421 protein-coding genes, 4 tRNA genes, 3 pseudogenes and 1 riboswitch (1 of these 429 cut by a window edge) are annotated in these 461373 nt (G+C 45.8%); of the genes and pseudogenes, 85 read left to right on the top strand and 343 right to left on the bottom strand.

The features are described 5' to 3' along the window. Positions 1-234 carry the start of an O-methyltransferase gene (locus Q9R46_RS05320; protein ID WP_311279212.1) on the bottom strand. The gene continues 399 nt to the left of window position 1, outside the view, so the window shows 234 of its 633 coding nt (coding positions 1-234); it begins with the start codon at positions 232-234; its stop codon lies beyond the left edge, outside the window. A 291-nt stretch (positions 235-525) separates the two neighbouring features. Here Q9R46_RS05320 and Q9R46_RS05315 point away from each other — a divergent pair, with 291 nt between their 5' ends. The 4 genes from Q9R46_RS05315 to Q9R46_RS05300 all read left to right on the top strand — a co-directional run bounded on the left by Q9R46_RS05315 (position 526) and on the right by Q9R46_RS05300 (position 5307). Beyond that, a complete protein-coding gene (locus tag Q9R46_RS05315) occupies positions 526-1677 on the top strand; it encodes a THUMP domain-containing class I SAM-dependent RNA methyltransferase (RefSeq protein ID WP_311279211.1) in 1152 nt (383 codons plus the stop codon). Positions 1678-1945: 268 nt separating this feature from the next. Next, positions 1946-3997, top strand: coding sequence for an LTA synthase family protein (locus tag Q9R46_RS05310; protein ID WP_311279210.1), 2052 nt, complete (start codon positions 1946-1948; stop codon positions 3995-3997). Positions 3998-4058: 61 nt separating this feature from the next. Then, complete coding sequence (locus tag Q9R46_RS05305; RefSeq protein ID WP_311279209.1) at positions 4059-4484, top strand: cytidine deaminase; 426 nt, start codon at positions 4059-4061, stop codon at positions 4482-4484. 88 nt (positions 4485-4572) lie between these two features. Further along, entirely contained in the window at positions 4573-5307 is a 735-nt protein-coding gene (locus Q9R46_RS05300; protein ID WP_145329309.1) for a DsbA family oxidoreductase, read from the top strand. Between the two features lie 516 nt (positions 5308-5823). On the opposite strand, the gene Q9R46_RS05295 is transcribed toward Q9R46_RS05300, so the two are convergent. Both Q9R46_RS05295 and Q9R46_RS05290 read right to left on the bottom strand, forming a co-directional pair. Next, positions 5824-6654, bottom strand: coding sequence for an aldo/keto reductase (locus Q9R46_RS05295; protein WP_145329306.1), 831 nt, complete (start codon positions 6652-6654; stop codon positions 5824-5826). A gap of 133 nt (positions 6655-6787) precedes the next feature. Then, complete coding sequence (locus tag Q9R46_RS05290) at positions 6788-7069, bottom strand: hypothetical protein (RefSeq protein WP_311279208.1); 282 nt, start codon at positions 7067-7069, stop codon at positions 6788-6790. 156 nt (positions 7070-7225) lie between these two features. Here Q9R46_RS05290 and Q9R46_RS05285 point away from each other — a divergent pair, with 156 nt between their 5' ends. Further along, entirely contained in the window at positions 7226-7678 is a 453-nt protein-coding gene (locus Q9R46_RS05285; protein ID WP_311279207.1) for a hypothetical protein, read from the top strand. Between the two features lie 103 nt (positions 7679-7781). On the opposite strand, the gene Q9R46_RS05280 is transcribed toward Q9R46_RS05285, so the two are convergent. From Q9R46_RS05280 to Q9R46_RS05240, 9 genes and pseudogenes are all read right to left on the bottom strand, one after another. Continuing rightward, positions 7782-8003 carry a YuzB family protein gene (locus tag Q9R46_RS05280; protein ID WP_145329298.1) on the bottom strand — a complete coding sequence of 74 codons (222 nt, stop codon included), beginning with the start codon at positions 8001-8003 and terminating at the stop codon, positions 7782-7784. A gap of 21 nt (positions 8004-8024) precedes the next feature. After that, positions 8025-8327: a heme biosynthesis protein HemY gene (locus Q9R46_RS05275; RefSeq protein WP_090920458.1), complete on the bottom strand. Its 303-nt coding sequence runs from the start codon at positions 8325-8327 to the stop codon at positions 8025-8027. A 226-nt stretch (positions 8328-8553) separates the two neighbouring features. Further along, positions 8554-9786 (bottom strand): M14 family metallopeptidase, encoded by a 1233-nt coding sequence (locus Q9R46_RS05270; RefSeq protein ID WP_397386327.1) that lies wholly within the window; start codon positions 9784-9786, stop codon positions 8554-8556. A 288-nt stretch (positions 9787-10074) separates the two neighbouring features. Beyond that, a complete protein-coding gene (gene racE, locus Q9R46_RS05265) occupies positions 10075-10884 on the bottom strand; it encodes a glutamate racemase (RefSeq protein WP_311280948.1) in 810 nt (269 codons plus the stop codon). A 223-nt stretch (positions 10885-11107) separates the two neighbouring features. Next, positions 11108-11560, bottom strand: a complete 453-nt coding sequence (locus tag Q9R46_RS28560) for a YtxH domain-containing protein (protein WP_397386326.1) — start codon at positions 11558-11560, stop codon at positions 11108-11110. A 184-nt stretch (positions 11561-11744) separates the two neighbouring features. Further along, positions 11745-12665 (bottom strand): DUF4261 domain-containing protein, encoded by a 921-nt coding sequence (locus Q9R46_RS05255; protein WP_311279206.1) that lies wholly within the window; start codon positions 12663-12665, stop codon positions 11745-11747. A 17-nt stretch (positions 12666-12682) separates the two neighbouring features. After that, positions 12683-13138: a DUF86 domain-containing protein gene (locus Q9R46_RS05250; protein WP_311279205.1), complete on the bottom strand. Its 456-nt coding sequence runs from the start codon at positions 13136-13138 to the stop codon at positions 12683-12685. 174 nt (positions 13139-13312) lie between these two features. After that, positions 13313-13600, bottom strand: a complete 288-nt coding sequence (locus tag Q9R46_RS05245; RefSeq protein WP_123064255.1) for a Dabb family protein — start codon at positions 13598-13600, stop codon at positions 13313-13315. A 315-nt stretch (positions 13601-13915) separates the two neighbouring features. Continuing rightward, a pseudogene (locus tag Q9R46_RS05240) lies at positions 13916-14299 on the bottom strand (phage holin family protein); the annotation flags it as partial. 456 nt (positions 14300-14755) lie between these two features. Here Q9R46_RS05240 and Q9R46_RS05235 point away from each other — a divergent pair. Both Q9R46_RS05235 and Q9R46_RS05230 read left to right on the top strand, forming a co-directional pair. Beyond that, positions 14756-15352, top strand: a complete 597-nt coding sequence (locus Q9R46_RS05235; RefSeq protein ID WP_145329283.1) for a helix-turn-helix domain-containing protein — start codon at positions 14756-14758, stop codon at positions 15350-15352. Positions 15353-15547: 195 nt separating this feature from the next. Then, on the top strand, positions 15548-15739 hold the full coding sequence (locus Q9R46_RS05230; protein WP_145329281.1) for a hypothetical protein: 192 nt from the start codon (positions 15548-15550) through the stop codon (positions 15737-15739). A 64-nt stretch (positions 15740-15803) separates the two neighbouring features. Here the strand turns inward: Q9R46_RS05230 and Q9R46_RS05225 are convergent. Continuing rightward, positions 15804-15888: transfer RNA gene (locus tag Q9R46_RS05225), tRNA-Leu, on the bottom strand. A 222-nt stretch (positions 15889-16110) separates the two neighbouring features. Here Q9R46_RS05225 and Q9R46_RS05220 point away from each other — a divergent pair. After that, positions 16111-17103: a Gfo/Idh/MocA family protein gene (locus tag Q9R46_RS05220; protein ID WP_311279204.1), complete on the top strand. Its 993-nt coding sequence runs from the start codon at positions 16111-16113 to the stop codon at positions 17101-17103. Positions 17104-17174: 71 nt separating this feature from the next. On the opposite strand, the gene Q9R46_RS05215 is transcribed toward Q9R46_RS05220, so the two are convergent. From Q9R46_RS05215 to Q9R46_RS05200, 4 genes are all read right to left on the bottom strand, one after another. Beyond that, on the bottom strand, positions 17175-18797 hold the full coding sequence (locus Q9R46_RS05215) for a sensor domain-containing diguanylate cyclase (protein WP_311279203.1): 1623 nt from the start codon (positions 18795-18797) through the stop codon (positions 17175-17177). A gap of 165 nt (positions 18798-18962) precedes the next feature. After that, a complete protein-coding gene (locus Q9R46_RS05210) occupies positions 18963-19697 on the bottom strand; it encodes a spermidine synthase (RefSeq protein WP_145329275.1) in 735 nt (244 codons plus the stop codon). 70 nt (positions 19698-19767) lie between these two features. Next, complete coding sequence (locus Q9R46_RS05205) at positions 19768-20670, bottom strand: LysR family transcriptional regulator (protein ID WP_145412589.1); 903 nt, start codon at positions 20668-20670, stop codon at positions 19768-19770. Positions 20671-20716: 46 nt separating this feature from the next. Next, on the bottom strand, positions 20717-21151 hold the full coding sequence (locus tag Q9R46_RS05200) for a MerR family transcriptional regulator (RefSeq protein ID WP_260984495.1): 435 nt from the start codon (positions 21149-21151) through the stop codon (positions 20717-20719). Between the two features lie 201 nt (positions 21152-21352). Between Q9R46_RS05200 and Q9R46_RS05195 the strand changes: the two genes are divergently transcribed. Both Q9R46_RS05195 and Q9R46_RS05190 read left to right on the top strand, forming a co-directional pair. Then, a complete protein-coding gene (locus Q9R46_RS05195) occupies positions 21353-22201 on the top strand; it encodes an SDR family NAD(P)-dependent oxidoreductase (RefSeq protein ID WP_311279202.1) in 849 nt (282 codons plus the stop codon). A 203-nt stretch (positions 22202-22404) separates the two neighbouring features. Continuing rightward, a complete protein-coding gene (locus Q9R46_RS05190; RefSeq protein WP_311279201.1) occupies positions 22405-23568 on the top strand; it encodes an oxalate decarboxylase family bicupin in 1164 nt (387 codons plus the stop codon). A 134-nt stretch (positions 23569-23702) separates the two neighbouring features. Here Q9R46_RS05190 and Q9R46_RS05185 read toward each other — a convergent pair whose 3' ends face one another. The 10 genes from Q9R46_RS05185 to Q9R46_RS05140 form a co-directional block, all read right to left on the bottom strand. Next, complete coding sequence (locus Q9R46_RS05185) at positions 23703-24491, bottom strand: class I SAM-dependent methyltransferase (protein WP_311279200.1); 789 nt, start codon at positions 24489-24491, stop codon at positions 23703-23705. A gap of 269 nt (positions 24492-24760) precedes the next feature. Then, positions 24761-26731 (bottom strand): PTS fructose transporter subunit IIABC, encoded by a 1971-nt coding sequence (locus Q9R46_RS05180; protein ID WP_311279199.1) that lies wholly within the window; start codon positions 26729-26731, stop codon positions 24761-24763. A 78-nt stretch (positions 26732-26809) separates the two neighbouring features. Next, positions 26810-27721, bottom strand: a complete 912-nt coding sequence (gene pfkB / locus Q9R46_RS05175; RefSeq protein ID WP_311279198.1) for a 1-phosphofructokinase — start codon at positions 27719-27721, stop codon at positions 26810-26812. 2 nt (positions 27722-27723) lie between these two features. Further along, positions 27724-28470, bottom strand: a complete 747-nt coding sequence (locus Q9R46_RS05170) for a DeoR/GlpR family DNA-binding transcription regulator (protein ID WP_090920406.1) — start codon at positions 28468-28470, stop codon at positions 27724-27726. Between the two features lie 570 nt (positions 28471-29040). Further along, positions 29041-29547 (bottom strand): hypothetical protein, encoded by a 507-nt coding sequence (locus tag Q9R46_RS05165; RefSeq protein WP_311279197.1) that lies wholly within the window; start codon positions 29545-29547, stop codon positions 29041-29043. Between the two features lie 132 nt (positions 29548-29679). After that, positions 29680-31107, bottom strand: coding sequence for an NAD(P)-binding domain-containing protein (locus Q9R46_RS05160; RefSeq protein WP_311279196.1), 1428 nt, complete (start codon positions 31105-31107; stop codon positions 29680-29682). Between the two features lie 372 nt (positions 31108-31479). Beyond that, on the bottom strand, positions 31480-34044 hold the full coding sequence (locus Q9R46_RS05155) for a beta strand repeat-containing protein (RefSeq protein ID WP_397386363.1): 2565 nt from the start codon (positions 34042-34044) through the stop codon (positions 31480-31482). A gap of 595 nt (positions 34045-34639) precedes the next feature. After that, positions 34640-35452, bottom strand: a complete 813-nt coding sequence (locus Q9R46_RS05150) for a (2Fe-2S)-binding protein (RefSeq protein WP_311279195.1) — start codon at positions 35450-35452, stop codon at positions 34640-34642. A 33-nt stretch (positions 35453-35485) separates the two neighbouring features. Beyond that, positions 35486-36469, bottom strand: a complete 984-nt coding sequence (locus tag Q9R46_RS05145) for an ABC transporter substrate-binding protein (protein ID WP_311279194.1) — start codon at positions 36467-36469, stop codon at positions 35486-35488. Positions 36470-36578: 109 nt separating this feature from the next. Then, entirely contained in the window at positions 36579-38180 is a 1602-nt protein-coding gene (locus Q9R46_RS05140; RefSeq protein ID WP_311279193.1) for an AraC family transcriptional regulator, read from the bottom strand. Between the two features lie 417 nt (positions 38181-38597). Between Q9R46_RS05140 and Q9R46_RS05135 the strand changes: the two genes are divergently transcribed. The 4 genes from Q9R46_RS05135 to Q9R46_RS05120 all read left to right on the top strand — a co-directional run bounded on the left by Q9R46_RS05135 (position 38598) and on the right by Q9R46_RS05120 (position 41674). After that, complete coding sequence (locus tag Q9R46_RS05135; protein WP_311279192.1) at positions 38598-39017, top strand: MarR family winged helix-turn-helix transcriptional regulator; 420 nt, start codon at positions 38598-38600, stop codon at positions 39015-39017. Positions 39018-39041: 24 nt separating this feature from the next. Beyond that, positions 39042-39692: a nitroreductase family protein gene (locus Q9R46_RS05130; protein WP_311279191.1), complete on the top strand. Its 651-nt coding sequence runs from the start codon at positions 39042-39044 to the stop codon at positions 39690-39692. 125 nt (positions 39693-39817) lie between these two features. After that, on the top strand, positions 39818-40114 hold the full coding sequence (locus Q9R46_RS05125; protein WP_145329247.1) for a putative quinol monooxygenase: 297 nt from the start codon (positions 39818-39820) through the stop codon (positions 40112-40114). 159 nt (positions 40115-40273) lie between these two features. Then, positions 40274-41674, top strand: a complete 1401-nt coding sequence (locus Q9R46_RS05120; protein ID WP_311279190.1) for a prolyl oligopeptidase family serine peptidase — start codon at positions 40274-40276, stop codon at positions 41672-41674. 217 nt (positions 41675-41891) lie between these two features. On the opposite strand, the gene Q9R46_RS05115 is transcribed toward Q9R46_RS05120, so the two are convergent. The 9 genes from Q9R46_RS05115 to fabD form a co-directional block, all read right to left on the bottom strand. Continuing rightward, positions 41892-43247, bottom strand: a complete 1356-nt coding sequence (locus Q9R46_RS05115; protein ID WP_311279189.1) for an FAD-binding oxidoreductase — start codon at positions 43245-43247, stop codon at positions 41892-41894. A gap of 170 nt (positions 43248-43417) precedes the next feature. Continuing rightward, positions 43418-43939, bottom strand: a complete 522-nt coding sequence (locus Q9R46_RS05110; RefSeq protein ID WP_311279188.1) for a MarR family winged helix-turn-helix transcriptional regulator — start codon at positions 43937-43939, stop codon at positions 43418-43420. Positions 43940-43987: 48 nt separating this feature from the next. Further along, on the bottom strand, positions 43988-44797 hold the full coding sequence (locus Q9R46_RS05105; RefSeq protein WP_145329240.1) for an alpha/beta hydrolase: 810 nt from the start codon (positions 44795-44797) through the stop codon (positions 43988-43990). A gap of 406 nt (positions 44798-45203) precedes the next feature. Beyond that, positions 45204-46448: a macrolide family glycosyltransferase gene (locus Q9R46_RS05100; protein WP_311279187.1), complete on the bottom strand. Its 1245-nt coding sequence runs from the start codon at positions 46446-46448 to the stop codon at positions 45204-45206. Positions 46449-46488: 40 nt separating this feature from the next. After that, positions 46489-47748, bottom strand: a complete 1260-nt coding sequence (locus Q9R46_RS05095) for a macrolide family glycosyltransferase (protein WP_311279186.1) — start codon at positions 47746-47748, stop codon at positions 46489-46491. Positions 47749-47835: 87 nt separating this feature from the next. After that, positions 47836-54816, bottom strand: a complete 6981-nt coding sequence (locus Q9R46_RS05090; protein ID WP_311279185.1) for a non-ribosomal peptide synthetase — start codon at positions 54814-54816, stop codon at positions 47836-47838. Positions 54817-54838: 22 nt separating this feature from the next. Beyond that, the gene (locus tag Q9R46_RS05085) at positions 54839-66370 is read right to left on the bottom strand and encodes a non-ribosomal peptide synthetase (RefSeq protein ID WP_311279184.1); all 11532 of its coding nucleotides are present in this window, start codon (positions 66368-66370) and stop codon (positions 54839-54841) included. Positions 66371-66388: 18 nt separating this feature from the next. Further along, the gene (locus tag Q9R46_RS05080; protein ID WP_311279183.1) at positions 66389-68974 is read right to left on the bottom strand and encodes a non-ribosomal peptide synthetase; all 2586 of its coding nucleotides are present in this window, start codon (positions 68972-68974) and stop codon (positions 66389-66391) included. Next, entirely contained in the window at positions 68967-70175 is a 1209-nt protein-coding gene (gene fabD, locus Q9R46_RS05075; protein WP_311279182.1) for an ACP S-malonyltransferase, read from the bottom strand. The genes Q9R46_RS05080 and fabD overlap by 8 nt, the downstream gene beginning before the upstream one ends. A 247-nt stretch (positions 70176-70422) precedes the next feature. On the opposite strand from fabD, the gene Q9R46_RS05070 reads away from it, so the two are divergent. Next, positions 70423-71073, top strand: coding sequence for a TetR/AcrR family transcriptional regulator (locus tag Q9R46_RS05070; RefSeq protein WP_311279181.1), 651 nt, complete (start codon positions 70423-70425; stop codon positions 71071-71073). Continuing rightward, a complete protein-coding gene (locus Q9R46_RS05065; RefSeq protein WP_311279180.1) occupies positions 71073-72338 on the top strand; it encodes an MFS transporter in 1266 nt (421 codons plus the stop codon). The genes Q9R46_RS05070 and Q9R46_RS05065 overlap by 1 nt, the downstream gene beginning before the upstream one ends. Before the next feature lie 116 nt (positions 72339-72454). On the opposite strand, the gene Q9R46_RS05060 is transcribed toward Q9R46_RS05065, so the two are convergent. The 5 genes from Q9R46_RS05060 to Q9R46_RS05040 form a co-directional block, all read right to left on the bottom strand. Further along, positions 72455-73579 carry a GerAB/ArcD/ProY family transporter gene (locus Q9R46_RS05060; RefSeq protein WP_311279179.1) on the bottom strand — a complete coding sequence of 375 codons (1125 nt, stop codon included), beginning with the start codon at positions 73577-73579 and terminating at the stop codon, positions 72455-72457. Positions 73580-73595: 16 nt separating this feature from the next. After that, a complete protein-coding gene (locus Q9R46_RS05055) occupies positions 73596-74774 on the bottom strand; it encodes a Ger(x)C family spore germination protein (RefSeq protein WP_311279178.1) in 1179 nt (392 codons plus the stop codon). Beyond that, entirely contained in the window at positions 74771-76288 is a 1518-nt protein-coding gene (locus tag Q9R46_RS05050; protein ID WP_311279177.1) for a spore germination protein, read from the bottom strand. Before Q9R46_RS05050 ends, Q9R46_RS05055 begins: the two co-directional genes overlap by 4 nt. Before the next feature lie 172 nt (positions 76289-76460). Continuing rightward, positions 76461-78911 carry a flavocytochrome c gene (locus Q9R46_RS05045; RefSeq protein ID WP_311279176.1) on the bottom strand — a complete coding sequence of 817 codons (2451 nt, stop codon included), beginning with the start codon at positions 78909-78911 and terminating at the stop codon, positions 76461-76463. A 13-nt stretch (positions 78912-78924) separates the two neighbouring features. Beyond that, positions 78925-79539 (bottom strand): NADPH-dependent FMN reductase, encoded by a 615-nt coding sequence (locus tag Q9R46_RS05040; RefSeq protein ID WP_311279175.1) that lies wholly within the window; start codon positions 79537-79539, stop codon positions 78925-78927. 181 nt (positions 79540-79720) lie between these two features. On the opposite strand from Q9R46_RS05040, the gene Q9R46_RS05035 reads away from it, so the two are divergent. Beyond that, a complete protein-coding gene (locus Q9R46_RS05035; RefSeq protein ID WP_311279174.1) occupies positions 79721-80650 on the top strand; it encodes a LysR substrate-binding domain-containing protein in 930 nt (309 codons plus the stop codon). A 12-nt stretch (positions 80651-80662) separates the two neighbouring features. Then, positions 80663-81601 (top strand): FAD:protein FMN transferase, encoded by a 939-nt coding sequence (locus Q9R46_RS05030; protein ID WP_311279173.1) that lies wholly within the window; start codon positions 80663-80665, stop codon positions 81599-81601. Positions 81602-81662: 61 nt separating this feature from the next. Here Q9R46_RS05030 and Q9R46_RS05025 read toward each other — a convergent pair whose 3' ends face one another. The 6 genes from Q9R46_RS05025 to Q9R46_RS05000 all read right to left on the bottom strand — a co-directional run bounded on the left by Q9R46_RS05025 (position 81663) and on the right by Q9R46_RS05000 (position 87348). Further along, positions 81663-81986, bottom strand: a complete 324-nt coding sequence (locus Q9R46_RS05025; RefSeq protein ID WP_311279172.1) for a YxeA family protein — start codon at positions 81984-81986, stop codon at positions 81663-81665. A gap of 16 nt (positions 81987-82002) precedes the next feature. Continuing rightward, a complete protein-coding gene (locus Q9R46_RS05020) occupies positions 82003-83928 on the bottom strand; it encodes an ABC transporter permease (protein ID WP_311279171.1) in 1926 nt (641 codons plus the stop codon). Further along, complete coding sequence (locus tag Q9R46_RS05015; RefSeq protein ID WP_311279170.1) at positions 83925-84704, bottom strand: ABC transporter ATP-binding protein; 780 nt, start codon at positions 84702-84704, stop codon at positions 83925-83927. Before Q9R46_RS05015 ends, Q9R46_RS05020 begins: the two co-directional genes overlap by 4 nt. Positions 84705-84896: 192 nt before the next feature. Beyond that, positions 84897-85934 (bottom strand): sensor histidine kinase, encoded by a 1038-nt coding sequence (locus Q9R46_RS05010; RefSeq protein WP_311279169.1) that lies wholly within the window; start codon positions 85932-85934, stop codon positions 84897-84899. Between the two features lie 10 nt (positions 85935-85944). Then, complete coding sequence (locus tag Q9R46_RS05005; RefSeq protein ID WP_311279168.1) at positions 85945-86628, bottom strand: response regulator transcription factor; 684 nt, start codon at positions 86626-86628, stop codon at positions 85945-85947. Between the two features lie 465 nt (positions 86629-87093). After that, positions 87094-87348, bottom strand: coding sequence for a hypothetical protein (locus Q9R46_RS05000; RefSeq protein ID WP_397386325.1), 255 nt, complete (start codon positions 87346-87348; stop codon positions 87094-87096). A 208-nt stretch (positions 87349-87556) separates the two neighbouring features. Between Q9R46_RS05000 and Q9R46_RS04995 the strand changes: the two genes are divergently transcribed. Then, entirely contained in the window at positions 87557-88087 is a 531-nt protein-coding gene (locus tag Q9R46_RS04995) for a hypothetical protein (RefSeq protein ID WP_311279167.1), read from the top strand. A 155-nt stretch (positions 88088-88242) separates the two neighbouring features. On the opposite strand, the gene Q9R46_RS04990 is transcribed toward Q9R46_RS04995, so the two are convergent. Beyond that, the gene (locus Q9R46_RS04990) at positions 88243-96591 is read right to left on the bottom strand and encodes an immunoglobulin-like domain-containing protein (protein ID WP_311279166.1); all 8349 of its coding nucleotides are present in this window, start codon (positions 96589-96591) and stop codon (positions 88243-88245) included. A gap of 401 nt (positions 96592-96992) precedes the next feature. Between Q9R46_RS04990 and Q9R46_RS04985 the strand changes: the two genes are divergently transcribed. Next, positions 96993-100616 carry an S-layer homology domain-containing protein gene (locus Q9R46_RS04985; protein WP_311279165.1) on the top strand — a complete coding sequence of 1208 codons (3624 nt, stop codon included), beginning with the start codon at positions 96993-96995 and terminating at the stop codon, positions 100614-100616. Between the two features lie 181 nt (positions 100617-100797). Here Q9R46_RS04985 and Q9R46_RS04980 read toward each other — a convergent pair whose 3' ends face one another. From Q9R46_RS04980 to Q9R46_RS04970, 3 genes are all read right to left on the bottom strand, one after another. Further along, complete coding sequence (locus Q9R46_RS04980; protein WP_145329209.1) at positions 100798-101424, bottom strand: type 1 glutamine amidotransferase family protein; 627 nt, start codon at positions 101422-101424, stop codon at positions 100798-100800. A gap of 106 nt (positions 101425-101530) precedes the next feature. Next, a complete protein-coding gene (locus Q9R46_RS04975; RefSeq protein WP_311279164.1) occupies positions 101531-102493 on the bottom strand; it encodes a helix-turn-helix transcriptional regulator in 963 nt (320 codons plus the stop codon). Positions 102494-102699: 206 nt separating this feature from the next. Further along, on the bottom strand, positions 102700-104229 hold the full coding sequence (locus Q9R46_RS04970; protein WP_311279163.1) for an MFS transporter: 1530 nt from the start codon (positions 104227-104229) through the stop codon (positions 102700-102702). Between the two features lie 290 nt (positions 104230-104519). Between Q9R46_RS04970 and Q9R46_RS04965 the strand changes: the two genes are divergently transcribed. Continuing rightward, positions 104520-104972 (top strand): Lrp/AsnC family transcriptional regulator, encoded by a 453-nt coding sequence (locus tag Q9R46_RS04965; protein WP_145412555.1) that lies wholly within the window; start codon positions 104520-104522, stop codon positions 104970-104972. A 405-nt stretch (positions 104973-105377) separates the two neighbouring features. Here Q9R46_RS04965 and Q9R46_RS04960 read toward each other — a convergent pair whose 3' ends face one another. Beyond that, the gene (locus tag Q9R46_RS04960; RefSeq protein ID WP_311279162.1) at positions 105378-106433 is read right to left on the bottom strand and encodes a hypothetical protein; all 1056 of its coding nucleotides are present in this window, start codon (positions 106431-106433) and stop codon (positions 105378-105380) included. Between the two features lie 522 nt (positions 106434-106955). Between Q9R46_RS04960 and Q9R46_RS04955 the strand changes: the two genes are divergently transcribed. Next, positions 106956-107027: transfer RNA gene (locus Q9R46_RS04955), tRNA-Ala, on the top strand. A gap of 223 nt (positions 107028-107250) precedes the next feature. Here the strand turns inward: Q9R46_RS04955 and nrdR are convergent. Then, positions 107251-107718, bottom strand: a complete 468-nt coding sequence (gene nrdR, locus Q9R46_RS04950; RefSeq protein ID WP_090920285.1) for a transcriptional regulator NrdR — start codon at positions 107716-107718, stop codon at positions 107251-107253. 115 nt (positions 107719-107833) lie between these two features. Here nrdR and Q9R46_RS04945 point away from each other — a divergent pair, with 115 nt between their 5' ends. Beyond that, positions 107834-108055, top strand: coding sequence for an alpha/beta-type small acid-soluble spore protein (locus Q9R46_RS04945; RefSeq protein WP_017689472.1), 222 nt, complete (start codon positions 107834-107836; stop codon positions 108053-108055). Between the two features lie 98 nt (positions 108056-108153). Here Q9R46_RS04945 and Q9R46_RS04940 read toward each other — a convergent pair whose 3' ends face one another. The 12 genes from Q9R46_RS04940 to Q9R46_RS04885 all read right to left on the bottom strand — a co-directional run bounded on the left by Q9R46_RS04940 (position 108154) and on the right by Q9R46_RS04885 (position 121696). Continuing rightward, a complete protein-coding gene (locus Q9R46_RS04940) occupies positions 108154-108717 on the bottom strand; it encodes a lytic transglycosylase domain-containing protein (RefSeq protein WP_090920282.1) in 564 nt (187 codons plus the stop codon). After that, positions 108714-109310: a dephospho-CoA kinase gene (gene coaE, locus Q9R46_RS04935; protein ID WP_311279161.1), complete on the bottom strand. Its 597-nt coding sequence runs from the start codon at positions 109308-109310 to the stop codon at positions 108714-108716. Before coaE ends, Q9R46_RS04940 begins: the two co-directional genes overlap by 4 nt. A gap of 29 nt (positions 109311-109339) precedes the next feature. Continuing rightward, complete coding sequence (locus tag Q9R46_RS04930; protein WP_311279160.1) at positions 109340-110104, bottom strand: manganese efflux pump; 765 nt, start codon at positions 110102-110104, stop codon at positions 109340-109342. A gap of 151 nt (positions 110105-110255) precedes the next feature. Continuing rightward, entirely contained in the window at positions 110256-111083 is an 828-nt protein-coding gene (gene mutM / locus Q9R46_RS04925) for a DNA-formamidopyrimidine glycosylase (RefSeq protein WP_145329200.1), read from the bottom strand. A 60-nt stretch (positions 111084-111143) separates the two neighbouring features. After that, positions 111144-113798 carry a DNA polymerase I gene (gene polA, locus Q9R46_RS04920; protein WP_311279159.1) on the bottom strand — a complete coding sequence of 885 codons (2655 nt, stop codon included), beginning with the start codon at positions 113796-113798 and terminating at the stop codon, positions 111144-111146. A 247-nt stretch (positions 113799-114045) separates the two neighbouring features. After that, positions 114046-114705, bottom strand: a complete 660-nt coding sequence (gene phoU / locus Q9R46_RS04915; protein WP_145329195.1) for a phosphate signaling complex protein PhoU — start codon at positions 114703-114705, stop codon at positions 114046-114048. Positions 114706-114768: 63 nt separating this feature from the next. Beyond that, positions 114769-115524, bottom strand: a complete 756-nt coding sequence (pstB, locus tag Q9R46_RS04910) for a phosphate ABC transporter ATP-binding protein PstB (RefSeq protein WP_145329193.1) — start codon at positions 115522-115524, stop codon at positions 114769-114771. Between the two features lie 259 nt (positions 115525-115783). Next, positions 115784-116980 (bottom strand): methyl-accepting chemotaxis protein, encoded by a 1197-nt coding sequence (locus Q9R46_RS04905; protein WP_311279158.1) that lies wholly within the window; start codon positions 116978-116980, stop codon positions 115784-115786. Between the two features lie 150 nt (positions 116981-117130). After that, a complete protein-coding gene (locus Q9R46_RS04900; RefSeq protein ID WP_090920260.1) occupies positions 117131-117859 on the bottom strand; it encodes a response regulator transcription factor in 729 nt (242 codons plus the stop codon). Between the two features lie 168 nt (positions 117860-118027). Beyond that, complete coding sequence (pnpS, locus tag Q9R46_RS04895) at positions 118028-119857, bottom strand: two-component system histidine kinase PnpS (protein WP_311279157.1); 1830 nt, start codon at positions 119855-119857, stop codon at positions 118028-118030. A 276-nt stretch (positions 119858-120133) separates the two neighbouring features. Beyond that, positions 120134-120475: a cupin domain-containing protein gene (locus Q9R46_RS04890; protein WP_311279156.1), complete on the bottom strand. Its 342-nt coding sequence runs from the start codon at positions 120473-120475 to the stop codon at positions 120134-120136. A gap of 348 nt (positions 120476-120823) precedes the next feature. Next, a complete protein-coding gene (locus Q9R46_RS04885) occupies positions 120824-121696 on the bottom strand; it encodes an SDR family oxidoreductase (RefSeq protein ID WP_311279155.1) in 873 nt (290 codons plus the stop codon). Between the two features lie 422 nt (positions 121697-122118). On the opposite strand from Q9R46_RS04885, the gene Q9R46_RS04880 reads away from it, so the two are divergent. Then, entirely contained in the window at positions 122119-123678 is a 1560-nt protein-coding gene (locus Q9R46_RS04880; protein ID WP_311279154.1) for a histidine kinase N-terminal 7TM domain-containing diguanylate cyclase, read from the top strand. A 300-nt stretch (positions 123679-123978) separates the two neighbouring features. Here Q9R46_RS04880 and Q9R46_RS04875 read toward each other — a convergent pair whose 3' ends face one another. The 4 genes from Q9R46_RS04875 to citZ all read right to left on the bottom strand — a co-directional run bounded on the left by Q9R46_RS04875 (position 123979) and on the right by citZ (position 128062). Continuing rightward, positions 123979-124404, bottom strand: a complete 426-nt coding sequence (locus tag Q9R46_RS04875) for a hypothetical protein (protein WP_123064202.1) — start codon at positions 124402-124404, stop codon at positions 123979-123981. 135 nt (positions 124405-124539) lie between these two features. Beyond that, entirely contained in the window at positions 124540-125481 is a 942-nt protein-coding gene (gene mdh / locus Q9R46_RS04870; protein WP_311279153.1) for a malate dehydrogenase, read from the bottom strand. Positions 125482-125509: 28 nt separating this feature from the next. After that, positions 125510-126802, bottom strand: a complete 1293-nt coding sequence (gene icd / locus Q9R46_RS04865) for an NADP-dependent isocitrate dehydrogenase (RefSeq protein ID WP_311279152.1) — start codon at positions 126800-126802, stop codon at positions 125510-125512. Positions 126803-126949: 147 nt separating this feature from the next. Then, the gene (gene citZ / locus Q9R46_RS04860; RefSeq protein ID WP_123064199.1) at positions 126950-128062 is read right to left on the bottom strand and encodes a citrate synthase; all 1113 of its coding nucleotides are present in this window, start codon (positions 128060-128062) and stop codon (positions 126950-126952) included. Positions 128063-128556: 494 nt separating this feature from the next. Here citZ and ytvI point away from each other — a divergent pair, with 494 nt between their 5' ends. Further along, positions 128557-129675: a sporulation integral membrane protein YtvI gene (gene ytvI, locus Q9R46_RS04855; RefSeq protein WP_090920232.1), complete on the top strand. Its 1119-nt coding sequence runs from the start codon at positions 128557-128559 to the stop codon at positions 129673-129675. A 122-nt stretch (positions 129676-129797) separates the two neighbouring features. Here the strand turns inward: ytvI and Q9R46_RS04850 are convergent, their stop codons facing one another. From Q9R46_RS04850 to Q9R46_RS04815, 8 genes are all read right to left on the bottom strand, one after another. Further along, the gene (locus Q9R46_RS04850; RefSeq protein WP_090920522.1) at positions 129798-130202 is read right to left on the bottom strand and encodes an FxsA family protein; all 405 of its coding nucleotides are present in this window, start codon (positions 130200-130202) and stop codon (positions 129798-129800) included. Between the two features lies 1 nt (position 130203). Continuing rightward, complete coding sequence (locus tag Q9R46_RS04845) at positions 130204-130740, bottom strand: acyl-CoA thioesterase (protein ID WP_311280947.1); 537 nt, start codon at positions 130738-130740, stop codon at positions 130204-130206. A gap of 102 nt (positions 130741-130842) precedes the next feature. Continuing rightward, positions 130843-132270 (bottom strand): pyruvate kinase, encoded by a 1428-nt coding sequence (pyk, locus tag Q9R46_RS04840; protein ID WP_090920229.1) that lies wholly within the window; start codon positions 132268-132270, stop codon positions 130843-130845. Positions 132271-132377: 107 nt separating this feature from the next. Further along, positions 132378-133481: an acetyl-CoA carboxylase carboxyltransferase subunit alpha gene (locus Q9R46_RS04835; RefSeq protein ID WP_311279151.1), complete on the bottom strand. Its 1104-nt coding sequence runs from the start codon at positions 133479-133481 to the stop codon at positions 132378-132380. Further along, positions 133482-134375 carry an acetyl-CoA carboxylase, carboxyltransferase subunit beta gene (gene accD, locus Q9R46_RS04830; RefSeq protein ID WP_145332717.1) on the bottom strand — a complete coding sequence of 298 codons (894 nt, stop codon included), beginning with the start codon at positions 134373-134375 and terminating at the stop codon, positions 133482-133484. It lies immediately after the preceding gene. Between the two features lie 340 nt (positions 134376-134715). Beyond that, positions 134716-134904, bottom strand: coding sequence for a glutamate decarboxylase (locus tag Q9R46_RS04825; protein ID WP_090920220.1), 189 nt, complete (start codon positions 134902-134904; stop codon positions 134716-134718). 282 nt (positions 134905-135186) lie between these two features. Continuing rightward, positions 135187-135678 carry a phosphatidylglycerophosphatase A family protein gene (locus Q9R46_RS04820; RefSeq protein ID WP_145329171.1) on the bottom strand — a complete coding sequence of 164 codons (492 nt, stop codon included), beginning with the start codon at positions 135676-135678 and terminating at the stop codon, positions 135187-135189. A 506-nt stretch (positions 135679-136184) separates the two neighbouring features. Continuing rightward, positions 136185-140351 (bottom strand): DNA polymerase III subunit alpha, encoded by a 4167-nt coding sequence (locus Q9R46_RS04815; RefSeq protein ID WP_311279150.1) that lies wholly within the window; start codon positions 140349-140351, stop codon positions 136185-136187. 295 nt (positions 140352-140646) lie between these two features. Between Q9R46_RS04815 and Q9R46_RS04810 the strand changes: the two genes are divergently transcribed. From Q9R46_RS04810 to Q9R46_RS04800, 3 genes are all read left to right on the top strand, one after another. Then, positions 140647-140976, top strand: coding sequence for a YtrH family sporulation protein (locus tag Q9R46_RS04810; protein ID WP_090920214.1), 330 nt, complete (start codon positions 140647-140649; stop codon positions 140974-140976). Between the two features lie 20 nt (positions 140977-140996). Next, a complete protein-coding gene (locus Q9R46_RS04805) occupies positions 140997-141485 on the top strand; it encodes a sporulation membrane protein YtrI (RefSeq protein WP_123067379.1) in 489 nt (162 codons plus the stop codon). 93 nt (positions 141486-141578) lie between these two features. Further along, positions 141579-141899, top strand: coding sequence for a YtpI family protein (locus Q9R46_RS04800; protein WP_186331516.1), 321 nt, complete (start codon positions 141579-141581; stop codon positions 141897-141899). Positions 141900-142190: 291 nt separating this feature from the next. Here Q9R46_RS04800 and Q9R46_RS04795 read toward each other — a convergent pair whose 3' ends face one another. The 3 genes from Q9R46_RS04795 to Q9R46_RS04785 form a co-directional block, all read right to left on the bottom strand. Beyond that, complete coding sequence (locus tag Q9R46_RS04795; protein WP_311279149.1) at positions 142191-143525, bottom strand: DRTGG domain-containing protein; 1335 nt, start codon at positions 143523-143525, stop codon at positions 142191-142193. A 208-nt stretch (positions 143526-143733) separates the two neighbouring features. Then, positions 143734-144018 carry a hypothetical protein gene (locus Q9R46_RS04790; RefSeq protein ID WP_090920203.1) on the bottom strand — a complete coding sequence of 95 codons (285 nt, stop codon included), beginning with the start codon at positions 144016-144018 and terminating at the stop codon, positions 143734-143736. Between the two features lie 109 nt (positions 144019-144127). Next, positions 144128-144475 (bottom strand): YlbF/YmcA family competence regulator, encoded by a 348-nt coding sequence (locus Q9R46_RS04785; RefSeq protein WP_090920200.1) that lies wholly within the window; start codon positions 144473-144475, stop codon positions 144128-144130. 233 nt (positions 144476-144708) lie between these two features. On the opposite strand from Q9R46_RS04785, the gene Q9R46_RS04780 reads away from it, so the two are divergent. Genes Q9R46_RS04780 through Q9R46_RS04760 form a run of 5 tightly spaced genes read left to right on the top strand, consistent with a single transcriptional unit; the run spans position 144709 to position 151055 of the window. Next, positions 144709-146076 carry a YheC/YheD family endospore coat-associated protein gene (locus tag Q9R46_RS04780; RefSeq protein ID WP_311279148.1) on the top strand — a complete coding sequence of 456 codons (1368 nt, stop codon included), beginning with the start codon at positions 144709-144711 and terminating at the stop codon, positions 146074-146076. A 30-nt stretch (positions 146077-146106) separates the two neighbouring features. Then, a complete protein-coding gene (locus tag Q9R46_RS04775) occupies positions 146107-147348 on the top strand; it encodes a YheC/YheD family endospore coat-associated protein (protein WP_311279147.1) in 1242 nt (413 codons plus the stop codon). Between the two features lie 11 nt (positions 147349-147359). Then, the gene (locus Q9R46_RS04770; RefSeq protein ID WP_145329163.1) at positions 147360-148733 is read left to right on the top strand and encodes a YheC/YheD family endospore coat-associated protein; all 1374 of its coding nucleotides are present in this window, start codon (positions 147360-147362) and stop codon (positions 148731-148733) included. Then, on the top strand, positions 148733-149839 hold the full coding sequence (locus Q9R46_RS04765; RefSeq protein ID WP_145332714.1) for a YheC/YheD family endospore coat-associated protein: 1107 nt from the start codon (positions 148733-148735) through the stop codon (positions 149837-149839). Before Q9R46_RS04770 ends, Q9R46_RS04765 begins: the two co-directional genes overlap by 1 nt. A 37-nt stretch (positions 149840-149876) precedes the next feature. After that, positions 149877-151055 carry a YheC/YheD family endospore coat-associated protein gene (locus Q9R46_RS04760; RefSeq protein ID WP_311279146.1) on the top strand — a complete coding sequence of 393 codons (1179 nt, stop codon included), beginning with the start codon at positions 149877-149879 and terminating at the stop codon, positions 151053-151055. A gap of 146 nt (positions 151056-151201) precedes the next feature. Here the strand turns inward: Q9R46_RS04760 and Q9R46_RS04755 are convergent, their stop codons facing one another. The 9 genes from Q9R46_RS04755 to Q9R46_RS04715 all read right to left on the bottom strand — a co-directional run bounded on the left by Q9R46_RS04755 (position 151202) and on the right by Q9R46_RS04715 (position 162353). Continuing rightward, entirely contained in the window at positions 151202-153136 is a 1935-nt protein-coding gene (locus Q9R46_RS04755; RefSeq protein ID WP_311279145.1) for an alginate lyase family protein, read from the bottom strand. After that, positions 153133-153468 carry a cupin domain-containing protein gene (locus Q9R46_RS04750; protein ID WP_311279144.1) on the bottom strand — a complete coding sequence of 112 codons (336 nt, stop codon included), beginning with the start codon at positions 153466-153468 and terminating at the stop codon, positions 153133-153135. Before Q9R46_RS04750 ends, Q9R46_RS04755 begins: the two co-directional genes overlap by 4 nt. Before the next feature lie 93 nt (positions 153469-153561). Next, the gene (locus tag Q9R46_RS04745) at positions 153562-154962 is read right to left on the bottom strand and encodes an ABC transporter substrate-binding protein (protein ID WP_311279143.1); all 1401 of its coding nucleotides are present in this window, start codon (positions 154960-154962) and stop codon (positions 153562-153564) included. A 129-nt stretch (positions 154963-155091) separates the two neighbouring features. Then, complete coding sequence (locus Q9R46_RS04740; protein ID WP_311279142.1) at positions 155092-156699, bottom strand: helix-turn-helix domain-containing protein; 1608 nt, start codon at positions 156697-156699, stop codon at positions 155092-155094. A 14-nt stretch (positions 156700-156713) separates the two neighbouring features. Next, positions 156714-158459, bottom strand: a complete 1746-nt coding sequence (locus Q9R46_RS04735; protein WP_311279141.1) for a cache domain-containing sensor histidine kinase — start codon at positions 158457-158459, stop codon at positions 156714-156716. A gap of 116 nt (positions 158460-158575) precedes the next feature. Beyond that, positions 158576-159457, bottom strand: coding sequence for a carbohydrate ABC transporter permease (locus tag Q9R46_RS04730; protein WP_311280946.1), 882 nt, complete (start codon positions 159455-159457; stop codon positions 158576-158578). Between the two features lie 22 nt (positions 159458-159479). Further along, entirely contained in the window at positions 159480-160370 is an 891-nt protein-coding gene (locus Q9R46_RS04725; protein WP_311279140.1) for a carbohydrate ABC transporter permease, read from the bottom strand. A 286-nt stretch (positions 160371-160656) separates the two neighbouring features. Beyond that, a complete protein-coding gene (locus Q9R46_RS04720; RefSeq protein WP_311279139.1) occupies positions 160657-161343 on the bottom strand; it encodes an HAD family hydrolase in 687 nt (228 codons plus the stop codon). Between the two features lie 29 nt (positions 161344-161372). Beyond that, positions 161373-162353, bottom strand: coding sequence for a Gfo/Idh/MocA family protein (locus Q9R46_RS04715; protein WP_311279138.1), 981 nt, complete (start codon positions 162351-162353; stop codon positions 161373-161375). Positions 162354-162635: 282 nt separating this feature from the next. Between Q9R46_RS04715 and Q9R46_RS04710 the strand changes: the two genes are divergently transcribed. The 4 genes from Q9R46_RS04710 to Q9R46_RS04695 all read left to right on the top strand — a co-directional run bounded on the left by Q9R46_RS04710 (position 162636) and on the right by Q9R46_RS04695 (position 166246). After that, on the top strand, positions 162636-164273 hold the full coding sequence (locus tag Q9R46_RS04710) for a thiamine pyrophosphate-binding protein (RefSeq protein WP_311279137.1): 1638 nt from the start codon (positions 162636-162638) through the stop codon (positions 164271-164273). A 15-nt stretch (positions 164274-164288) separates the two neighbouring features. After that, a complete protein-coding gene (locus tag Q9R46_RS04705) occupies positions 164289-164657 on the top strand; it encodes a carboxymuconolactone decarboxylase family protein (RefSeq protein ID WP_311279136.1) in 369 nt (122 codons plus the stop codon). 192 nt (positions 164658-164849) lie between these two features. Beyond that, on the top strand, positions 164850-165191 hold the full coding sequence (locus tag Q9R46_RS04700) for a hypothetical protein (RefSeq protein WP_145329129.1): 342 nt from the start codon (positions 164850-164852) through the stop codon (positions 165189-165191). Between the two features lie 62 nt (positions 165192-165253). Next, the gene (locus Q9R46_RS04695; RefSeq protein WP_311279135.1) at positions 165254-166246 is read left to right on the top strand and encodes a 3-oxoacyl-[acyl-carrier-protein] synthase III C-terminal domain-containing protein; all 993 of its coding nucleotides are present in this window, start codon (positions 165254-165256) and stop codon (positions 166244-166246) included. A 182-nt stretch (positions 166247-166428) separates the two neighbouring features. Here the strand turns inward: Q9R46_RS04695 and Q9R46_RS04690 are convergent, their stop codons facing one another. The 7 genes from Q9R46_RS04690 to Q9R46_RS04660 form a co-directional block, all read right to left on the bottom strand. Beyond that, the gene (locus Q9R46_RS04690; RefSeq protein WP_311279134.1) at positions 166429-166998 is read right to left on the bottom strand and encodes a manganese catalase family protein; all 570 of its coding nucleotides are present in this window, start codon (positions 166996-166998) and stop codon (positions 166429-166431) included. A 22-nt stretch (positions 166999-167020) separates the two neighbouring features. Further along, the gene (locus Q9R46_RS04685) at positions 167021-167296 is read right to left on the bottom strand and encodes a spore coat protein CotJB (RefSeq protein WP_090920142.1); all 276 of its coding nucleotides are present in this window, start codon (positions 167294-167296) and stop codon (positions 167021-167023) included. Then, positions 167268-167558: a spore coat associated protein CotJA gene (locus Q9R46_RS04680; RefSeq protein ID WP_145329123.1), complete on the bottom strand. Its 291-nt coding sequence runs from the start codon at positions 167556-167558 to the stop codon at positions 167268-167270. The genes Q9R46_RS04685 and Q9R46_RS04680 overlap by 29 nt, the downstream gene beginning before the upstream one ends. 272 nt (positions 167559-167830) lie before the next feature. Next, positions 167831-169177: a hemolysin family protein gene (locus Q9R46_RS04675; protein WP_311279133.1), complete on the bottom strand. Its 1347-nt coding sequence runs from the start codon at positions 169175-169177 to the stop codon at positions 167831-167833. Between the two features lie 46 nt (positions 169178-169223). Next, positions 169224-170360, bottom strand: coding sequence for a radical SAM/CxCxxxxC motif protein YfkAB (gene yfkAB / locus Q9R46_RS04670; protein ID WP_145329119.1), 1137 nt, complete (start codon positions 170358-170360; stop codon positions 169224-169226). A gap of 224 nt (positions 170361-170584) precedes the next feature. Continuing rightward, positions 170585-171706, bottom strand: coding sequence for an HD-GYP domain-containing protein (locus Q9R46_RS04665; RefSeq protein ID WP_311279132.1), 1122 nt, complete (start codon positions 171704-171706; stop codon positions 170585-170587). 69 nt (positions 171707-171775) lie between these two features. Then, positions 171776-173206 carry a bifunctional metallophosphatase/5'-nucleotidase gene (locus tag Q9R46_RS04660; RefSeq protein WP_311279131.1) on the bottom strand — a complete coding sequence of 477 codons (1431 nt, stop codon included), beginning with the start codon at positions 173204-173206 and terminating at the stop codon, positions 171776-171778. Between the two features lie 119 nt (positions 173207-173325). On the opposite strand from Q9R46_RS04660, the gene Q9R46_RS04655 reads away from it, so the two are divergent. Both Q9R46_RS04655 and Q9R46_RS04650 read left to right on the top strand, forming a co-directional pair. Continuing rightward, positions 173326-174066: a molybdenum cofactor biosynthesis protein gene (locus tag Q9R46_RS04655; protein WP_145329113.1), complete on the top strand. Its 741-nt coding sequence runs from the start codon at positions 173326-173328 to the stop codon at positions 174064-174066. A 126-nt stretch (positions 174067-174192) separates the two neighbouring features. After that, positions 174193-175239 carry an HD-GYP domain-containing protein gene (locus tag Q9R46_RS04650; protein ID WP_145329111.1) on the top strand — a complete coding sequence of 349 codons (1047 nt, stop codon included), beginning with the start codon at positions 174193-174195 and terminating at the stop codon, positions 175237-175239. A gap of 83 nt (positions 175240-175322) precedes the next feature. Here the strand turns inward: Q9R46_RS04650 and Q9R46_RS04645 are convergent, their stop codons facing one another. The 10 genes from Q9R46_RS04645 to Q9R46_RS04600 form a co-directional block, all read right to left on the bottom strand. Then, positions 175323-175463, bottom strand: a complete 141-nt coding sequence (locus Q9R46_RS04645) for a hypothetical protein (protein WP_167375722.1) — start codon at positions 175461-175463, stop codon at positions 175323-175325. A 144-nt stretch (positions 175464-175607) separates the two neighbouring features. After that, positions 175608-176321: a M23 family metallopeptidase gene (locus Q9R46_RS04640; RefSeq protein WP_311279130.1), complete on the bottom strand. Its 714-nt coding sequence runs from the start codon at positions 176319-176321 to the stop codon at positions 175608-175610. Positions 176322-176475: 154 nt separating this feature from the next. Next, positions 176476-177873, bottom strand: a complete 1398-nt coding sequence (sufB, locus tag Q9R46_RS04635) for a Fe-S cluster assembly protein SufB (protein WP_090920114.1) — start codon at positions 177871-177873, stop codon at positions 176476-176478. Positions 177874-177893: 20 nt separating this feature from the next. Continuing rightward, a complete protein-coding gene (sufU, locus tag Q9R46_RS04630) occupies positions 177894-178325 on the bottom strand; it encodes a Fe-S cluster assembly sulfur transfer protein SufU (RefSeq protein WP_090920111.1) in 432 nt (143 codons plus the stop codon). After that, the gene (locus Q9R46_RS04625) at positions 178315-179535 is read right to left on the bottom strand and encodes a cysteine desulfurase (protein WP_145329103.1); all 1221 of its coding nucleotides are present in this window, start codon (positions 179533-179535) and stop codon (positions 178315-178317) included. Before Q9R46_RS04625 ends, sufU begins: the two co-directional genes overlap by 11 nt. After that, positions 179532-180836, bottom strand: a complete 1305-nt coding sequence (sufD, locus tag Q9R46_RS04620) for a Fe-S cluster assembly protein SufD (RefSeq protein ID WP_311279129.1) — start codon at positions 180834-180836, stop codon at positions 179532-179534. Before sufD ends, Q9R46_RS04625 begins: the two co-directional genes overlap by 4 nt. 24 nt (positions 180837-180860) lie before the next feature. After that, positions 180861-181643, bottom strand: a complete 783-nt coding sequence (sufC, locus tag Q9R46_RS04615) for a Fe-S cluster assembly ATPase SufC (protein ID WP_145329098.1) — start codon at positions 181641-181643, stop codon at positions 180861-180863. Between the two features lie 443 nt (positions 181644-182086). After that, entirely contained in the window at positions 182087-183487 is a 1401-nt protein-coding gene (ltrA, locus tag Q9R46_RS04610) for a group II intron reverse transcriptase/maturase (RefSeq protein ID WP_311279128.1), read from the bottom strand. A 497-nt stretch (positions 183488-183984) separates the two neighbouring features. Beyond that, the gene (locus Q9R46_RS04605) at positions 183985-184563 is read right to left on the bottom strand and encodes a DUF1802 family protein (RefSeq protein WP_311279127.1); all 579 of its coding nucleotides are present in this window, start codon (positions 184561-184563) and stop codon (positions 183985-183987) included. A 153-nt stretch (positions 184564-184716) separates the two neighbouring features. Continuing rightward, positions 184717-185178, bottom strand: a complete 462-nt coding sequence (locus Q9R46_RS04600) for a Dps family protein (RefSeq protein WP_090920097.1) — start codon at positions 185176-185178, stop codon at positions 184717-184719. 296 nt (positions 185179-185474) lie between these two features. On the opposite strand from Q9R46_RS04600, the gene mtnK reads away from it, so the two are divergent. Both mtnK and mtnA read left to right on the top strand, forming a co-directional pair. Continuing rightward, positions 185475-186692: an S-methyl-5-thioribose kinase gene (gene mtnK, locus Q9R46_RS04595; RefSeq protein WP_311279126.1), complete on the top strand. Its 1218-nt coding sequence runs from the start codon at positions 185475-185477 to the stop codon at positions 186690-186692. 23 nt (positions 186693-186715) lie between these two features. Then, complete coding sequence (gene mtnA, locus Q9R46_RS04590) at positions 186716-187780, top strand: S-methyl-5-thioribose-1-phosphate isomerase (RefSeq protein ID WP_311279125.1); 1065 nt, start codon at positions 186716-186718, stop codon at positions 187778-187780. A gap of 136 nt (positions 187781-187916) precedes the next feature. Here mtnA and Q9R46_RS04585 read toward each other — a convergent pair whose 3' ends face one another. Next, positions 187917-188219 (bottom strand): YunC family protein, encoded by a 303-nt coding sequence (locus tag Q9R46_RS04585; RefSeq protein WP_311279124.1) that lies wholly within the window; start codon positions 188217-188219, stop codon positions 187917-187919. A 273-nt stretch (positions 188220-188492) separates the two neighbouring features. Here Q9R46_RS04585 and Q9R46_RS04580 point away from each other — a divergent pair, with 273 nt between their 5' ends. Continuing rightward, complete coding sequence (locus Q9R46_RS04580) at positions 188493-189092, top strand: hypothetical protein (RefSeq protein ID WP_311279123.1); 600 nt, start codon at positions 188493-188495, stop codon at positions 189090-189092. Positions 189093-189244: 152 nt separating this feature from the next. Here the strand turns inward: Q9R46_RS04580 and Q9R46_RS04575 are convergent, their stop codons facing one another. Next, positions 189245-189631, bottom strand: coding sequence for a DUF423 domain-containing protein (locus Q9R46_RS04575; RefSeq protein ID WP_311279122.1), 387 nt, complete (start codon positions 189629-189631; stop codon positions 189245-189247). A 184-nt stretch (positions 189632-189815) separates the two neighbouring features. On the opposite strand from Q9R46_RS04575, the gene Q9R46_RS04570 reads away from it, so the two are divergent. Both Q9R46_RS04570 and Q9R46_RS04565 read left to right on the top strand, forming a co-directional pair. Then, positions 189816-190292, top strand: a complete 477-nt coding sequence (locus Q9R46_RS04570) for a hypothetical protein (RefSeq protein ID WP_311279121.1) — start codon at positions 189816-189818, stop codon at positions 190290-190292. Between the two features lie 111 nt (positions 190293-190403). Further along, positions 190404-191252, top strand: coding sequence for a DegV family protein (locus Q9R46_RS04565; RefSeq protein ID WP_311279120.1), 849 nt, complete (start codon positions 190404-190406; stop codon positions 191250-191252). 159 nt (positions 191253-191411) lie between these two features. Here the strand turns inward: Q9R46_RS04565 and pdaA are convergent, their stop codons facing one another. Both pdaA and Q9R46_RS04555 read right to left on the bottom strand, forming a co-directional pair. Beyond that, on the bottom strand, positions 191412-192191 hold the full coding sequence (gene pdaA, locus Q9R46_RS04560; RefSeq protein ID WP_311279119.1) for a delta-lactam-biosynthetic de-N-acetylase: 780 nt from the start codon (positions 192189-192191) through the stop codon (positions 191412-191414). A 99-nt stretch (positions 192192-192290) separates the two neighbouring features. After that, positions 192291-192698 carry a hypothetical protein gene (locus tag Q9R46_RS04555; protein WP_311279118.1) on the bottom strand — a complete coding sequence of 136 codons (408 nt, stop codon included), beginning with the start codon at positions 192696-192698 and terminating at the stop codon, positions 192291-192293. 150 nt (positions 192699-192848) lie between these two features. Here Q9R46_RS04555 and cysC point away from each other — a divergent pair, with 150 nt between their 5' ends. Continuing rightward, complete coding sequence (gene cysC, locus Q9R46_RS04550; RefSeq protein ID WP_311279117.1) at positions 192849-193487, top strand: adenylyl-sulfate kinase; 639 nt, start codon at positions 192849-192851, stop codon at positions 193485-193487. 121 nt (positions 193488-193608) lie between these two features. Here cysC and Q9R46_RS04545 read toward each other — a convergent pair whose 3' ends face one another. From Q9R46_RS04545 to Q9R46_RS04505, 9 genes are all read right to left on the bottom strand, one after another. After that, positions 193609-195429, bottom strand: coding sequence for an ABC transporter ATP-binding protein (locus tag Q9R46_RS04545; protein ID WP_311279116.1), 1821 nt, complete (start codon positions 195427-195429; stop codon positions 193609-193611). After that, positions 195426-196622, bottom strand: a complete 1197-nt coding sequence (locus Q9R46_RS04540; protein WP_311279115.1) for a nucleotidyltransferase domain-containing protein — start codon at positions 196620-196622, stop codon at positions 195426-195428. Before Q9R46_RS04540 ends, Q9R46_RS04545 begins: the two co-directional genes overlap by 4 nt. Next, positions 196612-197094, bottom strand: a complete 483-nt coding sequence (locus Q9R46_RS04535) for a lasso peptide biosynthesis B2 protein (protein WP_090920000.1) — start codon at positions 197092-197094, stop codon at positions 196612-196614. Before Q9R46_RS04535 ends, Q9R46_RS04540 begins: the two co-directional genes overlap by 11 nt. 4 nt (positions 197095-197098) lie before the next feature. Further along, complete coding sequence (locus tag Q9R46_RS04530; RefSeq protein ID WP_311279114.1) at positions 197099-197398, bottom strand: lasso peptide biosynthesis PqqD family chaperone; 300 nt, start codon at positions 197396-197398, stop codon at positions 197099-197101. Further along, positions 197395-198339 (bottom strand): aldolase, encoded by a 945-nt coding sequence (locus Q9R46_RS04525; protein WP_311279113.1) that lies wholly within the window; start codon positions 198337-198339, stop codon positions 197395-197397. The genes Q9R46_RS04530 and Q9R46_RS04525 overlap by 4 nt, the downstream gene beginning before the upstream one ends. A gap of 138 nt (positions 198340-198477) precedes the next feature. Beyond that, positions 198478-198615, bottom strand: a complete 138-nt coding sequence (locus tag Q9R46_RS04520; RefSeq protein WP_311279112.1) for a paeninodin family lasso peptide — start codon at positions 198613-198615, stop codon at positions 198478-198480. 41 nt (positions 198616-198656) lie between these two features. Further along, positions 198657-200588, bottom strand: a complete 1932-nt coding sequence (locus tag Q9R46_RS04515) for an asparagine synthase-related protein (protein ID WP_311279111.1) — start codon at positions 200586-200588, stop codon at positions 198657-198659. Next, entirely contained in the window at positions 200585-201853 is a 1269-nt protein-coding gene (locus Q9R46_RS04510) for a sulfotransferase family protein (protein WP_145329064.1), read from the bottom strand. The genes Q9R46_RS04515 and Q9R46_RS04510 overlap by 4 nt, the downstream gene beginning before the upstream one ends. Positions 201854-202212: 359 nt before the next feature. Next, positions 202213-203553: an MFS transporter gene (locus Q9R46_RS04505; RefSeq protein ID WP_311279110.1), complete on the bottom strand. Its 1341-nt coding sequence runs from the start codon at positions 203551-203553 to the stop codon at positions 202213-202215. A 257-nt stretch (positions 203554-203810) separates the two neighbouring features. Between Q9R46_RS04505 and yhbH the strand changes: the two genes are divergently transcribed. Both yhbH and Q9R46_RS04495 read left to right on the top strand, forming a co-directional pair. Beyond that, complete coding sequence (gene yhbH, locus Q9R46_RS04500; RefSeq protein ID WP_123065012.1) at positions 203811-204977, top strand: sporulation protein YhbH; 1167 nt, start codon at positions 203811-203813, stop codon at positions 204975-204977. Further along, entirely contained in the window at positions 204974-206410 is a 1437-nt protein-coding gene (locus Q9R46_RS04495; RefSeq protein ID WP_311279109.1) for a SpoVR family protein, read from the top strand. The genes yhbH and Q9R46_RS04495 overlap by 4 nt, the downstream gene beginning before the upstream one ends. Before the next feature lie 108 nt (positions 206411-206518). Here Q9R46_RS04495 and Q9R46_RS04490 read toward each other — a convergent pair whose 3' ends face one another. The 7 genes from Q9R46_RS04490 to Q9R46_RS04460 all read right to left on the bottom strand — a co-directional run bounded on the left by Q9R46_RS04490 (position 206519) and on the right by Q9R46_RS04460 (position 217934). Next, positions 206519-206797, bottom strand: a complete 279-nt coding sequence (locus Q9R46_RS04490) for a hypothetical protein (RefSeq protein WP_311279108.1) — start codon at positions 206795-206797, stop codon at positions 206519-206521. Between the two features lie 3 nt (positions 206798-206800). After that, the gene (locus Q9R46_RS04485) at positions 206801-207034 is read right to left on the bottom strand and encodes a hypothetical protein (RefSeq protein WP_311279107.1); all 234 of its coding nucleotides are present in this window, start codon (positions 207032-207034) and stop codon (positions 206801-206803) included. A 191-nt stretch (positions 207035-207225) separates the two neighbouring features. Then, a complete protein-coding gene (locus tag Q9R46_RS04480) occupies positions 207226-209709 on the bottom strand; it encodes a bifunctional diguanylate cyclase/phosphodiesterase (protein WP_311279106.1) in 2484 nt (827 codons plus the stop codon). 291 nt (positions 209710-210000) lie between these two features. Further along, entirely contained in the window at positions 210001-213261 is a 3261-nt protein-coding gene (locus tag Q9R46_RS04475) for an endo-1,4-beta-xylanase (protein WP_311279105.1), read from the bottom strand. A 368-nt stretch (positions 213262-213629) separates the two neighbouring features. Then, complete coding sequence (locus tag Q9R46_RS04470) at positions 213630-214661, bottom strand: LacI family DNA-binding transcriptional regulator (protein ID WP_145329052.1); 1032 nt, start codon at positions 214659-214661, stop codon at positions 213630-213632. A gap of 141 nt (positions 214662-214802) precedes the next feature. After that, positions 214803-215798, bottom strand: coding sequence for a globin-coupled sensor protein (locus Q9R46_RS04465; RefSeq protein ID WP_311279104.1), 996 nt, complete (start codon positions 215796-215798; stop codon positions 214803-214805). A 240-nt stretch (positions 215799-216038) separates the two neighbouring features. Beyond that, on the bottom strand, positions 216039-217934 hold the full coding sequence (locus Q9R46_RS04460; protein WP_145329048.1) for a PrkA family serine protein kinase: 1896 nt from the start codon (positions 217932-217934) through the stop codon (positions 216039-216041). Positions 217935-218295: 361 nt separating this feature from the next. Here Q9R46_RS04460 and Q9R46_RS04455 point away from each other — a divergent pair, with 361 nt between their 5' ends. Further along, positions 218296-219168: a DUF2161 domain-containing phosphodiesterase gene (locus tag Q9R46_RS04455; RefSeq protein WP_311279103.1), complete on the top strand. Its 873-nt coding sequence runs from the start codon at positions 218296-218298 to the stop codon at positions 219166-219168. 86 nt (positions 219169-219254) lie between these two features. On the opposite strand, the gene Q9R46_RS04450 is transcribed toward Q9R46_RS04455, so the two are convergent. The 3 genes from Q9R46_RS04450 to Q9R46_RS04440 form a co-directional block, all read right to left on the bottom strand. Further along, positions 219255-219947 carry an FMN-dependent NADH-azoreductase gene (locus Q9R46_RS04450; protein WP_397351705.1) on the bottom strand — a complete coding sequence of 231 codons (693 nt, stop codon included), beginning with the start codon at positions 219945-219947 and terminating at the stop codon, positions 219255-219257. Positions 219948-220070: 123 nt separating this feature from the next. Further along, a complete protein-coding gene (locus Q9R46_RS04445; RefSeq protein WP_311279102.1) occupies positions 220071-221294 on the bottom strand; it encodes an aminotransferase-like domain-containing protein in 1224 nt (407 codons plus the stop codon). Positions 221295-221474: 180 nt separating this feature from the next. Further along, positions 221475-222131 (bottom strand): response regulator, encoded by a 657-nt coding sequence (locus Q9R46_RS04440; protein WP_311279101.1) that lies wholly within the window; start codon positions 222129-222131, stop codon positions 221475-221477. Between the two features lie 431 nt (positions 222132-222562). Between Q9R46_RS04440 and Q9R46_RS04435 the strand changes: the two genes are divergently transcribed. Then, positions 222563-222973, top strand: a complete 411-nt coding sequence (locus Q9R46_RS04435) for a hypothetical protein (protein WP_253495856.1) — start codon at positions 222563-222565, stop codon at positions 222971-222973. Continuing rightward, entirely contained in the window at positions 222970-224034 is a 1065-nt protein-coding gene (locus Q9R46_RS04430) for a phosphodiester glycosidase family protein (RefSeq protein WP_311279100.1), read from the top strand. The genes Q9R46_RS04435 and Q9R46_RS04430 overlap by 4 nt, the downstream gene beginning before the upstream one ends. A gap of 337 nt (positions 224035-224371) precedes the next feature. Here the strand turns inward: Q9R46_RS04430 and Q9R46_RS04425 are convergent, their stop codons facing one another. From Q9R46_RS04425 to Q9R46_RS04400, 6 genes are all read right to left on the bottom strand, one after another. Further along, positions 224372-225394, bottom strand: coding sequence for a LacI family DNA-binding transcriptional regulator (locus Q9R46_RS04425; protein ID WP_311279099.1), 1023 nt, complete (start codon positions 225392-225394; stop codon positions 224372-224374). A gap of 98 nt (positions 225395-225492) precedes the next feature. After that, the gene (locus tag Q9R46_RS04420; protein WP_311280945.1) at positions 225493-227640 is read right to left on the bottom strand and encodes a glycoside hydrolase family 3 N-terminal domain-containing protein; all 2148 of its coding nucleotides are present in this window, start codon (positions 227638-227640) and stop codon (positions 225493-225495) included. Positions 227641-227793: 153 nt separating this feature from the next. Beyond that, a complete protein-coding gene (locus tag Q9R46_RS04415) occupies positions 227794-229398 on the bottom strand; it encodes a type 2 periplasmic-binding domain-containing protein (protein WP_145329032.1) in 1605 nt (534 codons plus the stop codon). Positions 229399-229455: 57 nt separating this feature from the next. After that, positions 229456-230355, bottom strand: coding sequence for a carbohydrate ABC transporter permease (locus Q9R46_RS04410; RefSeq protein ID WP_145329030.1), 900 nt, complete (start codon positions 230353-230355; stop codon positions 229456-229458). An 18-nt stretch (positions 230356-230373) separates the two neighbouring features. Then, positions 230374-231333 carry an ABC transporter permease gene (locus tag Q9R46_RS04405; protein ID WP_090919910.1) on the bottom strand — a complete coding sequence of 320 codons (960 nt, stop codon included), beginning with the start codon at positions 231331-231333 and terminating at the stop codon, positions 230374-230376. Between the two features lie 11 nt (positions 231334-231344). Then, on the bottom strand, positions 231345-232109 hold the full coding sequence (locus Q9R46_RS04400) for an alpha/beta hydrolase (RefSeq protein WP_311279098.1): 765 nt from the start codon (positions 232107-232109) through the stop codon (positions 231345-231347). A 473-nt stretch (positions 232110-232582) separates the two neighbouring features. Here Q9R46_RS04400 and Q9R46_RS04395 point away from each other — a divergent pair, with 473 nt between their 5' ends. Beyond that, positions 232583-233503: a serine hydrolase domain-containing protein gene (locus tag Q9R46_RS04395; RefSeq protein ID WP_311279097.1), complete on the top strand. Its 921-nt coding sequence runs from the start codon at positions 232583-232585 to the stop codon at positions 233501-233503. Between the two features lie 136 nt (positions 233504-233639). Here the strand turns inward: Q9R46_RS04395 and Q9R46_RS04390 are convergent, their stop codons facing one another. From Q9R46_RS04390 to Q9R46_RS04315, 16 genes are all read right to left on the bottom strand, one after another. After that, positions 233640-233885, bottom strand: a complete 246-nt coding sequence (locus Q9R46_RS04390) for an AbrB/MazE/SpoVT family DNA-binding domain-containing protein (RefSeq protein ID WP_090919903.1) — start codon at positions 233883-233885, stop codon at positions 233640-233642. Positions 233886-234055: 170 nt separating this feature from the next. Then, positions 234056-234520, bottom strand: coding sequence for a tRNA (uridine(34)/cytosine(34)/5-carboxymethylaminomethyluridine(34)-2'-O)-methyltransferase TrmL (trmL, locus tag Q9R46_RS04385; protein ID WP_090919901.1), 465 nt, complete (start codon positions 234518-234520; stop codon positions 234056-234058). Between the two features lie 163 nt (positions 234521-234683). Continuing rightward, entirely contained in the window at positions 234684-235772 is a 1089-nt protein-coding gene (serC, locus tag Q9R46_RS04380) for a 3-phosphoserine/phosphohydroxythreonine transaminase (protein ID WP_145329022.1), read from the bottom strand. Positions 235773-236008: 236 nt separating this feature from the next. After that, positions 236009-237433 carry a type I glutamate--ammonia ligase gene (glnA, locus tag Q9R46_RS04375; protein ID WP_145329020.1) on the bottom strand — a complete coding sequence of 475 codons (1425 nt, stop codon included), beginning with the start codon at positions 237431-237433 and terminating at the stop codon, positions 236009-236011. A gap of 413 nt (positions 237434-237846) precedes the next feature. Then, positions 237847-238911, bottom strand: coding sequence for a 3-deoxy-7-phosphoheptulonate synthase (gene aroF / locus Q9R46_RS04370; protein WP_090919894.1), 1065 nt, complete (start codon positions 238909-238911; stop codon positions 237847-237849). A 291-nt stretch (positions 238912-239202) separates the two neighbouring features. After that, complete coding sequence (locus tag Q9R46_RS04365) at positions 239203-240156, bottom strand: 4-hydroxy-3-methylbut-2-enyl diphosphate reductase (RefSeq protein ID WP_145332713.1); 954 nt, start codon at positions 240154-240156, stop codon at positions 239203-239205. 69 nt (positions 240157-240225) lie between these two features. Next, entirely contained in the window at positions 240226-241686 is a 1461-nt protein-coding gene (locus tag Q9R46_RS04360) for a sensor histidine kinase (RefSeq protein ID WP_145412362.1), read from the bottom strand. A 1-nt stretch (position 241687) separates the two neighbouring features. Beyond that, positions 241688-242377, bottom strand: a complete 690-nt coding sequence (locus Q9R46_RS04355; RefSeq protein WP_145412360.1) for a response regulator transcription factor — start codon at positions 242375-242377, stop codon at positions 241688-241690. Positions 242378-242558: 181 nt separating this feature from the next. Further along, the gene (locus Q9R46_RS04350) at positions 242559-244205 is read right to left on the bottom strand and encodes a S1C family serine protease (protein ID WP_311279096.1); all 1647 of its coding nucleotides are present in this window, start codon (positions 244203-244205) and stop codon (positions 242559-242561) included. 149 nt (positions 244206-244354) lie between these two features. Then, on the bottom strand, positions 244355-245017 hold the full coding sequence (locus Q9R46_RS04345; RefSeq protein ID WP_145329014.1) for a response regulator: 663 nt from the start codon (positions 245015-245017) through the stop codon (positions 244355-244357). Continuing rightward, the gene (locus Q9R46_RS04340) at positions 245014-246051 is read right to left on the bottom strand and encodes a sensor histidine kinase (RefSeq protein WP_145412358.1); all 1038 of its coding nucleotides are present in this window, start codon (positions 246049-246051) and stop codon (positions 245014-245016) included. Before Q9R46_RS04340 ends, Q9R46_RS04345 begins: the two co-directional genes overlap by 4 nt. A gap of 3 nt (positions 246052-246054) precedes the next feature. Beyond that, positions 246055-247104 (bottom strand): cell wall-active antibiotics response protein LiaF, encoded by a 1050-nt coding sequence (gene liaF / locus Q9R46_RS04335; protein WP_145329009.1) that lies wholly within the window; start codon positions 247102-247104, stop codon positions 246055-246057. A gap of 257 nt (positions 247105-247361) precedes the next feature. Further along, positions 247362-247571: a hypothetical protein gene (locus tag Q9R46_RS04330; RefSeq protein WP_145329007.1), complete on the bottom strand. Its 210-nt coding sequence runs from the start codon at positions 247569-247571 to the stop codon at positions 247362-247364. A gap of 112 nt (positions 247572-247683) precedes the next feature. Next, positions 247684-248196: a 3D domain-containing protein gene (locus tag Q9R46_RS28555; RefSeq protein ID WP_397352985.1), complete on the bottom strand. Its 513-nt coding sequence runs from the start codon at positions 248194-248196 to the stop codon at positions 247684-247686. Between the two features lie 455 nt (positions 248197-248651). Then, complete coding sequence (gene thrS / locus Q9R46_RS04320) at positions 248652-250589, bottom strand: threonine--tRNA ligase (protein WP_145412356.1); 1938 nt, start codon at positions 250587-250589, stop codon at positions 248652-248654. A 408-nt stretch (positions 250590-250997) separates the two neighbouring features. Next, a complete protein-coding gene (locus Q9R46_RS04315) occupies positions 250998-251942 on the bottom strand; it encodes a putative sporulation protein YtxC (RefSeq protein WP_311279094.1) in 945 nt (314 codons plus the stop codon). A gap of 234 nt (positions 251943-252176) precedes the next feature. Between Q9R46_RS04315 and Q9R46_RS04310 the strand changes: the two genes are divergently transcribed. The 4 genes from Q9R46_RS04310 (at position 252177) to Q9R46_RS04295 (ending at position 255678) form a co-directional block, all read left to right on the top strand. Further along, complete coding sequence (locus tag Q9R46_RS04310; protein ID WP_311279093.1) at positions 252177-252578, top strand: hypothetical protein; 402 nt, start codon at positions 252177-252179, stop codon at positions 252576-252578. Between the two features lie 335 nt (positions 252579-252913). After that, complete coding sequence (locus Q9R46_RS04305) at positions 252914-253408, top strand: cation:proton antiporter regulatory subunit (protein ID WP_311279092.1); 495 nt, start codon at positions 252914-252916, stop codon at positions 253406-253408. Positions 253409-253412: 4 nt separating this feature from the next. Then, positions 253413-254651, top strand: a complete 1239-nt coding sequence (locus tag Q9R46_RS04300) for a cation:proton antiporter (protein ID WP_145329001.1) — start codon at positions 253413-253415, stop codon at positions 254649-254651. Positions 254652-254772: 121 nt separating this feature from the next. After that, positions 254773-255678 carry a YitT family protein gene (locus Q9R46_RS04295; protein ID WP_311279091.1) on the top strand — a complete coding sequence of 302 codons (906 nt, stop codon included), beginning with the start codon at positions 254773-254775 and terminating at the stop codon, positions 255676-255678. 123 nt (positions 255679-255801) lie between these two features. Here the strand turns inward: Q9R46_RS04295 and Q9R46_RS04290 are convergent, their stop codons facing one another. The 6 genes from Q9R46_RS04290 to metA form a co-directional block, all read right to left on the bottom strand. Next, entirely contained in the window at positions 255802-256815 is a 1014-nt protein-coding gene (locus tag Q9R46_RS04290; RefSeq protein WP_311279090.1) for a zinc-binding alcohol dehydrogenase family protein, read from the bottom strand. 38 nt (positions 256816-256853) lie between these two features. After that, positions 256854-257786, bottom strand: a complete 933-nt coding sequence (locus Q9R46_RS04285) for an aldo/keto reductase (RefSeq protein WP_311279089.1) — start codon at positions 257784-257786, stop codon at positions 256854-256856. Between the two features lie 307 nt (positions 257787-258093). After that, positions 258094-259230 (bottom strand): cyclic dehypoxanthinyl futalosine synthase, encoded by a 1137-nt coding sequence (gene mqnC, locus Q9R46_RS04280; RefSeq protein WP_145328993.1) that lies wholly within the window; start codon positions 259228-259230, stop codon positions 258094-258096. A gap of 244 nt (positions 259231-259474) precedes the next feature. After that, positions 259475-260656, bottom strand: a complete 1182-nt coding sequence (locus tag Q9R46_RS04275; protein ID WP_311279088.1) for a trans-sulfuration enzyme family protein — start codon at positions 260654-260656, stop codon at positions 259475-259477. Continuing rightward, positions 260653-261837 (bottom strand): aminotransferase class I/II-fold pyridoxal phosphate-dependent enzyme, encoded by a 1185-nt coding sequence (locus Q9R46_RS04270; protein WP_311279087.1) that lies wholly within the window; start codon positions 261835-261837, stop codon positions 260653-260655. The genes Q9R46_RS04275 and Q9R46_RS04270 overlap by 4 nt, the downstream gene beginning before the upstream one ends. Positions 261838-261861: 24 nt before the next feature. Next, a complete protein-coding gene (gene metA, locus Q9R46_RS04265) occupies positions 261862-262779 on the bottom strand; it encodes a homoserine O-acetyltransferase MetA (protein WP_145328987.1) in 918 nt (305 codons plus the stop codon). 126 nt (positions 262780-262905) lie between these two features. Further along, positions 262906-263030: riboswitch (SAM riboswitch) on the bottom strand. Between the two features lie 458 nt (positions 263031-263488). Between metA and corA the strand changes: the two genes are divergently transcribed. Beyond that, the gene (gene corA / locus Q9R46_RS04260; RefSeq protein WP_123065051.1) at positions 263489-264424 is read left to right on the top strand and encodes a magnesium/cobalt transporter CorA; all 936 of its coding nucleotides are present in this window, start codon (positions 263489-263491) and stop codon (positions 264422-264424) included. A 109-nt stretch (positions 264425-264533) separates the two neighbouring features. Here the strand turns inward: corA and Q9R46_RS04255 are convergent, their stop codons facing one another. From Q9R46_RS04255 to Q9R46_RS04185, 15 genes are all read right to left on the bottom strand, one after another. Next, positions 264534-265535 (bottom strand): HRDC domain-containing protein, encoded by a 1002-nt coding sequence (locus tag Q9R46_RS04255; protein ID WP_311279086.1) that lies wholly within the window; start codon positions 265533-265535, stop codon positions 264534-264536. A gap of 190 nt (positions 265536-265725) precedes the next feature. Further along, entirely contained in the window at positions 265726-266604 is an 879-nt protein-coding gene (locus Q9R46_RS04250; RefSeq protein WP_145412349.1) for an ROK family protein, read from the bottom strand. Positions 266605-266681: 77 nt separating this feature from the next. Further along, on the bottom strand, positions 266682-267368 hold the full coding sequence (locus tag Q9R46_RS04245) for an MOSC domain-containing protein (RefSeq protein WP_311279085.1): 687 nt from the start codon (positions 267366-267368) through the stop codon (positions 266682-266684). Between the two features lie 27 nt (positions 267369-267395). Further along, positions 267396-268502, bottom strand: coding sequence for a phosphodiester glycosidase family protein (locus Q9R46_RS04240; RefSeq protein ID WP_311280944.1), 1107 nt, complete (start codon positions 268500-268502; stop codon positions 267396-267398). Positions 268503-268507: 5 nt separating this feature from the next. After that, complete coding sequence (locus Q9R46_RS04235) at positions 268508-269401, bottom strand: 5'-3' exonuclease (RefSeq protein ID WP_311279084.1); 894 nt, start codon at positions 269399-269401, stop codon at positions 268508-268510. Between the two features lie 201 nt (positions 269402-269602). Further along, the gene (locus tag Q9R46_RS04230; protein ID WP_311279083.1) at positions 269603-269968 is read right to left on the bottom strand and encodes an arsenate reductase family protein; all 366 of its coding nucleotides are present in this window, start codon (positions 269966-269968) and stop codon (positions 269603-269605) included. Between the two features lie 594 nt (positions 269969-270562). Further along, complete coding sequence (locus Q9R46_RS04225) at positions 270563-271549, bottom strand: RluA family pseudouridine synthase (RefSeq protein ID WP_311279082.1); 987 nt, start codon at positions 271547-271549, stop codon at positions 270563-270565. Next, complete coding sequence (locus Q9R46_RS04220; RefSeq protein ID WP_145328973.1) at positions 271546-272121, bottom strand: cob(I)yrinic acid a,c-diamide adenosyltransferase; 576 nt, start codon at positions 272119-272121, stop codon at positions 271546-271548. Before Q9R46_RS04220 ends, Q9R46_RS04225 begins: the two co-directional genes overlap by 4 nt. Before the next feature lie 78 nt (positions 272122-272199). After that, positions 272200-272736: a bifunctional adenosylcobinamide kinase/adenosylcobinamide-phosphate guanylyltransferase gene (locus Q9R46_RS04215; protein WP_311279081.1), complete on the bottom strand. Its 537-nt coding sequence runs from the start codon at positions 272734-272736 to the stop codon at positions 272200-272202. A 36-nt stretch (positions 272737-272772) separates the two neighbouring features. Beyond that, the gene (locus Q9R46_RS04210) at positions 272773-273324 is read right to left on the bottom strand and encodes a type 2 periplasmic-binding domain-containing protein (RefSeq protein ID WP_145328969.1); all 552 of its coding nucleotides are present in this window, start codon (positions 273322-273324) and stop codon (positions 272773-272775) included. Between the two features lie 185 nt (positions 273325-273509). Beyond that, positions 273510-273776 (bottom strand): aspartyl-phosphate phosphatase Spo0E family protein, encoded by a 267-nt coding sequence (locus Q9R46_RS04205; protein ID WP_397386324.1) that lies wholly within the window; start codon positions 273774-273776, stop codon positions 273510-273512. Positions 273777-273918: 142 nt separating this feature from the next. Then, positions 273919-275127 carry an aminotransferase class I/II-fold pyridoxal phosphate-dependent enzyme gene (locus tag Q9R46_RS04200; protein WP_311279080.1) on the bottom strand — a complete coding sequence of 403 codons (1209 nt, stop codon included), beginning with the start codon at positions 275125-275127 and terminating at the stop codon, positions 273919-273921. A 13-nt stretch (positions 275128-275140) separates the two neighbouring features. Next, positions 275141-275641 carry an Lrp/AsnC family transcriptional regulator gene (locus Q9R46_RS04195; protein WP_311279079.1) on the bottom strand — a complete coding sequence of 167 codons (501 nt, stop codon included), beginning with the start codon at positions 275639-275641 and terminating at the stop codon, positions 275141-275143. Between the two features lie 156 nt (positions 275642-275797). Beyond that, complete coding sequence (locus Q9R46_RS04190) at positions 275798-276181, bottom strand: spore coat protein (protein ID WP_311279078.1); 384 nt, start codon at positions 276179-276181, stop codon at positions 275798-275800. 53 nt (positions 276182-276234) lie between these two features. After that, positions 276235-276468 (bottom strand): hypothetical protein, encoded by a 234-nt coding sequence (locus Q9R46_RS04185; RefSeq protein ID WP_090922254.1) that lies wholly within the window; start codon positions 276466-276468, stop codon positions 276235-276237. Between the two features lie 95 nt (positions 276469-276563). On the opposite strand from Q9R46_RS04185, the gene Q9R46_RS04180 reads away from it, so the two are divergent. Next, positions 276564-277787: an NAD(P)/FAD-dependent oxidoreductase gene (locus Q9R46_RS04180; RefSeq protein ID WP_311279077.1), complete on the top strand. Its 1224-nt coding sequence runs from the start codon at positions 276564-276566 to the stop codon at positions 277785-277787. 114 nt (positions 277788-277901) lie between these two features. Here Q9R46_RS04180 and Q9R46_RS04175 read toward each other — a convergent pair whose 3' ends face one another. The 4 genes from Q9R46_RS04175 to Q9R46_RS04160 form a co-directional block, all read right to left on the bottom strand. Then, positions 277902-279110: an MFS transporter gene (locus tag Q9R46_RS04175; RefSeq protein WP_311279076.1), complete on the bottom strand. Its 1209-nt coding sequence runs from the start codon at positions 279108-279110 to the stop codon at positions 277902-277904. A 132-nt stretch (positions 279111-279242) separates the two neighbouring features. Beyond that, complete coding sequence (locus Q9R46_RS04170; RefSeq protein WP_145328953.1) at positions 279243-279809, bottom strand: hypothetical protein; 567 nt, start codon at positions 279807-279809, stop codon at positions 279243-279245. A gap of 120 nt (positions 279810-279929) precedes the next feature. Continuing rightward, on the bottom strand, positions 279930-280355 hold the full coding sequence (locus Q9R46_RS04165; protein ID WP_311279075.1) for a DUF350 domain-containing protein: 426 nt from the start codon (positions 280353-280355) through the stop codon (positions 279930-279932). A 66-nt stretch (positions 280356-280421) separates the two neighbouring features. After that, a complete protein-coding gene (locus tag Q9R46_RS04160; RefSeq protein ID WP_311279074.1) occupies positions 280422-282788 on the bottom strand; it encodes an endonuclease MutS2 in 2367 nt (788 codons plus the stop codon). Positions 282789-282982: 194 nt separating this feature from the next. Between Q9R46_RS04160 and Q9R46_RS04155 the strand changes: the two genes are divergently transcribed. Both Q9R46_RS04155 and Q9R46_RS04150 read left to right on the top strand, forming a co-directional pair. Further along, positions 282983-283342, top strand: coding sequence for a phage holin family protein (locus Q9R46_RS04155; RefSeq protein ID WP_145328949.1), 360 nt, complete (start codon positions 282983-282985; stop codon positions 283340-283342). A 219-nt stretch (positions 283343-283561) separates the two neighbouring features. Then, on the top strand, positions 283562-283936 hold the full coding sequence (locus tag Q9R46_RS04150; RefSeq protein WP_311279073.1) for a cytochrome C oxidase subunit II: 375 nt from the start codon (positions 283562-283564) through the stop codon (positions 283934-283936). Positions 283937-284040: 104 nt separating this feature from the next. On the opposite strand, the gene Q9R46_RS04145 is transcribed toward Q9R46_RS04150, so the two are convergent. From Q9R46_RS04145 to leuB, 15 genes are all read right to left on the bottom strand, one after another. Further along, positions 284041-286887, bottom strand: coding sequence for a hypothetical protein (locus tag Q9R46_RS04145; protein ID WP_311279072.1), 2847 nt, complete (start codon positions 286885-286887; stop codon positions 284041-284043). Positions 286888-287025: 138 nt separating this feature from the next. After that, entirely contained in the window at positions 287026-289479 is a 2454-nt protein-coding gene (gene pheT / locus Q9R46_RS04140) for a phenylalanine--tRNA ligase subunit beta (protein ID WP_311279071.1), read from the bottom strand. A 57-nt stretch (positions 289480-289536) separates the two neighbouring features. Beyond that, a complete protein-coding gene (gene pheS / locus Q9R46_RS04135; RefSeq protein WP_311279070.1) occupies positions 289537-290571 on the bottom strand; it encodes a phenylalanine--tRNA ligase subunit alpha in 1035 nt (344 codons plus the stop codon). A gap of 419 nt (positions 290572-290990) precedes the next feature. Beyond that, complete coding sequence (gene abc-f, locus Q9R46_RS04130) at positions 290991-292892, bottom strand: ribosomal protection-like ABC-F family protein (RefSeq protein WP_311279069.1); 1902 nt, start codon at positions 292890-292892, stop codon at positions 290991-290993. 641 nt (positions 292893-293533) lie between these two features. Then, a tRNA-Gly gene (locus Q9R46_RS04125) sits at positions 293534-293604 on the bottom strand. Between the two features lie 11 nt (positions 293605-293615). Continuing rightward, positions 293616-293689, bottom strand: a tRNA-Pro gene (locus tag Q9R46_RS04120). 142 nt (positions 293690-293831) lie between these two features. Next, a complete protein-coding gene (locus tag Q9R46_RS04115; RefSeq protein ID WP_311279068.1) occupies positions 293832-295958 on the bottom strand; it encodes a bifunctional diguanylate cyclase/phosphodiesterase in 2127 nt (708 codons plus the stop codon). 309 nt (positions 295959-296267) lie between these two features. Next, on the bottom strand, positions 296268-297224 hold the full coding sequence (locus Q9R46_RS04110; protein WP_090922231.1) for an aldolase catalytic domain-containing protein: 957 nt from the start codon (positions 297222-297224) through the stop codon (positions 296268-296270). Between the two features lie 83 nt (positions 297225-297307). Continuing rightward, positions 297308-298627 carry a hypothetical protein gene (locus tag Q9R46_RS04105; protein ID WP_311279067.1) on the bottom strand — a complete coding sequence of 440 codons (1320 nt, stop codon included), beginning with the start codon at positions 298625-298627 and terminating at the stop codon, positions 297308-297310. After that, on the bottom strand, positions 298624-299739 hold the full coding sequence (locus tag Q9R46_RS04100) for a DUF58 domain-containing protein (RefSeq protein ID WP_311279066.1): 1116 nt from the start codon (positions 299737-299739) through the stop codon (positions 298624-298626). Before Q9R46_RS04100 ends, Q9R46_RS04105 begins: the two co-directional genes overlap by 4 nt. Before the next feature lie 4 nt (positions 299740-299743). Beyond that, positions 299744-300709: an AAA family ATPase gene (locus tag Q9R46_RS04095; protein ID WP_311279065.1), complete on the bottom strand. Its 966-nt coding sequence runs from the start codon at positions 300707-300709 to the stop codon at positions 299744-299746. Positions 300710-300829: 120 nt separating this feature from the next. Beyond that, a complete protein-coding gene (locus Q9R46_RS04090) occupies positions 300830-301936 on the bottom strand; it encodes an ATP-binding protein (protein WP_145328924.1) in 1107 nt (368 codons plus the stop codon). A gap of 463 nt (positions 301937-302399) precedes the next feature. Continuing rightward, entirely contained in the window at positions 302400-302816 is a 417-nt protein-coding gene (locus Q9R46_RS04085) for a hypothetical protein (RefSeq protein WP_090922221.1), read from the bottom strand. 357 nt (positions 302817-303173) lie between these two features. Next, complete coding sequence (locus Q9R46_RS04080; RefSeq protein ID WP_062320195.1) at positions 303174-303713, bottom strand: peroxiredoxin; 540 nt, start codon at positions 303711-303713, stop codon at positions 303174-303176. A gap of 368 nt (positions 303714-304081) precedes the next feature. Then, positions 304082-305167 (bottom strand): 3-isopropylmalate dehydrogenase, encoded by a 1086-nt coding sequence (leuB, locus tag Q9R46_RS04075; RefSeq protein WP_110897647.1) that lies wholly within the window; start codon positions 305165-305167, stop codon positions 304082-304084. A gap of 251 nt (positions 305168-305418) precedes the next feature. On the opposite strand from leuB, the gene Q9R46_RS04070 reads away from it, so the two are divergent. After that, positions 305419-306399 carry an aldo/keto reductase gene (locus tag Q9R46_RS04070; protein WP_311279064.1) on the top strand — a complete coding sequence of 327 codons (981 nt, stop codon included), beginning with the start codon at positions 305419-305421 and terminating at the stop codon, positions 306397-306399. Positions 306400-306612: 213 nt separating this feature from the next. Here Q9R46_RS04070 and Q9R46_RS04065 read toward each other — a convergent pair whose 3' ends face one another. The 4 genes from Q9R46_RS04065 to ilvB all read right to left on the bottom strand — a co-directional run bounded on the left by Q9R46_RS04065 (position 306613) and on the right by ilvB (position 311855). Next, a complete protein-coding gene (locus Q9R46_RS04065; protein WP_311279063.1) occupies positions 306613-308154 on the bottom strand; it encodes a 2-isopropylmalate synthase in 1542 nt (513 codons plus the stop codon). Between the two features lie 141 nt (positions 308155-308295). Beyond that, complete coding sequence (ilvC, locus tag Q9R46_RS04060) at positions 308296-309288, bottom strand: ketol-acid reductoisomerase (protein WP_090922211.1); 993 nt, start codon at positions 309286-309288, stop codon at positions 308296-308298. A 336-nt stretch (positions 309289-309624) separates the two neighbouring features. Continuing rightward, positions 309625-310107, bottom strand: a complete 483-nt coding sequence (ilvN, locus tag Q9R46_RS04055) for an acetolactate synthase small subunit (protein WP_090922209.1) — start codon at positions 310105-310107, stop codon at positions 309625-309627. Continuing rightward, on the bottom strand, positions 310104-311855 hold the full coding sequence (ilvB, locus tag Q9R46_RS04050) for a biosynthetic-type acetolactate synthase large subunit (RefSeq protein WP_145328920.1): 1752 nt from the start codon (positions 311853-311855) through the stop codon (positions 310104-310106). The genes ilvN and ilvB overlap by 4 nt, the downstream gene beginning before the upstream one ends. 600 nt (positions 311856-312455) lie before the next feature. On the opposite strand from ilvB, the gene Q9R46_RS04045 reads away from it, so the two are divergent. Then, on the top strand, positions 312456-312899 hold the full coding sequence (locus tag Q9R46_RS04045; RefSeq protein ID WP_397351755.1) for a GNAT family N-acetyltransferase: 444 nt from the start codon (positions 312456-312458) through the stop codon (positions 312897-312899). 6 nt (positions 312900-312905) lie between these two features. Here the strand turns inward: Q9R46_RS04045 and Q9R46_RS04040 are convergent, their stop codons facing one another. The 9 genes from Q9R46_RS04040 to Q9R46_RS04000 all read right to left on the bottom strand — a co-directional run bounded on the left by Q9R46_RS04040 (position 312906) and on the right by Q9R46_RS04000 (position 321606). Continuing rightward, positions 312906-313280 carry a hypothetical protein gene (locus Q9R46_RS04040; protein ID WP_186331508.1) on the bottom strand — a complete coding sequence of 125 codons (375 nt, stop codon included), beginning with the start codon at positions 313278-313280 and terminating at the stop codon, positions 312906-312908. 187 nt (positions 313281-313467) lie between these two features. Further along, the gene (locus Q9R46_RS04035) at positions 313468-314430 is read right to left on the bottom strand and encodes an ABC transporter permease (RefSeq protein ID WP_145328915.1); all 963 of its coding nucleotides are present in this window, start codon (positions 314428-314430) and stop codon (positions 313468-313470) included. Continuing rightward, a complete protein-coding gene (locus Q9R46_RS04030; RefSeq protein WP_145328913.1) occupies positions 314431-315510 on the bottom strand; it encodes an ABC transporter permease in 1080 nt (359 codons plus the stop codon). Next, complete coding sequence (locus tag Q9R46_RS04025; protein WP_145328911.1) at positions 315503-317041, bottom strand: ABC transporter ATP-binding protein; 1539 nt, start codon at positions 317039-317041, stop codon at positions 315503-315505. Before Q9R46_RS04025 ends, Q9R46_RS04030 begins: the two co-directional genes overlap by 8 nt. 199 nt (positions 317042-317240) lie before the next feature. Then, positions 317241-318281, bottom strand: a complete 1041-nt coding sequence (locus Q9R46_RS04020; protein ID WP_311279062.1) for a BMP family lipoprotein — start codon at positions 318279-318281, stop codon at positions 317241-317243. Between the two features lie 573 nt (positions 318282-318854). Further along, positions 318855-319214, bottom strand: a complete 360-nt coding sequence (rplT, locus tag Q9R46_RS04015; protein ID WP_017689664.1) for a 50S ribosomal protein L20 — start codon at positions 319212-319214, stop codon at positions 318855-318857. An 88-nt stretch (positions 319215-319302) separates the two neighbouring features. Continuing rightward, the gene (gene rpmI / locus Q9R46_RS04010; protein WP_017689665.1) at positions 319303-319506 is read right to left on the bottom strand and encodes a 50S ribosomal protein L35; all 204 of its coding nucleotides are present in this window, start codon (positions 319504-319506) and stop codon (positions 319303-319305) included. Positions 319507-319530: 24 nt separating this feature from the next. Beyond that, a complete protein-coding gene (infC, locus tag Q9R46_RS04005) occupies positions 319531-320025 on the bottom strand; it encodes a translation initiation factor IF-3 (protein ID WP_145332711.1) in 495 nt (164 codons plus the stop codon). 342 nt (positions 320026-320367) lie between these two features. Beyond that, entirely contained in the window at positions 320368-321606 is a 1239-nt protein-coding gene (locus Q9R46_RS04000; RefSeq protein ID WP_090922190.1) for a glycosyltransferase family 2 protein, read from the bottom strand. Between the two features lie 710 nt (positions 321607-322316). Here Q9R46_RS04000 and Q9R46_RS03995 point away from each other — a divergent pair. Continuing rightward, a complete protein-coding gene (locus Q9R46_RS03995; RefSeq protein WP_090922188.1) occupies positions 322317-322844 on the top strand; it encodes a phosphatase PAP2 family protein in 528 nt (175 codons plus the stop codon). A 50-nt stretch (positions 322845-322894) separates the two neighbouring features. Continuing rightward, positions 322895-324046, top strand: a complete 1152-nt coding sequence (locus tag Q9R46_RS03990) for an MGDG synthase family glycosyltransferase (protein ID WP_311279061.1) — start codon at positions 322895-322897, stop codon at positions 324044-324046. 110 nt (positions 324047-324156) lie between these two features. Here the strand turns inward: Q9R46_RS03990 and Q9R46_RS03985 are convergent, their stop codons facing one another. From Q9R46_RS03985 to Q9R46_RS03975, 3 genes are all read right to left on the bottom strand, one after another. Continuing rightward, on the bottom strand, positions 324157-325710 hold the full coding sequence (locus tag Q9R46_RS03985; protein WP_311279060.1) for an ABC transporter substrate-binding protein: 1554 nt from the start codon (positions 325708-325710) through the stop codon (positions 324157-324159). Positions 325711-325808: 98 nt separating this feature from the next. Then, positions 325809-326744: a carbohydrate ABC transporter permease gene (locus Q9R46_RS03980; protein WP_240036924.1), complete on the bottom strand. Its 936-nt coding sequence runs from the start codon at positions 326742-326744 to the stop codon at positions 325809-325811. Positions 326745-326780: 36 nt separating this feature from the next. Further along, positions 326781-327686, bottom strand: a complete 906-nt coding sequence (locus Q9R46_RS03975) for an ABC transporter permease (protein WP_090922181.1) — start codon at positions 327684-327686, stop codon at positions 326781-326783. A 385-nt stretch (positions 327687-328071) separates the two neighbouring features. Between Q9R46_RS03975 and Q9R46_RS03970 the strand changes: the two genes are divergently transcribed. Continuing rightward, a complete protein-coding gene (locus Q9R46_RS03970; protein WP_311279059.1) occupies positions 328072-330336 on the top strand; it encodes an AraC family transcriptional regulator in 2265 nt (754 codons plus the stop codon). Between the two features lie 64 nt (positions 330337-330400). On the opposite strand, the gene trmB is transcribed toward Q9R46_RS03970, so the two are convergent. Both trmB and Q9R46_RS03960 read right to left on the bottom strand, forming a co-directional pair. Then, on the bottom strand, positions 330401-331156 hold the full coding sequence (gene trmB / locus Q9R46_RS03965) for a tRNA (guanosine(46)-N7)-methyltransferase TrmB (RefSeq protein WP_311279058.1): 756 nt from the start codon (positions 331154-331156) through the stop codon (positions 330401-330403). Positions 331157-331307: 151 nt separating this feature from the next. Further along, positions 331308-331508: a hypothetical protein gene (locus Q9R46_RS03960; protein ID WP_090922175.1), complete on the bottom strand. Its 201-nt coding sequence runs from the start codon at positions 331506-331508 to the stop codon at positions 331308-331310. Positions 331509-331822: 314 nt separating this feature from the next. On the opposite strand from Q9R46_RS03960, the gene mnmL reads away from it, so the two are divergent. From mnmL to Q9R46_RS03940, 4 genes are all read left to right on the top strand, one after another. Continuing rightward, positions 331823-332776, top strand: a complete 954-nt coding sequence (gene mnmL / locus Q9R46_RS03955) for a tRNA modification radical SAM protein MnmL/YtqA (protein ID WP_145328897.1) — start codon at positions 331823-331825, stop codon at positions 332774-332776. Then, positions 332777-333361 (top strand): tRNA 5-(aminomethyl)-2-thiouridylate-methyltransferase MnmM, encoded by a 585-nt coding sequence (mnmM, locus tag Q9R46_RS03950; RefSeq protein ID WP_311279057.1) that lies wholly within the window; start codon positions 332777-332779, stop codon positions 333359-333361. 204 nt (positions 333362-333565) lie between these two features. Then, the gene (locus Q9R46_RS03945) at positions 333566-334546 is read left to right on the top strand and encodes a type I phosphomannose isomerase catalytic subunit (protein WP_311279056.1); all 981 of its coding nucleotides are present in this window, start codon (positions 333566-333568) and stop codon (positions 334544-334546) included. A 57-nt stretch (positions 334547-334603) separates the two neighbouring features. After that, on the top strand, positions 334604-335623 hold the full coding sequence (locus Q9R46_RS03940) for an alpha/beta fold hydrolase (protein WP_311279055.1): 1020 nt from the start codon (positions 334604-334606) through the stop codon (positions 335621-335623). A 156-nt stretch (positions 335624-335779) separates the two neighbouring features. Here the strand turns inward: Q9R46_RS03940 and odhB are convergent, their stop codons facing one another. The 7 genes from odhB to Q9R46_RS03905 form a co-directional block, all read right to left on the bottom strand. After that, complete coding sequence (gene odhB / locus Q9R46_RS03935) at positions 335780-337054, bottom strand: 2-oxoglutarate dehydrogenase complex dihydrolipoyllysine-residue succinyltransferase (RefSeq protein ID WP_311279054.1); 1275 nt, start codon at positions 337052-337054, stop codon at positions 335780-335782. Positions 337055-337059: 5 nt separating this feature from the next. After that, positions 337060-339933 (bottom strand): 2-oxoglutarate dehydrogenase E1 component, encoded by a 2874-nt coding sequence (locus tag Q9R46_RS03930; RefSeq protein ID WP_311279053.1) that lies wholly within the window; start codon positions 339931-339933, stop codon positions 337060-337062. A 632-nt stretch (positions 339934-340565) separates the two neighbouring features. Continuing rightward, positions 340566-341051 (bottom strand): GNAT family N-acetyltransferase, encoded by a 486-nt coding sequence (locus Q9R46_RS03925; protein ID WP_123065105.1) that lies wholly within the window; start codon positions 341049-341051, stop codon positions 340566-340568. 151 nt (positions 341052-341202) lie between these two features. Next, entirely contained in the window at positions 341203-341637 is a 435-nt protein-coding gene (locus Q9R46_RS03920; protein ID WP_311279052.1) for a GNAT family N-acetyltransferase, read from the bottom strand. An 86-nt stretch (positions 341638-341723) separates the two neighbouring features. Next, complete coding sequence (locus Q9R46_RS03915) at positions 341724-342092, bottom strand: YybH family protein (RefSeq protein WP_311280942.1); 369 nt, start codon at positions 342090-342092, stop codon at positions 341724-341726. Between the two features lie 61 nt (positions 342093-342153). Then, positions 342154-342636 carry an 8-oxo-dGTP diphosphatase gene (locus tag Q9R46_RS03910; protein WP_311279051.1) on the bottom strand — a complete coding sequence of 161 codons (483 nt, stop codon included), beginning with the start codon at positions 342634-342636 and terminating at the stop codon, positions 342154-342156. A 172-nt stretch (positions 342637-342808) separates the two neighbouring features. After that, positions 342809-343597 carry a DUF3891 family protein gene (locus Q9R46_RS03905; RefSeq protein ID WP_311279050.1) on the bottom strand — a complete coding sequence of 263 codons (789 nt, stop codon included), beginning with the start codon at positions 343595-343597 and terminating at the stop codon, positions 342809-342811. 228 nt (positions 343598-343825) lie between these two features. On the opposite strand from Q9R46_RS03905, the gene coaA reads away from it, so the two are divergent. Together coaA and Q9R46_RS03895 are read left to right on the top strand one after the other, a co-directional pair. After that, complete coding sequence (gene coaA, locus Q9R46_RS03900; protein WP_311279049.1) at positions 343826-344755, top strand: type I pantothenate kinase; 930 nt, start codon at positions 343826-343828, stop codon at positions 344753-344755. A 25-nt stretch (positions 344756-344780) separates the two neighbouring features. Next, positions 344781-345143: a DUF423 domain-containing protein gene (locus tag Q9R46_RS03895; protein WP_145328875.1), complete on the top strand. Its 363-nt coding sequence runs from the start codon at positions 344781-344783 to the stop codon at positions 345141-345143. A 74-nt stretch (positions 345144-345217) separates the two neighbouring features. Here the strand turns inward: Q9R46_RS03895 and Q9R46_RS03890 are convergent, their stop codons facing one another. From Q9R46_RS03890 to Q9R46_RS03810, 17 genes are all read right to left on the bottom strand, one after another. After that, on the bottom strand, positions 345218-345793 hold the full coding sequence (locus Q9R46_RS03890) for a histidine phosphatase family protein (RefSeq protein WP_311279048.1): 576 nt from the start codon (positions 345791-345793) through the stop codon (positions 345218-345220). Positions 345794-345817: 24 nt separating this feature from the next. Further along, positions 345818-346615 carry a glutamate racemase gene (murI, locus tag Q9R46_RS03885; RefSeq protein WP_311279047.1) on the bottom strand — a complete coding sequence of 266 codons (798 nt, stop codon included), beginning with the start codon at positions 346613-346615 and terminating at the stop codon, positions 345818-345820. Positions 346616-346699: 84 nt separating this feature from the next. Continuing rightward, positions 346700-347098 (bottom strand): hypothetical protein, encoded by a 399-nt coding sequence (locus Q9R46_RS03880; RefSeq protein ID WP_311279046.1) that lies wholly within the window; start codon positions 347096-347098, stop codon positions 346700-346702. Positions 347099-347110: 12 nt separating this feature from the next. Continuing rightward, positions 347111-347563: a hypothetical protein gene (locus Q9R46_RS03875; RefSeq protein WP_311279045.1), complete on the bottom strand. Its 453-nt coding sequence runs from the start codon at positions 347561-347563 to the stop codon at positions 347111-347113. After that, positions 347560-347715, bottom strand: a complete 156-nt coding sequence (locus tag Q9R46_RS03870) for a hypothetical protein (protein ID WP_311279044.1) — start codon at positions 347713-347715, stop codon at positions 347560-347562. Before Q9R46_RS03870 ends, Q9R46_RS03875 begins: the two co-directional genes overlap by 4 nt. A gap of 13 nt (positions 347716-347728) precedes the next feature. Then, a complete protein-coding gene (locus tag Q9R46_RS03865; RefSeq protein ID WP_311280941.1) occupies positions 347729-348097 on the bottom strand; it encodes a hypothetical protein in 369 nt (122 codons plus the stop codon). A gap of 69 nt (positions 348098-348166) precedes the next feature. Beyond that, the gene (locus Q9R46_RS03860) at positions 348167-348334 is read right to left on the bottom strand and encodes a hypothetical protein (RefSeq protein ID WP_311279043.1); all 168 of its coding nucleotides are present in this window, start codon (positions 348332-348334) and stop codon (positions 348167-348169) included. Positions 348335-348427: 93 nt separating this feature from the next. Then, complete coding sequence (locus Q9R46_RS03855) at positions 348428-348982, bottom strand: GNAT family N-acetyltransferase (RefSeq protein WP_311279042.1); 555 nt, start codon at positions 348980-348982, stop codon at positions 348428-348430. Between the two features lie 123 nt (positions 348983-349105). Then, complete coding sequence (locus Q9R46_RS03850; protein ID WP_260984473.1) at positions 349106-349237, bottom strand: hypothetical protein; 132 nt, start codon at positions 349235-349237, stop codon at positions 349106-349108. Between the two features lie 77 nt (positions 349238-349314). Continuing rightward, positions 349315-350304 carry an SDR family oxidoreductase gene (locus tag Q9R46_RS03845; protein WP_311279041.1) on the bottom strand — a complete coding sequence of 330 codons (990 nt, stop codon included), beginning with the start codon at positions 350302-350304 and terminating at the stop codon, positions 349315-349317. Positions 350305-350587: 283 nt separating this feature from the next. Next, complete coding sequence (locus Q9R46_RS03840; protein WP_311279040.1) at positions 350588-351907, bottom strand: F390 synthetase-related protein; 1320 nt, start codon at positions 351905-351907, stop codon at positions 350588-350590. Then, on the bottom strand, positions 351904-352788 hold the full coding sequence (locus Q9R46_RS03835) for an MBL fold metallo-hydrolase (protein WP_311279039.1): 885 nt from the start codon (positions 352786-352788) through the stop codon (positions 351904-351906). Before Q9R46_RS03835 ends, Q9R46_RS03840 begins: the two co-directional genes overlap by 4 nt. Beyond that, positions 352782-353777, bottom strand: coding sequence for an NAD-dependent epimerase/dehydratase family protein (locus Q9R46_RS03830; RefSeq protein ID WP_311279038.1), 996 nt, complete (start codon positions 353775-353777; stop codon positions 352782-352784). The genes Q9R46_RS03835 and Q9R46_RS03830 overlap by 7 nt, the downstream gene beginning before the upstream one ends. Further along, positions 353774-355015 (bottom strand): ATP-grasp domain-containing protein, encoded by a 1242-nt coding sequence (locus Q9R46_RS03825; RefSeq protein ID WP_311279037.1) that lies wholly within the window; start codon positions 355013-355015, stop codon positions 353774-353776. The genes Q9R46_RS03830 and Q9R46_RS03825 overlap by 4 nt, the downstream gene beginning before the upstream one ends. Continuing rightward, entirely contained in the window at positions 355005-356006 is a 1002-nt protein-coding gene (locus Q9R46_RS03820; protein WP_311279036.1) for a beta-ketoacyl-ACP synthase III, read from the bottom strand. The genes Q9R46_RS03825 and Q9R46_RS03820 overlap by 11 nt, the downstream gene beginning before the upstream one ends. Before the next feature lie 258 nt (positions 356007-356264). Further along, on the bottom strand, positions 356265-357158 hold the full coding sequence (locus Q9R46_RS03815) for a TIGR01777 family oxidoreductase (RefSeq protein ID WP_311279035.1): 894 nt from the start codon (positions 357156-357158) through the stop codon (positions 356265-356267). A gap of 163 nt (positions 357159-357321) precedes the next feature. Continuing rightward, positions 357322-357852, bottom strand: a complete 531-nt coding sequence (locus Q9R46_RS03810; RefSeq protein WP_311279034.1) for a hypothetical protein — start codon at positions 357850-357852, stop codon at positions 357322-357324. Between the two features lie 226 nt (positions 357853-358078). Here Q9R46_RS03810 and Q9R46_RS03805 point away from each other — a divergent pair, with 226 nt between their 5' ends. Both Q9R46_RS03805 and Q9R46_RS03800 read left to right on the top strand, forming a co-directional pair. Further along, positions 358079-358453: a BlaI/MecI/CopY family transcriptional regulator gene (locus Q9R46_RS03805; RefSeq protein ID WP_145328852.1), complete on the top strand. Its 375-nt coding sequence runs from the start codon at positions 358079-358081 to the stop codon at positions 358451-358453. A gap of 9 nt (positions 358454-358462) precedes the next feature. Then, positions 358463-359917, top strand: coding sequence for a M56 family metallopeptidase (locus tag Q9R46_RS03800; RefSeq protein ID WP_311279033.1), 1455 nt, complete (start codon positions 358463-358465; stop codon positions 359915-359917). A 92-nt stretch (positions 359918-360009) separates the two neighbouring features. On the opposite strand, the gene Q9R46_RS03795 is transcribed toward Q9R46_RS03800, so the two are convergent. From Q9R46_RS03795 to Q9R46_RS03775, 5 genes are all read right to left on the bottom strand, one after another. Further along, on the bottom strand, positions 360010-360765 hold the full coding sequence (locus Q9R46_RS03795; protein WP_311279032.1) for a YdcF family protein: 756 nt from the start codon (positions 360763-360765) through the stop codon (positions 360010-360012). 24 nt (positions 360766-360789) lie between these two features. Further along, complete coding sequence (locus Q9R46_RS03790; RefSeq protein WP_311279031.1) at positions 360790-361341, bottom strand: nucleotidyltransferase family protein; 552 nt, start codon at positions 361339-361341, stop codon at positions 360790-360792. Between the two features lie 295 nt (positions 361342-361636). Further along, positions 361637-362491 carry an AraC family transcriptional regulator gene (locus Q9R46_RS03785; RefSeq protein ID WP_311279030.1) on the bottom strand — a complete coding sequence of 285 codons (855 nt, stop codon included), beginning with the start codon at positions 362489-362491 and terminating at the stop codon, positions 361637-361639. Between the two features lie 92 nt (positions 362492-362583). Continuing rightward, on the bottom strand, positions 362584-363441 hold the full coding sequence (locus tag Q9R46_RS03780; protein WP_145412298.1) for an EamA family transporter: 858 nt from the start codon (positions 363439-363441) through the stop codon (positions 362584-362586). Between the two features lie 17 nt (positions 363442-363458). Beyond that, the gene (locus tag Q9R46_RS03775) at positions 363459-364418 is read right to left on the bottom strand and encodes a metallophosphoesterase family protein (RefSeq protein WP_311279029.1); all 960 of its coding nucleotides are present in this window, start codon (positions 364416-364418) and stop codon (positions 363459-363461) included. Between the two features lie 355 nt (positions 364419-364773). Between Q9R46_RS03775 and Q9R46_RS03770 the strand changes: the two genes are divergently transcribed. Next, entirely contained in the window at positions 364774-365544 is a 771-nt protein-coding gene (locus Q9R46_RS03770; protein WP_311279028.1) for a DeoR/GlpR family DNA-binding transcription regulator, read from the top strand. A gap of 146 nt (positions 365545-365690) precedes the next feature. Here Q9R46_RS03770 and Q9R46_RS03765 read toward each other — a convergent pair whose 3' ends face one another. After that, positions 365691-366227, bottom strand: coding sequence for a hypothetical protein (locus tag Q9R46_RS03765; protein ID WP_311279027.1), 537 nt, complete (start codon positions 366225-366227; stop codon positions 365691-365693). 157 nt (positions 366228-366384) lie between these two features. On the opposite strand from Q9R46_RS03765, the gene Q9R46_RS03760 reads away from it, so the two are divergent. Continuing rightward, the gene (locus Q9R46_RS03760; RefSeq protein WP_145328834.1) at positions 366385-366654 is read left to right on the top strand and encodes a SunI/YnzG family protein; all 270 of its coding nucleotides are present in this window, start codon (positions 366385-366387) and stop codon (positions 366652-366654) included. Between the two features lie 90 nt (positions 366655-366744). Here the strand turns inward: Q9R46_RS03760 and Q9R46_RS03755 are convergent, their stop codons facing one another. The 13 genes from Q9R46_RS03755 to Q9R46_RS03695 form a co-directional block, all read right to left on the bottom strand. After that, on the bottom strand, positions 366745-367923 hold the full coding sequence (locus tag Q9R46_RS03755; protein WP_145328833.1) for a DUF4272 domain-containing protein: 1179 nt from the start codon (positions 367921-367923) through the stop codon (positions 366745-366747). 301 nt (positions 367924-368224) lie between these two features. Continuing rightward, positions 368225-369445, bottom strand: coding sequence for an RtcB family protein (locus Q9R46_RS03750; RefSeq protein WP_145412293.1), 1221 nt, complete (start codon positions 369443-369445; stop codon positions 368225-368227). 198 nt (positions 369446-369643) lie between these two features. Next, positions 369644-370093: a GNAT family N-acetyltransferase gene (locus Q9R46_RS03745; RefSeq protein ID WP_145412291.1), complete on the bottom strand. Its 450-nt coding sequence runs from the start codon at positions 370091-370093 to the stop codon at positions 369644-369646. Then, a complete protein-coding gene (locus Q9R46_RS03740; RefSeq protein WP_145328827.1) occupies positions 370090-370542 on the bottom strand; it encodes a GNAT family N-acetyltransferase in 453 nt (150 codons plus the stop codon). Before Q9R46_RS03740 ends, Q9R46_RS03745 begins: the two co-directional genes overlap by 4 nt. Before the next feature lie 183 nt (positions 370543-370725). Then, the gene (locus Q9R46_RS03735) at positions 370726-372873 is read right to left on the bottom strand and encodes an S-layer homology domain-containing protein (RefSeq protein WP_311279026.1); all 2148 of its coding nucleotides are present in this window, start codon (positions 372871-372873) and stop codon (positions 370726-370728) included. A 133-nt stretch (positions 372874-373006) separates the two neighbouring features. Next, positions 373007-375679 (bottom strand): winged helix-turn-helix domain-containing protein, encoded by a 2673-nt coding sequence (locus Q9R46_RS03730; protein ID WP_311279025.1) that lies wholly within the window; start codon positions 375677-375679, stop codon positions 373007-373009. A gap of 172 nt (positions 375680-375851) precedes the next feature. Then, entirely contained in the window at positions 375852-376388 is a 537-nt protein-coding gene (gene pgsA, locus Q9R46_RS03725) for a CDP-diacylglycerol--glycerol-3-phosphate 3-phosphatidyltransferase (RefSeq protein WP_311279024.1), read from the bottom strand. After that, positions 376385-377098, bottom strand: coding sequence for an SDR family NAD(P)-dependent oxidoreductase (locus Q9R46_RS03720; RefSeq protein WP_311279023.1), 714 nt, complete (start codon positions 377096-377098; stop codon positions 376385-376387). The genes pgsA and Q9R46_RS03720 overlap by 4 nt, the downstream gene beginning before the upstream one ends. A 92-nt stretch (positions 377099-377190) precedes the next feature. Beyond that, a complete protein-coding gene (locus tag Q9R46_RS03715) occupies positions 377191-377904 on the bottom strand; it encodes a class I SAM-dependent methyltransferase (protein ID WP_311279022.1) in 714 nt (237 codons plus the stop codon). Positions 377905-378162: 258 nt separating this feature from the next. Further along, positions 378163-378546: a VOC family protein gene (locus Q9R46_RS03710; RefSeq protein WP_145328817.1), complete on the bottom strand. Its 384-nt coding sequence runs from the start codon at positions 378544-378546 to the stop codon at positions 378163-378165. Positions 378547-378717: 171 nt separating this feature from the next. Further along, positions 378718-379242 carry a YfiT family bacillithiol transferase gene (locus Q9R46_RS03705; protein ID WP_311279021.1) on the bottom strand — a complete coding sequence of 175 codons (525 nt, stop codon included), beginning with the start codon at positions 379240-379242 and terminating at the stop codon, positions 378718-378720. Positions 379243-379311: 69 nt separating this feature from the next. Beyond that, complete coding sequence (locus tag Q9R46_RS03700; RefSeq protein ID WP_311279020.1) at positions 379312-379854, bottom strand: GNAT family N-acetyltransferase; 543 nt, start codon at positions 379852-379854, stop codon at positions 379312-379314. A gap of 18 nt (positions 379855-379872) precedes the next feature. Continuing rightward, positions 379873-380550: a class I SAM-dependent methyltransferase gene (locus tag Q9R46_RS03695; RefSeq protein ID WP_311279019.1), complete on the bottom strand. Its 678-nt coding sequence runs from the start codon at positions 380548-380550 to the stop codon at positions 379873-379875. A 164-nt stretch (positions 380551-380714) separates the two neighbouring features. Between Q9R46_RS03695 and Q9R46_RS03690 the strand changes: the two genes are divergently transcribed. Continuing rightward, a complete protein-coding gene (locus Q9R46_RS03690; protein ID WP_145328810.1) occupies positions 380715-381488 on the top strand; it encodes a sporulation protein in 774 nt (257 codons plus the stop codon). 74 nt (positions 381489-381562) lie between these two features. Here Q9R46_RS03690 and Q9R46_RS03685 read toward each other — a convergent pair whose 3' ends face one another. From Q9R46_RS03685 to Q9R46_RS03480, 42 genes are all read right to left on the bottom strand, one after another. Beyond that, entirely contained in the window at positions 381563-381844 is a 282-nt protein-coding gene (locus tag Q9R46_RS03685; protein ID WP_311279018.1) for a hypothetical protein, read from the bottom strand. A gap of 19 nt (positions 381845-381863) precedes the next feature. Next, entirely contained in the window at positions 381864-382433 is a 570-nt protein-coding gene (locus tag Q9R46_RS03680; RefSeq protein WP_311279017.1) for a DMP19 family protein, read from the bottom strand. A gap of 376 nt (positions 382434-382809) precedes the next feature. Continuing rightward, positions 382810-383472, bottom strand: a complete 663-nt coding sequence (locus Q9R46_RS03675; RefSeq protein WP_311279016.1) for an HAD family hydrolase — start codon at positions 383470-383472, stop codon at positions 382810-382812. 43 nt (positions 383473-383515) lie between these two features. Next, the gene (locus Q9R46_RS03670; protein WP_123065151.1) at positions 383516-383686 is read right to left on the bottom strand and encodes a YHYH domain-containing protein; all 171 of its coding nucleotides are present in this window, start codon (positions 383684-383686) and stop codon (positions 383516-383518) included. 115 nt (positions 383687-383801) lie between these two features. Beyond that, entirely contained in the window at positions 383802-384587 is a 786-nt protein-coding gene (locus Q9R46_RS03665) for a Cof-type HAD-IIB family hydrolase (protein ID WP_311279015.1), read from the bottom strand. A gap of 27 nt (positions 384588-384614) precedes the next feature. Continuing rightward, the gene (locus Q9R46_RS03660) at positions 384615-384977 is read right to left on the bottom strand and encodes a DUF3139 domain-containing protein (protein ID WP_311279014.1); all 363 of its coding nucleotides are present in this window, start codon (positions 384975-384977) and stop codon (positions 384615-384617) included. Then, positions 384974-386587 carry a PH domain-containing protein gene (locus Q9R46_RS03655; protein WP_311279013.1) on the bottom strand — a complete coding sequence of 538 codons (1614 nt, stop codon included), beginning with the start codon at positions 386585-386587 and terminating at the stop codon, positions 384974-384976. The genes Q9R46_RS03660 and Q9R46_RS03655 overlap by 4 nt, the downstream gene beginning before the upstream one ends. Beyond that, entirely contained in the window at positions 386584-387123 is a 540-nt protein-coding gene (locus Q9R46_RS03650) for a PH domain-containing protein (protein WP_311279012.1), read from the bottom strand. Before Q9R46_RS03650 ends, Q9R46_RS03655 begins: the two co-directional genes overlap by 4 nt. 142 nt (positions 387124-387265) lie before the next feature. Continuing rightward, positions 387266-387826 carry a GNAT family N-acetyltransferase gene (locus Q9R46_RS03645; RefSeq protein WP_260984468.1) on the bottom strand — a complete coding sequence of 187 codons (561 nt, stop codon included), beginning with the start codon at positions 387824-387826 and terminating at the stop codon, positions 387266-387268. Between the two features lie 60 nt (positions 387827-387886). After that, positions 387887-388336: a YhfM domain-containing protein gene (locus Q9R46_RS03640; protein ID WP_311279011.1), complete on the bottom strand. Its 450-nt coding sequence runs from the start codon at positions 388334-388336 to the stop codon at positions 387887-387889. Next, positions 388333-389001 carry a zinc dependent phospholipase C family protein gene (locus Q9R46_RS03635; protein WP_311279010.1) on the bottom strand — a complete coding sequence of 223 codons (669 nt, stop codon included), beginning with the start codon at positions 388999-389001 and terminating at the stop codon, positions 388333-388335. The genes Q9R46_RS03640 and Q9R46_RS03635 overlap by 4 nt, the downstream gene beginning before the upstream one ends. Positions 389002-389052: 51 nt before the next feature. Then, positions 389053-389841, bottom strand: coding sequence for a hypothetical protein (locus Q9R46_RS03630; RefSeq protein WP_145328788.1), 789 nt, complete (start codon positions 389839-389841; stop codon positions 389053-389055). Between the two features lie 98 nt (positions 389842-389939). Beyond that, positions 389940-390392, bottom strand: coding sequence for an NUDIX hydrolase (locus Q9R46_RS03625; RefSeq protein WP_145328786.1), 453 nt, complete (start codon positions 390390-390392; stop codon positions 389940-389942). Between the two features lie 45 nt (positions 390393-390437). Further along, positions 390438-391034, bottom strand: coding sequence for an HD domain-containing protein (locus tag Q9R46_RS03620; protein WP_311279009.1), 597 nt, complete (start codon positions 391032-391034; stop codon positions 390438-390440). A 45-nt stretch (positions 391035-391079) separates the two neighbouring features. Further along, positions 391080-391352, bottom strand: a complete 273-nt coding sequence (locus tag Q9R46_RS03615) for a hypothetical protein (protein WP_145328782.1) — start codon at positions 391350-391352, stop codon at positions 391080-391082. 15 nt (positions 391353-391367) lie between these two features. Next, positions 391368-392132 carry an aminoglycoside adenylyltransferase domain-containing protein gene (locus tag Q9R46_RS03610; RefSeq protein WP_311279008.1) on the bottom strand — a complete coding sequence of 255 codons (765 nt, stop codon included), beginning with the start codon at positions 392130-392132 and terminating at the stop codon, positions 391368-391370. Positions 392133-392160: 28 nt separating this feature from the next. Beyond that, positions 392161-393054 carry a PhzF family phenazine biosynthesis isomerase gene (locus tag Q9R46_RS03605; protein ID WP_311279007.1) on the bottom strand — a complete coding sequence of 298 codons (894 nt, stop codon included), beginning with the start codon at positions 393052-393054 and terminating at the stop codon, positions 392161-392163. Between the two features lie 18 nt (positions 393055-393072). Further along, a complete protein-coding gene (locus Q9R46_RS03600; protein ID WP_311279006.1) occupies positions 393073-393717 on the bottom strand; it encodes a Type 1 glutamine amidotransferase-like domain-containing protein in 645 nt (214 codons plus the stop codon). Between the two features lie 48 nt (positions 393718-393765). Beyond that, positions 393766-394317: a GNAT family N-acetyltransferase gene (locus tag Q9R46_RS03595; RefSeq protein WP_311279005.1), complete on the bottom strand. Its 552-nt coding sequence runs from the start codon at positions 394315-394317 to the stop codon at positions 393766-393768. A gap of 110 nt (positions 394318-394427) precedes the next feature. Further along, on the bottom strand, positions 394428-394820 hold the full coding sequence (locus tag Q9R46_RS03590) for a hypothetical protein (RefSeq protein WP_311279004.1): 393 nt from the start codon (positions 394818-394820) through the stop codon (positions 394428-394430). Positions 394821-395055: 235 nt separating this feature from the next. Beyond that, positions 395056-395214 (bottom strand): GNAT family N-acetyltransferase, encoded by a 159-nt coding sequence (locus tag Q9R46_RS03585; RefSeq protein ID WP_311279003.1) that lies wholly within the window; start codon positions 395212-395214, stop codon positions 395056-395058. A gap of 21 nt (positions 395215-395235) precedes the next feature. Continuing rightward, on the bottom strand, positions 395236-395808 hold the full coding sequence (locus tag Q9R46_RS03580) for a histidine phosphatase family protein (protein ID WP_311279002.1): 573 nt from the start codon (positions 395806-395808) through the stop codon (positions 395236-395238). Between the two features lie 11 nt (positions 395809-395819). Next, a complete protein-coding gene (locus Q9R46_RS03575) occupies positions 395820-396311 on the bottom strand; it encodes an NUDIX hydrolase (protein WP_311279001.1) in 492 nt (163 codons plus the stop codon). 58 nt (positions 396312-396369) lie between these two features. Then, positions 396370-396624 carry a DUF7660 family protein gene (locus Q9R46_RS03570; RefSeq protein ID WP_311279000.1) on the bottom strand — a complete coding sequence of 85 codons (255 nt, stop codon included), beginning with the start codon at positions 396622-396624 and terminating at the stop codon, positions 396370-396372. A gap of 29 nt (positions 396625-396653) precedes the next feature. Next, a complete protein-coding gene (locus tag Q9R46_RS03565; protein WP_311278999.1) occupies positions 396654-397166 on the bottom strand; it encodes a hypothetical protein in 513 nt (170 codons plus the stop codon). 238 nt (positions 397167-397404) lie between these two features. After that, the gene (locus Q9R46_RS03560; RefSeq protein ID WP_397386323.1) at positions 397405-397755 is read right to left on the bottom strand and encodes an immunity protein Imm33 domain-containing protein; all 351 of its coding nucleotides are present in this window, start codon (positions 397753-397755) and stop codon (positions 397405-397407) included. Positions 397756-397775: 20 nt separating this feature from the next. After that, entirely contained in the window at positions 397776-398174 is a 399-nt protein-coding gene (locus Q9R46_RS03555) for a hypothetical protein (RefSeq protein WP_311278998.1), read from the bottom strand. Between the two features lie 15 nt (positions 398175-398189). Beyond that, positions 398190-398600 carry a hypothetical protein gene (locus tag Q9R46_RS03550; RefSeq protein WP_311278997.1) on the bottom strand — a complete coding sequence of 137 codons (411 nt, stop codon included), beginning with the start codon at positions 398598-398600 and terminating at the stop codon, positions 398190-398192. Next, a complete protein-coding gene (locus Q9R46_RS03545; protein WP_311280940.1) occupies positions 398597-399034 on the bottom strand; it encodes a LytTR family DNA-binding domain-containing protein in 438 nt (145 codons plus the stop codon). The genes Q9R46_RS03550 and Q9R46_RS03545 overlap by 4 nt, the downstream gene beginning before the upstream one ends. A gap of 157 nt (positions 399035-399191) precedes the next feature. After that, positions 399192-399701: a hypothetical protein gene (locus Q9R46_RS03540; RefSeq protein ID WP_311278996.1), complete on the bottom strand. Its 510-nt coding sequence runs from the start codon at positions 399699-399701 to the stop codon at positions 399192-399194. Positions 399702-399794: 93 nt separating this feature from the next. Beyond that, positions 399795-400277, bottom strand: coding sequence for a GNAT family N-acetyltransferase (locus Q9R46_RS03535; protein ID WP_311278995.1), 483 nt, complete (start codon positions 400275-400277; stop codon positions 399795-399797). A gap of 253 nt (positions 400278-400530) precedes the next feature. After that, positions 400531-401154 carry a hypothetical protein gene (locus tag Q9R46_RS03530; RefSeq protein WP_311278994.1) on the bottom strand — a complete coding sequence of 208 codons (624 nt, stop codon included), beginning with the start codon at positions 401152-401154 and terminating at the stop codon, positions 400531-400533. A gap of 35 nt (positions 401155-401189) precedes the next feature. After that, positions 401190-401393, bottom strand: a complete 204-nt coding sequence (locus Q9R46_RS03525; RefSeq protein WP_311278993.1) for a hypothetical protein — start codon at positions 401391-401393, stop codon at positions 401190-401192. A 132-nt stretch (positions 401394-401525) separates the two neighbouring features. Next, positions 401526-401756 (bottom strand): hypothetical protein, encoded by a 231-nt coding sequence (locus tag Q9R46_RS03520; protein ID WP_311278992.1) that lies wholly within the window; start codon positions 401754-401756, stop codon positions 401526-401528. 67 nt (positions 401757-401823) lie between these two features. Continuing rightward, on the bottom strand, positions 401824-402312 hold the full coding sequence (locus Q9R46_RS03515; RefSeq protein ID WP_145328747.1) for a cysteine hydrolase family protein: 489 nt from the start codon (positions 402310-402312) through the stop codon (positions 401824-401826). 59 nt (positions 402313-402371) lie between these two features. Then, positions 402372-403085, bottom strand: a complete 714-nt coding sequence (locus Q9R46_RS03510; protein WP_311278991.1) for an AAA family ATPase — start codon at positions 403083-403085, stop codon at positions 402372-402374. Positions 403086-403292: 207 nt separating this feature from the next. Further along, positions 403293-404306: a GtrA family protein gene (locus Q9R46_RS03505; protein WP_311278990.1), complete on the bottom strand. Its 1014-nt coding sequence runs from the start codon at positions 404304-404306 to the stop codon at positions 403293-403295. Between the two features lies 1 nt (position 404307). Continuing rightward, complete coding sequence (locus Q9R46_RS03500) at positions 404308-405330, bottom strand: phosphodiester glycosidase family protein (protein ID WP_311278989.1); 1023 nt, start codon at positions 405328-405330, stop codon at positions 404308-404310. A gap of 174 nt (positions 405331-405504) precedes the next feature. Continuing rightward, a complete protein-coding gene (locus Q9R46_RS03495) occupies positions 405505-406455 on the bottom strand; it encodes a radical SAM protein (protein WP_311278988.1) in 951 nt (316 codons plus the stop codon). Between the two features lie 143 nt (positions 406456-406598). After that, on the bottom strand, positions 406599-407258 hold the full coding sequence (locus tag Q9R46_RS03490) for a pyridoxine/pyridoxamine 5'-phosphate oxidase (RefSeq protein WP_311278987.1): 660 nt from the start codon (positions 407256-407258) through the stop codon (positions 406599-406601). Between the two features lie 45 nt (positions 407259-407303). Further along, positions 407304-407921: a histidine phosphatase family protein gene (locus tag Q9R46_RS03485; protein ID WP_311278986.1), complete on the bottom strand. Its 618-nt coding sequence runs from the start codon at positions 407919-407921 to the stop codon at positions 407304-407306. Between the two features lie 31 nt (positions 407922-407952). Then, a complete protein-coding gene (locus Q9R46_RS03480; protein WP_311278985.1) occupies positions 407953-408474 on the bottom strand; it encodes a DUF2569 domain-containing protein in 522 nt (173 codons plus the stop codon). Positions 408475-408782: 308 nt separating this feature from the next. On the opposite strand from Q9R46_RS03480, the gene Q9R46_RS03475 reads away from it, so the two are divergent. Next, positions 408783-409727, top strand: coding sequence for a hypothetical protein (locus tag Q9R46_RS03475; RefSeq protein ID WP_311278984.1), 945 nt, complete (start codon positions 408783-408785; stop codon positions 409725-409727). Between the two features lie 47 nt (positions 409728-409774). On the opposite strand, the gene Q9R46_RS03470 is transcribed toward Q9R46_RS03475, so the two are convergent. Then, a complete protein-coding gene (locus tag Q9R46_RS03470) occupies positions 409775-410068 on the bottom strand; it encodes an RNA polymerase alpha subunit C-terminal domain-containing protein (RefSeq protein WP_311278983.1) in 294 nt (97 codons plus the stop codon). A 315-nt stretch (positions 410069-410383) separates the two neighbouring features. Between Q9R46_RS03470 and Q9R46_RS03465 the strand changes: the two genes are divergently transcribed. Beyond that, the gene (locus tag Q9R46_RS03465; protein ID WP_311278982.1) at positions 410384-411211 is read left to right on the top strand and encodes a DUF2785 domain-containing protein; all 828 of its coding nucleotides are present in this window, start codon (positions 410384-410386) and stop codon (positions 411209-411211) included. An 8-nt stretch (positions 411212-411219) separates the two neighbouring features. On the opposite strand, the gene Q9R46_RS03460 is transcribed toward Q9R46_RS03465, so the two are convergent. From Q9R46_RS03460 to Q9R46_RS03430, 7 genes are all read right to left on the bottom strand, one after another. Continuing rightward, positions 411220-411813, bottom strand: a complete 594-nt coding sequence (locus Q9R46_RS03460; protein WP_311278981.1) for a DUF4304 domain-containing protein — start codon at positions 411811-411813, stop codon at positions 411220-411222. 16 nt (positions 411814-411829) lie between these two features. Further along, on the bottom strand, positions 411830-412339 hold the full coding sequence (locus tag Q9R46_RS03455) for a DUF4275 family protein (protein ID WP_311278980.1): 510 nt from the start codon (positions 412337-412339) through the stop codon (positions 411830-411832). Between the two features lie 154 nt (positions 412340-412493). Further along, positions 412494-413033, bottom strand: coding sequence for an NUDIX hydrolase (locus Q9R46_RS03450; protein WP_311278979.1), 540 nt, complete (start codon positions 413031-413033; stop codon positions 412494-412496). 208 nt (positions 413034-413241) lie between these two features. Then, positions 413242-413919 carry an ABC transporter ATP-binding protein gene (locus Q9R46_RS03445; protein WP_311278978.1) on the bottom strand — a complete coding sequence of 226 codons (678 nt, stop codon included), beginning with the start codon at positions 413917-413919 and terminating at the stop codon, positions 413242-413244. Next, the gene (locus Q9R46_RS03440; protein ID WP_311278977.1) at positions 413916-415202 is read right to left on the bottom strand and encodes an ABC transporter permease; all 1287 of its coding nucleotides are present in this window, start codon (positions 415200-415202) and stop codon (positions 413916-413918) included. Before Q9R46_RS03440 ends, Q9R46_RS03445 begins: the two co-directional genes overlap by 4 nt. 67 nt (positions 415203-415269) lie before the next feature. Further along, entirely contained in the window at positions 415270-416658 is a 1389-nt protein-coding gene (locus tag Q9R46_RS03435; protein ID WP_311278976.1) for a sensor histidine kinase, read from the bottom strand. Continuing rightward, positions 416655-417332 (bottom strand): response regulator transcription factor, encoded by a 678-nt coding sequence (locus tag Q9R46_RS03430; protein ID WP_311280939.1) that lies wholly within the window; start codon positions 417330-417332, stop codon positions 416655-416657. The genes Q9R46_RS03435 and Q9R46_RS03430 overlap by 4 nt, the downstream gene beginning before the upstream one ends. A gap of 394 nt (positions 417333-417726) precedes the next feature. Between Q9R46_RS03430 and Q9R46_RS03425 the strand changes: the two genes are divergently transcribed. Beyond that, a complete protein-coding gene (locus Q9R46_RS03425) occupies positions 417727-418710 on the top strand; it encodes a cation diffusion facilitator family transporter (protein WP_311278975.1) in 984 nt (327 codons plus the stop codon). Between the two features lie 240 nt (positions 418711-418950). On the opposite strand, the gene Q9R46_RS03420 is transcribed toward Q9R46_RS03425, so the two are convergent. From Q9R46_RS03420 to Q9R46_RS03345, 16 genes are all read right to left on the bottom strand, one after another. Further along, positions 418951-419331 (bottom strand): VOC family protein, encoded by a 381-nt coding sequence (locus Q9R46_RS03420; protein ID WP_145328717.1) that lies wholly within the window; start codon positions 419329-419331, stop codon positions 418951-418953. A 143-nt stretch (positions 419332-419474) separates the two neighbouring features. Then, positions 419475-419867, bottom strand: a complete 393-nt coding sequence (locus Q9R46_RS03415; RefSeq protein ID WP_311278974.1) for a hypothetical protein — start codon at positions 419865-419867, stop codon at positions 419475-419477. A 31-nt stretch (positions 419868-419898) separates the two neighbouring features. Next, the gene (locus tag Q9R46_RS03410) at positions 419899-420744 is read right to left on the bottom strand and encodes a hypothetical protein (protein ID WP_311278973.1); all 846 of its coding nucleotides are present in this window, start codon (positions 420742-420744) and stop codon (positions 419899-419901) included. A 346-nt stretch (positions 420745-421090) separates the two neighbouring features. Further along, positions 421091-421258 carry a hypothetical protein gene (locus Q9R46_RS03405; RefSeq protein WP_311278972.1) on the bottom strand — a complete coding sequence of 56 codons (168 nt, stop codon included), beginning with the start codon at positions 421256-421258 and terminating at the stop codon, positions 421091-421093. 60 nt (positions 421259-421318) lie between these two features. Beyond that, positions 421319-422185, bottom strand: coding sequence for a phosphotransferase (locus Q9R46_RS03400; protein WP_311278971.1), 867 nt, complete (start codon positions 422183-422185; stop codon positions 421319-421321). A gap of 18 nt (positions 422186-422203) precedes the next feature. Continuing rightward, complete coding sequence (locus Q9R46_RS03395; protein ID WP_311278970.1) at positions 422204-422491, bottom strand: SHOCT domain-containing protein; 288 nt, start codon at positions 422489-422491, stop codon at positions 422204-422206. 20 nt (positions 422492-422511) lie between these two features. Beyond that, complete coding sequence (locus tag Q9R46_RS03390) at positions 422512-422847, bottom strand: hypothetical protein (RefSeq protein WP_311278969.1); 336 nt, start codon at positions 422845-422847, stop codon at positions 422512-422514. A gap of 4 nt (positions 422848-422851) precedes the next feature. Next, entirely contained in the window at positions 422852-423388 is a 537-nt protein-coding gene (locus tag Q9R46_RS03385; RefSeq protein ID WP_311280938.1) for an HAD-IIIA family hydrolase, read from the bottom strand. A gap of 89 nt (positions 423389-423477) precedes the next feature. Further along, complete coding sequence (locus Q9R46_RS03380) at positions 423478-423690, bottom strand: hypothetical protein (RefSeq protein ID WP_311278968.1); 213 nt, start codon at positions 423688-423690, stop codon at positions 423478-423480. Positions 423691-423786: 96 nt separating this feature from the next. After that, complete coding sequence (locus tag Q9R46_RS03375; protein WP_311280937.1) at positions 423787-424215, bottom strand: oxidoreductase; 429 nt, start codon at positions 424213-424215, stop codon at positions 423787-423789. Positions 424216-424241: 26 nt separating this feature from the next. Beyond that, positions 424242-425105 carry a DUF4085 family protein gene (locus Q9R46_RS03370; protein WP_311278967.1) on the bottom strand — a complete coding sequence of 288 codons (864 nt, stop codon included), beginning with the start codon at positions 425103-425105 and terminating at the stop codon, positions 424242-424244. Next, a complete protein-coding gene (locus Q9R46_RS03365) occupies positions 425102-425620 on the bottom strand; it encodes a hypothetical protein (protein WP_311278966.1) in 519 nt (172 codons plus the stop codon). Before Q9R46_RS03365 ends, Q9R46_RS03370 begins: the two co-directional genes overlap by 4 nt. 58 nt (positions 425621-425678) lie before the next feature. Beyond that, positions 425679-426011: a hypothetical protein gene (locus Q9R46_RS03360; RefSeq protein WP_311278965.1), complete on the bottom strand. Its 333-nt coding sequence runs from the start codon at positions 426009-426011 to the stop codon at positions 425679-425681. Positions 426012-426163: 152 nt separating this feature from the next. After that, positions 426164-427288, bottom strand: coding sequence for a hypothetical protein (locus tag Q9R46_RS03355; RefSeq protein ID WP_311278964.1), 1125 nt, complete (start codon positions 427286-427288; stop codon positions 426164-426166). 15 nt (positions 427289-427303) lie between these two features. Beyond that, positions 427304-427930: an NUDIX hydrolase gene (locus Q9R46_RS03350; RefSeq protein WP_311278963.1), complete on the bottom strand. Its 627-nt coding sequence runs from the start codon at positions 427928-427930 to the stop codon at positions 427304-427306. Between the two features lie 36 nt (positions 427931-427966). Further along, positions 427967-428341, bottom strand: coding sequence for a winged helix-turn-helix transcriptional regulator (locus tag Q9R46_RS03345; RefSeq protein WP_145412201.1), 375 nt, complete (start codon positions 428339-428341; stop codon positions 427967-427969). A 261-nt stretch (positions 428342-428602) separates the two neighbouring features. Here Q9R46_RS03345 and Q9R46_RS03340 point away from each other — a divergent pair, with 261 nt between their 5' ends. Continuing rightward, positions 428603-429196 (top strand): NAD(P)H oxidoreductase, encoded by a 594-nt coding sequence (locus Q9R46_RS03340; protein WP_311278962.1) that lies wholly within the window; start codon positions 428603-428605, stop codon positions 429194-429196. 245 nt (positions 429197-429441) lie between these two features. Here the strand turns inward: Q9R46_RS03340 and Q9R46_RS03335 are convergent, their stop codons facing one another. The 4 genes from Q9R46_RS03335 to Q9R46_RS03320 all read right to left on the bottom strand — a co-directional run bounded on the left by Q9R46_RS03335 (position 429442) and on the right by Q9R46_RS03320 (position 433463). Next, positions 429442-430083 carry a FusB/FusC family EF-G-binding protein gene (locus tag Q9R46_RS03335; RefSeq protein WP_311278961.1) on the bottom strand — a complete coding sequence of 214 codons (642 nt, stop codon included), beginning with the start codon at positions 430081-430083 and terminating at the stop codon, positions 429442-429444. Positions 430084-430337: 254 nt separating this feature from the next. After that, complete coding sequence (locus tag Q9R46_RS03330) at positions 430338-430805, bottom strand: GNAT family N-acetyltransferase (RefSeq protein WP_311278960.1); 468 nt, start codon at positions 430803-430805, stop codon at positions 430338-430340. An 815-nt stretch (positions 430806-431620) separates the two neighbouring features. Beyond that, positions 431621-432493: a carbohydrate ABC transporter permease gene (locus tag Q9R46_RS03325; protein ID WP_145328683.1), complete on the bottom strand. Its 873-nt coding sequence runs from the start codon at positions 432491-432493 to the stop codon at positions 431621-431623. Between the two features lie 19 nt (positions 432494-432512). Further along, on the bottom strand, positions 432513-433463 hold the full coding sequence (locus Q9R46_RS03320; protein WP_397386362.1) for an ABC transporter permease: 951 nt from the start codon (positions 433461-433463) through the stop codon (positions 432513-432515). A 360-nt stretch (positions 433464-433823) separates the two neighbouring features. Between Q9R46_RS03320 and Q9R46_RS03315 the strand changes: the two genes are divergently transcribed. Then, positions 433824-435635 carry a sensor histidine kinase gene (locus tag Q9R46_RS03315; RefSeq protein ID WP_311278959.1) on the top strand — a complete coding sequence of 604 codons (1812 nt, stop codon included), beginning with the start codon at positions 433824-433826 and terminating at the stop codon, positions 435633-435635. Between the two features lie 239 nt (positions 435636-435874). On the opposite strand, the gene Q9R46_RS03310 is transcribed toward Q9R46_RS03315, so the two are convergent. Together Q9R46_RS03310 and Q9R46_RS03305 are read right to left on the bottom strand one after the other, a co-directional pair. Then, complete coding sequence (locus tag Q9R46_RS03310; protein WP_311278958.1) at positions 435875-436819, bottom strand: alpha/beta hydrolase; 945 nt, start codon at positions 436817-436819, stop codon at positions 435875-435877. Continuing rightward, positions 436791-436964, bottom strand: coding sequence for a hypothetical protein (locus tag Q9R46_RS03305; RefSeq protein WP_311278957.1), 174 nt, complete (start codon positions 436962-436964; stop codon positions 436791-436793). Before Q9R46_RS03305 ends, Q9R46_RS03310 begins: the two co-directional genes overlap by 29 nt. A gap of 218 nt (positions 436965-437182) precedes the next feature. Here Q9R46_RS03305 and Q9R46_RS03300 point away from each other — a divergent pair, with 218 nt between their 5' ends. Continuing rightward, on the top strand, positions 437183-438790 hold the full coding sequence (locus Q9R46_RS03300; protein WP_311278956.1) for a response regulator transcription factor: 1608 nt from the start codon (positions 437183-437185) through the stop codon (positions 438788-438790). A gap of 123 nt (positions 438791-438913) precedes the next feature. Next, a complete protein-coding gene (locus Q9R46_RS03295) occupies positions 438914-440593 on the top strand; it encodes a type 2 periplasmic-binding domain-containing protein (protein WP_311278955.1) in 1680 nt (559 codons plus the stop codon). A 126-nt stretch (positions 440594-440719) separates the two neighbouring features. On the opposite strand, the gene Q9R46_RS03290 is transcribed toward Q9R46_RS03295, so the two are convergent. From Q9R46_RS03290 to Q9R46_RS03270, 5 genes are all read right to left on the bottom strand, one after another. Next, entirely contained in the window at positions 440720-441304 is a 585-nt protein-coding gene (locus tag Q9R46_RS03290) for a hypothetical protein (protein ID WP_145328676.1), read from the bottom strand. 17 nt (positions 441305-441321) lie between these two features. Next, entirely contained in the window at positions 441322-441930 is a 609-nt protein-coding gene (locus Q9R46_RS03285; protein WP_311278954.1) for a zinc metalloprotease, read from the bottom strand. Between the two features lie 632 nt (positions 441931-442562). Continuing rightward, positions 442563-443558: a CPBP family intramembrane glutamic endopeptidase gene (locus Q9R46_RS03280; protein ID WP_311278953.1), complete on the bottom strand. Its 996-nt coding sequence runs from the start codon at positions 443556-443558 to the stop codon at positions 442563-442565. A gap of 652 nt (positions 443559-444210) precedes the next feature. Continuing rightward, entirely contained in the window at positions 444211-445422 is a 1212-nt protein-coding gene (locus Q9R46_RS03275) for a hypothetical protein (protein ID WP_311278952.1), read from the bottom strand. A 57-nt stretch (positions 445423-445479) separates the two neighbouring features. Beyond that, the gene (locus tag Q9R46_RS03270; RefSeq protein WP_311278951.1) at positions 445480-446079 is read right to left on the bottom strand and encodes a hypothetical protein; all 600 of its coding nucleotides are present in this window, start codon (positions 446077-446079) and stop codon (positions 445480-445482) included. A 269-nt stretch (positions 446080-446348) separates the two neighbouring features. On the opposite strand from Q9R46_RS03270, the gene Q9R46_RS03265 reads away from it, so the two are divergent. Continuing rightward, on the top strand, positions 446349-446903 hold the full coding sequence (locus Q9R46_RS03265) for an RNA polymerase sigma factor (RefSeq protein ID WP_311278950.1): 555 nt from the start codon (positions 446349-446351) through the stop codon (positions 446901-446903). Positions 446904-446931: 28 nt separating this feature from the next. Continuing rightward, positions 446932-447129, top strand: a pseudogene (locus Q9R46_RS03260) (ABC transporter substrate-binding protein); the annotation flags it as partial. A gap of 202 nt (positions 447130-447331) precedes the next feature. On the opposite strand, the gene Q9R46_RS03255 reads toward Q9R46_RS03260, so the two are convergent. From Q9R46_RS03255 to Q9R46_RS03215, 10 genes and pseudogenes are all read right to left on the bottom strand, one after another. After that, positions 447332-447643: a hypothetical protein gene (locus Q9R46_RS03255; protein ID WP_311278949.1), complete on the bottom strand. Its 312-nt coding sequence runs from the start codon at positions 447641-447643 to the stop codon at positions 447332-447334. A gap of 33 nt (positions 447644-447676) precedes the next feature. Beyond that, on the bottom strand, positions 447677-447865 hold the full coding sequence (locus Q9R46_RS03250) for an aspartyl-phosphate phosphatase Spo0E family protein (RefSeq protein ID WP_311278948.1): 189 nt from the start codon (positions 447863-447865) through the stop codon (positions 447677-447679). 280 nt (positions 447866-448145) lie between these two features. Beyond that, on the bottom strand, positions 448146-448301 hold the full coding sequence (locus tag Q9R46_RS28550; protein WP_397386322.1) for a PIN domain-containing protein: 156 nt from the start codon (positions 448299-448301) through the stop codon (positions 448146-448148). Beyond that, positions 448285-448584, bottom strand: a complete 300-nt coding sequence (locus Q9R46_RS03245; RefSeq protein WP_311278947.1) for a hypothetical protein — start codon at positions 448582-448584, stop codon at positions 448285-448287. Before Q9R46_RS03245 ends, Q9R46_RS28550 begins: the two co-directional genes overlap by 17 nt. 56 nt (positions 448585-448640) lie before the next feature. Beyond that, positions 448641-449300, bottom strand: coding sequence for a hypothetical protein (locus Q9R46_RS03240; protein WP_311278946.1), 660 nt, complete (start codon positions 449298-449300; stop codon positions 448641-448643). A 523-nt stretch (positions 449301-449823) separates the two neighbouring features. Continuing rightward, entirely contained in the window at positions 449824-450426 is a 603-nt protein-coding gene (locus Q9R46_RS03235) for a hypothetical protein (protein ID WP_311278945.1), read from the bottom strand. 93 nt (positions 450427-450519) lie between these two features. Continuing rightward, on the bottom strand, positions 450520-451503 hold the full coding sequence (locus Q9R46_RS03230) for a HEPN domain-containing protein (protein ID WP_311278944.1): 984 nt from the start codon (positions 451501-451503) through the stop codon (positions 450520-450522). 295 nt (positions 451504-451798) lie between these two features. Then, entirely contained in the window at positions 451799-452107 is a 309-nt protein-coding gene (locus tag Q9R46_RS03225; RefSeq protein WP_311278943.1) for a hypothetical protein, read from the bottom strand. Positions 452108-452380: 273 nt separating this feature from the next. Next, positions 452381-452833, bottom strand: coding sequence for a hypothetical protein (locus Q9R46_RS03220; RefSeq protein ID WP_311278942.1), 453 nt, complete (start codon positions 452831-452833; stop codon positions 452381-452383). Further along, a pseudogene (locus Q9R46_RS03215) lies at positions 452830-453071 on the bottom strand (hypothetical protein). Before Q9R46_RS03215 ends, Q9R46_RS03220 begins: the two are co-directional and overlap by 4 nt. A gap of 424 nt (positions 453072-453495) precedes the next feature. On the opposite strand from Q9R46_RS03215, the gene Q9R46_RS03210 reads away from it, so the two are divergent. Beyond that, positions 453496-453939, top strand: coding sequence for a hypothetical protein (locus tag Q9R46_RS03210; protein ID WP_311278941.1), 444 nt, complete (start codon positions 453496-453498; stop codon positions 453937-453939). A gap of 398 nt (positions 453940-454337) precedes the next feature. On the opposite strand, the gene Q9R46_RS03205 is transcribed toward Q9R46_RS03210, so the two are convergent. From Q9R46_RS03205 to Q9R46_RS03190, 4 genes are all read right to left on the bottom strand, one after another. Continuing rightward, positions 454338-457946, bottom strand: a complete 3609-nt coding sequence (locus Q9R46_RS03205; RefSeq protein WP_311278940.1) for an S-layer homology domain-containing protein — start codon at positions 457944-457946, stop codon at positions 454338-454340. Between the two features lie 297 nt (positions 457947-458243). Then, positions 458244-459191, bottom strand: coding sequence for a helix-turn-helix domain-containing protein (locus tag Q9R46_RS03200; protein ID WP_311278939.1), 948 nt, complete (start codon positions 459189-459191; stop codon positions 458244-458246). Between the two features lie 206 nt (positions 459192-459397). Further along, entirely contained in the window at positions 459398-460198 is an 801-nt protein-coding gene (locus Q9R46_RS03195; RefSeq protein WP_311278938.1) for a patatin-like phospholipase family protein, read from the bottom strand. Between the two features lie 66 nt (positions 460199-460264). Beyond that, entirely contained in the window at positions 460265-460948 is a 684-nt protein-coding gene (locus tag Q9R46_RS03190) for an Lrp/AsnC family transcriptional regulator (protein WP_311278937.1), read from the bottom strand. Between the last annotated feature and the right edge of the window lie 425 nt (positions 460949-461373).

Genomic DNA, 461373 nt, shown 5'->3' with positions numbered 1-461373 from the left:
TCCTCCTTCGCTCAGCCCACGAGCAAGGCAGATGCCGCTGTAACCGCCGAGCACACCGATTTCGAGCACAGCTTCAGCTTTTGAGGTTTTCGCCAGAAAGGTGAGCAAGCGTCCATACGCCGCAGCCACGGAAACCTCTGGCATGCCATTCGCTCGAATGGCCTCTTTTACTTTTAACAAGAGTTCATCCTCTTGAAATAATTGATTTACATATTCGTCAGGGGTCAGATTCACCACGAAGTTCCTCCTTGCACACTTGGACTACTTTCCATATCAATACCCCCAGGTAGCTTTCTCTATAAATAACCTGAATAGCTTTTCATATGGGTGCCAATGTTTTATAATGAATGTTTGGTATCAATACAGACTATTGAACGTTACTTTACCTGCGTTGAAGTTTTTGTGCTTAAGCCGCATTACTCATTGTAAGTTTTTTCACGGAAAGCGGCAAGGCCGCGCCGTTACTATATTGGCCGCGAGAGGCTTAAGCCAGCTGCGGCTCGAAATGGAGTTGAATGAATTCATATGGCTCGATTGCAATTGATTGCAACCTCCGCGATGGGACTCGAGGCTGTTGTAGCCCGGGAACTGAAACAGTTGGGGTATGAGGATGCCAAGGTCGATAATGGCCGCGTATTTTTCACAGGAGATTACATTGATATTTGTCGCTGTAACCTGTGGCTGAGAAGTTCGGACCGCGTACTGGTCAACATGGGGGAATTCCCCGCAACTACATTTGACGAATTGTTTGAGGGTACCAAGGCACTGCCTTGGGAAGACTGGATTCCGGCAGACGGTGAATTCCCGGTTGAAGGAAGATCACAGAAATCGCAACTGAGCAGTGTGCCTGCTTCCCAAGGTATTGTCAAAAAGGCGATTGTTGAAAAACTGAAGCTGACGCATCACACCGAATGGTTCCCTGAAAATGGAGCCCGTTATGTGGTTGAAGTGATTCTGTTGAATGACCGCGCTCTGATTACGCTGGATACAACAGGCCCAGGACTTCATAAACGCGGATACCGGAGACTTGTTACAGAAGCACCTCTCAAGGAAACACTGGCAGCTGCCCTGATTCAGCTTAGCCGCTGGAATGTTTCACGCCCGTTCTACGATCCATGCTGCGGCTCAGGTACGATGTTGATTGAAGCAGCCATGATTGGCTGGAATATCGCACCAGGACTTCGCCGTACATTTAACTCCGAGAATTGGGACGTAATTCCTGCTGAACTGTGGGAACAGGCACGTGAGGAAGCATTTGATGCCGTGCGTGACGATGTACCTCTGCAGATTTCAGGTAGCGACATCGACCCGGAAGCGTTTGAGGTTGCGCAAGCAGCGATCAAAAGTGCGGGCTTTGCCAAAGATATCGAAGTCAGCGTACTGCCAGCACACCGGGCCAGACCTCAAGGAGAGTATGGAGTTATTATTACCAACCCACCTTATGGCGAACGTCTGAGTGAAGAAAAAGAAGTGCAGAAGCTACTTCGTTCCCTCGGCCGCTCTTATCTGGATATGCCAACGTGGTCGTTTTTTGCCATAACCTCCACCAAAGCATTTGAAGAGTATTTCGGACACAAAGCGGACAAGCGTCGCAAGCTGTTCAACGGACGGATCGAAACCCAGTACTATCAATATTTGGGGCCATTGCCCCCACGCAACAAAACACCTCAAGCTTAAAGATACTTACGGGTAAGAAACGCTCTGACCTTCATGGTTAGAGCGTTTTTTTCGTTTGTTCAAGTTTAGCTATCTAACAAGCACCGCTCATCCCCGATCTCACAGCTCTGTATGATAGCCAAGTATGACGAGCATAGTTGAAATGCGAAGCGGTCACGCTATAATATATGAAGCCCTGTTTTACATTCCGTTAACAAAATAAATGACAATATTTCATCTACAGCCTCACGAATCATGAACAGCTATACAAAAAAAAGGGGGAAACAATATGGTTTTCACTCAGCCTATGCGAAGTTCCAGAACGCCCGGGCTTCTGCGTCACCCATTGACGCTATATGTTATTTTCACGATACTTATCCTGCTTAAGCTGATGTTGCTACATCACAATCTGCACGCGTATAACATTACCATGGGACTGCTCGACAAAGTGATTGCCGTTGGATCGTTGTTGCTTCTGTCCTTCTGGGTCTGGTGGTTGCCACGTAGGGGCATGATTGCTGCACTTGCTGTCCTTCACTTGTTCCTTACTGCACTCATCTATGCGGATATGGTCTATTATCGTTACTTTCAGGATTTCCTTACCATTCCCGTGCTGTTACAGGCACGACAGGTAGATGCACTTGGTGACAGCATTGCCACTTTAATCTATGCTCGCGATATATGGTTTTTTGCCGATTTATTCATTGTTATTCCATTTGCTGTCTTAATGCTGTTCAGCAGACGTTATCGCTCGGATCAACCATCAGCTGTGTACACAAGCAGTTCTAACGGTAGTTATAGCGGTTACTCCTCCACTTCCTCCATATCTCATAAAAAGCGTCTCCGTCGCCGTCTGTTAGCAGGTGTCACAGCGCTGATTCTGGGATTGGGTCTTGGAGCCGGCCCAATATATTATTACAGCAAAACCTGGGCCAAGGGGCTGTTTGATAACAATTGGTGGAATGTATCCATGTACAACGTAACCGGATTGCTCGCTTTTCACGGCTATGATACGTACTCTTATGTCAAAAATAATATGGGTTCCGGCCCCGAAGCCGATCCAGCCGATATCCAGCAGGTTAAAACTTTTTTTGATGATCGACAAAAGTCGAATGCAGGACAGACCAGCCAGCCCTTATACGGAAAATATAAAGATAGCAACGTCATTATCGTGCAAGGTGAAGCCTTTATGAATTTTATGATTGGACAAAGCATTGGCGGGCAGGAAATCACCCCCCACTTCAATGAACTGATGAAAGAAAGCCAGTATTACAGCCACTTTTATCACCAGACTGGTCAGGGCAGAACGTCAGATGCCGACTTCGGCGCCAACATCTCTCTGCACCCTCTTCCTGTAGGTTCAGCATTTGTGCGATACGCAGATCATATGTACGATTCGTTACCTTCCATTTTGAAGGAACATGGCTATAGCACCAACGTATTCCACGCCTACGAGAGCGGATTCTGGAACCGATATACGATGTATCAGAATATGAAATACGACAAGTTCTACAGCAAAAATGATTTCATAGTAGATGACCCGCTTGGCTGGTCTTTGTCCGATGTATCTTTTTTCCGACAGTCTGTTGAAAAAATGAGCAATGAAGCAAAGGAACCTTTTTATTCATTCCTCATCACGCTTAGCAGCCACCACCCTTACGCCTCTCTGCCTAAAGAAAAACAACAGCTGGATGTGGGGGAATTTCAGGGCACAATGTTCGGAAACTATCTGCAGTCTGTTCACTATGTGGATGCCGCACTCGGTGGTATGGTGGAGGATCTGAAGAATCGCGGACTATGGGACAGCACTATCTTCATGTTCTACGGTGACCATGACAGCTCGATTACCGACAAAGCTCAATATGAGAAGTTTCTAGGCCGTGGGCTGAACGACCTTGATATGGCGCAGATCATGAACGAAGTTCCACTGCTGGTACATTTACCGGATGGGGCTGCAGCGGGTACCTTCGATAAACCAGCAGGGCAGCTGGATATTACACCATCGGTGTTGCATTTGCTCGGGATATCGGATGAATCCTATTATCACATGGGAAACAATGTGTACAATGACACGGAACGCATGGTGGTACTGCGTAACGGTTCGTTCACAGACGGTAAAGTATTTTATATTCCCTCGGATGATTATCTTTATGCCAATGGAGCCTGTTACGACCAATCCACTCACGAAAAGACGGATAGTAACGCCTGCAAGGTTGGTTTTGAAACTGCCTCAAAACGCCTGCATGTGTCTGATACGCTCATTACCTACAATCTGATACGTCAATTCCGCGAGGAGAAGGAACGACCAGCAGACGCAACCGTGAACTCTTCGAAAAAATAATCAGGTACAGAAAAACGAAATCCATGTCAGACACACTCTTATATTGAAGGAGACTCACCTTATGTCAACTAACATTCATGTACACGATATCGAACAAAAGCTTTTTGATGCTGCTACCGAGTTTGTGAAAGAGCGATACCCCCAAGGTTCGGGCGGGGCAGGCGCTGTGTATACCGACGCAGGATCTCTGCTCATCAGCGTAGCTCCAGAGGTAATTAACGATGCGGTGCAACTATGCATGGAAACAGGCGCTTATCTGGAAGCTCATAAATTAAATGAGCGGGTAACCCACTCTCTCTGCGTAGCGCGCGATGACGAAAATGCTGCATTCAAAGTGCTTACACCTTGCGGAATCTGCCAGGAACGTCTCTTTTACTGGGGAGAGGACGTCAAAGCAGCTGTATACGATCCGTCCGGACAGCTTATTTTCAAAACATTAAGCGAGCTTCAGCCAGACCATTGGACAAGAGCTTACCGGACGGAATAAATTCGAATAACTTGCGAAAATTTGAAAGTCACTTTATAATTGTAACTATAGTAGTTTCAATTAGGAACATAATGGAGGTTTTAAACCAATGAATATTGAAGTATGGTCTGATTTCATGTGCCCTTTCTGTTATATCGGCAAACGCCGTCTGGAAAACGTACTCGAAAAATTCCCGCATCGGGATGAAGTAAAGTTGCAATTTAAAAGCTTTGAGCTTGATCCTAACGCAGAATTGAACAGCGGAAAAACGAATGTAGACTATCTAACTTCCAAGTACAACATTAGCGAAGAACAAGCTCGCGGAATGAATGCACAGATGAATGCCAATGCTCGTACAGCAGGGCTCGAATATAATATTGATGCCATGATCCCAACAAACTCCTTTGCTGCTCATCGTCTGACTCACTGGGCAGACACTCAAGGTAAGGCCCTTGATCTGAGTGAGCGTTTGTTCCACGCCATCTTTATTGAAGGCAAACACGTTGGTGATCATCAAGTGCTCGCCGATCTCGCCCAGGAGGTTGGTTTAGATCGCGAAGCTGCGGTTGCCGTTCTGTCCAGCGACCAATATACCGAGAACGTACGCGCTGACCAGGCAGAAGGCGCACAGCTCGGCATCCGAGGAGTTCCATTCTTCGTTCTCGATCGTAAATTTGCCGTTTCCGGAGCACAGCCCGACGATGTCTTCCTGGATGCCCTGCAAAAAGCATGGGATGAACGTTCCCCGTTCACCATTGTTGAATCGAACGATGCCGCATCAGATCGTAACGGTGTATGCACAGAAGAAGGTTGCGAGGTTCCTCAAAACAAACCTTCCAACTAACCTAAAAAAGCAGCAGGATCATGGCTACGTTCATGACCTTGCTGCTTTTTGCTTTACTACTACTCTCTCTTAGTCGTTTTTAATTCGTCATCCATCAACTTTAATTATCTTTACTCTCTTTCACCACTATTTAGTTTTTCTCCCATTCTATTCTCCATTCATCCCCAACCAGTTGCCTCCCTCTACACACTAACAAACAACCTAAACAGAACAAAACGGAGAAGCGAAGCCCTCCGTTTTGTTACTGCCCTTACCCTCCGAAGCTTCTTTTCCAAGTGACTCTCCTATCCAACGTTGCTGCGGAGGGGGCGAAATCGATTCTGTAGAAGCGGAGCGTTCGCCTTTGTTTTCGAATTTCAAACCTTTAAAAATTTCAATCAAAGAAATTCGAAAACAACAGCGATCAAAAGAACGATTCGTCCCTGGAGCTTCCACCAAACGTCTACATTATGAACGATTCGCCCCGGAGCTTCCACCAATGTTCATACTTATTTAACTGGAAAATGAGTTTCGCCCCTAATCCCAAAATAATTGATCCGGATGTGGCCCTGTGCGTTTGTCCGCATCGAGTGCATCAATCTGTCTCAACTCATCTGGTGTCAGTTCGAAATCAAAGATATCCGCGTTCTCTCGAATCCGCTCAGGTGTCACCGATTTTGGAATCGTCACAATCTGATTCTGAATATCCCAGCGTAGAATAATCTGAGCCGGCGTTTTGCCGTACTTCTGAGCCAGTCCCTTAAGAGTCGAATCCTGATTCAACTTCCCTTTCATGATGGGGCTCCACGCCTCCAGTTGAATCCCTTGTGCTCCGCAGAAATCCTGCAGTTCCTGCTGGATCAGACCTGGATGTAATTCCACCTGATTCACCGCAGGCACCGTACCACCTTCATCTATAAGATCGCGCAGATGATGTACCTGAAAATTGCTTACACCGATCGCACGCACGCTTCCTTCACTATACAGACGTTCAAAGGCTCTCCACGTCTCTTTATATTGATCACGGCCAGGCCAGTGAATGAGATATAGATCAATAACATTTAAACCAAGCTTCTTCCGGCTGGCTTCGAACGCTCTAAGCGTCGAATCGTAACCTTGATCATCATTCCAGAGCTTCGTTGTTACGAAAAGTTCATTACGGGCCACACCACTACTCGCAATGGCTTGTCCCACTTCCTCCTCATTGCCATAAACGGACGCGGTATCAATGCTGCGATACCCTACTTCCAGAGCGGTCTCTACCGCCTGTTGCACTTCTTTTCCCTTCGCCTTATAAGTCCCGATTCCAAGCCAGGGCATCGTCACTCCGTTGTTCAGAATTGTACAATCTGTAATATGTTTGGTCATCCTGTACCTCCCGTATTGATTTTTGCCTGCTCACGGTCTATTAACCTTCTGACAGAATTTTAAGCGCTTGTAAAAAGACAAAAAAGACCTGCAGACCATCATGGCCTGCAGGTTACGGTGTAACAGGAACGGTTTACTTCTTCCCTTGCCTGTGCTGATTCTGGAGCGAATGTAACCTCTTCTTCTCCTCAATGAACATTTCCTGTGCTAACTCGAAGCCTTGTCCACCCAGAGACAACTCCGCTTGCTTCATCGCCTGCTCGGTGTGAGCCAGCCGCTGCTCTGCCTGCACAATGGTCTGCACATTTGGATGGGACATGGCCTGGGAAACAGCATAATGAAGCTTGTTCACCGCATTTTGCGCCTGAGATACCGTTGTACCCGCTTGCAAACTGGAATCATAACGCTTGGGCATGAGTTATTCCTCCTCGGAATCATATTCCTGTCACCCTATTAGCATGGATTGCATAGAGCAGACTTATTCTTTTTTCAAAAATTTGTTCAAACTTTATACTTCCAAGATACGTTAAAAGATCAGAAGCATTTATGATCAAAAAAGGAGGAATACCGTTTGAACACAAAGGGGATCCGTTTAGGCCTCCTGACTGTTTCATTGCTATCCGTTCTGTTACTCCTATTTTTTATTGTTTGGACACAGCGCCTCACGAACTCGAACTCCACTTATGAGATCAAAGGATACGTCACTTCAGCGATGCATAGAGATATCCCCGTGCCTGCCAATGCCAAACTCATTGAATCCGCAGCATACTCCGATCACCCTACGCAATCTCAAAGCGAAACGTATGAACTGAAACACATCGGGGGTGAACAAGGACTATACCCACCTGAAGAATATTTTCAAAAGTTACATGAAGCGGGTTGGACGGAACTGAAGGAGGAACGGATGGGCCATATTCATGTTCTATATAAAGAAGAGGTTCGGATCGCCATTGAAATTCGGGAGGATACCTTCCAAATATTTTTGCTCCATTCGGATGAGAATCATCGTCAAAACTTAGGCTAACAAAAACGCAACACAAAAAGGAGAGGCTTTTGCCCCTCCTTTTCAGGTAAATCAGATCGTTTCTACCGGTTCATTGCCGTTGTCAAAAGATCTTGGTATACGGTTACTTGATGAACTTGGAAACCTTCGTCAGTACCTCTTCTTCTGTTGGAGCACTGATGTATCGGCCATTGACGAAAACAAAAGCACGCTTCGCACATGGGCCGCAATAAGATTTACAACCGATCTTGATTTCTGTGCCTGGAGCCATCTTCTCGAGCTTAGGCACAATGGATTTCAATCGGATATGATTACACTTTTCACATACGCGGATATCGTTAGCCATGAGTTCCCCTTCTTCGCTCCCTTAGTGGTCGCCGTGGTTGCCTTTGGATGGATTCGTGATCACAAATCCTTCTTGTGGCAAGTAGAGGTAATCAATTTTTACGCCATCGAGCATCGGTTGTCCATTTTCCAAAATAACGTCAATGCCTTTATCTGTAGATACTACAGTGTCATTATCTCCTGGCGTATCCAGGTCAAGACCGTAATGCGCATGGTCGCCGTGCGCATGTGTAATCACAACACGCAATAGTTTACCTTCGTTCTCCGGCTTGTCCAGTTCAAGCTTCAACACTTTCGCTGCGTTACGAGTGATTTTGCAGTTCATTCAATTCATCTCCTATATCATCATTGCTGGTTTCAACAATTTCAGCATTCATTTTAAACTCCAGCATCTATTGTAAAGAAAGTTACAGCTAATCGCAATAACATTGATGCGAAAACGACATGAAGTCATATTTTTGACACGACCTCGTTTAAAAAGATAAAAAACGAGCGCCGCTTCAGCGCCCGTTCCAGTTACACGTTTGAACAATAATTGCGTTTCATGCCAGCTAACCCGAGGCACCTGCCTCACGCTCTCCATGGGATAACAATTCTGCCAGTAGCATGCCCACTTCCACACAAATGTCATCAAATTGCTCCACAGGTAGCGGATTCACTCCCAGACCCACCTCTACGGTGAAGCCCGGCTTGCCAAACGCTTGAATAAACCAATCTTTATACCCGGCATCACTGCCACCAAGTTTTACCGCTTTATATCCGGACGCTTTGGCAAGCTTGCGCGACAGTGGTGCACTCTCTCTCGGCTCCAGATCTCGATAATTCCAATAGATTTCTTGACCTTGGCTGTGCAGGGATACAACTGCGGAAAATGCTTGTTCCTGCGTCCACTGTGCAAGTGCCTGAGCCTCAGGTTCCGTCAGTGGAGCTTTCCCAGCATAATCCCGCGGTCCGGGCGAAGAAATACTCCTGCGCGCAACCTCTTCGTCCCAGTGAGCCGGAAACTGATCATTAAGATCCACACCTCTAATGTTAGCTTTCCAATGTGTAAAGTGTGGTCGCCCGCCGTTCCACGCAAGTAATTCCGAAGCATACTTATGATGATTCACTACGCCCTCCTGAACCAATTCCACACCGTCCGGATTTACCATAGGAACTGCCCACAACGTCGTCTCTTGCATCCAGCGCTGCGGATCATACGTATGCCAAAGCGAATGCGTGGAATACGTCTCGGCGTATTCTTCGATAAACCTCATTAGAACCGGCGTAGTTAACCATTCATTGGCATGAACCGATGCATTAACATGGATATGGCGAGGACCTTGCCCGATTCGCACATAGGGCAGTTTTTTGCCCATCACACTTGTACCGATCTCCCCCGATTCTATGAAGGAATAACGCGCTTCCAATCTCTTTATATCTTTGATCAATTCACGATATCCATATTCACCCTCAATGTTCACGATGGTTTTGCCACCAGCCTGAGGAATATGTATACAGCAGCCCCCCCAATCCTTCACCTTGGAGATTTCGGGATTCCTCTCACGAAGCTGGTCTTCCGATAATCCAAAACGCTCTGCCGTTTCCTGCACCGTTTCTCCCGGTGGCACCGCATATCTGCGCCCAGTCCCCGGCACCACACGTAGCATCTGACCCGCAAGCAAGTAAGGCTGCGCTGCAACTTCGGGATTCAACGCACACAATAATGCATTAGTCATACGATATGCCGAAGCAATTCGCGGTAACGTGTCACCTGTTTTCACGATAATCCATTGCAGTTCCATGTTGTTCTCCCTTCCACAGGTTTGATTCTCCCAATTAATTTCGTTTAATCGTACCTGTATTATCGTATGCAAGCCCGGTTGTCCGTCATGTGACATCGTTCGCAGACTTCTATGTTACGTTAGATATTCTGGCCACCAGAGCAGACCCGAGTTGCAGCGTCCTAAGAATAATATAAAAGCCCGAACCTTTACAGGTCCGGGCACCGAAGCAAAATTACATAGATGAATGCAGGCTTAATCCTATTTTTATTCCAAATAATGATGATTACTAATACATTCCGACAGCGATTACGACAACTGCGTGACCTGCCAGACGACAGGTGTCTTGGAAATTTGTTCTCCCAGCCACTGCTTCGCAATATTCTGGAACATACGCGGATCACCTGTACAGAAAAACTGATGCACGGGCGTTTCGTCTCCGCTTGCCAGCTTGCGTTTATCATATAAGATGGTACTGATTTCTCTCGCTGTTTCATCGGCTGAGCTGATGAGCTTTACATCCTGGCCCATGACATCCTGAATGGTATCCATTAGAAACGGATAATGAGTGCAACCAAGAATTAGACAGTCAATAGGCTGTCTTTTAATTTCTCCGAGCGCTTGATCCACCGTATGCGTTGTATGTTCGGAACGAAATTCACCTTTCTCCACCAGCGGCACCAGTGCAGGGCAAGCCTGACTGACCACATCCACATAAGGAGACAGCTGCTTGAGTGCCGACGTATACGCCCCACTACCGATCGTACCTACAGTCCCGATCACACCGATCCGACCTGTACGTGTTGCCATGATGGCTGCCCTTGCACCAGGATGGATCACCCCAATGACAGGAACATCCACCTTGGTCCGTATATATTCCAGTGCGGCGGCTGTTGCCGTATTGCAGGCGATCACGATCACTTTCGGATTAAACTGGATCAAAAAATCAACGATTTGCTCCGTAAATTGTTTCACTTGTTCGGACGAACGGGGTCCGTACGGTGTCCGGGCAGTGTCCCCAAAATAAATGATCTTTTCCCGCGGGAGCTGACGCATCACTTCCTTCGCAACGGTCAATCCCCCTACACCGGAGTCTAATATAGCAATAGCTTGCTGCACGAACACACCGCTTCCTTCTTCATTAAATTCACTCTGATACTCCATATCAAAAAAGCTTTCTACCTACCCTATGATATTTCCGGCAAAAAGGTACCTACATCTTACCCGATTTCATCGCCGGGTTCAAATATAGGGTTGCGAATCCTGTTGTCACGCAGAGCATGAGCACACAACAAAGCAGGCTTTCCACCGGATTGGGGAAAGCCTGCTAAACCCGCATTGCTTAGTTTTCGTCTTTGGACTCATCGGTAGTAAGCTTCACAATATTTTCGTTCCCCTGTTCTGCTGGCACCAATTTCAAGCCTTGATTTTGTACTGCATCCTCTGCTTGAACCTGGATCTCAGGCTGAACATGCCCCTGTACTCCTCCAGCTTTATCCGTATCTGCAATCGCAGCAGAGATCCGGATTTCTTTGCCATCCGAAGAGCAGCGCCAGGACTGGATATCCTTAATAACAACATCCGCCGTTTCCTTCACTTTGGATACGATCTGCGAGCTTTGCTCTCCCACTTTTACAGCCAGCTCCTGACCTTTATCCGTAACTTGACGAGCTCCCTCGGAAATATCCTGACGCAATTCACGTCCAGATTTTGGCGCAAGCAACAATGCAGTAACCGAACCAACGACGGAGCCGATTAAAGCCCCCCACAACAAGCTTTTGTTCGAATCTTTCATGATCCATCTCTCCTTTTCATTGGATTAGACACCGGTTTATGAATCAACGATAGGATCTGTTCATCTGGGCCAATGCCTATTCTGTTCATGCATTATAAGCAGGATGGGCTTGACCTGACACTCCGGATTGAAAAAAAACGGAACAAATGCCGCTCTGGGTTAAGATACCCATCCTCATTCCTTTTTACCGAACTGTCTGAGGCGTGGGCACAGCATGCTCTTCCCCCGGGTTCAGATCTACGACGTATCGCCCTGGAGCAATTAAAGCAAACTGATGCTCACAGCGCCAGCGCTGCCCTCCAGATGAGCCCAAGGTCTGACCATCCTGCAATACATCTCCCTGATCAAATATGTAATACGCAGCACCGAGCAGTGTCTGAGCCACCGTATCGGGGTCAAGTCCAGTAAAGTGACATTGCACATCAGGTACTCCAAGCGCAGATAAACCCACGGTATCCATAACCAGTTCTCGCTGTTGCTCTGTGCCTCCCGCTTGATACATCCGCACATTCATTGCGGCGTAGAGATGCTCCTCGCGTTCCTGGGATTGAATATAAGCTTCAGGTTCAACCAGTTTGTCACTGCCATACCAGTAAATAGCATCACAATTCAGTGTGTCCAACACAGCCAGCACCGTTTTCTGGAACAAGCCCAGACGCTGTTTACGCGGCATGGCCGCAGTAAACATATCATGAATCCGAAGCGAATACCGGGCAGAAGCTACAGCTTGTCCCGCTTCAGGCCAATGCCAAGCTTGCTGCAAAGCCCCTGCAAAACGCGTACGCTCAACAATCTCATGTACGGGCAGGAAACAAGTTTGAGCAGGAATACTGCCTTCCTGGAATGCCACTTTATGTGCCATATGGTAAAACACCAGCATCTCCTGTGTTTCCTGTGTTTCCTGTGTTTCCTGTTCCTTTTCCCCCTGCTTTACATCGAGTCTCCCTTGCCCCGTCCGATTGGTGAGTGCCTCCTGTAAAACAGACCGATTCACATCCGGCTTTGCATTAAACAGGAACTCCACCATATACACGGGGTGAAAACCTGATGACATCTCATCGCTTTCGCGCTTCCCTTGATCTGTCCCTTTCGAATCTTTCTCCATACAACTTCCCTCATTCCTTACTCTGTCACTTGGCCTTCATTTCCCTGGAAAGGTCCAAGTTCTTTTTCCACATAAGCGCTTACCTGGCCGGAGAAATATTCAAGTACATCCGGCAAGGCTGCACTAAGTGGATTCAACACAGTTCGTTGCCAACTGTAATAATCTTGCACAAGCGGTTTACGTAACGTAACAAGCTGACGCAAAACCCCGTACGTTGATTCATCAAATACGTGCTCTTCATAATTAATCTGGATAATATCATCGTAACTGCTTGCGTCTCTCATAATGAAACCATCAATGAGATAACTGCCCACATCAGTCACGATCTCAACGGCAAGATGCAGACATCGTTCTTGCACCATCCCCAATACCAGACCACCATCCCAGGCCTGTACTACCTGCCGAAGCCCTTCAGCAACTTCCGGTATCGCGTCAAGTCGGCGAGCGATCTGCTCCCTATTCACATAATACATTCATTCACTTCCCGTTCAGTGATTTATCGGTTTCGTTTCCCTCTGCGCTTAAGCCAGAAGATCATGACAGGGCAAGCGATCAGAAACACAACAAAAATATATAAAAATTCCATAACGTCTCTTAAATCGCTCATGAAGATTCCCCTTCAAATCCAGAATAGAATGTGTAAAACCTTAGATCACATAGTCAACAGCAATGGATTGTTCTCTGACTTCGTTCATATACTTGATGACATCCTGATGGAGCGGGTGAACCTGATACGCCTGAAGATCTTCCAGCGAAGCAAATTCTGCCGTCAGTGAAATGTCGAACGATCTGTCCGAGCGCAAGACATCGATACCCACCTCAAGCGACATGAGAACATCAATTTTACCTTCCAGATTACGAAGAACCTGTGCAGCGGCCTCAATACTTTCTGCAGAACGATCTTTCATTTTGAACAGGACAATATGCTTAATCATCTGGTTAAACACCTCGTTTGAATTAATGAGTAGAACTATTAGCAATGTTTCGTGTATCCAAAATATATCATATCACCGTCTATTACGAAAGGATGCTTGTATGCGTTTCCTGAACAATGGTAATGAACCTGAGACTTAATCTTTGGTTGCTTCCGACTGCCGATCCGAAGATACTCCCTTATTAGCCCTCTTCTCCTCACCTAGTACAGTTTGGATATCTTCTTCTTTTTCTTGAACGTCTTCTTTCACTGGAGACGAGCTGGCGGAAGTTTGTCGAGGCAAGCTCCATTCCCGGTCAGGCAGACTGCTCTGTTCCTCCTGTTTCTTAAGTACCGCGATAGCCTGTCTGAGCTTGGCAGGTAAAGGTAATCCAATTTTGGCATAATTCTCTGTGATTGAGATCAATTCATTAACCAAGTAAAAATAAATAGCTCCTCCCTTAATAATATCGGTCCCCATAATCAGATCAATACGGTGAGCAAGCAGAACAACGGTCAGCATTAGCCCTTTTCGTGCAAGTCCCCAGAAGCCAATATTACTGTTCAATCCCGTTCCCGTTCTCACAGCCGCCGCCAGACCCGTAACATAATCAATAGCCATAGCGATCGCAAGCAGACTAAGCAACTGATCCCACCCGCCAAAAGCGAACGTCACAACCGCTCCCGAAATCGCAGTAACCGAACTCACCGCTGGGCTCACGTTCCTCACCTCTCCCTTGTTCTTTGTTGTTTGAGCACCCTACAATATATGTGAGAATGAGAGATTGTGACCGTTCATCTGTCTTGCTGAACATGCGGATTTATCGTTTCAGATTTGTGCACATTTTTCGTTTGAATACCAAAAGCAGATTCACAAATATAGTAGAAGTTCAGGGGGAAAACAGCATGAAATCAACAAAAACAACACAAAAGTTCTAAAGACCTATAAATAGGTAATTAGAACTAATTAATTTGTAATCTAGTACAATTCATTCCATCTTTTTTAGTGAATCATTGTAATCTAGGAATATACTAGGATGTGTTTCGCAAGAGGTCTAGTTCGTAGTTCCCTCTTTCATGTAGAATGACGCACAAGCGGTTTTCAAACCAGTAAATGCGGCACTTGAAAATACCCCATTATTTATTGTAGTATTTGGTTAAAAAAATCGGAGGAAATATGCCTAATCAACCAGAACAACATTCCATCCAGGCGTGGTCTCTGATCAACCGTAAATATTTGGGAAAAGGTGTCCGTGTTAAACGGTTCCGCAAACCGACACGCTGTCAAATCCGCAATCGTGTTCTTCTTGCCGTGCTGATGGCCAATGATATTAAGTTGTCTCAGCTCGCTGAAGACCTCTCAATCTCCTCACGCAGTGTAAGCGCGTGGGTGTATGAAGGGCGAATACCCGGCAGTACCAATCTGGACAAAACTTGTCAGTTGCTTGGCTACCCGCGACATATCCTTTTTAATGAAGAGGTCGTGCGCAATAGTCCTGTCATCTGTCAACCTGAGCCTTCCCGCTTTATGAAGCGAACGGTAACCCGCTCTCCAGTGAGTAACCGTATTTTGACAGGCCTGTGTATGGTCCATGATTTGTCGGTGACAGATGTCAGCCACTGGATCGGGGTTCATCCCGGCACTTTCCGCAAATGGCTGCATCAGGGGACGCTGCCTTCTGCCGCGTTTCAGGAACAAGCGGAACAATTTTTCCGCATCCCGAAAACTATTCTGTTCGCAGATGTCATTCTTAAAGATCGTCGTAATCACTAGAACAGCGAACAGCCAAAAGGCTCTGCGCCCTCTCCTGGGGGCCAGAGCCTATTTTAGTTGGATACGCCCCACACGATGAACGATGCATAATTTTCCTGAAAAGACCACAAAATGAAACTGTGCAACCGAGCGGATTGATCATTGCATTACAAAAATGAACCACTCCATACTCTACTTTAGAAGCAGGTGAATACAATGAAGTCATTCAAACATCTGGGGGTCGCCTTGGGTTTTCTCGCTGGAACCACCTTTGGTAGTGGAATTGCGTTTTTGTTTCGTTTCTCGCCCGTTCAATTAATGCTCAGTGTTGCTCTATTCGGTTTAGCCGGCATCCTCTCAGGTCTGCTGACCAGTAAAATTTGGTATAATCGGATTCAGGAGCATTAAGGAAAAAGCAAACGAAAAAAGGTTTGTACATTTCCCAATCGGGAAACATACAAACCTTTTGTTATGCGGTCGAGAGGACTCGAACCTCCACGGGGGGTTAGCCCACACGGACCTGAACCGTGCGCGTCTGCCAATTCCGCCACGACCGCATATTATGTATCTCTTCATCATCGATGAAAAGTATATCCGGCGAAGCAATTCCTTGTTTTACCGTAATTCAGAGTATACATGTTACATTTTTATATTGCAACAACTTTTTTAATCCCTTAGAAGGACATATGTCCTTTCCTCACGAATTCAAACCGCCTATGTTTATCAATAGTAATTTTATAATGACATAAAGCACCTATACCAATGAAGGGGACTTTCATTTGCTGAATTCAAAACTATGTTTTATCGGAGCCGGATTCCACGCCTCCACGAATATTTACCCTGCAGCGATCGAAGCGGGTGCATCCATTCAGGCTGTGGCTACAAGGAGTCTCGAACGTTCTAGGGCGACCCTGCTTCGCTTTGGCAGTTCAGGTCAAGCCTATGATCATGCCAGCCAGATGCTGGAGCAGGAAACCTGTGACGGAGTCGTCGTCGTTGCTCAGCCAGTCGATCAAACCAAACTTGTTCTGGAATGCATTGAGGCAGGTAAACATGTCTATGTGGACAAACCACTTGGCTGGACAGCAGAAGAAGCCGCTAAGGTGGCCCAAGCAGCAGATCAGGCTGATGTTGTGGTCATGGTCGGTTTTATGAAACGTTATGCCCCGATCTATCGGAAACTCAAGGCATTGATTGATGAGAGAACACTCGGTAAAGTGCGCTCGTTCCAGATGAAATTTGCCGTAGATAGCACGCCCTTTTGTGAAAATGAAGAACAGTTTATGAAACTTGCTGCCATACATATGGTGGATCTCATGCGTTATTTGTTTGGCGAAGCTACGCAAGTAACAGGAACGACTGTAAGAGATGGAAAACATATTAACCAGAGTATTTCCTTGATTTTTGATGAAGGTGTCATCGGCAATGCCTACTTTACAGGAATGAGTGCATGGTCACGCGAAAGCGAAAGTGTGCTGGTTACTTTTGAGCACGGATTCGCTCTAGCCGATGAGATCACCAAACTTACAATACATGAATCTCATAAAGGAGATCTTCTTCCATGGAAGTCTCTTGAAGAACACGATTCAGTATACACCCCTTCCGGCACGCCAATGTCTGGTGCCTATAGAGATCTTTATCTGCGTGGCTTTGTAGGTGAAATGAGACACTTTATGACCTGTTGCCAGACGGGGGCCGTTCCACTCTCAAGCGCCCGCGATAATGTTAGCACAATGGCTTTATGTGACCGAATCCTGTCATCTTTCATATAAAAACAAACAGAAACAGACCCTGTTCATAAGGGTCTGTTCGTATTCTTCCGTTTCTCTGTTCTCCTGTGCTACTATTTTGCTTTTTCCACCGTCTGAATGATGACGGTTCGATTACGGCCCTCTTCTTTGGCCAGATAGAGCGCATTATCTGCCAGATGAAACAATTCCGATTCCGTGCGGGAATGCAACGGAAACTCAGCAATGCCAGCAGATATCGTAACTGTACGATCGACCACCAGCACACTTTCTTCAACTGAAATCCGAATGCGTTCGGCCGTCTCATATGCCTTCTTCGAATCGCAATTCCGCAACAGTACAACAAATTCTTCACCGCCAAACCGGAAACAGACATCCTCAGGCCGTACAGACATCTGAATCAGCTTCGCAATCTGTTTTAAAACCTCATCCCCGGTCGAATGACCATAGGTATCATTAATTAACTTAAAGCGGTCTATATCGAGAACAATGATTGCAAATGGATTCTCATCATGAGTCCATGCCTGAATCACTTCCTCAAAGGTTCTGCGATTGTTCAAACCAGTTAATACGTCCGTTCTTGCATCATACACCAACTGATCTGTCTTGTTTCTGAAACTTGTCATAGCTCCAAGCACCGCTCGAGTAAGCAGATCGGCTTCCCTGTTCCAATGCGGCTTCACGACAGGCAACTCCACCTGCCCTTTGTCTACTTGTTGCACAAGATCAGCCAAGAATACAAACGGATGTACCAGCTTCCGGGCAACTCTTAACACAATTAGAGTCAATAATATAAAGGGCACAGCTATGTATAACAGCAACAGTCCGATCTGACGGTTTAACTGATCATATACGATTTGGGTTGGAGATACGACAACCACTCCCCAGTTGGTTGCTGGAACTTTGTAATATCCGGCAAGCGTATTAACCCCATCCAAATTCGTATATTGCTCTTGTCCCGTCTGATTTTTGATGAGTTTCTGCACCACTGTATTCGCCCTAATATCTCTGCCAATTCGGCTGACGTTGGGATGAAAAAGCAACGTTCCCTTGTGGTCAACTATAAAAAAGTATGTACCGTTGTCGGTTTTAAGTTGACTCCCAAACGACAAATCGAGTATATTATTTTCCTGCAAATAGATACTCCCACTAATCATGCCTTTGTATTTCCCCATTGGATCAACAATTGGTTCACTGAGAAAAACAATTCTACGATTCGTTCGCGGTGTCACGTAAGCATCTGATATGTATGAGGCTTTGGATTTGATCGCCGCTTTGGCCGCCTCGGAGCTCACATGTGTACCAATACTGGCCTGAGAATACGGCGACCTCGACAGCACAAGCCCCATCTGGTCTGCCAAGACTACAGCGTTAAAATAATCACTGCTATTATGAATGAGATCCAGCGTAGTGTTCAGTTTCTCCTTATCATTGAAATCGACATTTTTAAAATGTGCGGCCCCATACTTTAAGCTTTTTTTCATGGATTCAAATAAGGAATTTAACGTTTGACTCATCTGTACAGCACTCGCATAGTTAACCGAAAGAGTATTGTTAATAAGAGATTGTTTCTGGGTGGTATACGAGGTAATCACCATAATTGTTAGCGTCATTAATACGGAGATTGTAACGAATCCACCAAGTAATGCGGTAAGGCTGACTTTTTTGAACTTCTTTACTTTTCTGCGCAATCTGGATTTTTTTTTATTTGCAATCATTTTGCTTCCCCCGGATTTTCATAAAAAAGCATACCTACATCATCATATAATAAAGTTGTTAAGAAACAATGAAGAAATGACGTATATTAACTTTGAATTTATAGGATTGACGAATTTATGACAAAATAATGCATCCGGGAAAAATTGCGACTCCTTTTCCTCTTGTTATCCTTCAATGATATAACCCTCTTCCAGGTTTTGCTCAACAAAGCCCGCCATATACCGCACCTGAACATCAATTGGGCGAAGACTTCCCATCAATATGCGATTCTGAACGTCATTTGGCTCAGCCGGAAGTGCAAAGGCACGTACATAAGGGAATTCTATTCCAAGCGTTGTGTAGATTGCGTTGACAAGCTGATCGTTACCACTACGTCCAAACACATTAAGCAGCACAGCACCGCCTGCATACAGTTTGTCTTTTGCCATGTTAAAAAAAGAACGGTTCGTAAACTGCTCCGGCGTGCCTGCGGCCGTAAATGCATCAATAACAATATAATCATACGTCCCAGCCTGTTCCCGTTCCAACAGTTCCCGACCATCACCAATCAGCACCGGCGAACCTTTATAACCAAAAAATTGCTGGCTAATTTCCGCAACCTCCGCATCCAGCTCCGCTACCTTAACTTGTCGATCAGACAAATAAGAAGGGATTGTGCCAATACCCTGCCCCACGACGAATACGCGATTGTAATGCCGGTTATTTCGTTCCATCAGATGTAGCATAGCCCGCGGGTACTCTAGAACAATTCTGGAAGGTTGCTCTACATCGATCGCCCCCTGCACGGCATCATTGGAGAATTGCAATACGCGAAAGTGTCCCTTTTCCCCGTAAAGCCTTTTTGTCTCGTACACAGTCAACTCATGCTGCTCACTTTTATTCCGGTATAATACTCTCAACTTCCTGCTCCCTTCGGGTGAACCTTTGAACCTATGAAATCCATATTACAAAGAAACGATGAAATCAATATTACAAACCAATCGCTTCGTGTAATGCCTGCACATAAGCCACGCCGAGATTGGAAAGTGACGTGCTTTTATGACAAATCCACCCGACATTGATGGACTCTTCACATTCGAGCGGAACCGGAATGATCTCGTTGCCGTTCAGATCGGCGCTGAGCACTCCAGTCGATATCGTATACCCGTTCAGACCGATAAGCAGATTAAATAAAGTTGCCCGGTCGTTCACCTGGATGCTTTTCGGATGAGATAACGTACTCAGAATTTCTTCGGAAAAATGAAAAGAATTATACTCTCCCTGGTCAAAGGACAGGTAAGGGTAATCCTGAAGCTGTTCAATAGCCACGGACTCCTGCTTCGCAAGCGGATTGTTCACACTGATGAAAATATGCGGTTTCGCTGTAAACAGACTTGTAAACACAAGTCCGGCATCCTTTAATAATTTATTGATGACTTTGGCGTTGAATTCGTTCAGATAGAGAATGCCAATCTCACTCCGAAGACTTTTTACATCCTGAATGATCTCATACGTTTTGGTTTCGCGCAGTGCAAGCTCATACTCATCATGACCGTACTGCTGAACAAGCTTTACAAAGGCATTCACCGCAAAAGCATAGTGCTGTGTGGATACCGAAAAGTGTTGCGGAGACGGCTTCGCATTCAGATAGCGATTCTCCAACAGTTCGGCCTGTTCAACGACCTGACGAGCATAACTTAGAAACTCCACCCCTTCTTTGGAAAGAGTAATGCCTTTATTCGTACGTTCAAAAATGGTAATACGAAGCTCCTGTTCCAGATCGCGAATCGCGTTTGATAAACTCGGCTGGGAGATAAACAACCGTTTGGCTGCTTCGTTCATCGATCCGTGTGTGGCAACCTCGATTACATATTTAAGTTGTTGTAATGTCATGACTTGACTCCTTTTTTCGATATCCCTTTGTACATCGTATATTCCATCAAGAGAAAGTTTTCTTTTGGGCGATCCCTGTCACTAGATTCTCTGCTTCCAGCGAACAACGTTCAGGAAACATACTACGTTGCTCCAGCTTATCCTGAATGAAATCAACGACCTGTTGCAGCGAGGCGATCTGATCTTCTACTTTTTTCTGATAATTGACCAGCATCTCCCGTTCCTCCGGAAAATCGTTCAAATCCGACTCCAGCGACATCTGCAGAAATGGCTTCATATCCTCAAGCGACATGCCTGTTTTCTTCAGACAAGTAATTAGACTCATCGTCTGGATGTCCTGTTCCGAATAGACCCTGTGGCTACTTGCTTTACGCTCCGCACGGGGGAGTAGACCAATCTTCTCATAATAACGAATGGTATCTTTGGATAACCCCGACCGCTCTGATGTTTCATGAATGGAGAACGTACTTTGCTCACTCATCATTAGCCCTCCCATACCCATACTTCTCTCTATCATATAACTTGGAGCTGGCTCCAAGTCAAGCCTGAAATATCCCTCTTGACTTGGAGCCGACTCCAAATTGTAGAATGAGCTCTCCTGCAGATTCATCGGCGAAATTACTGTTCTATGTATTGCACGCCGATTGTTTCTGAAATTACACGAATACATGAGGAGGTCTTCATGATGACCCATGCTAACCCGCTTCGCACTGCCGTAATAACAGGCTCCACTTCAGGAATCGGCCTGGAGCTTACACGACAGCTTCTAACAAATCAATGGGAGATTATCGGTCTTAACCGCTCCCCGTTTCCAGCAGATGATAGCTTCATCCAATCCGCATTAATCTCAGGTCAACTGCGCTCTGTTCAAGCCAACCTCACGAATTATGCCAGCCTCCACTCTGCAATGGAGCAGATTCGGTCTCAGACGGATAGAATCGACGTTCTGTTCAACAATGCGGGCGGAAGCACATCTACCCTTCAATACTCCGATCAGGGGCGTGAGCTGCATTTTGAGCTTCAGACGGTGGTTCCTTATATCATCTACCAGGAGCTTTATGATCTGCTCCGCCAAGGGACGATGAAAACCGTTGTGAACACCTCCACAACTGCTTTTCGTACGATGAGGACGTTCGACCTGGGTACGCTGGAGCGGCCAGCCTCGTTCAAAAAGCTGTTTGGTCCTTACGCTGCGTCCAAGCTTGCCCTCTCATTATGGACAGCCGAGGCTGCATCTAGTGCTATGGTGGATAATATTCGACTTCTTAGTGTTGATCCGGGTGGAAACAATACGCTAAAAAACGACAAAACATCCGGTTTGCCCTTCTATATCAAACCTGTTATGAAGTTATTCTTTTCTCATCCAAGTCGCGGCGCATCACTGCTTCATGACGCTGTACTCGGGAACGTGAAGCATGATTCCGGTTCGTTTCTGGTTAACAATAAGGCAGCACGACTTCGTTTTCAGGAGCAGGGCTCTGCTGTACTTCAACGCGTGCATGAGATCTATGAGCAAAACTATCTGGACTAATTTCCAGCTAGAGATTTCTCTGAGATAACTGTACCTCTTCTTGAGCTTTAAAATGCTAATCTTCAGGTCCTGGACTTGACCACTACGGTCAGGTCTTTTTATCTTTGTCCTTCATATTTTCCAAGCCTGCTTTCATAGGTGTAAACATAGTGAGAAGACCGCATGAAACGGATCGCGGCAGATATTCGGAAGGAGACATCAGGATGAGTAAAGAAAAACAGCCCAGTGCTCAGCCGTTTATTATCCCCCAGCCTATTCGAAGCGACGGTGCAGGCGGCCCGGATTATGGACCAAGAGATGTATTAAGAGACAGGCAAAATCCCGATATGCTTGTTCCCCCTAAGACAGACAATGGCTTGTTACCTAACCTCAGGATGTCCTTCTCTGACACCCACATGCAGCTCAATCACGGCGGCTGGTCACGTGAAATTACGGTGCGTGATCTGCCTGTTGCCACGACGCTCGCCGGAGTGAATATGAGCCTGACTCCGGGCGGCGTCCGCGAACTGCACTGGCATCAGCAATCGGAATGGGCCTATATGATCTGGGGTACAGCCCGCATCACTTCTGTGGATCAGAACGGGCGGAACTTTATCGCTGATGTGGGTCCTGGTGATCTTTGGTTTTTCCCAAAAGGACTTCCTCATTCGATTCAAGGGTTGGAGAACGGGTGTGAATTTTTATTGGTATTTGATGATGGGAGCTTCTCTGATCTAAATACATTATCCATCTCAGACTGGTTTGCCCATACGCCACCAGAGGTATTATCCTTGAATTTTGGCGTTCCTGAATCAGCCTTTCAATCGATGCCCAAGGAACAGGTTTATATTTTTCAAGATGATGTACCCGGTTCACTTGAAAGCCAGCGCGTTCGCTCCCCCTACGGAACGGTTCCTCTTCCGTTTACCTATCGTTTGCTTGCACAGGAACCTTTAATCACACCTGGAGGAAGTGTGCGCATCGTCGATTCCACCAACTTCCCGATCTCCACTACAGTCGCTGCAGCACTAGTCGAGATTAAACCTGGAGCGATGCGTGAGTTACACTGGCACCCCAATGCCGATGAATGGCAGTACTATTTGACGGGTGAAGGCCGAATGACCGTCTTTGGTGGCAATGGGAACGCACGCACCTTTGATTACCGGGCTGGAGATGTAGGGTATGTTCCCGTTGCCATGGGCCACTATATACAAAATACCGGTAAAGACACATTATGGTTTTTGGAAATATTCCGAAGTGACCGTTTTGAGGATGTTTCTCTGAATCAATGGATGGCTCTGACACCGCGCGATCTGGTACGAGACAATCTGAATGCCCCTCCAGAACTGCTGGATGTATTGCGGAAAGTGAAATGGCCTGTCGTATAAAAATAGCATGAGCCTGTACCGTGCATTTCGAATTCGGGTAACAAAAAAGCAGACTTACCCTTGAAAAAGAGGTCTGCTTTTTTTGTCTCTTCGTCTTTCTTCGTTCTCTAGTATTCGCAACGTTCCCTACACTCTCACACTCCGCGCTTGATTGCCTGGATATACACACTTTCTCCTTCAAAGCTGAGAATTTCACCCTGCTCTTTCTCCACGATATTAAAATAACTTCTCACCTTTTCCGTCGCATGTAGCAATCTTGCTTCAAGCTCCAGCCGCCCTTCTCCAAAGAGGGATGCACGTGTGCACCAATCATCAAAATGAAATTTTTTTGCAAAAGAAACCATCGTTTCAACCCGATACCCCATACGTTCAAAAAGTCCGATCCATTCTGTTTTCCGCCATGCCCGAACATGACTTGGGTCACGCCACTTCTCTATGTCGTTATAAAAGTGATCGAGTTCATCCTGCTCCGGAGCCACATTGTCAATGAACAGTAATCGGCCATCAGGTTTGGTTACTCGATAAGCCTCAGAAGCAAACGAGGATACATCCGGAAAATGATGCGCTGCAATCCGGCAGGTCACCAACTCAAAGCTGTTGTCCGGAAAAGGTATATGCTCTGCATCTCCCGTTACAAAATCCACATTTTCATGACCATTGCTCTGGATAAAACGTGCAGCCACCTCTAACATCCCTTCAGTCAGATCGAGGGCTGTCACGCGACTTACCAGCGGAGCAAGCGCATTCGCCACATGTCCTCCACCCGTTGCAATATCCAGCACATTCATATGTTCTGCCACCTGAGATGATGCAACGAGCAACGCAAGGTCCTCACCTCGTGCATGAATTGCACTTGTGACATAATGCTCGGCATTCTGAGAAAATTGCTTCCGAATCTGATTTTTGATCTGATCCCTCTCCATTTTGATTCCTCCTCTTTCTCTTGGACATAGCTTACGGATATATGCTTGATTTTACTTTCCGTCACTTCTTCATTTCTAAAGTTCCATCTAGTGAAACTTAGTTTCATTAATTATATACATTCATCATACCATACCCCCTATCCTAACGAAACAAGAAACACAAAAAAGCACCCCTCCACCGAAATTATGCAGTGGAGAGATGCCTGGAGTTGATAATCGTTTCACCATGGGTACAGCAAGTTCACCTGAACTTGCATTAACCTATTTTATTATTTCACCAGTGTAGGTGATTTCTTCCACAATCCCAGAATGAGACCTGAGATGACAGAGCCAATCGCAACAGCAAGCAGGAAGAGCAATGCATGGTTAGCCAGTGCCGCTACGAAAATACCACCATGGGGAGCTGGAACGTTAATGCTCCACAGCTGTGTAAGTCCACCTGCTACCGCAGAACCAATAATACAGGAGGTCAGTACACGAAGCGGGTCAGCCGCTGCAAATGGAATTGCACCTTCTGTAATGAACGAAAGACCGAGCACATAGTTTGTCAAACCGGATTTGCGTTCTTGTTCCGTGAATTTGGATTTGAAGAACGTTGTTGCAAGTGCAATCGCCAGCGGAGGAGCCATACCGCCTGCCATAACCGCCGCCATCCATGCACCGTCTGTATTTCCGCTGGATGTGAATACACCAATCGCAAAGGTATAAGCCGCTTTGTTAAACGGACCACCCATATCAATCGCCATCATACCGCCGAGCAACAGGCCAAGCAATACTTTGTTACCTGTACCCAGATTACCAAGTGCATCAACAAGCCATGTGTTCAAAGCTCCGAAAACCGGATCAAAAATGTAATAAGCAATCGTACCAACGATCAGCAAACCAAGCACTGGATAGAGCAGGATCGGTTTCAAGCCGTCAATGGCTTTTGGCAGACCCTTCAATGCTTTACGCAGACCAATGACAACATAACCCGCGAGGAAACCGGCAGCCAGACCGCCAAGGAAACCGGCGTTAGAGCTCACTGCCATCAATCCACCGACCATACCAGGCATCAGTGCTGGACGATCACCGATACTCATCGCGATAAATCCGGCAAGTACAGGAATCAGGAAGTGGAACGCACCTGTTCCTCCACCAATCGTTTGCAGCAATTGTACAATCGGATTGTCAGGACTTGCAAGTTGTTCAAACAAGAAGGAGATGGCGAGCAGAATACCTCCGCCGACAACGAATGGCAGCATGTGTGAAATCCCGTTCATCAAATCTTTGTAAATTTTGCTTCCCACGCTTATCTTGCTATCGCCTGCACCTTCATCGCTCGCTTTTCCACCTTGGCTACGATAAATCGGTGCATCGCCGTTAACCGCCTTGCGGATCAGTTCTTCGGATTTACGAATACCGTCACTTACGGGTCTTTGCAACACAGGTTTACCGTCAAAACGAGCCATCTCTACATTTTTATCAGCAGCGATGATAACACCTTTGGCACGAGCGATCTCGTCGGCAGTCAATACGTTTTGTGCGCCTTCGGAACCGTTGGTCTCAACACGTATATTGATGCCCATTTCTTGGGCTTTTTTCTTCAAAGCATCCTCTGCCATAAATGTATGAGCGATACCTGTTGGACATGCTGTAACAGCAACAACGAAATCTTCTGTATTTGCGTTTCCAACAATGACACCGGAGTTGTTTTTCACGTTGTTAGCACTACTTTCAGTCGAAGATGCTTGTGCTTCTTTCTCTAGTTTCGCTTTCTCTTTCATTGCTTCTTTCTCTGCAGCTTCCGCTTGCTTCGCATCAAACAAAGCGCTAACTTCTTGAGGTGTATTGGTGTTCATCAGCTCAGCGATGAAATCGCTGTCAACGAGCAACCTTGAAAGAGCCGCTAATGTGCGGAGATGCGTATTGCCCGCGCCTTCTGGAGCTGCAATCATGAAGAAGATATGAGCAGGCTGGTCATCCAACGCTTCGAAGTCCAAACCCTGTTTACTTTTTGCAAAAACGACTGTTGGTTCATTGACCGCTTTGGTTTTTGCGTGTGGCATAGCAATACCGCCGCCGATGCCAGTGCTGGACTCGGCTTCTCTTTTGTAGATCATTTCTTTAAATAACGCTGGATCATTAATACGTCCACTCTGGTTAAGACTAGCAATCAGTTCGTCGATCACCTCGTCTTTGGTTGTTGCTTGCAGATCCATAATCATCGTTTCCTGGATCATTAAGTCAGTGATTTTCATCTTGGAACACTCCCTTAAGTTCGGTCGGCCTGCACATGGGGCAGGCCTTATATCAGTTATTCAAGGTAATTAAGGTAATTAAAGCGTTGTAATCGTCACTTGATTACGCAATTCGTCAATAAACTCACGTGTAGCGAGGTCATCCGAGAAGGCTGTCGCACTGCCGGAAGCTACCCCTGTACGGAATGCTTCAAGCAAGTCTCCTTGTAACACATAGGTACCAACAAATCCGCCAATCATCGAATCACCGGCACCAACGGAATTTTTCACAGTGCCTTTAGGTACGGTTGCGTGATAGACATTCGTCTCGGTGATGAACAATGCTCCTTCTCCAGCCATGGAGATCAACACATGTTTGGCACCTGCTTCGAGCAATTTACGTCCGTAAGAAACCAATTCTTCACGTGTTTCAATGGTTACGCCAAACAATTCAGCTAGTTCATGATGGTTCGGCTTCACCAGTAGCGGCTGATGAACGAGTGCTTGCATCAGAGCAGGCCCTGTTGTATCAATCACGAACTCGGCTTCTGTCTGTTTACATACATGAATGAGACGATCATAGAAATCTGTACCAAGTGATGGCGGAACGCTACCAGAGAGAACAACGATATCTCCTTTTTGCAAAGAAGATAGTTTATTTAATAATTGCTCGGCCTCTTCTGTACGAATCGCTGGTCCAAGACCGTTAATTTCTGTCTCATCCCCATGCTTCAGCTTGATGTTAATGCGAGTATCATCTGCAATGGTAACAAAATCCGTTTGAATCGCATCTTCCTGCAACTTGTCATTAATAAAACGTCCCGTGAATCCACCCAAAAATCCGATAGCTGTGTTCGCAGCACCGAGTTGATTCAGAATCCTGGAAACGTTAATGCCTTTCCCGCCAGGTAATTTCAAATCCCGATTCATGCGGTTAAGCCCGCCAAGCTTCAAATCGTTTACTTCGACGATGTAATCAATGGACGGGTTGAGTGTTATCGTATATATCATCGCTATCCCTCAATTATTTTAGTTTTCTGGGTGATTACTGCACGCCAATGTTCAGGCATTCGCTCCGTAATCAAATCTGCCTCCTCCAAATCAAACAATTTGGCAAAAGTAATATCCCCGATTTTGCTGGAATCAGCCAGCACATAGGATTTCCCTGACAATTGATGTGCACGCCTCTTAATCAAGGCTTCCTCTGGATCAGGAGTTGTATACCCCATTTCCGGATCTACTCCGTTACTTCCTAGAAAACACTTGTCAAAACGGAAATTATCCATGTTCTGTAGCGCGATACTGCCGATCACCGCTTTGGTATGAATTTTCATCATGCCACCCAGCAAGTAACTGCGAATTCGTTTGCTTACCAGCGCCTCCACATGGGATAGTCCATTGGTGACCACGGTTACATCCCTGGCTTCGATAAAAGGGATCATAGCGAGTGTTGTTGTGCCTGCATCCAGATAAATGCACTCTCCATTCTGGATTTCCTGCGCTGCCAGGCGGGCAATCACTGTCTTCTGTTGAATGTTTTTGAACGTTTTTTCCTCCATACCTGGTTCTAATGACTTTTCATTTACCAGTGAAGCACCACCATGAATACGTTTGAGCATCTGACGGCTTTCCAGATCAATCAAATCTCTTCTAATCGTGGATTCAGAAACACCCAACACATCAACCAGCTCTTGCAACTTCACAATTCCCTGTAAATGTAAGCGCTCTACAATTGCAGCATATCGTTCTTCAGTCAGCATATGCATTCCTCCAACTGCTTCTATAGTATCATAAATTCCGTAAAAAACAATCATTTTCATTCAAAATAATTTAAAAACCTTCAAAAACTTTCACTGTTCGACTTATTTTCTTGTCCAAGTGTCCCTATCCAATAATCCCTAGCACGCTTCTGATAACCTAGTCCCTGCAACGGAGAGGTGATGACTTCAATGTCAGACCGTACGATCAAACGACGGAAAACCTGTGTGTTACATCCAACCAAAGAATCTTCACGCCCGCGTTCGGGCTGGATTTCCTTCAATTGGAGCGGTTACCCAAAAAGAAAAACAACTCATCCCTATAGGCGGATTTCTGCTGATTGGACCGTACTGTCGTCTGAATGGCCGCCCTCCTGCCTTCTGTACCAGAGATAAAGGAATCCTGATTCAGGGCCAGCGTATTCTATCGATTCCGGATCTCCCAATTGTCGCAGAGATAGATTTGTAGTTCGTCGTGCTCATTAAGACTTGTCATTAAAAATCCTGCAACAACCGCCGCTTCTGGTGGCAGTGCTGCAGGATTTTGACGTTTTTGTATAATAGGGCGTATTTCTACAATAACTCCGTGCTTTCCACTTCCGGCTTGGGTTTGAGCCATTTACCTTCTTCGTTGATAAAAGCACCCTTGAATCTTCCCATCTCCAGTTGCTCGATGAGCTTTTCCTCATCCGTTGCCAGTATCTCAATTAACTGTTCTAAGGTGTAATATTCATCTGGATCATAATCAATCAAGATGGGTACAGCGGTGTCATATAATTCACGGATCAGATTCTCGAAAGAAAGTCGCCCAAGATTGGGCATCTGCCGATAGAGCTGTAATGGCTGAGAGACCATATTACGGAATGATTTGTTCTCAAGATTCATCCACAACGTGTTACAGGCTTGCACACTCATGTAATTTTGCTCTACATCATAGAACTGTACTTCCTCAATTTTCATAAACTTCTCTTGAAAAGCTACAATTTTGGTTAGAGGTACATTACGTACACGTGATGCTTTTTTCACATGAGCCCTGAATTGCTCATAATTCATTTGTTTTATTTGTTTCTTTTGTTCCATTTGTTATCCCTGCCTTTAACATGATCCAAACGACATTTTACAATAAATCGACACCGAGTGTAAGTCACAATGTAAAAAAACAAAAAAAACGTACAGCATCTCCTGCTGCACGAAATAATTTATAGGATTGCCTCAGCCAAGAACGGGGCGTTTCACCCATGTCTCCGTAAATTCCAGCTCATTGTAATCATAAAACCCACGAAGTGTCTCCTCCCGGTCATCGAGGAACAATTGATCGGCTATACCTGCAACCAGTTTGGGGATGGCACTTCTGGTGCCCGATATCGCTGAAGCAGACAGCCCACAACTGGCCAGAGCAGAATAATTGAATATAAACAAACCATGCAGTAGCGTTTTTCCCTGTTCACTTTTACTGGTCATTGCAAATCCAGCGCTTAAAAAAGGGTGTGCATCAAGTAGCGCATTCCGAACTTCCAGCGGGGCTTCGTAACAATCTTGCCAGCGAGCAATGTGCTGTTCCACGAGTTGCAGTTCAGGACGAAGAGCGGGATCGCTGAGCAGACCTGTACTTACAATAAGAAAATCAAACGTATAACTTCCATGTGCCGTTTCAACCTTTGCTCCTTGATTCGTAGCTTGCACGCTTAACCACGGTGAATCCAGATGTAGCTCGAATCCAGGCCAACATGCGGCCCGGTTGAACGTATCATTGGTAGGTGGCTGATTATATTTGAAAAAGTGAGATATCACCTGATACTTATCAGCCATAGGTAAAGCGTGAAACCGCTCGATCATGCCGGATTGTTCCATTTGACGAATCGGATTGACTCGTGGTAATTGTTCACGTCTGACAAAAACATGAGCTTCAGCCACACCTGAGGCTAGCGCGTGGTTTGCATTATCAAAAGCCGATGCACCACCGCCGAGCACTGCAACCTTTTTTCCTTTTAACCGTTCAAAGTCAATTTTTTCTGAGGTATGGGCATACAATTCTCGCGGCAGATGATCTGAGATTAGTGAGGGTACATGCCACTCACCGCCTCCTTGAATACCGGTTGCAAGCACAACTTTCCGAGCCAAAATCAGCTTTTCACGAGTTCCTTTTTCTTTTACATGCAGACGATGGATTCCATCCTGCCCAGGTTCAATCAGATTCAACTTAACTTCGTTCTGTACAGGAAGGTCCAGCACTTCCCGATACCAACGTAAATAATTCATCCAGTCCCCGCGCGGGATTTTATCGATCTGCTGCCATCCCTCAACACCCTCCTGAGCCTCCCACCATGCACGAAACGTCAGCGATGGAATCCCTAGATCAATAGAAGTTAGGTGCTTCGGCGTCCGCAACGTTACCATACGTGCATAAGTTTCCCATGGCCCTTCTTGCCCTGCCACATTTTCGTCGATGATCAGAATATTCGAGATCCGTTCGCGCAAAAGTCCAAATGCAGCCCCAAGGCCGCTCTGTCCACCGCCTACAACAACAACATCATAGACATGCCCCTCTGCATGCCCTGTTGTACGAACCCAGCTGGTACCTCCAAAACATAGATAAGCTAAATCTTGCTTCACACGTTCATTCAAAGCTTCGAGGCCCATACTTCATCAACCCTTTCATAATCTATCTAGAGCAGGCTTCGTTGCATTCATACACACTCATCTCCAGGTTACTTTGCAATATCCGAATAGAATTAGCGTTATTATATGAGTTGAAATCCGGTAGGGGAAGCTAACAGAAACGTAATTGTCATTCAACCTAAAAAAGTTGGGTATACTTGTTTCCCTATACTAAAGAAAATTAGTTTGTTTAAAATTTGCGCTGAGATACTTTTTATTCAATGAAGATAACGGGAGAGCATACAAAAAGACAGACTCAGATCTGCTCCAAGCCTGTTTTTCTATGACTACCCGTTATTGTACTTTTGCCAAATTATCTATTTGCCTCTTACATCACATTTTAAATAGGCGTGCCTAAGTCATCTGATGAACAGACCAGAAAATCCCGTTCGTCGCACCGCTACCTAAGTTGAGTGAAATGGTCAGGCCGTTCGCAGCGTAGAACAGCCCGATGACGTCACCTGCATTTAAAGCCACTTCCACCGCTAAGGTAACAGAACTGCTACCGAGCACAGCTCTAAGGGTGAGCAACGTAACAGCTACATTCAGAACGGGCAACAGTCCGCTCACTAATGTTGTGACGGTTGGCGATGTTCTCTGAACCAGAAAAGCCGGATTTACTCCTGCACCCAGAGAAAGAGCAATGGCTGCGGTTGTTGCATAGTTAATTGTGGCTTCAATTGAATACCTTCCTGTCGTTGGAATCGTATAATTCCCTGTTGTTGCATTAAAATTAGGACTAGTATAGAACGGACTGGCTGTCGACCAGTTTGTTAATTGTGTACTTGTAGACGTAGTCAGATTGGCGAGAAAAGCCGAAAATCCTTCGGTTGCAAAATTAGGACCAGTCGCTCCTGTGGGTCCCGTTGCTCCAGCTGTGCCCGTGGCTCCGGTGGCTCCTGCCGTGCCCGTCACTCCTGTGGCTCCGGTAACTCCTGCCGTGCCTGTCGCTCCTGTTACTCCGGTGACTCCTGCCGTGCCTGTGGCACCTGTGGCTCCGGTGACTCCTGCCGTACCTGTCGCGCCTGTGGCTCCGGTGACTCCTGCCGTACCTGTCGCGCCTGTGGCTCCGGTGACTCCTGCCGTACCTGTCGCACCTGTGGCTCCGGTTGCTCCTGCCGTACCTGTCGCACCTGTGGCTCCGGTTGCTCCTGCCGTGCCTGTCGCTCCCGTTACTCCGGTGACTCCTGCCGTGCCTGTCGCACCTGTAACTCCGGTGACTCCTGCCGTGCCCGTCGCACCCGTGGTTCCGGCCAACCCAGTAACTCCGGTTGTGCCTGTTGCCCCTGTGACTCCAGTTACCCCAGTAACCCCGGTTGGTCCTGTTGCTCCAGTCCCTCCCGTGACCCCACTCGTTCCCGTCGCACCCGTTACCCCAGCGACTCCAGTAACCCCGGTTGCACCTGTCGCACCAGTCTCTCCCGTGAATCCAGTCGATCCTGTCACACCTGTTGCTCCGGCATCTCCAGTAACTCCGGTTGGACCTGTTCCCCCAGTCTCTCCCGTAACTCCAGTCGCTCCGGTCGCACCCGTGAGTCCAACCTCTCCAGTTACACCGGTTGTGCCGGTTGGACCTGTTGCCCCTGTTTCTCCCGTAACTCCAGTCGGTCCGGTCTCACCCGTGGCCCCGACCTCTCCAGTTACACCGGTTGCACCTGTTACCCCTGTCTCTCCAGTGACTCCACTCGGTCCGGTCACACCCGTTACTCCGGCCTCTCCAGTAACCCCGGTTGCTCCTGTCGCACCAGTCTCTCCCGTGATCCCAGTTGTTCCTGTCGCACCCGTGGCTCCAGCCAACCCAGTGACTCCGGTTGTGCCTGTTGACCCTATGACTCCAGTTACACCTGTTGCTCCTGTCGCACCAGTCTCTCCCGTGACTCCACTCGGTCCGGTCACACCCGTTACTCCGGCCTCTCCAGTAACCCCAGTTGCTCCTGTTGCGCCAGTTGCTCCTGTGACTCCAGTCAGTCCGGTCGCACCCGTAGCTCCGACCTCTCCAGTAACTCCAGTTGGACCTGTCGCCCCTGTCTCTCCAGTGACCCCAGCCGGTCCAGTCGCACCCGTGGCTCCGACCTCTCCAGTAACTCCAGTTGGACCTGTCGCCCCTGTCTCTCCTGTAACTCCAGTAGTGCCTGTTACGCCAGTCTCTCCAGTGACCCCAGTCGATCCAGTCGCACCCGTGGCTCCAGACTCTCCAGTTACCCCAGTGGCTCCTGTAGCTCCTGTTTCTCCTGTAATTCCAGTCGTTCCGGTTGCTCCGGTCGCACCCGTGGTTCCGACCGACCCAGTAACTCCGGTTGTACCTGTTGACCCAGTCTCTCCCGTTAATCCAGTCGGTCCGGTCGCACCCGTTGCTCCGGCCTCTCCAGTACCCCCGGTTACGCCTGTCGCACCAGTCTCTCCCGTAACTCCCGTCGCTCCGGTAGCACCTGTTACTCCGGTCAACCCAATAACCCCGGTTGCTCCTGTTGCCCCGGTCCCTCCTGTGACTCCAGTTGTTCCGGTCGTACCCGTGGCTCCGATCGCTCCAGTAACCCCGGTTGCTCCTGTTGCTCCTGTAACTCCAGTCGGTCCCGTCGCACCCGTGGCTCCGGCCAACCCTGTAACTCCGGTTGCTCCTGTAGCTCCTGTTTCTCCAGTTGCGCCTGTTTCTCCAGTCTCTCCCGTGACTCCAGTTGTTCCGGTCGCACCCGTTACTCCTGCCTCTCCAGTTACCCCGGTTGCTCCTGTTGCACCAGTTTCTCCTGTAATTCCAGTTACTCCAGTCGCACCCGTTGCCCCGACCTCTCCAATTACCCCGGTTGCTCCTGTTGCCCCAGTTGTTCCGGTCACACCCGTTACTCCTGCCTCTCCAGTACCCCCGGTTGCTCCTGTCGCACCAGTCTCTCCTGTAACTCCAGTTGTTCCGGTAGCACCCATGGCCCCGGCTAACCCAGTAACCCCGGTAGTGCCTGTTACGCCAGTTTCTCCCGTGATCCCAGTTGTTCCTGTTACACCCGTTTCTCCTGTAACTCCGATAGCACCTGTTGCCCCTGTTTCTCCTGTAAGTCCAGTCGGTCCGGTTACACCCGTTACCCCGGTTACACCAGTGGCTCCATTATCTCCTCTTAGTCCCATCTTTCCTCGAAAGCCTCTCGGCCCCCTAAGATATAGAGGGACACATCTTTTCTTCTTTTTAACTTTATGTTTATTTTTTCTACGAGATTTTCTTTTTTTTACTAACATCAACCTTACTTTTGACTTCTTTTGACCGTTACGTCGTGCTCTGCTAGTTAAAGATAACTTACGCTCTTGTTTGGATGCACCACTCACAAAACAACCCTCCCTTACATAAAAGTACTTATCCGCTGTTGTATTCATATACTTTATGTCTAAGACTGGCTATGTGAGCCGCCTAATTCACAGGGATTCATTGATTTTGGAGCGCCCTTGCCCTAACGCAAAAAACAGCTACCTTCGGAGAGTAAATACACCGACTGTAACTGTATTTTTTATAAACCAAGTTCTTTAATCATCACGATTTCAAAAGCATGCGCCATCGCGATTCTGAATCTAGTTTTGGACAAGTGTTACAATAGCCATGGGCAGAACTGCCGCTACCCACTTGATACGCCAGACAGCAATACCTGCGGATCAGAAACGGAGGACCCTCCCATTCCGGATGTTCAAAGCGTTGCAACCGAGTCGAAAATGTATTATTCGTCGATTCCTCTAGCCATACTTGTACATCATCCTTAATGAGCTCAAGACGCTTATCCGTCTTCCATATGGCGTGATCTTCAATTATCTGTGTAAGCAACTGTTGTACATTATGTGCCACCAGTGCATGCATAACCCTTGTGCTTGCTCCTGTTGCCGCAGCAACGGATTGGAAAATACGTTCCAAGTGCAGCTGCAAACTATCCCGTAGCATACTAATTTCTGTCCTGCGCTGAGCCAAAACCTCACTAGTGGAATCTATATTAGTCCCACTCCCCAGTCCTGAACCATTATCTATACTTCTTTCCAACCGAGTCTCATAGCGCATCCCGCCCGTGCCATTCAATTCGAATCGTACAACATCATCCTCGATATTCAGAAGAGTATCGTATAGACTGCAAGCTGAGATTACAGCCATAACCCATACCGAATATCGCTTGGCAAAAAGGGTACCTACCGCCACACTTCCTGTGCCGCCTAGATCAAGTCCTTGTTGTAAGGCTTGTTGGTGTAATATCAAGCCTCTCTTCTCATCATGTAGCAAATCACTGACAGCAAAAGCATATGTGGAGTTCTCATCTGCTCCACGAATACTCGTCACCAAAGAAGTTTCCAATGCTGCCAACATCTCTGAACACCCATGCTCCGAATAACGTACCATCTATTGAATCATATCTTTAATTTCATTTAATATTTCGCTTCGTCCTATAGCTCCCCATCCTTTAAACAACCAGAAGGAGTCGGTTTGATAGACCTGGTCAGCCCCAACAGCCGGAACGCTTTTCCAAAGTGAGCTTTCTTTCATCTTACTTAAATAGTCCTGGGCATTGGGATCGGCTTCGAGCACAACATAATTGGCATCGATATCTGCTATCTTCTCCATAGACAGATCTTCACGTTGTTCATCAGGGGTCACAGCGGAAGGTTCAAACCCAAGATCATGATACAAAAGTGTATTCGTCGGGTGACCTGTTGCCGCATAAATCTGCAGGTTCTTCTCCCTTACTCTTAGATAAGCCAGTTTTTTCTGACCCAACTGTTGTATTTCAGCTTTAAGTTGATCGGCTTGTAGCTCTACTTCCGCGATTTTTTCTTTAGCCAGATCAACCTTATTGTACATTCCAGCAATAGTCAGTAAATCTTGAGTCCAATACTCTGTATCGCCGTTGTAATCCATCCACTCGTCACCTAATACAATCGTAGGAGCGATTTTCTCCAACTGATCATATGAATTTTCAGCTGTTCGACTCTCAATTACAATCACATCCGGATCAATCTGAACAATAGCTTCAAGATTGGGACTATCTGCCGAACCTACCGTTGGAACCCCTTGAAGCTGATCTGCCAGATAAGGCAAGTAATCTCCACCGTAGCGTATTTCTACATTAACACCAGCAGGTTTCTCACCAATGGTAAGCATGTGATCAATGTAAGCAGCAGATAACACAACCATACGCTCTATTTTTTTTGGTACAACCGAAGTTCCTTTCAGGTGTTGAATGGTTTGTGTGCCTTTATCTTCAGACGCTGTGTCCTGTTTCGGAGATGTTCCATGTGAAGCTTCAGTCGTTGTCTTGCCACATGCCGCCAGAACGAGCACGAGCAGGGACAACATAATCATATAGGCTGTTCTCTGTCTTAGCATTTCGTTTTAATTCCCCTTTTCCACTTAATAATAATAATCATTATCATTATGGTAGGGAAAAGCAAACAAGCTTTCCATGGATTATTCCACTCTCTTTACGTGTAAAATATCACCCTAAGGCAACGCCAAGCTGCTTGGCTACATACTTCATAGCCCTTACACGCCCGGTTGGACCCAGCGTTTGGAAGAAAATATCCCCTGCATCATAAACACGGCCTTCCTGCACAGCCTTCGATGTTATCCATCCATCAGATTTCAACAAACGTTGAAATTGAGTTCTCGCTTCTGCTGTCGGATCCACCATAACAAATAGATGATCCGCATCGTATAGCTGCACATCATGGATGTTCATCTCCACAGCCCACTGTTCGCTTGGGTAATTCTCTGGCATATGAAATCCCATATCATCATACAGCAAGGAACCGGTCTGATTATGCAATCCATACATCCGATAGAATTCTGAGGAAACGCGGATAAACATTGCCGACTGCTTTCCCCATTCGGAGTGAATACGATTTTGAAAAACATGGCTTAAATCCGCATGCTGTTCAATCCAACGAATAGCATATTCATTCCGTCCCAATATATCCGCCATATAAAGCAGACTTTCGCCTACTTGATTCGTGTGTTTAAGGATTGCTGTAGGAGCAATATGATGCAGTGATTCGTTTGGCTCCATACGGTCACTCGTAATGATTAAATCTGGCTGCAATCCCTTCAATTTATCATAGTTCTGACCGGAGCTGTCCAGAATAAGTTCTTGAGGAGAATCGGCTTGATGTGCAGGCATAAGGGTAGGATGAGTCACTCTTTGAACATAAGATAAAGCAGACACAGGTTTCAACCCGAGTGTTAGAACAACATCATCCAGCCCATAGTATAATGTTGCAATACGGCTAACTTTATTTTTCATATACAATGTTGGAGCAACACCTTCATTTTTCTTGAACACCCGGCTGAAATAGTGCTCGTCCCTGTATCCTACCTGCTCCGCGATGATCTTGATCTTGTCTGTAGAAAACAATAGCTGTTTGGCCTTCGTCATCCGTTGTTTCTGGATATAATCCATCGGTGTCATCCCAAATTGACGTTTGAATGTTCTTATAAAATGATTCACACTAAGCCCTGCCAGACGGGCCATGTCATGCATTCGAATGTCCTTCGTATAGTGGTGTGTCATATAATCTATGGCCAAGTTCATTCCAACCTGAGGTTGAACCAAGGGTTTAACAGAAGTCATCAACTGAATTAGCAGCTGGTGCACAAGATACTTCTTGCCTATGTTTTCCGATTCTGCCGCAGTGAAGCTTTTATACATTAATCGATCCATTCTTTCTTGAATATCCCGCCTATTGGATGAAAATTCAAGCTTGCCTGTAACGGGAAAATCAAACGGCTTCGTGTGCCAAACATTGTGTGTTCGGACAAGTTCCACACCGGAAAATAAAATGAGCTGAACTCGGACAGTGACTTCTATATCTGTTTGTAACTCCACGTGCATGCCTGGACTAAGCACAAACCAATCGTCACAGGACAACGTATACATTACGTTATCAATTGTCAAAATCCCTGTGCCATCCATTATTCTGCATACGGCGAATCTTCTCCATATCCTGTGTTGTGACTCCCCTGGTTTACACACGTAATGGCAGATGTGAATAGAAGAAAAATATAGTCGCTCCAGCCTTTTCATCCAGTCTGTTCTTTTCATGAGAACTCCCTCTCCATAGGGCAAGCCCTACTTCTCACCAAATTAATAATTTACTTTTTGCTTTCTACTAGCAAAACCCGACTCATTATTTTTTATTATAGTCTAGATGATAATAATTCTCAATAAAACTCATGCTGGGTTAAATTAGACTTTTAGGGACAACCTATACTAATCCTTCTTTATGAATATCCGCGTTAAGGTATTTAAAAAATCCTTTTTTTCTTTCTTCCAACCTGTTGCATTATGATAAATGACATGTTATATTAATTGAGCCATCAATGATTGACGTATCAACTATTGATCCATCAACGATTGAGAGAGCTACAGAATCATGAAGCAATGGCATTGTATACTGGCAACTTTAATTATTTGTTAACATACGCCGTTGTTGATTGGATTCACCCGGGAGGTCTAGTCATGACACGTATGGTTTCCAAAGAAGAGCAGATCATTAATCTGCTGAATGTGCTGGGGAACAAAATCAGTCCCAAGTTTGAACGCTGTACCGGGATCAGTTCCTCTCGCTTTGAAATTCTGCACGAGCTGGATCAGGTAGATGAGATCAACCAATCCATGCTCCAGAAGATCATTAACATCGACAGTGCAGCAATCACACGCCACCTGAAACAACTTGAAGCGGACCAGATGGTTACAAGACGTAAAAATCCTGAGGATAATCGGGTAACTTTTGTTCGTCTAACGGATCATGGGCGCAAACAGATTGAAGGATATAAAACAGAGAAAACCAACTTTATTCATCAGATTCTGGATGGTTTCAGTGAAGAGGAGATTCAGGCACTGGCCGATTTCTTGGAACGTATGCAAAACAATTTTTAAACCATATATAGAGGAGAGATTTCCATGTCTACAACACAAAGCAAATTCCAAAAAACAAATGATTTCAACGAAATTACGTACGGTCGTCGTTCCGTCAAATTGTATGATCCAGAAGTGAAAATCAGCCGTGAAGAAATGACTGAAATTTTGGCAGAAGCTTCCCGCGCTCCATCTTCCGTAAACATGCAACCTTGGCGTTTCCTTGTTGTTGATACACCTGAAGGCAAAGAAAAGCTCGCACCGCTTGCTAAATTCAATCAAAATCAAGTGCTGACTTCTGCCGCTGTAATCGGCGTGTTTATCGATATGAAGAATGGCGAGTACTTGGAAGAGATTTTCGGCAAAGCGGTAGAGCATGGATATATGCCTAAAGAAATCGCAGAACAACAAGTCAAAGTGGTTAAACCTTACTACGACAATATGCCTGCTTCCGATCTGCGTGACGTGAACCTGATCGATGCTGGCCTGGCTTCCATGCAATTGATGCTGGCTGCTCGTGCTCACGGTTACGATACAAACCCAATCGGCGGATACGAAAAAGCTCAAATCGCTGAAACGTTCGGCATGGATAAAGAGCGTTATCAACCGGTTATGCTGATCTCGATTGGTAAATCTGCTAAAGAAGGTCACCCATCTTACCGTCTGCCTGTAGATACAATCACTACATGGGCTTAAGCGAGTACGACAGCATTGATTATAAATTGCTCAAACTGCTATTTAAAGAGTGAAACACAGAGACGTTATGGTCTCATATTGATTAGCTCTATTTGAAAACAAACAACTATCTGGAGGTCACAACGATGATTATCATTCACGCCCATTTGCAAGTACAAGCCGCTCAAGAACAAGCTTTCCTGGCTGCTGCCAAAGAACTGATCGCTGCAACTCGTCAAGAAGAAGGAAACATCAGCTATGATCTGGTGAAAAGCACAGAACGTGAGCAAAGCTACACGATGATCGAGCTGTGGAAAGATGAGCCAGCAACCGCTGCTCACAACTCTAGTGCTCACTTCCAAGCGTTTGTTCAACAAGCTGCGGCATTCATGGCTGCACCAATGAACGTTGAAGTGTTTGCTGGCGAAGCTGTTAAACAATAATACACATACAAAGAACCGTTTGGATCTCACCTCATGGTGATTTTCAGACGGTTCTTTTACTTATGCATAAGCAGGATAAGACAATTGAATTTCCCATGTTCCTCCTGAAATGGTACAATGATTAAGGTGACATACATAATATTTCGGAGGTATATGCTGATGAAGATGAAAAAAGGACTGCTTTCAGGTTTCCTGGCTCTGGCTTTAACTTCCACTCTTCTTGTATCCACAAATGTAAGCGCAAACAATTCAACCGAAGCACGTTCTCCTTTCTCCTACTCCCTCGTGACCAAAGGTTATGATTGGGGTCCCGGTGTTTACAAGATTATTCTGGATACGGGCGTAGCCATTCAAGGAAATACACTGACCACAGACACCTTCAAGATCTTTGCGGAACGTAATTATCCAATGATTAATTTTCAAACGCAGCAAAAGTATGATGGCTCAGACAGCAGTAGCAGAACGATCGAGAGAGCCTACCTTTCGGACAAAGATGGCAACAAAACCTCCCTGTCCACAGGACAATATATTACGATGGAGATGAAAGTCCATCCCGATCTAATGACCACAAGTCCGTTTATGTTTGATCTGCAGTCATTTACCAACAAGTATGTCGACCTTCAATATACGATTGTTCAGCAAAAATCCCTTCAAGATACCATGGGCAATGCCGTTGAGCATTTGACCACAAGGCCAGACACCCCGCATACCATGATTGAACAAGGTGTTGACGTGTTTGATACATCCGGCAAATTCAGTTACAAGGACTCCAAGTTCGGTCAGATTCATTTAACGTATGCATCCTATATGCCGGAAACCAGCAAGAAAAAACCGTTGATCATCTGGCTTCATGGTGCCGGTGAAGGAGGCACTGATCCGAGAATCGCCCTGCTGGGTAATAAAGTGACGGCTTTAGCCGATGAATCGATCCAGAAGTATTTTGGTGATGCCGCTGTATTGGTGCCCCAGACTCCAACCTTCTGGATGAATGACGGAACCGGGCAATATACCAAAGACGGAAAGAGTATGTATACAAAATCGTTAACCGCGTTGATCAAACAATATGTGAAACAGCATGCGGCGGATATTGATACAGACCGAATCTACATTGGCGGTTGCTCCAATGGCGGATTTATGACTTTGAACATGTTGCTTGCGAACCCGGATTACTTTGCAGCTGCTTATCCTTCCGCAGAAGCTTACGAGGATCGTTTGTTGACCAAACAGGATATTGCCAAACTGAAGAATATTCCGATCTGGTTCACGGCGGCAGGGGCGGATCAGACGGTGGATACGTCCAAAACGTCAACAGCTACCTACAAACGCCTGATTGCCTCGGGAGCCAAAAACGCCCATTACTCCTATTTTGATAAGGTGCTGGATTTGAGTGGAGTATACACCAAAGGAAATGGCGATAACGCGCCATATGAGTATAATGGACACTGGTCCTGGATTCCTGTTTTAAACAATGATATTTCCAAAGACTTCAATGGTAAACCTGTGAAAATTAAAGGTAAAAACGTCACGCTTATGGAGTGGCTGGCTAACCAGAAAAAGTAACAGCCCAGAGCATGTCTACTTCGCAAGGAGCCGAAGAATGTTCCGTGAACACGTGAACAACTCGCTACGAATGTTCTTGAAGTCCACAAAGTGTTCTATACACCTGCAAGTAAGACTAATGAGATATTGCCCGGGAGCCGCACCAAGCGGCTCCTTTTCTGTTACATCCTTTTTTTCAATTTGACCAGTTCGATTTATCTGGCCCCCATTAGTCTTACTATAGGCCACGTGCCGGAGGAATGCTTTGCGGGTTATTGAACACATTTTTGGGATCGTATTTGGCTTTGACTCTGCGTAATCTTGCGTAGTTCGCCCCGTAATACACCGGACCTGAGCGTTTGATGCCTTGATCCGGTACATTAATGTAGGAACCGACGATGTAAGGCTGTAATTTTTGGCGTGTGTTACGCACAATGGCAATATTTTTGGCCGCCTGAGACGGTTTCGTCCAGGAGCTGTTCCATTCCACATAGAACTTGGCTTTACGCCAGTAGAATGCTGTGGAGGTAGGTGATTTACGACTGACAGCTCCGCCCCAGTTGAGGAAGAAGAATCCGGCGAACTCGCCTTCCACATTTTCCAGAAACGCTCGCATCGATTTGATCGCCCGATCTGGAAACGCCTTTCGTCCAAATCCGGAAGAAAATTGATTGCTGTATCTCTGAGTTAGTACAGGATCTGGTGGTAGAAGAAAAGTAACGGCTTCTGTGTAAGGCACTGAACGTATGATCGTCTGGGATGGTGTACCCGTGCTGGTCATCGGCTTTAATAAACGCAGTGCCTCGGATTTTGAACCCAGAAACAAACCTTCCATACTGACATTGCCACCCTTTTTCGGACCGATCGACAGCTCACTCCCGAGCCGGGTATCCACGGAAGGCGCCCACTTTTGCCAAACCTTGAGTACCTTCTCGAACTGAGCCCAAGGCCAGGTGATCCGATATACTGTCGCTCTGGCTGGTGCCCGGCGTACTTTAAATTTGTAACGGGTATACACTCCAAAGTTTCCTCCGCCACCACCCTGCGATGCCCAAAACAGATCTGCGTTACGATTTTTGTTCGCACGAATAATTTTCCCGTTTGCATCCACCATCTCGAATTCCAGCAGATTATCACTGATCAGACCAATCGTTCGTTGAAGAGGGCCGATCCCTCCCCCAAGCGTAATACCACCTATACCAACGGTTGGGCTATCCCCAAATGGAGCGATGAATCCCTGACGTGCGAGTGTATGAGCGATTCGCCCAACCCGATTGCCTGCTCCTACAACTACGGTTCCTGTTTTTTTGTTCAGCTTGATGGTATTCAGATCACTGACATCAATGACAATCCCGCCGTTCACCTGTGACAGATTAACCTCAAGCGCGTGTCTTCCACTTCGCGGCCGAATCGGTACATTGTTTTCACGAGCCCATCTGATGGCATTGGATACATCTTTCGTTTTTTGAGCAAAAACGAAGACTTTAGGAAACCTGTCGGTATGCGGGTCCCAGTTTTTACGTGCTGCCTCATACCCTGGATCTCCTTTAAAAATGACACGTCCGGTTAGTTTTGTTTTTGTGTTTGTTGTCAAACATCCCACTCCCAGCATTATTGATCGTTATAAAGCACTTCTGCACTAGGCATTTTATACTGTATGAACGACATTCGCGGATGGAATGGGCTGTGGGCTGTCCTATACGTAAAAAAATCCCCTTACAGCGGATAAACCGCTGTAAGGGGATTAATTTTCATTCGTAATTGTCATTCTCTATCCAGCTCGATTTTGATGAGTTTGCGCGGTTCTTGTTCTTTTTCACCGTACCAGACGAGCACATCGGCGAACAGATCCATAATACGAATAAAGTTTTTTTTGTCGGCTTCCGTAATCTGATCTGCGAGCTTAAATATATCATCAAAACATAGCTCACGAACAAATGCAGTGTACTTCGTGTAAACCTCCCGCCCTTTGGCAGACGGTTTGACGTAAATATCTTTGCGGTTTCCGCTCAGATGATATTTTTCCAGTAATCCTTTTTCGGTCAAATTCTTCACATTTTTAGAAAAGGTACTGCGGCTAACGCCTAAACGCGCGGCCATCTCGGACATCTTCTCTTCCTGATCCTCTGCTTCCAGAATATATTCGAGTGTCTGGATCTGGGAAGCAGAGAAGGTCATATCTGTTCCGTAGCTGCGTTGTAGCTTGTAGGTGTTCGAGTAAGCATTGCCGTACTTGATTATTTTCTCGACAAGCTCCCGATGATCACCCATCCAATCTAATTTCATGCGTAATCCCTTTCGTCTTCAAATTCTCTCTCTATTACTCTACTGAAATCAGATTCGTTTTTCAATCCATGAAATCGCTTCTTCAATCACTTCATCCCGTGCTGTTTCATTAAATATTTCATGCATGAGATGTGCATAGATTTTCAGTGTTTTATCTGCCGAAGCGATATCACCGTAAAAGTCTCGGGAATCCTTTTCGCTAACCAGTCCATCATTCGCTCCATGTAACACAAGCACCGGATCAACGAATTGCTCCGCATGTTCTTTCAGCCATTCTACTCCATACCCCAGACTGTTAAATAAATCTACAGAAATCTGCTTTTCTACGAGCGGGTCATTAGCGTAAGCGGATACAACCTCAGGAACACTGCATACTCCGCTACCAAGTTCATTCGGGAAATACGTGCCTGCTGGCAGAGCCATCGGCAGTTCTCCAGCCACTTTCGTATTAAATCGAGTCAGCGCTCCTGATAATACGATGCCTTTCACTTTTCCTGGATATTTCGTTCCAAATGATGAAGAAGCAAAACCGCCCATACTATGTCCAATAATATACAGTGGCGTATCGCCGCTCTCTTGTAGTGCCGCTTCAACTACAGCGTTGACATCATCAATCAGATGATGAAAATCACTATAAAACGTTCGTTGTCCTTCCGATCTTGCATGACCCCGATGGTCAAAACGATATACGTTAAATCCACGGCCGTTCAATTTCTCTGTCAAATAATCATAGCGGCTGGCATGCTCTGCCAATCCGTGTACAATGACTACAGCTGCCTTTGCACCCTCAACTAAATTTTTGCTGAAATAAAGCTGTGTTCCGTCAAAGGATTCTAATGTTGTTTCGATGTTGGTCATCGTGTATCCCATCCTTTTCTTTATTTTTATATTCGTTATAAATAATATTGTTTCTTACAGAAACAATATATCACTCTTATGAATCGTTTGTCCACGAATTTTTAAAGCGGTTACAATTAAATTTTCTCGGAAGCTCACTTTATTTCTGATGAGCGTGACAACAATAAAAAGAACAGGCACTGTTTAACAGTACCTGTCTTCTCTCTCTGCATTACTGCTCTGTATTTGTCTTGTTCCATCGCTACTCTATATCCAGTGTAAATCCAAAACTCGAATTGATGAGCATCCTCCACTTAATTACCATTAAATGTCGAAAACATGCGCACAAAACGAGTTTATGTGATGCAAGTCTCTTAATCAACTTAACTCTATCTTAACAACGTTTGTTGGATGATAAGCCTGCTTATTAAGTTTGTTCGACGTAATGCAGAAGTCTGCTCACACCCTCTGCCATACCTCCCGTCTCAAAAAAACTGCTCCCCAATCTCACCGCTTCAGCTTTCATCTTCTCGCTTCTCATCGTTTCAAACGTCATGTCCTTTAGATCTGAAGCAGGTATGTTCATATCACGACCATACACGCCGACCCCTAATTCTTCCAGCCTGGATGCAATAGCGAATTGATCAGCCCCTTGGGGGAAGAGAATCATTGGCACGCCAAATGCAAGTGCTTCGGACACACTGTTATAACCGGCATGAGAGATAAAAACATCCGCCTTGCTTAAAATCTCCAACTGAGGAACAAATGCAGATACCGTCATATTTTCCGGAATGTCTCCCAAGGATGAAATATCAATGCTTTTTCCTACGGACATCATAATTTGGGCTTCGCTATATCTGAAAGCTTCAATACATTTCAAGTAGAAATCCGGGCGATCTGTGTAGATGGAGCCAAACGAAATATAAATCAGGGGGAGCTCATGCTCCTGTTTTGTTCTTTCCCTCATGGATTGAAGCATTACAGAGCTAACATTAGGGAACTGTGGACCTATAAACACAAAACGGTCATCAAACACATCCGAATGTGGCTGGAATACTTTTGACGTATATACTAGATTCAATTCTTCATTCCCACTAAACGCATCTACCAGGCCAAAATCTTGAATATGATGTCTTTCAGCCAGTTCTCCCGCCAAACGGTTTAGTTCGCTGGCCGTCGTGTCAGCAAATGCGTAACCTTCCTGAATTCTGAATACCTTGTGTATGAGAAAATGATGGTCTTTCTCCAAAAGCGCCTGATTGATCGCAAACGTTAAGACATAACAGGCCACTGGCACCTCAAGCAGTTCTGCAATCAGTTTGCCCCAATGAGCGTCGCTGTCCCTGACAATGTAGTCCGGTTGCTCAGCCATAACTTCTGCCAAAATCGCATGAAGAACAGCCCTGCTTTTCTGGATCACTCCAGGGACTAGATGCTCCAGCATCGTCTGCGGGTTGCTCAAAAACAAGCCCGGATCATTTTCGTCCACAAACAACTCTCTCATATTCCCATAGCTTCGAAAATCCACATCATAATCGGCAAGTAATCCTCTATATTGTTCGTCCGAATAATAAATCACGGTCTCTCCACGTGCCAGCAACTCTGCAACAAGGGGTAGTGTTGGTTTAACATGGCTGAAAAATGGAAGGCTAAATATCATTACCGTTGCCATAGCGGACTCCCTTCGTCATATGTCATATGATACACCCGAATCAGTCATTGGTAGTTCCTATAAGCATTTCTTCGTGAAGATACGCAAAAATACCGTCAACGCCCAGTTTCACTCCGCCTTCGTTACGCATCGTTTCCCCGACCCTCTTGCAGGACTCAGCATAAGCCTTATCATGGAGAATACGTTCCGTCATATACAAAATGTCCGAAGGTGTACAATGATGGCTATCGCCAATGCTTCCTGCACCCAGTGCCTCGATCCGGCTGGAAACGGCGAACTGATCCGCTGCTTGCGGGAACACCAGCATAGGCACTCCGTGATAAAGTGCTTCATTGGTACTGTTATGACCTCCATGTGTAATGAACACATCCACGTGGTTGAGCAGTCTTCGCTGAGGCACATGGGATCGAACAGTAACATGCTCAGGCAACTCGCCCAGTTCCTCAGGAGAGATTCGTTGTCCGACAGACATGATTACGTTCCACCGATGTTCCTGGAATGCTTCAATGCATTTTCGATAAAAAGGAAGACAGTCATTATATACGGTTCCCATCGATATGTAGATTACGGGTAGATCGGGTTCGATATGGGGTAAGTCTCCGCCCTCTTTCTCCTCCTCACGAATCATCGGACCCAGAAACAGATAATCCGAACCAAACGACTCTATAAATGGCTGGAAAACCCGTGAAGTGAAAACAAGATTAAGGTCGTCCGCCCCGGAAAAGGCATCGATCGCCCTATATTCTACAGAATATGGAAGAGAGAGTTCCCTTGTATATTCATTCAGATATTCACTGAAACTGCCCGATTCGGGAAGCCAGGTCATACGTCCTGTCTTACTTCCGAATACATTGGTAACAAAATATTCACGATGAATATCCATCATCGTCTCATTTAAAGCAATGGTAGTAATGTAACAAATCACCGGAATGTCAAGCATGGTGCCAATCATTTTCCCCCAATATGATTCGCAATCCCGAATAATGTAGTCCGGATCATCCTCCATCACCTGCCCAAGGAGTAAACGGACCATCTTCTGATGTTTATTCAGTTTATGTGGAACAAGCTGCTCCAACACTTTCAATGGGTCGGTTGTAAGAATAGGGATTTCTTCGTCCAACATTGGAAGCACATCCCCATAACTTCGACAAACCACGCCTTCCATTTGTACATATTTCATATACGCATCCGTTGTATAGTAATAGACCTGCTCCCCTCGGTTGGCCAGTTCTTGAACTAACCCCACTGTAGGATTAACATGACCAAAATACGGAAAACTGAACACAACGGTTGTACCCATTGCTGCACCGCCCTTTCGTAAATAAAGCCTGAAATCTCCGAACAACGCAATATGCCCGGAGATTTCAAGAAAGTATTAGTAATTGAACTACTGCACCGCAAACATTCCTGCTGTCAGTTTCTTCTCCAGTTCTTCGGCACTCGTGTTGAATGGAAGTGCGATATGCACTTGCAAGTTGCAACCGACATGTCTGACATAGAAATATACCCCGTAATGCTCAGCCGCTTCTGCAAAAGAAGGACCTCCGGCAGGTATTGAGTTATCTTCCGCTTCCGCTTGGACAGCTCCAAAATAATTGAGCAGAATACCCTTGCCTAGTCCTTGATCTTCCATATCAGTGAACCTGATCTGGTGGGAGGAAGTCGTTTGATTCAAAGCTCGAATTTGCTGCAAGAGTTGCTCCACCGGGGAATCGGTATTCATCACCCAGGGAATATAGTCCGTAAAATTACCGACAAGATGATAATAGGTATGCTCTCCATATCGTCTTCCACTGCTGACCAATTGTACAGGCAATTGCTGTAGTTCAAGATATTCCCGTCCAAAGACCGCCAGCAAGCCGAGTACCTTCATCCAGCCTTCCTCAGGATTTTCTTCTGCAAGTTCCCATTCCAACGTGATCGCCGTACTCTTCTGGGCCGGAAACTCCGCGAGCTTACTGCTCATTCCCAGGAGAAGTTGACGATACGTTGCCAGTTCAAAGCGACGCTCCAGTTCCAGAAAGCTGATTCCGAGCGGCCCCTCCTCGATCCGTCGAAGGTAATCACGATATCGGGTAGAATGTTTGCTTCCGTGCAACGTGGATGTCGCCCCTGTTAATACCTCAGCAATTAAACTGCAGCTCAACCCGTCCGATAAAGCATGATGAGAAGAGTACACAAACACTTTGGTTCCGGTTCCGTTGTGCTCGATTAACATCATCCTGTACAACAAACGGTCTGACCCATGCTCTTCAAATCTGTCATAGTACAATTCCGAGACCAGTTGTTCCATCACTGCTTCGGAGCATACTGCCTCAAGTTTGACGTGTGGTACTTTAAATCCGGCAGGATGCTCCCGCAAGCTCCAGCTGTTGGTCTGTTTGCCATTGTATAGACATCTCAGCATCTCCTGCTCCTGCACCAATCCGTGAATGGCTTGAGTGATTTCCTCATTTGTCTTGTCCGCAGGGAAATGCAGAACAACACCCACGTTCTCTGCACGTCCGAGATGTGTGGACTGAGTAGCCGAAAGAGGCAATATCGCCAATTCCACCTCTGCGGCCAGTTGTTTTCTGTATGTCTCTTGTTGGTCAGCAATGGTTACACGGGCAGCCATCAGAAGCTCCAGTTCCTTTTCATCCAGAGCCTTCTGAACTTGCTTCTGTAGTGATCGGTATGTCTCCGTTTCACCTGACACTCGTTCCGGTGATTCTACCGATTGAAGTTGCCGATCCTCTTCACAAGTCATTTGAAGCAACCGTTTTCCCAAAGCAACAGGTGATTGATGAACTAACAAGTCTCTCACATCCAGAGCCACCCCCTGCTCTTTCAGCAAAAAGCTGGCTTTCATTGCCGAGATAGAATCGCCACCCAGCTCATGGAACAAGTCGTCCGTTCCGATTCCATGAACATTCAAGACTTGCTCGAACACACGAACGATCGTTGCCTCCAGTCCATTCTCCGGCATACGGGATAGCTTCCCTGCCTCTTGCAACAGTTCCAAACGTTGAAGTGCAGCATGATCTACCTTGCCATTTGACGTCACAGGGAGCTCACCCAGCTTCACCAAGAATGATGGAAGCATATAATGAGGCAGAACGGTCATAAGCTCGATCTTCAGTTCGCGCGATTCTGGTGCATCGTCACCCGTGTAAAAAGCAACTAGTGAATTTTCATTTTCCGACAGCCTAGGCAGTACAACGGCTTCACGAACCCCGGTTATTTGTAGCAATCGCGCCTCGATCTCACTTGGTTCAACACGGTATCCTCTGATCTTAAGCTGGTTGTCGATTCTGCCTTGATATATCATTCTGCCATCCGGGAGCATTTTGGCCAGATCACCCGTTCGATACATACGCTCAAACCCTGGTATGTCTGAGGAGATGAACTGTCTCCCCGTTATTTCCGGCAGATTCAGATAACTCCGGGCAAGTCCAGTACCTGCGATGCATAGTTCTCCAGACACCCCGACAGGCAGTGGGTTCAGTTCTGCATCTACAACGCACAGTCTGCTATGAGGGATGGCGTATCCGATAGGTACTGAGAGCATATCGGCCTCTGCTTGATATTCCCATATCGTCGAACATATCGATGCTTCGGTTGGTCCGTAAGCATTCACACAGCGCATATGCTGGCTCCATGTCGATAACATGGCCGATGACGGCTCTGAACCAGCTGTGATCATGAGACGAAGGCCAGACAAACGCTCGGGATTCAAACGGGCCATGTAAGGTGGAGGTAGCGTCATAACCGTAACATTCGCCTTTTCCACGAACCGTTCGAAGTAATACGGATCAGCAATGGTCTCTGCTGATACTAAACACAGTGTTCCTCCGGTAGTAAACGCCATGGCAAACTCCCATATTGAAGCATCAAAAGAGCAAGAAGCAAATTGAAGAATACGATCTTCAGACTGTACTCCCAATGTGGAGATAAAAAGAGAAGAAAGATTAGCTAGTCCTGCATGTTCTAGCGCCACACCTTTAGGTATGCCTGTCGTACCTGAAGTATAGATAATATAAGCCAGATTGTTGCTTTGCGGTTTATGCAATGCCTTGTTTGTATTCACATCGGTAAATTGGATTTCCCGAGGCAGATAAACAGGCATATGATATGCGGTATCCTGTGTATCTGCCTGATCCGTAATCATGAGCACTGCTTCGCTGTCCTGAAGCATGTATGATGTGCGCTCCGCCGGAAACTCCGGGTCGATTGGCAGATATACCGCTCCTGCCTTAAGTACCGCCAGAAACGCAATGACGAGTTCAAAGGAACGCTCAAGTCTTACTGCTATGACATCTTCCAGGCCCACGTCCTTTGAACGTAGCCAGTTAGCCCATAATTCTGACTGTGTATCCAACTGTTCGTACGTCATATGTGAATCCCCAAACGACAAAGCTTCCTTGTGGGGAGATCGTTTGGCATGTAAGGCAAACTGCTCCAGTAATGTCAGGTCAGGTGAATGGCATCGGTTCTTGCTGTTGAGTTCCTTCCATTGGTGGTGCAGGCTCCCTAAGGGAAGTAGCGTCATCTGCGATACCAGTATCTGCGGATGTTCTATAACGGTCTGCATAATATGCATAAAATAGTCCACATAACGCAGTACGCTGTCCCTCTGGAAAAGACGGGTGCAGTACTCCAAATCGAAATACAACACACCATCCCCGCCCTCAAATCCGGCTAAAGTAAGATCAAATTTGGACACCGTTTGCTCGAAGCCAACATGTGAGAAATGCAGTCCTCTAAAATCAAAACGATTCTCAGCCATATTTTGAAGGACAAACATCGTGTCGAACATCGGATTACGGCTGGGATCTGGCGTGTATCCCAAGTTCCGCGCTAAATCCTGATATTGAATCGCCTGATGCTCAAATGCACCCAGCGCCGTATGTTTTACCTGAGTCAGGAGCTCAGTGAAACGCAATTGTGGTAACACCTCGGCGCGGATGGGAACCACATTTACAAACATGCCCATGGTGTGTTCCAGATCGGCCTGTGTTCTGCCAGAGACTGGCGAACCAACGACCAGCTCTTTCTGTCCGGACAGTTTGGAGAGCATAGTCTGGTACATTGTCAGGAGCAACATGAATAGTGTAACGCCACTTTCGGCGGCCAACTTCTTTAGTGCCGACGTGCGTGCCGCATCTACGGTAAAATGAATTTTGCTGCCCTCCAAGCTCTTAAGTTTCGGTCTAGGGTAATCATATGGCAAACTCAGAACGGGAACTCCGTTTCTGAACTGATCTGTCCAGTACTGCCTCTGAACCTGAAATTGATGATCCTCATTCTGTTTATGTTGCCACACCGAGAAATCCTTGTAATGAAGTTTGATTTCCGGTAACGAATCTCCATTGTAGATGCTCGCCAGTTCTGAGATGAATATACCAATGGAGGCACCATCAGCTACGATATGATGAAGATCAATCAGAAGCAAATGTTTTCTCGGTCCCATCCTGGTTATTCCAGCTCGAAACAACGGCAGGCTTGCCAGATCAAATGGACGGATAAATTGTCGGATCGTTTCCTCAAGATCAGCCGAAGCCTGCTCAGAATATTCAAGTGAAACAACGCTCTCACCGTGCACTTCCTGAACAGGGTCTCCATTGATCGCATAAAAAGTCGTTCGAAGAATTTCATGTCTCTTCGTCAGTTCCTCAAGCGCATACCGAAGTTGCTGATAGTCAAAATCCCCGTCGACAATAAGAGCCTCTGGCATGTTATAAGCGGTTGATTGCGGATCATTACAGAACAACGTGTACATCTGCTCTTGCGTAAAAGATAAAGGATAATGCACCGCCGGAATTGCAGGTGAAATGGTCAGACAAGCATTGATTTCTTTTGAAGTAATCACTTCCGCTAACGCCTTGACGGTCTGCTTTTCGAAAATATGATCTACACTGATCTCCACACGGAATTCTTTCTGAATTCTGGACATCAGCATCGTTGCTTTAAGGGAATGTCCTCCCGCAGTAAAGAAATTCTCATCTGCGGATACCCTCTTCAATTGAAGAACATCAGCAAAGATCTCGCATAACTTCTGTTCAGTTTCATTTTCCGGCTCTCGAAATTCAACATCCAGGTTGATACATTCCATCGAAGAGATCGCCTTCTTGTCCAACTTTCCGTTCTCCGATAGAGGAAGCTGATGCAGTCGATAATAGCGAGCCGGAAGCATGTAGAACGGCAACTCTCTTGCCATGTAATCACGTAATTCAACAGCCTTAATATCGTCAGTTTGAAGATAAGCAATCAATCGGACGGGAATGCCTTCTTCTTCCTCACATACAACGGCTGCCGCTTGAACACCTGGGTAGCTCTGAAGACGCTGTTCAATCTCGGGAAGCTCAATCCGATATCCTCTTAACTTCACCTGAGCATCCTTACGCCCGAGACAACAGATCTCCCCCTCTTCCGTCCATTTCGCCAGATCTCCAGTCCGATATAACCGCTCACCCGCAATAAACGGATGGGGTACAAAAGCTTGATCTGTAAGCTCAGGCTGGTTGAGATAACCGCGAGCCAGACCCGGACCCGACAAACAAAGTTCCCCAACGATCCCCGGCGAAACAGGCTCGTTCCAGTTATCGAGAATATATGCAACCATGTTCGATATCGGACGACCAATCGTCACCTTCTCTCCCTGTTCCACATCTCTTTTACAGAGGGCGACGATACTGGATTCGGTAGGACCATACTCGTTGTATATCTTCACATCGGAAAGCCGTTCCTTGCTTTCCTGAACGAGTGCAGGAGAGACACTCTCCCCCGCAAGCGTAATACGGCGCACAAACAGTTGGTCTTCCGGTTTAATCTGTTGCAAAAGCAGGCGATACAACGAAGGCACACATATAAAATGAGTGATTTGATATACGATAAGCAATTGCTTCAGACGTAATGGATCTTTAACCTGAATTTCGGTAGCCATAAAGAGACTTGCTCCCGACACAAGCGGGGTCAGGAATCCTGTCATGAAGCCATCAAATGAATAGGAAAAGAGCTGGATCGTGTTGTCCTCTACTCCCAATGCGTATTCTTCTTTTCTCCATGCGATTGAATTGACCAGTCCACCATGAGTTACGACTACCCCTTTGGGATTCCCCGTAGTTCCTGAAGTATATATGATATAAGCTGGCAGTTCGGCCGTGATGGGGTTCAATGCCTCATCATCATCACTTGCTGTATCCAGGTCTTCACACGAAAGCAATTGTTCCACGTCTTGGAACAAAGGAAGATTAACATAACGGGCCTGTGTGAGTAGACGGTTTATCCCGGCATCTTTCAGCATGAATCGAACTCGCTCTGCGGGCATCTGCACATCCATTGGCAAAATACACGCCCCGGCCCTCCACACGGCTAAGATCGCGACGGCCGTCTCCAGGCTTCGGTCAAGGTAAAGTCCTATGATATCCCCTTGTTTCGTTCCGTCCTTGACTAGTGTAGCGGCCCAGCGGTTCACTTTTTCCTCCAGTTCTGCATAACGTATCGAAGTATCCGATGTCACGATGGCTGTAGCCTCTGGTGTCTGCCGGACTTGCTCCGCAAACAAACCCATTACACTGGAACCATAGGTCCGGCGCGGCCCTGTTGCATATTCATTCAGCAATCGGTCGCGTTCTAGTCCAGCAAGCACCCCACTGTCCTCCACCGGACGATCCGGGTTCTCTATTAATTGTTCAATGATAACCCCGTACTGTTTCGCAAAACGCTCCAAATCAGGGGTGTTAAAGAAGCGGGTATTTCCGGCTAACACACCACACAGCTTGTCCTGACTCCAATACATATGAAGCCGCATCCCCAGCGTCTCACTCTCTACATCTGTTATGTTGTACATCCCCTGAATGGAAAAACGAATATGTTGAAGAAAAGCGTAATCCCGGTCATGGACAACCTTCATATCGTCTACAAGACGGTCCATCGGATAATCACTGTGTTTGACTGTCTCGATATATGTCGATTTAAGTTCATTTAGCCATTCCCGGAAAGTACAGCCTTTCGGGGAATGGTCGATTAGTGGAATCCAGTTGGGCTCCGGCGAACGTTCGCTTGTGTCTTGTATTCTGTTCACCGGGTAAGCAACGGTAAGTGAATCACTGCTGGTATGCTTGTGAAGAAGAGTCTTTAAAGCTGTCAGTAAAATCAAAAACAAAGCTTCTTTGGATTCCCCGCTCATGGTGCGTAACCGTTCGCTTACATTCTGTGCCAACTCAAACTTATAGGATTGAACAGCAGACTTCTCATGCTGAGGTGTGAAGGATGACGTGAACAACGTTTCCTCCGTTTGGAGTGCCAGCATTTTTTTTACCCAGTGCTTCTTTTGCAATCTTAGTTCCTGTGCGGAAACAGCCTCTTTTGGCGACGTTCGATCCATGTCACTTCATCCCCCTGGTTGTCTAGAAATGGAATTTAATTAGACTTTCTCCTTCATCTGAATTTGTTACAATTTCATCCGGGAAAAGATCTTTCAACAACACATTCGGATTTCCACTGATTTGACTGAGAACAATGAACAGACAGTTCATCCAATCTTCCAGCTCTTCTGCTCTATGTGCGGCACTGTTGTATACAAATCGAATGAGGAAGTTCTCATGCGGCTCTATAATCAGATTGAAATCATAGCTTGTATACTCATGTAAATCGTAATCTACCATTTCCAGTCCCGAAGGAAGCTGGAGTTCCAGCGGATAATTTTCAAATACAAGGATATGATCCAGAACTGCCCCGCCGCCAGACTTTTGGATCGAAGATAGTGGAATATGGGAATAGGGTTCTTTCTCCATCTGTTCCCACTGAAGTTGTGATGCGAGTTCCAAAAAGGTACCCGATGCCGACTTGACCCGAACAGGAATCGTATTAATGAATAGCCCTATCATGTTCTCGATATCTTGCACCTCGACACTTCTGCCCGATACCACTGCGCCAAAGATCATATCTTCGGTTTCGTTGAGATTTTGCAATACCGTCGCCCAAGCAGCCTGAAACAAAATATTTAGCGTCAAACCGTATTCGGCGGATAATTGCTTAAGTGCCTCCTGGATCGTTTCTGGCAAGTTACGGGTTAGTTCCTCCCTTACATACTCACCACTTGATCCTTTTAACCGTGGCAGCACATTTTTACTGCGGTATTCAGCTAAATACTTCGCCCAGTACGATTCAGCCACAGACGGATCTCGTTCTTCAAGCCACCCGATGTATTCCCCATAGTGCGGCGCTGAAACAAGCGATTGTATATCAGACAGATCGGCGTATAGATCGAAGATACTACTAAGAAGAAGGCCTACACTCCACCCATCAAGCAAAATATGATGAAAGCTCCAAACCAGACTATACGCGTTACCGTCTGTTCGAATAAGTGTTACTCTCAGAGGGACCTCACCAAATAGATTAAAGCGCCGTTCACGATTTTGTTGAAGATACTGTTGAAGCCTCTCGGGCTCACATCCGCCATGTTCCGCCGTCCAATCCATAAACTCAAAGGGAAGGTTCCATGACTTCGCCACTGCCTGAAGCGGCCGTTCGAGCCCACGCAAGGCAAAAAAGGTACGAAGGATGTCATGTTGATTAACCACCTGCTGAAAGCAGTCTCTAAGCCGCTCTGAGTCAAGGTCACCTTGCAAATGAATGACACATTGCTCCTCATAAGCCGTGGAATCCGGAAAGCGAAGATAATGGAACAACATACTTTCCTGCATAGGTGACAGCGGATAAGCTTTGAGCATTGGAAAAGGTGCTACCTGCTCAAGGACATCCCTTTCTGCATAAGGTACCAGCTGAAATCCCTCATGTTCCTCTTCTGTAACCATCTCTCCCTCACCGGCATACATCATGTCTTGCAAACCATTAAGGAAACCTTGCATCATTCTCTGGATGGTTTCTGCTTGAAACTGATGTTTATTGTAATCAAATTCCACCAGCATCCGCCCGTCCGATATGAGCACATTACAAGTGATCGCAAATGGGCGATCCGCATCTGGACTCTCTGTTCCATGCATGGGAAGCTGCGAAAGCCGAAACAGATTTTGATAACGATGGTCATGCATTTCACCAAGATAGTTGAAGCAAATTTGTGGCTCAATCTCAGATCCATTGAACAATCTGTTCTCTGTTTCAGGCTGCATGTACTTTAATATGTTAAATCCAGCTCCCCTGTTAGGGATGCGTTGCAAATCATGATGAAGCTGTGCCGCATAAAGGTGCGGCGTTTTGGCTGCTGAGATATCCAGATAAATCGGGTAATGGGATGTAAACCAGCCGACCGTTCGTGAATAATCCACAATTTCACCGAAACTTTCCCGACCGTGTCCCTCCATGTTGACCCATAGACCATCTTGAACACCCATAGCCCCCATTGCAGTACCTAACGCGGCTAGCAACAAAGACGCTGTATCCGCCTCGTATCGCTCAGTCGTCAATTGCACGAGGGTCGTAGTAGCTTTTTGTGTAAAATGAAGGCTTCCCACTTCACTATCTCGAACCTGCCCCCTCGTGTTTACCCCGTCCCCGATGAGCGATGAAACCTGCCGAACCGATAGATTCTTCCAATATTGCGCCTCATGCTTCCATTCACCAATAGCAGCATACGTATGCATTCTCTGTGCGTAGTCCCGATAAGAATCGGACATAGAAGGCAAGATCGGCTTCATGTCCCGTTCGAGAGCAAGGTAGATATCATAAAAATCATCCAGTAAAATGCGCCAAGATATCGCGTCGACGACTAAATGGTGAATCGTAAAGATTAATTCGTCCCGATCTGATCTCTGGATGAGGCCCGCCTGTACTAATGGTCCGCGCTCCAGATCCATTGCCCGGTGCATTTCTTCCATCATTCGTTCCTTGACAGCCTTGAATGGCTCGCTATTCGTCTCCTCTATTGACTCCGCTACTCGGAAGGCAAAAGCCTGCCGGTCCGAATGTTGACAAGATTGCTGAATGTGGTTGCCATTTCGCTTAAATGTCATTCGCAGTGCATCATGATGAACCGTGAGCAATCGGAGTGCTTCTCTGACAAACCGTTCGTTGAACCTCGTAACACTAATCAGCGTCACGCTGTTATTCCAATAATTCATTTCGGCAAAATTTTGCTTGAAAAACCAGTGTTGAATAGGCGACAGAGGTACATCACCCTCTATAGGCTCTGAAGCGCTGCCGGGGGATGTATCTTCCATCGGAATAAGCATTGGGGCAATGCTGCTCACCGTTTTCAAACGTAAAATTTCAGCCGATTCAAGCCGATATCCACACTTTTTCATACGAGCCGCAATCTGGATCGCCTTGATCGAATCCCCGCCAAGTCGCATAAATTGATCATCTCTGCTGGCATCAGGCGCTTTGAGTATTTCACGCCATGCTTTTAACAACTCCGCCTCACCAAGGATTTCAACCAGAGGTGGATGCTCGAACGGAGTCTGCTCTGCCAACATAACAGGCAGTTTCTTGATATCCACCTTTCCATTGGCAGAAAGCGGGAGTCGATCCAAACGAATATACTCGGACGGCAACATATATTGAGGTAGATATGCCGAGAGATAACTTTCCAGCACCGACGTCTCCAACTTTTCTGTCGAGACATAGAAAGCGCACAGATGCTTCCCCCTACTCTCCGTCTCTTGAACAATCACTGCCGCTTCTCGAATAGATGAATATGCGAGAAGCAAATTGCGAATCTCTCCCATTTCAATGCGGTGACCCCGAATTTTAACTTGTTCATCGATTCTGCCTAGATACTCCATTCCACCTGCTGGCAACCAACGCACCAGATCTCCGGTACGGTAAACCTTGCCCGGTTCATGGAACCTGTCCGATACAAACTTCTCCTCGGTCAGCTCAGGCTGGTTCACATATCCTCTGGCTACGGCAATACCGGCAATGCACAGTTCTCCGGGAAGATGTTTCGCCTGCAAATTCCCTTGTTCATCGGAAACATATAACCGCATATTGTCAATCGGCCAGCCAATAGGCACCTCGCTATATGTTTCAGCAGGGTCGTATTGATGGATCATACAGCCAACTACCGTCTCGGTAGGGCCATACTCGTTGTAAATTTCAACATGCGGACCGAACATAGAGATAATATCCGCTGCCGCGGAGCTCTCGAATGCTTCACCACCTACGATAAAACGCTTCAAGCTTGATCCTTTTGTGTTATAAAGAGACAGGAGTTTTAGATGGGAAGGCGTTAATTTAATGAGATCCACTTCACCATCTTCACAAATTCGTTCAAGCGCAAACTCCACATCTTCCGCATAAATAATAATTTGGTTCCCCGACAATAGGGGTGTAAACATCGATGTTACCGTCAAGTCAAATGAAATGGATGAATACAACGAAAAACGAATCTTTTCCCCTCGTACATAGGTCTGATCTGCCCAACGAATGTAGTTGGTCAAACCTCGATGCTCTACCATAACGCCCTTGGGCTTGCCCGTAGAACCTGATGTATAGATGATGTAGGCCAGGTCGTCAGGTCCGGCAATTCGTTCAAGGTTCACTGGTGTTAAAGGTACGTTTCCGTGCACTTCCTCCGTCAGCATTACTGAACCCGAAAAATTGCACAATTCCTCATAGGCTGCATCAGCAATGACCCACTGTGCCTTACAGTCGTCTAATATATAACGGATACGGTCCCTCGGGTACGACGGATCGATCGGCACATAACAGGCACCTGCTTTCCATATACCGAGGATGGCTGCCAGCAGGTCGGGAGATCGCCTCATAACCAGGCCAACGGCCATCTCTCGCAGCACTCCCTGCTCCTTCAACACCTGAGCAAATCGATTGGCTCTCATGTTAAGCTCAAGGTAGGTGAGTTGCACGCCTGCACAAGATACTGCTATGGCACCAGGTGTACGTTGAACTTGTTCTTCAAATAAAACGAAGATGGGCTGATCAAGGAGCAGCGGGTTATCCGTTTCATTAAATTCATGTAGCAACTGCTTGGTTTCCGAAGCATGGAGCATGCTGATTTCCGAGATAGAAACGTCAGGTTGATGGGACACAGCTTCCAAGATAGCAACTACGTGTCCAGCCATTGCTTCTATAGCTTCAGGGTGAAATACTTCCGTACAATATTCAAGATCGAGATGCAGTTCATTTGGTCTCTCTACAACTTCCAGTGTCAGGTCAAACTTGGCCATTCTGTTTTTGTACTCGGAAACCGTGAACTTGACGCCACCACCTATTTGCGGCTCCGTAGAAAGATCCTCATGTTGGTAAACATAAACCGCATCAAACAAAGGATTCCGACCCGAATCCCGCTCCCCGTTCTCGAGAGCAATCCATTGTTCCAGCGGATATTCCTGATGCTCCAATGCATGCACCGCATTTACCTGCACTTCATGGACCAGCTTGGAGAACCACTGGTTGCTGGAGAGATCGCTTCGCAACGGAATAGTATTGACGAACATACCGGGAGTTCGTTCGATATCCGAATACAACCGTCCCGATGCCGTTGTACCAACCATGATGTGCTCCTGAACAGAATATTTAGACAGCATCACCTTATATGCAGCTAGAAAATAGCTGTATAACGTGACTTTCTCATCCGCGGCATATGCCTTGATACGTGCCAGAATTTCGTCAGGAAGCTTGACCCCGTATCTTGCTCCTTCATAACTGCGTACAGCAGGCCGCTGATGATAAATTCCCCAATCCAGCCGCGGAATTCCGTCCTTGAACTGCTGAGCCCAGTATTTCTTACTTTCCCTCATATCTCCTGCGCCGAAGCGTCCCAACTGCCATTGGGTAAAGTCCTTCATATGCAGTGGGACAGCTCGCAAGCTTTGTCCGTCATACAACTGAACTAACTCTTCCAGCAGCAGATTCGCTGAAAGTCCATCTGCGATCAGATGGTGCATATCCATCAGCAAATACTGCCGACCCGATTCCTCTGGCTCAGTCCAGTACTCCATCCGCATGAGCGGTGCTTGTTCGAGGTCAAACGGCCGGATCGTGCGCAGAATCGTTTCCTCCGTTGTATCACTGTCCAACAAATGCATGGGAATTTCCATGGTTGCCTCGTTGAACACACGCTGTACCGGCTCATCTTCATCCAGATCAAAAGAGGTTCGCAAACATTCATGTCTCTTCACCAGTGCATTGGCCGCCACATTCAAGCGTTGCAGGTCAAGCGAGCCATCCACGGTAATCAGTCCGGTGACGTTGTAAGCCGTACCTGCTCTACCCAGTTTCTCTACAGCAAAGATCGAACGCTGAGAAGCAGACTGTGGGTAGCACTGGGCTGGACGTGCCTTCGGAATCCGCATGGGTTCAGCGGTGGGAACCTCGTCCAGCACTTGTGCCAACTCGGCAATCGTTGAATGGCGGAACAACAGACTTAGCGGAACGTTGATTCCTAATTCTTTTTGAAGTCGGGCCGTAATGACTGTAGCTGCAAGTGAATTACCACCCACCGCCAGGAAATGATCATGAATGCCGGCGTTTTCCAACTTCATTATTTCAAGCCATATCCGATGAATCCTGATCTGCATTTCCGTAACCGGAGGGGCATACCCTGCAGCTCTATCATTTAAGTTTTTCCGAGCTTGCTCGGTAGTGAGATCATTTCCGCACGGATTAAGGGAAGTGGTAAGCTTCTCGGATGAAACAAACGATGGTGTCGATAATAAAGTATGTATTTTACTACACCGAGAATTGGGTTCTGCCTTTCCTTCCTTCCATACTTTGGACTCAACCGTATCCAGTAATAAGGTGTATGTTTCAAGCCAGCCTTCGGCCTCTTCCCGTCCACATACTCCATCCCCCACATCTAATTCCAGCACCAATTCTTGATCCATCTCAAGGACATTCATGCTGATCGGGTATTTGAAGGACGATGGCGGAAAAGACTCAAGCTGTACTCTCAGGTCTTCGAAGTGTAATTCAGGCGTTTTGTCAAAATTAAAAATGGTGTTGATGACCGGAGGATAAACAGACTCTCTTTCCGTGACTAGTGCCGTAACGATGTCTACGTAAGAGCAACGCTGGTGCTCCAGTAGCTCAAGCATTTCTCCTCTTACTAGTGTCGCGTATCCGGATAGTTCTTCCTTAGCTGGCAACTGGCTTGAAAAGGGCAGTAAGTTGACACATTGACCCACCAATTGGGGCAGCCCCATCTGTAGCTGACCAGCCACGGGAATACCAACCGTGATCTGCCGGAGACCTGAAATTCGAGATAACAGCATGTTATAAGCCGCAAGCATCAGCATAAACAAGGAGACACCCTTTTTTTTACCGAATGCCCTCAACTCTGCCGTGAATTCAGTGTTCAAGCTCCTGTACAGACGCATTCCCGGATAAAGTGAGACAGACTCCGAAGCAAGCCGAGCAGATACAACCAGCTCCGGCATCGGAGTGGAAAGCCGTCTGGTCCAAAACTCCCTTGCATGTTGCTTCTCCTCCAGCGGCAGATTAAGTTGCCACTGTGCAAATGCAGAAAACAATACAGAGTCAGGGGACTGCAACCGATTTTGCGTCGTATAGTACCCAGCAATCTCTTTCAGAATCTGAACAATGGACCAGCCATCTGCTACGAGATGATGCACTTGCATGATGAGTCTGTACTGCTGATGCCCGAGATGTAGCAGACAGAATCGGATCAAAGGACTATTCGACAGATCAAATCCATTGCTCCATTTCTGTTGAATGGCTTCGGGCAAGGCTTCTGATTCTTCTAAACCTTCGGCTTCTTCAAACATAATTTTCGAAGCTACGTTCTCAAACGGCTCCGTGTAATACAGCCCTTCATCGTTAGAGAAGTGGGTTCGCAACATCCCGTGTCTTTGGACCACATAACGAACGGCTTCCCGTAACCTTTTGGTATCCACGGCTCCTTCCAAACGAAGTACGACAGACTCCACGTAAGCATGGCTCATATTATCATTGGCTAGAGATGCGAACCAGAGTTGCGTCTGTTCCGATGTAAGCGGGTGGGTCTCGGCTTGTTTTCGCGCTTCTACCGCCACTGCTTTACTGGCTTGCTTTCTCCCGCCTCCCGGCGAGGTCGGTGAACTCGGAGGCAGGAATCCGGCACTTCGCAATTCCTCTATACTCGATTGAACGGCATCTACAATACGATCAATATCTGCTTCCGAATGAGCCGTGGATAAAAAACAGTTTCGGCCTTCCCAAATATAAATTCCTTTCTCGATTAACAAGTAGTACAGAAGCTCCAGATCAGACTTTTGCACAAAACGGAACAAGGAACCAAAATGCACAATCTCAAGCGGCACCAGTTCTTCTGCAAAGTAATGATTCAGTCTGTCTGCCAAAGCCGCCGTCTTCCTGTTCAATTGCTCCTGAAGGGCCGGACCTTCCTCCTGCAACCGCCGCAGGACTGCCAGAGCAGCATTCATAGCCAACGGATGCTGGCAGAACGTTCCGGCTACAAAAGTTCTCCGTTCTTCATGCGGAGGGAACGAGGAATCCCCAAAAGACCACATTCCTCCGTCTATGCCGTCCAAATATCGTTCTTTTCCAGCGACGATGCCAATCGGCAAACCTCCACCGACCACCTTGCCATAGACCACCATATCGGCTTCAATGCCGAACCATGCCTGCGCACCTCCAGGATGAATGCGGAATCCGGTGATGACTTCATCAAAAATCAAAGCGATGCCCTCTGAGGCGGTCAACGAACGCAGCTTTTGGAGAAAGGCGGTTGGCTGAATGTCTGGCCTACGGCTTTGTACCGGTTCTACCAGTACTGCTGCCAGCTCTCCAGCACGCTGTTCGATCATCCGCAGTGATTCGGGATGATCGTAATTCAGGACAATGAGGTCTTCCACCATACCTTGCAAAATCCCTGGAGCGATTGGTGTGCTACTGCCTCCGAGTCCTGCACTCATGGCCAAAACACCATCGAAAGTACCGTGATAAGAACCTGAAAAGACCACTATTTTTTTTCGGTTTGTAGCCGCTCGAGCCAAACGCATGGCAACCATGATCGCTTCTGTCCCGGAATTAAAAAACGCGGCACGTTCTATTCCAGTCAATTCACGCAAGGCAGATGCAACCTGACCAGCATTTGCATTGATCGGGCCAACACACATTCCCTTCTGAACAGCCTCTTGCATTGCTTCGTTAATAAAAGACACCTGATGGCCGAACAGGTTCACACCGAAGCCCATCGTCAAGTCAATATAACGATTCCCATCGATATCCGTAATGTTAGATCCTTCGGCCTGATCAACGACGATCTGATAGACGATATCCTTCCAGTAGGGGCGATAACCTGCCACATTGCGATTATTAGCCACCACTTTACGGAAAGCTTGTGTGTGAAGCTGTGATCGCACTGTTTTGGCAGTATATCTGGAAATAAATTCATCTATAAAATGCTCTTGCACAGGGTTCAATCCTGTTTTCGAATGCGTTTCAAGCTTCTGGAACGGGACATAGGGCCGATTGGTCTGTACACGTTCTTTTGTAAAATTAGAGGACACGCTCTGGTTATCCGTCGAATTGTCGGGATAGTCTTTTTTCACCGGTTTATTCACCTGCACTGCCGTCGCCGCCGACAAACGAATTGCAGAAGCTTCCGATCCTGCAGAACCTGCCTGTAACATGGAAAGTTGGAGAGTCATCAAGTCCAGTTGCTTCTGTACAATCCCCTCCAGACCTGAACCTGCTACGGATTGATTACTCGATTCGCTCTCTTCCTCTGATGAGGCTACATACGGATGTACATATACATTTTGCAAACGTGCGGCATCCTGAGGCACTCCCTTATCCTCTGTTTGCCCGTTTAGAATCGGAGACTCTGGCAATTGCTGAGATTGACTGGCAATATATTTCCCTACTTCAGCGACGGTAGACATCTCTTCAAAAAACAGATGCATCGGAATATCTACGCCGAATTGATTTTTAATTGCATGTTTGGCATTGACAAGCAAGATAGAATCCATACCAAGTTCCATGAAATTTCGATTTATCCCGATGTCTTCCGGAGAGTATCCTGAGATATTCGACATCATTTCCTGTACCGCGCTTGTGAAGGAAAGAATATTTGCGTCCTGGACAACCCGATTTTCCATCGTTGAATTCTCCTTTTTTCCCTCCGGTTTGTGGTTAACTTCCCCTCTGCTCTCTGCCACCAACATAGGAACAATCCAGTGCCGATGTCGATCGAATGCATATGTCGGAACTGAAACTACACGCTTGCCGCTTCCAGCATGGAGATCTTTCCAACAGATGGGTTGACCATTAACGTACTGGGTAGCGATCTTATACAAGACATTAACATTTACCAGACTTGGCATCGCAACGTTTGAGTCAGATTCGGAGAAAGTTAAGGTTCCATCCTGCTCAGGTCCACCGAACCAGATTCCCTCCGCCAATTCACCGTATTGCCCGGTGAAAGTCTCATGCTGCAACCATGCCAGCTTGTCCTGTAACTCTTGATGGTGATGTGCTATTACTGCAAGTTTGTACTCGTACACGCCTCTACCAATATTCGAGGTATAACAAATGTTTGCAAAAGATTGTGGATCAGATGTAAGAAGAAAAAGACGATATTTATCGATCAGAGACCGCAATGAGGTTAGCGTTCTGGCAGATAAAGTGAACAAGGAAGGTCCGTTTTGTGTATTCGGCGAAAGAAAAACCTTTCTTTCGCTTGCCTCTTCCAGTACAACGTGACAATTGGTGCCACTCATACCGAAAGAACTTACTCCGCATCGGCGTACATCCGTACCTCTCTTCCAATCCGATAAGTGAGCATTGACATATACAGGAGAATTCGCAAATTCGATTTGTGGGTTGGGCTTTTCAAAATAGAGCGAAGGCGGAAGCTGTTCATGATGAAGCGCCAACGCTGATTTAATAAAACTAACAATGCCAGCTGCATGATACAAATGTCCGATATTGGGCTTAAGTGAACCGATCGCACAGAACTGGACTTTATCGGTATACACACGGAACGCATTATGGATAGCACGAACCTCAATCGGATCACCGATGGGTGTTCCTGTACCATGCGTTTCGATATAGGATAATGAAGCCGGGTGAATACCTGCACGCTCCCAAGCACGAATAAGAAGCTGTTCCTGAGCCGCCCGGTTAGGTGACGTAATGCCTATGGATTTACCATCCTGATTGGAGACACTCGCTTTAATTACGGCATATACAAGATCATTGTCCGCAATGGCTCTGGACAAAGGTTTAAGTAGAATCGCGCCCATACCCTCTCCTCTTACCGTCCCGTCAGCTTCTTCATCAAACGCCCTGACTTTAGACGAAGGGGACTCAATGCCGATCTGGGGCTGTTCGGCTTGTGGATCTAGAATGATTTGAATGCCTCCAGCGATAGCCATGTCACACTCTCTGGAGAGCAGTGCCTGGCAAGCTAGATGAACAGCCATTAACGATGAAGAACAGGCTGTATCAATGACAAGACTTGGACCTCTAAGATCAAGCAAATAACTGATTCTGCTCGCTATAGCGGAGGACATGTTACCTACTGCCGCTGCCGACAACAGATCTGTATTGCATGAAGCGATTATTTGTTTATACTCGTTTTCATGTCCTGATCCGACATAAACACCAGTCCGACTTCCTTTTATGCGATCCCCGCCATAGCCTGCATCCTCAATCGCACTCCATGCAATTTCAAGAAACAACCTTTGATACGGGTCCATCAACGTTGCCTCTTTAGGCGGGATACGAAAGAAGAAATCATCAAACGTGTCAATCTCGTTCAAATAACCACGTCGTGGTGCTTTGATTCCCCCCTCTGACGTTCTGACCTTTGGAGCCTCAAGAATCCAATCTTCACCGCGACACAGATTGCTCCAGAATTGATCGAGTGAATCCGCACCAGGGACTTTAAGCGCCATGCCGATCACCGCGATATCTTTACCTGACTGCTCCTCAATAACTGTAGCCGGAGTACGATCTTCCTTCGTACGGCGAGGCAACAAACTTTTTTTCATCGGCTCTCCCCTTCCCATTCACTGTGATACCGATATATTGGGAACCATATCCACACTCAGTAGAGTCTCTATGGAGTCTGCAATGGTCTGGAACAACTCTTTCATAAGCACTCCATTCATTCTGGAAGGGTTGTAGCGGAAAAAAAGCGCCGATGTATCTTTTAAGTCCTCCCACTCCATGATCATGTCAAATACGTTATAAAGGGTATCTTCTGTATGCAACCACCCTCTTTGTGCGAACAGGCACCGGACATACCCAGGTTCAATGCGAGTCACATGTCTTTCAATATCTCTCGCGTGGTATACTTCTGCTTCGCCCACTTTTTTCTTCGCACCGGCCAGAAGGAGTAACTCTTCTATTCTTTCTACTTCTGCAAAATCCACGTAAAAAGGTACAATCCAGCCCTTGCCGTCCAGCATTGTATGCACAGTCACTTTAGATCCGGTCGATATTTCATAGATGGCGTTCGAAAAAAGGGCAAGCCATACCGCTTCTTCTGCAACTTGCAACTCGTGACAAAATGTTTGGAATCGATTTCGTTGCGACGAGGACATCACCATACGGTACTGATTCTCTGCTCCGCTCCACTCCGCTTCGAAGTACGGCGCTTCCAACTGAACTGCTTGTAGCTGTATCTCCTTTTTGGACAATCCCTCTGAACTGGAAATCAGCTGTGCAAGCTGTTCCACAGAAGGATAGGCAAAAATATCGGTTAGTGTGATGACATCCGGATATAGAAGGTCTACTTCCTCAAGCATCTGAATAACGAGAATCGAAGTTCCACCTATCTCAAAAAAGCTGTCATGGACTCCGAAATATTTCTTGCCAAGCAGCTTGCTCCATATTTCAAACAGCGCTTCCTGCATCGCATCCTTAGGCCTATGCACCAGCGCTTCCTGTTCCCGCATTTCCTGCCACTTGCTTAGTTCGTCTTCGACTTTCTGAAATGCTCCTTCTTTATATTTTTCGATATATTTGTAACGCTGTAACTTGCCGCTGGTCGTTTGATGTATCTTGGAAATCGGTAGAATAACACTTAGATGGATACCCATCACATGGTTTACATGTCTGCGAATCTGATCCGCGTGACGTCCGAACTCTTCCAGCTTGTCCCTGTACAAAACGAACAATACAACCTCTTCCGTGCCAGTAGCTTCATTGTATACTCCGCAAGCAATCATTCGTTTGATCTTCAGATCCGTATATTCCTCTGCAATACGTTCAATATCATAGGGATAATAGTTGGAGCCGTTAATGATGATGATGTCCTTGGTTCTCCCCGTAAACACCAGATGATTATGGATTAGAAAGCCCAGATCACCTGTATGAGCCCACTCGTCCGGCGTAAAAAGTTTGGTGGTCGCTTCTTCATTGTTGTAGTATCCGTCTGTAATATTCGCACCCTTGATCTGAATATATCCGATATAACCCTTGGGAAGCGTATGACCAGAATCATCACAAATTCTCACCTGGCTATTTCGTAACGGGGTTCCCGTTCCAGAGAGTGCCAGCCCTGCTTCATCCTCACTTGATAGGAAAACGGCCTGGTCCCCGACACTGAGAGTATCTCGACGGACATAATACGTTGTGAAGGCTTCGTGCTGCTCCTGGATACATACCGCCACACAAGCCTCAGCCATGCCGTATCCCATTTTCATCGTTTTCCCGTCAAGTCCAAAAACGGCCATCTCATCTAAAAATTGTCGACATGCGTCCACATCGATAGGTTCTGCACCGTTCACGATCGCTTTAATTGGAGTTAAATCCCAATCAAAAGAGCGCTGGTTCGCAGCTTTGTAATACGCGTTCAAGAAATACTTGATTCCGAAATTGGGCGAAGCGAGCATTGTTGCTTTGAAGTGGCTGGCGGATTGCAACCAGAGAACAGGTCGTCTTATGAAAAGCCAAGTGGGCATCTGATACTGATTCAACCCGGCGACCAGCGGGAGCAAGTGGAACATAATCATGCCGAGGTCGTGAGTCAGTGGCATCCAATTGAGAAAAGCATCTTCCGAGGTGGCTCCCAAACGTTCTTCCAAATCATAAATGTTCGCGAGAAGCTTGCGATGTGTCAGTTTCACACCTTTGGGTTCTCCCGTTGTCCCCGAGGAAAACTGAATAAAGGCAACATCGTCAGGATGAGCAGAAACAGGTTGCTCTTGATGTTCGAAGGCCTGGTTCATCAGATCCTGGATATCCAGTAGAACACAATTTCGATCTGGAATGCGGGACAGATGCTCACGGAGTTCTTCCACGTGTCGCGATTCCGCTACGATAAAGGGACGGTTCAGAACACCGGTTACACGTAACGTTTTGGTCAGCGATTCTTCATTTTTACTCACTGTCAAGGGAACAGGGATGAACCCCCCCAGCAAGCCGGCCCAGAAAATAACGAGGAATTCCCGGGTGTTATCCAACTGCAAAATCACTTCAGATCCCTCACTTACTCCGTTCTTCCTTAGGAGATGCAGGGCACACATCGAGGACCGATAAAGCTCTGCAAAGCTGCAAAACTCACTTTGGGATTCTCCTTCAATAAAGGTGATTCCTCGTTCTTCCAGAACAGTGTGATGATTCAGGGCCTCATTGAGTGTGCTAAACATGCCGAACCACTCCTTCTTCAGCTATATGACTGAGAATACCTCCCCGTTGAACAGCAGGAGTCATCTTACAATCCAAAATGTGATTTAACGCTTCAAGAGCTTTAGCATTACCGTCTGCAACATCGCCTGACCTAGCAAGTTGCTCCAGTTCCCGAAACGGCCCCGCAACCTCTTTCAAATAATTCGAAGTTTCCCCGTGCATGTTGTAGTTTTTGGCACAAAGTGCCGCTTTTAAATAATGGGCATATGAAACTGCTCTATTCCCCTTTGGAAGCCTCTCCTTGATCAGTTTCTGCAGATACTCCTTTGTGTCCATAGACTGGATCATACATGCATCAAGCTTCTCTCTTCGCAGCATATTACTTAACACGCTACCTGGTCCAACCTCAATCAGGTTGTAAACCTGCCTCTCCATTAGAAATTGCACACATCCTTGCCAGCGGACCCTTTCTACCATTTGTTCCGATAAAAAAGAGGGGATGCAATTCACATTAGGATAAGGAAGAGCAGTAACATTGGAAAGTACGGAATAACGCATGGAATGAAAAGGGATAAGGCGAAGTTCATCATACAATTGCATGGCCGCGTTCTTCATGAATGGGCTATGGAAAGCACCGTCCACCTTAAGCGGTGTAACATGACCTCCCAAGTCAGTAAATCGTTCTTTTATTTTTGTAAGCGCATTCACTTGACCCGAAACGACAGTTTGGCGGCTGGAATTCAGATTGGAAATGACCACTAGGCCTCGATATTCAGGCTCAAGGCATTCCTTCTCAATGACTTGAGGGGTAAGCCCATGGACAGCCATCATGGAGCCAGCTTTATGCTTCTGGGCATCACGCATCAACATGCCTCTTAAACGTACAAGGCGAACAGCATCTGCAAAATGCAATGCTCCTGAAGCAGTCAGCGCCGTAATTTCTCCAAGACTGTGCCCTGCCAAATAGACTGGCTCACGTTCCATTCTCTCCACTAACACACGAAAGGCAGCGATGCCAACCGTCAAGATACACGGCTGTGCATAATCGGTCCGGGTTAACTCTGCCAGACTTCCTTGAAAACAAAGGTTCGATACGCTGTATCCCAAGATCTCTGAGGCCTCTTCAAACGTTCTTCTGGCTACTATGGAACGGGTAAACAGATCCTGTCCCATGCCTATGTATTGCGATCCCTGACCGGGAAACAGCAGTGCCGTGTGCATAACATCCCCCTCAGAACCAGATATTCGACAATTTTTGATATTCATTTTTCGTTGTTACATGATTTAATCACCTAATCATAATTGAAATTTAAGGATTATAATACAATTTCTTTACATTTGAACACATTATATCAACACTGCCTTAAACAGATCAATTTATTTTTTTTACCCATTGCAAAATGAACTTCATGTCATTTATATTATAATAAATCGTGATTCATTTTTAAGAAAAGGAGGGACTGCTCCGATGTCTCCAAAGTTATCCGACGATCAGAAGGAACTAAGGACTTTGCAAATTCTTGAAGCAGCGAAACGTGCATTTGAACACAAGGGTTACGGGGCAACAACGCTAAAAGATATTGTCGAAGAAGCCGGTATGAGCAGAGGCTGGATCTATCTATATTATCAAAGCAAAGAAGAAATCTTCGAGGCACTGCTTCATTGGCAAGATATGCGTTACAAAGAACACATCGAAACCTTGATTCACTCTTCGTCATCCGTCTGGAAAATTATCCAGGATCTCTATAGGCAGCAATTGCAGGATCTGCTTCGTTTCCCGAATGCGGGACTACAATCTGCTTTCTATGAATACTCTCTGATTGGCTCACGCGATGAGGAACGCCGGAACTTACTGATTGAGCGCTACAATTCGGGTGTTGCACAGTTCGCAACCTTAATTCGGATTGGCGTGGAGCGAGGAGAATTCTCTCCTGACATGGACGTGATGGACATTTCCAGACTCGCTGCATCATATCAGGAAGGAATTATGACACATTCCATCACGGTAGGTACCGAAAAGGCTAAAACAAGCATGCAGTTTGAGGCGTTGCTCGCGTATCTGAAAACACTGTTACACCCCGTAATGATTCACGAACCTGACCATTCGGAGGAAAACTAATGCAGGAACTTTTCCGTAATCCAACTTTCTTGAAGCTCTTTCTGGCAACCTTCACTTCGCAGCTGGGAAATGTCGTTGGAAATATGGCGTTCGCTTATTATATGGTGGATCGTTTCAGCAACCAGCCCTCTTTAGCCAGTATGGCAGAGCTTATGTATTCCCTTCCAACCTTGGCCGTTTTCTGGATTGTTGGAGTCGTTGCAGACCGTTTTGATCGTAAACATATCGCTACATACAGTGACTGGATCAGAGCTTTGTTAACCTTGTTATTGCTGCTTTTTGTTCACTATGACGTGCTGTTTATGTGCTTTCTGATTCTGTTTCTGCGTAGTTCCATTTCCAAGTTTTTCGGCCCGGCCGAAATGGGACTTCTCCAAGGTAGCATCGGTCCAGATCAGTACGTTCACGCATCTGGACTTATTCAGATCATCTCAGGTGTATTTATGCTTTTTGGACTGAGTCTGGGAGCAACGGCATACCATTTCATTGGTATCGAGGGAGCTATTATCGTGGACTTGTGCAGTTTCCTGTTATCTGGTTTCCTTCTCGCCTGGGCCAAATTTCCCGAACAGGCACGCATGCCGAACGGAAAAAACCGTGTACGTGATCTACGATTTTCTCTTGTCATCAAAGACTTCTGGCAGGGGCTTCATTATATTATAAATAACCGGCTCCTGCTGATTTTAATTAGTGGATTCATGTTTTTTGGTATAGTTAACGGAGTTTTTTCCGTCCTTCCAATCTTTTCAATGAAGTACAAACTTAGCCCGGATCAGTATGTTGTCCATTCGTCCCTTGTCACTGTTTTTATGGGGATTGGTTTCTTGATCGGCAGTATTTTGGGACCCATTCTGATTCGGCGTTACACAAGAACACCCATTCTGATCGCTTGTCTATTTTTAGCAAGCCTGCTCTTGGCAGGATTGGGCCTCGTACCTCGTGTGGAGCTTTATTTCGTTATTATTCTGCTGGCAGGGATCGCCATTGCTCCTATCAACATTGCACTTGGTAGCTGGCTTCCAGAACTTGTTCCGCCTCAGAATATGGGACGTGTGAATTCACTCATTGAACCCGTTATGATGCTGGGCCATTCTCTGGCACTCGGAACGATCAGCTTGGCCTTCCCTGTGTGGATCAATGTGACATGGCTTCATCTCACACTGGCTATATGCACAGTCGCCGTTAGTTTCTTCTATTTGAGATCACTTCCGGGACTTGTTCGCAAAACCACGGCACCTGCAACTGCCGAACAGGCTACGCCATAATCATATTTTCCAAACCGAATACCCCCTGCGATTCATCGGATACGTGCGCGTGATCTCGATGTTTATTTCAGGGGGCACTTCATCTACTCCGCATTTTTCGTAACGTTTTTTCGGGCTCAGCTTGTTGCCTCGTGTCGTTGCTCCTCAGGATGCTTTTTCTTCCTGTTACGAATCAATGCCACAATCCATAACAACAGTGGAAGTAGAATAAAAACAACGGGCAGGTTAAACGGTACGGCTACAAGCTTCGGAAAAAGAATAGAGCTATCCACAAAGTTACGTGGCAACATAGATAGTATGATGGCGATTGGAGATGCGATAAAGATGAAGCTCCGCCAACGTTTAACCCCTAGCCACTGGGCAGTCCCGTAAGATGCTGCAAACAGATATAACGACACCTTGATAAAAATCCCCATGATCCAGATCGCCACGACGATCGCATCGAGATTTTGCAGGAAACCGAAGGAAATAAAACGTACCAGATTGAGAAACGGATAGGTCTGTCTGGATGCCGTAGAATAACCAAAGATAGCGATGCATTGCATCGCTGAAAGTAACGTGAAGAGACCAGCTACAACAGAACCTAAAAGAGCACCCCTCACCCCTTTTTGTGGATCAGCCACAAAAGGGAGAATCATCATGAGCAATATGTTATCCCCCAGAAATGAGGCGGTTGGCAATGCCCCTTTCAGCAGTACGGTGAAGGTATTGTCCATAATAATCGGCTGCAGGTTGTCAAGCTGGATTTGGGAAATATTGAGGAGCAAGGGCACCATAATACCAAGCAAGATGAGAGGGCCTAGTACCTCGCTGCATCTGGCCAAGACTTCGATACCCGCATACGTTACATAAGCCGCAACAATAAGCATGCCGACAATGGGGATGATGACTGGCGTCAATTGAAGGATGGTGCCAATCATAAAATCGCCGTACTGTCGCAAGATAATCCCTAGCACCGTAAACCAATACAATACATAGATCAAAATAATCACATGCCCCAGAAACTTGCCCATAATTTTAGGGGCATAACTGATAAGAGACTCATTGGGATACATAATGCTTATACGTGTCAGCACGTAGGCAAGTCCTACGGAAAACATGCTGGAGAGTAATATGGAAATCCAGGCATCCTGCTTGGCAACAGCAATAGACGGATTAATGGTTAGCAGAATGGTCATTCCAATCTGCATCGTGGAAATCAGCCAAAAAACCTGATTACCACTGATCTTCTCCTTGTACATGAAGGCCCTCCTCTCCCTATTGTTTCTGTTGAGTATTGAACATGCCTGGACGCAAAATATCCGCTTGTGCGTTTACTGTAACGTTGATTTCCGGAAAAATAGCATCCCAATCCTTCTCGTGTTTTTTCCACAACACGGGATATTTACGATGAAATGCACCAGCAAAATTAAAGATATCCGCTTTATATTTGGTTTTAGCTTCATGAATCGCCAAGTGAATACGTTCTTCAATATTTTCTTCCAACTGTTTTTCAATATTCTCCAAGCTATCAATACTCTGATCAATGTTAGTCTCTGTTGTGTTCTGAATTAACTGATTTTTGCAATTCACATCAATCCTGATGGACCACTCTCCATTTTTGTACATCGGTATAATCTTGGATCGATTTCTCAACAATTGCACCGATATGGTTCCCTTCAAATGCTCGGGGCGAATTGTAATAATTGCATTATTCATCTCATCCACCGCCCACAAAATGCCGCGAGTAATCCGGTTATCCGCTACCCCAACCAACTTATCGTTATGCAAAATGGCGGTTCCGTTAATGTAACCAATGCCTTTGGTTGGATCAACCTCGCCAGGAGTTTTTAATAACTCGACCCAAGGCAGCAGTGCCGCTTTACTTTCATCCTCTAGCATCTCCATCAAATGTGCCATCGACGAGTTGATGCTCGTTTTGTTGACGGCCATCTCACGCAAAACTTCAGACGTATTTCGTTCCAGAATCGAATGTTTTTCTAATACTTCTTTGGCCTTTCCCTTGGTGACAAAAGTAAAAGCCCGCTCGCGCGGCTCGGAATCCCGCATGAGGAAGTCTAAATCATCCTTTAAGCCCTGCTCTACCTTTTCAGCACCAAATAAATAGACTTCGGAATGCCCCCAGAAAATTTTGCGCGAAAACTTCATCTGCAATTGGGCCAGGGCATCTGCTATATTGACACCTTGAGCGGATTGCACAAACGTTGTGCCACTTCCACCCGTTGCTTCTCCCCCAGACTGACTGCTTTGAGTTGAACCTTGAGGGATAAAAATCTGAATACTCACTTCAATCGAGTTGTCACTTGCCTTATCAATGGCTACGCCCGTTACAAGCGCAAGATCATTGATCTCCTTACGATCCCAACATCCAGCCAGCAACGGACAGAACAACAGAACAACCAACATTAGATAAAAATAACGCATCCACGCCCTCATGGCGAGGCTCCTTCATCCTCTTGATCCGGACGGTTATTGGAGGGTTGCCGAATTGCATTTTTTCGCCCTGTCAAACTTGGTCTCTTGAGATTAGCCCATATTGGCGACACCATGAAGCTGTCGAGCATTTCACTCCACTTCATTGGTGCAAGGGGCTGCAGATAGGGAACACCGAGCGAGCGTAAGGAACATAGATGAATAATGATGGCGATGACCCCAAGCATCAGACCGAGCAGTCCAAACATTCCTGACAGAAACATAATCGGAAAACGTAATAGACGAATAGCGATACCCGCGCTATATTGTGGCAGCAAAAAAGATGCGATACCGGTAATGGCAACCACCATAACCATTGGAGAAGAGACAAGGCCAGCAGAGGTCGCTGCCTGTCCAATAACAAGCGCGCCAACGATACTGACGGCGGAACCGACCTGTTTGGGCAAACGCACGCCAGCTTCTCGCAGTGCCTCGAAGGAAACCTCCATGAGCAACGCTTCAATCAACGCAGGAAACGGAATCTCTTCCCGTGACTTCGCGATACTAAGCAACAATGAGGTGGGCACCATTTCCTGGTGAAATGTCAAAATGGCTACGTAAAGAGAAGGCAGTACCAGTGAAATAATCAGGAACAAAAATCGCAGCCAGCGAATGAAACTGCTTATGATATAACGTTGGTAATAGTCTTCCGGTGATTGTAACATCGCAAAGAAAGTCGTCGGGGCAATGAGACAGAATGGTGTACCATCCACCATAATGCCGATTTTTCCTTCAAGGAGAGAAGCGCTGACTACATCCGGTCTCTCTGTAACCTGAATCTGCGGGAACGGAGAATAGGGGTGATCCTCGATCAATCCCTCGATATAACCACTTTCCAGCACACCGTCAATATCAATTCTCCTGATGCGGCTGTGCACCTCTTCAACTAATGCATGGTTAGCGATGCCATCAATATGAGCAACAAGGACCGATGTTTTTGTATATCGCCCGACCTGGAACGGATCTAATTTTAGAGAAGGGTCTTTAATTTTGCGTCGTAGCATCGAAGTGTTCACACTGAGTGTTTCTGTAAAACCTTCCCTTGGCCCGCGGATGATCGATTCTGCTGCTGGCTCCTCAATGCCCCTTTGCTGCCAGCCAGCAATCCCGATGGCAATACCAAATGGCAGTTGATCTACAAGCAGTGCCACACAACCGTTAGCGATATGGTTTAACAGATCCTCAAAGCATGTCGCGACGGTGAGCTGGCTTGTGCTAACAATAGAACATATGTATGCATAGTCAATCTTGGTATTGTCCGCTCGTGCTTGCAGGAGCGGGGCCAATACATGCAAATCAAGTAACGATTCATTAACCATACCGTCAATAAACAGCATAAACGCTTCCTTGCTGCCCGCAAGCGGAAACGTTCTGGTTTTGATATCTGTGGAATGGTTGTATATTGTTTTAACAATGTCCACATTCACCGAAAGTTCGGTGCTGAAGGACATCGTTCGGTAATCCAAAACGTCGACCATTTGAACGCTCCTTCAATAGGAAAGATAGTAGTACTGTTCAATGTGCAACTTAGTAACAAAATTCAATGTAAGGATATATTTTCCCCAATCGTTTTTTTTATTCTTTTAGAGTGGGAAAAACAGCAAATAAACCACTTCAAAACTGAAGTGGTTTAAGGATTGATTCATACCTCTAGCGTCCTATTTTCACATTTGCCATATGATTCATTTCTTCAACAGCCGTTTTACCCGCGATTCGTCCAAACGTAAAGATGTCTGTCAAAGCATTCCCTCCTAAACGGTTGCCTGCATGAATCCCCCCTGCCACTTCCCCGGCGGCGTACAGATGGGCAATCGGCTGATCGTTTTCATCCAATACGCGGGTTTGGGTATCGATCTTGATGCCGCCCATCGTATGGTGGACCGCAGGTTTTCTAGGCGTAGCGTAAAATGGAGCCTTCTCCACTTTTAAACTAAACGTATCCTTGTGGAACTCGGGATCAAAGCCCGCATCTACGTAAGAGTTATACTTATCCACGGTCGATCTGAGAACCTGAGGGTCCATCCCCACTTTCACTGCCAGTTCTTCAATGGTATCCGCTCTAAACAGAGTACCCGCTTCAACCTGCCGATCTATTTTTTCCTGACTGGTATTGGCTGCGGTTTTCTTAATCTCATCGTCAGCGATTAGATAAAATAAACTTCCCTGTTCGATTGCCGCTTTGGTTAAGACATCCCGGCCAGAGAATTCGTTGACAAACCGTTCTCCCTTTTTGTTAACAATGACAAAGTTTTCAGGTGGTACTTGCAGTCCGCTGAAGAGCTCGCCTGTTTCCGGATCGGCTACCGGCATCATTTGCGTGAAGCCCATACCTGTCAGCGCGGCTCCTGCACTCTTGCCAAGCGATATTCCGTCACCCGTCATCGCGTAGGAATTCGTTGTTTTGATATCATCGTCAATATGGCTCCAGTACGTGTTATATTCCTTAAGCATCTGCGTATTTGCACCAAAACCACCACTGGCAAGCACAACCGCTTTTGCATGAATCGTAATTTTCTGACCATTTACACCCGTTGCAATGACACCTGCAATTTTTCCGTCTTCGATGATTAGCTGTTTAACCGGGCTATCTGTAATGATTTGTCCGCCATTGTCTTCTACATATTTACTAAGCGCAATGATAAAGGCAGAGCCATAACTTTTGACAGGTTTATGACCACGTCGCCACAGGGCACCGACCGGAGCAAATACGATACTTTTATCATATTCGACCCCGATATCTTCAAGCCACTGCACACTTTCCAAGGCACGGTCTGTAAGTACTTTGACCAAATCATACTGTCCATAGATCGTGGTGCCGTTCAAGTCGGTTCGTTTGCCCCCGAAATACGTTTGCATTCTGTGCAATAGCGGGGAATCGAATAAATAAGCCTTTTCCGTACCAAACTTCTCCTGATATGCTGCAAATTCTGCCTTCAGCGCATGGAAATCATCGATATATTCCGGGTGAATCAGGCTCTCATCGGTACTTAACAGGTTCTCAATCGTTTGTCTTTCCCCCGGATTTTCACTAAACTGCTGTTGCCATGCAGGGTCTGCCGCGTTAACAGGACCACCTGAACGGATCGTGTTACCGCCAACAGCAGGATATTTCTCAAGCACAATCGCACTTGCCCCCTGCTGTAGAGCTGTAGCAGCCGCACTGAGTCCAGCGCCGCCTCCCCCTACAACTACCACATCGCAAGTATATTCCTCATCATCCTTCATCTGGCTGCTGGCAGGTTTTGCACGTCTTTTCAGAATGTCTGGGTTCACTCCGGCCAGCTTGACTGCCTTCGCGACACCGTTGATGACCGCGTTACTTGTCTCGGAAGCACCGGATAGCGCATCTACATTCAGCGTCTGTCCTTCAATGATTTTATTCGGTATTCTTACAAAAACAACATCGGCGATGCCTTCGGTTTCTCCCTGGGAATCGATATCAATACGTTCGATCCGATTTTCACTAAAGGATACCTTCATCGGCAGATTGCCGCTGTGACCAATCGCATTGACTTCATACACACCCGGTTTATAGGTGAACTCTTCTTCCTCGTTGAGCTGATTGGATATTTTCGCAAACCGGAGGAACCGCAAGAAACATATCTCCAGGAAATCAATCGTACCTTCACTGTTCAGGTTGCCTGCTTCGTCAAACGCTTTATGCGCATTGCCCAGCAAAAACTCGTACCCCGGCATCACGTTCGCTTCAACACCCGGCGCATCCAGAATTTGACGAAGATGCAGCTGAGCACGAGACGAACCTTGCGTTCCCTGTGACGCACCAATAATCATAACCGGCTTTCCTGCCAGCGGATGGATTTCAAAGCTCAGCCATTCCAGCAAGCTTTTCAGGGATGAAGGAATGGAATGGTTGTATTCCGGAGTTGCAATAATGACACCATCACTTGCGGTAATTTTTTCGTTAAACGATTGTATAATGGCACTGTTCGTCTGGTTATCGGATTGATTAAACATCGGAACATCGGTAATATCGAGAATTTCAATGGTAGCTCTGGACTCAAAATGTTTTTGCATGAACTGAAGCAGCTTGCGATTATACGATTTCTTTGCGTTGGTGCCCACGATCGCTATGATTTTCATTGTAGTTAGCCCCCTACTCTTGCCAGGAAAATTTTTTCGTTTTTTTCTTCAACGTCCGTTTTGACAGCAACTCTGTGGTGATTTCCGTAAACAGAACAAACTCCCTGAAAATTTCCTCTAGCTCTGCCACTTTCTCTGCACTGATTAGGCTACCGCTGTGATCAAATGCACTCTGCGATTTTCCCAAAAGAAATTCGCTGCTCGGCATCATTCTCGCACCAAGCTCAGGTGAATCCAGAATTTGTCTAAGATGCGCTTGCGCTCTGGAAGAACCAAGTGAACCGTGTGAAGCACCCACAATCAGAACCGGCTTGTCTTTCAAAGTTTGAGTGGTATAACTGACCCATTCCAGCGCACTTTTCAACACAGCAGGGATCGCATGGTCGTACTCCGGAGTAGCAATAATAATGCCTTCTGCTCTAGAAATCTGATCCAGTAAATCTTGCACCTTCACAGGTATATCAACTTCAGCGTCTTCTATTTCATCTTTTTCAATAAAAGCAGGCAGATCCTTAATTTCAAACAAGTCGATCTTGACCTCGTCTGCAAAATGCTTTTGCATAAATTGAAGCAGCGTGCGGTTCGTTGATTCATCCGAATTGGTGCCCACAATAGCTAAATAATTCATCGTAATCCCCTCTCTGTCATTCGAAAATCATGTTCGTCAATGTCAGACTCGATCTTTCGGCATAACCTTAACATAGAGAAGCTGGAATGATCTAATAGTTATTCATTGCAGTTTGATAACCAATTTGTTATAATCACCTCAAATTCAAAGTTTGTTATTTTTTTCACAAAGGGTGAGCGACATGTCTAAATTAGAATCGCAGGATATTTTATGTTACATCGACAGCCTTTTAAAATACAGCAACTTTAGCAAAGCAGCCCAATCCCTTTATATTTCTCAGCCCTACCTGACCAAAGTAATCAAAAAAGTGGAAAGTCAGTTAGATTGTGAGCTGATTACTCGCAACAAGCTTCCGTATCGATTAACCGAACAGGGAAAAATCTATTATCAATATTTAACTTCGCTCGAACATAGCTACGCCAAGCTCATGAAAGAAATCTCATATGCATCAGATATCGGCAACAAAGTGTTGCGGATCGGGATTCTGCCTAGCCTGGGTTCTTATTTGACACCTCTTTTTTTACCGGCATTTTTACAGCTTCATCCTGCCTATAAGATTAATCTCGTAGAGGATCTGCCTGAAAAAAATGAAAAACGGATTCAAAATTACGAACTCGACTTCTGGATTGGGCAAAATTCGAGCAGCATTTCCCCAAATCTAAACTCCTTTAGTTGGGGCAAGCACAGCTACCGGGCAGTTATCCCGCGCGGCTGTGAACTATATCAGAAACATGTTGCCGTCATCCCGGAGGGAACGTTTGATATCCCCACCATGCTGAGCCAACCGCTCGTTTTAACGTCCAAAGGCTCTGCGGTCCGTAAACAGATCGATCAATTACTTAGTGTGCACAAAATCCAACCGAGCATCGTGATGGAAAGCAACGAAATCCACACGGTGTTGAAACTTGCCAAACAGAATATGGGCCTGACGATCATTCCAGAAAGTGTCCGGATTGACGAGTCTCCTTCCGAATACAACATTTACCCGATCCCGATTGATAAGATGAGTCTGGATTATTTTATAGCACATCATGGGGAAAGAAAGCTTACGAGTGTAGATCATGACCTTATCCATACTTTTCTGAATCATGGACAACAATGCGCAGTGTAGGAGGAGATTCACATGAAATCTTTTACGAAAACGATCCCTCTCATGGGAACTAAAATCACTCTATACATCGAAGGGGCCGGCGCAGAAGAACTTGCTCAGGAAGCAGAGAACATGCTGTTCCGTTACGAAAAAGTCTTTAGCGCCAACAGTGATCACTCACAGCTTGCGATGTTGAAACAAGAAGCCGCGTCCCATCCGCTCCAAGTCGACAGGGAACTGTATGATCTGATCAAGATAGGCAAAGAACACAGCCTGAATGAAGGTTCTTTTTTAAATATTGCGATTGGCCCGTTGATCAAATTGTGGAGAATCGGTTTCCGCGAGGCACAGGTGCCGGAGGATGGAGAGATTAAGAAGGTACTGGCGCTCTTACAGCCTGAACATATACAGCTCAATGATGAGCACCAGACCGTACATTTATTAAAAAAGGGGATGGAGATCGACCTGGGAGCCATCGCTAAAGGTTATTTTGCCGATCAGGTGATGGCCTTTTTCAAGAAAAACGGAGTAATCTCAGCTATGGTCGATATGGGCGGAAATGTGCTTGTTCATGGGGACTCCCCTTCGGGTTCGAGTCACTGGAATGTGGGAATACAGAATCCCTTTTTACCCAGAGGCAATGCAGCAGCACTCGTCAGCATCAGAGAGCAATCCATCGTTACCTCAGGCATATACGAGCGTGTTTTGGAAAAGGAAGGCCAGCAGTACCATCATATCTTTAGTAGCAAAACAGGTTATCCCATCGTAAGTAATGTCGCTTCTTTGACCATTATTGCGGATAGATCGCTGGACTGTGATATCTATACAACAGAGTTATTCGGCTTAGATGCGGCCTCCATTATTCATAGAGTCAACGGGATGAAACATATCGAAGCCGCCGTTATCACGACCGATGGAAACATGGCCTACACCGAAAATCTGCATGGGAAAATTCAGCCAATATCAAGTTAGTAACGTTTTGAATTTGTTATTCTTTTGATGTACAAAGCACCAAAATTGTCTTTTTCAACGTCTATTTAGACGGCATTTCATGCACTTTGATAAACGTGTAGTCTGCCGTGTAAGTACCTTTGGCGAGTACTTTTACAAGTGTGCCTTGCTCAAGTTTGGAACTGGTGCTGAATACCACTTGTTTCGTTTCACCGTTCTCGGTAACACCGTGCTCTCTATACTTGTATCTGCCATCGTCGTCTTCAGGTTCTCCCTGGACTTTAACAAATACATATTGCTCTTGAATCCATGGGTTAAAACGGTCTAGAGGCTCACGCATAAAGATATAGAGACCAGCGAGTATAACCATACCAATGAGAGAAGAAATAAGAAGCCTTTTGTTCATTCGTTCTCCTTCCTTTCTATAGGGCATTGGTGACGATACTTTTGTAATACCGGATGGTAACGACCATAAATAGCAAATAAATGAGAATATACACTGCCATACTGATGAGAATCGGAGTCAGCATGCTTGCCGCGATGAGAATTGTACTTACCTTCAAGGCAAAAGCAGCATGAGTTAGCCCCATTCCCAGCGGGATTAAAAATACGAAGATTTGTTTGCGGATGATGCCATTCATCATATCCCCTACCTGGAATCCGAGCTGACGCAGTGTTCGATAATGCGGTTTCTCTTGTTCGGCCTCGGTCATCTGTTTAAAGTACAGAATACTTCCTGTGGATAGGATAAAAACCAAACCTAAAAATCCGGCAATGAAAATAAGCATTCCAAAATTTTGACGTGATCCCTCATAGGCGGAATAAAAGTCGGTGAGATAACGATCTTTGTCCACATTGTCATTAAAGATGTTAGAAGCATCCGCTGATCTTTCCTTTTCCAATATGTTAAAAACCTCAAATGTCACCGATTTTTTGTTCGCATCCTCCTGAATGCTGTCCCTCATTCGCTTGAACGTTTCTTCAGAAACCAGTAATTGATCGCCACGGAAAACGTAATTTATGACATTCTGAAGCTTGTTCTTTGATACGGTTAATAGATTAACTTCATCGTTGGATGCATACTGCACCTCTTTTAGAGGCGGAACTTCCATTCCCTCGATTACTGCTCGCGAATTATGATAAATGGCTTCATTCTTTGGCGGAAATTCCAGCTTTAATCCAATCTGCGCCATCTGCTCTGCGGAGAAAAGTAAAAAGGTTCTGTTGCTATGACTTGGTTTGGACTGCTGTTCATAATCCACCCATGAGCCGTTAAATTGAATGGCATCGACCTGGTGTTGCTCGAATGCAATCTGTGCAGTTTCTAACTTACTGGATACCACAGCCGCATCTTCTGGCACATCCACTGCAAAATCAAACGGCATCGCCAATCTGACATCCTTTTCAATGGAATAATACAAAGAATAGGACAGCGAAATCATCGTAATGGTCATCGCGGATAATATCGTGATTAACGTTAGCGAGTTGGCGTGACCTTTCATTCTGTGCATTAATGGTGCAATCGAAAGGCTGTTAACCAAGCCGAGGTTTCCATTCTGTCTTTTGCGATAAATAAATAATATCCAGCTTACCGTCGTATGAAAGACCAAATAGGTTCCGAGGATGATGCTGACGAGAACGACTAACATCAGAAAAATCAGAGCATCTGCATCGTATCCAATAAAGGTAGACACGTAATAACCAAGCCCGATCAGACATACCCCTGACAGCCCTAAAATACCTGACACGATGCCGGGGCGTTTAACGAATAGATCATGCCCATGATTGGCCTGAAACAATTGCAACAACGTACTGCGGTAGACCGTCCATACAATTTGTAACGAAGTGATCACAAGCAAGCAAATAAACACGGCAATCGTTTGAAGTAATGCCTGGCTGGAAAAGGTTAAACCGATCTTGGCATTGAGACCTAAGATACTTATTAACAGTAAGAGGAACAACCGCGAGAGTAAAGTTCCGACCACCGTTCCGATCAGTAATGCGCCCAGACCAAGGATGCTATGTTCCAAGATCAATACCCGTGCGACCCAAGCCTTGGACAAACCAATCAACTGGTATAATCCAATCTCTTGACTACGCCTTTTGATAAAAATATTTGTCGCATACATCGTAAACACAATTGTTATAAGAATGAGCAGGATGCCCGCCATTTGGAAAGCAGTTGAGAAATTCATGCTGGTTTGAACCGTCTCCATTACGGTTTGATCATTTTGCAGAGTTGAAAAAATAAAATACAAGCTGATGCTGAAGATCATTGCGAAAAAATAAAGATAATACATTTTGATATTTTTCCGCATGCTGCGCATGACGAGTTTCCTGATGTTCATTGAGGACCGCCACCTCCAAGCACGGCTTGCATATCCAGAATGTCTTTGAAGAAGGATTCTCGCGTTTTTTCTCCCCGATATAATTCAGCAAAAACCTTCCCATCCTTCAAAAAAACGACCCGGCTGCAATAGCTGGACGCCAGCAGGTCATGAGTAACCATAACAATGGTAACGTGCCGTGACTGGTTGATCTTGTGTAAATTTTCTAATAAATTAGAAGCCGCTTTCGAATCCAGGGCGCCCGTAGGCTCATCTGCAAAAACAAGCGACGGCGAATGAATTAACGCTCGTGCCGCAGAGGTACGTTGCTTCTGACCGCCAGATATTTCAGTAGGATATTTATCCGCTAATTCCTCAATGCCTAGAATGGATGCAATCTCATTAAACTCATGTTCAGCTTGAGTTTTACTTATTTTTGTTAACGATACAGGAAGTAAAATATTTTCCTTGACCGTTAATGTATCGAGCAGATTATAATCCTGAAAGATAAAACCTAGATGTTGACGACGAATGTCGGACAGCTCTTTATCCTTCATTTTGGAAATCTCATGCTCTTGTATAAAAATCTTTCCATCCGTAGCCCGGTCAATCGTCGCTAACGTATTGAGGAGGGTGGTCTTGCCTGAACCGGAAGGTCCCATAATGCCGACATACTCTCCCTCCATCACGCGAAGGTCAATGCCTTGTAATACCTGTTGTACATTGCCTTTTGAACCATATGATTTACAAACCCCCTCCGCATTCAACACGGTTTTCGGTATCTTCTGTTGTCTCATTCCAATGCACTCCATTCCAGTTGTTCTATGTATAGTGTAGTTTTTTTCGGCCTCTCGGTCGTATGATCCAGATGATAAAACAGGCTCGAATGTGATGTTTTTGTCACCTTAAAGATTAAATTCGAATACATGTGCCCAATAAAAAACAGCCAGGCTGTGGAAAATATCCTGACTGCTCTATGATTGTCCGTTTTAAAGTAAGGTGCGTCTCAGCTGTTCAAACGGGTTGTCTCTCGTGAAAATCATTGAAATTGACGTTCCCTCTCCCACCGTTGAAGCCACTTGAAGTTGTACATGTAGCTTCTTGCTTATTTCGTTAGCAAGATAAAGGCCCATTCCGGTCGCCGAGTTCTGTATTCTCCCATTTTCACCCGTAAATCCTTTATCAAATATACGAGGGAGATCATGTGCCTGAATACCCGGTCCTTCATCTCGAATGGTGACGATCACAGATCCGTTTTCATGGGGAGCGGTATCAATAGATATATCCCCATCGGCTGGACTGTACTTGATCGCATTCGTTAAGAGCTGTCTGAGCACAAATCTGCACCACTTTTTATCGGTATACACGGTAGAGGGGACGTTACCCGTCAATTCAATGGATATATTTTTTTCCATACACCAGGTCGATAGTTCACGAATTTCTTCTCTTAGCATTTGCTTCACTTCTACCTGTTCCGGGCGTAAATCAGAATCCAGGTTGGCTAATCTTGAGATGTAAAGCTGTTGATCCACCAATAAGTGCATTCTGAGCCAAGACGCATGTAACCGCTCAGCCAGCTCATTCGAACGATGGGCATCCATCGTGATTTTCATCGTAGTAAGGGGTGTTTTCATTTCGTGCACCCATGAGGCAAGATCCGTATGTTCCATGCTTTGGGCGGATTGATCCTCACGTCGCTTATTCTGATCATGTTGATGAATTTGTTCCAATAAAGTATAAACCATAGCGTCAGGAAAAGAGCTATTAGGTTTGGGGATCTCTTCAAACCAGTCTTCCTCGATACGATTAGAAAGAGCGAGTAATTCTTTATAATAAGCCGTTTCCTTTTTATATCTCCAAACCAAGAAAGCCAAAAAGATAATGAGAAACAAGGAATTCAAATAGAGGAGAGACTGTGCTTCCACACGGATGCCAGCATCCAGTTGGATTAAGGCGTTGGTTAGCAGAAGCAGTAAGCCAATTAAGGCAATCCAGCTTTTTTTATACTTGAGATAAGCGATAAACAATAGAAACCTCCTAGAGAGTAACGGCCATGTACCCCAGACCTTTTTTCGTTACGATTCCATCAGCCAAGTTAAGGTAGGACAGCTTTTGACGTAACCTTGTAATGTTGGCTGTCAGCGTATTGTCATTGATGAACTGGTCATCATCCCAGAGCATCTGCATCAGTTCATGGCGAGAGATGATTTTGTTATTGGATTTCACTAAAGCCGACAGGATAAAAAATTCATTTTTGGTCAAGTCAATAGTCTCACCATCTTTATGAATTTCACCGCTTTTCAAATCAAGCATCGCTTGATTCCATTCCATCACATCGGAGGAAGCCTCCTCATATGTATAGGTTCGACGTAGAATTGCTTGTATCTTGGCGATTAAAACTTCCATGTGAAATGGTTTCGGAATATAATCGTCTGCCCCCAAGTTCATTGCCATCACCATATCCATCGGATGATCTCTGGAGGAAAGAACAATAATAGGCACTTTCGACACGGCACGGATCTCTCTGCACCAATGAAAACCGTCAAACTTCGGAAGCTGTATATCGATAATCACCAGATGGGGACGCTGTTCAACAAAGCCATCGATCACACGTCCGAAATCCTTTGGACTACTCACTTCATACGACCACTGACTCAATCCTTCTCGAAGTGCTTCAAGAAGAAGAGCATCATCCTCAATAATAAAGATGTTCATGTTCATGTTAACACCCCTTATCTATATACTTATCATTCTAAAGTAAAAACGACCAGAAAAACACCGCAGGGAACAGGGCGTCCTCATTCGCGCTTCTTGGGATTTATCTCGTATCTAAACTGAATGAAGGATTTTACACAAGCCACTCCGCGATGACAGAATAACCTTCCTATCGCTGTTATCCCCAGATTTTTTCGATTCCCTTTTCCGAAGGGGAAAATCCGGTGATAAAGGCGACCGCTTCGCTTTTTCGGGTTTTTTCTGTCCTCTCCGTTAACGTGTAAATGAAGAGTTCTAAATAAGAGAAGCTAAATCTGTAGAAATTAAAAAAACGCCATTGAAGGCGGTCTAAAAATGTCCATTCTCTGCAGCTGTTTACAAACCATTCCAATCAGAGTGTTTCAATCAATTTCTGAATCTTAGATTCGGAAATGAAATATACGGGGCCTAAGATATCAATTTTGCCGTCTTTTACACGAATGGCACTTTCCTGTTCTGCCGCATAAACATGCATCTCTTCAGATAGCGGAAACAAGTAGCCTTCAACAAACGTACCATAATCGCGTCTAGCATGGGATTCATAGGCAAAATGATACCTTCATAATCAGACGGCTCAGCGCTAATCATCACAAGCGATTTTCTATCTGTGATGTCCTCATGTAACCGTTCGACCAGTTTCTCTGGAAAAAAATCATTAAACCAACTGAAATAATAGTGAGTACTCAAACTGTACTACCTCCATATGTATAATTGACCTATTTCTATCCTTGAAGAATACTAAAAAATATAACTCCATACTACCATAACATCGAATTAAATGATGGAAAATAGTCCTATTTCCGAAAGTAAGTGTGTCCGTTGCCCTATTCAGGCCTGCCCATCCTATAAGATAAAATAGAGTATATATGAACTTTGAATAAGGGATGGGATGATCATGAGTACGCTGCAACCAATTATCCATGTCTTGCGACATTCGTCCGATGAAGACGTCGTTGAACAATTTTTTGAGCATGAGTCATTAATCTGGATTGATTGGAGAGAAGACGAAGGGGACATCATCCAATACTTTAACGATCGACTGCCGGAATCCGATCAGATCAAGTGCGAGATCATCGACATTGACAAGCCGAGAGGCGTTGATATTGTGTTAAGTTCGAACGATCGAAAGCTTAAAATACCGTTCGCTGATGATCGGACTGATCGAGACAGCGCCATTCGGGCTATGCAGGAAATGATTGCTCCCCGGTATCAGATTCGATGGTTTATGGAGTCTTTAGGCAACGACACGTTAGCATATCTCTTATTATCTACGGAACAGTGGACAGAGCTTGAGAAGCAATTCGGAAAAGAAAAGCTGGAATTCCACTTCCAGCCGATAACAAGCGAAAGCATCATGTTTTCCCTCGACATGGATGAGGTGTTTACATTAGTTGAATCAAGGCAAAAAGCGCAAACCTCTGAATAAGCTAGGAAAAACTCTTTGTACTAGTACGCTGAGTTTTCCAGTTTTCCAAGTCAAAAACGCCATCACATAATGTAATGGCGTTCTTTTTTTGTATGGAGCCTAGTAGGCTAACCGTTTCTTCTTGACTCCACGTAGATACCCTATACTCAACGTGTTTACATCAAATTCCATAAATTATAGATCATCACTGCTGCTTCGTCACGGTTAGCCGTCTTCTTCGGTGCAAACTCATCGTTACCTACACCGTTTATGATGCCTGCTCCTTGTATTGTCTCTACCGCCTGCTTCGCATAGTTTGAGATGTTTGCTTTATCCTTGAAAGCTCTAGCTTCACGAGCTGGTAATTTTAGTTGCTTCATTTGGATCGCTTTGTATACCATAACGGCCATATCTTCTCGCGTAATGTTCTCATGAACTCCGAAACTACCATCTGGTTTCCCGTTCACAATCCCCAGCTTCTGCGCGATTGCGATGTTTCCATGGTACCATTCTCCTTGTTTCACATCACTAAAGCTTGTCGTTACACTCTCATCCGATAACTCCAACACATTTATCAGCATGGTGATGAATGCTGCTCTTGTCACTTGGCCTTTCGGATTAAACTCCCCATAGCCTACACCCTTTACGACGCCTCTTGCTCCCAATGCCGAGATGGCATCTTTCGCCCAGCCTTGGGTCACATCCTGAAAGCTTGTTGCAACATACGCTAACGTATACTTACTTAAGTCCGTTGGTTTGAACTCTACTTGACCTGTCTCTTCATTGTATTTACCATTCATCACTACTCTTAACTCTCCGTTGTCCTTCACATCGTATACGATGATGTTGTTTGGATTCTCAGAAGCCTTCAGCGTATATGGCAATGCAATCACGAGATCATCTCTACCATCAAACGCCGTAAGCTTCGTACCATCTATCGTTAGCTTGATATCATATACGACCTCACCATTCATCCTAGCTTGTGTGCCAGCTGGCAGTTGATTAGCCGATATTTTCTTGATCGACAATCCTAACGTTTTCCCTGCGCTTGTTTCTGTTCCAAGCCGTTCGGTAGCCAACGTTACGACTGCTGAGCCTGTGTTAATCTCGATGTGACCCACCTTAGAAGTTGTGCTTGTTAAGCGGGGATCTACCGCTAGCTCAACGGTTAGCTCGTTCAAGCTTGGATCTCCTTCAAGTTGTACCTGTAGCTTACCATCGGTCGTTTGATCAAGTGCACGCTTAACGGTATCTGCACTTAACTTCACTAGAGAAGTACCGTTCTCATTAACAACTGGCTTAATGTTTATTTGACCGTTGTCCATCACCACTAGCTCACTTCCACCTGTAGAAGCTGGTGGTATTGTAGGTGCAGGGACATTACCGCCACTACCACTACCACTACCATTCCCATTACCACCGTCACCATCTCCATTACCACTACTTGGTGCTTGTGGTGTTCCCGACACCACAACGCCTGCGGATTCTTGCCCCGCTACGTTTACCGTAATAATACGGAATTCATAACGCGTACCATTCGCAAGTCCTGTGACTTCATAACTGCTAGCCGCATGATTCAGCGTTACCGTCTCAAACTCTGTATTTCCATGACCTGTAATCTTAATAGCGACCAGATCGCTTGCTGCAGGATTACTCCATTTCAAAGTCAGCTTCTGATTACCCGCTATTACGCTTGTTCCGGTCACTTCTCCTGGCGCAGTCGGTTCAACCAATGGTGTCACCGTTACTGTAGCGCTGGATGATATACCACCATCTACTGTAGTTACTGTAATGCTTGCTGTTCCTGGTGCCACCGCTGTTACTCGACCTGTCGCACTTACAGTCGCTACAGCTGGATTACTTGAGCTCCATTTTACTGCCTTTTTCGTTGCATTTGCCGGTGTGATCGTAGCTGTTAATTGCCCTGATTGACCTTCTACGATGGACAATGTCGTTTTGTCCAAGCTCACTCCGTTAACGGGTACCCTCTTCCCACTGAGTGCATCATACTCACTTTGTGTAATCGGAATGACCGTTCCGTGACGTGGACTAGCGGGTAAGTTGTAGTTCGAAGATAATGTCCACTCGCCTGATGCAAGATTGGTTGTCTCGAATGGAATATAACCTCTTCCACCAAACTCATCTACGAATAAATACCACTTTTCTTCTGTATTCGATTTGAAGATCGTTGGTCCCTCAACCCATTTCATGTTACCCACGCCTTGATTAATCATCTTGAAGGCCGGATCTAAGATTGAGTCACCCACCTCTTGGAAAATCATCTTGCCAAATGGAGCAGCAGCTCCGTTGTCCTGCTCATCCTTCGTAAAACGATACACTTTTCCGTCGTGCTCAATCATCGTTGTGTCAATGATGGAATATCCATAATCCAAATACACTTTCGGTTCAGTAAACGTATAGAAATCCCTTGTCTTGCTGTACATCATTTTTTGATATGCGTTACCTGTATGGGATGCATCACCAAACATTCTTGATGCCCAAAATACGATATATTCGCCTGTTGTCTTGTCGTACATGATTTCTGGTGCCCAGGTATTCCCCGCTTCTTCCGGTGCAACCTCTACCATGCGCTGATCTGTCCAGTTGACCAAATCATTCGATTCCCAGACCATAATGGAACGACTGCCCCATGTCTGTGCTCTGCCCCAGTTCCCATTGCCGTTAATTTTCAGATCGGTAGCGATCATGTAGAACTTGTCGCCTTCAGGCGAACGAATAATGAACGGATCACGTACTCCCTTTTCTCCTAAGGTCGAGGTCAATACAGGCTTACCCTCATTCAATTCTCGCCAGCTCAACGGATCATTACCTTTACTTAGTGCAAAATAAACCTGCTCACCGGTTGAAGTACCTTCCCCAGTGAAATAGGTGAAGAAGTATCCTGCATATTTTTCATCTGCAGGCAGCTCCTTGACCTTTGCAATAAACTCCTTTGTAGTGGATGCTGCGTTTAATGTAATCGCAGCTGTAAGCTTCACGTCTACATCTCCACGACCATGCGCCGGACGTTGCACTTCACCAGTCACTGAAACGACGTTTGGTTGAACGGAAGACCAAGTAATCGTTGTTCCATATAATCCAGATGTCGGTAAGGAGAGATGACCTCTTACATCCTGAATGTTATGAACAGCTAGTGCCGCTTTTGCCTTATCTACAGCATCGGCAGCGCTCGGCAATGCTTTAACCATCAACGTATAGGCTTTGCTTTTTGTCTCTGTACCATCTGTAAATACCGCAGTTAACGTTACAACTTGATCGCCAGTTGCGTTATCTGGTCTAGTTACGGCACCTGTAGTTGTGATTAGATTGCTCTTATCCGTTGTCCAGCTTATTGTTGTGCCATAAGCACCTGAAGTTGGCAAGGTTACATTGCTTATAATTGCATCTTTGGATGTATTCGAAGCAAGCAGATCATCGATCGTTAATTTCTCTGTCGCACCCGATACAAGCATGCCCTTCATTGAAGCAATCTTCTGATCCGCACGAGCCTTAAGGGTTGTAATATCTGCCGCAGTCATAGCACCATCATAGATTTGGAAGTCTGCAATCACCCCCCCGAAATATGGATCAGCCGGATAAAATGACTTCCCGATGTATCCGCTACTGCCTGTACTATTTTTTATTTGTTCCAGCGTCATTCCATTGGTTGAGCCTGTTGCAACAGCAACACCATCAATATAAATCGTTAGTGTACCGTCCGTTCCTGAAACAACCGTCGTAACTACTTTCCATTCATTATTTTTCAAGCCCAAGGTAGACGTGGAAGATTCATTATTCCAAGCATTCGTCGCGATACCTAAACGCGCTAGACCGTTAGCATTATATCGTGGTGTGAAATACGTATAGTGCGTATTATTATTTGGCCTTCCTAGTGCGTACAACCACTCCGCAGCGTTTTTACCGCTCCAGTTCACAATGGATGACACGGTGATATCCGTTAATCCATCGAGAACTCCTTGTGGCAACTCTACATAGGAGTCCGTTCTGCCCCCGTTAAAGCTCAGCACACCAGCATCTTCTGTACGAATCCATTCTGCTTTAGACGGATTCATCCATTTCCCGTTGAACTTTCCGGTTTGGTCCATAATCGTCGCAGTCGCACGATCGATATCATTCATATCGTAGTGCAGAATGAGCTCAGCCCCGGATGGCTGCTCTACTGGAGGAGTAACGTTTTCATCTGCTAATGTTGCAATCTCTGCACCGGATAATGCACGATTATAAATACGGAAGTCATCCAATTTACCATCAAACAGACGATCAGAACTATTTCTTGATTTACCAATATAATTCATCGTTGTTTCCAGTAACATTCTGGGCTCAACATTAAATGTCGAGCTACGTTTAACCTCATGCCCATTCACATACAGTACTGCCTCAAATTCATCCATAGTAATGGCAACATGTTGCCAAGTCTTCGTTGGTAATAATCCAGCATTTCGCAATGCATATTTATAATCTGCTCCGAGTCTCGTGCTGTCATTGCTAAATTTCTCTGTAAAAGGGGTTACGACAGCGAATTCCAGACTATCTGTATCGCCTTGTGTACTCAGGTACATGGTATTGCGGTTAACCTGTCTGCCTGTTTCGGAAGCAAAATCAAATATTCTCTGATTGGCTTGATTTTTGTCCATTTGAACCCATGTAGAGAACGTAGCCTTCTCCAGATTCAAAGATTGAATCAGGTTATCTGGCAGTTTCACATATCCTGTAGACCCATTAAGCTCTAGCGAAGCGCCCTTTTTACCGATGTGATCCTCTTCATTAATCGTTGCTCCACCTACCAGTGTTGCGTGATGGCCGTTCCCCGAAATGTCGTTCAACGTTGTACCATTCACTGTATTTGCATCAAATGAGTAATGTACAACCGGGTCTGTTGATGGCGCCGGGCCTTTTAATGCATACTCCTCTTGCAAAGCTTTATACTCCGCACGTGAGATTGGAATTACCGTTCCGTGCCTTGGCCCTGGCGGAAGTGCATATTGATCACTGCTTAATACATTGTTCATATATTGGGTGCTGCTATCCAGATCTGTTGTATATCGTACATGATAAGGCCATGAATCCAGGAACAGATACCACTTGTCCTGATGAATATCCTTAAATATGGTTTGTCCTTCGTTGTTTCCATTTTTTCCGATCAAGCCAAGTTTGTTATCACGTGTACCCGGAACAGCGTCGTATTGAAGGCCATTGGCAGCAATACCGTCCTTGTCATAGTAGAAATTTGGCGCTTTCTCCACATACACTTTGGTATTGACTTCTGATTTGGTAAATCGATACAACATATCATTATGCTCAATAAACGTCGTATCAATGGTTGGAAGTGACTCATCAATCATGACCTTTGGCTCTGAAAAGTTATAGAAATCTCGTGTTGTTGCATAATACATCACATTATACTGACCTGCCGGTCTGCCGTTATATTCACCGTATGTCTCTGTATTTTTCATCGATGATGCCCAAAATACGATATACTCACCAGTTACCGGATCATAGATTGCTTCTGGTGCCCACGTATTTCCTGCTGTCTTGGGAGCAACCTTGACCATTCGTTGCTCGCTCCAGTTGACGAGATCCTCCGACTCCCAAATCATCATATAATGACTACCGGTAATTTGAGCCTGGTCGAAATTCGTACTTTCGCCCATTTTCAAATCGGTTGCCAGCATATAAAATTTATCACCTTCTGCTGAACGAATAACGAATGGATCACGTAGTCCCTTTTCACCCATATTCGATTGAAGGATCGACTTCCCATTTTTCAACGATTTCCAGTACAATGGATCTTCAGCCGTAGCGAAGGAAATCTCTTCACCACCCTCATATTCACCTGTAAAGTACGCAAAGAAGTACGCATCAAGCTCTACTGGCGCAACTGCTTTTTTAATGGTAAGGTCGAACGTACGCTCTTTAGAAGCTGTACCATTTGTAATTGTAGCTGTTAACTTAACGGGTACCTCCGTAGCTTGACGGCTTACCCAGCCTAGCTGTGTAGCATTACCAGCCGCTTCAGTTGTTCCTTTAACAACAGTAGGTTTACTAGACGTCCATGTAATGGTGGAGCCTTGTTCACCCGCAGTCACAAGACGTAAGTTGCCTTTAACGTTGTCCGCATTGTAAATCTCTAATCGTTCAGCATCCAGATCAACCTTCTGTTGATCATCGAATTGCTTCAAGATCGTAATAGGGAATACAGCCGACGTAGATACGCCTTGATACGTTAATGTAGCCGTTAGCTCTGCTTGGACATCACTTGCTTGAGCATTTGGACGTTGTACAGTGCCACTGTTAGAAATAACTGTAGGCTGACTGGAACTCCAAGTGATACTCACGCCGTTTTTACCGCTTGTCGGTAAGGTAACATTTTTCGTTATTTTATCCGCACTGTGATCTGCCTCGTCCAAGTAACGATCGATGCTAAGTTGATTCGCCGCATCATCAACCGTAAGCTGACGTATTTGAGAGATATGGGTTACTGCTTCTTGTTGATATAAGTCCCCCACTTCCTGCTCCGTCAAAGCGCGCTTATATACTCGGAAATCAGCTACGCTTCCTTGAAGATACGGATCGCTCGCGAAGATGGACTTTCCGATAAAACCAGAGAACGTAGAATCCGGATTAATGATGTCTGACAGCTTTAGTCCCTTCGCGTTACCTGAAGCAACCCTAACCCCATCCACGAATAACGTGATCGTGTTGCTGGCTTCAGAAAAGGACACCGTTACATGCTTCCACTGTCCGGCGATCAGGTTTGAGTTTGCGCTACCTGTGACTAACGCTTCGTTCGGCCAGCCATTTTTGGATAAACCTGTAGCAATCATATGGCCTGATCCGCTACCGTGACGTGGGGTTACGAAAAAATATTTGTTCGTTTCCGGTGTCAACACCGTACCCAAACCGAAGATCCAGCGATTCGTACCATCATTCGTCCAGTTCACGATGGAAGATACGGTAATCTCATTCAGACCTTGTAATAGATCTCGTCCATTGGAGCCCTTAGGAATCTCAACATATCCACTGTTCGATGTAGAACTCCCTCCATTGAAGGATATAAATCCAACCTCACTGTTAGAAATGAATTGTCCGTTGTTTGCATTTTTAAATATCCCATCAAATGTAACTTGCTTGTTGGCGACATCCTTCAGTACGAGTTGACCATCTACTTCTGCAGTCGTTTTCATGTTGTAATGAAGAATCAGATCATCATTTCGCGATTTGGCTTGAACGTTAATAGCGGATACAGCTATATAATCTCCATCCTTCGTTTGTACCGTAATGGTGGCTGTACCTTCACTAACCGCTGTAACAATACCCGCCGAATCAACATTCGCTACACTGGAATCACTCGATGTCCAGGTCACTCTTTTATTCGTTGCATTAGCAGGTGAAATTGTCGCCGCGAGTGTCTCGCTGTCCCCCACTGATAAACGAAGTGTAGAATTATTAAGCGAAACACCTTTAACGGCAATCTGCTCAACAGAGTCGTCCTTAGGGAGCAAGGTAACAATAAAATCCTTCGTGACTTGGTTCCCACCTAAAGAGATGGTTGCCGTTAAGGTCACTTGTTGCTCTATTTCTCGTAAAAACACTTCCCCCGTTGCACTAATCGCACTCTCATCACTGGAAGTCCACGATATCGATGCGCCATACGTATTGGCAGAAGGAAGTTCAAGTGATTCGGTAACGGCAGATACATCACCTAACGTTAGCTCTTTTTTGCTTTGTTGTACTTGCTTTTCATCGAACGATTGTTGGTATACTTCAGCGATATCATCACTACTTAGTGCCTCTCCATAAATTCTTAAATCTTGAAAGCTACCGGCAAAAGTAGCATCTGCTAAATAATTGGAGCGACCGATGTAAGCTTGCAAATCTGTACCAAAGCTTGCGGTTGTTTTCTCTTTGGCGACAGTGCCTATACTTACTCCATTAATGTAACCTGTTATAGAGCCTTCTGTGATGACCGTTGTATAGTGAACCCACTGACCTTCGTACTGTGACGTAGAAGGGCCTGATACGCCTAACTCCGTCGTCCAAGGCTGGTCAACATTGTTGCGATCTGTAAATATGGACTTAAAATCACCACTTGGATTGGATGGATTAAACAGCCAGTAATTCGTTGGCAACTTATTTTCAGCTGCTGGCGTACCGTAGAATAAGGCTGCGTAGTTCCCGCGTCCTGTGTTACTCTTGATCCATACAGAGATCGTTGTGTTTTCTTGATGATCAAACAAGCCCGTAGGAAGTTGCACGTAGTTCGTAGTACTATCCGTCCCTCCCGGTAGAGTAAGGCCATCGTCATACGTAATGTTGCCTACAGCCGTCCCATGCTTGCCATTGCCTGATGAATCCAATACATCCTCAAGCAATGGATAATGCGCCAACATCCTTGGTGTAATCGGGTCAGCTGAAGCATGATTGTTAAACGGCATACCCCAACTAAAACAGCTGCTGAAGGTCAACAGTAAAACCAAAGTGATGTTTGTCATTCGCTTTCGCATAGCATTCTTCCCCTCATTGAATATTCAAAAAGCACACAAAACCATAGCTCGCTTTCAAACCAAGACCCCTTCACTCATGAAACTAGAGAACCACTTCAAAATGAATACGCTTACATTTTTTCATATTACGTGTTCCGATATTTCAATTCAATGTACTATCATGTTAATAACGTGAACTTTTTTATTTCAATTTGAAAATTTGATGTGGACTGAAACGTTGTCCCTATACCTAGAAGTAATCGTTATTATTCCAAAATATACTCTACATTCAAATTAAAGGGTTTAACCTCGGATAAACATAATATATATAGTTGGGCGCATGTCAACTTGATAACGCTTCCAAATACGGATGCGAGTAAACCATGAGCGCACCGGATTAAAAAATAAGGAGGACTGCATCTATGCCAAAACGATTTAGAAAAATGCTCGCATTCCTTTGTTGCTTGGTAATGGTGGCTTCGCTAATGCCTACGAGCTACGCTGCCGACAGTGACAACATTGAGAGCTCAACAGAAGCGAGTGAAACAAAGGCCGCCATTTTTGGTACTCCCGAACTTGGTTCAAACGACCCCCTCTGGAGCCAAACCATGGAGCATCACATCAACAAAAGCACTGTTCCCACCGACCCAAGACCCCATGCCACGGGCACAGCCAGAATCCTTTGGGATCACGAGTTCCTGTATACCCGCGTAGTTGTGAATGACAGTAATCTATATCAGGGAGCAGGTGGAGACCACCGGTACGACAGTCTGGAGTTTTATGTTGGTAATGGAAGCAGTGGCTCGAACCAATGGCGTGTCAGCGCGACGGGTGTGTTTTCAGGGCAGGCCGCTCCAGGCAGAGCTGCATGGACCCAGATTACGGAAACCGGATACATCGTGGAGATGAGAATACCCAAAAGAAACTTGACCTTACAGGAGGGAAAGCTTACCTTTGAGGTCTACATCAATAACTCAACGGAAAACGGCGGTGACCGCTATGAAGTCGTTTCCTCTTTTGGAGTTCCAGACGCAGCTTATACCAGCTCTGACTCGTTTACTGACAGCCTGCAGCTCATCTCAGCCAATGAATTAGACACCAGATTATCAATTACCGCCACTGCCGGACCGGGCGGCTCAATCATATCGAACCCACCCGGCGATGTGCTTAGAGTAGATCGGGGCTCTAACAAAGAAATAACGTTCGCCCCGGATTCCGGTAAAGTTGTGGATACCGTAACGGTAGACGGCGAGATCGTGACTATATCTGCTGGCACTTATACCTTTACGAATATTGAAACTAGCCATACCATTCATGTGACATTTAAAAATGATCCGGACGCGAGGATACTCCCCTTTATCGTATGGAATGACAACTTCGCCAGTGGCGAGTACACAACGGCTGTTATCATCGACTTAGGTGAGGGGAATACGGCGTTAGGCTCCGCGCTTAATCCGGACTTGTTCGCCTTATCGGCTAGGAACACTACCCTGAATGGTGAAGCGGTTACCTTAGAAGGACCACGCAAGATCACAAGGGTATATGCTAATGATGAACCGAAGGTACGCGGCTATGTGGGACCGGTTAGCAATTCACCAGATTATCAGGCAGGACTGGAGAGCGGGCGTTACATCGTCGTTGAGTCTGAGTTTTATTCACAAAGCGGCGGCAATACAACGCTGGATGGCAGCAGTAACTCAACAAAGCAGGTTTACACCCTCATCCCAAAGGGCGAGATCGTACTGACAGAGGGAAATGCACTTCACAATGTGGTTTTTGAGCAAGAAAAAGTTGTGAATACCATCCTTGATAAGTTCGCAACATTCACGGATAATTCGGTCAATCGCTCGCTCTACCTCCACAAGGATGAGGATGGTAACGTGATGAAAGGATTGCCGCTGTATGTGTATACCCACGGCATGTCGCGCGGCGGAACAAACGCTGCGGCAGACCAAAAAGCGGCCATGAAATCCGCCAATGGATCGGTCGCCCTAATGAAAAAAATGGCACAGAATCCCGAAAAGTATGCCAGCCACATCCTGAATATTTCCTATAATGGCGTTTCTGTTCCCTCCACACAGAATGTTAAGAAGGTGATTGACGCCCTAATCGCCAGTGGCGAAGTAGATCCTAACCGTGTTTACGCAGCAGGCTTCTCCTGGGGCGGCCAATATACGAACAACTTAGTTAACAGCTATCCCGGCTTCTTCGCTGCCGCCGCACCTATGGCTCCGGTAAGCGGTTCACCGAATGCTAACGCCAATGATGCTCACAACACCCTGGCCTATTGGATGTTTTTAAATGCTCATAATGTTGGAAGCTACCAGTCTAATCTCAATAACTACATCAATACTAATATGCCAAAAATGATTAACGCGAGAGCTTCCCGCTTTGAGAGTAATGAGGTACTTACGTGGCCGTACAATCAATTTGATCAGCCGAATCTAAGACCGAATCCTGCCAACACACCCGTTCTGGCTGATTATATAGCGCATGAAGTGGAAGCGACGGTTCTTTACAACCAGATAACGATGGGAACTTGGACAATAGCTCCTACAGCGCAGTCCTCTAATTTACCGGCTTGGAACAATGACTACACGGATGTCTTTGATTGGATGTTCGCGCAGCGAAAACCGGTCGTGCCCGGTGCGCCCAGCGGTTTCAAGGCAACAGCGGGTGACGGACGGGTCACCTTGAGCTGGTCTGCTCCTGCTGACAACGGTGGTAGCGCGATATTAGGCTACAAGGTATGGTATGGCAACGTACCGCCAGTCACATTGGATGCGAGCGAAACTAAGTATACCTTCAACAACCTGATTAACGGCCAAAACTACAGCTTCAAGATCATTGCTTTGAACGCGAAGGGTGACGGAGCTGAGATCAGTGTAACGTCCATACCGACGGCAACGACAACTCCTACCGTGCCTAATTCCGGTGGCACGACGGGGAGCACCGGTAATACAAGCAACACAGGTAACACAAGTAACTCCGACAGTACGGGCATCGGGACAGATAACGGAATATCAAATTCGAACTACACCCTGACTACACCGAAGGATAAACCCGCTGTCACGGACAAAAATGGAATTACCACCCTGCCCGGAGGCGGCAAGATTTCAACCAAAGGCGAGATCGAGATCACGGTACCAGAGAGTACAACGATAGACTCTAACGGTAAGGTGACTATTCCGGCGGACAAGATCGCCCAAGTGACGCTACCTAGCAGCAAAGGCACAGTGACCATTTCTGGTGGGTCGACAATCGAGAACGACGGTACGGTCACTGTGGGTGGCAAAGTAGCCAACTTGAACCTGCCAAATGACAATCAATTGCATATCCCTGAAGGATCAAAGATACGGGGCGACGGTACGATATTGATTGGATCGGACGGAGCAAAAGTCGACTTAAACAACGGCTTGTCACTAAACATTCGTGAGGCTACGGTGCTTGCATTCGATGATGCCACCTCATTGGGCTTCCTCGTGCGATCGGGCAATCCTTTTAGGGATACCACCATGGATGACTGGTTCTATAGTAACGTAAATTCCGCTTACACATACAACCTTTTCAACGGCACGACTTCTACATCATTCTCACCTAGCACCGGAATGACACGTGCAATGTTCGTGCAGGTACTAGCCAATCTGGAGAACGTTAAACACACCGACTCTGCGAGTTCCCGCTATAGCGACGTGACGGACGGACAATGGTACACGGCGGCAGTCGAATGGGCGGCAGAAAAAGGCATAGTCAACGGTTTAAGCGAAGATCTGTTTGACCCTAATTCACCACTGACACGCGAACAGATGTTAGTGATCCTTTATAACTACATGAAGTACAAGGGCTATGAGATACCTGAAAGCCAATCTAAGTCCTTCACGGACGAGAGTGAGATCAGCTCATGGGCATTGGAGGCCGTTAAGCTGATGCGAAGCAACGGTATTGTATTAGGCAATGCGGACAATCTCTTTGCTCCTAATACCACTGCTACCCGCGCCGAAGTAGCTACTCTCTTTATAAGATTCATCGAACACTCGCATAATTGAAAGCGCGTACAGGATGATACGATCCTTCTGGCTAAAAAACATACTTAAAGTCCTCCATTGTAGAGGAGCATTTTAGAAAACGTCTTGTCTTTCACTTCCGATAAGAAGACAGACTTTACGGAGCAATCCATCAAAAAACGCCATCACATTGAAGTGATGGCGTTTCTCTTGAATGAAGCGGTCATTGGATTGAATTCATTAACGCGTAGAAATATTGAGGTTCATGCGTTTTATTAAGACGATACCATGCGTCTAATGTTTCTGGAGAAAATACATCTAGCGCTCCTAAAACATGAACGGAAAATTCAAGTGGAGCTACTCCGGAAGCGGTGATCAGTTTTCCATCGGTAACAGCAGATTCCAATTTGTAATATTCTTCACCCGTGTAAGACGGACAAATCATTTTAAGATACGCCAGGTCATTGCTTGTATGCGAACGGGAATCTAACATGCCTGCTTGAGCAAGTCCTATGGAAGCTCCGCAAATCGCTCCAACTACGATCCCTTCCTGTAAACACATCTCGGCACATTTTAGTATGGGCCTGTGAATATCCTCTGTCCATGTGTTTCCCCCAGGTAAAATCAACGCATCTACGCTTGTAATGTTGCACTCATCCACTGTAATATCAGGTATTATTTTCAACCCACCCATTGTAATTACCGGAGTCTTTTCGAGCCCAACAGTAACGATTTGTACTGGAGCCAGTCCCTTTCTAAAGTATCTTCCTGAGTTCAGCTCAGCAGTTAAATAACCTATTTCCCAATCGGACATACTGTCAAAAACATAAAGATATACTGTATTTTTCATGTTGAATTTCTCCCTTTTCTTATCTATCACGGACTACAATCCATCGGTAGTCACTGACTAACTCATTATAAAATAGCTTCACTGACATCCACTGTCAGTGAAGCTATTATTGTTGATAATATTCCATTAAATCTGATGCAATAGCAACGAGTCTGTCTTTCACACTCTGGGGTTCGATGATTCGAATGGATTTACCATAGGACAGAAGAAAATAAGGGACAGAATTATGGATGGATTTTTCCTCAAATAAAAAGAAGGCTTGAGTGGGTGTTCGCTCTTGCAGATGATGGCCGAAAAACCAATGCATGCACAGTTCGTCTAACGCCTCTTGTCTGCCTTCAATCCTTAGTACAATTAACCCTTCCTTCCCCAGAAGATCAGGCAACAGGTTCTTCATAAAAAATTCACGGCTAGAAAAAGCTTCAGGGCACTTGAAGATTAGTTCAGTTCGCTTGATTCGTAAAATTCGATCTACCCGGAAACTTCGTATTTCATTCCTTCGGTGGCAAAATGCAACAGTGTACCATTTATTGTTCCAGTAAACGATTTCATATGGATCTATCATCCTGCTCTTTGGCTTCTCTTCCCGGCTTGTACGATAATCTATCTCTACACATAATTCTTTTTCTACAGCATGTTCCAATTCCGCTAATACGAGCTGACTCGAAGGGCTGACTATGCGGTTTATCACTTCAAATCCAGTTAATTGTTGGTTTAGTTTGCTCTCCTGTTCCTTATTCGAATACATTTTCAACTTGGATGTCGCATTCTCTAATGTCTCAGTTAATGGGTATCCGGCTTCTTTTGCAAAAACAGCAGCATGAAGAAGCGTCTTCTTTTCTTCCATATCAAATAGTAGAGGCGCTCTGATAAAATGATTCAACAGGCTATATCCACCATGATGACCTGTGTCGGATATGATAGGCACTCCACTTGAACATAATGCATCAATGTACCGATAGACAGTTCTTATATTTACTTCTAACTTTTCGGATATTTGCTTTGCAGTCCACTTCTCTCCCGAGTTCAACATCCATAGAATGGCTAACATATTATCTTTTTTCGGCATAAAACAACCCTCCCCCATTTCATCATATTAGGAATTCCACGTACGTCAATTGCCTAAATTCGTTATTAGCTACTGAGAAACAAATTTACCTGCTGTGACAGAAACAATTGATCCCAACTAAAAAAACGGCATCTCTGCCGTTTTTTAGTTGGAAATTAAAGGATCAAGCCCCTGACCTCATCGCCGCCAGTGATAGTCTTTACACTCTACTTTTGCAACAATGATTTCTTTGGTGCAAAAATTATAAAACTGATTGCGGCCAACACCCACACGCCTATACCCCCATAGAGCATCACCCAACCAAATCCGTTCACAAGAGCCGTGTGAACCACAGTTCCAGATGCATCAAGTGAGGTCAGCTCTGGAAAATTTTGATGGAGAGATGTATTTCCAGCGGCTATTTTCTCGGCCAAAGCGCGCAATTGCGTTACATCGTCTGTCCCAGGAAGAACCCGCTTCAAATAGGAAAGGATACTTTCCTGCAGAATGAATCCCATCACGGCAATATTGATGGCTAGACTGATCAATCTGGCACTCGTGTCTATGCCGGAAGCCATACCTGCACGAGTACTTGGAACCGAGCCGGTCGTCGTGTTGGTTACAGGAGTGTTTGTTAAGCCAAGCCCAATGCCAGCGAGTAGAGAACCGGGGAGCATGGTCAACCAGCTAGCGTGATCCATGCCACTGCCAAATTTCATCAAAATGAAGCCTGTACCAATCATGAATAGACCCGATGGAATGACTATGCCTGGCTGGTAACGGAGCGAAAGGCGCTCTGCCAGAGGTGGAAACACCAAAGTGGGCAGCGTATAAGCCAAGAGCGACAGTCCAGCTGCCACCGTGCTGTAACCCAGGCCGCTCTGGAAATAGATTGGCAAATAAATCATGAACGGCCAGAAACTGAAATTCATGCCGACGGAGCCAAAAAGAGCACCAGAAAAATTACGTATCCTGAATACGGAAAAGTGGAACATCGGATGGGGACTGAGCTTCTCTGCAAACAAAAATATAATGAAACATGATACCGTTGCAATAAGTATGCTAATCGCAGCTATGCTGGTAAAGCCAAGTTCAGGCCCTTGTGTGATAAAGTATGCCAGCCCAAAAACTGTACATGAAAGCGTGACGATACCGATAATGTCCAGCTTTTTGGCCTGTGGATCGCTAGACTCCTGTATGCTGCCTAAAACAAAGAGCAAAGTAAGAATGGTCAGTGGGACGTGGACTAGGAAAACCCAATGCCAATTGGAAACGGCCATAATCATGCCGCCGATAATGGGTCCAAAACCGAGGCCAATACCAAATACGATTCCCCATGCGCCAAAGGCTTTACTTCGTTCTTTTCCTTCCTTAAACTGATACGAAAGAATGGCTATCTGGCAAATTAGCATCGCTCCTGCGCCTACGCCCTGAAGAAATCGGCTAATAATGAGTATCGTCGAACTTTGTGCCAAGCCACAAATCAAGGATGTAATGCCGAACAGGGCGAGGCTGATAATAAAAATACGCCTTCTCCCAAACCGGTCAGCCAGCGTTCCAACAGCCATCAGAACCGTTGTACTAGCAATAGTGTAAGCATTCATAATCCATTGCATATCCTTGAGATTACCATGCAGTATCTTCTCCAGTGTTGGCAGTATCACTGGCACGCTGGAAATTTCGAGACCAAACATTAGGGCTGACAAACATATAGCTGCCAATGCAATTATATTTTTGTTGGAGGGATAGAGAAGCATTACTGGTTCCCTCCAGACTTAGAATTGCAAATTGAAGCATACCTCATACAAACATTGACCTTCTCAATTTGTGCCCAGAAATCATCCTTTTCTACCTCGCCTAAATCAGATTTGCTCAATGGTAAACATCCTCTCTAACTTTTTCTCAATTAATCACTATATTGGGGTGAGGTAATTATATAATTTAAATCATCCATTTTACATGACATAATAAATGCATTATGATTACTACACTTAATAATTTAACGTCTTTTTAGATTACACCTTAAAATTAAAGGAGGACATTTGAAGTGGATCAAATAGATAAGCAAATTCTCTTTTTTCTTCAAAATCAGGCAAGGATATCAATGACGGAGCTGGGTAAATGTGTGGGTTTGTCCCAACCAGCTGTAACGGAGCGAGTCAGAAGAATGGAGGAAAGTGGAGTTATTAAGGAATATCGCACCGTCATATCCCCTGAAAAAATCGGGAAGGATTCGGCCGCTTACATGCTGTTCCGGACTAGAGACTGCCTAGCATTTCTTGATTTTGTCCATGCATCTCCTCATGTTGCCGAGTGCCACCGCATAAGCGGGGAACACAGTTACTTATTAAAAGTAGTGACCGAATCCACGCGTGCTCTTGAAGAGTTTGGAAACCAGTGCGATAAATATGGAACATATACGATCCTGATTGTTATGTCTTCACCAATCGATCATAGAAATCTTATTCCTTCTCTTGAAGATGCGCGGATGGTTGACTAAGAAATGTCCAAGGACGGGATCAGTCGCTATGCTCCTTTGCCTTTACTCCGTCTATAATACTGAACCTCGGAGCTGTCTCAACGAAATCTATAGAAAAATTTTCATTTGAATGGAGCTGTTGTCATTGAATTGAATTCATCAACGCGTAGAAATATTGAGGTTCATGCGTTTTATTAAGATGATACCTTGCGTCTAATATTTCTGGAAAAACGGCCACAGCGAAAAGAAATAAACTGACACCGGTGAATACCGACGCCAGTTTGTAGTCTAGGGCCTTTTTATAATACCAAGTACCAAGTGGGGTCTTGATAAAAGTGAGTGGGTTATATTTACAAGCATACAGATATACGAACTATGAATATATTTCCGAGTGGGTTTCACTCTATGCTGTACACGTAATCCTCTTCATAATTTGTCATAATATTCTTTGCACAGACACCACATTCTTTCCATTGTTCTTCTTTCTAAATCTATAATTTCATTTAAGTTCAAATTCAACCATGCAAGATCGTCCTTACTTATATGAGTTTCACTAGACATCCGCTTTTCCAATATATAATTACTTTTATTTTTAAAAACAAACCATTTTTTGTAAATTTTCTCATAATACAGCTTCATATCTCCCATATTAATATCATAATATTTCGAAATAAGAGTAACTACGTCTTGATTTCGCTTATGATATTGACAGAAAGACAATACCCTTGTTCTGAATGTATTTTTATCTGTCAATTTATAAAAGAAAGTATTAATTTCATTGGAAAAAGTAGATAATGAATCTAGTCCACAATGATAGTACAAATCATATTCTTTATTATATATTTGTCCTCCTTGTAGCATTTTCTCCAGCGAGTTAATAACCTGTAATATCGAAATTTCACCATTGAATTCAGTTGAAGACTCATTCGTTTTGCAAAAATTTAAACTTATTGATTTACCTAAACTTGTAAGGTATTTACTCGATTTCTCAATAGAACTATAAGGAATGCTGTAATAATCCATCTTCCCCATCATGACGCAATCCTCTAACGCCATATAACTTTGATTTTCATTATCATAGCCATAAATAAACGTTGGATGTATCATGTGAGAAGTATTGGCATCCAGACCTGAAGGATAGAAAAAACGATCCACAACAATAAAAAGACAATAACCATCATCGATTTTACTTTTGATCATATCATGAATGCTTTGGTAATCCTGATTCATCTCTTCGATTTCATAATCAATATAATTATTAAGCAACTCTAGAGAATACTGTATTTTAGGGAAGTATGCACCATTCGACATCAATTCCTCTTGAATTCCCTCTGAACTATATGATTGATTAAAAACTTTTCTTAAATAAATCGTGTCCATATAGCAAGGAGATTTAAGGAATGCTTCATTTTGGCTAGCTAGCATAGCTATAAGATTATTCGTTACACAATCCATCCATAGCTCGTTATAAGGACTAATCAAAATAACATCAACCTTTCAGAAGGAGATTCTCATTAGCTTATTCAAATTCTATTATATTAGTTGTTGCTATACATCTATGTAGATAAAAAGATAGCTTTTAAGAATTTTATGTGAATGAGAGATTGTCATTTATGAAGATCCCTACACCACATTGACACGAGGAAAACCTACCATGAACTACACATATCTTAGCATAATTGAACACAGCAAGATAGAGATCCTCTTTCGGTAGGAAAAAGCTCACGAGCAATTGCAAAGGAAATCAGTAGACACCTTTCAGCTATTTACTTTAAATTAGAGCACATAGCTTCATCCGGAGCCTACCAAAACAGAACAAATCTTTGGGACTGGTGAGGTAGCTAAAACGGACATCGCCAGAGGCAAAGACGCGTTACGCTATTGTTGTTAGTCTGACATCTAAATTTGTACAACTTCATTCGCAAATATAACAGTGCTACGAAAGATAAAACAACCATTGACTGCTTAATATTTAAGTGATATATTATTTTTTGTATTCTTCTTGGGGCGTTAGTTCAGTGGGAGAACGCTTCGCTGGCAGCGAAGAGGTCAGGGGTTCGACCCCCCTACGCTCCATAGTTTTAAGACCCTATTTTATGTAGGGTCTTTTGTTTATTTAAATATGTACTGTTTTTTTATTCCCCAATATTGAGACCGTTTTTTCAGATACTTAGATTTGGTTGCTCGTTAAGCGGTTTTCATGCATCGAAATCTATGGAGAAGAACATTCATGTTACGGGCATATACCGCACATACCAGATGCATCCCCGGATTGCTCTTCTCCTTTTTCCCCACTACATTAGTCCTCCAGATCTTCTTTGGACAGCAGTGATTTCAGTTCTTTCATGAACATGTTAATGTCTTTGAACTGGCGGTACACAGAAGCAAATCGCACATACGCCACCTCATCCACCGGAAACAGCTGTTCCATTAAAAGCTCACCGATCTGGCGGCTTTCCACTTCAGCCTCGGCTGTGTTACGCAGTGACTTCTCCACTTCAGATACCATCATCTCCAGCGTTTCTACAGAGACAGGACGCTTCTCACACGCACGGATCAATCCACGAAGAATTTTGTCACGGCTGAATTCTTCTCGACTCCCATCCTTCTTGATGACAATCAAAGGGGTTTCTTCAATCATTTCAAAAGTTGTGAATCTTCTCGCGCACTGCTCGCATTCGCGGCGGCGGCGAATGGATTTCGATTCATTGGCTGGTCTGGAATCCAGCACTTTGGTACCTAGATAACCACAATAAGGACATTTCAACTTAGATCACTTCCCATTTTTACTTTTTACCACATATTCCCTGAGCATATTTTGTTATGAAAATCGCATTCACGACACATAATACTTTTACCAACCCGCGAGGAGGTGAACAGCAATGGCACAAAGCAACGGTAACTCCAACAACTTGGTTGTAACTAAAGCTTCCGCAGCCCTGGAGCAAATGAAATATGAAGTCGCTCAAGAACTCGGAATCAGCATCCCACAAGATGGGTACCAAGGTAACATGACTTCTTACGAGAACGGTTCGATCGGTGGATACATCACGAAGCGTCTGGTAACAATTGCAGAACAGCAATTGGCAGGTCAATACCAATAATTATCTGCATCGTAATACGTTACACAGAGGAGCATGGTGCGGCCGGTACACTACCGGTCTGCTCCGTGCTTCTCCTTATCTTTTTCCCAGCAATCACTCTAAAACGTATCGTAGATCTTCACATACTGATTATAATAGTAAATAACCCGTTGTACATAGTGGCGTGTCTCACCAAAAGGAATATCTTTTACCGTTTCAAGTGTGCCATCCCATACACCATTTTTCAACCAGCTACTGACCTTCCCCGGTCCAGCATTATAAGCGGCAATCATCACGATTTCGTTGCCACCGAACTGGTCTGACAGATTACGCAGATACCATGTCCCCAGTTGAATATTTCGCCCGGGTTCATGTTTCAATTCCTCCAGCGAAGTATCCGGAATTTTGGCTTGTTCCAATATCCAGTTCGCCGTATCCGGCATGAGCTGCATCAGTCCGATTGCACCACGTTTGGATTCTTTGCTCGTTTTGAAATTGGTCTCCACCCTGATAATGGAGGCGATCAGAAACGGATCAACCTCATAACTCTGGGATTGTGCCCGAATCTCTTCCTTGTATTCAATCGGATAAAACCAGGCCATCCAGTTCGTATTTAGAAATAACACAAGTACAAAGGAAACAAACATGATCAGCAGTACACGTTTTTTACGCAATATTTTCATAACAAACCCTTATGCGTTAAAAATAATTCAAGCTGCTTCTCCGTCTGAGCCCATGATCCGCTGTTATCAATCACGATATCTGCCCGCTCTTTTTTGCGTTCAATATCCATCTGTGCCGCTATGCGTGCTTCGGCGTCAGCCTGGGTCATCTGATCGCGGTTCATCAGTCGTTCCAGTTGTACTGCTCTAGGTACATATACGACCATAACTTCCGTAAAACCATCTTCCAGACCCGACTCGTACAACAAAGGAATATCCGATACTACCAGCTTGTCCGGATGGTTCAACTCATATGCAGCCGCTCTCTCACGCATCTCCTTCCGTATGGCGGGATGAGTGATGGCCTCAAGCGCTTTACGTTCCTCAGGGTGCTGAAAAACAATACTCCCTAACTTTTTCCGATCCAACGTTCCATCCTCATTCAGTATGGCTTGTCCAAACCGCTGAACAGCGGCAGACAAAACGGGATGCCCAGGCAACATGACTTCCCGGGCAATAACATCTGCATCGATGAGCAGCGCTCCCTTACTGGCCAGATAGGCGGAAACACTGCTTTTGCCTGTTGCGATTCCGCCTGTTAAGCCTATATTCATCGTCTCACCTCATAACACTTAATTACTCCTCAAAACAACTTGAATATTCCCATAATCATTAACAGCAGGGCTGGTAGAATGGAAAGCTTCTGCATCCAGCGCTGTGCTGCAAACCGTAATCCTACCTTCATGCCAAGTGACAGAAACGCCCCGCTAAACAACGCAATCACCAGTGCTGTCCACAGCGTAGGGAATCCAAGTAATGCTGCACCCAGACCTGCTCCAAAGGCGTCTAATGACAGCGCGATTCCGAGCCACATTGCTTCCTGTGCGGAGATACTGCCTGAGTTATCCATGTCCGCCTTGGAGGGGCTACGCAAAATTTGAATGACCACACCAAGCTTTCGTAGCTCCAGTGTAAATACCATGCGCTCCACCGAACCATCCGTTGGTGAAGGTTGCACTTCCAGAACCATTAATTGATTCTTGCCTCTGGATGAAAGACCCGAATCCGTTGCTCCATTTTCCAGAAGTAATCTCTCTTGCACCAATCCACTCTCTTCTTCCTCACGTTCTTTTCCCCTCCGCCTGATCAGTTGCAAGAGCGACCACGCACCGATCACAATCAGAATGACAGCACCCACAATCGAAGCTACACCTGGCGACACGACATGAGATAATAACACCCCAACCTGCATAGACACTGCAATAACCAATCCCGAACAAAGTGAAATAATAGCAATGGATAAGAGCGGAATCTTGGTCCTCCGAAGTCCGTATGTAATCCCAACTCCAAAACCATCTAAACTCACTGCAAAAGCAAGCGCCAGTAATGAAATAAAATGATGCAGCACCCCGGATTCCTCCCCTGTGCGGTACGTGTGCCAACTGATGATGTCAGTATGGGTATATGCCCGCTTATTTCTGCCATATCAGTATATGGAGGGAGGAATCCAAGGGTGCTATGATTTCATCATTTCATTGATTCGGTTCTGGTTCGGGAGATCAAAGTCGCTGACAATTCGGGCAAAAATGCGTGCCACGTCCGCCAACGACGCTTTTTTCAATCAACGTACCGCACGTAACACAAGGTTCAGCTTTGCGACCATAAATTTTCAGTTGATGCTGGAACATGCCCATCTCGCCTTGCCCATTAACATATGACTTGATCGAGGAGCCTCCTGCATTCACCGCATCCTGCAACGTAGCCACAATGGCTTCATGCAAAACCTTCAGCTGTGCTTCGGTCAGCGTCTTGGCAATCGTCTCGGGATGTATACCTGCACGGAAGAGAGCCTCGTCCACATAAATATTCCCGATGCCAACCACATATGCCTGATTCAGCAAAACAGCTTTGATTTTGGTGGTTCGTTTCCCCACTGCATCGCGGAATGCATTCACCGTAAAAGCCTCATCTAGCGGCTCCAGTCCAAGCTTCATAAGCGGTTTCGAAACCAGTTCTTCGCCTGCGCTGAACAGATGCATCGTTCCAAACTGACGAACATCCTTGTATCGCAATTCCGTGCCATCATTGAAATGGAAGATGACATGAGTATGCTTCTCTACCTCTTCGTGCTGATGATAAACACCGTAACGTCCCTCCATCCGCAGATGGGAGACCAGCACAAGCCCGTCCAACAAAATACGTAAAAACTTGCCCCGGCGCTCTACACCAATCACAGTATGTCCTGCCAGTTCCAATGCAAATGCTTCTATATCGTCAGGCCGCTGAATAATTCGCGGCAAATTAACGGTAACTTGTTCAATCGTTTTACCTACAATAAGTTGATTCAACGTTCTTCTGACTGTTTCGACTTCCGGTAGTTCCGGCATGATGTTCTCACCTCCCTTATATTATAACGGAAGATGGCGCTCAGCGTTACCCCTTCTTATCTATTTTGCTTCATACCAGTTCTCACCAAAGCTAACCTCTGCTTTCAGCGGCACCGACAGCGGAAGCGCCTTTTCCATCACCGAAGGCACAAGCTCCTTCATTAGCTCCAGTTCATCCGCCGGCACTTCAAACACGAGCTCATCGTGTACCTGAAGTAACATACGACTCTGCAGCTTACGTTCGCGCAGCGCCTCGTCCATCTGTACCATAGCCAGCTTAATGATATCAGCCGCAGTACCTTGAATCGGTGTGTTCATCGCGGTACGTTCCGCGAAGGAACGCAGATTGAAATTACTTGCGTTGATTTCGGGCAGATAACGGCGGCGTTCCAGCATCGTTTTCACAAAACCGTCCCGGCGTGCATCCTTCACAATATCATCCATATAACGGCGCACACCTTGGAATATTTCAAAATACTGATCGATAAACTGTGCCGCTTCTTTGCGCGTAATGTTCAAGTTTTGCGATAGACCATAATCACTGATGCCGTATACGATCCCGAAGTTAACCGCCTTCGCAGAACGACGCATATCGCTGTCCACATCCTCCGGCTTCACGCCAAATACATCGGAGGCAGTCTTCGTATGGATATCCATATCATGTACAAAAGCTTCCTTCAGACGCTCATCATCTGAAATATGTGCCAGTACGCGCAGCTCAATCTGGGAGTAGTCGGCTGCCAGAATAGACCAGCCCGGCTCAGACGGTACAAAAACTTTCCGAATTTTGCGTCCTTCTTCCATACGAATCGGAATGTTCTGCAAGTTCGGAAACTGGCTACTCAGTCGTCCTGTTGCTGCAATGGTTTGACGATAGAACGTATGCACCTTGCCGTCCCGTTCAGATATCTCTTTCAGCAAACCTTCCACATAAGTGGATTGCAGCTTGGCAAGCTGGCGATATTGCAAAATGTGCTGCACCACGTCGTTATACGGAGCCAGCTTTTCGAGCACTTCAGCGTCTGTGGAGTAGCCTGTTTTTGTTTTCTTCACGACAGGCAGGCCCAGCTTGTCAAACAAAATCTCACCGAGTTGTCTTGGTGAGTTCAGATTAAACTCCGTACCGGACAACTTGTAGATTTCCGCCATCAGTTTGCCGATCTGTCCTTCAAATTCACGACCAAGGGCTTGTAAGTCTTCAGTATTCGCCTTGATTCCCTGCTTCTCCATGTCGGCAAGAATACGGGATAACGGCATCTCTAACGCATGGAACAGTGAGTTCATCTCATCGCTCTCCAGCGCTTGTTCCTGAAGGGGGATAATCGCGGCCAGTGCAGCGGCTTTCCGGCACAGGAAATCGCCCAGAACTTCCGCCTCTGGTACTCTGTATTTAGCCCCTTTCCCCAGAACACTATCGTCTTCAACCAATGAAGGCAGCCCATACTTGGACGTCAACCCGCTGATTGTCTGATTCGACTCGGTCGGGTCAAGCAAATAAGCAGCAAGCTGCACATCAAAGGATGCACCTGCGAATTCAATGCCATGTGCATGCAAAGCCAAATCCACACGATGCAGATCATATCCGCGCTTCGGCTGGTCGGCACTTGCAAGCCATTCCCGTACAGGAGTTGCCGGGTCAGACTTTAGCAATTCCGGAGATATGAACGTATATTTTTCCCCGACACCTACAGCAAGACCAACAAGCTTCGCCTGATGTGGATTGTCCCCATGGGTTTCAACATGCAGCACATCGATCGAACCCAACATATTAATCAGTTCAGCTATGTTATCTTCTGTAGCAATCGTTGATTCAACCTCAGCCGCCGGAACAGCCTCTTGCTCGGAAGCCACGCTGCCGCTAAAGGACAATCGCTCCAGCAATGACTTAAACTCCAGCTTAGCGAGCGCCGGTCCCGCACTTGCTTCCTTCAATCCGTCGAACTGCATATCGTCCCACGTCTGCTCGAGCGGAACCTCGCGGTGAATAGTCGCCAGTTGTTTGCTCATACGTGCATCCTCGGCATGGGCTTCAATCTTTTCCTTCATCTTACCTTTCAATTCACCCGTACCGTTCAGCACCTCTTCCACCGATCCAAACTGGTGCAGCAGCTTCAGCGCCGTTTTCTCCCCGACACCCGGAATACCCGGAATATTATCCGAAGCATCGCCCATCAGACCTTTCAGATCAATAATCTGCAAGGGTGTCAGACCGTAACGTTCCTTAATCTGAGCCGGGTCATACAACTCAATCTCCGTAACCCCTTTACGCGTCAGACCGATATGTACATGCTCGGAAGCAAGCTGCAGCATATCCTTGTCACCCGATACCACGAGAACCTGTCTGCCTGCCTCATCCGCGCGTTTGGTCAGCGTTCCGATAATATCATCCGCCTCGTAACCTGCCAGTTCAAACTGGGCAATCCCGAGTCCTTGCAAGAGTTCTTTGAGCAAAGGGAACTGCTCGGACAACTCCGGCGGTGTCTTTTCCCGTCCACCCTTGTATTCCTGATATCCCTCATGACGGAACGTCACTTTACCCGCATCAAACGCCACCATCACATGTGTAGGCTTGTGTTCTTCCAGCAAGCGCAGCAGCATCGTCGTAAAGCCGTACACCGCATTGGTGTGCAGCCCTTTCGAATTCGTCAGGGGAGGCATTGCAAAAAATGCCCGATAAATAATGCTATTTCCATCTATAAGAATAAACTTGTCCATTCCAGCACCTCGCGTATCATATGGTCAGACTGTACTTACATACCTAATCTCATGATACCATACCTGCCACCTACATCAAAAAAACTTCATACCCCTTTTTACCACATTTCTTCCGCAAAAAAAGAACCTCCTTCCCAGTCAGCCTGTGCACAGGCCAGCCGGAAGAAAGTTCCCCCATTTCGATCATCAACTCTTATCTTTATGTGCATGTTTCATTGCTTGTGCAGCAGAGCTTGCCCGGAACAACTTACTGGTTCAGGTCCGGACGCTGACCTGTCACCAGATACACGGTGCTCTCACCAATGTTGGTCGCGTGATCACCAATACGTTCAATGTAACGTCCAACCATCAAGAGCAACATCGCCTGAGATGCATTCGTTGGATGATCCGTCATCAACGTATAGAGATCACGAATCATGTTGCTGTACAACTGATCGACCTGATCATCCGTTTGTGCCATTTTATAGGCCAGATCCGTGTTTTCTTTCAGATAGGACTCAATGGACTCATCAATCATGGATTTCACCACTTCCGCCATACGCGGAATATCCACCAGCGGCTTGATCAGCTCTTGACCTTCCATGCGGATCGTTACCTTTGCCACGTCGAGGGCCAGATCTCCCATACGCTCCAAGTCACTGGAGATTTTGAAGGCCACGATAATGCGTCTTAAATCCTTCGCAACGGGCTGCTGTGTAATAATCAGCTTGGAGCCCAGCTCCATGATTTTGTCCTCAAGGGCATTGAGATTCGCATCATTCTTAATGATGATCTGAGCTTTCTCCACATTCAATGTCTGCAAACTCTCAATAGCACCGTCCAAGGCATTTCCTACATGTTCCCCCATTTGTTTAAGCAGGGTGCGCAGTTCTTCCAGCTCTTGATCAAATTCTTTTCTGCGAATCATAGATTTCATGTCCTCCTTCTCCATCATCTCCGGGTAAGCCGGGATCATCCTGTTCAGCTCGCCTTATCCAAACCGGCCGGATATATAGTCCTCGGTCCGGGAATCTTGCGGTGTGGAGAATAACGTCTCCGTATCAGCTGCCTCCACCACTTCACCATTCAGGAAAAATACCGTTCGTCCAGATACTCGCGCGGCCTGATGCATGTTGTGCGTAACCATGACGATGGTATATTTATGATGCAACTCTTTGACCAATTCCTCGATTTTCAGCGTAGAGATCGGGTCCAGCGCCGAAGTTGCTTCGTCCATCAGCAACACATCCGGTTGTACTGCAAGTGCACGTGCGATGCACAGACGTTGTTGCTGTCCACCAGACAGACTTAACGCCGATTTTTTCAGCACATCCTTGACTTCATCCCACAGCGCCGCATGCACCAGACTCTGCTCGACGAGTTGATCCAGTTCTGCTTTTTGGGTTACGCCGTGCAGACGCGGTCCGTATGCTACGTTGTCATAAATGGATTTTGGAAAAGGATTCGGCTGTTGGAATACCATGCCTACCCGTTTGCGAAGCGTCTCCACTTCAATCTCATTGCTATAAATATCCGAACCGTTCAGCATAACTTGTCCTTCCACACGAACACCCGGAATCATGTCATTCATCCGGTTTAATGTGCGGAGCAATGTCGATTTACCGCAGCCAGACGGCCCGATAAATGCCGTTACGGTTTTTTCAGGCAGATCCATCGATATATTTTTAAGCGCGTGATGCGTATCATAGTATAAATTAAGCCCATCAATGTGAATGAGGTCTTTCATGGATGCTCACTTCTCCTTCGCTGCAGGGATCATCGGATTCCCTTTACGTTGACGTTGAGACCGGCGTTCATATTCTCTAGCAATCAGCACAGTCATCTTTAATATCCTAACGTAACATTGTAAAAACAGTACCACCTTCATGTTAACGGAATGTAAAAACACCTGAAGAAGACCTAGGCCGTTATATCAAATTCCCAGGTCTCTCATTTTTTGCTTTGCACGAATTCGGTTATACTTTATGCCTCGGTTATACATTAATTCATAGCTCGGAATGATCCGTAATCATAGCCTTTAGCTTCAACTGAATATTTGCTGCGATCCTGCCAGCTTCCTCGCCTTCGGTAGCAATGGTTCCGACGATGCAGGACAAAGCATTTACCGCATGATTCAACTTCCCAAACGCTGCCGCACCTTCCTGCACATACTTCGCACTCTCATCGATTTCAGTGCCACTCGCCTGAATGAGGGATACCGTCTGTTGGGTTAAACGTTCAATATCCTGAAGCAATACGGTCATGTTTCCAGCCACTTCCCGTGTCTGTTTGGCAAGTGCCCGGATCTCTCCGGCAACAATCTGGAACCCCCGTCCGTATTCTCCGGCATGCGCAGCCTCTATCGATGCATTCAGTGCCAAAAGCCCGCTCTGATCCGCCAACGTTCGAATGGAACGTGCCATTCCTGCACCCGTTTTGATGGATTCGAGCATCTGACTTGCGTGTTTGCCCTGATCTCCCATATGCTCATGAACCTGAAGGTAGGAAGACTCAACTTGACGCAAACGCCCTTCTCCCTCATTGGATAACCTGATAACCTGCCCTGCTTCTTGCACGGTCTCATTCGCCGCTTGAACCAGCTTGGTTACAGCCTCATGAATGCGTGAGATTTCCTGTCCACTCTCCGTCACGGTAGATATACGGTCTGTGGATGCCTCCTGCTGGAGCTTACGGGAGAGAGACATCACATCACGGATCGTCAGTACCCCAAGCAAGCAATCCTGTTCCGTTACGAGCAGGCAGTCATAAAAATGATCCTCATCCCGCCGAAGCGCGGCATCAATAATTGCTGCAGGTTCCATATGTATATCTACAATAACCGGTGATGCGTTAGCTACATTCATAATCGGTTTACGATAAAATAAGTCCGCTGCGAACCTACCGTTCAGTAAGCGATACAAGTTCTCACGCATCAATAATCCTGTCGGTTTCATCTGTTCATCACAGAGCACAATACACGGATGCTCCAGTCCGTCACTTAACATCGCCGCAGCCTCTCCGCAGGTAGTATCTCCTCTAGCTACAGGCACCTGACGGAAATATTCGTTTATAGAAACGGCATGTTCTTCCTGAACTTCACTTGTTGATTCGTCCGATTGCAACTCAGGTACGAACACCATTTCTTCCTCTTTTGGTAAACTAACTTCCAGATTCTCAGGTCTAACCTCTAACAACATGGGCATAATTACACATTCTCCTTTACGTGTTAGCTCCGCCCTAAGGTGGGTTATTAGGTACAAAGTATCACTTGGATAACTTCATCCTACTCCCCATAAATGAAGAAAAATCTTCCTTTGTGTAAAAAGGAGGTAAAAATAAAACTCCCCGATCATTTAACTAGAATGATGGGGAGTTTTTCTTTTGACAACCAATTTATAACCTACGCCGCGGATGGAATCGATATGAACGGATTCAGGATCAAGCTCCAGCTTTTTACGTAATGAACTGACGTGTACATCCACGGTCCGCTGGCCTCCGATATAATCAAAACCCCATACCGCATTCATCAGGTCATCCCGGGTGAGCACCACGCCAGGCTTTTTAGCGAGATATAACAGGACTTCGAACTCCTTCGGACGCAGGCTGATCGATTGTCCTCCCAAAGTCACCTCATACTTCAACGGATAAATTTCAAGTTCGCCAAGAATAATACGTGAGCCGTCTTTATCCTCAGGCTGCGGTAAATCGTCGCCATTCGAATAACGTCTGAGTACCGCATCTACACGTGCCAAAAGCTCGGATACACCAAACGGTTTCGTAATGTAATCATCTGCACCCGATTTCAGCCCTTGCACAACCTCGGCTTCACCGTTCTTGGCGGTAAGGATAATGACAGGAGTGCTTACTCCCTGAATACGCAGTTTGTTCAGAATATCCAGACCATTCATGCCTGGCAGCATCAGATCCAGTAGAATCAAATCGAAATCCTGAGACAAGGCCCGGTCATATCCTGCTGACCCATGATCCTCTGCCGTTACGTCATAACCTTCCTGTGTCAGGTTGTACGTAAGTAATCTCGATAATGTCGGTTCATCTTCAATAACCAGCAAACGCTGTGCCATGATACCCCTTCTCTCTTCATAGGTTGTCTGTTGCCACAACACTTTTTCTATCATAGCACTAATTTGTTAACGCTGTGTAAAGCAAATGACTCATTTTACATTTTGCTCCTATACGCCTACATTTCTTCTTATTGAAGTAAACTATAATTCTTTTTTGACCGAAGTAAACTAGATTTCTTCCTCCTGGATCAATGGCAGCATGACTCGGAATGTGCTTCCCATACCCAGCTCACTTTCAACTGACAATTTGCCATGATGCAGCTCGACCAGGTGTTTTACAATGGAAAGTCCCAGACCTGTGCCTCCGGAATTACGGGATCTGCCTTTGTCTACACGGTAGAAACGTTCAAAGATTCGCGGCAAATCCTTCTTCGGAATACCAATTCCTGTGTCGGAGACCGAGAAAACCACCTGCTCTTCCTCACTCGTCTGATCCATCTTCACCTGGAGCTTCACTCTTCCACCCTCAGGTGTATAATTTATGCCGTTAGATAAGAGATTAATGAAAATCTGCTTCATTTTATCCTCATCCGCTTCAATATACAGTTCCTCCGGTACATTCATTTCCAGACGAATCTGCTTTTTCTCCGCTACCTTGGACAAAGTTCCAAGCACCATTTCGAAGAAGGAATGCACATGCACTGGCGAACATTCCAGCGGTGCACGTTTCGATTCAATCTTGGACAACTCAAGAATATCTCCAATCAAGCGGTTTAGTCGATCACCTTCATCATAAATAATCTGCAGGAAAGAACGTTCCGTTTCCTTATCCTGTACACCGCCGCTTAGTAAGGTTTCTGCAAATCCCTTCACTGCTGCCACAGGTGTTTTGAGTTCATGAGAGACATTGGCCACAAACTCGCTACGCATGGATTCCAATCTGCGAATCGCAGTTACATCCTGGAGCAGGAATAACATTCCCCGATATCCGCCATTGTCTTCCGACATCGGCACGCCATCCAGCCTTATCAACCGTTCTTCCGGGTTAAATACACTTACTTCTTCGTGCATCCGTTCCTGATTAGCTACGCTCTCTTCAATCGTGCGTGTCAGCTCATAATGCCGCTTGAGTTCCGTATAAGGTCTCCCTGTAACCTTCACGGCCTGAATGCCGAGCATACGCTCTGCTTCCCGATTAACCAATGCAATCGACCGCGTTGCATCAATCATGACGATCCCGCCCGTCATATTCGCCAAGACACTTTGAAGCAATGCTTCATTGTCTCGTATCGTTTTGAGTTGGGACTGCAGACTATCCGCCATTCCGTTAATCGCCAGACCCAATTGGCCGATCTCGTCCCTGCGTGTTACTTTTACTCTTGCATCGTACTCCAGCTTCGTAATCCGGTGTGCCACTTTGGTGATATGCTCGATGGGCGATGTTAAACCTCTAGCTACCCGGTAACTGACAAATGCCACAATGAGAAAAAGCAGGCCGAGGGCAGCAAACATAATCATCCATCCGCGTTGCAGTCCTTGATCCACCGCTTGCAAACTCATAGACAGACGAATAAAACCGTCGAATTTGCCACTTGGCATTTCAATCATGTCACTTTGATCCGAATTAACAGGCAGCGCAACATACAGCATGTCCTGGCCTAACGTTGCACTATATCGGATGGACTGTCCAAAAGTCCCTTCCGTAGCCGTCTGGATCTCTTCCCGATTCAGGTGATTATCCATTGTCGCAGGGTCACTCTCGGAATCGCCGATGACGACACCGTCTTTATTAATAAAGGTTACCCGTGAGTCTGTCAGACGGTCCAGTTCCAACGCCCGATCCGAGTAATATTTCCGTGTTTCGGATGAGGTTGGATTCGAAGCATCGTGAAACGGGAAAGTCGCTTTTAACAAATTAATCTCACGCACCATTGTTTGTTCCAGTGCGGCGATGTGAGTAGTCTTGAAAACTCTGCCCATTGTATACCCTGCGACAATGACGGATACGCCAATGAGCACCATCATGATTAGAGCGAGGCGAACGCGAAACGGTCTCATTAATCTCTTCCTTCTGTTATATTTTAATCCGTTGAACAAAACATTTACATAGCCACTCCGATGACAGAATAACCTTCGAATCGCTGTTATCCCCAGATTTTTTGGATTCACTTTTCCAAAGGGGAAAATCCAGTGATAAAGGCGAAGCTTATGCTTCCGATGCAGCTTTCTTTCAGAAAGCTTTTAGCTCCGCTTTTTCAGGTTTTTTCTGCCCTCTCCGTTCATATGTAAATAAGTGAATAGTGAATTCAAATAATGAAAACAAACCTTTATTTATCAATTTAGTTCGGTGCGGTCACCGCGTGTTGTTGGATGTGAGATGACTAGAAATTCCACATCTTGTGCACTTCGATTTTGCATCTGATGGGGTGCTCCCGGCGGGATTTCGATGCCTTCATGTGTTTCCAGTACATAGGTCTCTCCATTCAGCTCCATACAAGCCTCACCGCTAAGAACAAAAAAGAATTGGCGGCTCTTTACATGTACATGCCTTGTTTCTGTCGTGCCTGCGGGCATTCGCTCATGAATCACACTAAGTGTCTCTCCCTGAACCAGATGCCAACCATCACACTGAGCTCCCCATATATAATGTGATGCCTCTTGTTTGCTAATTTTCAAATGAGTGCCTCCCGAATATGTTATCCGGTTTATCATATCACATCTAATGAGATATCTTTCCATGTAAAATGAGCAATACATCTGCCTTCTTCTCCTCTGACTTACTCCATTGCTTTAAAGTCAGACCTGTATAAGGTATCATAGATATATCAACGCAGATACAGACTTTTGTAAATCGCATCTTACAATAGATAGGACTTTAATTTTCCTCCCCTGTCCGGAACCCTCTGCTTATTTGAAAAAAGAAACAAAAAAAGACGGAACGCTAACGAGAATTCAGCGTTCCGTCTTTCTCCATACAGCACATATCCTTACCCGTCCCGCAATATCAGCAGCACAGGGCATCACCTATCCGTTAACGACTTCGCCGCCGTTCACGTGCATCGCCTGTCCGCTGACGTAAGAAGAGTCATCGGAAGCAAGATATACATAAGCTGGTGCCAGCTCATCCGGTTGTCCAGGACGTTTCATCGGTTGCGTTGCTCCGAATTCACTTACTTTTTGCTCATCAAATGTCGAAGGAATCAAAGGTGTCCAGATCGGGCCAGGGGCTACGGCATTCACACGAATCCCTTTTTCAACCAGATTCATCGACAATGAACGAGTGAAGGATGTAATCGCCCCTTTGGTCGACGAATAATCCAATAACGTCGGGCTTCCCCGATAAGCGGTTATCGATGTTGTGTTAATGACGGTGCTCCCTTGTTTCAGATGGGGCATAGCTGCCTGTGTAACATAAAACATACCAAAGATGTTGGTACGGAACGTTTTTTCCAGTTGCTCCGGTGTAATATCTTCCAGGTTTTGTTGCGGATGCTGCTCAGCCGCATTGTTAACCACGATGTCGAGTTTGCCAAGTTCATCAACTGTCTGTTGCACGCTTTTCTTCGCAAAATTCACATCACCGATGTCACCTGCGATAAGTACACACTTGCGCCCTTCCTGCTCCACCTGACGTTTTGTTTCCTTTGCATCCTCATGTTCACTTAAGTATACAATCGCCACATCCGCGCCTTCCTTGGCATACGTCACAGCAACAGCACGTCCAATCCCGCTGTCCCCTCCTGTAATCAAAGCAACTTTGTCCATTAGTTTACCAGCCGCCTTGTACTGCGGCTTCTCGAATTCAGGCTTGGGATTCATTTTGGATTCAATTCCTGGACGCTGATCCTGATGTTGTGCAGGCATCGTTTGTTGTTTTTGCTGGGTAGTGCTTGACATTGTATCTTCTCCTTTCAAAATGAACATGTTTGATTTTAAGAAGACTTGGACACAATCAACATGCTCCCTTGTCTTTCATTCGTCATATGTCTCATTCTGTAGGATGGCATGAACCGACCAGATTATTCTTCTACTGGACAGCAATGCGAACCCACTTATATTACTGTCATTCCTTATTTACCACATATATGGAAATCCAAACTTGCATTTCGTGACAATCTGCTTTTCTCAAACATTCGAAATTTTATCGAAATTAACCTGTTTCATGATCTAAATAGTGTTCCTAAGCCGATAGGGCTGATGTACAATGTACAATGTAGAGAGCTTTATGCCTCTTTTTTCTCAGTCATCTAGTGCGATTAAGAGCATTATAATATTTGTTCAAGCACTACAACAAACTAATTTGACATGGAGATCTGAACATGGAATCGCATATTACTACATACATTACACTGGTGACCACGTCAGCCGTGCTGAATTTGTTTCTGTGTATGTATACGTACTTCAGAAGAGCCCATTTTCCAAATGCCAACATCTTTATCCTGTACACTGCTTCACTGTCCGTATATACCTTCGGATATGCCATTGGTCTCGCCAGTAATACATTGGAACAGATGAAGTTCTGGAATATCATTCAGTATATTGGTATGCCAGTCTCTGCACCGCTTGGTCTGCTTCTCATGATTCATTACACTGGAAAAAAGCTGTCTACATGGCTGACATCAGCCCTGTTCATCATTCCCTCCATTACGGTTTTTCTGGTTGCTACGAATGATTGGCATCATCTCTATTACAAAAGAGTATGGTTACGTGAGGATAGCACCGTTCCTGTCATGGCGATGGATATCGGCCAATGGTATGTTGTCCATGGTGCCTTTACGTTCTCCTGCCTTTTATGTGCTGGCCTTATCTTGATTGGGCAATGGCGTCACACCAAAAAGATGTATCGTCGTCAACTGCTTACGTTAATTGTTTCGCAAATTATACCGATGGTTGCTGCTTTCGTGTACTTGCTTGGCTTGACACCGTTCGGTTTAGACCCGGTTCCGATCTTAATGTGTGTCACTTCCGCAATGTACATCTGGGCGATTCTGTCCTCCAGACTGCTGACGATTGTGCCTATTGCCAAAGAAAGCATTTTTGAGAGCATGCGTGAAGGGGTTCTTGTCCTGGACAGTTCCTATCGTCTTGTCGATTTCAACAGATCGCTGAGACTGATGTTACCTGAGATTGAAACAACGATGGTTGGACAACCCTTGAATGACATATGGCTTGGTCTCGCAGGAGAGACATTTCCCGTTGAATATGGAAGAGAAGGTTTACAAACGGACCTGTACTGGCAATTAAACGGAGAAACCGTCTGTTACCAGGTCAGGACGTCTTATGTATTTAACAAAAACCCTCAAGTTGTCGGTATTCTCATCATGCTAATCGATATTACCGAACAACGCTTTCTACAAGAACAGTTGAAGCAACTGGCTTATTTCGATGGTTTAACCAAGATATATAATCGGACTCAATTTTTGAACAAAGGAAAGGAATTGCTTCAAGAAGCCCGGCTTAATCTTCAACCCGTCTCCTTCATCTTGTTTGACATCGATCACTTTAAGCAGATCAACGATACCTATGGACACGATGTGGGAGATCAGGCCATCATTCATGTAGTATCTGTGTGCAATCGTTATTTAGATACGGAGATGTTATTCGCCCGGTACGGAGGAGAAGAATTTGTTATCGCTCTGCCAAACACGGCACTTCAGCAAGCTTATACTCTCGCAGAACAGTTGCGCATTGCAATGTTAAGTCAACCACTTGACTTAGAGAGCAAGTCCATTCCAATAACCGCCAGCTTTGGTGTGTCCCAAACGGACAGTGAGTCGGATACCCTGGAATCTTTGCTACGTGACGCCGATCACGCCCTCTATGAATCCAAACGGAATGGCCGAAATGCAGTACGAGTTCATGGTGCTGGTGTTAGCTAATGATGAGTAGCGGGGGTATTCAGGTTCCCGGCAGTCATTGAATAAAAGATCACAAAACAGACAGACAGCCTCTGCAGGCTGTCTGTCTGTTTGTTTGTTTGTTTGTTTGTTTGTTTATCTGTGCGGTTTGATTCAATAGAATCGGGCGTTACTCACGCCACATGGTTAAAAGCGTACATGTTTCATTAGCAATAGCTTTTAGCGCTACCACTTGTCCTGAACATGTGCAAACGCTTCACCTTATACTCATAGTTATCGTTTGAGAATCAACTTTAGACCCTGAAGCCTCTTATTCTCCTATTAGAAAATGGATCTGTCCACCATCAGGTACACCATGATGAGCAAGAACACGGCAAGCAACGTGCTGAACGTACGAATTTTGCTTTGGTATGGTGTTACATCCTTATTACTTTTCACGCCTTCTGCGGCAAGACGTAACGGTTTACCCATAATTCCACCAATGGCTGCAATTGCGAGAAGAAGTACCACTACTACAGCCATCCAGATGTGGGAGTAATCTCCCTTTGTCATCAGATAACCACCTGTAAGAAGCTGAATAACAAGCGCATATTGTGCAACTTTGTTTAAAGAACGAAGTGACGCGAATGCTCCCTCCTGTGCTGGCAAGCTCAATGTGCGAATTTTACCGACCACGAATGGCAAAATCAGATAAAATCCCATGGCCAGTGCTCCGACGATATGGAGCAAATACATAATCATTGTCAAAATTTTCATCCTCCTCAACATATTCGCTGTGCTGTATATCACATTTTATTATACTGGGGAACTTATCCAAAGAAAAGAAAACCTCCGTAAATACGGAGGTTTTCTCACTTTTCATGTTCAAAAAGTCTTCAAAACTTAAATATTAACGATTGAAATGACGTTACGCACCGAATCTGCAGACGTATCCAGCGCTGCTTTTTCTTCCGCCGTCAACTCCAGTTCGAAAATCTTCTCAATTCCGTTGCCTCCCAGAATGGTTGGCACACCGAGGAACAGATCCTGATATCCGTACTCACCTTCAAGATAAGCAATAACCGGAATAATGCGTTTTTTGTCCTTCAAAATGGCCTCCGTCATCTGGACCAATGAAGCTGCCGGAGCATAGTATGCACTGCCATTACCCAGCAGGTTAACGATCTCACCGCCGCCTACACGGGTACGTTGCACAATCGCATCAATGCGATCTGCTGGAATCAGGGTATCGATTGGAATACCGCCTACACTCGAATAACGAACGAGCGGTACCATATCGTCACCATGACCACCTAGCACAAAGCCACGTACATCCTCTACGGATACATTTAACTCCTGCGCAATGAACGTACAATATCGTGCAGTGTCGAGAACACCCGACTGTCCGATCACGCGGTTTTTCGGAAAACCGAGTGTCTGATACGCTGCATACGTCATTGCATCTACCGGGTTGCTCAGAATAATGACAATGGACTCAGGGCAATATGTTTTCACATTTTCACACACGGACTTCACGATACCTGCATTCGTATTCACCAGATCGTCACGGCTCATGCCCGGTTTGCGGGCAATTCCGGCTGTAATGATCACAATGTCCGAACCAGCTGTATCCTCGTAGTTGGAAGTTCCCACGATATGACTGTCGAACCCTTGCACAGGGCTAGCCTCCAGCAGATCGAGTGCTTTACCCTTGGTCGGATTCTCCAGTTGAGGAATATCAACCAGAACAACATCCCCGAGTTCCTTCTGGGCAAGCATCAGTGCAGTTGTAGCACCGGTAAAACCGGCGCCAACGACTGTGATTTTTTTGCGCTGAATAGTCACGATTCACATCTCCCCTTACAGGTTTTTGTTACAGGTTGCTAATGATTTGATCAGCGAATTCGGAACATTTCACTTCTGTTGCGCCGTCCATTAGACGTGCAAAGTCATAGGTTACCGTTTTATTGTTGATGGATGTTTCCATGCCTTTGTAGATCAGGTTAGCCGCTTCTTGCCAGCCCAGGTGTTCAAGCAACATTACGCCGGAGAGGATTACGGAACCAGGGTTCACGACATCTTTATCCGCGTATTTAGGTGCAGTACCGTGTGTTGCTTCGAAGATAGCATGTCCAGTTACATAGTTGATGTTCGCACCAGGTGCGATACCAATTCCGCCAACTTGCGCTGCAAGGGCATCGGACAGATAGTCACCGTTCAGGTTCAATGTAGCGATCACATCAAATTCACCCGGACGAGTCAATACTTGTTGCAGAGCGATATCAGCGATAGCATCTTTAACGATGATTTTGCCAGCATCTTCTGCTGCTTTTTGCGCTGCATTGGCTGCATCTGTACCGTCTTTTTCTTTGATTACATCGTATTGTGCCCAAGTGAATACTTTGTCGCCAAATTCTGCTTCAGCCACTTCGTAACCCCAGTTTTTGAAGGCACCTTCAGTAAATTTCATGATATTACCTTTGTGTACCAAAGTAACGGTTTTGCGGTTATGATCAATAGCGTATTGCACCGCTGCACGAACCAAACGTTTCGAACCTTCCTCAGATACAGGTTTGATACCGATACCGGAAGTTTCTGGGAAACGAATTTTGTTAACACCCATCTCCTGTTGCAGGAACTGGATTACTTTTTTCACTTCTGCAGAACCTTCAGCGTACTCGATACCTGCATAGATGTCCTCTGTGTTTTCACGGAAAATAACCATGTCAACCAACTCAGGACGTTTAACCGGGGAAGGTACACCATTGAAATAACGTACAGGACGCAGGCAAGTGTACAGGTCAAGTTCTTGACGCAGAGCCACGTTCAGGGAACGGATACCGCCGCCGATTGGCGTAGTTAGAGGTCCTTTGATGGCTACGATGTACTCACGAATCGCTTCGAGCGTATCGTTCGGCAACCACTCTCCGTATGTATTGAATGCTTTCTCACCAGCAAACACTTCATACCAAGCAATTTTTTTAGTTCCGTTATATGCTTTTTCTACCGCTGCATCCAGAACGCGTACAGAAGCTTTCCAGATGTCACGGCCTGTACCGTCACCTTCGATGAATGGAATGATTGGATTATTAGGAACTTGAAGCGTACCGTTGTCAATTTGAATTTTTTCGCCTTCAGTTGGGAGTGCAAATTTTTCCAATTTCATAATTACAATTCCTCCTAAGTTTTGGTTTCACAGTATGAAGCATACCACATTTTTGCAGGAAGGAAGGGCTGTCTCCACTCGTCAGTATAGCCTCGTATTCACAAGCCCCTCACCTCATCTATATGATTATACTGTTTTTGCTAAAGTTTAGCGAAGATCGATGGAAACGTACTTCTGATCAGTCGGACCCGTGTACTCGGCACGCGGACGGATAATGCGGTTATCTGCAAGTTGCTCCAGAATATGCGCTGTCCAACCGGACACACGGCTGATCGCAAAGATCGGTGTGAACAATTCCTGATCAATCTTCAGTTGAGTGTAAACGGAAGCGGAATAGAAATCGACATTCGGTTTCAAACCTTTTTGACCGGTCACGATTTCTTCAATCTTCACGGACATCTCATACAAACGGGTATCGTTGTTCATCTCACCCAGTTCTTTGGACATCTTCTGCAAATGCTTCGCACGTGGGTCGCCGTTTTTGTATACGCGGTGTCCAAAGCCCATGATTTTCTCACGGTTATTCAGTTTTTCCTGAATAGCCGCTTCCAGACGATCCGGTGTACCGATCTCGTCCAGCATTTTCATAACCGCTTCGTTTGCACCACCATGCAGAGGCCCTTTGAGTGCACCGATCGCAGAAGTTACGCCTGAGTAAATATCAGACAGGGTCGCTACCGTAACGCGGGCAGCAAATGTCGAAGCATTCAGCTCGTGATCTGCATGCAGAACAAGTGCTTGATCAAGTGCTTTTACCGCGGTTTCGGACGGCTCTTCTCCTGTCATCATGTATAAAAAGTTCTCAGCGATGGAAGCGCCTTCTTTTGGAGCCACAGGCTCTTGCCCCTTACGAATACGCGAGATCGCCGCTACAATGGTTGGCAATTGCGCTTGCAACTTCACCGCTTTGTTTTCGTTCGCAGCTTCTGTCATCTCGTCGGCTTGCTCATCATAGAGCGCAAGTGCGGAGACTGCAGAGCGTAGAGCTGCCATCGTGCTGATGTGTTTTGGATACAACTTGATTTGGGCGATCAATTCGCTTGGAATCGGTGCGTAATCGCTCAGACTTTTACGAAGTGACTTCAGTTCATCTGCTGTTGGCAACTTGCCAAACCAGAGCAGATAAGCAACTTCTTCAAAACTTGCATGTTCAGCCAAATCATCGATATCGTATCCACGGTATGTAAGCACACCGTCTACAATAGAGCTGATCGAAGAGGTTGTTGCAACGATGCCTTCCAGACCTTTGGTAGCTGTCATATTACATCTCTCCTTTAATAAGCGAAATCAGAAAACATTCTAAGTCATATCAGTGCCGAAGTGCACCTAACCTCTTTTGTAAACCGTTTCATTTTAAAAATGACCTAAGTTGTCAAAATTCGGTTTTCTTATCTGTCAATCGGTATTTACTTATATCATCATACTGGATTTTGTCGTTTATGTGAACATGATGAGAGTTCATTCGCACATCAAACATATTTATCGGAGTGATAAAGCATTTTTGAAAACCTTTACACAAGCAAGGTTGACATTTAATGTGTATTAAACAATTCATGTCATTAGCGAATTCAAACAAAAATATAGTCACAAAATCTATTGCTATAATTTGTAAACCTCAGGCATACTTTAGGCAGACGATGTGCATAGTAGCATTCCAGCACATAATTGCAGACTGTTCTTATTGCGTTTCAAAAGCTTACGATTGCTCTATATTAATAAGATAAGCTCTTGACTGAATAAAGGAGAGTTGAACCTTGGATCGAATCATTCTCAAACGTCTGCTTCGCGGTCTGTGGGTTATTGTGGCTACCTTTCTGATCGCTGTAGCCGTATATCTGTTGTTCCCGCTGTTATATCCTTTTGTTATTGCCTGGATTATCGCCTATGCCATGAATCCGCTCGTAAAGCTGCTTCAGAACAGACTTCGTTTTCCGCGCTGGTTAGCAGTAACCTTGTCACTCCTATTGTATTTTGGAGCAATCGCTGTAATTTTATCTGCGGCTGTTACTCGTATGGTTAAAGAAGTCATTTCACTAACCACCAGTTTCGACCTGCATGTGGATGAAATCAAAGAAACGTTTGTACGCTGGACACAAAACGATACAATCCAGAGTTTGATAGCGCAGATTAACGATTTTTACAAAGAAAACCCGAATTATCAAGAAACCATTAACAGCAACATTAGCAAAACAACAGAGACCGTCGGAACAGCAGTAAGTGACCTCGTTACTGGTTTTTTCAACCTGATTCTAAACCTGCTGACCTCGCTACCTAATATGGGTGCAGTTCTCATTGTGGTGCTGCTATCTACCTTTTTCATTAGCAAAGGCTGGACACGTCACAGCATTACCGTCTCTGGCTGGGTTCCGTCCGCAGTTCGGAAACCGATCTCTGATATCTGGAATGATCTCAAAAAAGCCCTCTTTGGTTATGTACGCGCACAGCTGATCATGATCTCGATTACCGCTCTGTTCGTCATGATTGGACTGCTCATCCTTCAAGTCAAGTCAGCTTTCACGATCGCTCTGCTGATTGGTCTGGTTGACCTTCTTCCATATCTCGGTGTAGGTCTGGTAATGGTACCTTGGGCGGCGTATTTGTTCATGAACGGAGATATCTATCTTGGCATCGGTATTAGTGTGATCTATCTTATCCTGCTTATTGCCCGGCAGATCATTGAACCGAAAGTTCTTGCCAGTAGTGTGGGGCTAGACCCACTTGCAACGTTAGTAGGCATGTTTGTTGGTTTAAAGCTGTTTGGCGTGTTAGGCCTCATTATCGGTCCAGTCAGTCTTGTGATCCTCGATGCCTTTAATCGTGCCAATGTACTTCGTGACCTCAGGACCTATATCATTAATGGCAGAGTCCGATGATTCTGATTGAAGAGCCTAACCACCATTGTGCTCCAGTTAAACTAATGCAAAAAAAGTCTCCGTTCCAAGCAGAAGTTGTCTGCAGAACGGAGACTTTTGTTTTTAACGAGATAGATGCTCTCTTATTTCGGACGGCGATAAAATGTAATGCTGCCGTTTCTCATCTTTTTCTCCAACCAGCCCAGGAAGAATAACCGATATACCGGACGTGTTAATGGAAATACTAACGTAAAACCGATGAGATCGGTCACAAAACCAGGGATCAACAGCAGGAATCCGCCGACAAAAACAAAAAGGCCATCGACCATTTTCCGCCCAGGCACCTTACCGCGCTCCATCTCCTGCTTGGCATCCATTAATACCTTTCGCCCTTCAAACTGCAACATGGCTATACCAATCAAGGACGTGAGAATCATAAGAAGCAATGTTTTTCCGGCTCCGATCCAATCACTCATCAGAATGAAACCAAACAGCTCAATCACCGGAATTAATAAAAGTAAAGCCCACATCCATTTTCGCATTGATATGTTACTCCTTTCCTGAAAACCACACCTTTTCAAGCGCGCTGTATAGCTCTGAAGCGACCTTATCCAGTCTAACAGGCTTCCAGTCTGTATTCACCCACACATGCTGGGTAGATCCCGTCACCAATCGTTCACCTGGGAGTAATTCATCATGTGCCCACACCCGTTCGCCGACAGCGAGTGAAACATCATGTTCCTCAGGCATACGTCTGATGTCGTACTCGTAATTCAGGCGCAGGCCGCTAAAAGCGGTGATTCGAGTGAAAATGATGATCTCATCATCGTACCGCGCCGGTTTGTGATACTTCACATCCAGACCGGTTACAGGAAGCAACAGTGCCTGTTCCTCCATTTTACGATATGTATACCCCATTTGGCGAATCATCTCGGTACGACCGATCTCGAACCAGTTCAGGTAGTTCGCATGATAGACAACACCCATCTGGTCACTTTCCTGATAACGTACACGAAGACGGGCTGTATACCAGTTACCATGACTTTCTTTTTGCACGTTCTCTGCCTCCTTGGCTCTACCATTCATACGCTTCAAATCACAGAATCGTGTCATGAAGATGGAAAAAAAGCAACGGGACATCAAGCCCCATTGCTTCTTTCATGTTACTTACCGAATCATACGCTAAAATTAAGCGTTGTTTGGAATTTGGCTTACTTTGATCAGGTTTGTAGAACCGGAGCGGCCCAGAGGTACACCTGCTGTAATCACAACCAGGTCTCCTTCTTTAACCAGTCCTGATTTTACGCCACCTTCAATTGCATTTTCGAACAAAGCATCCGTAGAATCAACCAATCTACCTTTAACAGGAGTTACACCCCATGCCAGTGCCAAACGACGGGAAGTTCTGTCTTCTGTCGTTACAGCGATGATTGGAGCTTCTGGACGATATTTAGAGATCATACGTGCGGTATGTCCGGATTCTGTCGAAGTGATGATCGCTTTTGCGTTCAAATCTTGAGCGGACAGAGCAACGGATTGACTGATCGCTTCAGTAACCGTTGTTTGTTGTGCAACACGTTGTTTCAGATACAGCTCTTGGTAAGGCAGAGCAGATTCTGCTTTTTCTGCGATACGGGACATGGTCAGCACGGACTCTACCGGATATTTACCGGCAGCCGTCTCACCGGACAACATGATTGCATCTGTACCGTCAAAAATTGCGTTTGCTACGTCACTTGCTTCCGCACGAGTCGGACGCGGGTTACGTTGCATCGAATCCAGCATTTGTGTAGCTGTAATAACCGGTTTACCCGCAACATTACATTTTTCGATCATGCGTTTTTGTACCAGTGGTACTTCTTCCGCAGGGATTTCTACACCCAGGTCTCCACGAGCAACCATCAGGCCGTCAGACACTTCAAGGATTTCGTCCAGGTTGTCAACACCTTGTTGGTTTTCGATTTTGGAGATAATTTGAATGTGACCTGCATTATGTTTCTCAAGCAATTCACGAATTTCAAGCACGTCGCTTGCTTTACGAACGAAAGAAGCTGCGATGAAATCGATACCTTGTTCGATACCAAACACGATATCGTTAGCATCTTTTTCAGTGATACCCGGCAGGGAAATCGCAACGCCTGGAACGTTAACACCTTTTTTGCTTTTGATCGTACCGCCGTTAACGATACGGCATTTGATCTCAGTGCCTTGTACTTCTACCACAGTCAGTCCGATCAGACCGTCGTCGATCAGAATTGTAGATCCCGCTTCAACATCTTTAGGAAGATCTGCATACGTAATGGAAAGACGATCTTTGGTTCCCAGAATTTCTTCTGTCGTCAAAGTGATGTACTCGTCCTGAACCAGTTCAATAGGCTCAACTTCCAGTTTACCCGTGCGAATTTCCGGTCCTTTGGTGTCAAGCAGGATCGCTACAGTTTTGTTCAGCTCTTCACATGCTTGGCGAATCGCTACGATCCGTCCGCCGTGCTCATCGAAATCACCGTGGGAGAAGTTCAGACGGGCTACGTTCATGCCAGCCATAATCAGTTTCTTGGTATTCTCCAGGGATTCACTGGATGGGCCAATCGTACATACAATTTTCGTTTTGCGCATTTTGGGTTTCCTCCGATTTTAAAGGTCTAACTTTATATCTCTATTTTTCTTTTTCCAACTATTAAATTTACTATACTTTTAGTCATTTGTATAGGAAATTCGTCACATCATTCTGCATTTCCCGACAAATTTCTCACAGGTTCTGCTTCTAGCGGCTGTTCCGATGCTTCCACTTGGACAGATTCTGCTCCGGTTTGTGGTTCTACTTTACCAGCAGTCTCGGTTTCTTCAACAATTTCTTCCTTTGTTGCTGGTGCTTCAAAGGTGACTGAGCCGATTTTCCGGAATTTCTCGTAGCGATCCTGCTTTAATTGCTCTGCACTCCACCCTTTCATCTCTTCCAGATGACGAACAAGAGCTTCGGAGATCGCCGCTGCAGCCGTATCGTAATCCTGGTGAGCCCCGCCGCGCGGCTCAGGGATAATCTCTTCGATAACATCCATCTCCAGCAGGTCTTTCGCTGTAATTTTCATCGCCTCAGCAGCCTGATCTGCCTTCGATGCATCCTTCCACAGAATAGAAGCAGCACCATTCGGAGAAATTGCCGAGTAGATGGCATGTTCAAGCATAAGCACACGGTTACCTACAGCCATAGCCAAGGCACCGCCACTTCCACCTTCACCAATAACAACAACAATGACTGGAACGGACAGCTTAGCCATCTCCAGCAAATTACGGGCAATAGCTTCCGATTGACCTCTCTCTTCTGCAGTATTACCCGGATACGCTCCTTTAGTATCAACAAACGTAATAATCGGGCGGCCAAATTTATCAGCCTGTTTCATTAAACGCAGTCCTTTACGGAACCCTTCCGGGTGAGCACTTCCAAAAAAGCGGGCAATGTTGTCCTTCGTATCCTTTCCGCGCTGTTGGCCAAGTACCGTTACGGTTTGTCCATTCAGCTTGGCGAGTCCACCAACAACCGCAAGGTCGTCACCAAACATACGGTCACCATGCAATTCCGTAAAATCAGTAAAAATGAGCTGAATCAGATCCAGTGCTGTTGGACGCTGCTGGTGACGAGCCAAATGCATCTTCTGAGCCGGTGTTATGTTGGTGTAAATCTCTTCTTCAAGTCTATGATAACGTTCTTCCAGACGGGCGATTTCTTCGGTGAAATCAATTCCCTTCTCCTGTCCAAACTGAACGAGTTCTTCAATTTTTTTGCGCATCTCAACCAGAGGCGCTTCATATGGCAAACCACCCGCCATTTAGACCCCTCCCTTTTCACTATGCATATCGAGAAGCTTGCCAAGGGTTGTCCGAAGTTCTTTCCGGTGAACAACCATATCCAGCTGACCGTGCTGGAGGTTGAATTCTGCGGTCTGGAAATCATCCGGCAACTTCTGACGGATCGTTTGTTCAATAACAATTCTGCCCGCAAAACCAAATACCGCACCAGGTTCAGCGATAATAATATCGCCAAGGCTCGCGAAACTAGCCGAAACCCCGCCTGTCGTCGGATCGGTAATCACGGAAATATAGAGCCCGCCTTGCTCGTCCAAACGCGCTAAAGCCGCACTCGTTTTCGCCATCTGCATCAGACTCAGGATACTCTCCTGCATCCGGGCACCGCCTGAAGTAGAGAATATAATCAAAGGAAGCTTCTTCTCAATAGCATGTTCAACCGCACGGGTGATCTTCTCTCCGACAACGGATCCCATACTGCCTGTGAAGAAATCAAAGCTCATCACGGCGACAACAACTGGCAGACCTTCAATCGTGCCTTCTCCCGTAATAACAGCTTCTTTCAAACCAGACTTCAGACGTTGCTGCTCTAACTTGTTGCTGTATCCCGGGAATCCGAGTGGATCAACCGAAACCATATCGGCATCATGCTCAACAAAACCTTCTTCATCGAGCACCATGGCAATTCGCTCCATCGCGTTAAGACGCATATGGTAGCCGCAGGCAGGACATACTTTCAGGTTTTTCTCCAGTTCCTTGCTATATTGAATGGTGCCGCACTTGCTGCACTTGTTCATGAGTCCTTCAGGTATTTCACGTTTTGGGCGCTCGACGGCTTCCTGCCGTTCACCTGGATTTGCACGCTCGGAAGGTATGGTAGCGTACTTCCGTTTCTTTTGGAATATATCTTTGAACACAACTACACCTCTCCAGCCAATAATTTGATGGCCGCAGGCTACAGTCCGCTGTAACAATCAGCTTGGTCTGCATGCTGCGGTGAACCGCTTACGCTTATAACTCATGCAAAGACTTATACCTTAACTAGCATTCAGAACAAAATTCCTCCGATATAAGGCAAAAATCAACGGCTACTCTCCGCAAAATTGATGTTACCTGCAATAACCGATTAACAAAAAAAGAAGGAAGGACAGTAGCATTACACACATGCAAGTCGATTCCTCTTTCCGCTTTCGCGGTAAGTCCCTTATGTACCAGTGGTACTTTTTGTTATCTGCCAAGGCACTTCAATATCGAGAATCAGGAATGCAGAATGGAATTCAACACTTCCTGAACCTCTTCCAATTCCCCAGAAGGGACGCGAATCTCATATTGTTGCTTGGATAAACTGATGGGACGGGTCTGTACCAGAAAACCTTCTTCCGAAAGCTTGGTCTTGATCTTGTCCGCAACCTTTGCTGTCGGCGCAATGTAAATCACCGTCCACATGCCATGTCCGCCCCCTAAGCTAATGTTCAGAGCCCGTATATTGGACTAATGATACCATACCTCCGTTTTTTTCTGCAAGGAAGGGTTGAAGACCTTTCAGGAGAAAACCGGATGATTCGGGACATTGACCCCTGCTTGGCAAGCCAAATGGTCATAGTCATGTGATATAAATCGCAGACTTTTCCTAACAGGCAAAAACCATACAGGGCAGCCTTAGCCGCCCTTAATCCTATGGGACAGATTGAGATGGCAACCACAGTATTCTGTTGGTATTAATGGATTTTACAGGTCGGAAGAGTATTTCTTGGCTTTAATATTTTTGTGTGCAATCCGCGCGGAGGCAGCTGCAGCAAGACCTGCAACCAGATCATCCAGGAACACATGAACGGCCGATTTTTGTTCATTCAAATCATGAATCACACCTATTTTTTCCTTGTCCAGATAGCCAAAACTGGTTAAACCAATCATGCCGTAGACATGCGTTATCCCTAAAGCCAGAGTCTCGTCCACTCCATAGAGTGACTCATCCGCCTCCATTATCGCTTGCAGCGGTTGGGGCAGAAGCTTTTTTTCAGCCAGTTCGTCAAGTGCAATGCCCGTGTACAATGTGTACTGTACCTCTCTTTTTTGCAAAACGGATTTTACGCTGGTTACGCAGTCGTCCATGGTCAATTCCGGGTGGTACCCTTTCTGCAAACGATATACAATTTCTGCGATAGCATCAATGTGTACACCTCGCCGGGCCAGCATAGCTTCCGCGATCTCATATGACATATCTCGACCTCCCGCATCAATCCCCCGAGAACTTCAAGGTTCTTCGGTGTTCTCAAGTGTATGCAGTGAACTTCCGAAATGTTCATAAAATGTGCGAATGTACACGCACGAGTGAACGTTACGCTATACCGATCTTCTGTTGGCAAGCATGTGCAAGTATAGCTGACGATCATTGGTTAAATTTTCAAACAGGTCATCTTCTCATCTTGCAGTTTCATTTAGAGATGCATATAAATCAGGAGAGAGATTCTAGTAACCAGGGCGAACACAATTCCTCATAAAATAGAATTTCCCGGCGCATTTTGCTGTTTTTCACCGGAATAACCATTTTCGTGATCATTACAACTGGCAATATGTACATTCGCGCAAATGCTTCTGGTGAACGATAGTACTCAGCCGAAAGGATACATGTTTGGCAGAACTTTTATAAAAAAAAGCATGCCCACCGTTCTCTATCATGTAAACGGTGGACATGCTCTTGCTGAAGGTGGTAAAACCCTTCAGCTTTATTTGATTTTGACTGTCCCTTCACCAAGCATTTTCTCCATTTGGGAGAACAGTGCCGGTGAAGGTTTGATCCGGTAGGCGTCGCTCAGGGCGAGTAGCTTCTGCTGTTGCTCGTAGAAGAGCACGGTCGCCATCGGGCCAGGGTGTTGCTGGAGTAGCTCTTTGAGACGCGCCAGCAGCTCGGGCTTCTCGGCCTGCGGGGTGAGCTTCACGAACACCCGCTGCTCGGCCCCACGCGGCGCGCGGCCCTGCTCCGCCGCGCTAGCCGCCGCAGGCGCTGCACTGCCCGCGCGTGCGCTGGCTGCGGCGCCTGTGCCTGCCTCGCTGCGCGCCGAGGCAGGGCTGCGGCTTCCGCTTGCACGCGCAGCGGAAGCGTCACCGCCTGCGCTGCTGCGCTGCGCTGCGGCTCCCGCGCCCGCGGGTCGCTGCGGCGAAGCCGCCTGCGCCGGGCGCGAAGCGCTGCCGCTGCCGGGCTTGCCGCGGCGGTCGCGGCTGCGCAGCTGCTGTTCCAGTGCCGCCGGTGTCAGCGGCGACACTTCCTCGGCCAGCAGCTTAAAGCCCTCGTCCTGCTGCTGCACCTTGGCACGCACGACGAGCAGTTCGCCTTTCCCGACATGCTGCTGGCTTCGCCGCCATACCTCGGGAAAGAGAACCACTTCGCAGCGTTCGACCTGGTCTTCCAGCTCCATGAACGCCATCGCCTTGCCCTGTTTCGTCGTAATCGACTTCACGGACACTACCATACCTGCGGCGACGGCCATCGTATCGTCAGCCGCCTCCGTCAATTCCATGATCCGGTCAGCCCCGCTCGATGCGAGCACATCTTCGTAGTCATCCAGTGGATGGCCGGACAGATACAGACCTAGCAGTTCACGCTCCAGTTCCAGTTGCTGACTTGCCGAGAACGGCGGAATTTCCGGATATTCAATCTCCCAGTTGGGTGTCTCCACAAAGTCAAACAGCTGAATCTGCAAGTCCTCACGCTCTTTACGCCATTTCAGAGCCGCTTCAACAGTCTCGTCTAGCATTGCGAGCAATTGAGCACGATGTCCTGGCAGGCTGTCAAATGCACCAGCCTGAATCAGTGATTCAATAACACGTTTGTTGCACACTCTCAGATCAACACGGCGACAAAAATCGAGTAAACTGTCGAACGGTTTTTCCTGTCTGACGGCCATAATGCTTTCCATCGCTTGCGTGCCTACATTTTTCACTGCAGCCAGCCCAAAACGAATGGCTCCTGAAGACCATAGCGTTACTGCGCTACTCTCCTCATCGATTAATTCAGCTGCCTTTTCCTGAATCTGTCCATACGCCTGATCGGGATTCTGGTTGTGCGTCTCAACCTCAGACTGAGCATGCTCGGCCCCATGCAACCTATCATGATCCCGCATTTTTTGCTGATCATGAACCTGTTCCGATCCAAGCACAGTGTCGGATACAGATATTTTCACCAGACCCGGGTCTAACTGAAGACCGGATGTTTTCGAATCTGACTTAGCAGATACAGACTGCCAACCTTCGTCGTATCCCCTTATCTCCATTTCCGTTAAGTGTTCGTTATCCTCCGGCATAGGCCCAGGATCATCCGGTAACGGCACCCCTCCGTAATCCCCGTGTTCCTCATAGTTATCATATGAAACATCTTTACGGGCTTCGGAAGCTTCACCCGTTACCCTTGATTCATCCTTCTCCTTCACAGCAGACGAAGCAAACACAGGTGTGAACAAAATGCCACTTTCATTTACGTCCGGCGGGAGCACGTCAATCTGCATGTGACGGCATTCCACTACATACTCTGCAACCTTACGATGGCTCCCCATAACGGCGGTTAACATAGAAGCCATGAAATGCACAGGATAGTGCGCCTTCAAGTAAGCCGTTTGGAATGCAAGAACACCATATGCAGCTGCGTGAGCACGTGGAAAACCGTAGTTGGCAAATTTGACAATCATATCGTACACGAGATCCGCTTCCGCTTCGCTGTATCCCTGTTTCAGACTGCCCTGAACGAAGTGCCCCCGTTCCAGATCGAGCACTTCTCTTTTTTTCTTGGAAACAGCTCGGCGCAACAAATCCGCTTCTCCCAAGGAAAACCCTGCCATACGGGATGCAATCTGCATGATCTGCTCCTGATATACAATGATGCCGTACGTATCTTTCAAAATCGGCTCCAGATCGCCATGTGGATAATCCACTTCAATCTGCCCGTGCTTCCCCTGAATATATTTCGAAATAAACTCCATCGGACCCGGACGATACAAGGCCAGAACGGAGATAATATCTTCAAATACACTTGGCTTTAATTCTTTCAGAACCCGGCGCATACCTGCGGATTCCAGCTGGAATACACCCATCGTATCCCCTCTGCCTAACATCTCGTAAGTCGGAGAATCATCATCGGAAATCCGTGTAAAATCAGGAACTTCCGCACGCTCCCCAATCCAGCGGAGACAGCGTTCTATAATGGAGAGGGTACGTAGGCCGAGAAAGTCCATCTTAAGCAGCCCTATCGATTCCAGATTTTCCATGGAATACTGCGTCAAAGCTGTTCCTTCGCTACCTTCCTGCAATGGAACGGCATCCGTCAGCGGATCTCGTGAAATGACGACACCCGCAGCATGCGTGGAAGCATGACGGGGCATGCCTTCTACCTTCATTGCCATATCGAGCAACTCACGTGTCTTGGGTTTCGTCTCATACAACGCCTTCAGCTCCGGCGTAGCTTCCATTGCTCGTTCAATGTTAATGCCTAACTGCGCAGGAATCAGTTTCGCAGCCTTGTCCACTTCGCCATATGGCACATTCAGCGCCCGCCCAACATCACGGACCGCAGCCCGGGCTGCCATGGTTCCAAACGTAATAATTTGGGCAACATGGGCTTTGCCGTATTTCTGTGCCACATAATCGATGACCTCGTCACGACGTTCATCACTGAAATCGATATCGATATCGGGCATGGATATCCGCTCAGGATTGAGAAAACGCTCGAAGAGCAGGTTATATTTCATCGGATCGACATCCGTAATACGAAGTGTATAGGCGACCAAGCTTCCTGCCGACGAACCCCGACCGGGTCCCGTGACAATCCCCTGCTTGTGCGCGTAGGCGATGAAATCCCACACGATCAGGAAATAATCCGAGAAGCCCATGCTGTCAATCACGCGCAACTCATAGTCCAACCGTTGCTCCAGCTCTGTACGAAGCGCCGTCTCGTTCCACCGATCGGACTCTGCATACCGGGCAATCATGCCCTCTTCACACAATTGACGCAGATATGCAGACGGACTCGAACCTTCAGGCAATGGACGGTATTCCGGTAAAATCGATTTGCCAAATTCCAGCTCCAATTCGCAAGAATCGGCGATGCGGGCTGTATTAGCGATGGCCTCCGGTACATGAGGGAACAGACGAGCCATTTGCTCGCCGCTCTTCAAATACAATTGGTTCGTTCCGATCCGCAAACGAGCCTCATCTTCTACCGTTTTACCTGTCCCGATACAGATCAGGACATCCTGTAATTCTGCATCCTCTTCGGATAGATAGTGAGCATCATTCGTTGCCACAAGTTCAATTTCCAATTCAGCAGCGAGTTTGATCAGCTGCGGATTGACTCTTTTTTGCTCAGCCAGTCCGTGATCCTGTAGTTCCAGATAAAAGTCGGAGCCAAAGATGTTTTTGTAACGTAGCGCGGCACGACGCGCCTCTTCTTCACGCCCATGTAACAGATGTTGCGGGACTTCGCCGCCGAGACAAGCGCTGAGACAGATAATCCCCTCATGATGTGCCGCCAAACTCTCCATGTCGATACGCGGTTTATAGTGGAAACCCTCCAGATGTCCAATGGAACACAGCTTCATCAGGTTCCGATAACCGGTCATATTTTTCGCCAGCAAAATCAAATGATATATCGGTTGATCCTTCCGGCTTCCCCGTTCTTTGCGAGAACCTGCCGTCATATATGCTTCGCAGCCTATAATCGGTTTGATTCCCCGCTGGGCGCAGGCTTTATAAAACGGGATAGCCCCATACATGACGCCATGATCGGTCAGCGCAAGTGTCGTCATCCCCAGATCTGCGGCTTTATCCACGAGATCCGGAATACGCGCAGCGCCGTCCAGCAAACTATATTCACTGTGAACATGCAAATGCACAAAAGAACTCATGTCTTTTTACTTCCTTTCCCCTTCTTACAGTGGCAGCTCTCATTACTTCCGTTGTGCTCTCCCTGGTGTGCTATATACCATGCACAAGTGTTGAATCTGTTAAAAAATCAATATATACCTGCGATTATATGAATAGTTCCTCTAAAATTTAAATAATCAAACAAATGAAAGAGTTTATTCTTCTATTTTATCATAACGTCAGGGGGCTCGCCCATACAATAGAAGTACAAGCTGCTCCCCTGTTGCACAAATCCAAAACAGGCGGTATGCTGCTGGTCTGAAAGGGGTGTTGTGGGTGAGCACTTTTTTATCCAAAGCCATTCTTGACTTCTTTATTGCATTCGGGATCGTGCTGGGCGGCGCGATGATTGGGGGTATAGGTGCAGTCATTTCCCTTCAGCCTCCGACCCAAACAATGCTCGATATTTCTGGCAAAATTAAAATCTGGGCACTCGCTGCAGCTGTGGGCGGTACGATCGATCCGATGCGAGTCATTGAGAGTAATTTTCTGGATGGCAACCTGTCACCAGCAGTAAAACAAATCCTGTACCTGATCTCAGCCTTTATGGGTGCACATATGGGAACCGAACTGGTGAAATGGGTGTGCGGCGGAGGCCGGGGTTAGATGACCCGTGATGACCCTGCATGAGACTTCCCCCCTTCTCCCGCTACCGCCCGTTGATGCGTATGACTGCCGTATTTGTGCTCGGAATGATCGCTGGATGTGTTGTGTATAACGGTGTGTTTCATCTCAGTTATAACAAACTGTGGCTAAATAATCAGGAGCTGCAACTTCAACTACACCAGAACGAGGAGGATATAAAAACACTGAAAAAATACAGTAAGCGCCAAACGGTGATCAAAGAGATCAAAGTTCGCGCCGAAGAATCCGATAAAGGCCCCGATGAGGCCTCATTAAAACTGATGTTACAGAAGCTCGGGGATGAGCTTGAAGTGTTGCGTGGAAGAGATGTATTTAACATCGACGAATATAGCAAAATGACACGCATCATGCTTAATCAAAAAATCTATAAGGTCCGGGAAAAAGAATATTCCGTTCAGGTCAAAACGATGCTTGTCATGGAGGGCGTTTTACAAGTCTGGGTACAGATCCGCATGCATGTTCCGGCATAATCTCCGAAAAATGCAAAAAACTGCCCTGGTCTGCATGGTCACATGCTACAATAAGGGCAGTCTATGTTTTTCAAAAAAGGAGTTGCTTCTTGCGTGTTGATCGAAGTATTCAAGTATATTCTGATCGCCCTCTTCGCCATCGCTATGATCTGTTCTGCAATGAACAGCATTCGTTCACGCCGGACGACTGACCGACATGTTGCCGGTTTGTACCGCTCCTGGACGAATATCTGGATGGGCTGCATGCTTGTCATTCTCGCACTGATCCTGATGTTTGTTTTTACCGGCTCTACGCTATCTGTCATTGTGGAAGCGCTCTTCCTGATCATGGGAGCTTACAACGTGTTTGCTGGTATCCGTAATCGCAGTTACTACGCCAGACTTAAACAGCATTCCGGCAATACACCGGCTTAGAGTTAATCGTTGCACATTTCGAAGCGTTTCGGTACAAGTCAGTCAGGTTTGGACAACATATCGGCAAAAAAAGAGAGCACACCCGAACAATCTTGAGGTGAATAGAGTAAGCCGCACGCACTTTGCTGCATTGCTGTGATCTGTACATGTTTATCGTACATGTCAACGTGCAAATGCCGTATAACAGATCAATGGCTCACTTTTTCCCCTGAAGGGCAATCGCTCTCTTTTTTATGTGCCGGGATATATTTTTATAGACAATCTCTTTTGAATACGTATTATGCATTTATTCTAAGCATGGTCTATGGACTGCAGCGTCATGACTGCCTTGCACACCACACTGCCCTCACGGGTAATGACAATATCCATTTTGCATGTTCTTCGGCTCGTTTCAAGAATCATGGGACGCACCATAATCTGATCTTCAATCTGCACCGGACGGACAAAATACGTCGTTACGTTATCAACCACATGGTCGTTGCCCGTGACGTCCCATGCTGCTCTTCGGGCAGCTTGTGTCATCACATTCAGTAACACGCCTTCCGAGATCGTGCCCAAATCCGTGGCCATCTGGGGAATAATGAAGCCGTGGAACAACAGTTCGTTCTGTTCCCCACGTTCTTCTGCGAATCCGTTCCAGATCAGATGATCAAAGGTCTCGCCAAGCTGGGGTTGCTTCTGCGCATCACGCATGGCCTGCAGTACTTCCTTACGTGTAACGGAAGCAATAAGCTTACGGTTACGATCCACAATGGGCAGGAAATCTATGCCTTCCCAGGTCATGATCTGCGCAGCAGAAGCAAGGGAGGTCTGTAACGATGCTGTTATCGGACGGCGAACGACACACTTTTCAATGCTTTGATCCGGTTGCAGTTCACTGACATCCTTCAGACTCACAATACCGATGACCCGGTTCCATTCATCTACAACCGGAAAGCGGTGCTCCCCTGTTTCCGACACCAGCGAATGAAAATCCGAAGCCGAACTCGTTACTTTGAGCACTTGCAGACGGGGTTTCTGGCCGATAATATCCTCCACCAGCATGATTTTTTTCTTGATCAGCCTGTCGAAGATCGCACGGTTAATCATAGAGGCCACGGTAAAGGTATCATGTCTGGAGGAGATAATCGGCAGTCCCAGCTCATCTGCCATAATTCTTACATCCCTGCTTGTACCAAAGCCCCCCGTAATCAATACGCCAGCTCCTTGTTCCAGTGCCAGGGAATGAGCGTCTTCCCTGTTACCGACAATAAGCAGGCTGCCAGCATCGATGTAACGCGCCATCGCCTGCTCCTTCATCGCCCCAATCACATACTTGTGCAAAGGTTTGGCTAGTCCTTCATTACCGCCAAGCACATGTCCCTCCACAATCGTGACCACGTCGGCAAAGGTGAGTTGCTCCGACATGCCCCGAGGTCTTTTTTCGATCCGCACCGTTCCGATTCTCTCTTTCGTCACGACCAATCCGAAGTTCTCCGCCTCTTTAACGGCACGATAAGCTGTTCCCTCACTTACCCCCAGTTCACGTGCAAGCCCGCGTACCGAGATTTTGCTGCCCACCTTCAATTGCTCAATATGCTGTAGAAGCTGTTCATGCTTCGTGACGTTTTCTTCTTGTCCGTCCAACTGTACCACCCCCGAGGTTGCATCTGTACTATACTGTATCTATTATAACACGACCTTAGGAAAATAACCCCATCTGACCTAGAGTCCTGACCCGCAAAAAAACTTCTCACTTTTATTCTGCATGATCTGCTCCTGTGTGCTTTGCTTAAACACACAAATAAGACCGAAACCCCGCACACTTCAGGATTCCGGTCTATCTATAACTTATTTATACGGATTCGCTACGCTCCTGCTTGTCCAGCAGTTTCATCTCCCACTGCCGTAACTTCGCCCGGCGTACAGCCTCCAGCGCACGTTTTTTCTCCTCATCTACGCCAAGAATGAAATGCAGGTGTGCGCCTACAATTAATAGCGAGAACAGCACCCACACAATACCGAAAATATTAACCCAGTCCATTCCGCCAGCAAAGGAAATGCGCGGAAGCGCAATAACCAGCATCGACAACGCAATCAGCAGATAGATGACATGTTTTGTTTTTTTCAACCTCTTCACTATTCACAGCTCCTTCGTTCCATATATAGCTAGTCTATGAACGGTTCAGAGGGAATATGAGAGGATCGCAGAAAAAAACAGACAAGTATATGCTTATTAAGCTTATAGCTTAAGCTTCCGCTCCGCCATACAGATGAGCCAGGCTATCTGCAATAATTTTATTTACATCCTCGATAATGACGCTAAGGCGACGCTCTGCATCAAACAGGCGGCGGATGTTCAGGTTCAGACTCAATACTTCAAAGAGTTTTTCCATCTTTTCCATCTCATCCGGTGCTGGCATATCTCCGCTCATCATGCGTTGCTGCAATTCCATCTGTTGGTTGCGAAAGTTGTCCAGCATCGCTTTGGCCTCTGGATCGGCTTCAATCAATTTCATCGCAGAGGTAATCTCCTCTACCTCGCTACTTTCTCTTAGTGCTTTTGCCAAATCATTGGCTTTGTCATAAATATTCATTATAATTCCTCCTCTAAATTGGTTGTTCATCCGTGTAAGAACACGCATTCTATGCTCTCAAATAAAGGTTCTGGATCAGGCCGCCCAAAAACGCCCCAAATCAAACACATTTAAATCCGGCTGGGTCAATCACCAAGGGGTATATGTCCTCATATGATGAAGCACATGCCATGTTCAGATGCCGTTCAAATTCAAGATCAGACATCAAGCTGCCGCCCGGAAGGAGATCCGTGATGTCCACTAAAAAAGTAACGATACAGGTTACCGGCTCGGGCATCCTGCAGGACGACGTCATCATGCTGGGCGAAGGGGTTCTCAAAGCACTCAAGATTCCTTCGGGAAGACCTCTTCAACTGCAATTCGGTTCGTACCGCCGTGAAGTTACAGTTATTCCGGTTCCCCGGTATGACGGATTAAGACTCAATCAGACGGTAGCCAGCAAAACCGGACTTGTGCCCCGTTCAGTCCTGAGGGTATCTTACCGTGCTTCCAGCCATACGCTTCGCCTGGGACCCTACATCAGCGTTATGGTCAGCCAGGATTACCCCGATCAACCCGATCGGCCCTTTGGCTCGATTACGATGTTCTGCCAGGAATTAGTGCATGCCTGCCGAAAGCAGGGCGCCTATGTATCCTTTTTCACACCGGAGGACATCGGAGCAGTAACTGGTTACATGCAAGGCTGGGTATATGATGACGGCTGGAAAAAAACCGTTCTGCCTGTGGCAGATGTGGTCAATAACCGGCTGACGTCCCGCAAACTCGAGAACAAACCTAGCGTACAGCATTTTATGAAAGAAGTAAAATCGCTATACGGTACACACACCTTTAACGAAAAGTTCCTGGACAAAAATGAGGTGTTTGACGCACTCAAGTCGATCACGACACTCAAACGGGTGCTGCCGGAGTCCCATTTGCTCAAAACATCAGCGACTCTCAAAGCGATGTGCCAGCGTTACCCGGTCGTCTTTCTGAAGCCGGTTCGTGGTTCACTAGGCAAAGGCATTATCCGGGTTTCCCGTCAGCCAGAAGGAGGGTATCTAACTCTGGCGACAAGTGTCGGAGGTACCCGCAAACAATCTTATGCTTCTCTGGATAAACTCTATGCCAGTATGTCCGGAAAAATGAAAACAACGCGTTATCAGATTCAGCAAGGGCTGACCCTGATTGACAACAGCGGCAGGCCCGTTGATTTCCGCGCGCTCGTGCAAAAGAATAAGACGGGAAAGTGGAGTGTAACTTCCATCGTTGCCCGTATTGCAGGGGGCAGTCATTACGTCTCCAATCTGGCGAGAGGCGGAAGCCTCAGCACCGTCAAAGAAGCCGTAGCCAAAACGCAGCTGTCCAGTTCTGCCAAAGCTTCGGCCTATGCAGGGTTGCATACAGCAGCACTGGATATTGCCAAAGGGATTGATAGTGCTATTCCTGCCCATTTTGGTGAGCTAGGTATCGATCTCGCACTAGACACAAGTGGACGCGTATGGCTGCTTGAGGTGAATTCAAAACCATCCAAGAACGATAATACACCGCTGAGCGAGAGTAAAATTCGCCCGTCGGTCAAAGCAATACTCGAATACTCCACATACCTGGCCGGATTCTGAAGTTTGATCTCATGAAGGAGGTGCAGCAAGATGTTTACATCGCCGCAAAACAACACCATGGCTATACTCGTCCGTGAAGCAGAAGGCTCACCTCCTTTTGCAGATGAACGCTTCTGCCGCACGCTTTGCGTGGAAAGTTCCAAGTACGGGTTACGAACTATCGTCATTCCGATTCTGGCCGAATATACCGGAGGCACTCTTCTGAGGGCATACACTTACCATCAAAAGGAATGGAAAGCTATTCGTATGCCTATGATCGATCTGGTGATGAACCGATGCCTGAATCCACTTTCTAGAAATACCAAGCAGCAGCTGGAACGCTATCTACCTCATACCTCCACTCTTCGCCAGCGCTCTTGGTCAAGTGCACTTCCTGGCAAATGGGAAGTGCATCGCGCTCTATCGAAGTCAACCACGCTTCGGGGACTACTTGCTCCAACCACTCGGGTAAGGTCGACTATTCCCTGGGAAATATGGCTTGCCCGCTGGCCCAAAGGTTTATTTTTCAAACCCGCTTCAGGAACTCATGGCAAAAACACCTTCCGCTTATCCGTAGGAGGATTACCATTCTCCTGGATTGTGGAGGGTCGTAATAGAAGCAACGAACACTATGTTAAGTCATTTCATCAAGCAACGGATGTATCTTCCTGGCTGGAATCACATCAGGCTGTACAAAACATGATTGTGCAGCCTTATCTGGAGCTTAGCCATCACGGAAGAGCATTTGATATAAGGGCACTGGTACAAAAAAACGGGCAAGGACGCTGGACGCTGACGGGATGTATGATTCGGGAAGGAGCAGAAGGCTCTCTGACCTCGAATCTTCACGGCGGGGGTAACGCTTATCCTGCTGATGCATACCTTACCAAACGATATGGCAAAGACAAAGCTTCATCGCTTCTGCAACAGATCAAACATGCTGCCGCTCTCATTCCTCCGACGCTGGAGAGCCGTTTCGGCCGACTTGCGGAACTTGGTCTTGATTTTGGAGCCGATGTGGCCGGCAGGCTGTGGTTGCTTGAAGTGAATTCAAAACCAGGCCGCACCTCATTTGCGGAATCAGATGATAAACGCATGCATGCCCTGACGTATACTCAACCGCTTGCTTACGCCCGTTATCTGCTGCAACAACATGTTCTCGCGGACGTCTTATGTCCAATGAAAATGCCGAATTCATCCAGCAAAGCTGGCCTGAAACGCATCCCGATTCCAGGCAGCAAGGGGCCTGTAATGCCTGCATGCCATGGAGCACAAGGATCTTTTTCAGGATAGGAGGATAAATCATGAGTTTGACCTTTTGTAATCTGCATTTCACCCAAAAACCCGAAAAAGTGGTGTACGTATCTAATGCTTTAATGAAGAGCCTTAATCTGTCTGGCAAAAAAACGATACATCTGCGTTTCGGACGTGATCGCGTGCCAGCCACCATCAAACCGATTCGCAAACCGGGGAAACATCTGTATCTGGCATCAGGCATCCGCAACTTAATGAACGTTCCTAAACGTGGCAGCATTTATCTTCGCAATCTCCAGAATGATGAAGTGCAGCTGGGACCGCTCATCGGGGTGCTGTCCGACGGTTCTTCTTCAAGCTCGAATCCGTTCGGCTCACGTACTGGCTTCATCAAGCAGTTGCTTCGGGAAGGAAGCCGTAAATCATATATCTATGCCTTCACTCCGCGAGATATCAACTGGCAGAACGAGACCGTTTCCGGGTACTTCCTCAATGAGAGCGGAAGCTTCTTCCGCAGGACGGTGCCCCTGCCCGATGTGGTTTACAATCGTTTGCCGAGCCGCCGCTCCGACTTCTCACCAGCAATCAATCAGCTCCGGGAACGTTTTATCCGTCGCAAAATTCCTTTTTTCAACTGGAGCTTCTTCAATAAATCGGATATTTACAAATTGCTGGAGAACGAACCAACCGCAGGACGTTATATCCCGGAATCCATCACCAACCCTACCATTGACCAGATGAGGGAAATGCTTGAGCGCCATCAGTTCGTTTATTACAAACCTACCGCTGGCAGCCTTGGAAACGGAATCTACCGCTTAACCTACTCACCTAAACGTGGATATTTTGCACGTTATCGCAAAAAAGGGGGTAACGCCCTGCTACGCTTTGGTTCATTTAATAGCCTCATGCGCATGCTTCAGGGTAGACACGGCAAGCAGTTACGCGGTTATGTTGTTCAACAGGGAATACGACTGATTGAGATCGACGAATGCCCTATTGATTTTCGTTTCCACATGCATAAGAACGGGAACAATCAGTGGGTTGTTGTTGGCATCGGTGCCAAAAAGGCGGGACGCGGAAGTGTCACAACTCATATCAAAAATGGCGGCTCTCTGATGACCCCTGAACAGGCGCTCAGCCGCAATTTCGGGGAACGTGCGGGCGAGGTTCTGCAGCAGGCGAAATCGGTCGCTATTACACTGGCCCAGGCGATTGAGTCCCAGCACCAGCATCTGATTGGTGAGATTGGCTTTGATCTGGGCATTGATCAGGAGGAACATGTATGGATGTTCGAAGCGAACGCCAAACCCGGGCGCTCCATCTTCCGTCACCCTTCACTCCGGGTGGAGGGCAAATCGTCGGTGGAACACATTTTGGAGCATTGCCTGTATTTGAGCAAATTCCGGAAGAAGGACAGCATTTGATGAGCCTTCATGATGATTTCAAACCTGTGATCGCCGTGCTCACCATGCATGATCAGCAGCGTATGTTCAGAGGGAATCATCAAAATTTTCAGGACATTTTGCAAACAGGTGAAAGCATGGGATATGTCGTTTATATCGTGACGGTTCGTGACCTTAATGTAACCGGACCTACCGTGAAAGGATATACGTACAACAAAGGGAGCGGCAAATGGACTTCAAAGCCGTTCCCCCTCCCTCATGTGCTCTATAACCGTATACCTAACCGGGAAGACGAACGCAAGCCTTCGGTTCAACGTAAAATTGAAGAATGTCTGCAGTCCGGTATTGAACTGTATAACCCGTTTTTTTTCAACAAATGGAATCTGTTCGAATGGCTCAAAAAATCCAAGTCCACGCAGCAACTGATTCCCCATACCCGGCGGATGCGTAGCGCATCTTCACTGGGTACGGTGCTTCGCACCTATCCTTATTTGTACCTGAAACCGGAGAGCGGCAAAGCTGGCAAAGGCATCATGATGCTCAAATTTCAAGAAAAAGAAAAGCTGCCTTACCGACTTAAAATACAGAATACTCGAAAAAGTATGACGTACAAGGCGGCAACGCTATCCAAGTTATGGGCCCGAATTCGCAAAGAAACCGGACATACGCCCTATATCATGCAACAAGGCATCGAGCTCGCTTCTTCCCACAAACGACCTTTCGACCTTCGAGTGCTTGTGCAGAAAAATGGCAAAGGACAATGGAGTGTGACTGGCATCGGTGCACGACTGGCAGGCTCACGCAGCATTACGACTCACGTGCCTCGCGGCGGAAGTGTAGAAGATCCGGAGAAGTTGCTCACCGAGTTGTTCGGGGAAGAAATGACTACAGCACTGATGAAACGAGTGAAGTCTACCTCCTTAATGATTGCCAGACAGGTTGAGCGTGGTTCCGGACATACACTTGGTGAAATGTCGATGGATCTTGGCGTGGATGACCTGGGTGAGATCTGGTTTTTTGAAGCCAACGCGAAGCCGATGAAATTTGATGAACCACAGATCAGGCGGCGTTCACTGGAACGTATTTTCCAGTACAGCGCCTATCTTGCCCGTCAGTCTGTACGATGAAGGGCAGGAATACTGCATACAAAGAAGGTGATTGTTTGTGTCCTCACCTGTTCTGGGCATTATGACATTGTATCTGAATGAACACCGCGCTCTGGAAGAACGAAGCATCTACCGCCGAATGATTCTGGAGGGGCGCAAACGGGGACTTGATATTTATGTATTCACACCTGCTGATGTCCATTCCGGCGGCAGACAGATCGAAGCGATGGTGTATGACGAAAAGAATGGCTGGTCCAGGGAATGGCGCGCATTCCCGGATCTGATTTTTGATCGGTGTCGCATTCAGCGAAACCATCGTTTCCAGCAGCTCCTTGCCTTTCGTGAAAAATACGGGCATCTGCTCTTTCTAAACCGGCCTTTACGCAATAAATGGACCATTCATCAAACCCTGTCCGAGCAATCCGCCTTCCGGAAGCATTTGCCGGAAACGATTTTATTTCAGGACATGTCCGATGTAAACCGAATGCTCAAGGTGTCCCCGCTGATCTATCTGAAACCGATCAACGGCACAGGCGGACGCGGCATTTTGCGCGTAGAACGTAGCAACAAGGAACCCAGTACAGTGCTCGTTCAAGGCCGGGATCAGAAACGCCGCATTATTACACCGCGTAAAGTTCATCTATCAAGGCTCGGCCCCCTGCTCCAGCATTGGAACATGAAAGATAAATATCTGGTGCAGAAAGGGATTCAGCTCCAGCTTCCTAACGGCAGGGTACACGACTACCGTATGCTGGTTCAGAAAAACGGAGAAGGCGAATGGGAACTCACAGGATGTGCAGGGCGCATGGGCGCCGAGAAAAGCGTAACCTCGAACCTTCATGGAGGCGGGCAGGCCATAGCCATGCAGCGATTGATGAAACAATGGATTCCCGAAGAAGAACTGCGAGAAGAAGTGACAGCAACGGCAGCAAAATTTGGCATTGATGTAGCTTCGTTCCTGGAGGATACGTATGGGGATCTATGCGAGCTTGCACTGGATTTGGCGATAGACAAAAGTGGTCAGATCTACCTGCTTGAGGTCAACCCCAAACCTGCCCGTGAAGTCTTTGCCCGAATTGGTGAACGAAGCATTTATTATAAAGCGATCACACAGCCGCTCGAATATGCCTTGTGGGTATACCGCAACCGTCCTGCTCAAACGGTTAGAAAACCTCCCTCTCCCAGGCCCGTTACTTCTAAAGCAGCGAGGCTGAAGCGAGGCCGGAGAGTGAAATAAACCAGCTAGCTGATCCTACAGCGTAGCCTCCAGGCTGGGTAACTGAAGAAGGATTGAAGGTTCGGCAGTACATCGAGCCTTCAATCCTTTTTCAGTTCTTCTCCACCTATCTAGTTAGTAGCATGGAGCTTATCATTTTATAAATTTCAGCATATGCAATCAGGTTCTAACGACTTCCAGTCCACCTGATGTTCGTCGATCACAATCCGAGCTTCCTGACCGCGGTACTCGTAATCTAGCGTGAACCTCATTTGTTCCGGCTCCAGTGCACAGCCTGTAACTTTCACAGCTTCTTCTGATTCGTCAGCCGGTAGGCCTATGGCCACAACGCCCACTTTGCCAGCAAATTCAGCTTTGCCTTGAATAACAGCCGTTTCCGATTTCGAGCCGTAGATTTCAGATACCCAGCCCACCTGTTCTGTCAACTCAAACGTTTCACTGCCATCCCCCGCCATCAAAAATTTAATGCACAGCTTCGTGGAGGAATCGTCAAACCGAATGCCTGCTCGCTGTTTCGCTTGATCTTCCTTGCGCAATACAAGCAGTGCATCCGGATGCAAATGGAATCGTTGCTCCAATGTATGTTTCTCATTAGCGTCCAGCCAGTCCACCACCAGAAGCAGAGGTACACTTTTGCCTGCAAGCACCCACCGGCGATGGCTAACCGGATCGGGTAGATGTGTATATCCATCTTGTGAAGCATCGATAAAGTGATAGCTTGCGCGACTCTCATAGCGGTGTGTTCTCGCTTCTGCTTCCGGCTCCCCCCATTGCTGAGTCGATACATACGGCGTCTGATCTGTCCCGTCTACGGTAATCGTATTATGTGCGCGCGTGCTTTTGAAATAATGACGCCACTGCCCTTCTTCATACGTATAACGTCCGGTATCCGTAAAAAACAGTCGGTTATTCCACATCCATTCAATGTTTAAGGCATCCGCATGACCGTGAGCACCCCCCATCGGAGCTGCATCAAAAAACAAATATTGCTTCTCATCCCTCATCACATAATATCCGGTCTGGGGAAATGTGCGGCTTGTCAATGAACGGGAAGCACCCGCCTGTAATCTGACACATTGCTCGTATTTTTCCACCCCCACCAGCCATAGGCATTCTGAACTGTCGGTTCCGCGAGCCATGAGATCCTCGTCTCCCAGAATCGCACCTAACAGGGTCAACCGCTGTCGTCCATCACTAAGCCAGTCCGAATCTCCAATGCCCGTCGATTGATGATCGGGTCTGATCATGGCTTCGGTGAACGCGGCCATATTCCGTAAACATTCTCCATACCACGACGAGAACGGATGTCCCGAAATACCTGCCAGCAGATACGGTGTACCAAACATCTCAATACTCGCGTTATGGTAGTGGGTGTTCAATTCGACCTGGATTCCCTCTTCATTCAACTGATGCAGGAGACACAGCTCCAGCCGTTCGGTAGCCACTTGACGCCAGAATGGACTGCGTGAATGCTCCTTGTAGAAAGCTGCAATCATAAACAAACCCTGCATATGCATAATGGCGTGGTTGATCTCCGTACTGCCGAGATAATGCGTCAGGAATTCCGCGTGCTCCTCCAATCCTTGCAAAAATTCGTCCCGAAAGGCATCGTCCAGTTGTGGACTGGATTCCATATATTTGTACGCGGCAATCCAGGATTGCACACGCAGACCTGTTTCAAGCAAACGCCAAGGACCTGGTTTCTGAAAAAAAACGGCCTCGTCATATGCCAGATGCACAGGCACTGGGTTCTGTTCTCTCCATGTACGATAGTGATCGATAAAGGTAGTCACATATAACGGGTTGCCTTTCATCAGATAAGCTTTGCCCAAATCAAGCATATGCCAGTGCCTGTTAATGCCCCACGTGAACTCCAGATCATTGGTCGGATTGTGAAGCCAGTCCACCGGCGTACCCAGTGGAATCCAGTTGGTTAGATCATTCGTATATGGCACAATAAATTCATTCAGAATAGCACGGTTGGCAATCGTCACCGAATTTCGGGCTTCCTCTGGAAAATGCTCCTGATAGTATAGCGCTGCCTGCTGCAGATCGTCTGCTGAAAGGTAAAAATCACTCATTGGTCTGCCTCAAGAAAATCCTGACGGAACGGCGTGAACACATCCAGTATAATCGCATCTTCCAGCGCCTTTACCCCGTGCGGCACATTCAAGCCGGCATAGAAGCTATCTCCCGCTCTGAGAACCTTGGTCTCCTCACCTACCTGAACCTCAAAGCTGCCCTTAACAATATAACTGACTTGCTCGTGCGCATCATGGGAATGAACTTCGCCGATCCCACCTTTGGCAAAGGTAACTTCCACCATCATGAGTGTTCCGCCCATTCCCAGAATTTTACGCGAACTTGTCTCGTTAATGATATGAGGTTTTACGGAATTCGTGTCAATAATCATTGGATATTCCCCTCTCCCAGGTAAAAATGATTTAATAGTCTCAGTAAAGTGAAGCGACCGAAGTATGAATACGACGGCCACCATGTTTAGGTTTTACTCTTCTTTGGACAGTTTGCCTTGAAGCTTGGATGAATCGAACGATGGATCAGCTTCAATTTTTGTCAGGCCAGCCGCTTTGCTTTTCTCAAGTGCTGCATTATACCGTGTGTTCAGATCCTTGATCACGCCATCCAGATCACCACCAGTAAATACATAGGCTGAGAAAGCTTCAGCCCATTTCATGCCTTCCAACGAGCTCTCTGTAATCACACTTGGATTGGCAGGGAAGATCGCATCATACTTTTTAGGCAAGAAACCTTCAATGCCTGGAATGCTAGGCTTTTTATCCGAGCTGAGTACTGCAGGGATTAAGGAAATACCATACCCTTTTTCATAGTACTCGCTTTGCAGATCCGTGCTGTATACGTACTCCATGAACTTCCAAGCTGCTTCTTTGTTTTTCGAGTCAGCATTGATGCCGATATAGGAACCACCAATGACTTGCGAAGCCCCTTTAATCGTACCGTTATCTGTTGGCACAGGAGCTGCACCCCAATTTTCTTTGGTCGGGAATTGATCTTTGTAGACACCTGGCTCACCGGAGTGATTGATGTACATCCCGATTTTGCCTTGTGCAAATTGTGCTCTCAGCGGGTCAATATCCAGGCTTTCCACACCCGGAAGCATGCTTCCATCCTGATTCATCTGACGAAGTGCCTCGGCAATCGACTTGTACATGTTGAAGTCAAACTGACCTGTCTTGTAGTTAAAGCCGTCGATACCTTCGTTCGTGCTTGCACCGGCAATGGTGTTCGCCGCTCTCCAGAAACCACTACCACTTTTGAATGGGCTGGCGAAGCCATAGATGCCCTCGCTTTTACCTGCTTCGGTAATTTTCTTTGCATCAGCTACCATCTCGGCAATGGTTTTAGGCGGAGAAGCAATGCCTGCTTTTTGGAAAATATCTTTATTGTATACCAGTCTCCAGATCTGGCCCGTATTCGGAAGGGTATATACTTTTCCATCAATCGTATTTTTATTTTCGATCAGGCTGTCCTTGAACGTTGCCTTCATGGCATCACTCATATATCCGTCGATTGGAGCAAGATACCCCTTTTGATAATACGTTTGGAAATCGTCGATTTGAAACACATCGGGAGCTTGTTTACTCGCAAAAGCGATATCAACGGCCTGCGGATAATTATCACCCATGACGGTCATTTCCACTTCGATGTTGTCTTTGTTGGTCTGGTTAAACTGATCAATCTTGGATTTCATAAAATCAGCATCGTGGCGGTCCGGAGTCCAATAGACCACTTTCGTTTTGCCACTACTCTGTTCTCCGCCGCCAGCTGCAGCCCCGCTGCCCGTTGTCGTTCCACTGTCTGTCGAGCAACCAGCTACCGTTAATGCAAGCACAGCACTTAGTGTAGTCATCATCCACTTTTTAACCATTGAAATGCCCCCTTATGCTTGTCTGGACAACCTGTCCGGTTCCCCGTTAACGTAATGATAAACGTTCCACTTATGTCGAAGTGAGGGACATTCTGACTATGCAAGGTGGGAAAAATGACGATCTCTGTCTTATCCGTTTTCATACATCTGCCGGAAATGTGTAGGGGTCATGCCACAATACTTCTTGAAAAGGCCACTGAAATACGGTCTGTCCTCATACCCCAGCATCTGGCATATTTCCTGTACTTGCACCCCCGCAACCAGCAGTTCTTTGGCCTTTTCCATTCTCAGCTTCGTAATATACTGGATCAGGGTCATGCCTGTCTCCTTTTTGAACGCATTGGCAAAGTAACTTGGACTTAAATGAACGGACTGGGCGCAAGTCTGCAATGTCAGATTTTCGGACAGATTCATGCTGATAAACTCTTGGGATTTGCTGATCGCCTGTTTGACATCCGTAAGCCTTTTCTTCTCCATGATCTCGCAGCCCATACTGCTGAAATGCTTGATGTATGCTCCCCAGCCGTCAAACGTCAACGAACGCATCGCTTCAAGCACAGTCAGGTCTGCTTCCAGACGAAGGCGTTCTTCTTCTGTGATCTCATCACAGAATGCCCGGTAGATCGCAAATGCGAGCCCGGATAACAGACGAATCATCGTCAGTGGTTCGGGAAAACCTTTGGCGTTCTGCCAAACTTCCAAAATGTCATCAATGATTCGGTGACAAGAACTTTCATTGCCACATTTCAATGCGTAAAATAGCTCCTTTTCCTTTTCCAACGGATAGACGGGAGCCACAACATCCAGCTTCTCCAGTTCTACATACTCGAAAATGCAGTTTCCTTCACTGTAAAAACGATAGGATATCGCCTTATCCGCATTGGCATAAGATATCCATATTTCTTGTGGTCTGCGGGCCATTGTGCCGACTCCAATGGATATGGTCTTTTTGCTATATTGCTCCACATTGCGACGGCATTGCTCCATGAGCTCGGATACCTCAATCTGGTCGGATGTATTAAATATAGCGGCCAGCCGGTAACGATTTTCACGCAGTACAACACTTCTCGTATACCGATTCAATGTCTCGCTGACGATATTCTGAACCGCAAACGGAACGATCTCTGCATCCAGGTGCATCGTTGATCCATAGCGTGTGTAGCCATCCACCTCAATGACCATGACATTAAGGTTGGAGGAATCCAGCTCCATGTCAAGCTCATCCCACCGGCTTTCATTCAGATATCCCCCGATTTCATGCCGAAGCAGACCCAGAAGATAACTGTGACGTTCGTACTCACTGCTACTAACCGCTTTCTGTTTCAGCTTTTGAAGTTGCTGCGACTTCGCTTGTTCACTCTCAATGACCTCTCTCACTTTTAGCACCGCACCCAAGATTTCTTCCGGGGTAAACGGTTTGAGCAGATAATCGAAGGCTCCAAGCTTGATCGCTTCCTGGGCGTATTGAAAATCGGAGTATCCGCTGATAAAAATAAACTTGGAGCGCAGTCCGGCATCCGTTGCCCGCTTCATGAGTTCGAGTCCGCTGAGCCGAGGCATTTTGATATCCGTAATGACAATGTCCGGCTGCTGTTCGACCAGAAGCGACCAGCCCTGCTCTCCATTGTTCGCTGTGCCCACAATCCGAACCTCATGCTCCTCCCACGGAATCGTGGAAACGATGCCCTTGACCACAGCCTGAATATCATCCATAACACACATCGTCCGTTGCTCCATACGCACGCTCCCTCCTAGCTAATCGGAATGGTGATGACCACGGTAGTGCCCACGTTTATTTCACTAAGGAACTCAAGCGAGGCTTGCTCACCGTACTGTAGGTTTAATCGATCAACCAGATTGGATATAGCATATCCTTTCCGGTTCCCCTCTATTGTTTCTTCCGCATTCATTTTCGCTACATCCATGCCGCATCCATTGTCCTTGACCTCCAAACGGAGTGTATCTTCAAGATGATGAATCCGGATCAGAATGCGTCCTAAATCTTCCTTATCATTAAAACCATGCAGGATCGAATTTTCTACCAGAGGCTGGAGCAAAATTTTTAGAATTTCGATTCCCTTGCAGGACTCCTCTGCTTCAATCCGGTATTCGAACAAGTCTTCGTAACATTGCTGCTGCAACTGCATGTACTGCTCGACGTGTTTGATCTCTTGCTCCACGGTGGTCATGTCTTTCCCATCATTCAACCCGAGTCTGAATAGCAGGGAGAGAGAGACAATCATGGCGCTGACATCCTTCTTCTCCCCGCTCTCGCTTTTCCAGAACATCGTATTTAACGTGTTGTACAGAAAATGAGGATCAACCTGTGCTTGAAGCGCCTTCACTTCTAACCTTCGCTTGTCCTGTTCGGTGGCCCGCACCTCTTCAAACAAAACCTGAATCTGATCCAGCATCCGATTGAAGCGATGCCCTACGGCACTGACCTCATCGTCATATTTGCTGCGAAAGCGTACTTCCAAGTCGTTGTACTCTACCTCAACCATGAGCCGCCGCAATTTGTTCAGCGGTTTCAGAAGCGCAGAGGATAACAGGTCGGACAATGCGAGCGCCAGCAGGATACAGAACAGCATAATCAGGATGACCAACCAGCGAATCTTCTTCAGCGGAGATAACAAATCGGCCTTGGACTGAACACTGACCATAACCCAGTCTTCATTCATCGATAGAGCTGAATAATTCACCAACATCTCTTGTCCCTGTACGTTGGTATACGTGAAATCCCCTGCTTCACGATTTAATCGTTGTGCAAAACCAGGTTCCGTCACCAGATTAAATGTCCCCGACCCTGGGCGGATGACCTCACTACCGTTTTTATGAAGTAAAAACAATTGCACCTGACCGTTCATCAGATCCTGATTTAAAATATCTCTCATCGCAGCTTCCTTCATGTTAACGACCATGTATACCTCCGAGAAGGTATGGTTGTCGATCACAATCGGTTTGAGCAGCAGTGACAACACATTCCCCCGGGATTGGAATAATTCGCTGGGATGTGAACCGAACCACATCGTATTCCAGCCGGTTTTCTTGACAACTTCTCCATATTCCTTGTCAAACGCAGTGCTTTGATTCGGGAAGTCTTTTGTCGAGAAAAAATTGCCGATCGGTGTCTTCAAATATGCGGTATCGATCAGCGGCTCTACCAGCTTCAGCTGGGCGAATGTGGTCTGAAGCAGCGAGAGATTCTGATAATAACGCCCCTCATTATGATTACGCACATCCTTCATCACCTGTGTAAACGTGTCACTCAGCATGAACGAATAGGATGAAACGACGATATGACGCAGATGCTCATCCATCACCTGTACGGACTTGTTCAGAATGCTCTTTTTTAATTCAAGCGCGTTTCGCTCTATGCTTTTGGCAGCGAAGAGATAAGAGCAAATTCCCGTCACACTGATGCACAAAACAACGAGAAAAATGTAGATAAGCTGTATCCGTTTTTTCAGAGACATTCTGTAGAAATACGACATCATAGACGGTCGCTCCTTGAACAAGGACTGGCCCTGTCCGCTGTAATTAAAAAGAGTATAGCACAGCGGAATCTGCACGGAATACCGTTCCCCGAAATCTCTTCCTCAGCTTTACCGCCCTAACCTTTGACAGCACCCAGCGTAACTTGCATGAATGATTTATTCGCAAAAATGTAGACAACGAGCAGCGGTAAAATGGACAGACAGGCCCCGGCCATCATTAATTGAACTTCGGCTGCGGCCCCGATGCCGTAGCGAAGGTTCGCCAAACCAACCGGCAAGGTCTGTAGCTTCGGATTGCTCATCGTGAATACAAACGGAAGAATATATTCATTCCATGAGTTTTGGAAAACACCCAGTCCAGCCACAGCCAGACCCGGACGCAGAAGTGGCAGGATAATCCGCCAGTAGGTAGTAAAGAAGTTACAGCCATCAATCATCGCAGCCTCATCCAGTTCACGGGGGATACTCTTGAAGAACCCAACGAGAATAAAATAGGTTGCCGCATGGGCACTGATTAATATGATGATGACACCCCACAGCGAATTGTTCAGACCCAGCTTGACCATGAGATCAAATTGTGGTCTAAGTACCACCGCACCAATCGAAATAAACAGTGTGGATGCCATGAGCAGGGTATACGCTTTTTTGCCTTTAAAATTCACCCGATCCACTGCATAAGCAGCCATGGACGATACGATCAGTGTTCCTACCGTTGTGGCAATGCTTACAAAGATGCTGTTCAACGTAAATCCGGAAAAATTCGCCGTCTTCCAAGCCTGGCTGTAGTTCGAGAACTGCCATATTTTCGGCCAGATTGTTGCTCCTCCGGTAAGTTCCTGATTGGTTTTGAACGATCCTAGTAACACGAGGATGATCGGGAACAGGGACAAGATCGCAATGATCAGCAAAAATATAAAGAGGATGGTTCGCTTCGTCCAGCGAGTCCAGCGGACTGAACCTGAATTCGAAGATACGGGTGCAAGCACGGTTTGAGTCATCATCGTTCCCTCCTAATCAAGATTAGTAGACATCATTAAGCTTTTTGGAAATCTGGAAGTAAATGAGCGTCACCGCCCCTACAATGAGAGCTGTTGTGAATCCGACTGCACTTCCGTAACCCAGCTGTTGCAAAGATTGCGTGTCAGCCGAAACAGGGAATAACAGTTTGAACAGGTATAAATACATGACCTCTGTTTTGCCATAAGGTCCGCCCTCGGTTAAGACCATAATGCTCTCGTACCCCTTAAGTGCTGTCGTGATCGCAAGCATAATGATCATCTGCATCACGGGTCCGAGCAGCGGAATCGTTACATTGCGTAATTTCTGGAATTCGCTTGCTCCATCCAGTGATGCGGCCTCATACAGCTCCTCCGGAATGCTTTGCAGACCTGCAATGAACAATAACATGTAGTTACCGACAGCACCCCATATAGCAATAATGATCGTTGTGAGCATGGCATGATTCGCATCCAGCCAGCCAATCGGCGAGGAGATGATGTGATACTTGAGTAACAATTGATTCAGAATGCCGTTATATGAATTAAAAATGATGAAGAAGACAATTGCCATAACGGATGCGCTAAAAATGGTTGGAAGATAAAAAACCGCTCTGAACAAGGAGCGCCCGCGCCACTTTCGATTCAGGATAATTGCCAGAATCAGAGACAGCGGAATGGTGATGACGAGTTTACCGAGTGCATATACCCCCGTATTTTTGACCGAATCCCAGAACTGTCCATCACGCATAATTCGCGCAAAGTTATCCAGTCCAATGAAGATTGGCTTACCGATGCCCTGATAATCATAGAACATGTAGCGCAGAGCCCATAACAACGGATAGATTCCGAATACCAGTGTGAGAAAGAGACTTGGGATGATGAAGATGTAGGCGTTCAGTTTGGATGGTTTCATCAGAATCAGACCCCCTATAGCTTTTGAATGAAAGTATAGAGGGATTTACATTACATGCGGGATAGGGAAATCAACTTTCTACAGGGGAGAATGTGACTGCGTGCTAAAAGCAAACAAACCTGCACAGGCGCAAAAAACGCCCATACAGGTATGTGGCAAAGAGCTTTGAATCGTTGATATAGCCGTTGTTTATGCACTGTTTTGCTGGTGCTCAGACATACATATGAAGGTCAGCTAGCTTTGTGTTTGTCAGGGGTGTTGCCATGATCATGCAGCGTTAAAGCACTTATTCTGCTTCTTCATATAGACGAAGCAAATCCGTGAAATCCGAGATCAGTGCATCGGATCCGGCAAGTTCTTCATCCCTGCCGAATCCGGCATAAGCACAGCCGATAACGGTCTGGTTGTTCATTTTGCCCGCTTCGACGTCTGAAGAACGATCGCCTACCATCCAGGCATCCTGAATCCGGTGTTTCTGCAGCAGAATGTGCACCAGATTAATTTTGGAAGGGGTCTTGTACTGACCCGCACTGTATACCCCTTCAAACAGCGGCATGATTTCGTGTGCGAACGCAACCCCCTTGACATAATCCTCAAGCCCGTTGCTGGCAACAAACAGACGAATACCTTGGGCTTTCAGTGCTGTCAATGTTTCTTTGACACCGGGATACAGTTTGGAGTCGCCTCCATCAAGTCCTTCGATCTCGAGTTGTAGCAATAATTCATCGGCACGACGATGGGCTGCTTCCGATGCTTCAGGCATAACGACTTTCCATATATCTTCAAGCAGCATGCCCAGACTTCCGAGCATCCGTTCTTCCGGCGGGGTTTCTCCTTCAAAGTAGCCCTCTGCACGCAACGTGTCAAATAACTGATGATACGCAGGTAAAAGCAAGGTCTCTGTCTGAAACAACGTGCCATCCATATCAAAAATCATCGCTTCCGGTTTACGTAAACCCGCTTTATTAGTCATATGCAAAATTCCTTTCGGAGTGAGATTGGTCAAATTGTAGATGAATTACTGTTCCGAAGTGCTTCCAGCACCTGTTGTGCCTCGTACCCATCGTGGAACGTATAGATCTTACCCGGTTTGTCCTGAATACGGGCAATGACATGTTTCAACACAGGCAGTTCGCTGGAAGAGTCCAGCACTTCCACGGGGGACAACGGCTGTCCGATCTTGCCACTCATGAGTTCCTCCCAATTTTCCAGCGCAATGGTGCCTTCGGTGCCATATACAACCATGGACACACGCTCTTCGCCAGCAAATTGAGAAATCCCTTGCAGATGAACTCGGGTTCCGTCCTGTACTTCAAGCACAGCCTGCACTTCCTGTTCACACGCATCTGGTTGATCGGCAGGATAAATCACTTGAGCATCCAGCACACGTAGCCGCCCGAATACGTTCTGGATCATATGAATCCAGTGAATGCCAACTTCGAGGATAAAACCTCCCTGATCCCGGCTTGTGATCCATTCATTTTGCTGCCATGAGCGCGGCCACTGCGGGAACTGCAGAATCAGGTCAATTTTGCGAATGTCACCCACTGCCTGTTGTTTAACCATCTCTTGCAGCTTCAACACAGCAGATTCATGCGGCATCGAAAAATGAACCGCGTGAACCACACCAGCTTGCTCTGTAGCTTCGACCATTTTGCGCGCTTCCTCTAGACTGTTGGCGAGCGGCTTCTCACAGAACACATGAATTCGACGATTCAACACTTCCATCACGACGGGATAATGATATTTAGGTGGTACAGCAATGTACACAAGGTCAATCTGCTGTTCATCCAGCAACTGTTTATAATCAAGATATGTTTTCACCGATGGACGAGTTGCCGCAAATTCCTGCAATCCTTGTTCATTCGCATCACACACCGCAGTAATCTCCACGGGGATTTCCATTGGTGTATTCTCCGCTTGATGAATCATATGTAAACCCATCTTACCCAGGCCGATCACAGCTATTTTCAATGATGTCATTCCATTCCCTCCAATTCATTCTCAGTATATCAGAAAACGTGGATTAGAACCGTTGATCATGCATTGCGTTAACCTATCACTGCTTCATCACGTCAATATGCATAGGTGAATAGCCTCAGGCAATTAGAATCAGGAAAGGGATTGACAAAAAACCACAAAAAAAGATACGATTTCTAATACCAAGGAATTCTTCCTCTTACAACCTTAGACAAATACCAACATGCACAATCGGATAAGCCGCCTGGTTCTAAAAACCTACTACTTGAAACGAGGTGTCCACGCGTGAGAACTGTTGCGGATTATTTAGCAGAAACGTTGCGCAATCTGGGTGTCACTCATGTATTTGGTATTATCGGAAAATCCATCTGTCCCGCTCTTCTGAAAATGGTAGATTACGGTTTGGAGTTTATCCCTGGTCGCCACGAAGCCAGTTCAGGCTTTGCCGCATCAGGCTACGCATTGCAGACAGGCCGCTTGGGAGTCGCTTTTGCCACCTCCGGTCCTGGAGGAACCAATCTGCTTACCGCGGCGGCCCATGCCAAGGCGAACAATCTTCCCGTTTTATTTCTTACCGGCCATCAATCTATTCAGGAACTGGGCATCCCCCAATGTCAGGACTCCTCTTCTTATTTGGCTGATCTGGCCGAAATGTTCAGACCTGCCACACGATTCAGCAAACTGGTCGAACGTGGAGATCACTTCGGAACCATTTTGAATCACGCCCTTTCAATTGCACTCGGCCCAAACAAAGGTCCTGTCCATCTTTGCCTTCCTTTTGACGTACAAACGGAACAGCTTCAATCGTGTCACATTGTTATTCCCGAACTTGAGCCATTGCTCAGCATCTCTGGTTTGAATCGATGCCTGCCTTTAATCCATCAAGCCGAACGTCCATTAATCATTGCAGGTAAAGGTGTAACTCGTTCCGGGGCACATGAGGAACTAAGGCAACTAGCCGAAACGTTTAATATTCCAGTCGTGACAACTCCTGGCGGTAAAGGAGCCATATCTTGGGATCACCCCTTATATCATGGCCCCTGTGGTGTTGGCGGATTCCCACACGGAGACGAGATGTTGAATCAAAGTGATCTCTATATTGTCCTCGGCTCCAGACTGAGCGATATGACGCTCTGTAATCTCAAGCCGCATAACCATCCGGCACAGCTGATTCAAATCGATACCGATCCAACTTTCGTAGGCAAAATTCTTCAATCTCAGACCTTACATATAACAGGGGATATCAAAGACAATCTGCAATACCTGCTTAGCAGCTTACCATCCTCTCTTGCATCTGCTTCTACAGGTGTCGCCAAGTCCTTTGAATATCAATCCCCATTACCAGATCTGCCACATCTGTCACTTGCTTCCGTTCTCGATCAGATGAGCGAACTGCTTCCCTATGACCACAAACTGTTTGTGGATGACGGAAGCCACGGCTTTCATGCCGTTCAGCGTTACAAAGTGAAGAAACCCGGCAGTTTCATATTTGATGCCTACTTTGCCTGCATGGGGAATGCCATCGGCATGGCCATTGGTGCCAAAGCTGCTTCACCTGAAGAAACCGTAATATGTATCACCGGAGACGGATGTTTTATGATGCTGGGCACGGAAATCAACACAGCCGTATGCAAGGATCTTCCCGTCATTTTTATCGTTGTAAACAACAAACAACTGGATATGGCTCTGAAAGGGATGGAAAAAACGACAGGACGTATCGATGGCACACTCTTCGAGGTTCCCATGGATGCAGTCAAATTTGCCGAGTCCCTTGGAGCTAAGGCTTTCCGTGCAGAAACGTTACCACAGTTCTCTGGCGCGCTGGAGGCAGCTTTAAAGTTAAATCAAGTCGCTGTCATCGAGCTGTTAACCGATCGGGACGAGATCCCTCCAACGGCTCATCGGGTTGTCAATTTGAATTAGCAGGAGGCACGAATCATGAGTGAACAAGTGAATCAAGGGTTAGATCGTTTTGCCAAGCTTTCCGGGGAGTTTGGTGCAAAGGCACTTGCCCCGATTAAGGAGCATTTTCCCGAACTGTCCGAATTTATTATGGGAACAGCATATGGTGATATTTTTCAGCGAACCACCATTACGGATCAGTGGAAAGAAGTCGCCATTATTTCGTCGTTAATTACACAGGGACAATTCGAACAGCTTGGTGTGCATTATGCCATGGCCTTAAGTGTGGGTATTACCGTTGAGGAGCTTAAGGGAGTTCTGCTTCACCTGGCACCGTGTGTTGGTGCTCCACGTATTATCAGTGCATTTAATGTATTGCTTGCCACGCTTGAGGAAATCCAGTAATTCAACGTTCTACATTTTTATACATCATTCGACCTTTTTATTGATCTTTTTACATTATTACCTTTATAATATGGGTAAATTATCCTTCCAGCCTTACCACCTGGTACCGCTCGCTTTAGGGTCTAATGGACTGCATCATTCATTCCATAGAGGATAGCTTTCACTCATATTACAAAGGAGAGAGAACACGTAATGGGAAATTTCAATCTAAAAACGGATGCTTCAAACAAAGTGTTGCACATTGAATTGGAAGGTTCTTTTTCTCAAGAGGACGGTCTTCGTTCAATCTCGGCGTATCAGGATACGATTGCTTCCATTAACACCAAGGAATATAACCTGGATATTGACTGCAAAAAGTTGAATGTTACTGCCCCTGAGATTGTACCTCTTCTGGAGGGATGCCTGGCCATGTTCAAAAAGGACGAATACAAAAAAGTGGTGTTAACCTTGGAGAACAATGCCATTCTGAAAATGCAGCTGGCCAGACTTGGTCGGACCGTAGGGCTGGACAATCTGGAAATTATTTCGGCGTAGCTCCCTGGTTTGTATGATGCTTTAATGACAGCTCTGCCTTTCCACTTATGAGGAGGATGACGATGGCTGGAATTCGTATTGTAGATATCGATATATATCACCCTGAAACCAAGGTGCACAATGATTTTTATATTGAACATTTTGATGCCAGAGGGGTCGATATTCGTGGTTTGTTAAAAGCACTCGGGCGGGAGTCACGTTACAAAATTGATCGGCATGACGAAAATTCACTGACCATGGCCTTCGAGGCAACCCGAAAGCTACTCGCTAAAACCGGGTTAACCGGACAAGATATTGACTTGATTGCGTATGCAAGCCAAACACCGGAATATATTTTCCCTACGAATTCCTTAATGATTCATCATCTGATCCGCGGGGCAGCCCACACCATCTGTATTGATAGCAATGCCAACTGTGCAGGGATGACCGCAGCTTTCGAACAGGTCAGTCGGCAGATGCTTGGTAATCCAAGGATCAAACGGGCATTAATTATCGGCTCAGACTACGTAGCTCCTCATGCCAGTCCGGATGACCCGGTTTATTTTGCAAATTTCGGAGATGCAGCCGCAGCCGTAATTGTAGAACGGGATGAACATGCCGTTGGCTTTATTGATTCGATCTATCAGACGGATACCTGTGTATATCAAAATTCACTCTTTCCAGCCGAAGGACTCGCAAAGCTCGGAAGCACGGGTGTTGATGCAGGAGTTTTCCATGTAAAATTCACACCGTTTGACGATTCGATCTGTGTCGATGCTGCTTCTGAGTCCATTCGAACATTGCTAACGCGGAACGAAATCACACCGAATGAGATTAAAGCCGCCTGTTTCTCTCAGCTGTCCATTGCTAACATTCGTGCAGTGTCCGAAAACATCGGGATTGCTGATGACATTGCTGTATATATTGGCGACGAATTTGGTTATACCTCGACAAGTAGCCCGTTTATAGCCATGCATCGAGCCATTAGCTCCGGAAAGCTGCAGCGCGGTGACAAAGTGTTGTTCTGGACCGTTGGCGCCGGGTGGCAAAATGTTGCCATGGTCGTGGAATACTAAGAGCAAAAGCACTTCTTCAAACTTATATGTTCAATCTGCAGGACGACCTTGAGGAGCAACCCTTCATTCATCGTCCTTTTTTTGATCTTATTTTTCAATCAAATTCTACCTAAACATAAAAAGCAGCCCACTTGGACTGCCCTTCATCCCTTACGCTACATATGTTGCTGATTGGCTCATCGTCAAAATATTTTCTTGGTCTCCCGGTCATCCTTCAGAATTTCAACGGCTTCCCGGAACCGCAGGGAGTGCACAATCTCGCGTTCCCGCAAAAATTTCAGACTGTCCTGTAAGTCCACGTCATCCGTTAAATCAATTAACCATTGATATGTAGCCCGAGCTTTCTCTTCGGCTGCGATATCCTCGTACAAATCCGCGATCGGATCACCTTTCGCTTGAATATACGTGGCCGTGAAAGGCACTCCTGCGGCATTGTTGTAAAAGAGGGCCTTATCATGTGCTGCATAATGAGCATCCAATCCGGCCTGCTCCAGCTGCTCCATCGTGGCATCCTTGGTGAGTTTGTAGATCATCGTCGCAATCATCTCCAGGTGGGAAAATTCCTCCGTCGCAATGTCGTTCAATAGACCGATAATTTTATCGGGAATCGTATAACGTTGATTCAGGTATCGCAAGGCTGCTGCGAGTTCTCCATCCGCACCGCCATATTGTTCCATCAGTAGCTTTGCCATATGAGGATCACATTTACTCACCCGAACCGGATATTGCAATTTTTTTTCATACACCCACATGCACAGGACGCCTCCTTCGATTTTATACTTGCCAAGGCCAAGGTGTCTGGGACCACTCCCACGGATATTTGGAAAAGGCATGACCAAAGTTCGTCAGCGGACCATATAACTGCTGAAACTCATGCGCAACGCGCATCCGTTCCTGGCTGAACTTGTTATACTGTTCGATACTTTGAAAATCTCCCGGATGCGTATCCAGATACAGATTCAGCTCAACCAAGACAAAATCCAGTGCCTGTAGTTCCTCCAGCAGTTCGTAATATTTGGCGTCACAGGCTTTCGGCTGTTCCTTCTCCATCGTTCACCACCGCCCTTTCCTTCGTTTTTTTCGAGGTATACGGACTGTATAGTGCTGGCCACAATGTGCCGATTCTTAAAGCTTCAGCCGGACTGTATTGTGGCCAGCCCATCGGTTGAAAAGGAATAAATAGTTGCGGCGGAACCAGATACGTACGAATACCTAGAGGTTTACACGGATCAAATGGACCCACAAAAGGAACATAAGCCCGAACCTGAGGATCTTTCAGAGGATCTTTCAATCGAAACGCCTCCTTTATCATGCAATTACATGTATTTCGGTATTGCTTCATAAGGCATACAATACATCCCCATCATTTCCTGTCCTTATAACAATATGTCGAGATGATCAAGATAATCCCTTTTTACGGAAACTAAAACAAGGATTTTGCCATTCTAGCCCAAGCTTGCGCTTATTCCTGCCATGCAAAAAAGACCTTTGAAAGGTGTCATAACACCACTTCAAAGGTCCTGCTTAAAGGTCTTGCTTATTCGCTATTTTTCACGTCGATCATCATCCTGAGACAACAGAAGATCACTGATCCTCTTCGAGAGATTCATCTTGTTCTTTCACTTGCTTGTACACTTTGACCCGGTTAATTCGTAAACGTGTAGACTCTTCGACTTCGAAGACATAACCGTTTCGCTCACGTGTTTTTCCCTTGGCCGGACTGCCTTCCAGTTCTTTGAATAGCCAGCCGCCAATCGTATCCACCTCTTCATCCTCGATGATCGCTCCGGTCCATTCATGAACTTCCTCAATCAACGAACGTCCATCGATCGAAAATGCCTCACCGATTCGTTCCATATGCGGCCGCTCATCCTCGAATTCATCATACAGATCCCCAACGATCTCTTCCAAAATCTCTTCAGCCGTCAGCAATCCTGCTGTCCCCCCGTATTCGTCGACTACAAGCGTCATCTGGGAGTGCTTTTTCTGCATTAAACGTAATACATGGCTGATCTCCATAGACTCGGGCACGTTCAGAATCGGACGTACCATTGAAGCCAGATCCTGTTGTTGCTCCGGTTCTGCCAGAAGCAAGTCCGTAATATGAATAAATCCGATAATCTCGTCCTTATCTTCTACTGCAACCGGGTAACGGGAATGCTTCGTTGCGTTGATGATCTTTAGATTTTCCTCCAGTGACAGATGGGTATACAAACAGTCCATATCTGTACGAGGCAACATAACTTCACGAGCCAGCATGTCAGAGAAATCAAAGATATTATCCATCAGCTTGATCTCATCCTTGTCGATGACCCCGCTTTTGGCACTCTGTTTCATCAGGATGCGAAGCTCATCTTCCGAATGGGCCTCGCTTTCACTCGCGGGTTCAATACCAGCCAGACGTAATAAAGCATTCGCTGATGCGTTAAGAATCCAGATAAACGGGAAGAAAATTTTATAAAATAGTAATAACGGTGCCGATAAAAGCAACGCCACTCCATCTGTTTTTTGAATTGCCAGCGATTTAGGAGCCAGCTCACCAAGTACAATGTGCAGAAACGTGATGATACAGAAACCGATAATGACGGATACCGTTGTAATCAAGCTTGTATCGGAAACGCCAAGCTTAAACATCAACGGTTCCACAAGCAGTTTGGAGATTGCAGGTTCCCCCAACCAACCCAGTCCGAGAGATGTCAGTGTAATCCCGAACTGCGTTGCCGACAGATAGGCATCCAGTTTACCGTTCACCTTCAGGGCATAACCAGCCAGACGGTTTCCCTCACTCTGCAATTGTGTCAGGCGTGTCTGTCTTACTTTGACGAGAGAGAACTCTGCTGCGACAAATACACCATTCAAAAATACGAGCAAAAAGACACAGACCAGATTAAATACCAGCTGTCCAAGATGAAATTCGGTATGAATGCCCAAGATGTAACTCCCCTTCTCTGTCTATTTCAGGAATGCACCTGGAATATTAGCGTAAAATAGCTTTTCTTGATTTGAAGTCCACGCCTTTATAATACATATCGGCCACAAGCAGATTTGGCCCGCAACAGGACGCAGCATCACAATGGCAGTTTACCGTCTGATTAAGCGGATGCTCCGCAGACCATTCGTGGAATACGTCATCCAGTTTTCGGTCATGGATGTTGCCGAATGCAGGAATATCCGCGAAATCAGTCACGTACACGTTGCCTGTAAACATGTTGACGTTAACACGGTTGCGCCCGTCCGGATCATTACGAACCGTTACATTCGGTTCGCTGTACAAGCGATTAATCAGTTCACGATCCTGCTCAGCTGCACTGCATGCAAAGAACGGCAGTGTTCCGAAAAGCATCCACATGTCTTTGTCACGCACATCAAGCAAGCGATGAATGGCATTCCTCATGTGATCCAGCGATAACACTGGAAGAGAGGATGCAAAATTAGAGTTGTACATCGGATGCACTTCGTGCCGTACACAGCCCATTTCCCGAATCAACTGGTGAATGCCGTCCAGCTTATCATGCGTACGATAATTAATCATCGACTCAGCGGAAATAAACATTCCGGCCTCACTTAGCTTGCGAGAGTTCTCCATCATCTTTTCATACATTTTCACGGCTACTTCACGTTTTACCGGTCTACCGCTGTTGGCGAATCCCACCTGATGGAAATCATCTGCATTCAAATAATTGAAGGAGATGTGCATCACATCCAGATACGGGAGAAGTTTTTCATAACGGCTGATATCCAGTGTCAGATTGGAATTGATCTGGGAGCGAATTCCGCGTTCCTTCGCATATTTAAGCAGAGGAATGATCATCTCATCCACTGTCTTTTGGCTAAAGCTGGGTTCACCGCCTGTCAGACTGATCGTCTGCAGGTGCTCCACCTCATCAAGTCGTTTCAACATGAGTGAGAGTGGCAGTGCAGGTGCCTCTTGCATCGTAAGCATATCCCCTACGGCACAATGCTCACATCGCATATTGCATAGATGTGTCACTGTCATTTCTACACTGGTCAGCACATGCCGGCCATATGCACGCAGAGAGCCAATCGGATCCCACGGATCATTCGTTGGCGATAATGGCATCGGTTGTACCGATCCTGAGTTTAGCATGGTCATTGTTCTTCACCTTATTCCTTTTATTAACCTAAAAAGTTTTATTTACATCATATCCGAGATTACTTTTTTGGGAGTTATCTTTTATCATAGCACAATTATGAATCTTCCTGCACAGCCAAACCCTGACCATTACATGACAAAAAACGCCCATGAATCATCGGAAATTAACCTGGCTTCACTTTCCCGATATGACCACCTGAGCGCCTGCTCTATACTTCGTTAGCTTAACTATTCAGCTGTTCATGCTTCATAAGTGTAACAGAATCTTCCGCTCCCTCCACCCCTGTAATCATGACTGATAGCTTCGTAGCAAGATTTATTTCGTAGGGGGCTGTAAGGACCTGTCCTTCTGCATCCTTGATCACACGAATCAATGGGCGTTGTGGCACGCGGGGTTGAATTGCAGCGACAACGCCAACTTCTCCCGTGCTCAGTTTTACGGATATACCTACGGGATAGATCGCTACACAATCCCTAAACTTTTCAAGCATCCACTGTTCATAAAGCGTTCCAGAACCTGTATACAATACCTCCACGGCTTGATGCGGCAATAAAGCTTGACGATAGACCCGGTTGGTCGTCATGGCATCATACGAATCGGCAAGAGCAATCCACTTCGCATATTCATGGATTTCATTGCCTTTCAATCCAAAAGGGTAGCCACTGCCATCAATTCGCTCATGATGTTGCAGTGCACAGTGTGCTGCGAGCAGAGGGATGCCTGGTTCATCCTTGAGAATTCGATGTCCGTACGTGGTATGCTGTTGAATAATTTTGTATTCCTCATCACTCAGACGTGAAGGCTTATGTAAAATATCGGAGGGAATCTGCGTTTTTCCAATATCATGGAGCAGGGCGCCTAGACCAATCTCCATGAGTTGCTGACGGGTATAACCTGATGCCACACCGAGAACAAGAGTATACACACAAACATTCAGTGAGTGAGTATACAGGTCAAAATCGCTGGAGTTCATGTCCATTAACATGATCATCGCTTCCTTTTGACCACCAATGTCCTCAAGAATGCTGTTCATTACACCACTAAGCGCTTTACCAAAATGTGTGATCTGGTTTTTACTTTTGAAGCCGGACATATGTTGAAACTGTTGTTTGATCTCCACAAGAGCTCTTCGCTTGGTCTCTTCCTGTAACATTTCGGGCACGATAATGTCTTCTGTGGCAGCATCCTGAATATATACATATCCAATCCCAAGATCTTTCAACCGTCCGATTAACCGACTCGTCAGTTCTACATCCTCACTGAGTAAAACCAGACCTTCCTCACTAAAAATTCGTTTCCCCAGCTTCATGCCAGGCTGCAATAAGTTTATATGTACTAAACGCACAGCCTATCCTCTCCCGCTCCATAGATGTAATGAACACTAGCCGCCGCATCAGCAGAAGGCAGTCTTGTTCTAGCTTGGTAACCAGCGATTACGCAGGCTCTCCTCCAGCGCTCCTGGTCGTTTTAATTCTTCTTCCAGCAAATCCCTTATAAATTCCGGAAGGTAATATTGTATATTGCTTCCTTGAGCCAAAGAAGGGTATCCCACGTTAAACGTAAACATATCAAGCGTTCCAACCACATATTCACGCTTCCCATCCATAGGTATACCGTTCACATAAATGGATTGGATCTTATCATACGCTGGCGCACTGGGGTCGTAAAGAACCTCTATTCCATCCACACATAACGTCCCGAGAATACGTCCCCGAAAGCCAAATCCCACGATGGGTTTAGAGAAGAATTCCTTCAACAGTGACTGTTCAAGCGCTTCACGAATCTGATCACCATTCAAACATATTGTACAAGCATTTATTGGAGATGGACATAGGGAATGTAACATTCCTTTCGTAATGTCGCCTTGTGGCAGGTTTCCGAGTAACTGGCCCGCATTCACAAGCGATATTTCCGCTTTTGTAAAGTGCCGTACAGCTTGCGCAAGCAAGATAGCAAAAGGAGATTCCCGCTCATAATAAACGGGCAAGGTTCGATCCGTGATCACGGCCGTCTGATCCAGCAATCGTTCAGCTTCCGTACGGTTCGTAGCAATTGCCAGAGACACCTGCTCTTCCAGCATGCTGCTGTGTACTGGCACACAACCGCTGCTCACAAGCTGCACAGGCTCTGCTTGGCCTGCTCTTTCCAGCACAACTCTCCCGAGCCATTGTCCGAATTTACCTGCCGCACCCAGCACGGTATTGCCAATCAGCAAGGGTTCCTCCAGAACATGATGGGTGTGTCCGCCCAGGACAACATCAATGCCCTCAACCTGTTCCGCCAGTCTTTTGTCCGTTGAAAGACCCAGATGAGATAAAACAACGATCACGTCCACCTGCTCACGCAGTACCTTAACCTGATCTCTTAAGGTTTCTACAGGGTCCGTCACTTGCCAGCCCAGCAGTTCATAGAAGGTGTTAAACGGGGCTGTTGCTCCTAGCAGGCCAATGCGAAACGGTCCTTTTTCGACAATAACCCAAGATTTCATCCAGGCTGGAGGACGTCCTGTATCCTGTTCAAACACATTGCCGCACACAATAGGGCAAAGGAGCCCCGTATAGGACTGAGCGAGTTGGTCAGGCGTAAAGGTTAGCCCCTCATTATTTCCAATCGTAATGGCATCATAGCCTGTCAGATTGAGCACATCTACGTTCGCCTTTCCGAGTGTGCCTTCCGTTTCAACAGCCATTCGATCCATATGGTCTCCAATATCGAGGACAAGCAGATGTCCACCTTGGGCACGTTCCTCATTGATCATAGCAGCGATCGCACTCATAGAGCCGAAATGACTATGTATATCATTGGTGTGCAGAATAGTTAATGTTTGCTTCTCGCTGCCGCGCATTACACTGCCTCCCCTGCCGTTCATTAAACGTACATTCTTCTAATGGATAAGCATAACATTTTCTACGTCGTTATGATATATTTATAAGGTTTAGAGATCAAAAAGGAGCGATTCATTCCATGAAATTGACAATTCAACTATTTGCAGGTATTGCAGAACGTTTAAATACATCCCAACTTGCATTTGAGTATGATGGTGATACGCTTACAGCTGCTGTGCTTAAAGAACAATTGAGCCAGGCTTATCCTGAGGTTGCCACGCAGATTCGTTCATCATTTTTAGCAGTAAACCAGAGGTACGCTCCTGCCGATACATTACTTAAGGCAGATGATGAACTGGCTTTGATCCCGCCTGTATCCGGAGGCGACGGTTCGACGGACGAGAGTAAAGATCATCCTCGTACACAAGAGCATCGCACAGAAGATGGTATGTTTCTAATTACCAATGCACCCTTGTCCGTTGAGGCAACGACCGACTTGGTCATCACAGCCAATCATGGCGCTGCATTAACTTTCGTAGGAACGACACGGGAAATGACTGGCGAACAGCGCACGGTTTATCTGGAATACGAAGCGTACGTACCCATGGCGCTGTCCCATATGGCTGCGATCGGCACGGAGATAGCAGAACGCTGGCCAGGTGTCCGCTGTGCGATCAGTCATCGAATCGGCAAAGTTGACGTGGCCGAAATCAGTGTCGTTATCGCGGTATCGTCGCCTCATCGCAGTGACTGTTACGATGCAAGCCGTTACGCCATTGAAAGACTGAAACAAACCGTACCGATTTGGAAAAAGGAAATCTGGGAAGACGGTTCGGAGTGGAAGGGGCATCAACTAGGACCCTGGAACCCCATGGACTAGAAAAAAATGAGTCTATCCGCTGTGTACAGAGGCAAATGAACAGTAAATAAGTCGTTGTCAACCCATTTTTTTCTTGTTATTATAATGATATGTGTCGATATTAGTCGAGGAAAAGGTGGTTTATACGTGAGAGTGCATGTTACAGATCTTAAACCCGGCGACCTGCTAAAAAATGATATCTACAATACTTCAGGTCTCCACATGCTGATGAAAGGTTCCGTTCTCAGCGAAGATGATATATCTAAGCTGCTGCAGCATGGAATTGATTTCGCAGATGTAGAACAATCATCCGACCTTCACTCTAATGAACAAAACTTGCCTTCCGATCAGACCCGTCTGTTAACCAATCTGTTTAACGACACGATCAAAGGCACAGAATCTCTGTTCGAACAAGCCATAGAAAAAGGCTTTATTGATGAATCACAGGTTGACGAAATATTAGGCACCCTAACGGGACAGCTTGAAAAACAAAAAGATGTTGTCTCCCTGTTACTTATGCTGGATGGAGACATTGACTACACCTATAACCACTCCTTGCAGGTTGGTATGCTCGCTTTTTATATTGCTAACTGGATGGGTTACAGCCCGGATGAATGTCTTACGGTAGCCAAGGCAGGATATCTTCATGATATTGGCAAGTCTAAAATTCCTTCTGAAATCTTACATAAACCAGGCAAACTAACGACAGAAGAATTCGCAGAAATGAAAAAACATACCTTTTATGGTTACGATATTATTAAAGCTTCAACAGAGGACGAAATCATCGCCTTGGTTGCTCTTCAACATCATGAGCGTGAGGATGGCAGTGGTTATCCGCATGGTTTGCGAGGAGATGAGATTCACCCCTATGCTCGTATAACTGCTGTAGCCGACGTTTACAGCGCAATGACAACGAATCGGGTGTATCAGACCAAACAGGAGCTAATTTCTGTTCTATGCGAACTGTACAGCCTCAGTTTTGGTCAGTTGAATGGCGAAGCAACCCAAGAGCTAATCAAACATATGCTTCCGAATTTTATTGGTAAAAAAGTACTTCTCACGACAGGACAAACCGGTGTCATTGTAATGAACAATCCAGCTGACTACTTCCGCCCACTTGTTCAGACCTCTACGGCCTTTATCGATTTAGCGAAAGAAAGAGACATTGCCATTGTAGAGATTTACGTCCAATAAATACGAGTGAAGAGAAAAGAGGGACCAAAGGAAGCTCGATCAAGCTTCCTTTGGTCCCTCTTGCTTATATTCGGTCGATGGAGTTACACACAGAATGCTTTTGTGATGATAACCAACAGGATGAACAGTACCAAGATCGCGCCAACCGAAGTACATGGATTGTATCCACCTACACCGCCTACACCACCAACGTTGCCTTTACAGCCATAACCTACTTCGCTCATGTGATTGCCTCCTCTTTATCAGGTATACCCTAACATATGACGCTTCCCCGCCGGAGGAACTGGGCGAAACGGCATTCTTCGCAATTTGGTTCTTAGCCCATAGGATGTAAGTGGTTTGCTCTTTTACTGGCCTTGGCTCAAGCTTCAATCCTCTTTTGGCACCTGTTTTCCCGTTTCCTTTCGATGCATGATCACAAGTATTCTCCAAAAATCATAACTCCCTCTGTCATCCTGAATATAGGGACGATAATAAGCCAATGCCTCCTGCGCCCAGTCAGGGCAACTCATGTTGGATAATCGCTTTTGTTCTTGAATCCAGTTTCCTTGAAGCTCCAATTGCTTCTGCATAAGCGTGAACAACTGCTTTTCCTGACTTGTCATGGGTAGGCCCTCCTCTTCTTGAGAGATCGTTCCGTATTCGTTTAACAAATACGCCGTTGGTTCCACAACGCCATCTTCACTTGCAGTATACCCGTACGAAGGCGAGCTTGTTTTACGAATCTCATAATGTACGTGGGGCCCTGTGCTCTGTCCTGTACTGCCTTGATCACCGATCAGTTGCCCTTTCCTCACTCGCTGACCAACATTAACGGCAATACGGGAAAGGTGGCCATAACAATGCAAGTATCCACGATGATCCTCCAGTGCCACAGTAAGCCCGTAACCGCCAAAACCGGAGCCTGTACGTCCTTCCGTTGCAAAACGTACCGTTCCTTCAAGAAAAGCAGATATAGGCCCGTTCCAAGGTTCCTTGACCAGGTCTACTCCTCGATGAAAGGTCTGGCCTCCATGTATAGGATGAATTCGATAACCGAATGAACTAGTAATCCGATACCCTTCGAAAGGGTTTGCATTCATAGACTCACATCCTTTTTCTACCATTAAATGCTTAACTCTATGAATTGGCCTGTGCTATTAGTCTTATTTTTACATGTTAATCAAAGATTACTCTCTTTATGGCATAAGAAAAAAGACGAACCATGACGGTTCGTCTTTTTTCAGTACATATGTCTTAACCGATGGAGCCTTCCATCTCAAACTTGATGAGACGATTCATCTCAACCGCGTACTCCATTGGCAATTCTTTCGTGAACGGCTCAATGAAGCCCATGATAATCATCTGTGTTGCTTCCGCTTCGGTCAGACCACGGCTCATCAGGTAGAAGAGTTGATCCTCCGACACTTTGGATACTGTTGCTTCATGCTCCAGCATGATGTTATCATTCATGATTTCGTTGTAAGGAATTGTATCCGATGTGGACTCATTATCGAGAATGAGGGTATCACATTTGATGTTGGATTTCGCGCCTTCAGCTTGGCGTCCAAAGGAAGCCAGACCACGGTACGTTACTTTCCCGCCGTGTTTACTGATCGACTTGGATACGATTGTCGAAGTTGTATCTGGAGCGAGGTGAATCATTTTCGCGCCTGCATCCTGGTGCTGGTTTTTACCTGCAACAGCGATGGACAGAACGGAACCTTTAGCTCCACGGCCTTTCAGTACAACTGCAGGATATTTCATCGTCAGTTTGGAACCGATGTTACCATCGACCCATTCCATCGTTGCGTTCTCTTCAGCAACCGCACGTTTGGTAACAAGGTTGTAGATGTTTGGTGCCCAGTTTTGGATCGTTGTGTAACGAACGCGGGCATTTTTCTTACAGATGATCTCAACTACCGCACTGTGCAGGGAGTTTGTGCTGTAAATTGGAGCAGTACAACCCTCTACGTAGTGAACGAAGCTGTCTTCGTCTGCAATAATCAATGTGCGCTCGAATTGGCCCATATTTTCGGAGTTAATCCGGAAATATGCTTGAAGAGGCACTTCACATTTTACGCCTTTTGGTACGTAAATGAAGCTTCCTCCGGACCATACCGCACTGTTCAGCGCAGCAAATTTGTTATCTGCTGGCGGAATAACGGTAGCAAAATATTCACGCAGGATTTCCGGGTGCTCTCTCAGAGCCGTATCCGTATCCATGAAGATTACGCCTTGGTCTTCAAGTTCCTTCTGCATGTTGTGATATACAACCTCGGACTCATACTGAGCCGATACCCCAGCAAGGAACTTTTGCTCCGCTTCTGGAATACCCAGTTTATCAAATGTTTCTTTAATTTCGGAAGGAACTTCTTCCCATGTTTTTCCTTGTTTTTCCGAAGGACGAACATAGTATTGAATATCATTGAAATCCAGTCCATCCAGATCGCCGCCCCATTTAGGCATAGCCATCTTCTCGAACTGTTTCAAGGATTTCAAACGGAATTCCAGCATCCACTCCGGTTCGTTCTTGATTTTAGAAATTTCCGTTACAACTTCCGCTGTCAGACCTTTCCCGGTTTGAAAGATGGATTTATGCTCATCGCGAAAACCATATTTATACTCTTCCATTTCTGGTGCTTTTTTAGCCATCTTGCTCGACCTCCCTATCGTTATTGTACATTGTCCTCTTCGTCAATTCCTTTGCGTAATGCATTCCAGGCCAGAGTGGCACATTTGATGCGTGCAGGGAACTTGTTCACACCGGATAGGGCTTCGAGATCTTCATAATCGTCGAAATCGACTTCTTCCCCTTGCATCAATGAGGAGAAACGGTTAGCCAGATCGAGCGCCTGTTCAATCGTCTTGCCTTTGACAGCCTCGGTCATCATCGATGCCGAAGACATGCTGATCGAACAACCTTCTCCCGTATACTTGGCCTCCTGAACGATTCCGTCATTCAGCATCAGCTGCAGTGAAATCCGGTCGCCGCACGTTGGATTGTTCAAATTCACCGTGACGACGTCATTGTCAAACGTTCCGCGGTTACGCGGGTTTTTGTAATGGTCCATTATAACACGTCGGTACAGATCATCAAGTTGCATCGCCAAAATACTCCTTTGTCTGGATTAAGGCGCTGACAAGCCGATCTACATCTTGTTCGTTATTGTATAGATAAAAGCTCGCACGAGCCGTTGAGCTTACTTCAAGCCAGCGCATCAGCGGCTGACAGCAATGGTGGCCTGCACGAATCGCTATACCGCTCGCATCCAGCACAGTTGCCACATCATGGGGATGGACATCTCCCAAGTTAAAGGTCACTACACCAACATGGCGTTTAGCCGGACCATAGATCGTTAGACCATCAATCTCAGCGAGACGTTCTGTGGCATAAGCAGCGAGTACACCTTCATGGTGAGCAATCTCGTCCATACCAATCTGTTCAAGAAAATCAATGGCAGCCCCCAAACCTACTGCTCCCGCAATAATCGGGGTTCCACCTTCAAATTTCCACGGCAGTTCTTTCCAGTTGGAGTCGTACAGTCCTACGTCATTAATCATCTCACCGCCAAATTCAATCGGTTCCATGGACTCCAGCAGCGCCTTTTTGCCGTAGAGTGCACCGATACCAGTTGGCCCGCACATTTTGTGACCGGACAGTGCGTAGAAATCACAGTCCAGATCTTGCACGTCTACCTTCATATGAGGCGTGCTCTGTGCACCATCCACAACGATAACGGCACCGTTGCGATGGGCTATCTCAGCGATTTGTTTCACGGGATGCACAATCCCCATTACATTGGATACATAGGCAATCGCGACAACTTTAGTTTTGTTGGTGATTGTTTGCTCCACATCAGACAACTCAATATGGCCGTCTTGCTGAAGCGGAATGTACTTCAATGTAGCACCTGTCTCCTTGGCCACTTGCTGCCAAGGGATCAGATTACTATGATGCTCCATCTGTGTAAGGACAATTTCATCGCCTTCTTTACAATTGGCGCGTGCATAAGACGAAGCCACCAGGTTCAGGGCTGTCGTTGTGCCGCGTGTAAAGATGATCTCCTGCGTGCGACGAGCATTGATAAACTTGGCAACCTTCTCACGAGCTCCTTCATAAGCGTCCGTTGCCCGGCTTCCGAGTGTATGCACACCTCGATGCACGTTGGAGTTTTCATATTCATAATAATGTTTAACCGCGTCAATCACAGCACGAGGCTTTTGCGAAGTCGCAGCACTGTCTAGATATACGAGCGGGTGTCCATTGATTTCCTGGTGGAGGATCGGGAACTGCTCGCGAATGGATGGGTTCATTGTCCCAGCTTCTTCTCAATCAGGGACTGCAATTGGGTACGCAGTGCTTCCAAAGGAATATCCGCCACCACCGGTGCAAGGAAGCCATAAATGATCAGGCGCTCCGCATCCGTACGGTTAATCCCGCGAGACATCAAGTAATGAATTTGCTCTGCATTCACTTGACCTACAGAAGCCGCGTGACCTGCTGTTACATCATCCTCGTCAATCAGAAGGATCGGGTTGGCGTCTCCACGTGCTTTAGGACTAAGCATCAGTACTTTCTCGGTTTGCTGTCCATCCGCTCTTGTAGCGCCTTTCTCAATTTTCGTAATACCGTTAATGATTGCCGAAGCCTCTTCACGCATAACCGCACGTGTGATCATTTGGCTTGGCGTATTTTTACCGAAGTGACGTGCTTCAGTTGTGTAATTAATCTTCTGTGAACCGGAACCAACCGCAATCACTTTGGAATCCGAAGTGGACCCATTGCCTTTCAAAACACTCATCGTGTTGCTAGCCGTATCACCATTGTTCATTTCACCAACGATCCATTCAATGGAGCTGTCATTTTCCAGAACAGCACGGCGGAAGGATACATCCGTTACATTAACATTCAGTTGGTGAACCGTTGCGAAGCGTACTTTTGCACCCGCTTTTACGAATACTTCGACAACTCCGTTATGGAATACCGGTGAAGAGAGCTCACCAGACACATAGTTGTCTACGTAAGTAACCGAGCTGTTTGCTTCGGCAACAACGAGTACGTGAGGTGCAAATGTCGCGGAAGCATCATCTGTAAGCAATACAGCTTGCAGTGGAACTTCGATGTTCACGTTTTTCGGAACGTACAGGAACACCCCGCCATTCCACAATGCTGCATGCAATGCGGCAATGGAATGTTCATCGGCTTTGACCGCTGTGTTCAGGTAAGGCTTGACCAGATCAGCATGCTCACGAACAGCAGTAGCCAGATCCGTGAAGATGACACCTTGTGCTGCCAGATCAGCAGACAATTTGGAATATACTGCACCAGAGTTGCGCTGGATTACCAGGCTACCCTCTGCTTGATCCTGAACCAGCTCTTTGATGGAAGCAGGCACTTCTTCCAAGGAAGAAATTGTGGCTTCTGCTTTATATGTGCCGTACTCGCTGATACTCCAGCGTTCGATTTTTTGTTTTTCCAGTTTGGGAAGCGCCAGCTCACTCGCAAGCTTCAAAGCCTCGAGCCGCTGCTCAGTCAACCAGCCGGGTTCATTGTTACTTTCCGACAAGGCGCGAAGCGCTTCAGATTCAACCGGAAGAATTGTTTGTGTAGTCATTTATTATCCTCCTCCGTTTTGTCTTTACGCTTCTTGACCTACAGTTTCGTCTGTAATTCCCAGTTCCGCTTTAACCCAGTCATAACCTTCAGCCTCGAGACGTTGAGCCAGCTCAGGTCCGCCAGATTTTACGATGCGACCTTGCATCATTACGTGTACATAGTCCGGAGTGATGTAGTTAAGCAGGCGTTGATAGTGCGTGATGATCAAGAAGCCGCGATCTTCGCTCTTCATTGCGTTTACACCTTCTGCAACAATTTTCAAAGCATCGATATCCAGACCGGAGTCGATCTCGTCAAGTACGACGATTTTAGGGTCCAGCAACATCATTTGCAGAATTTCATTCCGTTTTTTCTCACCACCGGAGAAACCTTCATTCAGGTAACGATGTGCAAACTCAGGGTTCATATCGAGTTCTTTCATTTTACCTTCCATTTGACGGATGAACTTGATCAGGGAAATTTCGTTACCTTCACCGCGACGAGCGTTGATTGCACTTCTCAAGAAGTCGGAGTTTGTTACACCCGCGATTTCGCTCGGGTATTGCATAGCCAGGAAGAGGCCGGCACGTGCGCGCTCATCTACAGCCATATCCAGTAAATCTTCGCCATCGAGAGTTACTGTACCGTCTGTTACTTCATATTTAGGATGTCCCATCAGAGCAGAAGCCAACGTGGATTTACCTGTTCCGTTCGGTCCCATGATCGCGTGGATTTCTCCACCTTTCATTTCCAGGTTGATGCCTTTCAGGATTTCTTTACCTTCAATGGTCGCTTTCAGACCTTCAATGACGAAATTCGTAGTCATGTGTATTGTTTCCCTCCATTGATTAAATTGATGTTTACTGTCGAAAACGAAAAAGCACCTATTATATCTGAACAGGGCTTCCCCTGACTTTCTCTGTTTCATCATACATCTGTAAAGCAATTTCTCCTTGTTACTCTAATGCTCATTCATCATAAGCTATAGAGTAACAATCACTTTAGAATAATTCTAAACTGATTCTCAATGATTATCAAGTCATTTCCTATCAATTCTTGTCCTTCTCAGGAAACTTCATTCCTTATGATTCTATAATAAATGACTGTTTGAATCAAATTAGAAAACAACTTTTCATTTTTCACACAGTGATATAAATCACAAATTTCACAGTTTGTTCGGCTTGCACACCCGAATCGAGTAGGAGACTGCCCATTAGTTGGACAGCCGACCTCTCACACCACCGTACGTACCGTTCGGTATACGGCGGTTCAACCGTTTAAGTGTAATTGACGTAAGCGCTCGTACTGGGCAGGGAAGTTATAATACCCTGCCTGTGCGAGCCTTTCGTTTGTTACAGAGCGATTCAGGACTGCACTTCCGGCTATTCGCCAGTAGCCCAGCCTTGTATTCCCCCATTGGTAGGCCTGCCACTCCGGTATCCCCAGCTTTCGCAGGTTCTGCACCTTTGTTCGAGGCTTCTTCCACTGTTTCCAAATGTACATCCGCATTCGTCTTCGTAGCCATTCATTCCAGCTTTGCAGAATTCGCTTCATGTCCGCTACGTAGAAGTACCCGATCCATCCGCGAATGTAGACTTTCACGTTCTCCATGACCTGCCGGGCGTTCCTGCCTTGGCTTCGATTCGTTAGTTCTTTCAACTTCTTCTTGGCCTTCGCCAGGGACTCACGATGGACGCGTATATATACGCCGTTTCCATTCTTCCCTAACGCGAATCCGAGGAATTTGAAATGTTTCTGCGCCACGATGCTGACCACCTTGCTTTTCTGCGTGTTTATTTGGAGCTTGAGCTTTTGTTCCAGATATGTCCGGCTGGATGCCAACAGTCGCAGGGCGGCTCTTCTGCTTTTCGCGAGGACAACGATGTCATCGGCATAGCGAATGACCCTTACGCCTCGACCTTCCATCTCCTGATCAAATTCGTTCAGGTAGATATTCGCCAAGAGCGGGGATAGCGGTCCGCCCTGTGGGGATCCCTCTTCCACCCTCCGGCGTATGCCATTCTCCATAACGCCGCTTTTCAGATACTTCTTGATCAGATCGATGACACATTTGTCCTGAATTCGTTTTCGCAGTAAGTTCAAAAGAAGCTCGTGGTTCAACGTATCGAAGTATCTCGACAGGTCGATTTCGACTGCATGTCCGTATCCCTTCTCCGCATAGGCTTTGACTTTTCCAATGGCTTGTTGCGCGCTTCGCCCAGGGCGGTAGCCGTAGCTTCCGTCCGAGAAGAGCGGCTCGAACAACGGTTGCAGTTGCTGTGCGATCGCTTGTTGAATCACCCGATCGATGACCGTCGGGATGCCCAGCTTTCGCACGCCACTTCCATCTGGTTTGGGGATTTCCTTGCGCCGCACCGGACTTGGCTTGTAGCTGCCTTCCCGAATGCTTTGCAGGAGTTCCTCTCTGTTTTCGCGCAACCACGGCAACGCCATCTCCACGGTCATTCCGTCGATTCCCGGCGCACCATGGTTGCGTTTGACCTGTTTATACGCCCGGTTCAGATTGTCTCTGTTCAGGATGCGTTCCATCAGGCCTTTTGCACCGTCTCTTTCTCTACTTTCCCGAGTTTCGATACTCCGCGCTCCGGCATACCCTTCGCGTTCCACGCCATCTCTTTGCCGGTAGCCCTTTCGGTATTCTGCTTTCATCGCATCGACTCTCCTTTCAGTCTGTACTTAAGACTTACGATTGTTCAGTCCTTCCCGAAAAAAAATTCCGGTACTATGACTTCTGCTGACTTCTCACCACAAGCTTTACTCCGTCTTTCGGATTTTTTTTTTTCCTACTTCACGTCAGTGAGACCTCCCCGGGTAAGGGCGATAACTTTCCCCTCATCCATCTGCCACATCTACATGATGAGATTTCGGGCAGTATTGGACTTCGCTTTGTAATGCAAGCTCATCCATCTCATCATGCCTTGTATGTGATTTCTGTTCGTCAGACCGAGGGTTTGCCTCCGGCTTCCTTCAGATTCGGCCTCACGACCGACACCCTTGCCCTTGGCTAACAGTTCCTACTGCCAAGCCTGTAGCGGACTTTCACCGCCTAGTTATCGCCCATGCCGGGCGCACAATGAAAAAGGACTTATCCATTTCTGGACAAGTCCTTTAGACTTTTTTCACACAAGTTTTCGCAAATGATAAGATTACATTCTGAGTGTCTCGTTAATCTTCTGTACCTGTTCTGCAAAATCCGCAACGTTCAGCACCGGCGTCATTTCGCGCGGCACCAAACCATTGGGAATGGAAATCCATGAACGGCAACCGTTATATTCAGGTAAAACGGGTATTTCCATCGGTTCCTGCAAACGGTACACACGTAAAATCAACACGTGGAGCGGATCTTTCTTTTTCCACTTCAAACGGGATTCGGCAAAATCCGCTGTCCACATATGATATTCCAGAAGTCGATCCAGCATCTCCTGATCTCGAATCTCCAAATCCTGCGTTACTTCAGCATACGATGTAATGCGGACGGTTGAAGCTTCAGGCACCCATTCGGCCAGCGACTCTTCAACATAGGATTGATCCGAGGACTTGATCAGTTCTTTACGCTGATGCTCATAAGTCGGATACAGGTAAAATGCTGGACTTTTCAACTCAAAATGTTTCGTTTCCTCCACAATCCCGCCTTTGCGCATCACCATAATCTGGCGACCGTGTTCCAGCGCTTGGATTGCAGAAGCCCATTCTTTTAAAGCCGGTATTACTGCTGTGTCTAACATTGTGTTCGCCCTCCCCTGTCACTCTTGACAGCAGTATAGACGCTTCACACTTATCTGACAACTTTTAGCAAGCAACACTGGACTTTTTACGGATGAACTCATCAGCCGCGAATGGGTTACAGACAGACGGATCTGAGTCCGCCCTGAAATGCTTTATCCCAGGTATGCACGAAGCATCCACATATGTTTCTCCAGATCCGCTTTAAAGCCTGTCAGCATATCAGCAGTCGGTTGATCCTCAGCCGCATCGGCCAAATCAATACCTTCCTGGTACTCATTGGAAAGAGTTGCGAAGTCTTCAATCAGGTTTTGTACCATAGCGTTCGCATCTTCTTTGCCGGAAGCTTCCTGGATCGAAGCCATCTCGAGATACTCTTTCATCGTTGCTGCCGGGCTGCCTTTCAGTGTAAGCAAACGCTCAGCAATTTCGTCCATTTGAACGGTGATTTCGTTATAGAACTCTTCAAATTTCACATGCAGTGTGAAAAAGTTCGGGCCTTTTACATACCAGTGATAGTTATGGATTTTGACATACAGCACGTTCAGGTTAGCTACCTGACGATTAAGTACTTGTTCAACGGATTTTGCTTGGTCTGTTTTGTTTTTTGTAGCCATATTCAATCCCATCCTTTAATTTAAAATGTAGTCTGCCCAAGTCATCTCAGGTCACCCTGGATGCAAGACAGAGAGTAAATGTCAGAACCCGCCAAGTTCGCGGAAGTGTTATGCGGCGCGGTTTTATTCAACCGTCCGGCCTATTCACTTTTACCCGTGAGCCTGATCTTCGAATCACCGTAACCCAGACTTGTCTCAAAAAAAAGTTCAAAAAACGCGCTTTATCCGATATACTGTCATAAACCAAGCAAAGAAGTGGGTTTTCCTGTTTCTTCATATATATGGAGGTGGCACCTTTGACTCAATATCATCCCTTAACCCCACAAGAAGCGATCGAATTAGCCAAAACTTTACCGGGTCCATTTACGGCAGATGCGAATCTGGATTGTCGTGAGATCGGTGACGGCAACCTGAATCTCGTTTTCCATATCACGGATCAGAACTCCGATAAAAGTATCATTATCAAACAAGCGCTTCCTTATGCGAAAGTAGTTGGCGAATCCTGGCCGCTTTCCCTCGTACGTGCTCGCATTGAACGTGAAATTTTGCAGGAAGAATATCGTCTGTGCCCTGGAATGGTGCCCGAAGTGTATCATTATGACGATGATCTTGCATTAACGGTCATGGAGGACTTAAGTGACCATGTTATTATGCGCAAGGGTCTGATTGACGGAGCTTCCTACCCTCTTTTCGCCCGTCATATCGGGGAGTTTATGGCGAGAACCCTCTTCTTCACTTCAGACCTCGGCATGAACCAACAACAGAAGAAAGAACAGCAGGGACGATTCGTCAACCCTGACCAATGTAAAATAACAGAAGACCTGATCTTTGATGAACCGTATCGGATTGCACAAAATAACAACTATGAAGCAGCGATCGAAGATGAGGCCGAGGCGCTTCGTACTGACGAAGGACTTCATTTGGAGATCGCCCTGCTCAGGGAAAAATTCCTGACCCATGGCCAAGCACTTCTACACGGTGACTTGCATACAGGCAGTATTTTTGTAACATCGGAGTCGACCAAGGTCATTGATCCGGAGTTTGCTTTCTATGGGCCGATGGGTTTTGACGTAGGTGCCGTGCTGGCCAACCTGCTGCTTCATTATGTTTCACTGTCCGGCCGTTTTCAGGATAAATCAACGCGAAATAAACGTGAAACAGAGTTGCTGGACATGGTACGTGATGTCTGGACTGAATTCGATACTCGTTTCCGCGCACAGTGGAGTACTGATCTCATTGATCCGATGGCTAAAACGCCGGGTTATCAAGACCTGTATGTACAGCAGCTATTTCGAGATACGATTGGTTTTGCCGGGGCTAAAATGGTACGTCGCATCGTAGGACTTGCCCACGTCGCTGACATCGACACCATTACGGATGCTACTGAACGTGAACATGCACAGCGCAAGGCACTGGCCATTGGTAAAACCTTGATTAAGAACAATCGTCAAGTAAATACAATCGGTGAGGTGCTGGATCTGGTATCTTCTGCTCTCACAACGGTTAAAGTCTAACATTATTGAACGGAGGAACATCCATGACAACCCCTGAACATCAGCCTCTGTCTTCGCTAAACTGGAAAAAGGACAAGCTTGAAATGCTCGATCAGCGTCTGCTGCCCGAAACGATTCTGATGCTGAAACTGTACACTCCTGAGGAAGTATGGGAGTCCATCCATTCCATGAAAGTACGTGGTGCGCCTGCCATTGGTATTGCGGCGGCCTTCGGCGTAGTGCTCGGAGCCAAAGCTTATGATGGCATCGCTATTCAAGGCTGGCTGGATCATGTGAAATCCGTCTGTGCACATTTGGCAACATCACGTCCGACAGCGGTTAATCTTTTTTGGGCATTAGATCGCATGATGCAAAAGGCTAACCAAGTTGTAGAAGCTGGTCTAAGTCTGGATGAAAGCACAGATGCGCTTGAAGCAGAAGCATTGTTGATTCAGAAGGAAGATGAAGAAGTATGCCGCATGATCGGTGAACATGCCCTGCCTTTATTTGAGGATGGTATGGGTGTACTTACACACTGTAACGCAGGAGGTCTGGCGACAGCGAAATACGGTACGGCAACTGCTCCGATGTATCTTGCTCAAGAGCGTGGCATTCATCTGAAGGTATTTGCTGACGAGACACGTCCCGTCCTCCAGGGCGCTCGTTTAACTGCTTTTGAGTTGCAGCAGGCCGGAATTGACGTAACGTTACTCTGTGACAACATGGCGGGTATGGTCATGTCTAAAGGATGGGTACAAGCTGTCATTGTGGGTACGGATCGGGTCGCAGCAAACGGGGATGTCGCCAACAAAATTGGTACATACAGCCTGGCTGTACTGGCCAAAGCGCATAATATTCCTTTTTATGTAGCAAGTCCACTATCAACCATTGACCTGTCCACAACGTCCGGCGATCTGATTCCAATCGAAGAGCGTGCTGCTGAGGAAGTTACCGAAGGGTTTGGCAAGCGTACTGCACCGCAGGGTATTAAGGTGTTTAATCCAGCCTTTGACGTTACCCCGAACGAATATGTTACCGCAATTATTACGGAAAAAGGTATTGTTCGTGCCCCTTTCCAAGAGAACCTCACGGCTTTATTTGCGGAATAAAAAGATATATAAGACAACCCATATAGCAACCATTGTTGTGGGTCTGTAAAGAAAAGGGACAAGACGGATGCCTCCGACTTCGTCCCTTTTTTTCTGTTCTATTTCTATGGTGCCGTATGAAAAACCGGCACGTGCTTCAGATCATTTTTAACAACGCTTCTACACCTGTCATACCTACTGTAATCCCCATAGCCTCTGCCTCAGTCGTCACCGATTCCATTGGTGCATGAAGCAGCTGCTCCAGTGTTCGCACGCCAACAGCCCGTGCGGCTACAATCTTGCGATCGCCCAGCTTCTCATTCAATAACCCCACATCCAGGGCGCCGCACATGATATACCCTTTGGATGTATTAATCGTTAACAGTGTCGTTTTGGGAAGTTTCACTTCTACCCCAACCAGCACCTGTTCTCCCACCACAATCGGCTCCATCGTCACCATAATCTCACGATCCACCTCCTCTTCAACAGATCACGATAATTGTATGCCCTTTGGCCAATCGCCGTGTGGACACCTGCCGTGATGAGCAAAAAGTGGGTAGTTTTAACGTGTGTTAACCTCTTAGTGAGAACATAATAAAGAAAAAATGGGATCATTCTAAGTTAGACAATTAACCGATTTCTAAGTCTTTGGTACTATGATTTCCATCATATTAGTGCTATAGTATATTAGAGTACATACGTGCTTACACATTATTTAACGGGGCTGGGATGAATGAAACAAACCTTATCCAATCAAGATGACGTCGGTTATTTATTTAATGTCGACATACTTATTAAGAGCCGTTCAAATGCATTGGCACTGCAGTCCCTGATCGAGTTCATAAACAAAGAAGAACAAATTGCGGACTTTCGGATTCACTCCGGAATTGAGCTTGGTCAAATCATTGAAGCTATGACTCGGGCTAAAACAAATTCTACTGACTCTAATCCAAATTTCCTGGAGTCACCACAACCATCTAATGAAAAGTTAGCCTCCAGCAAGTTAGACCAGATCGTTGGTTCCGTATCGTCCAAATCACAACCACAACAATCCGTTGCCAAGGAATCAAATTCAAAAGTTGACAAGAAAAAGTCTACTGCAGACACTTCCCATGTCGCTGATTCGAATTCGTTCGATGCCTGGATTGAATCCTTAATTAAAGAAAATCGCCTCACCCGAATTGTCGTAAACAACAAACATGGCAAACATCAGAGCATTCCTTGTCGGATACTTAACTTTGATCGGGATAACAATGTGGTTAGCATTTACCATGTGGATGAAAAACAAGTCTACACATTCAGAACAAACGAAATCGATGAGTTCTTGCTGTAGCCCTACAGATTTAATCAAATACTTAACACGAGCTTAATTCAAATTAAATTCTCACCAACGTTTTAAACAAAAAAAGCAACCTGATCTGGAATGCGGTAAACATTCGGGCACAGGTTGCTTTTATTATACAATTTTCCTTGTAACAAGGACTTTTACAGACTGGTCTTTCCTCGTTGCCAGACATCCATTGCAAACAGTAGCCAACCGGCAATAAAAGCTACGCCACCGATCGGTGTAATCGCTCCTAAAATTTTGATACCCGATATGCTAAGTACGTACAGGCTTCCTGAAAAAATGATAATCCCCGTGAACAGCAAACGTGCTGCCCATTGCAGCTTCGTTGATGCTCCGAGCTGCCCTGCAGTTAATCCTACGATCAGCAAAGCAAGCGCATGAATCATGTGGTATTGTACCCCTGTTTCGTATGTAGCAATTGCACTTGCACCAATTTTGTCCTTAAGCATATGTGCACCGAATGCACCAATAGCCACCGACAGCATCGTTAATATGGCTCCAAGCGTCATCCATCTCCGTTGCATATCCATTCTCTCCCTTGATTCGTTTCGAACGCCATTACTCTATATATTGTAGCGAATTCAGGCTCTAAAGTAAAAGAACGGCCTCATGAATACCTGATCCAGAATCGCTGGACACTATACAGGGTAATTAACATTCAGTATCCTATATAAATCATGATATCTTTTAAGGAGGTAACGTGCACTAATGAATAATTACAATTCAACAAATGCAGGTAACCATAACAGCTCAACGTATCCTGACGATTCGAATCCCTATAACACAAGTGACAATGATTATACACTCTCACCAGAATCAGCAGAAATCGATGGAATATCTCTCAAACATTCAGGGCCGGGGATCGCGAGTTTTGTTGTTGGACTGGTTGGTTTTCTAGGGCATCTCATCACATTTGTGTTGATGTCTCTTGCGCTGAATAACTCCATTGAACTCCTCGGATCGTCAATCAGCCGGGAAGAACTCGCTATTCATCCGGCAGTCGTTCTAGGTTCTCTAGCTTTCCTTGTCTGCCTGATTCTTAATCTCATCGGTCTCATTCTTGGGATTATTGGATTGGCGCTCAAAAATCGCAGGAAAGTCTTTGCCGTTATCGGCACGATTCTGAGTGGACTACTTATTTTGTTTTTCATAGTGCTTGTACTTGGCGATATATACTTGACGTAATGCTTTCCTTGAGAGCCCCGGTTCTTTATAATTAAGCTAGGTGGCTTAACCTTTGCCCCGTTATACTTAACATATGCATGACCAAATTTTTGAATTCTAAAGGAGATTGACATGCCACGAATTAAAATTTTTGCGGACAGCACCAGTGATCTGGCCCCTGAGTGGATCCAGCAGTACGAAATCGGCATCATTCCTTTGTATGTGGTGTTTGGTGAAGAATCCCTGAAGGACGGACAAGAGATCAAACCAGAGCAATTGTACGAACGTGTAAGTCGCCATGGTTCTCTGCCCAAAACAGCAGCACCTTCACCCGCTGATTTCATGACCGCATTTCAACCTTACATAGAACAAGGCGACGATATTTTTTACATCTCCTTATCTTCTGAGCTTTCTTCAACCTATCAGAACGCTCTGCTCGCCAGTTCTGAATTTCCAGAGGGACGGATCTCCGTAGTGGATTCCAAAAATCTCTCCTCAGGTATTGGCTTGATGGTGATGAAGGCTGTGTATGCAGCGGAACAAGGAAAAACGCTGGCCCAGATTACGCAGCAGATTGAAGCCATGAAACCAACGGTGCGTACAGAGTTTGTTATTGATACTCTGGAATACTTGTATAAAGGTGGACGCTGCTCCGGAATGCAAAATCTGATTGGCAGCTTACTTAAAATCCGTCCCGTTATTCGGGTAACCGATGGTAAGATGTCCCCTGCCTACAAAGTACGCGGTAAACGAGAAAAGGCGCTGGAACAGATGCTTCAAAACACACTCAGCAATAAAGAACAGATTGATCGGGATTTAATGATTGTTGTTCATACCATGGCTGAGGAAGATGCGTTAAACCTGAAAAAAACGCTCCAGGAGCAAACCGGAGCGCGCGTAGAATTAACTACGGCGGGTTGTGTCATTTGCAGTCATTGCGGACCCAAAACGACCGGAATAATCTATAACACGATTCATTAGACGAATGGTAACAACAAATAAAGGGCATGCTCAGCAGGTTGCTAGGCATGTCCTTTATTGGGTTGCAGATGACAACTAAACAAGCTTATTTTCTTTGATACCCAGGCCTTAACTAAAACTAACTTAATACATGCTCGTCTTACCTGCTTTATTTGATCGTTAATAGGTCCTGGTTTTCAGATCGTCCAGACTTTTGAATGCATAGCCTTGCTTGCGTGCCTCATCAATGATTGCTCCAAGTGCCTCCGTATTGTCTTTCGAAACGGAGTGTAGCAAGATGACAGCCCCTGGATGAAGCTGTTTCAACACCTGTTGATGAGCATATTGTGCACCACGTTGTACATTCGTGTCCCAATCCTTATAGGCTACAGACCAGAACACATTGACATACCCCTGAGCATAACTCTCGGCAAGTGTACGACTGTTGAAAATACCGCGAGGTGGACGCAAAAATGTAGCCTGTTGCCCCGTAAGACGGTGCACCTCAGATTTCACTTTTTCGAGTTCCTCTTTAATTTGTGTATTGGAAATTCGAGTCATGTCCGGATGGCTCCAGGAATGGTTCCCGACAATGTGCCCTTCGGCAGCCATACGTTTGACAAGATCCGGCTGATCCTTCAAATAATGTCCTGTAACAAAGAAAGCTGCCGGTACCTTCTTCGCTCGTAACACATCCAGTATTGCAGGTGTGAACCCATTCTCATAGCCATTATCGAAAGTCAGATACAGTTCCTTTTGTTTGGTATCCCCCAAGAAAATGGCATGATTATGCTCCAAAATAGACTTGAAACCTTCCTGATCTATGGAAGGCAGTTCGCCATTCTGACTTTTCTTAAAGCCAAAGTGGTATGCTCCGTTGATGGGAGATGCTTCTGCCTGTGATGCCAGCATGCTAATGGTAAACAAGCCGAGCAGCAGATATAGCATCGTTCGCTTCATGTTATCCGCTCCTGTCCCTGAAATTTCAGTTTGTTGATGGTCCACAAACACCTTCAGGTAATATGCCACAAGAGTGTCTATATTATGTAATCATTAGAGCTACATCCGTTTATTATTACGTGAGGACTGCGTTGGTTGATGGAAAAGCTCAAGCAAAGTCTGAGGTTTACCGCTGGTAGCCAGCCAATCTTTTACCGTCTGGATTGCACGAGTCTGACCGTCTCCCTGATCCCGCCAGGTCAGAAGCTCTATCACTTTGATGATGAGGGCTGACATGTTATGGTTGTCCTTTTCAGAGCGTTCTGCACGCAATTTATGATACAGAGCTTCCTGCTCCCAATCCAGCAAAATTTCATCTCCGATCGTCGGTTTCATGAGTGTATAAGCCCGGTTGCAACCTTCGCAGCGAACCGTGTTCACTTGTTGTTGCATGAAATAAGTGTTCACTTCCTGCCCGCAATCAGGGCAGTTGAACCCTACTTGAATATTTTGAATGTTGTCACTCATGATCTTGTCCTCCTGCTCTCTCTGTGTATAACATCTATACCCCATATACAGATGGTTCACGCTTCTTTAGCAGAGAATTTTCATGGTCTATAATCTAGCAAATATGTTAAAATATTATACATAGGATCAGTTGAAAAGAGGTGGGATAACATGTCGAAGGAAGACCGTCATATTACTTGGCAAGCATCGAGTTTAAATCGGCAGGATCGGGAGAATAACAACGGGCACCGTAGTCGCACGATATGGTTTACAGGTTTATCCGGGGCGGGTAAGTCCTCCATTGCCTTTGCACTAGAGAGAACCTTGCATGAACAAGGTGTTCGCTGTTATGTGCTGGATGGTGATAACGTACGGCATGGATTGAATCGGGATCTCGGTTTCACCGCGACAGATCGGCAGGAAAACCTGCGTCGCATCGGAGAAGTAAGCAAGTTAATGGTAGATGCGGGACTGCTTGTGCTTTCGGCATTTATTTCACCCCATGCACAGGATCGGGAGATGGTTCGGCAGTTGTTTGAACCGGACGATTTCATCGAGGTCTATGTTCGTTGTTCTATTGAGGAATGTGAGCGGCGAGACCCTAAGGGGCTTTACAAAAAAGCTCGCAAAGGTGAAATCCCTCATTTTACTGGCATATCTGCTCCCTATGATATCCCAACCTCTCCTTCATTCGTCATTGATACCGAACAATGTAGCATTGAGGAAGCTGTTCAAGAGATCGTGCAACATCTGCAACGTATAGGTGCCTTACATCTTCCTGTACAGATCAACTCATCCCTGACTTATTAATTCAATTCAAGATAATAAAGATATGAAAGGCGTCCCTTGGCGGCACGCCTTCTTTTCATTCTATTTTTATTTAGCAACGCTCACTTCTCTGTAATTCGTTAATAAGAATACAATTTATGGTTTACTGTCCAGCAGCACCAGCTTGCATATGAAGCAGTTTGCTGAAAGTGCCTGACGAATCCATAGATAATTGCTGATATCCGCCTTCTTGAATGACCCGCCCTTCTTCCAAAACAATGACACGGTCAGCGGTTCGGATCGTGGAGAGTCGATGTGCAATGACGATAATGGTGACGTGTCCCTTTAATCGTTCGAGCGCTTCATGGATCTGCTGTTCGTTTTCACTGTCCAGTGCACTCGTTGCTTCATCCAATACCAGTACCGAGGGATTACGAAGCATGGTCCGTGCCAGCACAAGACGCTGACGTTCTCCACCCGACAGGCGGATGCCGCGATCCCCTATAATCGTGTCCAAGCCTTGGGGAAGCTTGCGAACGAACGAAGCCGAGGAAGAAAATCGTAGTGCCCGCCACATCTGTTCTTCACTTGCATCCGGATCAACCAGACGTAAGTTCTCACGAATGCTGGTATGAAACAAAAAAGGATCTTGGGACACATACCCGATTGAACTTCTCCAGTTCAATAACTGTTCCTCAGTCAAAGGTTTTCCGTCTATCAGAATACGCCCCCCCTCAGATTTCACCAGACCCATGATCAGATCAATCAATGTGCTTTTCCCTGCACCCGATTTCCCAACAATAGCAGTCATGCCTTGAGCCGGAATAAATGCTTGCACGTTCTTTAATGCATACGTGTCACTTCCCTCATAACGGTAGTTCACATCCTCACACATGATACCGTCCACCAGTTCAATTGGAACAATAGGCCGGGAAGCAGATGTACCTGTCTCTATCTTTGATTCACGGATCTCACGGTTTTTCTCCGTTTGATCCTTCAACTCTCTCACGATCCGAAATGCCGGCAACATTGAACTGATGTACTCCAGATTAGACTGAATCGCAGTAAACCTTGGCCATAATCGCGAAAAAATCAAAATAATCAATAACAGATTGGCTGGAGGCACCGACATCACCTGTAAAGAAAGGTAAATAAACGCCGCAATGATTATCGCTGCTGACACCCGATGAATGAGCTGTGTGCCTGTGTTTAGCTGACTAAACTGCACCACATTACGCTCAATTTGTCTGCATATGCGATCAAACCAGCGGATATGCGAACTTTCCAGCATATTGCTCTTAATGTCCTTAATCCCGTTGAAATGCTCCGTTATCCCGTAATAGTAGCTCTGCGAGAATTCGGAAGTCTGATCTCCAATCTGTTTGGCACGCCTAACAAACTTTCTTAGTAATACAAATAACAACAAACCACTGACAAGTACAAGCGATGTGAGCTTTGCTGATAACCAGAAGGCCAGCCCGATCTGAATCGCTGTAAAAATCAGCGAGGCTGCCATCTGCAGAATCAGACTTGTTCCCTGACTTACTCTGGCAAGTTCTGTAGTTAATATATGGTTGAAATCGGATTTTCGTTTTTGGAGAAAAAAAGACCACTGGGCCCGAAGTAGTGCACTGTAGGTTTCCAGGCGCAGCGTTCGTATGAATTGCTGCTGAATACGGGTATTGCGAATCGTCTGAAGACGCTGCATCCAAGCCTGTCCCGAGAGGATAAATACAAAAGCCAGTAGAACAAGTAGCAATTGACCATTTTCCGAGAATCGGTGGAGTAGCTCCGTTAACCAGGGGATATGTATACCAGAAGAGCCCATTTCAAAAACACCAATTAAACTTAACATAGGAACAAGCATGTATATGCCAATTCCTTCCATCAAACCGATCAAGATCATAGCTAACAGATTCCAATATAAAATAGGCCCGGAAATATGATGCAGTTTTCGCATGAAATAATTTAACTCGGAGATCATACCTTTCCCCTCTCTGCCATCGTGCTTTTTTTGAAGCGCCGCCAGAACCAGAGAAATGGACGTAACGGAAAATACAGAAAAAACAAAGAACGTGGTAGCGGAAATTCATGCACGTCCCAAGTACTTGGATATAACCGCTCAATAAAGAAAAACCATTTTTGCCTTGTACTGCGAAGAGAGAATAAATAAGATGAATAGTTGTGTAGCTCTTCTGGACTGTCTAACATTTCGTTCATAAACAGCGCGCCTTCTCTCGCCAGTCGTTTTCCCGTGTGCTCACGCGTAGCCATAATCGATAAATACGGATCGCCCAGCGGGGTATGCAATAGATCCGAAACGAGGTGTAATGTTTGGGAACCGATGGATAGACGTCCTTCTGCTTTCAAACGACGTTCTACCTTTTTCATATCGAGCGGCATCGTACGAATCATCTGATCGATATCCAGTAACCACCGCAGCCTGAACCAGCCGTGTCTCGCACCATGCGTCACTAAATAAACCCATAAATCCTCTCTTTCCAGCATACGTACAGGTGTTTGGGTGTACGAACTGAATCGGCTTCGTTTCCACAACAGTTCAAACTCCGTTTCCCGGCCAGAATCAGGGTTAAGCCGCCAATGGATCTCCACTTGAGTGCGCTTGACCGGATGAATATAACAGATATGATGCTCCCGCCACTTCCAGCTACGAACAGTAAGCGCCCTTTCTCCTTCTTTGCACTGGTATCCAAGGTCGACAAGAATACGCCCAGCTTCCTCCACATTCTGAACTGGAATTAAAATATCCAGATCTTTCGAAGTCCGCATGGACACATCTCCGTACAGATCATGAGCCAGAGCAGGCCCTTTCAGTGTAATCGTGCGAATGCCCCGCTCCCGGAAGGCTCCACACACTTGCTCCATCTCGGCTGTTAAATGTAACATACGGAAGGTATTAATCGTATACTGCTGTTTCAAACTCCCTAAAACGGCCTCGGGAATAAACCGCAAATCCAGCATTTTTAACTTAACATAAATAACAGAATACAGACGATGATGGACTACAAGCTGTAAAAAAAGTGGCCAATCCATCTCGTGCAGTCGGCCCTTGATCTCCTCGGAAGTCAGATCTGCCAGATCATCTCTAAGCAGGCTCAAGATTAGCTTGAGCTCCTTCGGAAACCCTGTGGAATACAGTTCAGTTTCATGCGTCATAGACAATCTCTCCAGATCCCTTCTCAGGACATCGTTTGCCAAACACGCCGACGACCGTATATTGATCCATCGTGTCTGCTCCAGTTACGATCAGTTTTCCACTTCGCAGCCAGGCGTGTGCCATCAGTTGTCCTTGCTTATTCCTTGCAGTCCCCATATATAATGTACTTGCGATATTACGCCGTTCCAGCATTTTCATTGCAGCTATCGCCATAACAAGACATTGGCTTTCCCAAAACGTATATTTGCTAGCAATCATAACGGCTTTCGATATGTTTCTTATTTCCGCCACTTGAGTCCGATTCAATCCAGTGACAGGTGTTTCGACCATAGGCGTACCCAGCCTCGGAGCAATTTTGGCAAACGGCCTTGCCTTTTGCACTCTCGCCCATCCTAGCAGGATATAAGCTTCCCATACCAAACGCCTTATCGTACCTGGAAGCGAGAAATAGGACTTCACTTTACGAAACATATTTTTACACTCCGCGCGAAATGTTGATTAAACCTTCACGTGAGAGGTGTTCCAAAAAAGCCACAACCTGATCACGGCATTGTTCTGCCTGAATGTCATACTCTGTAGCAAGCGTCTCAATCAATTCGTTCAGCGTTTTCTCCTCTACAATCAGTTCCCAGATTCGCCCGCCTGTACTTCCCAGATTGTAATATTTCCCGGAACTGATGCTCATCATCACCTTTTCGCCACCCATATCACTGACCAGGTTGCCTTCCTTCCGGATTACGACGTCATTCGAATCGATAGGTGTAATTGCTGTCATAGGCTTGTATGCACTCCTTTACGTATATGATTAAGGATCCGATCCACCATTTCAAATGCTGTAAAATGGTGCCCCGTTCTGCTAATCCTGTTAATCTCCACACTGGCTGAAAGTCTTGAAGCTGTTTCAAACAACCATTGGGCGAGTCCTTGGCGATTCACAAGTCCACCACGAAAGGTATGAGAGCAGAGCAAGTGCAGACGTTCCAGACCACTTACCTCCTGCAAATGTACAGAACCGGATTCCTGGTCCGGCTCAGGTACAAGTTCGTAAATTCCCCCAAGCGGAACAGCCATCTCGTGAAAGTAGTGCTGAACCGGTATGGCGTATTTCGTAATTTCAGCATGCACCGTTGCATAATCCTGCTGCTTCATCCCGAAGCCTTCCAGGCTAGGCTGCCATAATTTCTGCTGGGGATATCCGGGGGATACGATCGCTCTGCCTCCAGCATCCCAGGTCAAGGCAACCACATCATCGGTGAGAAGAGGATATCCGCGTGAGGCCAGTGCCGCGGACAACGTAGACTTTCCTGCGCCAGAATGCCCAACGAACGCGTAGGCCCAACCATCAATCACAACTGCGCTTCCGTGCAGAGGAAGAATACCACGCTGCATCATAATCACGGACATGCATGTCCCGAGGATAAACAGCCTGACTTTTTGGGGATCGGCACCAGATACTTGAGAGACAACGATTCTTTTGCCATGATCCATTAAAAACAGACCCGTATCTTCGATTCTGAAAAAAAGACAACCGTCTCGCGCCACAAAGTTGTCGCTACCAACATCCCATTTCTCCCATAACCCTGTCAGATCAAATGACTCGATCTGTACATCAGCTACATCCTGCTGCGTTTCAGCAGTCAGAGTTGCCCGCTGCAACTCGGGCATCGGAATCTGACTCAACCAGCGTAAACCATAAGCTTCATAGTACAAAGGCATCAATAAGGGCGCCTCCTTCATTTATAGATATGAAAAAAGCCCTGATATTCACAAGCTCAATATTAGGGCGGAGGCGAAAAAGCTGGATGGGTTGCATTTCCGCCCTTTAAGTATGAACTAGCTGGGGAAACTACAAAATTAGGACGTTGGATCGTACATGTCGGCGTCGTGAACAGTAATCCAGTCGATTTGTCTGTATCCTATACCTGCCATCGTTTCATTCACATCCAGCACTTCAAGAACAGGTGCTTGCCATTCCTTTTTTTCGTTTTGCATCGTTTTCACCTCCTTTCAAGAGCGTATAACTTGGCCTCGGGTCAAAACTTCTGAATAAATCGGTATACAATTAAACTGTGCATCATCAAACGCAAATCTGGATGGGATGCGAGTTCGGGCCTGGGACTTGGAAAATTAGCCAGAGCTGATTTAATCCGATCCGTGTTTAATATGCCGGCAACCTGACTGTCAGAACACAAGGTTTGCAGTTCCGAGGTAAACGTCTGCCAGTCAGGCAAAATACGGTGCAACCAATCCGCAGGCTGCACGCCCCGTACACGCTGATTAAGCCTTACTTTGTCCGGCAATTCCGGCGATGTAGCCCGGCGAACGAGCGAACGATCCGTTCCCTGCCTTACATACTGTTCGATCGGTACAGAGAGACAAAATCGGATCACTCTTGGATCACTTGTGGGATCACGTTCCCATGCCCGGTAACGGAGAGAACACTTGGTGGCGACGGCCCCATTTTTATTCGCGATTGCCAGATTATTAAACTTGTCGGCTCGCACCTGAAGTGCATCGGCCCGTGCACCGCCCTGGAGTACAAGGATGGATTTAAGTCGATCCAGCACGCCCGTTCTTCGGGCCAAATCCGGATGAATCAGTTGTGCGCCTGCTGGCTGAGCTGTCCCTTTGTTATTTCCTTTGAACCAGTCCGGGAACGCTTTACGGCCTGTGATTCGGGCGATGCGTGAGAATGCCATCCCTGTTCGCTCGCTGTACTGTTGCATCTCGCGGAACCAGCGGAAATATCGGCCACTTTTCAGTAGACTGGCATAATAATCAAGTGCAGGTCCCCATGAGATCGTAAAATTACCACGTGCGCCTGTCAGCAAAATACCGGCATCCTGCTCGCTCGCTTTTTCATAAAAGCCACGGATCCAGAATGAATTTTCAAAGTATTTGTAAGGCATCTCCATCATGTTCAGCCACGTATCTACTTCACTGAGCGGACTGCGTCCTTCAAAATCGAGATAGTTTTCCGAGATATTGCCTACGTGATTAATGGTGGAACGAATAAATGGCCGCTCGTCTGCTAGTAACGTTTTCGACGTGTAATCCGTAAAATCCGGAACTGGCACGTAGCTGTAAGCATGAAGCTGCTTTCCCTGACTTCGGAGTGTCCCGGAAGCAAATCCTGCAACCGCTCCTGAATCCAGTCCACCACTTAACGCCGCCGCAACCTGTCTATGCGTCCGTAAGCGTGAACCTACGGCTTGGCTAAACACCTCGCGAAAAGCTTCTACATAGTCTTCATCCGATTTGAGTCGAAGCGGTTCGACATCATCCCAGCGATGATATTGCCTGAGTTCGATCCTCCCGTTTCGAAACGTCAGCGTGTGCGCAGAGGGCAACTGGTTCATTCCGCGATACACCGTGGAATGAATATCAGCTGAATCATGCATGTCGGGAATGGCCAGAAATTCGGATAGCCAGTTTTCGTCGAGTGCCTTCTGCACTCCTCCAAGCTCAAGCAATGGCTTCATTAACGTACAGAAGGCAAATCGTGAACCGTCATGTCGGTAATAAAATGCCCTCATGCCCGTAATATCCCTCGCAGCAAACAACATGCGGCGGCGTTCATCCCAGATCGCAAATACAAAGTCCCCCAGAAGGTGACTAGCTACATCTTCTCCCCAGCGCTGGTATGCACGGAGAATCAGTTCGCTGTCCGCCATTCCAGCCAGCTCTGCTCGTGAAATCTGCAACTGATCGGCCAGTTGCTCACGGTTATCCAAAATGGCATCTGAAGTGATGGTCATTTGACTTTCTTCATCATACAAAGGCAATTTCTCGTTTACGGACTCCAGCGTAATCCACTGAGCATGGCAACTAAGAAAGGCTTCATCCCCTTTCCATACCCCTGTTGTATCTGCCGGGATATGCCCAAGACTTGCGTAGAGCCGCCAGCTGTCCTCCCATAGCGCTTGCTGACCTTCCGTATGTACGATTCCGGCTATCGCGCTCATGACTTTCCTCCCCGAACAATCTTGCGCTGGGATGCCCATGCGCTAATTCGATGACCAAATGGTATCCATGATTTGATTCGTTGCAATTTGCTATGGGCAGCATGCAGCTGTTTCTTCAATCGTTCCCGCTCCGTATAGCCACGTTCCAGCCGCTGATCCGCTGCGCGAAGTGCTGCCTGCAACTGTCTGATCGTGGCCATAGCGGCTAGTGACGGGTCAATCTTGGCTTTTTCCTTCTCCTCACTGCCGCTGTGGATCGGAGACCGGTCCTTGGCTCCATTCATCGGTGCATCCATGCGGTAATTTGGTTGCCAACGGCACTCCGTTGCCAGTACTAGCTGTTGCTTGAGCCGCTCCAATACCTCCGCATCCGGCTCTGCCTGAAACTGGACTCCCGTCCAATCTTCAGCTTCTTGCAGCTGTTCACTGTACCCCATCCGGTGGAACAGATTCGCACCGAGTACACGGCAATACAGTTCAACTTCTTGCCGCTCAAGTATGTTTTTCCAGTTGTTAACAGAATCTTGATGTGCTTCTTGATATGAAGATAGGAAGGGATCCCCAACGCCCATACTATAGAACATGTCAGATTTCGTACTATCCACAAACTGACCATACCGCTCCATGCCTTGTTCATAAGTTATGCCTAGAAAAGCACATAACTTCTCCAGTTCTTCCTGAGGTTTCATAACAAGCTGCTCATATTTCAATTCGTAGGCCAAAGGATGAGCCTCTGCAAAATAATCATTTAATCGAGTTAGACCAAGTGTCAGGTCTACGGCTTTCATATTGAGTTTTGAATGATTCAGACTCTGGATCAGATCAAAACCTTCGCCGGTGTGGCGATTTACTTTTTTAAAGGATGCCGCTACAGAAAGGGGATTACGCTGAAGATGAATGCGTCTGGACTGCGGAAACAACCGATCCAGCCATTCAAGCATATAATAATAACGCGGAGATTTATCAACGATGAAGTCTGCTCCGCTCCCTTCCAAAAATCCATTATATATTTCAAGAGCAAAGCTTCTGCACGCCTTTTCGAAAATATCCTCGGACACCATCGCTTGATAAAATTGACGGATGATGGAACTGCCACCGTAAGCGCGAGAATCGGCTTTGGACAAATCAACGAGATTCATCAGAAACCACATCTCCTGCGTGGCAAATATGCGACTATGATTTTGCAGCATAACGGTAGATAACGAACTGCCACTGCGGGGAATGCATAATAAAAAGACAAGTCCGTTTCCTTGCGTATCTATCAATGGCAGCCTCTCCTCTGTAAATTTATAAAATTATGCCGTGGGATCGGATCGACCGGATGATCATTACCTTGGAAATGACAGGGGATTTCGACACTCTAAGATACAATATGTATTTATACCTTTACTCTATGATACAAAATGTATCATGTCAATCTTTTATTTTCACCTTTTCATAATTTATTCACTTGCCAATGATCTAAGTACGTAACAATGCAAAAAAAGCCTCCAGATCCTGTTATGAGATAAACAGAATCCGGAGACCGGGATAATCAATAAGAGTCACGGCACGGTTACAATATCAAGCCTAATCTAAACCAAACTGACCTAATCTAACCTAACCAAATGAAACCAAACTAAACTTATCCGGTAAAGGTAACCTCCTTCCCTTTTCCAGCCATACCTAGGCCTTGCATACGTTCAAACTCTTCCTGGTCGGCTGACTGAGCATCCTGCATTCCTTTCTGTACCTTCACGGTTAATAAAACCGCAATGCCTGCTACAAAGAAGAAGATCAGCGACAGAATCCCCCAGCGGGTAGAACCTGTAATCTGTCCCACGTAACCAAATACAAATGGGCCAAAGATCGAAGCGAACTTCCCTGTAATGTTAACAAATCCAAAGTACTCACCCGTTCGTGCAGCCGGCATCAGATTACTAAACAGGGAACGCGCCGTCGATTGACTAATTCCTTGCACCACGCCAACCAACCCTGCGAGCACATAAAAGTGCAGAGCTTGGGTCATAAAATATCCCAGGATAACGATACAAATATAGACACTCAAACTTATCAATAATACTTGCTTTGCCCCCCACCGCTGCGCCCAAGCACCTAGAAGCAGTGTACAAGGAAAACCGATAAATTGTGTAATTAGCAACGCCAACATCAAATCCGATGTGCCAATGCCAATGCTTGTCCCATAGATTGTAGCCATCAGAATAATGGTATTAATCCCGTCATTGAAAAACCAGAATGCCACCAACATCCGAAGCAACTGTGGAAAACGCCGGATCTGCCCGAAGGTTTCCCGTAATCTGCGTACACCAATCTTTGCATAACCTGTCACGGATGCAGGCAACTCAGGCGAGGCTGGTCTTCTAGGTGCATAGCGGAAGATGGGAAGCGAGAACAGCAACCACCACAGCGATACCGAAATGAATGCAAGTCTTGTACCTGCAAGTGTATCCGGTAAGCCGAACCAGCCCGGCTGCTGAATCATTAACAGATTGATTGCAAGCAGTAACCCCCCGCCGATATAACCATAGGCATAACCTTTGGAGGACACCATATCTCTTCGCTCTACAGGAACTAAATCCGGTAACATGGCATCATAGAAGGTATTTCCACCGGCAAAACCAATCGTGGTTAATACAAGCAGGGTAGACGCAAGCAACCAGTCTCCTTCTCCGATCACGCTGAATCCCAGCGTTGCCACAATTCCCGTTATCGCGAATACTCGCAGGAAGTCCCCTTTTCGCCCCGATAGATCAGCCAGTGTTCCTAACAGCGGAGTTAACAGCGCCACACACAACATTCCAATAGAGTGTGTATAAGCAAGGTAAGAAGCTGCCGTATCCTTATCCAATGTTGCCGCAGCAACAGAAGCATAGAATACAGGTAGCACCGCCGCAAGCACGGTTGTAGCATAAGCCGAATTGGCCCAGTCATACGTAATCCAGGCTTTTACTGCACGTTTATCCACACTTAATCCTTCCTTTACATGCATCAGGGCTCGATGCTCAGAATCAGACCTTTTTCTCTATTGTAAAGGAAAGATATCACATATGATCATGATTTTTGTAAAATTTAAACATGTACCTCGCTCCAGCCTATCCTAAGGCAATTGCAGCGTATTTCATTCATTTTAGTTGAGATCGCATCACATATCGTCCCCGCCCGTGAATATACTTAATTACCGACAGGCCAAACTGTGCCGCGTAATCAATGGGGGGTGCCTACATGTCAAATTCACACCAGCCTTACTCGTTCGTCGTATCCCGGGAAGATTGGTCGCTTCACCGCAAAGGGTACCAGGACCAGCAGCGCCATCAGCAAAAGGTTAAAGATGTCATTAAGCAAAATCTGCCTGATCTGATCACCGAAGAAAATATTATCATGTCCGATGGACAACAAATCATCAAGGTACCCATTCGCAGTCTGGATGAGTACCGTTTCGTGTATAACTACCAGAAACAAAAACATGTCGGTCAGGGGGACGGTGACAGTCAGGTTGGCGATGTCATTGGCCGTGATCCTGCGTCCCAGAAGCCGGGCAAGGGTGAAAAAGCTGGCGATCAACCAGGTCATGACATAGTGGAAGCTGAGGTCAGCATTGAGGAATTGGAAGATATTCTTTTTGCCGAACTGGAATTGCCGGATCTGAAACAAAAGGATAAAGATTTGATCGAGACACATACCGTGGTCTTCAACGATATTCGCAAAAAAGGCATGCAGTCCAACATCGATAAGAAACGAACCATTCTGGAGAACCTGCGCCGCAATGCAACAACGGGTAATCCGGGCATCCATCACATCAGTCCGGATGATCTTCGTTACAAGACGTGGGAAGACAAAATCATCCCTCAGTCCAATGCCGTCATCATCGCCATGATGGATACATCCGGGTCGATGGGATCATTTGAAAAATATTGCGCCCGCAGTTTTTTCTTCTGGATGACGCGTTTTCTCCGTCGTCAGTATGAGAAAGTCGAAATTGTGTTTCTGGCTCACCACACGGAAGCCAAAGAAGTGACGGAAGAGGAATTTTTCACTCGTGGCGAGAGCGGCGGTACGATCTGCTCCTCTGTATATATGAAGGCACTGGATATCATCGATAAACGTTATCCTCCTTCGAGTTATAACATCTACCCGTTCCATTTCTCGGATGGCGATAACCTGACCTCGGATAATGAGCGCTGCGTGAAGCTGATCGGCGAGTTAATGAAGCGCAGCAACATGTTTGGTTACGGTGAAGTGAACCAATACAACCGTAGCAGTACACTGATGTCTGCCTACCGTCATATTAAGATGGATCAGTTTATGTATTACGTCATCAAGGAAAAAGGCGAAGTGTACAAAGCGCTCCGCAGCTTTTTTCAAAAAAGAGAAGGAGGCAGCCTGGGATGACCGATGAGATCCGCGAACTGGAACACGCGATTGCTGAAATTATGGAGATTGCCGATGGATTCGGCCTCGACTATTACCCGATGCGCTACGAGATCTGCCCGTCAGATATCATCTACACCTTCGGTGCTTACGGCATGCCAACAAGGTTCAGCCACTGGAGCTTTGGCAAAACCTTTCACAAGATGAAAATGCAATATGATTTTGGCCTGAGCAAAATTTATGAACTCGTTATTAACTCCAACCCTTGCTACGCCTTCCTGCTGGATGGCAACTCTCTGATTCAGAACAAATTAATCGTTGCCCACGTACTCGCACACTGCGACTTTTTCAAAAACAATGCACGCTTCTCCAAATCCAACCGCAATATGGTTGAAAGCATGGCCGCCACGGCGGATCGAATCAGCAACTATGAGATGGAATATGGCACCGAAGCGGTAGAATCCTTCATCGATGCCGTGCTCGCCATTCAGGAGCATGTGGACCCGCAACTCATCAAACCGCGGCACCTCGACAAACAGCGTTACATGGAGATGAAAATTCGGGAACAGCGTGGTGATAAAGCCCCTAAACCGGAAGGCCAATATGACGACCTGTGGTCTCTCGACAATCTGCAGACCGAAGAAAAACCTGCGGACAGTTTGCAGGTACACCATTTTCCACCAGAGCCGGAGAAAGACATTATGTGGTTCATCCAAGAGTTCTCCGAGGTGCTCACCGATTGGCAGCGGGATATTATGAGTATGATGCGTGAGGAAATGCTCTATTTCTGGCCTCAGATGGAAACAAAAATCATGAACGAAGGCTGGGCTTCGTACTGGCATCAACGTATTATACGCGAACTCGACCTGAGTAGTGAGGATACGATTGAGTTTGCCAAGCTGAATTCTTCCGTTGTGCAGCCGTCTAAACAAAGTCTGAATCCATATTACCTGGGACTGAAAATTTTTGAAGATATCGAACGCCGCTGGGATCACCCGACGCGCGAGGAGCAGGAACGATGGGGGCGCCAGCCTGGGCAAGGCCGGGCCAAAATGTTCGAGGTGCGCGAGTTCGACTCGGATACCTCCTTCATCCGTAATTACATGACCAAAAAGCTAACCGAAGACCTCGACCTCTACGTGTTCGAGAAAAAAGGCCCGGACTGGAAAATTACCGACAAGTCCTGGGAAAACATCCGCGACCAGCTTGTATTTTCCCGCATTAACGGCGGCTCTCCCTATCTGGTCGTACAGGATGCAGACTATCTGCGTACCGGCGAACTCGTGTTGAAACATCAGTATGAGGGCATCGAGCTGGATCTGAAATACATGGAGCGCACGCTCCCGTATCTGTACCGCCTCTGGGGACGTACGGTACACGTGGAGACCCGTGTGGAGGATAAACCGATCTGGTTCACCTATGACGGCAAAAAGCACCATCGCAAGTTTTTATAAACGGGAGTGACAAGGTTTGGGTATATTATGAAAAACCAAAAAAGCGGCAAGTTCCAGATACAACTCAGGAACTTGCCTCTTGGCCGTCTATACATGATTTTCCGAAGACTAAAATCTATATTTGCGATTCATCGCACTATGCTTAAAAGACGTAATTACATAGCGTTCACCGCTTTCCATTACTTTGTAAGACACAACGTAACGATCCACGATACAATAATATGTATTGTGGTACTCACGGGATGGCATTAATGTACCCATGGTAACCACCTTTTGTTCCACTCTACGAATCAAATTTACCTTATACTCCAACGTTTCTTGATCTGTAAAATGTTCACTCTTGATCTGATGAAGTCGATTCATCGCTGTTGCGGTCCATTGAACCATCAATTATAGTTCACCACGCTTCACCAATTCGATCAAGTCATTTGTTGAATACAGCTTTCCTTGCTCGATGTCTTTCTCGGATGCTTCAATCATTTTCCTTATTTCCGGATCAGAATCCAGCTCATCCACTGGATTATAAATTTCATATTCCAAGCCAGCAATCCGAATAAATTCCTTGTGGTCTTTTTCGTAAGATTCAATAACTGTGCCATCAGGAGCTTTCAGACTAAAGTTCATTCCTTGCAACCTCCTTTGATGAAATTACAACATCTTCTCGTGAAATATTTTAATCTGATTATAGCATAAGACCAAACTAAAAACTCAGTCATACACTCTGATTATCCTACATTTAATCATATTTCATTTGTATCTTAGAACTAAAAAGAGGCAAGTTCCAGATACTACTCAGGAACTTGCCTCTTGGCCGTTTATACCGAATGAAACACCGTATTACGTTCCCCCAGCAAACGCAGAGGTACAAAGAAATTGTTTTCCACTTCACTTGCTGGTAACGGCCTGCTGAAATAATAACCCTGGATCTCCCGACAGTCATTTTCCATCAAAATATCGAGCTGGCCTTTGGTCTCGATCCCTTCAGCGATTACTTCCATCTTAAGATTCTGGGCCATCGAAATAATTGTGGCTACGATCGCCTGATCGCTGTGGCTTTCGGTGATATCCGTGACAAACGAGCGGTCGATCTTGAGTTTGTGGATCGGGAAATGCTTCAGATAACTTAGTGAACTGTATCCTGTGCCGAAGTCGTCCAGACTAATCTTCACACCCAGAGCGGATAGCTCGTTTAGAATCGCCGTGGACACCGTTGCATCCATCATCATGCTCTCTGTAATTTCCAGTTCCAAATATTTGGCATCAAGACCTGTCTCAGTTAAAGCATTCTGTACCTGCTCCACCAGGTTCGATTGATGAAATTGCTGGCTGGACAAGTTCACTGACACCGGAATCAGCGGCCCGCCGCTAGCGTGCCACAGCTTCATCTGTCTGCAGGCTTCACGAATCGTCCAGTTACCAATATCATAGATCATGCCTGTCTCCTCGGCCAGCGGGATAAATACATCGGGTGCAAGCAGCCCCTTAAGCGGATGTTGCCAGCGAATCAGAGCCTCTACCCCGATCATTCGGCTGTCCAGCGTACGAATCTGCGGCTGATAATACAGTACCATCTCATTGCGCTCCAGTGCCTTCCTTAGATAACCTTCGAGCTCAATCCGTTCGTAAAGCTCAGAGTCGAGCTGAGCCGTATAGAACTGGTAACCGTTCTTTCCGTTTTTCTTGACTTCATACATGGCGGAGTCAGCATGTTTGATCAAAGCATCCGTTCCTGCCCCATGTTCAGGGTACATAGCAATACCGATACTGGCTGTAACGTAAAAATCATTTTCCTTCAAACGATACGGTTGCTTAATCGCTTCCACAATTTTTTCGGCAAGACGAACCACTTGCCTCTCATCCGCTTGTTCCCCCGTGACCACCATCGTGAACTCATCCCCGCCCATTCGGGCTAGCGTAACATTGGTCGTTGCCTGCGGATGAGAAGCACCGATAGTCGTAACAATACGGTGGCTAACTTCCTTCAGAAACACGTCGCCAATAGAATGACCCAGGGAGTCATTAATCATTTTGAAACGGTCGATATCCATAACCATCACAGCAAACTTATGCTGTTTTTGTTCACACGCATGGATGGTATTAGCCAGTACCTCATCCAGCTTACGTCGATTAGGCAGACCCGTAAGCGGATCATGCAGAGCCTGATGCCGAATGTTTTGCTGTGCCTGGGTCTCTTCCGTAATATCTTTAATCAAAATATGGCTTCCGACATGGGTGTCATCAATAATGACCGGAATGACCGCAATACTTAAGTCAAGGAGTTCATTTTGTGTATTTTTCATCTTCGCCATATAATGCCTTTGTTCCAGATCCGGCTGATCCCAAGCGTGAATGGTATCTTTACTTGAACACTCCACATCAATCTGCTCGATAATCTGATTAATCGGGCGGTCGATGACTCTTTTCTCAGAATATCCAGTAATTGTCGTGACTACAGCGTTAATGCCTTTAATGATACCTTCGCGATCCACAGAAACGATGGCATCCGAATGATTATGGTACAGGGCATGATACCACTGTTCATTTTCACGAATACGTTGATCTTTCTGAACCATCCGTTGATTGATGAAATTACCGAATAACGTGAGACCAATGGCCACAAACGTTCCCGCCGCAATAAGGTAAGCAAGAACCTCTGACTCCAGCTGTCTGCTTAGACTCTCAGGGATTGCTTGAACTTGATAAAAATGGGCTGCCGCCATTCCGGTGTAGTGCATGCCTGTAATAGCCAATCCCATAATGAGTCCGCTACCTATTTTATAGACCCAATGATGTCTGGATTCCGGACGATTGAAAAAAAACATCAGCCACAGCGCTGCATAGGAAGCCAGTGCCGCGATCAGAACGGATAACACCACAAGGCCCGGCTTGTAAGTAATCGGAATGGACATCGCTGCCATGCCCACATAATGCATAGAGGTAATACCTGCGGTCAGCAACAATCCGGCAAACACAAGTTTACTAATCCGGTTGGACGGGCGACCTGCAAATTCCAATGCTACCCCCGACGCAATAATAGCTAACAAAACGGACAAAATCACCTTGTCCATGGAATAGGAAACGTGCATCGGCAACACAAAAGCGATCATGCCGACAAAGTGCATCGACCAGATACCCAGTCCCATAGAGATTGCCCCGCAAGCAACCCACCAGTGACGCGCCCTTCCGCTCGTCAAAGATACACGGCCTGCAAGATCAAGTGCTGCATAAGAGGCTAACGACGCAATGAAATAGGATAAAATAACAAGTTGTAGATTGTACGTGCCATGTATGTGCTCCACTCACTCTGTCCTTTCAGCCGGGTAATGCTCATATGTATGTTAAATGTAAAAAAGAAGCGAGTGCGCTGCCTAGATGACAGGCACTCCCTCCGTAGCATTTGACTTTGCGACTAGCGACTTAGTCATAAACCGATTGGCATACAATGAAACCCGCTAATGATGAATGTTTATAGTCTAAACGTCCCAGCCCTGAAAATCAACACTTATTTCCAGAAGCACAGCGCATTTCACCCTAGTCACATATTTGTTACACTTCATTAAACAGTTTAATCGAAAGCCTGGTCAGTAACTCTACTTCTTCACCAATAGCAGACTACCGAATCCGGACGTATCGCGGTACGAATTGCCTGAAGGATCACTCCACATGAAAACACTGCTACGTTTTCCATCTCCAGCACCGTCATCATTCACCTGCAGATCGAACCCGATCCATTTACTTTGCTTAGGGTTAACATTCTCCAGCGGAATAGCTGCCTCTACCACATACCCTTCCTTCGTCAGACGTGTGCTTGATTTAAACAACTCTTTACGGGCATTCCCCCCGAACGAAGTTTCATTATCGAAATTAACCCGATACTGTGCATCATCGTCTTCATAACTACTCGTTTGATTTTTATTCAGATCAATGAATAGCTCGATGGAATCCTGTTCATGTGCATTAGCACTTTTTTTACTGAGCAAAGGATCTTTGACATCAGCAAGTACGTAGAGATACTTTTCATCCCACAGCAACTTCGCCTTGGCCTTAGCACCGGCATTTCCGGCTACCTTAACATCCGTTGTGATGGTCACTGCTTTTTTCCACAGCTTATCCTCCTTGCCGTCTACAACAGGAGTGCCATATGAAACTTTGACTTGTTTTAATGCAGGACCTAACTTAAGCTTGCCCCGACTTTCCTTTTTCTGCGGTTGCTGATTATTCGTATCGTTCCAGACAATAATGGAAGTTTTATTGTTAGGCTGTTTATCTGTAATGCGGAAATCCAGAGATAGTACTTTACCTTCGGCTAGATCAGCTGCGGAGAACGGTAGTGATGCATAAATAATATATCCCGATTTATTCTCCTGCACTTGGTACAGCTTCTGATCTTTGCCTTTGCCGCCATCCCGATTGAAAATGTATTGCCCATCCTTCGGTGTCGTGTTTTTCTTGCTCGTTGCCAAATCTTCCGGGCTGACAAACACCTCTACTTGATCGCCTTTTAGACGTGTGGCGTCTTTGACATCAATGTGCAGGTTCAGTTTTTTTCCATCCCATAATGTCTTCACTTGACCTGTAGTACCTGCTGTGCCTTCGATGATATGTGAAACCGGCTTGGCCTGAACAGCTCCCCAGAGAATATCCTCCTGCCCTTTACGGTCCGGCAAGGATACTTTGGATTGCGCGGCTGTCCACTCATTTCGATATACAGGCAAGGATGCCGGGTCAACTAACGCCCAATAAGCTGGTTTAGCTTTCAGCTTACGGTCAAACAGCAGCGGTGCATCCTTTCTGCCTTTCACCGGGAAATCATCCAGCCATGTGCCGTCATCGGCAAGCCCCCATAACGTCACACTGTCCATGACACCACGATCATCAAACTCTTTGAACAGGTCAAACAACGCACGGTAACGGTAAGCTTGCTCCAGCATCATCTCATCCGTTACCGGTTTTTCCTGCTCCGAGTTCCCTGAATAGATCGACATGTCCAGCTCTGTCACTTGAATATGAACCCCTAGAGCAACAGCGCGGTTGAACGCTTCACGAATCTGCTTTAGATCCGGTCCATACATCGACACATGCATTTGAAAACCGATAGCATCGATCGGTGTTCCTTTAGCCAGCAATTTCCCCACAAGTTTAACCATGTCGTTCATTTTGCTGACGCTACCTTCAATACCATAATCATTGATTACCAGTACCGCTTCAGGATCAGCCTCGCGCGCATAACGGAAAGCCAGTTCAATGTAATCACTGTCATCTCCGTCGCCGTCTACGTCGCCGATGATATCCCGCCATTTCGAATTGCTCGCCTGATCACGCAGACCGCCGCCGTCGGAGATGACTTCATTGACAACATCCCACGTATGCACTTTGCCCTTGTAACGGCTCACAATCGTTTGAATATGTGTTTTCATACGTTTCAGAAGTTGCTCACGTGTAGCTGGCTTGGATGGATCATTAGGATCTGTGAAGAACCAGTCCGGCACTTGACTGTGCCAAAGCAGCGTATGGCCTCTAATCTCCATATTGTTCGCTGCAGCAAAGTTGACCAGCCGATCTGCTTCAGACCAGACAAAATTGCCCTCCGTCGGCTGCATGGCATCCATTTTCATGAAGTTGCCTGCAGTAATACTTTTAAAATGTTTCTTAAGCAGATCCGAGTGCGGATCTTGTGGGTTTAGAGCCGTTTGGTCAATCGCTGCACCAAGCGCATAAGATGTACCCAGTGTTTTTCCCAAATCAGGGATATCCTTCTCAATTGCAATCGCTTCCGTCGCTGTAATCTGAACATCATCAATGTAGAACGGAATTGTGTCTGTCTCCGTCACTTCAGAAGACTGCTTCCACGGTGTCTCGGCGTACATCCGCAATCCGCTTACACCTGTGCTTTCTGCCGGCACGATGATATCCGCTTCAATCTTCTTCCACTGGCCTTTATTCAGCGTGGTGGAAGCAAAGGTCGCATATTCCAGCTTAGCTGCGTCACCATTAAATTCCTTCTCCAATGAGCCGTTGATTACCTGTGTTGCAGGCCCTTCATCATACATCGCCCAGAAGGACACATGAACCGTGCTTCCTTTTTGCAAGTAAGGCAACACCTCTACTAACGGTCCATGATAAGTTTCCGTTCGGGAGGAGGTTTTCAAACTGCGGTTACTATTGTGTCCGATGCCGCTGACTACCTCCAGCTTTTCAGTGCCACGAGCTTTCCAGTTTCCGATATTACCGTCTTCAAAGTCCGCTTTGAACAAGGCTTTGCCCGGTTCTCCTGGTTCACCCGGATTCTCTGGAGCAGATTTAACAAGCCGGATCTGGAACTCGTCTAACAAATAAGCCGCTGTTGCATCCGTGCTCTCCAGATACAATTGCAGGCCACTGCCTTGTTCATAACTATACTGCCCTTGCAGCTTCACCCATTTCTGATCGGTTACTTGCTCGGCTGCGTTAACCTGATCATATTGCGCATCCCCGTTGCCATCGCGGCGTTCCACGGTGAATTTCAGATTAGCCGGTGCTGAACCTGCAACCAGTTTCACGTAACCAGATATTTCAACGACAGCATTCTTGTCCACCACATCCGACAATGACAACGAAGGTCCATTCCATGCCTCTGTACGACCTGTTGTTTTCAGAGAACGTGTACCTTGGTAAGCCTGATCTCCAGTCACGCCAACCGTCACTCCACCCCGGGCTGTCCAGCCTTGGGTCGTGCCATCCTCGAACGAATGAGACAACAAAATGTCGCCTGCATTTGCTGCGCTTGCCTTCTGTTCTCCTGCTCCGATGCCTGGCAATAAACTAAAGATCAGCGCTGCTGCCAAGCATAACCTCAACCATTTTCCCCGCACGTCAATTCCTCCTTGTGAATTTCGTCATCCATCCTGTAACGCGGTCAAACATCGGGCATTTCACAACACACTTCTGCATGCATGGATTTCCTCTGCTGTTCTGTTAACTGGCAACATATTACGTCGCACGGATGGAATCAGGAACTTCAATGCACGGTTCTTAACCTCCTCAAGTGAGCCTGATTGCGCCCTTGGGAACCTGCTTTACTTTTAAGTAAGCGGTTACATTATCAAATTTATGTCATCATGCCTTTTACTGTAAATATGGAAATTTAGTGTCCACCCCCCTCTTTTTATACTTATGATCGCCGTCTGTGTCTTTCACGCTGTAGTAATAACGTATTATTCGGTAACAAAAAAAGCACAGCCTATGGCTGTGCGGGTAGTTCCGGATACACTTCATTTACTGGCGCTGTCGTCTGACGAACAATTAAATTCGATGGTTCCGTCACGACAGGAGGTGTATAGGTTGGATTTTCAATCATCGCAATCAGATATTCAATCGCTCGAATACCTATGGTGTAGATATTCTGATTCACCGTTGTTAAACCCGGCTTAAACACCTCAGCATAATACGTATTGTCGAATCCGACCACAGAAATATCCTCCGGCACACTGAAACCATGTTTCTCAATCTCATGAATCGCACCAAAAGCAGACATATCCGAGGCACAGATAATACCTGTAGGTTGTTCCCTAAGGGCCAGCAAACGCCGAGCTGCCTTGGCACCGCCATCAAATGAATAGTCACAGACTTCCAGATAGATCGTCGCATAAGGAACACCACATAAACGAAGCCCTTCCTTGTACCCGTCTAAACGAAGGTTAGCAACAGCAGGTCCCAGCGTACCTGAAATGTAGGCAATCTTGCGATGCCCTAGTTCATACAGATGCTTCACTGCCATAGCAACACCATTTACATTGTCTGTCGTAATGTAACCTGCACGTTTGCCAAACAGATCGGTATCAATGAACATCGTTGGAATCTCTGCTGAAACCAGTTCCTGAATACTTTTGTTTTCCCGGCCTTCCCCGAAAACAACAACACCATCCACATTTCGGCTGCGGCAATGCTTGATGAAAGAATATGTAGGGTCATCAAATCGTGTTGATAATCGAACAAGATCATAACCGCTATTTTCCAAGGCTGTTTTGATCCCTTCAAGTAATTCCGATACAAACGGATTCGTAAACGGAACGGTAAGCAGTACCCCCACTGTCCATGAACGGCGTTTAACCAGTCCACGAGCAACCACATTCGGTTGATATTTTAATAGCTCGATGGCTATATTTACTTTTTTACGTGTTTTTTCGCTAACGTCCGGATAGTCGTTCAATACTTTGGAAACGGTTGCAACAGATACTCCCGCTTCTTTGGCTACATCATGGATAGAAGCCATCTAATCACCTCGACCTCTTTTTAAATCGCCTGTCTCTGGCTATATGATCTATAACACCCGCAGGTTTGTCTACCCATTATAGCTTATTAGAGCGAGAAACGGTATCGAAGGTTCTAAGCATATCCGGGGTTCACATTACGTTTACAGTTTTCTCAAATCCGCGGCAAGCCTCTCCATCGCTGTCGCAAAAACGGCAAGTTCGGATGAACGCGAAGCCTGACTCTGCGCCCCGCTTGATGTACGATCAGACTCTTTTTGCACTCTTTCTAGAATCTCCATAATCTGATCCAGATTGGATTGGATTTTGCTTTGCGCATCTCTAGAGCTTGCCGCCAGCTTGCGCACTTCACTTGCGACCACTTCGAATCCGCGTCCGAACTCTCCGGCATGTGCCGCTTCGATTGCAGCGTTCAAGCCGACAAGGTGACTTTGATCGGAAATTTCCCGAATCAGTTCACCCATTTTTTCGATCTGCTGCATCTCTCCGGTTAATTCCTTCAAGAGCACATTGGCCTGATCTTGAGACACGACGGTTTCCTTCGCTACAGCGGAGATGGACAATGCATTTTCATTTAATTCCGTAATCATACCGGTAAGCTCCTGCGTAATTTGAGTAATCGCTTGAAGTGTATCATCCTGATCTGCAGCGAGCTGGTGGAGTTGCTCTTTTTCTTTTTTTTCATAAGCTTCCAGAACGAGCTGTGAATCGAGATTGAACATTTTGCTCAGTGCATGGATGACATAGTGCCAGGAATCCGGAATGAGTTGCTGAAATATGGTTGTGGCAATATCCAGGTAAGCCATGTAGGCACCCAGATAGTAGTTGCTCGTGAGTCCAATCCGTGAATGCACCAATCCAATGGTGATCCGCTGTTCAATATATGCATCATCCACGATGCCGTCTGTCATGGATAACCAATACATCCGCTGCGTTTCCTTCAATCGTTCAATATTGGAAAATCGGGCAATCAGCTCCGTTAATTCTGGGTACTTCCCCACATGTTTGTAGAAATGATCCACCACATCTTCAACAACTTTTTCGAAGACAGGCCGATGATCGGCAAGTAGTTTCAAATCCTGGGGTGTTACCCCTACATAATCCAGTTGTTTTTGCCTTTCTGCCGAAATGCTGCTCATATCCGATCGGATCAACTCCTTATCCACTTTTCAACCAATAATTAAAACAATTTTAATTGATTATAGACTAAACTACCTAAACACACATATACCCTAAGAACTATTTAATGTGGAATTAATTATATTTATTTGTCAAATATTGTTTTTAACTGGTTAATTTTAATATAAAAAGGCCCTGAATCTGTTGCGAAGGAGCCTCACAACAAATCTTCAGGACCTAATTCGGAATGGTGCTGCAGGTTAACGGTTAAGCAAACTTCCCACGTATCTTAACAATTCATTGGCACTTGCAGCTGTATATCCATGCTCTTCGATAAGACGTTTGATGACTTCATTCATGCGTTTCAATTGAGTGGCATCCGGTGTTTTCGTAGACGTCGTAATCTTGACGATGTCCTTGAGATCAGCAAACAGCTTTTTCTCAATGGCTTCCCTTAGACGATCGTGGCTACTGTATTCAAACTTTCGTTCCTTACGGGAGTATGCCGAGATCCGAATCAGAATCTCTTCCCTGAACGCTTTCTTCGCATTCTCGGAGATACCAATCTGCTCCTCAATGGAACGCATCAGCCGCTCATCCGGGTCCATCTCCTCATCTGTTAGCGGATCACGGATTTTAGACCAGTTGCAGAACGCTTCAATGTTATCCAGATAATTCTCAAACAGCGTTTTGGCTGACTCTTCGAACGAATATACAAATGCTTTCTGCACTTCCTTCTTCGCAAGTTCATCATACTCTTTACGTGCCAGCGCGATAAAGTTCAAATACCGCTCGCGTTCTTCCTTAGTGATCGAAGCATGCTGATCCAGCCCATCCTTAATCGCACGCAGGATATCCAGCGCGTTAATGCACTGAAGGTTTTGCTTAATCAAAGCGCTGGATATCCGGTTAATGACGTACCGCGGATCGATACCGGACATGCCCTCGTCCAAATATTCATTTTGCATTTCTCGAAGATCGGCTTCTTTATACCCTTCAACCTCTTCGCCGTCGTACATCCGCATTTTTTTCACCAGATCCATGCCTTGTTTTTTCGTTTCCTTCAATCGTGTAAGTATGGAAAAGATCGCCGCTGTACGCAGCGCATGCGGTGCAATATGCACATGTTTCATATCACTTTGCTGAATCAGCTTGGCGTAAATTTTCTCTTCTTCCGACACCTTCAGGTTATACGGAATCGGCATTACAATCATCCGTGACTGTAATGCCTCATTTTTCTTGTTAGAAATGAAAGACTTATACTCCGATTCGTTCGTGTGTGCGACAATCATTTCATCTGCACTGATGAGCGCAAACCGTCCTGCTTTGAAGTTGCCCTCTTGTGTCAGGGATAACAGATTCCACAGAAATTTTTCGTCACATTTCAGCATCTCCTGGAATTCCATCAAACCGCGGTTGGCCTTATTCAGCTCTCCGTCAAACCGATAAGCCCGTGGATCAGACTCCGATCCAAATTCAGTAATCGTCGAGAAATCGATGCTGCCTGTAAGGTCAGCAATATCCTGGGATTTCGGATCTGACGGACTGAATGTACCAATCCCCACCCGATTATCTTCTGAGATAATGACACGTTCTACCCGAACTTTACTGATGTCCCCTCCATACTCGGTACGAAGTCTCATCTGGCAGGAAGGGCACAGGTTGCCTTCAATGCGCACTCCGATCTCTTTCTCCACATCAGGCCGAAGCTCCAGCGGAATAAGATGCAGCGGCTCCTCATGCATCGGGCATCCCTCAATCGCATACACTGCCCCTTTTTCTGTACGCGAAAATTGCTCCAATCCCCGTTTCAGAAGTGTCACCAGGGTAGATTTACCTCCGCTGACCGGTCCCATTAGAAGCAAGATCCGTTTGCGTACATCCAAACGACGTGCTGCCGAATGGAAATACTCCTCCACCAGTTTTTCAATGGAACGATCCAGTCCGAAAATCTCCTGCTCGAAAAATTTGTACCGTTTGTGTCCCCCCACCTCTTCTACCCCAAACGATTCAATCATCTGATACACTCGTGCGTGAGCCGTCATTGCCGGAGTCGGGTCCTCTCTCAGCAGCGCAATATAATCTTCAAATGTTCCGTTCCATGACAAACGGTCACTCTCTGCCCGATATTCCGCAACGCGTTCAAAAATATTCATGCTTGGTACCTCCCATGGCTCCTTTAGTGTGATTGTCAACCATTCCGAATGGTATGAAGAAATCAATAGAGTTGCAGCTCCTGCTTGAATACCCTTCTGCGGTCCGGCTTAGTCCCGCTACCCTTGTTACAATGGTCTTGTATGGATGTGAAAAGTGTATTACATACCTATGCGGCAACTTGGATAAGTTGACCTCTTTTTTTCAAACCTTGACCCTGAATTTTACGCATATGCTGTTCTATCAGACATCTTGTGGCCTCAGAAAAAAAAGCATGAATATGCTATAATGAAGGTTCTAATGAAGGAAACCGGACAACGCAAGCGAAGGCAGGCAAAGAACTTCGGGAGAGGAGCGGAGAGCATGGCTGTACAATATGAAACAGAGCTGTATTCCCCTGTCAAAACTTTTTTTGAACAGCGCGGCTTCGATATCAAGGCAGAGGTTAAGCACTGCGACCTCGTCGGCATCAAGGCTAATGAGACGGATCCCCTTATTGTGGAGATGAAAAAAACGTTTAACCTGTCTTTGCTACTGCAAGGCATGCAACGCCTAAAACTCAGCCCGCTCGTATATCTGGCTGTGGAGCGAAACCGAAGTAAACGCGGAGCGGTGAATCAGCGCTGGAGCGAGCTATCAGCACTGTGCAGTCAGCTAGGTCTGGGGCTATTGACGGTCACCTTTTACAAAACCAAAGCGCCTCTGATTGACGTATTATGCGAACCCTCTGTCATATCCGGTGCTGGCAGATCAATCCCGGTAGCCCGTAAGAGCGGGATACGACGCCAGCGCTTGCTGAAGGAATTTGATGAACGGAGCGGAGACTATAATACAGGGGGGAGTACAGGCCGAAAGCTCATGACGGCTTATCGGGAAAAGGCCATCCGTGTCGCCGCTGCGCTGAGGTCCAGTGGTGAATCTTCACCTGCGGTACTTGCCCGTCAGACAGGTGTAGGCACAGCATCAGCCATCTTGCAGAAAAACTATTACGGCTGGTTTGAACGTGTGTCCCGAGGAAAATATATGCTCACCATCAAGGGGATGGAGGCATTAACCGAACATGCACTTATGATGCAAGATCAGGAACTGACGGCCGGGGAGGCAGACACATGGACTGATTATGATCTAATCAAGACAATCCATGTGAACTCCACTGAATCCAAGGATGTGGCGCAGGAAGATCTTGTCCAGGTTGCCGAAGTCGCTGAACGTTATCTCCTTGATCCAGCCAAATAGCTAGGAAGCTCTCGCTCGCCAAAAAACATAAAAAAACGCCCGTTATCTCCTTCCGGAGAGACGGGCGTTTTCCATATTGAAACGGATTAGAAGCTTGCTGCAACTTCTTTAGCCAATTTCAAGCCAGCTTCCACGATCTCTTGGGAACGATCAGGAGAAGCATTGTGACCTTCTACAACGACAACCTCAGGGTTTTGGATGCCCCAGAAGCCAAGTACGTTCGTTACATAACGAACGGACATTTCAGCAGATGCCATAGGCTCTACGGAATATACGCTACCACGTGCGTTAAGCAATGCTACTTTTTTGTCGCCTACAAGACCTACTGGGCCTTCAGCAGTGTATTTAAACATTTTGCCTGCTTGGCTCAGGTAAGAGATGTAGTTAACCAACGGTGCTGGAACAGTGAAGTTCCACAGTGGGAATGCAAATACCACTTTATCAGCTGCCAGGAATTGATCTTGCAATTGTGCAGCCAGTGTTGCTGCTTTTTGCTCTTCTGGAGTTGCTTCGATACCGTTAGCTGCTTTGTAACCACCAGTGATTACAGTGTTGCCGTAGTAAGGAAGATCTGTATTGTAGAGGTCCAGCTCAGTGATGGTATCACCTGGGTGGGACTCTTTGTATGCGCTCAGGAATGCATCGTACAATTGAACACTAACTGCTTGATCCGCAGGGCGGTCATTAGCTTTAATAAAAAGAACGTTAGACATGTTAAAATTTCCCCCAATGATTAAAATGTATGAGTGTGTACCCCGGACTCGCAACCGTTGTTGCATCGTAATTAAGAAGTCGACCACTCATTAATTCATATTATATATAAAAATGTTAGTGGATGCAATAAGGTAATCTAGATGATTTGTAAACTAATCTGAAATTCTCTGGATGAAATCGCTCTACCTTTAGCTACGGGCGGTAAATTCTGAGATGGCTTCATTAATTAAATTCATGCCAAGCAACAATTCATCCCGGCCGGGACGGCTGAAGTTTAACCGAATATATTGTTGATCAAGTGTTCCTGTGGAGCATAACGTTCCGGGCAGAAAAGATACGCCCTTCGATAAAGCTGCCTTAAGCAGCGCCTCGCTGTTCAGTCCTTCCGGCAACTGTACCCATAAATACATTCCACCCTGAGGAATATTATAGCTACATCCTTTCCAGCCAGGTCTCTTCAACAACTCAAGCATTAATTTAAGTCTTGTTTTATATTCCCTGTTCAGCATGGATAGGTGATCGCTCCATCGAAAAGGTGACTGAGCCAGCAACTGGTACAGTAGCCGCTGATTCATTGGACTGGATTGTCCATCCGCTATTCGTTTGACGGAGGCCATGGCCTGAATCAGCGATGGATGTCCCGCAGCCCACCCTGTGCGAAGTGCAGGTGCAACTGTTTTGCTGAAGGACCCGATGTAGAGGACATGTCCACCTTGATCTGCAGTGTCCAATGCGAAGAGTGAAGGATATTTCCGATAGAAGGTAGCCGGCTCCAAACCGTCAAAATGCAACTCACCATAGGAATCATCCTCAACAAGCAACACGCCGTAACGCGCGCACAGATCAAGAACAGCTTCTCGTCGTTCCAAGCTCCACAAGATTCCCGTGGGATTGGAAAAGCTGGGTGCAGCAAAAAGCAGCTTCGGTCTCACCTGCTGCATGTGCTGTTCCAATAAATCTGGTAAAATGCCATCCTGATCTCCCATAACAGGTACAATTGTGGCTCCTTGCATTTCGAGTACTTCAAGACAACCAGGAGAAGTCGGATGTTCAACAAGTACCGAGTCTCCCGGCTCCAGTAACAGACGCATCACGAGATCGATTGCCTGTTGGGTGCCTGTAGTCAGCAAAATCTGACTGGAGACCGTCCGGATACCCTTGCGCTTATTCCAATCATTATTCAACCATTCTCTTAATGGAGCATAACCACCTGGCTCACCATACTGCAATGCAGAAGGTCCTGAACTAAATACGGACAACGCCGCTTCCTCCAAAAGTTTAAAAGGAAACAGTTCCTCCGCGGGCAATTCTTCAGCGAGAGAAATGAAATACTCCTTGCCAGACATCTCACGTATATCCCTCAGTGGTGAAGACAAAAGCCTGTTGGTACGGGAAGCAAAGAAATATTTCATGGATAGATCCCCCTTCATCCCTAATCCGAAACTGTTCTCGCAGCCGCCCTACAACCTATTCCGACTGGGTACCAAATATAACTGAACGAATACCTGAATTATCGCATGAAGTGAGGCAATCTGACTTTGACCTCTAGGACCAATTTTATTTTGACCTGCTAGGACCAGCGGAGACAATAATTAAGACACTGTCTTGGATTGCCTTGCATACAAGGCATAACGTTCGATGGCCTGTGCTCTACTGCTCACTTCCAGCTTCACATAGATTTTACGCAAGTAATTGTCTATCGAGCGCCTACTCACATTGATCTCACTCGCTATTTTATCATAGGTTACCCCTTGAACAATTCTTTCCATAATAAAAGTCTCTGTCTCGGTTAGTTCAATTATACCTTCTTCAGACTGTGAATCGGCGGGTTGCCCCCAATCCTCACTGTTTAACCAAGACATTGGTATTGAAACGTAGCCTTCCCTTAGTCCGGAGATCAGATGAATCAATTGGCTTGGCGAAGCCTGTTTGGATAACATGCCGCTTGCACCAAGGCTCATCAGGTAACGAAACAACTTTACGTTATCTTCATCTGTCAGAATAATAATATGTGTCTCATTCGATAGCTCTTTGATTTGAGCGATGTACTGATCCGCCTGCCCTTCTGGCAGACGATAATCCATGAGAATCAAATCAGGCTTGTGCATGCTCACCAGTTCAAGACCCTCCGTTCCGGTCGAAGTCATACCACGTACCGTCAGATCCTGCTGCTCTTCCAAGATTAACTTTGTTCCCAGCATGCTGGTGGGGTGGATATCTATGATGACCACCTGCCATACTTTTTTCATTGTGGTTCCCCCTGTTATGTATTGGGCAATTGACTTCTGTTTTCCATCTATATCCTTTATGCGACAGTCCGAGTATAGATGAAGCTAAAGTCGGATTATGTCGAATAAAAGGAAAATACAGGACTCAGCGCTCAAAAACTCTGTTTTCTGACTGTATTCTACTGTAGAAAAGGCAAGATGGGCCCCATTCCATACATGAAATGATCAAAACCTAGTATAAAATTCCTGCATTTCTATCTAAAAAAGTCGAAAAACCTGCCCAAAGTTCCTACTTATTGCATCTATAAGAAATTGTATCCTAGGACTTCCTTCCGATGCAATCTCTTTTTGATCTATTATTTAAAGAATTTCATTTTTGCGTAATCAATAGCAGCATGGTAGAATGAGGATTGGAATTTTTTAATCTAATATATCGAACCAGGAGTGATGTTATGAAACTATCCGACCCGTCTTCTGACATCCATCACACCCGGAGCGCCAAAGGCAAGATCAGATCATCCGTTAAATGGTTTCTGGTCATGTGGATTGTTCTCATTGCACTAGGAGTCACTGGAACCTACTATTATAGTAACCACCTCCAGCAACAGATGATCAACCAGCTTCAGGTCCATACCGAGCATCAGATTGACGCTTTGAAAAACGATTATGAAAAGCAACTAACAACGATTTCTTCAGAAGTTGCAGCATTGCAAGGACAGGTTCAGTCCTTCAATGAACTGTTAACGTTCACCAAGGACAATGCAAGCAACAAAACAGACAATAGCAACAAGTTGTATACGCAATTGAGCGAAGTGAAGAAACAACTGGAAGCTCTCCAGAAAAAGATGGACTTGCTCAAATGATTACACCCGTGAAACAGGTTAATCGTTTTTTTATGCTTGCACTCGCTCCTTTTATAGGATTGATCATATGTTTGTTGCTATTTCGTCCAGAATTAGAAGTAGGACCTATCATTCCTACAAGCTTGCCAGAAGATCAGGTAACCTCTCAGACCCAAACAATCAGTAAGGAACTTGCAGGAGCAAAAGAGGCTGCTGTGCAAACTTCTTCTTCTATTAAAAGAACGACCCTGCTTTACAATAAAACGACCAGTACGATGTCTACCATTGTACAAAAGGCTAAAGTTCAAGCCGCCCGTCCGGAAACCATCTACAATAAGCGTATTACGTCCAAACTTGGCGTTCCTTTCGATCGTGTAGACAGTGATCGGATCACCATTGAACTGTATCGGGTAAATCCAGGCACATACAAGGGATATGCCATGAAGATCAAGCTGAAAGATCCGAATGCGATGAAGATGGCCTTAAATAGTGAGTTAGGGCGATCAGAAACGACAATGCAGGCCGTGAAACGGAGCGGAGCGATTGCCGGGATTAATGCTGGCGGATTTGCTGATAGCGGCGGCAAGCGCTACCCACTCAGCACTACCGTCATGGATGGGAAGTATATCAACGGTTTTCAGGCTAGCTTCAAAGACCTGTTCTTTGTCGGGCTAAACGATGCTGGTAAACTGGTGGGAGGGAAGTTTTTCGATAAAAGCTCCCTGGATCGCCTACACCCGCAATTTGGAGCGACATTTGTACCCATCCTTATGAAAAATGGACAGAAAACGATTATTCCAGACAAATGGAAGGTGTCGCCGAAGCGTGCTCCACGAACCGTCATTGGTAACTACAAAGATGATCAATTACTGATTATGGTTGTCGATGGTTATAACGAGAGCGGGAGCTCAGGTGCCACCCTCGAAGAGATGCAAGGCCGATTGCTTAAGCTTGGCGTAGTAGACGCTTATAATCTCGACGGCGGTGGTTCCTCATCGCTAATTCTGAATAACCGGGTTATCAATAACCCTTCGGATGGCAATCTGAGACCTGTGCCTACCCACTTTTTATTTTACAAATGATGGGACAGGGCATTCCTTTTCTAAGGAATATGGTTATAATAGAAGTAAATGAGCTTGTGCAGGAGGTGCGAAGTGTATGTCGTTTTCACTGACATTCTGGATTATTGCAGTTGTATTAACCCTATTCATCACAGGCATCCTCACTTCATCCTACAACCAAGACAAAACAAAAGGCCTGTAATTGTAAGGCAAGCCTCTCTTCGGAGAGGCTTTTTTCATATTTCTGTATACACCAAAAGACAAGTTTTAAAAGGACGTTCTCTCCCTCCAAAGCTTGTCTTTTGCTATAACAATTGATTTTCCCTGACAACTCTCCGCGGTGACACGAAAAGCTTGTTTAATAGCTGACTGCACGTTCGTTAGCATTTGGCATGGGCAACCTGACTTGGGCCGAATTAGGTCCGGTTACGGACTCCCCTTCCACCAACGTGACATATATACGCTCGTGATCAACAGGTTCTCCAGCTATAATTTTAATTAACTGTTCAGCTGCAAGCGCCCCCCACTTTCGTTTTGAATAATCGATACTTGCCAGTTTGGGTTGCACGTAGTTGGTAAGTTCAATATGATCGAAGCCAATGACATCAATCTGTTTGCCAATCTCAAGTTCACTATCTGCAAGACGATCACATAAACCGATAGCCATCTCATCATTAAGACAAAACACAGCTGCCGGTCCGGCATACGTCTGAATAATGTGATCTGCAGCTCGTTCCCCACCGCTTTTCTCGAAATCTCCCACGATTTCAATCCATTCCACATCCGCCTGACGCTCCGCAACCTGTCTTACAGCCTTCAACCTTTGTACAGAGTCAAACGAACCTTCTGGACCTGTAACCACGTAGATCTTTTTGTGCCCGTGTTCAATCAAATATTCCATCGCCAGTGTGGCCCCAGCCTTGTTATCAAGCAGTACCTGATTTATATTAGGATGTTTCAACTCACGGTCCAGCACTACAATTTTATGTCCTCGGTCAGCGTACTGCATAAGTTCCTCACTTGAAAACGTATGATCGAGAATAATCGCCCCGTCAATCATTCGCTCAGGCAACATCCGATGAGACTGTTTACCGCTGCAGACAATAAGATCATATCCTTGGGCATTACATATTGCTTTCATCCCCGTTAACAAATCTCCGTATACATCACCGCTGAAGTCCGCGAGAAATACACCTAGAATTCGTGACTCTCTCTTTTTCAATGTTCTGGCAGCCGCGTTGGGAACATAGTTCAGCTCTTTGGCGATGACCAAAATTTTAGAACGGGTCTCATCGGTCACTTTATTGCTTCCATTCAGCGCGTACGATACGGTCGAGATGGAAACTCCCGCCTTTTTGGCGATATCCTTGATACTGACCATATTCTTCGCCCCTCTGTTATGTTGATCAGGCCTTTCCTAATGAAAGGCCTGAACTTAAAATAAGAAGTAATGGACTTCTCGTTACAGCATAAAACGATTCAGACAAGTCTGAATGTTTGGCTCTGAGTATCTCTGCTGTTTGGTCCAACCATCACACGAAACTCTCCACGATCACTGCGATAGCTGAGATCAGCATGATGATAACGCAATTGTTCTTCATTTAATGTAAATGTAGCCGTACCCGTTTCCCCCGGTGCAAGGGATAGTTTCACATAATCTTTCAACTCACGCATCGGACGAACCACTTCGCCGCTTACATCCCGAACGTATAGTTGCACAGTCTCTACACCAGCACGATCCCCTGTATTGGTTACACTCACCTGAACCGTCAGAGAATCGTTTGCTGTCATCTCCTGTCCCGACACTTCAACCTCTCCATAAGCAAATGACGTATAGGAAAGACCGTATCCAAACGGGAACAGCGGTTCATTCGGACTGTCAATATATTGGGAAACATAACGATTCTCGGTATTATCCGGGTTGATTGGGCGACCTGTATTGAAATGGTTGTAATATACCGGAACTTGGCCAACCGATTGCGGGAAGGACATGGTAAGTCGAGCGGACGGATTCACTGCTCCTGTGAGAATATCCGCGATCGCTGCTCCCCCTTCGCTTCCGGGGAACCAGGCTTCAAGTACAGCATCTGATTCGCTAATAACCCCATTCAGATCAAGTGGACGTCCATTGAAAATAACACTGGCGATCGGTTTGCCTGCCGCCTTGAGCGCCTTTACCAACTGTAATTGCGCTTCCGGCAAACGAATATCTGTCCGCGAGCCGCCTTCTCCACTCATCTCGGAAGCTTCGCCCAGTGCAAGCACGATGATATCAGACTGGCTTGCTGCTTCCAGCGCTACGGCAATCTGCTCATCCGTGATGGTATGCACATCACAGCCCTGAGCCAAGAGAACCTGACCCTGCGGTAGACGCTCCTGCAACGCTGTTCCCAGCTTCACCGCATCCGATTTGACACCTTCACAAGACCACCAGCCGAGGATGTCTTCGCTTTGAGCGAAAGGTCCAATCAATGCAACTCTAGCATCAGGTTGTAGCGGAAGGACTTGTCCGTCATTTTTGAGCAGCACCGCAGACTTTGCAGCAAGTTCTCGTGATACCTCGCGATGTTCCTTGGAGAAAACAATCTCGCGCTCACGCTCCGGATCAGCAGCTCGGAACGGGTTATCGAACAGACCCAGCTTGTCTTTGAGCTGCAAAATGCGCAAAACCGCTTCATCCACAAGGTGCTCTTGCACTTCACCCTTTTGAACCAGTTCAGGCAAATGGTTGACGTAACATGGCGTCATCATCTCCATATCTACACCCGCACGAATCGCACGATATGCCGCCTCCCGGTCATCCTCGGCCGTACCATGGGCAATCATCTCACGAATGGAAGCCCAGTCCGAGATCAGCACGCCATCAAAGCCCCATTCGTCACGCAAAATATTACGCATTAACTTCTCATTCCCGCTGGCCGGAATACCATCAACGGTATTGAATGAAGTCATTACCATCTCCACACCAGCATCCAGTGCCGCCTTATATGCCGGCAGATAATATTCACGGAGCTGACGCTCTGACATATCTACCGTATTGTAATCACGCCCACCCTCCGCTGCACCATACGCGGCAAAGTGTTTTACACAGGCTGCAAGACGATCCAGCTCATCCGTCAGGCTGTCTCCCTGGTAACCACGCACAAAAGCAGCAGCAAATAAACTGTTTAGATACGGGTCTTCACCCGTTGTTTCCATCACACGCCCCCAGCGCGGATCACGAACCAGATCGACCATCGGTGCAAAAGTGACATGTAAACCGGATACTGCGGATTCACGCGCAGCAATCTCGGCACTTTTCTCCGCGAGTTCCAGATCCCATGAACAGCCAATGGCCAGCGGGATCGGGAAGATCGTTTTAAAACCATGCACCACGTCTGCCATAAATAATAGCGGGATGCCGAGACGGCTTTTTTTCAAATAAGCCTGCTGCACATCCATAATCGCTTGGGCACCGGATAAGCCAAGAATGGAGCCGCTCGCTCTCACGGATTGCTCTGTAATGCCCATCTCTTCCATCGGTCCTGTAATCTGACCCTGCGTATCTGTTCCTTCATAGAAGTTGGCAGTCAGCTGTAACAGCTGTGCCACTTTCTCCTCCAGCGTCATCTGATTCACTAAATCCATCAACTGCTGATTATTCACGTAACCATCCTCCACTACCTTTTAATTGAAAGAAAGAACCCGGCTGCGTTCGGGGAGAGACCGCGCACCGGGTTCAATCGCACGGAGAGACAGAACGCTCCTGCCATCCCCATGTTGTTCTTCATTTCATTACATTTACTTGAACTTTTCGTTCAATTCGTCAAGATAAGGCTGAACCAGAGACATTTTGCTGTTAACCCACTCTTTCCAGTTCGCTTCCAAGTCTCCGCCTTTGAGGATCAAGTTGGCATATTCGTTTTGATAATCAAAAGATGCTTGACTCTTCGCTTTGGAATCATACAGGTTAACATCCCAGTCGTATGGTGCAAGTGATTTACTTTCAGTGCCTAGTTTTGCTTTCTCTTGGAACAGTTCCACTGCTCTGTCACGATAATCTTTTTTGATTGCAGGGTTTACGACACTGAAGTCATCTCCCAGAAGGTACAGTCCTTCGAAACGCGCAGGATACTTATCTTCCAGCGTTGTTCCTTCAGGCAACAAGTTTACCAACTCTTTGTTGTCATCGTATTTCCAGTCCTTGCCTTCGAAGCCCATGTTGATCAGCAATTGTCCTTCTTTGGTTGCGGAATAGTCAATCAAGTCCATGATACGTTCGAATTTCTCATCACTAATGTTCGGGTTGAAAATCAGAGCAGACCAGAAGTTCGCTTGCTCCATATTGCGGTATTTACCGTCATCGCCAAGAACGATCGCTGTATGAACAAGATCATCACTGTTAACGCCAAGGTTCTTTCTCATATCAGAATCCAGGCCTTGTCTGTAAGAAGCCAGTCCACCAAGACTGGTTACAGCCGCGGTACCTGTTACTTTGAAGTTGTTTTGTCCTTCATTGTTTTTCCAAGTGTAGAACTCTGGGTTGAGCAACCCATCCTTGTACGCTTTTTGCATCAATTTCAAACCTGTCAGTGTTTCCTGTTCTGCCGGGCCCCAATGGAACTTACCATCTTCACCTTTGTAGAAAGGAACGTCTGTCATCGCATGCACACTATTCGGCATGATCATGTTTGTCATTGCATCGGCAGCATTGTAAGACAATGGCACCAGTTTATTACCCACCTTACCCGGGTCTTTTTCTTTTACCAGTTCAGCAAACTGATTCAATTCGGAAGTTGTGTATGCATCTTTCAGTTCAAACCCAACCGCTTTTGCCCAGTCTTTACGAAGAGCGATAACACCGATTTGGTTGGTCAGCGGATCAGCTGGTTTGTTTTCGAAATAAATAGGTCTAGGAAGCACATACGTACCGCCTGTCAATTCTTCCAGCTTGTCGCCAAGACCTGTCAGCTTGTAAGCCGCAGCAACGTTAGGCCATCTTTCTTTCCAATCATCCGGGAACTTGTAGAACAAGCCTTGATCAATGTTGTTGATGGCATCGCCGTGTACATAGTTCCATACGGCTACATCCGGCAGGTCACCAGAGTTAATCCACAGGCGAAGCTTCTCACCCCATGAATCCCAGTCGATGTAGTTGTAATCCCATTTGATGTTGAACTTGTCTTCCCAGAATTTGTGGAACTCATTGTCCATGTTTCCGTTTTTCACTTCGGTCAGATTCGCTACGGAAATGGTCAGGTTATCTTTGTAATTTCCTTCCGCATCCTTTTCGTTCCCACCATCTGAGCCTTTGCTGCTGTTGGAACAAGCGGATACTACCAACATCAAGAGACAGAGTGTGATCGCAAATAACGATTTGACTGACAACTTTTTGCCCGTTTTCATGCTTTTACCCCCATGTTTTTAGTCGAATTTCTTGTGCATTGAAATCCTATGTGTATATCAGGTCTTGATAGCCCCTGTTAATACCCCTTTGGCAAAGTGCTTTTGCAGCATTGGGAAGAAACACATAATCGGTACCATAGTTACAAATACTGCGGCCATTTTCATACCCATAGAGAAGCTGCTCAGTTTTACTGCATCCACACTGGATGCATTGGATGCATTCGTTGTGGACGTTACAATGATGTTCCTTAGCACGTTTTGCAGTGGTAACTGATCTGCTTTTCGCAGGAAGATCATCGCATCATACCAGCTGTTCCAGTAGGCTACCCCGTAGAAGAGTGTAATGGTTGCCATAATCGGCGTTGCCAGCGGAAGAACGACGGAGAATAAAATTCTCCACTCCCCTGCACCATCAAGTCTCGCGGATTCCATCAGCGATTCAGGCAAGGTATAGAAGTAGTTCATCATCAGAATCATGTTAAAGGCACTGAAACTTCCTGCCAGAATGACGGACCATAACGTGCCTGTCAGATGCAGTGATTTCATAATCAGATACAGAGGAACGATACCTCCGTTAAAGATCATGGTGAACAGTACCAGGAAAAAGAGAAACTTTTTAAATGGGAAATTGCCGCGGCTCAGGCCGTAAGCCATGCTTGTTGTCAGGAACAAGCTGAGCGGTAGACCAATAACCAGCAAGATCAATGTATTTTTGTAACCCGACAGGATGCTTCCATCAGCGAACAGTGCTTTATATGAATCCAGCGTGAACTCTTTCGGGAACATCAGGAACGGATTCTCAGCATACTCTTTTTGGGTTGCAAACGAGATCATAATGACATTCCAGAACGGAATCAGAATCATCAGTGCAAGTACCAATAAAACGGCGAATATCATGTAATCCAGAAAGGTCATTCGTTCGGTGCCAATCTTAGGTTTTCTTCCAGCTTTGCTCATCTCACTTCTCCTCCTCTCTTATCGGAATAAACCGTCTCCACCAAGCCACTTGGCAAATCTGTCGGCCAGAAGCAACAGCGCCATATTCACCAGGGAACGGAACAAGCTGACCGCTGTCGAGAATGAAAAGTCGGTTGATGACTGGAACGTAATCCGATAGATATATACATCGAGTACTTCAGATACATTTTTCGTTGCGGCGTTCGCCAAGTTGAAGATCTGGTCGAAACCGGAGGACATCAATCCACCCACCGACAAAATAAACATAACCGTGATCGTTGGCATAATGTTTGGCAGCGTAATGCGGAACATCTGCTGCATCCGGGATGCCCCATCGATCTGGGCAGATTCATATTGATCCTGATCGATACCGGAGATTGCTGCCAGGAAGATAATTGCGCCCCAGCCGCTCGATTTCCAGATGTCAGTCAGCAGTAACATCGGAACAAAGTTGGATTCCGAACCCAGGAAATTAATCGTCGGCAAACCAAGTAATCCAAGTGCACTGTTCACTAGTCCGTCATAGGCAAGCACGTTGATGACTACGCCGGATACGATGATCCAGGATAGGAAGTGCGGGAATGTCAGGACGGTCTGGAACCACTTCTTCCCTCTGCGCATCCGCAACTCATTCAACAACAGTGCGAGAATGATCGGGAACGGGAACTGAATAATCAGCTTCAAAATGTTAATGTAAAGCGTCCGCCATACGGCATCAATAAAGGTCGGATCACGGAAGACGTATTTGAAGTTTTCAAATCCGCTCCACGGACTTCCCCAGATTCCAAGGTTAGCCTTGTAGTCTTTGAACGCCAGTGACAGGCCGCCCATCGGCATATAGGCAAACAGGATCAACCAGACCATCCCCGGAATAAGCAGGGTGTACGTCATTCTGTGTTTCCAGATTTCAGTCCAAAGCGACTTGCCTCTCATGTTTGCCTTCAGCTTTTTGTTAGGTCCTTCGGCTGCAGGTTTCAATTTGCATCTCCTCACTCTACTATGGTGTTGTCGTTGTAAAGAAAATCAAACATCGTTTTCAGATGCTGTTCCCAAAATCGCCATTCATGCGTGCCAGGTGTTTCTACATACCGAAAATCAAATGCAGTTCCCTGCATATACTCGGCGTAGTCCCGATTCATGTCCACGAAAGGATCATGGTCCCCGCAACAACTCAATATCTTCGGCAAGGCTCCTCCCTGCTCCAGCAGTCTGGCTGACAATGCGTAAATATCCTGATCAGCCTTTACCTGTAACCGTTCCCCAAAAACCGCTTTCATTTCCTTGATCATGCCTTCCGGCATATGAGGATCACGAAGCCGCGCCTGAATATTCGTTACACCGGATAAAGACGCCACTTTGCTGTACTGCTCAGGATAGGTCAGACCGCATTTCAACGCTCCATATCCGCCCATGGACAAACCGGCAACATATGTTTTGGCTGGGTCAGAATTCAGCTTCAGTAGCCTTTCACATAGTTCAGGCAGTTCCTTCGTGATGTAGTGGAAGTAATTCAGGCCGTATTCCATATCCGTGTAGTAACTGCGATTCGCTTCAGGCATGATGACGGTGCAACCATACTGGGCTGCATACATCTCAATGGTGGTCAGACGTTGCCAGGTACTCGCGTTGTCTCCTGCCCCGTGAAGCAGATATAGTATACCGCCTGAAGTCTCTCCGGAGTCACTGGATACCACGTGTATGCTTGTATTCATGCATAATGTGGGCGATCCGGTTTCGATCGTAATATGCGCCATTGATCGTAACCCCTTTCATCTTTGTTGCTTTTAACTGCGGTTTGCTTTTTCTCTTTCTTTGCGTGCTGCTACTTCCCCCAACATGCTCACCCTTTGGTTATCGAAACGATTCTCTCGAATCGTTTCAAAAACAATCAATACTGATTTACTTGGAGTTTAAATATCAACATTTTACTTGGAAGCGATTTCTTCGAATCGTTTCGAATAAATCATAATCCCGTTGACTAAACCCTGTCAATAACCTTTTTACAATTTTCGCGTTTTTTTATCAAAAAAGTGACCTGATTGTTCCAATTTTGATCCAAAAGGCACTTTTATATCGAGTATTTTCAGATTTAATCAATCATTATTACACCAGAATTGACATCAAACCAAGAATATACTAACATGAGTTCTAATTTTGCAATCAGATTACGGAAACGTTTCACCAGACTGAATTTATTCAGGTAAACGCTTGAAACTGGAGGGTTATCATGGCCGAACAACTTAAAGGATTTATTGACACAATCACAGAAGAGAAGCTTCTTGTGCACTCGGTACGTCTACTACAAAACGGGCGACTTCTGGATGAATGGCATTCGGACGGAGATCGCAGGCGCGTGCAACATTCTATAAGTAAATCCTTTACCTGTATGGCGGTTGGACTTGCCGTTGAAGAAGGACTTATTCAGTTAGATAATACATTGGGCGATTACTTCCCTTATGACCAAACACAGCAAAATCCATCACAACTGCCCTCTCCACGAGAGCTCACATTGCGGGATCTGCTTCGCATGTCATCAGGCCACGATTCCCCGCCTCTCTGGGCTGACGAACGCGCTTCTTTAGAGGAAAAGGACTGGGCCAAACACTATATGTCTTTATCATTGGATCGATTGCCAGGAGAACATTTCACATACAGTAGCGGCGATACATTTATGATTTCGGCCATGTTGCAAGAGGCTATTGGTCTGACAGTAAAAGATTACCTCATTCCACGTCTTTTTGAACCACTAGGCATGGTTGACATCCAATGGGAGACTTCTCCACTCGGAATTACCCTCGGATGTGCGGGTCTTTGGCTGAGTAATGAAGAACTAAGCCGATTTGGACAGTTTCTACTTCAGGAAGGTCGCTGGAACGGCAAACAGCTCGTTCCAGCAGATTGGATTAGAGTCGTTACGCGTAAGCAGATCGAAACGAATGGCGATGGAGATTGGGGAAAAGGCTATGGTTATCAGTTCTGGATGTGTTCGCATGATGCTTACCGAGCAGATGGAGCTTATGGTCAATTCTGCATTGTCTTGCCTTCCCAAGAGGCTGTCATCAGTATCAACAGTGAAGAGGAGAATATGCAAGGCATCCTGAACGCTGTATGGGATCAGATTTTGCCAGCGCTAAATGAGTTGAACTAATGATGATTTGTTAGCTTACATAGACACTGGGTGGAAGAACGAGCTTCCAAGTCACTGTGTCATCTTATCAACGTTAACCATAAAAAAAACAAAACACCATGGAGTTTGTATGCTCCATAGTGTTTTTTGCTTGTTTTTATGAAAGCTGAGTCATTTCTTCTAAGCATTGTGCGCATATGTAACGCTCTTTAAAGTCATTGACATCTTCCATTGATCCGCAGAAAATACATTTCGGACGGTATCTTTCCAAGATAATGTGATCCCCTTGAACTAAAATTTCTACAGGATCTCCTTCATTCATTTGATACCTTTTGCGCAAAGATTTAGGCAATACGATCCTACCCAATTGGTCAACTTTGCGAACTACTCCAGCTGGCTTCATAGCTACGGCACACCTCTCCTATCTTACTCTGAATTTCTAGGTACATTAGTACTATATCTAAAGATTCGCCAAAATTTTGTCGAATCCTGCTGGAAATAAACATTTTTTGTCCTTTTTTTTGAAAAATGTTTTTTTAGCGAATTCTAACCGCCTTTTCAGACGCATTTTCACTAATCCAGCCCTGGAAAATTTAGCTGACGCAGCGCTTCATATACAATAATTGCTGCAGAATTGGAAAGGTTTAATGAACGAACATCACCGCTCATCGGCATCTTCATACATGTTTCTGGATTAGCAGCAATTAATTCAGGCGGGAGCCCTTTCGTTTCTTTACCGAATACAAGAAAATCTCCATCCTGAAATTCGAAATCGGAATATCGGTTTTTCGCTTTCGTTGTTGCGTAGAAAAAACGTCCGTTCGGATACTTCTGCTGAACCTCGTCAAAAGAATCATGGTATTCAATATGAACGGCATGCCAGTAGTCCAACCCAGCACGTTTTAAGGTTGCATCATCTGTCCGAAATCCTAAAGGACGCACGAGATGTAAATGGGTACCGGTCGCCGCACAAGTCCGCGATATATTGCCCGTATTAGCCGGAATCTCTGGTTCAACCAGGACGATGTGTAAAGCCATATGTGTTTGATCTCCTTTTTATTTCATGTTCATGTATACAACAATCCTCTAATTTTAAAGAAAAGCCCTCCACACGTCAATGCGGAAGGCTTTGCCACAACAGTAAGACAGCTTATCGAAGCTTCACTTCTGCCATATTTGGTCATGCGTTCTTTTCTTAGGATTATCCGTTTGCCTGTTGGAAGTGGTTCATAAAGTCGGTAAGTGCCTTAACACTCTCATATGGTGCAGCATTGTAGATGGAGGCACGAAGTCCCCCTACGCTACGATGTCCCTTCAGACCTACAAAACCTTCCTGCTCGGAAGCTTTAATGAATTTCTTCTCCAGTTCCTCAGAAGCGAGTCTGAACGTCACATTCATCAACGAGCGGTCTTCTGATGCAACGCAACCACGATAGAAATCATTCGAGGAATCAATCGTGTTGTAGAGTAGCTCCGCTTTTTTGATATTTTTTTGTTCCACACCAGCCAGACCGCCTTGTTCCTCAATCCATTTCAACACTTCGTTCACCATATATACCGAGAAGGATGGCGGTGTATTGTACAGGGAATTGTTATCTACATGAGTGCTGTAACGGAACATCGTCGGAATTGTCTTCGGTGATTCACTCACCAGTTCCTCTCGCGCGATGACAACTGTAATTCCGGAAGGTCCGAGGTTTTTCTGTGCACCTGCATAGATCATGCCAAACTGATTCAGATCAAACGGTTTACAGAAAATATCACTGGACATATCTGCAATGAGTGGTACCGATCCGGTATCAGGGAAAGCTTTGAATTGTGTACCTTCAATTGTTTCGTTTGAGGTGATATGAACATAAGCCGTACGTTCAGGCAAACTCAGATTCGAAACATCCGGTAATTTCATGAATTTATCGGATTCTGAAGAAGCTACAATTTGTGTCTCTCCAATCAGCTTCGCTTCAGACAGAGCCTTTTTGGCCCAGCTGCCTGTCATAATGTAACCAGCAGTTTGACCCGCCCCAAGCAGATTCATCGGCAGCATTGCAAACTGTGTGCTTGCACCGCCTTGCAGGAAAAGGACTTTATAGCCTTTTGGATTGCCCAGCAATGACAATAAGCGCTCCTGAGCTTCATTATGTACGGACTCGTACACGGCCCCACGGTGAGACATCTCCATAATCGACATGCCTGTATTACGAAAATCTACAAATTCCGCCTGAGCACGCTCCAATACTTCTAGTGGCAGCGCCGCTGGTCCTGCATTAAAGTTATACGCTCTCTTTGTCAAAAAATCCCCCGCCCTTTCCATCCTTAACTGACATATGAAGTAAATATTATCGCTATGATATCAGTATTCCCTGACTGCTTCAAGGGGAATATGCACTGAAAACTACATTCTAAGCAATCAAATTCCTTTATCACCCTAAAAAGTTAAAGCACTGCACTGTTTGTTTCAAGGAAAAGCCTCCGAGAGCGCATCCCGGAGGCTTTGAATTGGAACAATTTCGTTCTGACTCCAACCGATTAGCAGTCGAAGTAGAGGCTGTACTCATGAGGATGAATGCGGATCGCAACAGCTTTAGCTTCATCGCGTTTGAGGTTGATGTAGTTATCGATGAATTCTTTAGTGAACACGCCGCCTTCAGTCAAGAACTCATTGTCAGCTGCAAGTGCATCAAGTGCTTCTTCGAGGGAAGCCGGCACACTGCGGATATTTTCTTTGTCTGCATCAGACAGGTCATAGATGTTTTTGTCCAGCGGACCATATCCAAGCTCAGTTGGGTTGATTTTGCGTTTGATTCCGTCCAGACCAGCCATCAACATTGCAGAGAATGCCAAGTATGGGTTAGCTGTGGAGTCCGGTGTACGGAATTCGATACGACAGCCTTTAGGCGTTACAGCCGCTACCGGGATACGTACAGCTGCGGAACGGTTACCTTTGGAGTATACCAAGTTAACCGGTGCTTCATAACCAGGAACCAGACGTTTGAACGAGTTCGTGCTCGGGTTCGTCAAAGCAATCAGTGCTGGAGCGTGGTACAGGATACCTCCGATGTAGTGCAGAGCCATTTCGCTCAGGTTAGCATAACCGCCTTTGTCATAGAACAATGGGGAATCTCCGTCGAAGATCGATTGGTGAACGTGCATTCCGCTTCCGTTATCACCAAACAATGGTTTTGGCATGAATGTTGCTACTTTGCCATATTGACGTGCCGTATTGTGCACGATGTATTTGTATACAAGCAGGTTATCTGCTGTTTTCTTCAACGTATCAAAACGGAAGTTGATCTCAGCTTGACCCGCAGTCGCTACTTCATGGTGATGACGCTCGATGGACAAACCAGCTTCTTCCAACAAACGACACATTTCGCTGCGGATATCTTGTTGCGTATCCACTGGAGCTACTGGAACATATCCACCTTTAGTGCGAACTTTAAAGCCCAGGTTGCCGCCTTCTTCTTTGCGGTTTGTGTTCCATGCTGCTTCTTCGGAATCAACGAAGTAAGAAGAGCTGTTCGTGCCGCTCTCATAACGAACATCGTCAAAGATGAAGAACTCGGACTCTGGTGCGAAGAACGCTGCAGTACCTACGCCGCTTTCTTTCAGGAAAGCTTCAGCTTTAACCGCGATACTGCGTGGGTCACGCTCATAACGCTCGCCATCCGGAGTGAAAATGTCACACATAACATTCAATGTAGGGTGTGCAGTGAACGGATCGACATAAGTCGCTTCAGGGTCAGGCATCATAACCATATCGGACTCTTCAATACCGCGGAAACCTTGGATAGAAGAACCATCAAACGCTACTCCATTTACGAACGTGTCTGCATCAACAGCCGAAGCTGGCAAAGAGATATGATGCGCACGACCAGCCAAATCTACAAAACGAAAATCTACCCACTCGATGTTGTTCTCTTGAATTGATTTCAATACGTTTTCAACCGACATGTATTCGTCCTCCCAAATATTCCGAACATTAAACAACCCCACGAAGAAAATGTCTATATATTCGAATTTTTTTCTGTCGTCATTATAAATTCTGAAACATAACATCGTCAATACTTATGTAAGGTATTTTTTGCGAGCATGTCAGGTATACTTACACTTTGTAAGATTAAAAAATTCATATAACAACGTAAATCATTTGCATTTGAACGATTTAATGCGGTAAAGCAACCCTGAAAATACCCTAAATCATGGAAAAACATGACATCATAAATGTTTCTTATCACCTTTGATTAATAAATATGTTCATCTACGCAAAATAGACGAAAAACCGGACATCTACCCAAATTGTTCACAAGGAACAAATCTGAACAGAAGTCCGGTTTTGACTCTTTAAATCTATATAGCCGTGTTAATTATACGCCTACACGTGCCGGGAAAAATGCAGCAGGCTGTTTAGCTGTGTTAAATGTTTTTCCCACAATCGGAGCTAGTTTCTCCAGATCTTGTAACAAGTTTGCAAACTGGTCAGGGAACAGAGACTGCACTCCATCTCCAGTCATAGAGTTATCAGGATCTGTGTGCATCTCAATGATCAAGCCGTTAGCTCCTGCGGCTACCGAGGCTTTGGTCATTGGTTCCACCAGTTCACGGCGTCCTGTGCCATGGCTTGGGTCAGAGATAACTGGCAGATGGCTCAGAGACTGCAAGACAGGGATTGCTGAAAGATCCAGTGTATTACGAGTGTATTGTTCAAACGTACGGATACCACGTTCACATAACATCACATTCGGATTGCCACCAGCGAGGATGTACTCCGCCGCATTAAGCAATTCATCGTATGTCGCACTGAATCCGCGCTTCAACAATACCGGTTTGCCGCACTCACCTAACTTGCGCAACAAGTCGAAGTTCTGCATGTTACGTGTACCCACCTGCAGAATATCCGCATACTCTGCACAAATATCTACGTATTCAGGCGTCATGACTTCGGTAATCGTCAATAGATTATGCTTCTGGCCCGCTTCCGCCATCATGATCAGACCTTCTACACCTGTTCCCTGGAAGCTATACGGTCCTGTACGTGGTTTAAAGGCACCACCACGAAGAACTTGACCACCCGCAGCTTTCACAAGTCCGGCAATTTCATCAATCTGTGCTGCAGATTCAACCGCACAAGGTCCGCCCATAACGACAAGCTCTTTCCCGCCGATATCTACACCTTTGATCGAAATTACGGTATCTTCTGGATGGAAGTCACGACTTGCTAATTTATAAGATTTCGAAATCTTCACCACGTTCTCGACGCCCTTCATTTGGCGCAAGTGTTCTTGCATTTTAGGTTCAACTTTACCAATTAATCCAATGATGGTGCGATCCTCTCCACGGGACACATGTGCTTGCAACCCTTCCTTTTCAATCACACTAACGATATCTTGAATTTGGTCCTCCGAGGTAGCTTTGCCTGCGATTACGATCATAAAATTGTCCCATCCTTCCTTGTATAAGAGCACTCGATTATATCGTGCGTCTGATTTTCTTCTAGTCCGTATCAAAAAAATTCTGTCACGCTTAAACGCTTGTTCGCTTTTAAGCTTTTAATCACTAAAGTAAATATAACACAGTTTCTTCCTATCGTCAAGAAGTGATCACTATATCCGGTACTATCTACAAATAAATATAAAATGTATGGACAAAAAAACATCCTGCTAAATCACATCCAAATGAAACGAGGATCTGCACAGCAGGATGTTTCCTATTCACTTTTGTAACTATGTGGTACGTGTCTTCTCCCGAACCGGAGGCAATAGCTTGCTCATATTAACGGTACGTTTGATTTCCCACGTTTCCGGCTGATCATGCTCGTACTGCTCCAGATATTGAATAACTTCCTTGGTAATTGGTGTTGGTGTTGAGGCGCCTGACGTCACAGCCACTTTCTGCACACCTTTCAACCAATCTTGTTGAATTTCAGATACGTCCGATACACGATATGCCGTCACGCCCGCAATCTCCTCGGACACTTGTGCCAAACGATTGGAGTTATTGCTGCGTGGATCGCCTACAACAATAACAAGATCGGCCTGCCCGGCTTGCTCTGCTACCGCTTCTTGACGTACTTGCGTAGCGAGACATATTTCGTTATGAATTTCAGCACCCGGGAATTTCTCCAGCAACCGGCTCATGATGTGTTTGATGTCCCATTGACTCATTGTCGTCTGATTGGTAATCAAAATTTTCCCCGCAGGCACACGCAAGCCTTCAATTTCTTCTTCTTTCTCAATCAGATGAACACGGTCTGGTGCAACACCAATCGCACCTTCCGGTTCCGGGTGATTTTTCTTACCGATGTAGATAATATCATAACCTTCAGCCGTCTTCTCCCGAATCAGATCATGAGTCTTCGTCACATCTGGACATGTTGCATCCACCGTAGTCAGACCTTTCTCCCGAGCCAGCTTACGTACCTCCGGCGAGACACCGTGAGCCGTAAAAATGATCGTGCCACTCTCCACCTGATTCAAAATCTCCATCCGATTAGGACCGTCCAGTGTAATAATGCCCTCATCTTCAAAAGAATCTGTCACATGTTTGTTATGCACAATCATACCTAATATATAAATAGGCCGTGGTAAATCCAGGTTGCGTGCCGCCTGACGTGCAAGCACCATGGCATCTACAACTCCGTAACAATATCCCCGCGGCGAAATTCGCAGTACTTCCACTTGGTTGCCACCCGCTTTCTTTTCGGCTGTATGGGCCGATGTAATTGCAGTCTTCATCCTATTATACCTTTATTCGATAGGCGGGGCAAAGACTACAGGCAACCAGATGATAAAAGTGGTTCCTTCTCCGCGTCTCGTTACCACTTCAACCGACCCGTTATGCTCCTCAATGATCCATTTGGCAATGGATAATCCTAGTCCGATGCCTGGCGTCGCTCCGCGGGATTCGTCTGCACGGTAGAAACGGTCAAAAATAAACGGTACCTGATCCCGTTCCATACCGATCCCTGTATCGCTGATCCGTAATCCGACCTGTCCTTTGTATAACAGAGCATCCAGCGTAACCGAACCCTCCGGGGTGTATTTAAAGGCATTTTCGATAAAAATAAACAAGACTTGTTGAAGATAATCTTTGCTTCCATTCACGTAGATGCCGTTCAAAATCGACAGATCCTCTGGAATCCAGTCGGCCTGTCGGTCCAGGAATTGGGCCCGGCGTGCCACTTCCTGCACCAGAATCTGCAGTGGAATGGGATTAAGCTCAATTTTCTGACCTGTATCCGCTCTGGCAAGCGATAACATGTCGCTGATCAGACGGCTCATACGTTTGCCTTCATCAGCCATATCCTCAATCGCTTCGAGAGACATCTGCTTGATCGTTTCTTCATCCAGATTCGGACGCTCATTCCCTTCTTGATTCCACAGCTTCTTCAGGAAATCGACATTCCCCCGAATCGTAGTCAGCGGTGTCCGCAACTCATGGGAAGCATCGGATACGAAACGCCGCTGTGCCGCGTTGGTCTCCTCTAGGCCGCGGAAGGACAACTCGGTACGCTCCAGCATGTTATTCACCGTTTCGATCAGACGGCCAATCTCATCCTTCGGCCCCGAATACTGGATACGGACACTGAGATCGTCACCGGACTGTATCTGATTAGCCGCGTCAATAACAGTAACCAATGGACGCATAGACTTGCGGGCAAGAATCAAACCCGATGTAATCGCAAGCGCCATAGCTACAAGCCATCCAAATACCAGGATATTACGCAATGCCTCGAGCAAACGCTCCTGTGAACTGACATTAGCCCCTACTTGTAACAGTCCTCTGATCTCGTTCGTTCCCTGGAGAGATAACGCTTGCTGATTAACGAGAAAAGGAATGCCCTCCACGACCATTTTAGTAATCCCTATTTCCTCACGTATATTGTGAATCTTAGCAATCGGAAAAGAAATTCTGGATTTAACTAAATTGTCCGAGCGCATGTACGATCCACTCTGATAATCTACCAACTGAATATAGATTTGAGCTTCTTGAAGCTGACTCTCTGCAAAAAGCTCCAGGTCAAGCGTCTGTGATAACGGATTAACTCCGATCTGCTGGGTAATCTTCAAACTCTTTTCCCTTAACTGCTGTTCTACTTCGTTGTAGGTATTAAAATACACAAAAGCATAAATGACCACACCCCAAAAGATCAGCACGGCTGCCAGAATTCCCGAATACCATGCGGTTAGTCTTAACCGAATGGACATGCTACGAGTCACCTCTCAAAATATAGCCGGCTCCCCGGATCGTCTGAATGAGACGTTTGCCACCATGCTCTTCTGTTTTCTGTCTAAGCATCGCGATATAGACCTCTAGCACATTGGACTCGCCGCTATAGTCGTATCCCCATATTTTATCCATAATAAGGTCACGAGACAGTACCCGTCTCGGATTTTGCATAAACAGATTAAGTAATTCAAACTCTTTTGCTGTCAGTTCGAGACGTTTGCCATCCCGGAGCACTTCGCGTGAATCATTATCCAGAATGATATCTTCATATACCAGGCGATTGTCTACAACGTTAGATATATCTGATTTGCGACGCAGCAAAGCACGGACACGTGCGAGCAATTCTTCCAGTGCAAACGGCTTCACCAAATAATCATCAGCACCGGTATCCAGTCCGGTCACTCTGCTCTGAACCTCGTCCTTGGCAGTAAGCATCAGTACAGGAACCTTACTACCTGCTTCTCTCAGTCTGCGGCATACCTCAAAGCCATCAATCTGCGGCATCATCACATCGAGCACTACGATATCCGGTTCCTTATCCATCAGCTTGCTTAGGCCTTCTGCTCCGTTAGAAGCTGTCTGTACCTCATATCCTTCAAATGCCAAACCTCGGCGCAGCATAGACACAATTTTCTCGTCGTCATCTACAATTAAAATCGTTGATCGCATGGTCTTTCTCCTTTACCCTATCGTTGTATCCCCATTGTAACAGGCCAAAGCCCGATTCGCATCTTCTCCATAATCCATAATAGAGAAACTATGCAAAAACAGAACAGAAACATCGTGCAAAAAAACGGAAGGGCCTCAAACCCTTCCGTTCTTACCTTCATCTACTTCATCATGTTTGCAATTATTGTTGCTGTGTTTGTGTTGTATCGTAATCATACTTGTTTCCAATTTTCACTTTCACATCCATCTTCTTGCCGTCACGTACAACATTCAACGTAATCTCTCCGCCGACTTTCTGAGTCTTGATAAAGTCGATCAGATCCTGGCTTGTTGCTTTTGAAGTACCATTTACGCCGGTAATGATATCATACGGTCTCAGATCAGACTGGTAAGCTGGAGATTGGTACACCGTGCTTGCAACAACTGAACCTTCCGTAATATTTGTTCCCATTTGTTTAGCCACTTCCGGGGTGAGATTCATCAGAGAAGCACCGATAAACGGCACTGGTTCTTTCGGAACATCTTTGTTCTCTTTCAAATACTTCACCGCTTCAGAGATTACACTGGACGGGATTGCAAAACCGATACCTTGAGCATCCGCACTTACAGCAACGTTCATACCGATAACTTCTCCGTTCAGATTCAGCAACGGACCACCCGAGTTACCCGGGTTAATCGAAGCATCTGTTTGCAGCAAGTGGCTGTATTCACGTGTTTTACCTGTTTCTTGATCCGGAATGCTGATCGTACGTTCTTTGGCGCTAAGAACACCGGCAGTTACGGTATGTTCAAAACCTTCCGGATTACCGATGGCTACAAGCCATTCACCAACTTGTGTGCTATTTGAGTTACCGAGCGGTGCTACAGGAAAATCTTTATCTCCGCTATTTTTCTCAATTTTCAACACGGCAAGGTCAAGATCAAAGCTGCTTCCAAGCAATTTAGCTTCATATGGCTTGCTATTGTTCTCAAGTGTTACCTGAATGACATCTGCACCTTGAACAACGTGCTGGTTCGTCAAAATATAACCTTCTTTATCAAAAATAAATCCGGAACCAATCCCCATAGGTACGAGTTGATTGTTAGCTTGAGGCTGTTGTTGACCTTGTTCTTGTTGTTGATTTCCGCTAGGTCCACCAAGTCCGCCACCAAAGAAATATTGATACAACGGATCGTTTGTATTCGCTCCACCTTGTCCGGAACCACGTGTGGACTGTTTCGCCAGCGTTTCAATTTTCACGACAGCCGGGCTCGCCTGTTTCACCACAGAGGATACATCCTCTTTCCCTGTTGGAAGTAAGGACGCCGTCACATTGTTGCCTCCACCTGTGTTACTCGGTGTTTCCTGAGCAGATTCGGTTCCATTATTCGTAAGCGCGGCTTGTGGTGTAAACATGTTCGTTCTATCCGCTGTATACATCAGCACAGTAATGACTAGCATGCCGGCGATAAAGGAGAACAGAAGTGATCTTACAGAAGAACGAGGTCTGCGGCTGTTATAGTTCCAGTTACCATTATTGTTATTTCCATTCCCTTGGCCTCCGCCGTGACCTGAACCGCCACCACCAGAGATCCTACCCGTTTGACCGGAGGCGTCATTACTATGGTAAGAAGGCACAGGTTTTATTGGATCTGGTCTTGTGATCTCCACGTTTCCTTCTTGCCTTGGCCCGTTGCCACTAGCTGTATCTTCCTGACTCACGGACTGGAAAGGTCCGTAAGAATAATAATACGAGGAGTCATCATTCCCGGCAGGATTGCGATTTTCAGTTTGATTCGTTTCTTTTTCCTCATCTTGTCGATTTGATCTATAATTACGTTCGTCCATGCCTCTCTACCTCCCAATCTCTTATTTGCAAGAGATATTCTTTAACTGTCCTTATTTTGTACTTTGAACCTTAATCGTACCTTAAAAACAATTAAAAAGGAGATAAAAGCATGCAACATTTGCTGTTTTTTCCCGTCATAGCAACATTTTCAGCCTTGTTTCTTCACCCATCCTTGCCGATGTGCGTATATCGCCAGTTGCGTCCGATCATCCATTTCACATTTCATCAGCAAGTTACTTACATGTGTTTTAACAGTTTTAATGCTGATATGTAATTCTTCTCCGATATCTTTGTTGGTTTTCCCTTCAGCAATAAGTAAAAGTACTTCCTTCTCCCGATCCGTAAGGCCGGACTCACTTTCCCTCGCCGTCCGCTGACGGATTCCTCGCGTCAGCGCCTGTGACACATCTCCTGTCATCACAGGCATCCCTCGGTTAGCGCCTTGAAGAGCATAGATCAGTTCTTCGGCAGATACCGTTTTGAGCACATAACTTACTGCTCCCGCCTCAATCGCTTGAACAACGAGATCATCTTCCAGGAAACTGGTCAGCATGACGATCTTCATATTCGGAAATTCAGACATGATGGCTTGCGTAGCCTCAGCTCCGTTCATCACCGGCATCATCAGATCCATAAGAATCAGGTCCGGCATTTCCGAATCCTTCATCTGGCGCAGCTGATCGAGTGCATGCTGCCCGTTACCTGCTTCCGCCATCACATGGAACGTAGGCTCCAGCATGAGGTAAGTCTTCAAGCCCATTCGTACCATATCGTGGTCATCCACAATCATTACGTTTACTTTGCCATTCATTCTGTTTCCTCCTCAGACACGTTATCAAATTTCGGAATGAGTACTCGTACCGTCGTACCCGCCCCAGGCTTGGATATAATCTGCACTTGACCGCCCAGCTTCTCCGCACGTTCTCGCATCGTGGACAACCCATATGAGCCCGGTCGCTCCGTCTGTTGCAGGAAACCTTGCCCGTCATCACTGATGCTCATGCTAATCTGATGCTCCGATTCTCGGATAGCCAGACTAACGAGCCCCGCTTCAGCATGTTTAACAACATTGGCTACGGCCTCCTGAATAATGAGAAACAGCTGGTGCTCAATGGCATCCGAGACTCCGCCATCCAACTCCAGCTCTTTCACGCCTTTTAAACCATTTTGCCGACAATAATCAGGGAACCAGCTGTCCAGTGCTGCTGCTAGGTCCCGCCCCTCCAATTCAATCGGCCTGAGTTGCGCGATCAATCCACGCATCTGGCGCTGTGCAATATGGGACATTTGAATTAACTGGTCGAGTACATTCCGACCATGCTCCGGGTTCATCTCAAGCAGACGTGGAAGGGATGAAGCAGACATGTGCATGGCGAATAGTTGCTGACTCACCGTGTCATGCAGATCCCTTGCCATACGTTTACGTTCTTCGATAACGGCACGTTCAGAGGCCTGTTCCTTTTCAATAACCTCTTGCTCACCAAGCCGCTGGAGTAACCTCATTTTCTTTTCAATGGACTCCATCATCACATTAAATTCCTGATAGACCCGTCCAAAGGAAGCATCTTCCGCTTCAGGCATGCGAACGGCAAGATTTCCTTTAGATACTTTCAACATATTGAGATCGAGCAAATCAATTTTGCGCTGAAGCCGCAATGCGGCGATATATCCGGTGACCACAGTTCCTACAACGACAACTCCGATGTACGTCCATGCCCGGTTGCGATTATCCCCTGTAAGCACATCCCCATATAACAGGTAGAATCCACCGAGTGTAATCAATCCGGTTAACACAAAATACGTCATCAGTTCCCACTTGTTTGCCTTAAGAATCGTTCGAATCATAGGTTAATCCACCTTGTTTACTTTGACATCGCCAATAAAAACACTGACAATAATGCGGAGCTTCTTACCGGCTTCATGGTAGTGCGGAGTTTCCTCCTGTGCATTTCCCAAAAAACCTCCACGTTTTGTACCCAGAAGCTTCATATCTCCCAGAAAAGAGCTGCTGGTCAGTGAAATGCCCAGATCCATGTCTTCCGGAACAAAAATCTTAACATCGCCAATAAAATGCGAAATGACAATCTTAGTTTCTCCATATGAAATCTGGGCCTTGGTCAAATCAATAACGGTGTCGCCAATAAATGAAGAGATGTTCATCGGTTTCAGCGTAAACACTTCTTTGCCCATATGAAAGTCACCGATGAAAGTGGATTTATTGAATGTCTTGCCGTAACCTTCTTCATATCCATACTTATAGTTATGGGAATTAGCGTGGCCAAAGCCTCCAAATTTTTGATCATCCGAATGTGAATGGTAACTCTGATGAGACTGTCCGAACTTCCCACTGTCTTTTTTCAGATTCGGCCCCTCCTCGGAATGGAAGGATTGATGCTTACTCGAGGGTTGCTCTTGCTTGGGTTTGCCAAACGTCTTCTCGAACTCTTCATCAAACGAAGAGGGCATCTCCAAATCTTGAGGGGACAACGGCTTATATGGTTGCTCAGGCGGCGGAGGCGGTGTTTTGCTTCCATTTCCGTGAGGTTTCCGATCCCTATGACCTGGTCCAATTAATACATATAACCCGCCGCCAATCAGCAAAATCGGAACTAGATAACGAATGAATTCTCCCAGGGAATAACCAATCACGCCCAAGTTACGCGCAAGGAAGAATCCACCAATGGAAAGCACAACAACGGGCCCAATCGCAGCATATCCCCCATTACGGCGAATTTCCGTCAAGCCTTTCACTCCCCACCAGATCAAAAACACCGGCCAGTATGTTCTAAATATATATCCTATATCAATGTCATATCCCAATTGTCTGAGCAAGATCAGTGCACCTATAGCGATAAGAGGTATGCCAACCCACCAACGGTCTAGCGTAGATCGTTTCATCACTCATGTCTCCTTTGTCTTTATTCTATATCCAGTGTACCTTAGACATGCTAAGGTTAACAGCGCCGACAGGTGGAAATTGTCTCGGTCTTGAGACTGAGGCCTGAGGAGAATTATGTAAATTCTAATCATTTTCGAAAAGGAACATAAAATCGGGAACATGAAATGAAAACACCCCGGAGCAATCGCTCCAGGGTGTACGGATCATCATCGATTTTTATTCATCTTGCATAGCTTAATGCTCGGACCATGGCAACTTACTTTTTCATTTTTCCTGCACGGCCGGTTTGACCTGTGTTTTCTACACCAAACTCGGCATTATATTTTTCATCAGGTGTTTGGAAATTGTCTTGTACTTTGTTTTGAGCGGCTTGCTTCACTTTAGAAGCTGCGCTTCCATTCTCCTGTCCAAATTCAGCATCGTACTTCTCGTTTGGCGTTTGGTAACCTTGGGATTTCTTTGCCACAACGAATCACCTCTCTCTTCATATTTACACTGCTTGTGGCAGTGCGGGGTTCGTCCCCAGTCAATATTATGTGAAGAGAGCCTTTTTGTTATTCAGGCATAACATTCCATCCTCAGATGGCTTTGTCCAGCCAGGAATCCGGTACAGTTTTGTAGACATCAATCGCTTTGGACAACTCCGCCAGCATCTGCTCCGTACATTTCCCTGCACCCTGCTTGATAACCTGCACTTCAACATCCTTTTTGCCCCATTCTTTGTACACCTGCTTGGTCGTCGGAAAATACAGATCGATCTTGTTGCCTTTAATGGCTGAACCCGTATCGGCAACGATACCGTAACCATAACCGGGTATATACAATATGGAGCCCATCGGAAATAACTTGGGATCGGCTGCAATGGTAGATACGGTTTCCTTGTCCCGACGAACTTTTACGCCTGAATACGTAATACCGTATTGCGGATGTTTTGGCGTTTTACCTGTGGATTCGACTCCTGCTGTATATCCTGTTGCCGTCACCTTTTGGGTTTCCAAAATTTGTTCTAAACGCGGAGCAAGCACTGGCATAGCACGATCCGCAGGATCAACCACCCGTTTGGCTGGTAATTCAGGTTTTGGCAACACCATTGGCTGTGGAGACCACATGAAAGCCATATACACGAGTGTAGTCAATTGAGCCTTGTCCGTATATACGGATTCGAGTTGGTTTTGCTCGCTTCTCTGCCCGGATTTTAAATCACGAACCATACCGCGCTCGTCATTGTTATTTAATTGCTTGACATGTATTGCCGTGCTTTCCTCTTCAAATATATAGGCCTTGGCCTCATTGAAACTCATCAAAATCCCGGCAAATATGAAGCAGCACATGATGATGAACTTGTGGTTTTCATTGAATTTTAAAATATGCTTTTTCATGGTATAACCTCCCCCTCACTTGCAAAGGGTTACCAAAAAGCATCCATCCTATACCTTTTGTCAGACTATAAGTACAAAAAGAAACACAAAAACCGTCTGAGAACGATGGATTCAGCCATGTTCTCAGACGGTTTCGTTAGATTTATTTTACAACACAGGATGCTGAACTAGACTTGTCTTGATGCAATTTCTTCTTTCAACTGAGCAACAATCTCATCCACCAGCTTCATGCCCAGATCGCCCTCTCCGCGTTTACGTACGGATACCGATGCAGCATTTTTCTCATTCTCGCCCACAACGAACATGTAAGGCATTTTTTCCAGCTGTGCTTCACGGATTTTGTACCCCAGCTTCTCATTGCGAAGATCTGCTTCTGCCGCGATTCCTGCACGTTTCAGCTTCGCTTCTACTTCACGCGCATACTCGTCGTAATTTCCGGATACCGGAATGACTTTGGCTTGTACTGGAGACAACCAAAGCGGGAATGCACCTGCAAAGTTCTCCAGCAAAAATGCAGTGAAACGCTCCATTGTACTGATTACGCCCCGGTGGATAACGACCGGACGATGCTTCTGTCCGTCATCACCAACGTATTCAAGCTCAAAACGCTCAGGGAGCAAGAAGTCCAGTTGAACGGTAGAAAGTGTTTCTTCTTTGCCCAGCGCAGTCTTGATCTGTACATCCAGCTTCGGACCGTAGAACGCCGCTTCGCCTTCAGCTTCATAGAACGGAAGATCAAGTTCTTCCACAACTTCACGCAGCATGCGTTGAGACATTTCCCACATCTCATCGTTCTGGAAGTATTTCTCGGTGTCTTGCGGATCACGGTAAGACAGACGGAAACGATATTCGTGAATGCCAAAGTCTTTATATACCGTTTGGATCAATTCGATAACACGGGCAAACTCTTCTTTGATCTGATCCGGGCGTGCAAAGATGTGAGAATCATTCAGCGTCATCGCACGTACACGGTGCAGACCTGTCAACGCGCCTGACATTTCATAGCGATGCATCATGCCCAGTTCGGCAATACGGATCGGAAGATCGCGGTAGCTGTGCATATTGGATTTGTACACCATCATGTGGTGAGGACAGTTCATCGGACGAAGAACCAATTCTTCATTGTCCATGATCATTTTCGGGAACATGTCTTCCTGGTAGTGCTCCCAGTGACCGGATGTTTTGTACAGCTCTACGTTCCCCAATACAGGAGTGTAAACGTGCTGGTAACCTAAGCTTTCTTCCAGATCAACGATGTAACGCTCCAGTGTGCGACGTAGCTTCGCACCGTTAGGCAACCAGATCGGCAAGCCTTGACCCACGAGCTGCGAGAATGTGAACATTTCCAGTTCTTTACCGAGTTTACGGTGGTCACGCTTGCGCGCTTCCTCCAGGAAGTGCAAGTGCTCGTCCAGCTGAGCTTTTTTCACAAAAGCAGTACCGTATACCCGTTGCAACATTTTATTTTTGCTGTCCCCGCGCCAGTATGCACCCGCTACGTTCATCAGTTTGAACACTTTAATTTTGCTTGTAGATGGCACGTGTGGTCCACGACACAAGTCGAAAAATTCCCCTTGTTCATAGATCGTAATTACGCTATCTTCCGGTAAAGCATTGATTAATTCAAGTTTGTATGGGTCGCCGACTTCATTGAAAATGCTGATGGCTTCCGCACGGCTAACTTCTTTGCGCACGATAGGCAGATTTTCATTGACGATGCGTTCCATTTCTTTCTCAATCTTTTGTAAATCTTCCGGGTTGAGCGGATGTTCCAAATCCATGTCATAGTAGAATCCGTCCTCAATGACTGGCCCTACGCCCAGATGAACTTCTTTGTTACCGTACAGACGTTTTACCGCCTGAGCAAGCAAGTGAGCTGTACTGTGACGCATCACTTCAAGACCTTCCGGTGAATCCAGTGTTACGATCTCGACCAGAGCCCCTTCATGAATTGGAGTGGATAGATCCACCACGATGCCATCCAGTTTACCTGCTGCGGCATTTTTGCGAAGTCCACTGCTAATCGAAGCGGCTACATCTTCAATACTGCTCCCATCTGCGTACTCACGTACGGAACCATCCGGTAATTTAATGTTTACTGCCATTTGTCTCATTCCTCCTGTAAAATAAACATCATCATTTTCATTGTCCTGCAATGGACTGATCATCTATTGCGTATTTCCAGTTCGCCGTTAGATCAACGAAAAAGAACGCAAAAAACACCCGTCCCAGTCAAGGGACGAGTGTTATATCTCGTGGTTCCACCCTAATTCAGCTGATTGTTCCTGATACAGGAAAACAGCCCTCATTGGCATGTCGGTAACGGGCATGACCCGGCAAATCCTTACTCACAAAACCGCCATCCTTAGCAAGGATTGGTTAACCGGTTTTATTTTCAAAATTGCAGCTCCAAAGGGGTAAACCATACGCGATATCCGGAGGAAATTTCAGCCCAGGTTCCTCTCTCTGCACCGATCAAACGTGTGATTCATGTCTTTGTCAACGCTTTTGTATCAACAGTTATTATAATTGCCCAGATCGCCTGCGTCAAGACTTGTCAGCAATCCTGAACGGAGCACTTCGCATTCGGGACATTGATGACATATCTGCACCTTATCTTCGAAGATCTGGCATATCGTCGAGATGATGGGCAATTCGGGAGTGCTCGTGTGTAACATGACTTTTTCGGGCGATATGGAAATAAGCGTACTCACGATCATATCCTCGATATCCATCTCCAGTTCCAGCCCCGGCATCTCCACAACCACTTGTTCATCTTTTTGCACAGGCAGCAAATTCAGTCCAGCATCAAGCACCTGAAATTCATGTTTGCCCTTGTGGATCAGATGGATTAAAGGAACTTTAGCCTCCTGAAAAAATACAAAATACTTCAACAGTCCCATGAACTCTTCATATTGACGATCCATCCAGAACTCATCGAGAGCATATTCCACAAGCTCCTGCAATTCCTGCTTGTAGGCACGTATACGGAAATTCAGGATGCCTTCGAGATGGAAAAAATGGATGTCCTCCAAATCTTGCCTTAAACCTCTCGCTAATGTTGAGCGCCGGCGCTCCCGCAGACCCGGTTGATGCAAGTCACTATTCACGAGCAGCGGCATGCAGATGCGGTGAACCTTCTCAACTTCGTGTTCATCCATTACCGAGCATGATTTGGCAATAATATTCTCTACCATGCTTCGTTCCTGGGTTTCCATTATATAATCCGCAATACCAAGGGAAAGCAAATCACTGATTCGTGGCAACCACTGCTGGAAATCTTCGTGATTCTCATTGCCTCTGCACGTCCAAACTGCTCTGCCATCCTTATGTTTGAAGGTGAGCCGGAAGCCTCTTTTACTTATATGTAAACCTTTGATTTTTTCCTTAATGCATTGTTGAAAAAGGGCTGCCTCCTCTTGCCCCGACACATCGGTCCATACTGTAAACAGTTCCATAAGAATCACTCCTTTCCTTTCTCTTCAAAGTATATGGCAAGGCCCAAAGGGATATACGAAGCGGTTTGATGGAAAGGGTGTCATGATTTCTCAGCATAAAACGCGAGCAAAAGTTTTTTTGGCAAAAAAGAATAATAGAAGGTTTCGTGAACTATGAATGAATGGTTTGGAGATCACGCAAAAATGTGTTATTATTTTTATAACAGTATCTTCACGGAAGGGGGGAAGCCGAAAATGAGACAACATCCTAGACTGCTCCATCACATGATTATCATCATTTTATGCGTCTTTCAGGCGCTGTGCTTCCCGATTCCAATGCAGACAGAGTCTGCCGTTGGTGTATCCGTCGATGCCACTTCGAATAAAGAAGGGCTTGAAGTATTCTCTCAAATACCCGAGTCTCAGCAGAAACCTGTCATTCGCAAAAATCCGCAAGTGATGTCTAAGCTGGCTGCAATTAAGCAAACCAAGCCTGTATTTCTTGTCCTCGCATTATTAATCGTGCTGCGAATTCCTACAGCAGGTCTCTCTTTTAAACCGTGGTATTGTCTGTTCAAGCGCAGATTATTTCTGTTGCCAATTAAATACACCAGTATGTATTTATCCCTCTCCCCAATGGCACCGAGATACGCCTGAGCTCGTTAAGAGCCTGTTTGCCGTATTCGTCAGGTTGCCAGAGCATGGAGTCACCTCTTCGCTATAGACGGTGTTCTCATGCATAACTTATAACCCATTATGTAAACGTTACTTTTGAAACATCTGGTTTGAACTTTATTTGTGATCGTTTATTTGTTGACCTTTATTTTACAAACTGATCATGATTTCACATCATATATTCGGCTGTGTCAGGAATTACTGGCTCTGTTTCCCCGCACCATTTGATGTTCCGCCTGAGCAGCAGATGAACTGATTACGGGAAGAAAAGCCTTCCTTCTATGGCCAGCCTTAATCACTAAGGAGGCATACTATCCATGGATGTACGCGAAACAGACTTGCCGGGAATCGGCAAAAAATTCCAAATTGAAACGAGCAGCGGTGATAAAATCGTCATTATTATTCACGATGATGGACGCCGTGAAATGTATCATTTTGAATATGATGACCCGGATCAAAGCATCTCTATGATCACCCTTGACGACAATGAGGCAAGACAGGTTGCTGCTATCGTTGGCGGATTAACGTACAAACCGAAGCAACTTGAAAATATTGAAGTCACCTTTGACGATCTGATTATCGAATGGTACAAAATCGAAGCTTCATTCGGATGCATTGGCAAATCCATTGGTGAACTGAATGTACGTCAAAACTCTGGCGCAACGGTCATTGCCGTTGTGGAGAAAAATCATAAAAAACACATCAGCCCAGGTCCGGAGGTTGTGATTAGCGCAGAATCTACGGTAGTCGCCGTTGGCGAACGCAACCAGCAGAAGCTTTTCAAGTCCCTCCTCCTGACGGGAAGGGGGTAACTCGATGGATCATTTGATTTTTGAAGTAGGTCTGGCACTGGTGCTCATTGCAGCAGCCGGCCTTTTATCCGCAAAACTGAGATTTTCGGTTGTTCCGTTCTACATTTTGATCGGAATGGCTGTGGGGCCACATGCCATGCAAATCTGGCATTTGGACTTCCGATTTATTGAAAGTCAGCCTTTCATCGACTTTATGGGTCGGATCGGTATTTTGTTCCTGTTGTTCTATCTGGGACTGGAGTTTTCTGTAGGTCGTTTAGTCAAATCGGGTCGCTCCATCGTTGTTGGCGGCTCGATCTATATCGGGATTAACTTCACACTCGGATTAGTATTCGGTTTTGCCTCCGGTTTCCCGGCAGCTGAGGCACTCATCATTGCAGGTATAACAACGATCTCGTCTAGTGCTATTGTAGCCAAGGTGCTCGTTGATCTGAAACGAACAGCCAATCCGGAGACCGAGATGATTCTGGGTATCATTATGTTTGAGGACGTATTCCTCGCCGTTTATATTTCCATCCTGTCCGGACTTGTGCTCAGTGATTCATCCTCCATCGGAGGCGTAATCATGTCCGCTCTGATTGCTCTGGGCTTCATGCTGATCGTTATCATCATCGGACGCAAAGCTACACCGCTACTGAATAAATTGCTGAAAATTCGTTCCAACGAATTATTCTCACTTGTTGTTTTCGGGGCATTGTTCCTTGTCGCTGGTTTCTCCGAAACGATCCATGTTGCTGAAGCCATTGGTGCGTTGCTCGTTGGTCTTGTGCTTGCGGAAACGGAGCATGCTAAACGTATCGAACATCTGATTCTGCCGTTCCGAGATTTCTTTGGAGCTATCTTTTTCTTCAGCTTCGGACTATCTATTGATCCGTTGTCCCTTGGCGGTGAAGCCGTTTGGCTCGCTTTGATTGCTGTAGTGATTACACTGTTTGGTAACTTCCTCGCAGGTATGCTGGCTGGACGAAGTGCAGGACTTTCACCAAAAGCATCTGCTAATATCGGATTAACCATTGTATCTCGTGGTGAGTTCTCCATTATTATGGCCAATATGGGTAAAGCCGGCGGACTGTTACCATTGCTTCAACCATTTGCAGCGCTGTATGTATTAATCCTTGCTATTCTGGGGCCGCTGTTAACCAAAGAGTCCAAACACGTATTCCGTATTTTGGATAAAATATTCAAGTTCAAAGATCCTCGCAAGAAAAAAGAGGAGCCTAAAGTTCTGCAGAAAGAAGGCTAAGTAACATGTCTGTGCAGAGCAGACCTATGTTTGTATTAAGCAACTGAGCGGCTACATGCTGACCTTTCTGTGAAGAACCCAGGGAGAATGGCTCGAAGCCGCACTGAAGGAGGATGGACATGTGAAAACACCTCTGATATCGGCTAATCCGGTGCCACGTACTACGAAGAGTAGCATATCGCCATCCCGCCGCTGGCTGAATCTGTTTCTGGTCATCATTGGCGGAATACTGGCCTCCGTGGGACTTGAGTTGTTTCTGCACCCCAATAAAATTATTATTGGTGGCATAACAGGGATCTCTTCTCTGTTCGCACACTGGACGGAGCTACGAATCGGCTTGTTCCTGTTTTTATTCAATGTTCCGTTTATATTTCTATCCTACAGGATCGTGAAGAAAAAGTTTGTACTTGTAACCGTTCTGGGTTTGGTTGTCTTTTCGATCGGTGCCATTGTACTACATCCCATGCCTCCGCTCGTCGAGCATCCCTTGGCTGCTGCCATGTTTGGTGGGTTATGCCTGGGGCTCGGAATCGGGCTTGTTGTTCGGTATGGTGGGACACTGGATACGCTGGAAATCGGTGATCCGTCCTCTCGGCCACCTGAACGTGTGTTTAGCGGGAAACGGATGCTTATCGAAAAAATAATCATGCTGCTTAACTTGATCATATTGACAGCTGCTGGTGTTGTTTTTGGCTGGGATCAGGCCATGTATTCTATCATTGCTTATCTGATTGCCTATGAAATGGTGTACCTTGCATTCCGGGGATTCTCCCCCAAACGCAAAATATGCATTCTGACCACGCAACGTGCTCAAGTTGAAAAAGCTGTACGAAACCGCCTGCGCAGGGAACCTGGCAAGCTGGATGCAACACTGGAGTCTTCCCCGATCGCTGGCGCGGAGGTCTGGATCAAACAGATTCCAGGAACACTTTATTACGAAGTCCATTTCCTGGAATTGATCTGGTTAAAATCCATTGTTCGGCACATTGACCCTCATGCAGGTATTATCTCGAATCCAGAAAAATGAATATCGCTAGCGAAAATAACGATATAACAAAACGCTCTCTTCCCATGAACCGATGGATCGTTCTCCATTGCTCATTTACCGGGAAGAGAGCGTTTCTTCGTACAAACCTTTAAATTGTGAAAATTATAATTCTACGATTGCTTTTACCACTTGTGATTCGGGTAACAGCCAAGTATCCATTGCGGTTGGCAACTCATCAAAAGGCGCTCGATGTGTGATATAACCATCCATCGTTAATTTTTTGTCACGCAACGTCGATAACACCTGCTCAAAATCCTCGCGTGTTGCATTCCGGCTACCCAGCATACTCATCTCACGCTTATGAAATTCCGGGTCATGGAACGTAATATCGGCTTTCACCAGTCCAACAAAAATCAGCTGTCCACCGTGAGCCACATAAGGTAGCGCCCCATTCATGGAATGTACGTTACCTGTCGCATCAAATACAGCAGTGGCATAATCACCGCCAGTAATCTCGGATACTCGCTGCAGAGCCTGTTCATCCGCCTGCACGATCTCATCCACCCCGGCCCAGGTTCGGCTCAATTCCAGCCTGTCCAGATTACGATCCACCGCAATGACATATGCACCTGCTTGTTTGGCAAAGGCCATGACTCCCAGCCCGATAGGTCCGGCTCCAATAACAACGACACGCTCTCCTGGTTGAAGTGCAGCTCTGCGCACAGCATGAGCCCCAATGCTAAGCGGTTCAACCATAGCTGTCTCATCTAATGTCAACCCATCTGCTTTAAGCAGATGGGAGACAGGCACCGTAATCCGTTCTCTCATGCCACCGTCCACATGTACACCCATTACTTGCATCGATGCACAACAGTTTGTTTTGCCTGAGCGGCAAGCAATGCAATGTCCACAATGAAGATAAGGAATAATGCTTACCTGGTCCCCTCGCTGCAAACCAGCCTCATTCGGGCCAATCTCTTCAATGATGCCTGCAAGTTCATGACCAAGTATACGAGGATACGTAAAAAACGGCTGATTACCTTTATACGCATGCAAATCTGTACCACAGATACCAATTCGCTGAATAGCGACCAGTGCTTCTCCCTCACCTCTTTCGGGCTGAGGCAATTCCTTCAGCACCAAACGATCAATTTCTTCACATACGATAGCTCTCATCACTGTTCCCCCTCAGATCCATTCGACGATATATTTAACTACCCGTTATATTCAGCACGACCACTCGGCCAAGTTTCATTGTTTAATGGAGCCAGAATACGTAATACCTCTTCCAGTAGCTGCTTATCCATAGGCTCTTCAACCCAGGCCGCGTTGTTGACAATGTTTTGCTGGCTTGCACTACTTACGAGAGTTGTTGGGATCTGTTCATTTGCTGTAGAAAATTGTACCGCCAACTTGGCGATATTACTGCCTTGTTCCTCGCAGAACCGGGCTGCTTTCAAACAAAGCTCTTTTACCCGTTCACCCGCTGGATGCCAAGCCGGTGTTCCGCGGGTGCTAAGCAATCCCATCGAAAGCGGGGAAGCGTTTACAAGTCCAACCCCTTTTTCCTCGAGTAACGGCAGTAGCGATAACAATGACGTATCATTCAGAGCATAATGACAATAGGAGATAATGGCGTCCGCATCAAGTTGCGGCAACATTTTTTCGAATAAAGGCAACGGCAAACCACAGATTCCGGCGTTACGAATCACGCCCTGCTCTTTCAGATTTAACAATGTTGGAAAAGCTTCTTCAATGATAATCTCGGGAGCCACAAACTCGATATCATGCAAAAATAAAATATCAAGATAGTCCGTATGCAGCCTTGCCAGACTTTCTTGTACACTATCCAGAATACGCTTACGAGAAAAATCAAACTCGTTCTCACCATAACGTCCAGCTTTGGTCGACAACGTATAAGAGTTGCGCGGCAAACTGCGGATTGCTTCACCGAGTACCGTCTCCGCCTTGGTTAAACCGTAGTACGGCGACACGTCTATATAATTCATCCCTGCATCCACCGCTGCATGAACGGTGCGAATACCTTCATCCCGGTCAATATCACGAAATACAGAGCCCAGTGATGATGCGCCAAAGCTCAGAACAGGTACGTCTATTGCTGTCTTTCCTAATTTTCTTGTTTTCATTGATTCGTTCCTCCCAGCAGGTTTGGACTACACAACTGTCCCTTCATTGTAACAGTTAAAAATCTATATAACATATCGTCAAATGCGTAATATGTACTGTTTAATGATCTCGATTCCTTGTAAAAGGTTACCAGATGCCTGAACTACGGTAGACATCGAAGAAGGAGAACTGCATCCGAATCAGGTACGCATAACGAAAAGTGCCAAAGCAAGTTTAACTGCTTTGGCACTATGACACGGAACGGGTTCATATTTACTTCACATGATGTGTCACAAATTAAAAACTATAGTGCTATAAATGTAGATATTAGTTCTGCATTACGAAATCTTTAGGCACAATGCTTTCTTCATCAAACATACGCAGAATTTCATAACGGGTGTTGCGCTGTGCCGGAATATAACCAGACTCCCGAATCAAACGAAGAATGGATTCAATGTTCACTTTGTAGGTCGCGCCGGCAGAGGATACAACATTCTCTTCTATCATCGTGCTACCGAAGTCATTACAGCCGAATTCGAGCGATTTCTTACCGATTTCAGGTCCCATTGTGACCCAAGAAGATTGGATGTTTTTAATATTATCCAACACCAGACGGCTGATCGCTACTGTTTTCAGGTACTCCTGTGGAGTTTGACGCTCCAGCTTAAGGTTCGTATTGTCCGGCTGGAATGTCCACGGAATAAAAGCGAGGAAGCCTTCCGAATCATACTTATTCGCAATGCACTCATCCTGCGCTTCACGTACACGCATCAGATGAAGCGCACGCTCTTCCATGGATTCACCCAGACCAATAACCATTGTAGCTGTAGTATTCATACCGATTCGGTGAGCAGTCTGCATCACATCCATCCAGTCGCGCCATGAACCTTTCAGACGGCTGATTTTACGGCGTGTACGGTCATCAAGAATCTCGGCTCCGCCTCCTGGCAAGGAGTCCAGACCAGCCTCGTGAATGGCACGTACCACCTCTTCGAGCGTAAGACCATCGGATACTTCAACCATTTTCATAATCTCGGCTGGTGAGAAGGAGTGCATCGTAATATTCGGGAAACGTTCCTTGATCGCTTTCAACAAGTCCGTATAATAGCTGAAAGGCAGATTCGGATTCGTTCCACCTTGCATCAGAATCTCGGTTCCGTCGACATCTTCGGTTTCCTTGATTTTCTGGAAAATCACTTCATCTGGCAACACATAACCTTCTTCTGAACCAGGTCTGCGGTAAAAAGCACAAAAACGGCAGTATACGTCGCACACATTCGTGTAATTGACGTTACGCCCAATGACAAATGTTCTGTATGGTTCAGGGTGCATACGTTTCATGATTACATTGGCAGCTGCCCCGATTTTGTCCACTTCGTCAGACTCAAATAACTGAATCGTGTCTTCCAAGTCTAAACGTTCGCCCCGAAGGGCTTTATCTAAGATACGGTCTACCGTACTCATCGTAAAAAAGCCTCCCTCGTAAAGAGAAAATAATACGACGATCCCTCCCGGCTTGTTGGCAAAAAGCAAGTCGTGGCTGTAACATCGCATTTCTGGTACTCCTCATATCGTAACACAGGTTACATGTGAAAAAAAGCACCTTATGAAAAGGTGCTTATAAAATAAGTTAAAATTTTGACATATGAAAACCGTTTGAATGGTAGCTATATCCGATCTTACCCTGCACCTATCTAATAGTTCAAACTTATAGCGTGGCCTGCAGCGCCTGCTCAAGATCAGCAATCAGATCATCAATATCCTCAAGCCCTACGGAGAAGCGGAGTAGTCCATCCGTTATCCCGCGCTCATGCCGTACCTCTGCTGGCATAGCCGCATGAGACATCATCGTTGGGTACGAAAGAATGCTCTCCACTGCTCCCAGACTTACAGCGACAATAGGTAGTCTCACCTGATTCAGGACAGCTTTTGCACGATCGCCTGAACCTACGTCAAAGGATACTACGGCTCCGTAACCTGTCGACTGACGCTCGTGCGCTTCACGGCCCGGATGATCCTCAAGTCCTGGGTAGTACACAGCTGTGATATCTTGACGACCTTTGAGCCATGAGGCCAGTTTGGCAGTACTCTGTTCACTGTGAGCCATCCGCGCACCCAGGGTCTTCATACCGCGCATCAGAAGCCAGGATTCCTGAGCTCCCAGAACGGTACCGAGGCCATTTTGCAGCTGCTTCAGTTGTCTGCCCAGCTCGTCTGTACGCGCAACAGCCAGACCGGCGAGCACATCACTGTGACCACCGAGAAATTTCGTAGCACTATGTACAACGATATCTACGCCAAGCTCAATGGGACGCTGATAGTACGGTGTCATAAACGTATTATCCAGAATGGTAATCAGATCATGCTCCTTGGACCAAGACGTCACTGCGGCAATATCCGTAATTTTCAAGGTCGGATTGGAAGGTGTCTCCATGTATACGGCCTTCGTGTTAGGCTTGATTGCTGCTCTGACTTGTTCAATGTCGGTCATGTCAACAAAAGTAGTCTCAATCTGCATCCGGCTAAGTATAGTCGTTAACAGACGATATGTTCCCCCGTAAACATCCTCCGTTACAATCATATGATCCCCTGCGGAGAACATCATGAACACACTGGAGATTGCAGACATCCCTGAAGAGTATGCAAATCCGCGTACCCCACCCTCAAGCAACGCGATGTAATCTTCCAGAGCCTGGCGAGTCGGATTACCTGAACGGCTATAATCATGTTGCGGCGGATTAAAGATATCAAAGTGATGGAACGTGGAAGCTTGATAAATCGGTACACTGGAGGCACCTGTTGTTTTATCAATTTCATCTCCAAAGTGAAGCAGCTTGGTATCGAACTTCAGATCAGACTTACTGGGCTTATGGTTGCTCGATTCACTCATGAGATTACGCCTCCTTCAACTTCCTGCTGTGCTGCCAGCAATGCATCATTCAGATCGGCGATCAAATCTTCTGCATGTTCGATGCCTACCGAGAACCGAAGCAGACGATCATCCACACCTACGGCGTCACGAATTTCGAGCGGAATATCCGCATGGGTTTGCACCGCAGGATACGTCATGAGTGATTCTACACCACCGAGACTTTCTGCAAATGCAATTAATTGGATATGACGCAACAATGGCTCAACATAGCGTGCATCCTTCACTTTAAACGAGAAAATGCCTGTATTGCCGGAAGACTGCTTCCGCTGAACTTCATATCCAGGGTGATCGGACAAACCAGGGTGGAACACTTCAGCTACAGCCGGATGTTCCAAGAGGAACTTCGCAATCGTTAGGGCGTTATATTCATGACGTTCCATGCGAAGAGCCAGCGTTTTCATGCCTTTCATCAATTGATATGAATCACTCGGTGATAACACAGCTCCAATGGAATTATGAAGGAACGCCATCTCGGCAGACAAGGCCTCACCTTTGGTGATGATCAATCCAGCGAGCACATCATTATGTCCACCCAGATATTTAGTCGCACTATGAATAATAATATCGGCGCCAAGTTCAATCGGGCGCTGGAAGAATGGAGTCAGTAGCGTATTATCGACAATGGTCAACAGGTTATGTTTTTTCGCCCAGGAAGCAACCGCTTGAATGTCCGTAATCATCATGAGCGGGTTAGTTGGTGTCTCGATGAATACAGCCTTCGTATTCGGCTGACGGATCTCCTCCAATGCTTCCAGATCGTTCGTGTCTACATAACTTGCAGTTACACCAAACCGTGACAAAATCCGTTCCAACAGGCGATATGTACCGCCATACAGGTCAAGAGAAACAATCAGGTGATCGCCTTGGCTAAACATTGCAAAAATCGTTTGCAGTGCTGCCATACCCGAGCTACAGGCAAAACCCGCATCACCGGACTCCAGAGCCGCTGCTGCTTCCTCTAACACTTTGCGCGTTGGGTTTGTTGTACGGATGTAATCAAACCCCGTGCTTTGTCCCAGCTTCGGGTGACGAAACGCAGTGGATTGATAGATCGGAAAGTTAACAGCACCTGTTACGGGTTCATTGATGGACCCAATTTGAGCTAAACGGCTTTCAATTTTCAACTTGTTATCTTCCATTACTGCATCCTCCTGTAATCTTGATTAGATTTGTGGGCCAATATCGTAAGGCGTTTCCTGATACACATAGTAATTGAGCCAGTTAGAGAATAATAAGTTAGCGTGTGCACGCCATGTAGCCGGAGGTATCCGAGAAGGATCATCCTTTGGATAGTAATACTTCGGCAGCGCGATATCCAATCCCTTGGCAACATCACGGTCATATTCCCATTTCAATGAGAACGGATCATACTCGGCATGTCCTGTGGCGAAAATTTGTTTCCCGTCCTTGGTGGCAACCAGGAATACTCCTGCTTCTTCGGACTCAGCCAAAATTTCGAGTTTATCGTTTTTCTCAATATCCTCACGTCTTACCTCGGTGTGACGGGAGTGTGGAACGTTGAAAACTTCATCAAATCCACGGAGCAGCGGAACATGAGGTTTGTTGATCGTATGCGGGAATACGCCAAAACACTTTTCATCCAGCGGAACTTTGGGTACATCAAAATGGTGGTATAGACCTGCCTGAGAAGCCCAACATATGTGCATCGTCGAAGTTACATTCGTTTTGGTCCATTCAAAGATTTCCTGAATCTCTTCCCAATAGTTCACGTCCTCAAAATCCATTTGCTCTACCGGTGCACCGGTAATGATCATCCCGTCAAAACGGCGATGCTGGATCTCATCAAATGTTTTATAAAACAGATCCAGGTATTCTTGAGATGTGTTCTTCGAAGTGTGGGATTTGGGGTGTACCAGCACAACATCCACTTGAATCGGTGTGTTGCCTACCAGACGAAGCAATTGCGTTTCCGTCGTTTCCTTCGTAGGCATCAGATTCAGTATGGCGATACGGAGCGGACGAATATCCTGCTTGTACGCGGAAGATTCATCCATGACGAAAATATTCTCGCTCTCAAGCACTTCTTTGGCTGGTAATGTGTCGGGAATTTTAATTGGCATTGTAAGTTGACTCCTTCTTTTTCATGGGTCGCATCTGGTGCGAAAATCACGCTTTGAGAAGCTTTGCATATGACAAAGACCTTTCTCGGATTCCGAGAAAGGTCATATGTAAACAGATATGCGCCTCTCTCATCTCTCAGTTACAACAGCATCACAGGGATGCTTGGTCGCTGCAAGAATTAGCACCGTGCGTTATATCGCCGGTTGCCGGGTTTCATCGGGCTGGTCCCTCCACCTACTCTTGATAAGATTTCGCTGTATTCAATTTTAATTCAGATATATTAACTTTTACTTTAAAACATTACCGCCCTCACGTCAAGAACCAGTTGATTGGTTTCGAACCTAAATTCGGAACCGTTCATCATCCGTTGTCATACACTGCCTCAGAGCGTGAAATAGACACATTTTTGCGCTTGAAAGCACCCTAGACCAGCGGTATACTAGACAAGTGTTTATAAGCCCTTATGTGAGAGGTGACATATTAAATGGATGGCGACCCGAGGCCCAACTGGCAGTCGAATTCCGAACAACTGCATAGAGAATTGACATCAGCATGTCGGCAGCGGGACGTTTCTTCCGTTTGATTATAGATTGATGACGCAGTACAGTCCTGATAACAGGCTCCGCTGCCGACCGGCTGATCTGTTCTTTTGCGCCCATATTAATGATGAAATCCGCCAAGACGGCGGGTGCAGAAGGAGTAGATGTTATGAAAATCCGGTTGGTTAACAATGGAGTATTTATCCCGGTGGATGATATTCAGCAAGCGCTGACTCCACCAGCAGAAGGATTCTACTGGATTGATGCGGATGTGGACGATTTGGCTGTACTTCAGCCGCTGTTCTCCATGCATGATCTGGCTGTTGAGGATTGCTTGAGTGATGAAGAACAGCGTCCGAAGATTGAAATTTATGAGAACCATTATTTTATCGTGATCAACAGTATTCGTTTTGATGATGAAGAGATTTTCCTGCGTGCAGTCAACCTTTTTCTCGGTAGACACTTTATCATCAGTGTAACGAAACAGAAGGTCAGCGAATTGCGCACCTTGAAGCCGATCCTCTGGGAACAGGAAATCAGCAGCCCCGATCGTCTTCTCTACCTGCTCGTTGACTTGATCGTTGACAATTACTTCACCGTTGGTGATCGAATTGAAGCGCGAATCGAAAAACTTGAGGAAGATATTCTAATGCATACCAAAAAGTCACATCTGAATGAGATTATCGGTCTGCGAAGCGAAATTCTGTGGCTGAAGAAAGTACTGGGACCTCAAAAAGAGGTCATCAACACACTTAACAAAAAAGATCTGCGTCTCATTGATGATCAGCTGCAAAAATACTTCAGCGACATTTACGAGAACGCCGTAAAAATATCGGAAACATTTGAAACATACCGCGATCTGATGGGCAACTTGCGAGAAGCCTACCAGTCCAGTATCGCTAACCGCGCGAATGAGATCATGCGTGTGTTTACCGCGATCACCACAGTGTTCATGCCTTTGACCGTTATCACGGGAATTTATGGAATGAACTTTGATAACATGCCTGAATTACACTGGAAATACGGGTATTATGCCGTTATCGGCCTGATGATTACACTCGGCCTGACGATGTTCTTTATTTTCCGTAAAAAAGACTGGATCTGAAACGGCCAGAGTACCCACTATTTCATAACCTCCAAAGAATAAGACGAAGCGCTCCTTCACAGGGACGACTTCGTCTTTTTTAATATCACTGCTTCTCGGCGTATCTCAGTTAACCAACATTACGCTCGGTTTCAGTATGTCTCCGAAAACGGATGCGAATCATCCGTAACCGTTCATACACCTGCTCCAGGCTCCCTCCTTCAGGGCGCTCTCCTCCGTAAACTTTATGTAACACAGGCTTCAGAAATGTATCTCCTAACTCCTCATATGCATTCCATACCGCCTCTTGTTCAGTCTCAGGCATAACAGCCAGTTCTACATCCAGCAAAGAGTCCGTGTCATAGCCTTCCATATCCAGTGTTTCCAGCAGTTCGATTAATTCGCGCCGGGATAATCCAGATCGATTCACGATCGCTTCTAAGGTTTGACCTTCTTTCATGCCTTCCAGCACGTGCTTGCGCGTAATGAATTTATCCAGTTCCTGCTTGTACTTCTGCTCTTTCTGCTTATATAACCAGCTTTCGTACTCTTCTTCTTGCAATACGACATATACCCAGTCTAACGGGAAAGGTCTCGATTGCTCGATCCCACTCATCATGTCAAGCCATTCCATCCCGTATTCTGCCGCTTTGCTCTCACCAACACCCGGCAGTTGCATTAGCTCATCCATCGTATGTGGAACAAAAGCACTGATCAGCCGCAACAAACGATTCGTTGCTATAAAATAAGGAGCCTTCCGATCCGAAGCCGCTTTTTGCCTGCGCCATGTGCATAAATCCTCATACAATTGCTCATTTCCGTATAATTCACTAAAACAATGCAGACGCTGGCCTGCATAACTGCGTAGCTTCAGATCCTCATTTTCGTTGTATAACCCATGCATCAATGGACGATACCCCTCGCTCATCTGCATGGCAAGTTGATGACGATAAATATGCATCAGCTCTTCCCACGAATGGCCTTCATACCAGATCGTATCTTCCCGATCCCCTGCTTCGTAACGACTCCATCCCAAGTGCCAGGTATTCTCCTCCTCTCCAATCCATAACTGGGCAATGTCCTCATGCTGCTCAGACACTCTTGATAATTTGTTCATGAAAAAGACTTCCATTGCTTGTTCCCTCCTTTGGACGATACAGCCTGTTCGATTAACGAAAGCACTCTCTGTCTCTCTATACAGACAGCACAAAAAAAGCACCTCTCTGCAAAATCGTTGCAAGAGAGGTGCTTCCTCATTAACCGTACTATACTGTTGCTCACATCATACCACATTGGTAAATTTCGTCAATCCCTAAATGCGTTTATTTTGACAAAGCTAATTTCGCCAGTGCCAGTGAACCACACAAACCAGCGTTATCTCCCAAACCTGGTGGAACAACATATGCATCGATTCCAGCATGAAGTGACGGATGCTGCACATAGCCTGCCAGCAATTCCTGCAGTTTGCTACGAACCATCGGAAATAGATGTTCCTGTTTCATTACGCCTCCGCCCATCACTATTTTCTGAGGCGAAAGAATCAGCACATAATTCATCAGAGCATGTGCAAGATAATGCGCTTCAATCTCCCAGGCTTTGTGATCTGCCGGCAAGTCATAAGCAGGTTGTTCCCAGCGCTTGTTCAGGGCTGGCCCCGCCGCAAGCCCTTCCAGACAGTCTCCATGATATGGGCAAAATCCTGCATACGAATCTTCGGGATGTCTCCGCACGATAATATGGCCCATCTCGGGATGAGACAGTCCGTGTACCATTTTACCGCCAACGACAGCTCCTGCACCGATACCTGTACCTACCGTAATATACAGACAGCTATCCAACCCCCGTGCAGCTCCCCAAGTGGCTTCACCCAAAGCAGCTCCGTTCACATCAGTGTCAAACGTCATAGGCACTTCAAAGTGTTCTTTGAGCTTGCCAATCATGTTGTACTGTCCCCAATGTGGCTTCGGTGTTGTCGTGATGTAACCATAAGTCGGACTACCTTCAATGGGATCAATTGGACCGAAAGAACCTACCCCCATCGCTTCGATACCTTTGCCCTCAAAAAAAGAGATAACCTGAGCCATCGTTTCTTCCGGCGTGGTTGTAGGGAAACTTACTCGTTCCAGAACGTCTCCATGTTCTGTCCCAAGGCCACATACAAATTTGGTTCCGCCTGCTTCAATCGCACCTAAAACTGTCATGTTGATCTCACTCCTACGTTGGTTTGTAATAGGAACACTGCCGTATCCATATAGCGGTTCGGACTATTCAGCAGGGCTCAGTTGCGCTCAAGCTTGTTCAACCGTTTAAGCAATGTCTGTTTCCAGCTATCTGAGAGCATAGGAATAGAGAGTAAAGCCTGCATACCCTCCACGTCCTGTTTCCCCTGATGCATGATCCGGTTAGCTTCAAGAATCGTCATGTATGAAGTATCTGTGCGAACTCTTCTAAAACGTGATGCAGGGCCAACCTCTCCCTCTTGCAACACTCGAAAATAAAAACCGGTATGCCCGCTTTCCTGAAAGTATACAGGTAACTGCTTGTAATCATATCTTATCCCCAGCTTGAAGCATGGTTGTCTCGGCTGACTAACTTGAACCTGCGCATTACCGAATTCAAATACATCACCAATGCGAACCTCTTCTTCTGTGCAACCTGTAACAGTCAGGTTCTCTCCAAATGCCCCCCACTCCAACGTACGATCCATCAGGTGCTCAATCGCCGCATAGCGACTATGATCGTATACACAAACAGCCTTATCCGGACCACCGTGATGCACCAGATCCGCTTGGGCATCCCCTGTCATTCCAGTGAATGACAGGAACACCGGGGCGGAGACAGGATGTTTTATAATGCCGCTCAACACTTCATTTTTCTGCCCAGGCAATGGCTTAGGTTGCCCTATATTAATCGCCAGAACTGCAGTGCTTTCCTCTTCTGTAATCGAATCGGGTATAGGTGTCATGCCACATCATGCCTCCATGATTACTTTTTATCGAACAGAACCACCAAACACTAATGTATTACTTAACAGCCGTCCTGGAGAAGTCAGCATCTTGCCACCTGCATACATCCCGGAGGATGCACCGCCATCCAAGTTCATCGCCTGTTTGGCTCCCAGCTTTTGCATCACAGCTGCCCATTCTTTTATTGTAGCACCAGAAACGGTAGCAAGCATCACTGAACCGTCGGGCATGATGGCAATTCCGCTTCTCGCTCCAGACGCATTCAAAATCTTCGGATCTTTGAACCCCTCACCCGCTGGATTGACCGATATCTTGCCGTCCTTCACCAGACGCGGGCCAGCCCCCACAGCTGTGACCACATCCTGCCACGGAATTTCCTGACCGGATGCGTTCGTATATCTGTAATTCATCTCTACGGTGGAGCCTACCGTAAACCGGTCAGCTGTGGACTTCTCTCGACCTGTGAAGACAAGAACAGAACCGTTTTTGGGAATCGCCACGTTTGTATTCGGTACTTTTTTGGTCACAACACCCTTTTCCATAATCACTGCCGTCCCGCCCTTGAAACCAACATTGGCCCCACGTTCTGGGGTGTAGAGCATCGAGATGCTTGCATCCGCTGAAGGTGTCCGGTTAACAAATGTTGCATACCATCCGCTTGATTTGCCTTTCGTATCTGTGACTGTGCCCGTTAAGCTCACTTGAAGTGAATCCATTATCGCTGACCCATCTGCCTTAAAACCAATGGATGTTCCATATCTTCCTATATGTATCACTTTCCCATTTGCTATTAACATTCCGTAAGGATCTGGTGCTCCGTGATATGCTTCAAAAAAAGCTCCGTTAATTGCTGCTTGTGCGCCATACGCTTTTACTATAGATGGTAGAGTTGCGGTTTGACCAACCTGTTTCTTCGCAAGTCCTACGGTTACTGGTGTCCCTTTTGGAATGGAAACGGTCTGTACGCTAAAACTACGTCCTGCTGCTTTCACTTTCTGTACTTTCGTGCTAATCGCTGCTTTGGCTTCCGCTGTCTGCGGTGCACTTACCGCCCCTGACAGCAGTACCGGAAGTGCGAGGACGAGGGCCATTGCCCCAGTCCACCACTTTCTACTCGTTTTTTTCATCATCATGTTGCTCACCCTATCGCCACTCCCATCCAAGAGCCCAGGCTCTTCATCTCAAGTTGTTCAAACTTGTCCATCACCGTATCCGGGTCCAGACGCAATTCACAGCCTTCCAGCGTACAAGCCACCGGAACTGCACAGTGAATCTCTGCCAGCCTGCGAGACAGATGCAACATATCGAGATCACTCTCAATTTTTTTACGTACCGAAGGGGTCAGTTGATCCAGATTGCTTAAAATCCCTTCAATCGATCCATACTCTTGCACAAGCTTCAAAGCCGTTTTCTCGCCAATTCCACGTACCCCGGGATAATTGTCGCTGGCATCTCCCATCAAGCCCTTCATGTCGATAACCTGACGTGGTGTCAATTGTTTCTCAGCCATCAACGTTTCGGGATTGTATACCATGTAGTTGCCGTGACCTTTTTTCATAATAATGATACTTGTGCGGTCATTAATCAGCTGTAACATATCATGGTCTCCGGTCAGTACCATCACATTCATATCGGTTTCTTCGGTGTAATACTTGGCAAGTGTTCCGATACAATCGTCAGCCTCATACCCTTCTGCACCAATATTCGGAATATTTAGACTATCCATCACTTCACGAATCAGAGCAAACTGGGGAATAAGGTCGTCTGGTGCTTCAGCACGATTACCTTTGTACTCTGCGTACTCCTGACCGCGAAACGTCTTGCCTCCCATATCCCAACAGCAGATGACGTGGCTTGGTCCAAACGTCTGAACCGCATCCCAAAAATAACGGATAAACCCATAGACTGCATTGGTCGGAAGCCCTGCCTTTGTACGTCTGATATATCCGCTTGCAGATGTTGCGTAGAATGCCCGGAACAACACTGCCATACCGTCTACCAGTAACAAAGTAGGTTCATTACGTTGATTCACTTGATTTTGTTCTCTCCTTGATCTATGAAAGCTGGAACAACAATCGATTCCAACTTCGATAGCATATTAAATATCGAAACTCATTCTATCATTATACCATAGTTACGCCAACCCTCATGGAGCATAATTATCCCACTACCTCTTTGAACTAAAAAAAGCCCTGAATTGCGAACAATTCAAGGCTTAGCTCCGGTGAATGTATTAGGCGTTGTTCCATTCCTGCTCATACGTATCTTCCTTGAAACCCACGGTGACTTTTTCTCCATCGGTTACGATCGGACGTTTGATCAGACGACCATTGGAAGCCAGTAACGCAATCTGCTCTTCCTCGGACATACCTGGCAGTTTGTCTTTGAGCTTTTGCTCTTTATAAACTTCTCCACTGGTGTTGAAAAACTTTTTCACTTCAAGTCCGCTTTGTTGAATAAGCTCTGTCAATTCGTCTTTGGATGGTGGTGTATCAAAAATAGGGATTAGCTCCAGTTCATGCCCTTTCGCTTCCAGCCATTTCACAGCCTTACGGCACGTACCGCATTTCGCATATTGATATACTTTTAGTTTTGTCATGGATGTTCCTCCCACTCGGGTTTTGGTCTATCGCTTCCCTTGGTTTGCTCCGCAAATCCAAAAGTCGCTCCATCCCAATACCCTCGCTCAGCAATTTTTTTAGTCGAATGCGGGCTTATCGCCCCTCATTACGACGTGATTTTTCAACATTTGTTCCAACATTTCTAGAGCTATAGATTTTACGAACTCAAGCTTAACTACCTTAAAGCATGAAGAATCTTAAAAGCTCTAAAACCTCTAAAACCTCTCTAGCCTTCGGCGTAATGTTTGGCTGCTTTGCTTACCAAACTCTATGGCTTCAAAACTTTAAAGCTTTAAAACCCTTTTAGCCTTCGGCGTGTGGTTTGGCGCTTCGCTTACCAAACTCTATAGCTTCAAAACTTTAAAGCTTTAAAACCCTTTTAGCCTTCGGCGTGTGGTTTGGCGCTTCGCTCACCAAACTTTAAAGCTTCAAATCTTAAGCTCCAAAACCTCTTTAGCCTTCGGCGTGTGGTTTGGCTACTTTGCCGCCAAACCGTGGGGCATTTTTGCTTGCGAACACTCAACTGTCGCCTTGATCAATGATTACTCATGCACTTGGGTGTGTAGCTTGGCTTATTGCACCGTTTCTCTTGGGGCCGCCTCGGTATCCAAACGTTTCTCCAATGCGGCCATATCTGGCGGCAAAGGTGCCTGAAACGTCATACGTTCCCGGAGGATCGGATGTTCAAATGTCAGTTCACACGCATGCAGTGCTTGGCGTTCAATCCACGTATCCCGTTCCTCACGAACAGCCATTCTCTGCTCATCCACGTTATGCACTGGCAACGTCTTATACATCTGATCACCGATCAACGGGCAACCGATAGACGTCATATGTACCCGGATCTGATGGGTTCGTCCACTTTCCAGCTTCAAACTTACAGCACTGGCACTTCCATCATCCCAGCGTGACAACGTTGTGTAGAGCGTTCTGGCTGCATATCCATCTGGTGTAACGATACGGCGATGCGGCTCCTCGGGATCACGGTCAATTGGGCCGTCCACGGCTCCATGTTCGGGAACAGGGCTACCATGCACCAGTGCGATATATTTTTTATCCACAGTACCGGCTATCATCTGCTCTGACACATGCTGGTGCACATACGGGTTTTTGGCAATCGCCAGCACGCCGGATGTTTCCTGATCTAATCGGTGGATCGGACGGAAGCGGAATTTCTCGCCTTTTTGTTGCCAATAATGTACCACACCATTAGCCAAAGTACCTGTGTAGTGCCCATGGGTTGGATGCACGATAATTCCGGCATCTTTATTCACGATCAGCAGATGTTCGTCTTCATACAACACGTTGAATGGAATATCCTCTGACAGAATATCATCGGATTCCTCCTGTTCCATCCGAACCTCCACCAGATCACCTGCACTCACTTTGACACTGATGTATACCCGTTCACCATTCAACATGACACCTTGCTCGGTGAGTTTGATTTTGGATAAAAGCTTGCGCGAAACCTGAAGCCGTTTTTGGAGCACGGTTTTTAGCAGCCAGCCGTCCTCTGCTTCGGTCACCGTGTAGGCAATCGGCGCATAATATTGGCTCATTCTTTGCGGCGGAATACTTTTTTGCTCCGCACATATTCAATATCCGCAACTTGTTGTCTTGCATTGGCTGTCCGTGCAACAACAAAGAAATAATCCGATAGACGATTCAGATACCGGCGCACCGACGGATTAATATCCGTATGCTGTCCCAGCGTAACGGTACGGCGCTCTGCCCGGCGGCATACTGTCCGGCATACATGCAAAGCAGATGAGAGCTGACTTCCACCAGGGATAATAAAACGTTCCACTTTAGGATTTTCAGCATCATATTGATCGATCCACTGTTCCAGACGTGTGACCATCTCATCCCTTACTTTGTACTTTGTCTCACTTATTCGCACAAAAGCCAAATCTGATCCGCAGTCAAAGAGTTCCTGTTGCACTTCCAGCAGGTGCTCGCGCAGATCCTCAAATTCTCCATTAGCAGACTCAATAAGGCTGATTGCTTGACCCACAAAGCAATTTAATTCATCAATTGTGCCATACGCCTCTACGCGGTCATCATCCTTGATAACTCGGCCTCCAATGACTGAAGTCTGGCCTTCATCACCGGTTCGTGTATATATCCCCATCATATTCCCTCCAATTGTGCATTAATCATTTATCAAACGCTGAAATATCTTACCCGATTACCCAAAGCTCGTCTATTCTTAATCTTCATAATGCCAATGCAGAGCTTTCAGATCAATCGCAAGACCAGACACCAGCATAAACATCTGTTTTGCATTAGACTGCAAAATCCGGTTCACCGAAGCCATTCTCGCTACAAAAATACGTTCCTCTTCTGACGGATGTAAGCTGCCATTCATCTCATTTGTAATGATAAGTATTTTCCCCTGATAGGATAGCAGTGCATCTAGTAACCGTTGTGTTTCCACACGTTGCTGATCCAGATCAGTTGCTTCCCTGAAACTCGCTACCATCCAGGACGTCAGGCTGTCCACAATCAACATGCGTTGATCCGCCAGAAAAAGATTGGATTCCCGATTAATCTGGTTCACCACTTCAGCAAGCTTCGGGCCGTTCCCCGCCTGAATGGCACGATAATGAGCGGATGGCAATTCGGGAATTACGGAATCATGATCACCAGTGGACAAATATACACCTTCCCGGCTCATTTGAGCCGCATATTTCAGCGCAAAGCGCGTTTTTCCGCTGCCCATACCGCCTGTGACCGTAATCAGCAATCCGTTCCCTCCTCCCATACCTGTTCTAAATAGATGTTATTCTGTCAGCGCTTTGAGCACTTTTTTCGACTCTTCAATGTTAGCCGCTGACAGTGGAATGGTAGCGAACAAATTGCTCGGGGCGTAGTTTACATCCTTGAACATCTGCATATTCTCCAGCGGAATACCGTACAGATGGGTTTCCTTTTTCATATCAGATCCGTCGTCGCCCTTCCCTTTTTCAACCAATACAGATCCCTCAAATACACCGCGTTCATATTTCTTGGGATCAAATGTATCGTCTAGCGGGACATTCGAGCCATTCTGACCGTACTGTTTCATATCATTTTCAGGCAAAATAAAGATATCATGGCTACCAGCGGCATACTCAACCAATATTTTTTGAACATCGTACATTGCACTTGTAATGATTTCCACTTTTGGTTCTTCACCAAGCTTTTGTTGCAACTTTGTTTGCAATTGCTCCGAAATACCTGATGGATTACCTTGGTTATCAATAATAAACACCGTAAAACCATCTTTACCGCCACATCCGGCTAATATAAAGATTAATGAAATTATTGCGGTAAGTCCCCAAAATCTTTTCATTCCAGCTCCCCCTTCAGTCTCCTAACTCCAATATATCACAATTGTTCCACGCAAAAAAATAACCCCTCCATTCAACATTTATTGAAGTACAGAGCAAAAAGGAGACCCTTTCGGATCTCCTTCTCTACGGTGTTACAAATTATATGATTCTACATGCTCCCAGCATATATCCATTGGCCCGATATTTACTTGGATTTGACTGAATTAGCCTTCATGTATTCGTTAATTTTCAAGTCCAGCAAACTGCTGATCTCAATCACAATATCGGATGTAAATGATTTCTCTTCCAGGAAAATCTGTTCCATCTTGCTTCGAAGCATACGGATCTCATCTTCCAAGGAAATGTTATGCAAAGATGCGTCATCAGGGTTCACCGACCATCGGTCGCCATGATCGCTTTCTGCCAGAACGTGTCCACGATTTGTCGGTAAATCATATTCAACACAAAACAAAGCTAACCCCTCCTCAGAAAATAATTTTCCAAATATATGAAATCCTATTTCAAATTGAAATTATATCATAATATTTTGTAAAAGAAAGTATTTTTTTGGAAAAGTACCAAATGCCTTATTTATACTGCATCTATTCTTTGTATTAACCCTCTTTTTGAACTTTGTAAACAAAATTTCCGATACGCTCCAAAGCTTCGTTTAACTGGGATACGGAGGTGGCATAAGAGCAACGTAAAAAACCTTCTCCTTGCGGCCCAAACACGTTCCCCGGCACAGCAGCCACCTTATTCTCCGTCAGTAATCGTTCAGCAAACAGGTCGGAACTCAGTCCCGTCTTTTGAATACTCGGAAAAGCATAGAACGCACCCTGAGGCTCATGACAATCCAGCCCGATATCACGGAACCCCTGTACAATCAAACGTCTGCGCTGGTTATAGGATTCGACCATTCGGTCTTTCTCACCCAGTCCATTCGTCAATGCTTCGAGAGCTGCCACCTGCCCCATTGCTGGTGCACACATCACCGTGTACTGGTGAATTTTGAGCATCGCTGCAATGAGTTCAGGATGTCCACACATATATCCAATCCGCCATCCCGTCATCGCAAACGCCTTGGAGAAACCGCTCACCAAAATGGTGCGATCCTTCATATCAGGAATCGAAGCGAAGCTGACATGTTTTTGATTATACGTCAACTCAGCATAAATTTCGTCAGCAATGACGATCAGATCATGTTTTTTGACGACTTCTGCGATCGGTAGCCAGTCTTCGTAAGTCATGATCGCCCCTGTTGGGTTGCTTGGATAACATAAAATAACGACCTTCGATTTCGGTGTAATGCTGGCTTCCAGCGCTTCAGCCGTTACCTTGAACTGATCCTTTGCATACGTCTCTACCCCGACAGGAATACCTCCACCGATGGAAGCTATAGGGGAGTAAGCGACATAAGATGGCTCAGGAATAAGAATTTCATCTCCAGGTACGATCAATGCACGTAAAGCAAGGTCAATCGCTTCACTTCCACCTACGGTGACTATTATCTCGTCTTTTGGATCGTACTTGGTATCAAACTGTGTATCCAAATAATTGCTAAGTGCTTCACGCAACTTCGGCATACCTGCATTCGAGGTATAACTGGTCATGCCTCTCTCGAGAGAGTATACGCAAGCTTCACGCATGTGCCACGGTGTTACGAAATCCGGCTCGCCTACACCAAGCGTGATGATATCTTTGTTATCGCCCACCAGATCAAAAAACTTGCGGATGCCGGATGGCGGGATCTGTTTCACGAGCGGAGCCAAATATGAGGACATCGTTTTGTTATTTCCGGTTGTCTGTTCATTCACTATCATGACACATCTTCCTTTACGGCGAGATCATGAGACGGTTGTCTTCCTGATGGTCTTCAAAAATAATCCCGTCCTGCTTATATTTTTTAAGAATAAAATTCGTCTTGGTTGACAGTACTGAATCAATCGGAGACAACTTCTCCGATACAAAGTTAGCCACTTCACGCAGATTGCCGCCCTCTACTTCAACAAGCAAATCATATGCTCCTGACATGAGGTAAACGGATTTTACTTGCGGATAAAGATAGATTCGTTCGGCAATTCCTTCGAAGCCACGTCCACGCTCAGGTGTAATCTGGACTTCGATCAGAGCTGTCACTTTCTCATCATCAATTTTGCTCCAGTTCACTACCGTTGCATATTTTACGATGACGTGTTCTTGTTCAAGCTGTGCTACAGCAGTTTTGATTTTATCTTCCGACTCCCCCAGCAGCGTTGACAGCAGTGCGGGAGTCCTTCTCGCGTCTTCCTTCAACAGATCCAGAACTTTAAGTTGCAGATCGTTCAACTCTTTCATTGTTTTCCCTCCAGCGTCATCCAGGTTCCTAAAATGAATTAATACTTATATTACATGAATTCAACGTTGGTGCATAGACAAAAGACCGCCTGCCCTCAATTCAGGCAAGCGGTGGTATGGTCGGTAGGGACATGCTTCAAAACCCTTATCTACAGGTTACATGTAATAAGGGTTGCCGTAATTCGGTTGACGCGGAGTTACATTTGGCACTTGGCCATAAGGGCTGTTTTGCACATTTTTCTCCTGCACGAATTGCTGACATTTCTGCTGTGCCTGGTGTGCAGACTGAATTTGCTTGTCCAAGTCCTGACGCGATGCTTTGGTGGAAACTGAGTACATGTTGTTCTGCTGCATCAGATTGAACAGTTCGCCTTGCAGGCGAAGTGTATCATTTGTCAAATCATTGAACATACTGCGAACCATGGGACATGAAGATTCTGTTGTAGCCGTCGTGTATTCGCGCGAAGTTCGTCTCAGATCTGCGAGAATGGTTTTTAACAAATCCTGTTCTTGCATAAAAGTGCCGGTTGAATTATACATGTGTTTTCCTCCTATGTGCTGATTTATTACTGTGGTCTGCTTGTAGATGTGAATTATTGGGATTGGGAAGGTGCAAGAGACTGATGCTGATGCAACGTCTGAATCAATGTGTTCATATGTTGCTCGTGAGAGCGAACATATTGATTCAATGCCTGTTGAATAGCTGGATGTGTGGAAATGGAAGCTGTAGCTGCACATTGCTTGATCAGCATCTCCTCGTTGGAAATGGAATCGGCAATGTAGTTCAGTTCCTTCGGACTCAGAGCTTGCATTTGTGAATGTTGCATGGACGTCGTACCTCCTAGATCTAAAGTTTATGCGAGTTTATTGTTACCTTGAATGACAAAACTATACCAATGTGAAGACAAAGGAGATGGCATGAATGGATCTCGTTTACGGTACACCTTACTGGCCTTCAACTTATAAATCGGATGTGGATTATCCCTCACTCAATAGCGATATCTCTTGTGACTGCTTGATTATTGGTGGCGGTATGGGAGGTGCACTGACTTCAAGATTGCTTGCAGAGCGTGGATTCAATACGGTTGTCATTGATAAGCGGCAAATTGCACACGGAAGCAGCTCAGCCAATACCGGCCTGCTGCAATATACCAATGACAAAACGTTGACATCGTGCATCAACACATTTGGAGAATCAAAAGGGGTACGCTTTTATGAGCTATGCCGTGAAGCCATGAAGCAGCTTTCCGAAATTGCCGGGAATCTGAAGACCGATCCGTGGTTTATTCCGCGAAACAGCTTTTGCTTTGCCAGCTCTGAAGAAGATGTTTCTTTGCTTGAGGAAGAGTATCGAACCTTGCAAAAGTATGGATTTGATGCAGAGCTATGGTATACAGACCAGATCAAAAGCCATTTTCCTTTTGTAAAACCAGCCGCTTTGTACACAAAAGGAGATGCGGAGGTAAACCCGTATCGCTTTGTTCAAGGCCTGTTTGAGTCGGCCGTTCAACATGGGGCACGAATTTACGAACAAACTGAAATGATTCACTGTGAGTATGATGATGAAGGGGTAACGTGTTTTACTCCCCAGGGCAAAATTCGAGCCAAGCAGGTGGTATATGCGGCCGGGTATGAAACGCAAGAGATTAAGAAAGACCGGGGAGCGTATTTGAAAGCAACGTATGCTATAACAACCAAACCTCTGTCTGATCTGAGCTCTTGGCATGAGCAAGCTATGATCTGGGAAACAGCTCGCCCTTATCTATATATGCGCACCACGCCAGACAACCGCATTATCGTGGGTGGGCTTGATGAAGAAACACCTGCCCAGGATCAGCGGGAGCTCCGTTCCGAAAATCAAGGCGAAGTTCTGTTAGAAGAGCTCCGAACGTATTTTCCACTTGATAAGCTAGAGGTGGATTATGCTTGGGGTGCTGTGTTTGGTAATACACATGATGGCCTTCCCCTCATTGGTACGCATCCGGATTACCCACATTCATACTTCGTCGAAGGGTACGGAGGGAACGGAACGGTGTACAGCATGATCGCGGCCTCCCTGATCGCAGATGCCATTAGCGGCGGCGCCCAGAATGAAGATATGAAGTTGTTCTCTCTGACAAGAACGAGCAAACCATCTCCAATCTAAACAGCAACATCGAATAGAATGACATACGGTTTCGTCGTATTAAACATGACAAAAGGGTACGGCTAAGGGGAAGCTTTCATCCCCTCGCTGCACCCTTTTTTCAGTTATAAACTTTTATAAATCACGAGCTGTCGTGTTGAACAAAAGTTTCCTCATAAACATCCAGCCAATGAGCGGAAAAGCCCCCAGAATAATAATGAGCCAGATTAACACTTTAGTTGATGGCGAGTTTAGCACAGTTATCATAAATACGGTCAAGCCAAAAAGCCGCCCGCACATCAGACTGAGTTCCCTTAATACGACAAGTTCAACCCTTTTCTCCACATTTTCGCCGCTCGTGCCCATCATGTCGAATCCTGCGGAGATCATCGGCAAAATATATAGCGGCATCGCTATAGCGCTTCCGATTCCCATAAAAAGCAGTGTTCCATAAGTCACTTTCCAGAGAAGAGGGAACAACACCGCAAGCAACAACACGGAACCTGCGAGCATCCCTTTAGATCGGTAATGAGGTTTAAACCATTTTCCTGCAGCCCAGTAACTGGCTAGTGCAACGGCTGAAGTAATAAGAGAGAATTGTCCAAGCTTATACTCCTGAGTTGTCGCCAGATAAACAAGCAGTGCAATCAAGAAGGCAAATACACCTTCCCGAACGCCTTGAGCAAACAGTCCCATGGAGAGCGGCCGCCACGGACTCTTTGGGGTGGACAACTGCCGAATGGGTTCTGACCAGCAGTATGTCCCGCTAACTTTTCGTTTTTTTAGAAAAAAACTGAAGATCACTGCGATGATATAAATGACAAGAGATACGGTGAATATAAGCCGGTATCCTGTATTATCTGCCATACGTGAAATAATGAGGCCCGAGAACCATGGCCCAACAATGCCTGTCATTGAGCCTAACAAACCAACCCAGCCATTAAACAAGTCCCTGTTTTCCCGATCCGTCACTTCGAAATAGACGACATTAAAGGCAATCCAGAACAGCCCCAATGCACATCCCAGAAGCAAACCTAGCGGCCAGATCCAATCCACAGCGGTCTTTCCGGTCCACAGAACAAGCATATAGAAAATACCAGATAAAGCTGTTCCAAGCCTCAATGCGCTCATTTTATTATGTTCCTTGACCCACTTCCCCGCGAGCCAAAACGTGATGCCAATAGCCAGTTGCTGACTGATGGTAAACCAGCCGAGCATGGCGTAATCCGGACGGCTTTTCCATAGAAACACGTTCAAAAACGTACCGGACAAGGCTCCGGCTAACGCAAACAATCCATTCACGCCTAAAAGCAGAATGGATTGTCTTCCCAAAGTAATCTTCATCTGCCCCTCCTCCATCACCTGAATCCAACTTAACGTGAACAGGCGGCTCTTAAGGGTTAACGTACCCCAAGCCGGAGGAAAACATGATGAATCTTTGGCGTTGTATAAAATTAGCTTTCAAACCAATGTGATCTATTCGTGTGCACTCAGGTTCTGAATCAAGCGCAAACGGTCATCCTCTGATAAACTGTATTGAACCTGGAAACAACCAGAGCACACGTAAGTCAATACCGTAAATGGAGATGACAAGACAACACCTGTCCCGGAAGCAGCATTGGCTACTGGTGTGAATGTATCCTGACTCGCTGTCTGCGTACCAGCTAGAATCATGAATTCCCGACAATTCGGACACTCTGGTACTTCCTCTTGCTGATCCAGTTGCTTTTCTACACCTTGTTCATATTGAATGAGATCGTTGCCCTCGTCTGCATATTTGTTCAAAGTACGAAGTTCAGGCAACTTCAGTTCCACTTCATCACCCCAAAGCGAAGTCAGATCCGAGATTTGCTCTTTATCGTTTGAAATGTCCTCCATGTCGAACTCTTCTTCGCTATCATCATTCTCTTCATCGCCAATGTTAATGTTCAGTGTACGGTAACCCTTTAATTCATTGTGACAATACGGACACTCTTCTTCCGGACCCAGCTCCTCATCCCAAACAATCTCTGTTTGACACCAAGGACATACCGTTGTTTCCATCATGTATCAACCTTTCTCTTTCATATAATTACGTATTTAACACATAGATCACACCGATGGCAAAAAACACAATCGATGCCGCAAACAAAATCCGTATCAATATTTTCATCATCGATCCCCCTAGATAATGCTTGCGCCAATAACAAAGGACAGTGAGACAGAAATGATCATGGATATCAACCCAACTGCACGGTTATCTGCTTCAATCTCCCGGTCAATTGAAAACACTGGCGTCAGGAACTCGAACAAAAAATAAGCGATGAGCAACAAAACAAACCCGACAAATGACCATGTCATCGCTTCATATACTGAAGATTTTGCTTGAATACAAAAACGGAGTACGTTGCAAATCCCAAAGATTTTCCCGCCTGTAGCCATAGCCACAGCCAGATTGCCTTTTTTGATCTCCGTCCAGCATTTATATTTGGTTACCAGTTCGAAGCATGCCAGAAAAACGAGCAACTCCATGATGGCAACCGAGAAGAAACCGAGGACCATCCCGAGCGGATGAGACAGCAGTCCGTCAATCGCTTCTTTCACTCCCATTCTCCTTCCGCATCTGCTGTCCGACTTAACGACGGAACAGCAGGTTATTGTTTATTCATCCTGAGGCTATTCCAGTTCAGCGACGGTTACACCGTTGCCTCCCTCTCCGTAATTGCCTAGACGATAACTTTTAATATGTTTATGCTTCCGCAGGTAATCCTGAATACCCGTACGCAAAATTCCTGTACCTTTACCATGGATAATATACACTTGACCCAAGTTGGCAAGGAAGGCTTCATCGATGAAACGATCTGCTTCCATCAGGGCCTCTTCCAGGTTAGCCCCCCGCAGATCCAGCTCACTCTTCACGTTATCATCTCGAGTACGCTTCATGCCTGTGACTGGTTTTTGCTTTGGCTGTTTTGCCGCTGGTGCTGTCTGTTGCAACTCCAAATCATCCAGCGACACTTTCATTTTCATAATGCCGAGCTGTACCACAGCATCCTTGCTGCCTGCCATCTCCACGACATGCCCCTTCTGATTGAGACTGTAAACTAAAACTTCATCACCTGGGCCAATCGCACGTGCTTTCGGAGCGGCTGTCTTTTTCACCGTTTTTCTACGTTTTTCCGGCTCTGCTTCATCCAGCTGTTTACGAGCAGCGATCAACTTATGCTCCTTGACAGAAGCACCCTCCTCCAGAGCCAGCTGACGAAGGTCAGCAATAATTTTTTCTGCTTCTGCACGAGCCTTATCTACGATGCTGCGCGCATCTTCCTCCGCTTTTTCAATCCGGCGGTCACGCTGTTGTTCCAGCTTTTCCAGCTCGGCTTGATGGCGGCTACGCAATTTTTCCATATCCTGGCGAAGTGTTTCTGCTTTCTGACGCTCTTGTTCAGCTGTTAGACGGTTCTCTTCGAGCGAAGCGATCATGTGTTCAATCCGCTGATCTTCTTCTTTCACTTCACCGCGTGCATAATCCAGAATGTAACCCGGAAGTCCCAAGCGCTCTGCAATCGCAAAAGCGTTACTGCGTCCCGGTACGCCGACAAGCAGACGGTAAGTCGGACTCAGTGTATTGATATCAAATTCCATGCTGGCGTTAATAACGCCTTTACGCTCGTAAGCATAAGCTTTCAACTCACTATAGTGAGTCGTTGCCACCATGCGGCAACCTGTCTGGTGCATATGCTCCAGCATGGAGATGGCGAGCGCAGAACCTTCTGCTGGATCTGTCCCTGCTCCAAGTTCATCCAACAGGATGAGACTTTTCGGCGTCATATTTTTCAAAATACGAATGATGTTGGTCATATGGCTGGAGAACGTACTCAGATTCTGCTCGATACTCTGCTCATCACCAATGTCGGCATAGATCGCATCGAATACACATAACTGACTGCCGTCTTCTGCTGGAACAAACAATCCCGACATCGCCATCAAGCTTAACAGACCGATGGTTTTCAACGTTACCGTTTTACCACCTGTGTTTGGTCCAGTCACGATAATAGAGGTGTAGTCGTTGCCAAGCTCTACATCAATTGGAACGACATGTTCAATCGGAATCAGCGGATGACGTCCTTTTTTCAGCTTCAGGAAACCCCGATCATTCATCCGAGGCAGCGTTGCTTTGAGCTCACGGGCTAAACGTGCTTTGGCAAAAATAAAATCAAGCGATGCCAGCAAATCGACATCATATAACAGCCACTCCCCCTGCTCACTGACAAGGGCCGTCAATTTTTGCAAAATGATCTCAATTTCGCGTTCCTCCCGAATCCGGGTTTCGCGTAATTTATTGTTCATGGCCACAATGGATTCCGGCTCAATGAAAAGAGTCGCTCCTGAGCCTGACTGATCATGGACAATGCCGCCGAAATAAGAGCGATACTCTGCTTTGACAGGAATAACAAATCGATCCCCACGAATCGTAATGAGCTGATCTTGCAACATTTTGGAAACGGTGGACGAACGAATCATTGAATCCAGCTTCTCCCGAATCCGTGCTTCTCCCCCGCGCAGTTCGCGGCGAATCTGTGCCAGCGTTACACTCGCACTATCTGCAACCTCCGCATTATCATCAATACAGATACGGATCGCATCTTCAAGTTCCTTCTGCTCAGACAACTGGTCACTGATATAGAAGAGCGAGGCTATCGGCTCGTCCTCATGTAGCGTTGCAATCTGACGTTTCAACCGTCTGGCCGCATGTGTCGTTGTGGAAATACCCAGCAGTTCATGCGGGTTGAGTGTGCCTCCAATCTCAGCACGTTTTACAGAAGCCGTGATGTCTACAATCCCGCCAAAGGACGGGGAACCTTTGAGACGCTCAAAGGTGAAAGCTTCATCCGTTTGTTGAAGTAATCGTTTTACTTCCTCCAGATCACTATTAGGCTCAAGTTGCTCTGCTTTTTTCTTGCCCATTGATGTTTGAGCGAAGCTAATCAATGTATTTAGAATTTTACGATATTCCAAAGTGTGTAATATTTTCGTATCCAAGTGTACAACTCCTTCCAAACTATACCTGTATTATAACGAAAGAAACATTGTTGCGCTATTTAACGAATCCTTCCACACATAACTTGGGGTATGACGCCACAAACTACATGTGTCAGGATTGTGCTATTCAATTTTACTCACTTAGATTTCCCATGTTTATGCACAATCCAATCTGAATAAAGGAGGTAACCCCCATGAATTTTCTGGGCCATGTCGTGCGATTTATTATCGCCGCTATCGTGTTAATGGTTGTAAGCTGGATCGTTCCCGGTTTCGCCGTTGGTGGTTTCTGGAGCGCGCTGATGCTTGCGTTGGTCATCGCTTTGCTGGGCTGGATCGTTGAAGGCATCTTTGGCAGAAGAGTGAACCCTTTTGGCCGGGGAATCGTCGGCTTTATCGTGAGTGCACTGGTCATTTGGCTGGGTCAATATGTGGTTGATCACGTTGAGGTCAGCCTGCTCGGTGCCATTCTCGCCGCATTGGTCATCGGGATTATCGATCTCTTCATTCCGGTATCCACACCGTTTGATGCCGGACGCAGCTCCAAAAGCTAAAGACTGACTGTCATACTGCTAGCGCTCTAACAAGATATCTAAACCTCGGAAGGCCGTTGGCCTGAAGAGGTTTTTCTTTTTGCACATCAAGTGATCAGCAACTATCGATAAATTTCAATAAAACGACATACCCCACATGTACAGGCATCGCCAGATTGCGGTATGATGACTTGAGAAATCATTCAAATTTTATCCATCCCACACGCCTGAAGGAGGTACATGATGAAGAAAGGTGTAATATGGCTTGCCGCCTTAATGTTTATCCTTGTTCTTGCTGCATGCGGTAGTCCCAAAGATTCAGGAGCATCCGAGCCAGAGGTTACAGCCACCGAACAACTGGTGATCAAGGCAAGCAACTACGAATTCGATCAACCCGAATATCGACTCAAAAAAGGTGTGCCTGTGAAGATTGTTTATGAAAACGTCAACGGAAATCACGGTTTGCTCGTGCCTGAGTTCAATCTTCGGTTAGACACCCAAACAAGCTCCAAAGTCATCGTCCCGGACAAAGTCGGAGAGTTCGAAATGTCATGTTCCGTTTTTTGCGGTAAGGGCCATAGCAGCATGATCTCCAAAATTATAGTAGAAGAATAACACTTCAAGACAAGAGCCCCCGTAGCGACGGGAGCTCTTTTTTTGTATTATAACAAATAATGCAAGAGTTCGCTGGTCAGCACATCGACAAAAAGAGTCAATCTTTACGTCTGATCCTGCTCAATCAATTCAATCCATTCGTTATATTCCGTCTGTAACTTTGTATATTCATCGTGCAGCTGACGATATTCCGTATTGAGCTGCTCCGCCTTTTCTTGTTCCATCTCCCGCTCAACCTGCAACAACCGAAGCTGGTTTGCCGTTAGTTCATAACGTTCACTTATTTCTCGCAGTTCATTCTCCATGATCTGCTTCTCCTCGTCTGCCTCCACTTGATGCTGTTCCCGCTGTGAACGCTCCTTGAGCAACAGATCACGTTCTTGTACCAGTTCCTCCAGCTTCTCTGAACTTGCTGCACTCTCTCTTTGCCACGCTGTCAATTCACTCTCCAGTGCTGTCCAGCGATCCTGCCATGCCTGCTCCTGCTCCGCCCATTCGTCAGCACGTAGCTTCCATACCTGTTCGTTCTGTTCTGCCGACTCAGTTACCAGTTCCAACTGTGAACGAAGCTCTTCTTCACGTGTCATCAGTTGTTGGATACGAGAAGACAGTTCCGACTGATTGGCAGACAGGTCCTCATGTTTAATTTGCCATTCGAGAGCTTCCTCTTCCGTCTGCGCGAGTTGACTCGCTTGCTCCGTATAACGCTTGGCAAGTTGCTCAGCGGACTGTCTTGCTTCGTTCAGCGATTGCTCCAGCGCATTCTTCTCCGCTTCGAGTTCACTCATTAAAGCACCGGTATTCTCTTCTCGTTGAAGAGCATCACTGTAATCGATACGGATCTGCTTGTATTGTTCCTGCAGACGGCTTAATTCCTCTTGGGCACTATGCAATTCATCGCGAGTATTATTTAGCTCCTCATGTTTGTCAGCTAACTCCTTATTCTTCTCAGCTAGCTCCTCATGATTATCATTTAGTTCACGGCGTGTGCCTTGTAAATCCTCATTCAATTGTTTGAGTTTCTCTTCTAGGATCTCGTTTTCTTTCTCATAACGAACAGCCTCCTCATTGTAGAGGCGCGCTTCTTCCTTCACGACGGAAAGTTCATCATGCAAGGACTGTACACCAGACTCCAGCGTTTCATTCTGCTCAGCTGCTTCGAGAATCTGATTCTCCAGATCTCCAATATCGGCGAGTCGCTGTTCAGCAAGATCTTTCCAGGATTGTTCCCTCTCCGTCAGCATTGTTATCTCATTTTGCAATGTACGTACAGCCGCATGTGCCTGCTCCAGCACCTTCTGCAGTCTGCGCTGTTCTTCTTCTGACTTCGCTTCTGCTTCAAGCAAATGCTGCGCATCCTGTTCAAGCTGGGAATGCTGTTCCTGCAGTTTGCGCAGTTGAGCGGTTAGCGCTGTTTCACGATCCACTGCTTCATTATACTGATCTTGCAACTGTTGCTGTGACTCCTGTGTCTGTTTCAACGACTGCTCCGTTTCACGAAGTTTGTTTTGCAGATCATTGCTGCCTTCTCTCAACTGCTCCAATTGTTGCTGGAGCTCCGCGATCCGACGTGTCTGAGTCTCCTGTTCCTGAATACGGATCTCGTGCTCCTGTCGCAACGACTCCACTTGGGTACGTTCCGCCTGGAGCAACTGTTCTTGCTCAGAAACCACTTCCTGCGCATGTTGAAGCTGACTCCGAACCTCGCCCAGTTGTTCATTGATCTCCGTTATGCGAGCATTTGCCTGAGCACGTTCTTCCTCCAACTGACGAGCCAGTTTACTCCTCTCCTGCTGTAGCGCTTCTTCAGCCGCTGCCGTTGCCTCAGCTGCACGGGTAGCCGCTACTTCTTGCTCTTCTTTCAATTGCTCTTCATAGAAAGCCTCTTTCTCCATCCATTCCAGCTCGGATTGCTCGGAAAGAGATCTAAACTCAGACTTCTGTTGCTCCAGAGCAGCCTGGTGCTTCTGTTCAGCTTCAGCAATCCATGCTTCACGCTCTTGTTTCGCTTGTGCTTCGAACGCTTCTGCCTGCTTCTGTGCTTTCTGTTCGGCTTGCTCCAGACGCTGCTTCATTTGATTTTCAAGTTCGCTATATTGAAGGGTCGCCTCTTCCTCCACCTGTCTCAATTTGGCTTCAGCCTGTTCCAGTTCAGAGAGGATCGCAGCTTCTGCCTCTTCTTTGGCCGCTTGTACCTGCTCTGCCGCCTGAACCTGCAGTTTTTGGCGCTCTGCTACTGCCTTGCTTTCGGCTTCCTTCAATTGTGCCGCAGTTCTTTCCTGCAGCTCTTTGTACTCGGTTGCGGCTTTGGCCCGCACCTGCTGTAGCTCGGCTGCCGCACGGTTCTGTGCTTCTTTAAGTTGCGACGCAGATTGAGCCTGTAATTGTTTGAGTTGGTTTGCTGCTTTTTCCTCTGCTTCCTTTACACGTGTATTAGCTTTCACTTCTGCCTCTTTGAGTTGTGCCGCGGCTTGCGCCTGCATCTTCTGGATCTGATCCTTCATTTGGCTGCGCTCTTGCTCCAACATCGCATTCAGCTTGGTGATTTCAGCCTGCTTGTCTGCGGTGAGCTTTTGCAAAGCCTGCTCTGCCTCACTCTTCTGCTGGCGAACCTCAGCGAGAGACTGATCTCGCTGTTGCAATTCTTTTTGGTGTTCGCTCTGAATGGCGTTTAATCGGTTTAATTCATTTCGAAGTTCTGTACGTTCTCCCGTGAGCATCTTGAGCTCATTTCGGATCTCCTGCGTCTGAAGAGACTGCTCAGCCATATGTACGGCCGCAAGTACAGCAATACGCGGCGTGTCCAAACGGGAATGACTTTTGGAGATGGCGCTCATACGCTCATCAACCAGATTAGCTACTTGTTTCATATAATCGGCACTGCTGCCGACCAGTTTATAGGAAGTCCCGTAGATCTCTACGGTGACGCGTGTACGATCAGGTGTAGTCACAGTTGTGCCCTCCTTCAAGTCTGTATGTTGATTCTAAGCTGTAATGACAAAAAAGTCACATCGATCCTCTATTGCTAAGGATTCGATGTGACTTCGAGCAATTCCTGCTAATCTTTGTTCAAAAAATTGACTTCTGTCCTATTTGCGCAGTTCTGCGTTGAATTGCTCTTCCAAACGTGTTACGACCCGCGCATGAGCTTCGGTAACTTCCTCGTCTGTCAAGGTGCGTTCACGGTTTCGGTATACCAGTGCCATGGCCACACTTTTCTTGTCTTCACCCAGCTTGCTGCCTGTGAATACGTCAAATACCTGTACGTTCTGCAACAGTTCACCCGCACATTCACGGATCGTACGGAGCATGTCGCCAGCTTCGATATTTTTGTTTACCACCACGGCAATATCCCGCTCTACTGCCGGGAAGCGCGGAAGCTCACGATAACGAATATCCGCATCCGCTTCCTCATATATCCCTTCAAGAGCAATTTCAGCAACATAAACATCATTCAGATCATATTGTTGCTGTAGTTCTGGATGCAACTGACCGAGAGTACCGATCAATGTGCCTTCACTTCCATCTTTGCCATCCAGATAGATGGAGGCAGAACGCCCTGGATGGAATCCTTCCGGACTGTTCGCTACAAAGCGAATCCGCTGCTCCAGCCCCAAATAAGCAAACAAGTTCTCAAGTGCACCTTTGATGTCAAAGAAATCCACTTTCTCTGCCCCTACATTCCATTGTTGCGCTACACGGTTACCCGTAAGCAACATGGAGAGTACCGGAATTTCATGCGGTTGCTTCGTCAGCTTCTCTTCCTCCGTGAAGAAAACACTACCTACTTCAAACACAGCAAGCGAATCCTGCTTCCGATTCATGTTGTATACAGCAGCATCCAGCATCTGCGGCAAAATGCTCGTACGCAACACACTACGATCTTCACTCATCGGCATAGCCAGCTTAACCGCTTTGCTTCCTTGTGTCAGCGCAGGGAACAGGACTGCTTTGTCTGGATGAACAAAGGAATAACTGATCATTTCCTGCCAGCCGCTACCAGACATCAACCCACGGATCGTACGACGAATGGCTTGAGGACGGGTATATGCGCCTGGTGTAGTCGGGCCTTCGATCCACGTTGTTGGAATGTTGTCGTACCCGTATAGACGGGCAACCTCTTCGAACAGATCCACATCTATCGTGATATCCCCTCTGCGAGTAGGCACTTCCACATCGAGAACACCCTGCTCCGCATCACCACATGCAAAGTGCAACCGGGCAAAGATTGTTTTCACCTCAAGCAGAGAAAGATCCGTTCCCAAATAACGGTTAAGCCTGTTCAGAGACATTTGAATGACACGCTTCTCGGAAGCTTCAGCGCCAGCTTGCACAATCCCTTGATGTACTTGCCCTGATGCATAACGCTGAATGAGTTCAGCCGCACGATCCAGAGCCGTGATTACCGCACCCGGGTCTACTTCTTTTTCAAAACGCAAGCTTGCTTCGGAACGCAGCCCCAGTTGGCGCGACGTCTTCCGAACCGTTCCGCCATCAAACTTGGCGGACTCGAGGAGCAGATTCACGGTGCCTTCCGATACCTCGGAATTTTCACCGCCCATAACCCCGGCGATGGCAACCGGCTTCACGCCGTCGGTAATCAGCAGCATATGCGGTTCCAGCTTACGCTCCTGTCCGTCCAACGTCACAATCGTTTCGCCTTCGTGTGCCATGCGCACTTCAATGCGGCCGTTCTCCAGCTTATCTGCATCAAACGCATGCAACGGTTGCCCGTATTCAAGCATGACATAATTCGTAATATCCACGATATTGTTAATCGGACGTACGCCCGCTGCCATGAGACGGTTCTGCATCCAGAGCGGGGAAGCCCCCAGCTTGATTCCAGTCACATAACGAGCTGCATAATGGCTGCACTTCTCCTGGGCTTTAATCTCCACAGAAATATGATTAGCCGCTTCATCACCGGCTTCGACCAGCTGATCTTTCGGATTCGGCAACGTCACTTCGCGTCCCAGGATCGCCCCCACTTCGTATGCTGCACCGCGCATACTCAAAGCGTCGGAACGGTTCGGCGTCAAGTCAAGCTCCAGCACATGATCATCCAGGCCCAGCACCTGGCTGATTGGCGTGCCGATCTCTGTGTTTTCCGGCAGAACAAGAATACCTTCCTGTTGCTCTTTAGGCAGCAATTTGTCGTTCATGCCAAGCTCTTTGGCAGAACAGATCATACCAAGCGATACAACGCCGCGCAGCTTCGCTTTTTTAATATCCAGCCCGCCTGGAAGCTTCGCGCCAACAAGGGCTACCGCTACTTTTTGACCCGCATCCACATTTTTCGCGCCACATACGATCTGTAGCTCTTCCTCTTGTCCTGCATCAATGACACAGACATTCAATTTGTCCGCGTCCGGGTGTTTTTCCTTGCTCTTCACATAACCAACAACAACCTTGTTTACCCCTTGGTTGCGGTTCTCCACGACATCAATTTCGATCCCTGCACGGGTGATTTTTTCTGCCAGCTCCTGTGGGGTTACACCTTCAAGGGCAATATAATCAGACAGCCAATCTGTCGATACTCTCATGCACGTTCACTTCCTTAATCTTTGTATTAGTTTGACGTTCATTGACATTCAATATAATTACAGACGTCCGAATTGCTTCAGGAAGGTCTGGTCACTGTTATAGAAATGACGGATGTCATCTATGCCGTACTTCAGCATCGCGATCCGCTCTACACCCATACCAAAGGCAAAGCCACTGTATTTCTCCGGGTCATATCCGCCCATCTCAAGGACTTTCGGGTGAACCATACCGCCGCCCAAAATTTCGAGCCAGCCTGTTTGCTTACATACACGGCATCCGCTACCACCGCATTGTACACAAGTTACATCCACTTCCGCACTTGGCTCGGTGAACGGGAAGAAGCTTGGACGCAGACGAATTTCCGTGTAAGCGCCGAACATTTCACGCACAAATTGCAGCAACGTTCCTTTCAAATCACTCATACGAATGTTTTCACTGATTACAAGGCCTTCGACTTGATGGAACTGGAAGGAGTGTGTCGCATCGTCATCATCACGGCGATATACTTTACCTGGGCAGATGACTTTGACAGGCACTTCACCTTTCATGCTCTGCATCGTACGAACCTGTACCGGAGAAGTATGTGTACGCATCAGCAGGTCCTCGGTAACATAGAAGGAATCCTGCATATCGCGCGCCGGGTGGTTCTTTGGCAGGTTCAGGGCTTCAAAGTTGTAATAGTCCATCTCCACCTCAGGACCTTCTGCTACGCGGTATCCCATACCGATAAAAATATCTTCAATCTCCTGCACCACTTTGGTCAGCGGATGCAGTCCGCCTTGACGTCCGCGGCGACCCGGCAAGGTTACGTCAATCTTCTCGGATTGAAGGCGCTTCGCAGTCTCTTCCTTTTGGAACTGCTCCTGCTTGCGATCAATAACCTCTTCAATCGCTCCACGAACCTCGTTACCCACTTGCCCAATGACTGGGCGCTCCTCTGCACTAAGCGCACCCATGCCACGCAAAATTTCAGTTAACGCACCCTTTTTCCCCAAATACTTTACACGCAGATCACTAAGTGTCTGCGGATCGTTAACGCCGGATAGCTGTTCCAGCGCTTCAATCTTTAATGCTTCCAAACGTTCTTTCATGTGTAATTGCCTCCTTTAAATGCTGTTATTGCAACAAAAAAAGGCCTTTTCTCCCCAAAAGGGACGAAAAGACCGTGGTACCACCCTTGTTAGACTTCCGTTGTCACATTGCAACAAGCTCTGCAACACGTTCTGTCTCACTTTGTACGGAATAACGACCGTTAACCGTTTACCCCTACTGTCGTCTCTGTGTATGCACACATCATCAGGTTCAGGGAACCGCTCCGGAGTGAATTTCGGCAGCCTGGTTCTACAGAAACGCTCTCAATCTACGGCGCTTCCTCCCTGTCCAGAGGCACTGCTTACTTGTCTCCATCAATACGTTTGTTCAAATTAACATAACCTGTATCGATACCAATGATCGATGATCGTTCATTATTATATGCAAAATACGGCGAAATAGCAAGCATGCCCCGTTGCTAATTTGCAGATGTACCTTGATTCCTCAGCTCCTTTAACCGTTGCTGAATGTCACGAATCTCGGCTGCTTCCGCCTCCTTCTCTTCCGCAGTTTCAATAGGCTCAAAGCGTTCTCGTTCCATTCCCGCTGCGCTCACCGGAGAGAGTAATTCAGACAGCCTCATCTCCAGCCGCAGACGTTCATCGTCTGAATCACGTGTGTCCAGTGCAGACTCCCGTAGTTGTACCGTTTGTTCCCAATCCGCCACGCCTCCTTCAAAAAGTGATGCTGTGCCGTCCGACTTCAAGTCACATAGACGATTCGCCAGCGTTCGGACTAACATCCGGTCATGGGATACAATCACCAGTGCGCCGGAGGCTTCTTTTAACACATTCTCCATCACTTCCTGGGTGTCGATGTCGAGATAATTCGTTGGCTCATCCAGTACAAGCAAATTAGCACCGCCGAAATACAACCGTAGAAATGCTACACGGCATCTCTCCCCCATACTTAAATCCCCAATGCGTTTAAACACATCTTCGCGTGAAAATAAAAAACATCCCAGAATGGTTCGGGCGGCACTTTGCGTCATAGAAGGGAGAACCAGTAAGCTGTCCAGTAGCGTTACATTCTCAGGCAATCCCTCCAGCTCTTGTGAAAAGTAACCGATGCTAAGCTGGGGATGACGGCTAACCTTTCCCTGCGAAGGCTGAAGCTCTCCAATTATTAATTTCAGCAACGTGCTCTTGCCCGTTCCGTTCGCTCCACGCACGGCAAGCCGATCCCCACGTTCGACTGCCAGCCGCAAATCATGAAGAAACGACTGCTTTGGATCGTACGAAAAGCTTACTTCTTCCAGCGTAAGAAGTTGACGTGCACCGAGTGAAGTCATCTGTAGCTCCATATTCAGTTTCGTGGCTTCCCGTGGTTTATCCACCCGCTCATTTTCGAGTCGCTCCAGCTGCTTCTGTTTGGCATGGTAACGCGAAATATTTTTATTGGCTCTGGCCTTGTAGAAACTCTGGGTAATCTTTACTTCCTGGCCTCCTGCCGAGTTATGAGCTTTATGGAACCACTGCTGATAATTACGAATGGTTTCCTCCAGTGCTTTACGTTCCAGTTGCTGTTTGCGATAAATTGTCTCCTGTTCCTTCAGTTCCCGCTCTTTATGGCCTTTATAATCGGTGTAACCGCCCTTATATTTCGTTAGTTTTTCTGCACTGAATTCAATTACACTGGTCGCTACCCGGTCAATAAATGTCCTATCATGTGATACAAACAGCACCGTTCCTTCGTATGAGGATAGCCATGTCTCCAGCCAACGCATGCTCTCTTCATCCAGATGGTTGGTTGGTTCATCCAAAATCAGAAACTTGGGATTACTGACCAGTAGTCCTGCAAGCCGTGCCTTCGTTTTCTGACCACCGCTAAGTGATTGATAAGGCCTGCTCCAGTGTTCTGTAGTAAGCCCGAGGCGGGTTAATACCTTCTCTACCTCCGTTTCCCACATGTAGCCGTTCAATTGCTCATATTCCTCCAAAAATCGGGCATATTCGTCCAGCAAAGTGTTATCTCCGTTAGCATCAGCTTCGCTCAATCGGCGCTCGAGTTCTTCCAGCTTCCGCTTGATTTCATCAATACGTCCACTCTCCCGCCTTACTGCATCCAATACATTTATCCTACTCGGTACCTCTGAACGCTGACGCATGAACCCCCATTCTGACAATGGAAGTTGACGATCAATACGTCCACCTCCATCCTCCTCGCCGAGTATAATCCGTAAAAGTGTGGTTTTGCCGCATCCGTTACGGCCTAAAATGGCGAGTCGTTCGCCTTCGTTAATTTCAAGGTTTAATCCCGCAAACAATTCATTACCGTTCCATTCTTTTGATACTTCATGCAAGCGCACCAATGTCGTCATGAGTCCTCATCCTTCCTGAACAAAAAAAATCAAAAAAACCGCTGGCATCAGCCGGCGGTTTAGCAATTTTTAATGGATAAACGGGTTCAAAATACAGATATGAGGACTACCATAGCATGAACAAAGAAACCCTAACGAGGGCATGCGCAAGCCGAAAAACTTGCTTCTTCCATACTATTCCCTATAGCTGAATTTGGACACACGAATCCCCTCATTGCTCAGCCGCTCGGCTGACTGCGTCATAATACAATCTGCAGTTAACTGGGGTTCACTTCATGTGTCTTACTTCATTGGACGTATGGTTACCTCTCATTCATGGGTAGTATCAATTCTCCGTTATTGTACCAGATCATTGAAAAAAAGCAAAGCTCAAGATGTCATTGTCTGTATCTAGATAAGTTGAACTAAAGAATTTACACGGCCCACTCCGATGACAGAATAACCTTCCAATCGCTGTTATCCCCAGATTTTTTGGATTCCCTTTTCCAAAGGGGAAAATCCGGTGATAAAGGCGAACGCTCCGCTTTTTCAGGTTTTTTCTGTCCTCTCCGTTAATGTGTAAAAGAATAGTTCAACTTATATAAATTCAAAAAAAAGAAAAACCCTTGAACATTCATGGGGTTTTTCAGGTACTGCTGTTAAGCGGGTGATGGGAATCGAACCCACGCTATTAGCTTGGAAGGCTAAAGTTCTACCATTGAACTACACCCGCAAAATGAACAATCGGGACGACACGATTTGAACATGCGACCCCCTGGTCCCAAACCAGGTGCTCTACCAAGCTGAGCTACGTCCCGTTAAATTCCAAATGGAAGTTAACAGTGATTTTACAAAACCTAATATACCACGATCTGCTCTATCGTGCAAGGTACATTGGCAGTTTTTTTCCTAAAACTGGATTCCAGAAAGGCAGGAACGCTCTCGCGGCCCTGCTACTCCTTATCCCGCAGGCTTGTCAATATCTCTAAGGAACCTTTGCTCAAAGTCCGCCGCTTCAATCGGTTTACCGAAAAAATAACCTTGTGCCTCATGACAATGCTGATTGCGGAGAAACATCATCTGTTCCTCGTTCTCAACACCTTCTGCTGTAACCTTGAGTTGTAAATGGTGTGCCATCGAAGTAATCGTGGATACAATAGCAGCGTTATTGCTGTCTTCCATTATTTCATTCACAAATGATCGGTCGATCTTGAGCCGGTCAATCGGCAGATCCTTGAGATAATGTAGTGAGCTGTATCCCGTGCCAAAGTCATCAATACTGATATGTACACCTATCTCCTTAATTTTATGAAGCTGTTCAAAGGCCCGGTCTTTGTCAAACGTCATGCTCTCCGTGATCTCCAGTTCAAGCCATGCCGGTTCAAGTCCCGTTTCTCTGAGAATACTGTTGATGCTGTCGAGCAGGTGGGAATGTCTGAACTGTCTCATCGACAGGTTAACGGATACACATAATTTGCGATATCCCGCTTCCTGCCATAGCTTGTTCTGTGCACATGCCTCTCGCAGCACCCATTCTCCGAGAGGAACAATCAGTCCGCTCTCCTCGGCCAGTGGAATAAACTCTGCCGGTGACACTGAACCGCGTTGCGGATGATGCCATCGCACAAGAGCTTCCATGCCTACGATCAGTCCGCTTTGCAGATTCACCTGGGGCTGGTATACCAGATAAAACTGCCCTCGAGCCAGTGCTTTGCGCAAATCATTTTCAAGTTGCAATCGTTCCTGAGCTTTCATCTGCATGGCATGTGCGTAGCGGTTGAGTTCAATTCCCTGCTCCTTCGCACTATGCAGAGCCGTATCGGCATTCTGAATAATCTCTTGGGGAGATTCTCCATCATAAGGAAAGATCGCCATGCCTATGCCCAGCGTAAGATGATATTCGCTCCCATCCACCATAACCGGTTTCTCAAAAAGTTGCAGAATGGACCGCGTCCGGCGTAATGCCGTATCTGTACTATAAAAGTCCGTCATGGTCAGCGCAAATTCATCTCTACCTAGACCAAACACCTCTTCTCCCGGAAGAGATGAATGATTCAATCGCTGTCCAACCTGACGCAGAACCCGATTAGCTGCTTGTTGTCCCAGGGAGTCATTTATGGTTTTGAAACGGTTAATATTAAGTACAAGTACACCGACGAGCTTTTCCTCCACAACAGCATCATCCAGCATGAGTTGCAGACGTTGACTTAGGCGCCGGCGATTTGGAAGGCCGGTGACGTCATCATGGTGTGCGATATAATTCATTTTGGCCTCAGCGGCCTGTTGTTGCAGGAAGGGCGTGTCAACTACAGATGCATAGAGCCCCTTTTGAATGAAAAAGTAGCCCAAACAATTGCTGAGCATACCAAGCAACAGATTGAGATCGTCCACTACACTTGCAGTCACGAAATACCCCTGACCTAGCAGAAAACAGAGTATACCGTTCAGGATAGGTGGTAGATCGGCGTTTTTTGTCTTTTTCCACTGCACATACAGAACGACAGCCCCAGTAACATACAGCAGAGCTGCAACCCAATGCAGGCGAGAGAATACTTTACCAAGCAGATGACCATCAAGCATCTCAGGCAGAAAACTCCACTCTTGGATAGAACAGATGTACAAAATCAGAAAGGCACCAAGGGTAGCGCTGAACAGAAGAAATTTGCGCGGTAATGCAACTTGCTTCTCGTGTACGCTATATATAAATAACAGTCCCCCAGAACAAACCAGTGATCCCATTGTTGACATCATTAATGAAAAATCGGATTCCATCATCGCTCTGTTAGGAACTTCTTCTGCAAACGAAACGATATGCACCAGTTCAAATAGACCTAACATTAAAAAGAGTGTTGTCATTAGCACTCTACGTAGCGTCAATTTTTGAGTTTGAAATAGCCAGCTTTGATTATAAATACCGATACAGGCGGCCGTTGCAGCAAATCCACCTAAAAGTGTTATCACCGGGTAACCCGAATAATTCAGATCATAGCCTGAAGAAGAACGAAACCATTGACTTACGAGGAAAAACAATAAGCCGCTGATGGCGACCCAACCTATTTGACTCTGACCTTGCGTTTTAAACTTCATGCCATGTTTTCCTTCCCGGGATCACTATCCTGTAATACGTGTACAACTGAATTCTATTGATCTGATTCACCAAGTATATTACACATTTCGACAAAAACATATATTGACCACTGTTTAATTTAAAAATCCATATATTCTATCTGGTACATAATAACATTTAAATCCCTATTCGTGAACTAAAAAATAGTTATAAGTAGGAATATCTATTCAGGAAAATGAGTAAAAACAAGGCACAAAGAACTAAAAAAACATGGACCTCGAGTAAAAGGCCATGTTTTTTTAAATTTACAACTGTATTTTAGACTATTTTTATTTATCGAAGTTTACTTCAGGCGTTGTCAACTTATCATAGAAGTCAACGACTTTGTCTTTGTTCTCCGATGAACGAAGTGCCATAGCCGACCGTGGATGCTCGTCCAGCGTACCTGTAATCATGTAAGGCAGGATATAACCCCACTCTTCTTTTTCTCTCAGTGGAACCATAAGCTGTTCCAACACTTCGAGTACTGGACGAAGATTATACTTGGTTCCTTTCAAATGCGCTACCAGCAGTTCTGTTGGGCAGTTTCCTGCCGCACGTCCCATACCGTATACAGAAGCATCCAGCAGTTCAACTCCAAGTTCAGCGGCTACAAGCGTGTTAGAGAACGCAAGTTGCATGTTGTTATGCGTGTGAACGCCAAGACGTTTGTTCGGAAGATGAGTTTTGAACTTCTCCACCAGATATTTCACATCGTTATGATCCAGACTACCGTAAGAATCTACGATGTAGACGACATCAACGGAGCTCTCCTTGATCATTTCAAAAGCTTCCAGCAATTCATTCTCCATCACATTCGAGAGTGCCATAATATTCAGTGTTGTTTCATAACCGCGATCATGGAACGTTTGCACCAGTTCAAGCGCCTTGTCCACATCTTTACTGTAACAAGCGACACGAATCAGATCCAGCATACTCTCACTGCGCGGTAAAATATCGTTCTCATCTACACGTCCTACGTCCACAAGTGCAGACAGTTTGGTGTTGCCTTTTTGCGGAATGACTTTACGAAGAAAATCATCATTCAGGAAGCGCCAAGGTCCGGCATCTTCGGAGCCTTTGAGCAACTTCGGCGAATTTTTGTAGCCAATTTCCATATAATCAACGCCAGCTTCATTCAGCCCTGCATACAGCTTTTGAACAAAGTCGACGCTAAAGTCCCAATTATTCACCAATCCACCATCACGAATGGTACAATCTACAATTTTACTATGATTTGTCTTCATTAATGTCTGCTCCTTTTCTGACCAACTTGTGTATTCCTCTCATGATACTTGAACGTGACAAGAAAAGTAAAGGGATTCCGGGCTTATTTACGGTAAGATTTCCAGATTCGGTCCATCTCCATCATATCCGGGTTACGTTCATCTTTCTTACCGTAGCGCACAGCATTATAGATTTCAGGAAGCCTCGTTGCCAGCTCTTCCTCTGCACCCTCTTTACTCTTAGGATTACTCTCCTTAATGCTTTCCGCTGTCTCCAGCGGCGTATAAGACTTCTCAACCTTTACTCCCCGAACCATCGCATTGCTTACCCATGCCCGATAATAGTATCGAATACGCTCTCCAGCCTGAGTGGGGACAGCTTCCTTTTTGCGGAACCATCGTTTACGAACCTTCGTGGGCACCTCCAGCGTTTCGCTGATATCGACATACTCCGTTTTCGGTTCTTGTCTTTTTTGCACAGGCTGTAACCATCCTTTGAAACGCTCCGCCAGTTTATCCATGATGGTTCTGCCCAGTTTGACCAAAAGCCATAAAATCACAACCGCCGCTGCCCCAAAAACGATCCAGCCGAGGATTTCCCAGAATAAAGAAGGATCTGAAGCTGGCTCTCTGAACTCATCCGGCAGGTTCATCGGCTCATTCGGCATCTCAGGAGTAAGTGGCGGTTCCTGAGGTGAAGAAGCTCCGAACAGACCTCTGATCCATGCAAGCAGACGATCCCGCAACGGTGCGAGCCATGCAGCAAGACTCGGAAAAGCACCGATACCTGCAATAATAATTAACATCCATAGGATCCGAAGGTGGTTTGCCCGTGTGAATTCCCGCAGTACCAATCTGCGCTTGCCATCATTAAGTACCGCACGATCCAGTTGTGCCCTGTATTGTCCCACAATCCAACATCCAAAACTGATGACTCCAGCAGCATAGATGTAGCCCGTGTACATCTGCATCGGTAGCATGAGTTCAATCTGCATTGCCGCGATCGTGGATACAATGGCACTAATTACACCCACGAGTTGCAGGCGCCACAGTCTGCTCGAATGAAAAGCAGGATCAAAATGCAAACCTGAGTATGATGCAATAAATAAACCCGCCCCAAGCGTAATAACCCCTGGAAGTGAAAGCGTCAGTAACATACCAGTAACCCATACGAACAAAATACAGATAACAAATGCCGTCAGACCTCGAACGAATGCGTTTTTCTCTGCAATGCTCGTAAAGCGATGTTGAATCCATAGACCGAACAGGCCTGCCATAACATACAAGCAAAACAACAGATATGGAAAATAAGCACGGGTATACAATGATGTGATCGTAAAGATTGGAAACAAATATATCCCTATTGAAAGAACAGCCCACATGGATATGATATGTGTTCGCTTTATTGCATCATTTTCACTCATGCGCCCACCGCCCCTGTATTACGCTTCAACTGTTCTACAGGCAAAACCGTTACCCGATGCCCCTGCTCATGCAAACGTCCGATTTCATGTTCCATGGCAGCCGAGACATATGATGTAATCATCAAATAACTGCGAATCTTTTGTCCTTCTTCATTCAATCGTACTTCATCTTGCAAAAACTGCTCCATCGGTACCAAACACTTCAACTCAGTTTCAGCCATAGCTTCCAGTAACATCTCCAGATGGGGTGTGCCGTAATCCGGTTCAATACGAAGTACATCGCGTCCCCCGCCTACACGGTAGCCGTTATGTGCAAATCCAGCAGGCAATCCTCTTCCAATGGCCTCTACCGCTGCAGTGGCTGCGTACCGGAGTGCCTGCTCAATCAGTTCAGGCCGAGTAACCACACTCCACATCTCAGCAGAGTCCTGTATATTTACAATAATCCATGACTGGGGATCTGCCGTCCAGCCTTGCTTATATACCTGAAGTTCTCCGGTGCGCGCACTTGCTTTCCAGTGAATACGATTCATTGGATCACCAGCCCCGTAAGGCCGCACCCCCAGGATTAGAAACGGGTCTTCCACAATCCAGCGAGAAACTTCCACCTCTCCTTGCCACACCTGATAGATGGCTGGCATATCTTCAGTGTTTACCAATGAAGGATATACAATCATTGTCATCTGCACAGGAATCGGCTTGGAGGAACGCCATACTCCAAATAAGTCTCCACCGGTCATCGTAGTTGTATCCATCGTGTACACACCTCGCTTGGAGCAGACAAACGGATGAGTGCGGGTAATGCGATTATACGGTTTTAATGTGAAAACACTCTTATGGTTCTGATAAATATTACCTTGACTGATATCCATACCTGAACCTGAACGAAACACAAATGAAGCAGGCATCATTGCTTCAAGTCTAAGCCAAGGTACAGAAATTCGTTTTTCATTGGATATCGTTTCGATCATCTCCAGTTCATCACCAGCGTAACACCGTGTTTTGCTGAACTGTCTACTGTACTTGAGATTTCGCAACACAGGCCGTCCAAACCATATGCCGTGCAACACAATCACTAAACTTCCAACAACGACAAGCCATAGAAGTGCCATAAGCTTAACGTCCGCCTGTAGTAAGTGTCTCGGTTGGCACCTCGGTTTCGGTCAGAATCTGTTGAATAATAAGTTCTGCAAGTCCTTCTTGCTGTCTGATTCGATTACGAAACACGAGGCGGTGAGCCAACACAGGCTCTGCCAGTAATTTAATATCATCAGGTACAACATAATCTCTGCCATGAAGCGCGGCCCATGCCTGACTTGCTTTTAGTAGCGCCTGAGCCCCCCGTGGACTAACCCCAAGTGATAGTTCAGGATGTTTTCTCGTTGCTTCAGTGAGCTGTACAATATAAAGCAGGAGGTCCTCGTTTACGTTAACCGTTTTATACGTTTCCTGTGCTCTCAGAAGTTGCTCGCGCGAGATAATAGAAGACAGATCATTTACTGAGCGGCTGGCCACCGTCCTTCTTAGGATCTCTACGCTCTCTTCATCAGTTGGATACCCCATACGAATCTTCATCATAAACCGATCCATCTGGGCCTCGGGTAACGGAAATGTTCCTTGATTATCAATTGGGTTCTGAGTGGCGATCACGATAAACGGCCGCTCAAGCTGCCTTGTTGAGCCATCAATACTGATCTGGCGCTCTTCCATACATTCGAGCAAGCTGGACTGTGTGCGTGGTGTTGCCCGATTAATCTCATCTGCCAGTACAAGATTCGCAAACAGCGGTCCGGGCCTGAATTCGAAATCCCCTGATTTTTGATTATAGAAATGGATACCCGTCAGATCGGATGGCAGCAAGTCAGGTGTAAACTGTATCCGCTGAAATGTGCAGTCCAGTGAAGACGCCATCGATTTGGCTAGCATGGTTTTCCCTGTACCAGGGACATCTTCCAGAAGTACATGACCTGATGCAATGATCGCTGTCAACATCAATTCCATCGTATGCTCTTTACCCACGATCACTTTGCCTACATGTTCAACGAATTGTCCGGTCATTTGCTCCATATCTTGAATATTCAAAGAAATCCCTTCCTTCCGCGATGCTTATGTATTCGCATTCATTTCTAACTATAACCCTTATCCTGCCAACAAAAAACAAAGGAATCGGCAAAATACCGATCCCTTCAGAAAACGTTTGTGTCAATTCACCAGTGGAAGCTTGATCATAAAGCTGGTGCCCTCGCCCTTTTTACTATCCACCGAGATGGTACCCCCATGATTTTTAATAATACGGTAACTCACGGAAAGTCCCAGACCCGTGCCGCTTTCTTTTGTAGTAAAGAAAGGATCGAATAAGCGTACCAGCGTGTTATGATCCATACCTCGTCCATTATCCGCAATCGTAATTTGCACAAAATTATTTTCCGTAGCTGTTGTGATTCGGATCAAGCCTGTATATTCTTCACCGACTTCTTCAATCGCGTCCATTGCATTTTTGACCATATTCAGAATGACCTGTTTGATCTGTTTCACATCAATGGATACATTAAGCGGGGTGTCATCCACCTCCAGCAGAATCTCGCATCCTTTCATCAACCCTTCACTCTCGGTCAATAGAACAACCTCTTTAAGCAAAGATTCTACGGTCATGACCGTTTTCTGCGGAGCTGAAGGCTTCGAGGAGTTCAGAAATTCATAGATAATGTCATTTGCCCTGTCGATCTCGGTGAGTATGATTCTAGCATACTCGTCTTTACCCAGCTGTAGCAGATGAGGCCGAAGTAACTGGATGAATCCGCGAATGGCTGTTAACGGGTTACGAATCTCATGAGCAATTGATGCGGAGATACGGCCAAGCATAGCCAGTTTATCGTTTTGATAGGCCGTCTGCTCGATCTGCTTGTAATCCGAAACATCCTTGACACTAAAAAGAAAATCGCCGTCCATCTGATCACCATAGGTCACGGTCACAAGCCAGTGCCTTCCATACTCATCCGTCAGTTCATGATAACGCTTACGATGAAAGATCGTTTCCCGATAAATTCGTAAAATTTTCTTTTTCTTAAATCGAGTCATCTGGGGCAAACGCAACATCTGCATTAACGTGCAACCGCTTAACAGATCTCTCGGCAACTCCAGCAATTTAGCCATCTGAACGTTAATAAACGTCAAGACCCCATGATTATCAAATAACATAATACCGCTATCCATGTGTTCTAGCACATTTTCATACTTATTATTATCCAGATGTACTTGAGGAATCACATCCGTTGGTTGAGGCACTATATCCTGAAATTCACGAATCACTTCAGGTTCCTCCTTTTCACGTAAATGATAAACTTTGCCGTTCGGACATCATATCATCACAGAAACAGGAAGGGCCGATTTTTTGTTGATTACCGGTTCCCTTTCATCAGGGGGCTGAGCCGAAAATAGGATGGCATGTCCGGAACTTCAGCTGGTCTAATCCGGCTCATTCAAGCATGACCGGAAAAAGCATTTACGTTTTGTTCCTTTCTAACCTTTTCCAATTCCCAAACGAAAACCCTTTATTTTGCTCCGCCTCTTTTGCAAGTCTGCTTTTATCATAGACAAGTTTAGGGAACAGAGTCAATCGGAGAAAGTGTCGAATGGAAATTATTTTGCAAAAATACAAAGGTTTATCTAAAAAATACAAAAAACGAAGCCGTATCGCCCTGTTGGGAAATCAGCTTCGTTCAATATTGTGTAAATCGGATATTTCTCTAAGCATGTCACATCTCAATGCAATCTATAGCCCAGTCTTGTTATGCTGAATTTTAAGTTTTCGTTGACTCATGACGGCAAGGCGGCGTTTCAATTCGCTCTCCCATTTCTCATCCTTCATTTCCTTGGCGAGCCGTAGCAGATCAAGTGACATATCAATCTGACGCTGAACAATCACCATTGCATCTTCACTTTCACGGTTTACGCAATTTTCGAAGATAGCATCCTCGTCTTCTGTCACATAGTCTTGAAAATCAATCTCGGAAGCCCCGTCGCCATGCGCATATTCAGCAAGAATTTCATATTCATTCTCAACCTTGTAATGCACCTCCACCCGGTGACACACCGGACAAAACAGCAGGGGAACATTATGAACCTGGGTGCGGTAATGCTTCAGCGTGCCCTTCGTTCCCACCATACTTGCCCCACAACAGTAACTCATTTTTGTTCACCCTCCTTATTAGGTGCCGGGAATTCAGTCAATATACACCCGTGCACTTGAAAGACCTCCGAAAGGGAATCGTTCAAACAGTGTATCACATTCATATGCAAATTATAAATGCGGATTACCGGAATGACTTAAATTACCGGGTTTCCATACCCTATTCGCCTTACAAGCCTTCAATTCCTCTTTCTTTTATAAAAAAGAAGATCTTCTTCTATTACATTATTAACACGTCTGACAGCTTGTTCAAACACCTTTATTAAGTTAACGGTATATCTTTGAAAAAGGTTGCAAAAAGCCCTCAATCCCGCGTGGGATGAGGGCTTGAACATCAATCGTTCAAGTAAACCCGGCTTACAGGTTGCTATCGCCTGGTTTCCAGTTCATTGCACACAATCCACCGGATTGAAGTGCTTGCAGTACGCGAAGTGTCTCTTCAACACTACGGCCTACATCGTTGTGGTTAACGACTTGATACTTCAGTTCGCCTTCTGGATCGATGATGAACAGACCACGCAATGCTACGCCTTCTTCTTCGATCAGAACGCCGTAATCTTTAGCTACTTGCTTCGTGATATCGGAAGCAAGCGGGAAGTTCAACTGACCAAGACCATTGCTGTCTTTAGGTGTGTTGATCCATGCTTTGTGGCTGTGTACGGAGTCTACGCTCACGCCAAGAATTTCTGTATCCAAAGCTTTGAATTGCTCGGAAGCATCGCTCAAAGCTGTGATTTCAGTTGGGCACACAAATGTGAAGTCCAAAGGATAAAAGAAGAATACGAGCCATTTACCACGGTAATCGGACAGTTTAACGGAACCAAAATCTTGTCCGTCTCCTGATACTGTTTCCATTGCGAAATCTGGTGCTGGTCTACCAACCAAACGTTCTGCCATAACTAAAAATTCCTCCTTTGGGATTATGTAAGCATCCATATGGATTGCTCATCATCAGGATGAGCGCAGGGCGCTTGTCCTGTCATTAAATTTGTTGATACTTGTTCTCAAGTACAAATAAAATGTTATCATCCGTACTTCTCAAAGTCAAGATTATAAACGTTATTTTTTTATAATAATTATAAATAAGAAATTTTCGTGCCGAATTCAAGTTGCAAATGAGAAAGGAACAGCCCTTTGCATTCTCCACTATTAGAAACCAGAAGATGGTCTACTAGGGCATCAAAGGGCTGTTTCTTATACGAACTACAGGACTGTATCCTGAGATCTGTTAATGTCTCGATAAGTGAACAAGGCTGAAACGAAACTTAAGCCTTTTTCTGAATAGCTGCAACAATCAGATCGCCCATTTCGGTCGTGCTGATCGCTTTGCTCTTATCAACAGCGATGTCACTTGTGCGGTGGCCCGCATTCAGCACGTTCGCTACCGCTTCTTCGATCGCATCTGCACCTTCTGCATATCCAAACGTTGTACGGAACATCAACGCGAGCGACAAGATGGTAGCAATCGGGTTAGCCAGGCCTTGACCGGCAATGTCCGGCGCAGAGCCGTGTACCGGTTCATATAGACCGAAGCTTCCTTCACCCAGTGATGCCGAAGCGAGCATACCGATAGAACCTGTCAGCATAGCCGCTTCATCACTCAGAATGTCACCGAACATATTCTCTGTTACGATGACGTCAAAGCTTGCCGGACGACGCAGCAACTGCATCGCGCAGTTATCTACAAGCACATGCTCCAGTTCAACATCCGGGTAATCCGGAGCTACACGGTTAACCACTTCACGCCAGAGGCGGGATGTTTCCAGCACGTTAGCTTTGTCGACAGATGCCAGTTTTTTACGGCGACCTTGGGCGATCTCAAATGCTTGACGAACGATGCGCTCTACTTCCGCAACATTGTAAGCACAAGTGTCCACTGCCTCTTCACCTTGGGCACTTTCGCGTCTGAACTTCTCACCGAAATAAATTCCGCCCGTCAGTTCGCGAACAACCATCAGGTCCGTACCTTCAAGTACTTCCGGTTTCAGCGTGGATGCGTCTTTCAAACAGTCAAACACAACGGCCGGACGCAGGTTGGAGAACAGTCCGAGCGCTTTACGAATACCCAGCAGTCCTGTTTCAGGACGCAACTCCTTACTGTTATTATCCCATTTCGGTCCACCTACAGCTCCGAGCAACACTGCGTCTGCATTTTTACATACAGTCAATGTTTCTTCCGGAAGCGGTGTGCCCTTCTCGTCAATGGCAATACCACCAAACAGTGCGTGCTCTGTTTCAAAACGATAACCGAATACTTCCTCCGTACGTTTCAGAACTTTTTCCGCCTCGGCCACAACTTCAGGACCAATTCCGTCACCTGCGATTACTGCGATTTTTTTCACGTCTGCCATAGGTTGTCCACTCCCTCATCTTCATTCATCACTGATCCGCTCATGTTGGCGTTTCTGTGTAAACATCGTCTCATAAATAACTCTCTTCTTTGTATCATATTCTACGGTCATTTGACCAAGATATACAATCTATGACTTTAATAGTTTTTGCCTATAAGAAGGATAATGACAAGCTTCGAAGTTGTTCGCCAGTTCAGGGTAAGGTAAAATATAGCTGAAATCAAATCAGGTATGCTGGAGGGATGTTTAACATGCAATACTCTTATTTGGGTAAATCAGGCCTTAAGGTCAGCCGTATCTGTCTTGGTACGATGAATTTTGGACCAGCCACGGACGAGAAAGAAGCTTTCCGCATTATGGACGCAGCACTGGATGCCGGGGTGAACTTTTTTGATACCGCTAACATTTATGGCTGGGGTGAAAATTCCGGTCTGACAGAAGAGATCATCGGGCGCTGGTTCAAACAAGGCGGAGGCAGACGTGAGAAGGTTGTGCTTGCCACGAAAGTCTACGGTTCCATGCATGATGAAACAGATGGCCCTAACAACGAAGCCGGTCTCTCCGCATATAAAATCAGACGTCACCTTGAAGGCTCTCTTCAGCGTCTGCAAACCGATCATATTGAATTATACCAGATGCACCATGTTGACCCTGTTATCACATGGGACGAGTTGTGGGGTGCATTCGAGCATGCAGTATACCAAGGCAAAATCGGATATGTCGGCTCAAGTAATTTTGCCGCTTGGCAAATTGCCCTTGCTCAGAGCGAAGCGAAAAACCGTCACTTCCTCGGCCTTGTATCGGAGCAGCATAAATACAGCCTGAATTGCCGTCTGCCTGAGCTGGAGGTATTACCAGCCGCTAAAGCGCTCGGGCTTGGCGTTATTCCATGGAGCCCGCTGGATGGCGGTTTGCTCGGACGTAATGCCTTACAGAAACTTGAAGGGACACGCAGTGGAGGTATCGCAGAACGAATTGAGGAGCATCAGACGCAACTTGAAGATTTCGCCGCACTTTGCCGTGATCTTGGTGAGCCACAGGATACAGTTGCACTTGCCTGGGTTGCTGCTAATCCGGCTGTTACTGCGCCAATCATTGGTCCGCGCACACTGGAGCAATTCGAAACTGCCTTGAAATGTCTTGACATGACACTGGATGAGTCTACACTCAACCGTTTGGATGAAATCTTTCCTGGTCCTGGTGGACACGCGCCTAACGCATACGCGTGGTAAATTGATACTCTAAAAAAAGTCTGACCCTCGCAGGACTGTACTCTCATAGATAGACTTCATAACGTCTAGACTACAAGGTACAGTCCACTCCAGAAGGGTCAGACTTTTTAATATGTTCGGCTTTTGCTTTGCTATATCGGCTTTGGCCTTACTATTCCCACCTAATTGGCAGGTTTGTGTGTCTGTACTTCAAGCACACCGTGCAGTACTCTTCTACAAATTGACGTTAACACGGTTGGTGTATGTTTTACGTTTTTCAATGAGCTGGTTCAACCCATCTACATACGCACGCGCACTAGCACCGAGAATATCTGTGCTCACGCCGCGTCCTTGAACAGAAACTTGATTCTGAGTAAGGACAACATGCACCTCACCTAGTGCGTCTTTACCGTGTGTTACGGATTTGATGGAATAGTCGGATAGCGTTACTTCTTCTCCGCTCACCTGATCAATAGCATTATAGATCGCATCCACCGAACCATTACCTTCTGCCTGTTTTTCCACCGTCTCCCCATCCAGCGTAGCAATACGAACTTTCGCCGTAGGCACGGATTCATCACCGTACGTAACAAAGATCGATTCCAGTTTGTACACCTCAGGTGCATCCTGTAATTTTTCTTCGATTACGGCAAGCAGATCTTCATCGGTAACTTCTTTTTTCTTGTCTGCCAGATCTTTAAATTGTGCAAATGCACGGTTCAATGCCTCGTCATCCAGTTCATATCCGAGGTCAATCAAGCGTTCACGGAACGCGTGACGTCCAGAGTGTTTACCAAGCACTAGCTTGCTCTCTTTGAGACCGATCGTTTCTGGCGTCATGATCTCGTAGGTTGTTTTTTCCTTCAACATGCCATCCTGGTGAATACCGGACTCATGAGCAAAGGCATTAGCGCCAACGATTGCTTTGTTGCCAGGAACAACCATACCGGTCAAACGGCTAACCAAGCGGCTGGTACGTGCGATCTCGGACAACTGCAATGTCGTTTTCGCCTGGAAAAACTCCTGACGTGTTTCGAGTGCCATCGCAATTTCTTCAATCGCCGTGTTGCCTGCACGCTCTCCGATGCCGTTAATCGTACCTTCAATCTGATCGGCTCCGTTCAAAATGGCGGCAAGCGTATTCGCCGTGGCCATCCCCAGGTCGTTGTGACAGTGTGCACTCAGCTGAACTTTATCGATGTTATGAACATTTTCTTTCAGATGTTTGAAAATATTCCCGTATTCATATGGGCTCAGGTAACCGACCGTATCTGGAATGTTAACGACAGAAGCACCTTCTTCAACGGCCATATTTACCATTTCCACGAGGAAATCATACTCGGTACGTCCTGCATCCTCCAGAGAAAACTCAATCTTGGAAAATGTCTTCTTCGCATAACGAATCGCAGAGCGAGCCGTGTCCAAAACCTGCCCTTTGTCCATGCGCAACTTATGCTGGCGATGAATTGGCGAAGTGGCCAAAAATACGTGAATGCACGGGTCTTCTGCACCTTTAAGTGCTTCCTTCACCGCGTCAATATCCTGCTCTCTGGAGCGGGACAAACCGATCACTGTAATATTTTTAACTGCTTTCGCTACGGCGTTAACTGCGGCCAAGTCACCCGGAGATGCTGCCGGGAAACCTGCTTCCATCCGGTCAATGCCTAGACGCTCCAGTTGATGGGCAATCTCTACCTTCTCGCGAGTGTTCAGATTGACTCCTGGAGACTGTTCTCCGTCACGCAGCGTTGTGTCAAATACATAGATTTTACGCACCTTCGCACCCCCTGCATAGTATTCATTTCTGTAAACCAGAATAGCGGCTCACGCATAAGCACGGCCGCTATTACCAGTTCACGCTGTAAGTTGCTCGAATCCCTTAAGATGCTTGTTCAAAAAAGTGAACGGAATCGTTGCTTACTTTTTGATCCAGTGCATCATTTCACGCAATTGTCCGCCAACCACTTCGATTGGGTGTTCAGCTTCGTTACGACGTGTTGCTGTCAAGAACGCACGACCGGATTGGTTTTCCAGGATGAAGTCACGTGCGAATTTACCTTGTTGGATATCGGAAAGCACTTCTTTCATTGCTTTCTTCGTATCTTCAGTAACGACGCGAGGTCCAGTTACATAGTCACCATATTCCGCAGTGTTACTGATGGAATCACGCATGCTTGCAAGTCCGCCTTCATACATCATGTCAACGATCAATTTCAATTCGTGCAGACACTCGAAGTACGCCATTTCTGGAGCATATCCAGCTTCTGTCAACGTTTCGAATCCAGCTTTAACGAGGGCACTTACACCGCCACACAGAACCGCTTGCTCACCGAACAAGTCAGTTTCTGTTTCTTCACGGAAGGAAGTTTCGATAACGCCTGCACGTGTACAGCCGATACCTTTAGCATAAGCGAGACCGATGTCTTTCGCTTTACCTGTTGCATCTTTTTCGATCGCGATCAGACCAGGAACACCGAATCCTTCTACATAGGTACGACGTACCATGTGACCAGGGGACTTAGGAGCTACCAGCAATACATCGCTGTCTTTTGGAGCAACGATTTGGCCGAAGTGAACATTGAAACCGTGAGAGAAGAGCAATGCTGCACCTTTTTTCAGGTTTGGTTCGATTTCGTTTTTGTATACAGAAGCTTGTGTTTCATCCGGCAGCAAGATTTGAACCACATCTGCACGGCTAGTTGCTTCAGCCGGAGACAACACTTCAAATCCATCATTTTTAGCAGCGTCAAAAGATTTACCTTCACGAAGTCCGATGACTACGTTCAATCCGCTGTCACGCAGGTTTTGTGCCTGAGCATGACCTTGGCTACCATATCCGATCACCGCGATCGTTTTTCCTTTCAATACGCTAAGCTCTGCATCCTGTTCATAATAAGTAGTTACTGGCATGTTATAAGTCCTCCTTTGTATTGTAAAGAACCCTTCATTAATGAGCGGGTGTCTCAATGGACCGGTAGCCTTCACATCTTGGTAAAAAAACTGCCTGATCGATGCTGATTACCGTTGCATATGATCCGATCTGATCCGATCCGTTCAGACACCCGCTCGTTAATGCGGGGGTGTGGCTCTCTTTTCAAGCGTTACATCACTAAAATGTTACTTTACAGCAGTTACTGGACTGACACATTTGGATCAGATAGCATTTATTTTACGCTAACTGTGCAATTTCACAAGTAAATCATTGTGCTCATGTATGGATCAGCCCATTTTGGTTTCATTATACCTTTATACGTTGCCTCGTACCAATGCTGTTACGCCTGTACGGGACAATTCACGAATGCCATATGGCTTGAGCAGTTCGATCATCGCATCAATTTTATCCGTATCACCAACGGCCTGTACCATCAGACTTGCTGGGCCTACATCGACAACCGATGCACGGAAGGTTTCTACCACACCCAGAATTTCCGGACGTTCCGAAGGCTCTGCCTTCACCTTGATCAGCGCGAGCTCACGAGCAACCATCGGTTTCAGGCTAAAGTCAACCACTTTGATAACATCAATAATTTTATACAGCTGCTTCTCAATCTGTTCAAGTGTTTTGTCATCACCAATCGTCACAATGACCATCCGGGAAAGTCCTGGCTCTTCAGATTGACCTACTGTAATGCTTTCGATGTTATACCCGCGTCGACCAAACAATCCGGATACACGCTGAAGGACACCTGGCTGGTCGTTAACCAATATCGAAATCGTATGTCTTATCATTCTTCAGCATCTCCCATCAGCATTTGATCGATTGTTGCTCCTTGCGGAACCATTGGATATACATTTTCATCCTTGCGTACAACAAATTCTACAACGACTGGCCCTGGCGTATCCAAAGCTTCCTGCCAAGCGCGCTCAGCTTCTTCCTTGTTTGTTGCACGTAAACCCTTCACGCCGTAGGCTTCAGCCAACTTCACGAAATCAGGGCTTCCTGCCAGGTCGATATGGCTGTATCGGTTTTCATAGATCAGTTCCTGCCACTGGCGCACCATACCAAGAACCTCATTGTTGATGATTACAATTTTAACCGGAATGTTGTTGATCGCACAGATTGCCAGTTCCTGAGAACACATCTGCATCCCGCCATCTCCGTTAATGGAGATAACCAGTCGATCCGGATTCGCCATTTGTGCACCAATCGCAGAAGGGAATCCAAAGCCCATCGTTCCAAGTCCACCTGAAGTAACCCATGAACGCGGTTGATTAAATTTGTAATATTGAGCTGCCCACATCTGATGTTGTCCAACATCCGTTGTTACGATTGCTTCACCTTTTGTGGTATCGTTCAACAATTCAACCACCCATTGCGGTTTTAACACTTCATCCGAATCCGTGTAGGAATACGGCTTTTCCTGTTTCCACTGTTTGATCTGATCTCTCCAGGCATCGGCACGTTCAGCACGTCCAACTTCCTTATTAGCAATCTCCAGTACCGTTTTCACATCGCCTACGATCGGAATATCTGTCGCAATGTTTTTGCCGATCTCTGCAGGATCAATGTCGATATGAACAATTTTCGCATGTGGTGCGAATCCGTCCAGCTTACCCGTTACCCGGTCATCAAATCTTGCACCGATGTTAATGAGCAAGTCCGATTGCTGAATTGCCATGTTCGATGTGTAGGTTCCGTGCATTCCCGGCATTCCAGTCCAAAGCTCATGCCCGCTTGGGAAAGCGCCAAGTCCCAGAAGTGTTGTCGTGATCGGAATACCCGTCTTCTCAACGAACTCGAAAAGCGCTTCGTGTCCACCGGAGTAAACGACTCCGCCGCCAGCAAGAATCATTGGACGTTCAGCTTCCTGGATCGCTTGTGCCAAACGCTCAACCTGCAGCTTGTTCGGTACCGTCCGTGGATTGTACCCTCTCAATATAACAGGTTCCGTGTGTGGTTCAAACAATGTTTTGTTTGCAGACACGTCTTTTGGAATGTCGATCAGTACCGGTCCTTTGCGACCCGTGTTTGCGATATGGAACGCTTCATGAATGATACCCGGCAGATCTTTTACATCTTTGACCAGATAGCTGTGTTTGGTGATCGGCATTGTAATTCCCGTAATGTCCGCTTCCTGGAAAGCATCTGAGCCAATCAGGCTGGAAACAACATTACCTGTTATAACCACCAACGGAACGGAATCCATATAAGCTGTTGCAATACCGGTTACAAGGTTTGTGGCACCTGGACCGGAAGTCGCGATACAGACACCAACCTTGCCGCTCGCACGTGCATAACCATCAGCTGCGTGAATGGCACCTTGTTCGTGACGTGTAAGAACGTGTTTGAAATCTTCAAAGCCATACATTGCATCATAGATATACAACACGGCGCCGCCTGGATAACCAAACACACACTCAACACCTTCAAGCAGCAAACTTCTCAGCAGAATCTCGGAGCCGCTAATGACCTCCGGCTTCATCCATTTTTCACGTAATTCATCTGTCGATCGTACTTCTGGAATATGAGCTCCCATCAGTCATCCTCCTCTCGGAATTTACACCATTCTGACATTTAAAGTTACAAAAAAAACCTTCCATCCCTGCAAACAAGTTCATGCTTGCGAGGGACGAAAGGTTATCGCTTCCGTGGTACCACCCAACTTTGTCCGAAATTTCGCAATAACGGACCTTACCAGGTATAACAAAACGATGTTCAAACGAACAAAGTCGTCTCCCATACCTGTTGTCTGTAACGCAGACTTACGATTCTCCCTAATACGCATGGATTTGACGTTCCAATGCTTTTCAGGAAAACAGCTCCGAGGTGAGCTCGTATATAAGGGGTAATGGTGGTGGTTTCAGCAAATCCATCCACTCTCTGAGCAAAAGAGCCCTTAAAACTTCGTCCTCTTCATAGCCGATGAAATATTCTCGTTAAATGTTAGGAACATTATATGATTCCTCTAACCGATAAGTCAATACCTGTTTTTGATAAAAATATGTTAACCACATTTACACACGCTCTCCACTCTATGATTGCCCCAATGTCCGCCCTTCATGCAGTCACCTTTTATCTCGCACCAGGCATAAGATATACAGGCCGCACGACCGGCCTTGAAAGGAGGCCCCGCATGATCATTCGTCAGCGTTTATCCAAACTGGATGACGGCGCAATTATGAAGCTGATTGACACACAGCTTGTTCCTTTATCACATATGAGCGAGAAGGAAATCCATAAAATACGCAAAGAAATACCCCTGCGAATGAACAGGGGCATGACCTTTGTAATCTCGCCGGAGCCAAATAAACCTGCTGTGGCATTCATTCATTTTCTCATGCACGGAGAACTGCTTTACGTTGATATGATGGCCGTTAGTTCGAAAGAGCAACGTAAACGTTACGGACAGACGTTACTGCATGAAGCAGAGAACTTTGCGGTATCCCGTGGTTGCAAAAAATCCAAAGTCATGGTGGATGAAGGCAATACCAAGGGTAATCAATTCTATCAAAAAAACGGCTATCAAAACCTGAGATATATCCTGATCAGTCGCTGTTACGAAATGGAAAAAAGACTCTAGTCGCTTTTAGAAAAATCCAGGCGGTCTCGGTCCGGGACCATAAGGACCATATCCTGGGCCTGGGCCGTAACCCGGTCCAGGTCCATAACCAGGGCCGTACCCTTGGCAACAATCAGGTTTCGGACCTGGACCATACCCTGGTCCGAATCCCGGGCCCTGTCCATAAGCGTAAGGTAAGGTCGCAATGGCCAGCAGATCAAATAATACCAAAGGCAAGATGGCTTTGGTACGTACTTTTTTTCCACCTAAATGCTTGAGAACGAGTTTGTTACCTGATACTTTTAACAGTTTCCCCGTAACCCGAGTACCGTCTTTCTTGACCGCAACTATGTTTTTGCCTATAAGTTTCATCGCTGCAGTACGCGTAACCTGTTTTCTCATACTATCCCTCCTCCTCGGATCATTCAAAACAGTGTATTCGTCCATGACCGAATTCGCCTGTTTCTTTGTCCCTACCGAAAAAGTTGGGTACTACAATGGAGCGCACAAAAAAAAAGACCCGCTCAAAATCGCAGGTCTTTTCTCGAAATTATGTTTTGGACACCAAATGATATCCGGTTTGCTAAAGTTACCTTTTACCAGGATCATAAGGTTCGCCCAGCGCAGATGGAGCCGAAGAACGTCCAACCGCAGCCACCAGAACGATGATCGTAAGCAAATAAGGCAACATGAAAATAATTTCCTGGGGAATACTCTGTGACCATTCAAACAATTGCACATAGTTACGGATCGCTTGAGAGAATCCAAAAAATACAGCCGCGCCAAAAGCACCGATTGGATTCCATTTACCAAAGATCATCGCTGCAATCGCAATGTAACCTTGACCGGAAACGGTATTATGCGAAAACGTACCTGTTGTTGTCAATGTAATGGCTGCTCCACCAATCGCCGCAAGCGCACCACTGATCATAACAGCAACGTAACGGTAACGACGAACTTTAACCCCGACAGTATCCGCCGCGCTTGGATGTTCACCTACAGAACGCAGACGAAGTCCAAACGGTGTTTTAAACAAGATGTAGTATGTCAGGAACACAAACAAAATCGCCAGATACGTCGTTGGATATACATTCTTGAAAAATGCTTCTCCAAGCAAAGGAATATTTTCGAGAAACGGCACATTGAATTTGCTGAAGCCTTGTACCAAAGGTGAGTCACCTGAACCTTCAAACAGCAGTTTTACCAGATACAATGTACTTCCTGCCGCCAAAAAGTTAATGACGATACCACTGATAATCTGATCAGCTTTGAACGTAATCGATGCTACAGCGTGAATAAGTGAAACGAGCACGCCAAGCACGATGGCGACCAGTACCCCCATCCAAGCCGAAGTTGTCCCGCCCATACCTGCTTCCTGAGCATAGTGAGCACCAATGCCGGCAGCAAACGCACCAAACACCATGAAACCTTCAAGTCCGAGGTTCGTTACCCCGGATTTTTCCGAGAAAATCCCGCCAAGGGAAGCAAAAATCAATGCCGTAGCAAAGACAAGCGTCGTATTGATAATTTGCCCGATTGTCAACAAGTCCATCTACAACACCTTCTCTTTCTTGCGCTTGGAATAGAACGGTTTAAGTACCCAGCGCACGATGCCTTGTGCGGCAATGAAGAAGATAATCGAACCGATGACAATCCGAATAATCTCAGGTGGTACATCCGCAGCAAAGCTCATTCCTGCAGAACCGTAAGTAAGCGTACCAAAGAGCAACGCACCAAGTAACACTCCAAACGGATGATTCAGACCAATCAAAGCGACTGCGATCCCGTCAAACCCCGTGCCTGGCGAACCTGACATTACGGTCTGATACTGGAATACCCCGAGAACCTGGAACGCTCCGCCAAGCCCAGCAAGCATACCACTGATAAACATCGCTTTGACGATATTCCGGTTAACATGCATACCTGCATATTCCGCCGCATTCGGGTTGTAACCGACGGCACGGATTTCATAACCCTGCTTTGTTTTCCACATGTAAATATAAAAGAGTACCGCCATCACAAGAGCAATCAACGTTCCCATATGAACACGTGAATTACCCATCAATTCAGAAAGCCAAGTCAAACTGATTGAGGCAGAATCGCTAATATTAACGGAACGGTTTTCCCCTTGCAATAACAGAAATTGACGTACGATCAGATTAGCCAAGTACAGACCAATCCAGTTCAGCATGATACTGCTGATTACTTCGTTAACCCCACGTGCAGCTTTCAAATAGCCAGCAATTGCGGCCCACAGTCCGCCAAATACAGCACCTGCAATCAGTGCAAGTGGTGCGTGAATATAAATAGGCAGACCTGTAAACTTCACACCTACAAATGTAGCTGCTGTCATGCCTACGAGAAACTGTCCTTCTCCACCGATATTAAACAATCCGGCACGAGCCGCAAAAGCAAACGCAAGCCCCGTCATGATGAGCGGTGTCATTTCCCGCACAGCTTCCCCGAAGTTGTACATATCCCCAAATACCTTTTTGAACAAAGCACCGTATGCTTCTATCGGGTTATATCCACCAATTAGCATAACAATCCCGCCGAGAATAAGTCCCATCAGAATCGCTACAACTGGCAAAATAAATGAATCTCGGGTAAACCATTTTAACACTTTATTCATGCACAGTACCTCTCTTTTGGGTGCTGCCCGCCATCATCAAGCCAAGCTCCCTGTCATTGGTTTCTTCCGGCAGCACCTCGCCAACGATCTGTCCTTCATAGATAACCGCAATGCGATCGGAAACGTTCATGATCTCGTCGAGTTCAAACGAAATCAACAAAACAGCCTTCCCCTGATCGCGCTGAGCAATCAATTGCTTTTGCACGAATTCGATAGCCCCCACGTCCAGTCCACGGGTTGGCTGGGCGGCGATCAGGAGTTCAGGGTTTTTATCCACCTCACGGGCGATAATCGCTTTCTGCTGGTTTCCTCCCGACAAGGAACGTGCCTTCGTTTCGATGCTTGGTGTGCGCACGTCGAATGCTTCTACCAGCCGCTTTGCCTGTTTTTTGATCGCGTCAAAGTTCAGGAAACCTTTGCGCGTATATGGCTCTTTGTAATATGATTCCAGAACGATATTTTCGCTCACCGAAAAATCCAGAACAAGCCCATGCTTATGTCGATCTTCTGGAATATGAGCAACGCCCGCTTCTGAGATGTGACGAGGAGAGTGATTGGAAAGCTCTTTTCCTTCCAAACGGATCGATCCGCTATCCACTTTACGCAAACCTGTCAAGGCTTCAATCAATTCACTTTGACCATTACCGTCTACCCCGGCAATACCAACAATTTCTCCAGCACGCACATTCAGGTTCAGATCGTTCAGAACCGAGATACCCTCTTTATTTTTAGCGGTTAACTTACTAACTTCAAGCACATTAGCTCCAGGTGTAGCAGGTTTCTTATCCACTTTAAACGTAACGTTGCGGCCAACCATTTTCTCTGCCAATTCATTCGGATTGGTTTCCGAAGTTTTGACCGAATCAATGACTTTACCACGACGAATAATCGTAACGGTATCCGAAATTTCCATAATTTCTTTCAGCTTGTGTGTAATCAGGATGATTGACTTGCCTTCTGCGACAAGCTTTTTCATAATAACCATGAGCTCTTTGATTTCTTGCGGCGTGAGTACCGCTGTAGGTTCATCAAAGATCAGAATGTCCGCACCGCGATATAACGTTTTAACAATCTCAACACGCTGCTGCATTCCGACAGAGATATCGTGAATTTTGGCGTGAGGATTTACTTTGAGTCCATATTGCTCGGACAAGCGCTGTACTTCTGCAGCGGCCTTTTTATAGTTAATATTGAGACCCTTTGTAGGCTCGGATCCCAAGATAATGTTCTCTGTTACCGTGAACGGCTGCACAAGCTTAAAGTGCTGATGCACCATACCGATGCCAAGATCGATCGCCCGGTTCGGACTGTCAATGATGACAGGTTTGCCATTCACTTCAATGGAACCTTCATCTGGCTGATAGAGACCAAAAACAATGTTCATCAATGTTGACTTACCAGCGCCGTTTTCGCCCAGTAGAGCATGAATCTCGCCTTTCTGAAGCTGAAGGCTGATGGCGTCGTTGGCAACAATGCCTGGGAAACGCTTCGTTATCTGTTTCAACTCAACGACGGGGGTTGCTGCACCCATGTAATCACCCTTATAACTGATATAGTTTGGTTCCACAAACGAAAGAAAAGCTCCTACTCGGAGCACTATTGCAATGGTTGGATTGTACAAATGTTATAATGCCTTGATCAAATGTTCCTGCCTTTACAATCACAAGGCCGGTCAAGACCGGCCCGGATGATTATAATACAGCAGATATCAAAATGACTACGAATTCGTATTACTCAGTAGGTACTTTGATTTCGCCGCTGATGATTTTTTCTTTGTATTCGTCAACTTTAGCCAGAACTTCTGGTTTTACATTTTTACTGGAAGTGTCCGCAATACCTACGCCGTTTTCTTTCAGCGTCAGATTCTCGGCTCCACCAGCAAATGTACCGTCAACAACTTCTTTATTCACGCGTTTAACCGCTTCGTCTACTTTTTTGATCATGGAAGTCAGTGTTACTTCATCGCCGAATTCAAGGGATTGGTCTTTGTCTACACCGATAACCCATACATCTTGACCTTGTTTTTTACGAGCAATCGCTTCATTGAACACACCGTTACCTGTTGCACCGGAAGCGTGGAAAATGATGTCAACGCCTTTGTTGTACAATGTAGCTGCCGCTGCTTTACCCAAGTCAGGCTTGTCAAAAGCACCTGTATAGTTAGAGATGAATTCAGCTTTAGGGTTTACTGCTTTAACCCCTTCTCTGAAACCAACTTCGAACTTTTTGATCAGCGGGCTATCCATACCACCTACGAAACCAACTTTATTTGTTTTTGTTGAAAGACCAGCAACAACACCAACCAGGAAAGATCCTTCTTCTTCAGCGAAGGTTACGGATTTCACGTTAGGTGCATCCACTACGCTGTCGATGATCGCCAGTTTAGCATCAGGGTTTTGCTCAGCTACCGTTTTGATGGCATCAGCCAGTTGGAAACCAATACCCCAAGTCAGAGTGTATCCACCTTTAACAAATTCGTTCAAGTTAGGAATATATTCTTCATCGGATTTACTTTGCAGGTATTTTACTTTTGCACCTGTTTCAGTTTCGGTTGCTTGCAGTGCTTCCCAAGCCGATTGGTTAAAGGATTTGTCGTTTACGCCGCCTACGTCAGTAACCATACCGATTTGAACATCGGATTTGGCTTCAGTGGAAGTTCCACCGTTATCTCCTCCGGCATTTGTTTCTTCTTTCGGTTTGCTTCCGCATCCTGCCAGCATAACCGATACTGCCAGCAACATTACCAGAGACAGGCTAAGCATTTTTTTCATTTCTCTTTTTCCCCCTTAATAATATGTCCCTTTCAAATCTCGTCTGCACTGCTCGGCTCAACAGATATAAAGAACAGGTTAAAAGCGAAATGTTTCGCCAATGGCTCACTAAAAGCGTATTCCTATAGACGATACATCTGTTCATCTGTCGAAAAACCGAACATTATGACCCGAAAAGAAAAATTTAGGACTGGCCTACTAGAGGTGATTATACAATCAACCAGTGTTAAAATCCAGATGTATAATCACCAAAAACCACTTATTTTTGTACTTTTTTTATTGAAAGCGCTTAATAATTTAGCGTTTTAACACACTAACGTTACAGCGATGTGATGTTATATAACGAAAATATCACATTCACTTCAAACTTTCTGTAAAACCACTCTAATCCATTTGTACTTTTGTACCGTTCGTGTTTTATGTAATGCCACGCTGTGTTATTCACCAACGGCGTTCCATCGTTGCTATCACTTCCAGCTTTTCGATATGTTTAGGTTGTTCTTCCTAAGGCATTTTTATTCTCAAGCCCGTAAAAAAAGCCGCCATAGGTACGGCGGCTTACTTCATACAGATTTAAGCGTTGATTTTGCCTTTAGCTACAGTAGCCAAAGAGTTGAACGCATTGATGTCATTAACGGCCAGATCAGCCAACATTTTGCGGTTCATGTCTACACCAGCAAGTTTCAATCCGTGGATCAATTTGTTGTAAGACAAACCGTTCATACGTGCTGCAGCATTGATACGAACGATCCACAGTCTGCGGAAGTTACGTTTTGTGTTGCGACGGTCACGGTATGCGTATACCAAGGATTTCATTACTTGCTCATTAGCTGTTTTAAAGATACGGTGTTTGGAACCGAAATAACCTCTTGCCAGTTTCAAAACCTTTTTATGACGACGACGTACTACAAAACCGCCTTTTACTCTTGCCATATTAAAGAACCTCCCAAATAAATATAAATGTATCCGTGGTATGTGTATGGCCGAAGCCAATCCCCCGTACGGAATCTACTATTTTGAATTAACCTTTCAGGTTAGCCAAACCTTGTTTCAAACGTCTCACGTCGCCAGCAGCCATTACAGGGTTGCCGTTCAAAACGCGCTTAGCACGTTTGGATTTGTGAGAAAGCAAGTGGTTTTTGTGAGCTTTGTAACGAAGGACTTTACCGGAACCGGTAATTTTGAAGCGTCCTTTCAAACTGCTGTGTGTTTTCATTTTAGGCATGTTGTGTTTCCTCCTCCAATGTTATCAGGCTTTAGGAGCCAAGATCATAATCATACTGCGGCCTTCCAGTTTCGGTTGACGTTCAACGGTACAAAGTTCTGCAACTTCCACCTTAACGCGTTCCAAAATCTTTTGGCCAATAGACGCGTGTGCAATCTCACGTCCGCGATAACGAACGGAGCATTTCACTTTGTCGCCTTCTTTCAAAAACTTAACTACATTACGAAGCTTCGTTTGATAATCGTGCTCCTCAATATTGGAACGGAACCATACTTCTTTAATATCAACAATTTTCTGGTTCTTACGGGCTTCTTTTTCTTTCTTTTGTTGCTCATAGCGGAATTTGCCATAGTCCATGATGCGGCACACCGGCGGTTTAGCCTGCGGGGCCACATTAACCAGGTCCAAGTTCAGGTCAATTGCCATTTGAAGTGCTTCACGAATGGGAGTGATCCCGATTTGTTCTCCTTCAGCTCCGACAAGGCGTACTTCCTTCGCCCGAATCTCGTCATTAATCATGTGATCTTTACTAATAACCGTCCACCTCCAGGTCATTTTGAATATCCTGTTACACAAAAATAAAAGGGATGCCGGTCAAGCTACCGACATCCCTGTAATCAACACAATTCTTCATGAGTATACACTTCATAAATTATTGGGATCGTTGACCAGCCAACGTATGTCGGTCAGGTGAGAAGTCGGACTTCTGCTTGTGATTCCATTTTGCTATTTGTTTAACGCACTTGAATACTATAACATCTGCCAACACACATTGTCAACATACAAAACACTTTTTTTTGTAAAAAGAATGTGACAACATTCATAGCTATGCAAAGGTTCACCAATTAATCTATCCAAAAGTTAGCCTTGTTTGCTCTGTACTTCATCCAGACGCACAACACGTGTATGTTGCGTGTGGCTCCATTGTTTGTTGTTTTGCGTAAAGAACGCATAAAACGTAATTGGATACCATGACAACAAATAAATCGGGAACAGAATCAGATACAGATACACTTTAGCAAACTTAACTTTTTCGAGTGCCATAGACAACAGGAACGTTAACACGTTCATGCCGATCGCTATGAATCCAACCCACAATGGGAAATATCCATAAATGTTAGCGATATGCGGGCCGTCCAATACATAAATATCGATTGACATTACAGCCGTCAACAGGAAAGTAAGCAACACCACATACACATTGGCACCATATACAGCAAGGTCAAACTTCACGAGACTTCTTTCTTTAATGGACTGCCATAACAATGGGAAGAAGTATCTTCTCGCTACCGTAAAGTGCCCTTGCATCCAGCGCAAACGTTGTCTAGCTGAAGCTTTAAATGTCAATGGTTTCTCATCGAAAACCTTGGCATCATAGTTAAACACCGGATACACATTACGCTGTACACTTCGCATCGTAAACTCCAGGTCTTCCACAAGGCTTGTAGCGCCCCAGCCAATTTCTTTTAGCAGATTGGTCTCGAAGCACATCCCTGTACCGCCGAGGAAATTCGCCATGTTCAGGTTGTGACGAGACAACTGCCACAGCCGGTTGATATACCAGTACGATACACCATAAGCCGCAGTGATCCATGAATCTTCAGGATTTTTCGTATCGATGTATCCCTGAATAACACGTGCTCCATTGCACAAGTCATTATTCATTTCAAGCAAGAAGTTTTGCTCAACCAGATTATCAGCATCAAGCATAACAACCGCATCATACTGGCGAGGCAAATCCCACAGGTATTTGAGCATCCACTCGATAGCGTGCCCTTTACCTCTCAAGTCTGGATTCGTACGTACACATGCATTCCAGCCATGCTGACGAACGATTTCTGCCGTGCTATCTGTACAGTTGTCACAGATGACAAACACATCGTACAGATCTCTCGGATAGTCCAGTTCCTTCAGGTTTTCCATCAACGCACCGATAACTTGTTCCTCATTGTGAGCAGCAACCAGCACAGCAAATGATTTTGTTGCAGGATAATTTTTCTTTTTCTTTTTCTTATACAGACCGAACAGCGAAAACGTGAATTGGTACACGGCAAGCAGCGCCAGAATGACCTGCAGCGTGACGAATATAGCGTCCAACATCGTTCTCTGTTACCCCCTTTTAGATAAAACCCAGATTACTTTAGTATTTCTCTTCCTCATTCTGCATTTTATTTTTTTTGTAATTGCAGAATATGACCCTGTGCTTTTGTGTACTACGTCAATCATTCAGACAATGTTTCAAATCATGGTTGCGACCAGTTGGCTGCTTTATCGATTCTGTATTCTTTTCAGCCATTTGTCAAAACCCCAATTCCACTTTCTGAAGCAGAAATGTGAACTTTAAACGCTGAATAGCCACTCCGTGATGCCACAACCTCGCATTCATGCCTGATATATCTTATTTTCAGCCGTTTTCTTGATTTTTATTTCTAAAGTCCCTTCTTTTTGATGTGGCTTCCTGCAACTGAACCGTCTCTCTACATCAAATAACGTAAATGGCCACCAAAAAGTTTAATCTAAAACTCACATTTTTTTACCTCATTTCAGCCATGTTGAATCATTGTATCTTTTTTCGCAGAATGAAGTCAAAAAAGACCATTGGTTTTTCATCCACTCTTTTACATGAATTTTACGTTCTTTACATGTCTTCTTCTTGAAAAGGACAACATTTAAAAATATGATAAACATATGCCTGAAATAACCTCAAGACCTTCAAAATCGGTTATATACTACACAGGTGGCAAACCGACACGGGTAACATCCCGGAAATACTGCCGTCCTCGGGACGGCCTGACTGGCAGGAGGCCAATATGAGCCGTTTTTTCTTAAAGTTTCAAAAGTACGATCGTAATGTGTTTATGTGGATTAACGGCCGGCTTCATAATCGTTTTATGAATTTCTGGCTGTACTATTTCACCCATCTCGGTGGAGCAACTTCTTCCATTGCAGTATCTTTGTTAATCTGGCTACTGGCCCCGGCTCCATGGAGTACGACCGGGCTTCAAGCCTGCATCGCATTAGCCGTAAGTCATATTCCTGTAGCCATTGCCAAAAAATTGTATCCTCGCATTCGACCTTATCTGGCCTTGCCTGATACAATAACGTTTCGCAACCCACTGACAGATCATTCGTTTCCGTCGGGGCATACTACCGCTATTTTTTCGGTTACAGTACCCTTTATGACTACTGAGCCGTTTCTATTGCTGACTTTGCTTCCTGTGGCCCTTATTGTCGGATTCTCTCGAATCTATCTGGGGCTGCACTATCCGTCCGATGTGTTGGCAGGAGCCACAATCGGTACTTTAGTCGCACTTGCTACAGTTGCATTCTGGACTTAAAGCCGATATGTTAGACTCAGGAAAACCTAGCAGGAACAGGTGAAGCAAGCGTGGAGAAAAAAAGAATCTTATTATTATCTGAAGGCTTTGGCGCAGGGCATACCCAGGCTGCTTATGCATTGTCCAGCCACTTACGAAAACTGTCGCCGAATATCCAGACCAAAGTGCTTGAACTCGGAAGCTTTCTTAACCCGAAAGTTGCACCACTTATCATTAATGCATACAAAAGAACGGTGACCAATCAACCCAAACTTGTTGGATACATGTACAGACAGCAATATAAAAAGCCATTGAATCGGTTAACAACTCTTGCACTGCACAAAGTGTTTTACACCCATACCCGCAGTGTGGTGCGTCAGTTGCATCCGGATGCTATTGTCTGCACGCACCCCATTCCAAGTGCGGTTATATCCAGGTTAAAGCGGTTAGGTACGCAGGTGCCTTTATGTAACGTTTTAACGGATTATGACGCACATGGTACATGGATCAGTCCTGAAGTGGATCTGTATCTCGTCTCCTCAGACGAAGTTAAATCCAAGTTGATGCAACGAGGCGTATCCTTAGAGAAAATCAAGGTAACCGGTATTCCGGTGCACCCAAACTTCTGGGAGCATCCCGTGCATGACGAGATCCGATCCAGATTTAACTTAAAAAAAATGCCTACCGTGCTTGTGATGGGCGGTGGTTGGGGAATGCTCAGTGACAAAGTGGTTCACCAATTGTTAGCACGCTGGCATGAAGATGTCCAGATTATTTTCTGTCTCGGACGTAATGATAAAATTCGGATTAGCATGGAACAGGACCCACTGTTCCAGCAAGAAAATATCCACATTATCGGGTATACAACGGAAATTGATAAATTAATGGAAGTCTCTGATCTACTCATTACAAAACCAGGCGGAATGACTTGCAGTGAGGGTTTGGCAAAAGGTATTCCGATGCTGTTTCATAATCCGATCCCGGGTCAGGAGGAAGAGAATGTACATTATTTTACGGCCAGAGGATTGGGTGAACGAATTACCTCCCTTGATGTGGTTGTAAAGTGGATGAACAAACTGCTGCATCACTATCCAGAGGTGCTTCAGAAGCGAAAACGCCATCTGGCCGAGATTGCCAAAGTACATCCGATGGAAAGCGCGCAGTCTATTATGAATTTGTTACAGGATATGCAGCCGTTATCAACAGAGTCGACCCGTTTATAACCTTTTACAAGCTGAAAACCCCGTCCTTCTTGTCTCTTATAACGAAGAGAAAAGGTGCCTTCGAAACGGAAGGCACCTTTTTTTCTTAAGTCTGCAAATTAACCACACGCTTATTGTATACCAGCAGATTTCAGGTACTCCTGCCATTGTTTTGTATACTCGGACTGAATTTTGTCCAGACCGGCTTGTTTTGCTTTTTCCATAAACGTATTCAAACCGCCCTCTACATCCGCAACAAGGCCTACGTTAAGTGGATACAGATATTGCTTCTCAACTTGTTCCAAAGCCGCTTTCTCCGCTTGATAAGGTGTCCAATCCTCGGCAAAACCAGTGAAGATATCCGGTTTTTTGATCTTATCAAGGTCTTTGAACATAGCGAGTACATCATCAAAACTCTTGTCGTACAGCATAAACTCCGGATTACGCCATGCCCAGCCATTCATACCTTCACGCGGGAAACCATTGCTTTGTGCATCGCCAATCATATGATAGTATCCGTCTTTCACTTCGAAGTTTTTGCCTTCCACACCATACTCGGTCAGCCAGTTATAACGTTTGTCGGTTACAAGCTTCTCGTAAAATTCCAGTGCTCTTTCCGGATTTTTACTGCTCCGCGGAATAGCAAAACCGTTGTGAATCGGATGTACCGGCTGTGCAAAGCCTTTCGCATTCGGATAAGGGAAATATCCAAGCTTCCAGTCCGGGTGAGTGGACTGAACCTTGATCACATCAGAATTGAATTTGTTCGGATTCTCACCAGCGAGAATGACAGCTGCTTTACCATTTTGCAACAGGGAATTGGATGTATCCTTCACATTCAGTACGTTTTTCGGAAAAAAGCCTTTATCCATCCAACGTTTGTATGTTTTCAGGTCTTCCAGATGCTGTGGCGAGCCCCAGTAGGACGTCACTGTAGATGGTGTATCATACATAATATCCAGGCCATATGGAAGCTGACCCGCCGTATTTACCAGCTTGGAAGTCAATTGACGAACACCATGCGTATGGTTTGCATTACTGTCTGCAATCGGAATCATATTGGGCTCATTTGCCTTGATGCCGTCCAGGTATGCTTCGAGCGTTTCCATCGATTCCGGCTTCGGCAGATTATACTTCTCACGCAGGTCTTCACGGTATGCAATACCTTCCGTCACGTATTCAATCCACGTGGATGGAACCGTGTAGATTTTGTCGTTAATCTTCACCGCATTCCACATATCATCCGGGACATGAGATTTGAGCTTTGGTGTTTTTGCCAACAGTTCATCCAGCGGCAGGAAAGCACCTTTCTTCGCGTAAGACTGGTAGTTCGTCCAGTCTGCTGTAAAGATTAAGTCAATCGGCTGTCCGGAAGACAGCAGCAATTTATATTTTTGATCCCAGTCCGTCCAGGACGTAAAGTTGAATTTTACATTTACATTCAGATCGGCTTCAGCCAGCTTGTTAATCTCCGACTCAATCACAGGCAGGTCTTTCGGAGCATCTCCAAGCATATAAAATTGCAGGGTTACTTTCTCACCTTTGTTGTCCGACGTGCCTCCCTGAGCGTTACCTTGAGCATTCCCTCCAGAACCGCCGCCGTTACACGCCGCCAGCACGCTAGCAAATAACATCATAACAAGTACCACAGACAGGTGCCGAATCATTTTTTTACGCATATGCATCCTCCCTTTTTGTGTTAAACCTATATGTTAGCGCAGACCCGCTATGCATCAGACCATCCATCTCCTCGGTAGCCTGAAGTCCCCAGCGTGTGTACGTTCTAACCTTTTACGGCTCCAATGGTGAGTCCTTTGACAAAATAACGTTGAACAAACGGATACAGGAACAAAATCGGGCCTGTTACGATAATCGCCATCGCCATCTTGGTCGACTCTGTTGGAACGTCTTGACTGAGGGTTACCCCCGTACCAATCGCCATCTGATCAATGAAGGTAATCGTATTCATCGTGTTGTACAAATAAAATTGAAGCTGGTACATATCCGGATTATTGATAAACAAGGATGATGTAAACCAGTCATTCCAATACCCCAGGGCAAGAAACAGTCCAACGGTTGCAATGCCAGGCATCGCCAGTTTTAACACAATGCTGAAATAGATCCGGAAATCGTTGGCACCGTCAATCTTCGCCGATTCGATCAGTTCATCCGGAACCGCGGAGCGAATAAAGTTTTTCATCAGAATGATCAAAAATGGTGTCATTAACCCCGGGAAAATGAGTACCGTATACGTATCCGTCAGGTTGAAGTAGTTCGCCAGCATAATGTACCAAGGCACAAGGCCTCCGCCAAACAACGTTGTGAAGTAAATGAAAAAGGAGAACGTGTTCCGGTATTTAAAATCTTTACGCTGGAGCACAAATCCCGCCATGGTGATAAAAAACAGGCCCAGTGTCGTTCCCACAACCGTGGTGAACACCGTTACTCCATACGCTTTGAGTACCTGTGTCGGGAATTTAAATACCATTTTGTAACCTTCCAGAGAGAAGTGTGTTGGAAAAAGATGATACCCATCCCGCACGATCGATTCGTTGCTACTGAATGAACCTGACAAAATGAGCAGGAATGGAAGCAGACACATCAATGACAAAACAATGATGATACCATAGGCAATGAGCTGAAAAGCCAAGTTGAATTCCGAATCTTTGGCACGAGTCTGGGTCCGTATCCGTCTTTGGGTATGCGTTTGTGTGCTCATCGTTGTTCTCCCTTCTGCCCTATGGGCGTGCTTATTCTAGAACAAGGCGTAATCCTCGTTAATTTTGCGAATAATGTAGTTGACCGTCATGATGAGAATGAACCCGAATAACGATTGGTACAAGCCGGCTGCCGTTGCCATACCGATATCAAAGGTTACTTTCAATGAACGATAGACATACGTATCAATGATATCCGTAGCGTTGTAGAGCACGCCGTTATTCCCGATCAATTGATAGAACAGGTCAAACTGTCCTTTCATGATGCTGCCAAGCGAGAATAACAGGAGAATGACAAACGTTGGTTTGAGCATCGGCACTGTGATGTACCAGATCCGCTGAAAGATATTCGCCCCGTCAATGCGCGCCGCTTCATAATACTCGTCACTTATTCCCGTTATAGCGGCCAGATAGATGACCATGCTGTACCCGAGGTTTTTCCACAAATAAAAGATAATGATGAGAAACACCCATATCCATGGTGTGTTGTAGATATCCACCGGCCCTGCCTCAAAACGTTTGAGCACGGTATTCACAAACCCGGATTCATAGTTAAACATGTTGTAAGCGATTACACTTAATAGAACAAAAGAGATAAAGTACGGCAGGAACATGACGGACTGGGTTATTTTTTTGAACAACTTGCCCCGGATTTCACTGAGCATGATCGCACAAAAGATCGCGAGACCATTACCTAATATAATGAAAGCCAGGTTATACCCTACGGTATTAGTCGTAAGTTTCAACAGCATTCCCGATTGCCAGAGAAATTTAAAGTTGTCTAACCCGACAAAGGGGCTTCCGAATAATCCTCCTGCAAAATCATAACTGGTAAATGCGTAGTAAATACCGACCATCGGAAAATACGAGTTAATGAGAAAAAAGATCAGCGTGGGTAGCAGCATCAGAAACATGATTTTGTTTTTGTTCAATTCTTTGAGCATGGCTCGATCCCTCCCAAAATGTAACGGTGAAGCTCTGAATTCATTGTAGACTGACTTCTTCGTTAATGAATACTGAAGCTTCCTCCCATTGGTGAACGATACTGCGAATTGAGAAGTGAACAATATGTACTAATTATGAAATGAACGCATGTACGTTCACAAAAGTTGATATCGTGCATAGTTCCAGCCGGATGAACAATTCCGCGAAAGTTGAACTTTATCTAGGGAGAAGGAACCAAAACGCTTGTACAGCATTGATGTAAACGCATACATAATATATAATTCAAGTTACCTTGATCTTCTGTTTTGCTACATATGAAATTCAGTATTTCTTATGAAAAATACCGCAGTTCACTTATATCAGGAGGTACGAGGGGGAAAAAGAATGCGCAAACGTTCAGAGGATAGTCAGAAAGTATTCACGCGGATTCTGATCGGTATTATTATCAGCACTGCCGCAACGCTGCTTGTGGCATCAGCCATTCTATATGTTAACTACAATCGAATTGCTCTACGCCAGGTCTATCGTACTGATGTGAACAGCCTTACCCAGACCAGCCGTGAAGTGGCCAAAATGACGGAAAGCGCCAAGTCACTCTCCTACCAAATATATCAGGACTACACGATTTCTTCCCTGATGCTCTATTCCAAACCCAGTATCTATCAGATCACTTCGGCCATGGAGCAACTCGATAATTACCGTATGTCTCTTCCTTTTATTGAATCCATCTATGTATATAACTCGAAAAGCAGTGAATTTTTTATCAGTTCCGACGGGGTTCGCAATGGGCAGCAGTCTATATCCGAGATCGATGACCAGGGAATCAAACATATTCTGGATCGTTTCCATGACTATAAACCCTTTGTGCCTATTCCGCGCACGTATAAGGTCGGCTCAACCGAAGCCAGTGAGGTGAACAGTTACACTTACCTGTGCTACGACACCATTAACGACAACGCCAAGCTCAATTACGCCGTTATCGTCAACATTAAGGATGACTGGCTTAGTCCCAATATGAATGCGGCAGACCAGCCTGGCAAAACCTTCATTGTGAATGAACAAGGCGACTTGTTGTCCGATTTTGGTGATCGCCCGTTGCTTAACCATCTCGCAAACGAAACCTTCATGCGTCCAATCATGCAAGATACGGAGCATTCTGCTTATTTTACCGAGCAAGTGGATGGGGAAAAGTCGCTCATCACCTACACCGCTCCAGACAGTCTAGGATGGCGTTACGTACGAATCACCCCCTATGACGTGATTACAGCCGATATTCGCGGGATGCGCACGCACACCCTGTTATTTTGCCTAGGGCTACTGGTTGCGGGTTTGATTCTCTCTTATCTGGTATCGCGCAAGCTATATCACCCGATCAACAACGTACTTGTCCGTATGCGCGTGATGGAAGCCGAACGCCGGGGTAGTCTGCACTTGCTCAGGCAGGATTTTTTACGAGGTGCACTACAAGGAAGGGAAACCGTGACCTGCAATATGCTGGAAGAGCGGATGAGGTTCTACGGTTCCTCTATTGATGTACATTCCCCCTCAAGAATGGTGCTTTTGCGCATCGACCATTTTACGGAATTTTGCGAGACTTATCGGGATGATACCAAGCTTGTCAAATACGCGATGATGAACATTTGCACCGAAACCGCAGATATTCACTATTATGTGGAAGCAGTGGATATGGGCGGTGACCTGATTACGCTTCTGTTTAATAAAAAATCAGAAAATGATTCTTTGTCAGAAAATGAAGCTTCGGCTTCTCATCAAATTGAGGAATTGCTACGTATGATGCAGGCGGCAGTCATGACTCATCTCAAATGTTCCATCTCCTGTACGCTGGGTCCAGAAGAAAATTCACTGCAGGAATGTATTGAAGGTTACGCTCGTTCCGCTGAAGCATCGCTGCATCGCCTGTTCATGGGGCCAGGTTGCTTGATTCATACCACAGGCATTATGGCGTATCAGAGCAAAGAGTATACTTTTCCCGCAGGCAAAGAAAGACAGCTTGTGGAATGCTTAATGACGGGCAAGACTGAAGAAGCCAAGCTAATATACGCAGATATCGTGAGTGAAACGGCCGCCTATCCGTTTACCGTCTTTCAACTCGCTCTGTCCCATCTGACGATGACCCTTAATCATGTTCGCAATACCCTCAAGAAAAACAATCAACTTACACTGGATTCCGTTTCAGGCAGTTTGATGCTTCCTGTGAAAAATGCTGAGGATCTCAGCGAGGTGCATGAACATTTTTATCGGATGTTTGACGAACTCGGCTCCAAAGTAGAGGAAAAACGCACACTTAAGCATGAGGAACTCATCCGGAGAATCAACGATATTGTTGAACGGGATTATGCTGACCCGAATCTGTGCTTAACCTCAATCGCAGAGGAACTAAGCATGTCGCCAATCTACGTCAGCAGGTTATATAAACAGCTCACATTGAAAGGACTTACAGATGTCATTAATGAGACACGCATTGCTAAAGCACAACATATGCTCGTGCAGACCGAAAATTCCGTTGCGGATATCGCCGAGCGAACCGGTTTTACCAACAGCTCTTATTTTTATCGGATGTTTAAAAAATTGAACGGCGTGACCCCTAACGATTATCGCCGTAAAGAGCTTCATTCTGAGCATCTGTAACCTCTATTTATAAAAAAAGAGCGGTATCTTGGAGCAATGCATTTGCCCTCAGATACCGCCTTTTTTATGCTTCGTCCTGATCCTCGCCAGATTCGTCTGTCGCTTCACGCACTTTGTACTTATCCAGACGCATTTCATTGTACTCTCGGAAAGCCTCTTCCCCTACAATCACTTCGACCCGGTGAATGTTCATGCCTTTACCCATGAATTTTTGTTCATACTCGGTCATGACATGTTCTTCATTCAAGCCATCACGGTGCAGGTTCAGGGACAAATTCGTCATCTGCAAGCCGAAATCAGCGATTGAGTTCAGAGAGAACTCAAACAACGTTTCTGAATCCGTTTTAAAATGAATCTGCCCTTTGGGATTCAGCAACTCAATGTATTTTTTCAAGAAGCGTGGGTGTGTTAACCGGCGGCGTGCATGTTTTGCTTTTGGCCACGGATCACTAAAATTCAAATAAATGCGTTCCAGTTCCTTCGGATCAAACACCTCTTCGATCTGTTCGATGTTCGCGAGCGCCAGCTTCAGGTTCGGGGGTGTCTCTACCTCAGCTTGACTCCAGGCGTTACGCGCCTTCTCACTGGCACGACGAACGAGCTCATCATACATATCGATACCGATAAAATTATATTGGGGATGTTTATAACTCATTTGGCTGATAAATTGACCTTTACCCATGCCAAACTCGACAAAGATCGGATGATCATTGCCAAACAGCTCGGCCCACTTGCCTTTATGTTGCTTTGGCTCCAGTACAACCAGATCCTCTTGTTGCTCCAGATTTTCTCTAATGCCTTTTCTACCACGTAAACGCATGTTATTCCTCCGTTTGTCCATACTTGTCCTAGACTCATTTTGCCGAAGAACCGGCCAATTGTAAAGAGCAATGAAAAAGGAATCTCCGGACCTGCCACGTTGGGCAAATCTCAAAGATTCCCTTTTCGATTTATTTGGAATTGGGGTCCAACTACTTTAGTAGTTCATAGTCTACCTTATCTTGGTGTGAAAAATCAAATGTCTTTTCGAAAGCATCGCGAACTTTTTGTCTTGCAGCCGCTTTCACTTTCGGATTTCCATTAAAACGAACGCCTGTCAGGGCCAGCGCCTCTTCTGCCGTCAGTTCAACAGATACATGCTGGAATTCATTATTTTTAACTTGGGAATTCATTCATATCACCTCACGGTATAGTATGATCCATGACGTCAACATTCATTCAAATGCCACGATGAAAACTACTCACTGGATGGTGTCTGACGCTGATTTAAATATAACATAAGGTGTAAACTACATCAAGTAAAAACCCTTGATTTGACGGCCTTTTTTTTCGTTTGCATTCCCCTTTTTTTCGGATTTTTGGTACAATAAATGACGAAAACCGCACAGCAGCTGCATACCCTGCTCAGGTATGATATTACAGAATAAGAAATGAACCAAAAAAGTACTATATTTTAAGCCATAGACCTCAAAGGAGTACCTTGAAAATGAATGCACCGGCTACACAGTCCCCACTCATGTGGGGGGATAAACGGTTCCATACCTGGAATTATGAAATGCGCGATCAATTTAATAACAAAGTATTCAAAGTGATGCTGGATGCCGGGTTCACCTGCCCGAATCGGGATGGCTCCATTGCCAAAGGGGGCTGTACCTTTTGCAGTGCACGGGGTTCAGGTGATTTTGCAGGAAGCAGACGCGAAGACCTCGTCAGCCAGTTCAATACGATTCGCGACAGGCAACATTTGAAATGGCCTTCGGCTCACTATATCGGTTATTTTCAGGCGTACACCAACACCTATGCACCAGTCGAAGAACTGCGTGAATACTTTGAAGAAATTTTACAACAGCCCGGCGTTGTCGGTTTATCCATAGCTACTCGCCCGGACTGTTTACCGGATGATGTTGTGGAGTATTTGGCAGAGCTTAATCAGCGCACTTATTTATGGGTAGAGATGGGACTGCAAACGATTCATGATTCCACTTCGAATTTGATCAATCGTGCACATGATACGGCGTGTTATGAAGAAGCTGTAGGAAAATTGCGCAAACACAACATCCGGGTCTGTACACACATCATATATGGCTTGCCGCAAGAAACACACGAAATGATGCTGGATACGGGTCGTGCCGTAGCTAATATGGATGTGCAAGGCATTAAGATACATCTGCTTCATCTGATGCGCAAAACGCCGATGGTTAAACAATATGAAGCGGGTCTGCTTCGATTTCTTGAACAGGATGAGTATATCAAGCTGATTGTAGATACCCTCGAGATGCTCCCACCGGAAATGATTGTTCATCGTCTTACAGGAGATGCCCCGCGCGACCTGCTTATTGGTCCCATGTGGTCTTTGAACAAATGGGAAGTTCTGAATTCCATCGACCGCGAACTGCGTGAACGCGATACATGGCAGGGTAAGTATTGGAGGGAGGCATAAATGGGCTTTCTATCGGTTCTTAGCTGCGCACATCAATGGATTGGTTCTCGGCTCCAGCCAGGAGATTTCGCCATTGATGCCACGGTGGGTACAGGTGCGGATACTTTGTTTCTCGCAAAGCAAGTAGGCCAGCGTGGTCAGGTCATCGGATTTGATATCCAGAACGAAGCACTACTGCTTGCACAAGCCAGAATTCGAAAGCATGCTGATCGTAGCAAACTTGGTTCCATTTCCATGATGGAATTAAGCCATGCACGAATGGCCGAAGCCGTTCCTGACGCCTGGATTGGTAATGTAGGGGCTATTATGTTTAATCTAGGCTACCTACCTGCTGAAGGAGCGGATGCTTCAATCATCACCGAAACAACGAGTACAATTGTAGCACTTGAAGCTGCTATGATGTTATTGCGTCCACGCGGTATGATCACTGTCGTGTTATATCCGGGTCACGAAGGTGGCGCCCAGGAAGCTGATGCTGTATCCACATGGGCCGCCGCCTTACCTGTCGAACAAGCTCAGGTTGTGATGTACCGCCAGATGCAACGTAAAACTTCACCTTATTTAATCGGGATTGAAAAAAAATAAAATAATTCGCTTTGTGTACCAAATGAAATACACTGAACATATTGACCGGATAAGCCTTTCTGCTTCACCCAACATCGCAGTGCCACCTACATGGTGCAACTATATTCTGCACTCGTTCACAACATAAATCTGCATATGTCGATCGTTAAAGGGCCCGAACTGGTTAAAGCGAATCACCATTTCATATACTAAGGAGAGATATCCATGTCTACGCCATACCCGCTACAATTCCAACCCGAATTCAAAGAACGTGTATGGGGAGGTCGAGCGCTGGAGCAATTCGGCCTTACTCCCCCTGAAGGACATATTGGTGAAGGCTGGATGATCGCAGATCACGCAAACGGTACGACCAAGGTAATAAATGGACCACTCGCTGGCAAAGGACTTGATGAGGTTCGTGAACATCTCGGAACAGCCTGGCTGGGAACCAAAGGCGTCTCTGAAAAAGGCGGACGCTTCCCTCTGCTAATCAAACTGCTTGATTGTAACGATGACCTCTCCGTTCAGGTTCATCCTACAGATGACTACAAGGCTCTTCCTCCAGGTGAACTGGGTAAAACCGAAATGTGGTACGTGCTTGACGCCAAACCCGGTGCCCATATTATTTACGGCCTTAATGAAGGTGTAGATCGTGAGGGGTTGAGACAGGCGCTGGAGAATGGCACCGTTATGGATACTCTTCGTCAAGTACCTGTAGAAGCCGGAGATACATTCTTCATCCCTGCTGGAACGGTGCACGCTCTCTGTGCCGGGGTTGTTGTAGCAGAAATACAACAAAATTCAGATACAACGTACCGGATCTATGATTACAACCGCCCTGGACTGGACGGGAAGCCACGTGAACTGCATGTGGAAGATTCCTTGAATGTCACCGCCTATGAAGGTGCAGGAGCGACAACGATGAAAACGAGCAATGTTGTACCTGGTGAGTGGCTCCAGCTTGCTTCTTGTCCTTATTTTGTAGTAGAAAAAGGCGTGGTGACTGAACGCTGGGAGTTATCTACGACATCGGACAGCTTCACCATTCTTGTTGTGTGTGAAGGTGAGGGTGCGCTTGAATGGAGTGGTTCTGAGGAAGGCGAGCAGCTAGCATTGAAAGCAGGCCAATGTTATCTTCTTCCGGCTAATCTGGGTAACTATACACTAAGTGGCAATACAACCGTTCTTCGATCCTATCTGCCTTAAGTTGTAGCTTTCTTTAGCTTTAGTCAACGATAACCTGTGAAGGAGGAATTACACGAAATGCAGGAATCTACCTTTACGCTGATAGGCAATGAAGGTACCCGTGTTCATGTATACTGCTGGCTTCCCGATCCGGACGAACACATTCAAGGCGTTGTACAGATCGCGCATGGAATGGGCGAAACCGCAGCGCGTTATGCCGAATTTGCGGGTTATCTTACGAAGCACGGCTTTGCTGTGTATGCTAATGACCATCGGGGGCATGGCAAAACGGTGGAGAGCACCGAGGCACTGGGTGATGCAGGTGTGGACGCATTTCGCTGGATGGCTAAAGATATGGTCAATCTGGGCGAGCTAGTTGCCAAACAACATCCAGGTACCCCTCTGTTCCTTATGGGGCACAGTATGGGTTCCTTTTTGGTACAACACCTGATGTATGCAGGACATGAGAGATACCACGCATTTGTGCTGTCCGGCACAAACGGCAAACGAGGCTTGCTTCGGTTTGGAGAAAAGCTGGCGCTACTCCAGTGCGGCATTCAAGGTGACAATCATCGAAGCTTGTTACTGAATGCCATTGTATTTGGCGGATTTAACCGCGCTTTCCGACCAGCCACAACCCCCTTTGACTGGTTATCTCGTGACAAGCAGGAAGTACAGCGATTCATCGACGACCCCATGTGTGGAGCGATATGTACCGCTGGTTTTTTTCGAGATTTCTTTAAGCTGCTACTAGAAATCCATCTTCCGCAGCATATGGAACGTATTCCGAAACACAAGCCGGTTCTTCTGTTCTCAGGTGAACTAGATCCTGTCGGTCTTCGGGGCAAAGGTGTACTTAACCTATACGCTCAGTATCAGAAGCTTGGACTTCAAGATGTAGAATATCGTCTTTATCCGGGCGGACGCCATGAGATGCTCCATGAGACCAATCGTAACGAAGTGGCTCAAGATATCCTGAATTGGTTAAAACGCCATATGCCAACGATCGAGCAACAACCTACACAAAATAATAGTCAACAAGATATCGATAGAGATCCGTCATTTGAAATTCAATCGAATCAGACGGCTTTGATGTAAAAAATCTTTTTCTGATTCAATTCCGGTTCAAATGCGAGCAAAAACCCCCTAAACGAGCACAGTCTGTATTGTGCTTGTTTAGGGGGTTTTATTCTATTGAAGTATCTCAGGTTTCATAGGATGAGAAATAAAGTCCAGACCAAATCTCAGAAATGATTAACCTTCAATCAACAATGATTCTGGATCTTCAAGCAATTCTTTTACAGTCACCAGGAATCGTACAGCTTCGCTTCCATCAATAATCCGGTGATCGTAGGACAAGGCGATGTACATCATTGGACGGTTTTCCATCCGTTCAGCATCAATCGCCACTGGGCGAAGCTGAATTTTGTGCATCCCGAGAATACCGACCTGCGGAGTATTCAGGATTGGCGTAGACAACAGGGAACCGAATGTTCCGCCATTGGTAATCGTAAATGTACCACCTTGCAGATCAGACAATGCGAGCGTGTTGGAACGTGCTTTGGACGCCAGATCTGCAATGCTTCTTTCGATTTCGGCAAAGCCCAGACGGTCAGCATCACGTACAACCGGAACAACCAGACCTTCTTTGGCAGACACCGCAATACCGATATCGTAAAATTTTTTCAGTACAACGTCTTCGCCATCAATCTCTGCATTAATTGTTGGGAATTTTTTAAGTGCACCGACAACCGCTTTGGTAAAGAAAGACATGAAGCCCAGGTTAATATCATGCTTCTCTTTGAACTTGTCCTTGCGACGTTTACGAACGTCCATGATCGCTGTCATGTCAACCTCATTGAATGTGGTCAACATCGCTGCAGTCTGCTGTGCTTCAACCAGACGTTTTGCAATGGTTGCCCGGCGCCGAGACATACGTTGGCGTTCTACAGGCTTGGCAAAAGTTGCGCCACTGGCTACTGGAGCACTAGGCGCGGAAGCAGGAGCTTTAGCTGCCGGCGGTGCCACTGGAGCGGACGGCTGACTTCCATGGCTTTTCACATCATCCTGATATACGCGACCAATCGGATCTTTGCTCTGTACTTGATCCAGTTCAATCCCACGCTCACGAGCAAGCTTGCGTGCAGAAGGAGACGCTGTCTTGTTGCTGTCGGATGACTCTGGCGGTGCCACAACAGCAGCTGGTGCTACTGGAGCTTCCGGAGCTGGTGCAGAAGCCGGTTTGGATTCGGACGTTGCTGGTTCGGAAGCAGCTGGAGCGTTTCCGCCCCCTGCCCCAGCCGAAAGTGTACCGATCGTTTCACCGATAACTACTGTCTCGCCTTCTTGACGAATGATTTTTTCCAGTACACCACTCTCTTCAGCACTGATCTCGATGTTGACTTTATCTGTCTCCAGTTCAAGCAAAACATCGCCTTGGTTGACGGTGTCTCCTTCTTTGACCATCCATCTGGATACCGTTCCCTCAGTTATTGACTCACCCATTGCAGGTACTTTAATTTCGCTCACAGCTGTTACCTCCCCAGTGGAATATTATTCTTCGCCGTTTGTTTCAACGATGCTGTAATAATCAATTGTTGCTCCATGCTATGCACAAGCTGGTAACCGCTGGAAGGACTTGCATGTTCCGGACGGCCTTCATATCTTACGGTAGTGCCTTCAGGCGCGATCTCACGAAGACGAGGCTCCATATATGTCCATGCACCCATGTTTTTGTTCTCTTCCTGCACCCATACCAGCTCTTTTAATTGACTGAAACGTGCGAGTACACGTTTGATCTCTTCTGCTGGGAACGGATAGAGTTGCTCGACACGAATGATGTGAAGCCAGGAATAATCGCCCTTCTCTTTTTCAATCGCATCTTCCAGATCAATAGCAACTTTACCACTGCACAAAATAATACGTTCTACACGATCCGGTTTTGTACCTAGACCTGGTTGCTCCAGCACAAGTTCGAATTTACCTTCACTAAATTCCACAGCTGGTGACGCAACACGCGGATTACGAATCAAGCTTTTTGGTGACATCATCACAAGTGGTCGTGCATCTTCTGTCTCGGTTAATGAGGCTTGACGACGCAACAAGTGGAAGTACTGTGAAGCACTCGACAGATTAACCACTGTCATATTGTCTTCCGCACACAATTGCAGGAAACGTTCCAGACGTGCGCTTGTATGTTCTGGCCCTTGGCCTTCGTTAGCGTGTGGCAGCAACATGACCAGACTCGATTTTTGAGACCATTTTGCACGACCTGCTGATACGAACTGGTCGAAAATGACCTGTGCACAGTTCGCAAAGTCACCGAATTGTGCTTCCCAAATTACGAGTGTATCTGGTGAGTACACATTGTATCCATATTCAAATCCAACGACAGACTCTTCTGACAGTGGGCTGTTATAGATCGCAAACGATGCTTTTGCTTGTGGCAGATGATGCAACGGACAGAATTTTTCACCATTCGTAGCATCATGCAATACAAGGTTACGATGAGCGAAGGTTGCACGCTCCGCATCCTGACCACTGATACGGATCGGCTTGCCGTCTGCCAATATCGTTGCAAATGCCAGTGTTTCGGCTAGGCTCCAGTCTACTTTTTCCCCTTCATTCAGAGCTGTACTCCGGCGTTGCAAAATCCGTTGCAATTTAGGATATACATTAAAAGTCTCTGGCCACTTCAGAAGATCAGCATTAATGCTACGCAGTTGCTCCAAAGGCACCGCTGTTGGCGTAATTGTGACTGCCTCAGACTCACTGATGTTGCGCTGGTAGTATTCATGCACTTCATTTTTCTTCATCTGATCATAGGCTTCTTTTAGACGATCCGCTACGCCATCACGTACACTCGCGATGAAGGCATCATCAATGACGGAGTCCTTTTTAAGCATATCCTGATACAGATGACTGACTGTCGGGTGATTCTTCACCTTGTCATACACGAGCGGCTGTGTCGTTTCAGGATCATCCGTTTCATTATGACCGTAACGACGATACCCGATAAGGTCAATCAGGAAATCCTTCTTGAACCGGTTGCGATACTCCGCTGCCATGCGGATTGCCGCAATACAAGCCTCAGGGTTATCTGCGTTAACATGCACAATCGGAATTTCATAGCCTTTGGCAAGGTCACTTGCATAATAAGTTGAACGCGAGTCACTGCTGTCCGTAGTGAAACCAAGACGGTTGTTCACGATGATGTGAATCGTTCCGCCATTTTGGTACCCTGGCAATGCTTTGAAGTTCAGCGTTTCGGCTACAATACCTTCTCCCGGGAATGCCGCATCCCCGTGCATCAGAATGGTCGCCGCCTTCGTTACATCCTGCTTCGGATAACCCGGTTCACGGCGATCATCCTGGGCCGCACGTGCAAAGCCTTGCACAACCGGATTGACGTATTCCAGATGGCTAGGGTTGTTGGCGAGTGTCAGGCGAGCCTGTACTGTCTCCCCGTCTTTTACAAAACGGTTCGCGCCCATATGGTATTTGACATCCCCCGTCCAACCATAATTGATTCCGGTTGAACCTTCGGATGGAACCAAGTCTTTGTTCGGGGCATGATGAAATTCAGAGAAAATTTTGCTGTACGGTTTGCCCAGGACATGAGCGAGAACGTTCAGGCGTCCGCGGTGAGCCATCCCCATCAGAATATGACTGGAGCCTGCTTCTGCCATAAGACGGACCGCTTCATCCAGCATAGGAACAAGCACATCGTTCCCCTCAATGGAGAAACGTTTCTGTCCAACAAATGTTTTGTGCAAGAAATCTTCGAATTGTTCAGCTTCAACCAAGCGTTCCAGCAACGCTGTACGTTCATTTTGCGTAAGCGGAGCGGGTGATGTGCGGGATTCCGCACGGCGATTCAACCACTCACGTTCTTGTACTTCATGCACATGACTGAATTCGTAAGCGATCGGACCTGTATAGATTTGACGAAGACGTTGGATTGCATCCCAGCCAGTCGTTGTCTGGCCGTCTGCCCCTTCCCAGATCAGGGAGGCAGGCAATGCTTTCAAATCTTCCTCATTTAATTGAAAATGTTTTGGTTCCAGCAACGACGTATCTGTTGCTTCACTGATCCCGAGTGGATCAATATCGGCAGCCAGATGCCCATACGTGCGAATGTTCCATACAAGCTTGCCTGCTGTAACCGCTTTCTGCAATAGTTGGATATCAACACTTCCAGAAGCAACTTGACCATTCCCGCTATTCGAAAGAGTCTCTGCACCCTTGCCAGACATCGGCGGTGCACCCCATTGCTCGAACAATTCACGATAGGCCGGTGTCACTGCACCCGGATCTTGGGTGAATAATTCATACTGTTCTTGTACGTATCCCATATTGGGACCATAGTAACTCTCCCAGGGTTTCATGTTGCCTTTCTCGATCGTCATCGACGTTCCCTCCGTCTTGATTTTGTCATAGGGTTTGACGGAAATCATTGAATAAGCTGTAATTCGCGTTCGTTCAACATTTTAAGCGAAATTTTTCATGAAGTCCAATTATCGTGCTGTTCGTAGTAATAACGTTGTTCCGACGCTCCCGTCAAAGGTTTGTCTGCGTTTTCAAAATCAAAGTAATACAATGATTAGTTCTACCGTCGCACAGATGTCGAATAATGTCCTGATCCGTTCGAAGGTTATACGTTCTTCCCCGTTTCCAAAGAAGTTCGTGTTCTAATCTCTATTCTATAAACTTTTACGCTCAGGAGCATTTCCTATTTTTAGCTCAATTGATGCATAAATTAGATGAATCGAATAATCGGCGCAATTCTGGGCAAGCCAGTAACGCTGGATTCGGTCAAATCCAGATCTGATTTCCGTATATACCTCCTTAATAAGAATTGTGGTCCATTCTGTCCAAAAACAAACCGTCCATCTAAACATTAACCAATTCAAATGTCATTCAACAAGAAATTGGATATTTCAGAATGAATCCTGACAATATACAACATAGAATAAAGCCGCTCGAATGCAAATCCCGGCGGCTTCCTGACTATCCTGTTTTTCCTCAATTTACGGATTTATTACTTCTTCTCCTCATCCGCTATGTCGTTTAGGTCAACGGCCAGACGAATCATATCCACACAACGAATGCCGTCCTCAATGATCTCTTCCTCATAATGTCTTACAAAAAAGTCCCTGTCCACCCCGGTAATCCGAAATCCACAACGCTGGTACAACTTCAATTGATGGAAGCTGGAATTGCCCGTTCCGATCTCCAATATACGACAACCTAGCCTTCTTGCCGCCTCCATAGCTTCCTTAATCATGTGTTTGCCAACACCCTGTCCTTGCAATTCCTCCTGAACCGCGATGTTCACAATCTCTGCTGTCTCCGGACGAGTCTTAAGTAATACAAACTCTCCTACCATCTCTCCTTCATACTCCGCTATAAAACAAACACCTCTGCTGAGATATTCGTCCACAATCGTTTTAGAAGGATCTGCCATCAGCAAAAGTTCATACGGTTTTTCTTCATCCCAGTCCAATATTCGGAACGACAAGTTCATGCCAATCCCCACCTCTTCGCATCCAAATTATTTTTCCATGCCTTTGCAGAAGCCCTATGTATGGCAAATCTACAAATTACTCATTATGAAGTTCTAAGGTCCCTCTGAATCACCTGATGTTGCTACTGTTTCTGCTGTCCTGAAATCTATGTTAGTCGTTCTGTTTGTTGTCTATGTGTCCTGCTTGATTGGAATAATGACGAATAGCCATGCCTGTTGACCTCTGCATTCCTTGTTTTTCATAGTATGTTTGGATTTCTGGATCACACAAAAGATCAATCATGTATAATCCCTCCAGACGCTGAAACATGCGCTTGACAAGTGTAGTGCCAATTCCTTGCCCCTGATACTTCGGCAACACTTCCAACAAAGGAATGTACGCACTAAGTACGCCATCCGAAATGGCTTGGATGAAACCTACCACATTGCCTGTCTGCTCATCGACAGCTAGTTCAATCGCATACGACTGCTCTAACAATTTGAGAAACGTTGAAGTTGATGGCGGGTTCGGCCAACCGTCAAAGAACCCTCCACTTAATTGGTCACAGTTAATTCCCGCCAGCGTATCCCGAAATACAACTCCCATCACCTGCACCTCCAAAACAAAGTAAACTTCATTATATCATAATATCTGGAACTAAATATATAGATATGGATACGATGTGATTGTTCCTATTCACTCAGGCTCAAATGCTCATGAATCAATTTCCATGCTCCCTCATTATCTTTTACAAATACATTTGTAGCTCTCCCTTGTCCTGAAACATGATTCCCACGAACGTATCCTTCCCAGTGATAGGAATAAGTGCATACCGCCTGTCGCTCATCTACTGCAATCCAATCCACATTCTCTGCACGATATACCTCTTCTTTCACCGTTTCCCAAGCATTTTCGAAGTAGGCCCGGATCTCATCCAAGGTTGTACAAGAAGTACCTGTAAACCAATAGATTGCATTCGGCGCAAGCAGCTTACTCACTTCGTCAAACTGATGTGTATTCGTTGCTTCTATGTACGCTCTCAGCGTTTCCTCATATCCCATAGCCCTCATCCTCATTCCTTCTGTATTCTATATCCGTGTTCTCTTCTCGCATGGTCACATTCTAGTCCCTATATGTCCTGAACGTCTCTTGCAAGGTTCGTCCACTCGACTTCTCCCAGACCACGCTTCGTTCAAATGTACCTGAGTTAAAAAAACGCGGGAACCGCTCTGCAAACCAATCTTGCATCGGCAATTCCAATGCCTGCTTCAAGGATACCCATACTAACTCCCCCTCCGGCGGGTCGGTAAGAAGTTCGCCTTCATATGAAGTTACCAGATAATTAAACACCATGTATCTTAACCCTTGCTCAGGATCACAGAACTCATCCAGCCCTTTGTACGTAATTTGCTTTGCCAAAAGCCCTGTCTCCTCACGAACTTCACGGATAGCTCCGTCCACAATACTTTCGGGGAACTCCACTTTTCCGCCAGGAGCAATATACCCCGGGAACCCTTTATGATTCGGCCGGTTCATCAGCAAAACCTGATCGCTAACCGGGTTCCACACCATACTCATCGTATAAATCTCAACCTGATAATTCATGTTCAGCCTCCCAAGATGCGCTTTTCTCACGTTTCACTACATTTCTGGAAATCTTGCGTTAATTCCTGCTAGACTTTTTTCCATACCAAAGACGGACGCCCGTAATATCAGATGCCCGCCTTTTAATCACGTAAATATGTGGGTTTTTCCTTAAATCAGGAGTACGCTTAGCTTAGGATAGAGCTGTGATCCATATTCGGCGTTTCTTCCAATCTGCCCGACGATATGCCTGTAACATTCCAAATTTGCGAATGCTGGCCTTGGGTATCACTTTATAAGACATGTTCACTTCAAACTCACTATCGAAGGGAAAAAAGGATAACGCTACCTTCTCACCTGATACCCACTCGACTTGAATGTTGGAACTTGGACAGGCGTCAAAGCCACAGCCGAGCCCTTCTGCAAAAAAATCATAACGTCCCGTAGGTGTACCTGGCTCTTCCATACATAAAAAAAGACTAAGCTGGTCACAGAACAACATGATCTCTACATCGTTTTTCAGCTGCTGTTCTAGTTCAGAGGCATTAACGTCCAGTTCTTTCTTCCAACTCTCCTGCTGTAGCTGCTCTTCTTGTAAATACTGCCTGATGTCATCATCATCCTCAGAATTTGCCCCGAGTGTTTTTTGAAACAACTCTGTATACATCAGACTACATAGTAAACCCGCATAAGGATTTTGCTGCCTTACTTCTTCGATCCCCTTGCGATAAAACACAAATCGCGGTCTCAGCGGGAAATCACGAAAGGAGTACGGAATTTGACTATAATCGTTCCATAAAGGAGCAGCATCCAGGTCAATCCAGCCCCGGTCATGCTCCTTCGCCGCGAGAATCAGGTCATCGCGATGCGAGCCTTGGGGAAGCCATTCCGTCTTCCAATGTGCAGCCATATCTCCAGCGACAATTCCATGCTCATGCTGTGCGGTCAAAACAAAATCATGTTCTCTCTCATATACGATCATTTGCTGTCACCCTTCCGCATGGTTTACGTTTACATTTACGTTGACTTTAACATAATTTGGGTTACACTTTCTTATAAGCCGCCTTCCAGCCTGCAATTACGCTACCTTATGCCTGTGTTTACGACATTACGTATTGAACAGAGCATGTAAAGGTGTTGTCAGTTCGCTGAAATTTGGTACACTAATGATTGTGTCTTCGATTACATTACATACAGAAAGCGGGATCTCATGAATTCATACTCACCTTACATCGAGTTTAACCGCAAAGAATGGGCTGGACTCAAAGAACATCAGACCACCCTTCCACTGACGGAAGCTGAACTGGAACAGCTAAAGGGCTTGAACGAAGAAGTATCCATTCAGGAAGTTGAGGATGTTTATTTACCCCTAACTCACTTCATCGACCTATATGCAAGAGCATCGAGAGAGCTTGATCGCCTAACGGCCTCTTTTATGAAAAAAGAAACACTTCACACCCCCTATATTATCGGGATCGGGGGCAGTGTTGCCGTGGGAAAAAGCACAGCAGCCCGCTTGCTTCAGGCGTTACTTGCCAGAGGCAAAAACAAACCCAAGGTTGATCTGGTCACCACGGACGGCTTTTTATATCCCAATGCGGTGTTGCAAGAAAAAGGAATTATGAACCGCAAAGGTTTTCCTGAAAGTTATGATATTAAATCACTCATTAAGTTTATGGGCGATGTAAAATCAGGCAAGCCTGAGGTACAAGCACCGGTTTATTCACATCTGGCCTACGACGTAATCCAAGGGGAAGAGAAAACGATCTGCCAGCCGGATATTCTGATTATTGAAGGCATCAACGTATTACAAGTGAAGCGTGAGACTCCATTACTTGTAAGTGATTTCTTTGACTTTTCCATCTACATTGATGCAGAGGAAGAACACATTCGTCACTGGTACGTCGAACGTTTCAAGTTGCTCCGTCAAACCGCTTTTCAGAACAAGGATTCCTTCTTCCATCAGCGGTTCGCCAATATTAACGAAGAGGAAACCATTGAGACAGCCAATCAGATCTGGCAGGACATTAACGCGAAAAATCTGCATGAAAACATTTTACCAACCAAAGGACGTGCGCGGTTAATCTTGAAAAAAGAAGCCGATCACTCCATTCAGCAGATTCAATTGCGCAAGTTGTAACCTGATTAAAAGGAGAGAAAATAACATGCAAACCCTCGTGGTTCTCGGCAGCATTATGATGTTTCTGGCCGTTGCACTCGGTGCCTTCGGGGCACATGCGCTCAAACGCAAGTTATCCGCTGACATGATCAAAATCTATGAGACCGGTGTCCAGTATCATATTGCTCACGGACTCGGCATCATCCTGCTTGGACTGTTCGCAGACAGGCTAAGCTCCCCGTCTCTTGTCATGACCTCCGGATGGCTCTTGTTTGCCGGGATTATCCTGTTCTCTGGAAGCCTCTATACACTGAGTGTCACAGGTGTTCGCAAGTGGGGAGCCGTCACACCCATCGGTGGTGTAGCCTTCCTTGCCGGCTGGATTACATTGCTGTTCGCAGCTCTTTAACAAAAAAACGCGTAACAAAAATATGGAGTGTCCTGGCTGAATGAACATGTGATGCTGGGATGCTCCTGTTGTATTCAATCCAGACACAGTCTGGAAATGACAGGTTGCTTCCCCTCCTCATTTTCTTCATCATCTGTAGACTCCTGCTCCCGTTTTAGAACATATACATCAGGATTGGAAAGCTTGGCCCACTCCGCATAACCAAAAGACGGTTCGTAATAACGAATGATTAAGGACAACAGATTGCCATGCGTAACAACCGCTCCATGACGCTCCGGTCTGCGCCAACATTCCTTCAGCAGCGCCAAGGCTCTGGCAGTTGCAACTCTGGAAGACTCTCCGCCCTCTGCAGCCCAATCTTCCTCTTCATATGTACGTTTCAGCACGTCCATCCAGTCTGGCAGATCCCTTGTACTCAGCACTCTTTCCTGCAAGCGCTCATCGGTATGAATATGGCGCTCTATCGCTACACCCAAAGGCATTGCAGTCTGTACGGCTCTTTTCCATGGACTGGATACGATATAAGAGATTCCTTGAGCAGACAATACATCTGCCAATTTTTCAGCCTGCCTGTATCCCTCATCCGTCAGACTTGCGTATGGCTCCTGCCCTTCGGCTTTGGCGTGGCGTATCAGGTAAATCGACTCCATTACGGACACCTCCCATAGTCTAGTCTACAGTACGTTGTCACTTAGATATTGAAGCGCTACACGCATCTTATTATGATCTTCCGTTCGACCCGATGAACTGAAAAATGACACTGTCCCTGCCTGCACCTGCTCCATATTCCCAGCTTGCTGCTGTGCACCAAGTTCAAGTCTTTGACTCAAATGACTTACCGTACCTGCGCTACCATCAACAATCCGGATATGATCTGGTAGCACCTTGCGCAGCATAGCTGTATAGAACGGGTAATGCGTACACCCCATCACTACCGTACCATATTGTTCCAGATCCAGGCCTGCCAGCTTGGAGCGGAAGTATGCTGTTATTTTGACCGGATCAAACTCCAGTTGCTCACACCATTCCACCAGTTCAGGCAACGCAAGAGAATCGACCCGATGCTCATCATCCACGCGAGAGACCAATTCGTTATACTTCGTTTGACTCAGTGTCAAAGCCGTAGCAAACACCAGCACGCGCTTGCCGTTTTCCCTATTCATCTCGACGGCTGGTTTGACCGCCGGCTCCATGCCGATAATAGGAATGTCATACATGGAACGCAGATCATTCACCGCCAAGCTGGTTGCCGTGTTACACGCAATCACGATTGCGTCTACTTGTTCCCGTATAATCGCCTCCACGCAAGCAAAAATATAACGACGAACCTCGTCCGCCGGCTTGGTTCCATAAGGGACATGTAATGTATCTGCATAATATATATAGGATTCTTCCGGAAACTGTTGCAAAGCGGTATGCAGTACCGTTAATCCACCGATGCCTGAATCAAAAAAAGCAATCTTTTTCGTCAAAGATGTCACCTCTATAACGTATTCTTTCGGTTCTAGGAACCGTAATTTTACTGCTCATGCTGACTGGAGGTGAAGGTTATTATCTTAATCGGAATGATCTGTTGCGATCATGTTATATTGCCTCAGCCAGTCCTTACCACTGTCCCAGTCTTGCACCGGGTTGTCTTCTCCCAACAGTTCAGCACTGGCCAGAGCCATGATCCACTCTTTCAAACCATTTTCGTCGCTGGATTCCAGCTGATTTAACAAGAAATTCAGACCTTCTGATCCCGTTTGTAGAATAGCTTCATACACGTCCCGATGGCCTGCAATATAATCATTCGGGTTACTGCTGGAAGCCAGAACAGGCTCGTTGACCATCGTATTCAAACTTTGTTTAATCGTTTCTGCTGCGGAAGGCTTATCCGCTGTAACTGTACATGCAGATAAGGCTAACGCTGTGCATAAGAAGAGTAAGCTCGTCATAAGCCACTTACGTTTCATTACAGCCCCCCACTATAGAAGGTTATCTTCGAATAAAGACTTTCCTGGTACAATCCAGTATCGTTCCTTCTCTGGCACCCTCTCCAAGAACTCCTTGTAACTCCCGATCCAGCCATACGGCATGTAATGCTCAAAGGAGGCAGGCTCCGGGAACATCGAGAAAAATAGCCGCTTATCGAAATCGACAAGAAAGGACGGCACATATTTAAGCCATTCATCGCCTGCAGGATGGGATTCCAAAAAATGATGAAGCGCACTCCTCAGTTCAGCCGCACTTACCTGCTCCTCCCGGATTGCTTGTAAGAACACGGCCGCCGTCTCTTCATTCAATACATCGATACCAAACCGTTCTTCCATCTCTATATTTAAAAACCAATACTCCCGTTCGGTGACGTACCAGCGCCACACGCCCTGAAACCAAACGCCAACAATAGTATTCTCAGCATAGACAGGCTCTGTTTTCATCGCTCTATCTCCTGACTCAAATTCTGTCCTTGCTTCACCGCCTCATTAATACATGCCGCAAAGCTGTCATCATAATTATACTCGTCCCGATCAATACGGATATGCGCTTCTATGACATATTGCAAGTCTTTTTGTATGAAAGTACGAATCATGCGCTCTGCTCTCCTATTGGATCCAACGATGAAGTAACTTTTCTCCTTCACTTCTCCGGCCAGCAGCCTGCTGCTCCAGAAACCCGGGAACTTCTCGCAGCTCAGCTGGACGATATCCGGCTCCGCATCCACAATTATGATAGGTAATGCCATGCTGATATAGGGTTATGACTTTTTTCCACTGTTTGATATCCGTTTGCTTGGGTGCTTGGAAATCATGCCCCATATTCACCATAATCTCCGCACATTGCGGACATTTATGTTCAAGTCGTGTTGCGGTTTCCTTGCTTAAATCATACGGCGATACTTGTTTGTAAGACTTACGGCAGTTAAAGCATGCATATACTTCCTTATAAGGTCCAGACATCGCATATCGACACACCTTCATCAAGCCTCCTTGTCATTTTCCATTATACGGGTTTTTATACACGGTTACGAATCTACGATTACATTATTGCGCATTAGCCTCTTTCCACGCCAAGCCTAATTCCGCCACGGAAGGGTACCGCTGAGAACGATCCGGATTTACCGCGCGCAGGGCAATCTCATGTAATGTCTCACAGATGTGAATCTCGTCCGCCGCAAAATCATAAATCAAACTGCCATCGGAGTTAACCAATCGAAGGCATGTTTTTCTTTTAACATAAATGTTACACCATCTATTTCATGAACAACCTGATCGATCACAGGCCCCCTCCTCTTGCTTTTGAATTTAGTTGTTTTCATCTACTCTTTTATTGTAAAAATACGTCATATGTGCCTCATCATATCCTTGGCCGTTCACCTCCAGCGCATTGCGTTCGATGCCGTAGGTTTCAAACCCATACCGCTCATACAACCGCTTCGCTGAAACATTTGTAGTCACTACACTTAGATTAATCTGCTTCATATTCTCCAGATGTTTCCCCCGTTCCAGAACCTCGGATAACAACTGGGAAGCCAGTCCGTTCCCCCGATGAGCAGGTGATACATAGACACCCCAGATGAATCCTTTGTGCCTGAGCTTTAGACCATATTCTCTTTTGAAACCCATCATGCCCGCCAGCATCCCCTCAGGGGTGAACGCACCAAGAATGTAATCATCAGGCTCATTATGTATTCGCTCTTTCACCTCACTAACGGGCAACTGACTGGACAACTCGTATGAAGCGCCAAAGGCTTCGGGATGCGTCCTCAGCGCTTCAAGCCTTAGTGCCCAATACAGATCCGATTCGTCCCGTTGAATATTACGCAGCTCATACCTCTCTTTAAAAACATCTGAACTCATCCCTCATCCACTCCCTGCATGTCAAGAAATATCAGGTCTTCACAATATAAATCATTTTCCTCCTCTGAAGGATCTTATTTCAGTATATCTGTTCGGTTTCGCCTACCAATCTCGGCTCTGGTTCTAACTGTCGCGCCGATCACGGTCACGCTGCATCGCTTCCTGAACCCGGTCACGGGCCGGGAGTTTGCTGTTGATATGCAGGAGTAGTCCTGTAATGATCATGAGCAACGCAACGACAATCACTTCAAACATTAGTTCAGACCTCCATTTCCACTTGGAAAAGATGATGATTCTGCCACACGTATGATCATATAGTTACCTACTCTTAACTATTGAAGACCACGGGCAATCAGCCACTCCAGCCATTTCCACGGCAACAACGCCTTTGCAATAATAAGAATCCGAGAACCTTTGCCTAATGCATAGCGCAACCTTGGTGAACGCATGCGTGCGATACGTCCGATCAGATCAGCGACCTCTTGCGGGTCAGGAGCAGTCTCGCTGGCATGTTTCGAATAACGCAGAACTGCATCCAGCTTATGTTTATAAGCCGAATCCTCATTCCGGTGAATTTCGCCAAGACCTTTGTTCCAAATAGGCGTGCGATAGGCTCCGGGCTCCACCAATACGACCCGTATTCCAAATGAAGACATCTCATGGCGCAGACTTTCTGTGAATCCTTCCACGGCAAATTTTGAGGCAGCGTATGGGGCATATCCCGGAAAACCGGATAGGCCGCTTACACTCGAAAGATTAACAATCAGCCCGCGTTTTTGTTCACGCATAACAGGCAGAACCGCTCGGGTCACCGCGATAAGTCCGAACAGGTTCGTTTCCATCTGGCGCCGCCAGTCCTCCATCGACACTTCCTCAATAAATCCTCCTACAGCAAAACCAGCATTATTCACCAGCACATGGATTTGTCCATATTGCTGAAGCACCGCATCCACAGCGGTTTGCACAGATTTCGAATCTGTCACATCAAGCTGTACATAATGAATTCGCTCGGTTACTCCTGCTTCCTCGGCACGATTCGCAAGTTCTCCCTTGCGACTTAGATCACGCATTGTAGCCATAACACGATAGCCTTGCTTGGCAAGAGTGATGGCAGTCAGCATCCCAAATCCGCTAGAGGTACCTGTAATGAGAGCTACAGGAGGTTGATCCCCCGGCTGGCCTGATTTGGTTACATTTGCATGAGCTGATTGAAATAATTCCGTTGACTTTTCCGCTCCTGATGTAACCTTGCCATCCACAGGGTTTGGCGAATCCTCTCCTATTTTATAAGCCCACACGGTCACATTATCACCTACTTTCATGATCGTTCGATTCATTTTCAACTATATAAGTTGAACTAAAGATTTTACACAGTCCACTCCGATGACAGAAGAACCTTCCAATCGCTGTTATCCCCAGATTTTTTTTAATTCCCTTCTCCAAAAGGGGAAATCTGGTGATAAGCGTTTGCTTCCGATGCAGCTTTCTTTCAGAAAGCTTTTAGGCGAACGCTTCGCTTTTCCAGGTTTTTTCTGTCCTCTTCGTTAACGTGTAAAAGAATAGTTCAACTTATATAGTACATGTGCAGTCTGTGTTGAACTTTAATTAATCCAACCGTCTCTCTACCCGCCGCAGCTTCGTTATCCCTGCTTCAAACGTATACGGCACAAATTGAACGTCAGGCAGCACACATTGCAGTCGCCCTGCCAATTTCCCCAACTCTTGCAAGACAGCGGCTTGTACCCGCTCCTGATCGGCTTCTTCGCTGACCCGCAGCGACACCTCCAGTATTCCACTGCCACGTTGCACCACGCGATAATGCTGAATGGCTGGCGAAGCCGCAATGACCGCGCGACTGATAAAATCCGGAAAAACCGAAACAGCCTTCTCCTCATCGATATGCGAAAAATAAAGTGTATCATCACAGCGGCCTTCAATCCGCTCAATGGCAGTAAACAACGAACCACAGGCGCACGGCGCTGCCGCCTCGGTTAAAATATCATTCAGCCGATACCGGATAATCGGCTGCGACGTTCGGGAAAAGTCCGTGATCACAGGTACGAACCGCCGGGTGACAAGATCAATGTATTCTTTTTCAATATGCACAATGTCTTCATTCAGATGTATCGTTCCGTGCTCGCACGTCGCTCCCAAGAATCCCTCTGTACACTGGTACACCTGATGAACCGTCTGGCCGAAGATATGCTCCAGCACCTTACGATCCAGAGGATCGAGTACCTCGGCTACGGAAATGATTTTCTGAGGCACATGTGTTAGACGTCCTTGCTGATAAGCATCAGCCAGTATACGAAGCATGGAAGGAGGAGCCACCCACACCGTAGGTTGGTATTCTTTCATACGTTCAATCAGGACATCCACACGCTCCAGCAGGTCAAAATATTGGAATTGCAGCTTGCCACGCTTGACCGATTCGTACAGATTGCTATTCGCCCGCAGGAAGAACGCGATTTTCGCGGGTTTCCACAGCCCGCCCGGAAGAAGTTTGGCCAGCACTGTGCCCGTCCACGCATCCTGCTCCCGATCACTTACCAGAAAAATGCCCCGGTTTCCCGATGTGCCGGATGATAGCCCTACCGTGACGCCTTGAATGGAAGACTGCTTGAAATTACGGGTATCCTCACTTTCGCCAGCAAGGATTAGCGCCTCTTCCTTCGTAACACCTACCGTGTTCAGCGTGTCGAAATACTGCATCATCACCGTTTTATCGATCTGCGGGAACTGTCTCCATCCGGTTGCGTTCAGTCCTTCCCACCACTTTTGATAAAATGGAGACTGCGCCCGAATCCGTTCCACATGCCGAATGATTCGGCGTTCCTGCCACTGTTCCAGCTGTGCCCTGGTACGCCATCTGCGTAAGCCACGTGCAAGTGCATAATGAGTAACAATACGAACAGGGTTGCTCATCGTTCCGTCCCTCCTGTGCCCCATGCGCTCAGCGCCTCTTGGCAATGACTCGGCACGATACGAAGCGCAGGGAACTGTTGATGCAGTTGAACCAGCTTGTCAAAGTTCTGACGATACTCCTGCCGATCTGACATGATGATGCCTGCCAGTGCATGAGGTCTGCGCTGTTCTCGGAAAGCCCGGCTCGACCATACTGCATCGGCACATAAAAAATAATCATGTTGCTCTGTCCGTAGCAATAAACCCATCATCCCTTCCGCATGACCCGATACTTCCACGCCAAGCAGGCTACCATCTCCAAAAAGATCGTATACCTCTTCCCAAGGAAACCCTGATGGGACTTCAATCCCTGCAGTCTCCCTCATGTCCGCCCATCGCTTGGCAGGGTCGTTCACAGGCAGTGACCGCTGGATAAAGTCGTCAGGTAGCAGCCCAGCCAGAAAACCAGCCTTCACCGCCGCAAGCGAACCAAGAGAGCGAACCGCATCATAGGCTCTGGGCAAATAAATAAACCGAGCTTCCGGGAAGTCCTTGGCACCTGCAATGTGATCCCCGTGAAAATGCGAAAGAATAACATAACGGACATCTGACGGTACCAGCCCGATCTGCTTCAGAAAATGAACGGCACTGTCTTCTTCCCGGAATACAACGGGCGTGATATGACGATACAATGCATTCGGAAGTCGAGCGGTTTCTTCAAAAAAACGGGAACTGTACCCGGTGTCCAGTAGTATAGGGCCATGATCGGGATGAAGAATGCAAGCGAACCCTGCCGGGAAACGAACAGGCCGGAAGCTTCCTCCCCGTAGCGTAAGGAACTCTGGATGCGTACAGTAACCCGCTGCGCCTAAATATAATTTTACCGGCTTCGTTGTTAACATCCTTCACTCCTCCACCAATCTGCAAATTGTTGCAAACCTTCTTCAATGGAAACCCGCGGGAAATATCCTAGCTTCACCTTAGAATCGCTAATGTCCAACGTTTGCGGCACACCCAAAGATCCAACAGTGTATCTGGTCAGTAACGGCTCTCCCAGAGCAGGGATGAATCGATGCACACCTTCCAGCACACTGGCCACCCCATAGGCCATTTTATATGGAATATTCAAACGCCGCAGCGGCATATCTAACCTGTCAAAAAGAGTCCCGACCAGATCTGCAAACGGTCTCGGGTCTGCGTTCGAAATATTGTAGGCCCTCCCAAGTGCATCACCAGAAGCAGCACTGCACAATAACAGCGCATCCACCACATTATCTACGCACGTCAGATCAATCAGAGCCTGTCCACCTTCAATCATCGGGACTCCCCGTTTGGCATTCGCTGCAACAATCCGCGGGAAAAGCGTTTGGTCATACGGGCCAAAAATGGCACGCGGACGAATCATAATTGATGGCAATCCGTTACGATGTGCCTCCATCACAAGGTTTTCGGCAATACGTTTGGTAGCCGCATAATGATTAGCCGGTTTAGCAGGCAACGGGTCATGTTCATGAACTTCATAACGTGGTATGTAGTTAAAATAAACGCTCGGCGTGGAAACATGCACGAACCGTTGCACCTGATGGCGTACAGAACGATCAATCAGATTCTGCGTTCCCTGCACATTACTGCTGTAGAAATCCTGATATCTCCCCCATGGTGAGGATAAGGCCGCACAGTGGAACACGACATCCTGATTTGCACATGTTGCATCTACAACCTGAACATCCCGAATATCTCCCCTGATAAAGCGAATTCCAGCCGCTTCAAGCAGGCTACCTATCTTTTGCTGTCGTCCCGTGCCTGTCACTTCCCAGCCTTCTGCCGCAAGCCTTATCGCCAGATGTCTACCCAGACACCCTGTAGCCCCGGTCACTAATGCTCTCTTCATCGCTGTTCACCGTTCCATTCTATGTCATGAGTCAATGCTTCCGTCAGCGTAATCTGCTGTGAACGTGCAAGACGCCAGGCTGCAAGTACGACCGCAAATTGTTCGAAAAAAGGCCGCCGATCCTGCCGCATATACACGACATCCCTGGCACCCCGCCAAGCCGCTCTCCACGCTCGCAGGCTACCTCTGCTACCTTGAATCTGCCGGATACCACTCCCCAGCATGGGCAGTGCTAACATCGCCTTATCATCACCTGACTGCGGTGTCACTTCATTTCCTTCGTCTAGCACCACTTCAGGTTCAAGCAATGCACGCACTAATCCATTACCAGGGTGAAACAGATGAATGCCACTGGTTGCCCTCGGGTTACACTCAATAGCATACACCTCACCTGTCACGTCTTCGATAAAATCAAATCCAATCTGTCCGCTGAAACCCGTCGCGCGTACAAAGTGTTCTACCCACGCGTGTGTGCCTTCATGTTGCACCTGTTCAAAAAAAACACTCGCGCCTACGCTTCCCGTACGATATCGGCTGTCGTAGGCGGCATGCGCGATCAAATGGCCTTCATGCACCACACTGTAGGTGCACAGTCCCCGTCCATGAATGTACCGCTGCGCAACCCAAGGTGAGTCAGGAGATAACGTGTCTTCGGCTGGTGGATCGTGGTACCTGAGTTTGGGCATACGTACTCTGGCAGCAAAACGGGAATAGACCGGTTTCCAGACCCACTCTCCCTTTAAAACCTGCTGCCTCTCCAGCCACTCCTGCGGAGTTTGAATCAGATGTGTATCCGGAACCGGAAGCCCCATAGACTTGGCAAGCATATTAAAATCATACTTATGATGCAGAACGTGTAGTTGCTCCAGACCGGAAACAAGAACACGACAACGCTGCCTTAAGCGTTCAGCCCCACTAGCCACATAAAACACTTCTTCGCACATCGGAATCAGCACATCGATCTGCCATATCCTAACCCAATGTTCCAGTGCTGACAGGTACTTCTCCGTATGGTGACGCGGCGATGGAACAAGTACGCATTGCTCCACCGCGCTGGATGTTCTGCACAGATGATGTTCCATACTCTCCGCAATAAATACAAGGTGACCTGACCGCTGCAACATACGCGCCAAATCAAGCGTAACCGGGGCCCTTCCTCCGGTAAGAAGTACCCTGTATGCATGACCCGCTTGTCCTTGGAGTACACGTTGGTCACGTTGTGCAAATCTAGTAATCAAAGATCAGTCCTCCTAAAGACAGCCCAGCCGCCGTTCCGATCATCAATACCCGATCACCACGCTCTATTCGTTGCTGGCGAATTGCCTCATGCAGTCCCATCGGAATGGAGGCCGCAATCGTATTACCATGACCTCGTGTAATGTCCATGAACCGTTCTGCCGGAATCCCAAGCTTCTTGCGAATCAGGCGCATCGCCATTGCACTGCCCTGATGAGGAATGACGAGAGAGAAATCCTCCATGTGATTACCGGAGGCTTGAAGCATCTCATCCATAAACCCGGGTAACAGCTTGGACGCCATGCGAAAAATCGCCTGTCCATCCATATGAAAGAGGAAAGGATCTGGATACGCCACATCATACTCAGCCGCATGATGCCGTGTGCCTCCGCCTGCAATCTCCGAAAACCGTGCCCCGCGGCTATAGGTTCGCAGCGATGCATGAACGATCTGTGACCCGGATTTCTCAGATGCCCGCTCAATGATAACTGCCGCCGCGCCATCACCAAACAAGGCAGCACTTTCAGGATCTTTCCAGTTTAATCCCGCTGAAGCAATCTCGGTGGCTACGAGCAATACACGCCGGTAACGTCCAGCGTCTACCATATAAGAGATGACATCGAGTCCATTCAGGAAACTTAAACAGGTCGCATCCATATCAAAAGCAGGTACACCTGACTCTTCCTGTCCCATAGCCTGCTGGATAAAGACGGCTGTGCTTGGCAACGGCTGTTCTTTCGTACCGCTCGTGCATACCAAACAATCGATCTCGCCAAAAGACAGCCCCGCATCGGCCAGAGCTGCTTCTGCCGCTCTAGCACCCATATAGGAAGAAGTCTCCTCGTCCGAAGCATAATAACGGTAGCCGACGCCTGTCGCTTTGCTAACCCAGCCTGCGGGAACATTTAATCGTTCATCCAACTCTTCATCCGTTACCTTCATCTGAGGCAGGTATTTCCCTGTACCCGCGATTCTTACTCTTCTAAGCTGCATATGCCCACCCTCTTCTCTTTCATGCGTGTTATGTAAATTTCGTGATATTACCCATTAAACGAATATACCTGCAACTGAATAATAGTGAAAATGAAAAAGAATATTTGAAGTAGCCTGACGATCGATCCCGAGCCTAAATATCATCGAAATAGACGGAAGGGCAGATTGCTCTGCCCTCCCATTCACATATTAACGATTCCTGCACATGTTTTTCACAGTCTGAAAATGGGGGCACCTATGTCTGCTGTCTACTACCTGCTACCCATTTTTAGGCTTGAAGAGATCAGCAAGTGCCGTATCCAGCGAAGCATAAGTGAACGTAAAACCTGCCTTCTCCATTCTGTCGGGAACAACCCAGCGACTCTTGAGTACCAGCTCCGTTTCCGTACGGATAAATATGGCTCCAAGTTCAAGCATCCAGCGCGGAGATGGCAGGCCAATGCGAACATTCATCTGCTTCCTGAGACTTGCCATCAGTTCGCTATTGGTCACTGGATGAGGAGATGAAGCATTGTAGACCCCCTCCAGCTCCGGATGCTCGTGTACAAACATCACCATGCGGAACAGATCCTCAATATGAATCCAGCTAAATTTTTGAGTGCCTGCTCCCTGGGCTCCACCCAGGCCAAATCGAACCAGATTCGTCAGTGGTTCCATCACCCCACCTTCCCCAAGCACAATAGCAATGCGTAGTGCAATTTGACGTGTAGATGGCAACTTGAATCCGAAAAACGCCTGCTCCCAAGCCTTGGCAACCTCCACGGAGAAACCCGAACCGATCTCTCCATCTTGTTCCGTCATTGGACGATCTTCCGCATGTCTATAGATGGTAGCCGTACTGGAGTTAATCCACAAATTAGGCGGATGCACACATGATAATACTGCTTCACCTAGAATGTGTGTGGTTTCTGTTCTGGAATCCATAATGATTTTACGATTCTCATCTGTGTAACGGCAATTCACCGATTTGCCAGCCAGATTAATCAGCATCTCCGCGCCTTCAAGTGCTTCAATGATGGCTGTTCGATCTTCCCAGGCGATGTGTCCAGACTGGCGTGAGACCACCCGCACATCGTATCCCAGCTTTTTAAACCGGGGTGCGAAATCCTGTCCGACAAATCCCGTCCCACCAGCAAGTACAACCTTTTTCACGGTATCCCCTCATTTCAGCAGATGGATCGTGCCATCTGTGTAGTGCATTCATATCAGACTAAACAACATGGCGGACCGTTTCGTTTGATAGACATTACTTCGATTTTCGTCTGAGGAGACAGCCATCGACACCCGGATAGTTTCACACAGTCGCGCTGTCCGCTTAGACTACTTCTTTCACACCAATCGCTGTATATAATCGACTTCGCTCTTCGTTCGCCCAAACATTAGAAGTATCCTGCTCTAGTCGAACCTGTAGTTCATCATGAAAATCATGAATCATATACCCTTCGGGGAGTTCACCCAAAATGGACGCAAAATCATACTCAGGCAAAGTTCTCCGCCCTTCGCCAATTTCTTTTAGCCAATTCATCCAGTCTTGCAGTGTAAGAACACCCTCCTGCCACAACTCAGCTTGCAGACCAAGCACATCCTGCAACTGCTCATAGGCAAGTACATCCTTGAATTGGCGACAAGCCTTGACACCCAGTTCGTACAATTCAATCGCTGCACGACGATTATCATGCGTTAGCCCTACCTCAAGCCCTTCTAGGTAATCCTGAACCTGAATATGCTGACCTTCGTCATACAGTAAGGGCGCATGGGCGAGCATGCGAATAATGTCTTGTAAATCGTTCGTTGAAATCATGTTCTGCTCCTTCAGAGCGGGTAATTGATATGCTGTAATGATCATTCACTCCTGTTTCGGTCATCTATTGTTGACCTATAGTATAACATGCTTTTCTTCGTAGAATTTGGGATATAGAAGCAGAATCTTCTTGAAAACAGAAGAAGAAACGAGGTTCTCACACACTGCGCTTGACTATGTACTACATGTTGTAGTAGTTTATATATACTACGTAGTGTAGTAATAAAATTATCGTTATGGACGCATAACGTTGTAAAGGAGTGCTTCTTTGGTGCACCAAACTCAAAAATGGTCCGAAACCGAGCTGGAACTGATGGAGGTAATCTGGTCTTGTACTCCTCCGGTCACTTCTTCCGAACTGTTAGACATGTTTAAGGAAAAGGGAAAAGCGTGGAAGGCACAGACCATTTCCACTTTCCTATCCAGACTGGTGGATAAAGGGGCGCTCACTGTCACGAGACAGGGGCGAACCAACTACTATGAGCCTCTTTTACTGCCAGAAGACTACAAACTTCAGAAAACCAAAACCGTACTCGACGGCCTCTATCAAGGCTCTGTTAAAAATCTGGTCTCAGCCATGTATGACGGGGATAAGCTTTCAGAGAAAGACATTGCCGAACTAAAACAATGGCTGTCGGAAAAGTAGGTGGCACGCATGAATCTTTTTATTGATCTGCTGATCACGTTGACGGTGGCTGGAAGCATTGCAGCCGCTTGCATTCTTGCCTTGCGTCTTCTACCGGTACATCTTTTCCCCGCTTCTTGGCGTTACGGGCTGAATAAAATGGCTTTCGTTTTTTATGTACTGCCCCTATCGTTCGGAATGACAGGGTTCTCCAGTCTTTTTCATCATGCTTCAAGCCCAAATCATGAAGAATCTGACTTCTTGCAGGGCATGCTTGGAGGGGGGCTTACCCCGGAATGGGCGATATCTTCTACAGCGGCCTACGTTTTGCTCAGTGCTTGGGGGGTAGGCGTTCTTGGTTATTCGATCTGGCAGATTTATTGTTATTACAGATTCATCCATGCGTTGAAACGGACACAGTCAGATGTAAAAGAAAATAGCGAGGCCGCCTTACTGCTCCCTATCATGAAAGAAAAGCTAGGTATTACCCAGCATGTCAACCTGGCATATAGTCCGATGTTACGAAGTCCCGTGCTGGTCGGCTTAACGAAACCTACGATTTATTTACCTCTAGCGGGTACAGCTTACTTGAATATGAGTCTGGTTTATCACCATGAATTAACTCACCTTAAACATAAAGATCTGTGGGTCAAGGCACTCACTCTGGCGATCAGCGCCTTGCACTGGTTCAATCCTCTCGTTCACCTCCTTCGCCGAGAGATTAACACCTGGAGTGAGTTTTCTTGTGATGAACAGGTTGTCCAGGAGATGTCCATTGAAGATCGCAAGCGTTATGGCGAAACCATTTTAAACGTCACGGCAGGAGCGCGAAACTTGCCTGCGCAATTTTGCTCATCCCTTTCAGGGGAGGGAAAACAACTCAAAAGGAGACTTACGATGATGTTTGAAGTCAAAAAAATGAAAAAGAAACATTGGATCATAACAATCTCATCCGTTTGTTTAATTGCTGTAGCAAGTACGTCTACCGCCGTATGGGCATCGAGCCATACGCCCAAAGTGGAGCCAGGGTCAACTGAAGCTATAGTTGTACCTGACAACGCCAGAGAGACTTCCAGTAGAGCCACTCAACCTAGTGGTTCTACACCTCGAAATGAAGTCTCTGAAGCCGTAACTGTTCCTGACAACGCCAGAGAGACTTCCACTCGATCGACTGAACCTCGAGCTGTCAAACCTCGGACTGAGGACCCTGAAGCCGCAATTGTACCGGACAGCGCAAGAGAGGTAGTCGTGCCAGCGACTGAATCCAGAGCAACTTCCCCTAGGGATGAGACCGCTGAAGCCGCAATTGTACCGGACAACGCAAGAGAGGCTGTCGTGCCAGCGACTGAATCCAGAGCAACTTCCCCTAGGGAGGAGGCCGCTGAAGCTGCAATTGTACCGGACAACGCAAGAGCAGCTACCGCTCCAGCAGCCGAGTCCAGAGCAACTAAGCTTAGAGCTTCTAGCGATTCTGCAGATAAGTAAGTCTTGTCCATTCAAGTTTAATGTAGTGTTCACCATAAAAAATAGAAAACAGGACGAAGCGTTTACTCCGCTTCGTCCTGTTTCTCGTTCTGCTATAAGAATGCCTTCACAGTGCCAAAATATTCACGAATCATATTAATCGGCTTTAAATACCCTGGTGAAGGAGCGGATATGCCGTATTCTGCAGCATAGCCGTTTTTGGCCGCAATATATTTCGACCTGAACATATGGTAATCACTTGTGACAATCATTATTTCGGGGTGTTCCAGCCCGGAAGCCAGAATGATTTTTTTAGAAAAAGCCAAATTTTCCTGCGTACTTGTTGAGCGGTCCTCCATGATGATCTGAGCGGGGGCAATGCCCTGATCCACCAGGTAATTTTTCATCGCAAGGGCTTCAGGAATGGACTCCCCTGGTCCCTGGCCCCCGGATACAATGACTGGCGTCTGCGGGTGACTGCGAATATAATCCAGACTGGCATCGAGCCTTTGTTTCAAGGTCAGTGACAATTCGGTTCCCTTGATACCTGACCCGAGAATGATGACATAGTCTGCTCGCTCCTCTTCCTTTGAACCAAGCTGGGTAAATACCAGAGCTTCAATAATGATAAAGGAAACAGCACCGATCCCGAAAACGACCAATAGGACACGTTTCAGCCAGATGTGTTTCTCGTAATCAATCCGTCTTAATATGATAAAGGTTGCCGCGAGGAGAGTAAAAAATTTCACGGCAAAGTTCCAGCCCCAAAAGATCAGAAAGAAAACCACACACGCCAGCAGGATCAGATCCAAAATATATCCTTTCTCCCGTAAAAATTTCTGTATCAGTACAGCAACACTCCTTCCCATACATAGACATCCACACTTGTTATATTATGCCCTTACAATCGTGAGCTTGGGCCATTGCTGTTGCCAATTCTTTTGGCACACACGTTCGTTATAGTAGGCCGCGTCCATAAACGCCGGACTTTTGCGAACAACCAACGCATACAGATCCTCCAGTCCATAAGGGGCACATATCCTGATTTGATCGTCAGCATGTAATTGTACACCGATGGCTGTTACTTGCTCAGGCCAAAAGCGCAGTGCATCTTCAGTCGAGTGATACGGCATATCCCCATTGCGCAGGTGCATCCTGGCCTGATTTTTAACCGACCACTTCGTGTTACCTGTTACAGTACATAGCCCCTGCTCAAGTTCGTAATCCCGCTCCTCTCGAAGATCGGCAGCATTGAAATAAACAACGTCAATATCGCTATGCAGCTCCCGTCTGGTAAAGCCATGAAGCGTATCCCATATGTAATTGCGAATATAACCCGCACCGATGTAACAATCGGGCAACTCTAGCGAACGTACAATCCGCAGATCCTGCATGATCTGCTCATGTTGTCGCAACGTTTGGACAAGCCGTTCTTCGTATTGCACAGCAAATCCTCCTTGACCTACTCGAATCTGATATCTTCATTCCCGCTTGGCTGTCCGTCGTTCTTAGGGATAGATGAGACTACTGTTTTTTTAATATAACATGTTTCGAACCCTGGAATAAAATAAACAACTCCCCTCAAGCTGTCATTTTCATGTACATCCAAAACGAATGCACGCCTGAAAATCACGATTCCTGAGCGGAGTTGTGAAGATTTGAAACCTTGTGATACATATGTGTGACTTATTTTGTGATCATTTCTAATAACTCTAATCATTCTATTATGTGTAACGGTTTCTACACACTCGATTTAATCGGTATCCAGATTTGAGGAGCATGCTCTTTTCCTCGATAGACTTCCAGTTCAGGCAACCAGGCATGTTCGTATGCATTTGAAGGGAACCATTCGCCTACAATACGTTTCCACAGCTTTTGTATTCCTTGAGGCATCGGTTCCTCCACCTCGAAAACCACCCATTTGCTGGCAGGGAACGTTAACGTGGATAACCCTTCCGGTTGCTCTCCTTCATACGTTGTTGCAATCCAGTATTCCATCTGCTTGTCCTCGATCTCGCCCTGATCCACACACACCCCTAGCAAACCCGGGATAACCCCGTTATTCAATGCAGCTATCCGATCCTCTGCACCGCTGTGATACGCTTCCTCCCACATATTAGGAATCCCCTGCAAATGCTGCCCATCCACATACGAAAACCGTTGTTTGATGCCTGCAATGGAAAATGCCTCTTGTTCGACAATATGATGTTTCATTGGCTCTGCTCCTTGTAAACGGACTTGTATAACGAGTCGATTATACGACTGGACTGAGGCACCGGACTTTCGGGTTTCGCTTGGCGATATCCCATGTTGTCTGCGATAAGCTTTGGCGAACGATTCAGGCGTGTCATAACCGTACTTTAAGGCCAAGTCCATAATTTTGGGATCTCCCTGCAACAGTTCATTGGCCGCCAGTGTTAATCTTCTGCGCCGGATGTACTCCGCCACGGTAACGTCGGTCATTAGTCCAAAGATACGCTGAAAATGAAATGCCGACATATGCGCGTGCGTTGCAATCTGATCCGTCGTCATAGGCTCCAGTAAATGCTCTTCTATATATTGAATTGACTTCTGTATCGCCTCAATCCATTTCATGTACTGCATCACTCCTTGCTTATCATGATACACGAAGAAGGGTATAGAAGCCTGTCATTTTGTGCTTTCTTTTGACCGATGTCTTTCCTACCCTATCCCCACACACCAATCAGGAGAATGCCGCCAAAAATAACGATGGAACAAAGAATACGTTTCATGCCCTGCTGTTCTTTTAATAACCATATCCCTAGAAAAGCCGCGAATACCGTACCCACTTCCCGAAGCGGGCCCAATCTGGCCATCGGAGCCTGTTCCAGGGCAAATAGAAAGAGCAGATATGATCCCGGATTCAGCAAAGCCCCAAGCAAAATCGTCGAACGATTGACCTTCCACTCCTGACGCACCCCCCCTGAAGCGAGCAGCGCTGGCGTTAATCCAGCCACAAAACCGATATTCGTAACCTCAAGCAACGCCAAGGGCGAAATATGTTGCAGATTCAATTTGTCCACAAATACATAACTCGTCGTACATAACCCCACACACAAGGCCATCAGAACCGGCTTCGCCCCCTTCATTCCAGAGCCTGCTTGTGCTTTCCTGCTTCCCACACCGCTAAGAACGATGAAACCAACAATCATGCAGGCAATGCCTAACCACCCGAATCCCGACAACCTTTCTCCCAGAAAAGCAACCCCGATCAACGGCACCAGCAACGTACTCGTGCCCCGCATAATCGGATAAATCTGAGACAGATCGCCAAGCTCATACGTCTGAGACAACAGCCAGGAATATAATGCCTGCAGTGCCATCGAAACAATCAACAGTGCATAAGCTGACACGGGTAACGACTCACGGGACAATTCTACCACCAGCACAGGCAACAACAATACGGTGGGAATCATCATAATCGACCATAGAAAAACACTTTTGTTCAAACTTCGTTTCGTAAACATACTCCAGACGGCATGTGCCATTCCCGAAGCAAGCACCAGAACTAACGGTAAAATCATGCTGTATACGTTCCTCTCTACTTTCCTTGCTCCGGTTGATGCTCCGGCTGTTCCTTCACCACCGATCCATCCTCCAAACGAAGCCAGGTATTAAACTCCCGCTCGCCTTCACGCATCTGAATGACACGTCCTCCGCGCAACATGCCTTGCCTTCCATAGGTACTGTGGCCACTCGAACGCCCGTAACAAAGATGTATCCCTTGATACTGACCGTGAAAATCATTCACATGATCGTGTCCGCAGAACGTACCCATTACATCCCCCATCTCCAGCATTGTAGCGAACAAACCCGAATTGACTTGCGCACAGCAGACAGGTTCATATTTGTTGCCATAGCAAATTCGACTGTCCCACATCAGTTGATATTCCGGAATCGGGATATGGAAAAACGCCAAGGCTGGCAGCTTATCCCCCGGGCTGCGGCCGGGATTGACGCGTGTGGATTCACCCATCAGCCACCGGAGCTGACTCTGCTGAATCCAGCCATAACCGGGGATCGATTCCACGGTCGAATAACTCCCGGAATCGAGCAGATACAACACCGCTGCCGGAAGTCCATCCGCTCCGGCAATTTCCAGCGTGTAATTGCCCAATCCTGCAATATCACGCGGGCCCGCTTCCGTCACGCTATGCGCATGCTCCTGGACAACATGCATGAGCTCCGCCGGAGTGATTCGCTGCTCGGCATCGTGATTACCAAACACAAAAGCCCACGGAATCCCACACGTCTCCACAGCCGAGACAGCATCGCGAAAAGCCTGCTCCGGATGCTCACATGCTTGATTCCCCGGATCGACAGGCCCGGTGTAGATCACATCGCCTGTGAAAATAACCAGATCCGGCTGTTCCAGCCCGATGATCGATTGCATCATCCGCTGGCTTCGCAGATCTTCAGGTCGCCCGTCTTTCCAATGCAAATCGGTAAATTGTACGATGGTAAAGGTTCCATTTTCACGAAAAGCAAGTTGTCGTTTCACTGTGTTGTCCTCCCGAATACCACATGAATACGCAAGGAAAGCGAGTTATACGCATCATTTCATTCATGCAGTTTGATCTATTGGTTATATGTTAAGCTGATTCGTGGTTGAAATTACTCTCGGAACAACTCATTTTCGATTCCACTTAAAAATGTGGTTTTTTGTGGTTTTAAGTTGTTTTTATATGATGATATCGCCACATCTATTTTCTGTCAACACTTCCTTGATGTCTTAATATCTACATCTGCCGAATGAAATTGACAAGTGGTTTTCACCAACTTAAACTATTAAAAACAACAACAATCCACATAAAGAACAAACTTCTATCTATAGAACGTACGGAGGCGGAATTCGAATGTCATTAACATATGAGGAGCGAAAACATACGATCCTTGCCCAGCTTGCCACACAAGGCAAAGTTCAGGTACAAACGTTGGCTCAGCTATTCCAGGTATCCACGGAAACCATTCGGCGGGATCTGGATCGGCTGGAGAAAGAAGGTGAGTTGCGTAAAGTGTACGGGGGCGCTGTACGTGTCCGCTCGGGTATGATTGAAGCACCCTTCCAAAAGCGCTCACAGCTACAAGTTCAAGAAAAGCAGGCTATTGCAATCGCGGCAGCTTCCTTGATTGAAGACGGAGAAACCGTCATGCTGGGCAATGGCACAACGACACTCGCAATTATGCGTCAATTGCAGCATCGATCCCACGTAACAGTGATTACGAATTCGGTCCCGATCCTGACTGTTGCCCTGGAGTCTTTTAAAGGTAAAATCATTTTTGCCGGAGGCGAAATCAACACCGCTGTTCAAGCCGCCACTGGGCCTGGGGCACATGAGATACTTGACCAGTTCAAAGTGAATAAAGCGTTCATTTCGGCTGGAGGTATTTCCTTCACCGATGGAATCACCGATTATGTCCTGGAGGAAGCCCAGATCTCGCGTAAAATGATCGAACGAGCCGAAGAAGCCATTCTGGTGGCCGATCATACCAAGTTTGGACGCTCCACGTTTGCCAGAATTGTACCTGCCGATCACATATCCATGGTGATTACGGACTCAAGCTGCCCTGCCGAATGGATCGAAAACTTTGGGCGGCTGGAGATTGAAACTGTCATTTCAGATTGACATTCAATTCTTAGGAACATTTATGGCGGGATATATCATCGAGGTGTTTTCCAGTGCGGCAGCTTTTATGGCGTTTGCTATACTCGGTTTGCTGAGGCCTTTCCCTTCGTGAACCAACCGCAAATAAGGCTTCGTCATGAGTAAATCTAACGATATGCCCCTATGGCCTCGTTGTCCCAGACTTGAACCTCGATATATCGTTCGGGACCCTGTTCGCCGCTCTGATTCCAATCCTGTGGCAAACCATAGGTCTTAATCAGTTCAACGATTTCGTCTTTGGTATAGACCTGCTTGCGATATGATTTATCGTCTTCGTAACGCATCGTTGGGAAGAGGTCACCGTATGTAAAGCTTACAACTTCCGCGGGTAACTCTTCCCATGGAATGATGATATGATCCGGCTCTTGATACCATGATTCTAGCCAGGGACATATACCGAGCGTTAGATAATGGGGATAGTCTTGTGTCGGCTTTCCTCCCTTTGCTATGAACTTCTCATATGCCAGATGCTCAAGCCGTCTCCTGATTGTTATGTAGTCGGATGACCGCTGAGCGGCAAAAACCCGGCCTTCCTGTCGAATCTGTCGTGAGACTGCTTCAGCCTCTCTCTGAGACAGGCTCGAAAGATTAAGGAACGGGCCTAAACTTTTCTCAAAATAATGATATCCATTGAGGTGCTTCATGCAACTCATCTCCTTACAGAACATTGGACCTGAATTTACTCAAACATGGTATCTTATGTTGTGATTTTTATTTGACTTCATCTTTATTAATTAGGAATTTTTAGCCAAAAATGATAAACTGGAACTATTGTATACGTACAAAAAAGGAGGTCATCCAATGTTTGCTGTAAGCGCAAAACAAGTAGAAGATCAACTCATCATTCGCTGGCAGTTATCCAAATATGAAATTCCCCTCGCTCAGATCACATCTGTCACGCTGGATGATACCTATGGAGGCAGTGAACCTTCAGCCATTCGGATTGGTCCTGTCGGTGGTACAACCGAACGAATTCTGATTCGTACCACGAATCAATCATACATCTTATTTACGAATAGCGTGAATCTAATTTCTCAAATCCAGGCTATGATATCTCACACAACAAGTTAGCATGTCAATGGTTCAATTCCATAAAACAATTAAGAGCCACCGATTAGATAAAACATTCTAGTCGATGGCTCTTTTTCATTTTAATCTCATTTACGTATCCGTACGTACGTCGTCCCACGCCTGATCGAGATAACAGATGAGCCAGTTAAGTGCGCGATGCCGTTCATAAGCTACACCGGGATTCAACCCTGCAGGCGGCGCTTCGCTCTTAATCCGACTGTTCACACAGATCCAGTTGTACCGATAGATCAAGTCGGCCTCGTCCAAAATTTCATCTTTACTACGCAGAGTGGCATCCGACAGGAACTCTGCATAGCTGTCCTTTTGCTGTAAATAACCAACATCCTTACTTACGTTGCACAGCTCAGTAGGTGGAGTCAATTCTTCCACGTACCCTAGCGCCCACAGCATAACATGATATGCCTCATATCCCCAAGAGAAGCGAATGACCTCTTGCTGCTGTGCTCCATGTTGATTCAGAAAAGACTTTTCATCCGGAGAAAAGAAGGCGGAAGCATCATACTTGTCGATAACTTCCTGCACAAGCGCAGCGGTATCATCGTCACTCTCACCTGCTCCCAGGCACTCACCTTTTAGGGCGGCTATACAGAGAGCTACAGCACGCTGCGCAACCTCTTCCTTCGTTCGAATCGTTGTATCCTGCTCACCTGCTCTTGCTGGCAGATTGGCATTATACGGAACACCTTGCGCCGCTAATCGCTGCTCTGAACGTGCCTTGCGCTCCACAGCGTCCACTGAGGGTGGACGAGTATCATCCAGATAACTCGTGTGTGCAGTTACCGTGTAATCCTCTACCTCGGATTCGCCGTTTACATCCAGAAGCAGCTGACCCTGAGCATTCAGCAGGGAGCCACCTCCCCAGAAAATGACGGCATCCAGCGCTTCAGCCAGTTGTAATAACTCGTTAAAGAACTCTTCCGAGATATCTTCTTCTGTCTCGATGCCGATCACCATGTTCAGGGTGGAGCATTTAATCAGTACCTTTTCCTGAAGCGCAACATTACGCCCTTCAATCTGACTCATAAACCCAAGCATACCTTGAATCATCGTGCCGAACTCCTCGGGATGCGTCTGGCTGGTCATGATATTGAAGCCCTTTGTTTTTTTGCTAAACCATTTCTTCTGGATCACCTGTATGTGTGTCTGATCTTCTCTACGCTGAATGGCGGCCCCGGGATAGATGGATTGAATGATTTCATATAACTGATCCAGGTCAAACTGGGAGCTGTATATCGCACAGTTTCTCATTGCGTGTTCGCCCTCCTTCTTGTGTCTGAATTCTAGTTAAGTTAGACTAGAGATTTTACACAAGCCACTTCAAAGACAGAACAACCTGGAGAGTAGCTGTTATCCCCAGATTTTTGTGATTCCCTTTACAAAGGGGAAAACCCGGTGATAAGCGTATGCTTCCGATGCAGCTTTCTTTCAGAAAGCTTTTAGGCGACCGCTACGCTTCTTCAGGTTTTCTTTCTTCTCCGTTAATGTGTAAAAAATAGTTCAACTTATATAGTTTTTCAAAAAATAATGCGTGCCCCGGATTGATCCTTGATTAATCCTTGTAGGGGTCAAATTCATTGCCGCCAGCCATCGCTACGCCTACCGGGCGCAGGATATGATTGATTTTGAGCGTATTCGCGTGCGCATTGAGCACGTCTTGCAATTTTTTGTAGACAAACGGGCTTTCATCTGTGCCAGCTCCGCGGAGCTCCACGCCATATGCTCGAATGGCGGCTTGCATCTGTTCTTCACTAATTTCGCCGCCCATACGCGTGCGAAGTTTGTAATTCATTTTGCCTGCTGCCTGCGTACGACTCATGATTCGTCCTGCCCCGTGAACCGTACTGCGGAAGGACACGGTATTTTCCTCACTATGGATGCCCTCTACAATAACCGAAATATCCCCCATACTCCCGCCGACAAAGCCAAGCTGGCCAGGTGCCAGCGGTGTCGCTCCTTTACGAACGACGACGACCTCCTCGCCCATATGCTGCTCTTTCCACGCAAAGTTATGATGATTATGTACGGCATATTCAGCACTCGCTCCGAGGATATCCAGCACCTGCTCAATCACGTAATCCCTTCCGGCATAGGCATAACGACCTGCCAGCGTCATACCTGCCCAATACATATCACCCATTTCACTGTTCAGGTCAAACAGGGTCGGCGGCTGATCCATTGATTCACCCGGTGCTTTGCCACCGAACTCTCGTCCAGCCGCCAGATTAAGGAATCCACTCGCCACCTTATGCCCAAAGCCACGGCTGCCAAAATGATTGGCAATCCATACCTTGCCCGTCTGCTCTTCCACAAAAATATCGACAAAATGATTGCCGCTACCGACGGTTCCGAGTTGATTCCGCGCCAGTGTCTTCAACTTCTGTTGCAATCCGCCTGCGATGGTATCGAAGAGCTTCCAGTTCGGATCGTCGAACAGCTCATGCTCCACCGGTTTTGGATTGTTCCGGCCTACGCCGAATGAGATCGTTGTATTAATATCATCCATAATGACCGAAATCCGGTCACGAATATCGTCCCACATCAGGTTCGTGCGCACTGCTTTGTTACCACAGGCAATATCGTATCCCACTCCTGACGGACTGACCATGTTGCGATAAGCAACCACTCCGCCAATCGGTTGCGAATATCCCTTGTGATGATCGGCCATTAAGGCCACGCCCAGCACATCTCCATATTTTGAACAAGTCACCGCCTGACTGACGGCGTTCTCCAGCGGTTCCCCCCAGACTTTGATGTTATCCACGATACGCATATTCGGTAACCTCCTACGTATTCTTTTTCCTAAAGTTTAACAAAAATCTATCCTTCCCGATATGCTACTAAAGTATAGGTGTAGGATACGCTATACGGCTGTACAGAGTTCCCACCCTTCCGTTGGAACACAGAAAAAGAGAGCGTCCGCCAAGGGCTCACTCCCTTTTTTACCGTGTTATAGAAAACATATTGCCTTTTATAAATGTTTTCGGTATCCCTGAACCTTCTCGTCGCCGAAGCCCAGTTTCTCATAAAATCGATGGGCTTCCTTGCGCTGATCTCCAGACACCAGAATGATGTACGCACATCCCAGATCTTTGGCAATATGTTCGAGCTTAAGCATGAGCTTCTGTCCGACGCCCTGCCTGCGAACCCGTTCGGAGACAATGACATTTTCCACGACCATAAACGGCTCGCAAGAACCCATCAGATCCATGCATTCAACCCCCATAACCGATCCCACAAGTTTGTCCTGATCATAGGCTCCAAGCACATAGTATTGACCCTGTTTCTTCATTTGCTGAAACGTCTTTTGCATTTGCTGCGCATTCATCTGCTGTTCATTGGGAGGTGTACCCATCAATTCATGATACAGCTGGTTTAACGCAGGCAAATCCTGCGGTTCAATCTGTTTAATTGTAATCATCGTGATGCCTCTGCTCCTTCTGATCTGACGAGATCCTTCTTGAAATAGTAGTGTTGGTATCCTGTAGGTGCATTCTCGATCATCGTCATCAGCTCGTATCCGTGTTTTTGGTAAAATTCGGGGGCCTGGTAGGAGAACGTATTCAGCATAATGAAATCACACTGCTTCTCCCGGGCCAAACGCTCTACCTCCTGTAGCAGTTTCGTTCCATACCCTTTGTGCCTCTCTTTGGCATCAACCCACAAAATATCTAGCTCGACCCAGTTCCAGCATAAGGTGCTAAGTACCCCTGCTACAATCTGCCCTGCCTCGTTTCGAATATGAAAATGAAGCTCCTCGTATCTGTTCCTTAAAGCCTCGCTCACATGTGCCGCATTGTAGGCGACCAATTGCTGGCGGACATAGGCTGAATCTTCTTCGGTACTTGGTGTAATGTTGGTAAGTGGCATACCTGTACTCCCTTCTCTGTTCTACAATAATCAAAATTAGAATCTACTGTCTATGTATCGCATATTATCACTTAACGTTATCTCACTCATCTTATACTATATTACACAAAATGGAAACAACGCACCTTCCTATTAGGAAAGTGCGTCTGTTATCGTTCCATTCAAATTAGACTACGATATGCTCTACTGGGCTTCTCTCAGATAAACCTCTACATAACCCCCGCCCGTCATACCCAACGGATCTGTAGCCATTACCCATATTCGTACAGGCGTATTACTTGTCCCTAATGCTGTGACGTATAATTTCTGTCCAACCATTCGAACGGTTGCTAATTGTTCGTCAGGAGACTCCGCTTCTAACACAAGTGTCGAGCTGTCGTCATCCTCATCTCTAAACATGTAGGACAAGTCTATCTCGATTTCATCCCCACCTACATAAGCCGTACTTCCTGCTGGTGCCTCGATTAATTCAGGTGGAGCACCATCAAAAACATATATCAGTTCTTCTTTTAGTCGTAGTGCTTGGTGCGTTATGGAATCTGGTTCTTTTCTGAGGTCAATCTGATTCGAATTTAACCTTACATCTTCCAATTTCGTTAAGTCAACCACACCGCCCGGAATATGAACAAGCTGATTGTTTTGCATGTACAATGCTTGCAAGGAATTCAACCCTGTCACGTCCAGCGCAGTAAGCTCATTATTTCTCAAATTTAGATAATGCAAATTCTCAAGTCCTGTGACATTGATTTCACTCAAACGGTTCCCCGACAGATCAAGCCACTCTAAATGTTCGAACCCGGAAGCATCGGCTTTGCTTATGTTATTGCCAGATAGATCAATTTCTACGACATTTAATCCTTTAAATATATCGACACCTGTCAGATCGGAAATCCCAGCCTCTCTTGCATACAACCCTCCCTGAGTCTGGATAAGAGCCTCGGCTAATTCCACTTTGGTCAGCGGAGCATCCAGATCCTTTTGTAGCCAAAATGCTATAGCTCCAGCCAAATGCGTGTCAGGGAATTGACGTTTAATCGTATTTACTTGTACGGTAACCTGGAGTTGTGCCGTTACACTGGCGCCTTGTTCATCTGTAGCTTGAATGGTCAGCATCGTCTGACCAGCAGCCCGCGGTGCAAGTCGAATTACTGAGTCCGTCACAGTAGCGGATACCAGGTTCTCATCTCCCGACAAGACAGCGAACTTCAATGGCCCGCCCTCTGGATCGCTGAAATAAGAAGAGGCCTGCAAGTCCTTCGAAGCGTGATCCAACGTTAATTCCTGAGCAGGCAAACCTCCCGGATCAACGATTGGAGCACGATTATCGCTTCCTGGATTCGATGGATTCGATGGATTCGATGGATTGGTTGGGTTCGTTGGATTCGTTGGATTCGTTGGATTCGTCGGATTGGGAGGGTCTGATGGGACAGACGGATTACCCGGATTAACTGATCCTCCGCTTTCTCCACCTGTTGTTCCGCCCGGCATCGTACCAGTATTACTGTTGTTGTTCACCGTAGCATTTCCATTGCCCACTGTTCCTGTAATTGTACCTTGGGTCTCCGTTACTTTGCCTGGGATATCGTTTGACCCCTGCGAATTGGAACCTTCTTGCTCTGAACTTGCTGCCTCCAATACTTGAATCGTATCTGTTGCTCGCAACGCAATGACAGCCATCTCTTGTCTGGACGTAGAGCGTTTCGGTGCAAAATACCCATTTTCTCCCTTGAGAAGCCCTAATTCAACGGCCTGCTGCACACTGTGCAAAGCCCAGGTGCTAATATCCTTGCTATCCTTAAATAATAATGATTGCTGTCCATTAGATGCCCCATCATACCCTTTCACCTTAAGTGCCCGAATCATCGTAACAGCGAGCTGTTCTCTCGTCACTACATCATTCGCCCGGAACGTACCATCAGGATACCCATTCATAATGCCAATTAAGTAAAGAGCATAGATATAAGATTCGTTCGAACTTGTCCGCTCTAAGTCTTTAAATAGCTGTTTCGGTCGTTGGTCTGAAGACGAGACCTTGATCTCCAGAAGCTGAGACAGCATATGTGCAAGTTCTCCTCTTGTCATGGGTGAACCTGGATTAAAACGACCTGTTCCGTCGGGAAGAATCCATTGTTGCTGGGTAGCTTTTTCAATAGCTTGCTGGGCCCAAGGAGCAGCCTGACGCAAGTCCTGAATACTTTTCGCATCCTCCGCGGCACTTACTGTTCCCGGAGCACCAACGAGAGTAAGCGACAACACGGCGGCTATATACGGCGCAACTTTATTCCAACGGTGTTCAGAGTAACCTTTAGAATTGAATCTACGTATAAACATTTATTAACACAACCTCCTACAGAATCTTATCGCTAACGACACCGAAAATTCACAGCGTTATTTCGTTAGATTCATTGTAGAAGAGACCACATCGTCCAGACAGTCTACAAAAAAGTAGACATTGTTTCACACCTTATAATAAGCCCCGTTGCTCAGCAATTTGTACCGCGTGGGTACGACTGCTTGCTCCAAGCTTGGCAAACACGCGGCGTATATGTGTATTTACTGTGCCGGGTGATATCCCAAATTCGGCTGCAATCTGCTTGCTGGTCAGACCTTCTGCAATATGACCAAATATTTTCTGCTCCATGGGACTCAGTCCCACTTCCTTCTGCTCATGCTTGGCTTCATCTAGCCCTGAACGGCCCCGCACCTTTTGGTTTTGGACAAAAGCAGAGAGTAATTGCTTCACATAAGTTAATTTCACTCCATCTTCCGAGATGGCCTTCTTACGGCGAAGCACCAAATACTGCTGAAGTAGCCATCTTATCGGCTCCCCTTCGGCAACAAATGAACGAATATATCCTTCAGGTTCTCCCAAAATAAGAGCACGCGATAAAGCTACAACACCAGCATCTAGATTCCCCTGCTTCTGCAGCATCACGGACTCTAACAGAGCACATTCAATCTGCTCTGTCAACAGATCACGTTTTTCAGCGTGTTCTCGAACTCGTTGCAGTTCCTTTTGCGCGTAATCATACTGCTCAAGAATCACGGCTGCACGGATTCGAATCATCCACTGAAATAGTTGATCACAACTCATTTCAACGAGCATTTGTTGTTCGTCTACCGGATTAGCGAGTATGTGCGTGGCCGTGTCCACAGGGCTCTGCTCAAGCCATATTCGATTACGATGTGCTTCCAATACAGATTTCCAGTACTCTGTATCCTTCTCGGACAGCAGACTCTCAGCCTGCTGCAACAGCTTTAGCCCTTCCTCAGGTCTACCTGAATGTAATTCAAGCCTAGCTTTCAATACATATACAGGAACAAGTAGTGCCGCCACTTTAATCTGCAAGGCCACTTCAAGAGCTCGTTCCGCATACTTCACGGCTTCGGATAACTGCCCCTGTTCCATCAAAACCTCACCATATCCTGCTCCATAGTAGGACGTTACATAGGCAGGTTCATCATACCAGCGCTTTGTAATAGCTCCAAAACAAGCTTCAGCTCTCCTCAAGTAACCATTAACGCCGTGAAAACTTCGCACACGCATGCTCTCTCTTCGATCGTAGTCCATATACTGAAATGCGATATCATCAGGATAGCCCTGATCAATATAAGACACCAGATACGCAGAAAGTCCTTCTAAATCCCGGTTAAGATACGCCATATAAGCTCTCATGACACAGATCACTTGTAGCAAATATTCGATAATCTCTGGTGCTACCTGTCCTTGGAGATGCACGCGGATGACATGCTCGAGCTCATCCAGTTGTTTCACCATCTCCCCGTAAGGCATTTCACGCGCAACTAGAAACAGATAAGACATATATAATTTAGGACGAGCCTTCACCATTTCCAGCGGCAGAACATCAAAATATTTACGAAGTGTCCACCACTCTCCCATAATGAAATGGGCAAACAGCTCTTCCAGCAATCTTGCAGCATCCTCCATATGTAGCCCAAAAATATAATGATCCAGCGCTTCAGAGGGATATCCGTTATGTTCATACCAAAGTGCGGCCAAACCATGTAATTCATTGCCCAACTCTGAGCGATTACGTGTTAGCTCACGCTTCAGGAATGCCGAAAACAAATGATGATAACGATACCATTCCCCTTCCCGATCCAGCGGGATAAGAAAAAGATGTTCCTTCTCCAGCTGCCTTAACAACTGTGGAGCTTCCTCCAAACCACTTAACACCTGACCTAAACGGCTGTTCATCCTTCTTGTTATCGCAGTTCGAAGTAAAAAGCGCTGCATTTCTGGTGACTGACGTTGGAATACCTCTTCAAGCAAATAATCCGAAATGTTTCTGTTTCCCGTTCCTGCATCCATGGAGCGAGATGGGATTGAGGAGAGGAAGGTCATTGAATTTTTCACCGAGTCTGCTGCCCCTAGTGTGTGAGATAAAGCAAGCAATTTTAACCCGGCCGCCCACCCCTCCGTCTGCTGTACCCACCCAAGTGCATCCTTGCTGGCATGCTCGATACGCATCACGTTCTGGCAAAAGTCAATGCCTTCTTCCGCTGTAAACGCAAGTTCCTGAAGGGTAAGTTGCTTCAATTCCCCTCTCAGCCGTAGCTTCTCCAGCTTAAACGGAGGATACGTCCGACTCGATATGACCAGATGGATAGACAAAGGAAGATTTTCAATAAAATCCTGCATCTGCGAATGAATATCCGGCTGTGTTACCACATGGTAATCATCCAAAATAAGCATCGTATGCTGATCACTCTGGGCAACACGATTCAACAGCAAAATTAGTGCTGCTCTCGGCTCGATTGGATAGCGTTGCAAGAAATAAGGCAGAACCTCCCCACATAACCCCTGTCTCACGCGGTCCAACGCATGAATAATGTAAAGCCAAAACTGAAGTGGATCTTGATCCTTCTCATCCAGACAGACACAAGCCGTATGCCCTGCGGCTTTTCTCAGCCAACTCCCCAGCAGTGTTGATTTTCCCGAACCGGCAGGAGCAGTCAACAGCGTCATCTTGGATTGCATAACTTCATCGTATTGCGAGCTGAGCCTTGGACGATCCATGGTATCCACTGGTAAAGGGGGAAATTCCAGTTTGTTTGTCAAAATCATAAATTGAAGCCAATCGCCGTGGAAACCAGCCGTTTGTTCTTGTTGCATGTAGTCCTCCTGAACCCGCACTGAGGTGCACATTATAGAAATCGTTGTATGTACATTTAGATATTTTAAGTATACAGGGAACAACGTCGATATCGCACACGATTTTATACAAAAACAAAGACAAATAACCCTGCACAGAAGTACAGGGCAAAAGAGACGTTTATTTACCTTTTTATCTCAATAACTTCAAATTGACGATGATATAATTCAAACCGGATAACAACGTAACACCCGTCGCAATCCATATCAAGATCATATCTATTCTCAAATCTGTAAAAGTACTAAATATCACATGATGAATTAAAACGGTAAGGATTGCAACGACTTGAAGAACCATTTTAATTTTTCCATACTGATCAGCAGCGAGTGCGATTCCCTGTTCTGCAGCTACCATACGCAAGGCAGTGATTACAATTTCACGTGCAATAATAACAACTGCAACCCACGAGCTAATCATATCCACCTGAACCATCATAATAAGTGCCACTGAAATGAGAAGCTTGTCTGCAAGTGGATCGAGCAACTTACCCAACCTAGTTACCTGATTGTACTTTCTGGCAATATACCCATCCAGCTTATCTGTGCAAGCGGCTAGTGCAAAAATAATTACCGCAACCATCAAACCCGGCTCCTGCTGAACGAGAAAGCATAGCATAAACAGCGGAATTAATGCGATTCTTGCCAGAGTAATCCCGTTTGCCAGATTCACTGTTCCTTGGCCCCCTCTAGTAATTTCAGGATTTCCAATGCCACATCATGTGGAGATTTCAGTTGACCTAATTCATAAGCATCTCGAAATGCTCCGGACAACGCAAATTCCTCTGTACTTTTTCCTCTCGCCACAGCCTGCAATTCCGTATCCACCATACCCGGATCAAAAGCGACGACCTCTGCCGGATTAGACTGTGAAGCTTGCTCCATCGCGACACATTGTGTGAACATGTTGATTCCTGCCTTTGATGTACAATAGGTGGCCATTGAAGGAGCAGGATAACTGCCCGAAGCGGAACTGACATTAATAATTTTTCGGCGTGCCGTTATATGGTTGGTATGGTGAATAAAAGATGACGTAAGAATCATCGGCGCGGCCAAGCTAATATTCAGATGAACGCTAATCTCGTCCGCAAGACACTGATCTATGGGTTTCAACGGTTCAAGCACGGCCGCATTATTGATAAGTCCGATGCATTCCACAGAAAGAAGCGGGATCTGCTCCAATATACCCGAGATTACACTGTCGATCCCATGAATGTCTTTAAGGTCGAACTGGACATGAGTGTACCCTTCGTAGATATTGCCCAAGTCGGATGCTCCGCGTGCTATGCCGTAGACGGAGTCTCCTTTTTCCAAACAAAGTTCTGCAAGCTGTCTACCAATGCCTTTGGATGTACCTGTAATAATAAAGGTTCTCTTACCCATATGTTCGCCGCCTTTCGATTTGCATCGATCTTCTTTCTCTATGTCAGGAATGATATGTAGTCTAGTTACCCATAAAGATTTTCATTCTGTACTTATGGTTTTCTCCACATGGTCACCCACAAAATAGGCAAACCAAAATACGGATCTTCCTGCCCCATCGCTTTCATTGGACGCAGTTCCACACACTCAAACGGGTCCTCCAGTAAATACCGAAGCTTCTCCTCCGTAAAAGCAAGTCCGCCCCGCATTGACTTCTCACGGTACACTTCCCAATCGTCCATCACATGCTCCGGGCCGCCTTGACCGCCGAATCCTGGTGCAAAACAAGTCATGCCGAACAGCCCTCCCGGCTTCAGCGCACGATGAATCATCTCAATGTAAGGAATACGCTGATGCGGTAGCAGATGGTGCAGACAGCCCGAATCATAGACCAGATCATATTCCTGCTCCGGCGTCAGATCGAACACCGAACGACATTCAAAATGTACATCCAGTTGTTCTTCCGCTACGCGCTCCTTTGCCCAGGCAATCGCAGTCTCTGACAGATCGTAGGCGTCAACCTGATATCCGTGCCCTGCTAAATACAATGCATTCCGACCAGGGCCACATCCCAGCTCCAGCGCTCTGCCCCCTCTTAACCGTCCAGCTTCTACATCAGCAACCAGATTCTCGTCTGGCTTGTTTGGAAAAAACGGAATGGGTCTGTCCCGATTCTCATAGAACGGCTCCCAAAACTGCTTGGCCGATCTGAAGTCCGCATCGAGCATGTCATAGAGATCCTGCACACTTTTTATCGTTTTCTCCAAAGTCTGAATTCCTCCTGTTTTACCGCTTAAGTTGGGTGTTTCTTCACTGTTGTTTTCCATGCATTATGCATGAAATCCAAACCAATCCACTACACTTTATTATAACATTTTTAACCATTATTTTCTCTATTTCTCATGTGTGAATTTAGTAGAATATGCATTGTTTTTTCCATACAAAAAGCGAACGACATCACATGTCGTCCGCTTGAAATTCCAGCTATAAGATTACAACTGTACAGCTTATAAATACATTTCGTTTTATCCCTTGCGCTCCATCACGGCAAAGTAATTTTTCTCATTATCTGCAAAATTAAAGACACGCCCTGTCGGCATCTCTACAATCTCTCCAACCGTTACATGTTTAGCGGACAAATCGGCATATAACCGATCAAGGTCATCTGTGAAAAACATCAATGAGGGTGTCCCCAAATTTAGCTCGGCCGACATACGTGCCACGACCTCTTTATCATGCAAAATGATGCTGGTCTGTGCGTCTTTCGCAGGCGCGACTTCAATCCATCGCATACCTTCATCAAGGATGACCTCATCCACGATGTGGAATCCGGCTACCTCCGTCCAAAAAGCCAGGGATTCGTCCTGGTTATTGACGTACAGCATAACTTGGCCTAATTTGCTAAACATGTACCAACCACTCCTCTAATCAAGTTATCTCGGTATTCCTTCAATCTTAGATTGCCTCAGATTCCAATTGAGTATAACATGCATGTCCTATTTTAAAATAAACATTTTAGAGCAACTAAATTGACGTTTCATGCCACCTATACGGCGAGGAAAGTTTGCTGTAATTTCTCTCTATATTCCCAGTCGATCTCGAAGCGAAGTGATCTGGGCAACATGGTGTTTACCATGCCATACATACAAGCCTAGACAATGATCCAGTCTCATCGTTTCTTTGGATGCAGGATGATAGAACGCTTTGGCATAGTCTTCGTCCGATAGCGCGTGTAGCAATGCCGACCAGCGGCGATGCAGTGCATCCAAAAGCTGAAGGGAATACTCAATATCTAAATCCCTGGAATCACTCAGTTCAGCCCAGCGCTCCTCAAAATACGGGCGAATCGTGGGCGTATCCTCTGTCAAAGCGAGCTTGAAGCGAATTACACTATTCATATGACTATCTGCCATGTGGTGAATAACCTGTTTTAGCATCCAGCCGCCGTCCCGATATGGCAAACTCAACTGTTCTTCATCAAGTCCTTTTACCGCTTCTCTCGCACGTTCAGGCAAGTCTGCAATATCTTGAATCCATTGTTGCCTTTGATCCAGCGTTACTTCACCTTCATGTGTGAACTGCCCAATCGGATATCTATAATCCATCTTGTCTCCCCCATGATCCCTGTGGATTTGTTTACTGCATATTAACACGACACCACTCACCGAGCTACTTTATAGAGTATACTCCATCAGCCAGCAATCTCTCATCTGTCCTTCATGCAGTTCATGCTGTGGTAGCTTTTTAACCCGTTTGAAGCCACACTTCTCGTAGCAAGATAACGCACGTTCGTTCCACGCTTGCGGGTCCATCACGATTTTCCGGGCATGTTTCTCCTGAATCAAATATGCTGTCATAGACTTCACCAGTTGCGAGCCGATCCCCCTGTTCCAGCAATCCGTTTCCCCGATGAACTGATCCGTGCCATAGATGATTTCACCATGGTCAGCATAACCATATTCCGCACGTTCCTCTGTCTCCAGTTCATAGAACTGAATGTATCCGATTGGCCGACCTTCATATTCCACAATACACCGGGTAGCTTCATCATCTTGATCGTAAAAATGTGCTCTCACAAGCTCCAGATCATGCGGCTGATCACGACCTTCGTAGTACTGCAGAACCTCCGGGTCAGACAACCATTTGACTAGAGTAGGCTCATCCGCTGTCTGTAACAGGCGAACGGTGATATCCTCCGTTTGATATAATTTGTTCACTTCAATCCTCCGATCTGCTTACCCTTTTACAGCTTTCCAGATATATTTATGTTCTCGCACCGCTATTTTTCCATCGACCGTATGTTCCTTTAACTTGGCTTTCAATTGTTCACCGTACTCAGGCAGTGTATAATCCGGGTTTCCCGGAACGTCTGCAAGGAAAAGAGCAAACTCATTTTCGTCAGGAAAGACCATGAGTGCCTCATGATATTCTTCGATCTCTATCTGCTCATAACGTTTACGTTCCAACCGTTCACGCACCTTGGTTACATCTGTATGTATTCCGAATAGCAGTCCTCCTTTAAGGAGAATTCTTCCATACTCGATAATAGATGTGGGGCCCCTACGATTATAGATCAATCCGAATTGTTTATCCTGAAAAGGCAGTTCTTCCTTTGTTGTTGCACAGATAAAATCCACATTCTGAATCGTACTGGATTCCAGCCTCTCTTGGGCTATTTTAATCATCTCTTCCGAGTTATCGAACCCTGTTATATGAGCAGTATGTGCCGCCATTTTAAGAGTAAAATCGCCGTGTCCACAGCCTGCATCAAGCACCGATGTATACGCAGGCAGCAACTGGATCAACCGCTCTTCAAATATTTCTTCCGCGGACTTCCCCTCCCACATGTACTGTGCTCTAGCTCTGTATTCACCATTACGCCGTGCAATCATATCGTACCATTCCATGCCCATAGACATCCTCCTCATCCGATAGCATTTATCTCATCCAATATTCGACAAAACCACGCTGATTCCCCTTCTTCTCTAAAAATTGAAACGCATCTATTTCATCGTCCGTATTATGCTCGAAATCATATTTTCCCCATCATAATCCATTGAATCTGGAGGTTACTTGCATGTCATTTTTCAAGAAGATGTTGGCCAGTGTTGGTGTAGGTGCAGCGAAAGTGAATACGGAATTACATACGACAGAGGTCATGCCCGGTGGAGTGCTTTCAGGAATTGTCTACATTGAAGGCGGGGATGTGCAGCAGCAGGTCGATCGAATTTATCTATTAATCAAAACGCACTACATTCGGGAAAGTAATGATCGCAAAGTAAAGGAAACGGCTGTTGTCGCCAAATATCTGCTCACCGAGGGATTTACGTTGCAGCCTGGTGCAAGACTGGAGAAGAGCTTTCAATTCGATCTGCCAGAAAATCTACCGATTACACTACACCGTGCGGAAGTGTGGGTGGAAACGGGGCTCGATATCTCTAGTGCAGTAGACCCCTCAGATCGGGATCTTATTCATGTTGTGCCTTCCAGACAGATGGAAACCGTTCTGGATGCCATTGATCTACTGGGATTCAAGCTTCGTGAAGTGACCAATGACTATGCTCCAAGGCTCGGTGGCAACCTGCCGTTTGTACAGGAGTTTGAGTTTGTGCCGACCAGCAAGTTCCGCGGATATTTGGACGAACTTGAAGTTCTCTTCTATCCAATGGGGGATTCTTTGGAGCTGTTAATCCAGATCGACCGTCGTGCACGAGGACTTAGCGGAATGTTATCCGAAGCCATGGGCACGGATGAGACCTATGTACGCCTTCAACTGCACGAGAGACATCTGGAGCGTGGTGCTCGCTCCGTCGCACAAGGCTTGGAAGAGATTATATCACAGCATCTCTAGACTGCGAAAACGAAACAACATAAAGAGAACAACAGCCCTTGCTAGCATCCATCCGATGCCAGGGGCTGTTCTCTTTATCTTTTGCTCTTACCCGCAATATAAGAACGAATGACATAATACGCCATAGCAAAAAGGAACGTACCCCCAACACTTAGGGCTATCATCAAACCGCTTCCACTTGCCACATGTCCAAAGTCAACTTGCGATGGCGCACCAGACGTTGGTAGTTGTGTACCTTGCGGAACATGCTGTAATGTTAGAACCATGCCTTGAACTACATTCCAAACTGTTAACAAAAGTATGAAAATACCCGATACGATCACCGTTTCAATTCCCAAACGTTTGTTCAGACGCATTCATTTCGCCCCCTTATTCTTATAGAACGAGAAACTGCTCCAGCTGTTGCTTTAATTCATCTTTATGCTCGTCTACATACTGGTACAGCAAGTCGAAACTCTCTTCATTATCCGCTTGAAAGCTTAAATGTTGACCTTCCTGCTCTACCTGCTGTAATAACTCATGGATCTGTGGCCCATGTGTCTGCAAACTTGTTGAGATGTCGTGTTCAGACAGACGCTCCACATTTTCTCTTAACTGACCTGGCGTAATCCTTTGTTCCGTCAGGAGCTGTTCCACCTTTTGCAAAATCATCGCATCTGTCTCATTGCCACTTCGCATCAACGCGCCTGTGACCTCTCTCAAATGCTGGCCGCTTGCATTCTCCAAGTAACCGGTCAATCCATTCATCGATAGTTCCGTATCCAGATCAATAATCAGTATTATGTCCCGCAGCACAACAGGCAGCTCTGAGACCTGCTCACGAATCGTGGCGAATTCAGCCCTGTACATATCCATTGCAATGCTGCCCACGATTTCTTCACCTGACATCTCTTCGATGCCTGCAGGCGGCATCAACTCCGCCAGTTCTTCCTGTAACTTGTTCATCTCACTTCTCCTCCTGTATCTCTCTATATAGCGTAGTCATGATCTGCGCCGCCACGTCTCTCCATCATACCAGAATATGCTGTATAGAAAAGAAATCGCGCCAAGTTAACATGCATTTGACTTACGAAAAATAAATTGCTGTTATGATCTTGGCATTACAAATTTAGGGAGGGGTAAGGATGCGTCTGGCCTTGTTCACAGAAATTATCTTCCCGAATGCCGAATCGCTTTTCCCAGCAAAGTAACTGCCTATAGACAGCTACAGGAATTTCGGCCTGATCTGCTTCATGTCGCTACAACGTTTAACATGGGGCTACTTGGCATTGAGCAACGCCATCGACGGAAGATGGGTCAAATCTATACGGCTTAAATGTTGTTAGAGCAAGGTTTTCAATTCTCGAAGTTGCTGGATTGTATGTAGCGGTGTTGCCTCAACTTTCTCCGGCCAAGGCTGGTTCACCTTCATCCAGATTGTGCTCATGCCTGCTTTGGCCGCCCCCTGTATATCATTCAGCGGATGATCCCCGATGTAGAGGCATTGCTCAGGTTCTAGATCAAAATGATCAAGGGCTAATTGAAATATACGCGGATCGGGCTTTTTCACGCCTGCTTCTTCCGATACAATGATGTAATCATAATCCTCTCGAATGCCAAGTTGATCAATCTTTCCATACTGAATCTGTGTTTGACCATTAGTGATTAAACCAATCAGGTACTGGCCTTTCAAATGCTGTATTACTTCTCTTGCCTCATCCATTAGCACTGAATTTCGCACATACTCCCGGCCGTAGAATGCCATTAGTTCTTCGTGCGGAGGATGTTCGGCCCAAGGTAATTCCTCTAATAATTCGCTGAACAGCCGAGGTTTCTCCTTATAACCATCTTCGTCGAGCTTGATAATCCGCTCCTTAATATGTTCGGTTGATTCCATGTGCCCAAAATACGTGTTGATCAAACTTTGTGTGAATCCCTCAAACGTTCTTGTCCGGTCTAGAATCGTGTTGTCTAAGTCGAAAATGACAGCTTTAATATGGTTCATGAAGCTTGTCCTCCGTTCTGCTTCAGATTATCGAGAAGTCGAACTACTTTTTCTTTTTATGATAATGGTAGCCTGTGCACAGACCTTTTTTAATCGATTTGGCAGAGCACTTGTGTCCACCGTTTTTGTCCAATCGACCCGGATGTGCATACGCCGAGGAGGATACACCGATAAGCATAACCAGCGATAACATGATAATAAAACCTTTTTTCATATCTAATTTCACCTTTCTTTTCACACCCTATGCTTTAGGGCTTTCTCATTTCACTTCATCTCATTTTACATAAAAATCCACAATATGGATATCCCTTATTCCAACTAAAGCCCTTTTATATAAGCTTGTAGTGCCTCAACGCATGGGTTATTCCACCCTCACTCGCTTTCCGTGTGACATAATCGGCACTTTGCTTGACTCGCTCTCCACCGTTCCCCATAGCAACACTTACGCCCACATAAGTTAGTAGATCTATATCGTTCTCTCCATCGCCAAAAGCCATCGTTTCCTCTCTGCGTATATTTAGGTGAGTTAGAACGATCTGAGCTGCTACAGATTTACTGACTTCACCTGCTTCAAGCACATTGCAAACGTATGGATGGAATCGTACAAATCGCAAAGAGGGAAACCGTTCTTTATATTGGTTTGTTTCCTCCTCATTTGCGTATAAACACATACAGTATATCTCCTCATCCAGCGTCAAGGTCTGATCCGGATATTCCATCAATCCAAGTGTCTCTCGAAGAGCATCGGTCACACGATGATCCGTCCGGCAAGTTCCGTTCATGCCTAAAGACTCCGTGAAGTAGGAAAGTGCATGTCCCTGAGACGCAGCAAAATGGCTAAACTCCCTAACCATGGTTGAAGAAAGAATGGATTTATGAATAATTTCACCACGGCAAGTAACCAAAGCTCCGTTAGCTGAAATAACCGTATCTATGCCAAGATGTTTGAACTTTTCACACAGATGATGTGGTCTGCCCGTCACAAGGATGATATGAATTCCTTTTTGGATTAACCTGCGGATGGACTCTTCGGTATCCTTGGAAAGGCTACGATCTTTTTCACTGAGCAACGTACCGTCCACATCCAAAAATACAGCTTTTATTACTTTTTTCATTAACCCTCATCCTCTTCCTCTTCTCCTCTAATGCTGATCGTCCATTGGCTCGAAATGCTTCAGGTCTGATTTCGTTTTGCCGCTCTTCTTCGCCTCTTCCGAAATGCGGTGGCTGAACTGAATTACATCATTATGTGCAAAATATATATACTCCACATCCGGTTCATCCTTAAACTTTACTACAGCAAGGAAGGGTGGCAATTTCACACTCCAGACGCCTTCTACGGATTCAATCTCATTAGGAGAATAATGTTTCTGCTCCGTTAAATATGTCGTGACACGATGTGCATAGATCATTTTGTTAGCTTTTACATAGATAAATGGCGTGAGAATCAATAAAATCAGCGTAATGCCAATCGTCCATGATACGATCTTTTTCGTTTTACTCATCTTAACGCCCCCCTGCCTTTGTCTACCCGGATCTGCACCTCGTTGGAGCGCCTCATGTACCACATCTGGAACGCGTTCGCCACGTCACCCGGTATATCGTGAACATGATGATGCATGACAGGTTTGGCACGATTTACGGTATGGATGGAAGCCAGCCCTAACTTGCGCTGCAAGGGATGACGTGTAATCTTGATTTCAATGACCTTTTCCCGTTTGGACAGAAACAGTGTCGAAGTCAGCGCACCTGAGCGAAACTGAATGAACTGATCGTTCAATGCATACCGCGTATGATAAAAATTAACCACCCTACACGTTGTAATGCACACGATCAACAGTAGCGAAATCATCCACCATGACTGTTCCATGCTGAACAAAACCGGTTTGAAGTATGCTAGCACACCCGTTACGATGATCCACAACCAGTTTGGTTTAAGTACACGCAACCACAACGCTTTTTGCGGCAACCTCTGCATTTCCTCCGTCACATGATAGGAAGGTAGCATTTCTTCAATAATGCGATAGGCCTCTCTCACAGGTAAAAAGGGATATAGTGTGTTAATCTCCTGGCTAGCTTCACCCAAACTACCAGCGGTTGTTAGTTCTACCTCGGCAAGACCCAGCATTCTTTTCATCAGGGACTGTGTAATCTTGACGGCCTGTACACGGTCTTTCTGAATCGAGAACGATGTCTTTTCCAGCATGCCCTTCGTAATATAAATTCGCTTGTCATCGGACGTGATCTGGAAATCTCCATATTTCACAAAGGTACGAACAATGCCAAGCCCGACGGATATAAGGATCAATAGCAGGATGATCAGGCTCGTTACCCACCATGATTCAAGCCAGGATAATACAAGGCTTTCGGTTACGGTTTCGTCCGGGAAGAAATCCTTTACGGTTGAGTACAAGGAACCCAAGATCGGGATCAACACCAGAAAACTAAGTGAGGTAAACGATGCTTTGAACACATCTTTGCGCGTAGAACGATAGTGAACGACGTGTTCGAGTTTGCCTTTAATTCCATTGGCATTGTCATTGGCATTTGCGCTTACGTCACTGCCTGCTTGTTCTTCAGTTTCGATATCCCGCTCTGCAAGTAAGCTTTTCTCATCCTGTACGTTCCGCTCATCATCCATAATTCCTTCAACCGTATCTTGGACCTCGGATAAATGAAGGGCTACCTGCTTTTCTAACCGTTCTGCTTCAGAAACCGAAACGACCTGTAACAGAAACGTCGCATCATCCCCCTTGATACCCGTTTCGAAGCGTATAGAGGTTACACCGAATAATCGATGAAAAAAGCTCGTATGCCGGCTCACATTTTGTACTTTCGTATACGGGATCGTTCTGCGGGTTCGACTGAATGCTCCCGTGTAGATATGGAAAGCTTTCTCATCGGCTGCATAACGTGTTGTGAACCATTTCCAGATGATAGAGATCAGTGCGATGGAAATACCGATGTAAAAGATGATTCTCGCATAGAAGACCCATGTCGAATCCGATCCTGCACGGAATACGAATAAAAACAGAATAAAGGCAAATGTGCTTTTAAGCAGATTGCCCAGGCTCCACAACAAGCTGAGAGCATGATGCCGTTTCATCTCCGTCATTCATCCACCTCGTTAATCCGGGCATAATCCGCAATCTGGTTACGTAGCGCCAATGCCACATCTTCCGGCAAGGCCGGGATATGGTGGGATGAACCCATCGTTCCGATGGACACCGAGTACAGTCCGTATTTTCTCATGAGTGGCCCCTGATTGGTTGATACGGATTGCACCTTGGCCATCGGAATGACCTGATGCACCTTGTTCAATGCCCCGTGCTTCAATTGCACAAACTCTGCGTTAACGCCATAAAACCAATATCGATACAACCACACGGGCTGCAAAAATATATCCCACACGGCATAACCTGCGGATATAACCGTGACTCCCCATAAAATCCAGCCGATCCACGGCCTCCAATCATACACGGAGTCCAGTATAAGCAACGCTGCCAATACCACAAAGCCTATGACGTTGTAGAGGATCGCGCTAACTCTCCACAAGCTTATAGCATGAGGGGAAAGCTTCTGTTGCGGCGGGCTCCATTCCTCTGTTCCTGTTGTTCCTGTTTTATCTGGTGCATCTGTTGTTTCTGTCATGTTGCAGTCCCTCTCCTCTCTTCTCTTTTTGTCTTCTGTCTGTATACTTTACGATAATGCTTATGTAGCGATGCGCTTTAAGTAAAAGAAGTAAAAAAAGATGACTCCTGTTCACGTGCAGGGGGTCATCTTTTGTTTTCGTTTATTTTCCAGTAAAATCCTGTACTTCACACAACCATACCATATTTTCGCTGCCTTCGCCCCAGTAGTCCTTCACTACAACATACGGCTCTCCAAACTTCCGCCGCCACTTCCGCTGTGCGATCCGATAACCACTGTCCAGACAAAATTGGGTAATCCCCCGCTCCTGTAGTTCGGTGACCAGTGCTGTAATAAGCGCAGAAGCAATCCCCTGACCCTGCAGTTCAGGTAAAACATACAGGGAGCCCAGCGTTCCAACGTGATCCAGACGATGGCTGGTGCATTCCTGAACGACTTTCCCGCAAGGCCCATATGAAATCGTCCCCACAACCTTACCGTCTTTCCGGGCAACAAGGAAAAAGGGAGCCGTCTTCGTTGGTTCGAGATCAGGCTCATGCTGTAAAACAGCTTGTACTACAGCCTTTTTATGCTCGATCTCTTCCTGAATCTCATCCAGAAGGGAGCCGATTCCTTCCTGACGATATGCTTCTGGAATCGTTGTCTCAAAAATATGATATGCTCCATCCACATCTGCTGCCGTCAGTGTTCCGATTGTTATCAACTTGCCTGCACTCCATTCATCTATAAGCCTGTATTCATGTTGTTTGTCTGTGTGCTCCATTTAGTCCGTACGCCGCTGAATGATTTGTCTCAGTTTATTCGCGTTCTCAAGAGGGATCGTATATCCGGTCATCGTATCCTTCTGGTTTACAAGCAAACCTTGCGACTTAGGATCTGTACCCAGTGAAAGATCATACCGAGTAACGGAACCGTCTGCGTATGTGATGTTCATCTTGTACTCCGCAGCATAATCAAGTACCCCCTGCATACGCTCGGCACTGAATATCACTTCGGTAACGATCTGAATCTCGTCAGCGCGGTCAAATTCTACATCGCGGCACGTTTTAGAGAAGTGAGCCTCATTACACGCTAACGTAATTAAGATAGGAATTCCCTGACTCTGTTCCATTTTCTCAGCCTCTTTGGAGCCCATCTCACTCGAATTGTTGCCACCGCACGCTGCAATGAATATGACGCTGAAGAATAGAAGCAACATTCCGATATGTCTCACTTATAGGCCTCCCATTCAGCTAATAAGTCGATTAAGCGTGGGACTGTTTTTTGAACAAAAGCTTGTACAACCTCTTCGGTAATGTAACACGGAATAATGCCCGGTGCTTCCCCATGCAAAAAAGAAAACGTACGCTCCCGCCAGCCTAGAATTTCATCCGCCGTTAAACGATTTGTCATTTCATACCCTGACGAGTTATTTAAGGCTGACCATACTTCTTCGCTCCAATTCATGGTGTGATACAGATTAAAATCAATCTGATCCGTCTCCTCGTAATATAAACGGGACAGGTCTTCCTTGGTTCGCACGACTCCATCACGCTGGTCATGCTCACAAACCTGTTCCATGAATGTGGGATAAACACTTCGAAACCAGTAATAATCCGTCATCACATGCATGAAGTAACCGAGAACAAAGGAAGTCCAGCCTTCACTCGTGCGCTCGCTAATGTAATCACCATAAAACTTCTGGAGACGTCCGGTATAATTGTTTTCTTGCTCAGGATAAAAATGAGTATGCTGCTTGTCGTCCTTGGTCGTGCCCTCACGTATGTGAATGGCATCCGGCGCAATATTTCCGAGATAAAATGCTCCCAGGTCCAGGGGCTCAGGCAACATATCAGCCAATCGATGAGCTACACTTAGATGTACCATAGGCAGAGGCATAGACAGATCTCCTTTTTCCGTTGAAGAAATGGTTGTAAATTTAATCTCTCGTTAGCTCACCAAACCTGCCACTCTCTCGTCCTGCATCCGGTCAAACAACTTCTCCAGATCCGTATGGTACGCAGGCTGTTCCTTTACCAGCAAACGGATATATTCCGACCCACACTCGTAAAATACGAGGCGGTTAAAAGGTGCTGTATCGCCAACATGATTAGGCTCCAATCCATACTTGGCTCGAATCAAATTCTCGATATACCGCGCGAAACCTTCATTCCACTCCAACCAGCTCCAGTATTCCGCTTGCTCTTCTGTAAGAGATTGGAACAACGCCGTTCGCGCCGCCTGAATTTGCTGTAAATCCTCACTTTTCAACGCAGATAGAAGAGAATCGATTCGCCCGGCAACAGTCTCATCTTCGTACGGAAACTCATAATCGATCTCCCAGGTTACACGCTTAAGCTGGGTCATTTTATGTTTAATCTGCAGACGGTCAACAATCCGTTCCCCATATTTCCCATAGACAGAACAATGCACGTATTCATGGAACAGAAAAACCTTCTGCTCTAAATCTTTGAAAACAGACGCCGTCACGATCGCGCACATGCGATTGTCCATATGGTGTACAGGCATTGCGCCGAGACAGTCATCGGGAATATACAAGTCATCCGGTACGGTTTTGACCCATTCATACTGCCCGGTTTCAGATGAATAATCAAAGATATATAACAACGATTCGTGCGCTACAACAACCGGATGGTGTTCTGCAAAAAAAGGATGCAGGCTGACCAGCTCGGTCTGAAGCTTATTTAACTCGTTAATTTGCTGTAAAAATGTATCCATGTCTAACCCTCTCTCTTTGCAAAATGATACTCTTATCATACTAAATCAGTATCCGTAAATCACTGAGAGAAAAATGATAATATTGTGCGAAACGCTTACTAACCTTGGATATATCCCGCTTTGGACAGCACATATTTGGTGAATGGATTGATATCAGGAATCGGCTGAGTCAAGTCGAAGTACCTGAGCTCTAACCCTTCATCATCCATCACCGTCGGACTGCCCGTAATGCCCCCTGCTTCATAGATTGCCATGACATTGTATACCTCATCTCCATGCGGATAACGGTAATACATATCCTGACCCGAAAATATGGTAATCAGCTTATATGCCTCTGCTCGTAGACCAGCTTCTTCATATAATTCACGCGCAGCAGTCTCTTCCAATGATTCACCCGGTTCAAGCGAACCGCCAATAGTGCCCCAATCCAAGCTATCTGTTCGTTTCTGGAGTAGCAGGTGACCCTGCTCGTTAAACACCAGTACACATGAACCTGCCATGATCAAGGGACGTGTGCCTACCATTTTTCGCAAATCCATGATGTATCCCATGTTATCCTCCTGAGTCCAAATGTAGTAAAAACAGCCCCAGTTTACTTAGAAACCGGATTGTTTCAATATCCCCTGATCTACCGAATCTTGTACGATTTGTTGTGCATACTTCCACAGCGTTGCCGACCCATTCGCAATTTCGGCATTACGATTTAATACCTGATCACTCGTAATGTTATATTTCTGCCATGTGTCACCTTCATTCTGATGATTATGAATGATCGGCTGCAACCGATCCATGGAAGAAGCAAACCTGGCCTCCGGTGTCTCTTTGGTCTCGAACTCCATCCACAGACTTAACAGTTCTTCGGCTTGGTCTTCTGGCAACATACCGAATAACCGATGTGCAGCCTTAAGCTCTCGTTCATGTTTATCTGTGTTTCCTTGGGTGTCATACGCAAAGGTATCACCGGCGTCAATTTCAACAAGGTCATGAACAAGTAACATCTTGATCACTTTAAGCATGTCGATTTCCTTGTTAGCATGACCATGCAATATTAACGCCATCATGGCTAGATGCCAAGAATGTTCCGCATCATTTTCGAGCCGCTCGCCATGGATAATTCTTGTTCTTCGTTCAATCGTTTTCAGCTTGTCTATTTCAATCAGAAACTGGATCTGTGACTCTAGTGTCTCATCCACGCTCTTACCCCCTTCAATTACTAACGCATACACTATGAAATGCTGTTACCTTCTGCCTTGCTCGACTTTCATTTTCAGGATTTTCCACGTCCAGGCACCATACCAGATGCCAGCGGCGGGAAACAGAACAAGTGCCGTCAGTAAGTTTACATAAAACTCACCATTCAGGGTTAAACTTTGTCCGCTCCATGACGTCATCACCAACGTGTACAGAAAAGCGAGTGGCAGACCCCAGCCCAAAACGCCACGCACCAGAATATGATGCCTTTTTCCTTGCTGTAATTGTTTCTCCCATTTGATCCGTTGTGACTCTTTCATATGTCATGTTCTCCTTTAAGCCTGCATAGCTTCATGAATTTGTTTGAGCATATATTCGGCATAATCTCTTAAACGTGCATGTTCCACATTGACCGATTCACGTTCCCCGTTGTACTTAGCCAAACATTGCGAGATAAGTTCCCGATGTTCAGGCAATGCTTCTGCCACCGCACGCTCTCCAGCCTCTCGCTTGGAGTAAATCACTGATTCCTGAATATACAACAGCACGCGCGACAAACTTAATACGTAATAGACCGGATTATCCACGATTTCTTCCAACGCTGAATCTGCATCGGAGGCGATCGAATGGATGACACACTCGCGGTTCGCCGGTTGGAAAAGTTCCTTGATCGGCTTGCCATACAGCACCATACCTCGGTCATAGATCACCGCCATATGTGCAACAACATCCGGGTCTTCATGACCACCGCAGAGATATTCAGGATCATTTCTGTACTTCTCCCGGTGATATGCAGAATAATGAAACTCAAATGGCGTAGGGTATTGACCACGTGTTACAGCTGACTCTAGTATAATGCTAATCTCAAACCCTTTCGGGATATGCATCTCATCTTCTATACGTATCAGTTGGTCGGCGATTCTGCGGTAACTCTCAGAGGATCTTTTCTCACGACATACAACTAAAATATCGATATCACTCCGCAACGGATGGAAACATCCCATCGCCATGGAGCCATGCAAATACACGCCTGTTAACGCGTCGGCTAACTCTTCCTTTAATATATCGATTAGCCTGCTCAATACGGCCTTTTCGTCCATATTGACTTTCTCTCCTTCTGTCATCAACTCAACTGTCGATCTCCACATTCATCTTCCGTACATAAACAGCCGTTCCTCTAATTCGGACATCCATTCCCTCTTGCTCCCGACGTATGCTCACCTGAACCTTACCATCTCTATCCATCTCATGCCCTTGCTCTACTGTAAAATCAACCTCGTGAATCTCCTGATTCACATATGTCAAAACATAGGCACCCATCACCCCTGATGCGGTACCTGTGACAGGGTCTTCTGTTGTGCCTGAATATGGCGAAGAAAAATGCCTTGCATGCATGAGAGCATCATCATCGCGAGTTTCGAAGCAGAAGGGATGTAAGGATGACTTGGGATTTTCAGATAAAATGTCCGGGAACTGAGAAGAATCCGGTTTCATTTTAACAAATGCATCTAAACGACGAATCGGAATTAATAGCGTCCACGTACCTGTACTTCCATATACGATGGGCATGGTCATATCCAAATCATCCGTTGTCAGATGAATAGACCTAGCAAGCTTTTCTACATCGCCTTGAAAGGGAACAAAACGTGGCTGGTCCTGCTTCATCTCCATCAACCAAGTGTCATCTTGTTGCTCAAACTGGATTGGTAATATACCTACGTTCGTTTCAATCGTGATAGAGTCTTTTCCTTGTAGTAAATCATGTGTCTTAAGTCCATACATTGCCGCCATGGTCGCGTGACCACACAGATTAATCTCGTGACCCGGAGTGAAATAACGCAACCGGACATCGGCCGTTTCAGACTTCAATACAAATACCGTCTCATTAAAACCGACAGCATGAGCAATCTGTTGCATTGTCACTTCACTCAGATGATCTGCTTCAAAAACAACGCCCGCCGGGTTGCCCTTGCCTGGAATGCTTGAAAAAGCTTCATAGTGGTACACTTGGATATCACGCATCTACTCTTCATCCTCTCTTTACAGAGCAGGAGTTGCCCCGCCGTATAATTCAAGTGATTCCTTTTCAACAACAACAGCCCCGCCATCCGGACACGCATATACTTGGGTTTGATGGTTTTGAGCATATTCTCTGAATGGTTGCATCATCTCTTCCGAACGATCCCAGTGGGGTGCAAACTCAAAATCTACAAGAGCAAGGGCCTGTAATTCGGTCAAACCGATATGATTCTCGTCTGCATCCTCACCGTATCCAGCTATTTGGATCGTAGGTGTCATCAGAATACTTCCCGCGCTAACCCCAATCAAAGTCCCACCGTCACTGACATAGGAACGTAGCTGTTCAAACCTATTTCGTTGCTGTAGCAAACTTAGAAAATAAAACGTATTCCCGCCAGATAGATGAATCGCGTCACATTGGAAAAGAGAGTCCAGCATGCTTTCCTCATACTCGGTATCCAGATCATAATACAGCACATCTTCCATCCCAAACTGGCGATAAAAACGCCGAGTGTGCTCGACATATATTCGCTGTGGGTCGGAACAGGAAGGGATGTAACCGATTAAGGGCTTTTTGTGCTGAAACAAGCTTCGAAGTCTCTCATTCAGTTCATCATGGGGCTCAAAATACAGATCGCTAAGCAAAACCAGTTTACGCTGTATCATTAGATTAACCCCCTCTTGTATTAGGACGTGTCTTAGATTACTGCCGCCTTAGTCTAATGCATGCTCCTTAAACTCTCTGTCCAAAATGGAGAAAAAACACTGGTCCGTCCACTTATTCCGCCACCATAATTCTTCTTTGAAAACGGCTTCCCTTGTCATGCCTACATGTTGCATTAAAGCCGCTGATTTTACATTTTCGGCATTACACATGCCTACGACTTTGTGTGCTTGTAACTCGTTAAATGCAAATTGCAGTAATAACCGGGTCGCCTCGCTTCCGTAACCCTTACCTGCATATTCAGGCAACACCGCGAAACCAAGCTCCCAGCTTTTGCGAAAATCAACGTAACTCCACATCTGAACGATGCCCACTGGTGTATCACCGACATCATTCAAGCGACGGATAACAAAATCATACGCATACGGTGTCTCGCCCTCAACGGGGAAGTGACTGCGGTACTTTTCCTTAGCGTCCTCTTCCTTCGTTTCAACGGTTTCTTCAAAAGCCCATAAGCTCGCATCACATTCCAGTTTGCTTATAAAATCGATATCCTGCTCGGTTAAGGTCGTAATTTTAATCTTTTGTCCGATGAATTCCATAATCGTTTCTAAAAGTTAAACTAAACTAGTTCTCCTTTTATATCTCCTCTCTAAAAATTACGATATACAAGTATGATCAAAAGCTATGAATGGCTTTGTACATGCCATAACTATTGCAATTGCCCATTAATGTATCTACGATGGTTGCTTGAAGCATCTTGTATCCACAAATCCAGTTCAACCCGGCTTACATAAAACTGATCTTGAACTTTAATAAAGGGAAACATTTTCCCCTCGAAGTGGTGAAAAGCATTCAAACTGCTCTGCTCGGTCTTAATAATACTCATCACCTGATCTTCGTTCATGCCCAGATAGGCGGCGGTTTCGTTCAATGTTAACAAAACCTTGTCATGTAGAGGCTTATGTTGATCCGCTGTCTGATTCAGCGTTCCATTACTTTGATCTTTGTCCTGGTTCATCATCACTACAGAACCAACAATAAATGACACTCCTAAAATAAAACTGGATAATAGTATCGAAAATGAAAGGGAAATAGACTTCATCTGAACCTCCAATCCGATGTCAGTCGAACCTTTTAAGTACATCAGACTAACTCACTCAAATGGAATAGATTACCTATGTAACGTGTAATAAAAAAGGCCGTCCTTCAATTCGTCCGACTTCACAAAATTTAATTTTTCCAGCAGTCGCTGTGCTCCACAGTTGCTTCAATCCAATCCAGTTTCATGATGTTCCATCCCATAGGAATCAATGTCGTTAATGCTTCTCGCATCAGCCCTACCCCCAATAAGAAGGGAATAGATCAAACCCGATCTCTGCGCTGGATGGTACGTTCGGATTCCAACAGTGATAACCTGCTGTGCCGATCAATCGATGGGACAAAGTTAATTCTCTCATATGCAGTCTTTGTGTCTGCATCGGCTGAAACAGCATCATCAAACATGTCTCCTTCTCAAGCTAAACATCGCGGGCAGTGTAGTATCCTGCCTCTCCTAGAAAATCATCTCTGGTTAGGTCATGCTCACCTAACAGCACTCTGTAATTCATAATCGTACCATCATGTGACACGATGAACGTATGGCCCGTCTGTTTCCTGCACCATGTCAGAAATTGCTCTGCTAATCGTGTGAACTGTTGTGTATTCATTTGATTTATGCTTTCTTCCCAGGCTTCTACTCCAACATCTATGCATTGCTTATCTGGATATAATACGCTGAGTTCTGCCCTTGAATAGATTAGGTCACAGCCTAAAGGAGTAAACTTCGGATCTTGAGGAAACATTCTTGGACCAACCAAGGGGCTGATTAAAACACTACCACGCTCTCTCGGCGTTAATAATGCTGCCGTTTCAAGGGTGTGTTTCGTTGGACTTACCACAATAGTATCGTGAGGAATTATGTTGATGTCTTTACGTAAGGCTACGATTTGTTTCTTTCCCTGTTCAGTTAGCCCCGGGTGTAATCGGTTAAGCTCCTTCGGATAATTCAACAAATGCTCCGCGTGACCATGACGAATAAATGTAATATCCACTCGCTACCCCTCTATTTCTGAATGAAGTGTCTGATGCTGCTCGCATCACGAAGATTAACGAGTTCTTTGCGCAAAAAAACAGGGTAAAGCTCCATCTGCTCTGTCTCTTGGATCGGAAACCAGCGAAACGTTAATTCGCCCTCTCTCTCCAAACCATTAAACTGTGGCTCATTATAAAAGGAATGACCTTCGGGCAAAGAGATCACATAGTAGAATCCAATTTCATGCATCTCTTTGTCATCGTACTTATAAAAGTCTTCGCAAACAAATGCCAGCCTCTCAACCTGAATAGAAACGCCAAGCTCCTCCATCATCTCGCGTCGAATCGCATCCTCCGTTGATTCATTCATCTCCACCCGCCCACCAGGAAAGTTCCAGAAATCATCCTGCTTCGCCTGGTGTAAAAGAACTCTGTCCGTATCCATCACGATACCGGCAACACGAAAGTTAAATCGGCTGTTGTCTTGCATATACGATATGTTTCGGTTAACCGTATCTGTCATCGAACCGTTCATCCTTCAACAACCCCATTCTGAAATCCGCTCACAAACAACGGGACTATTACTCATAAATTTTGCCCATATACATCATCTGAGCACAACGCTTCCAAGGGTTATCTGGCTTCTCATAATGCACCAATCCCTTAATGGATTCCTGCCCCCAATCGGCTGACGCTTCCAAAAATGATTCTATCGAATCATGCTGCCATTCATCGGCACAGATTTGCCGATCCTTACTTAAAGCACTTAGGAAAGCAACAAAAGTTGCTTCATCCTGCACCTCATTCACCAGTTCAAATAATGTCTTCTGCACCACGTTCTGTACCTTCTTTCATGTTGTACTTATCAATCGATGTCCGCAATGATCCATTTCGCAGCATCACCATCCGCTTTCTTTTTCCAAAACACCATGGTAGGGCTGGACTCGATGTTCCCTTCTTCCAACTCCGTAATGATCACAAAACCTTGATAGATCTTTTTTTGTTCCGTAATCGTAATGTCACCCATGGAAATGACTTTGCGGACTGTATAACTCGGCATGCCAGAGATCGGTGATTCCGGCGCAAACAGGCTCATATACCCCTTTTCATCTTTCTCATATAAGTAACGCATACGTGTATTCATTAGTTTGACCATTTCCAGCTCATCACCGGAATACTTGCTCTCATCCACATATTCTGGCGGGACAACTTCATCTTGTGGCGTTGAGACTGCCGGTTCATCTTCATCCACTGGTAATTCGTCATTCGTACTTAACGAAACATCTGGTTTCTGTGTATCCTCAGGCTCTGTTTTACTCTGACAAGCCGTTACAAATAACAACATAACACCGAGGATAAAAGCTAACTTACGGATCATTCCAGTTCACTCCCCGTTCGTTATCAACCCATGAATTCCTGTTGCTGTAAAAATTTTCTCCCAGGTACATCATAACCCATAATGTGGGATTTGCGAACGAACCAAATAAGTCAACTTCAAGACCATATCCCCTCCTGACAAAAAAACACGCTACCCTACATGAGTTATCCATGTAGTAGGGTAGCGCCATAACGCGAGATTGTAATTTACAAATCATCTTGCCAAAACTCGACACAGCCTATCGATTAAGCAGCCCTTCATCAAACCACACATCTTCATAATCCTCGGCAATTAGGAACCTCCACCCTGGAGCAAGCCCGAGATATCGCTTAATCTTCTCATCCCATTCATCGATATGTGCAACATGCAGCGGGACAAAGAAATCATCGGCTACCGAATATTCCTCTGCCCAGATGTACCAGCCCGTCGTATCGCCTTCTGGCTGAATTCGCATTCCGTGAATGGGTTCACGCTTCTCCTTCACGTTCCAAGCAATCCCTACCTTCAGATGGGGTTCGCTCGGAACATAGTCTGCATGGTATTTCTCACACAGTTGCTTCTGCACGTGTATAACGTTCTCCTGCTTCACAATCTCCCTCCCTCTTGGCATCAAACGCCGTAATACGCTTTGTATTCAGATAACCATTGATCTTTGGAAAAATCCACAAAGTCATAAGGCTCGCATTGCCTGAGATAAAGCAATTGCTTGTGCGCTTGTTCTCCGCCCTTTTTTTCCAAATATACGATTGTCTCTTCAACACCCGCACCGCAAAGCAACTGCACATCAATATAACTGCCTGCGTCCTGATTTTTTCGTTTGGCCAGCCAGATCAGCTCTGTATCCTCTACGTTCCCGATAGAAAACAACATGATACAAAGCAGTTTCAAAATCTCATGATCCTCTGCTTCCTGGTTCTCCATCTCTTGTTGCAGTAGCCTACGAATGGATTCCCGATGTTTCTTGTCAGGCTCCAGTCCGTACATTTGCAACAATTCATCTTCATTCATAGCCGTTCACCTTGATTACTTTAGAATGTCGTTCAATTCTTCCGCTTTTTTCCTGCTATCCATTCTAGCATAAAAATAAAATGCAATAACGTGCAACACGATAGATAGTAGCCACATTCCCGGGAACCAAGGCGCAATGAGCTCAAACATCTCTCTGGAAAACAACCACATAATGAGCATGCCTCCGGCAATATTACATGTAGAAGAGATGACGATATTCCAGATCGGCTTTAACGTAAAATGGTTCCAAAGCGCACTATACATCACCCCGAACAACAACGCTGCAATGAGCGAAATGCCTGCCACATTCCACAGAAACGACATTTGGATCGGCTGCTCGCGATAGAACATTGTCAGCAGTAGAATTACCCAAAGTGTCGTGACCGTAAATACTTGAAAAAATGAATGTTTAAGCTGTTGGATCATGATAATTTCCTCCTAAAGTTTTGGATATAAAACCGACTGACGGAGTAGCTGGAGCCATCGGTCAGATTAACCTGGATTCTGGCATGTTCGGCAGCTGAAAAGTTGCTAATATGTGTGGTGTTAATCATCGTCTGATTATTGATTCGTACGAATGAAGTATCTTGTAAATCTTTTTCCACATATTTTAGACGTTGGTTAAGCAAATATCTCTCTCCTGTGACGACACGCACCCCGCACATGCGGTCTTCCGATTCAATGGCAATGACGCTGCTAAGTCTAATCCTTATCTGACGATTGTTTTTCGCCTGAATCACGACCAGTTCCGTCTCGGATTGACCAATCGCTTCCCGAATACGATCCCACCTTGGCTTCTCCGCAGGATGAGTTACTATTTTGACCTCGTTAGACTGCATCTCCTGATTTCCCTCAAACATAACTTTCACACGTTGCCCTCCTCTCACCACTCATATTACCTATCTGAAAAGACACTTCCCACTAATTTGCGTTTTGTTGCATGAACCCGTAGTTGTGTTGCATTAAAAACAAAAAAACTACTCTTCAGAGTAGTTATACGATCTTTGGCTCGTTTTTCTATGCCTCTGCCTTAACCTCTAAAACCAAGTCCTGATGCTGCCGTACCCACTCGTTCATCGTAATAATGGCTTCCTGCGCTTCCTGCTGATATGTCGCGTATAACAGTCCCGTCTTTTGAAGTAACTGAGGGTTATGTTCCAAATCGGTTGGCGATACTTCGTGCCACGTTTCTCCGGATTTTTTGGCATCCGTTATAAGAGCTTCAATATTATCCAGTACATCCACCATCTCATTCAAATCAAAAAATTGCATGCCTTTCCTGATCCCGCTCCAGCTACGCAAATCGATAATATTATATGCCGAGAACCAATAAAACTCTGCGAGACTTTTAGTGTGATTGTGAAACGAGTAAAACATGTACAGCGCTTGTTGCCCTTCGTTTAGCCGCAGGTATACCTTTCTTTTGGCATCCATACTCTGTCCGCGGACGGAAACCAGCATCGGTTCGATACAAAGCCAGCTTAGTTTTGGGGAATTTAAATTTTCTTGTCTGATTTCAGCCTTCATTACAATCTCCTCTCTGATTACAATCTCCTCTCTGTTCACTGTTTACTTGTATGTGGTTCGAGCTTCATGTTGATGTCCGCTTATGTTACCACCTTACCTCATACTGTAATGCAAAATATGCTGAAGACCATGACTGCCCATTCGGGTAAATCCAAGGTCAAGAAAACCAGATTTTACATACAACTGATATGCAGCCTTGTTTGCCTCATTCACAGCGAGAATGATTTCGTCGACTTCTGGGTGAAACTCACGTACCCAATCAGGCAGTTGCTTCATGGCATCCAGTGCATAACCATTCCCTTGATATTGTTCCGAGATCGACAGCGCACGAATGAGTATTTTCTGATCCGATTTCGCCGGCTCCACGTATTCTGACCCTTTATGTAAAACAAAGAACCCTACAGGCACAGCCTGATGTAAAATAACAACCGGATCTTTGTCCGGATTGATCATAGCCTCTTCGATCACCTCGGCAGGCAATGCCGTGAAGTGAACTTGTTCATTTTTCAGCGTAAACCGGGTTAAATCCTGATGATATCGTTCTTCATAATGCACCAAACGAATAACTTGTCCCATCCTGTTTCCCCACTTCCAGTCTAAGAATCTATATAATTTGAATTGAAAATTTTACACAGTCCACTCCGATGACAGAATAAACCTCCAATCGCTGTTATCCCCAGATTCTCTGAATTCCCTTTTTCATAGGGGAAAATCCGGTGATAAGCATATGCTTCCGATGTAGCTTTCTTGCAGAAAGCTTTTAGGCGACCGCTTCGCTTTTTCAGTTTTTTTCTGTCCTCTCCGTTAAAGTGTAAATGAATAGTTCAACTTATAGATGCTCATATACATGCCATTCTTTGAATCTTGTTTTCAAATCCAGGGCGGTCTTTTTAATAAAAGACGATATAGAGTCCATCGTTACTATATGTAAATCATCCACAGGCTCGTTATCCCCATTGATGAAAAAATCCAGCTTTTCTCTCCTGTACTCGTACACCTCCTGTGCTGTCAAGCCACCAAACTCATATGCTTTTGCTGTGATCAGCTGATCTAACCACCCCGAAGCACCAGCGTATTCTCGCAGGATTCTGAACTCCAGCTTTTTCACATCATGGGTGTACACACTTCGTCCGTTCGGGTCAGCTTCGTATGGTGGATAAATCTGATATGTCCACTCTCGATCCGTATAAATATGAGCAACGTAACCGCATAGGTATTGCGCAAATTGACGGTCTTGCTGCATCCGTTGTCTGTTCGATTCGATCACCTGCTGAAAATCAACATCTGTAGGAAATTCATGTTCTGCAGCCATTAGGTGAGTTTTTGCCTTTTCACTGCGTATGTTCGTTCTCACATGAATGGAATCCGGTGCTAAACTCCCCAGTAATAGAGACGGAGATGGGTGCGAATTGATTTCGGCTGCTACTGCAAAATGAACCATTGGCCAAGGCAATTTAAGCCCTCCTTTTATTCAGAGATGTTATGATTTCAATGACGAAGCAGCGTGGCTTCACCTTGCATCAGGTCGATAAATACAGGTTGCTGAACCTTATTGATGGCTGACAAATCGATCTCATCCAACTGATGAAACACAAGCTGTAGCGATTCTTTTTGTTCATCTTCAAATAAAAGTTTTTTATGATCCTCAGCGAGTCTTCCTTCCAACTCTGCAGTAACATTAAACAGAAACATGACAAAAACGACTTCATTCCCGTCCCCAATCTCCGTAATCCGATCTTCGTTGAAGCAAAATTCTCCCTGCATGGTCTCGAATTATAGCGCCGCCTGTTACGATAATACGTCTAGTCATTGCTTCACCCTCTTTCAAAGTTCTGTCCTCTTGACGTCTTTCCGCACAACCAAAGAAGCAACAAGCGCAACCGTGCTTATAAGCGGTAACCAAGCCATCCAGCCCATGATGACCAGTATAGGTGCCAGCATCAGAATGACTCCGAAAAACACCATCAGACGTAGCTTTTTACTAATGCCTTTGACTGTCCAGATCAGCCCCGTGCAAGAAAGTACGATTAATAAACCAGTGTAGTATCCATCCATCCTGCTTTTCCCCCTCTGAGAATAAAACCAGCATCTTGATGAACAGTAAACTCCGTTATGACCTCCGCTATCCGATCAAGTAATCTACCACCGGGTACGAGATCACATTACGGTCCCTATAGGCTGAAGTTACGGCATCTGAATATGTGCTAAGAATACCGTTCTGTAATAACACGGGTCTGAATCCACGCTCCATCGCACCATTGTATGTGAACAGGACACACTCTTCTGCGGCAAAACCGGACACGATGAGCAGTTCAACGCCCAGATCTTTAAGCGTCTGCTCAAGACTGGTCTGCCAAAATGCATTGGAACTCTCTTTTGTTACGATAATATCTTCCCCATCCACATCAATCTCGGGAATGACCTCATACTGCTCAGGTTCTGCTCCTTCCATGCCTTCCACATCCTGAATATGCACGACCACATGATCATTGGAGCGGAGCACATTCGCGACATGATTAATATATTCGCAGGCACGGTCTATAGCCTTCTGATCCATCTTTTGACGCACAATGCTCTCTTGCATATCCACAATTAACAATCCTGTTTTCATCCAATCTCTCCTTCTAATATCTAACGGTTTAATTCGTAGTTCTGCTTGTCGTTATCCAGTTAATCATCTCTAAACAATTCATGCAGCATTCGATCCCGGTTCTCCAGAAAACGGCGAGTGATCTGATAATGATCTGTATCCTCATACGTAACCTCGTGAATATGTCCGTCATCGAAACTTAAAATTTCGGCCCCAGGGAACCCGAGCAGAATGGGGGAATGGGTGGCAATGATAAATTGCGACGTACTCGACAAGTCATGAATAATTCGCAGCAACGAGAGCTGCCTAGCTGGAGACAACGCAGCCTCCGGCTCGTCAAGCAGATAAATCCCCTTTGAACTGAAACGGTTGAGGAACAAGTTAAGAAAAGACTCCCCGTGGGATTGCTCATGCAACGAACGTCCACCATAATATCGAAGCGATTCGGGCATCTGATCGACATGTGACGCAAATTGATAGAACGATTCCGATCGCAGGAAAAAACCGTTTGGCATTTTAGGCATCCAGGCCAGTCTTAGATAGTCCCCCAGTGAGGACTCAGATGCATGTGTTTCAAACACATTATTCCGCCCGCCTCCGGCGGTATTAAATTCACATTGATGAGCGATGCCTTCCAGCAATGTTGATTTTCCAGATCCATTTTCACCGACAAAAAACGTAACGTTATTGCTAAAAGCTAGTCTCCCCATGGAATGAATCGAGGGGATACTAAAGGGATATTCCCCAGGTAGCTCAATCTTGTCTGACATTAATTCAACACTTCGAAGATACATGATCTACCTCCTGCCATAGGTTCATTCACGTTAACCCCTATGTCCATCGTACCCCATAATCCAATATTTTGGAAACTGCTTCAATTGAAAAAGAGCGAGCCCGTTGGCTCACTCTTTATGTTACTTTTCCAAGTGACTGAACACACTTGTTACCCAGCAGGACAACGCAGCCTGGAGCTAAACGGATGCGTGCGATCCTTAGGCTAATTAAAATACAAATCTTCGCTGTGCCCAGTAGCTGAACACAAAGATTGAAATTTCCGTTAGAATTTTAGCTGCCAATAGCGGAATAATCAGTTGTTCATTATACAAATATAACAAACCGTAATTTAGTAGTAGCACAAGAACCACAAGCGAGAAATATTTCGGTAACGACTGCCCAATCTTGGAGCCTCTACCTGCGGAAAATACATATTTGCGATTCATGGTGTAGTTGAAGACGGAGCTACAGAGCCTTGCTGTTACGACAGACAAGAACAGATGGTGTGTGAAATACTGCATGATAAATAATAATCCAAAATCAATCAAAGCAGATAAGACAGAAGAAGTACTAAACATCAGAATGGGCATGTATATGCGGAACGAGTCTGCCAAAGGATGGAAATGGGATGACGCATTGTGATCCAGATAGACCGTATCAATGAATTCTTCTGTAATTTCATATCCTTCCTTATGTGCGGTTAACAGCATGTTCATCTCATACTCAAACCGTTCTCCGGGAATTTGGCATAACCAGTCCAGCATCGCATATGGAAAACCACGAAGTCCCGTCTGTGTATCATACACCTTACTGCCTGTTGTCAGTGCAAATACAGTACGGGTAACACGGTTACCGAAACGGCTACGGGCTGGCACCTTCCCCGTAAAACGACGGCTGCCTAATACAATGCCAGGGCTTGTCTGCGTAAGCAGTGTCTCAAAGATACTGCGAATATCATGCGGCAGATGTTGCCCGTCACTATCTGCACATACGACTCCTCCTTGGGGGCCATGCTCCCTGATATGCTGAAAACCTGTCTTCAGCGCCCGGCCTTTGCCCCGATTGACCTCATGAGTCAGCACTGTACAACCATACGCCTCAGCTGTCTCGAAAATTCCACGGTATTCAGCCCCGCTGCCATCATCCACGATGACAATCGGGCCAAGCTTAAATGTCTGCAACTGCATAACCAGATTCAATAAACGAACGTCCGGTTCATAGGATGGAATAAGAATCGTCATATTATTGTCCCTCCGTCAGATACAGAATGTCACTCACGCCACGCTCCTGATTACGTCCCAAAGGATTGTTCACGACCCTGCCCATAAAATACATGGTGGATGAACCGCCGCCGTCCAGATTATATGCTTCGGTTGCTCCCAAGTCTTTCATCGTCTGGGCAAGCTCGGCAAGCGTCATCCCCCGGCTGTCATCCTGTCTCCCATCGACCACAACGAACACGTAATGGTTTGGAGCAATCATGCCGATCGCTGTTCGTGGATTCGTATCCTGAATGGAGCGATTGCCAAAGTTATTGTCGATTTTCACACGACTGAAATCACTTGTAATTTCACCGTTTTGCACCAAAATCGGTCCAAAGGATAACGTATTCGTTGCCCCTTCTGCCAGCAGTTCAGCAGAGGAAATATCATTTTCGTTATAGGTTTTGATCGTCCCGTCACTGAACAGTGCTAACGCATCCCTAGTCGGGCTGTCACGATACAATACGCCATTACGGATAATAACACCGTCATCACGGAACCCGTAGTAGTCACCGTTTATTGCAAAAATCGCATGGTTTGCTTCGGCAATCTCCGATGTGTCCTCCGTGATATTGGTGCCAAAGCTATTGTCCGCCAGCGCACTTCGCAAACTGCTCGCGTCCTTCGCCTGTACATCGGCTACATAATACGTAATCTGATCCGATCCAGACCCTGTCTGCATTTTCTGAATCTGAATCTTTAGATCGTCACTGCTGTAATTCCAGTCATCCGATGTGGCATGTACATCCGTTGCAGTCGTAGTAGGATTTGTACCTGCGGTTCCCTCAGATGTAGCATCCACACTTGAACGAGTAACTGCCTTATTATCATCAGCCACAACCACCTGTACATGGCGGATTAAATATCGGTCAGCCAGGCTGTACAGAATGCTGCCTATAACAATGACAGCCACAAGGGTAATGGTAAGCCACCTGCGTTTTTTTCGGGAAACAGGAATGCTATGTTGGTCTTTCCGGTTTGTTTTTTCAAAGAATTTGCTCATGTATCGTTCACCTCTCCAGATTCATTTACGTTCTAATGCCATATTAGGACCGGTAACTTAAATGAATCTGAAACCAAAGGGGTAAGATGATCATAAGTTTATATTACAATTTAAAAAGGCCTCCCGTTTCCATTAAAGGAAAGTAGAAGACCTCAACGTTGAAGTTAGGTATGTCTATGCAAACAAAGCATAGTACGCTGGACAAGGCCGGTTTTCTAGAAAATCCGTTAGTGCGGCGGGCTGCTGCTTATAAATATCCTTCAATGACGTGCCACTGTAAATGTTACCAATCACCACCGGATGACAGAGCTCACAGATCAGGATATCCCCGTTACCATGCAAGTGTAATTGTTTCGTACCATCTACACAGTTCGAGAAATATACACCTGGCTGTTCACGCAGATTCATTTGTTCGGCAAACCGATCCATACATGTAAAATAGAGCGTCGTATCCGGTTTTTTATTTTCGATTAACGTCGTGACGGATTGAACCAGCGACTCTTTGGAGACAATCTGGCTCCAGTCGGTGTGTGGCATCTTGATGCTGTTCTGAATCTCATGAATGCGTACACCCAAGTCATAGACCTTATCGCTGATCGACTGCATATTTTCCTGATTACCTTTGAACAGCAATGTTTCTAGCACCGTCTCCAGACCAAGCTCTGTGCATAAACGAATGTTATGCTCTAATCTCTCATACATACGTGGATGCACACGATAGTAGGCAGCGTATGACTCCGCATCGATGTAGTTGAAAGAAATATGGATGTTGGACAAGCCGGCGTCCCGTAACGCTATGATTCTTTCCTCTGTCAACAGACTGGCATTGGTGTTCAGCTGCGTATCAATGCCATGTGCCGCACAGTAAGTTACGATGTCCAAACAGTCTTGGTATCTCAGCGTCACCTCGCCGCCAGACAGGCGTACCCGCTTGAGATGTGGAAGCTCACGAATTATGCGAATGACCTCTGCGCTGCTGATCGACTCCCCATCATCTCGATTGTAGGCACAGCAATAGTCGCATTTATAATTGCAATTCGAAGTCACCCCGACCTCTAGCCCTTCCAGTTCATAGACGCCCGGGTTCTCCAGTTCAAGTGCTTTGTATTTGTTTCTGATCGTCATAACTCTTCCCCCTACTTATCTTTCAGCATTTCAGATCCACGTCCTGATAACCTGAAAATTATAGTGGAAGATATTCCGCAGGGGCTATGACATTATGTACGTACCGGTGGTAAAGGCCGTGCAAAATCCAGAAAGCCTTAAATTCAAGGCCATAATCTGTTCTTGTGCCACTGTTCGTCTTGCCGTGTATACTGAACACGAATATGTTTGCGATCTGTATCCCCCTGCCAAAACTCCACTTCCTCTGCATGTACAGCGTATAAACGCCAATGAGGCGCGGCAAAATCAGGGTCCTCCCGGAGGCGTTTCTTCTGAACCTCAATGGAACGATTCAACTCTTCCTCCTCAATTAACTGCTGACTCTGACGCTCCGTCATGGCTACCACTCTCGCTCCAAATTTGCGCTTACGGAAGTCACTAGCTCCTGCTTCGTCTCCCTGATCCTGTGCAATCCCCCTGATCCGAATCTGTCTGCCTAATGCAGGCCAGTACAAGGTAAGTGCCACCTTAGGATTATCGTGCAACTGCTGGCCTTTTCGACTGTTCGAACTGGAGGCAAAATAAAACGTGTCCTCGATGATATTTTTTAAAATTAACACTCTCGCATCTGGATAACCCTGTTGATCAACGGTTGAAAGGGTCATAGCATGAGGTTCCTTTACGTTGTTTTCTATCGCCAGCTTCAGCCACTCCAAAAATAACTTTCCCGGCTGGTCAGGCAAATGTTCTAAATTCCAAGGTGGAAATGGTCCAGATAAAGATTTTAATTGATGCAGCAGTTCTTCCGCTTGGTTACTCATCATTCCCTACCTCCTTCTTATCATTTGGTACCTTAAAGTTGAGTTCATTTACGATCTTAAATGAGGAATCCTGTTCGTGTCCAACATGCTCCAGCCATCCTTTGTTTTCTCAATCGTATGAATACTCGTGTTATCGATGGGATAAAAACTGGACGTATTGCTCCATTCCTTGTTAGCAAGCACATAGTGAAGAATATTAATCACCCCACCGTGGGTCACCAGCAAAACATTCGATTGGATTCGCTTCTCTTCGAGTTGAATACAAAGATTCTCGAATGCATTTCGTATTCTAGTATAAAAATGAATCGGAGTTTCTCCGCCCGGAAAAGCAGTATCCATCTTGAGCGTATTAAAATAAACCCCAGAATACTTCTCATCCGCTTCCGCATGGAGCATACCCGCCAATTCACCATTGTTCATCTCACGCCAGTCGGCTGTATAGATGCCTTGAATGCCCAATGACTCTTCAATCGCGGTGCTTGTTTGCACAGCACGAGGGAGATCACTGCTTATCACCGTTTGAATATCATACTGCTCTGCATGTTCATACAGATACATTCCTAATGCTCTGGACTGAATAATACCTGCTTGAGTAAGTCCCCTTTGGCTCCAACCGCCCCGATAACCTTCTTCATCCGCACCATGTCGAACCAGAAAAATCTTCATTGCCTTCTGTCACCTCTCACTGTCTCATCATTTAACGAACAAATGTGTTTTTCACACGTTCAGATTTCCTAAAATACGGAATCCAAATCGCACAAGCAATGACAGAACGTGCAATGTCCCGAATTGAGCTTCCATCTTCGAGTTCTCTTGCTATCGGAATTTGATAGAGCAGCAGATAATCTACAACTCCAACTGCGAGACTTAGACTGTAAAAAATAATCATCAGACGTGGAAGCATTGCTTTTTTTCGATAGAAAGCAACAATGACGTACACTGTAAATACCATAAACATTAGGTTAAAAACAGTTTCAAAAATAATTACTGGAGCCCAAAGCGGGTGATACAAGCCTGAATCCTTAGCAGTAAGAACCTCCCATGTCTCTGTGTTTAATATGGTTAACATAGATTGGTTGATCTGTACCAGTAGCATAATTACTGTGAACCACAACCCAATCTGGATAAGGATCAGCCAGCCTCCGAGCCCAGACACACCAAGTGGGCGGTGTTCTCTCATGGATTCTTGAAATGGTTCTTGTATAGGTTCTTGCTGCATTTCTAACACTTCCTTCTCTCATGTTGTTATAACCGCGGCTATTCGATTCCATATGTATAGATACGCTATAGATTTCCTTCCTATTTCTCGCTCGAAAGCGATCTATCCTCCCTATAAAAATTGACACAGCTTCCTTATTGTACTACAGGAGGGAAAAGAGGCATACCCATGATTTTCTCAGCTCCTTTTTCGGAATCGTTATACTTTCGCCATGTTCCGACCAGTCTGCGCATGTCATAATTCAACATAACAACAGCAGCCTGCGATGCTGCTTAGGATCGCTTATAATAATGAAGGAGGTTTTGGCTATGTCTGAACCAAAATTAACGTTACTGCCTTTTGCCGATATTTCCAGTTACACCGAGGGTTTCGACATCGCCTCCGTACAGTGGGGACACGATGGCCTTGCATATATACTACTTATTAATCAAATCCCTGAACGAAAACAAGGTATGTTTGTGCAAACCAAACTAAAGGAGCCCTATACGTACAAAGTGCTGATCGTATCGGATCAATATATCCAGGAGATCGTCATCGGGGGACAACAATTTCACTATCATTACATACAGCCTTTACAAGAACATCTGTTGCTCGTTGGTGCGCGTTGCACCTATTACGGGAACGATCAATTTGATCTCAACGCCAAGGTCTGTGATATGGAAGGCACGACGATTCGAGAATTTTTGCTCGGGGATGGGATTCAGAGTGTACAGGTGACGAAGCATGGAACGATCTGGACGAGTTACTTCGATGAAGGTATCTTTGGTAACTATGGCTGGGATCAGCCCGTTGGAGAGACTGGATTGCTAGCTTGGGACGCATACGGGAATGTACTCTATAAAAATAACAGCGCCGACATTGCCGACTGTTATGCACTCAATGTGGTGAACGAAGAAGAAGTCTGGTTCTACTATTATACTGAATTTACACTTGGCTGTATTTCGGGAGGATTCAAACCTGAGTCTACTCGAGTGAACTTCCTGAATCCGAATATATCAGGTTCCTCCGGTTTCTGTACGGATGGATATCACTTCCTGTTTGATGCCGGGTACGGGAAGCATGGAACATTTATTTTCAAGAAAATGCATAAGCCTGGCAGCCTCACCAAGGGGACGAAGTTCACTTTGCTGAACGAGAAAAAACGCCCCTTCCAACAGGCACGACAGGATTTTCGTCAGGATCGCCTGCTACTAAGTGAGGGGGACTTGCTGTATCAAGTAACGATGGAAGAACTGTTATCTGTTATAGAGTAGATTCCAATGAGCTGAGGAATGAGGAAAACGATCAAAAAAGCTTAAGATCATGCCTTAAAAGACAATCCTTCTTCCTCCAGCGATTTACGTAGTATGGGCATCGACGAAGGCCCAATGCCGTGTAGTTTCAGAATCTCTTTTTCCGTATACTCGGCAAGTTTGGGTAATGTCATAATACCTTCCGCCTCAAGCGCACGTCTTACCGGAGCAGACAGGAGACTCATAAATCCCTCCTTTGGTTTCCGTTCAGCCTCACACTTGGGACAAGTCGAACAATCACTCTTTTTAACAAAAGTATGTCCCTTCTCACATGTTCGCCGTGTTCCTTTAACAGCAGTCATATGGGCTTTCCTCCTTAGAGATTGTATAATACCTTTAATAAATAAGTTTACTATATAAGTAGAACGATTCATTTACACAATAACGGAGAGGACAGAAAAAACCTGGAAAAGCGGAGCCAAAAGCTTTCTGAAAGAAAGCTAGCATCGGAAGCATACGCTTCGCCTTTATCACCAGATTTTCTCCTTTGGAAAAGGGAATCCAAAAAATCTGGGGATAACAGTGATTGGAAGGTTATTCTGTCATCGGAGTGGGCCGTGTAAATTCTTTAGTTCAACTTATATAGAATGTAATTTAATTTGCAGGAGTGTGTTTAAATGAATTTAAAAGAAAAACTGATGTACATACGAGAAAATCAATATCAAGCACAGTCAGACGCCTTCGTCCTGATCCAAGAAATGTTACATAACATCGGTACGGTAGACGCACAATTGCGTGATGAATTGATCTATACCACCCTATCTCACTGGATTCCTAGCCTTTCTCTGACTACATCCGAGTTAGAACACATTTTAACCACCGTTTTAGATCGTGACCATCTGCTTTATGGACTGGGGGAAGTCCATACCGATTCCGTATTCACACGTTCTTTTTCCATGCTGGTTATCCCTCTTCTTTTCATGAGACACGCAACATCGCCTTTTCTGTCAAGTGAGCGTATTCATCAGATTAAGGACATGGTTTATCACAATGTACGAGAAGAAAAGGATTACCGCGGATATGATGAAACCAAGGGTTGGGCCCACGCAGTAGCTCATGCTGCTGATGTTTTGGAAGATTTGGCTCAATATAATGAATTAGATGAGGCTGATTTATCAACGATGCTGGATCTGGTGTACGAGAAAATGACGATCAGCGAACGGGTCTACTCCGATGGCGAAGACGAACGAATGGTGAAACCAGTCATGTGTATTCTGGATAGAAACCTCCTTAGTCAGACACACATTCAACAATGGATTCAACGTTTTGGTGTAGTAGAGAAGGACGTCGAATTTTTGCCTGCCTTCCGGCAAAAAAATAACATTAAAAACTTTCTGAAAAGCCTTTATTTCAGAATCAAATTTCATGGAGTGTACGCTGTTGCCTTATGTCCAACGATTGAGCAAACGTTATATAAAGTAGAACCAGTCTACTACTCATCCTGAAGAATGTGTTAGAATCCATACGTTGCAAAAATGGCTGCATACTTCTTATCGAAGATCGCCCAGCGATTTTCGGTTCCATATTTAGCGTGCAATTGTTGTAGATATTTCTGAGCAGTCGTTGTATCACCATTTTGCAACAGGAAATGAAAGGTTTCTTCACTCAAATGCAGTGCTGTTATTTTCATATAATATTCCATAATATCTCTGGCGCTGGTTAGGTTCTTCATATATTCCATAGCTTCTTCCAAATGGGACAACAATTCTTTTGAGAAGGTAACCAGGTCAGTGTCAGGTGTCAACGAGTAGCGGTCTGGAGCAGACGGAACAATCTCTTCAATCCTGCAGATCCAATGAGCCTGCTCCTGCATCGTTTTACCGCCCGATATCCTAAACTGCAGCTCCGCCAGCTCCTTGGAATGAATCATGCAGTTAATATAGAAGCGGACGTGATTGGCTGTATTGGCCTGGGACTTCTGAATGTTGAATTCGTAAATAACGCTGTCAACGACCCTGCGAAAATTCAGAGCCTTTTTGGTATAACCGTGACGGGCAAACCAAGGTTTTACTTCATTTTTGATCATCTCTTTAAAAAGCTCCTGCAACGAAACTCCCTCCCTTCTATCCCTGTTCGATGTTATAAAAATACGGCCCGCACATCGATTCATGTGTATGCACATATGTCCATGTAAACGCCTTATCAAAAATATAGATATCCTGCTGTTCATCAAAATCAGCTGCGACAACAGCGCTTGCGTTTTCATAGACCTGTACATAAGGTGAATGCTGATACATCACATATAAATCCCTTTTTTCCTCTGCATCAAAGGCCGCTCGCGCTACTTCCCCTTCTAAACAAGTTTGCTGTTCATAACTGAACATATGCCATTTGTACTGGCTGTAATAGATCGTTTCTTTTAAAACATCATCCAGGTTATGTGCGAACACCTCATCCCAGCGCTGCACAATTTCCTCAGACTCCTCGCAGAACTCGGTGACTTGTACTCCCTTGTCCGCAATCCTTTTCTCATACATATATTTGCGGTACACCATTTCAATTCGTGAGTATGCCACGTTAAGTTCACTCTCGGGCAATACATCCAGCATACGATTAATCTCTTCTCGAATCATGGGTAAACCTCCTTTATGTAGATAATTTTTTGAACACTAAAAAAACCATTTATCAATCATGAGATACGTACATATCTATCACACAACAACCATATTGGAAGCTAACAAGTAATCGCACTAAACTTCAAAACGGCAACAATGCCTTGCGTCTATATCAGCCTTTATCTGCTTGTCGCAGCATATAAGCCAGTTTGTACATCTCGGCAATATCATTTCGGTTCTGTTCCCGGAAGCGCCGTACCGCTTCAGCGATCTCAACCACCTCAACGAATACCACCTGCTCCCCATCCTCGGGATTAAGCGGATCAGCGACCAATTCCACATCACCGTAACCAATGACTCTAATGAAATGTGGATGCGGAATGTGAGGTCGATACGGCTCCGCAGCACGGGAAGTGCAATAAAACTGTCCAAATAATTGATAGCTACGTAGCTCAGCGCCTAGTTCTTCCATCAGTTCACGTTTTAATCCGTCCATATAGTGCTCGCCTGCTTCCAACGTTCCTCCAGGCAGTTCCCACAATCCGTTATCCAGTTGAAACACAACACACTGTTCCCCGACAAACGGAATGATGCTTACATTACTCACCAGTGTCTCGTCTATATGCTCGCCCAGCCTAAACTCTGCCTCAATAATTCCCCAGTGGATCGACGTGCTCAGTGCCGGAAATTGTTCCGCATCTATTCCACTCATCTGTATCCAATCCTCTCCAATTTCATGTCCTGATGTTATGTAGTGACCTGATTCAAGTGCATATGCTATACTCTTCCAATTATAGTCGAAAACACAAAAAGAAGGCCACCTCCCTTGCAGGAGTTGTGACCCTCTTATCGCACTCAAATTTACTGTTTAGCTTTATTTCTCATCAACTTATTTTGTCGAAATGTACATTCATAATCCTTTAACGCGCCACCAGCTTTCCATTTTCCAAAAAAAGAACCCGGCTGCAGAGCGGCAAAATCCGCTCATCATGCGTAACCATCACCGCACTCTTACCCTGCTCCTTCACGAGCCGTGCAATCGTGCCTACAATGTCCAGCCCGCGCTCCGCATCCAGGCTGGCCGTCGGTTCATCCGCCAGTAGCACAGCCGGATCATTCATCAGCGCCCGCGCAATGGCAACGCGCTGGCGTTCCCCGCCGGACAGCTTGTCGGTGTAGGCATTGCGCCGGTGAGACAGGCCCACCGTCTCCAGCAACTCACCTGCACGGCGATCGGCTTTGCTTTTGTCCATACCCGCAAGCTTCGCAACAACGAATAGCTGTTCCTCCACCTTCAGGTACGGAATCAGATTCGCGCTTTGAAATATGAATCCGAGCTGGCGTAGCCGTACATCCGAGATGTCCGCTTTATTTTTGCCCATAATCGAAGTACCGTCCAGCAATACCTCCCCATCCGTGGGTTCGAGCAGTGCACCTGCAATAGACAAAAATGTACTTTTGCCTGAACCCGAAGGTCCCATCACCGCGACAAGTTCTCCTTCTGCCACCTGTAAATCAAGCTGATCCAGAATCGTGCGCGGACTGCCACCGTCATCAAATGTCTGTGTAATTCCTTGTAATACCAGCCGGTTTCTCATGCTGCCGTCCTCCCAATCGCATCGAGTGCATCAATTTTAGTGACTTTCCACACCGAGAATAACGAACCCGCCATTGACATCAGGATAAATAATGCACAAGTTAACGCGAGCGTGGATAATCCCAATTGAAATGGCATGGATGCTGGAAGAACAGATTCGAACAGCCGTACAAGCAACACGCTAATCACCAGACTGCCCACGGACAACAGCAACACCTGCAAAGAAACGCTGCCTGCCAGATAACCGTTTCGGGTACCAATCGCTTTTAAAATGCCAAATTGACTGGTCTTCTGAATCGTAATGACGTAGAAAAATACTGCAAGTACAAATGCAGAGATGACGTACAGGAAAGCAATCATCATCAATAGTGAGCCCTGCTCCTCCTTGTAACCGGGGATAGCGGATACGGCCTCCGCTTTGGTGATGATCTCCGTCTGTGGCAATGCGGCGCTCAGCTTGCTTCCCTGTTCATCCGTACCTTTGACCGCGATGGCATTGTAGACTGGTGTCCCCGATGGACCAGATACAGTCGATGTACCGCTTACCGTTGTATTGCTCGTTGCATTTTCATTGCCAGTAGCACCCGTGTCCGCTTTGGCGCTCACGCTTTTTCCAGTGTCACGGCCAGCACTCGCTTCCATAGTTCCTGCTCCCGATTTTGCTTCTATTCCACCTGTTGCAGATGCCGCCTGAACCGTACGTGATCCAGCTTGCAACGCAAGCCATTCCTGCTCATTCAAGAACACCACCGGTGCGTGACTGAACGATTCATTTTGCACAAAACCACTCACCGTCCACTTCATTCCGGAGGCTTGATCCACCAGAACCGTGCCGATCGTTACGCCGGATTTCGCCAGCTTCTGATCCACCACAACCTGTCCCGCAGACTTATCGTTGATCGCTTTGCCTTCGGTAACCGTAGGTGTAAGCCAGCTTCCCGGGTTCACCATAAATAGGGTGACATCGATCTTTTTGGTATCGTCCGCCGGACTAACCGTGGTCATTCGGACCCCAAGCGGCTCGGCGTTGGTCTGTCCAACGATAGCACGTGCCTCATCCAGCTCCTGCTGGCCCACCTGTGAACGAGTAAATCGATGATTCGAATCCTGTTCGAGTATAAAATGGGTTGCTGCCATATTTTTTATCGAAGCCGCGTTATCATACGACAGCCCCTGGGCAAGTCCGGTTACAAACAACACCAGAAACGAAACCAGCACCATGATGGTCGCAATCAAGGCGTATCGTCCTTTTGCAAATCTCATTTCGCGTATAGCCAAGTACATATGCTCTGACCTCCCTCTTGATAGCCCAAGTATAGGAGGTGAAAATGAACGGAAAATGAATAACACATTACATCTGCGGAAGCGTTACGGTAAAGAGCGTACCTTCAGCTGAACTGGACACCTCAATCGTGCCATGATGGAGACGAATAATTTTCTGTACAATCGCAAGGCCCAGGCCAGTCCCTCCAGATGAACGTTCACGCGCATGATCCGCCCGGTAGAAACGGTCAAACAGAAACGGCAGGTGCTCGGCTGCGATTCCATCCCCAGTATCCTGGATATACACGACACACGTTTTATCCATTTGCTCTGCCCGAAGCTCGATGCTACGGCCCTTGGGCAGATGCTGCACCGCATTACCAAGCAAGTTCATCCAAACCTGCATCAGTAACACTTCATTGCCCGTAATCTGTATGGATTCCGGTACAGACATGCGCAGGGATAACTCCTTCTCCTCCAATTGCCATTGCAACACTTGAACCGCTTGACGGAATTGGCCTTTCAGCGAGAATGTCGTTTGGGTTCCGGTCATATCTTCATGACCTTGTTCCAAGGAAGACAGGAGTAACAATTGTTTACTGAGCAACGAGAGATGCCGGCTTTCTTTTTCAATAATGGATGCATAATGCGCCCGTTCTTGCTCTGGTAATTCACGGTCCGCGACCAACTGCGCAAATCCCTGAATGGAGGTTAACGGTGACTGGATCTCATGGGATACGTTCGACACAAACTGCTGCCGCGCCTGATCCACCCGTTCCAGTTCACGGCTCATCGTCATAAAATGCTGGGCAAGCTGCCCAATCTCGTCACGTCTTGCTGTATTTAATTTCAGATTATAATTGCCCTGGGCTATGCGTTTCGTCGCTTCCGACAGTCGTTCAATCGGATTGACCAGATAACGCGTACTGAACAGAAAGATCAGGACACTGATCCCCACCGTTAATGCCCCAATGAGCGCAAAGAAAATCCGCAGTTCTCCAAATTGCAAAATAACATCGGGACGCATGAACATAGCATAGCGAGCATCGCCCACCTGTAGCGGAACCCCCACCGTATTGCTTAATTGATTGTCAAAAAATCCGGTAATAAACGGTTGGCTCGGAAACTCGGCCACGCCATGATACACATCGCCGCCCAACACTAGGCGAATAGCCTGCCTGTCCAACTCCTTTTCGCGGAATTCACGGCCGTAAAACCGATCATCGCCCTGACCATCCGTGACATAAATCTCGTATCCTAATGCCGCTGCATTGTGAAGATATTGCTCTACCGTACCCGGCTCAGGCTGCTCTTCGGCAAACTTTTTCATGTCCATGGCGATACCGACCAGCTTCTCATCATTAAAGTCTTTGAGTTTAGCGTGATAGTAGATGTTGGAGAAAAAGAATCCGAGCAAACTACTGACGATAATCACCGCCACCGTAATGAGAAATATGCGAACGTATAATGATCTCAATGCGATTTCACCTCGATTTTGTATCCAATGCCCCGCACCGTCTGAATGACAAAATCATCGGTATAATCCGCAAAGCGGTCACGCAACCGCTTGATATGTACGTCGACCGTTCGGTCATCCCCTTCATAATCCGCACCCCAGATGAGCCGAATGAGTTCATCGCGCGAGAACAGGCGCCCCGGAAACTGCGCAAGTTGTGAGAGGAGTTCAAACTCCTTCATTGGCAAAAAAAGAATGGACTGTCCATCGCTCACTTCCACATTGTTGCGGTCAATCACGATCCGGTTCATGCGAATCATATCGCTGGAAGTTCGGTGATATCTTCGAAATAAAGCTTTGACCCGGTACACCAGTTCCTCAGGTTCAAACGGCTTGGTCACATACTCATCCGTGCCCCGCAAATATCCTTCTTTCTTGTCTGCCAGCTGATCCCTTGCGGTCAGCAATATAATAGGAATGTCATAATGCTGACGTATGTAATCACACAGTTCAAGTCCGTCCATCCCCGGCATCATGACATCCAGGATCGCGAGATCTATGGGTGTCTCCTGTATCATTTTGACCGCCTCCACTCCGTCCTGTGCTTCATGTACCCGGTATCCCTCCTTCGTCATGACATGGCGCAGCAGTGCTCGGATATTGGCATCATCGTCTGCCAGTAGCAGATGTTTCATCTCGTTGTCCGCCCTTCTATAGTGATCCTGCCCCGATGGTAGCACAAAAACGAAGCCATTAGCCAGCGCAGTTACCAGTACAGTCACCAGTATAGCTGTCTGAGTCAGGTGCATGTTTATATTTTCGCAAATCTGGTTGACACTACAGTATGACGGAATTATAATGAACACATAACATATGAGTGATTGCTCATATGTTCATATAAAGTAACCAAACGGCACTAGCATTAAAACATGTAACATAACTCTACTCAGGACAACAAGATATAAAGTGATGTTACAGCAACCTGCAACAGAACCCCGCACATTAGAAACAAGCAACACGTAACTTGTATTACTCAACTGCAACAGGCAACTTACATAACGGAGCAAGGCTCCCAAGGAGAGGATTTCAATGTCAGGACAACAACACGGGCACAATCATGGACATGACCATGGACACAATCACGCGCACGGCACGAATAACAAAAAAGTACTGCTCTTTTCCTTCATTATCATTACCTTCTACATGATCGTAGAAGCCTTCGGGGGATTCATTACGAATAGTCTGGCACTCATCTCCGATGCAGGCCATATGCTCTCAGATTCCATTGCACTCGGGATTGCTTTACTGGCATTCACATTCGGGGAAAAAGCCGTCAATACGGGTAAAACCTACGGTTACAGACGTTTTGAGATTCTGGCAGCAACGTTAAACGGCGTTACGTTGATTGCTATTGCGCTCTACATTTTCTACGAGGCCATTGGCCGCTTTATCAATCCACCCGAAGTGGCTACCATGGGTATGCTGATCATCAGTACGGTCGGATTGCTTGTGAACATTCTCGTTGCATGGATTATGATGCGTGGCAGCGATACCGAGGGCAACCTGAACATGCGCGGTGCTTATCTCCACGTAATCAGTGACATGCTCGGCTCGATTGGTGCCATTGCTGCTGCCCTGCTCATGATGTTCTTCGGCTGGGGCTGGGCTGACCCGCTGGCGAGTGTCATTGTGGCGATACTCGTATTGCGTAGTGGGTATTATGTCACCAAGTCTTCTTTGCACATTCTCATGGAAGGCACACCTGCCAACGTAGATGTCAACGATCTGGTACAGACGATACAGCAGGTGGATGGCGTCAAAGGTGTACACGATGTTCATGTCTGGTCGATCACCAGCAACCTGAACGCTCTGACTGCCCACATCGTGGTCGATGGAACGATGGATGTATATGCGTCCGAGGTGCTTGTACAGAAAATCGAGCATCTGCTGGAGCACAAAGAGATCAAACATGTCACCTTGCAGGTTGAGTCTGAAAAGCATCTTCACGACACCTCCGTCCTCTGCACCGTAAAAGGTGACGCACCTGACGCACATGCGCATCACCATCATTAATTTTAGTGCAGGTTAGCGGATACTCGCTTTTATTTGGATAAGAAAGAACAGGACGATTCCCATTAAGGGATCGCCCTGTTTTTTTATTGCTGTTGCAACGTCAGCATTAGCGCACGTAGGAGCAGCTTTCGCACAGCATCAGTACAGCGTTGGCCTTCGTGTTCACTCTGGCACTGAAACTAGTATCAGCATTGGATCGGCATTAAGACTATCTCTGTGCCGTTCTGTCTATGCTGCCGTTTATACCGTAATGAACTCCAGAAACTCCAGCCGGTTACCAAAGGGATCATTTGAATAAAAGCGTCGTACTCCCTCATCTGCTCTTGCTTCATCATCTACGACTTGGATACCGTGCATATCCAGGTGTTCACGCAGCTGCTCCAGGTTCTGAACATGAAAGGCAGGATGGGCTTTGGAAGCGGGTACAAAATCATGTTGCACACCGATATGAACCTGATGAACACCGCACTGAAACCACACACCGCCACGTTTCTGTAGCAATGCAGGCTTTGGAATCTCTGTCCAGCCCAAGATTTGATTGAAGAAATGTCTGGCTTCGTTCTCGCAACCTTCAGGAGCAGCCAGCTGCACATGATCAATGCCATTGAAATGAAAATGCATGTAATTCATCACTCCTTCGTTCAGTTTCACTTAATGAAACCAAGTTTCGTTTTATAGTTCCATTTTATAGATGAAATGACAGTACGTCTAGGGTATTTTTCGGCAAATCACATCGTTATGTATTCCAATCCAAAGGTAACCGTCTAAATATCTATCTCATCCCAATTCAGAATTACATATCCTAATTGACACAGCAGAATAACAATATAACTGATATTAATGATCATACTTCTCTTCAGAATTCTAATCTGTTTGTCCTGTTCTTCTGGATCAATTGCTCCACGTCCCGCCCTCAACTTAATTCTATATCTCTGCTTCCGTAACATCGCAAATTCCAATACCCCAAAAATTCCCCAAACCAATGTAAATAACAATGATAATGCATTAGCTAGCGACAGCAACATGAGTGAACCCATATCCCAACGTTGTTCTATCCCCCATTTGAAAATTAAATTCACCATGACTGTCATAACAACCAGCCCAAAACCGATGTAGCTCAAATAAGGTGTAGACCAAGTTTCACGCTTGTCTCGCATTTCTCTATCCCTCCTTAGGTTTCAACATATTTCACCTGTAGTGCATCAGCTTCTGCGCTTCCATCTTCAGACCGAATGAAATGAGCCGATCTTTCATTGCTCGATATACATCAGGATCATCGAACCCTTGGGCCTGACTGTCCCGGATTAAACTAAACAGACCCACCTGATCCGCGCTAGATATATAGGATTTTAACTGCTCCTCCTGATCGTACGGTATTTCTTTCCCATGCCACGGATGAGGCTTCGCTCGCTTCTGATCACCCACTAAATCTTTCCGCAGCGCAACTCCAAGGCCATCAAGTGTATCGATAACGACTTCACTGCGTCTGATCTGACGTGCTTCCTGAATGTAAGAGTAACCGTCCCGAATGGGCTGAAGATCAAATCGCTGCATGGCCAAGTCACGAAACTTATTTTTTTCTTGATCCCAACGCTTCCTATCGAAGTATTCACTTTCACTTGCGCCAGCCGCTTGCTCTATGACGTAGTTCAGGTATTGTTGTTTCGATTCAAACTCATTCAGGAGCAGTCCCTCATGACCTGAGAAAGCCAGAGCAAAAAATTCCCGAATATTGCTGGCAACAACCCTCGCATAACGCCCAAAATCCATGGGGTCTACACGAATTACAGGCGCTAAGCTTAGATCGGAAGCATACCCAAAGTCCGTCAAAAATGAATAATGAATACCATCCATGCCTGTATTGGCAAACGCGATTGCATCAGCGGGAGAACACAAATAACCCCCGTGATCAAAAGGATCAAATTGTAGAAAATAACCCGTGGGTGTCTCCAGATAAGGTACTTCGTGCTTAATCTCCTGCTCCCAATCCATCATATCTTGCAGCAATTCAGGAATCTTATAAGTGCTCGTCATTACACTTCCTCCTCCGTAATACATCATTGACTGTTTGGATTGTTGAATGAAACGATGTTCATCGTATCCTTACTCAACTAAAACGCTAACGATCACCAGAAGCCTTATTTGGCCTGTTTCTCTGATTTTTATTTTCTAACGATCCACAGAGACGTTATTTAGCTGATTTCGCTCGAATCCAGTACATTTTTCAGGCTTTTGCATGGAATAAGCTTTCTGGTGATCGTTAGAATTCGGACACCCTCATTTCAGGGCAAATAAGCTTCGTGGGGATCGTTAGAATTGGAGTACCACTTAAGTCCTCGCGACACCCAGTATCCGTGCATATAGATTATTTTGTTGAATACTAAAAAATGACAAGAGCCCCGACTTTAAGCCAGAGCTCTCTTATTATATTGATCGAAACATTTCCACGATCCCTATATTCCGCCACCACTCCAGCCACAAGAATCCGATCATTAGCCAGCGCTTTCAAGATAAACAACTTCCCCCACTGGAGCACGTCCCTGCTCATGTAAAACTGAACTTCTCATACAAATCTTTCATGATATCGTAACCTCATCTAATTTCTTTACTAATCCCCCTCACAGAGCCCTTTCCACAACTCCCATGCTTTAAGATACTCGGGCAAGTCCTGCGGATGATGTTTGTTGCTGAGCCCAATCCGGCAGTATAGATGAACCAGAGTTTCTTCCATCAATCTGGACTTATTCATAGTCACCTGCTCAAGATACTCGAATACATCCCATAACAATGCCGGGTCGAGGTCATCGGGTGAGGAACAAAAAGCATAGAGAAAGTCATAGAGAACCGGGCCCACCATGGGAGACGGATCAATCACCCCGATTAGTTCCTTTTGCTCGAACACAAGATTATGTACACCTGCATCCCCATGCAAATGAAACCTCGCCGCATCATCCTTCTCAAACAGATGATTCACTGTAGATTGAACAAGTTCGTAGTCTTCCGCTGTAAGCACATCGCCAAGATTCTCTCTCGCCTCATCAATACTAATCTGATTGAATCCCTTCCATGTCTCACGTGGATACTGCGTTCTTCCCCACGGCTTTGTGTCTGGCAAACGCACATATGTATTCAATAGCTCTTTCACAAGCCGGGTTAACCAGGCTTTCTTCGCTCCCCGATGGTTATGAGTCACACCTTCCATAAAACTGTATGCAAAATAAGTGTTGTCTGAACTCGTAAAAAGAACCTTTGGCAACAGCATCACTTCACTGTAAGTACTCAGAAACTGACATGTAACACGAATGTCCTCAGGATCGTCCCATTTCAAAATGTACCGCTCGCCCGAGCTCGCAAGTAGCCTGAACACCCGCCCCGCCGTCGTTCCCGACAACTGTCTTACTTCCACGATCTGTTCGTGAATGCTATGTTTTTGAAAAAGTACGTTCATCTCCTCGATGCTCGGTTTGATGTTCATCCTATCTATCTCCCTGTTTCATCTAATCTTTGCCAGCAATTTCTCTTTCTTCTGGTCGAATTCATACTCCGAGATAATATTTTTGTCTTTTAATTCACCTAATTGTAAAAGTTGTTCATGGACGTTAACCACTGGTTTCTTTAAGTTGTTGGCCTTTACAAGCACAAAAATGGAATAAGGTATGGCAAACAACATAGATACAAGTGCCATTACAGCAGCAGCACCCGGGTCTACTGGCGCCAAACTAAATATGATCAATAAAGTCAATGTAAATAATATAACTGCGATGATGGATAATCCCTTCAAAATTCATTGCCCCCTAAATGTTAAATACTTTTCTTTTCTTCCTCAAACGGACTATCTGCACTGGTTACTTCCTGTATAATTACAATCGGATCAGAAATCAAACCAAGCTCCTCATCCTTCGGATACGTGACTGCAATGGTAGGCTCAGGCCCCGCAAATGCCATCATCGACTCCATATCCTCCCACATGGTACACAGGAAAAAGTGTGCGTAGTCTCCTTGCTCAACCACTTTCAGATATGCTCCGCGATTCCCCTTAACAGCGAGTGTATCTTTCACACCTGTTTCAACCTCGTATTCCAAAAAAGCTTCCTTGTTCTCCAGCGGTACCGCTCCATGCCATGTTCTTGCGATCATACGCTCACTCCTTATAAACGAAATTTCCAATAATCCAATGCACAGCCTCCAAAATATCGGCTGCAATATAATCCGGCTCCGTCTGGGCCCACTCATGTCTGAAATTCGTCAACGAGGATTCGCCCCAGCCCGTTCTCACTATAATCTTCGTTGCTCCTACGGCATACGCAGCAAGCATGTCCGTTTCGCCTACGTCTCCGATAACGATGCACTTGGTCAAGTCTAAACCATGCTGTTCTGCAGCCTGATGTAACATGCCGGGTTTAGGCTTTCGGCAGCCACATTCTTCTTCATGAGGGCAGATGTAGGCCTGATCGAACCCGTATTCCTGAAACTGCTGTTCAAACTCCTGAACCGTTGCTTGTCCGCGTGAAATTCGGTGTTGGTTGGTAATTGCGAATACCTTCATTCCGTTTTGCTTTAAGAGCATAATCGCTTCCTGCGCGTTTGGATATAACTCAAAGTCTCTCGGATGAATAAAATGTCCTGTACCACCGATCGTGCCATCTCTGTCAATAAAAACAGCCTGAACGTTTTGCATTGAAGTCATAAACGTTGTGCACCCCCGATTCAAGTTATCATGATATCCACCACTCACTAACTTACAAGATCCACCGCTTCACACAGCTATTACACTTTCTCATCGATAATATGTTGACTGTCCTGCCCTTTCGTATACTGAAGCTGCCTGACTTCTGCGCGCAGATCACGTACTTCCTTCATCAGTAGATCAAGTTTCCTTGATGTTTTGGACGAATCCACAGCATAACGCACACCCGCGGCAACGATGAGCACGAAAATAATGCATACAAAAACGGTAATGAATCCTGTAAATAATTCCATAATTGTGTACATCTCCTTGGTGTCTATGAACGACGTATGTGTATACGCAGATGTATTTTTTTGATTTCAATACTGCTGTAATACTAACCTAGGCCCTCACTGTATTCCTGCCATACGAAAAGTGTTAAGGATCGCTTGTTCATAGGACTCCCACTCAAAATAAAAAGGGCCCACCTGAAGTTTCTGATCATCCAGCATAAAATCTTTCCAAATGACGATATCGTCTTCACGATCGATCTTCACTGAAATATACCCACATTCCTCATCACCACACTGAGGGCATACAAGAATGGGATAGCGATAATACATGAATTCATGGGGCTTTCTCAGCAAAAAATAATCAAGTAGCAGTTTCTGATAGTCATCACTTCCCCAACCCAGGCAAGGAACCAGATCGTGCTTTTTTCTCATCCTCTGGTAGAACGATCTTCCATCGATAATAATATCCGCGAATTCCGTATTTTTGTTACCATCTTGCTCTGGATCATCCTCTTCATATCTTGTAGAGAATCTCGTTTCAATCATGCTAATCTTCAAATGTTCTTGTCCCCTCACTCGGTCTCCGCGATGATTTCGGTACAACGTACGATCAATTCAGACATAGGTTCTCCGTCCAATAGAACATGAAGTTCGTACCCCTGATCGATCCGATACAGCTCCTGGTACAACCAGTGACTGCCAACGCTCTCACCTTCATGCTTAACAATTTCAGGGGCAGTCAACGTGAGTTTATTGATTTCGGTGAAACCACCCCGGTTGTCAAAATTGATAACCAGATTATCGGCGTGCAATAGCTCAGTCACCTTGCAATCATGGAACTGCACCCGGCGGTGAACATCATCCGCAATATTCTGATCCAACATCGCTTCCCTGTAGGCTTGTCCGATACGTTCCATCTCTTGGGTATTCTCCGCACTCTTTTTCTTGAGTTGCCGCAGGACATCGCTTGTACAATAACCCAGTGCAAACACTCGGATGTCCGCAATCTGTTCCAAGATCTCAGTAGGTAATTTCTCCGCATGGTATCGGAAGTTCCACTCCATCGCTTCTTTATACTTGTCTTTACATTGCTTCTCATCAAAAGGAGGACGGGCATCATATTCGGCAATCAGCTTCTCAATATGCGCTCGCTCTTCCGGCGGCATGTGATACACCATCTGGTCTTCTGCCGTGATCTCTTCCCCGCTAAAAGCTTTGTCTGCACGGGTCATCACCTGGCCATCCTGCTCCAGCATGAATCGAGGATCGGTATCATAGACCTCACGCTCTTGCTTTATATGCTCTTTTTCCTTCCGTTTATACAGTCTCTGGAAAAGAGCCTCATCCAGCGACGCCGCGCCGTTATGTACTCTCAAGCCAAAATGAAGCCCTGTCTGCTGGCACGTTTCATACCACTCTTTTGTTAAATATTTCATAAGCCTCTCTCCTGCTTGTAGAGCTTTTTAATCTCTGATGCGAATTTGGCTGCGCCGGGAATACGTGTGCGTTTGAAAAACGTCGTTAATTGTTTCGGATGATTCTTCACCAGATCATATTCAATGACCGTGATTGCGATAACCGATCTCGTAAATCCCAAAATCTCTACCACTTCCGACCGATCCCCTGCATCCAGTTCTTCGCCCTCAGCAAATTCCCCGTCCGGATCATCATCCAACTGCTCACTGAACGTTAACCGGGCTACCACATAAGACATAATCTCGTCCTTGTCCTCGGCAATCTGTTCCATAATCCACTGCACACATTCTTCTTCGGTTGGAGCAGGGCCGTTAAAGCCCTCCAGAACATATTTGCGTTCTCTAAAAGAATCCATCAGCATAGATGCTTCATAACTAGCATGTTCTACAAATTTCACCTGAGGTTTAAGCTGAACAAGTTCAGCCGTGACATTTTTATACCAATCGCTGGTTAGAAATTGTTCTACAGTTTTCATCGCTACTCCTCCAGATTTTCCAGCCTCGACTTCCCCTTACACTCACAAACATGCCGGTCTACACCCAAGATTGAAAAAACTTGTGTTTGATCTCTTTGTCGTTCCGCGCGGCCCATTCACGGACAGCTTCCACCCCTGCGATCTCTTGATCTCCCTTAAAATAAAAACATAAATCCATTGGCACAATCCGTTTACCATACAATTTAAACCCGATTCGTCTGTAATTCATATAAATACACTCAATCTGAGAAGCATCGTATTTCTGTAATTTGGTAGAGATGATATGATCGTTATCCAGCGTAACGCTAGGTTTGGTGAAAAATATCCGCCAGATTAAAAAGATGATATAACCCACAATAAAGACGAAAAAAAATAAATCGATGTATTTCATAACACCATTTTCATCATAAAAAACATTTCTAGAAAATAAAACTACAACCATTAACATACAAATTAATTGCAGTACAGCTCTTGGATAAATCGTCTTGAACGTAATGAGTTATCCCCCCTGATTTTTGGTTAGGTTATATTAGTTGTACTTTATTAATTGTTCGGCGCCAAGTCTTCTAACTGTAACAACTCTAGCTTGCCCACAGGTATGCTTGCATGTAAATCTCCATTCATGATATCCATCGCTTCCCATTCAACAAACACAACAAAATGATCTGTAAGTTGGGAATATTCGGACCATTTAGTCGTTACATTTAGCTCGTAGGCAACCTCCTGCCACAAGCGCTTGCCTTCTTCAAACCAATCTCCTCTGCTACGCCAATATATAATCAAAGTTCGAAGCCTCTGGATCAGATCATGATCCTCCAGCTCTTGTTGATCATTCAATGGATGTTCGCCTGAACTCCAAAGTCTATAATGATAATACTCATCATACTCATCTTTTTCTTCTATCTGTTCCTCTCTCACCTCATCCCAACCCGGGTTGAACATAGGCGAGTACACTGCATGAACTTCATCATGCAAGTAGATGGATAAGAAACAATAGGAACTTTCCGATGGAGAGTCACAGAGCGTATCTATGGTTTGCTTCACCGCCAACATGAGTTCCTTTTTCACCGTTTCCCGCAATGTCTGAACTTCTGTGTCTGCCATTCTGACATAAATCACACCTTGCGTTCCATCTAACACTCGTAGCAGGATATTTTGCTTATCATATTCGAAATAAGTCCGGACAAGATGATCGTAATATTTATTATTTTCATATTGCGGCTGATAGACTTGCACAAGCAGGTTGCCCTCATAAATATATTCTTCAACGTTAATTTTATTAAACCGAGAAAGATATTCTACAGACCGATAGACATGCCCGCCCTGCAACCTATATTCCTTCACTCCATCCAATGTGCCCTCAACATATGTTCTTGTCGTTATCAGATCATCTTTATATGTAACATACGTATAACCGTCAATGAGATCGTCACAGGCCAATATCAGCAATCTGCCTTGATCATCAAACTCGTAATAGGTATCTGTTTCTTCGTTCGAAAGTTCTCCAGGGATTTGTCCCTCACGTTCCAACCAAAAGGGCATAATGTCATACCGTTTACTTGTTGTATACTCTCTTCTATGTACCTTTGCCTCAGCTTCTTGTTTGTAAAATAGATAATTGTCTATTGCGTCCTGATTAAGCTTCTCATAATATTGTTCATTAATCATATTTCTCACACCTCTCTATTGATGCGTATTAATCTGCAACCACTTGGAAGGGGCTTTTCTGACAAAATGCTTTTCTACAAAATCCAGAATATCATCTATTCCGGGCAATGCTGCGTTTTGTTTGGCTTCGTCAAACGTCATCCATCGGTAATCGCTATGCTCATGATTCAACTGGACAGACTGATCTTCGTGCACATAACCTACAAATACGGGGGCCATATAGATATAATCCTCTGCCTGTGAATAGAACTGTTCGAACTGATTAGTCGTGTACAAACGAACATTCGTGATGCCTGTTTCTTCATGAATCTCTCGAAGCGCAGCTTCCCATGCCTTTTCCCCTTGCTCAATACCACCGCCAATATAACACCACTCACCATGAAGCATTCGACCAGCCCGTTTCAGCATCAGGACATGGTATTCATCCAAATATTTTTTCAGAAGGATCACAGCAACCCCTTCACAGCGGATCGGTACAGTCTGTTTTTCTGGATTGGTTAGATCGCTTGAGTTGGCCGGAGTATCCTTCGTGGACTTATTAACTTGTTTAGCCCTATTGGCTTGCATGTTTTGGTCGGAATGGCTTAATTGACCCGTTTGATTCACTTGGCTTAATCCTTGCGCATTCGTTGTATGTTCCACCGATTCTCTCCCCTGTCCTTCACGTTTTTCTTGGAATTAAAAGTCCTCCAACACCTTCGACTTATCCCCGTAAACCTTGTCCAGATGCTCTTCTCCCCAGTAACACAGAAGATCCAGCGCAGGCTTAAGTCCCAATCCATACGCTGTCACCTCATACTCCACTCGGGGAGGAACCTCAGAGTATACCTTACGTTGCACAATCTCATCCTTTTCCAGTGCTCTCAGCTGTGTGGTCAGCATTTTCTGCGTAATGTCGGGAATTAACCGCTTCAGCTCCGACGTTCTTTTGCAGCCTGTAAACAAATGATAAATAATGAGCGGCTTCCACTTGCCACCCATTACTTCCAGCGCCGCTTCAACGCCAACTCTATATTTCTTGGGAGCCTCACTATTTGTCTGATCTTGTTCCATCTTGGTCTTCCCTCCGTTATCTTTCCGAGCCTCATGTCATGGCCTTTATATCATGATTCTTTATTTCTGGGTTCTTAAATCATGACAGTTCCATCAAGGTACTTTTAAGTTTCACGTTCAAATTTCATGCTCTTAGGGTACTTTCATCTCCCTATAGAACAATAAAGTGCGTACTTCCAGATGTTTTCAACTCTGTTTATAATAGCATCAGCAGAGGAGCTATGGCTACCGAACCGTGCTCCAGAAAGGTTGTGATTAATAATGAACGTATTAGTGGTGGTGTCTCATTCGCGCAAAGATTCCCTGACCTTTCAGGTCACCAATCGTTTCGTTCAAGGTCTGGCTGAAGCAGGTCATCAAGCCGAAATCGTGGATTTGCACGAGATTGGTTTTGATCCGGTCCTGCGCGCAGAAGATGAACCGGACTATACGCAAGATCATCAGCGATTCTCCCCCCAGATTGAAACGGAAATTGCACGTCTCAAGAAACACGATGCCATTGCTTTTGTCTTCCCTCTGTGGTGGTGGCATCTGCCAGCGATGCTGAAAGGGTACATTGATCGCGTCATGAACAACAGTTTTGCCTATGGTGCGAACAATCTGCATCATGAGCAAATTCTGTGGATCGCTCTTTCCGGTGTGACGGAAGAACAGATGAATAAGCGGGGCTATGGTGACTCGATTCGCAACCTGCTCAATGTCGGTATCGCCGATTACTGCGGTGTGTCCCGCTCCAAGGTTGAATTCCTGTACGAAACGGTGGATGCTCCGCCGAAACACTATGAGGAACTGCTGCATCAGGCATACGAGTTGGGCGTTAACTATGCCAGCGCATTTGCTGAACAGTCAACATAATAAATGGTTAGGGTCCATCCACCCCTTTCACAATAAAAAAATAAACACCTCACATTCCGCTCCGCCTTTGGTAAAATAAATCACCCGTTTCCGCTTTTCAAGAGCGGTTACGGTAAGTAAACACTCCGGCATTACGCATCAAAAGGGCCACTCAACTGAGCGGCCCTTCCTGTGTTTTGTGCTATTTTACGATACTAACGTCGTTTGACCAGTTTGCTTATATTTGTACACACGAATCTCCAGCTTTATTTCATCGTTGCAAGCAAGAATTTCTCCAGCATGCTGATATCCGTGATGCTCTCGTTGCACGCCTTATCATCCATACACACATACTGGCCAACGGATGCAAAATTGTCCGCCGACTGTGCCTTGGTCTTCACGTTGAAAAACCCCAGCTCCTGATGGCGATGACAGAACATGCAGTATCCCTTCTTGTTCGTGGGCGTAATTCGTCCCTCAATCCCGAGGAACTTGCCTTCGTGCGGGTACACGATGAACAAACGGCTGGTCGCAATGTCCATCCATCTCAAGTACGTGGTGTGTGTATAATCGATGGATTCCAGATCAGGAAGTTTGAGCTTCTTCGCCTTTGGAAACAGCTTTTGAATCTGCTTGGCTGTAACCTGTGGGTATGGAATCAGTAAGTCCTCAAGCTGATTCAGGTAGAGCTGCACGTCATGCGGCGTCGCATACGTGGAAAGTTGCTCCAGCAACTGCTTTTGTTCCAGCGTCAGGTTTTCGAAGATGCCTACGGCGTTCGTACTGACGGTGTAGCGGACCGTATCCAATACTTTGGGGTCCACGACCGAGCGCAGCGTTTTCAGCAGAAATTCGGCTTGTTTATACATATAGTTGAACTGATGATTATGAATAAATGGTGTTTGCATGGCCTTCAGCCCCTTATTTATAGTGGTCAAGCAAATAAGGTGCAAAGCCTGCGGGTCGAACCATGATATTGGTGTTGCTTACTCAGGGCACACGATCTCATTTTGTCGCGCCCTACACAAAGTCCGCCCCTATTCAGGCTTTGCGTAAGGCTTTCTAGCGAACGAGCAATCCGGCATCATCCCTATTGCCACGTCATAACCCCCAATGCAGTCGATATACGGGAATTATAGCAGGAATGGTGGAAAGGGGGCAATTACAACGTTAGTATCGCCTGTACTTCACCACAAGCCAATACATCACCCGTAAGTTGAAAACCAAGCGAGTCATAGATTTTCTTAGCAGCCACATTTTCCGGTTTATACGTTAGCTCTACTACTTTAGCTTCCCCACGCGGGGCTGAACGTGCATACGCAATCGCTTTCTCTACCATTTCTCTGCCGTATCCCTGGCCTTGGTACCGATGGTCAATCATCATTTTGAAAATGCCATAGCTGCTATACTCGAAATTTCCATCTCCATCGTCATAATACATCGAAATAAATCCGACCATTTGTTCTTCCTTGTATACTGCAAATGTGATAATGATCTGCCCCTCATCCGAGGCTATGTACGCTTCTGCAAGTGCATGCTGATTCGAAGAGATGAATTGCTGCTGATCCGGAGAAACCTTGAGTTCAATACATTCAATAAAGTTATCCCAAGTGATTTTTCTGAAATCCATTTCATTTCCCCCTGCTCGTAGAGTAAATTGTAAATGCTCCCCCATACATGCTCTTGTATATGTTCATCTAGCATTTATTTTATATTTTTCCTATAGTACCATTTAATTCAAATAAAGGTAACTGGAGAGATTTTAGTTAAGCATGAGAGAATGTCCTTCCAGAGAACTGGCAGTGTTGATAAAATAAAACGGGTACAGCCCAATTAGTACCAAGTGGTTCCCAATCGTCTAAAATAGATATAGTTCGCGCCAAAAGGATGTGATCATTTGAATAATAAAAGGATAATCTTTAGCATTTTTACACTGTGTATTCTACTTCTATTCGGTTTTATCAGATGGGACTATCTTGAATCTGCGTCCAGCGCAGACCTCAAATATAAGAATGATCGATGGACAGGTCAGAAATGGGTCGAATTCTATCCACCTCTAGCCTTCTCCCCCAATAGCATGGAGTTTCCACTCATTTACATCGATGAAATAGATACGAACGATATTAATAACTACTTAGCAAAACAAGCTCGTTCTGGAGAACTGGTGAACAAATGGATTGAGAGAACTCGATATACGGACGGATACTTAGGTTTATTATTGTTGAACATCATCGTAACTGTGTATAGTTGCTTCAAGATAGGGATGAAGAGACGTACTACAAGATGATTTGTTAAAGACTACAAAAAAGAAGCCGCCTCCCTGGCCTTCCCCAGTTTGGCAGCTTTCTTTTCACGTTACATTCACATAACTCGAAATCAAAAGTTTACACATGCATTTCACTTCTCAATCACAATTAACGCCATTCTAATCACAATCTTAATTCCCTACTCCTTCACAGCCCCGACCACAATTCCACTTACAAAGTAACGTTGCAGGAATGGATACACGAGCAGGATCGGCAGGGCGCTGATGAAAATTTGTGATGCCCGGATGGTCCGTTGGGACAGGTTCGCAATCGCTTGCGGGTCCATCTTGGTCATGTCGCCCTGCACGATGATCGTCTGCATGAATGTCGCCAGAGGCAGCTTCTCCGAATCACGAATGTAGATGATGCCATCGAAATAGGCATTCCAGTGCCCCACCATCATGAACAGAGACACGGTCGCAATAACCGGCACGGACACGGGCAGATAGATTTTCACAAACGACTGGAAATGACCTGCGCCATCGATAAATGCAGCCTCCTCTAAGTCCTTCGGCACCGTGCGGAAGAAATTCAGAAGCAGAATGATGTTGAACACCGCCACCAGACCTGGCAGGATCAGCGCCCATAGCGTGTTCATCAGACCAAGCTTCAGAATGAGGATATACCCCGGAATCAGGCCCCCACTGAACAACATCGTGATAACAAAATACCACAGGTAGATATTCCGTGCTCGGAACACTCGCGTCTCCTTCGACAGCGCATACGCCGCAAGCGTATTAACGATGAGTGCAAGCCCGGTGCCCAGCACCGTCCGCTCCACCGATACCCACAGTGAGGACAAGAAGTTGGAGTTATCAAACGTCTTGGCGTACGCCTCGAACGTAAATCCAATCGGCCAGAATGTCACGAGCCCTGCATTCGCAGGGGCGGACGAACTGAGGGATACCATCAGCAAGTGATACAGCGGCAGCAAGCAGAGCACCGAAAGGATGGTCAGAAACACATTGTTGAAGATGCTGAAAATGCGATAAGGTAACGTTTTATGATACATGGTTCATTATCATCCTTTCTTAGAAAATTCGGTATCCGGCAAAACGGTACGCCAGTCGGTACGAGATCACGATGAGGATCAGACTGATGACCGATTTGAACAGATTGACCGCCGTTGCAAAGCTGAACTGTCCGCTCAGCAGACCTTCGCGATACACAAACGTATCGATGATATCCGCTTGCTGATAGATCAATGGGCTGTACAAGTTGAAGATTTGGTCAAAGTTGGCGTTCAGCACGTTGCCCAGCGCCAGCGTGGCAATAACGATCCCGATGGGAATAAGTGCCGGAATGGTGATATACATCGTCTGTTTCCAGCGCCCCGCCCCATCCACTTCAGCGGCTTCATACAGAGACGGGTTGATGCCCGCGAGTGCTGCAAGGAAGATGATCGTGTTAAAACCGAACTCTTTCCACACATCACTGATAATGACGGTGAACCGGAACCAATTGCCGTCCCCGAGGAAGAAAATCGGTTTGATACCAAACACCGACACCAGAAACTGATTCAATATTCCCGTCTGTGCCAGAATATCGATCAGAATACCGGACAGCGTTACCCAGGACAAGAAGTGTGGCAGATACACCAGTGTCTGGATCGTACGTTTCAGCGCCATCTTACGTACCTCATTGAGCAATAGCGCAAAGATAAACGGAATAATTAAGTTCATGATGATTTTCGAGCAAGCAAAGAATAAAGTATTCCACGTAATTTGCAGGAAATAATCATTGGTCCACATATACTCGAAATGCTTCAGCCCCACCCACTCCGAACCACTGAAGCCCAGCGCGGGCTTATAATCCTGAAAGGCCATTAGAATACCTGACATCGGAATATATGAAAATATAAAGACCATAATGGCCGCTGGCAGCACCATGAAGTGCAATATCCACGGCTGTTTGTAGCGTTTTTTCTTCTTTTTTTCCAGCTTGTTGCCGACATTCGCCTGCGGTAGCCGTTGACCCTCCATTTTAGCCTCCATATGAACCTTCTCCTGTTCCCAAAAAAAGTTTTTGTGTGTCTTGGGCTTCTCTGATATAAATAGTATCAAGCCATTCCGAGGTCTGACTATATAACATTGTTAGGGTGGATAGGGTTTTGTTAGTTTGATCTATATTGATAAGCATCCATTCCTCACACGAGACACTCCGATGGCAGAATAAACCTCCAATCGCCGTTATCCCCAGATTTTTTTCATTCCCTTTTCAAGGGGAAAATCCGGTGATAAATGCGACCGCGTTGCTTTTTCGGTTTTTTTCTGCCCTCTCCGTTAACGTGTGAGAAAAAGGGCCAACAATATAGTTAGATGTGAATGTAGAGGAGACTTTTTATGCATACATGGGAGCGCTTTAACGTTTTTCAAAAAGGAATTCGATCCCGCTTTAGCCTTTTCGCCAAAATCAATCTGTTAATCATCATTCTGTTCATCCCGATTCTGATCATGTACACCTATTCGAACAACGTCACCTACGACGTCGTCAGCAAAGAACTGCAGGTATCGAACACCAAGCAGCTCACGTTCCTGTCCAGTCAGATCGACTCGCGTATCAATCAGATGATGGATTTCAGCCTGATTCTCTCGCGTGATCCGAATGTGCGTGCCTTCAACGGTCTGAACCTGTGGCAGGATAAGTACGACCAGATGCAGACGAGGTACATCATTCAGGAGAAAATGACGCTCCAGACCGGCGTAACCGATCTCTGGCCTACCCGCTACGCGGTGTACTCCCAACAGAACAAGGAGGTTATTGCGAACTACACCCGCGATACGGGCTATGATGAGACGTATTTGAAAAAAAACATGAGTGGACAATGGACCTACGGGGATCATTCCACCGACGCGAAAGACGCCATGCAATCCTTCTACTGGTTCTATACGGATTCATTGGCACAGCCAGGGATGCTCACAGGCAGTAATCTGGTCATTGAAGCCAGCTTCAGCCATGAGAACATTCAAAATATGCTCGACACGTACAAAGCAGGTGGACAGGGTGACCCATTCTTTTATCACAAAGGCAATGCCCCTATTCTGAACCGCACCGCAGACAAGCAGTTATCCGGCGACCTGATCCGTTATCTGGATACTCACTCGCTTGAAGATACAACGCAAGATGTCGTAGAGCTAGGTGGCAAAAACTATCTTGTCAGCACCGTCAAATCCACGTATCTGGACTGGCATCTGGTCGATGTCGTGCCGCTATATCAGATTTTGGAGCCGATTTCGCTGAGTCAGAATCTGTTCTATGCCTGTATGATTTTACTACTCGTTGTGGGCATCTCCGCGTCCATCTTGCTCTATCGCAATGTGCAGTACCCCATCCAGAAACTGATCAAAGGGCTGCGCCGCGTGCAGCAAGGTGATTACTCGGTACGTTTGCACAGCAACAACCAGAATGAGTTTTCGTTTCTGTTCCATCGTTTTAACGATATGTCCCACCAGATTCAAGATCTGATCGAAAATGTGTTTCAGGAAAAAATCCGGGCCAGAGAAGCGACGTTGAAGCAGCTTCAGGCACAGATTAACCCGCATTTTCTATATAACTGTCTCGGTTATATCATCAACATGGCGCAGATGAAGGACGAACAAGCCGTGGTGTCCATGGCGCATAATCTGAGTGCATACTATCGCTACACCACCCGGATGGAACGGGAAACCTCTTCGCTGCAGGAAGAAATGCAGCTGCTCATTAACTATCTGGATATTCAGAAGCTGCGCAACGGCCGTATTGAATATCACATTGATATTCCGGAGCATATGCTTGCCCAATCGGTACCGCGTTTAATGCTGCAACCAATGGTTGAGAACTCTGTGATCCATGGGATTGGAAAGTCGTATACCTCAGGGGAGATTCGAATAACCGGGGAAAGTGCGAATGGTTTTGGTAAAATCTATATCGATGACGACGGTCCCGGCCTTACGCCAGAGCAGTACGAGGCGTTGAACCAGGAAATGCTGGAGCCTTTGCAAGAGGAAGTCGGCTGCGGTCTCTGGAATACGTACCAACGTATGATTCACACTTTTGGCAACCATTCCTACCTGTTGTTCGGCCCATCTCCACTCGGCGGCTTCCGCACCGAAATCGTTTGGGAAATTCCGAGCGAAGATGCTGACAAGGAACGTGGGAACAACTCAGGCGGATGATTAAAGACAAATCAACCTAATATCCGTTACCCTGGACCGCCGCATTTGTTGCTCAACGTCCTCGGGTAACGATTACATTCACTAATGTACGCACTAAAAAACGCCTTCCAACCGCTCATTGTGGCGGCGGTAAAGGCGTTTTTTCCTTCTTCTTGATATCTTTTTCGTATCCTTTTTGCTATCCTCTTTGCTACACTTTTTGCTATCTTCTTGCTTTCTTCTTTCCATTTGCACTACGCCTATACTTTCTTGCTCATCCGCTCATCCAGCCAATTCACAATATCCGCAGTAACTTCATCCCTGTTCGTTTCGTTCAGCATCTCATGCCGCCCGCCCGGATACAGCTTGTAGGTCACGTTGTCGATACCCTGCTGTTTATAAGCGTTATACAGCCGGATAATGCCTTTGCCAAAGCTGCCTACCGGGTCCTTGTCTCCAGAGAAGATATGAATTGGCAGGTCCTTGCGCACCAGATTCAGATTGTTTTTAATCCCAAGCTGCTTGAGTCCAGTGAAAAAGTCTGCGAAAAATCCTGTCGTAAATACCGTTCCACAGAACGGATCACGAATATACTTATCGACCTCTTCTGCATCCCTGCTAAGCCAGTCGAACTCGGTGCGAACAGGCTTGAACGCATCGTTGTAGCTGCCGAAGGACAGCTTGTTCATCCGGTGGCTCGGTACACGTCTGCCGCGGCGCCGAATCTCTTCTTGGGTTAACAGCGCAGCCGCATGAAGAATAAAGCGCATATGCAACGTAGAACCCGACAGAATCACGCCGTCCAGCTCATTGCCATAGAGCATCAGATAACGCTGCGTTACGAAAGAACCCATACTATGCCCCATCAGAAATAAAGGGAGTTCAGGATACTTTTTCTTAATGATGCCAGTCAGTTTATACAGATCATGCACCATCCACTCGAATCCGTCGCGATCTGCCAGATGACCCAGGTTCTCCACAACCTCTGCCGTCTTGCCATGTCCTCGCTGGTCGTGGATGTACACGATGTATCCATTCCGATTCAGTTCCAGCGCAAAACGCTCATACCGGGCCGCCGTCTCCGCCATCCCGTGACAGATCTGCACCACTCCTTTGATCTGAGTGTCATTCGCAGGTAACCAGTTATAGACATGAATGCGTGTACCTTCGTCCGATTTAAACTGAAAATGATTTGCCGTACTCACAAAATCCCCCCGTAATGATACGTTTTCTCTTTTTTTGCTTCTTTTTCTTATTTTTCTCCTTCGTCGTCGTTGTCATCTTTTTCTTTATGTATTTCTGTAGTTCTTCATCGGCTTCAAGATTGCCACTTGCTGAGTGACTGTTCATACATATTCATCCTACTTCTCTAAGGAGGAATTTAGCAATGTAATTTCACCCTATATATCGGATGATTATACATAAATATTGATTATTCATTCCTTTTTTTCAAGCGCAGATGTGCACGGAAGTGTTTCCATAGAGAAGCGGATGGTGGTGTGATATACTGCTTGCAACACATGTCAGCTTAGAAGCGTGTAAACCCTCAAGCAAGGAGATAAAGCAACATGCAAATGATCATCGTAGACGACGAAGCGCACTGGGTCGACAACCTGTCCATGACCAAACCCTGGCATACGCTCGGGATCGAACAGGTTCACCGGGCATACTCCGCTCGCGAAGCCCTGCAACTCATTGAAACCCATCCGATTGACATCGTAATCTCGGACATTCAGATGCCGGAAATGACAGGCATAGAGCTGATCGAACGCATCCGCATCCGGGACAAAAAAATAAAATGCATCCTCTTGTCCGGGTACTCCGAATTCGAATATGCCAAGAAAGCCATCCAGTACGAAGCCGTGGATTACCTGCTCAAACCGCCAACAGATGACGAACTGATCGGCGCGGTGCAGAAAGCCATTGATCAGCTTAACAATGAATGGGCGCTTGTCAGTTCCCTATCACGGACACAGTTTACACTTCGCGAAAATTTGCCGCATTTGCGTGGACGCCTACTTTTAGAAGCATTACAGGGAATTCGGTTCTCCGCAAGCGAATGGGAGCGCAAACTGGACAATTACGACCTGCCCTTCCACGCCGGAGATGCCGCGCTAATGCTGGTTCGTATGGAGGAGGAGTTCGGCCACTACGACAGCCATGATCAGACCCTGATCGAATATGCCATTATCAACATGGCGGAAGAGATTATGGGTGAATTCATGCACGTGTGGGGTGTGAAGGAAGAGCACGGGTATGTCGTATTTTTACTGCAATTGAAGGAACGAAGCGGCGATATTGGAAAAGAAACCATTCTGGAGAAGCTGTCCATTCAGCTTCAATCCAAAGTAAAACAGTTTCTGAAAGGTTCCCTCTCCATTGTTATGACCGAGTGGTTCACCTTCCCGGAACAGATCTACGATCGCTTCCGTCAGGCTTCCGCCTATTTCCGCCAGATCGTCGGGGACGAGCGTGAATTCGTCATGCGGGTGACCGATGTCGAAGCACCTTCGGCACAAGGTCCGCTGGACGTGCTGTATACACCGCCTACCTTCATTCAGCTGCTGGAAAGCGGCCAATGGGATGCCGCCGAAGATAAAATCCGTGCCGTCTGCGCCGAACTGGACGAGAAATGGTCGGAATCATGGGAACACTGTATGGAGGCGGGTTTTCTCATCACCGCCGCCTTCACGAACCTCGCTCATCGGAACAAGCTCACCCTGTCAGGTCTCATGGGCAGTGAGATCGAGCAACTGCAAAGCGGCGAAGTCTTCTCCACCATCGGCAAGCTGCGCAAATGGTCGCTCGGCGTACTCGCCAAACTCAAGGAAGGCACCTCCAACGAGGTCAAAGATACCCGGTCGGAATACGTGAAAAAGATTCAAGAGTTTACCGATAAAAACCTGCATCTCGACGTATCTTTGCGTGTGCTTGCAGATCATGTGAATCTGCATCCCACACATCTGTCCAAGATTTATAAGATCGAGACTGGCGAAGGCATTAGTGAATATATCGCGCGTTTGCGAATGGATCGGGCCTGCCACAAGCTGGTCACGACTACCAAGAAAGTATATGAGATCAGCCTGGAGATCGGCTATATGGACCCGGCGTATTTTATTAAAGTGTTCAAACGTCAATTCGGCGTGACACCCCAAGAGTACCGCGACCAGCATTAAACCAAACTTTTTACACTTTCACTAAGAGAGTCCTATCGAAACTAACAAACTCATATAGATGCCCTCCCGCTCTACTTGGTACAGTTACAGTGTAAAGATCATACATCGTAGGGGGATTGAACAATGATCAAATTCAAAACATGGTGGTCCTTGCTCATGGTCATCGCACTCATCACCATCACTGCATGCGGCAGTGGCGAGTCAGCCAGCGAGAAAGGCACGAATGATACACAAGAGGCTGTCGGCTCTGCGGAAGCCGAAGCAGCGTTTGCCAAAGGAAAATACGACCCGCCCATCGAATTCAGCTCCGTGCTGATGCCGAAAAAATACGCTCATGGCGATACCAAAGAGAACAACGTACATGACCGTTGGATGCTCGAAACGCTGGGTATGAAGCACAAAGATACGTGGTATCCGGCCACTGACGATCAATACAGACAGAAGCTCCAACTCGCGATTGCGTCCGGCGAGAAGTTGCCTGATTTCGTAACCGTGCCAACGAACGCGGTACTGACAAATCAGCTGATCGACTCCGGTCAATTCATCGCCATTGATGAGCTGTTCGAGAAGTACGCAAGCCCGATTCTGAAAGAGCACGCGGCAGCACATCCTGAGCTGTGGTATCCGTTCACCAAGGACGGCAAAAAGTATAACATGCCCATCATGGAGTATACAGATAACGATGATACCCTGCTCTGGCTCCGTGAGGACTGGATGGAGAAGCTGAACCTGGAAGCGCCGAAAACCATCGCAGACCTTGAAAACATCATGGACAAATTCAAAAACGAGAACCCGGACGGTTTGTCTCCAGACAAAGTATTCCCGCTGGCGATCTCACTCAAAAACAACACCAACACCTGGATGGGTGGACTCGACTGGTTGTTCGGTGCATACGGCACAATTGAAGAACAATGGAACAAAGATGCTAATGGCAACTTGGAGTACGGCTCCGTGAACCCGGGTGCGAAACAAGCCCTGGCCAAGCTGGCTGAATGGATGGAAAAAGGGTATATCCACGCCGACTCCGCCCTATGGGACGAAGGTAAATCCGCTGAAAGCTGGACCGCTGGCAAAGCCGGCATCCTGCCTGGCGCAAACTGGGTACCGGACTGGCCTGCTCCAGACCTGCTGAAGAACGTACCTGGCGCAAAATACAAAGCCTACCCTGTTCCGGCTGGCCCAGACGGCAAGATCGGTACGAAATGGCAGAACTCTGGCGTCAACGCAAGTATCATGATCAACAAAGATGCAAAGCACCCGGAAGCGATTTTCCTGTACTACAACTATCTGCTGGATAACCTGGCGAACCCGAAAGCAGGCAGCCCGTACGAATACGGCTTTGCGAAAGGGTATGACTGGGATGTCGTAGACGGTAAACCGACCAGTGACAAAGAGAAGATCAAAGACTTCTCCAACGAATTCCCGTTCCTGACCGGCCCGGCGCGTATTCCAGATCTGTACATGAAAACACTCGTGAAACTCGCCAACGGCGAGAAGCCTGAAACACCTTACGAGAAACAAATGGCTGAATTCCGTAAACCGGAAAACTGGTATGCTGGTAAAGTCGTGATGTCCCAGATCGACATCCGTAAACAAAACTATTTCACAGGCGCAGCCACACCAACCATGGTCTCCAAGTGGAATCTGCTCCGTCAGTCCGAACTCGAAACCTTCAACAAAATCATCTACGGCAAACTGCCAATCGATGCATTCGACCAATTCGTCACGAACTGGAAATCCAACGGCGGCGACCAGATCACCCAAGAGGTGAATGATTGGTTCAAGTCTGTGAGTGGGAAGTAAGGATTAGTTGTTGGGAAAAGTAGAGCATTAAAACCCGAGCCGAAGCGTTTATTCACGCTTCGGCTCGGGTTTTTAAGTTTAAAAGCAGGTTTGCCTCCTTCTGTAATTCAAATAGTATCCATTATGCTACTTAAAATACTTTTCATTAACCTCGTTATACAAGGCAGAATAATGTTCATCTTTTTCAGCAATATCCAGATCACTTGTGGATTGAATACTCATGTTACTTTGAGTTTCAGGGTAAACATATTTACCCTGATGGTTGCCAATGATCTCATATGAACCTGAAGGTTCCTCTGGACTTTGATATAAGAACAGGAGGTAGTTTTTACCTGACTTTAGAGGTTGATACAATTCATTCGGATATTTTACATATGCACCTGCCACATCTCTCCATTTGGCGTAGTACTCAACTACGTTTAGTTCCTGCCCCTCCTTCACTTCACCTTTATATACTTTCTTCACTTTTATATTTGAAAATGTACGTGTGTCTAATGGATATTTATCCTTTTGATCTAATTCAACGATTGAATTCGTCTCCTCTTCCCAGTCCGCCTCCACAATGACAGTAGCTAGTGATTCGATCTCAGAAAGAGAGTAATTTTGATAATCTGCATCTGGACGTAGTTCTTGTGCATTTAGATGCTTGTATCCAAAAAAAATACTAACCCCCATTAAAGCTACAATTCCTGCCATTATCCACTTTTTCATCTCAACACCTCCAAAATTTAATTTCCATATTTCTCTTTTATATTGGACTTATCATAGGTCTGTACAGCATAGTATCCGTTATCTCCTTGTTTCATGATGGCGGTAGAAGTAGTATCTGGATGTTTAAGTCCTAATGAGTGTCCCAATTCATGTAAGAATATTTTTTTCTTTAAATTAGCAGTATGAAAGGAATACCCTACTTTGGTTTTTGAATCCGTGTTGGTATTAAATTCAATAATAGAGTCTTTCCAAGATCCGTTCCAATCACACGAATAACCCCATATAACACTATATTTATAATTGCAAGCTTGAGCCCAGTTACCTGTAGCACCAAGATTCTTTCCAATAATATTGATTCTTGCATAATGTGGTGTTTGATCTAGACTTGATTGTTCATAAGGCTTTGCCAAGCCTACTTTGGAGGATACACCATTCCAGCCGGTATACCAGCTTTGAAACGAACTTAAATGTGAGGACATACTAGATCCTACTGCTATACCTAAACTGGTTGTATTACTTGTATCCCATGATCCGCTATAATAATCTGAGCTTGCTGCCTTTACAGATGCTGTAATGAGGAATGCAGCCATTAAACAGGTTAACATTGCCATCCAACGTTTTTTCAAAATATTCACCTCTCCGCAAAAATTTGTTCAGCATTTGTTTGAATTACATAAAACACTACAGTTTAGTGGTGAAATGAACTGCATAATCCCCCCTTGTATGAACGAGTCTCAACAGTTCTATCTTTATAATCAATAGAACTTTCGAGTGTAGTAAATCCACCTTCGTCCTAGAAATTTAGCAAGCATATGTATTGTAAAAGAGAGCATGGAAATATCTCTGATTACAATCTAAATCTACACTGTCACTTAACGAAAACAAGCATCTTTATCACCATAACTAAATGTTGATCACTCTAACTATATAAACGTAACATATATGGAAAATGTTTACTTAAAATTGTGTCTATTTTGTGTCTATAATCATTATTATTTTTGCCTTAACCTGAAACCTTCAATAAAATCATCTACGGCAAAATGCCAATCGATGCATTCGATCAATTCGTAGCTAACTGGAAATCCAACGGCGGCGACCAGATCACCCAAGAGGTGAATGATTGGTTTAAGTCTGTGAGTGGAAAGTAAGAATTTGTTGTTGGGAAAAGTAGTATGAGACGAAGTAAATGAAACAAAAAAACAAGCCGAAGCGTGTAGTTTTAACGCCTCGGCTTGTTTTTAATTAATCGGGCGAACGATCATACTAAAGATGCCCAAATGACATGAAGGAAAAAATCTGCTGACATATGAGAAAGAATCGCGTATTCCAAACCCTTTTTCCAGTATAAATAACCAAACAGAATTCCTAACACTCCATTGTTTATAATTGCTCTAATCACTAATATTGGAGTCAATTCTCCAAACAAACTCGAAGTCGCAGGCAGATGTGCTAACCCAAATAATACAGAAGACATAATGATGGCGATCCAGTATGTAGCCGCAGGAATGCTTGCTTGAGTTTTACTTATCTTCACCATTCCCCATACCAGTACCGTCATTAAACATAAACGCAGAAGAACTTCTTCGACAATTCCACCATAAAAAATAGTCAGTAAACTTTTCCACCATGCCAATGTTGGAGTTGACGGTAATTGTGGCATATGTGGTTGAAATATGTACGTTTCGAGCATAACAATGACAAAAGTTCCGATGAAGCTACCCAATATCGCAATAATAATCCACTGTTTTGAAACTTTCGATAACCTGCCTGAGTACAATAATCTTCTTAAAATGGGAACACCAAGTTGAACTTTTTCGGCTAAAATGAGTCCGATCGTACTAGCAATAAAAGACATAAATGCGACATTCAAAATCGTAATAATAACGATCCCATACAGAGGAAGGTTGAATTGTTCAGTCAATTGAGTTCCTACGGTTCCTATCATATAAGGTAGAATAGTAGCTCCCCCAACTACGCCAAAGATGGTGAAAGTTACAACTAACCGACCATTTTTGTTCGTAGTCGGAGACGCGATTGAATTTTTACGAAAAAGAAAGACAATAAATACCCCAAGACATATTAACCCCAGACTAGCATTGAGCAGCACTTCCCACAACGAGGAATGAAAAGATTTGGACACCGCACCTGACCCAAAAGCCAAAAACAAAACAAACCAAAACCACGTTTTATATCGTTGATAGAAGAAAGAAAGTATTTTAATCACTCCTCTTTTGAAAAAATCTCGCATTTCCATTACCGTTAACTATGCCTTACGTAACATTCTGTTTGTCTTATGTATTCTTATAGATGAACTAGTCTCTCTAAACAAACTGCTTCAATATCTCCAAAGGAATTGTCTACTCCCCCTTCACCCCGCAGATCTATACTCCACCAGAAATGTATTTGAATCTGATGTTTATTCGGAGCTCCTCGGACCCCTGTTCTTACTTTTTTTCAAAGCATTATTACAATGAGCAACAAAAATTTGGCTAGAAGTTGTATATTCCAACTTTATATTAATCATATCAATTTTGCCCATATTTGTTCAATCACTTCTCTTAAGTTCATATATACTTGTATTTTTTCGATTTTCTCTCCTCCAACCTCTATCAATTAATTGTAAAGTGTCCGGCTTAGATGGTTACATGCTATTAAATTAATTCATACTCTTAATGACTTTCTCCTGATTAAAAACTTTGAGAAACCAGAAAACCGGTATGCAGGTAAAGTCGTGATGTTCCCAGATCACCCAAGAGGTGAGTGATTGGTTCAAGTCGGTGAGTGGAAAGTAAGAATTTGTTGTTGTGAAAAGTAGTATGAGGCAAAGTAAATGAAACAAAAAAATAAGCCAAGGCGTTTAGTTTTAACGCCTCGGCTTGTTTTTTATATACATTTAATCCGCTTTATTATAATTCGTTTTGGAGAGCTTTTCTTTGAGTATTGATAGCTGCTGAATCTTCTTCATTTAAAGATTGCACCTTGTTTAATAGTTCTTTTAATTTCATAATTTTCACTGTGTGTTTATCAATTATAGCCTGATCCTCTTCTTGGAGGACTTCGTTCGTGGAGAAAGCCTCCACAATTTTCGAACTTCTTTCCAAACCTTCGTTTATTTCTTTGATTAAATCCGTTTTAGGAGACACCGTCGCTAGCTCTGGTTCGCTTACTTCATATTCTTTAAAATCATGTGCATAATAGAAAAACTCTTCATCTGATTTCGAGAATTCTTCAATACTTCTCGAAGAGATATTCAGTTCCTTCGCTCTTTTGTCAAACTGCTCTCTTGGAATTTCTTCAATGCCATACTCCTCTTTTTCCGAAGCTGACATCATTCCCGGATTCCAGTTCTCATTCGTCTTCGCTACTAAACTTCGTCCTGCACTACCAGCCTCAAGATTCCGGTACCTTACACCTGCAGATAAGAGCTCGTAACCTGGACCAAAAATCATATACTCAGTTGATATTTGAGCAGTCTGGTTTGGCTCTACGTCAGCTATGAACCAGAAGTATTGACCGGTATCAGAAATATCAGACGACCAATCCCATTTCCTCCATAAACGATTATCTGTCGTAACAACATCATCAACCGTACTACGCATGGCATCAATTAATCCAGTGATTGCCCAAGCATATCCAGCCTTTAAATCGTTAATTGCTGTAATTGCAAAACCAATTATAGCTCCAGCAAGATTGCTATAACCTGGTTTGAAACCTGAAGATTCTGGTGCAGAGCCAATATATTTACTGTCTGCGCTAGACCATAAAGCTAACTTACTTGTATTTGAGGTTCCTTCTATTTCAAATGCTGCTATTCTTATTTTGTTAGTCGCTTTATCATTGTACCTGCTTGCTCCTGTTCCAACAATTCTATAGTTAAATCCCCAAGCTTTGCGGGCACTTGACCATTCCGCACCCATAAACCCTATCGAATATGCAGAATAAATATCATAATGATTATTTCCAGCTTCTCTCCAAGTCAGAGAATTACTTGCCTCTGTATGATTAACAGGCTGATCCGCTGCAGAAGCAAAACTTCCAAACAATATTGTTGAAAAAAGACTTGTAACCAGAAGCGCGCTTATCGTTCTTCTTAAAGGCTTTCTTAATAATGAACTCAATTAGGTCAACTCCTTTTCATTTTCGTTTACCAAATAAAAGAATCACAATTAAGTACTTTAAAATACAGGAACTTCAACAGAATCCGTACCCATCACTTTTTTTCCATTTTTCTCTTCTGAACCGACCTCAATACCAATTTTCAGTGGATCAGAAGGGGTTATGTCCTTTTGATCAGGACTTAAATCGATCACAATTATCCCGGTACCTCCGCCGTTTGCTGTTAAATCCCGTTCTCTCCCTATCTCAATCATTGTGCGCCATGAAGAGTCATCAGAAGAGTTCTTCCAAGTCGATACATAATCAGCGGGTTTCAATTTTGATTGATGTTCAGGGTAACTGCTGGTTATGCTGGAGACACTCCATTGATCAGGGATATAAAACGCCACACCACCCCAGTCAGTGGGGTCAATCTCTACATGTGCTACGATCTTGATATGATCAATCTGCTCCTTCTCACCCTCAACAAATATCGTTCCTTCTGTCATTGTCTTTAAATTCGTCGATTTAGCATCCAGATCAAAATTTTTGACTTGAATGATATTGCCATTAACTGTCGGCTCATTGGATTCATCTGTGTTGATATTCAAAAGAAACAAAATAAAGCCAATCGCAATTAACACAAAAAGTAAGATTAAGTATTTAGATCGTTTTCCCATATAACCATACCTCACTTCTGCCTTTGTTTCTTCAAGCTTAACACATAATCAACGCCCTCCTTCCTTTATCAGCCCCTCTCAAGCTTTTGCAGAATTCATTCATGGTGTTCAGGTGTATACATATATAACGTTGTAATCTGCATTATCTAACGAAAAAAGTATGAATATGTAAAACAAAATAACTTATTATCCCAAATAAGTGATATAATTATAAATGAATAAGTTGTACTGTTTCGTGTTAATTACATAAAATTCTATGGAGGACACGTATGGTTCAATGGTTTGATTATTTTAGAGACCCACTAGACAGTGTTGATCCAACAATTCAGAAAACAGTTTATAATTCTTTTTACAAATTCGTATATCCGAGCATTTACCCCATGATACTGGATCATTTACTAACTGAAGATATTATTCAGGATTCTTTCATTAAATCAATTACAAAGGGTCCATATATTAGAACTGATTCAAATATCCAAGCTTGGGTCAAACGACTGGCCTACAATACAACCCTAGATTATTTAAGAAAGCTGAACAGAGAACGTCGACTTTTGGCTCACCCTTGCAGTAACAACTTCGAAACTCCTAGTGATTCAATGACTGTAGACAGAGAAGTCGAGAGAAAGGAGACTAACGAAGAATTATACAGAGCCATTGACGAGTTGAAATTAGACTATCAAGTGGCACTTATATTATTTTATGTAGAGGGAAAAACGTACCGTGAAATCTGTAATGAACTTCGTTTAACAGAGTCTGTATTTACACAAAGATTAGCCAGAGCCCGAAAAAAACTACTTCACAATCTCCAAAGACTAGATTGCTAAGGATATTTTCCAACGAACTTCCGTCCTGAAAGGCGCAGCCACACCAACCATGGTATCCAAGTGGAACCTGCTCCGTCAGTCCGAGCTCGAAACCTTCAACAAAATCATCTATGGCAAACTGCCAATCGATGCATTTGATCAATTCGTAGCCAACTGGAAATCCAACGGCGGCGACCAGATCACCCAAGAGGTAAATGATTGGTTCAAATCTGTGAGTGGGAAATAAGAATTTGTTGTTGGGAAAAAAGTAAAGCATTAAAACCCGAGCCGAAGCGAGTTATTCACACTTCGGCTCGGGTTTTTAAGTTTAGAGCGGGGTCGCTCCCCCATGACTTATGGGTTCGCTTTAGTGGATCAAGCCCGTGCATGCTTAAGCTAAGCTATGTAAACATGCACGGGCTTTTCACACCACTAAGCTCGTCCATTACCTAGCTTTGATCCGATTCATGTCCTTTCTCCACCAACATCGACTGACCTAGCAAGGATACCGTTAGCTGAATACCATCTCGCAGCCCCTGCATGTACAATCGTTCATTTTCTATTCCTTTTCTGACAATGTAACGATTCTCCCATTCAGCATATTCAGGTGTCTGCTCAACATCTTGGCTAGCAAACAAAGCTTCAAACGCTTCGTCGGTTTCCCCACGTACACGACTCAGTTCAGGATCATGCTCGATCCGGGCACTCACCTCATCCAGCCTTGCTTGAATCGCTCGCTGCATCCACGGTGGAAAATCCATAGCTTCTCCTCCCCTACGCATTATGTACTTCGCTCATTGCCGTACCACTCGACCAAGTTTCGCTTTCATTTCACTCACTTGTGCCACCAGTTCATCGACCCTTCGGCTCTGTTCCTGAACCGCGGGATTGTCCCACAACGGAATCGCTTGCTTCAAGGATGCCTCACCAAGCTGATTAAGCTTGCGCCGTTCCTCTTCCAATAAGTCAAGCAACCAGCTCATACATGCACCTCTCTGATGGGTCTGAACTGCATCATGTCTTGTTAATCCTAATCGGCGTTGTATACCTGTTACTCGGGTCTTACCAGAATTGTAAGATAAAATATGATTATTTAAATGCGAGAATCGACTTAAAATAAAAAAACACCGATATATACCTTCGGTGTCTTAATAAGAACAGCCCAGAAAACCCACAAATACTATACGAAGAAGAAACTTCTTGATTCTTACTTCTTTTTTATTCATTTAAATTCCAGCAATTTTTTGTACATTTTGTTTTCATTTACATAGAAGATAAAAAGTCTTGTAAATGCATTACCTCATAATTATTATTTTTCATTCTCTGGTAAAGGTCTTTATCTTCTGTTATCAGAATACATCCTTCGTGTACAGAAGTATCAGCAATTATTGCATCATTACTATTACTTTTTTTTTTCATTAAGAATTGTGTGATAAACCTCACCCATACCAAGCCTCGTATATCCTAATCTTGCCTTTCCTAAAACCATGACAGATACAGGAACAAGTTTTGCTCTTAGATCTGCCAGCATTAAAATATTTCTAATTCTCGTATCCTTTTTAACATCAGGAATGACTGCAAGCTCCTCAACCTGGATATTGGTTATAAAGTATTCGTATTTTGTATTTGCTGACTCTTTAATAACTTGAATAAACTCAGACAATTTATCAAAGACATTTGAATCAAACATTACTTTTTTCAAGTAACAACCACCTCACAAATTCACATTTTATCTTATTGTTCCTATTAGAAAAAAGTCTAATATCCGTTCTTACTACGTACTACATATGCCTGTTTACTTTCATTTTGGATAAAATATCTTCCAACAACATCATCAACAAAACAGATTAATCCTATCAAGTACTCAGATAACTCATTTAAAATCCCTATTATTTCTTGCTCACTTTTACCTTTAAATATTAGATTAATTGCCAATTCATCAGCATAAACAAAGTCTATTTCTTTTCGTTTCTTACCAGCAGAAGAAACTCTTGTAAAAAAATCAGGTAGTTCTCTGTATTCTTCCTCAAAGTCTCTATTGTCGTAATGAAAGAAACTATCTCTTATTGGTTTTACTATTCTTCTCACAAATGATGTTTCCCACGGAGTACAAGAATCTATAATTAATTTATAATTGTACTTAGCTTCATCAGATAGACTATCTATAAATGCATCCTTCTGGGGAAAGTTATTTTTGACAATAAACTTAGCTGCCTCTCTATAATGAGAAGCAGCCAATCGAAAATAGTAAATAAATTCTCCATTTGTATGCTTCTTAGTACCATCTAAATAATCTATTAATGACCTATGAATATAAAACAAATCATTTCTGATTAAAGATAGTTTAAGTATCCATTCAGAAATCTTATCACCAGGAATAAACATATTTTTTAATCTAAACACAATCTCATTTTTCATTGAAAAGCTCTCCAATCATTAATCTTACACGAATGCATGTAACCCTTCCATATTTGTAAGCTTTCCGCTACAGAATTATGCTTAAATAAACATTCTTATTTTCACGTTCACCCAGAAATACAGTGTTTTATTTACAAACTATGTTCCGGAGCATAATTTTCAATCAACGCCTCTAAAAAAATGAATCTGCCATTTTCGATCCATCTGATATTTTATGTGAGTAATTTCCCTTGAACAAGAGAAGCTTCATTAAATTATAATTAATTATTTATATATCATTAATATCTTGAATCTTCATTCAGCTTTAGCCTAAATTTTAGATAACGTTCCTGTATTCAGGACCCAGCTTGTGCTGAGGGCCCGTGAATGCCGCCCGTTTCGTTAATATCTTGTTATATAATGTCAGCACTTATTACAATATTAGAAAGCCAGATATAATATTTCAAAAAATTTAGATTTCATAATAAAACCAATGGACCGTTAGGTGTACCTGCGTTAATTAATATGTTGTTATCTGATGTTTTTATTCATTTGAATTCTCTATTTTTTCCAATATAATCTTATTGGTTTCTCTAACCACCCATATTTTCGATATACCATCGTAGGTTGCAATATAATTCGGTAACCCAGATCCTAATAAATGGTTAGATTCACTTGATAGGGACTGTTTACTCTGTAGCAAAGGAATTATTTTATCTATAGCTTCGAACATTGCTTCATCCGAAGATATCCCATTAAATTTGAAATTGTAATGGTCATTGTTAATCTTCACTTCTATCCCATATGTTATTTGCTTCTCCTCTACACCATTACTTGTTGTTTTGTTATACTTTTTGTCTTTTACTTTTTTAAAAGTACGTAATATCACAATCTTTATACTATCCCATGCTACATTAACCAGAATACCTGACATCAAACTCATAGCTAATGGAGAATTAACTAAAAAAGAGTAAACATTAGTAAACTCATCAATCGAAGCAGTTACTTCTCCGTTTTTATCTAAAGGTAGGAATTGAATACCATTCTCATTCAATTCTGAGCTTATTATTAAAAGATCACTTTCTTCTATTGACCCAGACAAATAATAAAAACCTAATTTATATTCTGACGTTACAGATTCTTTCATATTAAGCCTCCAAATATTTTTTTCATCAACAAATAACGTTCCTGTATTTACGAACCATGCGTAAATGTTATGTTAGATGATGTCACAATCATCTTAGATATACTTTTTAAAATCAATTCTTAAATTCTTTAATGTTAATAATCTATCGACAAATAGTTCACCGAAAGAATTTAAACAAAAAATATATTTTTCCATTTCTACTCTACTTAATTTGTAGTCAATTATCCCTTCATGAATAAACTTGTGTCTTGAATCAAGCATTTTAGTAATTACTTCTCTAAGCACAACTATTCTTTTATTAAATTTCTTACTAGTATTTAAAATTTCAAACAGGTCTATTTCAAGATATTTTTTGAATGCCTCATTTGCTGAAATCAGATTTTGAAAATTATAATTCTCAGTTTCTAAAGACGAAATAGAAATCTGACCTTCCAATAAACTTTTAAGTTTTGAAAAATGAATCTTGTCATTTTTTTTAAATACTTGATCTCTTGCTGATTCATTTGTTTCTAAATATCTAATAAAAGTATATTTTAAAAAGGTTTCTAAAGTAGTTACGAGAAAAGGTACTATCATATTATTACGAAGTAATTCTTTGTTTAGCTCTGCAATATAACTATCAGCTGACAAAATCTGCTCCGGTACGTCTTCTATAATAATACTTGTTTTTAATAAATTATCATGGAATGCACTATAGACAAAACCTAACGCTTTCTCTGAAGCTTGAAGTTTTGGAATGTCATTCGTAATATACGATCTAGTTCCGGTTTGAGGATTATAAATATAACCACCGTAAATCTTTTTAAGTATTTTAAGTGTATTATTTTGAGTGAAAAGGTCTTCATAACTTCTACCTGCTGACGTGCTAGTAGTAATGGTAGTACTAGTTTTTTTCTCGCTAGAATAGTATTTTAGATACAGCCATACGCCTCGGATTGATTGATAGTTATCCATGTGATACCAGGTATAACAATTCTCATACTTAGGATTTACAACCCACCCCATCGGAATCAAGACATCTTCGATTTCTTTTTTAATTATATGTTTGGGAATCCTTAATTCTAGATCAATACTCATGCAACACCTCATGTTTATTGTTATGTCATCTAATCTCTATACTTCGTAAATACCACACATTCTACCTAATATCTGAACTACGTATATGATAACCGATGCAATGATTTTTGCGAAGAAAAATTTGGCGAAAAAGGGAGAAATTTCGATAAGCATTCCCTCATATCCATACGATCCAATGGACTTTGAACACATCGAGTATGTGTAATATCAAAATAAAAAGGAAGACCCTTCTTCATCCCACAGGGAGTCAAGCGACCTTCCGAATGTCTTCTTAATTCGTTCCTAAGCTGCACTACTAATCAACTGGTTCTGATGAATAATAATAAATCATTGAACCAGCCACTATTTCATCTGGCGATACCCCGTTCCCCAAACATATCCCAACATTCTTTTTACCCGCAATCGAATGATTGATTTGACAAGAAACAACATCATATACTCGCTCTTCCCCGTCCACGTTTTTAATCACGATCTGATCACCGATCATCTCTCGAATTGTCGACGGAAGAAGATTGTCCAACTCTTCATTCGCTCCCATCACGATGGTTCCGTATTCAGGTGTATCGAAGACCAAACCTACGCCAAACAGCATTTTTGTTTCCATTCTTTGACCTCCATATTTGTGATCTATGTGCAACTCCCCTTTGACATCTCGTACTCGAAGATCGGCGTTATGTAATCTAACGATGGAATCTCTCAATAAAGCTTAACGTTTAGTAGAATTGAGTTCAGGTGCAAATCTTGCTATTCGAATGCTTGCTTGAGCTTCATCGAGGGCACAATTTCTTTTCATAACCTCGGGCTTCAGGAAAATCGACTTTCGTTAATTTCAACAGTCATCAATATATAAAAAAACTACAACTCTTTCATCACTTGATCAAAGCTGTAGCTCTTGGTCCTGATACACTTTCTTCGTTATCATCTTTGTATATTTCAATCTCGTGATTTCAATCAGTTCATCTGGCTGCATCATATTCAGGATATGACTATCTCTTATTAGTATTTTTTGATAATCTCTCCCCAGCCCTTTGACTATAATGATATTTCTATCCTTCTTCACATCCACGATTTGTCCAATGGTTACGAATTGTTCTTGATTCTTGAGATCAAGGTAGGTTAGCAGCCCAAGTATACAAAATATAATCAAACAAGAAATGGATAATCCAGTTGCCCATGCAGGGGTATCATTCACGAAGTAGTTTTTGACAATTAATTGCACGCCAATGATAAAAATAAATAGTATGATGAAGCCAAATTGCATTTTCAATTTCTTTTCAGCTCTTTCGCTCATAGGCTCTCCTTCTAAATCTTTTGCTCCATATCCGTTCAATGTCCCGCTCTCATTAATGGATCTTTGCGGAGGTGAATCACAAAGTCTGGATTTGAAGTATGATATACAACGTTACCAGGCTCTACTTGAAAAAACTCTTTATTTGCATCTTGTTCGGATACAGTACGAATCGGTGCAACCTCATCCACGACTTTTTTGTTATCTTACTCATGAATTGAAGGATAGAAACTAAAACAAATTGGTCAGGGAATAACTCTCTTACTTCCTGCCATTTCATGTAATATACCTCCTATTATTCGTATTTTTAAAACTTATTATCATTTTAACATATACATCTGAATTCAAAGATCGTTCCTATATCATAACATTACATTCGAGACAAAGACGGAGGCGATACATCTTCACTTAATTTAAACATCAAATTCGCTTTGAAGGTGGTCAGACTTTCTTTAAAAACAACTCATGGTGAAAAGATGATCATTTGCCTTAAATGATATGATGTAATCACATTAGGAAATGATTGGATATAAAACGTTTTAAAGTATATTATTTAAAGGAGTGTTCGTACAAAAGAATTATTTACGTCTTTTTTTCTTGTCTTCTGATTATTGATATTTTAAGTGTTCAAGTAGCAGGGGCTACTGATCTTTGCATAATCGGAGCATATTATGCTTGCCTTCAACTACTTATTAAAAGGAGATATGATGTATAGAAAACTAATAATTATTGCTTGTCTGATAGAAGTTTCTTTTTTAATTTTTTTACAATATCGATACAATAATATTTTAGATCTTTTTCCTTTCATTGGAGTGTTAGTTTTTTTCATGGTGCTGAGTTATTTCTTAAAAGTTCAACTAAGTAAAAAACGTAATGAAATAGTGTTTTTTTTACAAACACTCTTTTTAATATTTATTCCAATTTATACGATAACCACACTTCCTCAATACACGTATGAAAGTGCGGTAGATAAGGTCACTCAGAATCTAGAAGAGCCTTATGTGGTTAATAAACAGAAGAATACGTTAATTGAAGATGAATCTAATGAAATTAAAAAAGGTTATATGTTCTCAGTGGAAAAAAATTCAGAAGTAAATTCATACGTTTTTGATCCATGGACTGGTAATTATCATGAAGTGCAAGATTGAGATAAGCTTAGCTACTCGGTTAAATTGATGTAGATTCTGCTATCATGTGAAAATTATTTTTAACGCCTTAAGAAAAAAAGAATCGGTTCACCGATTCTTTTTTTCTTGCAAATTCTTAGCCTTCCTATCATGCTGCCTGCGAATATAAGACCGCGCAACATGTATATGATGTTAAGTGATGTTCCTCTTTTGCAGAGCATCCCTATCAAGCATAGTGCAGTTGGATTTTATTAAACCATAACTCATATGGTCTAACTTCCTAGTTCTTTTTTGAAATTTGTACACATAAAAATCCCCCTTCACTGTAGCAGGTTTTATCTATACACCTGTTACGATGAAGGGGGATAAATTTTTGTTTTATATCTCCTTAGTTTTAAAGCTATGAGCTATTTCACTGGTTAACCCAGCAATTGATCTATCGTTTGATTCTCTCTCAGCATGCGCATAATCACCGTTAAGGCTTCCGCCCTCGTGAGATTGGCGTTCGGTTCAAACCGATTCGGGCTCTTGCCCTCAAGTAATCCCGCCTTTGCAGCCGCTTCAATGATCTCCTTCGCCCAATGCTTGGGTGCTACATCAACGAATGTTGCCGCATCGCCAGATGCACTATTCTGAAAAATCAGGATTTTCGAAATCATAGCAACCATCTCGGCCCGTGTAATCCTGTAATCAGCGTGGAACGTTCCATCAGAGTACCCTTTAATAACGCCATTAGAAGCAAGAACTTCTATAGAGTCTCTCGCCCACGAATTCTGAATATCCCGTAACTCAAACGTTTCGCTTCCTGAACGCAGAGCAAATGCTTTAACGAGAAGTGTGCTGAACTCTGCCCTTGTAATAGAAGCATCCGGTCTGAATCTGCCGTCTGGATACCCATTAATTATACCTATCTTGGCAGCGGACAAAATATCTTTGGAAGCCCAATGGGACGCTGCATCCTGGAACGTTATAGCGTTACCAGCCAATGCCTCTTGTATAAAAGCTACGAGCCGATCGGTTTCAACAAGAGCGTGAAAATGCTTGGTCTCCTGTACAGGAGGCGTTGAAGGGTCCGATTTAACCGGAGTGCTCGTATCAATTGAAGTGCTTGTATTGGTTGAACTGCTCGGAGCGGATTCTGACCCCGAAACTGGCGTACCACTTACTGTTATGTTGATATCTACCGATTGGGTTCCATAGACAGCACTGACGACAGTACTACCAGCTGTCTTACCTGTAACCATGCCACCGGTAACATTAGCAATTGACGGATTGCGAACGCTCCAGGTTACCGATGAGGTCACATCTCTTTGCGACTGATCTGAAAAAACAGCTGTAATCGCCACGGATGCAGTCTGCCCGCTCATTACGTTTAACGTATTCGGAGTAGCCTTTAAACTTCTTAATCCCTGCAAGGTCATGCTTTTTGTTCCAATGTTGCTCATTTGGTTACCATCGCTTACGGTAAAGCCGATCGTGCGCGTCGTCATATTCGTAGAAACTTGTGTGTTACTGTAAGTAACTGCTTGCAATGCGTTCTGCCACTGCGCCAACGTTGCGGTTCCACCTGCGGACGTTAATGTCAGCACGCCCATGAGAGCATCATAATTCGCCGTAATATTCCCCATGCTCGCTCCATCATTAATGTATGCCAATACGTCTTTTCCAGTATCGAAGTGGCTCGTAATGCTAACCGCTGCGCTAGTCAAGGTGGTATTATCCAGGTCGGATACCGTTACACCGCTATCAATAACTGTCGGCGTCGAAGCTCCAGAGATGTAATTCGTCGAACCACCACTTGTGGTCACCCTTGGTGTCTGATTGGTAGCTGTGATCGTTACAGCTCTTGTTGCTGTATTGCTTGCATTGACGCTGGAGTTCACCGTGAAGCTAACTATACGTGTCGCCTCATTTGGCGTGATCGCCGTATCTGTATAAGTAATTGATCTCAAGGCGGCCTGCCACTGCGCCAACGTTGCAGTTCCGCCCGATGATGTCAGCGTCAGCACACCCGTAGATGCATTATAACTGGCTGTAATATTCCCCATGCTCAGCCCGTCATTGATGAAACCAAGCTCATCTTCTCCAACATGAAGATTACCTGTAATCGCCACTGTTGCGCTTGCAAGAGTAGTGCTGCTATCTGCTGTTACCGTTATGCCAGAGTCGATATCGACCGGAGTTGAGGGTGCATTATTCCCAGCCACAAATGAAGCCGAACCGCTGCTTGTAGTGAGAATCGGAGGCGCGATCACCGTCACTTCCACAGGATGTGTAGCAGCAGCGCTGGTCTTAGTTCCGTCGCTCACGATATAACTAATGTTGCGTTGCCCTGGCGTGGCGCTTGTGCTTGAGAACGAAATTCCCCTCAACGCTCTCTTCCACTGCGCCAACGTTGCGGTCCCGCCTGAGGATATCAGCGTTAGTGCGCCTGTTGAGCCATTATAACTCGCCGTAATATTTCCCATGCTCGCTCCATCATTGGTGTATGACAATACGTCTTTTTCCGCGTCGAAATTGCTCATAATACTAACTGATGCGCTAGCCAAGGTTGCATTATCAAGGTCTGATAACGTTAGAGCGCTGTCGATTACCACCGGAGTCGAAGCACCGGTAATGTAATTCGTCGACCCACCACTTGTGGTCACAATTGGAGTCTGGTTGGTTGCTGTGACCGTTACAGCTCTTGTCGCTGTATTGCTTGTGTTAAGCCCATCTGTCACATTGAAGCTAACCGTACGGTCGGCCGTGTTCGGCGTGATCGCCGCACTAGTGTAAGCAATTGATCTCAGGGCGTTCTGCCACTGCAACCCCATTGCAGTAGAGCCTGCGGATGTCAATGTCAGCACGCCAGTAAAGGCATTATAACTAGCGACAATATTTCCCTTGTTAGACCCGTTATTAATTAACAATAGCAGATCTTCTCCAACTTGAAGATTGCCTGTAATCGCCACTGTTGCGCTTGAAAGAGCAGTGTTGCTATCTGCTGTTACCGTTATGCCAGAGTCCACAACGACCGGAGTTGAGGGTGTATTATCCCCAGCCACAAATGAAGCCGAACCGCTACTTGTAGTCAGACTAAGAAGCATATTCACCGTTACTTCCACTGAACGTGTAACTGCAACGCTGGTCTTCATTCCATCATTTACGGAATAACTAACGATACGCTGCCCTGACGTAGCACTTGTACTTGAAAATGAAATACTTCTCAACGCACTCTGCCACTGGGCCAACGTTGCGGTTGCACCTGCCGATGTCAGTGTTAGCAAACCATTAGATGCAGTATAACTGGCTGTAATATTTCCCATGGTCTGCCCGTCGTTAGTGTATACCAATAAGTCTTTTACCGCGTCAAAATTACTTATAATACTAACCGATGCACTAGCCAAGGTTGCATTATCCAGATCGGATACCATTAGACCGCTGTCAATCGCCACCGGAGTCGGAGCACCGGAGATGTAATTCGCTGAACCGCCACTTGTGGTTACGATTGGTGTCTGGTCGGTAGCTGTCACCGTTATAATTCGTGTTGCCGTGTTACTTGTATCCACACCGTCCGTCACCGTGAAGCTAACCGTGCGTGTCGCCGTATTTGGCGTAATCGCTGCATTGGTATAAGTAATTGATCTCAGAGCGTTCTGCCACTGCGCCAACGTTGCGGTTGCGCCAGCTGATGTCAGCGTCATCACCCCAGTACCTGCATTATAACTGGCTGTAATATTCCCCATATTCTGTCCGTAATTAATGAACATCAGCATATCTTGTCCAGCATGAAAATTACCTGTAATCGCCACTGTTGCGCTTGTAAGCGTAGTGCTGCTATCGGCCGTTACCGTTATGCCGGAGTCGATCGCAACCGGAGTTGAGGACGTATTATCTCCGGCCACGAATGAAGCAGAACCTCCAGTTAGAGTTAACACAGGACCCGTTGCTGCAAAGGTTGTCGGCGTAATATAATTACCGAATCCCGTCTGAAAAGTTAACGCAATGGTGACCAGGACTAACATTTTTCGTAATAAACTCTTCATCGACTACTCTCCCTATCTTTTAGATTTAATCCTGAATCTCACTATTGCTGAAACATAAGCATTAATTAACACGAAATTAGTTGAACCCCTTATAAAACCTTTACTACATAGACAAAATCCATTTTGCGGTATTATCAAAAAGAATTCCTGTGCTTTAAGAACTATCTTTAGAACTTTCGCCCTATTCCAACTCATTAAAACCCAAAAAACAGGTCACTTATCCTCTTTACGGAGAGAAAAGATGACCTGTCTATAGTCTTTAGAATGGCTATTTGAACCCTGATTAGGATAAATGCTTTATGTAACCCCCAACAACGCCTGCTCAACCTGATCCACAATCCCATTGATCCCCAACGGCCCATAACTGCCAATCCAGGTTGCCGCATCCACCGAATGCACTCGTTGCTCCTCGCCGCCACCGAGCATTCCCAAAACCCGCTGCTCTGTCGCCGATATCCCATCCTGCATAAGTCCATTACTCAGCAAAAAGTAGTGACTTGCCTGCACTGCGGGTAATCTCTCAACCGAAATATGATAGGCCGTATCCGAGGTGTCTGCGACAAACAGTGGAACAGGCAGACCCAGATCACTATACAGCACAGCACCTGTGCGATGAGCGGCGGAATGCACTCGAACGAGCGAATCCAGCGGACGGATCAGAGCCACACTTTTGCCTGCCAGTACTGTAGCCAACTCCTCAGATAGCAAAGCCGTTCTACGAAGATAGTCAGCAATAATATGCTTGGCTTCTGCTCGTTTGCCTGTCAGTTCACCGAACAGACTAAGGATCGTCTGCCAGTTTTCATTACGTTTGAACATGAGCACTGGAGCGATCCCACTTAATCGTTCAAGATACTGCTCATGGACCTCGGTACAGATAATCAGATCCGGTGCAAGTCGTTCTACCGCAGGCAGATCGGGGTATTCATATGTACCTAGTAACTTAGTATAGTGGAGTCCTGCCCGAAGGGACTGGGGGAAAGATAACTCGCGGCTAAACGCTCTGCTGAAATAATACATATCCCGATAGCCCAATTTGTAGGCAATTTCACCGATCGAAGCATCCGTATGACGCAGCATCCGTGAAGCACTTTCCATGCGTAGCTGAATGACGTACTCCATCGGTCCGAGCCGCTTTTCTTGTTTGAAGCGGCGCTGTAGCTGTCTTACACTACAACCCGCAAGGGCAGCCAGCTCTTTCAGCTCCAGGTTCTGACGATAGTGCGACACGACCGCATCCACCATGTCAGACTCCGCTCATGTCCATACGATTCAATGGACTTTGAATACGTCGAGTATTTTCAATGTCAAAAGTCAAAACAAAAAGGAAAGCCTTTCTCATCCCATAGGGAGTCAAGCAACCTTCCGATACCTTCTTAATTCTTTCCCATGTTGCACTACTAATCATTTGTTCTGATGAATAATAATAAACCATTGAACCAGCCACTATTTCATCTGGCGATATCCCTTTCCCCAAACATTAGCCTATGCTGGAGCTCAGGCATCATCGCCTCCATTGCCTCTTCCCCAGCCGCAATACACTCGAGGGATTTGGTAACATCGAAGGCAGCGTACGGACCTACATCGGGTCTGACCACCATATCAGCCAAGCTCAAGCTGCTATGCTTTCGTTCGGCAGTCATCAGGCTGTAGGAGCGATAGACCACTTCAATCATGTTACGAGGCGGCTTCTTTTCATGCTCTCTGGATACATCTACGGCCAGTATACAATTTACGTTTTCCTCTTTCATATTGGCTACCGGCAAGTTGTTTAGAACCCCGCCATCCACCAGCATTCGTCCATTACACATCAAAGGAGCGAAAACACCCGGAAATGCCGATGTTGCACGAAGCGCAGTCACCAGATCGCCCTGATCTATCGTAACTTGTGTGCCCTCCATCAGATCCACAGCAATCGTTTTGAACGAAATCGGTAGCTGCTCAATGCATATGTCTTGCAATTCATGCTCAGCAAGCAAATCGCTCACTACCTGTGCAATCCCGTTGCCAGCCAGAATGCCCTTTAGCCAATTCCCACGATCGAGAAAACGAAGCTTGGGTGTATGAATAAGTGTATTCTCAATCTCATGGACAGGCACACCCGCGGCATACAAACCACCTACAACGCCGCCCATACTTGTGCCAATGACGCAATCCACTGCAACGTGATGTTTTTCCAAAGACTTCAGGATACCAATGTGGGCAAGCCCTCTTACAGCCCCACCGCCCAGAACCAAACCTAACTTCTTCATCTACACACCGCCTCTCCATTATTTCTCCACCCACCCAAAAAACCCAAAAACTAAGCACAGAAACTTTTACGCAAGTGCTTCGAGAATAAAGTCGGCAAGCACCGTATGCTCCGCCTGACTTAACGCTTGTATTCGATTCACATATGACCCGACCAATACCATTAAGTCCTGTCCAACATCTTTGCTCATCATTTGTACAATTGTGCCTACCACTGTGCCTATGAATATAAGCAGCCGGGGCTGATGCCCATCAGTCTCCTGCACCAATTTGCGGATTAGCGCGTTCATGCGACGATCCAATTGTCTGGTATATATTATTAATATGCCGGAGATGTAACCGCAGATTTCGAAATTGGAGCCTTTTTCAGGAATCTCAATTAGTAGTTTGGTTATCAGCTCTTGCGCACTTGTGTCCTTGAAGCCGCTTAACATATCACGAATAAATTGAAGACTAACCTGTGTCTCCTGTGGTTCACCGTCCTGATCCAGCTTTGCCTCTTTGCCAAGCAACGCAGCTGCTTTCTCTGTGGGTGTAAAAACAACCTGCGAACGTCCCGTCACATTTGGATTCGTCTCATAGCTACGGGTGACAAAGCCTGCTTTTTCAATAGCCTTCAGCATATCATATGCCGTCCATTTACTCACCCCGAGAACCTTGGCTAACGCTTCATAATGAACGGGCAAACGGCTCTGCTGATACATGTCAACCAGTTGATCCAGGAACTGCAATCTGCGTTTGGAAAGCGCCATAGCGGCTCACCTCCATTCCATCTATGTGATGTGTTTTTCAATATTAAACCTTTAACGTTCTTGGGCTTTTTGTGGATTATCGTATCATCTGAATATGATATCGTCAATGCTACTCTTGAAGCTATCCGTAATTTCAATATCATTTTCAAAATCAGCTTGTTCCTGGAGTTTAAATAAAAAATCATGAATCCTCCTGTCCAGGCTTCTAATCAGTGTTGACCTAACCAAGTTTATTTGCTCTTCATTCAATCCCTGTAGTCCAGCCTGCAGCTTCTCCAAGCTTGGTGATTTCCAATGTCCTTCAACTAACTGTTCGAAAAAATCTATACTTCGATCCGTGAGATACACTATTCATCTTAAATGCTTATGCTATAAATAATTTGGAAGGGGCACACCAACTTGGCTTTCCAGAGCAATCCATTAAG

The organism is Paenibacillus sp. RRE4 (assembly GCF_031844205.1).
Taxonomy (GTDB): Bacteria; Bacillota; Bacilli; order Paenibacillales; family Paenibacillaceae; genus Paenibacillus; species Paenibacillus xylanexedens_B.
Note: the sequence above shows the minus strand (reverse complement) of the source record. Positions and strands in the feature narration are given on the sequence as shown.

Bases quoted from the DNA above. Each gene is read 5' to 3' on its own strand.
- Q9R46_RS05315 (WP_311279211.1), top strand. From the start codon at position 526: ATGGCTCGATTGCAATTGATTGCAACCTCCGCGATGGGACTCGAGGCT.
- Q9R46_RS05310 (WP_311279210.1), top strand. From the start codon at position 1,946: ATGGTTTTCACTCAGCCTATGCGAAGTTCCAGAACGCCCGGGCTTCTG.
- Q9R46_RS05305 (WP_311279209.1), top strand. From the start codon at position 4,059: ATGTCAACTAACATTCATGTACACGATATCGAACAAAAGCTTTTTGAT.
- Q9R46_RS05300 (WP_145329309.1), top strand. From the start codon at position 4,573: ATGAATATTGAAGTATGGTCTGATTTCATGTGCCCTTTCTGTTATATC.
- Q9R46_RS05295 (WP_145329306.1), bottom strand. From the start codon at position 6,654: ATGACCAAACATATTACAGATTGTACAATTCTGAACAACGGAGTGACG.
- Q9R46_RS05290 (WP_311279208.1), bottom strand. From the start codon at position 7,069: ATGCCCAAGCGTTATGATTCCAGTTTGCAAGCGGGTACAACGGTATCT.
- Q9R46_RS05280 (WP_145329298.1), bottom strand. From the start codon at position 8,003: ATGGCTAACGATATCCGCGTATGTGAAAAGTGTAATCATATCCGATTG.
- Q9R46_RS05275 (WP_090920458.1), bottom strand. From the start codon at position 8,327: ATGAACTGCAAAATCACTCGTAACGCAGCGAAAGTGTTGAAGCTTGAA.
- Q9R46_RS05270 (WP_397386327.1), bottom strand. From the start codon at position 9,786: ATGGAACTGCAATGGATTATCGTGAAAACAGGTGACACGTTACCGCGA.
- Q9R46_RS28560 (WP_397386326.1), bottom strand. From the start codon at position 11,560: ATGAAAGATTCGAACAAAAGCTTGTTGTGGGGGGCTTTAATCGGCTCC.
- Q9R46_RS05255 (WP_311279206.1), bottom strand. From the start codon at position 12,665: ATGGAGAAAGATTCGAAAGGGACAGATCAAGGGAAGCGCGAAAGCGAT.
- Q9R46_RS05250 (WP_311279205.1), bottom strand. From the start codon at position 13,138: ATGTATTATGTGAATAGGGAGCAGATCGCTCGCCGACTTGACGCGATA.
- Q9R46_RS05245 (WP_123064255.1), bottom strand. From the start codon at position 13,600: ATGATTAAGCATATTGTCCTGTTCAAAATGAAAGATCGTTCTGCAGAA.
- Q9R46_RS05235 (WP_145329283.1), top strand. From the start codon at position 14,756: ATGCCTAATCAACCAGAACAACATTCCATCCAGGCGTGGTCTCTGATC.
- Q9R46_RS05230 (WP_145329281.1), top strand. From the start codon at position 15,548: ATGAAGTCATTCAAACATCTGGGGGTCGCCTTGGGTTTTCTCGCTGGA.
- Q9R46_RS05215 (WP_311279203.1), bottom strand. From the start codon at position 18,797: ATGATTGCAAATAAAAAAAAATCCAGATTGCGCAGAAAAGTAAAGAAG.
- Q9R46_RS05205 (WP_145412589.1), bottom strand. From the start codon at position 20,670: ATGACATTACAACAACTTAAATATGTAATCGAGGTTGCCACACACGGA.
- Q9R46_RS05200 (WP_260984495.1), bottom strand. From the start codon at position 21,151: ATGAGTGAGCAAAGTACGTTCTCCATTCATGAAACATCAGAGCGGTCG.
- Q9R46_RS05195 (WP_311279202.1), top strand. From the start codon at position 21,353: ATGATGACCCATGCTAACCCGCTTCGCACTGCCGTAATAACAGGCTCC.
- Q9R46_RS05190 (WP_311279201.1), top strand. From the start codon at position 22,405: ATGAGTAAAGAAAAACAGCCCAGTGCTCAGCCGTTTATTATCCCCCAG.
- Q9R46_RS05185 (WP_311279200.1), bottom strand. From the start codon at position 24,491: ATGGAGAGGGATCAGATCAAAAATCAGATTCGGAAGCAATTTTCTCAG.
- Q9R46_RS05180 (WP_311279199.1), bottom strand. From the start codon at position 26,731: ATGAAAATCACTGACTTAATGATCCAGGAAACGATGATTATGGATCTG.
- pfkB (WP_311279198.1), bottom strand. From the start codon at position 27,721: ATGATATATACGATAACACTCAACCCGTCCATTGATTACATCGTCGAA.
- Q9R46_RS05170 (WP_090920406.1), bottom strand. From the start codon at position 28,470: ATGCTGACTGAAGAACGATATGCTGCAATTGTAGAGCGCTTACATTTA.
- Q9R46_RS05165 (WP_311279197.1), bottom strand. From the start codon at position 29,547: ATGGAACAAAAGAAACAAATAAAACAAATGAATTATGAGCAATTCAGG.
- Q9R46_RS05160 (WP_311279196.1), bottom strand. From the start codon at position 31,107: ATGGGCCTCGAAGCTTTGAATGAACGTGTGAAGCAAGATTTAGCTTAT.
- Q9R46_RS05155 (WP_397386363.1), bottom strand. From the start codon at position 34,044: ATGGGTGCTACCGGAACAACTGGAGTTACAGGAGAGACTGGTGCGACA.
- Q9R46_RS05150 (WP_311279195.1), bottom strand. From the start codon at position 35,452: ATGTTGGCAGCATTGGAAACTTCTTTGGTGACGAGTATTCGTGGAGCA.
- Q9R46_RS05145 (WP_311279194.1), bottom strand. From the start codon at position 36,469: ATGCTAAGACAGAGAACAGCCTATATGATTATGTTGTCCCTGCTCGTG.
- Q9R46_RS05140 (WP_311279193.1), bottom strand. From the start codon at position 38,180: ATGAAAAGAACAGACTGGATGAAAAGGCTGGAGCGACTATATTTTTCT.
- Q9R46_RS05135 (WP_311279192.1), top strand. From the start codon at position 38,598: ATGACACGTATGGTTTCCAAAGAAGAGCAGATCATTAATCTGCTGAAT.
- Q9R46_RS05130 (WP_311279191.1), top strand. From the start codon at position 39,042: ATGTCTACAACACAAAGCAAATTCCAAAAAACAAATGATTTCAACGAA.
- Q9R46_RS05125 (WP_145329247.1), top strand. From the start codon at position 39,818: ATGATTATCATTCACGCCCATTTGCAAGTACAAGCCGCTCAAGAACAA.
- Q9R46_RS05120 (WP_311279190.1), top strand. From the start codon at position 40,274: ATGAAGATGAAAAAAGGACTGCTTTCAGGTTTCCTGGCTCTGGCTTTA.
- Q9R46_RS05110 (WP_311279188.1), bottom strand. From the start codon at position 43,939: ATGAAATTAGATTGGATGGGTGATCATCGGGAGCTTGTCGAGAAAATA.
- Q9R46_RS05105 (WP_145329240.1), bottom strand. From the start codon at position 44,797: ATGACCAACATCGAAACAACATTAGAATCCTTTGACGGAACACAGCTT.
- Q9R46_RS05100 (WP_311279187.1), bottom strand. From the start codon at position 46,448: ATGGCAACGGTAATGATATTTAGCCTTCCATTTTTCAGCCATGTTAAA.
- Q9R46_RS05095 (WP_311279186.1), bottom strand. From the start codon at position 47,748: ATGGGTACAACCGTTGTGTTCAGTTTTCCGTATTTTGGTCATGTTAAT.
- Q9R46_RS05090 (WP_311279185.1), bottom strand. From the start codon at position 54,816: ATGGATCGAACGTCGCCAAAAGAGGCTGTTTCCGCACAGGAACTAAGA.
- Q9R46_RS05085 (WP_311279184.1), bottom strand. From the start codon at position 66,370: ATGAAAAAAAGTTTGTTGCCTCGCCGTACGAAGGAAGATCGTACTCCG.
- Q9R46_RS05080 (WP_311279183.1), bottom strand. From the start codon at position 68,974: ATGTTTAGCACACTCAATGAGGCCCTGAATCATCACACTGTTCTGGAA.
- fabD (WP_311279182.1), bottom strand. From the start codon at position 70,175: ATGCACACGGCACTGCTGTTTCCCGGTCAGGGATCGCAATACATAGGC.
- Q9R46_RS05070 (WP_311279181.1), top strand. From the start codon at position 70,423: ATGTCTCCAAAGTTATCCGACGATCAGAAGGAACTAAGGACTTTGCAA.
- Q9R46_RS05065 (WP_311279180.1), top strand. From the start codon at position 71,073: ATGCAGGAACTTTTCCGTAATCCAACTTTCTTGAAGCTCTTTCTGGCA.
- Q9R46_RS05060 (WP_311279179.1), bottom strand. From the start codon at position 73,579: ATGTACAAGGAGAAGATCAGTGGTAATCAGGTTTTTTGGCTGATTTCC.
- Q9R46_RS05055 (WP_311279178.1), bottom strand. From the start codon at position 74,774: ATGAGGGCGTGGATGCGTTATTTTTATCTAATGTTGGTTGTTCTGTTG.
- Q9R46_RS05050 (WP_311279177.1), bottom strand. From the start codon at position 76,288: ATGGTCGACGTTTTGGATTACCGAACGATGTCCTTCAGCACCGAACTT.
- Q9R46_RS05045 (WP_311279176.1), bottom strand. From the start codon at position 78,911: ATGAAAATCATAGCGATCGTGGGCACCAACGCAAAGAAATCGTATAAT.
- Q9R46_RS05040 (WP_311279175.1), bottom strand. From the start codon at position 79,539: ATGAATTATTTAGCTATTGTGGGCACCAATTCGGATGAATCAACGAAC.
- Q9R46_RS05035 (WP_311279174.1), top strand. From the start codon at position 79,721: ATGTCTAAATTAGAATCGCAGGATATTTTATGTTACATCGACAGCCTT.
- Q9R46_RS05030 (WP_311279173.1), top strand. From the start codon at position 80,663: ATGAAATCTTTTACGAAAACGATCCCTCTCATGGGAACTAAAATCACT.
- Q9R46_RS05025 (WP_311279172.1), bottom strand. From the start codon at position 81,986: ATGAACAAAAGGCTTCTTATTTCTTCTCTCATTGGTATGGTTATACTC.
- Q9R46_RS05020 (WP_311279171.1), bottom strand. From the start codon at position 83,928: ATGAACATCAGGAAACTCGTCATGCGCAGCATGCGGAAAAATATCAAA.
- Q9R46_RS05015 (WP_311279170.1), bottom strand. From the start codon at position 84,704: ATGAGACAACAGAAGATACCGAAAACCGTGTTGAATGCGGAGGGGGTT.
- Q9R46_RS05005 (WP_311279168.1), bottom strand. From the start codon at position 86,628: ATGAACATGAACATCTTTATTATTGAGGATGATGCTCTTCTTCTTGAA.
- Q9R46_RS04995 (WP_311279167.1), top strand. From the start codon at position 87,557: ATGAGTACGCTGCAACCAATTATCCATGTCTTGCGACATTCGTCCGAT.
- Q9R46_RS04990 (WP_311279166.1), bottom strand. From the start codon at position 96,591: ATGCGAAAGCGAATGACAAACATCACTTTGGTTTTACTGTTGACCTTC.
- Q9R46_RS04985 (WP_311279165.1), top strand. From the start codon at position 96,993: ATGCCAAAACGATTTAGAAAAATGCTCGCATTCCTTTGTTGCTTGGTA.
- Q9R46_RS04980 (WP_145329209.1), bottom strand. From the start codon at position 101,424: ATGAAAAATACAGTATATCTTTATGTTTTTGACAGTATGTCCGATTGG.
- Q9R46_RS04975 (WP_311279164.1), bottom strand. From the start codon at position 102,493: ATGCCGAAAAAAGATAATATGTTAGCCATTCTATGGATGTTGAACTCG.
- Q9R46_RS04970 (WP_311279163.1), bottom strand. From the start codon at position 104,229: ATGCTTCTCTATCCCTCCAACAAAAATATAATTGCATTGGCAGCTATA.
- Q9R46_RS04945 (WP_017689472.1), top strand. From the start codon at position 107,834: ATGGCACAAAGCAACGGTAACTCCAACAACTTGGTTGTAACTAAAGCT.
- Q9R46_RS04940 (WP_090920282.1), bottom strand. From the start codon at position 108,717: ATGAAAATATTGCGTAAAAAACGTGTACTGCTGATCATGTTTGTTTCC.
- coaE (WP_311279161.1), bottom strand. From the start codon at position 109,310: ATGAATATAGGCTTAACAGGCGGAATCGCAACAGGCAAAAGCAGTGTT.
- mutM (WP_145329200.1), bottom strand. From the start codon at position 111,083: ATGCCGGAACTACCGGAAGTCGAAACAGTCAGAAGAACGTTGAATCAA.
- polA (WP_311279159.1), bottom strand. From the start codon at position 113,798: ATGGACAAGTTTATTCTTATAGATGGAAATAGCATTATTTATCGGGCA.
- phoU (WP_145329195.1), bottom strand. From the start codon at position 114,705: ATGATTCGCAGAAAAGAATTTGATCAAGAGCTGGAAGAACTGCGCACC.
- pstB (WP_145329193.1), bottom strand. From the start codon at position 115,524: ATGAAAGACCTCATTCACATTGATGGGCTTAATTTATACTATGATACG.
- Q9R46_RS04905 (WP_311279158.1), bottom strand. From the start codon at position 116,980: ATGCCCATGTTGTTAGAGGTTAGACCTGAGAATCTGGAAGTTAGTTTA.
- Q9R46_RS04900 (WP_090920260.1), bottom strand. From the start codon at position 117,859: ATGGCACAGCGTTTGCTGGTTATTGAAGATGAACCGACATTATCGAGA.
- pnpS (WP_311279157.1), bottom strand. From the start codon at position 119,857: ATGAGACCGTTTCGCGTTCGCCTCGCTCTAATCATGATGGTGCTCATT.
- Q9R46_RS04885 (WP_311279155.1), bottom strand. From the start codon at position 121,696: ATGTCAAGCACTACCCAGCAAAAACAACAAACGATGCCTGCACAACAT.
- Q9R46_RS04880 (WP_311279154.1), top strand. From the start codon at position 122,119: ATGGAATCGCATATTACTACATACATTACACTGGTGACCACGTCAGCC.
- icd (WP_311279152.1), bottom strand. From the start codon at position 126,802: ATGAAATTGGAAAAATTTGCACTCCCAACTGAAGGCGAAAAAATTCAA.
- citZ (WP_123064199.1), bottom strand. From the start codon at position 128,062: ATGACAGCTACCAAAGGTCTGGAAGGCATCGTTGCAACAACCTCTTCG.
- Q9R46_RS04845 (WP_311280947.1), bottom strand. From the start codon at position 130,740: ATGAATGGTAGAGCCAAGGAGGCAGAGAACGTGCAAAAAGAAAGTCAT.
- pyk (WP_090920229.1), bottom strand. From the start codon at position 132,270: ATGCGCAAAACGAAAATTGTATGTACGATTGGCCCATCCAGTGAATCC.
- Q9R46_RS04835 (WP_311279151.1), bottom strand. From the start codon at position 133,481: ATGGCGGGTGGTTTGCCATATGAAGCGCCTCTGGTTGAGATGCGCAAA.
- Q9R46_RS04825 (WP_090920220.1), bottom strand. From the start codon at position 134,904: ATGTGGACGGTGATTTACATTGCGCCGACAGCAAAGGTTGCGGACAAG.
- Q9R46_RS04820 (WP_145329171.1), bottom strand. From the start codon at position 135,678: ATGTCATATGAGATCGCGGAAGCTATGCTGGCCCGGCGAGGTGTACAC.
- Q9R46_RS04815 (WP_311279150.1), bottom strand. From the start codon at position 140,351: ATGAGTTCTTTTGTGCATTTGCATGTTCACAGTGAATATAGTTTGCTG.
- Q9R46_RS04805 (WP_123067379.1), top strand. From the start codon at position 140,997: ATGAGACTTCCCCCCTTCTCCCGCTACCGCCCGTTGATGCGTATGACT.
- Q9R46_RS04785 (WP_090920200.1), bottom strand. From the start codon at position 144,475: ATGAATATTTATGACAAAGCCAATGATTTGGCAAAAGCACTAAGAGAA.
- Q9R46_RS04780 (WP_311279148.1), top strand. From the start codon at position 144,709: ATGTCCACTAAAAAAGTAACGATACAGGTTACCGGCTCGGGCATCCTG.
- Q9R46_RS04775 (WP_311279147.1), top strand. From the start codon at position 146,107: ATGTTTACATCGCCGCAAAACAACACCATGGCTATACTCGTCCGTGAA.
- Q9R46_RS04770 (WP_145329163.1), top strand. From the start codon at position 147,360: ATGAGTTTGACCTTTTGTAATCTGCATTTCACCCAAAAACCCGAAAAA.
- Q9R46_RS04765 (WP_145332714.1), top strand. From the start codon at position 148,733: ATGAGCCTTCATGATGATTTCAAACCTGTGATCGCCGTGCTCACCATG.
- Q9R46_RS04755 (WP_311279145.1), bottom strand. From the start codon at position 153,136: ATGAGTGATTTTTACCTTTCAGCAGACGATCTGCAGCAGGCAGCGCTA.
- Q9R46_RS04750 (WP_311279144.1), bottom strand. From the start codon at position 153,468: ATGATTATTGACACGAATTCCGTAAAACCTCATATCATTAACGAGACA.
- Q9R46_RS04745 (WP_311279143.1), bottom strand. From the start codon at position 154,962: ATGGTTAAAAAGTGGATGATGACTACACTAAGTGCTGTGCTTGCATTA.
- Q9R46_RS04740 (WP_311279142.1), bottom strand. From the start codon at position 156,699: ATGGAGCAACGGACGATGTGTGTTATGGATGATATTCAGGCTGTGGTC.
- Q9R46_RS04735 (WP_311279141.1), bottom strand. From the start codon at position 158,459: ATGATGTCGTATTTCTACAGAATGTCTCTGAAAAAACGGATACAGCTT.
- Q9R46_RS04730 (WP_311280946.1), bottom strand. From the start codon at position 159,457: ATGACTCAAACCGTGCTTGCACCCGTATCTTCGAATTCAGGTTCAGTC.
- Q9R46_RS04725 (WP_311279140.1), bottom strand. From the start codon at position 160,370: ATGAAACCATCCAAACTGAACGCCTACATCTTCATCATCCCAAGTCTC.
- Q9R46_RS04720 (WP_311279139.1), bottom strand. From the start codon at position 161,343: ATGACTAATAAAGCGGGTTTACGTAAACCGGAAGCGATGATTTTTGAT.
- Q9R46_RS04715 (WP_311279138.1), bottom strand. From the start codon at position 162,353: ATGACATCATTGAAAATAGCTGTGATCGGCCTGGGTAAGATGGGTTTA.
- Q9R46_RS04705 (WP_311279136.1), top strand. From the start codon at position 164,289: ATGAGTGAACAAGTGAATCAAGGGTTAGATCGTTTTGCCAAGCTTTCC.
- Q9R46_RS04700 (WP_145329129.1), top strand. From the start codon at position 164,850: ATGGGAAATTTCAATCTAAAAACGGATGCTTCAAACAAAGTGTTGCAC.
- Q9R46_RS04695 (WP_311279135.1), top strand. From the start codon at position 165,254: ATGGCTGGAATTCGTATTGTAGATATCGATATATATCACCCTGAAACC.
- Q9R46_RS04690 (WP_311279134.1), bottom strand. From the start codon at position 166,998: ATGTGGGTGTATGAAAAAAAATTGCAATATCCGGTTCGGGTGAGTAAA.
- Q9R46_RS04685 (WP_090920142.1), bottom strand. From the start codon at position 167,296: ATGGAGAAGGAACAGCCGAAAGCCTGTGACGCCAAATATTACGAACTG.
- Q9R46_RS04680 (WP_145329123.1), bottom strand. From the start codon at position 167,558: ATGATAAAGGAGGCGTTTCGATTGAAAGATCCTCTGAAAGATCCTCAG.
- yfkAB (WP_145329119.1), bottom strand. From the start codon at position 170,360: ATGACCATGCTAAACTCAGGATCGGTACAACCGATGCCATTATCGCCA.
- Q9R46_RS04660 (WP_311279131.1), bottom strand. From the start codon at position 173,206: ATGCGCGGCAGCGAGAAGCAAACATTAACTATTCTGCACACCAATGAT.
- Q9R46_RS04655 (WP_145329113.1), top strand. From the start codon at position 173,326: ATGAAATTGACAATTCAACTATTTGCAGGTATTGCAGAACGTTTAAAT.
- Q9R46_RS04645 (WP_167375722.1), bottom strand. From the start codon at position 175,463: ATGAGCGAAGTAGGTTATGGCTGTAAAGGCAACGTTGGTGGTGTAGGC.
- Q9R46_RS04640 (WP_311279130.1), bottom strand. From the start codon at position 176,321: ATGAATGCAAACCCTTTCGAAGGGTATCGGATTACTAGTTCATTCGGT.
- sufB (WP_090920114.1), bottom strand. From the start codon at position 177,873: ATGGCTAAAAAAGCACCAGAAATGGAAGAGTATAAATATGGTTTTCGC.
- sufU (WP_090920111.1), bottom strand. From the start codon at position 178,325: ATGCAACTTGATGATCTGTACCGACGTGTTATAATGGACCATTACAAA.
- Q9R46_RS04625 (WP_145329103.1), bottom strand. From the start codon at position 179,535: ATGAACCCATCCATTCGCGAGCAGTTCCCGATCCTCCACCAGGAAATC.
- sufD (WP_311279129.1), bottom strand. From the start codon at position 180,836: ATGACTACACAAACAATTCTTCCGGTTGAATCTGAAGCGCTTCGCGCC.
- sufC (WP_145329098.1), bottom strand. From the start codon at position 181,643: ATGACTACGAATTTCGTCATTGAAGGTCTGAAAGCGACCATTGAAGGT.
- ltrA (WP_311279128.1), bottom strand. From the start codon at position 183,487: ATGAAAGCAGAATACCGAAAGGGCTACCGGCAAAGAGATGGCGTGGAA.
- Q9R46_RS04605 (WP_311279127.1), bottom strand. From the start codon at position 184,563: ATGTTAGACACAGCAGTAATACCGGCTTTAAAAGAATGGGCTTCTGCA.
- Q9R46_RS04600 (WP_090920097.1), bottom strand. From the start codon at position 185,178: ATGGCTACAAAAAACAAAACAGACCAAGCAAAATCCGTTGAACAAGTA.
- mtnA (WP_311279125.1), top strand. From the start codon at position 186,716: ATGACAACCCCTGAACATCAGCCTCTGTCTTCGCTAAACTGGAAAAAG.
- Q9R46_RS04585 (WP_311279124.1), bottom strand. From the start codon at position 188,219: ATGGTGACGATGGAGCCGATTGTGGTGGGAGAACAGGTGCTGGTTGGG.
- Q9R46_RS04580 (WP_311279123.1), top strand. From the start codon at position 188,493: ATGAAACAAACCTTATCCAATCAAGATGACGTCGGTTATTTATTTAAT.
- Q9R46_RS04575 (WP_311279122.1), bottom strand. From the start codon at position 189,631: ATGCAACGGAGATGGATGACGCTTGGAGCCATATTAACGATGCTGTCG.
- Q9R46_RS04570 (WP_311279121.1), top strand. From the start codon at position 189,816: ATGAATAATTACAATTCAACAAATGCAGGTAACCATAACAGCTCAACG.
- Q9R46_RS04565 (WP_311279120.1), top strand. From the start codon at position 190,404: ATGCCACGAATTAAAATTTTTGCGGACAGCACCAGTGATCTGGCCCCT.
- pdaA (WP_311279119.1), bottom strand. From the start codon at position 192,191: ATGAAGCGAACGATGCTATATCTGCTGCTCGGCTTGTTTACCATTAGC.
- Q9R46_RS04555 (WP_311279118.1), bottom strand. From the start codon at position 192,698: ATGAGTGACAACATTCAAAATATTCAAGTAGGGTTCAACTGCCCTGAT.
- cysC (WP_311279117.1), top strand. From the start codon at position 192,849: ATGTCGAAGGAAGACCGTCATATTACTTGGCAAGCATCGAGTTTAAAT.
- Q9R46_RS04545 (WP_311279116.1), bottom strand. From the start codon at position 195,429: ATGATCTCCGAGTTAAATTATTTCATGCGAAAACTGCATCATATTTCC.
- Q9R46_RS04540 (WP_311279115.1), bottom strand. From the start codon at position 196,622: ATGACGCATGAAACTGAACTGTATTCCACAGGGTTTCCGAAGGAGCTC.
- Q9R46_RS04535 (WP_090920000.1), bottom strand. From the start codon at position 197,094: ATGTTTCGTAAAGTGAAGTCCTATTTCTCGCTTCCAGGTACGATAAGG.
- Q9R46_RS04530 (WP_311279114.1), bottom strand. From the start codon at position 197,398: ATGACAGCAATTACACCTATCGATTCGAATGACGTCGTAATCCGGAAG.
- Q9R46_RS04525 (WP_311279113.1), bottom strand. From the start codon at position 198,339: ATGCCTTTGTACTATGAAGCTTATGGTTTACGCTGGTTGAGTCAGATT.
- Q9R46_RS04520 (WP_311279112.1), bottom strand. From the start codon at position 198,615: ATGCAAAACGAAAAAAAGGAATGGCAAGCACCTGTTCTTGAAGTGCTG.
- Q9R46_RS04515 (WP_311279111.1), bottom strand. From the start codon at position 200,588: ATGAGCGCGATAGCCGGAATCGTACATACGGAAGGTCAGCAAGCGCTA.
- yhbH (WP_123065012.1), top strand. From the start codon at position 203,811: ATGTCAAATTCACACCAGCCTTACTCGTTCGTCGTATCCCGGGAAGAT.
- Q9R46_RS04495 (WP_311279109.1), top strand. From the start codon at position 204,974: ATGACCGATGAGATCCGCGAACTGGAACACGCGATTGCTGAAATTATG.
- Q9R46_RS04490 (WP_311279108.1), bottom strand. From the start codon at position 206,797: ATGGTTCAATGGACCGCAACAGCGATGAATCGACTTCATCAGATCAAG.
- Q9R46_RS04485 (WP_311279107.1), bottom strand. From the start codon at position 207,034: ATGAACTTTAGTCTGAAAGCTCCTGATGGCACAGTTATTGAATCTTAC.
- Q9R46_RS04470 (WP_145329052.1), bottom strand. From the start codon at position 214,661: ATGGCTTCTATCCATGATGTAGCCAAAGAAGCGGGAGTATCTGTTGCA.
- Q9R46_RS04465 (WP_311279104.1), bottom strand. From the start codon at position 215,798: ATGAGCAGCATTTCGGCAGAAAGGCAAAAACAACTGGATTATGTAGGG.
- Q9R46_RS04460 (WP_145329048.1), bottom strand. From the start codon at position 217,934: ATGAATATTTTTGAACGCGTTGCGGAATATCGGGCAGAGAGTGACCGT.
- Q9R46_RS04455 (WP_311279103.1), top strand. From the start codon at position 218,296: ATGGCTGTACAATATGAAACAGAGCTGTATTCCCCTGTCAAAACTTTT.
- Q9R46_RS04450 (WP_397351705.1), bottom strand. From the start codon at position 219,947: ATGCAACAACGGTTGCGAGTCCGGGGTACACACTCATACATTTTAATC.
- Q9R46_RS04445 (WP_311279102.1), bottom strand. From the start codon at position 221,294: ATGAAATATTTCTTTGCTTCCCGTACCAACAGGCTTTTGTCTTCACCA.
- Q9R46_RS04440 (WP_311279101.1), bottom strand. From the start codon at position 222,131: ATGAAAAAAGTATGGCAGGTGGTCATCATAGATATCCACCCCACCAGC.
- Q9R46_RS04435 (WP_253495856.1), top strand. From the start codon at position 222,563: ATGAAACTATCCGACCCGTCTTCTGACATCCATCACACCCGGAGCGCC.
- Q9R46_RS04430 (WP_311279100.1), top strand. From the start codon at position 222,970: ATGATTACACCCGTGAAACAGGTTAATCGTTTTTTTATGCTTGCACTC.
- Q9R46_RS04425 (WP_311279099.1), bottom strand. From the start codon at position 225,394: ATGGTCAGTATCAAGGATATCGCCAAAAAGGCGGGAGTTTCCATCTCG.
- Q9R46_RS04420 (WP_311280945.1), bottom strand. From the start codon at position 227,640: ATGGATTTAGTGAATCAGATGACGCTGGAGGAGAAAGTGGCACAGCTG.
- Q9R46_RS04415 (WP_145329032.1), bottom strand. From the start codon at position 229,398: ATGAAAACGGGCAAAAAGTTGTCAGTCAAATCGTTATTTGCGATCACA.
- Q9R46_RS04410 (WP_145329030.1), bottom strand. From the start codon at position 230,355: ATGAGCAAAGCTGGAAGAAAACCTAAGATTGGCACCGAACGAATGACC.
- Q9R46_RS04400 (WP_311279098.1), bottom strand. From the start codon at position 232,109: ATGGCGCATATTACGATCGAAACCGGATCGCCCACATTATGCATGAAT.
- Q9R46_RS04395 (WP_311279097.1), top strand. From the start codon at position 232,583: ATGGCCGAACAACTTAAAGGATTTATTGACACAATCACAGAAGAGAAG.
- Q9R46_RS04390 (WP_090919903.1), bottom strand. From the start codon at position 233,885: ATGAAGCCAGCTGGAGTAGTTCGCAAAGTTGACCAATTGGGTAGGATC.
- trmL (WP_090919901.1), bottom strand. From the start codon at position 234,520: ATGGCTTTACACATCGTCCTGGTTGAACCAGAGATTCCGGCTAATACG.
- glnA (WP_145329020.1), bottom strand. From the start codon at position 237,433: ATGTCGGTTGAAAACGTATTGAAATCAATTCAAGAGAACAACATCGAG.
- aroF (WP_090919894.1), bottom strand. From the start codon at position 238,911: ATGATCGTAATCGCAGGCAAAGCTACCTCGGAGGACCAAATTCAAGAT.
- Q9R46_RS04360 (WP_145412362.1), bottom strand. From the start codon at position 241,686: ATGTCCATTCGGTTAAGACTAACCGCATGGTATTCGGGAATTCTGGCA.
- Q9R46_RS04355 (WP_145412360.1), bottom strand. From the start codon at position 242,377: ATGCGATCAACGATTTTAATTGTAGATGACGACGAGAAAATTGTGTCT.
- Q9R46_RS04350 (WP_311279096.1), bottom strand. From the start codon at position 244,205: ATGGACGAACGTAATTATAGATCAAATCGACAAGATGAGGAAAAAGAA.
- Q9R46_RS04345 (WP_145329014.1), bottom strand. From the start codon at position 245,017: ATGAATGGCAAAGTAAACGTAATGATTGTGGATGACCACGATATGGTA.
- Q9R46_RS04340 (WP_145412358.1), bottom strand. From the start codon at position 246,051: ATGATTCGAACGATTCTTAAGGCAAACAAGTGGGAACTGATGACGTAT.
- liaF (WP_145329009.1), bottom strand. From the start codon at position 247,104: ATGAAACGATCTACGCTAGACCGTTGGTGGGTTGGCATACCTCTTATC.
- Q9R46_RS28555 (WP_397352985.1), bottom strand. From the start codon at position 248,196: ATGGTGTTGCCAAAACCTGAATTACCAGCCAAACGGGTGGTTGATCCT.
- thrS (WP_145412356.1), bottom strand. From the start codon at position 250,589: ATGGCAGTAAACATTAAATTACCGGATGGTTCCGTACGTGAGTACGCA.
- Q9R46_RS04315 (WP_311279094.1), bottom strand. From the start codon at position 251,942: ATGGAACTGTTTACAGTATGGACCGATGTGTCGGGGCAAGAGGAGGCA.
- Q9R46_RS04310 (WP_311279093.1), top strand. From the start codon at position 252,177: ATGAGACAACATCCTAGACTGCTCCATCACATGATTATCATCATTTTA.
- Q9R46_RS04305 (WP_311279092.1), top strand. From the start codon at position 252,914: ATGGATGTACGCGAAACAGACTTGCCGGGAATCGGCAAAAAATTCCAA.
- Q9R46_RS04300 (WP_145329001.1), top strand. From the start codon at position 253,413: ATGGATCATTTGATTTTTGAAGTAGGTCTGGCACTGGTGCTCATTGCA.
- Q9R46_RS04290 (WP_311279090.1), bottom strand. From the start codon at position 256,815: ATGAGAGCTATCGTATGTGAAGAAATTGATCGTTTGGTGCTGAAGGAA.
- Q9R46_RS04285 (WP_311279089.1), bottom strand. From the start codon at position 257,786: ATGAAAACAAGAAAATTAGGAAAGACAGCAATAGACGTACCTGTTCTG.
- mqnC (WP_145328993.1), bottom strand. From the start codon at position 259,230: ATGAGTACGGTAGACCGTATCTTAGATAAAGCCCTTCGGGGCGAACGT.
- Q9R46_RS04275 (WP_311279088.1), bottom strand. From the start codon at position 260,656: ATGAGTGAATCGAGCAACCATAAGCCCAGTAAGTCTGATCTGAAGTTC.
- Q9R46_RS04270 (WP_311279087.1), bottom strand. From the start codon at position 261,837: ATGGAAGATAACAAGTTGAAAATTGAAAGCCGTTTAGCTCAAATTGGG.
- metA (WP_145328987.1), bottom strand. From the start codon at position 262,779: ATGCCAATTAAAATTCCCGACACATTACCAGCCAAAGAAGTGCTTGAG.
- corA (WP_123065051.1), top strand. From the start codon at position 263,489: ATGAAAATCCGGTTGGTTAACAATGGAGTATTTATCCCGGTGGATGAT.
- Q9R46_RS04255 (WP_311279086.1), bottom strand. From the start codon at position 265,535: ATGGAAGTCTTTTTCATGAACAAATTATCAAGAGTGTCTGAGCAGCAT.
- Q9R46_RS04250 (WP_145412349.1), bottom strand. From the start codon at position 266,604: ATGACAGTTTTAGGTGCGATTGAAGCAGGCGGAACCAAATTTGTATGT.
- Q9R46_RS04245 (WP_311279085.1), bottom strand. From the start codon at position 267,368: ATGACACCTATACCCGATTCGATTACAGAAGAGGAAAGCACTGCAGTT.
- Q9R46_RS04240 (WP_311280944.1), bottom strand. From the start codon at position 268,502: ATGATGATGAAAAAAACGAGTAGAAAGTGGTGGACTGGGGCAATGGCC.
- Q9R46_RS04230 (WP_311279083.1), bottom strand. From the start codon at position 269,968: ATGACAAAACTAAAAGTATATCAATATGCGAAATGCGGTACGTGCCGT.
- Q9R46_RS04225 (WP_311279082.1), bottom strand. From the start codon at position 271,549: ATGAGCCAATATTATGCGCCGATTGCCTACACGGTGACCGAAGCAGAG.
- Q9R46_RS04220 (WP_145328973.1), bottom strand. From the start codon at position 272,121: ATGGGGATATATACACGAACCGGTGATGAAGGCCAGACTTCAGTCATT.
- Q9R46_RS04210 (WP_145328969.1), bottom strand. From the start codon at position 273,324: ATGAAAAGATTTTGGGGACTTACCGCAATAATTTCATTAATCTTTATA.
- Q9R46_RS04200 (WP_311279080.1), bottom strand. From the start codon at position 275,127: ATGATAGTGAATGAACAGACAACCGGAAATAACAAAACGATGTCCTCA.
- Q9R46_RS04195 (WP_311279079.1), bottom strand. From the start codon at position 275,641: ATGAAAGAGTTGAACGATCTGCAACTTAAAGTTCTGGATCTGTTGAAG.
- Q9R46_RS04190 (WP_311279078.1), bottom strand. From the start codon at position 276,181: ATGTATAATTCAACCGGCACTTTTATGCAAGAACAGGATTTGTTAAAA.
- Q9R46_RS04185 (WP_090922254.1), bottom strand. From the start codon at position 276,468: ATGCAACATTCACAAATGCAAGCTCTGAGTCCGAAGGAACTGAACTAC.
- Q9R46_RS04180 (WP_311279077.1), top strand. From the start codon at position 276,564: ATGGATCTCGTTTACGGTACACCTTACTGGCCTTCAACTTATAAATCG.
- Q9R46_RS04175 (WP_311279076.1), bottom strand. From the start codon at position 279,110: ATGAAGATTACTTTGGGAAGACAATCCATTCTGCTTTTAGGCGTGAAT.
- Q9R46_RS04170 (WP_145328953.1), bottom strand. From the start codon at position 279,809: ATGGAAACAACGGTATGTCCTTGGTGTCAAACAGAGATTGTTTGGGAT.
- Q9R46_RS04165 (WP_311279075.1), bottom strand. From the start codon at position 280,355: ATGGGAGTGAAAGAAGCGATTGACGGACTGCTGTCTCATCCGCTCGGG.
- Q9R46_RS04155 (WP_145328949.1), top strand. From the start codon at position 282,983: ATGAATTTTCTGGGCCATGTCGTGCGATTTATTATCGCCGCTATCGTG.
- Q9R46_RS04150 (WP_311279073.1), top strand. From the start codon at position 283,562: ATGATGAAGAAAGGTGTAATATGGCTTGCCGCCTTAATGTTTATCCTT.
- pheT (WP_311279071.1), bottom strand. From the start codon at position 289,479: ATGAGAGTATCGACAGATTGGCTGTCTGATTATATTGCCCTTGAAGGT.
- pheS (WP_311279070.1), bottom strand. From the start codon at position 290,571: ATGAAAGAACGTTTGGAAGCATTAAAGATTGAAGCGCTGGAACAGCTA.
- abc-f (WP_311279069.1), bottom strand. From the start codon at position 292,892: ATGACGACATTGGTGCGCTTGCATGAAGTATCAAAAGAATGGAACGGT.
- Q9R46_RS04115 (WP_311279068.1), bottom strand. From the start codon at position 295,958: ATGAAGTTTAAAACGCAAGGTCAGAGTCAAATAGGTTGGGTCGCCATC.
- Q9R46_RS04110 (WP_090922231.1), bottom strand. From the start codon at position 297,224: ATGAAGACAAATCATAGTAAAATTGTAGATTGTACCATTCGTGATGGT.
- Q9R46_RS04105 (WP_311279067.1), bottom strand. From the start codon at position 298,627: ATGAGTGAAAATGATGCAATAAAGCGAACACATATCATATCCATGTGG.
- Q9R46_RS04100 (WP_311279066.1), bottom strand. From the start codon at position 299,739: ATGGCACTTCTATGGCTTGTCGTTGTTGGAAGTTTAGTGATTGTGTTG.
- Q9R46_RS04085 (WP_090922221.1), bottom strand. From the start codon at position 302,816: ATGAGTTACTGTTGTGGGGCAAGTATGGTGGGAACGAAGGGCACGCTG.
- Q9R46_RS04080 (WP_062320195.1), bottom strand. From the start codon at position 303,713: ATGGCAGAACGTTTGGTTGGTAGACCAGCACCAGATTTCGCAATGGAA.
- leuB (WP_110897647.1), bottom strand. From the start codon at position 305,167: ATGGCAGACGTGAAAAAAATCGCAGTAATCGCAGGTGACGGAATTGGT.
- Q9R46_RS04070 (WP_311279064.1), top strand. From the start codon at position 305,419: ATGCAATACTCTTATTTGGGTAAATCAGGCCTTAAGGTCAGCCGTATC.
- ilvC (WP_090922211.1), bottom strand. From the start codon at position 309,288: ATGCCAGTAACTACTTATTATGAACAGGATGCAGAGCTTAGCGTATTG.
- ilvN (WP_090922209.1), bottom strand. From the start codon at position 310,107: ATGATAAGACATACGATTTCGATATTGGTTAACGACCAGCCAGGTGTC.
- ilvB (WP_145328920.1), bottom strand. From the start codon at position 311,855: ATGGGAGCTCATATTCCAGAAGTACGATCGACAGATGAATTACGTGAA.
- Q9R46_RS04040 (WP_186331508.1), bottom strand. From the start codon at position 313,280: ATGAGAAAACAGGTTACGCGTACTGCAGCGATGAAACTTATAGGCAAA.
- Q9R46_RS04035 (WP_145328915.1), bottom strand. From the start codon at position 314,430: ATGGACTTGTTGACAATCGGGCAAATTATCAATACGACGCTTGTCTTT.
- Q9R46_RS04030 (WP_145328913.1), bottom strand. From the start codon at position 315,510: ATGAATAAAGTGTTAAAATGGTTTACCCGAGATTCATTTATTTTGCCA.
- Q9R46_RS04025 (WP_145328911.1), bottom strand. From the start codon at position 317,041: ATGGGTGCAGCAACCCCCGTCGTTGAGTTGAAACAGATAACGAAGCGT.
- Q9R46_RS04020 (WP_311279062.1), bottom strand. From the start codon at position 318,281: ATGAAAAAAATGCTTAGCCTGTCTCTGGTAATGTTGCTGGCAGTATCG.
- rplT (WP_017689664.1), bottom strand. From the start codon at position 319,214: ATGGCAAGAGTAAAAGGCGGTTTTGTAGTACGTCGTCGTCATAAAAAG.
- rpmI (WP_017689665.1), bottom strand. From the start codon at position 319,506: ATGCCTAAAATGAAAACACACAGCAGTTTGAAAGGACGCTTCAAAATT.
- infC (WP_145332711.1), bottom strand. From the start codon at position 320,025: ATGATTAATGACGAGATTCGGGCGAAGGAAGTACGCCTTGTCGGAGCT.
- Q9R46_RS04000 (WP_090922190.1), bottom strand. From the start codon at position 321,606: ATGTTGGACGCTATATTCGTCACGCTGCAGGTCATTCTGGCGCTGCTT.
- Q9R46_RS03995 (WP_090922188.1), top strand. From the start codon at position 322,317: ATGAGCCGTTTTTTCTTAAAGTTTCAAAAGTACGATCGTAATGTGTTT.
- Q9R46_RS03985 (WP_311279060.1), bottom strand. From the start codon at position 325,710: ATGCATATGCGTAAAAAAATGATTCGGCACCTGTCTGTGGTACTTGTT.
- Q9R46_RS03980 (WP_240036924.1), bottom strand. From the start codon at position 326,744: ATGAGCACACAAACGCATACCCAAAGACGGATACGGACCCAGACTCGT.
- Q9R46_RS03975 (WP_090922181.1), bottom strand. From the start codon at position 327,686: ATGCTCAAAGAATTGAACAAAAACAAAATCATGTTTCTGATGCTGCTA.
- Q9R46_RS03970 (WP_311279059.1), top strand. From the start codon at position 328,072: ATGCGCAAACGTTCAGAGGATAGTCAGAAAGTATTCACGCGGATTCTG.
- trmB (WP_311279058.1), bottom strand. From the start codon at position 331,156: ATGCGTTTACGTGGTAGAAAAGGCATTAGAGAAAATCTGGAGCAACAA.
- Q9R46_RS03960 (WP_090922175.1), bottom strand. From the start codon at position 331,508: ATGAATTCCCAAGTTAAAAATAATGAATTCCAGCATGTATCTGTTGAA.
- mnmL (WP_145328897.1), top strand. From the start codon at position 331,823: ATGAATGCACCGGCTACACAGTCCCCACTCATGTGGGGGGATAAACGG.
- mnmM (WP_311279057.1), top strand. From the start codon at position 332,777: ATGGGCTTTCTATCGGTTCTTAGCTGCGCACATCAATGGATTGGTTCT.
- Q9R46_RS03945 (WP_311279056.1), top strand. From the start codon at position 333,566: ATGTCTACGCCATACCCGCTACAATTCCAACCCGAATTCAAAGAACGT.
- Q9R46_RS03940 (WP_311279055.1), top strand. From the start codon at position 334,604: ATGCAGGAATCTACCTTTACGCTGATAGGCAATGAAGGTACCCGTGTT.
- Q9R46_RS03930 (WP_311279053.1), bottom strand. From the start codon at position 339,933: ATGACGATCGAGAAAGGCAACATGAAACCCTGGGAGAGTTACTATGGT.
- Q9R46_RS03925 (WP_123065105.1), bottom strand. From the start codon at position 341,051: ATGAACTTGTCGTTCCGAATATTGGACTGGGATGAAGAAAAACCGTAT.
- Q9R46_RS03920 (WP_311279052.1), bottom strand. From the start codon at position 341,637: ATGGGAGTTGTATTTCGGGATACGCTGGCGGGAATTAACTGTGACCAA.
- Q9R46_RS03915 (WP_311280942.1), bottom strand. From the start codon at position 342,092: ATGGGATATGAGGAAACGCTGAGAGCGTACATAGAAGCAACGAATACA.
- Q9R46_RS03910 (WP_311279051.1), bottom strand. From the start codon at position 342,636: ATGAATTATCAGGTTGAGATTTATACGATGAGTATGGTGTGGAACCCG.
- Q9R46_RS03905 (WP_311279050.1), bottom strand. From the start codon at position 343,597: ATGATCGTATATGAGAGAGAACATGATTTTGTTTTGACCGCACAGCAT.
- coaA (WP_311279049.1), top strand. From the start codon at position 343,826: ATGAATTCATACTCACCTTACATCGAGTTTAACCGCAAAGAATGGGCT.
- Q9R46_RS03895 (WP_145328875.1), top strand. From the start codon at position 344,781: ATGCAAACCCTCGTGGTTCTCGGCAGCATTATGATGTTTCTGGCCGTT.
- Q9R46_RS03890 (WP_311279048.1), bottom strand. From the start codon at position 345,793: ATGGAGTCGATTTACCTGATACGCCACGCCAAAGCCGAAGGGCAGGAG.
- Q9R46_RS03880 (WP_311279046.1), bottom strand. From the start codon at position 347,098: ATGAAACGTAAGTGGCTTATGACGAGCTTACTCTTCTTATGCACAGCG.
- Q9R46_RS03875 (WP_311279045.1), bottom strand. From the start codon at position 347,563: ATGAAAACAGAGCCTGTCTATGCTGAGAATACTATTGTTGGCGTTTGG.
- Q9R46_RS03870 (WP_311279044.1), bottom strand. From the start codon at position 347,715: ATGATTCGTACTTTCATACAAAAAGACTTGCAATATGTCATAGAAGCG.
- Q9R46_RS03855 (WP_311279042.1), bottom strand. From the start codon at position 348,982: ATGAGTTCAGATGTTTTTAAAGAGAGGTATGAGCTGCGTAATATTCAA.
- Q9R46_RS03850 (WP_260984473.1), bottom strand. From the start codon at position 349,237: ATGTTTGAAGTGATTGTCGTTGCGTTGCTCATGATCATTACAGGACTA.
- Q9R46_RS03845 (WP_311279041.1), bottom strand. From the start codon at position 350,304: ATGAAAGTAGGTGATAATGTGACCGTGTGGGCTTATAAAATAGGAGAG.
- Q9R46_RS03840 (WP_311279040.1), bottom strand. From the start codon at position 351,907: ATGAGCAACCCTGTTCGTATTGTTACTCATTATGCACTTGCACGTGGC.
- Q9R46_RS03835 (WP_311279039.1), bottom strand. From the start codon at position 352,788: ATGTTAACAACGAAGCCGGTAAAATTATATTTAGGCGCAGCGGGTTAC.
- Q9R46_RS03830 (WP_311279038.1), bottom strand. From the start codon at position 353,777: ATGAAGAGAGCATTAGTGACCGGGGCTACAGGGTGTCTGGGTAGACAT.
- Q9R46_RS03820 (WP_311279036.1), bottom strand. From the start codon at position 356,006: ATGCAGCTTAGAAGAGTAAGAATCGCGGGTACAGGGAAATACCTGCCT.
- Q9R46_RS03810 (WP_311279034.1), bottom strand. From the start codon at position 357,852: ATGATCATTACAGCATATCAATTACCCGCTCTGAAGGAGCAGAACATG.
- Q9R46_RS03800 (WP_311279033.1), top strand. From the start codon at position 358,463: ATGAATCTTTTTATTGATCTGCTGATCACGTTGACGGTGGCTGGAAGC.
- Q9R46_RS03795 (WP_311279032.1), bottom strand. From the start codon at position 360,765: ATGGGAAGGAGTGTTGCTGTACTGATACAGAAATTTTTACGGGAGAAA.
- Q9R46_RS03785 (WP_311279030.1), bottom strand. From the start codon at position 362,491: ATGAAATGGATTGAGGCGATACAGAAGTCAATTCAATATATAGAAGAG.
- Q9R46_RS03780 (WP_145412298.1), bottom strand. From the start codon at position 363,441: ATGATTTTACCGTTAGTTCTGGTGCTTGCTTCGGGAATGGCACATGCC.
- Q9R46_RS03770 (WP_311279028.1), top strand. From the start codon at position 364,774: ATGTCATTAACATATGAGGAGCGAAAACATACGATCCTTGCCCAGCTT.
- Q9R46_RS03765 (WP_311279027.1), bottom strand. From the start codon at position 366,227: ATGAAGCACCTCAATGGATATCATTATTTTGAGAAAAGTTTAGGCCCG.
- Q9R46_RS03760 (WP_145328834.1), top strand. From the start codon at position 366,385: ATGTTTGCTGTAAGCGCAAAACAAGTAGAAGATCAACTCATCATTCGC.
- Q9R46_RS03755 (WP_145328833.1), bottom strand. From the start codon at position 367,923: ATGAGAAACTGTGCGATATACAGCTCCCAGTTTGACCTGGATCAGTTA.
- Q9R46_RS03750 (WP_145412293.1), bottom strand. From the start codon at position 369,445: ATGCGTATCGTGGATAACATCAAAGTCTGGGGGGAACCGCTGGAGAAC.
- Q9R46_RS03745 (WP_145412291.1), bottom strand. From the start codon at position 370,093: ATGATTACAATTAAACAGATTGAACCGCAGGATTTGCCTGCGTTAAAC.
- Q9R46_RS03740 (WP_145328827.1), bottom strand. From the start codon at position 370,542: ATGCCACTTACCAACATTACACCAAGTACCGAAGAAGATTCAGCCTAT.
- Q9R46_RS03735 (WP_311279026.1), bottom strand. From the start codon at position 372,873: ATGTTTATACGTAGATTCAATTCTAAAGGTTACTCTGAACACCGTTGG.
- Q9R46_RS03730 (WP_311279025.1), bottom strand. From the start codon at position 375,679: ATGCAACAAGAACAAACGGCTGGTTTCCACGGCGATTGGCTTCAATTT.
- Q9R46_RS03720 (WP_311279023.1), bottom strand. From the start codon at position 377,098: ATGGGTAAGAGAACCTTTATTATTACAGGTACATCCAAAGGCATTGGT.
- Q9R46_RS03710 (WP_145328817.1), bottom strand. From the start codon at position 378,546: ATGTTTAGCAAATTAGGCCAAGTTATGCTGTACGTCAATAACCAGGAC.
- Q9R46_RS03705 (WP_311279021.1), bottom strand. From the start codon at position 379,242: ATGGATTATAGATATCCGATTGGGCAGTTCACACATGAAGGTGAAGTA.
- Q9R46_RS03695 (WP_311279019.1), bottom strand. From the start codon at position 380,550: ATGGGCATGGAATGGTACGATATGATTGCACGGCGTAATGGTGAATAC.
- Q9R46_RS03690 (WP_145328810.1), top strand. From the start codon at position 380,715: ATGTCATTTTTCAAGAAGATGTTGGCCAGTGTTGGTGTAGGTGCAGCG.
- Q9R46_RS03685 (WP_311279018.1), bottom strand. From the start codon at position 381,844: ATGCGTCTGAACAAACGTTTGGGAATTGAAACGGTGATCGTATCGGGT.
- Q9R46_RS03680 (WP_311279017.1), bottom strand. From the start codon at position 382,433: ATGAACAAGTTACAGGAAGAACTGGCGGAGTTGATGCCGCCTGCAGGC.
- Q9R46_RS03675 (WP_311279016.1), bottom strand. From the start codon at position 383,472: ATGAACCATATTAAAGCTGTCATTTTCGACTTAGACAACACGATTCTA.
- Q9R46_RS03670 (WP_123065151.1), bottom strand. From the start codon at position 383,686: ATGAAAAAAGGTTTTATTATCATGTTATCGCTGGTTATGCTTATCGGT.
- Q9R46_RS03665 (WP_311279015.1), bottom strand. From the start codon at position 384,587: ATGAAAAAAGTAATAAAAGCTGTATTTTTGGATGTGGACGGTACGTTG.
- Q9R46_RS03660 (WP_311279014.1), bottom strand. From the start codon at position 384,977: ATGAGTAAAACGAAAAAGATCGTATCATGGACGATTGGCATTACGCTG.
- Q9R46_RS03655 (WP_311279013.1), bottom strand. From the start codon at position 386,587: ATGACGGAGATGAAACGGCATCATGCTCTCAGCTTGTTGTGGAGCCTG.
- Q9R46_RS03650 (WP_311279012.1), bottom strand. From the start codon at position 387,123: ATGACAGAAACAACAGATGCACCAGATAAAACAGGAACAACAGGAACA.
- Q9R46_RS03635 (WP_311279010.1), bottom strand. From the start codon at position 389,001: ATGCCTCTGCCTATGGTACATCTAAGTGTAGCTCATCGATTGGCTGAT.
- Q9R46_RS03630 (WP_145328788.1), bottom strand. From the start codon at position 389,841: ATGGATACATTTTTACAGCAAATTAACGAGTTAAATAAGCTTCAGACC.
- Q9R46_RS03625 (WP_145328786.1), bottom strand. From the start codon at position 390,392: ATGGGATACATCATGGATTTGCGAAAAATGGTAGGCACACGTCCCTTG.
- Q9R46_RS03615 (WP_145328782.1), bottom strand. From the start codon at position 391,352: ATGAAAGAGTCACAACGGATCAAATGGGAGAAACAATTACAGCAAGGA.
- Q9R46_RS03610 (WP_311279008.1), bottom strand. From the start codon at position 392,132: ATGGACGAAAAGGCCGTATTGAGCAGGCTAATCGATATATTAAAGGAA.
- Q9R46_RS03605 (WP_311279007.1), bottom strand. From the start codon at position 393,054: ATGCGTGATATCCAAGTGTACCACTATGAAGCTTTTTCAAGCATTCCA.
- Q9R46_RS03600 (WP_311279006.1), bottom strand. From the start codon at position 393,717: ATGATACAGCGTAAACTGGTTTTGCTTAGCGATCTGTATTTTGAGCCC.
- Q9R46_RS03595 (WP_311279005.1), bottom strand. From the start codon at position 394,317: ATGGAATTCATCGGACAAAAGATTAAAATTACGACCTTAACCGAGCAG.
- Q9R46_RS03590 (WP_311279004.1), bottom strand. From the start codon at position 394,820: ATGAAGTCTATTTCCCTTTCATTTTCGATACTATTATCCAGTTTTATT.
- Q9R46_RS03585 (WP_311279003.1), bottom strand. From the start codon at position 395,214: ATGATGCTGTTTCAGCCGATGCAGACACAAAGACTGCATATGAGAGAA.
- Q9R46_RS03575 (WP_311279001.1), bottom strand. From the start codon at position 396,311: ATGACAGATACGGTTAACCGAAACATATCGTATATGCAAGACAACAGC.
- Q9R46_RS03565 (WP_311278999.1), bottom strand. From the start codon at position 397,166: ATGATCCGTAAGTTAGCTTTTATCCTCGGTGTTATGTTGTTATTTGTA.
- Q9R46_RS03555 (WP_311278998.1), bottom strand. From the start codon at position 398,174: ATGAATGAAGATGAATTGTTGCAAATGTACGGACTGGAGCCTGACAAG.
- Q9R46_RS03550 (WP_311278997.1), bottom strand. From the start codon at position 398,600: ATGATCCAACAGCTTAAACATTCATTTTTTCAAGTATTTACGGTCACG.
- Q9R46_RS03545 (WP_311280940.1), bottom strand. From the start codon at position 399,034: ATGTTTGAGGGAAATCAGGAGATGCAGTCTAACGAGGTCAAAATAGTA.
- Q9R46_RS03540 (WP_311278996.1), bottom strand. From the start codon at position 399,701: ATGAAGGCTGAAATCAGACAAGAAAATTTAAATTCCCCAAAACTAAGC.
- Q9R46_RS03535 (WP_311278995.1), bottom strand. From the start codon at position 400,277: ATGGGACAAGTTATTCGTTTGGTGCATTATGAAGAACGATATCATCAG.
- Q9R46_RS03525 (WP_311278993.1), bottom strand. From the start codon at position 401,393: ATGTTTCTGTTTAATGTTACTGCAGAGTTGGAAGGAAGACTCGCTGAG.
- Q9R46_RS03520 (WP_311278992.1), bottom strand. From the start codon at position 401,756: ATGGATGGATACTACACTGGTTTATTAATCGTACTTTCTTGCACGGGG.
- Q9R46_RS03515 (WP_145328747.1), bottom strand. From the start codon at position 402,312: ATGAAAACAGGATTGTTAATTGTGGATATGCAAGAGAGCATTGTGCGT.
- Q9R46_RS03510 (WP_311278991.1), bottom strand. From the start codon at position 403,085: ATGTATCTTCGAAGTGTTGAATTAATGTCAGACAAGATTGAGCTACCT.
- Q9R46_RS03505 (WP_311278990.1), bottom strand. From the start codon at position 404,306: ATGACGATTCTTATTCCATCCTATGAACCGGACGTTCGTTTATTGAAT.
- Q9R46_RS03500 (WP_311278989.1), bottom strand. From the start codon at position 405,330: ATGAGCAAATTCTTTGAAAAAACAAACCGGAAAGACCAACATAGCATT.
- Q9R46_RS03495 (WP_311278988.1), bottom strand. From the start codon at position 406,455: ATGACGATCAGAAACAAATACAAAGCACTTGAACTGGAGAACCCGGGC.
- Q9R46_RS03490 (WP_311278987.1), bottom strand. From the start codon at position 407,258: ATGATGAGTAACCAAGCGGAAGAACTGCTGCATCAATTAAAATCTTTA.
- Q9R46_RS03485 (WP_311278986.1), bottom strand. From the start codon at position 407,921: ATGAAGATTTTTCTGGTTCGACATGGTGCGGATGAAGAAGGTTATCGG.
- Q9R46_RS03480 (WP_311278985.1), bottom strand. From the start codon at position 408,474: ATGCAGCAAGAACCTATACAAGAACCATTTCAAGAATCCATGAGAGAA.
- Q9R46_RS03475 (WP_311278984.1), top strand. From the start codon at position 408,783: ATGTCTGAACCAAAATTAACGTTACTGCCTTTTGCCGATATTTCCAGT.
- Q9R46_RS03470 (WP_311278983.1), bottom strand. From the start codon at position 410,068: ATGACTGCTGTTAAAGGAACACGGCGAACATGTGAGAAGGGACATACT.
- Q9R46_RS03465 (WP_311278982.1), top strand. From the start codon at position 410,384: ATGAATTTAAAAGAAAAACTGATGTACATACGAGAAAATCAATATCAA.
- Q9R46_RS03455 (WP_311278980.1), bottom strand. From the start codon at position 412,339: ATGATTCGAGAAGAGATTAATCGTATGCTGGATGTATTGCCCGAGAGT.
- Q9R46_RS03450 (WP_311278979.1), bottom strand. From the start codon at position 413,033: ATGAGTGGAATAGATGCGGAACAATTTCCGGCACTGAGCACGTCGATC.
- Q9R46_RS03445 (WP_311278978.1), bottom strand. From the start codon at position 413,919: ATGAGAAACCGGCTGGTATTACAAGGAATTACACAGACATTTGATGAC.
- Q9R46_RS03440 (WP_311278977.1), bottom strand. From the start codon at position 415,202: ATGTACTTGGCTATACGCGAAATGAGATTTGCAAAAGGACGATACGCC.
- Q9R46_RS03430 (WP_311280939.1), bottom strand. From the start codon at position 417,332: ATGAAACATCTGCTACTGGCAGACGATGATGCCAATATCCGAGCACTG.
- Q9R46_RS03425 (WP_311278975.1), top strand. From the start codon at position 417,727: ATGTCAGGACAACAACACGGGCACAATCATGGACATGACCATGGACAC.
- Q9R46_RS03420 (WP_145328717.1), bottom strand. From the start codon at position 419,331: ATGCATTTTCATTTCAATGGCATTGATCATGTGCAGCTGGCTGCTCCT.
- Q9R46_RS03415 (WP_311278974.1), bottom strand. From the start codon at position 419,867: ATGCGAGACAAGCGTGAAACTTGGTCTACACCTTATTTGAGCTACATC.
- Q9R46_RS03410 (WP_311278973.1), bottom strand. From the start codon at position 420,744: ATGACGAGCACTTATAAGATTCCTGAATTGCTGCAAGATATGATGGAT.
- Q9R46_RS03405 (WP_311278972.1), bottom strand. From the start codon at position 421,258: ATGAGCAGGGACGTGCTCCAGTGGGGGAAGTTGTTTATCTTGAAAGCG.
- Q9R46_RS03400 (WP_311278971.1), bottom strand. From the start codon at position 422,185: ATGAACATCAAACCGAGCATCGAGGAGATGAACGTACTTTTTCAAAAA.
- Q9R46_RS03390 (WP_311278969.1), bottom strand. From the start codon at position 422,847: ATGATCGCAAGAACATGGCATGGAGCGGTACCGCTGGAGAACAAGGAA.
- Q9R46_RS03385 (WP_311280938.1), bottom strand. From the start codon at position 423,388: ATGCAAAACGTTCAGGCTGTTTTTATTGACAGAGATGGCACGATCGGT.
- Q9R46_RS03380 (WP_311278968.1), bottom strand. From the start codon at position 423,690: ATGGAATTATTTACAGGATTCATTACCGTTTTTGTATGCATTATTTTC.
- Q9R46_RS03375 (WP_311280937.1), bottom strand. From the start codon at position 424,215: ATGATTGAAACGAGATTCTCTACAAGATATGAAGAGGATGATCCAGAG.
- Q9R46_RS03370 (WP_311278967.1), bottom strand. From the start codon at position 425,105: ATGAAATATTTAACAAAAGAGTGGTATGAAACGTGCCAGCAGACAGGG.
- Q9R46_RS03365 (WP_311278966.1), bottom strand. From the start codon at position 425,620: ATGAAAACTGTAGAACAATTTCTAACCAGCGATTGGTATAAAAATGTC.
- Q9R46_RS03360 (WP_311278965.1), bottom strand. From the start codon at position 426,011: ATGAAATACATCGATTTATTTTTTTTCGTCTTTATTGTGGGTTATATC.
- Q9R46_RS03355 (WP_311278964.1), bottom strand. From the start codon at position 427,288: ATGATTAATGAACAATATTATGAGAAGCTTAATCAGGACGCAATAGAC.
- Q9R46_RS03345 (WP_145412201.1), bottom strand. From the start codon at position 428,341: ATGGAACAAGATCAGACAAATAGTGAGGCTCCCAAGAAATATAGAGTT.
- Q9R46_RS03340 (WP_311278962.1), top strand. From the start codon at position 428,603: ATGAACGTATTAGTGGTGGTGTCTCATTCGCGCAAAGATTCCCTGACC.
- Q9R46_RS03335 (WP_311278961.1), bottom strand. From the start codon at position 430,083: ATGCAAACACCATTTATTCATAATCATCAGTTCAACTATATGTATAAA.
- Q9R46_RS03330 (WP_311278960.1), bottom strand. From the start codon at position 430,805: ATGGATTTCAGAAAAATCACTTGGGATAACTTTATTGAATGTATTGAA.
- Q9R46_RS03325 (WP_145328683.1), bottom strand. From the start codon at position 432,493: ATGTATCATAAAACGTTACCTTATCGCATTTTCAGCATCTTCAACAAT.
- Q9R46_RS03320 (WP_397386362.1), bottom strand. From the start codon at position 433,463: ATGGAGGGTCAACGGCTACCGCAGGCGAATGTCGGCAACAAGCTGGAA.
- Q9R46_RS03315 (WP_311278959.1), top strand. From the start codon at position 433,824: ATGCATACATGGGAGCGCTTTAACGTTTTTCAAAAAGGAATTCGATCC.
- Q9R46_RS03305 (WP_311278957.1), bottom strand. From the start codon at position 436,964: ATGAACAGTCACTCAGCAAGTGGCAATCTTGAAGCCGATGAAGAACTA.
- Q9R46_RS03300 (WP_311278956.1), top strand. From the start codon at position 437,183: ATGCAAATGATCATCGTAGACGACGAAGCGCACTGGGTCGACAACCTG.
- Q9R46_RS03295 (WP_311278955.1), top strand. From the start codon at position 438,914: ATGATCAAATTCAAAACATGGTGGTCCTTGCTCATGGTCATCGCACTC.
- Q9R46_RS03290 (WP_145328676.1), bottom strand. From the start codon at position 441,304: ATGAAAAAGTGGATAATGGCAGGAATTGTAGCTTTAATGGGGGTTAGT.
- Q9R46_RS03280 (WP_311278953.1), bottom strand. From the start codon at position 443,558: ATGGAAATGCGAGATTTTTTCAAAAGAGGAGTGATTAAAATACTTTCT.
- Q9R46_RS03270 (WP_311278951.1), bottom strand. From the start codon at position 446,079: ATGGGAAAACGATCTAAATACTTAATCTTACTTTTTGTGTTAATTGCG.
- Q9R46_RS03265 (WP_311278950.1), top strand. From the start codon at position 446,349: ATGGTTCAATGGTTTGATTATTTTAGAGACCCACTAGACAGTGTTGAT.
- Q9R46_RS03255 (WP_311278949.1), bottom strand. From the start codon at position 447,643: ATGGATTTTCCACCGTGGATGCAGCGAGCGATTCAAGCAAGGCTGGAT.
- Q9R46_RS03250 (WP_311278948.1), bottom strand. From the start codon at position 447,865: ATGAGCTGGTTGCTTGACTTATTGGAAGAGGAACGGCGCAAGCTTAAT.
- Q9R46_RS28550 (WP_397386322.1), bottom strand. From the start codon at position 448,301: ATGAAAAAAAAAAGTAATAGTAATGATGCAATAATTGCTGATACTTCT.
- Q9R46_RS03240 (WP_311278946.1), bottom strand. From the start codon at position 449,300: ATGAAAAATGAGATTGTGTTTAGATTAAAAAATATGTTTATTCCTGGT.
- Q9R46_RS03235 (WP_311278945.1), bottom strand. From the start codon at position 450,426: ATGAAAGAATCTGTAACGTCAGAATATAAATTAGGTTTTTATTATTTG.
- Q9R46_RS03230 (WP_311278944.1), bottom strand. From the start codon at position 451,503: ATGAGTATTGATCTAGAATTAAGGATTCCCAAACATATAATTAAAAAA.
- Q9R46_RS03225 (WP_311278943.1), bottom strand. From the start codon at position 452,107: ATGGAAACAAAAATGCTGTTTGGCGTAGGTTTGGTCTTCGATACACCT.
- Q9R46_RS03210 (WP_311278941.1), top strand. From the start codon at position 453,496: ATGATGTATAGAAAACTAATAATTATTGCTTGTCTGATAGAAGTTTCT.
- Q9R46_RS03205 (WP_311278940.1), bottom strand. From the start codon at position 457,946: ATGAAGAGTTTATTACGAAAAATGTTAGTCCTGGTCACCATTGCGTTA.
- Q9R46_RS03200 (WP_311278939.1), bottom strand. From the start codon at position 459,191: ATGGTGGATGCGGTCGTGTCGCACTATCGTCAGAACCTGGAGCTGAAA.
- Q9R46_RS03195 (WP_311278938.1), bottom strand. From the start codon at position 460,198: ATGAAGAAGTTAGGTTTGGTTCTGGGCGGTGGGGCTGTAAGAGGGCTT.
- Q9R46_RS03190 (WP_311278937.1), bottom strand. From the start codon at position 460,948: ATGGCGCTTTCCAAACGCAGATTGCAGTTCCTGGATCAACTGGTTGAC.